General features: G+C 42.2%; 365 protein-coding genes, 2 tRNA genes, 11 pseudogenes, 1 riboswitch and 1 other annotated feature (2 of these 380 cut by a window edge). Of the genes and pseudogenes, 74 read left to right on the top strand and 304 right to left on the bottom strand.

Annotated elements, in window-relative coordinates; all coding sequences use genetic code 11:
• From NYE25_RS05995 to NYE25_RS05935, 13 genes are all read left to right on the top strand, one after another.
• Nucleotides 1-654, top strand: the 3' portion of a protein-coding gene (locus NYE25_RS05995) for an alpha-glucosidase/alpha-galactosidase (protein WP_341145403.1). Its footprint begins 645 nt before the window's first position; 654 of the gene's 1,299 nt are visible here — the last part of the coding sequence; its start codon lies beyond the left edge, outside the window; it ends in the stop codon at nucleotides 652-654.
• A gap of 130 nt (nucleotides 655-784) precedes the next feature.
• Nucleotides 785-1,462, top strand: a complete 678-nt coding sequence (locus NYE25_RS05990) for a succinylglutamate desuccinylase/aspartoacylase domain-containing protein (protein ID WP_339804346.1) — start codon at nucleotides 785-787, stop codon at nucleotides 1,460-1,462.
• 161 nt (nucleotides 1,463-1,623) lie between these two features.
• Nucleotides 1,624-2,004 carry a GntR family transcriptional regulator gene (locus NYE25_RS05985; RefSeq protein WP_042188506.1) on the top strand — a complete coding sequence of 127 codons (381 nt, stop codon included), beginning with the start codon at nucleotides 1,624-1,626 and terminating at the stop codon, nucleotides 2,002-2,004.
• Nucleotides 2,001-2,870: an ABC transporter ATP-binding protein gene (locus NYE25_RS05980; protein WP_341145402.1), complete on the top strand. Its 870-nt coding sequence runs from the start codon at nucleotides 2,001-2,003 to the stop codon at nucleotides 2,868-2,870. The genes NYE25_RS05985 and NYE25_RS05980 overlap by 4 nt, the downstream gene beginning before the upstream one ends.
• Complete coding sequence (locus tag NYE25_RS05975; protein WP_339795953.1) at nucleotides 2,863-3,498, top strand: ABC-2 transporter permease; 636 nt, start codon at nucleotides 2,863-2,865, stop codon at nucleotides 3,496-3,498. Before NYE25_RS05980 ends, NYE25_RS05975 begins: the two co-directional genes overlap by 8 nt.
• Before the next feature lie 17 nt (nucleotides 3,499-3,515).
• A complete protein-coding gene (locus NYE25_RS05970) occupies nucleotides 3,516-4,154 on the top strand; it encodes an ABC-2 transporter permease (RefSeq protein WP_341145401.1) in 639 nt (212 codons plus the stop codon).
• An 83-nt stretch (nucleotides 4,155-4,237) separates the two neighbouring features.
• Nucleotides 4,238-5,335 carry a HAMP domain-containing sensor histidine kinase gene (locus tag NYE25_RS05965; protein WP_341055151.1) on the top strand — a complete coding sequence of 366 codons (1,098 nt, stop codon included), beginning with the start codon at nucleotides 4,238-4,240 and terminating at the stop codon, nucleotides 5,333-5,335.
• A 146-nt stretch (nucleotides 5,336-5,481) separates the two neighbouring features.
• Nucleotides 5,482-5,898, top strand: coding sequence for a MarR family winged helix-turn-helix transcriptional regulator (locus NYE25_RS05960; protein ID WP_339264902.1), 417 nt, complete (start codon nucleotides 5,482-5,484; stop codon nucleotides 5,896-5,898).
• Between the two features lie 62 nt (nucleotides 5,899-5,960).
• Nucleotides 5,961-6,185: a DUF896 domain-containing protein gene (locus NYE25_RS05955; protein ID WP_042188496.1), complete on the top strand. Its 225-nt coding sequence runs from the start codon at nucleotides 5,961-5,963 to the stop codon at nucleotides 6,183-6,185.
• Between the two features lie 277 nt (nucleotides 6,186-6,462).
• Nucleotides 6,463-7,401, top strand: a complete 939-nt coding sequence (locus NYE25_RS05950) for an alpha/beta fold hydrolase (protein ID WP_341145400.1) — start codon at nucleotides 6,463-6,465, stop codon at nucleotides 7,399-7,401.
• Between the two features lie 106 nt (nucleotides 7,402-7,507).
• A complete protein-coding gene (locus NYE25_RS05945; protein ID WP_341145399.1) occupies nucleotides 7,508-8,689 on the top strand; it encodes a hypothetical protein in 1,182 nt (393 codons plus the stop codon).
• 171 nt (nucleotides 8,690-8,860) lie between these two features.
• A complete protein-coding gene (gene asnB / locus NYE25_RS05940) occupies nucleotides 8,861-10,738 on the top strand; it encodes an asparagine synthase (glutamine-hydrolyzing) (RefSeq protein ID WP_341145398.1) in 1,878 nt (625 codons plus the stop codon).
• Between the two features lie 15 nt (nucleotides 10,739-10,753).
• The gene (locus NYE25_RS05935; RefSeq protein ID WP_341145397.1) at nucleotides 10,754-11,278 is read left to right on the top strand and encodes a putative immunity protein; all 525 of its coding nucleotides are present in this window, start codon (nucleotides 10,754-10,756) and stop codon (nucleotides 11,276-11,278) included.
• Between the two features lie 936 nt (nucleotides 11,279-12,214).
• Here NYE25_RS05935 and NYE25_RS05930 read toward each other — a convergent pair.
• The 11 genes from NYE25_RS05930 to NYE25_RS05875 form a co-directional block, all read right to left on the bottom strand.
• On the bottom strand, nucleotides 12,215-13,213 hold the full coding sequence (locus NYE25_RS05930; protein ID WP_076298631.1) for an NADP-dependent oxidoreductase: 999 nt from the start codon (nucleotides 13,211-13,213) through the stop codon (nucleotides 12,215-12,217).
• Between the two features lie 80 nt (nucleotides 13,214-13,293).
• Nucleotides 13,294-14,376: an alkene reductase gene (locus tag NYE25_RS05925; RefSeq protein WP_341145396.1), complete on the bottom strand. Its 1,083-nt coding sequence runs from the start codon at nucleotides 14,374-14,376 to the stop codon at nucleotides 13,294-13,296.
• Nucleotides 14,377-14,419: 43 nt separating this feature from the next.
• Complete coding sequence (locus NYE25_RS05920; RefSeq protein ID WP_076298629.1) at nucleotides 14,420-15,118, bottom strand: SDR family oxidoreductase; 699 nt, start codon at nucleotides 15,116-15,118, stop codon at nucleotides 14,420-14,422.
• 239 nt (nucleotides 15,119-15,357) lie between these two features.
• Nucleotides 15,358-15,936, bottom strand: coding sequence for a TetR/AcrR family transcriptional regulator (locus tag NYE25_RS05915; protein WP_076298628.1), 579 nt, complete (start codon nucleotides 15,934-15,936; stop codon nucleotides 15,358-15,360).
• A gap of 465 nt (nucleotides 15,937-16,401) precedes the next feature.
• A complete protein-coding gene (locus NYE25_RS05910) occupies nucleotides 16,402-18,273 on the bottom strand; it encodes a M56 family metallopeptidase (protein WP_341145395.1) in 1,872 nt (623 codons plus the stop codon).
• On the bottom strand, nucleotides 18,270-18,683 hold the full coding sequence (locus tag NYE25_RS05905) for a BlaI/MecI/CopY family transcriptional regulator (RefSeq protein WP_341055136.1): 414 nt from the start codon (nucleotides 18,681-18,683) through the stop codon (nucleotides 18,270-18,272). Before NYE25_RS05905 ends, NYE25_RS05910 begins: the two co-directional genes overlap by 4 nt.
• 75 nt (nucleotides 18,684-18,758) lie before the next feature.
• Nucleotides 18,759-19,490: a hypothetical protein gene (locus tag NYE25_RS05900; RefSeq protein WP_341145394.1), complete on the bottom strand. Its 732-nt coding sequence runs from the start codon at nucleotides 19,488-19,490 to the stop codon at nucleotides 18,759-18,761.
• 407 nt (nucleotides 19,491-19,897) lie between these two features.
• Nucleotides 19,898-20,293: a BlaI/MecI/CopY family transcriptional regulator gene (locus tag NYE25_RS05895; protein WP_076283655.1), complete on the bottom strand. Its 396-nt coding sequence runs from the start codon at nucleotides 20,291-20,293 to the stop codon at nucleotides 19,898-19,900.
• A gap of 579 nt (nucleotides 20,294-20,872) precedes the next feature.
• On the bottom strand, nucleotides 20,873-23,074 hold the full coding sequence (locus tag NYE25_RS05890; protein WP_341145393.1) for a M1 family metallopeptidase: 2,202 nt from the start codon (nucleotides 23,072-23,074) through the stop codon (nucleotides 20,873-20,875).
• Between the two features lie 500 nt (nucleotides 23,075-23,574).
• The gene (locus NYE25_RS05880) at nucleotides 23,575-24,033 is read right to left on the bottom strand and encodes a hypothetical protein (protein WP_341145392.1); all 459 of its coding nucleotides are present in this window, start codon (nucleotides 24,031-24,033) and stop codon (nucleotides 23,575-23,577) included.
• 184 nt (nucleotides 24,034-24,217) lie between these two features.
• The gene (locus tag NYE25_RS05875; protein ID WP_341145391.1) at nucleotides 24,218-25,297 is read right to left on the bottom strand and encodes a DUF418 domain-containing protein; all 1,080 of its coding nucleotides are present in this window, start codon (nucleotides 25,295-25,297) and stop codon (nucleotides 24,218-24,220) included.
• A gap of 531 nt (nucleotides 25,298-25,828) precedes the next feature.
• On the opposite strand from NYE25_RS05875, the pseudogene NYE25_RS05870 reads away from it, so the two are divergent.
• Nucleotides 25,829-26,149: pseudogene (locus NYE25_RS05870) on the top strand (IS3 family transposase); the annotation flags it as partial.
• A 64-nt stretch (nucleotides 26,150-26,213) separates the two neighbouring features.
• On the opposite strand, the pseudogene NYE25_RS05865 reads toward NYE25_RS05870, so the two are convergent.
• The 13 genes and pseudogenes from NYE25_RS05865 to NYE25_RS05805 all read right to left on the bottom strand — a co-directional run.
• Nucleotides 26,214-26,416: pseudogene (locus tag NYE25_RS05865) on the bottom strand (hypothetical protein); the annotation flags it as partial.
• 10 nt (nucleotides 26,417-26,426) lie between these two features.
• Nucleotides 26,427-27,395 carry a glycoside hydrolase family protein gene (locus NYE25_RS05860; protein WP_341145390.1) on the bottom strand — a complete coding sequence of 323 codons (969 nt, stop codon included), beginning with the start codon at nucleotides 27,393-27,395 and terminating at the stop codon, nucleotides 26,427-26,429.
• Nucleotides 27,396-27,603: 208 nt separating this feature from the next.
• Entirely contained in the window at nucleotides 27,604-29,883 is a 2,280-nt protein-coding gene (locus NYE25_RS05855) for a chondroitinase-B domain-containing protein (RefSeq protein WP_341145389.1), read from the bottom strand.
• Between the two features lie 157 nt (nucleotides 29,884-30,040).
• Nucleotides 30,041-31,171 carry a glycoside hydrolase family 88 protein gene (locus NYE25_RS05850; RefSeq protein ID WP_445667123.1) on the bottom strand — a complete coding sequence of 377 codons (1,131 nt, stop codon included), beginning with the start codon at nucleotides 31,169-31,171 and terminating at the stop codon, nucleotides 30,041-30,043.
• A 21-nt stretch (nucleotides 31,172-31,192) separates the two neighbouring features.
• Entirely contained in the window at nucleotides 31,193-32,068 is an 876-nt protein-coding gene (locus NYE25_RS05845; RefSeq protein ID WP_042188472.1) for a carbohydrate ABC transporter permease, read from the bottom strand.
• A 12-nt stretch (nucleotides 32,069-32,080) separates the two neighbouring features.
• Nucleotides 32,081-33,034 (bottom strand): ABC transporter permease, encoded by a 954-nt coding sequence (locus tag NYE25_RS05840; protein ID WP_445667122.1) that lies wholly within the window; start codon nucleotides 33,032-33,034, stop codon nucleotides 32,081-32,083.
• A gap of 103 nt (nucleotides 33,035-33,137) precedes the next feature.
• Nucleotides 33,138-34,808: an extracellular solute-binding protein gene (locus NYE25_RS05835; RefSeq protein WP_341145388.1), complete on the bottom strand. Its 1,671-nt coding sequence runs from the start codon at nucleotides 34,806-34,808 to the stop codon at nucleotides 33,138-33,140.
• A gap of 173 nt (nucleotides 34,809-34,981) precedes the next feature.
• Complete coding sequence (locus NYE25_RS05830) at nucleotides 34,982-37,336, bottom strand: AraC family transcriptional regulator (RefSeq protein ID WP_341145387.1); 2,355 nt, start codon at nucleotides 37,334-37,336, stop codon at nucleotides 34,982-34,984.
• Between the two features lie 21 nt (nucleotides 37,337-37,357).
• A complete protein-coding gene (locus tag NYE25_RS05825) occupies nucleotides 37,358-38,539 on the bottom strand; it encodes a polysaccharide lyase 6 family protein (RefSeq protein ID WP_341145386.1) in 1,182 nt (393 codons plus the stop codon).
• A gap of 281 nt (nucleotides 38,540-38,820) precedes the next feature.
• Nucleotides 38,821-39,531 (bottom strand): metallophosphoesterase family protein, encoded by a 711-nt coding sequence (locus NYE25_RS05820; RefSeq protein WP_341145385.1) that lies wholly within the window; start codon nucleotides 39,529-39,531, stop codon nucleotides 38,821-38,823.
• Between the two features lie 859 nt (nucleotides 39,532-40,390).
• Complete coding sequence (locus tag NYE25_RS05815; protein ID WP_341145384.1) at nucleotides 40,391-41,317, bottom strand: VanZ family protein; 927 nt, start codon at nucleotides 41,315-41,317, stop codon at nucleotides 40,391-40,393.
• Nucleotides 41,318-42,727: 1,410 nt separating this feature from the next.
• Nucleotides 42,728-43,030: a MazG-like family protein gene (locus NYE25_RS05810; RefSeq protein WP_341145383.1), complete on the bottom strand. Its 303-nt coding sequence runs from the start codon at nucleotides 43,028-43,030 to the stop codon at nucleotides 42,728-42,730.
• Nucleotides 43,031-43,836: 806 nt separating this feature from the next.
• On the bottom strand, nucleotides 43,837-44,307 hold the full coding sequence (locus NYE25_RS05805; RefSeq protein WP_341145382.1) for an immunity protein YezG family protein: 471 nt from the start codon (nucleotides 44,305-44,307) through the stop codon (nucleotides 43,837-43,839).
• 85 nt (nucleotides 44,308-44,392) lie between these two features.
• Between NYE25_RS05805 and NYE25_RS05800 the strand changes: the two genes are divergently transcribed.
• A complete protein-coding gene (locus NYE25_RS05800) occupies nucleotides 44,393-44,575 on the top strand; it encodes a hypothetical protein (RefSeq protein WP_341145381.1) in 183 nt (60 codons plus the stop codon).
• A 182-nt stretch (nucleotides 44,576-44,757) separates the two neighbouring features.
• On the opposite strand, the gene NYE25_RS05795 is transcribed toward NYE25_RS05800, so the two are convergent.
• From NYE25_RS05795 to NYE25_RS05760, 9 genes are all read right to left on the bottom strand, one after another.
• A complete protein-coding gene (locus tag NYE25_RS05795; RefSeq protein ID WP_341145380.1) occupies nucleotides 44,758-46,506 on the bottom strand; it encodes a S41 family peptidase in 1,749 nt (582 codons plus the stop codon).
• A gap of 556 nt (nucleotides 46,507-47,062) precedes the next feature.
• Entirely contained in the window at nucleotides 47,063-47,533 is a 471-nt protein-coding gene (locus tag NYE25_RS31255) for a lysostaphin resistance A-like protein (RefSeq protein WP_445667121.1), read from the bottom strand.
• A 250-nt stretch (nucleotides 47,534-47,783) separates the two neighbouring features.
• Nucleotides 47,784-48,551, bottom strand: coding sequence for an ABC transporter permease (locus NYE25_RS05790; RefSeq protein WP_341145379.1), 768 nt, complete (start codon nucleotides 48,549-48,551; stop codon nucleotides 47,784-47,786).
• Nucleotides 48,548-49,321, bottom strand: coding sequence for an ABC transporter permease (locus NYE25_RS05785; protein WP_341145378.1), 774 nt, complete (start codon nucleotides 49,319-49,321; stop codon nucleotides 48,548-48,550). The genes NYE25_RS05790 and NYE25_RS05785 overlap by 4 nt, the downstream gene beginning before the upstream one ends.
• Complete coding sequence (locus tag NYE25_RS05780; protein ID WP_445667120.1) at nucleotides 49,318-50,040, bottom strand: ABC transporter ATP-binding protein; 723 nt, start codon at nucleotides 50,038-50,040, stop codon at nucleotides 49,318-49,320. The genes NYE25_RS05785 and NYE25_RS05780 overlap by 4 nt, the downstream gene beginning before the upstream one ends.
• Before the next feature lie 83 nt (nucleotides 50,041-50,123).
• Nucleotides 50,124-51,131, bottom strand: coding sequence for a sensor histidine kinase (locus NYE25_RS05775; RefSeq protein ID WP_341145376.1), 1,008 nt, complete (start codon nucleotides 51,129-51,131; stop codon nucleotides 50,124-50,126).
• Nucleotides 51,128-51,805 carry a response regulator transcription factor gene (locus NYE25_RS05770; protein ID WP_341145375.1) on the bottom strand — a complete coding sequence of 226 codons (678 nt, stop codon included), beginning with the start codon at nucleotides 51,803-51,805 and terminating at the stop codon, nucleotides 51,128-51,130. The genes NYE25_RS05775 and NYE25_RS05770 overlap by 4 nt, the downstream gene beginning before the upstream one ends.
• Nucleotides 51,806-52,062: 257 nt before the next feature.
• Complete coding sequence (locus NYE25_RS05765; RefSeq protein ID WP_341145374.1) at nucleotides 52,063-58,836, bottom strand: putative Ig domain-containing protein; 6,774 nt, start codon at nucleotides 58,834-58,836, stop codon at nucleotides 52,063-52,065.
• Between the two features lie 108 nt (nucleotides 58,837-58,944).
• A complete protein-coding gene (locus tag NYE25_RS05760) occupies nucleotides 58,945-59,886 on the bottom strand; it encodes a hypothetical protein (RefSeq protein WP_341145373.1) in 942 nt (313 codons plus the stop codon).
• A gap of 980 nt (nucleotides 59,887-60,866) precedes the next feature.
• On the opposite strand from NYE25_RS05760, the pseudogene NYE25_RS05755 reads away from it, so the two are divergent.
• Nucleotides 60,867-62,015: pseudogene (locus NYE25_RS05755) on the top strand (glycosyl hydrolase family 8); the annotation flags it as partial.
• Nucleotides 61,992-62,708: a galactose-binding domain-containing protein gene (locus tag NYE25_RS05750; protein ID WP_341147688.1), complete on the top strand. Its 717-nt coding sequence runs from the start codon at nucleotides 61,992-61,994 to the stop codon at nucleotides 62,706-62,708. The pseudogene NYE25_RS05755 and the gene NYE25_RS05750, both read left to right, overlap by 24 nt.
• 325 nt (nucleotides 62,709-63,033) lie before the next feature.
• Here the strand turns inward: NYE25_RS05750 and NYE25_RS05745 are convergent, their stop codons facing one another.
• The 11 genes from NYE25_RS05745 to NYE25_RS05695 all read right to left on the bottom strand — a co-directional run bounded on the left by NYE25_RS05745 (nucleotide 63,034) and on the right by NYE25_RS05695 (nucleotide 81,817).
• Entirely contained in the window at nucleotides 63,034-68,640 is a 5,607-nt protein-coding gene (locus NYE25_RS05745; protein ID WP_341145372.1) for a golvesin C-terminal-like domain-containing protein, read from the bottom strand.
• 297 nt (nucleotides 68,641-68,937) lie between these two features.
• Nucleotides 68,938-70,146, bottom strand: a complete 1,209-nt coding sequence (locus NYE25_RS05740) for a GDSL-type esterase/lipase family protein (RefSeq protein ID WP_341128298.1) — start codon at nucleotides 70,144-70,146, stop codon at nucleotides 68,938-68,940.
• 17 nt (nucleotides 70,147-70,163) lie between these two features.
• Nucleotides 70,164-72,380 carry an FAD-dependent oxidoreductase gene (locus NYE25_RS05735; RefSeq protein ID WP_341145371.1) on the bottom strand — a complete coding sequence of 739 codons (2,217 nt, stop codon included), beginning with the start codon at nucleotides 72,378-72,380 and terminating at the stop codon, nucleotides 70,164-70,166.
• 99 nt (nucleotides 72,381-72,479) lie between these two features.
• Complete coding sequence (locus NYE25_RS05730; protein WP_341145370.1) at nucleotides 72,480-74,105, bottom strand: response regulator transcription factor; 1,626 nt, start codon at nucleotides 74,103-74,105, stop codon at nucleotides 72,480-72,482.
• A complete protein-coding gene (locus NYE25_RS05725; protein WP_341145369.1) occupies nucleotides 74,102-75,841 on the bottom strand; it encodes a sensor histidine kinase in 1,740 nt (579 codons plus the stop codon). The genes NYE25_RS05730 and NYE25_RS05725 overlap by 4 nt, the downstream gene beginning before the upstream one ends.
• Nucleotides 75,842-76,129: 288 nt before the next feature.
• Nucleotides 76,130-77,716, bottom strand: coding sequence for an extracellular solute-binding protein (locus tag NYE25_RS05720; protein WP_341145368.1), 1,587 nt, complete (start codon nucleotides 77,714-77,716; stop codon nucleotides 76,130-76,132).
• Between the two features lie 66 nt (nucleotides 77,717-77,782).
• Nucleotides 77,783-78,652: a carbohydrate ABC transporter permease gene (locus NYE25_RS05715; protein WP_042188438.1), complete on the bottom strand. Its 870-nt coding sequence runs from the start codon at nucleotides 78,650-78,652 to the stop codon at nucleotides 77,783-77,785.
• Nucleotides 78,653-78,665: 13 nt separating this feature from the next.
• A complete protein-coding gene (locus NYE25_RS05710; protein ID WP_042188436.1) occupies nucleotides 78,666-79,613 on the bottom strand; it encodes an ABC transporter permease in 948 nt (315 codons plus the stop codon).
• 351 nt (nucleotides 79,614-79,964) lie between these two features.
• Nucleotides 79,965-80,114 (bottom strand): hypothetical protein, encoded by a 150-nt coding sequence (locus tag NYE25_RS05705; RefSeq protein WP_256721588.1) that lies wholly within the window; start codon nucleotides 80,112-80,114, stop codon nucleotides 79,965-79,967.
• Nucleotides 80,115-80,132: 18 nt separating this feature from the next.
• Nucleotides 80,133-80,714, bottom strand: a complete 582-nt coding sequence (locus NYE25_RS05700) for a TetR/AcrR family transcriptional regulator (RefSeq protein ID WP_341145367.1) — start codon at nucleotides 80,712-80,714, stop codon at nucleotides 80,133-80,135.
• Nucleotides 80,715-80,806: 92 nt separating this feature from the next.
• Entirely contained in the window at nucleotides 80,807-81,817 is a 1,011-nt protein-coding gene (locus tag NYE25_RS05695) for a fumarylacetoacetate hydrolase family protein (RefSeq protein WP_341145366.1), read from the bottom strand.
• A 155-nt stretch (nucleotides 81,818-81,972) separates the two neighbouring features.
• Here NYE25_RS05695 and NYE25_RS05690 point away from each other — a divergent pair, with 155 nt between their 5' ends.
• Nucleotides 81,973-82,995, top strand: a complete 1,023-nt coding sequence (locus tag NYE25_RS05690; RefSeq protein ID WP_341145365.1) for an MBL fold metallo-hydrolase — start codon at nucleotides 81,973-81,975, stop codon at nucleotides 82,993-82,995.
• 164 nt (nucleotides 82,996-83,159) lie between these two features.
• On the opposite strand, the gene NYE25_RS05685 is transcribed toward NYE25_RS05690, so the two are convergent.
• Together NYE25_RS05685 and NYE25_RS05680 are read right to left on the bottom strand one after the other, a co-directional pair.
• Entirely contained in the window at nucleotides 83,160-83,984 is an 825-nt protein-coding gene (locus NYE25_RS05685) for a hypothetical protein (RefSeq protein WP_341145364.1), read from the bottom strand.
• Between the two features lie 85 nt (nucleotides 83,985-84,069).
• Nucleotides 84,070-84,663, bottom strand: a complete 594-nt coding sequence (locus tag NYE25_RS05680) for an RNA polymerase sigma factor (protein ID WP_042188431.1) — start codon at nucleotides 84,661-84,663, stop codon at nucleotides 84,070-84,072.
• Nucleotides 84,664-85,135: 472 nt separating this feature from the next.
• On the opposite strand from NYE25_RS05680, the gene NYE25_RS05675 reads away from it, so the two are divergent.
• Both NYE25_RS05675 and NYE25_RS05670 read left to right on the top strand, forming a co-directional pair.
• On the top strand, nucleotides 85,136-85,663 hold the full coding sequence (locus NYE25_RS05675; protein ID WP_341145363.1) for a DUF1036 domain-containing protein: 528 nt from the start codon (nucleotides 85,136-85,138) through the stop codon (nucleotides 85,661-85,663).
• Nucleotides 85,664-85,922: 259 nt separating this feature from the next.
• Complete coding sequence (locus NYE25_RS05670) at nucleotides 85,923-86,414, top strand: DUF1036 domain-containing protein (protein WP_341145362.1); 492 nt, start codon at nucleotides 85,923-85,925, stop codon at nucleotides 86,412-86,414.
• Nucleotides 86,415-86,563: 149 nt separating this feature from the next.
• On the opposite strand, the gene cydC is transcribed toward NYE25_RS05670, so the two are convergent.
• The 6 genes from cydC to NYE25_RS05640 all read right to left on the bottom strand — a co-directional run bounded on the left by cydC (nucleotide 86,564) and on the right by NYE25_RS05640 (nucleotide 95,868).
• Complete coding sequence (gene cydC, locus NYE25_RS05665) at nucleotides 86,564-88,291, bottom strand: thiol reductant ABC exporter subunit CydC (RefSeq protein ID WP_341145361.1); 1,728 nt, start codon at nucleotides 88,289-88,291, stop codon at nucleotides 86,564-86,566.
• Complete coding sequence (gene cydD / locus NYE25_RS05660; protein ID WP_445667168.1) at nucleotides 88,288-90,087, bottom strand: thiol reductant ABC exporter subunit CydD; 1,800 nt, start codon at nucleotides 90,085-90,087, stop codon at nucleotides 88,288-88,290. Before cydD ends, cydC begins: the two co-directional genes overlap by 4 nt.
• A 101-nt stretch (nucleotides 90,088-90,188) precedes the next feature.
• Entirely contained in the window at nucleotides 90,189-91,205 is a 1,017-nt protein-coding gene (locus NYE25_RS05655) for a cytochrome d ubiquinol oxidase subunit II (protein ID WP_042188427.1), read from the bottom strand.
• The gene (locus tag NYE25_RS05650; RefSeq protein ID WP_076283693.1) at nucleotides 91,202-92,566 is read right to left on the bottom strand and encodes a cytochrome ubiquinol oxidase subunit I; all 1,365 of its coding nucleotides are present in this window, start codon (nucleotides 92,564-92,566) and stop codon (nucleotides 91,202-91,204) included. Before NYE25_RS05650 ends, NYE25_RS05655 begins: the two co-directional genes overlap by 4 nt.
• Nucleotides 92,567-93,106: 540 nt before the next feature.
• Nucleotides 93,107-94,009 (bottom strand): GNAT family N-acetyltransferase, encoded by a 903-nt coding sequence (locus NYE25_RS05645; protein WP_341145359.1) that lies wholly within the window; start codon nucleotides 94,007-94,009, stop codon nucleotides 93,107-93,109.
• Nucleotides 94,010-94,020: 11 nt separating this feature from the next.
• Nucleotides 94,021-95,868, bottom strand: coding sequence for a hypothetical protein (locus NYE25_RS05640; RefSeq protein WP_341145358.1), 1,848 nt, complete (start codon nucleotides 95,866-95,868; stop codon nucleotides 94,021-94,023).
• Between the two features lie 79 nt (nucleotides 95,869-95,947).
• Here NYE25_RS05640 and NYE25_RS05635 point away from each other — a divergent pair, with 79 nt between their 5' ends.
• Nucleotides 95,948-96,583 (top strand): TetR/AcrR family transcriptional regulator, encoded by a 636-nt coding sequence (locus tag NYE25_RS05635; protein WP_341145357.1) that lies wholly within the window; start codon nucleotides 95,948-95,950, stop codon nucleotides 96,581-96,583.
• A gap of 82 nt (nucleotides 96,584-96,665) precedes the next feature.
• On the opposite strand, the gene NYE25_RS05630 is transcribed toward NYE25_RS05635, so the two are convergent.
• The 5 genes from NYE25_RS05630 to NYE25_RS05610 all read right to left on the bottom strand — a co-directional run bounded on the left by NYE25_RS05630 (nucleotide 96,666) and on the right by NYE25_RS05610 (nucleotide 106,491).
• On the bottom strand, nucleotides 96,666-97,652 hold the full coding sequence (locus NYE25_RS05630; protein ID WP_076283719.1) for an alpha/beta fold hydrolase: 987 nt from the start codon (nucleotides 97,650-97,652) through the stop codon (nucleotides 96,666-96,668).
• 232 nt (nucleotides 97,653-97,884) lie between these two features.
• Nucleotides 97,885-101,181, bottom strand: coding sequence for a chitinase N-terminal domain-containing protein (locus tag NYE25_RS05625; protein ID WP_445667119.1), 3,297 nt, complete (start codon nucleotides 101,179-101,181; stop codon nucleotides 97,885-97,887).
• A 374-nt stretch (nucleotides 101,182-101,555) separates the two neighbouring features.
• Nucleotides 101,556-102,824, bottom strand: coding sequence for a cytosine deaminase (locus tag NYE25_RS05620; protein WP_341145356.1), 1,269 nt, complete (start codon nucleotides 102,822-102,824; stop codon nucleotides 101,556-101,558).
• Nucleotides 102,793-104,070 carry a cytosine permease gene (codB, locus tag NYE25_RS05615; RefSeq protein WP_341145355.1) on the bottom strand — a complete coding sequence of 426 codons (1,278 nt, stop codon included), beginning with the start codon at nucleotides 104,068-104,070 and terminating at the stop codon, nucleotides 102,793-102,795. The genes NYE25_RS05620 and codB overlap by 32 nt, the downstream gene beginning before the upstream one ends.
• Before the next feature lie 498 nt (nucleotides 104,071-104,568).
• Nucleotides 104,569-106,491 carry an AraC family transcriptional regulator gene (locus tag NYE25_RS05610; RefSeq protein WP_341145354.1) on the bottom strand — a complete coding sequence of 641 codons (1,923 nt, stop codon included), beginning with the start codon at nucleotides 106,489-106,491 and terminating at the stop codon, nucleotides 104,569-104,571.
• Between the two features lie 159 nt (nucleotides 106,492-106,650).
• Between NYE25_RS05610 and NYE25_RS05605 the strand changes: the two genes are divergently transcribed.
• Nucleotides 106,651-107,226, top strand: a complete 576-nt coding sequence (locus NYE25_RS05605; protein ID WP_341145353.1) for a dihydrofolate reductase family protein — start codon at nucleotides 106,651-106,653, stop codon at nucleotides 107,224-107,226.
• Between the two features lie 161 nt (nucleotides 107,227-107,387).
• Here NYE25_RS05605 and NYE25_RS05600 read toward each other — a convergent pair whose 3' ends face one another.
• The 6 genes from NYE25_RS05600 to NYE25_RS05575 form a co-directional block, all read right to left on the bottom strand.
• Entirely contained in the window at nucleotides 107,388-108,335 is a 948-nt protein-coding gene (locus NYE25_RS05600; protein ID WP_341145352.1) for an ABC transporter substrate-binding protein, read from the bottom strand.
• Between the two features lie 28 nt (nucleotides 108,336-108,363).
• A complete protein-coding gene (locus NYE25_RS05595) occupies nucleotides 108,364-109,410 on the bottom strand; it encodes an NAD(P)/FAD-dependent oxidoreductase (protein ID WP_149645699.1) in 1,047 nt (348 codons plus the stop codon).
• Nucleotides 109,411-109,435: 25 nt separating this feature from the next.
• On the bottom strand, nucleotides 109,436-110,740 hold the full coding sequence (locus NYE25_RS05590) for an NtaA/DmoA family FMN-dependent monooxygenase (protein ID WP_341145351.1): 1,305 nt from the start codon (nucleotides 110,738-110,740) through the stop codon (nucleotides 109,436-109,438).
• Between the two features lie 215 nt (nucleotides 110,741-110,955).
• Complete coding sequence (locus tag NYE25_RS05585; RefSeq protein ID WP_341145350.1) at nucleotides 110,956-111,762, bottom strand: helix-turn-helix domain-containing protein; 807 nt, start codon at nucleotides 111,760-111,762, stop codon at nucleotides 110,956-110,958.
• Between the two features lie 129 nt (nucleotides 111,763-111,891).
• On the bottom strand, nucleotides 111,892-112,176 hold the full coding sequence (locus tag NYE25_RS05580) for a HesB/YadR/YfhF family protein (RefSeq protein ID WP_341055048.1): 285 nt from the start codon (nucleotides 112,174-112,176) through the stop codon (nucleotides 111,892-111,894).
• Nucleotides 112,177-112,199: 23 nt separating this feature from the next.
• On the bottom strand, nucleotides 112,200-112,559 hold the full coding sequence (locus tag NYE25_RS05575; RefSeq protein ID WP_445667118.1) for a HesB/IscA family protein: 360 nt from the start codon (nucleotides 112,557-112,559) through the stop codon (nucleotides 112,200-112,202).
• Nucleotides 112,560-113,097: 538 nt separating this feature from the next.
• Here NYE25_RS05575 and NYE25_RS05570 point away from each other — a divergent pair.
• Nucleotides 113,098-113,763: a helix-turn-helix transcriptional regulator gene (locus tag NYE25_RS05570; RefSeq protein ID WP_341145349.1), complete on the top strand. Its 666-nt coding sequence runs from the start codon at nucleotides 113,098-113,100 to the stop codon at nucleotides 113,761-113,763.
• Between the two features lie 223 nt (nucleotides 113,764-113,986).
• Here the strand turns inward: NYE25_RS05570 and NYE25_RS05565 are convergent, their stop codons facing one another.
• Both NYE25_RS05565 and NYE25_RS05560 read right to left on the bottom strand, forming a co-directional pair.
• Nucleotides 113,987-114,178: a hypothetical protein gene (locus NYE25_RS05565; protein ID WP_149645696.1), complete on the bottom strand. Its 192-nt coding sequence runs from the start codon at nucleotides 114,176-114,178 to the stop codon at nucleotides 113,987-113,989.
• Between the two features lie 71 nt (nucleotides 114,179-114,249).
• Nucleotides 114,250-115,515: a YncE family protein gene (locus tag NYE25_RS05560; RefSeq protein WP_341128272.1), complete on the bottom strand. Its 1,266-nt coding sequence runs from the start codon at nucleotides 115,513-115,515 to the stop codon at nucleotides 114,250-114,252.
• Nucleotides 115,516-115,628: 113 nt separating this feature from the next.
• On the opposite strand from NYE25_RS05560, the pseudogene NYE25_RS05555 reads away from it, so the two are divergent.
• Nucleotides 115,629-116,034, top strand: a pseudogene (locus tag NYE25_RS05555) (class I SAM-dependent methyltransferase); the annotation flags it as partial.
• Nucleotides 116,035-116,129: 95 nt separating this feature from the next.
• Here the strand turns inward: NYE25_RS05555 and NYE25_RS05550 are convergent.
• The 14 genes from NYE25_RS05550 to NYE25_RS05485 form a co-directional block, all read right to left on the bottom strand.
• Entirely contained in the window at nucleotides 116,130-116,318 is a 189-nt protein-coding gene (locus NYE25_RS05550; RefSeq protein WP_341145348.1) for a hypothetical protein, read from the bottom strand.
• A 71-nt stretch (nucleotides 116,319-116,389) separates the two neighbouring features.
• A complete protein-coding gene (locus tag NYE25_RS05545) occupies nucleotides 116,390-116,659 on the bottom strand; it encodes a hypothetical protein (RefSeq protein ID WP_341145347.1) in 270 nt (89 codons plus the stop codon).
• A gap of 171 nt (nucleotides 116,660-116,830) precedes the next feature.
• Nucleotides 116,831-117,088, bottom strand: a complete 258-nt coding sequence (locus NYE25_RS05540) for a glutaredoxin family protein (RefSeq protein WP_060623601.1) — start codon at nucleotides 117,086-117,088, stop codon at nucleotides 116,831-116,833.
• Nucleotides 117,089-117,321: 233 nt separating this feature from the next.
• On the bottom strand, nucleotides 117,322-118,242 hold the full coding sequence (locus tag NYE25_RS05535; protein ID WP_341145346.1) for a hypothetical protein: 921 nt from the start codon (nucleotides 118,240-118,242) through the stop codon (nucleotides 117,322-117,324).
• Between the two features lie 135 nt (nucleotides 118,243-118,377).
• Entirely contained in the window at nucleotides 118,378-118,728 is a 351-nt protein-coding gene (locus NYE25_RS05530; protein WP_076283736.1) for a metal-sensitive transcriptional regulator, read from the bottom strand.
• Between the two features lie 116 nt (nucleotides 118,729-118,844).
• On the bottom strand, nucleotides 118,845-120,290 hold the full coding sequence (locus NYE25_RS05525; protein ID WP_076283737.1) for an MFS transporter: 1,446 nt from the start codon (nucleotides 120,288-120,290) through the stop codon (nucleotides 118,845-118,847).
• 556 nt (nucleotides 120,291-120,846) lie between these two features.
• Entirely contained in the window at nucleotides 120,847-121,566 is a 720-nt protein-coding gene (treR, locus tag NYE25_RS05520; protein WP_234538379.1) for a trehalose operon repressor, read from the bottom strand.
• A gap of 163 nt (nucleotides 121,567-121,729) precedes the next feature.
• Nucleotides 121,730-123,700, bottom strand: coding sequence for a PTS system trehalose-specific EIIBC component (treP, locus tag NYE25_RS05515; protein WP_341145345.1), 1,971 nt, complete (start codon nucleotides 123,698-123,700; stop codon nucleotides 121,730-121,732).
• 50 nt (nucleotides 123,701-123,750) lie between these two features.
• A complete protein-coding gene (gene treC / locus NYE25_RS05510; protein WP_341145344.1) occupies nucleotides 123,751-125,454 on the bottom strand; it encodes an alpha,alpha-phosphotrehalase in 1,704 nt (567 codons plus the stop codon).
• A 310-nt stretch (nucleotides 125,455-125,764) separates the two neighbouring features.
• Nucleotides 125,765-126,946, bottom strand: coding sequence for a NupC/NupG family nucleoside CNT transporter (locus NYE25_RS05505; protein WP_341145343.1), 1,182 nt, complete (start codon nucleotides 126,944-126,946; stop codon nucleotides 125,765-125,767).
• Nucleotides 126,947-126,961: 15 nt separating this feature from the next.
• Nucleotides 126,962-128,308, bottom strand: coding sequence for a purine/pyrimidine permease (locus tag NYE25_RS05500; RefSeq protein ID WP_341145342.1), 1,347 nt, complete (start codon nucleotides 128,306-128,308; stop codon nucleotides 126,962-126,964).
• Nucleotides 128,309-128,311: 3 nt separating this feature from the next.
• Nucleotides 128,312-129,019: a purine-nucleoside phosphorylase gene (gene deoD / locus NYE25_RS05495; protein WP_042188402.1), complete on the bottom strand. Its 708-nt coding sequence runs from the start codon at nucleotides 129,017-129,019 to the stop codon at nucleotides 128,312-128,314.
• Between the two features lie 161 nt (nucleotides 129,020-129,180).
• On the bottom strand, nucleotides 129,181-130,614 hold the full coding sequence (locus NYE25_RS05490; protein WP_341145341.1) for a helix-turn-helix domain-containing protein: 1,434 nt from the start codon (nucleotides 130,612-130,614) through the stop codon (nucleotides 129,181-129,183).
• A gap of 120 nt (nucleotides 130,615-130,734) precedes the next feature.
• A complete protein-coding gene (locus tag NYE25_RS05485; protein WP_341145340.1) occupies nucleotides 130,735-131,286 on the bottom strand; it encodes a biotin transporter BioY in 552 nt (183 codons plus the stop codon).
• 247 nt (nucleotides 131,287-131,533) lie between these two features.
• Here NYE25_RS05485 and NYE25_RS05480 point away from each other — a divergent pair, with 247 nt between their 5' ends.
• The gene (locus tag NYE25_RS05480; protein WP_341145339.1) at nucleotides 131,534-132,511 is read left to right on the top strand and encodes a biotin--[acetyl-CoA-carboxylase] ligase; all 978 of its coding nucleotides are present in this window, start codon (nucleotides 131,534-131,536) and stop codon (nucleotides 132,509-132,511) included.
• Nucleotides 132,512-132,649: 138 nt separating this feature from the next.
• Here NYE25_RS05480 and NYE25_RS05475 read toward each other — a convergent pair whose 3' ends face one another.
• From NYE25_RS05475 to NYE25_RS05445, 7 genes are all read right to left on the bottom strand, one after another.
• Nucleotides 132,650-133,549, bottom strand: coding sequence for an NAD-dependent epimerase/dehydratase family protein (locus NYE25_RS05475; RefSeq protein ID WP_341145338.1), 900 nt, complete (start codon nucleotides 133,547-133,549; stop codon nucleotides 132,650-132,652).
• Between the two features lie 172 nt (nucleotides 133,550-133,721).
• Nucleotides 133,722-134,600 (bottom strand): LysR family transcriptional regulator, encoded by an 879-nt coding sequence (locus tag NYE25_RS05470; protein WP_340969601.1) that lies wholly within the window; start codon nucleotides 134,598-134,600, stop codon nucleotides 133,722-133,724.
• A gap of 76 nt (nucleotides 134,601-134,676) precedes the next feature.
• Nucleotides 134,677-136,029: an MATE family efflux transporter gene (locus tag NYE25_RS05465; RefSeq protein ID WP_341145337.1), complete on the bottom strand. Its 1,353-nt coding sequence runs from the start codon at nucleotides 136,027-136,029 to the stop codon at nucleotides 134,677-134,679.
• 243 nt (nucleotides 136,030-136,272) lie between these two features.
• Nucleotides 136,273-136,956: a MarR family winged helix-turn-helix transcriptional regulator gene (locus NYE25_RS05460; protein WP_081382919.1), complete on the bottom strand. Its 684-nt coding sequence runs from the start codon at nucleotides 136,954-136,956 to the stop codon at nucleotides 136,273-136,275.
• Nucleotides 136,957-137,736: 780 nt separating this feature from the next.
• Complete coding sequence (locus NYE25_RS05455; protein WP_076299790.1) at nucleotides 137,737-138,258, bottom strand: PadR family transcriptional regulator; 522 nt, start codon at nucleotides 138,256-138,258, stop codon at nucleotides 137,737-137,739.
• 30 nt (nucleotides 138,259-138,288) lie between these two features.
• Nucleotides 138,289-139,137 (bottom strand): sialate O-acetylesterase, encoded by an 849-nt coding sequence (locus NYE25_RS05450; protein ID WP_341145336.1) that lies wholly within the window; start codon nucleotides 139,135-139,137, stop codon nucleotides 138,289-138,291.
• Between the two features lie 178 nt (nucleotides 139,138-139,315).
• Entirely contained in the window at nucleotides 139,316-140,830 is a 1,515-nt protein-coding gene (locus NYE25_RS05445) for an NAD-dependent epimerase/dehydratase family protein (RefSeq protein WP_341145335.1), read from the bottom strand.
• 170 nt (nucleotides 140,831-141,000) lie between these two features.
• Here NYE25_RS05445 and NYE25_RS05440 point away from each other — a divergent pair, with 170 nt between their 5' ends.
• Nucleotides 141,001-141,558, top strand: coding sequence for a TetR/AcrR family transcriptional regulator (locus NYE25_RS05440; protein ID WP_341145334.1), 558 nt, complete (start codon nucleotides 141,001-141,003; stop codon nucleotides 141,556-141,558).
• Here the strand turns inward: NYE25_RS05440 and NYE25_RS05435 are convergent.
• Nucleotides 141,539-144,199: a family 78 glycoside hydrolase catalytic domain gene (locus NYE25_RS05435; protein WP_341145333.1), complete on the bottom strand. Its 2,661-nt coding sequence runs from the start codon at nucleotides 144,197-144,199 to the stop codon at nucleotides 141,539-141,541. The two genes, NYE25_RS05440 and NYE25_RS05435, sit on opposite strands and share 20 nt — an antisense overlap.
• A gap of 210 nt (nucleotides 144,200-144,409) precedes the next feature.
• Between NYE25_RS05435 and NYE25_RS05430 the strand changes: the two genes are divergently transcribed.
• Together NYE25_RS05430 and NYE25_RS05425 are read left to right on the top strand one after the other, a co-directional pair.
• Nucleotides 144,410-144,574, top strand: coding sequence for a hypothetical protein (locus NYE25_RS05430; protein WP_341145332.1), 165 nt, complete (start codon nucleotides 144,410-144,412; stop codon nucleotides 144,572-144,574).
• A 2-nt stretch (nucleotides 144,575-144,576) separates the two neighbouring features.
• Entirely contained in the window at nucleotides 144,577-145,281 is a 705-nt protein-coding gene (locus NYE25_RS05425; RefSeq protein ID WP_341147685.1) for an AraC family transcriptional regulator, read from the top strand.
• Between the two features lie 53 nt (nucleotides 145,282-145,334).
• On the opposite strand, the gene NYE25_RS05420 is transcribed toward NYE25_RS05425, so the two are convergent.
• The 8 genes from NYE25_RS05420 to NYE25_RS05385 form a co-directional block, all read right to left on the bottom strand.
• Nucleotides 145,335-146,117, bottom strand: coding sequence for an ABC transporter ATP-binding protein (locus NYE25_RS05420; protein WP_076283754.1), 783 nt, complete (start codon nucleotides 146,115-146,117; stop codon nucleotides 145,335-145,337).
• A 38-nt stretch (nucleotides 146,118-146,155) separates the two neighbouring features.
• A complete protein-coding gene (locus NYE25_RS05415; protein WP_149645670.1) occupies nucleotides 146,156-146,842 on the bottom strand; it encodes a FadR/GntR family transcriptional regulator in 687 nt (228 codons plus the stop codon).
• Nucleotides 146,843-147,006: 164 nt separating this feature from the next.
• Nucleotides 147,007-147,384, bottom strand: a complete 378-nt coding sequence (locus tag NYE25_RS05410; RefSeq protein ID WP_042188380.1) for a VOC family protein — start codon at nucleotides 147,382-147,384, stop codon at nucleotides 147,007-147,009.
• 228 nt (nucleotides 147,385-147,612) lie between these two features.
• Entirely contained in the window at nucleotides 147,613-150,225 is a 2,613-nt protein-coding gene (gene ppsA / locus NYE25_RS05405) for a phosphoenolpyruvate synthase (RefSeq protein ID WP_341145331.1), read from the bottom strand.
• 230 nt (nucleotides 150,226-150,455) lie between these two features.
• The gene (locus NYE25_RS05400) at nucleotides 150,456-153,107 is read right to left on the bottom strand and encodes an endo-beta-N-acetylglucosaminidase (protein WP_341145330.1); all 2,652 of its coding nucleotides are present in this window, start codon (nucleotides 153,105-153,107) and stop codon (nucleotides 150,456-150,458) included.
• Nucleotides 153,108-153,409: 302 nt separating this feature from the next.
• Nucleotides 153,410-154,333, bottom strand: a complete 924-nt coding sequence (locus NYE25_RS05395; RefSeq protein WP_341055012.1) for an aminoglycoside phosphotransferase family protein — start codon at nucleotides 154,331-154,333, stop codon at nucleotides 153,410-153,412.
• Nucleotides 154,334-154,402: 69 nt separating this feature from the next.
• Nucleotides 154,403-155,422 (bottom strand): phosphotransferase enzyme family protein, encoded by a 1,020-nt coding sequence (locus NYE25_RS05390; protein ID WP_339804317.1) that lies wholly within the window; start codon nucleotides 155,420-155,422, stop codon nucleotides 154,403-154,405.
• A gap of 154 nt (nucleotides 155,423-155,576) precedes the next feature.
• Nucleotides 155,577-156,491, bottom strand: coding sequence for an ArsR/SmtB family transcription factor (locus tag NYE25_RS05385; protein ID WP_339804314.1), 915 nt, complete (start codon nucleotides 156,489-156,491; stop codon nucleotides 155,577-155,579).
• Nucleotides 156,492-156,665: 174 nt separating this feature from the next.
• On the opposite strand from NYE25_RS05385, the gene NYE25_RS05380 reads away from it, so the two are divergent.
• A complete protein-coding gene (locus NYE25_RS05380; RefSeq protein WP_341145329.1) occupies nucleotides 156,666-158,162 on the top strand; it encodes a glycoside hydrolase family 43 protein in 1,497 nt (498 codons plus the stop codon).
• A 232-nt stretch (nucleotides 158,163-158,394) separates the two neighbouring features.
• Here the strand turns inward: NYE25_RS05380 and NYE25_RS05375 are convergent.
• From NYE25_RS05375 to NYE25_RS05350, 6 genes and pseudogenes are all read right to left on the bottom strand, one after another.
• Nucleotides 158,395-158,523 (bottom strand): annotated as a pseudogene (locus NYE25_RS05375) (hypothetical protein); the annotation flags it as partial.
• A 99-nt stretch (nucleotides 158,524-158,622) separates the two neighbouring features.
• The gene (locus NYE25_RS05370) at nucleotides 158,623-159,102 is read right to left on the bottom strand and encodes a DUF6530 family protein (protein ID WP_042188373.1); all 480 of its coding nucleotides are present in this window, start codon (nucleotides 159,100-159,102) and stop codon (nucleotides 158,623-158,625) included.
• Between the two features lie 75 nt (nucleotides 159,103-159,177).
• On the bottom strand, nucleotides 159,178-159,537 hold the full coding sequence (locus NYE25_RS05365) for a GIY-YIG nuclease family protein (RefSeq protein WP_042188371.1): 360 nt from the start codon (nucleotides 159,535-159,537) through the stop codon (nucleotides 159,178-159,180).
• 53 nt (nucleotides 159,538-159,590) lie between these two features.
• Nucleotides 159,591-160,802, bottom strand: a complete 1,212-nt coding sequence (locus NYE25_RS05360; protein WP_341145328.1) for an MFS transporter — start codon at nucleotides 160,800-160,802, stop codon at nucleotides 159,591-159,593.
• A 291-nt stretch (nucleotides 160,803-161,093) separates the two neighbouring features.
• Complete coding sequence (locus NYE25_RS05355; RefSeq protein ID WP_341145327.1) at nucleotides 161,094-161,618, bottom strand: GNAT family N-acetyltransferase; 525 nt, start codon at nucleotides 161,616-161,618, stop codon at nucleotides 161,094-161,096.
• Nucleotides 161,618-162,286: an epimerase gene (locus NYE25_RS05350; RefSeq protein WP_076283765.1), complete on the bottom strand. Its 669-nt coding sequence runs from the start codon at nucleotides 162,284-162,286 to the stop codon at nucleotides 161,618-161,620. Before NYE25_RS05350 ends, NYE25_RS05355 begins: the two co-directional genes overlap by 1 nt.
• A 371-nt stretch (nucleotides 162,287-162,657) precedes the next feature.
• Here NYE25_RS05350 and NYE25_RS05345 point away from each other — a divergent pair, with 371 nt between their 5' ends.
• Entirely contained in the window at nucleotides 162,658-163,515 is an 858-nt protein-coding gene (locus NYE25_RS05345) for a class I SAM-dependent methyltransferase (RefSeq protein ID WP_341145326.1), read from the top strand.
• Between the two features lie 65 nt (nucleotides 163,516-163,580).
• Here NYE25_RS05345 and NYE25_RS05340 read toward each other — a convergent pair whose 3' ends face one another.
• The 4 genes from NYE25_RS05340 to NYE25_RS05325 form a co-directional block, all read right to left on the bottom strand.
• Nucleotides 163,581-168,503 carry an S-layer homology domain-containing protein gene (locus NYE25_RS05340; protein ID WP_341145325.1) on the bottom strand — a complete coding sequence of 1,641 codons (4,923 nt, stop codon included), beginning with the start codon at nucleotides 168,501-168,503 and terminating at the stop codon, nucleotides 163,581-163,583.
• Nucleotides 168,504-168,528: 25 nt separating this feature from the next.
• Nucleotides 168,529-169,620 carry a peptidylprolyl isomerase gene (locus NYE25_RS05335; protein ID WP_341145324.1) on the bottom strand — a complete coding sequence of 364 codons (1,092 nt, stop codon included), beginning with the start codon at nucleotides 169,618-169,620 and terminating at the stop codon, nucleotides 168,529-168,531.
• 193 nt (nucleotides 169,621-169,813) lie between these two features.
• Complete coding sequence (locus NYE25_RS05330) at nucleotides 169,814-171,979, bottom strand: GH92 family glycosyl hydrolase (RefSeq protein ID WP_341145323.1); 2,166 nt, start codon at nucleotides 171,977-171,979, stop codon at nucleotides 169,814-169,816.
• 63 nt (nucleotides 171,980-172,042) lie between these two features.
• The gene (locus NYE25_RS05325; protein WP_341145322.1) at nucleotides 172,043-174,220 is read right to left on the bottom strand and encodes a beta-galactosidase; all 2,178 of its coding nucleotides are present in this window, start codon (nucleotides 174,218-174,220) and stop codon (nucleotides 172,043-172,045) included.
• Between the two features lie 307 nt (nucleotides 174,221-174,527).
• On the opposite strand from NYE25_RS05325, the gene NYE25_RS05320 reads away from it, so the two are divergent.
• Both NYE25_RS05320 and NYE25_RS05315 read left to right on the top strand, forming a co-directional pair.
• Nucleotides 174,528-175,769 (top strand): response regulator, encoded by a 1,242-nt coding sequence (locus tag NYE25_RS05320; RefSeq protein WP_341145321.1) that lies wholly within the window; start codon nucleotides 174,528-174,530, stop codon nucleotides 175,767-175,769.
• Nucleotides 175,762-177,528 (top strand): cache domain-containing sensor histidine kinase, encoded by a 1,767-nt coding sequence (locus NYE25_RS05315; RefSeq protein WP_341145320.1) that lies wholly within the window; start codon nucleotides 175,762-175,764, stop codon nucleotides 177,526-177,528. The genes NYE25_RS05320 and NYE25_RS05315 overlap by 8 nt, the downstream gene beginning before the upstream one ends.
• Before the next feature lie 208 nt (nucleotides 177,529-177,736).
• Here NYE25_RS05315 and NYE25_RS05310 read toward each other — a convergent pair whose 3' ends face one another.
• The 17 genes and pseudogenes from NYE25_RS05310 to NYE25_RS05230 all read right to left on the bottom strand — a co-directional run bounded on the left by NYE25_RS05310 (nucleotide 177,737) and on the right by NYE25_RS05230 (nucleotide 203,488).
• On the bottom strand, nucleotides 177,737-177,985 hold the full coding sequence (locus NYE25_RS05310; RefSeq protein WP_341145319.1) for a hypothetical protein: 249 nt from the start codon (nucleotides 177,983-177,985) through the stop codon (nucleotides 177,737-177,739).
• A gap of 42 nt (nucleotides 177,986-178,027) precedes the next feature.
• Nucleotides 178,028-178,123, bottom strand: a pseudogene (locus NYE25_RS05305) (DinB family protein); the annotation flags it as partial.
• 26 nt (nucleotides 178,124-178,149) lie between these two features.
• Nucleotides 178,150-178,308, bottom strand: a pseudogene (locus NYE25_RS05300) (DUF255 domain-containing protein); the annotation flags it as partial.
• A gap of 440 nt (nucleotides 178,309-178,748) precedes the next feature.
• On the bottom strand, nucleotides 178,749-180,620 hold the full coding sequence (locus tag NYE25_RS05295; RefSeq protein ID WP_341145318.1) for an AIPR family protein: 1,872 nt from the start codon (nucleotides 180,618-180,620) through the stop codon (nucleotides 178,749-178,751).
• Between the two features lie 692 nt (nucleotides 180,621-181,312).
• Entirely contained in the window at nucleotides 181,313-182,341 is a 1,029-nt protein-coding gene (locus NYE25_RS05290) for a cache domain-containing protein (RefSeq protein WP_341054980.1), read from the bottom strand.
• A 64-nt stretch (nucleotides 182,342-182,405) separates the two neighbouring features.
• Nucleotides 182,406-184,853, bottom strand: coding sequence for an alpha-L-rhamnosidase-related protein (locus NYE25_RS05285; protein ID WP_341145317.1), 2,448 nt, complete (start codon nucleotides 184,851-184,853; stop codon nucleotides 182,406-182,408).
• 100 nt (nucleotides 184,854-184,953) lie between these two features.
• Nucleotides 184,954-186,381, bottom strand: coding sequence for an ABC transporter substrate-binding protein (locus NYE25_RS05280; RefSeq protein ID WP_341145316.1), 1,428 nt, complete (start codon nucleotides 186,379-186,381; stop codon nucleotides 184,954-184,956).
• A gap of 141 nt (nucleotides 186,382-186,522) precedes the next feature.
• Nucleotides 186,523-187,407 (bottom strand): carbohydrate ABC transporter permease, encoded by an 885-nt coding sequence (locus tag NYE25_RS05275; protein WP_341145315.1) that lies wholly within the window; start codon nucleotides 187,405-187,407, stop codon nucleotides 186,523-186,525.
• Between the two features lie 5 nt (nucleotides 187,408-187,412).
• The gene (locus NYE25_RS05270) at nucleotides 187,413-188,345 is read right to left on the bottom strand and encodes a carbohydrate ABC transporter permease (RefSeq protein WP_341145314.1); all 933 of its coding nucleotides are present in this window, start codon (nucleotides 188,343-188,345) and stop codon (nucleotides 187,413-187,415) included.
• A gap of 276 nt (nucleotides 188,346-188,621) precedes the next feature.
• Entirely contained in the window at nucleotides 188,622-190,733 is a 2,112-nt protein-coding gene (locus NYE25_RS05265) for a hypothetical protein (RefSeq protein WP_341145313.1), read from the bottom strand.
• A complete protein-coding gene (locus NYE25_RS05260; protein ID WP_341145312.1) occupies nucleotides 190,726-193,371 on the bottom strand; it encodes a glycoside hydrolase family 2 protein in 2,646 nt (881 codons plus the stop codon). Before NYE25_RS05260 ends, NYE25_RS05265 begins: the two co-directional genes overlap by 8 nt.
• Before the next feature lie 654 nt (nucleotides 193,372-194,025).
• Nucleotides 194,026-196,830: a glycoside hydrolase family 2 TIM barrel-domain containing protein gene (locus NYE25_RS05255; RefSeq protein WP_341145311.1), complete on the bottom strand. Its 2,805-nt coding sequence runs from the start codon at nucleotides 196,828-196,830 to the stop codon at nucleotides 194,026-194,028.
• Between the two features lie 230 nt (nucleotides 196,831-197,060).
• Nucleotides 197,061-198,173 (bottom strand): alpha/beta hydrolase, encoded by a 1,113-nt coding sequence (locus NYE25_RS05250; RefSeq protein WP_341145310.1) that lies wholly within the window; start codon nucleotides 198,171-198,173, stop codon nucleotides 197,061-197,063.
• Nucleotides 198,174-198,412: 239 nt separating this feature from the next.
• The gene (locus NYE25_RS05245; RefSeq protein ID WP_341145309.1) at nucleotides 198,413-200,872 is read right to left on the bottom strand and encodes a GH39 family glycosyl hydrolase; all 2,460 of its coding nucleotides are present in this window, start codon (nucleotides 200,870-200,872) and stop codon (nucleotides 198,413-198,415) included.
• Between the two features lie 102 nt (nucleotides 200,873-200,974).
• Complete coding sequence (locus tag NYE25_RS05240) at nucleotides 200,975-202,111, bottom strand: MFS transporter (protein WP_341145308.1); 1,137 nt, start codon at nucleotides 202,109-202,111, stop codon at nucleotides 200,975-200,977.
• A 131-nt stretch (nucleotides 202,112-202,242) separates the two neighbouring features.
• Nucleotides 202,243-202,869: an FMN-dependent NADH-azoreductase gene (locus tag NYE25_RS05235; protein ID WP_341128236.1), complete on the bottom strand. Its 627-nt coding sequence runs from the start codon at nucleotides 202,867-202,869 to the stop codon at nucleotides 202,243-202,245.
• Nucleotides 202,870-202,903: 34 nt separating this feature from the next.
• Nucleotides 202,904-203,488, bottom strand: coding sequence for a DUF3238 domain-containing protein (locus NYE25_RS05230; protein WP_042188329.1), 585 nt, complete (start codon nucleotides 203,486-203,488; stop codon nucleotides 202,904-202,906).
• Between the two features lie 152 nt (nucleotides 203,489-203,640).
• On the opposite strand from NYE25_RS05230, the gene NYE25_RS05225 reads away from it, so the two are divergent.
• Complete coding sequence (locus tag NYE25_RS05225) at nucleotides 203,641-204,114, top strand: MarR family winged helix-turn-helix transcriptional regulator (RefSeq protein WP_340969498.1); 474 nt, start codon at nucleotides 203,641-203,643, stop codon at nucleotides 204,112-204,114.
• 133 nt (nucleotides 204,115-204,247) lie between these two features.
• Here NYE25_RS05225 and NYE25_RS05220 read toward each other — a convergent pair whose 3' ends face one another.
• Nucleotides 204,248-205,351 carry a Gfo/Idh/MocA family protein gene (locus NYE25_RS05220; protein WP_341145307.1) on the bottom strand — a complete coding sequence of 368 codons (1,104 nt, stop codon included), beginning with the start codon at nucleotides 205,349-205,351 and terminating at the stop codon, nucleotides 204,248-204,250.
• A gap of 24 nt (nucleotides 205,352-205,375) precedes the next feature.
• Nucleotides 205,376-206,035, bottom strand: coding sequence for a ThuA domain-containing protein (locus NYE25_RS05215; protein ID WP_076299763.1), 660 nt, complete (start codon nucleotides 206,033-206,035; stop codon nucleotides 205,376-205,378).
• Between the two features lie 167 nt (nucleotides 206,036-206,202).
• Here NYE25_RS05215 and NYE25_RS05210 point away from each other — a divergent pair, with 167 nt between their 5' ends.
• Complete coding sequence (locus NYE25_RS05210; RefSeq protein ID WP_341145306.1) at nucleotides 206,203-207,039, top strand: AraC family transcriptional regulator; 837 nt, start codon at nucleotides 206,203-206,205, stop codon at nucleotides 207,037-207,039.
• A 141-nt stretch (nucleotides 207,040-207,180) separates the two neighbouring features.
• On the opposite strand, the gene NYE25_RS05205 is transcribed toward NYE25_RS05210, so the two are convergent.
• Genes NYE25_RS05205 through NYE25_RS05195 form a run of 3 tightly spaced genes read right to left on the bottom strand, consistent with a single transcriptional unit; the run spans nucleotide 207,181 to nucleotide 209,499 of the window.
• The gene (locus tag NYE25_RS05205) at nucleotides 207,181-208,164 is read right to left on the bottom strand and encodes an aldo/keto reductase (protein ID WP_341145305.1); all 984 of its coding nucleotides are present in this window, start codon (nucleotides 208,162-208,164) and stop codon (nucleotides 207,181-207,183) included.
• Nucleotides 208,165-208,205: 41 nt separating this feature from the next.
• Entirely contained in the window at nucleotides 208,206-208,601 is a 396-nt protein-coding gene (locus tag NYE25_RS05200; protein WP_076299760.1) for a cupin domain-containing protein, read from the bottom strand.
• Between the two features lie 55 nt (nucleotides 208,602-208,656).
• A complete protein-coding gene (locus tag NYE25_RS05195) occupies nucleotides 208,657-209,499 on the bottom strand; it encodes an SDR family oxidoreductase (RefSeq protein WP_341145304.1) in 843 nt (280 codons plus the stop codon).
• Nucleotides 209,500-209,826: 327 nt separating this feature from the next.
• Between NYE25_RS05195 and NYE25_RS05190 the strand changes: the two genes are divergently transcribed.
• Nucleotides 209,827-210,390 (top strand): TetR/AcrR family transcriptional regulator, encoded by a 564-nt coding sequence (locus tag NYE25_RS05190; protein ID WP_341129552.1) that lies wholly within the window; start codon nucleotides 209,827-209,829, stop codon nucleotides 210,388-210,390.
• A gap of 64 nt (nucleotides 210,391-210,454) precedes the next feature.
• Here NYE25_RS05190 and NYE25_RS05185 read toward each other — a convergent pair whose 3' ends face one another.
• Together NYE25_RS05185 and NYE25_RS05180 are read right to left on the bottom strand one after the other, a co-directional pair.
• Nucleotides 210,455-211,021 carry an NADPH-dependent FMN reductase gene (locus tag NYE25_RS05185; protein ID WP_042188313.1) on the bottom strand — a complete coding sequence of 189 codons (567 nt, stop codon included), beginning with the start codon at nucleotides 211,019-211,021 and terminating at the stop codon, nucleotides 210,455-210,457.
• 19 nt (nucleotides 211,022-211,040) lie between these two features.
• Entirely contained in the window at nucleotides 211,041-212,096 is a 1,056-nt protein-coding gene (locus tag NYE25_RS05180) for an LLM class flavin-dependent oxidoreductase (protein ID WP_076299756.1), read from the bottom strand.
• 244 nt (nucleotides 212,097-212,340) lie between these two features.
• On the opposite strand from NYE25_RS05180, the gene NYE25_RS05175 reads away from it, so the two are divergent.
• Nucleotides 212,341-213,387, top strand: a complete 1,047-nt coding sequence (locus NYE25_RS05175) for a stalk domain-containing protein (RefSeq protein WP_341145303.1) — start codon at nucleotides 212,341-212,343, stop codon at nucleotides 213,385-213,387.
• Between the two features lie 47 nt (nucleotides 213,388-213,434).
• Here the strand turns inward: NYE25_RS05175 and NYE25_RS05170 are convergent, their stop codons facing one another.
• The 12 genes from NYE25_RS05170 to NYE25_RS05115 form a co-directional block, all read right to left on the bottom strand.
• Nucleotides 213,435-214,706: a M20 metallopeptidase family protein gene (locus tag NYE25_RS05170; protein WP_341145302.1), complete on the bottom strand. Its 1,272-nt coding sequence runs from the start codon at nucleotides 214,704-214,706 to the stop codon at nucleotides 213,435-213,437.
• A 3-nt stretch (nucleotides 214,707-214,709) separates the two neighbouring features.
• Nucleotides 214,710-216,047: an LLM class flavin-dependent oxidoreductase gene (locus tag NYE25_RS05165; protein ID WP_341145301.1), complete on the bottom strand. Its 1,338-nt coding sequence runs from the start codon at nucleotides 216,045-216,047 to the stop codon at nucleotides 214,710-214,712.
• A gap of 75 nt (nucleotides 216,048-216,122) precedes the next feature.
• A complete protein-coding gene (locus tag NYE25_RS05160) occupies nucleotides 216,123-216,602 on the bottom strand; it encodes a DinB family protein (protein WP_341054946.1) in 480 nt (159 codons plus the stop codon).
• The gene (gene solA / locus NYE25_RS05155) at nucleotides 216,602-217,777 is read right to left on the bottom strand and encodes an N-methyl-L-tryptophan oxidase (RefSeq protein ID WP_341147684.1); all 1,176 of its coding nucleotides are present in this window, start codon (nucleotides 217,775-217,777) and stop codon (nucleotides 216,602-216,604) included. The genes NYE25_RS05160 and solA overlap by 1 nt, the downstream gene beginning before the upstream one ends.
• A complete protein-coding gene (locus NYE25_RS05150) occupies nucleotides 217,774-218,955 on the bottom strand; it encodes an amidohydrolase (protein ID WP_341145300.1) in 1,182 nt (393 codons plus the stop codon). The genes solA and NYE25_RS05150 overlap by 4 nt, the downstream gene beginning before the upstream one ends.
• Nucleotides 218,956-219,006: 51 nt before the next feature.
• Nucleotides 219,007-220,023 (bottom strand): LLM class flavin-dependent oxidoreductase, encoded by a 1,017-nt coding sequence (locus NYE25_RS05145; RefSeq protein WP_341145299.1) that lies wholly within the window; start codon nucleotides 220,021-220,023, stop codon nucleotides 219,007-219,009.
• A gap of 11 nt (nucleotides 220,024-220,034) precedes the next feature.
• On the bottom strand, nucleotides 220,035-220,787 hold the full coding sequence (locus NYE25_RS05140; RefSeq protein WP_341145298.1) for an amino acid ABC transporter ATP-binding protein: 753 nt from the start codon (nucleotides 220,785-220,787) through the stop codon (nucleotides 220,035-220,037).
• Nucleotides 220,784-221,494, bottom strand: coding sequence for an amino acid ABC transporter permease (locus NYE25_RS05135; protein WP_076299748.1), 711 nt, complete (start codon nucleotides 221,492-221,494; stop codon nucleotides 220,784-220,786). Before NYE25_RS05135 ends, NYE25_RS05140 begins: the two co-directional genes overlap by 4 nt.
• The gene (locus tag NYE25_RS05130) at nucleotides 221,491-222,276 is read right to left on the bottom strand and encodes an amino acid ABC transporter permease (RefSeq protein ID WP_341145297.1); all 786 of its coding nucleotides are present in this window, start codon (nucleotides 222,274-222,276) and stop codon (nucleotides 221,491-221,493) included. The genes NYE25_RS05135 and NYE25_RS05130 overlap by 4 nt, the downstream gene beginning before the upstream one ends.
• Before the next feature lie 33 nt (nucleotides 222,277-222,309).
• A complete protein-coding gene (locus tag NYE25_RS05125) occupies nucleotides 222,310-223,161 on the bottom strand; it encodes a transporter substrate-binding domain-containing protein (RefSeq protein ID WP_094869030.1) in 852 nt (283 codons plus the stop codon).
• Nucleotides 223,162-223,165: 4 nt separating this feature from the next.
• Nucleotides 223,166-223,681 carry a GNAT family N-acetyltransferase gene (locus NYE25_RS05120; RefSeq protein WP_341145296.1) on the bottom strand — a complete coding sequence of 172 codons (516 nt, stop codon included), beginning with the start codon at nucleotides 223,679-223,681 and terminating at the stop codon, nucleotides 223,166-223,168.
• 118 nt (nucleotides 223,682-223,799) lie between these two features.
• Nucleotides 223,800-224,693: a LysR family transcriptional regulator gene (locus NYE25_RS05115; protein ID WP_339271380.1), complete on the bottom strand. Its 894-nt coding sequence runs from the start codon at nucleotides 224,691-224,693 to the stop codon at nucleotides 223,800-223,802.
• 363 nt (nucleotides 224,694-225,056) lie between these two features.
• On the opposite strand from NYE25_RS05115, the gene NYE25_RS05110 reads away from it, so the two are divergent.
• Nucleotides 225,057-225,590: a GNAT family N-acetyltransferase gene (locus NYE25_RS05110; RefSeq protein WP_341145295.1), complete on the top strand. Its 534-nt coding sequence runs from the start codon at nucleotides 225,057-225,059 to the stop codon at nucleotides 225,588-225,590.
• Between the two features lie 133 nt (nucleotides 225,591-225,723).
• Here the strand turns inward: NYE25_RS05110 and NYE25_RS05105 are convergent, their stop codons facing one another.
• The 4 genes from NYE25_RS05105 to NYE25_RS05090 form a co-directional block, all read right to left on the bottom strand.
• The gene (locus tag NYE25_RS05105) at nucleotides 225,724-227,661 is read right to left on the bottom strand and encodes a hypothetical protein (RefSeq protein ID WP_341145294.1); all 1,938 of its coding nucleotides are present in this window, start codon (nucleotides 227,659-227,661) and stop codon (nucleotides 225,724-225,726) included.
• A gap of 259 nt (nucleotides 227,662-227,920) precedes the next feature.
• Nucleotides 227,921-228,814 carry a sugar phosphate isomerase/epimerase family protein gene (locus NYE25_RS05100; RefSeq protein ID WP_341145293.1) on the bottom strand — a complete coding sequence of 298 codons (894 nt, stop codon included), beginning with the start codon at nucleotides 228,812-228,814 and terminating at the stop codon, nucleotides 227,921-227,923.
• 25 nt (nucleotides 228,815-228,839) lie between these two features.
• Nucleotides 228,840-229,697 (bottom strand): sugar phosphate isomerase/epimerase family protein, encoded by an 858-nt coding sequence (locus NYE25_RS05095; protein WP_341145292.1) that lies wholly within the window; start codon nucleotides 229,695-229,697, stop codon nucleotides 228,840-228,842.
• On the bottom strand, nucleotides 229,694-230,752 hold the full coding sequence (locus NYE25_RS05090) for a Gfo/Idh/MocA family protein (protein ID WP_341145291.1): 1,059 nt from the start codon (nucleotides 230,750-230,752) through the stop codon (nucleotides 229,694-229,696). The genes NYE25_RS05095 and NYE25_RS05090 overlap by 4 nt, the downstream gene beginning before the upstream one ends.
• A 123-nt stretch (nucleotides 230,753-230,875) precedes the next feature.
• Here NYE25_RS05090 and NYE25_RS05085 point away from each other — a divergent pair, with 123 nt between their 5' ends.
• Both NYE25_RS05085 and NYE25_RS05080 read left to right on the top strand, forming a co-directional pair.
• Nucleotides 230,876-231,745 (top strand): helix-turn-helix domain-containing protein, encoded by an 870-nt coding sequence (locus NYE25_RS05085; RefSeq protein WP_042188277.1) that lies wholly within the window; start codon nucleotides 230,876-230,878, stop codon nucleotides 231,743-231,745.
• Between the two features lie 179 nt (nucleotides 231,746-231,924).
• On the top strand, nucleotides 231,925-232,494 hold the full coding sequence (locus NYE25_RS05080; RefSeq protein WP_076299739.1) for a hypothetical protein: 570 nt from the start codon (nucleotides 231,925-231,927) through the stop codon (nucleotides 232,492-232,494).
• A 35-nt stretch (nucleotides 232,495-232,529) separates the two neighbouring features.
• On the opposite strand, the gene NYE25_RS05075 is transcribed toward NYE25_RS05080, so the two are convergent.
• From NYE25_RS05075 to NYE25_RS05050, 6 genes are all read right to left on the bottom strand, one after another.
• On the bottom strand, nucleotides 232,530-233,429 hold the full coding sequence (locus NYE25_RS05075) for a glycerophosphodiester phosphodiesterase (RefSeq protein WP_341145290.1): 900 nt from the start codon (nucleotides 233,427-233,429) through the stop codon (nucleotides 232,530-232,532).
• 141 nt (nucleotides 233,430-233,570) lie between these two features.
• Nucleotides 233,571-233,774 carry a biotin transporter BioY gene (locus NYE25_RS05070; protein ID WP_341145289.1) on the bottom strand — a complete coding sequence of 68 codons (204 nt, stop codon included), beginning with the start codon at nucleotides 233,772-233,774 and terminating at the stop codon, nucleotides 233,571-233,573.
• 152 nt (nucleotides 233,775-233,926) lie between these two features.
• Complete coding sequence (locus tag NYE25_RS05065) at nucleotides 233,927-234,916, bottom strand: ABC transporter substrate-binding protein (protein ID WP_341145288.1); 990 nt, start codon at nucleotides 234,914-234,916, stop codon at nucleotides 233,927-233,929.
• Nucleotides 234,917-235,046: 130 nt separating this feature from the next.
• A complete protein-coding gene (locus NYE25_RS05060; RefSeq protein ID WP_341145287.1) occupies nucleotides 235,047-236,021 on the bottom strand; it encodes a helix-turn-helix domain-containing protein in 975 nt (324 codons plus the stop codon).
• A 284-nt stretch (nucleotides 236,022-236,305) separates the two neighbouring features.
• A complete protein-coding gene (dhaK, locus tag NYE25_RS05055; RefSeq protein ID WP_341145286.1) occupies nucleotides 236,306-238,066 on the bottom strand; it encodes a dihydroxyacetone kinase subunit DhaK in 1,761 nt (586 codons plus the stop codon).
• Between the two features lies 1 nt (nucleotide 238,067).
• Nucleotides 238,068-239,204 carry a glycerol dehydrogenase gene (locus NYE25_RS05050; RefSeq protein WP_042188270.1) on the bottom strand — a complete coding sequence of 379 codons (1,137 nt, stop codon included), beginning with the start codon at nucleotides 239,202-239,204 and terminating at the stop codon, nucleotides 238,068-238,070.
• Nucleotides 239,205-239,406: 202 nt separating this feature from the next.
• Here NYE25_RS05050 and NYE25_RS05045 point away from each other — a divergent pair, with 202 nt between their 5' ends.
• Entirely contained in the window at nucleotides 239,407-240,441 is a 1,035-nt protein-coding gene (locus NYE25_RS05045) for a PocR ligand-binding domain-containing protein (protein ID WP_341145285.1), read from the top strand.
• Here the strand turns inward: NYE25_RS05045 and NYE25_RS05040 are convergent.
• The 12 genes from NYE25_RS05040 to NYE25_RS04985 all read right to left on the bottom strand — a co-directional run bounded on the left by NYE25_RS05040 (nucleotide 240,404) and on the right by NYE25_RS04985 (nucleotide 252,171).
• The gene (locus tag NYE25_RS05040; RefSeq protein WP_341145284.1) at nucleotides 240,404-240,940 is read right to left on the bottom strand and encodes a redoxin domain-containing protein; all 537 of its coding nucleotides are present in this window, start codon (nucleotides 240,938-240,940) and stop codon (nucleotides 240,404-240,406) included. The genes NYE25_RS05045 and NYE25_RS05040 overlap by 38 nt on opposite strands.
• Nucleotides 240,937-241,656 (bottom strand): ABC transporter ATP-binding protein, encoded by a 720-nt coding sequence (locus NYE25_RS05035; RefSeq protein WP_341145283.1) that lies wholly within the window; start codon nucleotides 241,654-241,656, stop codon nucleotides 240,937-240,939. The genes NYE25_RS05040 and NYE25_RS05035 overlap by 4 nt, the downstream gene beginning before the upstream one ends.
• Nucleotides 241,649-242,470 carry an ABC transporter permease gene (locus NYE25_RS05030; protein ID WP_149645613.1) on the bottom strand — a complete coding sequence of 274 codons (822 nt, stop codon included), beginning with the start codon at nucleotides 242,468-242,470 and terminating at the stop codon, nucleotides 241,649-241,651. The genes NYE25_RS05035 and NYE25_RS05030 overlap by 8 nt, the downstream gene beginning before the upstream one ends.
• Entirely contained in the window at nucleotides 242,470-243,027 is a 558-nt protein-coding gene (locus NYE25_RS05025) for a nitrous oxide reductase accessory protein NosL (protein WP_076286794.1), read from the bottom strand. The genes NYE25_RS05030 and NYE25_RS05025 overlap by 1 nt, the downstream gene beginning before the upstream one ends.
• A complete protein-coding gene (locus tag NYE25_RS05020; protein WP_341145282.1) occupies nucleotides 243,024-244,382 on the bottom strand; it encodes a right-handed parallel beta-helix repeat-containing protein in 1,359 nt (452 codons plus the stop codon). Before NYE25_RS05020 ends, NYE25_RS05025 begins: the two co-directional genes overlap by 4 nt.
• 202 nt (nucleotides 244,383-244,584) lie before the next feature.
• Nucleotides 244,585-247,752, bottom strand: a complete 3,168-nt coding sequence (locus NYE25_RS05015) for an ATP-binding cassette domain-containing protein (RefSeq protein ID WP_341145281.1) — start codon at nucleotides 247,750-247,752, stop codon at nucleotides 244,585-244,587.
• A 102-nt stretch (nucleotides 247,753-247,854) separates the two neighbouring features.
• Nucleotides 247,855-248,271: an SRPBCC family protein gene (locus tag NYE25_RS05010; protein ID WP_042127759.1), complete on the bottom strand. Its 417-nt coding sequence runs from the start codon at nucleotides 248,269-248,271 to the stop codon at nucleotides 247,855-247,857.
• The gene (locus NYE25_RS05005) at nucleotides 248,271-248,600 is read right to left on the bottom strand and encodes an ArsR/SmtB family transcription factor (protein WP_081951121.1); all 330 of its coding nucleotides are present in this window, start codon (nucleotides 248,598-248,600) and stop codon (nucleotides 248,271-248,273) included. The genes NYE25_RS05010 and NYE25_RS05005 overlap by 1 nt, the downstream gene beginning before the upstream one ends.
• 152 nt (nucleotides 248,601-248,752) lie before the next feature.
• A complete protein-coding gene (locus tag NYE25_RS05000; protein WP_341145280.1) occupies nucleotides 248,753-249,661 on the bottom strand; it encodes a hypothetical protein in 909 nt (302 codons plus the stop codon).
• Nucleotides 249,658-250,215, bottom strand: a complete 558-nt coding sequence (locus NYE25_RS04995) for an RNA polymerase sigma factor (protein WP_341145279.1) — start codon at nucleotides 250,213-250,215, stop codon at nucleotides 249,658-249,660. Before NYE25_RS04995 ends, NYE25_RS05000 begins: the two co-directional genes overlap by 4 nt.
• Before the next feature lie 319 nt (nucleotides 250,216-250,534).
• Nucleotides 250,535-251,308: a hypothetical protein gene (locus tag NYE25_RS04990; protein WP_076286797.1), complete on the bottom strand. Its 774-nt coding sequence runs from the start codon at nucleotides 251,306-251,308 to the stop codon at nucleotides 250,535-250,537.
• Nucleotides 251,305-252,171: an alpha/beta fold hydrolase gene (locus NYE25_RS04985; protein ID WP_340969443.1), complete on the bottom strand. Its 867-nt coding sequence runs from the start codon at nucleotides 252,169-252,171 to the stop codon at nucleotides 251,305-251,307. The genes NYE25_RS04990 and NYE25_RS04985 overlap by 4 nt, the downstream gene beginning before the upstream one ends.
• 157 nt (nucleotides 252,172-252,328) lie before the next feature.
• On the opposite strand from NYE25_RS04985, the gene NYE25_RS04980 reads away from it, so the two are divergent.
• Complete coding sequence (locus NYE25_RS04980) at nucleotides 252,329-253,027, top strand: MerR family DNA-binding transcriptional regulator (RefSeq protein ID WP_341145278.1); 699 nt, start codon at nucleotides 252,329-252,331, stop codon at nucleotides 253,025-253,027.
• A gap of 406 nt (nucleotides 253,028-253,433) precedes the next feature.
• Here the strand turns inward: NYE25_RS04980 and NYE25_RS04975 are convergent, their stop codons facing one another.
• The 7 genes and pseudogenes from NYE25_RS04975 to NYE25_RS04945 all read right to left on the bottom strand — a co-directional run.
• The gene (locus NYE25_RS04975; RefSeq protein WP_341145277.1) at nucleotides 253,434-254,123 is read right to left on the bottom strand and encodes a 5'-methylthioadenosine/adenosylhomocysteine nucleosidase; all 690 of its coding nucleotides are present in this window, start codon (nucleotides 254,121-254,123) and stop codon (nucleotides 253,434-253,436) included.
• A gap of 216 nt (nucleotides 254,124-254,339) precedes the next feature.
• Nucleotides 254,340-254,747, bottom strand: coding sequence for a GNAT family N-acetyltransferase (locus NYE25_RS04970; protein ID WP_339271333.1), 408 nt, complete (start codon nucleotides 254,745-254,747; stop codon nucleotides 254,340-254,342).
• 168 nt (nucleotides 254,748-254,915) lie between these two features.
• Entirely contained in the window at nucleotides 254,916-255,245 is a 330-nt protein-coding gene (locus NYE25_RS04965) for an HIT domain-containing protein (protein ID WP_149646112.1), read from the bottom strand.
• A 280-nt stretch (nucleotides 255,246-255,525) separates the two neighbouring features.
• Nucleotides 255,526-256,440 carry a phosphotransferase gene (locus tag NYE25_RS04960; RefSeq protein WP_339271332.1) on the bottom strand — a complete coding sequence of 305 codons (915 nt, stop codon included), beginning with the start codon at nucleotides 256,438-256,440 and terminating at the stop codon, nucleotides 255,526-255,528.
• 433 nt (nucleotides 256,441-256,873) lie between these two features.
• Nucleotides 256,874-257,050 (bottom strand): annotated as a pseudogene (locus tag NYE25_RS04955) (SDR family NAD(P)-dependent oxidoreductase); the annotation flags it as partial.
• Nucleotides 257,051-257,137: 87 nt separating this feature from the next.
• Nucleotides 257,138-257,818 carry an NAD-dependent epimerase/dehydratase family protein gene (locus NYE25_RS04950; RefSeq protein ID WP_341145276.1) on the bottom strand — a complete coding sequence of 227 codons (681 nt, stop codon included), beginning with the start codon at nucleotides 257,816-257,818 and terminating at the stop codon, nucleotides 257,138-257,140.
• Nucleotides 257,819-257,876: 58 nt separating this feature from the next.
• Nucleotides 257,877-258,005 (bottom strand): annotated as a pseudogene (locus NYE25_RS04945) (MarR family transcriptional regulator); the annotation flags it as partial.
• 404 nt (nucleotides 258,006-258,409) lie between these two features.
• On the opposite strand from NYE25_RS04945, the gene NYE25_RS04940 reads away from it, so the two are divergent.
• Entirely contained in the window at nucleotides 258,410-259,627 is a 1,218-nt protein-coding gene (locus NYE25_RS04940; protein WP_341145275.1) for an IS110 family transposase, read from the top strand.
• A 286-nt stretch (nucleotides 259,628-259,913) separates the two neighbouring features.
• On the opposite strand, the gene NYE25_RS04935 is transcribed toward NYE25_RS04940, so the two are convergent.
• The 4 genes from NYE25_RS04935 to NYE25_RS04920 all read right to left on the bottom strand — a co-directional run bounded on the left by NYE25_RS04935 (nucleotide 259,914) and on the right by NYE25_RS04920 (nucleotide 262,618).
• Nucleotides 259,914-260,537 carry an HXXEE domain-containing protein gene (locus tag NYE25_RS04935; RefSeq protein WP_341145274.1) on the bottom strand — a complete coding sequence of 208 codons (624 nt, stop codon included), beginning with the start codon at nucleotides 260,535-260,537 and terminating at the stop codon, nucleotides 259,914-259,916.
• 23 nt (nucleotides 260,538-260,560) lie between these two features.
• Nucleotides 260,561-261,142: a TetR/AcrR family transcriptional regulator gene (locus tag NYE25_RS04930; RefSeq protein WP_076286965.1), complete on the bottom strand. Its 582-nt coding sequence runs from the start codon at nucleotides 261,140-261,142 to the stop codon at nucleotides 260,561-260,563.
• Nucleotides 261,143-261,387: 245 nt separating this feature from the next.
• A complete protein-coding gene (locus tag NYE25_RS04925) occupies nucleotides 261,388-261,741 on the bottom strand; it encodes a VOC family protein (protein WP_341145273.1) in 354 nt (117 codons plus the stop codon).
• 76 nt (nucleotides 261,742-261,817) lie between these two features.
• Entirely contained in the window at nucleotides 261,818-262,618 is an 801-nt protein-coding gene (locus tag NYE25_RS04920; protein WP_340969433.1) for a phosphotransferase, read from the bottom strand.
• Nucleotides 262,619-262,952: 334 nt separating this feature from the next.
• Here NYE25_RS04920 and NYE25_RS04915 point away from each other — a divergent pair, with 334 nt between their 5' ends.
• Nucleotides 262,953-265,949, top strand: coding sequence for a hybrid sensor histidine kinase/response regulator (locus tag NYE25_RS04915; protein WP_341145272.1), 2,997 nt, complete (start codon nucleotides 262,953-262,955; stop codon nucleotides 265,947-265,949).
• Between the two features lie 58 nt (nucleotides 265,950-266,007).
• Here NYE25_RS04915 and NYE25_RS04910 read toward each other — a convergent pair whose 3' ends face one another.
• From NYE25_RS04910 to NYE25_RS04890, 5 genes are all read right to left on the bottom strand, one after another.
• Nucleotides 266,008-266,802, bottom strand: a complete 795-nt coding sequence (locus NYE25_RS04910) for an SDR family NAD(P)-dependent oxidoreductase (RefSeq protein ID WP_339803949.1) — start codon at nucleotides 266,800-266,802, stop codon at nucleotides 266,008-266,010.
• A gap of 92 nt (nucleotides 266,803-266,894) precedes the next feature.
• The gene (locus NYE25_RS04905) at nucleotides 266,895-267,923 is read right to left on the bottom strand and encodes an AraC family transcriptional regulator (protein ID WP_341145271.1); all 1,029 of its coding nucleotides are present in this window, start codon (nucleotides 267,921-267,923) and stop codon (nucleotides 266,895-266,897) included.
• A gap of 40 nt (nucleotides 267,924-267,963) precedes the next feature.
• Complete coding sequence (locus tag NYE25_RS04900) at nucleotides 267,964-268,914, bottom strand: LLM class flavin-dependent oxidoreductase (RefSeq protein ID WP_341145270.1); 951 nt, start codon at nucleotides 268,912-268,914, stop codon at nucleotides 267,964-267,966.
• The gene (locus tag NYE25_RS04895) at nucleotides 268,895-269,257 is read right to left on the bottom strand and encodes a hypothetical protein (RefSeq protein ID WP_042188220.1); all 363 of its coding nucleotides are present in this window, start codon (nucleotides 269,255-269,257) and stop codon (nucleotides 268,895-268,897) included. The genes NYE25_RS04900 and NYE25_RS04895 overlap by 20 nt, the downstream gene beginning before the upstream one ends.
• Nucleotides 269,258-269,309: 52 nt before the next feature.
• Nucleotides 269,310-269,759 carry an OsmC family protein gene (locus NYE25_RS04890; RefSeq protein ID WP_341054875.1) on the bottom strand — a complete coding sequence of 150 codons (450 nt, stop codon included), beginning with the start codon at nucleotides 269,757-269,759 and terminating at the stop codon, nucleotides 269,310-269,312.
• Nucleotides 269,760-269,910: 151 nt separating this feature from the next.
• Between NYE25_RS04890 and NYE25_RS04885 the strand changes: the two genes are divergently transcribed.
• The 3 genes from NYE25_RS04885 to NYE25_RS04875 all read left to right on the top strand — a co-directional run bounded on the left by NYE25_RS04885 (nucleotide 269,911) and on the right by NYE25_RS04875 (nucleotide 272,701).
• Nucleotides 269,911-270,393, top strand: coding sequence for a nucleoside deaminase (locus NYE25_RS04885; RefSeq protein ID WP_341054873.1), 483 nt, complete (start codon nucleotides 269,911-269,913; stop codon nucleotides 270,391-270,393).
• 141 nt (nucleotides 270,394-270,534) lie between these two features.
• Nucleotides 270,535-271,509, top strand: a complete 975-nt coding sequence (locus NYE25_RS04880) for a glycoside hydrolase family 43 protein (RefSeq protein WP_341145269.1) — start codon at nucleotides 270,535-270,537, stop codon at nucleotides 271,507-271,509.
• A 49-nt stretch (nucleotides 271,510-271,558) separates the two neighbouring features.
• Nucleotides 271,559-272,701: a glycosyl hydrolase family 8 gene (locus NYE25_RS04875; protein WP_341145268.1), complete on the top strand. Its 1,143-nt coding sequence runs from the start codon at nucleotides 271,559-271,561 to the stop codon at nucleotides 272,699-272,701.
• An 83-nt stretch (nucleotides 272,702-272,784) separates the two neighbouring features.
• On the opposite strand, the gene araA is transcribed toward NYE25_RS04875, so the two are convergent.
• Genes araA through NYE25_RS04860 form a run of 3 tightly spaced genes read right to left on the bottom strand, consistent with a single transcriptional unit; the run spans nucleotide 272,785 to nucleotide 276,561 of the window.
• Complete coding sequence (araA, locus tag NYE25_RS04870; RefSeq protein WP_341145267.1) at nucleotides 272,785-274,209, bottom strand: L-arabinose isomerase; 1,425 nt, start codon at nucleotides 274,207-274,209, stop codon at nucleotides 272,785-272,787.
• A gap of 32 nt (nucleotides 274,210-274,241) precedes the next feature.
• Nucleotides 274,242-274,937 (bottom strand): L-ribulose-5-phosphate 4-epimerase, encoded by a 696-nt coding sequence (locus NYE25_RS04865; RefSeq protein ID WP_042188210.1) that lies wholly within the window; start codon nucleotides 274,935-274,937, stop codon nucleotides 274,242-274,244.
• Between the two features lie 16 nt (nucleotides 274,938-274,953).
• On the bottom strand, nucleotides 274,954-276,561 hold the full coding sequence (locus NYE25_RS04860; protein WP_341145266.1) for a xylulokinase: 1,608 nt from the start codon (nucleotides 276,559-276,561) through the stop codon (nucleotides 274,954-274,956).
• A gap of 262 nt (nucleotides 276,562-276,823) precedes the next feature.
• On the opposite strand from NYE25_RS04860, the gene NYE25_RS04855 reads away from it, so the two are divergent.
• On the top strand, nucleotides 276,824-277,906 hold the full coding sequence (locus tag NYE25_RS04855) for a GntR family transcriptional regulator (protein ID WP_076286978.1): 1,083 nt from the start codon (nucleotides 276,824-276,826) through the stop codon (nucleotides 277,904-277,906).
• A 134-nt stretch (nucleotides 277,907-278,040) separates the two neighbouring features.
• On the opposite strand, the gene NYE25_RS04850 is transcribed toward NYE25_RS04855, so the two are convergent.
• From NYE25_RS04850 to NYE25_RS04835, 4 genes are all read right to left on the bottom strand, one after another.
• Complete coding sequence (locus NYE25_RS04850; protein WP_341147683.1) at nucleotides 278,041-279,168, bottom strand: glycoside hydrolase family 11 protein; 1,128 nt, start codon at nucleotides 279,166-279,168, stop codon at nucleotides 278,041-278,043.
• Between the two features lie 240 nt (nucleotides 279,169-279,408).
• Nucleotides 279,409-280,242 (bottom strand): formylglycine-generating enzyme family protein, encoded by an 834-nt coding sequence (locus NYE25_RS04845; protein WP_341145265.1) that lies wholly within the window; start codon nucleotides 280,240-280,242, stop codon nucleotides 279,409-279,411.
• A 140-nt stretch (nucleotides 280,243-280,382) separates the two neighbouring features.
• Nucleotides 280,383-281,018 carry a glycoside hydrolase family 11 protein gene (locus NYE25_RS04840; protein WP_042188200.1) on the bottom strand — a complete coding sequence of 212 codons (636 nt, stop codon included), beginning with the start codon at nucleotides 281,016-281,018 and terminating at the stop codon, nucleotides 280,383-280,385.
• 357 nt (nucleotides 281,019-281,375) lie between these two features.
• A complete protein-coding gene (locus NYE25_RS04835; protein WP_341145264.1) occupies nucleotides 281,376-281,768 on the bottom strand; it encodes a hypothetical protein in 393 nt (130 codons plus the stop codon).
• Between the two features lie 159 nt (nucleotides 281,769-281,927).
• On the opposite strand from NYE25_RS04835, the gene NYE25_RS04830 reads away from it, so the two are divergent.
• The 4 genes from NYE25_RS04830 (at nucleotide 281,928) to NYE25_RS04815 (ending at nucleotide 287,601) form a co-directional block, all read left to right on the top strand.
• Nucleotides 281,928-283,520 (top strand): endospore germination permease, encoded by a 1,593-nt coding sequence (locus tag NYE25_RS04830; RefSeq protein WP_341145263.1) that lies wholly within the window; start codon nucleotides 281,928-281,930, stop codon nucleotides 283,518-283,520.
• Nucleotides 283,517-284,962, top strand: a complete 1,446-nt coding sequence (locus NYE25_RS04825) for a spore germination protein (protein ID WP_341145262.1) — start codon at nucleotides 283,517-283,519, stop codon at nucleotides 284,960-284,962. The genes NYE25_RS04830 and NYE25_RS04825 overlap by 4 nt, the downstream gene beginning before the upstream one ends.
• Nucleotides 284,959-286,098 carry a Ger(x)C family spore germination protein gene (locus NYE25_RS04820; RefSeq protein ID WP_341145261.1) on the top strand — a complete coding sequence of 380 codons (1,140 nt, stop codon included), beginning with the start codon at nucleotides 284,959-284,961 and terminating at the stop codon, nucleotides 286,096-286,098. Before NYE25_RS04825 ends, NYE25_RS04820 begins: the two co-directional genes overlap by 4 nt.
• Nucleotides 286,099-286,347: 249 nt before the next feature.
• Nucleotides 286,348-287,601, top strand: coding sequence for a HAMP domain-containing sensor histidine kinase (locus tag NYE25_RS04815; protein ID WP_341145260.1), 1,254 nt, complete (start codon nucleotides 286,348-286,350; stop codon nucleotides 287,599-287,601).
• A gap of 74 nt (nucleotides 287,602-287,675) precedes the next feature.
• Here NYE25_RS04815 and NYE25_RS04810 read toward each other — a convergent pair whose 3' ends face one another.
• The 9 genes from NYE25_RS04810 to NYE25_RS04770 all read right to left on the bottom strand — a co-directional run bounded on the left by NYE25_RS04810 (nucleotide 287,676) and on the right by NYE25_RS04770 (nucleotide 319,682).
• Nucleotides 287,676-293,981, bottom strand: coding sequence for a discoidin domain-containing protein (locus NYE25_RS04810; protein ID WP_341145259.1), 6,306 nt, complete (start codon nucleotides 293,979-293,981; stop codon nucleotides 287,676-287,678).
• Between the two features lie 97 nt (nucleotides 293,982-294,078).
• Nucleotides 294,079-302,574: a glycosyl hydrolase family 95 catalytic domain-containing protein gene (locus NYE25_RS04805; protein WP_341145258.1), complete on the bottom strand. Its 8,496-nt coding sequence runs from the start codon at nucleotides 302,572-302,574 to the stop codon at nucleotides 294,079-294,081.
• A gap of 91 nt (nucleotides 302,575-302,665) precedes the next feature.
• The gene (locus NYE25_RS04800) at nucleotides 302,666-309,673 is read right to left on the bottom strand and encodes a discoidin domain-containing protein (RefSeq protein ID WP_341145257.1); all 7,008 of its coding nucleotides are present in this window, start codon (nucleotides 309,671-309,673) and stop codon (nucleotides 302,666-302,668) included.
• Between the two features lie 210 nt (nucleotides 309,674-309,883).
• Nucleotides 309,884-312,952 carry a glycoside hydrolase family 2 TIM barrel-domain containing protein gene (locus NYE25_RS04795; protein WP_341145256.1) on the bottom strand — a complete coding sequence of 1,023 codons (3,069 nt, stop codon included), beginning with the start codon at nucleotides 312,950-312,952 and terminating at the stop codon, nucleotides 309,884-309,886.
• A gap of 37 nt (nucleotides 312,953-312,989) precedes the next feature.
• Complete coding sequence (locus NYE25_RS04790; RefSeq protein ID WP_076299057.1) at nucleotides 312,990-313,811, bottom strand: carbohydrate ABC transporter permease; 822 nt, start codon at nucleotides 313,809-313,811, stop codon at nucleotides 312,990-312,992.
• Nucleotides 313,811-314,623: a carbohydrate ABC transporter permease gene (locus NYE25_RS04785; protein WP_371915743.1), complete on the bottom strand. Its 813-nt coding sequence runs from the start codon at nucleotides 314,621-314,623 to the stop codon at nucleotides 313,811-313,813. The genes NYE25_RS04790 and NYE25_RS04785 overlap by 1 nt, the downstream gene beginning before the upstream one ends.
• A 228-nt stretch (nucleotides 314,624-314,851) precedes the next feature.
• The gene (locus NYE25_RS04780) at nucleotides 314,852-316,162 is read right to left on the bottom strand and encodes an ABC transporter substrate-binding protein (protein WP_042188169.1); all 1,311 of its coding nucleotides are present in this window, start codon (nucleotides 316,160-316,162) and stop codon (nucleotides 314,852-314,854) included.
• A 185-nt stretch (nucleotides 316,163-316,347) separates the two neighbouring features.
• The gene (locus tag NYE25_RS04775; RefSeq protein ID WP_341054827.1) at nucleotides 316,348-318,126 is read right to left on the bottom strand and encodes a sensor histidine kinase; all 1,779 of its coding nucleotides are present in this window, start codon (nucleotides 318,124-318,126) and stop codon (nucleotides 316,348-316,350) included.
• Nucleotides 318,123-319,682: a response regulator transcription factor gene (locus tag NYE25_RS04770; protein ID WP_341145255.1), complete on the bottom strand. Its 1,560-nt coding sequence runs from the start codon at nucleotides 319,680-319,682 to the stop codon at nucleotides 318,123-318,125. The genes NYE25_RS04775 and NYE25_RS04770 overlap by 4 nt, the downstream gene beginning before the upstream one ends.
• A 390-nt stretch (nucleotides 319,683-320,072) precedes the next feature.
• Between NYE25_RS04770 and NYE25_RS04765 the strand changes: the two genes are divergently transcribed.
• Nucleotides 320,073-320,294 (top strand): DUF3955 domain-containing protein, encoded by a 222-nt coding sequence (locus NYE25_RS04765; RefSeq protein WP_076285730.1) that lies wholly within the window; start codon nucleotides 320,073-320,075, stop codon nucleotides 320,292-320,294.
• A gap of 104 nt (nucleotides 320,295-320,398) precedes the next feature.
• Here NYE25_RS04765 and NYE25_RS04760 read toward each other — a convergent pair whose 3' ends face one another.
• Nucleotides 320,399-321,292: a hypothetical protein gene (locus NYE25_RS04760; protein ID WP_076285731.1), complete on the bottom strand. Its 894-nt coding sequence runs from the start codon at nucleotides 321,290-321,292 to the stop codon at nucleotides 320,399-320,401.
• A gap of 471 nt (nucleotides 321,293-321,763) precedes the next feature.
• Between NYE25_RS04760 and NYE25_RS04755 the strand changes: the two genes are divergently transcribed.
• Entirely contained in the window at nucleotides 321,764-322,306 is a 543-nt protein-coding gene (locus NYE25_RS04755; protein ID WP_076285732.1) for an RICIN domain-containing protein, read from the top strand.
• A gap of 124 nt (nucleotides 322,307-322,430) precedes the next feature.
• Here the strand turns inward: NYE25_RS04755 and NYE25_RS04750 are convergent, their stop codons facing one another.
• Nucleotides 322,431-323,885 (bottom strand): glycoside hydrolase family 43 protein, encoded by a 1,455-nt coding sequence (locus tag NYE25_RS04750; RefSeq protein ID WP_341145254.1) that lies wholly within the window; start codon nucleotides 323,883-323,885, stop codon nucleotides 322,431-322,433.
• 139 nt (nucleotides 323,886-324,024) lie between these two features.
• Between NYE25_RS04750 and NYE25_RS04745 the strand changes: the two genes are divergently transcribed.
• The 3 genes from NYE25_RS04745 to NYE25_RS04735 all read left to right on the top strand — a co-directional run bounded on the left by NYE25_RS04745 (nucleotide 324,025) and on the right by NYE25_RS04735 (nucleotide 326,823).
• Nucleotides 324,025-324,888 carry a helix-turn-helix domain-containing protein gene (locus tag NYE25_RS04745; protein ID WP_341145253.1) on the top strand — a complete coding sequence of 288 codons (864 nt, stop codon included), beginning with the start codon at nucleotides 324,025-324,027 and terminating at the stop codon, nucleotides 324,886-324,888.
• Nucleotides 324,889-324,999: 111 nt separating this feature from the next.
• The gene (locus NYE25_RS04740; RefSeq protein WP_341145252.1) at nucleotides 325,000-326,136 is read left to right on the top strand and encodes a glycosyltransferase family 61 protein; all 1,137 of its coding nucleotides are present in this window, start codon (nucleotides 325,000-325,002) and stop codon (nucleotides 326,134-326,136) included.
• Between the two features lie 141 nt (nucleotides 326,137-326,277).
• Nucleotides 326,278-326,823, top strand: coding sequence for a TetR/AcrR family transcriptional regulator (locus tag NYE25_RS04735; protein ID WP_341145251.1), 546 nt, complete (start codon nucleotides 326,278-326,280; stop codon nucleotides 326,821-326,823).
• Nucleotides 326,824-326,914: 91 nt separating this feature from the next.
• On the opposite strand, the gene NYE25_RS04730 is transcribed toward NYE25_RS04735, so the two are convergent.
• The 9 genes from NYE25_RS04730 to NYE25_RS04695 all read right to left on the bottom strand — a co-directional run bounded on the left by NYE25_RS04730 (nucleotide 326,915) and on the right by NYE25_RS04695 (nucleotide 339,059).
• The gene (locus NYE25_RS04730; protein WP_341145250.1) at nucleotides 326,915-329,188 is read right to left on the bottom strand and encodes a glycoside hydrolase family 3 protein; all 2,274 of its coding nucleotides are present in this window, start codon (nucleotides 329,186-329,188) and stop codon (nucleotides 326,915-326,917) included.
• Nucleotides 329,189-329,224: 36 nt separating this feature from the next.
• Nucleotides 329,225-330,538, bottom strand: a complete 1,314-nt coding sequence (locus NYE25_RS04725; protein WP_341145249.1) for an MFS transporter — start codon at nucleotides 330,536-330,538, stop codon at nucleotides 329,225-329,227.
• A gap of 167 nt (nucleotides 330,539-330,705) precedes the next feature.
• Nucleotides 330,706-333,237 (bottom strand): GH39 family glycosyl hydrolase, encoded by a 2,532-nt coding sequence (locus NYE25_RS04720; RefSeq protein ID WP_341145248.1) that lies wholly within the window; start codon nucleotides 333,235-333,237, stop codon nucleotides 330,706-330,708.
• Between the two features lie 142 nt (nucleotides 333,238-333,379).
• Nucleotides 333,380-335,233: an ABC transporter ATP-binding protein gene (locus tag NYE25_RS04715; RefSeq protein WP_341145247.1), complete on the bottom strand. Its 1,854-nt coding sequence runs from the start codon at nucleotides 335,231-335,233 to the stop codon at nucleotides 333,380-333,382.
• Entirely contained in the window at nucleotides 335,220-336,959 is a 1,740-nt protein-coding gene (locus NYE25_RS04710; RefSeq protein ID WP_341145246.1) for an ABC transporter ATP-binding protein, read from the bottom strand. Before NYE25_RS04710 ends, NYE25_RS04715 begins: the two co-directional genes overlap by 14 nt.
• A gap of 11 nt (nucleotides 336,960-336,970) precedes the next feature.
• Entirely contained in the window at nucleotides 336,971-337,456 is a 486-nt protein-coding gene (locus NYE25_RS04705) for a nitroreductase family protein (protein ID WP_341145245.1), read from the bottom strand.
• The gene (locus NYE25_RS04700) at nucleotides 337,443-337,826 is read right to left on the bottom strand and encodes a hypothetical protein (protein ID WP_052404285.1); all 384 of its coding nucleotides are present in this window, start codon (nucleotides 337,824-337,826) and stop codon (nucleotides 337,443-337,445) included. Before NYE25_RS04700 ends, NYE25_RS04705 begins: the two co-directional genes overlap by 14 nt.
• Nucleotides 337,827-338,017: 191 nt before the next feature.
• Nucleotides 338,018-338,308, bottom strand: a complete 291-nt coding sequence (locus NYE25_RS31250) for a hypothetical protein (protein WP_405176747.1) — start codon at nucleotides 338,306-338,308, stop codon at nucleotides 338,018-338,020.
• A 106-nt stretch (nucleotides 338,309-338,414) separates the two neighbouring features.
• A complete protein-coding gene (locus tag NYE25_RS04695; RefSeq protein WP_341055652.1) occupies nucleotides 338,415-339,059 on the bottom strand; it encodes a formylglycine-generating enzyme family protein in 645 nt (214 codons plus the stop codon).
• Between the two features lie 231 nt (nucleotides 339,060-339,290).
• Here NYE25_RS04695 and NYE25_RS04690 point away from each other — a divergent pair, with 231 nt between their 5' ends.
• Together NYE25_RS04690 and shc are read left to right on the top strand one after the other, a co-directional pair.
• The gene (locus tag NYE25_RS04690) at nucleotides 339,291-339,737 is read left to right on the top strand and encodes an OsmC family protein (RefSeq protein WP_042188137.1); all 447 of its coding nucleotides are present in this window, start codon (nucleotides 339,291-339,293) and stop codon (nucleotides 339,735-339,737) included.
• Between the two features lie 128 nt (nucleotides 339,738-339,865).
• Entirely contained in the window at nucleotides 339,866-341,758 is a 1,893-nt protein-coding gene (gene shc, locus NYE25_RS04685; protein ID WP_341145244.1) for a squalene--hopene cyclase, read from the top strand.
• A gap of 391 nt (nucleotides 341,759-342,149) precedes the next feature.
• On the opposite strand, the gene spoVB is transcribed toward shc, so the two are convergent.
• From spoVB to NYE25_RS04645, 8 genes are all read right to left on the bottom strand, one after another.
• On the bottom strand, nucleotides 342,150-343,706 hold the full coding sequence (gene spoVB / locus NYE25_RS04680) for a stage V sporulation protein B (protein WP_341145243.1): 1,557 nt from the start codon (nucleotides 343,704-343,706) through the stop codon (nucleotides 342,150-342,152).
• A 321-nt stretch (nucleotides 343,707-344,027) separates the two neighbouring features.
• Nucleotides 344,028-346,817 carry a glycoside hydrolase family 3 C-terminal domain-containing protein gene (locus NYE25_RS04675; RefSeq protein ID WP_341145242.1) on the bottom strand — a complete coding sequence of 930 codons (2,790 nt, stop codon included), beginning with the start codon at nucleotides 346,815-346,817 and terminating at the stop codon, nucleotides 344,028-344,030.
• A 188-nt stretch (nucleotides 346,818-347,005) separates the two neighbouring features.
• A complete protein-coding gene (locus NYE25_RS04670) occupies nucleotides 347,006-348,487 on the bottom strand; it encodes an Lsa family ABC-F type ribosomal protection protein (RefSeq protein WP_341145241.1) in 1,482 nt (493 codons plus the stop codon).
• Between the two features lie 317 nt (nucleotides 348,488-348,804).
• Entirely contained in the window at nucleotides 348,805-349,305 is a 501-nt protein-coding gene (locus tag NYE25_RS04665) for a DinB family protein (protein WP_341145240.1), read from the bottom strand.
• 308 nt (nucleotides 349,306-349,613) lie between these two features.
• A complete protein-coding gene (locus tag NYE25_RS04660) occupies nucleotides 349,614-350,162 on the bottom strand; it encodes a CueP family metal-binding protein (RefSeq protein WP_340969360.1) in 549 nt (182 codons plus the stop codon).
• 179 nt (nucleotides 350,163-350,341) lie between these two features.
• Nucleotides 350,342-351,208: an SDR family oxidoreductase gene (locus tag NYE25_RS04655; protein WP_076299027.1), complete on the bottom strand. Its 867-nt coding sequence runs from the start codon at nucleotides 351,206-351,208 to the stop codon at nucleotides 350,342-350,344.
• 183 nt (nucleotides 351,209-351,391) lie between these two features.
• Nucleotides 351,392-353,143 carry a sensor histidine kinase gene (locus tag NYE25_RS04650; RefSeq protein WP_340969358.1) on the bottom strand — a complete coding sequence of 584 codons (1,752 nt, stop codon included), beginning with the start codon at nucleotides 353,141-353,143 and terminating at the stop codon, nucleotides 351,392-351,394.
• Nucleotides 353,140-353,895, bottom strand: coding sequence for a response regulator transcription factor (locus tag NYE25_RS04645; RefSeq protein ID WP_042188104.1), 756 nt, complete (start codon nucleotides 353,893-353,895; stop codon nucleotides 353,140-353,142). The genes NYE25_RS04650 and NYE25_RS04645 overlap by 4 nt, the downstream gene beginning before the upstream one ends.
• Before the next feature lie 308 nt (nucleotides 353,896-354,203).
• Here NYE25_RS04645 and NYE25_RS04640 point away from each other — a divergent pair, with 308 nt between their 5' ends.
• On the top strand, nucleotides 354,204-355,121 hold the full coding sequence (locus tag NYE25_RS04640; protein WP_341125232.1) for a M23 family metallopeptidase: 918 nt from the start codon (nucleotides 354,204-354,206) through the stop codon (nucleotides 355,119-355,121).
• 163 nt (nucleotides 355,122-355,284) lie between these two features.
• Nucleotides 355,285-356,163, top strand: coding sequence for a deoxyribonuclease IV (locus NYE25_RS04635; RefSeq protein WP_341125233.1), 879 nt, complete (start codon nucleotides 355,285-355,287; stop codon nucleotides 356,161-356,163).
• Nucleotides 356,164-356,220: 57 nt separating this feature from the next.
• On the opposite strand, the gene NYE25_RS04630 is transcribed toward NYE25_RS04635, so the two are convergent.
• The 10 genes from NYE25_RS04630 to NYE25_RS04585 all read right to left on the bottom strand — a co-directional run bounded on the left by NYE25_RS04630 (nucleotide 356,221) and on the right by NYE25_RS04585 (nucleotide 368,671).
• The gene (locus NYE25_RS04630) at nucleotides 356,221-356,544 is read right to left on the bottom strand and encodes a hypothetical protein (protein ID WP_076299024.1); all 324 of its coding nucleotides are present in this window, start codon (nucleotides 356,542-356,544) and stop codon (nucleotides 356,221-356,223) included.
• Between the two features lie 100 nt (nucleotides 356,545-356,644).
• Nucleotides 356,645-357,865, bottom strand: coding sequence for a GNAT family N-acetyltransferase (locus NYE25_RS04625; RefSeq protein ID WP_341145239.1), 1,221 nt, complete (start codon nucleotides 357,863-357,865; stop codon nucleotides 356,645-356,647).
• A 128-nt stretch (nucleotides 357,866-357,993) separates the two neighbouring features.
• Complete coding sequence (gene nhaC / locus NYE25_RS04620) at nucleotides 357,994-359,367, bottom strand: Na+/H+ antiporter NhaC (protein WP_076299022.1); 1,374 nt, start codon at nucleotides 359,365-359,367, stop codon at nucleotides 357,994-357,996.
• Nucleotides 359,368-359,619: 252 nt separating this feature from the next.
• Nucleotides 359,620-362,127 (bottom strand): hypothetical protein, encoded by a 2,508-nt coding sequence (locus tag NYE25_RS04615; RefSeq protein ID WP_341145238.1) that lies wholly within the window; start codon nucleotides 362,125-362,127, stop codon nucleotides 359,620-359,622.
• Nucleotides 362,128-362,164: 37 nt separating this feature from the next.
• Nucleotides 362,165-363,505, bottom strand: coding sequence for an ABC transporter substrate-binding protein (locus NYE25_RS04610; protein ID WP_341145237.1), 1,341 nt, complete (start codon nucleotides 363,503-363,505; stop codon nucleotides 362,165-362,167).
• A gap of 38 nt (nucleotides 363,506-363,543) precedes the next feature.
• The gene (locus tag NYE25_RS04605) at nucleotides 363,544-364,704 is read right to left on the bottom strand and encodes an efflux RND transporter periplasmic adaptor subunit (RefSeq protein ID WP_341145236.1); all 1,161 of its coding nucleotides are present in this window, start codon (nucleotides 364,702-364,704) and stop codon (nucleotides 363,544-363,546) included.
• A gap of 20 nt (nucleotides 364,705-364,724) precedes the next feature.
• A complete protein-coding gene (locus NYE25_RS04600) occupies nucleotides 364,725-365,558 on the bottom strand; it encodes a carbohydrate ABC transporter permease (protein WP_375105398.1) in 834 nt (277 codons plus the stop codon).
• Nucleotides 365,559-365,616: 58 nt separating this feature from the next.
• Nucleotides 365,617-366,483, bottom strand: a complete 867-nt coding sequence (locus NYE25_RS04595; RefSeq protein WP_341147682.1) for a carbohydrate ABC transporter permease — start codon at nucleotides 366,481-366,483, stop codon at nucleotides 365,617-365,619.
• A gap of 203 nt (nucleotides 366,484-366,686) precedes the next feature.
• Entirely contained in the window at nucleotides 366,687-368,156 is a 1,470-nt protein-coding gene (locus tag NYE25_RS04590) for a DUF4179 domain-containing protein (protein ID WP_341145235.1), read from the bottom strand.
• A gap of 20 nt (nucleotides 368,157-368,176) precedes the next feature.
• On the bottom strand, nucleotides 368,177-368,671 hold the full coding sequence (locus NYE25_RS04585; RefSeq protein ID WP_341054752.1) for an RNA polymerase sigma factor: 495 nt from the start codon (nucleotides 368,669-368,671) through the stop codon (nucleotides 368,177-368,179).
• Nucleotides 368,672-368,855: 184 nt separating this feature from the next.
• Here NYE25_RS04585 and NYE25_RS04580 point away from each other — a divergent pair, with 184 nt between their 5' ends.
• Complete coding sequence (locus NYE25_RS04580) at nucleotides 368,856-369,611, top strand: DeoR/GlpR family DNA-binding transcription regulator (protein WP_042188080.1); 756 nt, start codon at nucleotides 368,856-368,858, stop codon at nucleotides 369,609-369,611.
• 50 nt (nucleotides 369,612-369,661) lie between these two features.
• On the opposite strand, the gene NYE25_RS04575 is transcribed toward NYE25_RS04580, so the two are convergent.
• The 5 genes from NYE25_RS04575 to NYE25_RS04555 form a co-directional block, all read right to left on the bottom strand.
• Nucleotides 369,662-370,468, bottom strand: coding sequence for an alpha/beta fold hydrolase (locus NYE25_RS04575; RefSeq protein ID WP_341145234.1), 807 nt, complete (start codon nucleotides 370,466-370,468; stop codon nucleotides 369,662-369,664).
• Nucleotides 370,469-370,481: 13 nt separating this feature from the next.
• Nucleotides 370,482-371,555, bottom strand: coding sequence for a Gfo/Idh/MocA family protein (locus tag NYE25_RS04570; RefSeq protein WP_341145233.1), 1,074 nt, complete (start codon nucleotides 371,553-371,555; stop codon nucleotides 370,482-370,484).
• 17 nt (nucleotides 371,556-371,572) lie between these two features.
• A complete protein-coding gene (locus NYE25_RS04565) occupies nucleotides 371,573-372,388 on the bottom strand; it encodes a sugar phosphate isomerase/epimerase family protein (RefSeq protein WP_341145232.1) in 816 nt (271 codons plus the stop codon).
• 146 nt (nucleotides 372,389-372,534) lie between these two features.
• Complete coding sequence (locus tag NYE25_RS04560; protein WP_341145231.1) at nucleotides 372,535-374,919, bottom strand: polyprenyl synthetase family protein; 2,385 nt, start codon at nucleotides 374,917-374,919, stop codon at nucleotides 372,535-372,537.
• Nucleotides 374,920-375,095: 176 nt separating this feature from the next.
• A complete protein-coding gene (locus tag NYE25_RS04555) occupies nucleotides 375,096-376,190 on the bottom strand; it encodes a saccharopine dehydrogenase family protein (protein WP_341145230.1) in 1,095 nt (364 codons plus the stop codon).
• A 129-nt stretch (nucleotides 376,191-376,319) separates the two neighbouring features.
• On the opposite strand from NYE25_RS04555, the gene NYE25_RS04550 reads away from it, so the two are divergent.
• Nucleotides 376,320-377,405, top strand: a complete 1,086-nt coding sequence (locus tag NYE25_RS04550; RefSeq protein ID WP_341145229.1) for a helix-turn-helix transcriptional regulator — start codon at nucleotides 376,320-376,322, stop codon at nucleotides 377,403-377,405.
• Here the strand turns inward: NYE25_RS04550 and NYE25_RS04545 are convergent.
• Both NYE25_RS04545 and NYE25_RS04540 read right to left on the bottom strand, forming a co-directional pair.
• A complete protein-coding gene (locus NYE25_RS04545) occupies nucleotides 377,396-378,049 on the bottom strand; it encodes a hypothetical protein (protein ID WP_341145228.1) in 654 nt (217 codons plus the stop codon). The genes NYE25_RS04550 and NYE25_RS04545 overlap by 10 nt on opposite strands.
• Nucleotides 378,050-378,244: 195 nt before the next feature.
• Nucleotides 378,245-379,780, bottom strand: a complete 1,536-nt coding sequence (locus tag NYE25_RS04540; RefSeq protein WP_341145227.1) for an MDR family MFS transporter — start codon at nucleotides 379,778-379,780, stop codon at nucleotides 378,245-378,247.
• 275 nt (nucleotides 379,781-380,055) lie between these two features.
• Here NYE25_RS04540 and NYE25_RS04535 point away from each other — a divergent pair, with 275 nt between their 5' ends.
• A complete protein-coding gene (locus tag NYE25_RS04535) occupies nucleotides 380,056-380,490 on the top strand; it encodes a MarR family winged helix-turn-helix transcriptional regulator (protein WP_341147681.1) in 435 nt (144 codons plus the stop codon).
• Nucleotides 380,491-380,575: 85 nt separating this feature from the next.
• Here NYE25_RS04535 and NYE25_RS04530 read toward each other — a convergent pair whose 3' ends face one another.
• The 10 genes from NYE25_RS04530 to NYE25_RS04485 all read right to left on the bottom strand — a co-directional run bounded on the left by NYE25_RS04530 (nucleotide 380,576) and on the right by NYE25_RS04485 (nucleotide 390,396).
• Nucleotides 380,576-381,112, bottom strand: a complete 537-nt coding sequence (locus tag NYE25_RS04530) for a hypothetical protein (RefSeq protein ID WP_341145226.1) — start codon at nucleotides 381,110-381,112, stop codon at nucleotides 380,576-380,578.
• Nucleotides 381,113-381,263: 151 nt separating this feature from the next.
• Nucleotides 381,264-381,605 (bottom strand): DUF1801 domain-containing protein, encoded by a 342-nt coding sequence (locus NYE25_RS04525; protein ID WP_149644475.1) that lies wholly within the window; start codon nucleotides 381,603-381,605, stop codon nucleotides 381,264-381,266.
• A gap of 50 nt (nucleotides 381,606-381,655) precedes the next feature.
• Complete coding sequence (locus NYE25_RS04520; RefSeq protein ID WP_341145225.1) at nucleotides 381,656-382,918, bottom strand: RNA polymerase sigma factor; 1,263 nt, start codon at nucleotides 382,916-382,918, stop codon at nucleotides 381,656-381,658.
• Nucleotides 382,915-383,349: a YciI family protein gene (locus NYE25_RS04515; protein WP_341145224.1), complete on the bottom strand. Its 435-nt coding sequence runs from the start codon at nucleotides 383,347-383,349 to the stop codon at nucleotides 382,915-382,917. Before NYE25_RS04515 ends, NYE25_RS04520 begins: the two co-directional genes overlap by 4 nt.
• Nucleotides 383,350-383,368: 19 nt before the next feature.
• A complete protein-coding gene (locus NYE25_RS04510) occupies nucleotides 383,369-384,178 on the bottom strand; it encodes an alpha/beta fold hydrolase (protein ID WP_341145223.1) in 810 nt (269 codons plus the stop codon).
• Nucleotides 384,179-384,411: 233 nt separating this feature from the next.
• Nucleotides 384,412-388,311 (bottom strand): discoidin domain-containing protein, encoded by a 3,900-nt coding sequence (locus NYE25_RS04505; protein ID WP_341145222.1) that lies wholly within the window; start codon nucleotides 388,309-388,311, stop codon nucleotides 384,412-384,414.
• Nucleotides 388,312-388,586: 275 nt separating this feature from the next.
• On the bottom strand, nucleotides 388,587-388,937 hold the full coding sequence (locus tag NYE25_RS04500; protein WP_042188045.1) for a DMT family transporter: 351 nt from the start codon (nucleotides 388,935-388,937) through the stop codon (nucleotides 388,587-388,589).
• A 17-nt stretch (nucleotides 388,938-388,954) separates the two neighbouring features.
• Nucleotides 388,955-389,281, bottom strand: a complete 327-nt coding sequence (locus tag NYE25_RS04495; RefSeq protein ID WP_341145221.1) for a DMT family transporter — start codon at nucleotides 389,279-389,281, stop codon at nucleotides 388,955-388,957.
• 13 nt (nucleotides 389,282-389,294) lie between these two features.
• Nucleotides 389,295-389,828, bottom strand: a complete 534-nt coding sequence (locus NYE25_RS04490) for a TetR/AcrR family transcriptional regulator (protein WP_052404282.1) — start codon at nucleotides 389,826-389,828, stop codon at nucleotides 389,295-389,297.
• A gap of 91 nt (nucleotides 389,829-389,919) precedes the next feature.
• Nucleotides 389,920-390,396 carry a GNAT family N-acetyltransferase gene (locus tag NYE25_RS04485; RefSeq protein WP_341145220.1) on the bottom strand — a complete coding sequence of 159 codons (477 nt, stop codon included), beginning with the start codon at nucleotides 390,394-390,396 and terminating at the stop codon, nucleotides 389,920-389,922.
• 125 nt (nucleotides 390,397-390,521) lie between these two features.
• Between NYE25_RS04485 and NYE25_RS04480 the strand changes: the two genes are divergently transcribed.
• Nucleotides 390,522-392,189, top strand: a complete 1,668-nt coding sequence (locus tag NYE25_RS04480; RefSeq protein ID WP_341145219.1) for a ribonuclease J — start codon at nucleotides 390,522-390,524, stop codon at nucleotides 392,187-392,189.
• A gap of 56 nt (nucleotides 392,190-392,245) precedes the next feature.
• Here the strand turns inward: NYE25_RS04480 and NYE25_RS04475 are convergent, their stop codons facing one another.
• Together NYE25_RS04475 and NYE25_RS04470 are read right to left on the bottom strand one after the other, a co-directional pair.
• On the bottom strand, nucleotides 392,246-393,343 hold the full coding sequence (locus NYE25_RS04475; RefSeq protein ID WP_341145218.1) for an aminoglycoside phosphotransferase family protein: 1,098 nt from the start codon (nucleotides 393,341-393,343) through the stop codon (nucleotides 392,246-392,248).
• Between the two features lie 90 nt (nucleotides 393,344-393,433).
• Nucleotides 393,434-394,990: an ABC-F family ATP-binding cassette domain-containing protein gene (locus NYE25_RS04470; protein WP_042188035.1), complete on the bottom strand. Its 1,557-nt coding sequence runs from the start codon at nucleotides 394,988-394,990 to the stop codon at nucleotides 393,434-393,436.
• A gap of 230 nt (nucleotides 394,991-395,220) precedes the next feature.
• On the opposite strand from NYE25_RS04470, the gene NYE25_RS04465 reads away from it, so the two are divergent.
• On the top strand, nucleotides 395,221-395,805 hold the full coding sequence (locus NYE25_RS04465; protein WP_042188032.1) for an AAA family ATPase: 585 nt from the start codon (nucleotides 395,221-395,223) through the stop codon (nucleotides 395,803-395,805).
• Between the two features lie 118 nt (nucleotides 395,806-395,923).
• Here the strand turns inward: NYE25_RS04465 and NYE25_RS04460 are convergent, their stop codons facing one another.
• The 6 genes from NYE25_RS04460 to NYE25_RS04435 all read right to left on the bottom strand — a co-directional run bounded on the left by NYE25_RS04460 (nucleotide 395,924) and on the right by NYE25_RS04435 (nucleotide 403,298).
• Nucleotides 395,924-397,879, bottom strand: coding sequence for an acyltransferase family protein (locus NYE25_RS04460; protein WP_445667117.1), 1,956 nt, complete (start codon nucleotides 397,877-397,879; stop codon nucleotides 395,924-395,926).
• 262 nt (nucleotides 397,880-398,141) lie between these two features.
• The gene (locus NYE25_RS04455; protein WP_341147679.1) at nucleotides 398,142-398,603 is read right to left on the bottom strand and encodes an NUDIX hydrolase; all 462 of its coding nucleotides are present in this window, start codon (nucleotides 398,601-398,603) and stop codon (nucleotides 398,142-398,144) included.
• Nucleotides 398,604-398,639: 36 nt separating this feature from the next.
• On the bottom strand, nucleotides 398,640-400,439 hold the full coding sequence (locus NYE25_RS04450) for a vWA domain-containing protein (RefSeq protein ID WP_341145217.1): 1,800 nt from the start codon (nucleotides 400,437-400,439) through the stop codon (nucleotides 398,640-398,642).
• 2 nt (nucleotides 400,440-400,441) lie between these two features.
• Nucleotides 400,442-401,503: an AAA family ATPase gene (locus NYE25_RS04445; RefSeq protein ID WP_076298997.1), complete on the bottom strand. Its 1,062-nt coding sequence runs from the start codon at nucleotides 401,501-401,503 to the stop codon at nucleotides 400,442-400,444.
• A 75-nt stretch (nucleotides 401,504-401,578) separates the two neighbouring features.
• Complete coding sequence (locus tag NYE25_RS04440) at nucleotides 401,579-402,562, bottom strand: phosphotransferase enzyme family protein (RefSeq protein WP_341145216.1); 984 nt, start codon at nucleotides 402,560-402,562, stop codon at nucleotides 401,579-401,581.
• A gap of 202 nt (nucleotides 402,563-402,764) precedes the next feature.
• The gene (locus NYE25_RS04435; RefSeq protein ID WP_341145215.1) at nucleotides 402,765-403,298 is read right to left on the bottom strand and encodes a YdhK family protein; all 534 of its coding nucleotides are present in this window, start codon (nucleotides 403,296-403,298) and stop codon (nucleotides 402,765-402,767) included.
• Between the two features lie 176 nt (nucleotides 403,299-403,474).
• Here NYE25_RS04435 and sleB point away from each other — a divergent pair, with 176 nt between their 5' ends.
• Nucleotides 403,475-404,116: a spore cortex-lytic enzyme gene (sleB, locus tag NYE25_RS04430; protein WP_445667116.1), complete on the top strand. Its 642-nt coding sequence runs from the start codon at nucleotides 403,475-403,477 to the stop codon at nucleotides 404,114-404,116.
• 45 nt (nucleotides 404,117-404,161) lie between these two features.
• Here sleB and NYE25_RS04425 read toward each other — a convergent pair whose 3' ends face one another.
• The 21 genes from NYE25_RS04425 to NYE25_RS04325 all read right to left on the bottom strand — a co-directional run bounded on the left by NYE25_RS04425 (nucleotide 404,162) and on the right by NYE25_RS04325 (nucleotide 420,988).
• On the bottom strand, nucleotides 404,162-404,428 hold the full coding sequence (locus NYE25_RS04425) for a CD3324 family protein (protein ID WP_042188024.1): 267 nt from the start codon (nucleotides 404,426-404,428) through the stop codon (nucleotides 404,162-404,164).
• Nucleotides 404,429-404,539: 111 nt separating this feature from the next.
• Nucleotides 404,540-404,612: transfer RNA gene (locus NYE25_RS04420), tRNA-Phe, on the bottom strand.
• An 18-nt stretch (nucleotides 404,613-404,630) separates the two neighbouring features.
• Nucleotides 404,631-404,703 (bottom strand) — tRNA-Phe (locus NYE25_RS04415).
• A gap of 53 nt (nucleotides 404,704-404,756) precedes the next feature.
• Nucleotides 404,757-404,997: a binding site (T-box leader), on the bottom strand.
• Nucleotides 404,998-405,008: 11 nt separating this feature from the next.
• The gene (locus NYE25_RS04410; RefSeq protein ID WP_339803739.1) at nucleotides 405,009-405,542 is read right to left on the bottom strand and encodes a GNAT family N-acetyltransferase; all 534 of its coding nucleotides are present in this window, start codon (nucleotides 405,540-405,542) and stop codon (nucleotides 405,009-405,011) included.
• Entirely contained in the window at nucleotides 405,539-405,868 is a 330-nt protein-coding gene (locus NYE25_RS04405) for a GNAT family N-acetyltransferase (RefSeq protein ID WP_341145214.1), read from the bottom strand. The genes NYE25_RS04410 and NYE25_RS04405 overlap by 4 nt, the downstream gene beginning before the upstream one ends.
• A gap of 249 nt (nucleotides 405,869-406,117) precedes the next feature.
• Nucleotides 406,118-406,963 carry a zinc-dependent alcohol dehydrogenase gene (locus NYE25_RS04400; protein ID WP_341145213.1) on the bottom strand — a complete coding sequence of 282 codons (846 nt, stop codon included), beginning with the start codon at nucleotides 406,961-406,963 and terminating at the stop codon, nucleotides 406,118-406,120.
• A gap of 170 nt (nucleotides 406,964-407,133) precedes the next feature.
• Nucleotides 407,134-407,400, bottom strand: a complete 267-nt coding sequence (locus NYE25_RS04395; RefSeq protein ID WP_042127555.1) for a CD3324 family protein — start codon at nucleotides 407,398-407,400, stop codon at nucleotides 407,134-407,136.
• A 189-nt stretch (nucleotides 407,401-407,589) separates the two neighbouring features.
• Nucleotides 407,590-408,984 (bottom strand): protoporphyrinogen oxidase, encoded by a 1,395-nt coding sequence (locus NYE25_RS04390; RefSeq protein ID WP_341145212.1) that lies wholly within the window; start codon nucleotides 408,982-408,984, stop codon nucleotides 407,590-407,592.
• 171 nt (nucleotides 408,985-409,155) lie between these two features.
• Nucleotides 409,156-411,759 (bottom strand): ABC transporter permease, encoded by a 2,604-nt coding sequence (locus NYE25_RS04385; protein ID WP_341145211.1) that lies wholly within the window; start codon nucleotides 411,757-411,759, stop codon nucleotides 409,156-409,158.
• Nucleotides 411,756-412,439 (bottom strand): ABC transporter ATP-binding protein, encoded by a 684-nt coding sequence (locus NYE25_RS04380; RefSeq protein ID WP_042127549.1) that lies wholly within the window; start codon nucleotides 412,437-412,439, stop codon nucleotides 411,756-411,758. Before NYE25_RS04380 ends, NYE25_RS04385 begins: the two co-directional genes overlap by 4 nt.
• Before the next feature lie 95 nt (nucleotides 412,440-412,534).
• Nucleotides 412,535-413,536, bottom strand: a complete 1,002-nt coding sequence (locus NYE25_RS04375; RefSeq protein WP_341145210.1) for a sensor histidine kinase — start codon at nucleotides 413,534-413,536, stop codon at nucleotides 412,535-412,537.
• A 1-nt stretch (nucleotide 413,537) separates the two neighbouring features.
• Nucleotides 413,538-414,221 carry a response regulator transcription factor gene (locus NYE25_RS04370; protein WP_341145209.1) on the bottom strand — a complete coding sequence of 228 codons (684 nt, stop codon included), beginning with the start codon at nucleotides 414,219-414,221 and terminating at the stop codon, nucleotides 413,538-413,540.
• Nucleotides 414,222-414,390: 169 nt separating this feature from the next.
• Nucleotides 414,391-415,191, bottom strand: a complete 801-nt coding sequence (locus NYE25_RS04365; RefSeq protein ID WP_341145208.1) for a GNAT family N-acetyltransferase — start codon at nucleotides 415,189-415,191, stop codon at nucleotides 414,391-414,393.
• A gap of 95 nt (nucleotides 415,192-415,286) precedes the next feature.
• On the bottom strand, nucleotides 415,287-416,030 hold the full coding sequence (locus NYE25_RS04360; protein WP_341147677.1) for a class I SAM-dependent methyltransferase: 744 nt from the start codon (nucleotides 416,028-416,030) through the stop codon (nucleotides 415,287-415,289).
• 17 nt (nucleotides 416,031-416,047) lie between these two features.
• Complete coding sequence (locus tag NYE25_RS04355) at nucleotides 416,048-417,259, bottom strand: DUF2812 domain-containing protein (RefSeq protein WP_341145207.1); 1,212 nt, start codon at nucleotides 417,257-417,259, stop codon at nucleotides 416,048-416,050.
• Nucleotides 417,240-417,587, bottom strand: coding sequence for a PadR family transcriptional regulator (locus tag NYE25_RS04350; RefSeq protein ID WP_371915742.1), 348 nt, complete (start codon nucleotides 417,585-417,587; stop codon nucleotides 417,240-417,242). The genes NYE25_RS04355 and NYE25_RS04350 overlap by 20 nt, the downstream gene beginning before the upstream one ends.
• Before the next feature lie 165 nt (nucleotides 417,588-417,752).
• Nucleotides 417,753-418,070, bottom strand: coding sequence for an iron-sulfur cluster biosynthesis family protein (locus tag NYE25_RS04345; RefSeq protein ID WP_341054695.1), 318 nt, complete (start codon nucleotides 418,068-418,070; stop codon nucleotides 417,753-417,755).
• A 122-nt stretch (nucleotides 418,071-418,192) separates the two neighbouring features.
• Nucleotides 418,193-418,651, bottom strand: a complete 459-nt coding sequence (locus NYE25_RS04340) for a DMT family transporter (protein WP_042187996.1) — start codon at nucleotides 418,649-418,651, stop codon at nucleotides 418,193-418,195.
• A 38-nt stretch (nucleotides 418,652-418,689) separates the two neighbouring features.
• Entirely contained in the window at nucleotides 418,690-419,115 is a 426-nt protein-coding gene (locus tag NYE25_RS04335; protein WP_076285787.1) for a DMT family transporter, read from the bottom strand.
• A gap of 190 nt (nucleotides 419,116-419,305) precedes the next feature.
• Nucleotides 419,306-419,707, bottom strand: a complete 402-nt coding sequence (locus NYE25_RS04330) for an NUDIX hydrolase (RefSeq protein WP_149644449.1) — start codon at nucleotides 419,705-419,707, stop codon at nucleotides 419,306-419,308.
• A 57-nt stretch (nucleotides 419,708-419,764) separates the two neighbouring features.
• Nucleotides 419,765-420,988 carry an MFS transporter gene (locus tag NYE25_RS04325; RefSeq protein WP_341145206.1) on the bottom strand — a complete coding sequence of 408 codons (1,224 nt, stop codon included), beginning with the start codon at nucleotides 420,986-420,988 and terminating at the stop codon, nucleotides 419,765-419,767.
• 133 nt (nucleotides 420,989-421,121) lie between these two features.
• Between NYE25_RS04325 and NYE25_RS04320 the strand changes: the two genes are divergently transcribed.
• The gene (locus tag NYE25_RS04320) at nucleotides 421,122-422,018 is read left to right on the top strand and encodes a LysR family transcriptional regulator (RefSeq protein ID WP_341145205.1); all 897 of its coding nucleotides are present in this window, start codon (nucleotides 421,122-421,124) and stop codon (nucleotides 422,016-422,018) included.
• A 44-nt stretch (nucleotides 422,019-422,062) separates the two neighbouring features.
• On the opposite strand, the gene NYE25_RS04315 is transcribed toward NYE25_RS04320, so the two are convergent.
• Nucleotides 422,063-423,805, bottom strand: coding sequence for an ABC transporter ATP-binding protein (locus NYE25_RS04315; protein WP_341145204.1), 1,743 nt, complete (start codon nucleotides 423,803-423,805; stop codon nucleotides 422,063-422,065).
• Between the two features lie 14 nt (nucleotides 423,806-423,819).
• Nucleotides 423,820-425,265, bottom strand: coding sequence for an ABC transporter ATP-binding protein (locus NYE25_RS04310; RefSeq protein ID WP_341145203.1), 1,446 nt, complete (start codon nucleotides 425,263-425,265; stop codon nucleotides 423,820-423,822).
• 432 nt (nucleotides 425,266-425,697) lie between these two features.
• On the opposite strand from NYE25_RS04310, the gene NYE25_RS04305 reads away from it, so the two are divergent.
• On the top strand, nucleotides 425,698-426,498 hold the full coding sequence (locus NYE25_RS04305; RefSeq protein WP_341145202.1) for a polysaccharide deacetylase family protein: 801 nt from the start codon (nucleotides 425,698-425,700) through the stop codon (nucleotides 426,496-426,498).
• A 69-nt stretch (nucleotides 426,499-426,567) separates the two neighbouring features.
• Here the strand turns inward: NYE25_RS04305 and NYE25_RS04300 are convergent, their stop codons facing one another.
• The 5 genes from NYE25_RS04300 to NYE25_RS04275 form a co-directional block, all read right to left on the bottom strand.
• Nucleotides 426,568-427,710, bottom strand: coding sequence for a copper amine oxidase N-terminal domain-containing protein (locus NYE25_RS04300; RefSeq protein WP_341145201.1), 1,143 nt, complete (start codon nucleotides 427,708-427,710; stop codon nucleotides 426,568-426,570).
• Between the two features lie 146 nt (nucleotides 427,711-427,856).
• Nucleotides 427,857-429,017 (bottom strand): alanyl-tRNA editing protein, encoded by a 1,161-nt coding sequence (locus NYE25_RS04295; protein WP_339803679.1) that lies wholly within the window; start codon nucleotides 429,015-429,017, stop codon nucleotides 427,857-427,859.
• 381 nt (nucleotides 429,018-429,398) lie between these two features.
• Complete coding sequence (locus tag NYE25_RS04285; protein WP_341145200.1) at nucleotides 429,399-430,010, bottom strand: suppressor of fused domain protein; 612 nt, start codon at nucleotides 430,008-430,010, stop codon at nucleotides 429,399-429,401.
• A 127-nt stretch (nucleotides 430,011-430,137) separates the two neighbouring features.
• A complete protein-coding gene (locus NYE25_RS04280; protein WP_341145199.1) occupies nucleotides 430,138-430,719 on the bottom strand; it encodes a hypothetical protein in 582 nt (193 codons plus the stop codon).
• Between the two features lie 137 nt (nucleotides 430,720-430,856).
• Entirely contained in the window at nucleotides 430,857-431,336 is a 480-nt protein-coding gene (locus NYE25_RS04275) for a DUF4265 domain-containing protein (protein ID WP_341054671.1), read from the bottom strand.
• A gap of 116 nt (nucleotides 431,337-431,452) precedes the next feature.
• On the opposite strand from NYE25_RS04275, the gene NYE25_RS04270 reads away from it, so the two are divergent.
• On the top strand, nucleotides 431,453-431,647 hold the full coding sequence (locus NYE25_RS04270; protein WP_341145198.1) for a hypothetical protein: 195 nt from the start codon (nucleotides 431,453-431,455) through the stop codon (nucleotides 431,645-431,647).
• A 355-nt stretch (nucleotides 431,648-432,002) separates the two neighbouring features.
• On the opposite strand, the pseudogene NYE25_RS04265 reads toward NYE25_RS04270, so the two are convergent.
• The 7 genes and pseudogenes from NYE25_RS04265 to NYE25_RS04235 all read right to left on the bottom strand — a co-directional run.
• Nucleotides 432,003-432,113 (bottom strand): annotated as a pseudogene (locus NYE25_RS04265) (AraC family transcriptional regulator); the annotation flags it as partial.
• 139 nt (nucleotides 432,114-432,252) lie between these two features.
• The gene (locus NYE25_RS04260) at nucleotides 432,253-433,746 is read right to left on the bottom strand and encodes an SMI1/KNR4 family protein (protein ID WP_341145197.1); all 1,494 of its coding nucleotides are present in this window, start codon (nucleotides 433,744-433,746) and stop codon (nucleotides 432,253-432,255) included.
• Between the two features lie 448 nt (nucleotides 433,747-434,194).
• A complete protein-coding gene (locus NYE25_RS04255; protein WP_341145196.1) occupies nucleotides 434,195-434,422 on the bottom strand; it encodes a hypothetical protein in 228 nt (75 codons plus the stop codon).
• Nucleotides 434,423-434,511: 89 nt separating this feature from the next.
• Entirely contained in the window at nucleotides 434,512-435,750 is a 1,239-nt protein-coding gene (locus tag NYE25_RS04250; RefSeq protein ID WP_341145195.1) for a DUF4179 domain-containing protein, read from the bottom strand.
• Complete coding sequence (locus NYE25_RS04245) at nucleotides 435,711-436,136, bottom strand: hypothetical protein (RefSeq protein ID WP_341145194.1); 426 nt, start codon at nucleotides 436,134-436,136, stop codon at nucleotides 435,711-435,713. Before NYE25_RS04245 ends, NYE25_RS04250 begins: the two co-directional genes overlap by 40 nt.
• Nucleotides 436,137-436,176: 40 nt before the next feature.
• Nucleotides 436,177-436,704 (bottom strand): RNA polymerase sigma factor, encoded by a 528-nt coding sequence (locus NYE25_RS04240; RefSeq protein WP_341145193.1) that lies wholly within the window; start codon nucleotides 436,702-436,704, stop codon nucleotides 436,177-436,179.
• Between the two features lie 147 nt (nucleotides 436,705-436,851).
• Nucleotides 436,852-437,520, bottom strand: coding sequence for a hypothetical protein (locus tag NYE25_RS04235; RefSeq protein WP_341145192.1), 669 nt, complete (start codon nucleotides 437,518-437,520; stop codon nucleotides 436,852-436,854).
• 676 nt (nucleotides 437,521-438,196) lie between these two features.
• Here NYE25_RS04235 and NYE25_RS04230 point away from each other — a divergent pair.
• Complete coding sequence (locus NYE25_RS04230) at nucleotides 438,197-438,331, top strand: hypothetical protein (RefSeq protein ID WP_341145191.1); 135 nt, start codon at nucleotides 438,197-438,199, stop codon at nucleotides 438,329-438,331.
• 218 nt (nucleotides 438,332-438,549) lie between these two features.
• Here the strand turns inward: NYE25_RS04230 and NYE25_RS04225 are convergent, their stop codons facing one another.
• From NYE25_RS04225 to NYE25_RS04170, 13 genes and pseudogenes are all read right to left on the bottom strand, one after another.
• Entirely contained in the window at nucleotides 438,550-438,933 is a 384-nt protein-coding gene (locus NYE25_RS04225; protein WP_339247963.1) for a hypothetical protein, read from the bottom strand.
• Between the two features lie 56 nt (nucleotides 438,934-438,989).
• Complete coding sequence (locus tag NYE25_RS04220; RefSeq protein WP_339247961.1) at nucleotides 438,990-440,129, bottom strand: hypothetical protein; 1,140 nt, start codon at nucleotides 440,127-440,129, stop codon at nucleotides 438,990-438,992.
• Between the two features lie 937 nt (nucleotides 440,130-441,066).
• On the bottom strand, nucleotides 441,067-441,174 hold the full coding sequence (locus tag NYE25_RS31245; protein ID WP_445254203.1) for an HNH endonuclease: 108 nt from the start codon (nucleotides 441,172-441,174) through the stop codon (nucleotides 441,067-441,069).
• A 466-nt stretch (nucleotides 441,175-441,640) separates the two neighbouring features.
• Nucleotides 441,641-442,202: pseudogene (locus NYE25_RS04215) on the bottom strand (MFS transporter); the annotation flags it as partial.
• Nucleotides 442,202-443,758 carry an ABC-F family ATP-binding cassette domain-containing protein gene (locus NYE25_RS04210; RefSeq protein WP_341145190.1) on the bottom strand — a complete coding sequence of 519 codons (1,557 nt, stop codon included), beginning with the start codon at nucleotides 443,756-443,758 and terminating at the stop codon, nucleotides 442,202-442,204. The gene NYE25_RS04210 and the pseudogene NYE25_RS04215, both read right to left, overlap by 1 nt.
• 446 nt (nucleotides 443,759-444,204) lie before the next feature.
• Complete coding sequence (locus NYE25_RS04205; RefSeq protein WP_341145189.1) at nucleotides 444,205-445,515, bottom strand: voltage-gated chloride channel family protein; 1,311 nt, start codon at nucleotides 445,513-445,515, stop codon at nucleotides 444,205-444,207.
• Nucleotides 445,516-445,583: 68 nt separating this feature from the next.
• Nucleotides 445,584-445,645: riboswitch (Fluoride riboswitch) on the bottom strand.
• Between the two features lie 7 nt (nucleotides 445,646-445,652).
• The gene (locus NYE25_RS04200) at nucleotides 445,653-446,372 is read right to left on the bottom strand and encodes a YebC/PmpR family DNA-binding transcriptional regulator (protein ID WP_341145188.1); all 720 of its coding nucleotides are present in this window, start codon (nucleotides 446,370-446,372) and stop codon (nucleotides 445,653-445,655) included.
• Nucleotides 446,373-446,540: 168 nt separating this feature from the next.
• Complete coding sequence (locus tag NYE25_RS04195) at nucleotides 446,541-447,650, bottom strand: 5-methyltetrahydropteroyltriglutamate--homocysteine S-methyltransferase (RefSeq protein ID WP_341145187.1); 1,110 nt, start codon at nucleotides 447,648-447,650, stop codon at nucleotides 446,541-446,543.
• A 16-nt stretch (nucleotides 447,651-447,666) separates the two neighbouring features.
• Nucleotides 447,667-448,599: a LysR family transcriptional regulator gene (locus NYE25_RS04190; RefSeq protein WP_042187960.1), complete on the bottom strand. Its 933-nt coding sequence runs from the start codon at nucleotides 448,597-448,599 to the stop codon at nucleotides 447,667-447,669.
• Nucleotides 448,600-448,721: 122 nt separating this feature from the next.
• On the bottom strand, nucleotides 448,722-449,837 hold the full coding sequence (locus tag NYE25_RS04185) for a phosphodiester glycosidase family protein (RefSeq protein WP_341145186.1): 1,116 nt from the start codon (nucleotides 449,835-449,837) through the stop codon (nucleotides 448,722-448,724).
• A 178-nt stretch (nucleotides 449,838-450,015) separates the two neighbouring features.
• Nucleotides 450,016-450,714, bottom strand: a complete 699-nt coding sequence (locus NYE25_RS04180; protein ID WP_341054641.1) for a hypothetical protein — start codon at nucleotides 450,712-450,714, stop codon at nucleotides 450,016-450,018.
• A gap of 9 nt (nucleotides 450,715-450,723) precedes the next feature.
• Nucleotides 450,724-451,410: a hypothetical protein gene (locus NYE25_RS04175; RefSeq protein WP_341145185.1), complete on the bottom strand. Its 687-nt coding sequence runs from the start codon at nucleotides 451,408-451,410 to the stop codon at nucleotides 450,724-450,726.
• Nucleotides 451,403-452,347, bottom strand: coding sequence for an ABC transporter ATP-binding protein (locus NYE25_RS04170; protein ID WP_341145184.1), 945 nt, complete (start codon nucleotides 452,345-452,347; stop codon nucleotides 451,403-451,405). The genes NYE25_RS04175 and NYE25_RS04170 overlap by 8 nt, the downstream gene beginning before the upstream one ends.
• Nucleotides 452,348-452,533: 186 nt before the next feature.
• Here NYE25_RS04170 and NYE25_RS04165 point away from each other — a divergent pair, with 186 nt between their 5' ends.
• Both NYE25_RS04165 and NYE25_RS04160 read left to right on the top strand, forming a co-directional pair.
• Nucleotides 452,534-452,755, top strand: a complete 222-nt coding sequence (locus NYE25_RS04165) for a helix-turn-helix transcriptional regulator (RefSeq protein ID WP_341145183.1) — start codon at nucleotides 452,534-452,536, stop codon at nucleotides 452,753-452,755.
• On the top strand, nucleotides 452,736-453,182 hold the full coding sequence (locus NYE25_RS04160) for a hypothetical protein (protein WP_341145182.1): 447 nt from the start codon (nucleotides 452,736-452,738) through the stop codon (nucleotides 453,180-453,182). The genes NYE25_RS04165 and NYE25_RS04160 overlap by 20 nt, the downstream gene beginning before the upstream one ends.
• A 102-nt stretch (nucleotides 453,183-453,284) precedes the next feature.
• Here NYE25_RS04160 and NYE25_RS04155 read toward each other — a convergent pair whose 3' ends face one another.
• The 5 genes from NYE25_RS04155 to NYE25_RS04135 all read right to left on the bottom strand — a co-directional run bounded on the left by NYE25_RS04155 (nucleotide 453,285) and on the right by NYE25_RS04135 (nucleotide 458,180).
• Nucleotides 453,285-454,826 carry a TPM domain-containing protein gene (locus NYE25_RS04155; protein ID WP_341145181.1) on the bottom strand — a complete coding sequence of 514 codons (1,542 nt, stop codon included), beginning with the start codon at nucleotides 454,824-454,826 and terminating at the stop codon, nucleotides 453,285-453,287.
• Between the two features lie 126 nt (nucleotides 454,827-454,952).
• Nucleotides 454,953-455,465, bottom strand: coding sequence for a hypothetical protein (locus NYE25_RS04150; RefSeq protein WP_341145180.1), 513 nt, complete (start codon nucleotides 455,463-455,465; stop codon nucleotides 454,953-454,955).
• 70 nt (nucleotides 455,466-455,535) lie between these two features.
• Nucleotides 455,536-455,898, bottom strand: a complete 363-nt coding sequence (locus tag NYE25_RS04145; protein ID WP_341145179.1) for an acylphosphatase — start codon at nucleotides 455,896-455,898, stop codon at nucleotides 455,536-455,538.
• A gap of 247 nt (nucleotides 455,899-456,145) precedes the next feature.
• Complete coding sequence (cysK, locus tag NYE25_RS04140) at nucleotides 456,146-457,084, bottom strand: cysteine synthase A (protein WP_341145178.1); 939 nt, start codon at nucleotides 457,082-457,084, stop codon at nucleotides 456,146-456,148.
• 70 nt (nucleotides 457,085-457,154) lie between these two features.
• Nucleotides 457,155-458,180: a LacI family DNA-binding transcriptional regulator gene (locus NYE25_RS04135; RefSeq protein WP_341145177.1), complete on the bottom strand. Its 1,026-nt coding sequence runs from the start codon at nucleotides 458,178-458,180 to the stop codon at nucleotides 457,155-457,157.
• Nucleotides 458,181-458,505: 325 nt separating this feature from the next.
• Between NYE25_RS04135 and NYE25_RS04130 the strand changes: the two genes are divergently transcribed.
• Entirely contained in the window at nucleotides 458,506-459,558 is a 1,053-nt protein-coding gene (locus tag NYE25_RS04130; RefSeq protein ID WP_341145176.1) for a 2,3-butanediol dehydrogenase, read from the top strand.
• A 79-nt stretch (nucleotides 459,559-459,637) separates the two neighbouring features.
• On the opposite strand, the gene NYE25_RS04125 is transcribed toward NYE25_RS04130, so the two are convergent.
• Both NYE25_RS04125 and NYE25_RS04120 read right to left on the bottom strand, forming a co-directional pair.
• A complete protein-coding gene (locus NYE25_RS04125; RefSeq protein ID WP_341145175.1) occupies nucleotides 459,638-460,234 on the bottom strand; it encodes a GNAT family N-acetyltransferase in 597 nt (198 codons plus the stop codon).
• Nucleotides 460,231-460,911 (bottom strand): HAD family hydrolase, encoded by a 681-nt coding sequence (locus NYE25_RS04120; protein WP_341145174.1) that lies wholly within the window; start codon nucleotides 460,909-460,911, stop codon nucleotides 460,231-460,233. Before NYE25_RS04120 ends, NYE25_RS04125 begins: the two co-directional genes overlap by 4 nt.
• Nucleotides 460,912-461,039: 128 nt before the next feature.
• Between NYE25_RS04120 and NYE25_RS04115 the strand changes: the two genes are divergently transcribed.
• Nucleotides 461,040-461,373, top strand: partial view of a DUF6803 family protein gene (locus NYE25_RS04115; protein WP_341145173.1) — the 5' portion only. 161 nt of this gene lie beyond the right edge of the window; the window shows 334 of its 495 coding nt (coding positions 1-334); its start codon is at nucleotides 461,040-461,042; its stop codon lies beyond the right edge, outside the window.

The following is a 461,373-nucleotide window of genomic DNA, read 5'->3' as shown; positions in this document are numbered from 1 at the left end:
GAAATCAAACGCCGCGCTGCCGATAAGCAGAAAGAGCATCACGGGGATATGGTTCGTTATGAAATGATGCTTAAATTTGGTTACTATATTACGGAGTCTTCAGAACATAACGCAGAGTATCATCCTTATTTTATCAAACGTAATTATCCTGAGCTCATCGAACGCTTTCAAATTCCACTCGACGAGTACCCACGCCGCTGTGTAGAACAAATTGAACGGTGGCAGAAGATGCGTGAAGAATTAGTAAATAACAAAGAGCTTGTACATGAACGTTCGCATGAATATGCGTCCTACATTATGGAAGCCATCGAAACGAATGTACCTTTCAAAATTGGTGGTAATGTTATGAATACAGGTCTTATCACCAATCTTCCGAAAGAAGCATGTGTAGAAGTTCCGTGCCTTGTAGACCGCAGTGGTGTCACTCCAACCTTCGTGGGAGATCTGCCTCCGCAGTGTGCCGCACTGAATCGTACGAACATTAATACACAATTGTTAACAATCGAAGCAGCGATTACTCATAAGAGAGAGCATATTTATCACGCAGCTATGCTCGATCCGCACACTGCCGCCGAACTGTCGATGGATGACATTACGAATATGTGTGATGAGCTGATCACAGCCCATGGAGATTGGTTGCCCGCGTATAAATAAAATTTCATATTGTTACAATTTTATAATTCTAAAGCCTGAGAAATCAGGCTTTTTTTGCTTATCTGTCTAGGACAACTGGGGTCCTACGGAATACAAATATATGGACACCTAAATGCGGAGGTGAAGCATGATGATCGTTGAGAATTATACTTTAGCATCGTCCACATCCCATGCCACCCCTTATTACGTGATCAGAGGTGGGCTCCCTGGACCTGTGTTTATGGTGGTGTCCGGCATACACGGGAATGAAACGGCAAGCATTCGTGCGGCGAAAAACATCGTGAATCACTTAAGACAAGGAGAACTATATATTTACCGTGGTACGCTTATTATTGTTCCCCTCATGAATCAAAAAGCTTATCGCAAACGAATTCGGGGCGTGCCCGATTTGAACCGAACGTTTCCGCGTACTCGGAATGGATCTGCCAAACATCCGTTATCCGTAGCCTTGCTTCAATTAGTACGGCGTTATCGCCCCACCTGGTACCTTGATCTCCATGAAGCGAACGGTTTGTCTCAAAGAAATCCGAAACGCCTCGGTCAGTCTATTATTATTAACCCGGGGAGCCAAGGTACGGTTACGGCAAGACGTCTCATAAAAGACATTAATCGTACAATCGCTAATACTTCTTATCATTTTAATATCCGATTACGAGAGCGCCCCGGCTCGTCACGTTCAGCCGTCTCCCGCATCATAGGAGCGAAGGCATTTACTGTGGAAACATGCTGGAGTCTTGATCGTGACCTTCGTATTCGCTATCAGATAGACATTGTTAGTCGCTTTTTAAGAAGTGCTGGATTGATGTGATGATGATTATATAAGCTGAATGTCAAGCAAGCTGACCCTGAGTTCATAGGAATCGGCTTGTTTTTTGTGGATTTTGAAAGATCATTGACAACAATGAGTATAGTGTATATATTACATATATACATTGAACACACATAAACTAGGAGTGAGGGCACGAGTTCATGAACATATTGATATCCAACACTTCCGGTGAGCCCATCTATGCACAGATTGTAAGTCAGATCCGCCAGATGATCCTGCAAGGAGAGTTAGTCTCAGGTACGCCTTTACCTTCTATTCGACTGTTAGCTAAAGAGCTGCAGATTAGCGTAATTACAACAAAACGAGCTTACGAAGAACTGGAGAGAGAAGGGCTTATCAATTCCATTGTGGGAAAAGGCTCTTTTGTTTCTGGTGCGGATCAGGAGTTTATTCGTGAACAACGGTTACGGATCATGGAGAACAAAATGAAGGAGATTATCGACGAGAGTAAAATGTTAGGGATTGATTTTGCTGAGTTCAGTGAGATGTTGAAATTGCTGTATGAGGAGGAGACAGAATGAACGATGTCATTCAATTGAATCAAATATCTAAAAAATATGGCCATTTTAGCCTATGCGAACTTACGTTCGGTATCAAGGAAGGATATATTACGGGGTTAATAGGACCCAATGGGGCAGGGAAAACAACATTAATTAAAATGATGATGGGTATGGTACAACCCGACCAAGGAAGTATCGAGATTTTCGGCAAAGAAACAACCGTAAAGAATGCAAAGTACAAAGAGCGAATTGGGTATGTTTCCGATGAGAATCACTTTTACGAGCAATTAACCATCGATCAGATGAGTAAGATGATTGCTCCCTTTTATAGTCAGTGGGATAAAGAGACTTATAGGAAATACATAGAGATGTTTAAGCTTTCCCCGCGGAAAAAGATTAAGGAGCTCTCCAAAGGGATGAAAATGAAGTATTCGCTCGCCATTGCTTTATCACACGGTGCAGACCTGCTCATCATGGACGAACCTACTGCGGGTCTTGATCCCATATTCCGAAGAGAACTGCTTGATCTGCTTAGTGAGCATATACAGGATGAGAAGAAATCTATTCTTTTCTCCACGCATAACACGACTGATTTAGACCGGATAGCGGATTATATTGTTTTTGTAAATGAGGGGCGACTAGTATTTAATGAGATGAAAGAATCTCTACCTAATAAATATATGCTGGTAAAAGGCAACAAGGAGTTGCTTGATCGGGATGTGCGGAAGTGTTTTATTGGGATTAAAGAGACAGCACTTGGTTTTGAGGGGCTTCTTAACCACAATTCTGAGGAGGCGCGATATTTTAGAGATCAAGCGATATGCGAAATACCTACCCTGGAAGAAATCATGTATTTTACGGTAAAGAGAAACGCTTTGTATGTCTAATCTCTTGCTGTTGATTCGGAAAGACTTTATTCTCCTGGGGAATTTCATTCCTTTATTTCTCTTGAGTATTTTGTTTGTCGCATATGTACAATTGGATAGCTCCAGTATGTTTGCTACATTTCAATCTTTACTATTGCTCGTATACTCCTGTTCAATGGATGCACAGAATAACAACACAAAGTTTGTTTTAGGACTGCCAGTAAGTCGGCAAGAGATTGTCTTGGCTAAATACTTATCACTGATCCCTTATAGTTTCATCGGTTTGGTTTGCTCTTTAGCTTTGTTTCTAATTTCCTTTTCATTTGGATATTCCATTAGCCCAGTGTATTGGATAGGGGTATCTTTAACGTTATTTATGATTCCTTTGACTGCGTCTATTTATCTGCCGATTCATTATTGGCTTGGTAACAAGAACTATCACTTTAATATCCTTTTTAATGTAGTTGTAACGATAACCACGATAAGTGCTGGATCTTCACTCAACAATTCATCTTTTTTCTTAACAATAACCCACTTAAAGCTGCAGGATCATCTGGTACAGACAGCTTTGATAGGGATCGTTTATCTATTCATCTTGTACTTCTCATATAAGATTTCACTACGAATGTTTAGCAGGGAAGAGTTATAAGCTAAGGAGGAATTATAGTGTATCATTCATTGTATCTTATTCAAAAAGACTTCATTCTTTTGCGTAAATTTCTGATGTTGCTCATCCCTTTCTTTATTTTTATAGCTTACTCGAACTATCATAGCTTCAGTTTATTTACGGTAATGCCACCCATGCTGTTGTTGATTAGCTCCTGTTCTATGGATACTCAGCAGATGACGCAACGGTTTCTCGTTAATCTCCCTGTGCGGAGACAAGAGCTTGTCCGCGCTAAATACTTCTCAATCCTTCCGTATGCGCTTGTTGGGCTGGCAGCAACTGCTTTTACCTATCTCTTGATTATTATGACAGGTAAAGAGGTGACCCCTCATTTCTGGCAAGAGGTTGGTATTGCGATATCTATTTTCCCGCTCCTCGCTATGCTTTATTTACCGATTCATTACTGGCTAGGGGCTAAAGGAACGCAAGTGGTTAATCTCGTTTTTATGATGATTTTAATGGTTGGTCCGAATGTGATTGGTAGCTTGCTTCAATGGTTTCCTGAATTAGAGAACTGGCAGAGTTTTGGCGTGAAGTCTAGCTTTATTCCTTATATGATACTAGGACTGGCTTACGTGTTCTTACTCAGTTGTTCTTATCTTATTTCATTGCGGATTTTTGAAAAAAAGGATCTGTGATACTAATAATTTGAGATTTAGATTGAATTCATATACCATTATCACTACAAAGATAAATACTGTAGGGGAAGGGTATACATCCAATGCCTAAAATGATTTATAGTTTTCGTACAAAAATGATTATGCTGCTGATGGCCAGTATGCTAGTATCCGGTGGGATAACCTTTTTAATCTATAAGGCGCTCCAGCGATATTATCACTCTGAGGTGAAGTTTGAGAATCCACTAACCAAAGTTCGCTATGTAATAAGAGATATTGGAGATGTGAATACATTTTTAATTATCTTTATACCACTAGCCATTCTATTTTTCTTCTTATTCACTAAGCCGTATGCAAAATACTTCAAAGAAATATCAAAGGGGATTCATCAACTAGCGTCAGGTGATTTCTCCGAACGAGTAGATATACCCTCCAAAGATGAATTTGGGATGATTGGTCATGATCTCAATCTAGCCATTGAGAATATGCAAGAAGCCATTGAGCGGGGAGACATTGCCGAGAGCAGTAAAGATCAACTCGTGTTGAACCTGGCGCATGATTTGCGTACACCCTTAACCTCGGTTATCGGCTATTTGGATTTTATTTTGAAAGATAATCAATTAACCCCTGAACAGACCAGGCATTACACGACGATTGCTTATACTAAATCTCAACGTTTAGAAAAATTGATTGATGAGCTGTTTGAAATTACAAGAATGAATTACGGCAAGCTTAAGCTTGAGAAATCCTCGATTGATCTCAGTGAGCTTCTCTTACAATTAAATGAAGAATTATATCCAGTCTTTGAGAAAAATGGCCTATCCTCCAGATTGGATATGACACAACCTCTGATAATATACGGTGACGGGGAATTGTTAGCACGTGTATTTGAGAACCTTCTTACGAATGCGGCCCGATACGGAAACGATGGTCAATTTATTGATATTCACGGTTACTTAGACGCTAACGAGGTAGTCGTTGAAGTAATTAACTATGGAAATTGTATTGAGCCGGAAGAGCTGCCACGAATTTTTGATATGTTTTACACGGGTGATCGTGCACGAACACATCCAACAGGAAGTACGGGACTTGGCTTGTTTATTACTAAAAATATAGTAGAGCAGCATAATGGAGCCGTATCTGCGCAAAGCAGTGTGGTGCGGACAATCTTTGAAGTGAGACTCCCGAGAAACAGTAATTGAAGACCATTTCTATACGATGAAGTACCAACCTAAAGAGGATTCGTTGGTGGGTGATATCTAAAAATCGTCCACCTTTGAAATCCTCTTAAAAACATGATATAATTAGCATGCTAATTAATTTGTAAGGTGGTTCGGGGGAAAAAGCTGTGATTGAAGATGAGATAAGAGAACTACTGGATAGAATTTCAGCGGAAATGCGTAGAGATTATGCAGCATTGCTTAGAGAATTTAATCTTCATGTGGGCCAAGAACAGTTATTATGCCGGTTATGGAGATCAGATGGAATGACACAGATCCAGTTAAGCGAAAGTCTGAATTGTGAGCCTCCAACTATTACGAATATGGTGAAGTCACTTGAGAGTCATGGGTTTGTTGTTCGAAAAAGAGATCCTGAAGATGGCAGAGTAAGCCGAGTGTATCTAACTCCAGCCGGACGTAATCTTTGTGAACCTGTGGAACGTATATGGAATAAGCAACTGGATAAATTATTAACAGGAATTTTACCCGAAGAACGTTTATTATTAAGAAGGCTTATGAAACAGATGGCGGATAATTTATCTTGAATCTGGCATTACTCACCACATCCATTAGCAAGCTAATCAAAACTTAGAAAAGAGGAACATAGATGATTACCAGTTTGACTCGTATTAATGAACTAGCCAGGAAAGAACGTGAAGAAGGTCTGACAAAAAGTGAATGGGTGGAACAGATCGCTTTGCGTGAAGATTATCTACGTGAAATTCGTGGACAAGTTCGTAACAGTCTATCGGGAGTAACGATTGTAGATCCTGAGGGAAATGATGTTACGCCTGAAAAAATTCGTTTATCGCGTAAAGAAACTTTGAACTAATATTCAGCTAATGAAGTGAATTTACACCTTTAGAATATCGTTGAATGGTCTTATGGGCTAATCAGCGAATATCTAAAGGTGTTTTTTTATGATATCAAATGGACGAAAGTGGAATCATATTTATAAAAGTTATCTTAACGGAAGCTTAATTTGATTTTGTTAGCTGATGCTGAAAGTTAAGGTTCACTTAAACTTGTGTTTCACAGGATCTAAGACTGGATTGTTAGAATGAAATGGACAGAAGAGAAGATATAAATATGTGGGGAGCGGGAATTACATGATGAAAAAGACATTTTTCTTTTTACTGAAAGCAATAGGAGTTATAGTCATAGCCATAGCGCTTTTTCTAGCCATTGTTTTTACTGTTAATGTGATCTGCAACAAAATCGAGAAAGGAAAAATTGAACCCTATGGTCAGCTTGTACCTGTAGATGGAAAAAACATGAACGTCACGATTCATGGAAATGGTGAAGAGACGGTAGTATTATTACCAGGATATGGAACTGCAGCGCCGGGTATTGATTTTAAGCCGCTTGTAGACAAGTTATCTCCATTTTACAAAGTGGTTGTGATTGAGCCATTTGGCTATGGATTAAGTGATATCACCGAAAAAGAACGAAGTACTGAAAATATAGTGAGTGAGTTACATGAAAGTTTACAACAATTAAATATAGACCGTTATATTCTGATGGGACACTCCATATCCGGAATTTATGCTCTAGACTATGTAAACAAATACAAAAACGAAGTTAGTGCATTCGTAGGGATCGACAGCAGTGTTCCGGCACAAGGAGCCGGCGATGAACTTCCAACAGCAGCCTTAAAATCACTTAAACAATCAGGTTTCTACAGATTGCTGGTTAAACTCTCGCCTGATCAAATCATTGCACCCGATGTTGATGCTAAAACGAAAGAGCAAAATAGAATGCTTTCGCTTAAAAATATGATGAATCCAAATATCATCAACGAAGCAGATCATTTCTCAAGCAACTTCAAAGACGCAGAAAACTTAAAGTTCCCTAAAGAACTTCCCGTGATGTTCTTCTTAGTAAAAGATAATTCGGATGTAGAGGGTTGGGCAGCTTTACACGAAGAGCAGATCAAAGATTCCTTACATGGGAAGATGATGATGTTTGAAGGCGATCATTATTTACACCATACCCGATCGAAAGAAATCGTGGAGAACTTCAGAAACTTCATGAGTGAGATAAAATAAGAGTGAATAAGAAAACGTCGAACGATTCATATAGTGAATCATTTGACGTTTTTTTTAGCTTATATCATACTACTCATATAACAAGAGATAAACAGCGAGGTAAATCATGAGCAAAAGAAATAGAAAAAGAAACATTCTATTAACGATATTGGCAGCAATAGTTGGAATATGCATGGTATCGATTTTATTAAATAAGACCTACCGTACTACGTTTGAATCCTTGCCTGAAACCGATCGGCGGATGCTGACAGAGTTATCCGAGTTGTATAACCATTTTGAGCAATCCAGTGATCAGCTCTGGAATAAGGATTATCGATTTGACTCCAAACCCTTGTTACTGGTACGAACGACTAAGGATAGCGGTCTGTTTCGTAGCGAAGGGTTTGCCGTGAATGTGCCTATGAAGAAAGGGATTTTTGCTCAAGAAATCAGTCTGCCTGAGTCGATGGGCTTACCGAAGGTATATCGGATCAGTCGTTTTTCACCGACAACCCTCTCAGCATGGTTTCCAGCTAATTTTGGAACGCTAAATCTGAAAGGTATGGAAACAATGTATTTTAAGTATTATCCCAAAATGTTTAGCGATCCCGCGCTGTATTTTGATTTTTCTTCTTTTTTATTGCACGAAGGGTTTCATATCTTCAAACAAAAAGACTGGACGTATGATGCGAATGGTGCTGAGCATATCGATAACTATCCTGTAAATGAAGAAAATTACGCATTGATGGGTATCGAATTCAAGCTGTTGGATCAAGCAATGGCTGAAAGCAATCCTGAACTCGTTCAACAGTATTTACATGATTGGACAGTTGTACGAAATTACAGATACTATAAATGGCCGCAATTAATTGGCGAGACGAAGACAGAGGCTATCGAAGGTTCTGCAAGGTATTTGGAATATCGTTATAGTAAGTTAACTGGTGGTAATTTAATGGTGCTGGCCACCAAGCAGGAGCCTTACCATGTGACATTTATGCAAGCATATGATTTTATTGCTAACGGACAAGCGGAGTCACCTTCTTTCTTAGAAAGAAGTATCCGTTATGAAACTGGGGCTGCTTTGGAGCTAACGATGGATAAGGCAAACATACCATGGAAAGAAGCGATAGAAGATGTACCTGGGAAGAAACCAGGAATGACACCGTACGAGATTTTGAGTAACTATTTCAAAATGAATGATCTAACTACTATTGAAAGCCAGTTAGGTGAAATTAAAGAAGTATACGATTACGATGCCTTACGCAAACAGGGGGCGAAGATCGTTAAGCAGCTTATTGGCGAACAGTAACTTTATATAGCCTTATCCAAACACGTCGAACGATTCATATAGTGAATTATTCGGCGTTTTATTATGGATTAAAGTACGATTCACCTGCGTGATTCTAAAAAAAGATGATTGATCAACGCAATTGTGGGCACTCTATATCCTAATCTTTACTATAGGAAGGACTACAATAGCATGTGCGGAATAGCAGGAATCTTAAAATGTAATGGACAACCCCCGCAAGAGGAAACCTTAAAACAAATGACAGGTGCAATGAATCACCGAGGTCCTAATCATGAAGGCGTATGGCTCGATTCTCAAATTGGGCTCGGTTTTCGTAGGTTATCCGTTATAGATTTACGTGATGGAAATCAACCGATGACGAATGAAGATCGTTCCCTTTGGATTGTTTTTAATGGTGAAATCTATAATTATAAAACACTACGAGATCAGCTTAAGTTAAAGGGACATCACTTTCAAACGCAATCAGATACAGAAGTCATTGTGCATTTATATGAGGAATACGGTAAGGACTGTGTCCATCATTTACGAGGAATGTTTAGTTTTGCGATTTGGGATGTTAAGGAACAGACGCTTTTTGCTGCCAGAGATCATTTTGGCATCAAGCCTTTTTATTATTACAAAGATGAGAATAACCTTTTATTTGCTTCGGAAATTAAAAGCATTCTTGCAGTTCACGGAGTACCAAGAAAGCTTCAGTATCAAAGTTTATTTAGCTACTTAACTTTTCAGTATGTGCCGCAACCCGATACGATGTTTGAACATATTCATAAATTAGGACCTGCAGAGCGAGTATTTGTTAACGCTAAAGGTGAAATGAAGATCGAGAAATATTGGGAACCCCATTTTCATCCAGTAAAACGATCTTTAGCAGACTATGCGGAAGAAATTCAGTGGAAATTGAAAGAGTCTGTAAACCTTCATTTACAAAGTGATGTGAATAGAGGGTGTTTTTTGTCCAGTGGAATTGACTCCACAGCTATAGCTGCAATGATGAAAGCAGAAGAATCCACAAAGACCTTTTCGATAGGATTTGAAGGGGTAAACAATGAAACCATCATTGCAAATCAAACGGCAGCTAAACTGGGAACGGATCATTATTTTCACATTTTATCTACAGAAGACTTTTTTGATAGTATTCCGAAAACAGTATGGCATCTAGATGAGCCTGTCGCGGATCCTTCCGCCGTCGCTCTTTATCATCTCAATCAGCTTGCAAAAGATCATGTCACGGTTGTCCTATCGGGGGAAGGCGCTGATGAATTATTCGGAGGATATCGGATCTATAGAGAGCCAGATGCACTAAGACCCATCACATGGATGCCCAATTTCATAAAGGATTCGTTACGAAAATCATTGTCTATATATCCATATCATTTTTATGGAAAAAACTATTTACTTCGGGGGCTGACACCTTTAGAGGAACGCTTTTTCGGTAATGCTAATATCTTTAACAAAAGCGGAAAGATGAACTTGCTCCATGAGTCGGTACACGCTCAAAATAGCTTTTTACATCCATCGGATATCGTTAAGCCTTTTTATGATAAGACAGTACACCTAGATCCTACGACAAGAATGCAGTTTATTGATATGAATTTTTGGTTGCCTGGCGATATTTTGTCAAAAGCAGATAAGCTGTCTATGGCACATTCATTGGAATTAAGAGTCCCATTTTTAGATAAAGAGGTTTTTGAAACGGCTAGTAAAATTCCAGTCTCCAATAGAATTGGCAAAAATACAACAAAACTCGCTTTGCGTAAAGCTATGGAAGGAATTGTTCCTGATGCTATTGTGAATCGCCCGAAATTAGGATTTCCCGTACCGATTCGTGATTGGCTTAAGACCCCGATTTCAGATATAATGTTTGAGCAAATACGCTATAGTGGTATTGAAGAAATATTCAATATGAATATCATCGAAGAAATGTTTATCCAGCATCGGAGTAATAAAGGTGATTATTCGCGTAGAATCTGGCTAATTTACATTTTTTCAGTGTGGTATACGCTTTTTATGAAAGAAGATCTGAAACAATTAAAGAGTGCCGTGCTGTAATGGGGGAGAGATCGTTTGAACATTGGGGAATATGCTTGGAATAAACATGAGCAGCAAATAAAATCAATTAACGAATTTACTTACAGTAGTCCTAAGATAAAGATTGTAGACAATATTGAATTAAGAAATCAACTTGAAGAGACACTTGAAAAATTACCGCAGAAGTTCCTGGCCAAATGGGCTTTGAGCGTTGCTGTTGAACACCTGGATCATCTGGATCAACATCTTATAAATGACCCGCGAATTGATTTAGGGATAGAAACGCTAGAAAAACGTATATCTGGTGGTATCAGAGCCTTTGACTTAAGAAAAGTTGGATTCATAGTCAATGAATTAGCGAAAGAGTCCACAAGCGAAGCAAGTAAGTATGCTGCTCGTTCTTTTGCACAAGCCATTGCAACTGGACATATGAGAGGACATGCTATGGTAAGCAGTGACTATGCTGTTAAAATGGTAAACATATCCAATAATTCCTCAGTGGCCGAGTCTGCCACTAAAGAACGGGAAAGACAATTAAGGATAGCTAAAGAAATGTTTTAAAATTGAAGCTATAAGACTGAACGGTATGAAGATACTGATATAAGTTAATTAATGGTAATAATTAGCTTTTTTATTTAAGAGGTACGTAAAGAGCAATCAACAATAAACATATAAATATAACTACACAAAGTTTAATCCGAGATTCTGATACACTTTAAAGTTTAATACTCGTTAGAGACAAATCAATATCTAAAAAGAGATTCAATTGTTCATGAAAGGGAAGCTAGTATGAACAATTTTGAATATTGTATAGATATCAATTATGGACAGCTAATTGGCATTAGTATGGTTTAAATTGGCTTACTCCATTAATTTATATACTACTTCCTCACAAAACCCGTATTTTGTACATATGTCTTTGAGTTGGAATAAGCCCTGTTTACATCTAGGATGTTGTACAATGACAAAAAGTTACCTACATAAATATAAATGTCACCTTCCCTATAATGATAACAAAAAATCTATCATCAAAAAAAATTTTCTTCAATCAAAAAGACTATCTCCATTAGGTAATAGCCTTCGGTATTTAGAAATCATGATTTTGCCAGGAAAAACCCTATCTAACATATCACGCATTTCTTAATGGATATTCTCTTATGTAGCGGTTCTTTAATGTTGTTCTAATTCAGTCAATTTATCTTCGAGATACAAGTACGAGTCAATCCCTCGATGGAATTTTTTACGAACCGTTACACGCTAGATTTTAGGGTCCGAGCCGTACTCTCGTCTAGTAAAGGTTGTGGCTGATTGGGATCCAATTCGCTGGGTAACCTTGTTTTGTTCTCCCCCATTCGAATCCGCCATCTCTTGAAATGGACGAGGTTGCTGCTGAGCAAACTACCAAGCACGTCTCAGCGGTTCATCAAACCGTATGCAGAGTGAAACGAAGTAGTCTTCTTCTCGGTCACAGACAGTCGGCTAGATTCGCTCTCTCCCTTAGAAAGTTATAATAACTTTGCCTTGTGAGTGACCAGTAGAAACTTGTTGTAGCGCCTTATTAATATCATCAAATTTGTAAGTAGAATCAATTGAAGGTTTAATATTGTCATTTTCAATAAGGCTAGTAATCTCTTGTAGCTGTCTTCCATTGGCTTGCACAAATAAAAAGTGATATTCTTTTTTATCTCTTGCTGCTAAACGGTCTAAACGTGCACCTACTAAAGCAAACAACATTTTTTTCCACATTGGAAGATTATTTTCAACGGCAAAGCGATAATTTGGTAAAGCCTTCAATGATACTAATTTTCCTTGAGGTTTTAAAATATCAAGTTCCCTTTTTATTTCGTTTGTACCCAAGGTGTCTATAACATAATCTATATTGGATAGAACCTCAGCATAGTTTTCCTCCTTATAATTTATAAATTCATCTGCTCCAATCGACAGTACACGTGATCGACCTCTTTCACTGCCACTTGTAATAACGTATAACCCCATTGCTTTAGCAATAGGGATTGCCATAGCACCGAATCCGCCAGTTCCGCCAGGAATAAATAGTTTTGCATTAGGCTGAGCGTTGAGCACTTCTTTCAATGCTTGATAAGCTGTTAAAGCAGTAAGTGGGACCGCAGCTGCTTCAATAAAGGATAGATTTTTAGGCATTTTAAATATAGCTTCATCTTTGACCGCCACATATTCAGCGAAAGCTCCTATTTTATTCACCGGCAACCTCGTATAAACTCGGTTACCAACCTGAAAATCAACAACATCTTTACCACATGCTTCTATAACACCAGAAAGTTCATTGCCTAATGTTAATGGGAAATCATAATCAGCAATCATTCGGATACTGCCATTTAAAATAAGAATATCTAAAGGATTTACACCTGCAGCTTCTACTTTAACGAGTACCTCACGATTATCGATTTTCGGTATTTTAACATTGTTTATTTCCAAATGAATTTCTTTTGAGTATTTCTGTATTTGAGCAGCTTTCATGTTATGCCAGCTTCCTTTCCATTTGCAAATCTTATGGCGTACAATTTTCAGTTGTACGCCATTTGTGGTTTCACTTATTCTTATTGCTGTTGAGCCTTTAATTCTTCCATTATAGGGTAGTCTGTATAACCTAAGCTTCCGTTACCAGCGTATAATGTTTTAGGATCAACTTCATTTAAAGGTGTTCCTTTTTTTAGACGTTCCACAAAATCCGGATTAGCTAAAGACCAGATACCGACTGGCACCACATCAGCAGTACCACTATCAATATCTACACTAATATCTTCAAGTGCCCGCCCTGCTCGATTGACCAATAATGGATTTGACCAAATTGAACGAATTTCACGGAGCAGTATTTCATTCCCTAAATGCATAACATGGAGGTATGCTAAATTAAACTTAGCTAATTCTTTTACAAGATGGCGATAAACCTCTGGTCCTTGTGCGCCTTCATCAATCCCACCAAGAGGTGTTCCTGGTGAAATCCGGAAACCGGTTCTTTCTGCTCCAATTTCTTCAACTACTGCTTTTGTTACTTCGATTGCAAAACGAGCACGATTCTCCACAGATCCACCGTATTTATCGATTCGTTTATTAGAATTCTCACCAATAAATTGATTAATTAGATAACCGTTGGCTCCATGAATTTCAACCCCATCAGCACCTGCTTTAATAGCTGCTGCAGCTGCTTTTCGAAAGTCTGCAATAGTATTTTGAATATCTTCTTCGCTTAGCTCTCGTGGAACGGGTATTTCCTGCATTCCTTTATCAGTAAACATTTCTACACCAGGTGCGATCGCTGAAGGTGCAACTGCTTGTCGATGATGCGGAGTATTGTCGGGGTGCGATATACGGCCCACATGCATTAATTGTATATACATAAAGCCCCCTGCTTCATGTAATGCATCGGTAACCTTTTTCCAACCTTCTATTTGCTTTTCAGTATAGATGCCAGGTGAATTTAAATAACCTTGTCCATCATCAGAAGGTTGTGTACCTTCACTAATAATTAATCCCATTGATGCTCTCTGAACATAATAAAGGGAGCTTAGTTCTCCCGGTGTGCCGTCCTTTTGTGCTCTACTACGTGTCATAGGTGCCATTGCTAATCGATGAGGTAATTCCATATTTCCAATTTTCGTATTACTCCACAATTTGTTCATTTTGTAGTCTCCTCTATAAATTAAGTTAGAAATGAAATTGTTATTAAGAAAGATGAGGGTACAGTGCAGGAACGCCACCTGCAAGTCCACCTTGTATCATTCGGCTGTTATCATCAGCAATAATTTCAAAACTGCCAGATTCTATGCCATCAATAGCTATTTTTGCGATATCTGCAGGGCTTACTTTGGGAACTTCTAAGCTGGATGTCATGTCTGTCTCCATAAAGCCAACATGTAATCCTGCTACTCTCACATTATGTGGATACAAGTTTATACGTAAATCGTTCGTCAATGCCCATGCTGCAGCCTTCGCGGCTGTATAAGCACCCGCAGTTCCGGAACTAAACCAAGATAATGCGGAAAGAATATTTAAAACCGATCCTCCCCCGTTTTTCTCAATGATCGGTGCAAAAGCACGAACCATGTATAGCGTACCGAAGAAGTGCGTATCAAACTCCAACTGTATTTTGTCCACATCACCTTCCAGCAAAGAAGCGCCAGTAGATGATCCTGCATTGTTGATTAAAAGCGTAACGTCCTTAGCCAGGATAGCAGCTGCTTCAACTTCTTGAGTGTTGGTAATATCAAGCTTTACAGGTATAACGCCTGGAATATCAATGGTTTCCGGATTTCTTGCACCTGCATAAACCTTAGCCCCTCTGGATAGAAGTTCAAGGGTGAGATGGCGGCCAAAACCTCGGTTTGCTCCAGTTACAAATGCCACTTGTTCAGAAATTATCATTTTATTTACTCCTTTTATTCATCTATTAACTACTATATGGGAATGATCATTCTAAAATGTACACAAGAATAGATCATTCATGAAAGAAAACTAAAGCAAGGAAAGAAACATATTTTGAGAACGATCATTCTAAAAAATATACAAGAAGGATCGTTTAAAGAGATCTATAAACGAGACAATACTCAGTTATGAGAACAATCATTCTAGAATATGCATAAGCAATTATATTTAAATAATAATTACTTATGTAAAAGTTTAATTGATAAATCGGCTATTCGATGTAATTTTTCTTTAGGTACGGAGGTCCTTGTCATTACCCTTAACCCCACACAAACAGAATGCAGATGTTCCGCTAGATCGTCGGCATTGTAATCCAAGCTAAATTCTTCATCCTGCTGCCCCCACAAAATAATATCTTTGAGCAGCTTCTCTGATAATGTGAACGATTCAGTGGACTTCAAATCCACATTGGCATCGCGCATTGCTAATTCCACCGCTGAATTCACCATCAAACAGCCTGAGGGCGAATCTTCTTCACCATTTATTATGAAACTAAAGATAAGCTGAAGTGCCTCAGTTGCAGTCTTGGAACGTTTAACTTCCCTCGTAAGCTCAGCATTCACCTTATCGCGAAAACGGTCCATGGCTTTCAAAAACAGCGTATGCTTGTCGCCAAATGTGTCATATAAACTTCTTCGATGAACTCCCATATGCTCTACAAGATCTGTCAAAGATGTCTTCTCGTAACCCTGTTCCCAAAAAAGCTTCATTGCCTTATCTAATACTTCGTTCTCTTCGAATTCTTTGCTTCTTGCCATTCGATTCCCTCCCTAATAGTAAATGTAACATATTGAGAACGATCAGTAAAGAATAGATTTTCTAATCACAGTTAACGATGTGATCTCTTAGCTTTCTTCTTTACTCCTTCCGACTGGTCTGTGGTGACTTACCTCCGAGCGGATCCCTTCCCTGTTCCTTTTATTTATCTTAGACTTTTCATACAGGACATTTCTTAGTGCATAAATCATCATAGCGCGACTATGTAGGTAACTTTAAGTCAATAAACCACAATGTAGGCACTTTTGTGTCATTGGACAGTAATAGTTCGTAACTTCATCCATCGAAGCAAATCGCAGTGTTGCCGTCCACTGCCCATCACTCACCTCACTTTTTATATGATAAGCAATTTACTAAGATAATCATTCACTTATATCAATTGTTCCAACATAAAAAACCCATATCGACCCTAGTTATAGGGTGATATGGGCGCCTGCCTTGAGATGTTATTTTTTAACTGCAGCTTTCAGAATTTCGATCTTCTCTTGTCGTGATAGATCCGATGAGGTTGAAATGCTATATCCAAATTTACCGCCATCTTGCCAAAAAACGTATTTTGGGAAAACATTTGCCGGTAAATCATCGTCAAAAAATCCATTATTCTTGCTTCCATCGGCGTCCACAGTATACTTCGTAATCGCAAGCGTATCTTTCCCGTTCGTGTATTCCAGGCGAATATCGTCTGCTTCTTTCCAGTCCATTTTTTTCGTGAAGACCGGTTTGCCGCTCTTCTTCCCTTCAGCTCTCAAATCATCGATGAACTTGCCTCCCAAGGGTCCTCCGATTCTCGCTTTGGAGAAAGTGTAGCCTTCTGGCAGGTTGGAAGGCTCTTGCAAGATAGCGCCTTTTAAGGTTGATGCTTTCTGATGATATTCATCAAAGGAAGCATATTCCTTCGTCAGCCCCCAATAGCTAAGATTAAGTCCGCTGTTCAACGCTTTATATTTATGATAGATGACATACGTGTCACCCGTCTCTTTAACCAATTCCTTCACGCGATTGATTTCATCGTCGATATATTTTTTATCCTCTGCAGGAAGTGCCTTAGCTGCATCCGCCGCTAGTTTATTCATTTTATCCATTTCTTGCTTATACAACGCACGGTCTACCTTAGACCCATTGAATTCCTCAGGATAGGTGATATCTAATTGACGATCCCCAGCTTCTGATTGTACCGAAACAGCTAACGTTGCGTTCCCATCATCTTTTTCCTTGGCATTGACCAGCGTCACGCTGCCAAGCGCGAGAATGATTGTCATCCCTAAGATAGAAAGGCGATATGATTTTTTATTGAATTGTTTGATCATGATAAGTCTCCTTTTCATTTGTTTATGTGTCGCAGATAGGCCGGCAAGTCCCGGCAGTCGATGGTCTCCCGAGAAATGTTCCAACACTTGGATGATCGTCTGCCCATACGCATTATTTTGCTGTGGTCTCATCCGATCCAGCACGAAGGCATCACAGGCCATCTCTTGATCTTGTCGCGCTCTGTTCACTGCAAGCCATACAAGTGGGTTGAACCAATGAAGAATCAAAATCAAGTGCATGATCCAATTCACGGCTACATCCCTACGACGGACATGAGCGAATTCATGCGCCAAAATATACTGAAGCTGTCCTTCATGCAGCGACATCAGTAGACTTGGAGAGATGACGACTGTCGGCTTACAAAACCCAACGACGGCCGGACCGGGAATACGCTCGCTGGAAACAAATTCAACTTTGCGCTTCACGCCGAGCTGCTGCCGTGTATCATGGAACAAGGCCAATAACAAAGGCGTTTCTACACGGCTACCAGCGCGCAGGGCATGTTGCAATCGCAGCTGATCGTATATGGTTTTCGCGACGAGAAGCAGTACACCCGTAAGCCAGATCAGTACCAAGACTGGAACAAAGCCCATGGATGTAATTTCATTCCACAAGAAATGGCTCTCCGGCTTGCTTCCCGATGTATCCGTGGTTGCGGTTAATTCCGTTATCCCAACGACAATTCCATGTTTCTCCGCCACGGAACCCTTTACTAGTTCTCCTGTCTCGCTTGCACTTATCGATGGATCTTGCATTTGCTGGTGAATGCCAGGCATGAAGGATTCCAGAGACAATACATTATAAAGGCTAAGAGAAGACTCTGGTGCCCAAGGAAGCAGCAAGCGGATCGCCACGGGTATCCAGAGCAAATATCTCCATCTGGCTTCCAGTTTGTTATTGAATAAGAATTGCAGAATCAAGATCAGCATGACCAGAATGCCTGCCATGAACGATCCCTGGATCACCCAGCCGAAGAATGACACGACAGTTTCGTATAAGCTTGTACTCATTCAGATTCTCTCTTTTCTAGTTCCCCAATTCTACCGTTATTGTCGAATAACGTCTTCAAATCCTCAATTTCCTGCGTATTCAGCTTCTTATCTTGGAGGAAATTAGCCAACATCGGCATAATGGAACCACCATACATCTTCTCCATGAAGGAAGTAGTCTCGGAGCGCTGATATTCTTGCTCGCTGAACCGAGGATAAAATAATTGCATACGCCTCGAACTCTGCACCAGCTTCACGCCCGCCGCTTCCTTCTGTACCAGTCGGCTAAGAAGCGTTCGGGTCGTATTCGGGCTCCAGCCCATTCGATCCGTCATTTGTTGAACAACTTCACTAGAATAGCAATCTGGATTTAGCCACAATACCCGCACAATTTCGAGCTCTGCATCCGTTATGGATGGTATTCGGTTCATATATATAACCTCCAAATCTAACTTGCGCAGAATGCATAGGATGGACGAACTGCTGCGCATGCTCGAGGCAACCTATCACTTCTTGACCGCTGCTTTTAGAATTTCAATCTTCTGTTCTCGGGTGATATCGGATGAAGTTGAAAGGCTGTATCCGAATTTGCCGCCATCTTGCCAATAAATGTATTTTGGGAAAATGTTTGCCGGAAGGTTATCGTCAAAATAACCTTTCTTCTTCCCTTCCTTCGCATCCACCACAAACTTCGTAATCGCAAGCGTATCTTCCCCGTTCGTGTATTCCAGGCGAATATCGTCTGCTTCTTTCCAGTCCATTTTTTTCGTGAAGACCGGTTTGCCGCTCTTCTTCCCTTCGGCTCTTAAATCATCGATGAACTTGCCTCCCAAGGGTCCTCCGATTCTCGCTTTGGAGAAAGTGTAACCTTCTGGCAGGTTGGAGGGCTTTTGCAAGACAACGCCTTTTAAGGTTGATGCTTTCTGGAGATATTCTTCAAAGGAAAAGTATTCCTTCGTCAGCCCCCAGTAGTTAAGATCAAGTCCGCTGTTGAGTGCCTTGTACTTATAATACATGACGTAGGTATCTCCAGTCTTAGCGGTCAAATCCTTCACTCTCTTAATTTCTGCGTCAATCACCTTTTTTTCCGCTGCCGTTGGAGCTAGGTCGGCTGCTTTTTTAGCCGTCGACTTCTGGGCTGACTTGGAAGAAGCCGCGTCTACCACAAGGTTCATCGATGAACCCAATAGTAGAACACTGCTGAGGGTTGCGATAGCTAATTTTGATGCTGCTTTCATGTGAAAAACTCCTTCCTTTAATCTTTTTTAAAACTACACGTGTAGTTATAATTTAATACTACAGTTGTAGTTATAAATTGTCAACACTATTTTATCGGATCCTTTTCGAGTATCCATGAAATAAAAAAACTCCTCCGGAGAGCAGTTTGATCGTACGATGGATTCGTTATTGCTGTTTTTTCCACCCCAAGGTTCCGGTTCCGGCGTACCTGGCGTTGGAAGCAGTCCTAGATCATGGAAGATTAAATCGGCGATGTCGGTCTTTACATAAATTGGTTTTTAATTAGGGGTTGTTGCATCGTCTCAATTGTATGCTGAGTAATTTTGTGGAATTATACTAATAAAAAAACCGCGATTTACGCGGCGGTTCGACGTTAGGCTAAATGGTTCTACCTTTATCAATTTTCTTATCGATCATCGTTGTTGCGACTCTCGTCAAACAAAGCTTTCAAGTCATCAATTTCTTTCTCGTTCAGCTTCTTATCCTGCAAAAAATTAGCGAGCATGGGTTTCAAGGCGCCGCCATACAGTTTCTTCATGAACGATTTAGTCTCCGACTTCAAATATTCTTGTTCGCTGATGAGTGGATAGAACAAAAAGTTCCGTTTGGATCCCTCTTCCTGTGTTGTTCCCGCCGCTTCTTTCTGCACTAAACGGTTCAGGAGCGTCCTTGTCGTATTCGGGCTCCACCCCACTTGTTCCGCCAATTGCTTGACGACCTGGCTGGAAGGACAATTCGGACTGGCCCATAATACGCGCATCACCTCGAGCTCCGCATCCGTGATGGGTGGTATTTTTGTCATGCCTAAACCCTCCAAAATCAAGTTATGACTACATCTGTAGTCACACTTAAATAGTACAATTGTGGTCTGATCTTGTCAACCTGCATTGTGTTTCATTCTAAAAATAAAGTTTTGCCGATCGATATCTTGACCTTTAGGTTTGACCTAAGATATATCTTGGATATATGCCGAGCTATTATCAATCTATTAAGGCTTCAGGATAATGGCTAAGTAAGAATCGTTCGGCACATTCTCTTTTTTTCTCTATATTTAAAGTAATTACATCTGAATTTTTAAATCGTTATTATCAATTGATAAACCAGTCAAATGCAGGTTAATGGTTATATTCTCATCTTGTCCTCGCTTGTCCATGAAAACATAGCCTCCTCTTCTCCATTCTCTTGCTCAACATATTCCTCTATGTTTAGTGTCAATTAAAAGTCACAGAATTTTCTCCAATTTTAAAGCTCGTAAAAATAAAAAAGAACACCGGTTAACTTTGAGCAAGCCCAAATTAACCGGTGTTCTTGAAATTATCCAAGTTCGCTACGTTTTGGCTGCCATGGAGCTCCCTCGGGACTAAGACTGGCCTGTGATTTATTATTCTGCAAAAAGTTTCGCATACGGATTTTCGATCTTTTGTTCGCTGCTGCTCTTACCTGTGTTATTCAGAACATAATATTGATAGAAATGGTTTGAAAAATTCAATGATTCCAATGCTTTAGCCATAAATGGATCTTCCGTCTGATTACTCAATTGGTCCCCTGTCCAAAAATAATGCAACATGAGACGATTCTGGTTATACGGATGTTTGATAATGTAAGCTCCGGATTGATTAGACTTATTCATGATTTCCTGCCATTTAAAACCGACTGTATCAGCACGCTTGATGATGCCGGACTTCAAGGCTTGTACAAACCCATTCGCATCCGGTTTGCCGATGACAATGATATTACTGTCCCCTAGCTCCTTCTTAAGCTTGTTTTTTAATACTTGACGTTCCGTTATAATCGTTGGCTTTATTCCTGCTATTTGGAAGAAGCCTTGAAATTGGTTGAGCAGTTGATCCTGTTGTTTTGTTGCTTTGTCCGATGTCAAACGGTCGCTCAAGATAATCGTTAGCGGCTCGCCCTGCAACGTTTTATCGATAATTCGGCTCATCGTTTCAGACGGAACCTCTGGAAACTGCACAAACACCGAATGGTATATTGATTTAAATTGCTCGTTCATATAAGCGGCTTCCTCGTCCGCTGTTAGACGATATTCAGACTTCAAAGAATAATTGGGCTGGCGTAAATCCGCTTCCCAATCATCTCTGATCTTTTTGCCCGCTTTGTTCTCAACAACCTGAAGCAGTCCTTCGATCGTCGCATTCTTGTATACATACTGGTCAAAATATGTCTGCATCAACTCATCAAACTTCTCTTCGCCAAGCGTACGATACAACTCATAGATGGCTTGACGGCCTTTTTTATAAAAAATGGCGTCGGGAGAATCGCCAACCTTATCATTGGTCGCATCAAGCGGACTATCTAACGATACTTCATCCATTTGAATCACCTTGAATCCATTTAACGGATTTCCTTGTTTCTCATAGAAATAAACCATAGAGAAATCGGCAAATCCTTCATCTAGAAATGATTCCTTCTCAGAATTATTTCCAATTAATGCGTGGAACCATTGATGCGCAATTTCATGGACAAATGCTGAATGGTTTGAAATATCTGGCTGACCCTCGATCATGCCCATCTGAATCATTCGCGAATATTCAACAGCGACCCCTTCAACGTACGATTCAACAATTCTGAACTCCGGATAAGGATATTTACCATATTTTTCGCTGAAGAAGTTAATGACTTTAAACGCTTGATCAATATATTGATCGATAATCTGTTTTTTGTCTTTCTGATTATCAAAGTAATAGTATTGTATGGTCAGACCATCTCGTGTAACACTTTCTACTTTAAAATCCGGACTCGTGAAGAAGACAAATTCTCTCGTATTATTCGCAGTGGCCGTTACCATCTTGCGGCCTGCTTCGGCATCCTGAACGGTCAGTGTTCCAGGCATGGAAATCTGGTAATCGGCGGGTACATTCATGGTTACCTGATAATCCGCAGAATTATAATAATCGGATTCAAATGTAGTGCTGTAAGGAGTTTTGTCCCACGTATGATCTGCAGGGTTATAGACCGAAAGCACAGGGAACCAATGAGCGCCATTGATGATATTCTTGTAATGGGACAACCGCTGTGAGCCATAAGGAATTTTTACGTCGAATTCAAGTTCTAGTGTGATAGATTGCCCGGGCTGCAATGCTTGTCCCAATGCAACCTTAAGTGCCTGATTCGTATTATCGAACTTCAAGGGTTGACCTAACGACTTCACATTGTTGATGTCTATGCCGCCCAGGAAATCTTCAGGTTTCTTAACCGTATTTTCCTTTGCCATTCGTTCATTTGTATTTTCGAACATACCCGACTGTGTTTCCTTTGAACGGTTTGCATCTGCAAAGGTGTGAAATACAATATTGTCCAGTGTATCCTTCGTGTTGTTTCGATAGGTCACAGTTTCTGTACCGTGAATTGTCATCTTCTTCTCATCAAGCCTTGCGTCTACTTGATAGCGCGCAAGCTGATGAACAGCCGCATCGGCTTCTAGCAACGAATCGTTCTGAATCGTTGGTTTCGCCGCCATCGCTATCCCCGTCCCGAAAACAGGGCCTGTACTTAATGCGACAACAAGACTGCCGGCAATCATGCACTTCGGTAGTTTAGTATTCCAATGTTTAAGTTTATTCATGTTGCTCCTCCTAATGATAAGTTCCTAATCATGATCGTAGATCTTCGAGTATGTACAAAGACTAGTATAAAGCTCTTACTTTACACGAGTTTTAAAGGAACCTTACATTAACCTTAAAAAGGAATCACTTATAGTTTTTTAAAACAGATACTCTGCACAATTGTATTCCACTAACACGACTGTTGAGAGAATAGAAAACGGCCCATGGATGAGTGGGTAAATCGATAAAACAGCGTTCCAAGAAGGTCCGCTCCCGCACTTGGCTTGACAATACATCTAGCCCGACAGGCTGCCGATATAGTAGCGCCTGTTGGGCTTCAAAAAAGGGTCTTATGTGGCTCTTGAACTAAAAGCTTTAATTTTTATCATAATCAACATGAAAGCAAGCAAAGCGAATATGATTCCACTCCATATGAGCGGATGTATCCCCCATTGAGAGATAAACCACTCACCAATGGAAGCTCCCAACGTAATGCTTTTAGCCTCACTGACACGGAACTCTATAAACAAAATGATGATCGATTTGAGCTGCTATATTTAAAGGAACGGGAAAAGGTACGCAATGACAATTTGGAATAATTCAGCTTCCATATATGCCAGGATTCGAACTCGGAGAAAGCCGCCTCATCTTGCTCGGTTAACCAGTGAAAGTCTCCTTTCAGGTTTTCTTGCAGCAAGACGTTCTCATCGGCTTCTGAAAAATAAAAAAGATAATCTCCGCCATGCAGGGTGACTCCCGCTTCATTCAATTTTCGGCGAATGATCTTCTCAGACAGGTCTTGTCGTTGATAAAGGCCTACATTATCGGCCATCGCATGCATCAGGACCGCCATAACCAGACTGTCTTTATCCAGGTTCGTGTTGATGGCAACAGTAGCGACTTCATCGGTATAGAGGATGTCTCCGTTCAAAAATTGCGTCCGCCAAAAGTCAGTTATCGTTTGTGAGAATAAAGACATACTTCTTCCCCCCCTCGCTAACTTCATTTTACTACTATGGCCATTGTACCTTCTTTGCTAAAAAAGCCTCCTGTTGGACCGTCCAAGGGAGCGTAGTTAAAACGATAACAATGGACGGCATCTTCCCTCTACGTTCATTGAATAATAAGTTGTCACATGTTACTTTTCAAGCCTCTTACACCACTCAGCACCATTTTCTCATGATCAGCTCAATCGGACCTCTTTTCATCCACTTTCTCCACAGACTCGAAAAGATAATAGAGATAATGAAATAAACGGTTCCGTATGCCATTGCAAAAGAAAGACTTCCGTTTTCCAAATAACCCACTGTCATAAGAAAACCAATTCCGATCACTACGTGCCCGATATAATGGGTTAACGATAACTGTCCTGTATGGATCATCGCCTGTGTCAGAAGGGAATTTTCAAATTTATCGACCACATAAAGACAGATCGCAATGATGGCGACAGCTGAACAAATGCCAGAGAAAACATACAGCATTGTGGGCGGCATCGGTTTTGTTCCAAAAAGATAAGTTGCTGCTTCTTTACTCAGTACTGGGGAGGTCCATTTAACCAAGAAGAAAGAAATCGATTCAAAAACAACCGTTCCTGACAACGAATATACTAGTAATTTCGAACGGTTTTCCTTATTCAGCCAACGCTTCCTGCCAATCCACATGCCGATGAGGAAGAAGCTCAGCCAAGGGAAAATGGGATGAAATCCGTTAAATAACAGATTGCGAGTAAACCCTTCTATCGTCCAAAAGCCCATGTATTCCTTAAAACTCGAGTCCCATCCCTTGCTGTAATCGAATACGACTAAAAACAACTGTGATGCTACCAGGATTATCGAAAACAAAACTAGTATTATATTATCGGATACTGTGATCAAGACTGCAGCTACAAGCATAAATACCGCATAATAATGCAAAATATCGGCACTCCAACCTATTAGCAATAAAAGCACGCCAGATATAAACAGAAAAGCAGCTCTCTTGTACAAGCTGTTCCGGATTTGAGGAATGAGTTCCCAGCTCATTGAGTTACGGGCTTTCGAGGTCATTAATGCCACCCCAATACCAGCCAACACGACAAACAAGGCGGATGCTCTCCCCTCAAAAAGGCCCGCTATCGCTTGCAACCATGCAGGTCCGCCACTCTCTGCCTGCATCGCTAGCTTATAGTTCACCATTACCATGCCGAAGATCGCCAATGCTCTTGCAAAATCAAAGGCAGTTATCCGCTCTTTCGCTTGACTCATGCCGCACCCTCTCCCTTAATACATTTCGCTTTATGACATGACATCGCTCAATAGATAGCAGCAGCTTTTCCCATTGTGAACTGAGTGAGATCCTAATCCGATAAAACTAATACACCAAAATAAAGCACCTCTATAAGTATAGACTTCAATGGTTCAGAACGAAGAACCCAAAATGCCTGTGAAGTATCCGGTTAGCGTCACTCCTAAGGGATGCGGCTTGGAATACCTAAACAATAAACCCTAGGTCTGACCTAATGTCAATTGTTTTGTTCGAAATTTCAAGAAGTATGTTCTATTTTCCTGATTTTCTGTATTGAACAACAGGCATGCAGGACGCCTCTAGATCACAAGCACGATGCAGCGGAGTTGTGGAGCATAGCTCAAATTAATGACGATTGAACTGAAGTTAAGGGATGGGGCAATTATTTTGGAAACAGACTTAGATTTGTCTAAATGGAAGCGTTTTGAATCAGAGATCATCCTATTAAGCGTAGATGTTATTTAAAATATAGTCTAAGTTATCGTGATAGATTATCAGATGAAGATAAATCTCTTATTCATTCTGACCAAGGCTGGAACTATCAGATGAAACAGTATCGTCATGCTCTTGAAGAACGCGGCATCAAGCAAAGTATGTCCCGTAAAGGTAACTGCTACGACAATGCCGTCATCGAGAACTTCTTTGGTATCATTAAATCTGAATTTCTATATTTAAAGGAATTCGAAAGTATCGCACATTTTAAACAAGAGCTATTAAATTACATCGATTATTACAACAAGCGAATTAAAGCAAAACTAAAAGGCCTGAGTTCAGTACCGAACTCAGGCCCAACAAGTTGCCTAATTAAATAACCTGTTTAACTTTAAGGGAAGTGTTTAGTGCTTGAACAGTCTGATTCAATCAGAAAAGCCATGATTATTTTAAATATTTCCCTGTGAAAGAATGTTTCGCTTAAATGAAATGTATAGGTTCGCCTCAAATATAATTTGGCCACCCCTACTGCCTTCATCAGGCCCCATGTCGATAATCCAATCCGCCTGACTGATGACGTCAAGGTTATGCTCGATAACGATATCTGTACTGCCCTTGTCCACAAGCCGGTTCATAATCTGCAACAGCCCCAGTGAATCATTGCTTCAAAGGTATAACCATGTTCCACGTATCGGAAGCGTCCTTAAAACCATCACTGCCGTCCGAGACGGCCGCGAACAAATGAGTCGGCTTGCCGTTCTGGAACAACAGGAACGGCCGCTCCAGATTGCCCAGCGTCTGCACCGTGCCGTCATCCCAACGCACCGTCCGGGAATAGCCTTGCGGCTGCCCATGCAAGCTCCAATTCAGTCCGTCCGGCGACTTGGCGTAGATGCCGCCGTATTTTTCTCCGCATAGATGCCCTTCCATATCTTTGGCGATCAAATTGTATCCTTCGTTTGTTTGCCAGATAAAAGGGTCTTCGATATGGAACGACTCTGGAGGAAACACCGGCTCGTCACTCAGCACCCGGTACAGCCCCTCGTAGTGATCCGCATACGCAACGCCAATCGTCATGCCGCCATGCAGGTTGCCTTCGTAGTGACGTGCCTTGTAGATCAGCAGCACGGAACCGTCCTCCCTGACACACGGAGCCGGATTGGAGGTTAGAAAGCTATCGAATCGGCCGGGACGTGTTGGCAATATCGGTTCATCCGCTCTGCGCCACGGGCCCAAAACGCTGTCCGCTATAGCCAGACCTACCCGTTTGTTCGCCCGCGCCACGATGCATTGAGGATCGGTTAACCCGAAATTCCCGGGCGGCTCTGGATCGCTTAGCGGATGGGTCGAACCCGTATAATAAAGCAAATATTTGTTGTTGTGCTTGACGATATGGGGGTTGTGCGTGCAGCGTCCGTCCCAATATTCCGCTCCCCTCGCCGGAAGCGCCACCTCGCAGAATCGGTAAGGTCCCTCGGGGGTATCCGAGTCTGCCCTGACAATCTCTGAAGCCGTCATCCAGCCGGGATGCATCGGCAGTGTCTTCGGCCAGCGCGAGGCAAACATATGGAATTTGCCGTCCTCGCCCTGCACGACGGAACCGCACCATACCCAATAACCTTCCATACGGAAGCCGCCGCCACGCGGAGCCGGCAACATTGTGCTAGTATGCATGTGCAGTCACCTCGTTTTTTCCCGCTGCTCCATAATTGCTGTGAAACATGGTCTCCCATCCTTCCAAATGAAGTGAATAACAGGACTGCTCCATACATCAATGGATCGACATAGTCATGCCGGCGAACCAACCGCCGGCATGCTTGCACATATATCGATCCTAAGGCGTATTCAGCCCCACATTGTCGGCCGCTAGCGGGCGATTCAGTAGAGGCGCGCCGGAATATTCGTCCGCCCCCACATCTGCTGTCGCCCGCATTTGACCGTCCATATCCGCCAGCACGAACGTGTATGTCCCCACAGCTGCAGCAATTGCCGGGCTGCTCGCGGACAGTTTCTGAATGCCGTTCACCGCAGTCAGCAGCGGATTGATATTTCGGATCTGCTCCGAGCTGCGCGATATGTTGCTAATAGTGCTGCCAAACCCGATGTTACCTTGGAACAGCGTATTCGTTGTCGCCGCCTCGTAATAAAGCGTGCCGGTGCTGTTGTATACAATATTGTTCGCCACGACGGAATCCTGCGGAGCATACGCTTTGCCCGAGCCGATGACGATACCGGTTTTGCTGTTTACAATCGTATTGTTGACGATAAGCGCCCGGTAAACTTTCCATTGTTTGCGCAATTGTTCGACCGTCGGATTTGGAGGGGAGCCTCCAGTACCGCCGTCAAAGTCTCCGTTTGGCAAGTAGATTGCTTCGCCAGTCAAATTCTCAAAGTAGTTGTTATAAATCTTATGGTCATTGCCGAACATCCGGATGCCTTCCTGATCCGACTCCACACCGTCCCCGAGGAAGAAGTTACCATATACGCTGTTGTTATGGCCATGCCGCAGCGTCAGGCTGCCCTTGGACGTGCGGAATGTATTGAAGCGCACCGAATTGCTGCTGCTCTTGACCGATATGATTTCCGGCTCTCCATCGCAATTCTGAAATACATTGTATTGTATCGTATTATAGCCGTGGGAGAGCGTAAGACCCGACAAGCCGAGACGAATTGTCTCTTTGCCGTTAGCAACCCATGGGCCTACATCATGGAAATAGTTGTATTCGATAATATCGTATTGTGAAATTTGCCCTGAGCCATCCTGTCCTTCGTAAGCGATCAGCGGTTCGGTGTCGCTCTTCAGTCCGAAGTCGTTCCGGTCGATGCGGTTATGATGGCTGTTCGTGCCCCGCACTTGCAGCCACATCAGGCCGCTCCCCGAGCTGGGAAGCGCAAACGTATTACGGGTCAGTCGCGCATGGTGCGAGCCTTCCAACACCACTGCGCCATTGCTTGTGTTCGTAAACTTTAATCCGTCCAGCACCACATGCGAGGAGTTCTCGACGCGGAAGCCTGACGCTCCCGAGATGATAGCCTGACCGCGGTTTTTCGCTTTAATGACGATTGGCGCGTTGGCAGTGCCGTTTTTGTTCTGAACAGCAAACGGGCTTGTACGCGAATACGTGCCGTTTGCCAACACAATCGTTTTACCCGCCGTAGCGGTTGCAAGCTCGGCAGCCAACTGCGTGGAAGTGCTAACTTCGACGACCGTCCCTTCGCTACCGCTGCCGCTTGAATCGCTACCATAAATTTCGACCTCGGCAAAGCTGTTCCAAGCGTTCACCGAGTTGCCATGGCCAACAATACGAACGTAGCGGACGGGGGCAACATCGACAAAATCAAACGTCTGCAAGCTGTTGCTCAGACTGCTGACCGCTCCCGAAAGCACTGTACTGAAGTTGTAGCCATCATATGAAGTCTGGATATCAAAAGCGAAAGTTCGCTCCGCCCCGTTGGTGAAGGCGATCTTCACGTATTCCACCCGTTTGCTCGATCCAAGGTCGTATTGGACCCACTCCCCTTCGCCACTCGCTGACCAGCGTGTGTTAAGATCACCGTCGATAGTATATGCGACGATATTGCCGTCATCTCCGCTGGCCATAAGTTGTGGCACGGTAAGCGCCAACTTGCTTGCGCCTGGTGGAGATCCGCTCGCGGTGCCGTAGAGTTCAACTTCAGAATAGCTGTTCCACAGGTTGGAGGAATTGCCGTGCCCAACGATCCTCACATAGCGGGTAGAATCGACATCCGGAAAATCGAACGTTTGCAGACCTTCCACAAGGCTGTTCACAACTCCGCTGCTGACGGTCGTAAAGGTGGAACCGTCCATTGACGTCAAAATATCAAAAGTAGAAGTGCGGCTTGACCCATTCAGAAATGCAATTTTGATGAAAGACACTTTGCGATTTACGCCCAAATCATACTGGATCCATTGCATGTCGCCATTCGCCGACCAACGTGTTAAGAAATCGCCGTCCACCGTGTTGGCTGGAACGTTGCCGTCATCTCCGCTCGCCGTCACGTCGGAGCTGCCAATTGTGAACTTCGTATCAGCCGCATTTGCCGTTCCTGGTATTAACACAACCAGCATACAGATCAAAATAATGAACGTCATACATTTGGTTCCCATAATTCATTTTCATCCTTTCTATTATGAAATGATGGTTATTGAATCATTCCCTTCGTTCCGTCAGGCACCTCCTCTCAAAAATACGGAAGCCGGGAGGAGCTTCCTGTCCTCCCGGCTTCGTGATTACAGCCTTTGATCCCGCTTAAAAAACATGCTGGCTCCAGCCTTTGCTCTTCGCCAAAGCTTCAATATAATAGTAATCGCCGTAAATCAGCGATACGTTGATGTTGGTATTGACTGGCTTATGACCGGTTGCGCCGAGCAGGATGCCTTCATACTCCGGCTTGTCGAGCGCACTGTAGTTGTTCGACAGCGAGCGAAGAATGCGCGTGGCCGCGCGCTGATATAAAGCGGCTTCCTCAGGAGCTACCTGCGACGCGATATCGATCAAGCCAGATGCTGCGCAGCTCGCCGCCGAGGTGTCGCGCGGCTCGTCCGTCAAGTCGGTCGCCGCACGGAAATCCCAATGCGGCACATCGTCTTCCGCCAACGCGCTGATGAAATAATGCGCCACCCCCTTCGCCGCATTCAAGTAACGCGCTTCTCCCGTATAGCGGTAAGCGCAGCTCATCCCGTAGAGCGCCCAAGCTTGGCCCCGCGACCAGGACGATTGCGGCGCGAAACCCTGTCCGCCGTCATAACGCTCCACTTCGCCCGTCTCCGGATCGAAGATAACGATATGATGCACCGAGCCGTCGCTTCGGATGAATGAGCGAAGCACCATATCTGCATGGGCGACCGCAATATGCTTGAAGCGCGGATCACCGCTTTCTTCACTCGCCCAGAACAGAAGCGGCAAATTCATCATCGAATCGATGATCGACCAACCCGTCTGGTTGCGGGGCCAGGCTCGAATGAACTGTCCTGCCGGGTTGTACCTGCCCGCCAAATAGTTGGCGGCAAACAGCCCGCGCCGCCGAGCGTCCGGGTCGCCGGTCAGCTTGTAGCGGATAACCGATGTCGGCAGGAACTGAAAGCCGACATCGTGGTGGAAATGGTTGTCCCGCAAGTAACATTGCTCCATGCGTTCGTCCCAAGGCTCCGCCTCCTCCCGATAACGTTGCTCGCCGGTCATATCGTACAGAATCCACAGAATGCCCGGCCAGAAGCCTGAAATCCACTGATCAACTTTGATCTGGTCATATTTGCCCGCCGCCGAAACATGCGGCGCTTCTGTCCAGCCCGCTTCGATCATATGATCAACTTTGATCTTCACTTTATCCCACCAAGCCGTCAGCTCGGATGGTTTTAGTTTCACATTTTCATTGCTCATTTCTGAATTCCACCCCTTCTCCTAACCTTTAATGGCACCAATCAAGGCGCCTTTCACGAAATATTTTTGCAATAGCGGATAGACCAGAAAAATCGGAAGGGTTGCTACCATAATCGTGGCGTATTTCAATGTCTCGCCCAATATGATGATCTCATCTTGGGAGGCTCCTTCCGCCATGGAGTTTGCTTCGCCAATAATCAAAATTTCTCGCAGGATCAACTGCAACGGATACAGCGACCGATCCTGAAGGAAGATCATGGCGTTAAACCAGGAGTTCCAGTGGCTTACTCCGTAATACAGGCCTACCACTGCAAGCACGGGCTTGCATAGCGGCAGGAAGATGCGGAACAGAATGCCAAAGTCGTTGGCGCCGTCGATCTTGGCCGACTCTTCTAGCGCATCCGGCACTGCCTCGAACGATGTTCGCATGATAATGAGGTTAAATGCGCTTATTGCGGTAGGCAGGATCAGCGCCCACAGTGTGTCCGTAATGCCCAACCCTCTGACCAGCAAGTAGAACGGAATTAATCCACCGCTGAAAAACATGGTAAATACGATAAACAACGTAAGCTGTTTGCGATATTGCAATGTTTTTCTGGACAAGGCGTATGCGGCAAAAGAAGTAAGCAGCAAATTGAGAGCCACGCCTACAATGACAATAAATAATGTGTTGCGGTAGCCGAGCAGGATCATCGGGTTGCTGAATACCGCCTCATATGTTTCAAGCGAGAAGCCCAGCGGCTTCCAAAGAATGCCCTTATGCGCCATCATCAGCGCTGGTTCGCTGAATGAAGCAAATGCCACGTATAGAATTGGGTACACTGTTACAATCATGAGCGCGGACAAAAACAGCGTATTGCAAACCCGGAATATATGTTCACCCAAGCTTACTCGCATGCGAACCCTCCTCTACCACAAACCCGTATTGTTCAACTTCCGGCTTATCCAGTTGGAGCCGATAACAAGCGCGAAGTTAATCACGGAGTTGAACAATCCGACAGCGGAGCTGAAACTGAATTGAAAATCTTGAAGCCCGATCCGGTACACATACGAGGAAATGACATCCCCTGTCACATAAGTGGTCGGGTTGTACAACAGAATAACTTTCTCGAAGCCAACGCTCATAATTCGGCCAATGTTCAAGATGAGCAATATAACGAAAACGGGAAGCAGACCGGGTAGGGTAATATGAAGCATCTGCTTCCAGCGTCCACCCCCGTCGATCTTGCAAGCTTCGTATTGCTCGAGATCGATCGCAGACAGCGCGGCCAAATAAATAATTGTACCCCAGCCTATATGCTGCCATATATTCGACGAAACGAAGATTGTCCGGAAAAAAGACGGCTCCAGCAGCATCGTAACCCGCTCACCACCGAAAAATGCGATAATATCGTTAATGACTCCGTCACTGCTCGTAAAATCCTTGATCATGCCGCAAATAATGACAAGTGAAATAAAATGCGGCAAATAAGTAATCGTCTGAACCGAACGTTTGAACAGTGCATTTTTCACCTCATTAAGCAACAAGGCGAGAATAAGCGGAGCGGGAAAACCGAAAATGAGATCGTACAAGCTAATCATCAGAGTGTTTTTTAACACCCGCCAAAAATACATCCCGCCAAAAAAGTCTTTGAAATGCTCAAGTCCTACCCATGCGCTGCCCCCGATTCCAAGCCGGGGGTTAAAATCCTTGAACGCAATAATCGAACCGTACATCGGGAAATAATGAAAAATAATGAAATATAACAAAACAGGAGTAAGCATCATGTACAAATACTTGTTCTTAACCATGTCTTTCGCAATATTAAGCGGCAGACGACCGGCATGCGTGACTTTGCTGCGTCCCAGCTTCGATTGAGCCATCTCCTACTCCTCCTATCCAAATCCAGCATTATCAGCAGGGGATGGCTGCACCATTCCCTTGCCCCACGGCAGCCTGCAGCCAGCCGTGGGACGATACATGGAGTTATCTGTTGTTGTAGCGATCCAAAGCGCCTTGATAGATGTCGATTACATCACGAATCCCCATATCTTCCAGCTGCTTCACAAAGCTGTCGAACTTGTCGAGCGGCTCGTTGCCCATTACAAATTTGATGAACATTTCTTCCAGATACGTGTTGATTGCCGTCATCGTCTGCGCTACCTTCTTGCTCTCATCTACAGTAGGCGTAATGAACGCGGGCAAAATATGTTTCGCCGCATCAGTCTCCGACCAAATCTGGACCGCCTCGTCCTGTTGTGGGAACGTGTTGGTCGTTTTTTGCTCATGCATCGGAAATGGACCGTTCGGAACCGTATACTGCGCCAACATCTGCTGTGAAGTGTACTTATCGTTTTTTACGATCATATCGGTAAATTTCGGAACGCCGTTGTCCATCGTGTAGCTTTCGCCTTCAACGCCGAAGTTGTACATCATGGTTCCTTGCTCGCTAAATGCGAAGTCCAGCCATTTTACGATCGTTTCCAGGTCTTTCGCCGATGTCGTCACGGCCGCGCTTGCTTTCGGGTTATATTTGAAATCACGCTGTCCGGTGAAAGGTTTTTCGCCTGCTTTCAATACCGGATAAGGAGCCGCTACAAGATCAAAAGCCGGATTTTGGGCTTTACCGGACTCCAGCCATTTGCCCATGCCGCCGCCCAGCAGGAAAACAGTCGCGCCGGACTCACCGTTCAGAAGCCGCTTATCCAGCGTGTCGCGCTCGACGATCGGGAAGTCTTTATCAATCAGCCCTTCGGAATACCACTGGCGGAACAGCGTCATAACATCCTTGTATTGCGGATCTAACGGACCGTATTTCACTTTGCCTAGGTCGTCAATATAGAAGCCGTGCGATGTTTTGTATGCGTCGAAGAACGCGTCCTGCAAATTCATTTTGTTCGCGTATAGCGCCGTCAGCGGTGCTACGGCGCCTTTTTTCTCTTTGAACGCCGTCAGAACCTTATGCCAATCGTCTATCGTTACAGGCAATTGCAGCCCTAGCTCATCCAACCAATCTTTGCGCAGCATTGGTCCGCGGAAGACTAATCCTTCCTCGTTTCGCACCATCGGGAAGACGTAATATTGGCCACTGTCGGTTTTCACCATTTTATCCAGCTCTGGATTAGCTTCCAGCATCTTCTTCAGGTTAGGCGCATATTGGTCGATCAAATCGTTTAGCGGTACGATAACCCCGTCTGAAATCGCCTTTTCCGGTCCACCCGGATAAATACTCCAGTCGTACTCCAGCACATCCGGCAGCTTGCTGGAAGCCAGCAACAAATTAAACTGCTCTTCAGCTTGACTTTCGGTCGGATGGATGTAGTTCACTTTCACGCCGGTAGCTTCTGCAATCGCCTTTCCGATCGGCGCTTCCGCCAGATTCGTTGTAAATGTAATCAGGTTTCCGTTGATTGGAGCCCAGTATGAGAAAGTATCTTTCGTATCCAGCGGATACACCGGCATATCCGATCCCTCGTTGCCTTTGCTTACGCCCTCGCCGCCCTTATTGCTGACGGCGTTTTGAGTCGGCTCTGTCTTATCCTTGTTTCCAGAGCCCCCATTACTGGAGCATGCGGTTAACAACAATGAAAGTACCATTGCGATCCCCAGTGTGAACTGCAGCCTCTTATGAGTCTTGATGTTGCGATTTTTCGCCATTGTGCCCTCCGTTCTTTTCGTCTCGAATAAGTTGGTGTGAATACGCTTTCAACATATCGTTAATCCGGTGCCGCAAGCTATCGTTAAAACCTAAAATATACTGCAATTTCTCAAAAATTAGGGTAACAAAACCGTATGTTTGCTACTTTTTCTTGAAAAGAAAAGCCCTAGAGCTACTTGACTTCCCTGTAGCGCCCGGGCGTTATCCCTTCAAATTTTTTGAATATGCGGTGGAAGGTATTCACATCGTTGTAACCAACCTTCAGCGATATTTCGCTGACCGTATATTTCCCGCCGATAAGCAGCAATTTGGCTTGCACCAGCCGGGTCTTGTTAATATAATCGAGCAGAGATTCGCCGGCAAGTTCCTTGAACAGTTTGGAAACATACGACGGCGTCATGGAGAAGGCTTCCCCGATCATCGAAATGTTCAGGTTCTCGTCCTGGTAATACTCGTTGACATATTTCATGACCTTATCGATTAGCGGATTGCTGCAGTATTCGCGGTTATTATTAACGTAGCCGCACAGAAGCTCTAGCATATCGTAAAGCTGGCTGCGCATCTCCCCTACCGTCTGGCATTGCATCAGTCGTTCGATGGCGCGCACTCCGTCAGGCATATCCGGCTTGCCCGCGATGCGGATTTCGCCGATTACTTTTTGCAGCGTAGCCATTAGATCGAACATGAGACATTTGGCAGTATGAAAAGGAAACGGCTCCGTCGTCACATTTTTCTGAATGATCTCCCCGACGAAGGCTTTCGCCTTATCAAGCTGCCCTTCGCGAACCATAACGATCAATTGCTGCTCGGCCTTGAGCGGATAAAAATAACCACCTGGAGCAGCCCCTAGGTTGTCGTTGCCGCTCAGGTCCCCATAATGAATAATGCCCCCGCTGCCTGCAATGATACGGTATTCCATCGCCTCAATCGCTTCCTGGAACGCCTGGAAGATGCCATATTCGCCCTCCTGTTGTGCGCTGATGGCAGCGGTCAACTGGACATGGGCATGATTGGAGATGAACGACATCGTTTCTTCCGCGATGTGCCCCAGCTCCCCCCGCTGCTCCGTCGGCGATGCAAGCTGATGGTTGACGATGCAGGCGAGTAACTCCTGGTCCAGCTCTACCGCATAGGCGTTTACTGACTTTCGCGCGACCTCCTCGACCACGTTGGCGATCAGGAATTGCAGCAACCGCTTATTATGGACCTGATCCTCATCCTTCCGATGGAACTTGCCGAAGTGCTCGATGCGCAGCAAAATAACAGAAAATCCGCCCAGCGGGAAACGCAGATCATAGGCTGAGAACGATTCGTGCAACGGGATATGGCTGTCGAGTTGCCCCTTCAGCAGCCGCTGCAAAAAGTGCGATCTGAGTGTATTGTTATGCTGATTCAGCTTGTAATGAAGCTCCTCCTTCTCATGGAAGGTGCTGCTCAGCGCCTGCTCCAGAAAGGAGTATTCATTGGAGCCGCGATCAAAGGTAAAACCCGCCTTGAACGACAAGCTCTGGATCAGCGCATGGATCGGCAGGTAGTTCCGTTTGAGGAGCCAATACGTCACGCCACCGCCAACAATAAGGCAAAGCAAGATGCTGGCGATCGTCAATTGCTCTACCACGTTCATCTTCTGGTGATATACGTTCGCCGGCAGCGTCATCACATATTTCCATCCCGTAATGGATGAGGTTGTGTAGGATGCAACAAGCCGACGACCGGCAGTCTCGATCTCAAGTTGTCCCGATTCTTTCGACATATCGCTGTATAATAGAGCAGGATCCGACAGCGACTCGCCCGTAGACGCAATGAACCGGTTGTCTTCATCCAGAATAAAGATCGTACCTTTCTCAGGTGCCGAAGCTTGCTCTAGCAGCTTACTGCGGTCAATCATGAACAGCAAGACAGCTCCAGGTTGATTCATGATTGTCGAGTTCACATTTTGGGCATACATGACCGTAGGCCGCCACTCATTCTCTTCAGACACAACAACGGAGTGGTAGCCTTTAATGTACCCTTGGTCAAAATATTCTCGTAACGACTGGAACGGCATATGCTCTTCAAGGCGAATATGGTCGTATAACGCTTCGATGTTCATACGGTTGTTGCGGGCGATGACCGTATCGCTATTTTTGTAGTAAATATAAATACCTTCAAGATAATCGTTAGCGATTTCGTATACGCGCAAATCATTAGCGATTTGGTATACATCGTAGTGGTCCGAATCAGACAGATTGGTATCGGCCGAAATAAATGCTGCGATTCGCCTGTTGAGGCTTACCTCGAGGCTTAGATTCTCGATTCCTTTGAACTGGCTATCTATGGCTTGCTCCATCTGAAGAAGAATAGATTGGTTGGCACGGTTAATTTCAGCCTTTACAACGTTCAGCGTCGCGCCGTATATAACGCCGCTGATCAGAATGGGCACGAGTAGCACTGAGACGTAGGAAAGCATCCAGGTCATGTATACGCTGCGATTTTTATGCCGGAGCTGCTTCAGATAGATTGTCCACCGGTTTCGAGTTTGGGCCATAGGTTCTCCTCCATGTTAGCTTTAGTCGGAATCGGGACCGACGTCAATTCTTGTCAGAATAGCCGGACAACGAATATCCGCGACATCCGCTTTATGATTGTTAATACAAACCGCCGGAGACGGCCGATATTCATAGATGGCCGGCTGCTCCTTGCCGCATATTCGATTGTAAGCGATTACACATTGCTCCGGCGCATAAGGAATCCGCTTGCCGAGCGTAATGCCGTGACGACAATTGACAATCGTATTATTCACTACACTAGCTCGATAGACGCGCCAATGTTTCCTCAGTTCCTCCTGCGTCGGCGCCTCGGGATAGCCGTCCGATCCGCCATCGTAGTTGCCGCCGTCAATGAGCAGCGCATCCAACGTCAAGTTTTCCATATAGTTTTCAAAAATGTGATGGTCGTTTCCGTAAATGCGAAATCCGCCCATTTCTTCCTTCACGCCATCGCCGATAAATACATTATTATGAAAGCGATTTCCATGTCCGTGACGCGCTGTCACTTGGCCGGCGGAGTTAAGGAACGTGTTGTACCGAACTGTATTATAGCAGCTTTTTATCGAAATAATCTCGGGCTCTCCGTCGCAATTTTCAAACAGGTTGTGTTGAATGGTAATATAGCCGTTCGAGAGAGAGATGCCGGACAGGCCGAGCCGGATCGCTTCAAGCCCATTGACGACACGCGGGCCTATATGATGAAAATAATTATATTCAATGACATCATGCTGCGAGATTTGTTCACCGTCGCCATCAAAAACAACGAGCGGTCCGAGGTCGGCCTTTGGCCCGAACTCGTTGCGTTCGATCCGGTTCCAGCCGCTGCCGCTTCCCAGCACAGACAGCAGGCTATACTCCGCCCCAACCTGTCGCGGCTCAAATCTATTCCGCGCAATCCTCACTTGCCGCGAACCATCCAGAATGATTGATTCGCGCTGCTCGACCTGGAAATGCAGTCCCCATACCTCTACATAAGCAGAGTTCAAGATGCGTATACTTGATTCTCCAGCGATTATCGCTTTTCCTTTATTTACAGCGCGAATGCTTAATATTGCGGTGTCCGATCCTACTTTGCCTTCAATAATATAGTCTTCATTCCGTTCGTAAACGCCGTCTGCCAACAAGATCGAAGAACCAGGCTCTACCCGGCCAATGGCTGCCGCCAACTCGTCGCTACTCGATACCCAATAAATAGTAGTCATTTTCCACCTGCTTCCTATAGAATAGGCGGATATGAACCGCAGCCTCTGCAGGATCATATCCGCAACTTTACAACCTCTATTATGAAAGATACGTTTCCCATGCCATAGTGTAAAAAAATGAAGCAATCATAAAAATGTAAACTGAGGCGCAAAATGAGCGGGAATTACCGCCTTGCAAGCTTTAAATCGCAACCTGCCGGTGTACAATAAATGAGAAAGGACGTATCCCGACACCAAATCGTGGATACGTCCCCATTGTTGTTGCCTGCTCTGCCGCCCGCTTACCCGAAAAAGAAGTACGCAACCTTCATCTCTTCTTCTTTCAACAGCAACTTTTGTGCCGCTTCGAGCAAAGGCGTGCGGTCATAGACAAGACTTTTCATCGCTATTTTGCCATCGGTAATCGTGAAATAGTGCGCTTCTTTCGACGGATCGTCGCGACGGCGGTAGGACACGCTTCCCGGATTCAGCCACAAACTGTCGTCACTCAAATAATGAATGCATCTGCGATGCGTATGTCCGAAAATAATGCGGCGATCCTCTTTGGTCCCAATTGTCCTGACGTTGCGTTCCGCCCAGAAAGCATCGTACTTGGGCAAGCTATCAATCGTCAAATAGTTTTCGTACAGATGTTGCATTGTATAGCTATAGCCGTCCATCTCGAATGTGCAGTAGACCGGTATGCTTTCGAGGAAGGAAATTTCCGCTTCGCCGAGCAGCCTTGCATTGTAATGCGCCCACTTGATCTCATCCTCTGCCACATCATGACCGCTATTTCCGTTTCGGTACAGGTCGATAATAATGTCGTCATGGTTGCCGCGAACACAATTCGCATCGTTCTTATGCACCCATTCGATAACTTCCCGCGGGAAAGGCCCGTAGTCTACAAGATCTCCCGCGCAATAAATCACGTCACAGTCGGATTCTGCTTTGCGGATCGATTCCAGCGTTTTGACGTTGCTGTGAATATCCGAAATAATTAAAGCTTTCATAATCGATTCAACTCCTTAAGATTCAACATTCTCAGCAGTACCGTCACCACATCCGCCCAGATAGCTGTATCGCCTGGCATGAAATGCGTATCAGGCTATTCTCTTCGTTTTTTAATTCCATGTTCAATCGGTTCACCCCCGGCAAATGCGGAATGCTGTCTCCCGAAGACAGCAGCAAACACTCCGACATTTCGGATTTAAGTGTTCTCCCATTTGTCGAGTGGCACTCTCCCTCCTTTATATAAATAGATGGAACCTTGATAAATCGTCAAAAGCTAAAATCGCCATCAAATATTCTAACTTCTTATCTCCAATTTTTGGAATGAACATCAAATTTTAAAAAAGTCACTCACATCTCACGAATATGCATAGAAACATCTTTGGAGCTATTTTTATATACAGCATTCAATGTTCTTAAATAAAAAGTATCAACAACATGATCCTTTTTATTTGGAGATATAAACAAAACGACATCCGACCTTAGATGTTTTAGCAAAATTCATTTTCGCAACTCCCTATGTTCATTTTAATTATTATGTTTCTTGCCCTGGTCATATATTGCTTGAAGCCAATTTTGTAGGTCAGATCTTACATGCACAGAATCCTATAGTTGGGGACCCGCCAACATTTTAACGAAAATATACGCTTAGCCCTGAATCGCGTCCAGCTTGGTGTATTCTCATACTCTTAGGTGGTCCGGGACGTGTCACGAGCGGACGCAACGAAACGCATTGGACAATCATTTGGTGACATTAACGCGGTACTGTAATAAATGATTATGATATAAAAAAAGCTGTCGAGACTTTCTTGACAGCCTTGCCGCGATTATCGCGGTTTCTATATGTTGCGTGTTTGTTCTTCACTCCCACCAATGCTTCATTTCACTGAATCCAACGTCCCATAGTTTAGCGTTCCCGGAAACGATAATCGTAATTTCGTTCACCTTGTCATAAAATGGTATATTTAAAGATTCTGCTCCATTATTATATTGTTCATTGTACTGATAATGAACTCTTTGGTTTCCATCTACCAATATAGTGAGTTCTCCCTTGGAATCTCCCTTGTCTGGAATGCCAAAATAAGAATAGAACGTCACATCTTTTTTGTTCCCCAAGATGTAGGTGTATGATTTTCTTTTATCCCCTTCACTGTAATACACGTTCATTTTGGGTTCTATTTTCTTGCCTGCTACGGTGAAACTTGGAAGATTTTCAGTCATAGGCATGGTTCCATTCATTTCTTTCACATCGTGTAATACTTGAATTGGGCTTTCTCTTTTCGCTACAATATAATTGATGGTTTCCGAGATCACGATTACTCCAACAAGAAGAACACCAATAGATAGGGCTGAAGCAATAAGCTTTTTATAAGAAATTTTTGAAGAAAATCCAACTTTATAGGCGATAAATCCTATCGCTGCACCTAATGTATTGGATATAACATCATTTACATCAAAGCTGCCAAGATGAGTTAAAGCCTGCATCGTTTCCAGAACGAGAATCGTCAAGACAAACAAGGATATGAACTTCCCAAAACTGGAACGATACAACAGAGGAATTATTACTCCAAAAGGGATAAAGGCAGCAATGTTTCCAAAGTTGTAAACCCATGAAAAAGTTAGTTTTGGAAATCGAAGCGGAACTCCTTCTGGAACAAGTATAAATGTGTATCCATAATCGCTGTTCCAATGATCTAATCTACTGAAAGCAAAAAACATAAAATATAATATCAACAGCGTGTACAAAATTGTTCCTACAAAGAGGAGTTTCCGTAATTTCACTTCCATAATATCTCCTTTAATAATTCATCGATGGGTTTAGTATATCTTCCCAAAATGACATTAAAGTGACATTGAAGTGACATTTTAGTCACTTAAACGCTCATTAAATGATTTGTTTGTAAAATTGAATCCGAAATCATGCCCTTTATTCATCCCACTCTGGACATGAATACCTCCATCTTTCTTGGTTTAATGCTGTGAGCCATCGAAAGACCAATGCAAATGTTACCCTCTCTAGCATTCTTTTCTTATAAAGCGTAATAGAACATTTTTAATCTATCTATTGGAAAATGGAAAAAATTCTTGGTCTCAAAAGTATTCGTACAACATTCTTGTTAACTTACATGCTTTTCTTAGAAAACGCCGAAAAATTCTTCAGTATTTGCTGAAGTACTGGTTACGCCTGTTTGGATATCGCTCCAAAATCTCTCGTACCAATTCGTGATTCCCATAGGAATGGTTTAACTTTACCAAACTAAGGCTCGTGGCAATAGGATCATGTTCTTGTCCATTTTCGGCAATAGGTACAAGTTCTTGTCTCGAGCAAAGGACAAGAACTTGTACCTATAAATTAATAAAACCGCGCTCAGCGTGGATTTCAATAGGCATATGTTCTTGTCCTCTTACAAATTTGTCGGAGGACAAGAACTTGGTCCCATAGCCGACAAAGCCCTGTTCTGGCTATAAAAAACAACTTCTAATGATTTGTTTTCAATAACCATGCTTTTTTATATAAGAGTTCACGTAATTAATCAGAGTTCATAATCTTTTGGATAATTCATGTTCAGTAGGAGTTGTTCTAGGCGCCGGCTTAGAGTAACATGGTATCCCCTTCAAAAAATCTACATTGTCCCCCATCATCCATGTTCTGGAAACACCGTGAGCGATTTGAATTGTAATCGCTTGTTTTATTTTATAAGCTAGTAATTGTGCTTTTGTTTTTTCGTTCTTCATACACTGATATAATGCTAATCCCATTATCCACTACTTTTATGTATTCCGGCTGAGCACCTTCATCCGTTCGTAAATATGGACTTAAGGGATTCCTAGTATTCTAAGATAGTTTAACGATACTCAGTTTATTAAAGTGCTTCCACCGAAATGCAGCATGATATTTCGAGGGTCGCTTTATAAATATGGACCACAGGATTTATTTTACGCTGCAGGTTCTTAAATGGTATAAATGACCCCTGGAGTGCCTACATTGCTTGTTTACATCCAACTTTAGCTCGAAAGAAGTTCAAAAGAACAAGTCGACGTACACCTCTCCCTCTTTTGTTCATTGAGATTTGATCATCTCCGGTTACAGTAAGCTTAAAAAGACTTTCCCATTTCGGACTTAAATTGAGGGGTTAACTCTGAAGCGTGATCGGGATCCATTTGTCGTAGTTATCGTGTTGTGTGAAATTCTTTATATTATTCTTTTACTTTTGTAAGTACACCATCTTTATTTTCGTATTTTCTTTTTTCGTTCTTTTCCATTTTAAGCATTATCTCTTCTTCCAAGTTAATTCCTAGAAGTTCCGCAAGTCCTATTAAGTAGAGTGCAACATCAGCCAACTCTTCACCCAAATCTTCTTTCTTTTTCAGATAAGCTTCGCAAGCCTCTGATAATTCGCCGTATATAAAACAAAATTCTTGAAAAATATCAGTAACATTAAATCCTTTCGTAATTTTATTCTGATGAACTCTTTTTTGTAATTGTAATAAATCAATCATTATATTCACCAATCCTATATAATTTTTATTTGCATTATAGTTCGCAAGGCCGCCTATTAAGTTCTCCGTATAAATGGTTTATGTAATTAAATGGATTATATGAATTACATTATAAACAATAAAATCTATGTTATATATGGCTTGAATTTCTGATAGGGGTACAATATTTCGGATACAAAATTTTTAATAATAATTTCCCTTTTATGCTATGGAGTGTTCGCTTTCTACAGGGGATCCCTTAACAACTTCTTCACACAAGTTTTTTCGAAAGATATCGGTTTATAATGTTGAGAGAACCTATGACTATTATCTCCAGCATTTTGGCCGCGACAGTCTGGATGCTGGTTGGCCAAGTGCACTTAACTTATCGTATGGAAGAGGTTTTTGATAAGATTAACCTATAGCGTTATATTTAGATAATCATCAAACCGGTAATAGTACCATGTTCTTGTCCACCGACATGTGTTGCCGAATCCCCCCTTTCTAATACAAAAAAAACAACCGGTTAATCACGGTTGTTTACAGTCGTTAAATAGTGTTCTTACAGCAATTTGGTTGGAGTTTAGTCATGTTTTTTTACAAAGGAATCTACATTATCCATTATGGCCTTGTTTCTTAGTGCATACAGAAGCGACAGAATAAATGAGAAACTCTCAGAAGAGTGGTTGTTTTGCAGCATTGTATTCGGATCCCTGATTCGGTCTCTGTGAGGATGTGCACGGTCTTGGTGTTTACATAAGTCTTATAAAAATAACGAAAGGTGCCCCAAACAACCATATAATGGCTTTCGGGACACCGCAAGAGAATTAATCAATCTTTTGTTTTAGAAATTCATCTAAGTACGATTGGTGAAATGCATCTGTGGGAAGTAATCCTAGAACTTTATATTTCCAGATCGTTCGTTGTTTAGAAGGATTGAAAACAACCTCATCATAATTATAATCGATATTAAACTTACCTGTAGAATCCAAATACATCGTCAGATTTGTCCAAGCTTGATCAAGTGTGCCTCTAGAACCCTCATTTAATTCAACGAAATATTCTTGTAACTCCCTACATAACCGATCATATATAAGTTCATCTACTCCATAAACTTTAGGGATACTATGACTATAAATTAACTCCTTTTTTGTAGTTGTTTCGAAGTAAAAATAGATAATTCTTGAACCAGGTAATATTTCTGTGTAAAGATAAATCTTACTCCACGCATCAGGGATTATTCCTATTAGCTTATTTCCGATAAGTTGATATAGTTCTTCCGTTTTTTTCACTGACATGTTAACCTCCAACTTGATTTAATATAGTTACAATTTCAGGTTCGCCATTGTTAATAGTGTTTTTCACATTAAAAGAAGCTACTTATTGTTTGGGATTGTAAATGGTGTGTTTGCTGTGCTTCCGATTTTTGTAATGAAGTATAAGCTAAGTCCGGATAATTATATCGTCTATTCCTCGATGATTACCTTTTTTCTTGGCATCGGCTTCCTGCTGGGCAGCATTCTCGGTCCTCGTCTCATCGACGCGCCCTATAAATTTCTTATTTAATTAGACATTTATCAAATCGGCAATGGTACCATGTTCTTGTCCTCTGACACAATTGTCTGTATGGAACAAAGTACAATTAAGCTGATTAATATGACCCGTCTACTCTTCATCTCATTCCTCCCTAAAAAATCAGGCCCAGAAATGTATAGATGTTCATTTATATTCCAAATACACTTTCATAATTAATAACCACCTTTAATTAATTCAACAGCTCTCTCAATATACTCGTCTCTGCCTTCCATAATCCCTTCAATGGTAGGATCAAGACGAATATCTGGCTGCAATCCTATTCTTTGTGTTGGGTTTTTATCTGGATTAAATATGCCGAGTCCACTTATAGCGGTTTTTATTTTTCCTGGAAGCATAATGATACGTATATCACCATCAGTTCCAGCAGACGGCCTACCGAGAACTATGGAGTTATCTGTATTTCTAAGAGACATCGTTGTAAACTCGCCTTGACTAGCAGTATGTTCATTGATTAAAATCACTACTTTCCCCTTATAAACCTCGGCATTTGTTTCTTGGGGTTTCCCTGAAACCATAGGCTCAAGGTAATAAAATTCACCGGGTATTGCACGATTGGGGACCGATACTGTGGCAAACTCTTTTTCAGAAGCGATCAGATATTTGGCTAATTCATAAGTAAGTATGCTAGATGGGTAGTTTCTAAGATCTACAATTAGTCCTTTAGTGTTCCACCATTTTTTCATGATTTTATCAATCTCTCCATCTTTCAAGAGACCAGCATTAATATAGTAGATTTCTCCACTCTCCATTGCTTGTGATTCTGTATCAACCAGGAAATTAATGTCTTGTTGACTGCCTACTGCACTAATGTTCCTCTTATTTCCCTGCCGAATTACAGTAATGTCCGTATTCTTCTGTTCAGTTCGGAATAAATCAAGAAAAAATAAGCTGGCTGTGTCTTCTCGCGACTGTGATATATATTTTCTTCTATGTTCTAATAATTCATCTATATTTTTGTCGCCTACTTTTAATACAATGTCTCCGACCTCAAGTCCACACTTGTTAATTACTTTATTTATAACAATCTGATTGTTAATTTCGATAAAGTTTACGGGAACCCGATACGTTCCAAAATAATCAGTAATCGTCTCTCTATCTTTGCCCACCAAATATGCATGAGAATCATGTATTCTAGTTGTCAGTTCTGCTAAAGTCATAAAATAGGAGTCATAATCCGATCCATCTACCATTTTAGGGATAAACTCCAGAAGCACTCGATCCCAATTTTCTCCGATGACATCTTTATACGGATAGTAATATTCGATAATATTCCAGTAGCGGAATAAACCTAGCAACCTGTAGCCTGTATCATCGAAATTCATATTAGAGTACGGGTTTTCATTTCCCATAGACGGAAAGAATGAATCTTCCTTAAAACTAACATATGCATATTCTCGTTCTGAAATATTAGAATCCAGAAGCTTCGATAATTCAAGACTCAAGTCTGTTCCGAGATATTCTTCATCCTTGGACCAATCTGTAGATGGGCTGAGCTGTATGGAATCTTTGGAAAATTGATATTGATCATCAAGCTCTCCAGAAATGAACTCGCTGCCTAATGAATGAACCCACTCATAGAGAATTGAATTCACATCTGAATTTTCTTCTAAAATAGAGGGCACCACCCGAAACAGCTCATAATCCCAATTTACATCTCCAGATACAACCTTAGGATGATGGTATTTCACCACTCCCCATACCTTACTGATCTTAGCTAAATCCACGATCTTTTGTTCAGAAAGGCTGGTAAATTTCATTCCACTTCCTTGGTCAAATTCCTGCTCCTTCTCTCTCCCGAGTTGATGAGTGTCTTGGGATGTAGAACATCCTGCAATAATAAAAATAAGCAACACACTGAAAAAAACCAGGGAATTCCAGTTCCTTATTTTTTCTTCTCCCACCTTTTTTCCACCTTTCAGCTCAACAATTTATCTTTTTGTAATTCTTGCAAATCTAGGATCTGCTTCACCTATCTCTGCAAATCTACATGTCGTTTTTAAATAAAAAAAACCAGCCTTATAGCTCTTATCGTAGGCTGGGGCGTATGTTGTCTGAGCTTTCACCCTGATTATACATCTAATAAACATAAAGGTGATAACCCAGCATCAAATAATGACAGATTAGATTTACGTGTTGTTCATTCAGGCATTAATGTTCCTCATACAATTCATTCATAAATTTCCCGGCACTAATGATCCCTTCTTTCGCTTCCTCCAAAAAGGAATGAAAGCGCAGCCAACCGTGAAACAATGTCTCTTAATGATCTTGCTTGATCCCATAGAGTTTTCCATTCTCATTCTTTACCACCGTTGGACTATATAGAGGTGCCGACAGTCATCGCATTATTCCATGCAGATATTTTGTTGCCGCCTTTTTCTAATTGTCCTTTTTAAGAATTTAATCCGAATCTATGTTTAATCATCGTCGTAGTATAGTCTTATTCAACTAAAGCACCCGCTAGTAGAAGAGCAACACTAATAAATTATACAAAGAATGAATAATAATTACTGACCAAAGAGAATTACTTTTCTTATATACAAACCCAAATATAATACTCAACACATAAACTGTTAATATGGAACTTAGAATATAAGGGAATTCAAACAGACCTTTATAAAACCAAATAGGAAAATGAATCGATACAAAGAGTAAAGCTGTAACTGTATTTGCTATCCAGAATCTAAAAGAATCCATAAGCTTTCTTAATAAAAAACCTCTAAAGACAATTTCCTCAGTAATACCAACCAATAGAATAGTATTAAGCCATCCGTTAAATCCTATTTGAAAATCGATATTATTATTTAAAACGATAAGATTTATTACAAAATAGAATAGTATCAAGGCTAAGGATACCCAACCTGTCCATTTTAGACTTTTTCTAAAGTTATGATGTAACTGTAAATAGGAAAATGGTTTACTTTTTTCCATAATTATAACTAATAAAATAATAGGTATGACCCAAATAACTATTTTAATAGTGGCTGATGTTATAGCTCTTGGAACGGGTTCCATCAAATCTAAATGTTGAACTAACCATAATTCTCTGATACACCATAGGGCGTAAAATATTATGAAATATACCCAAATATAATTTTTATTTACTTTGAATTCTATCAGAAACTCCCCCTTTACTTCTTCGACAATCCTGCCCCGTTAGTTGAATAAGATATAATTATAACTAGGCATCTCGTTTACGGTAAAATACAATAGCTACTGTAATAAAGCTCAGTGTCCATAACATTGAAATACCTGTCCCTTGCATTGGTGTAAGGACACTTATTTCATCAGAGGAAGACGGCATATACATATAAGATCCTGCCGTATCCGGAAAATAATTTAAAAAAATTTTATTACTAGGTAGAAAAACCCTCGTCAATGGACTGACAATGAAATAATAACCAAGCAGTACCACTAAAGCAGGAGTGGTTCGTCTTAATAAAGCACCTACAGCTGCACTGAGAAGTGTGGTTAATGTTAGATAGCCCGTTGCACCTATTAATGTTGTTATCATTGTGTCTATTTCTATCACTACTGTTGTGTCTCTCATCATAATAAAAGTATAGAGTACACCAGATGCAGCAATAATAAACGCCACAGGAATGGTTATAATCGCCAATGCCAAATGCTTCGTGGATAATTGAAACCCACGCCAAGGTATCGTAATTAAAGTAGGTCGAATCTGTCCACCAGTATACTCCGAACAAGTAGCTAAGATTCCAAGAATAATGAACCCTGCTTGAAGATATCCCATAGAAGCAAGTCCTATATTCAGTATATTTTGCGTACCTGTTGCTCCTTGTACACCAACAGAAGTAAAAGCTGCGGCTAAAACTAAATTTAGAATGAATGTACCCATAAGAGTGAGCCATATCAATGGTAATGTAACTAATTTATCCAGTTCAGCACCAAGGATTTGTGTTAATTTTCTACTAGATGAGACACTCATGCTGCAACATCCCTCCTATGGAATACAACAGCTGCAGCAATGAAAATAACGACTACCCAGGCAAACATGACTAAACCGCCTGTAAAGGGGGTGTGAAACCCGTCGAATAAAGTGCCTGTGGACGTGTTGTCCGTAAACATAAACATTTCAGCGCCAGCCCTATCTGGTAAGTAAAATGCCAACTTTGTAACCCTATACAACAGGACACTAAATGATACAACGGATGAATTTATTATGAGCACAGCAAGCGGGAGGATGCCATTCTTAGTTAGAAAAGTAATTCCAAGTGCTAAAAGAGCAGTGAATGTCCAGTAACAAACTGCACCGATAAGTCTGGACCATTCAAATGCGGGGGCATATTCACCAAGAATAAGATGCGTTGCTGACACAGTTGTCATAATAGCAACAATACAAAGCAGTATGCTGATCACAGTCACAGCACCTGCTTTTGCCAGTAAAAAATGAAACCGGGATGAAATAACAGTCAAACTCGTTGTTATCTGTTGTCCTCCACCAGATTCACTGCTCTCTGTTAAATACTCACTGCTGACAGCAAGCACACCAAGAATAATTACGCCTTGCACACCAAGAGCTAACCCGATATAGCCAACTTCCGATAGCCGTGTACTAACTCCAGCTATAATCTCCTCTTTTTGTGCTATGCTGTCTAAGGCAGCAATAAGCGCTGGTGCAAAGACTCCAATGAGAAAAGCAAGCCAAATACCCGGTAAGGAGAACAATTTAGATAGTTCCGCGTTAAATGCTCTCATACAACATCACCTGCAATTTCAGATGTCAGGGCAAAAAAGGCTTCCTCCAGCGTGGAATGGTTACCTATTACTTCTTCCAATGTTCCATCTGCAACGATGGTTCCATGCTTAATAATCACCACATCATCAACCGTCTCTGCAAGCTCTCCCATTAGATGACTGGATAATAACACCGTATTTCCAGATTCAGCACGTTCACGTAAAAATGTCCGAATCCACCGAATTCCTTCTGGGTCGAGCCCATTTACGGGTTCATCTAAAATCAATATTTTTGGATCACCAAGTAGCGCAGCTGCTATTCCCAGTCTTCTCCCCATACCAAGAGAATACTGCCCAACTCTTTTCCCAGCGGCATTAGTAAGACCTACTATTTCCAGAACTTCCTCGACACGTGAGTTAGACAATCCTGCAGCACGTGCAATCCAACGCAAGTGTGCCCGTCCTGTTCGCATACGATGAGCTCCGAAGCCATCAAGTGCGGCACCTACTGTTGCTAGAGGATTATGTAATTCTGCGAATGGCTTTCCATTAATGAGTGCACTCCCTGAGGTAGCGCGGTCTAATCCAAGCAGGATGCGAAGTGTAGAACTTTTACCTGCCCCATTTGGACCTAAAAAACCAGTTACTCTACCTGGTCTAACTTTAAAACTGATACCTGATAAGATTTCCCCAGTTCCGCGATGTTTGACTAAGTTATTAATTGTAAGCAACCATAACACTTCCTTTCTGTTATGGTTCTAATTATAAAGAAGCAAAGTTACATCTCGGTTATCCTGCTGTTTACTTCTTGGTTAACTTTAGGTTAAGATCTTCCGATAGCTACTCTTGTGCCACTATCATTTGATGTAAAATCAGCTTTCAGCTTCATTTTTTTCAACATATAATTTGAAGTCGATAAACCAATCCCCGCCCCACGCTCATAGGAAGAGTTATCCATACCTGGACCTCTGTCTGAAACAATGATTTGTTCTTTTTCTACATCAACCACAATATTTACATATTTCCCCTCTGCTGCATGACGAAGAATATTCTGAAATAAATTATCCAGAACACGTGTCATCCATTTAGGATCTGCTTCCCAATAAAAAGTCGCCTCTATCGGTAAATCAACCTCGATCTGGATTTCTTTTTCTTCAAATACAGGATACCACGCAGCAACAGATGCTCTTACTAAACGTCCAATATCTGTTGAAGTGGGCCTAAAAGGATGTTTCCCTGATGTAAGCAATGTATAGGAAAGTAAATCATCCATTAGATCCCCCACTCTTGTAATCGTATGATTCATTTCTGTTAATGAATTTTGTCCTTCTAGACTCATTGATTCTTTATTTAATCGGGTGACATGTCCTCTCAAAATGGTAAGTGGCGTTCGTAAGTCGTGTGATAAATTCGCTATGAGTCGATGTCGTAACAATTCCTCTTCATGTTCTCGCTTGCGGCTGTCTTCAAGCTGCTGAATCATCCAATTAAAAGAATTGCCTAACTGGTCTATTTCATCCATACGATCACTTTGAACAGATATTGGTCTAGGAAATGAGTTATGATTAGCTGAAAATGACATGGCTTCCTGTAAGCGGGTGAGACGTTTACGAAGTCTTAAGAAGAAAATCCAAGATATTACAACAAATGCGACAATAATAAAACCAAACAAAAGTAGTACAACGTAAAATAGATTTAATGCATTCAGCTCTTCTCCATTAATAGGAGATTCAATGAACGCAGATAAGAAAATAAGTATAATTGGAGGCAAAAAGATAAATAGGAAATGTCCTTTTAAAAAATGACGAAATAATGATTTAGTCTGTTTCATAGTTTCACCCGATAGCCTATTCCCTTCAACGTTTCAATAATCTCTGGGGAATCTGGATGACGTTCCAACTTTTGACGCAGTCGATGGATATGTACCATTAGTGTTTTATCGCCAGTTATATAAGTTTCTTCCCAGATGGCTTCATAGATTTGTTCTTTTGGTAAAACTTGATTAGGGTGGCGTAAGAAGTACATTAAAATATGATGCTGCTTCGCTGTTAATATAATTTCTTCTCCTGTGCGTTTGTCAAATACCATTTGGCCTTCTGAATCTACTTCAATATAATTTCCTAATGAAATGCGTTCGGAATGTGTTCCGCCACTTCGACGGATTAGTACTTCTAATCTTGCAACTAATTCATCCGTATGGAATGGTTTCGTTAAATAATCATCAGCAAATTGTAAACCTTCTACCTTATCATCTATCGATGTTCGAGCTGTTAACAGCAAAATAGGAACAGCAGGAGCTACCTTTTTTAATCGTTTCCCCACAGTAAATCCGTCTAAACCGGGTAACATGATATCCAAAATAACGATTTCATGCTGATTTACTTCTTTTTCAGCGCCTTCACCAGAAAGCAGCCACTGAACTGAAAATCCCCGCTGTTCCAATTCTTCTTTTAGAAAGCTGCCTATTTTCTCATTATCTTCAATGTATAATACGTTTCTTTTCAAGTAACATCCCTCGCTCTAAATTGAATTCACTATTAGACAGATTAACACAACCCAAAGAATTGTTTCCAGTTAAGACAATTATATCGTTCGTTAATAGAGTTTTATAGAAAAGAGACCCGTCTAACTGATTGGATCTGCCAAGCTTGTAGCGGACGTTCACCGCCAAGTTGTCGTCCACTATGGGCGCACAATAGAAACCCTCTAACATTGCAGTGCATGTTAGAGGGTTTCGTGTGTAGCTGCTTTGTTTGCGAATACTACTTCATGATACTAATGGATTTCGTAGTATTATTGAAGAATACATCTGCACCAAAATACTCAGCAATGAAGCGTAACGGGAGCATAGTACGTCCGTTTACAAGTTCAGCTGGAACATCCATTCCTGGTGCAAGTTCACCGATCGCTATAGACAAAGTCTGACCTTTCAAGGTAATCATTACGGTTTTCGTAATGTTATCCCAGCCTACATTTGCTCCTAAGCTCTCAGCAACGAAGCGCAGTGGCACTAAAGTTCTGCCTTTAACTACCATCGACTCAACATCCATACTCATTTCAATTCCGTTTAATTTATACTCTTTCTTACCTAGAGTAAGTTCTAATTTCACAGGTTCAGGTTTGGTTGTAACAAAGATATAGCCTAGTCCTTTTGCCGTGAAGGTAAAATTACCTGTCTTATGGTCATATTTGCCGCCTAAGCGTTCCATATTACCGTCTAATCGAAGCATGACACCGCATAACATGCTAATATCGTTAGTCGACAACTTCTCTTTTGTCAGATCGAAGGTTACTGGTATAAGCCCTGTATAATCCGTTACTTCCCGGCCATCTGCGAAGATCTTCAACTCATATCCCCGCCCTATAACTCCGTCTCTATCATTTACAGGTTTAATCACAACCTTTATACTCTTGCCTGTATTCAACTGCTTCAACAATTCAGGGGACAATTTAACAGATACGGTGTCATTCGTAACGGTTAGCGGTTTGTTGGCTTTAATAATCGCACCGATCGTATCGTTTTGAATCTCAAGCTCATCTTTTCCGGCTGACATCGTCAATGCAATGGAATTGCCTTTCATCAGCTGCTCTTTGATTGTAGCATCAATAAGATCTGCTACCGGTGTTTCTGGAGAAGGAGTCGGCGTGCTGATTTGGCCACCTGATCCTCCGCCGTTATTATTTGCAGTAATTACGATAGTTAACTCTATCGTATCCATGCCAGCATGGTTAGAAGCCGTAACAGTGAATTTGTATGTTCCCGCTTCATTAGGCACCCCTGAAATAACACCCGTAGCTCCTTCTAATTTCAACCCTGTAGGTAAATAATTATCTCTCACTGTCCAGGTAATCGGTTCGTCGCCGTATACCGCTAATGTTACCGTATAAGGTTCTCCAACTTTGCCGCTTGGCAGATTCTTAGTGATAATCTCCGGAGCTGTTTCCACTGGCTTATCCTCTTTAATCTCGATGCTCAATACTCGCTTATCTATACCAAAATCATTCGTTGCGCCAACAGTGAATTCGTAATATCCTGCCTCTTGAGGCGTACCCGAGATAACACCTGTTGCTTCATCTAGGTTCAAATCTACTGGCAAATCTCCTCCCTGGACCTTCCAAGTAATCGGTTCGCTGCCGTATACCGCTAATGTTACCGTATAAGGTTGTCCAACTTTGCCACTCGGCAAAGTCTTTGTGATAATCTCCGGAGCTGTGTCAACTGAGACATCTTCAGTGATCACTATATTGAACGGTTTCGAGTCACTGCCTTCGTCATTGTTAGCTTGAACTTTAAATGTAAATTGACCCCATTGATCCGGTGTACCCGAGATAACACCTGCATCTTCATCCAAGCTCAATCCTGATGGCAATTGACCATCTACAACAGCCCATTTGATCGGCTTATCGCTGTCAGTGGTAAGAACTGCCGAATAAGGTTGTCCTACCTTACCATCAGCAAGCGATTTCGTCGTAATCATTGGCGCAGTACCTGCGTCTTCAACCCATTTCGCATATAATTCAATATTCCTTGTAACAGGATCAGCAACGAAATCCCAGATATCGTTTAATCCTGCATCTTGATACCAACCGCCGAAAACAGTGTTTTCTTTTGTCGGTGCTGTTGGCTCGTTAATTGTCCCGCCCATATCTGCGAACTTCTTCACCACTTCGCTGCCACCGTTGGAATCAAAAGTTACCGCATAAGGGTTGTGTGCGCCGATGGAAGGCGTTCTGCCGTTAAGTGGATTTCCGAAGAAGTCTGTTCTCTCCGTCATATGAGGCAGAGCGTTCGCGCGATCCACATATGGGCTTACAATCTCGGCACCTGCACCATAGGCCAGGTTATTACCGTCAGCAAGACGGAACCCGTTCATCACACTGTAATCAAGCTTGGCATCAACTGTTCCGCTGTTGGTAATCCAATGTTCCGGCGCAGATTTATAATCATTTAATATAGAGTTAAGTTCCTCTTCCGATACATAGCGGTTGTCAGTTGCTGTTACGCCTGCACCTAGATACCCGCCTCCGCCTGCGTTCATGCTACCAAAAAGATTAGCCGGATATACAATGTTGTTCGTAAAACGTCCGGCTGCAAATGAAGCTGATGTTCCCCCGCCTTTCAGACCAACCTGGTTGTTTGCCCCAGTGTAGGCAAAAATATTATTTTGGAAATAAATATGCAAGTTGGAGGCCGTCGGATCAAATACTAACGAACTGCTATTCTTCAATGGTGTGACGATGACATTGTTATAGTATAATCCGCTTAATTCCTCGCTCGTTGAAGAACCTCCCGCAAGTAATATAAGACTGTTAAAGCTCTTGTTAAAATCCGGGCTGCGACCGTCGTTCACGCTAATGTTATAGCGAACGATATTGCCCTTGGCAGCATTCATCTGTAAGTACCAACCGCCATAGTTATTTCGGCTGTAATTGTATTCATACACATTGTCCTGACAATAGTTGTCAATGTCCCAAGCCATACCGTCATTACTAGCATGATAAGGGTTATCCACGGCTTCATTATAGCGGAAGATCGTGCCTTTACTTGCCATAATCCACGCTGCCGCATAGTTTTGCGAACCTAGATATGTTGGCGTTGTATTATTTGGCCCCCAGTTCGTAACCAGGTTGCCGCTCTTATCGCTTAAATAGCTGTATCCGCTGTCTGTGACCACATTTCGTTCCACAAGGGAGTTGTTCCCGCCGGACATGACAATGCCATCTCCAACCGAACTAGAAATCCAGTTGTTTCTAAACACAGCGTTTGATGCCCAAGGATAGCTTGAGTTACTCCAAGTAATGCCTGTGTTATTAGTCCCTGGATTGCTTGGCCCGTAGGCATTGTTGCGAATACCTTCGTTATCGCAGCGAAGGGTTTTATTACCTTCAACCAATATATCTACATAACCATTAATAATGATGCCGCCGGATACCTTACTTGCTCCATTTGCTTGGTGCAGCCCATTAACATCATGAACGTAGTTATCTCGAATGACGATGCCTTGCATACGAGCATCAGCATAATCTTGAATATTAAACTGACCTTGTCCCAGCTTGGAAATCCGTGACATTACAGCGATACCGGAACGGCCGTCACCTGCTTTATTGCCGATGTTCGTTACTTCAATTCCACTGACTACCCAATAGTTAACGTCATATAACTCAATTGTACCGTTTAAGGAAATGCCTGATGGGCTTGACGCTGTTCCTCCACCATTAATTATCGGGCGTTGGTTAGGGTCGGTCGTATTATATTTTGTAAGCGTAATCGGATTTCCTTCCTCACCATCGCCGCGCAGTTTGATTTGTTCGTTCCATACGCTATTTGCATCCAGATAAATGGTTGAACCTGGCATAAATACATATTCATTAATCTTGGAGATTGATTTCCATGCCGTAGCCGGTGTGCGTCCATCTGCATGATCGTCACCGTTATTGGAGAAATAATAATCACGGACTTCAAGTGGTAGAATGTTCAACTCGAATGTGATTTCGGCAGGATTCAGATTCAGTCTAATGGTATATTTTCCTGGCACGATATTATTTCTTGCGAATGATTCTTTGTTAATTTTCAATACATTACCGCTAACAGTATAATCCACATCCCGCTGCAGTGTTACAGCGCCGATCTCCACTCCAGCTAGATCTGCTAAATCAGGATTTACGGTGATATTATAGTCGTCCAGACCAATAACATATGTGCTGTCTTCCAAGTGGCTATACTCTTTGGGCATGAGCTTTAGCGTAATAGAAGATGTTCCGGTTTGGGCTGTTATTCCACTATCGATAACATATACGTCATCGATAAAGTGCCTGTTCTGTATATCCTTAATCGTTCCAGCCTTGTTGCCCCAGTTCGTAGCAAGCTGCAATGCATCGATCTTGGAAATATTGTTCTTAACTAGGGTATCAAAATTGCCGCCATCTGTTGATTGCCTTTGAATGTCTTGTCCATCGATTTTATAGGTCGTTCCCGTTGATGTAACGAACCATTGGAATTTATGCCAGCCTTCGCTTCGCTTGACATCTACAGGATAGAATCTCCCGGATGAACCGGGTCTGACTGCGTAATTGGTCAGATTTGCCGCCCAATCGCCATCTCCGTTGCCATAATTTCTTGCGATATGTTCATTGGATGATGGGGTTAAACCAAAGACAGCGTGGTCATTGGAAGCCGCTCTGCCATCATCATAGTACCAAGCAGTAACGATTGTTGTCTTACCGGTTGCAGGGGTGTAATTATAGGTACCTGGAACAGTAGCCACCTGACCGGCGCCGCTTGATGTTGCGGCCTTTCCTCCGGTACGGGACATCACATCGCTGTGAACATATCCGTTCGCACCATTTGAAAATTTCTTCTCCCCTTCAAATCCATCGTAAAACATAGTGTCAGCCTTATTGAAGTAATCAACGCTCACTTGAACAGTGACCTCTTCGTTCCCTGTCGGAACATAACCTTTTTTAACCGTCACGAATCCGGCATCATCAACTTCAATCTTATCCTTGTCTTGATCTGCCGGGCTGAAGCTGATGTTATCAGCAACGAACACACCAGCAGTGTCAACGATTAACCGTGTTCTATCTCCTGCCCGTAAAGTATCGCTCTGGCGAATTAGTGCAATGTTGGCTGAATATTGTGCACTCTCTCCTGATTCATCAGAGTCCAAGAATCGTGACGTTGCACTGCCGTTTGCTTTTACTTTAAATGTATCATTTAAAGTCGGGAACAAAGCAGCATCATTGCTTGTTGCTGCAATCGGGATTCCTTTAGCCACTCCATTACTGAAGAGTTGAACCGAATAGGCAGATGCGTTAGCGACGCGGTCCCATGTAGCGTATGTGCCGTTCCATCTGACATTTACCGGTACAGGCAATTTCTCGATCTTTAATATTCCGGATGCTGCAACTTCTTCACTGATGTCCCCCGCATTATTAATGACAATGGCTGTAACCGTGTAGTTGCCCACTCCCAGTGCCCTTGCATAGGGCAGAACATGATGCCTTTCGTGATTGTTAGGCTGGTCGGGTCCTCCATTTTTCGATAAATAATAACCAACAGGTCCACCGTCTTTGAACAGTGTTACAAGGGTGTCACCGTAATTGGAAGCGCCACTATAAATGCCCGTGTCCGAGTCAAGCGTCGGTTTAATTGGCGCATTCACCTGTGTATTGGTGGTTATCAACAACGGTGCAGCATTGGATTTCACCACAATTCCGTCTGCCGAAGACACTTCGCAATAATAGAAATTGCCTTGTTGTGAAGCTGCGTCCACATTGGGAAGCGTTAATAGCGCCTTATCAGCTCCGCTGACTTTTGTCCCGTTCAAGCCAGACTCGTCGTCAGATACATACCATTGATATGCTGAAGCAGCGGCTGATGCCGCAACGCTAAATGTTGCTGTCTCACCTTGCTTCACTTCTGCCGCTGTTGGCTGAGTGATTATTTCTAAATTTGGCAATCCACCGGGAGGTACCAAATTCAATGTTAATGTTCTGGTTCCTGTTGTTGTAGCCACATCTTTAACAACATAAAAATCGTCGATTAGATGTTTATTTTTAATATAAGCTTTGTTGCCTGACTGGTTGTTCCATCCTCCAGCTATTTTAGGCTGAATGGTTGTACCGCTCTTCATAGCTTTGTAAATATTACTTTGCGCTGAATCGGATATTAATGTTCCGTCTATTTGTAAAGTCGCACCATTCGGTGTAATGAGCCACTCGAATTTATGCCAGCCTGTGGAACGTAAAGCCCCGCTATCTTTCCAACGGTTGCCTGCTGTACCCGCTGATGATGGTGCATATGCCCAAGTATATCTAGTCGGGTTATGAATAACATCAGCCTCTGAACTTTGATAGAATGTCCCGGCAAAGGTGGCATTTTTGCCATCTACAATAGCAAATTGAGTTCTATCCGTCGCTGTCTTCTCCTCATCAGGATACGGATCAAAATACCATGCCGTCATCTTATAATTGCTACCTGCCGGCAATGCCACGTCTTGGGCTACATTTTCATTATTCGTATCATTTGAAGGTGTAATCGCTTTCAATCCAGAACGGGACTGAGCATCGGAAAGCGTGTATGACGAACCTAATTTGCCAGTTGATGTCATTGGACCATTATTGTTCTCGAAGTCCTCCATGAATAACACATCTGAGTCATGGTAATAACTCGCCGCGGCCGTGATTGTCACTGGGATGCCCGGAGCACCTGGCGACGCAAATGTATAACCGCTAGCTAAAGTAATGTTCCCCTGATTATTAACAGTTAAAAGATTCGCATTGCTGGAATCATAATTAACCTCGTCAATAACCGGTCCTTTCACGAGACTGCTTAAAGGCGAACCTTTATAGGTAAGATTCACCCTGCCTGCCTGACCTGCCGCTTGTGTCAATTCTAGTACAACAGAGTCAAAAGATTCGCCCCCTCCCGCAGCTGACACTTCAGATGAAGGCGCCAAGCCGAACAGACCAGGGAACACCAACGAAGTTGCCGTAATCATCGACAAAGCTTTTTGCATCCATTTCGATCGTATCATCCAAAAACTTCCTCCCTTTGAAATTAATAAATTAATCTTTATAAAAAATCCACATCTATGGAAGCCTCAATAGACATAGATTTTTATAAACTTAAAAACATAACTATTCTAGTTCACTACTAATTCACTGAATCGATTACCGTTATATACGATCTTCAACTTATTCGTATTTGCAATTAACGCTCGCAAGTCAGACTCCGCCGATCCGTATAGAATGGAATCTTTCACTTCTTCCAGTTTAAGCTTGGTGATTTCCGGTTTTGTGGTTAATGTGGCAACGACATCCTCGCCCATATATTTACCGATTACTGTCTCGCCTACAGAAGCAGCAGCTAAAGACTCCCAAAACTTAAGAGACTCGGTTTCTTCTTTGGATATATCCAAACGGTTTAGCACTTTCTCTTCCTTGGCCTGTCCCGCTGTCGCTAACGCAGCCGTCAATTCATTTGCAACATGAACATATTCCGCACTTTTTGATGCATACTCAACTTGCAACTCTGCTTCGCTCATTTTCGTTTTTTTAACCTGCGTTTCTACCAAATCCGGCCAACGGGCGCCACTTAAATATTGCATGTATTGATTTATATCAAACTGAGGCAATCCATAGTAAGTCCCTTCTGAATCATCCATCTTAGCTCGCTTAACATTTTCATCTTCCATGTCGGATTTTAGCTCATCAAAGCTTTTGTAAGGGGCGATCCCCCGCTCATCTGCAATAAATTGCTCCTGCTTGGTCTTTAGCAATGCAGTCATTGCAGATTTTTTGGCGTATTCAGTTGGGGTTTCATGATTTTCTCCGTATTGACGTGTCCAGAAGCCCTCATCTACTTGGACCCCATAAGTTCTGAAGAAATAGTCTGCCGTTATAGCTCTATGCTCCTTGACATAAAATTGAAATTCTTCCTCCGTTACGGCGTATCCATCTACTGTAAATATCCAATCTTCAGGTAGCTCCGCCTTTTTGTTAGTTAAACTCAACACGAGTAAAGCAAGAACAATCAGAGTGGTAAACAAAATAATCACGGTTGCTTTTCGTCTAGTAATCCCCATGACGCCCCCCCCTTTCAAATATTCAACCTAGCTTTGCAAGAAAGCCTATGACAGTGAAATTCATCGCCGTTGCTGGAGAAGTTCCCAAATTTAAATGGTTAGACATAATTGTAAGTTTAGCTGCCCTCTAATGTAAGCGCTTATTTAGACTGAATTAAAACAAATTTGACTAATAAAAAAACAGTTCTAGTTCGCAATTTTGTGTGTGCTAGGAGATCAATATCTTATAAAGGAACTGTCGTTTGGTGTAAACGCTTTTATTAATGAATATTAATTTTTAAATTTTATTCACAAACACCTAGACACGACGAAAATAGTTGTGATACATTGGAGCATAAGTAATGCTGCTGGGTTAGCAATTTCTACCTATAGGTGAAAAGTGACGTTGAGGATGCGATGATTTCCTATTGAAGCGCATATCTTCAAATCTCTTTAGCATATAAGTGAAGTGTCACTTACACCTTAAAGTTAAAGCGCTTAAACTTTATTGGCATGTGTAGCACTTATTGTTAAGCGTTTTACTTTGGAGATCATTCTATAGGGAAGGAGGACTCATTGACGTTAATTAAACTAAACATCACTTAAGGAGGAATTTTTGTTTACTCAATGAAATCGACCTCAGGCACAATGAAAGTGATAATAGTGACGTTGAGGATGCGATGATCCCCTATTGAAGCGTGTATCTTCAAATCTCTTCAGCATATAAGTGAAATGTCACTTCCGTCTTAAAGTTAAAGCGCTTAAACTTTATAGGCATGTATAGAACTTATTGTTAAGCGTTTTACTTTGGAGATCATTCTATAAGGAAGGAGAATTCATTGACGTTAATTAAACTAACCATCACTTAAGGAGGAATTTTTATGTACTCAATGAAATCGACCTCAGGCACAATGAAAGTGATGTTACTTGTCATGCTTTCGGCGGTTATGCTTCTAGCGACATTAGCCGCCCCTGCACCGCTTCAACGGAAAGCTCATGGAGCGGGTGAATTGAAACCGTTTCCTCAACAAGTCAGCTATCCGGGTATCATTAAACCAAACCACGTCAGTCAATCCTCGATGAACAGTTCTGTATCTTCCTACTATGACTATTGGAAGGCTACTTATCTTAAAAACAACTTGTCCTCGCTGCCCGGAGGGTACTATGTAAAAGGTGATATTACTGGCGAAGCGGACGGCTTCGATCCTCTCGGCACATCGGAAGGCCAAGGATACGGTATGGTTATTACCGTGCTAATGGCTGGATACGATACGAATTCCAGAACAATCTATGATGGTTTGTTCAAAACGGCTAGAGCGTTCAAGAGCTCTAATAATCCGAACCTGATGGGATGGGTAATAGCAGATAGTACTGGGGCTCAAGGGCACTTCGGTTCAGCAACAGATGGGGACCTCGATATCGCCTACTCCCTTATTCTAGCTGATCGCCAATGGGGCTCGACTGGAACGATCAATTATTTGGCTGAAGCCAAAAAGATGATTGGCGCTATTAAGCTTAGCAATGTGACAACTAACAACAGGCTGAATCTTGGTGACTGGGATACGAAGAGCGCCTTGAATACGCGTCCCTCCGACTGGATGCTCAGTCATCTACGGGCTTTCAATGAAGTTACTGGAGATTCAACTTGGCTAAATGTCATCAACAATCTGTATAACGTATACAGCCAATTTACAGCAGCTTATTCGTCTAGCACAGGTCTGATTTCGGACTTTGTGGTAGGCAACCCGCCTAAGCCGGCCCCCCCAAACTATTTGGAAGAGTTCCCTGAAACAAATGAATACAACTACAATGCAAGCCGTGTACCACTTCGTATCGTAATGGATTACGCCTTGTACGGAGACACCCGTGGTAAGGATATCGCTAATAAAATGGTAGTATGGATCAAAGGAAAAACAGGCAACAATCCGAACAATGTGAAGGACGGTTACCAACTGAACGGTGCGAATCGTGGGACTTATGCAACAGCGGTATTCGTAGCGCCTTTCATCTCCGCAGCGACGACTACAAGCACGCATCAAGCTTGGGTCAATGCAGGATGGGACTGGATGAAGAATAAAAAGGAAAGCTACTTCAGCGACTCCTTTAACATGCTGAACCTACTGTTCATCTCGGGTAACTGGTGGAAGCCTACCTACAGTGCTGCGGATACACAAGCTCCCTCAGATCCAACGAATCTGACTGCAACAGCAACTTCAAGCAGCCAAATCAATCTGAGTTGGACTCCTTCCACTGATAATGTCGGAGTAACCGGCTATCGGGTATTGCGTGGCGGTTTGGAAGTAGGCACACCTACAGACACATCCTTTAGCGATACCGGTCTTATCGCATCTACAGCTTACAGCTATACGGTGAAAGCTGTAGATGCCGCAGGCAACCTGTCTGCTAACAGCAATACCGCTACAGCAACTACAAATCCAACTCCTTCTGACAGCACCAACCTTGCGCTAGGCAAGACAGCGATAGCCAGCTCTATCGAAGGTGCAGGATTTGAAGCTTCCAAGGCAACAGACGGCAACTCTACTACCCGTTGGGCTAGCATGGAAGGAAGCAATAATGAATGGATTTACGTCGATTTGGGTACAACCCAAAGTGTGAACCGCGTCAAGTTGAATTGGGAAGACGCTTACGCTAAAGGCTACAAAGTTCAGCTATCTAACAATGCAACAACATGGACGGATGCTTACGTAACAACGACCGGTGATGGTTCTATTGACGATATTATATTTACTGCAAATAGTGGACGTTACGTCAGAGTGCTGTGTACTGCTAGAGGTACCGTATACGGATATTCGATATTCGATTTTGAGGTTTACGGGTCTTAATTGAACAAAGCCTGGCGGATATGAATCCGTCAGGCTTTTTTTGTTTAAGCCAGCGACGGTTCTATAAACCATATTACCACTGGATACACAGACATATTGGACTTCACTTCGAATATAGAAAAATAGATACCATCTCTAATACGAAGTGTTCGCTCGTATCTCTCACCAGAGATTGAATATCCCGAAAGCTGGATGTCCCCCTCCACTCTTATATCCTGATCTTGATCATTTATTCGATTTATCGTTCGCAACAACATAGTTCAATACTAAATTCCAAGAAATAAAAAAGCCGAATGGATCGTTCTCATCCACTCAGCTCATAGGTTTATTTTACAATAATCTGTATAGTATCACTTTCCGTTGTTCCACTTCCATTCATAAACTCACAGCGATATTGATAGATGCCAGGCGATTTCCCTGAAATTTGTGTAGTGGCCGATTGAGCACTTGGTGTTTGTGAAGATAAAGATTGCGTTTCAATAAGTTCGCCATTTTCATATAATCGATACTGTGTTGCGTTCGTGCCCCACCACATATTAGCAGCAATGTTATAGTCCCCATCTTGATCCCAGTTGTCACTAGATAACACAGGTTTGCCGGGCTTCGCATCAGTCACGGTGACGGTGTGTGGATCACATGAAGTCGTTCCATACAAATTCGATAACTCACATGTATACACATAGGTTCCATTCGGCTTTCCTTGAATAGGAATAATGGAAGTCTGGGCAGCTGGCGAAACATCCGCGAGTGACTTCGTTTGGATCAATTGGCCATTCTCGTACAGCTTATACAGTGTGCCATTGTTTCCCCACCACATATTCATCGTAACCTCGTAATTGCCATCATGTAAGCCTGTCGCAACACCGCTATTATTCGATAGTGTCGGTTTGCCTGGCACCCCATTTGCAAGCAACGGCGGACTACTGGAATGACGTTCGAACTTGACTGCATCAGCCCTCGTATAAATCATATCGGCAGGTAGAGTTGGTGGATCTACCGTTGTCGGACTAACCCTGGTTAAACGAACATACTCACTGCCGTCTCCAGTAAAGTCGAACGTTCCAAGATTAACCCAACCCGACGAACCAACGGTTGCATCGATATACGTGACCTCGGTAACCGACTGATGCTTCACTTCCACTTTGACATAATTGTCATTTGCCGTCGTATGGACGAGCTTGTAGATGGAGACCGTATATTTCCCCTCTGGAAACTGTCCTTTCCAAGTCGCGGATGATCCTTGAACGGTAGAGTAACGGGACTTCACACCAATTTTGTATCCGGCTAAATTGCTTTGGCTCCAAGACCCTTCTGTCGTGTACAACCCAGTCGTATTCGTGCTGTCGACAATAACCGTTAATTCCCTGATCGCAATTGTCAAAGGCGGTGTTGTTAAGGTCACCCCGTCAATCGTTACAGTGGCCCATACCTCAATGTGATCCTTTTCCCCGTCAAGACTTAAAAGGGTCAACAAACCGCTACTGTCCACTTCAGCCAGATCGGTTCGATCAACGAAATACTGCACATTTGCCTGTGATAGATCACCAATCAGACCATTATCCAAATAGCCGGTTACGCTTAGTTGTGCGGTTTGAGTCATCTGCAGTTCGTTCCGATTCGACAGGATCACCGCAGACTCCAATTGCGGTATCTTGTTCGGGTCCACCCACATCATCGCATCGGCAACTACCCGTGACTTATTGGCCATATTGGTTAATTCCACGTACCCACTATCGCCTGCTGCAAAAGGATAAGCACCCAGGTACACCCAAGTCCCATTGGCCGCTGTCTCATCTACGGTAACCGTCTCGGAGCCTCCGCTATAATAAACGGTAAATGAGGCATTCGTTGCCCAATTTTCACTAGCAGCGGTTATTTGCGGAAGCTTATAGTACACACTGTAAGTAACACTTTCCGGCAGCTCAGGTCGCCATTTAATTCTACTTGTCGCTGTGCCGGCAGTCGATTTGGCATACACATAGTTATCATAGTAATAGTCGTTAGCCGTTGTATCCCGTATCCAGATCCCTTCTGTCTCTGCCTCCGTATTATCCACAATGATGGATGAACCCTCCTGCCAATCCGGTTGAGCTGGAGTTTCGGTTACCTGATCAGGCAGAAAGAGAGTCCGCTTGCGAGTCTGTTTCCCGTCCGATTCCACATAATAAGTGAAGGTTTGGGATAAATCGTTTACCCGTATCGACCATTCCATCGGATAGATCTTATCTGGAATGGTTGTATACGTAGCCCCGCCATCCAAGGAATAATGGATCGTCGCTGGTTTCGTCGTTTTTGACTGCACATAAGCATCGTAGGCCGTTTCGTCGGGCTTGACGATCAGCATGCCTTTAACCGCATCTATTGGACTGTGGATATCGAAGAAATAGCTTGCATCCGATGTATCAGTAGTTCTGACCTGGTGCAGCGGAACTTCAATGTTGAGTCCTTCCACAATGATAGCGGTTATTCCCTTGCTTGAAACCGTGGCTTGAATGATTCCGCCACTCATAACCGCTTGCTCTGGTGTGCCATTGTCGCGGATGATGGTTACGGTATAATCTTGTGCCGGGTTGAACCCAATGATTTGCGCATTCAATTCGATCGGAGTCTGGACTTCAGCTGAGGATTCGTTGCTTAACCCGATGTAGAATTTATTCCCGCTCTCTCCCGTTATCCAGTTCAATTGAGGATGGTTGGTCTGAATTATCCCCTTAGGCATCCAGAGCCAAACGTCGGAATTACCGTAAAAATTCCCTGGTTTATTTCCATAGAGGTGATATTTGAACCATAAAAAATTAGTTTCAAATACAGAAGGAAATGTAATACTTCCATTCGATTTCAACGATTGCTCGCTGATCAAATAATCCATCGTTTGCCCGAGCTGTCCCGGTATATGGTGATAATAGATGGATGTAGCCCCGCTTGGGCCTTCCAGAGGAAACTCCGGTTCAAGTTGACTAACGGCGAAGCCCTTATAGTAATAACCTGGATAGCTCGAATATCGACCAATAACCGCATTATGAGCAATATCCTGCAGTAGTTTATCACCTGTATAGAGCGACAATCTCAGCATGAATGGAGCTTCCTGAGCATTCATCCGATAATAACCAGTTGTACTTCCCGCTTCAAACGTCAATCCATTGGGAGAGACAAGCCAACTATCCGCTTGTACGCCTCCGGCTACATCTTCTGGGAGCTTGATCCGAGGATATTGATATTTACCACTTTCCGGCCAATGGAACGACTCCGCGTAATTATACGTCTCAGGCTGCGGAATCGTAACGGCACCTTCAGGAACCGGACGAGCAACGAACATCGTTGCATATCGTTTGGCTTCCTTATAAGCAGCATTCAAGTATTTGGGATCCTGAGTTTCCTCGTAAAGCTCCAAGATCTCCATCCACAGCTTGCTATAATAATAAATGAACTCATTTTTACTCACATTTACGGATGCAGGCGTATCAATATGCTGCATGATATAGCTGTCGGCTGCATCCTTGGCAGCCTGTAAATACTGCGTATCTCCCGTCATACGATACATCATCAGGGGCTGAATGACAGGACCCCGGTCTTTCTGGTCAGGATCACGCACGAGGTACTCTTCCTGTGCCAGCGCTCCAATTCCTGCAGTAGTCCCCATCATCTGATTGACAGCGGCTACGCTAGAAAAATCAAATGGCAAGGTTGCCATTTTCCATAACGACGGCACACCGTATACTGGCTTCTGCGTCGGCGACCAACCTATACCATTTCGCGATAAGCCGTACTGGACGGACGGCAATGCTCTCGTATCGTAAAGCTGGTCATCCCCAGTCAAATAGTAAGCCCCCAAAAGAACCGCATTCGAGCTTGTTCGAATACTATCCTCGTTTTCGATGTCAATAAAGCCCTTGGCACGGCTCCACCATCCGCTGGGTGACGGGACATAATCAACAGAGTCATCCCCTTGCGGCTCTATCTTAAGTAAATCGATCATATTGAACATCGCGTCAGTAAGCGACTGATCTGATACATTTTCCCGGTATGCGGAATAACCATACTCATTGCGAAGAATATCCGCGTAGGACTCATACAAATTGATTTTTTGAGCGATTAGTCCCATATGAAATTGATAAGTGCTTTCCGCGGCCATTTGCGAATAAGTCCCTAATTGAGGAGCATACAAGATTGGCTGCACGCTGCCTTCATTGTTGACAAGACTCATGCCAAGCCTTTGTTTCGTAACACCTCCCGTCGGTTCAAATTCAACCGGAAGCTCATCCGAAGGTACAAATACCCCATACGTCAATGGATTGCCCGAACCGTCATTCTTTTCAACCAGACTCATTGGAGCGCTTAGCTCCCTTAAGCTTGTTGATTCCACCGAACCTACCATTTTGGCGTGTGACCTGAAACCATTTAATACTTCATTGACGCCAGAGATCTGCTCTGTTGTGAAAGACTGATAGCCGATCACGTAATTGCCATCCCGGCGGGGTGTAAAAGCGAAGGAAACATCAGGTTTGTCCCCTGACATGGACCAGTTCACTTGTAAATCGTAATCGCTTCCATGTGAAGAATCGGTTAATATCGCCTTATGGCTGTCAGGGAAATCAATCTCGTCGAATGTAATCCAGCGTTTGTTCATCGTATCGTAGTAATTGGTTAGACTCCCCGAATTCCCATCCAATAAGACCCATTGCTCTTCAAGTCTTTCCGCCACATTATTGACAGGCACCCAGTTCCCCGTATCCGTGTCCTTGTAGAACATATCACGAACGATGGATTTGCCACCATCCCAAGCTGCTTCATAGAAGGTTACTTTGTAGCTGGCATTCTCGATGCTGCCTTTTTCCGTGTAACTGAGATTCGCCAATGTACGGCTGCGCAGCGGAGGCAACGGCGGAGCTTGCTGCCGGATATTCCCTTCAAACTTGACCGCATCGGCCCGCGTAACGATCTTTCCGGTCGTAGGTTGCGTTCGAGTCAGTCTGACAAATTCGCTATCATCACCACTGAAATAATAGGACCCCAAATCAACCCATCCGGCCGATGGGCCTGACGAGGGCCTCAGATCCATAAACATGACATCCGTAATCCCATTGTGAACAATTTCAATTTTAACATTACTGTCTGCTTTATCCGCCCAATCAAGCTTGTTGAATGAAATTTTCGCCGTCCCTGCTTCCAATCGCGGATTCCATGTGATGCTTCTTCCTACTGCATCGGTAAATTTGGAACTGGAATTATTATATCCCTTCACTCCCGTACTTGTAGTCCAATAAGGAGCGGAGAACCCGTTATTTGCGTTATCTACATCAGTGGTGACGACATCATCAATCGTGATGCTTCCATCATCAATGATGATCGTCTTATGCGGCTCTTTTTGCTGAATATTCCCTTCGAACTTGACCGCATCTGCACGAGTAATTATCGTGCTGGTTGTGCTGGTAGACCGAGTTAATCTAACGAATTCTTTACCAACTCCGGAAAAATAGTACTCTCCCAAATCAACCCATCCCGCAGGAGCACCAAATGAAGGCCGCAAATCCATATAGAGAACATCGGTCGTTCCATTGTGGACGATTTCAATTTTTACATTGCTATCTGCTTTATCTTCCCAATTAAGTTTGTATAACGAAATTTTCGCCGTTCCCGCTTCCAATCGTGGATTCCAGGATATCGCTCTGCCTGCTGTACTCGTATATTTAGAACTGGAGTTATCATATCCCTTCACCCCTGTACTTGTGGTCCAATTCGGAGCTGAATATCCGTTGTTCTCGTTACCCACATCAGGTGTCACAACATCATTGATCGTGATGCTCCCGTCATCGATGATAATCGTCTTATACGGTAAGGGCTCCGCGTATGCGGTCCTTATTCCGACTAGGCTGAAAGGAACTAATATCGTCACGATGAAAACGATTAAGAAAAACAGCTTCCTTTTTATCATACAACTCACAGCCTCCCTTGTGTTGATAACGCTTTCAAAATAATGTTGCCCTCCTTTGTTCGAAGATCGTATAGAAGCAATTAGCCTTATCCTTCTGACTAAGCCCGCTCTGTCGGTTTTATCATAGCATGTTACAGAACTGTGAAATTTCTTTAATTTTAAGAATTTCTTATAAGATTTTAAGCAAGAAGAAACGACTTTGTCGTCCTTTAAAAAAGAGACCTACATCATAACTGTCCGCTCAACTGCAGTCAGTTATGATGTAGGTCTACCAATTGTACAAAGCCTAATGATTAATTATAATGGCGGCTGCACTAATAACAACTTCCCAAGCTGAATCACCGTTTGATCATACCAATCTGGATGCTGCCTAACGTGCTCTCTACTTCGTTCATTGCCGCATGCTTCAAACACGGCCGCTTTGTCTGTCTTCTCGGTATCGATTTCAAAGCGAACCGTATGTTTTCCATTCGGGAGCTCCGGCAAGAATACATACTGATTTCGATTATGATCGTTGTGTAGTGTGAATCGATCGATAATAAAGGGTTCCCCACCATCCACCGACACCTTCAATCTGCCAGAATCAGGCCCACCGATATCGAATAACCCGATATGGGTGCCCTCGAACTGCACCGTGATAGCCTCTCCAGGATCGACTGCTCGCCATAGGCCGGGGAACAACCAATTGTACTCGCGCACTAAAGCAAAATCATCGGGCGTCATGTAAGACCATCCTGCGGAAAAAGTAGTAAGACTATCCAGTGACAGCATGGTCGCATACTCCCAAGGATTAGCCGGAACCAACGGATTCTGAGGTAAGTGATGTACTAACCTTCCCTGATGACCTCTGAGTTCGATAATTACCTCAAATGACCGGGTGATCGTATCCGTGTAAATCTGGTGTCCTTCGGGAATAGTCGGATGGATCGAATCATGCGTAAAAACAACTGCTCCAGAAATGGACACGTCTTCCCTTGAGGTAAAAACGAGTTTTCCCTCCGACACCAAGTGACTGACCGCTACGCCCAGATGAATCGAAGGAATACCATAATAGTCGGCCACTTCCTCTTGCATTAGAGCCCCCTTCTGGTATTCCCCAGACTGAAATAAGGCTACATCCCGCTCCTTCAGTGTATAAACGAACAGGATATCGGTAAACCGGCTCCGCTTGCGGATCTGACGGACAATCCCTTCAATCCGCGCCTTGGATTCGGGATCTCCGCCATCGTTACCGACAAATTCAACAAATACTAGATCAGGCCGATGACGCAGTACATCTGTCTCCAAACGGGCACAACCCAAATCCGATCCTGTCCCATTAATGCCTGCATTCACAGAGCGGATATCCGCCTTAGGATATTTCTCACGAAGCCAATCCGCTGTCATAACCCTGTAGCCTTCAGAACGGGTATTACTGCCGCCGAAATAGACGATTGTTACGGTATCCCCATTTTCCAATTTCTGAATTATATTGGGGAGCCCATTACGAGGGAATAATTCCTTCATCGTGACTTCACCTGACCTCATTTATCAATTTTAGGAGCAAACAATTTTACAGCAAACACTTCAAAATAAGGCGAACCATACGTTGCGCAGAAATTAATCCGGATTCGGGTTACACGTTTCGCATCCACCTTATGTTTATTCAACGTGAGATAATTCCCACGAGTTATGATTGTCCTCTCGCTTCCGTCTTCTAAGGTCAAGGTCATATCATAATCTTGGATAAGGGACTCGATCGGGTCGTTGAAATGCTCCAAATCCAACTGTGAATTGAAAACAAGATGGATTTCGTCTACATTTTTGGGGCTTGCAAAACAGAATTCCAACCATTCCTGTTCTTCCGTACGTTCAGAAATCCAGCCGTTCGGTAGACCATAAGGTCTGGAGAAGCCGTTGACGACTTTCTCGGGATTATACATACTCTGGGACGGTAACAGATCCTTGAAGCAAATGCTCTTATTGAATTTCTTCAGCCTGGACGGCTCTTCCGGCCTATAATGGAAGCTGACCGCTCCTGTTATTTTTTCTTCATTGCCGTAGACGGCAAGGCTCGCCGTACCTTCCAATACGATGTAGATTTTGTCGTCAGCCGGTTTCTTGCAGCCCAAATTTAGCGTAATCCAGTCGTCATGACCGGCTGCAATAACCAAGCGGTAATCTTTCAACTCGCTGGTGGGAATGTAGTTTTCCTTCCGTTCCCCGCCAAACAGCTTTACATGCAAAGTTTCCGAATGCTCGGACCTATTTTTAATTTTGATCCGTACACTTTCAGCCACGGATGTCTGAATCGGCAAGACCAAACATAACCCTTTCTCCAAGGGAATCTCTTCAGTTGGATGAAGATTATCATAGCTGCGCTGAGACGAGGCACGAATAGTTAATCCGTCAGCGAAGTAAGGATTCAATTCCTCTTGAAGCCCTACAATCGTTTGGCCATCTCGAAGCAGCAGCGCCTGCAGCTCCTCCATATGAGATTCGACTATGGCCGCGGGGTCTATCTCATACTTCAAGCATAACGAAGCAGCCGTTCCAACCGCCTGCCCCATACAACCGCAGGTTGCCATTACTCTAGTAGATCCGAAAGCCACATGGGTAGCACTTATGTTGCGACCAGCAAACATGAGATTAGGAATATTTCGTGAATATAAACTGCGGAAAGGGATATTGTACAATCCTGGTACGAAATTCCATGCTGTAGCTGGCCCCTCATCGTAGATGCCCTTATTCGCATGTAAATCCATATACCATCCACCGACGGATACAGCATCTTCGAAATGCGGCTTTGCTGTAAGATCGTTCTGAGACAACATGTGGTCCCCTATGAACCGCCTCGACTCCCGCTTTCCAGGAATCGGGCATACATAATCCAAGATGAGATTGTCTACATCATCAAATTCGCCGCTATTTTTGATATAATCCCAAATCCCGTACACCAATTTCCGCAGTTCCAATGCGATGTCTTCATTATTCTTGATAATATCCATATGTCCACCATATTCTAGCCACCACAATCCGCCAAGCCCATTGATTTTTCTTGGTAAAGCCCGATGGTTTAAGCCTTTTCTGATACTATCAAAAAAAGCCAACTTCGTAATATCATACGCAAAGCCAGGTCTTTTGAATGGAACGGAATATTCTACGTCACGGGCTTGAAACAGGATCGTATCGCCCATGGTGTAATGGTCCGCCACTTCAGGAGCCAATTCTTCCATGTATTCATGCTTCGCTTCTCTGCCCCAGCGGAAGAGAGCACCTGCTTGATATCCGACAACTCCATCTCCGGAGCAATCGATGTAGGTTCGGCTTTCGAAACGAAATTTTCTTTCGGAAGCCAATTGAAGGCCCTCAACCCATTTAATTCTGCCGTTCTCCATGCCCGTTTCATGCACGCATGTATTCAGAAATAGAGAAATGTTAGGCTCAGCATAAACCATATCCAACAAGACCGTATCCGAAAGCGAAAGCATAAGCTTCTTGTTGTATAACGGATTATAGTGAAAAATCTTCAACTTGAGTTCTTCCACCAATCCGCCCTCGCGTGCATAATAGGATGGACTGTTTCCGAGATATGCTGACCCGTTGATATGAACCCGGACCTCGCTGCTCGCATTTCCTCCAAGAACCGGCCGATCATTAATAAGTGAAACCTGCAGCCCTTGGCGTGCGGCAGCAATGGCAGCGCATATCCCAGCAATACCTCCGCCTACGACGGTTACATCTGCTTTAATAAGCTCCATTTTGATAACCTCCATGATTAGATCCTTCTATCATGGTAAGCCTTTTGATGCCCTTTTTTTTACATGATTTCGCGAGAAATTTATACATTTTTTGCAACCTTATTTGGATTCATACCGTGTCATTTTTATCCGATATTGCTTAGGCGTATCACCCGTATATTCTTTAAATAATTTGCAAAAATAACCTTCATTCACAATTCCTACTTCCTCGCACAATTCCAATAAAGAATAATCCTGAACATTTAATAGCTCGAGAGCTAAGTGGATTTTTTTGCGGTTGATGTAGCTGATAACGCCCTCGTTCATTGTTTTTTTGAATAAGCTGCTAAAATACGATGGAGCTAAATTCACTTCCTCGGCAATCGCTTCGAGCGTTAATCTCTGTTTAAGGTTTTTCTCTATAAACCGCATAGCACTCATGATTTCTATACGATGTAAAAGTTGGCCAGCGTGTACATATTCGAATGTGAAGTCGCCAATATAGGCAAGCTGCTCCCGAAATGTCATGAATTTTATGGGAAACTCTGATGCATCCGTGGTCAACGAGTTCCCCGATTTAAATTTCGCAGTTATGTCTCTGTACAAGCCTTGAAGCATAGGTGCCATGATGGACTTATGAATTTTATAATCCGTCACAAATTGGTTTAAAGCAGAGAGTTCTTTTTCCAGCTCTTCCTTGGAAACTTTCCTTTGTACCCATGTTAGAAAATCAGCCAGTTTCAGCTGAAAGTCCTCCTTTTTGTCATTACGGTAATGGAACCGATGCATGGGTGTTTTGACTACTTTCTCTTCATGATAGTAGAAATCCTCACTCACGTTATTAGCTTCCATGTAAGCTTGTTTGATGGATTCCCAGCCTCGGTGCGGACCTCCAAAAGCTACGGATACCCTTTGATTCAAATATTGATGTAAATGGGAGACGATCTGACTACCCAATGAATGGCAAGCATATTCCGTGTCCATATCGCTGCGATTATTTTCCCAGGAAAGAAAGCCAATAAAACGATTATCGGATAGATCCGCAGCTACACCTCTGCCACCGTTCACCACAGTTTCTTCGATTATATTCGTAATCGCATATTTCAAGATGTTTTGATCAGACGCTGAATAATCGTTTCGGAAACTTTCATACAAATTCATTTCAACAATGAAGCAGCAATAGTTGGCTTGAAAGAAATGGAATTGCATGCGATTGGCAAAATCCGATGCCCGATGAGAAGGAATTTCGCCTCTGATAAGCTCATTAAAAAATTGCTTTCGGACTCTATATTTATTTTCAAGCACGGATACGTTTAACGATTGAAATTCCGCTTCTTTTTTCTTAACCTCATTTAAAATCCCGGCTGCCTTATCTAAAGCGCGATCTAAATCCTTTTCCCTGAGCGGAACCTTAACAATGTACTCCAAGACGTTGGCTTGAATAGCTCTCTGGGCGTATTCAAAGGATGAATAAGCGGTCAAAAGAATGTATTGGGTATGGGGAAGCTTTGGTTTTAGCTGCTCAATCATGGAAATTCCATCCATTCGAGGCATAACGATATCAGATATCACGATATCCGGCTTAAGCTTTACGATCTCCTCTATCCCCTCCAGACCATTTTTTGCTTTTCCCACTAAATGAAATCGCTTATCCCTATGGGAGAGCTCGTTAAAAAACAATTCCAATCTCTGAATGATTAGATCTTCATCGTCAACAATGAAGCAGGTGTAGTCTCTCACCATCATGCATCTCCTTTAAACGAGCCTGCTGGGAATAAGGCTTGAACACGGGTTATTTCCTTAGGTATGCTTATGATTTGAAGCCCGAATTGTTCTCCGTAGTGAAGTTTTATTCGGTCATGAATATTATTTAACCCGATTCTTTTCCTTTTCAATTCCACATCACTCGGTTCTGAAATCAAAATATGCTTTATTTTATCAGTTGGAATTCCCTCCCCTAGATCAACTACTTCTATGATGACGATGCCGCCCTCCCTGTACGCATGAATAGTAATAGGGCCTTCGATCCCCCCTCCGTTATAACCATGGAAGATACTATTCTCCACAAGGGGCTGCAGCAGCATTCGAAAAACTGGGAAATCTATTAAATCTGCTTCGATATTTTCAATCAAGTGGAAATTCCTGTTATAGCGGATGTTCTGGATCGCGATATAGTCCGAGACATTTTGCAATTCCTGACGTAGTGAAACCTTCTCCGAAGCATCAGCTATCCCATATTCCAATATTGAAATGAGAGACTCGATCACCACATCTACTTTCTCTATTTGTCCGAGTCGTATGACATTGCTGATAGAACCAAGCGTGTTATACAGAAAATGAGGGTTTATTTGAGACTGAAGCACTTGGATTTCCAGCTTCCGCTCAAGTTCATTATGTAGCTCTGCTCCCCGTATCAGTTCCACAATTTGCTGAAGCATACGATCGAATGCTCGGGAGAGATCTCCAAACTCATCGTTTCGGTTAATCGATATTGTAGTTGTGAGGAGGCCTTGCTCCACCCGCTTCATTTTTGTTTTGAGCGCATAGAGAGGGGTCCTTATATATTTGGCAATAAAAAAGGAAATGAACAGACTTAAGAGAAGACCTGCAGCTAGAAGCCCGATATAATAGGTTTCCAATCTGGACAAAGCAGCTTTCAAGCGTGATTCATCGTTGATCGAGATGATGGTCCAGTTGAATTTCTCAGTCGTTTTTTTCAGAAGGGAGACTGGAATACCATCCTTGGTATGTAGTTGAAGGCTTGTTTCTGTAGTATCCAGAATTTGTTCCGCCGTCGTTTCACCGATTGAAAAAGTATGATCTTGAATATTCATGGGTCCTTTATTTTCCGAAAATCCGGCAATGATTTTTCCCGATGCGGTGATTAGAGCCAAATCCATTTGTTCTTTTTTATTAATCTTGAACAAGGTTTCTTCAATGGCATTTAGATCCAAATCTACAGCAATGGCCATAGGAAACGGAGCACTGTTCAGATATCGAACCATCGTAACTGTCCAGCCGGAATATTTAGATTTGTAAGGATCACTGACAAATGTAGTCCTTCTATTCTTGTCAGCCGCATCAAACAAAGGTTCTCTTTCAGCTAAAGGTTCATCGAATATTCGGGTAGGTGTACTCCCGCCTAGAATGGATAAATCGCTTTTGATCAAATAAATATTACTGACGTAATTACTATTGAGTTCATACAGCTCTCTTAATTGCTTTTTAATTACTTCTGTATTGTCAATGTTGGCTTTCACCGATGTTTCGACCGAGAACAGGATCGTCTGAAAGGAGGAAAAATTAACTGTGAAATACTGATCTACCTTGTCTAGTATTTGGTTGGTGTAATAAATGTCAGTTTTTCTTATTTCCTTTTGGACATAGTGGTAAGACAATTGACTTATCAAGATTATGCAGCTTAATACAAATGCAAATACGATAAAAAATAATTTTAAAGGCAAGCTGATTCTTCTTCGCATCTATCATCTTCCTTTTAAATCTGTATTAAACAAATAATATCATATGATAAGAAGAAACGCCTTCGGCGTCCTTTTTAAGGACGATAAGCGTTTCTTCGAAAAATAGAAGGATAAAGTATAAAGTAAAACTTATACTTTCTTATATTTCAATAAAGAGAGGGGCTATTTATAGCCTCTCTCTTTGTTTAAAAGATAAGAATTTATATGCTTCGCGCATAAATGTTCCTTATCTTTCTCGCTGAAACGGTACCGTCCTTTAAAAGGACGGCGAAGCCGTTTCTACTTGATTTACTTGATTAAGCCCGCTTCTTTAAATTGCTTGATTACTGTGTCCTTATATTTCTGCATGTCAAACTTGGTATCCAACGTATTGAGGAAATTCTCCCAGTTAGAAAGAGGATCTTTGCCGGTCATAAATTTGACCAAACTTTCATTAATGAAACGTTGGCGGTCAGCTGCCAATGTATCGTTCGGGTCTTCAGTCAATAAATTCCCGGGCAAAGTAGGCGCCACGTATTTCTGATTGTTCTCAAAAGCTTCTGCCGTCTTAGGATTCTGGAAGCTGAAGTACTCAGCATCATCACCACGACGCGGCATTCTATAATGGTCAACCCATAGGTACTTTTCTTTCATTTCCTTTGATAATTCGGAGGTTTTATTCTTGATCTTGCCGTCCACTAAATCCCAATGAATTCCTTTAATTCCGTATGCAAAATTCGGATATGCTTCTTTGTCCGTAAAGAGATAATTCAGCATGGACAAGATCCGAATGATTTTGTCCTTATCCGCTTTCTTGGATATGGCCCATGAATTGCCTTGGAACGATTTTCTCTCTACAATTTGATCACCATAAGGACCTATCATTGGAGGAATAACGATCCATTCTGGCACCTCTCCACTGATTTCTTTCATTTTCTGCTGATAATCCGGTTCCAGCCTGCGTGCATCTCTTATCATGAAGCCAACTTTACCCTTAAATAACTTTTGGTCCAACAAATCGGGAGTATTCATTGTCACCCAGTCTGGATCTACAACTTTGGCTTCCATCATTTTATTGATATAAGCGAGCGCCTCTTTCATTTTTGGGTCGGTATACAAGAACACCGGTTCATTGTCTTTCACATCAATGGCTGATGGAGGATTGACGCCAAACATCCACATCAAACTATCGAAGCCGTAGGTTTGCAGATTGCCTTCTTTATTCATGCCGCCTATGAATCCGTAAGTATCGTTTTTGCCATTACCGTCCGGGTCTTTCTCTGTAAAGGCTTTCATAACTTCGAATAACTCGTCAGGTGTCGTTGGCACTTCCATATTCAGCTTTTTCAGCCAATCATTGCGAATGAAGAAGCTTCGACTGATACCATTTACATTATCATAACCTGGAACCCCAATGGTTTTTCCTTGATAGGACATCGCCTCCCAGGAGTCGTTGCTAAAACGTTTCTGTAATTCAGGAAATTGATCCAGATACGGTGTCAAATCCGCAAGAACGCCTTGGTCATAATATTGCGCGAGATCAGCCCGGCTTTTCAAGAAAATCAAATCTGGAATATCTCCTCCAGCAATGAGCGTATTTAATTTAGTCGTTGCTTGACCTGATTGAGGAATCATCATTTCCAAGTCGATATTTACTGCTTTCTCCAACATTTGGCGTTGGATATCTTCTTCACGGGGAGGAATCGGAGCAGCAGCATTGAAAGTGCCTTGGTTAAACATCGAAATTTTCAATTTTTTTTCAAAGGGACTAGACTGGCCTTGTGAATTACCCGTAGCTGACGATGTAACCTCTTTTTTGTCCCCACATCCTGACAATACCGTTCCCACACCGACCATTACTGTCAGAATAGCAAATGTAATCGCTTTACGTTGCATAATGACCTCTCCTTTGCTTCTATATTATCACGGTTTCCCCGTAACAACTCAGGTTGGAATTTCTTTTTAACCTTTAACAGATCCCAAGAGTACACCTTTGGTAAAATGCTTTTGCATAAATGGGTAAACGATCAAAATCGGAACTGTAGTCACGACAACTGCTGCCATTTGTATAGCGAACGTACTAACAGCTCCGGTATTGGCAAGCGAATCAGCACTTTGGGTTGCGACGTTAAGCAGGATGTTGCGCAAGATCACTTGAAGCGGCATTAAGTTGGAATCATTGATATAAACAATAGCATCGAAATAACTATTCCAATGCCCGACTGCGTAAAATAAGGAAATTGTGGAAAGGACGGGCAAGGACAAGGGTAAAATGATCCGCCATAACGACTGAAGCTCACTAGCACCGTCTACCCTCGCTGATTCCTCGATTTCAGCAGGCAATTGCTCGAAAAAGCCTTTAATGATCACCAGATTAAATGCACTAATGAGATTTGGAATAATCAATACCCACGGACTGTTTAGCAATCCCAGAGAGCGGACTAGTAAATAAGTTGGAATTAATCCTCCCCCAAACATCATGGTGAAGACAATGAATAGTAAAAATGGGCTTCGACCCGGCAAATATTTTTTGGATAACGGATATGCCGCTATTACCGTAAAGAACACATTAAGAGCAGTGCCTACTATCGTTCGAAACAATGTAATTTTATACGCCTGCCCGATACCATGAGAAATGAATACTTCTTTATAGGCTAGAAAGGTAAAGGATTCTGGTATAATAACAATTCCTCTTCTTAACACTTCCGATTCTGGCGTCACTGAAACAGCAACTACATATAGAAAGGGTAGTAAGCAAAGTAGAGCTAGCAAAATAAGAATAAAATAAACGACGGCTTGCCAGACTTTCTCTCCGATTGTCAAATTGATCATATTGATAACCACCTCACCAAATTTGCCCATCGAATTTTTTGGCGAGCTTATTCGCTGCCAACACTAAAACAAATCCGATGACCGCTTTAAACAATCCCACAGCAGTAGCCAAGCCAATCTTAAGTCGCTCGAGCCCTTCACGGTATACCCATGTGTCGATAATGTCGATCTTCTCCTGATTAAAGCTGTTGGCAAACATGAATATTTGGTCAAAACCAGCATCCAGAATATGGCTTAATTTAAGGATCAGCATCAGAATCATCACGCCTCGAATACCGGGAAGTGTTACATGCCATAGCTGTCTCCATTTGGAAGCGCCATCAATTCTAGCCGCTTCATATAAGCTTGGATCGATTCCTGCTAATGCTGCAAGGTACAATATCGCTCCCCATCCAATATCCTTCCATATTTCAGATAAGATGATCAGCAGTCTGCCCCAGGCAGGTTCCGTTAGGAATGAGATGGGTTCAACTCCAGCTTCCTTCAAAATCATGTTAAAAAGACCATCCCCTGGGGCTAATAATGCCACCATCATTCCATAAACAATGACCCATGATAGAAAGTGGGGTAAATAAGTGATCGTTTGTACGATTTTCTTAAACCATTGGGTATAAACTTCATTGAGCAGCAAAGCAAGTATGATAGGAGCTGAGAAACCGAACAATAGCTTATACAGCGATATGATTATCGTATTTCTCATGATGTCCCAGAAATAAACGCCGTTCATAAAATCTGTAAAATTTCTAAATCCCACCCATGGACTATCCCATAGTCCCAATGCTAGGTTATAGTTTTTAAAAGCAATAATGATTCCCGCCATAGGAACGTATTTGAAAACGGCAAAGTAAAGTAATGCCGGGAACAAGAGAGCGTACATCACTTTATACTTTTTTATCGTTCTTATCCATGAATTTCGCTTTTTGGTGAGGGGAATGGCGTCCGCTGCCAATTTTGCTTGCATATCATCACCTCGTCTTTATTTATATTTGTATAATAGCATCTCACTACCCGAATAAATTTCTGTGATTTCAAGAATTTCTTATAAGATTTTAAGTAAGTACAGCCTTGGATAATTCCAATACAATAGGCATAATTGTCTTGCATTAAAGCTCGTACAATAACTCTGACTCGAAAGTTTGAGTATAGACCAAATACAATCCTGAGGTTTCAAACAAAAAAAGCCCTGGAAAAAATTGGGCTTAATTTAATGAGTCATGTTTTTTATATAATGCATCCACGTATTTTATTTTCTATTACTAAAAACTACATTCATGAGCAAAAAAGGCATCCTCCAGCGTGGAAGGGTTACCTTTTACTTCTCCAATGTTCCATCTGCAACGATTGTTCCATGCTTAATAATTACCACATCATCAACCGTCGCTGTATGCTCTTCCATTAGATGAATGGATTGTAACACCGTGTTTCCAGACTCAGCCTGTTCACGTAAATTTAGACTTCTCATTAAATAAATCAATAGTGCTTATGACTGAGCCAAAATTCCTTTAACAAACAATGAGACACTGTGCTTGTAGAACTCTTCCTCGGTGACGAGTTGGGATTGATATTGCCGGTGAATCAGCTCGCTCATCTGAAATCCGTAGCACATCGAGAGAAAAGACATTGCGACAAGGCGCTCATCCTGTCTGGCTATAACTTTTTTATTCTGCAAGCGTTGAAAATATTCAACCAGCAAGGAGTGAAGCTTCGCCGGCGGATCGGCTAGCACTCTGTCTAATTCGGGAAGCATTCCTTTGTCGCGGATGCCAATCAAAATGATGTCCGCATTTTTATGGAAAAACATACGGTACTGCTGGCTTACATTCAGCAGATCAACTTCCGGATTATCGGTCGCGTCCTCTTTTAACAGCTTCTCAAATTGCGGGATATCCGAATGTCTTTCAATGATGGCTTCCAATATGCCTTGCTTGCTTCCAAATTGCCGAAAAATCGTAGATTCATTGACTTTAGCTTCCGTTGCAATGGCTTTGGTGCTTACTCCCCGATAGCCATTCTTTTTGATGAGCTGTGTCGCGGCTTCAATGATTCTGTTTGAAGTTTGCATTGTACTTCTCCTTTTGCATATGTTAATCCTATTCTACTACAAGTTTTGCATATGCAGCAGGGTCGGGGTTCATCATTTTGATAAACGTTTTTTTAAGGCAAATCACTTCTTTTTTCCCAGCGGCTTGGTTCCGTAATCTTGACATGATCAGGCACCAATTGCGTGAGCGTGCCTAATTTATCAAATGTAATCTGGATTCGGTCAGAGGGCAACAGCCATTCTTCGGTCTCGATTGCGCAGCAATCCGGTATCGTCCCCATTCCTATAATTGTGCCCGGGAGTGGCGTGAAAACTTTGAGAACCTCCTCCATCACTTTTGCAGGGTGTGCAGAATACTCGGATGTGCTTCCCTTCCAGTGCAGTCTCTCCCCGATGCGTACATCCACATCCAGTGCCAGCGGGTTGTCGATTTCATCCGGCGTAACCAGAAATGGCCCTATTCCTTTGCTGCGATCAAAATCTTTGCAGCGCGTCGGTCCGGTCAGCCCCTGGAAATCCGGCCATTGCACATCGCGGACAGTACTGTCATTAAAAATAACATAACCTGCAATGCAGTTCTCCATCCCTGTAACAAAGGCCAGCTCCGGCTCAATATCCAGGTAGGAAGAGTACGAAGGCCAATGAATCGTATCTCCATCGCCAATTAATGCATTATGGTTACATTTGTAATAACTGAAAGTTACTTTGTTCGGATCTTGCTGGAATTTTTCAGCAATTTTTTGTTTAAGCTCTTCTCTTTCCGGCCCTGTATATTCTCTTTGCAGCAGATTTACGCCAGCATTTCTCAGATGTCTTGGTGTCAGTCCGAAATCGATAAGCGCAGCCGGATTTGGAACTGGCGGCAGCAGTTTTACCGCTACAATCGGGCAGATTTCATTTTCATTAAATTGATGCGACTGTTCGACCGCATATTGCATTAATTCCTTAGCGGCATCATAACTTGACGGTAAATAATGAAGATAGCTGTCCATACTTTCAAGACTGTCAACGAATGTTCCCTGCTTTTTCATGATTGCGGCAAAAGACACGACAAATTTCTCGTTAATTACAAGCCCAAACAAAGGTTCCTGGGATGTCTTGGTTTGAAAGGTTACTAGTTTCATGTTGCAGCGCCTCCATGCATGTAGTGTGATGTTGTTCTGTTACATCATATTACATGGAGCGAATGCATGCAAGTACATGCTTGCATTTATGTTTTCCACTCTCTATAATAAAGGCATGCTTTACCCCAAAAACATATACACAAAGGAGAATTTTCATGAAGTATGGACGTATTATCCAAAAACCTCGCGTTAAATTTTTTGAAGTCGCAGATGGCGTCTTTGCCGGTATTTCGCCGTATCGCGGCATCAGTTGGGCCAATGCCGGGTTCATCAACAAGGGTGAAGGGCTGGTGTATGACACGTTCTTCGATTTGTTCCATGCACGGGAAATGCGGGAGGCTTTTAAGGAAGTAAGTAACGGTGGCTCTCCCGCATATGTGGTGAACTCGCACTATAACAGTGATCATGCCTGGGGAAACAAAGTGTTTGAAGATGCTTGCATTATTATGCACAAGGAAGCGTCCAGAGAGCGTCTCACCGAAAATATCGCCTGGATGGATAACGTCATCAGAAGAGGAAAGGATTCTCCGGAATCGACTTCGGGCGAGCGGTTTTTTGCAGCGGAATTTGAAGGATTCGACCTGGAAGGCGTAGAATGGGTGCTCCCGAATATTGAGATAAAGGACGATATCAACATCCGTCTTGGCGATACGGAAGTTATGATTTACAACGTAGCTCCGGCCCACTCTGACAGTGACTTGCTGCTGTGGATGCCAAAAGAAAAAGTGCTGTTCGCCGGCGATGTCGTGTTTAACGGGTGTACGGCATACAGCGAAGAGGGAACCCACAATTGGGTTAAAGTGCTTGACCGCATTATTGATGAAATTAAACCCGAAATCGTTATTCCAGGACATGGCGCCATCTGCGGCCTGGACTTCGTGAAGGAGCAGAGAGACTACCTCCTGAACTTGATCAGCGAGTTCAACAAGCATTACAATGACGAAATTGATGCCTTGTCCCTGACCAAGCAAATTGATATTTCCCGCTTCATTCATTGGATTCAGCCAGAACGCTTGTATGTTACAGTGGACATCCTATTGAAAAGCAAACGAGGATTACCACCCCTTCCTATTTGGAACGAGGTGCCTGCTAAGCTGGAAGACATGAAAGTTTTTTTGGCCGGAAAATATGGTAATCAAATCAAGCCATGGGACCCTATGAGTGTTTGGCAAGAATAGCAATTTGAAGCTAGCCTACGAAAAACAAAAAATGGCCCTGTCGCAAACGATGCGAACAGCGGCCGTTTTTTTGAATTGTTCAACGGAATTAAAATGGGCGCTTAGAACCGACTATGATCAACCCCAACTAGATTTGGAGAAGATTCCCGTTGTTTTAATATTTATTATTCCAAATAGCCTTTTGCAATTTTCATCAAAGTTTCTTTGCTTACTTTATTTATGTCTCCACGTAAAGTATAGGCGTATTTCACCTTTTTGTCTGGGCTCTCGTATACCCATTTCAGCTCGTGCGTCTGCGAAGGAGCAAATTCTGTATGCAGCATTTCTACTCCCTTCACTTGAACCTTCTCCTGCTTAAATTCAACCTTCTCGTCAATATACATTGTAGGATCGCTCTTTCCACTCAGATTAGTGATATTAACCCCGATTTTATCTTCGCCATTTTGATACGTAGCAAAGAGAAGGAAAAACTGATCTGTCATTTCAACCGGCATCATGGCATATCCCTGATTGGATTCTTCCGCCTTCTTTCTCAGCTTTTCTGCCATTTTCTTTTTTTCTTCCGAAGAAGGAGGATTCACTTCCTGAGCATTTTTAAAGATTACGTCCGCCTTTTGGAATGTATAATTTCCATTGACTTTGTCTGCGATCTTAATGGATTTATCCGTAATCTTATCTCTCAATTGAGAAAGATCTTGGAAGATAGTCACCTTCGTTCCAAGAATTGTTTCATGATTCGGATTATTGGCAACCATATAGAACAGCCCAGCTTCCCCGTTCTTTAGCACCTTATCCTTAAGTTCATAAAATGCCTTGTAACGCTCTATCTCATCTTTCGATTCTGTTTTTCCGTAATCTTTCGTCGATTTAGTCTCATATACGACTTCGCCATCCTTATTCGTCAAAGAATGATATTGAACTGCCGCATAACCTGTGGAGGCCATTAACATCATCCCTACACACGCAGTCAAAACAACTTTATATTTCATAAAAAACCTCTCCTTTTCTTTTGGCTTAGCATGTAATATTCTCATTACTTTTCCTGTCAAGTCGGCGTCGGGAATGCGCGGGTCATCAAACAGTCTTTTCAAATCCCGATCCCTGTCCATATTCATACACTCCCACTCCCTTCACTTGAGCATAATACTTTCGAAATTTTGCAGATGCACGTTCGTACTTTTTACGAAGGCTGGCACTGTTTTTGCCGAGAATCAATCCGATCTCCTGGTAGCTTTTATCCTCGACACAACGTAAGATTAACAAATTACGCTCTTCCGCCGATAATTTTGCCATGGCTTGATGTACGGATTCATCAAAATAGTTGGCTTCAATATGCAAGTCGACTTCATTATTTTCTTTCTCATCCTGGTAAAAGAAAGGCAAATATTTCACCAACTTTCGCTTACGGATGATGTCGATACATTGATGGTAGGCAATCTTGTATACCCAGGCGCCAAAATCTATTTGATATTGGGTATATTTCTTCAACGTGCGGAATGTCTTCAAAAATACTTCCTGTGCGTTATCCTCGGCTTCGGCATAATTGCCTAGCATATGATAACAGTAGAGAAAAATCGGTTTTTGATAAACCTCCATGATTTTTTCGAATTTTTCTGTGTCCCCATCCAACACATCTGCTATGATCTGACTTAACTCCGTATCATTCAAGCTGTCTCCCCCCCCTTTCACTCTATACAACGAAGAGCTCGACCCAAAATGTGACAGCAATTGTTCATGGATTAAGCCATAGCTAATTACTTCAAAGAGTATGCCATCATAAACCTTAGGAATATCATGACTATGTATCATCACATTTTCTGTAGTAGATTCAAAGAAAAAACGGATTTTGGTGTTTACCTAAATCTTATATAAAAAACGAAAGGTGCCCTAAACAGCCATAAAATGGCTTTCTGGACACCGCAAGAGAATTAATCAGTCTTTTGTTTCTTTTGTTTTAGATATTCATCTAGGTACGATTGGTAAATAAAACTGTAATAAGTAGTGCTAGAACTTCATAAATCCAGATCGTCAGTTTACTCATGAGCAGCCCAATCGATTCGAAATTGTATTCTTGATGTCCATTTCCTTCTTCTATTAAACTGCATACTTTATTCTATTAACAAGAAAGGAGCTGAATGCAATGGGACTTAGTTTTCGTAACAATACGAGTTTAACCGTATATGTTGCCTTCGCATATTACTCCTCTGCAAGCTGTAATCAGGGCTCTATCCCCTTGATACCTTGGCCCAGCTGGTATGAAGCGGTAGGTTGGTACACAATAAATCCAGGTCAAACGATAGAGGTATTGAGTGGGGCAGTCAACAATCGAGAGATATATTACTATGCTGAATCTACAGATAGGAGTCTTGTATGGTCAGGTGTTAACTATCTCACTCTACCGCAAAATGCTTTCAAACTTTGTGGTGGCGCAGGTTACTGTGATGCTCCGCTTTGTAGAAGGCTAGGATTGAGAAAAATCAGGATTGGTAACTTCAGAAATTATACAGTTAATATTGTATCTAGTAATATTCAAAGTCAATCTAAGTTTTTAAATGTCAACACGGCAGTTCCTGGTAAAAAGAAGAATGTTGGCCGGAGTACCTCACCTATTAAAGATCTTCGAGTTGTACGGCCTGCTGCTGGCAGAAAATCTATCTCGAAACGTTAAGTAAAAAATGCAGAAACAGTCTTGGACTTTCCTATTCAGTCCAAGACTGTTTCTACTTGTGATAGAAGAGGAAACTTGATTTAATAGTTCTTTTTTCCTTCTTAAAACATCGGGTATGATTCCGAATGTTAACCTAGTCCTAGCGCCCAACTCCCGAGAGCCTATTTTTATTAACTCCCTCTCTATCTGTCTATTTCACTCCTTTATATTTTTACATATATTAACATTGTATTTAAATCTATAGAATGGAGTGATATAAATGAGTTTTTATGTACAAAATAATACCCCTAACTATATTTGGCTTGCTATTGCTCACTATGATCCAAATTGTAGCCCTACCACTTATGTTAAGAAGGGGTGGTACCGATTAGTCCCAGGTAGAAGTTCACTTATAGTAACTGGGTCATCTGCAAATCAAAGATACTATTATTACGCGTATGACAATTCCGGAAATACGTGGAGTGGTAATTACTACACGTATATTCCTAACACAGTCTTCGACATGTGTTGGGTAGAAAGATGCCAGGGCACAGGCTGTAACAAGGTAGGTTTCCGTGAGCTCATAGTTGGAAATTATCAGAATTATACTTTGACTTTTACGAATGGAATCAATAGTTCAGCAAAATTAAGAAATACTATAGTGTCAAAAAAAGGATCTCCAAAATTCAAATTGGATAGATCGAGCATAAGAAAGTCACCCGGCAAGGTGGGGAAAATCGGTAGGGTTATTAGACCTTTACGAGGCTTATAGAATAGGTTACTTTGAAAACAAGGCGAGGGTATAGTTTTTAGAATTTATCAGAAGCAACCTGTAGAACTTTTTCCTGCGGGTTACTTCTGATATTTTAAGTAAGATAGTTGCAGGAGATGAAGTTTAGGGAAGTCGAGGTCACTAAATCATCAGTCCTCAACTTCTCCGATCATTTGCTTTTCGATTTGTTTCATCTCATAAAAATAGCCTTTTTGCCCCATCAACTCCGAATAGGACCCCGTTTCGACTACCCTGCCTTGGTCCATGACCACAATCTGGTCCATCTCTTCCAATCCGGATAGCCGATGACAAATCAGGAGAAGCGTATCATTAGCCGCCTGTGCGTAGAGATGCTTCAAAACGTGATGCTCTGTCACATAATCCAGCGATGAAGTGGGTTCGTCCAGAAGCCATACCCGTCCTTTGCGGAGCATCACTCGCGCTAGAGCCAGCCGCTGCTTCTCGCCGTCTGACAGATTCTCCCCTTTTTCATACACCATATCGGTCAACGATGTATCGGGCAGCTGCATTTTAGCTAGCACATCCAACAATTGTTCGTCAGCATGTTCTTCTCCATTCAGCAGCAGGTTGTCCCGGATCGTTCCCCGGAAGAAATGACTTTGCTGAAATACCACATTAGCCGTTTGCCAAATGCTCGTCTCATCCAGTTCCTTCACCGAAATGCCGTTTAATCGTATATCTCCAGCCGTTGGTGTTCGAAGCTTGAGCAGCAATTCGATAATCGTTGATTTTCCTGACCCACTCGGCCCGACAATCGCCGTTTTGGAGCCAGGTAAAATGTGCAGGGACAAATCCCTGAGCGCCGGTCTCCACTCCCCATCATATTGAAACGTAACATCGGATAGTTCCATCGTAACAGCATGATCAACAGACAATGTGCCACTTGGCTGCGAGGACTGCTCATCAAAGGTCTGAACTGTTTCCGTCAGTCGTTTGGCTGCGTGTTCGCTATCCTCTTTATACGCTGGTAATGTGGCCATAGCCGTCGCTTCTTCAAATACGGTTTGTGATGCCATGACCAGCATGGCAAGAAATACGCCTGCAAGCGCTCCTTCCATAATTAAATATGCGCCGAGCGTCAGCACTCCCCAGGAAACGAGAAACGTAACAAAAGTGTGCATCGATTGCCCGCGCAACAAGTGCCCGGCTGCTCGTTGCTGTTCAGTTGCCAATACAGCAGAAGCGTGCTGAAGCTGCTCCTCCCGCTGTGCCAATTGACCGTATACTTTCAAATCCCGGAAACCGTACAACACTTCGGTAACTTCCGTGGATAGCTGCGCCCTCTGCTCACGAACGCGTCCATGTATTCTCCGCTGCCCGAGTAACACAATTCCCGGTACAACGAATGCGGTTATCAGCATACCTAGTACAAACAAAACGGCAATCCAGATCGAAAAGGTAGAAGTAAACAGCACCGTAGCCAAAAACACCATGACGACCATGATCGGAGGATAAGCGACTCGCAAGAAATAATTTTGTAAACTTTCGACATCCCCAACGATCCGCGCAAGCAGATCCCCGCTTCGATTTTTGTTCAATATACCAGGCGTTAAAGGAATAAGCTTGGCAAAAAAGGATGTACGTAAACGGCTAAGCATGGAGAATGTCGCCCGGTGAGAATATAAGCGTTCTCCATAACGACTCGCCGCCCGAAGCAGACCAAGCAGTTTGACCATCGAGGTGAGTACAATTAAAGTATAAAGCGGTGGCGCAAATACCGTTTGCGAAATTAGATACCCGCTCGCAGAAAAGAGTGCCACACCGGCTATGCCGGCGATAAATCCACCCAAAATCGAAAGAATGATATCCTTACGCTCCTGAATCATCGCCTTTGACAGAACGGCCAGTTCATTCATGAGGATATCCCCCCTTTCCGCTCTACATCAATCATCTCGGCATATTGAGGCAGGCGCCCCAGAAGCTCTTCATGCCGTCCGGAGTCCACCAACACTCCATTGTCCATAAACAAAATCTTGTCGGCTTGTTGAATCGTATATAATCGGTGAGCCACCGTAATCATCGTAGCCGTTTTTGCCAGTTTGGCTATGGAGCGTTGCAGTACCCGCTCGGTGTGCAAATCCAGTCCAACTGTGGGTTCATCAAACAAAATGATAACAGGACGCTTCAAAAAAGCGCGTGCTAAGGCAAGCCGTTGCTTTTCCCCACCAGACAGTCCCCTGCCTCCTTCACCAACAAAGGTATCAAATCCATGCTTCAATTGGGCTGTAAGCGCAGTGAGTCCTGCTTCCTCCCCCGCCCGCTCAATTTCTGCCCTGGAGATGCTCCCACGAGCACCAATCGCAATATTTTCAGAAAATGTGCCTGCAAAAATATACGGATGCTGTGTAATGTAGCTAACATGTTCGAACCATTCAGTTTCATCGTATTGCGAGAGTGGACTACCATTCACCAGAAGCGTTCCAGATTCTGGTTTTAGCAGACCGGCAATGAGATGGAGCAAAGTCGTTTTACCGGAACCACTTTTACCTACAATCGCAATATGTTCTCCCGGTTTAAACTGGATCCGACCCGTCTCAAGCTTGAATGAATCTGGAGCATATTGAAACTGAAGATGATTTATTTCCATGGATGGCGGTACTGAAAGATCATTGGAATTTGCAATTTCCAATTTGCTTCCCCTGTCGACTCTATCCATGCTGTCGATCTCGTCGAGTCCATCGGTTGTTAATGCTTCTTCAACGCTATTCGCGTCCCTGCTCTCCCCTGCCGGTTCTTCAAGCATCTGTTCCACCTTACGAACCGCACCCATACTTGTCCGGCCACTGTGAAAGGCCGTTCCCGTATTCTTTAAAAGGTTGTAAAACTCGGGAACGAGCAACAACACGAGAAAGGCGGTGTGGAACGTCATAGATTTGAAAACAAGCAATTGGATGGCCAGTTCAAGAGCGACAATGCCAATGCTTAGCATCACGATCGATTCCAGCATGAAGGTATTCGTAAACGCAATCTTCAAAATGCCCATTGTGGCATCACGGTAACTAAGGCTACTGTGTTCAATTTTCTGTTGCTGACGGTGTGCCCGTCCAAATATTTTTAACGTCACCAGCCCTTGAAGAGAATCCAGAAAAGTACCTGAAAACTCGGCCAGCTGCGCATATTTTTCTTCGGATTTGTTCTTCGTTTTCAGCCCTACCAAAATCATGAATAGCGGGATGAATGGAGCTGTAAATAATAGAATGAAACCTGTGTTGGCATGTTGGATAAATGTAACGACCAAAATCAGAATCGGGATGATAGCAGCTTCCATCATACGCGGCATGTACTGACTGAAATAACTATCAGCCTCATCCACAGCATCAAGAGCAATACTGACCTTGCCTCCCGTCTGTCCACGAAGGGTGGAAGGCATGGAAGCATGGGTCAAGTTTTGCAGCACGGCTGCGCGCATATTTGTCTTGGCAGTGGCAGCCATACGCAAGCCAACTTTACCGTTTCCATATGACAACAATGTGCGTACAGCCATAACAGCTAGAAGAATGCCGAGCAACATGATAACCGATGAAAATGAAGCTCTCTCCACAAAAATCCGTTGGACTGCTTCAGCAAGCAGTCCAGCCTGACTCACAATAGCTGTACCAAGCGCGAGCGAAAGGATCGCGAGGAGGGCCATATTTTTTCTTTGTGAAGACATTTGTTGAGAAATCAGACTGGATTTCCTCGGCACAGATCACACCTCCTTTATATATAGGCTTGTAGAGAAACCTCATACACGCCGTAATGGATCAATTAGCTTTATTTTTTCCCTTTTACATAATCCGCATCAAACAGGAAGAGCTTGAAGACCAGAATAAGGGATGGGATCAACAGGCACAGACCGCCGATAAACACAACAACTAAGGCTAAGCCCATTGCTGGTGAAGTTGCACTGCTCTGAATCGTGATATACGGATCGAGAATATAAGGGTATTGCCCAATCCCATAAGCGAAAAAGGCACAGAAAAATTGCAGCATGATGCATATGAAAGCTAATCCGTAACGGCGTCCGTTATATAACAGCCACATCGCGATCATGAAGAAAGCAACGGAAAGTGCCAAGAGCCACCATAAATCCATCATATTTTGAAAATGCCGCTCATTGTGTTGACCCAAATAGATAAATGCTGTCAGTGCGAGAATTATCGTCGGTGTGCTCCAAAACAGGGCGTAGTTCCGCATCAGCTTCAACGCGGAATGATCCTCTGCACGAGATGCGTAAAAAGTCAGAAATGAGCCGCTTATGAACAAAACGGACACGATTGCCAGTCCAACGATGCTCCACGATAACGGATTGGTAAACAGCGCCCAGTAATCCAGAGAAACCGTCTCAGCCTGCTTCACAATAAAGCCGCCTTCAGACAAAGTAAGTGCCACTGACAACGAAGCCGGAATAAGCAGACCTGTAGCTCCGTACAAAAAAAGATATACTATGTTTTTCTTGGAACCATAATTTTCAAAAGCGTAGAACGAACCGCGAATCGCAAGAAGAATAACTGCAATACTTCCCGGAACAAGCAGCGCGGAGCCATAATAATAGGCTGTGTCCGGAAAAAATCCGACGATGCCAATATAGAAAAAGATAAAAAATACATTTGTAATCTCCCATACGGGTGATAAATATCGGGAAATCAGACGATTAATGAGATGATCCTGCTTCGTCAAACGGGCATAAAAGGCGAAGAATCCCGCTCCGAAATCAATGGAAGCTATAATTAAATAGCCGTACAAGAACAGCCAGAGCACCGAGATGCCAATTATTTCGTAACTCATCATTCAGTGCCCCCCTTTTCCACAGATTGATTAGGATGTTCCTTCATCCATTTCTCCATCTCAACTTCTGCCGGATTATTGTTGAACAAACGTCTTAGCACGATTACACACATACTGCCGAGTACGATGTACAAGAGCAATAAGGCGAAGAATATAATTCTTACATTGGGTGAAGTCGTGGCAGCCTCCTCTACACGCATATATCCACGGATAATCCACGGCTGTCGCCCAACCTCTGCATAAAACCAGCCCAGCTCTACAGCTAGAAACGCGAGCGGTGCGATCAGTGCGATGATGCCAAGCATCCACTTGTTAAGCACATTGCGTTTTTTCCAGAACACAAACAGGAAGTACAGGACCGAAATCGCGAGCAGAGCAAAACCGATTCCAGCCATTAAATCAAACAGGTAGTGAACAAGAAGCGGTGGCCATTCTTCCTTGGGGAATTCCTCCAGCCCCGTTACCTCCGCATTAAAGTCTCCAAAGGCCAGGAAGCTGAGCACTTTCGGCAAATGAAGAGCCCCTATCACTTCATGCTCTGCATTCAGCCATCCCATTAGAACCAAGTCCACACCGCTACCCGTCTCAAAATGCCACTCTGCCGCTGCAAGCTTCTCTGGCTGATGCTCGGCCAAAAACTTGGCGGACACATCACCAGCTAATGTGTTCAACAAGCTGAACAGCAAAACGACCGCCATCATGAGATTCAAGGATTTTTTGTGGTATGCGGACACTCCTTTTCTCAGCATCGCAAAGGCTGCAATCCCGGCTAACAAGGCAGCTCCTGTCAAATAGGCCGAGCTTAATACATGGAACACCTTGGAGAAGGTCGCCGTATTCAGCATCGCTTGCACCGGGTCAATCGCTGTGAATTGGCCCGCTTCCATGACAAAGCCTCCAGGCTGGTTCATGAATCCGTTCACCGTCGTAATAAAAACGGCAGACATGCCTGCCCCGGCGACAATCGGAATCGTCAACAGCCAATGGATATACGGATTTTTAAACCGATCCCACGTATACAAATAAATGCCCAGGAAGATGGCCTCAAAAAAGAACGCGAACACTTCCATGAATAACGGAAGTGCAATAACATTCCCAGCCAGTTTCATAAAATTCGGCCATACCAGGGCTAATTGTAGTGATATGGCTGTACCGGTCACGACACCAACCGCTACAGAAATGACAAATCCCCGAGACCATCTCTTTGCCATAAGTGTATAATGGGGATCCTTTTTGCGGATCCCGATGAACTCTGCAATAGCGATCATTAGCGGTATACCGACGCCAATCGTCGCAAAAATAACGTGGAACCCGAGAGTCAAGCCTGTCACCAGCCTGCTCCATAGCACCGTATCAATTGCCATTCTTTACTGCTCCCTTCAAACGCTGTTCATTTTTCGTCATAACTTGATGCTTATGATTAGGCCGGCTAATCCTGGGGCTGCATTCAATATCAGGTTTAGCAGGGCTCAGCGACATCGTTGCCTGTTCGTTTTAGTATGACGTTCCTCGTTCTTTGCTATGTAAAAAGAGAAAAATTTCACAAAGCAAGAGTTGGCGAGCCTGATTTACCTGATACTGAGCAGTCAAATTAATAACGTGACCTAATGATTAAAATCATCTTATCTTAAATTGCAAGTAATTCAATCACAGATATCTCTTAATCCCTAAATGTTCAAGAAAGGGTCAAATCTTTCTGACAACTCAGTGAATAACATAAAAAGAACCCAAAAGAGCTATTGATTCAATAGCGTATATATGATTTCACAAGTCTCCTCCTACTTCGATGTTAGAAAAAAACAATATTTCCTCATTTTAACCTCTAATATATACCCCCTTCTGCAACAAAAAAAACACTGACTCAAATCATCAGTGTTTTTGAATTAAAGCTAATGTCATCTTCGTCATGACAAATCTTTCTCCATTTCATATTGCTCGATGTATACGTCAAGACCAACACTTTGAAGGAAACGTATAGAATTTGTATCTCTTTTGTCTACATTATTGACGGTGATGATAGAATGTCTCTCTCCCATCCAATGAAATAAGGAACGCCCAAATCCCTGGTTTCTTTCTTCTCGCAAAATACCGAACTGTACAACTGCTCCGTTGGCCGATTTTATTACCGCGTATCCACAAATCTTATTCTCTTCCCTTATCGTGACCACATCGTATAAATGCGGATTTCGTAAAATTGCATGAACAGATTGTTCCCAAGAAGGTTCAAAATTCCAATAAGAATGTACCGATGTCCAATCGAATTCTTCCAGTCGAACCATAGTAATGAATGTATGTCTATGATCGTCCGGAAGGGTGACATCAATACGCCCCTTGAAACAAGCCAATTCTCTATGAATTTGAAATCCTATGGCGGTATACGCTTTTATAGCTTTATCATTCGTTTGAATCACTTCAAGCAAACACTTTTGAATATGAGCTTCTTTAAGGATGGGAAGAGCATGACGATAAATTTGTTCGACTAGCCGTCTCCCTCTATATAAAGGAACGACTCCTGTACCAGTATTAAATGCAGTACTTTCGCCGTTACGATCCCCGATGCCATGCATAACAAATGCAACCAGCTTCTCTTGATCAAAAGCACCAAACGACATCTGATAATTAACTCCCGCACCTGCAAATTTATCAGCTAAATACTCCGAAGAAACATGAAATGGAATTACATAATCGGAGAAGGCTTCGTTAAAGCAAGTTGTAAACTCTTGTAATTCAAGATCCTTAACACTTTTGATCAACATGTAGTTTTTTTCTCCTTTTCTTTTGGTACTAAGTTCTTCATCATCAGCCAATCTCCAATTCATCATTTAGTACGGCCATAGAAAAAAGAATACCCATCTGACTTTCCAAGCTTAGTCGTCTCCGTTTCGTCCACTATCTTGACCGCTTTCAGTAACGATATAATTTGTGTATTCATGAGCTTTGCATCAAATTTGCCCATCTCTCTGTCTTCACTATCCACGAGCAGATAGTCGGGCATTGGAATGAAGCCAATCACCGGTATCCCTGCTTCAAATAAAGGCTGACTCTCTCCAAACTCAAACTTGTTATGTCCACGTAATAATACAGTACGTGTGCCGTCGGACTTTTCAATAGCTTTCAGCCATATGGACGCCATCATTTCATTGCCCGCATAGGTATATTCTGTACTTATTTTTCCAGTTGGTCTATAGTGACCCGTATCATCGTCCTTCCACTCCATACTGCCTAAATGCTCAACCGTAATTCCAGCTACAGCTTTCATATGGCCTTTCTTGCCATCCCAGAGCTCTCGATGCCCCTCCATCCAAGTGGAAGTCGCCTGAGAAGTTCCTTTGAAATCCGGTAATCTAAAATGGCCTGTCACAAAGGTGAAAATCATCGTACGTTCCGGCTGCTCCTGCTGTAAGTAACGAATCATGGACAGCATGCCCACAGCACCATTTTCCTCCACCACATTTATCCCATCCGTATGGGTATTTATGATAATCGCTTCATCTTTATTTTTCCCTTCAATTTTCACATAAAAGGATTCTGTTGGAGCATTTTTTTGTATTTCCGCTTCTAAAATAACCGTACCTTCTTTGTGCTCCTGGGCTGCACTGATCACCTTTTTCCCTTCCGTTTCATTGACCCAGATCGCAGGAATTCCAGCATAAGCTGTAGTAAAAGGCACATACTGCTTTTCAACCTTATCGTCGGATACCCCTTTCCAGACAACAACAACAGCTTTCACACCCATTTCCTTCGCTTGCTCCAATTTAGCTTCTTTTAAAGCTGTAGTGAGGACTAGATCGCCTTCATTTGGGGCAATTTGGCTTTGCATTGGAGAGGAATCCCGCATGTTCATAACGATCCCACTTGGGAAATTTCTGAAATTCTCAATTTCAATGACAGCAATTTTTCCGCTGGCCTGGTCATACTCACCACGCTTCGTATATACCAGCTCCCCTGTTACCCCATTTTCATCAGTTTCTCCGGAATAAGGAAAAGCTGAAGAGACATGAATTGACTGCTGATCAATCATTAAAGAGCTGCTCTTTTCTTCCCATCGGTCAAAAGTATAGTGATCACGATAAACTTTCAGCCCCATATCTGTTACCTGTTGCTCCAGCCATGAAATAAATTGATTATGACCCTCAGAGCCGGTTGTACGGCTTCCAAAAGAATTCATTACTTCAATATCCTTCAGCATCACTGCTGCAGAATCCAATTTACGTTCATCGATCGTCACAGCCGCATCAGCTGCTAATGCCACAGGTGTTGTAATAGGTTTTGAATAGATTCCAATACCCCAAAGTGCAGTAACGATAAGAGCAGCAATGCTGAATAACACTTTACGAACCACTATCAATGGAGTGACTCTTCTGCGCACCTTTTGTCCAAAGAGTCCTCTCCATATGCCCGCTACGATCAGCAGCAAGATAGAAAGCGCAAGCAACCAAAATTCTCTTGTCAGTAAGTACAACCCTTCTGCCACCATCGCACTAATTAACACCACATGTAACTTTTCACGCTTCTTTAAAAGTAAAAAAGAGATGCCTAATTCCGCTAACAAAAGGGTAATGGTCACTATCGAGATTACCGTTTCTTTGCCAATGAATACCGTAGCACAAAGTGCTAGGATCAAAAGCAGCCCCGCTGACAATCGTCTATATAAGTTTTCTAACATGACGCCCTCCCATTTTATCTACTACTATTTTGACATTACATTTGTAATGCCTTATGGTTTTAGCATATTGAAAAGACTCATGAAAAACAATGAAACGAATACCAGAATGTACAAACGGAGGGGAAATGTCATCTCAAATCATGAATTATATAGTCCGAATACCTCTCAGCATCGTTCCAATAAAGAAACCAACCGTTTGACAAGAGAAGCCATCTGCACGGCATTAGTCTACTTGATCCAGGAACAGCCTTTTAACAAAATCACCATCACCGATATTGTGAAGCGTGCAGGGGTCTCTCGAACTGCCTATTACAACAACTATTCCTCCAAGCAAGAGATCCTGGTGGATTTGGTCGATTCGCTTATTTTCGAAATTAATCAAAAACTCTTACCTTACACCAATGAATTAACAGGCAAAGCTAAAGAACCTCAAAAATTTATCAGAGTGCTTTTTGAAGTTGTTTTTCAGCAGCGGAACATCTACAAAGCACTTCAAAGCGCAAAGTTTGATGATGTGATTCTGGATTGCTTGAATGAAATGATGCTCTCTACTGCTCACGACAAAAGCGATGAAAATGTGTACCGAATATACTTTAAAGCGGGGGCCCTCTATAATGTTCTCCTCAAATGGATACAATCCGACTTTGCAAAATCCATTGATGAGATGACCAAGATTTGTCTCGATGTATACCAAACTCCAATGTCCCAAGAATAAGGTTTGAAAAATTGTTTTTTTTAAAATGGAAAAAGAAAGAAACTACGGAACCAAGTTTGGCTCCGCAGTTTAATTATCAACCCTACAATTGGATTTGTTTCATGTAAGCTTTGAATTCCTCAGCGATTTCTTTGTATTTTGTATGATGCAGGTAATGAGAACCTTCCATCGGGATCATTTTCCCCTGTGCGGATTGTTTGACTTGCTCTTCATGAAGCGGAATCCACTGTTTATTGTGCTCATTATTCGATTGAACGAAGAGAAGCAACGGCAAATCTTTTGGCATTGTGAGTTTTTCTCCATTTTTAAAATTGGAACCGAGGTGGCTCAGTTCATTCATCAACGTTGGATTGGTCGCGACTTGATTCGAAATCAAACGCATCTGTTCTTTGGTATGCTCATCGAATGCAAGCGATTTATACGCATCTCCGCTCACTTTTTGGAACAATCTCATCAGACCTGATTTTTGAAGAAATTGCATGGATTTCAAAGGTAATTTGACATCCATCCCGGGTTGATTGGGAACGCTGCTATCGATGCCGACAAAAGCAAGAACTTCATCCGGATAAGTGTTCACATAGGTCGCTCCGTAAAGTCCCGCGATGGAATGTCCCATTAGAATGTAACTGTCAACACCCAGTTGCTGCAGAGCTTCGTGAACCTCACTTACTATATTCTCCGTCGTTCTTTCCTTCTCGGTTTCATCGCTCAAACCATAACCGAAAGGCTCGACCAACACGACTTTATAATTAGGGGTAATTTCATCGATCAGCAATTTGAAATCAAGTGCAGGCGACGGGGTTCCCTGTCCCGGTAGAAGTACAACGGTTTGTTCTCCGCTGCCTTGAATGAGCACATTCATCTTTTTCCCATCCACATTGACATACTGGCCATAGGATTCGATTTTCTTTTTCTCTACCCCATCGCTGATTGCATCAACGATAAAAACGATGCCCATGAACAGCACGAGCGCCCCTACAATACCTCCGATTATTTTTAACCATAGGTTCCGTTTCTTGTGGCTCTTAGTCCCAGTTGTTTTTATTTCTACCTTATTTGCCACGTTCATCTCTTCCCTTCCTTGTCTCTGTATCTGAAGTGCCGCCTTGACGACATATTCAAAGTGTAATCAACTAAGATGTACTCATCGTGACGACAATATGAACGGAATATGAACAAGTCAAAAAGGAGGCGTTATATCTGAAAGATATAAGCACCTCCTGGAGACATATTTAGATCAACAGCAAATCGGAATGCAACATCTTGGAATACTTCTTACAAGATTTAAAACGCTCATCGTATTATTTGTTGACGGTTACCTTGATGATATCACTTAGGGTCTCTCCCGCTGCATTAACCAGCTCCGCTCGGTATTCATAATTGCCGGAAGCGCGACCAGTGACGTCAGTTGTAGCGCTCTGCGCCGAAGGCGTGTTGGCGTTCAGCGCTTGCGTGTCGATCAGTTGCCCGTTCTCATAAAGGCGGTACTCTGTGGCATTAGTGCCCCACCATAGATTCATCGTTACTTTATAAGAGCCATCTCCGTCCCAGTTGTCATGGGCCAGGACCGGCTTGCCCGGTGCGGCATCGCGGATCGTCACCGTGAGCGGCTGGCTCTTGCTTGTGCCGTATTTGTTGGTAAGCTCCACTGTGTATATATAGGTGCCATTCGGCTTACCGTGAAGCGCTGTGCTTGCCGTCTGCGCGGACGGAGATACATCCTTCAGAGACTTGGAATCGATCAGTGTGCCATTCTCATAAAGCTTGTAGCTGGTAGCGTTATTGCCCCACCAAAGATTCATGGTGACGGTAAAGTTACCATCACTGAGTCCATAACCGTAGCCGCTGTTCGAGGACAACACAGGCTGTCCAGGCTTGTCAGTTGCAAGTGCCGCTCCGCCAGTAATTTGGAACGTGTAGCTCTTTTCGGCAGTATTGCCTGCGGTGTCGGTCACGACGTAGTTTACAGTATGGGACCCGGCACCCAGCTCCGCAGCGTTCAGGATCTGTCCGTCGGCTATGGGCTGTCCATCCAGCAGAAGCTGCTTGGAGGCGACGCCAGACAGATTATCTTCGGCAGACAATACAAACTTAAGCTGGGCTTCCTCCTCCACATCGCCAACCGCATGACCGGACTCCGTCAGCTCCGCTGTCGGTGAAACCGTGTCGATATTAAGGCTCAGTGTCTTAGTTTCTTCCGCCTTTCCCTTGCCCGAAACCGCATGATAAGACAGCGTATGCCGTCCATCTTTGCTTACGGTCAACGGAGTGCTGAATACGGCTTCCGCACCGCCGTTCAGCGAGTAATAAACTTTAGCTGTATCGGAGTCGGCCTTCAGGGTTACTTCGGTGGGCTGGTTCAACCAGCCGGCAGCGTTCGGATTTGCCGACAGCGTCGCCGTCGTTACCGGAGCCCCCACTTCTTCCACAATGCTGAAGTCTCCGAGACTTCTAGGTTTGAGTTGGTATACGCCTTTGAAGATCGCGGCTACGCCCGTAATATCGAGCTTCTGTCCTTCCGCATAAGGGAAGCTGTCTTTCGTGATGCCCGTCCGGGCATCCACCCGGATGTGATTGCTTGTCCCGCCATCGGCGATGGCGTCAAATTCAAAAGAACCGCTTGGAGTGGCTGTGATAATATTCGTCACTTTCACGTCTTTAAGCTTGAGCAGCTGACCTTGATTGGTATCGTTCACTGACGGCACGTCAATGGACTCGGGCAGCTTCGCAGTGCCGGTCTTCTCGATCTGCACAACTTCGGTCAACTCTAGCTCCGAATTGTACAGCGCCGTGGACGCTGTTACCTTGACCGTGTCGCCGGCATGGAAGCCACTTTGGCTCTGGTAGACATAAAGTCCGCCGGTCTCATCCTGCAGATAAAAGGTTTGCCCGCCGAAAATACCCGGCTCAGTCGTTACGATCCCCTCAACCGTCACCAAGGATCCAACAATTTTGGTCCGGGCTTCGCCGATGGAAACGGTCGCTGGAATCGGATCTTCCTCGTCCGGAAGCGGTTCTGCTGGGACGTTACCGAGCGTTACTGATTCGGTCTTCAGGTTCGTTCCGTTCTGGCGCAGACGCAGATTGGATGCAGCCGTGGTGCCTGGTTTGATCTGTACGGTCAGATCTTTGTAGGCATGGCCGTTCAAGTCTGAAGTCAGGCTAAAGTTGGCGCTGTAAGCATAGCTACTCGGCCAAGTGCCGTCACTGTTCTGGATCTTGGCGATCTGGGCACCGCTACTCACCTGGTAGATACCCAATTGGAAGCCTGATACGCTCGTATTGGCAGGGAGATTATCTGCGCTGACACGAATCTGGAAATCCTGCGCGTTCGGCAGCACCGTTTGGTGCGTGAAATTGTACACCGCACTTGCAGTAGCTGCCGGTCCGCCGTAAGAGCCCGCCTTGTAGCTGGTGCGGTCAAACCATTTGTAGCCGGCATTCGGAGCGGCCCATGGCTCTGGCTGAGGCTCAGTGGAAAGCGCCGGCTCTTCGAACGGCAGCAGCTGAGTCGGCTGATCCAGCGTCAGGCCACTTACCTTGGTGAAATCCGTATAGCTCTCTTGTTCGGCGAGCCAGTTAACCGTGTTCACCAGGAGCTCAGCATCGTCAGCCTCCTTGAAGCCATCGTAAGTCGTTTTTTTGGCACCGGTATCCTCGCGCAAATACTTCGGCGTGGCATCCTCGACTGGGGAGGAGTCGCCGAGAAAGGCGGCTTTGCCGGCACCTTTTTTCGCCACGGCCACATAAGGACCTTCCGCTACGCCGCCGCCATTGTAGACACCTTGGTCCACCGCGTTGCCCCAAGCATTGTTGGTTTTCGGCAGATAGACGATGCCCTTCGCTCGGGTCGGGTCGAGGATTGCCAGCGTGGAGCCGGCATGCATGGCTACACTTGATACTCCTGATGTAATACCGAAGGCCTGATCGGGAGCCACGATGTTGGTCGCGTTAATGTCACCGAGTGCATTGAAGCGGAACCGGACGCCGAACTCTTCCGCCAGCCAGTCGGAGCTGACCACGCCTTGCATTGCCGCGGAACCGGCCTCTTCGGTGCTCATGCCTTTGGCCGGGTTGTCCCAAGCTCCGCGGCGGTAACCGTTGAATGCCTCATTGCCGTCCCAGCGATTCTTATTGCGGTCCGCATTGTAATGATCGCCGATGAAGAAGATGCTGCCGCCGTTCTCCACGTATTCCGCCATAGCTGCCTGCTCGCTGGATTTATATGGAATGTTAGATTCGGCCACGACGAAGACGTCATAGCTGGAAAGATCGCCTAGCGTAATCGGAGTGGTCTTACGAAGCTCTTTGACGTAATAGCCTTCTTGCGCAAGCGCATTACCAAAATCGGAAAAAGCGCCATCAATAACCCAGTCGGCCGCTCCGGCCGTCTGCGCGTGGGTATTGTCAAACAGAATTTTCTGGCCTGCATGCTCGTTGACCACTTTGGCTTCAATGAATGGGGCGGGGTCGCTTGGTCCCTCAGCGTATATCGCCGAGCCGGCTCCGAATGCGAATAAATGCAGGGGTACGGCAACAGATGCAACCAGCATGCTTTTTAGCAGCTTCTTATTCCAACCTGAACGCTTCTCCTTCATATTCTTCCTCCTTAAGATATAGATCGGTGGATTTTTCCATAATTGTCCACCGCTTTCGTCTAATATGCTATCTCATAAGGATTAGGAAAAACATAGATTTTTGTAAAGTGTTGTAAATTTATACTTTCGGCCTATACAGTGGGTGAAAACAAGGTCGAATCTTGGAAATAAGCTATGAAAAAAGTCTTAGTGATACTGGAGTTTGGGTCCGGAATGTTCTGCAATAGAAAAATGGTCAAACACAACAAGCAAAAAAATCCCCCATGTATACAGGAAGAGTTCACAATCAGGTGATCTCTTATATTCCTGAATATCATGAGGGGATTTTTGGCTAAAAAGCAGGCTCTGCTTGATGGAGCACATACTTCATTCGATTATTTATTGAAAGTAATCTTCTCCGAACCGTTCTCAAGAATGATCGAAGTTTCCCGCGGCTTTGTTTCCGCGATTTTGCGGCCGGCTCTGAACGAATAAAGTACTCCGGCCTGTTTACGAATGGTCTCATACTCGTTCTCTGCTTCAAGAACGATGAAGTTGGCAGGTTTACCTACTTCAATGCCGTACATATCCTCGATATTCAACGTTCTTGCACTATTTTTCGTAATAAGATCGATTGAATTTACGATTTGATCGTATCCGAGCAACTGAGAAGCATGAATACCCATGTGCAGCACCTGAAGCATGTTGCCTGTGCCAAGCGGATACCATGGATCGAAAATGTCATCGTGACCGAAGCATACATTAAGTCCCGCTTCCAGCAGTTCTTTGACGCGAGTTAACCCTCTTCTTTTCGGATAAGTGTCAAAGCGTCCCTGCAGATGGATGTTAACCAGAGGATTGGAGACGAAATTTAGGTCAGCCATCTTCAGTAATCTAAACAATTTGTACGTATATGCATCATTGTATGACCCCATCGCCGTCGTGTGGCTTGCTGTCGTACGGGAGCCAAGCCCGCGTTCGTAAGCTTCTTTGGCTACAACTTCCAAGAAACGGGATTGCTCGTCATCGATTTCGTCGCAATGGATATCGATCAGACGGTCGTATTTTTCAGCGAGGTCAAACGCAACCTTCATCGAATCAACGCCATATTCTCTTGTGAATTCGAAGTGTGGAATACCACCCACCACGTCAACACCCATTTTCAGCGACTCTTCTAGTAATTCCACGCCGTTCGGGAAGGAGTGAATACCTTCCTGTGGAAAAGCGACAAGCTGGATGTCAATGAACGGTGCCATTTCTTCTTTTACTTCAAGCATCGCTTTTACGGCGGTCAAGCTTGGATCAGTAACGTCTACATGTGTTCGTACATGCTGGATACCCTGCGCGATCTGCCACTTCAATGCAGTTTTGGAACGCGTTTTGACGTCTTCATGCGTCAGGAAGGCCTTGCGTTCTGACCAACGCTGGATGCCTTCAAACAGTGTTCCGCTCAAATTCCATTCCGGCTCACCTGCTGTTAACGTTGTATCCAAGTGAATATGAGGTTCAATGAACGGCGGCAGCACAAGTGAGCCGTTAACATCAATTACTTCCTCATTCGCAGTTAGTTCCATTGATTGCGTGATAAGCTCAAACTTCCCATCTTTCACAACAATATTCCATAAACCTTCTTTACCCCGCAATTTTGCGTTCTGTATAATCATTTTTATTCCCCTTTTCTTTGGATTCTTTCATAGCAACGATCAGCATTATCACGGTGTATACAACCGCTGTTCCAATCAGTGCATTAAGTGGTGTTATTCCTGGAGCCAGCTGGGCGAAGGCCACGCCGATAACCCAAGCTACCATCGCGATCCAGTTTACATTTTTGAAGGTCATGTCGGCAAATGGTTTATAGTTTCTGCGCTTCACAATAAAATAGTCTGCGATGATGATGGCGCCGATGGACGGGATCGCCGCGCCCAGCACATTCAGGAAACCAACGAAATTGTTGTACATCCACATGGCAAATACGGTACCCACGATGCCGTTAACGATAACGAAAAACTTTTTCGAAATTTTAGTGATATTGGCAAAGCCCAGCCCGGAAGCGTAAAGTGCGTTATCGTTAGTTGTCCAGATGTTCAGCCCCAGTACGATGATCGCAGGAATGAGCAATCCTTGCAAGAACATGACCTCCGAGATATCTGCCAAATTATAAGCCATTGCGCCGACTGCACCGAAGAGGAACATAAGTGAGTTCCCTAGAAAGAACGAAATGACCGTTGCAATAACCGCCTGCCGGGAGGTTCTGGCAAACCGGGCAAAATCGGGCGTCAACGTTCCGCCGCTAATGAATGAACCGATACAAATGGTCAATGCTGCTGCTGCGGTAAGCGACTCTGTTGGTGAGTAATCGAGCAACCCTTGCAGACCACCCAGCGTGTTTACTCCTTCGAACACAGAGTAACCACCGAGAACAGCAATGGCCGGAACTGCTATATAACCCAGAATGACGAGCGACTTCATGCCGAAGATGGCTGATGCCGTCATTGCGAGACCAAACACGAAGATTAAAAGGTACACATTCCAGTCCATCGCTCTGGCGACAGGTACCGCGAACATGGCTACACCGACACCGAACCATCCGACCTGTGTGAAGCCAAGCAGGAAAGAAGGAAGGTACGAGCCTTTTTCACCGAACGCATATTTTGCAAGCAAATGCGTGGAAAGACCTGTTTTGGCAGCGATATGTGCCAGTGCTCCGGTATAGATGCCGAGTGCCAGATTACCGGCAAGCACGATTCCAATGAACTCCATGAATGTCAAACTGACCCCTAACGTTCCCCCTGCCAACATGCTTGCGGAAAAGAAAGTGAATGCTAACATGACGGAGAACGTCTTTCCAAAATGATTTCTCTGCGTTTTCGGCACCGCTTGCCACGAAAACTCTTGATCTTGTTTACTCATCAGAATACCCCCAGTATAAAGTGTCCTGATACCAAAAAAGCAGAAACAAAAGAGGCTACTCGTCAGATCAAACTGACAAGTAGCCTCTTTTGTTCATCATAATCCGCGCTAAGACACAGAGCATCCCTTGACGGAATATGCCCTGCTTCTCACGTGATTATAAAAATCCGCTGTCCTTGTCAGCCTCTCTGGACTGAATTAAAGGTACCAGTATTCAATTACATTCTATTATTTTAGAAAAACCTATAGATGTCAATGTCATTAATATCCATTGATATAAATCCTCTTTTGAATGCTGCGCTTGGAATTATTATGTGGATGAGGTCGACCAAGGCACTTGCTCATAGTACAAAGCCTTATGTGGTACCGGACAACCTCACTCTCGGAGTTCCTCCACTTCCTATCAGGAACGGCCTGATCCACAGTCCAAACGGAGCGGTTATTTAATTTATTCAGGAGGTGGATTCCGTTTCGCTCAGATGTGCCATATCTATTAAATTATTTAGTAGTGCCAAGTAATAAATTAACAATCGTATCCAGCTGAAGCTCTAATGAAAAAGGGTCCTCCATTACGAATTCATCATGATAGTTATCACCATACAAATAAACTTTGCCATTTTTCACTGCAGGGATGCCTTTCCATATGTTACTTTCCATTGCTTTATTTGTTGCATCAGCATCGCCATTATAAACAAAAACATAATCTCCTAAGTATTCTGGGAGCACTTCAAGTGAAATCGATTCAAAACCCTCAGCCATATTTTTTGCACTTTCTGTTGGAGGCAGCTGCAGCATATTGTATATTGTGGAAGAACCATAGTTTCCTCCCTTTGCAGCTAAGACGTATACCGCTTTTTCTGAAAATGAAACAACCGAAACGGTTTCCCCTTCCTTGATAACACCGGTGAGTTTCAACTTTGCTTCAGCTACTTTCTGTTCGTATTGCGCAATCCATTCTTCTGCTTCTTTTTCTTTTCCGAATATCTTGCTTACACCCCTGAATTTATCAAGCGGACCTGCGGTTGATAACCCCTCCCAATAAGGCAGAAAAACAGTCGTTCCAATCTTCTCATATTGTTCTATGTTCTCATCGATTGAACCGATAATTAAGTCCGGATCTAGCATCGTTAATTTTTCCAGGTTTAAAGGAAAATCCCCCAGATCTTCAATTTTCTCGATCGTTTCTTTCGGAATGTCCGCCTTCTCCATCCAGCCTTCATCCAGCATAAATGTTCTTGCACCGATTGGAACAATTCCTAATTTCAATAAATGCCCCATATATTGGTCAGCCGCTACTCTTTTCGGCTCTGCAGGTACTTCCACATCTCCCTTTGGCGTTGATACTATTCGAGTCTTCGAACTTTCTTCTAATGCAGTTTGATTTTCGGTTCCATTCCCAGTACTCTGCTCCTTCGCAACTGTGCCCGTCCCGCTTGAGCAAGCGCCTAATAATAGAGAACCGCAAAGCAGCAAAGCTGCCGTCGTCTGAGATTTTGTCATTTTAAACATATGTAATTCCCCTTTTTCCGTATTATGATAATGATTATCATTATTAATATACTGTTGAACGATGTGTTCAAAAATAGAGGATGTGGGGAAGTTTGATGGACTTTCAGCAACTTTATGTGCCTGTATCTCTCTTGTTCTAAAATGTGCAGGGGATACACCTTTTCTTTTCTTAAAAATTCGGCTGAAATAATAAACGTCTTTATAACCAACGCTTGCTGCAATTTCCCCGACAGAAGCCTCTGTTGTCATTAAAAGCTCTGTTGCCCGTTCAAGCCTAAAACGAATTAAGTAATCAATCGGACTCATACCTGTGTACTCTTTAAACAATGATGACAAATGATAAGCACTGAAATTAAATACTTCCGCAAGAGAATCTAATGTGATTGGCTCCGCATAGTATTCCTGGATGTAGGTGATGACTTGGACTGCAACACTTGTTTGTTTCACCTCAGTCTCTTGTCTATGTAATTCTTTTAAAACCTGATCAATGAATTGATAAAACAATGATTTAACATGGAGTCTCTCTTCTTGCCTGTTCCATTTTTGATGCATCATTTGAATTTTGTTATAAAGTAAAATGGGTGCATTAGGGGAAAAACAATATTGTATTTGGAAGGGATCCTCTTCATTAATCCATGCACGGTAGTAAATGATATAGTAAACAAATTTTTTGCTTGTCGGAACAATATTGAGGGTCACCCCTTTCCCGCTATGGAGAATTTGAAATCCTGTAAAAGAAAATTCGGCCTGATCTAACTGAACTTGAGCGCTCCCATGTACCGAAAGTAAAAATATACTGGCAGGAATCTTATATTTTTGAAGAATTTCGCTTTGAACCATTTCAATTTGGCGTACATCCAATAACTTGACGGTCGCTTGATCCCAAAGAAATATTTGATTGTTGATGTGCATAATGATTACCCCTCCGTTATCTGTCTAATGATCATCATAAATGATAACCATTATCAATAACAGTTGTCTAAAGATAATAAAGGTCTAGACTGAAGAAAACTGCTAAAATGTAGTTAATGTATAATTTAAATATCCCTCATGAACAAAGGAGAACTGAAAATGAGAAAACTCGTTCTATTTCTTCACACATCGCTTGACGGTTTTGTAGAAGGGCCGAATGGTGAAATGGACATTGGTTGGGTTTCCTACGATGCTGATTTGGAGAAACATGCGAAAGAAATTCTGAGTACTGCCGACACTGTCCTTTGGGGACGTGGGACTTATCAGATGATGCATAGTTACTGGCCATCTGTGCCTTCGAACCCATCAGCTTCGCAGCATGAACGGAATCATGCCGAGTGGATCGAAAAGACAGCCAAAATCGTTTTTTCCACGACGCTGGAGAAAGTCGAATGGAATAATTCCAGACTCGTGAAAGAAGATGTCGAGAAAGAGATCAATAACCTCAAACAGCAGCCAGGCAAGGATATGGTCATCCTCGGCAGTCCTAGGTTCGCACACCACCTCATGGAGCTTAATTTAATTGATGAGTATAAAATTACGGTTTCTCCCGTTTTGATCGGTAAGGGATTGCCGTTATTCCAAGGTCTCAAGGAGAAGATCAATCTTAAGCTAATCGAAAACAAGACCTTTGATTCTGGAGCCATAGGCCTCGTTTACCAGACAGTAAGATGACCTTGTCACTTAAGGTGATTATGCTAACGGGGAACGTTATTGGAACGACAACAGCTGCAGTCTAATACTTTATTTTCACCAAACAACAGGACAAGATATTTATCTAAATAACAAAAATCCGATTGCGCCCAGCAGCGTCAATCGGATTTTTGTATAATAAATTATTGTTCAGCCGCCAATTGCAGGAAATGATCTGCAGCCAAACGGACAGCCAGGATACTTGCGCTGTTTAGTGAATTATCAAAGATAAGAACATGATTGTTTTTTACTGCTTCCAGTGAGTTCCACGCTTTTGAAGTTTCCTTCTCCTTGATGGCCGCCTTTGCGATATCCTTATCATGCTGGATAATAATATAATCGGGATTCATGCTGTATAGACCCTCCAGAGAAAGCGCCCCACCCTCTTCGGGATATCCCTTTGGTGGCAACAACCCAAAGCCCACTGTTTGATTGTAGTACATTGTGTTTTTAGAGCCTTGAGCATTAAAATTGGCTTTTCCATCGACCCGTAGCAAGGCAAAGGTCTTATCTTCAAGACTATTTAACTGTTTTTTCGTATTGGCTATCATTTCTTGTGTTTCCTTAATGGCTTGTTCTGCTAACGTCTCTTTTCCAACAATCTGAGCACACAGCATCGTCGTTTTTTCCCAGGTATCGGTGTAGTCAATTAAGATGACAGGTGCAATCTTATTCAACTCATCATAATTGCTATCAACAGAACCCTTGAAGGTTACAATCACATCAGGCTTTGCATCCATGATCATTTCCAGATTCGCATTGCTATTGCCCAAATCAATAATCTCAGCAGTTCCGGCATAAGGCTGTAAAGTAGCGAAATCTTTCATTGCTTCAGCTGCGTTAGTTGATGCGATTGGAGGCGTATCTAGAGCGAAAAAGTAATCCAAATACAAAGGATGAAGAACCGCTATCCGCTCAGGTCGTGTCTTGAGCACCACTCCATTGTCGCTGGCATCTGCAATTGTTCTTGGCCATCCCGCTTCCTCGATCTTGCCGACTTCAGGTGCAGTTGTGACTGAAGTTTCGGAACATCCAGCCAGTAATCCTGCTATTATAACTAAGGATGCAATCCATCCAAATAGTCTATTCATTTGGCTCCCCCTTGAGTTGTTATCATTACTATCTGTATAAATGCTTCATTAAATCACGGTTTTTCTGTATGAACAGGTCATTGTGCGAAGACACCATCCCGGTCGAATTTGCCTCCGGCGTGATGTATTGTTTGGCCTGGTTTACTGCATTTGCAGAATCCTGGAACGCTCCCGCTATCAGGTGCAGCTTCCCTTCATGATGCAGAACATCACCTGCCGCATAAATGCCCGGCACGGATGTCCCGCTCATTGCTGATCCTGAAATCCGATGTTCCCACAGATCAATTTTAATTTCACTGTTCACCAGTAGTTCCTTGTCGCGTTCATAACCGTGATTAATGATGACCTCATCAACGGACAGCTCAAATGCTTCTCCGTTGTCATTGCTTTTTAGCAGCACTGTCCCTATTCTTTCGTGATCCGGTGTGGCAATCAATTTTTCGATTGAAGTATTTAACAAGCACACTACGCCATTGTTCGCCAAGCGTGAAATATCGGCTTCATGCCCCTTTAAGTTCTCTTTCCGGTACGTTAAATACACCTTCTTGGCAATCGGGGCCAGTTCGTTCGCCCAGTCAACAGCAGAATGTCCGCCACCCGATATTAGAATAGTCTTCTCTTTGAAGCGGGCAAGTGACTTCACCGTATAATGCAAATTTGTAATTTCAAATCTTTCGGCACCCTCGATTTCAAGCTTGATCGGCTTCAGAATGCCTCCTCCAATGGCCAATATTACAGTTCTAGTAAAATGCTTCCGGTTTGCGGCCGTGTGTAATATAAAGTAACCTGCTTCATCTTTCGAGATGGATGTGACCTTTTCATTAAAAGCAACCTCCGGCTGGAACGTCATCCCTTGCGCAACCATTTGTTCAATAAGCTGCGAGCCAAGAATAGGTTGTAAGCCTCCCACATCCCAGATCATCTTTTCCGGATAGACATGCACTTTGCCGCCAAGTACAGGCTGAAATTCAATGATTTTGGTCTTCATTTCGCGGAGTCCACTATAAAATGCAGCAAATAATCCGGCCGGACCGCCGCCAATAATCGTAACATCAAACATTTCCTCTTCATGCATCGTTCAATCGCCTCAACTCTCTTTTTTATATCCCTAGATGCTCACGAAAAGTGCACCCCGTATATTCACTTCGGAACAAGCCTCTCTCAACCAGCTTCGGTACCAGCTTCTCAAAAAACAGTTCCATAGATTGTTCTGAACCGCCCGGCAAGGCGATGAAGCCATCCATAGCCCCCGCTTCAAACCGCTCAATAATATCGTTCAGTACATCCTCGACTGTCCCGACAGATACCCAATGAGCAGATCCGACAACCTCCGGCCTGTCCAGGATCTCTTTCACTGTAGGCTGGTTTTTGATAATATACCGCCGCAATAGTTCGGCATGTGTCCGGCTGCGGACGGCCTGATTTGGATCGGGTAACATATCGGCAGTTACGCGCCTATCTATGGAATAACCGGTTAAATCAAGACCTAACACCGATTTAAGCGAAGCATGTCTGCGCTCAAGACTTAAATTCGCATGTGCGGTCTTATGTAATTCAAGCGCTTCTTCGCGCGTATCAGCCAGAAAAAAATATAAGCCCGGCAAAACTCTGATGGCATCCGGATCACGTCCCTGCTCTGCCGCTCTTTTTCTCAGATCATTTCTTAGCTCCACTCCTGATTCGATATCCGGCATTGCTGCAAAAATAGCATCTGCAACGGAAGAAGCGAAATTCCGTCCAATATCCGAAGCGCCGGCTTGAAATAGCGGAGGCGTTCCTGACTTGTGAGCAGGCAAAGTAAGCGGTCCTTTTACACTGAAAAATTCACCGGAATGATTTATAGCAGTTACTTTATCCTTATCCGAGAACATAGCCGACTGACGATCGATAACAATCGCTTCATTCGGAAAACTCTCCCAAAGCTTGCTTACGACATCCGTGAACTCTTTTGCCTTGGCATATCTCTCTTCCGGTGAAGGCATAGGTGACTCGCTGAAATTATCAGCGCCTTCAATAGAAGTGACAATATTCCAGCCGGCACGTCCATTGCTCAGCCAGTGTAAAGACTGAAGCTGTCTTGCTACAACATAAGGCGGATTAAAAGTGGTAGAAATCGTCGTCACCAGTCCGATCCGCTCGGTTTCACGGGCTATCGCTGCAAAAAACAATGCAGGGTCCGGGCTGCCGAAATTAGAGGAATCCCCTAACATCTGCGGGCTAACATACAGATAATCAGCCCTGAAGAGAAAATCGAGCTTAGAATTCTCCGCCATTTTTGCCAAATCAATATAATATTCGATAGACCCCATCTTTTCGACTCCGCTATCCGGGTGCCGCCAGCCGTCTCCTTTCATCCAGGTTACATTTAAGGACAACCCAATACATAATTGTCTTTTTCCTGTCATATCTACCAGCCTTTCATTTATAAATCAATTTACTGATAATGATTCTCAGTTACAAGGGTGAGTTTATCAAAAATTTAAATAAATTCAAATGTACAAATCTCAAATTCTACATGCATCATTATTTAATCTAAATAAAAAAGTCTGCACTTCTGGTTCATCACCAGTAGCTGCAGACTTAATTCAAGTATAAGAAACTCGATATGTATATTATCTAATTATCTATAGGCAGAGGGAGAAACACCGAATTTCTTTTTAAATAATCGGCTGAAATACAGCGGATTGTCATAACCGACACGGTCCGCAATCTCGTGGATAGGAAAATTGCCTGCTTTGAGTAAGTCACAAGCTCGTTCCATACGATAATTAACGACATAGTCAATTGGACGCAGCCCCGTGTATTTGTGAAAGAAGTAAGAGAAGCGGTTCGTACTCATTGCATGCCGTTCCGCTAAATCACCGAGTGTAAGTGAATTCATATAATTTAGTTTAATGTATGCAAGGGCTTCGTCTACCATCCTTTGATTCGGTGAACTGTCGTTCTCTCTGTAACTACAAGCAATCAGAACCTGATGCATTAGGCTTAAGAACAGCTCTTTGATACGCAGCTTTCCAATTTCTCCGGATGGATGGGTATTCTGATGAAGCATGATTAGTAATTCAATAATTTTTAGATTGGCTCCTGGCTCCAGCTTGAAATGAGAGTCAAATTCGGTAGTACAATTCATTTCTTCTGGCATATCCAATTTATAAAAAAGGGAGTAATACTCAAGCTCTGATTGTCCTATAACCTGCGAATCCATTTGCATGCCTGGAGCCGCATGAAAAACTGACCCTGGCCGTAATTCATATACGGTTCCATTCACACGTATTCTGGCTCCCCCGCGAATGATAAACAGAAATCCATGCTTAACGGTGGTAAATTCACTTAATAAACTTTTGGGCTGGATGACTAATCTGCTTCTATCTTCTATATCATAGACACCATTAGTAAATGCCTTTGCTAATTTGTCCAAATTTATCAATGTTCTGCACCTGCTTCTGTTAAAATCAGATCCCATTCTGATATTTATTTAAAATAGTATAGACAAAAGCGTGCGAAATTGCTAGAAGTGTAGTAGATATTCTACTGTACATTACACTCAAGAAGATGCTCAGGAGATTTTGGTTGAAAATATGCCGTCTTCATTACAATCAATTTGAAGAAGTTCATCCTGTAAAATCCAAACATCAGTGTTTTCAACAAAGAAATGAAATCCGCCAATGGATTGAACCCATGCGGGATCGATCGGTGTAGCACTTGCATTAATTCCAACAGTGAAGGCATCTGAGCCTCCACCGGAATATTTTGCATAAATTCTTACATATTGGCCCTCTTCCAAACCCCATTCATTCTTAAATGAATCCAATGCTTTTTCGGATACTGCAAATGATATCATTCCTCTTCTCTCCTTTCTGCTGTTTAATCACATTTTTTTATTTCGCCACGATAATTGGCCATTCTGAAACTGGCTCCGCATCCACATGAAGCTTTTGCATTAGGGTTATTCATAGTGAATCCGCCTACCATTCCACTCTCTTCATAGTCAATTTCAAGACCGTCAATATATGGGATACAATTCGGGTGAACCAATATACTAAAATCCTTTTTATTTAATACAATGTCCTCTTCTGCCTGCTGTTCATCTACGACTATGGTGTAGGATAATCCACTGCATCCCCCTTCATCAACACCCACTCTAAGAAATGGATTTCGGATATTCGCACTTAATAAGATTTCGGCGATTTTTTCTGATGCCTTATCACTGACCTCGATGATCATTGTGAACTCCTCCTTCGTTTATTTGTTTTTCAAACCTAAAGATTGTATACCCGTTCCTATCTTGGTATACGTATTGCCTGATGTTGCGGCAGCGATCAGCCCAATGAAATCAAAAGAAGTGCGATAGTGAACGGTACTGCAGGTGCTCTTCTATCTATGATTCGACCGACGACTAGAGTCCCGATAATCTACGCAAGCAGATAAGTATTTAATATCCAGCCAAACATGCTAAGGCCGTTCAAATCTACAGCACTTGAAGGGGCAATGGTGGTTACACAGGCCTTCGAATCCAATGGCCATCACTGACAGAATAATACCTATGGATAGTACAAAATAACGTGGGCTGAAAATGCTTTGATGATTAGTCGGCATGAAATGTGACTTCCAAGAAAATTGGTATGTATACATCGTATCTGGACACTTAGTAAACATTTTTGTTTATAATGTCTAAGCTACAGTTCAGCTTTGACTTTGTCAACATTTTTGTTTAAAATGTAGTCTGTGATATAGATTTAGTTGCTTCAAAAGGAGGTGCACCTTGAGCCAAAATCATACCAAAAAGGATGTCTCAACCAAGACCCGAAGAGCGATCATTGATCTGTTAAAGCAGCAAGGGGGAATGGATGTTATGGCACTCTCCTCCCAGTTTTCGCTATCTGGAATGGCTATTCGTCAACATTTGAATGATCTGAAAGAAGAAGGGCTGGTTACTAATAAAGAAGAGTCCCGTCCCATGGGGCGACCCACCAAGCTATGGATCTTAACACCCGCGGCCGATCGATTTTTTCCAAGCGGATATTCGGATTTATCCATCAGTTTGATCAATTCCATGAAAGAAGCTTTCGGAAATGAGGGGCTGGACAAGCTGCTCGCTGTTCGAAATAAGAATATGCAAGAACAATATCTTCAGCATCTTGGTGATACAGGAGACGTTAGAGTGAAGCTGGAGAAACTGGCCGAGATTCGAACAAATGAAGGTTATATGGCCGAGGTTAAGGAGCAGGATGATGGCAGTCTTTTATTCATTGAGAAACATTGCCCGATCTGTGAAGCTGCTGCTGTATGTACCGGGTTATGCAAGAATGAGTTACATCTATTTAAAACTGTTCTAGGAAATAATGTTCATATTGAACGGGGGGAGTATATTTTAGCGGGAGGAAGAAACTGTGTATATACGGTTAGGCAAAATAAGCTGCTGTTTTAGCGACTTTTTGTTCTTGTCCCTCGATCTTAAAACCAGCGGTGCGACGGATGAAAGAACCAGCCGCCTATGAGATTTATGGGAAGTATCTCATTTTTTCAGATTATCGAATACACTACCCTAATGTCCCAGGAATAAGGTGTATAATCAGCAATCACGCCCCTCAGATACAAACCCCAAAATCAGCCTCTTCCTTACCGGAAGAAAGCTGATTTACTGGAAATTTCTAAAGATAAGGGTTCCTTGTTAACCCTGCTGCCGGTATGCGTTCTTCTGCTGCTGCCCCGCTGTTGCCTTCTTTCTTCTGCAGTACAATCGTGAATTCACCTATGCCCGGAACGTAGATACGTGCTACAGAATGCTCTTTGTCCATGCTCGATAACAGAATCATGATTTCTTCTGCCGATGTTATTTCCATCGTATAATTCACCCCCTGCGGTAAGATGAAGAACAGAATTTAGAGTGTACTAAATTCTTTGTCCTTGCCTCCTACGGATTGACACCGATTGAGAACGGACGTGCACCTACAGGAATAACACTAATCACCGCCTGGGTAACCCCATCAATGACCGATACCGTGTTATCATCCTGATTGGTGATATAGATGCGGTTAGTCAATGGATTAACTCCTGCACCATTAGGGTTATTCCCGACCGGAATGGTAGTAATCACCGTATTCGTTAATCCGCCAATCACCGACACATTGTCGTCATCCCGGTTTGGCACATAGATGGCATTGGTTGATATGTTCACTCCCAATTCAGCCGGAGTCGTTCCTACAGGCAAGTTGGTTATCACTGTATTGGTGGCTCCATCAATGACTGAAACGGTGTTACTGGTGAAGTTCGAGACATAAATCCGGTTCGTTAAGGGATCAACACCGACCCGGAACGGGTTAACCTGAACGGGAATCTGTGTAATAACCATATTCGTAGCCCCGTCAATGACGGTAACAATATCCGAGTTGAAATCAGCTACATAAATAGTATTGGTTAAGGAATTCACGCCGATCCCCGTTGGAAAAGGAGAACCGCCGGCGGGAATAATGGTAGTCACGACAGTGTTGGTTAATCCGTCAATGACAGTAACAGTATTATCATTAAAATTGGCAACATAGATAGCATTGGTAGAGGTATTGACCGCGACTGCACCTGCTCCATCCCCGGCAGGAACGGTGGCCAGCACCGTATTGGTCTCTCCGTCGATAACGGATACGTTGTCGCTGTTCAAATTAGCAACATAAATACGATTGGTTAACGGGTTTATGGCTACTCCCGCAGGATTCACGCCTACAGGGATGACTACTATCACCGCACCTGTTACTCCGTTGATCACAGAAACATCATTGCTATTGAAATTGGAAACATAAATGCGGTTAACGGAGCCTGTGGCTCCCCTATTTTCAGCTCCTAGCAGCTCGGATGAGACAAGACGGTGGGCGGTAACCAGCTCCCCGGCTGAGTTTTTGCCCCACACGGAGATTTCCGTTTGCAATTCAGCGAGACCTTCCGTTGTAAAGACAAACTCAAAGGCATCCAGATTGGCAAAGTAATTTCTTGTGATCACCTCGTCTGGAGAAGCCGTAATAAGCTCGCTTACATACAAAGTCCTTGTGAGGGTTAAATTGTACCCTTGGATCAGAATAGCGGACTGATTCAGCGCATCCCGGTTATCGATCTTGACCGTCACCTGCTCAGTAGGCCTGACACCGCTCACAGCACTATTATCAATAGGTCCTGATGATAAAATTGCCATTCTAACGAATCCTCCCTTAATTCCCATAATTAAAGATTTAAAAAACTACCAGTCTCTCTTTAACGTATGTAAGAACTGTAGTTGGGATTGGACTATACTATAGCTAGAATTTAATTTCAGCAAAATTGATCTGTTCTCCCATGGAAGAAAACTACCAGAGGATTATTTTGACTTTGTTTATTCGATTTATGCTATAAGCTGGACAACCGACCTTTAGCCGGAGTGCTTCTTACCTAAAAAAAAAGAGGGATCATTTATTTACAGATGGTCTCAACCTATACACAAATGTGTTTATACAGAAAATGATATGCTAGTATTTAAAAATTGTTATTTCGATGAATCTTGGTATTCAGTATCTCTTGACGAAAGTACGTTAACATTATCGGATCCATTTGTCATTGAGCAAATGATTGAGCAATCTGATGATAACTTATGCAGTCGCGGGACGATAAAAGCGATTTTTCAAAAAAAGCAAAAATGCTTCCTGTAACTTCTGTAATTAAAGCAAGAAAACGCTAGCATCCGATACCTATTGAAATAACACCTTACAACGTAATAATTATAAAATAAGCCGATCCAGAAAAGGATCGGCTTATTTTATAGTTTTTTCATGGTCAATCTTGTCTGTTCTCAACAGATTTCATGCGGTTTTGATCGTCAGGCACTCGATCATTACTGAATTCCTGGCCTGCTTCTACTTCATCATGACCGGAAACACTTCGGGCAAAATTTGTGAACTGCCTTTTTTGCTCATCTAGCTTGTGTTTACTCTTAAGAAGCTCCTGCGGATCCTGATTTGTCATAATGCTATCCTCCCAAAATGGAATCATGCAGTTTATTCGCACTACAGAAGTTTTCCATAATAGAGCGGAGCTTATGCAAGAATTTCAAATACTTTATTCAAAACAAGGTATTCTAAAACAATGATCCCAACGCAAAGAATAATAAAAAACTGAAGTCTTGCCGTATTCATTCTATCCTTCCAATACTCTCCTCGGAATAATGAAACGATGTTAGGTGTAAAAGTATGTCTAATCGATTCGTTATAATCATCATTATCCACAAAGAACACGCGAAACAATAATTTATATACTGGAATATTTAAGAACAGTAGAAAAAGGATCATCACAAGATCGAGACTCAATTTACTCGCCTCCCAAGATTCACTTATCCTAATTTTACCACATAAATAACTGTAGACATTGGAGGTCGATGACATTTTTATAATTGCTCTATTGAAAAAAGCCCTTCCTTATATAGGAAGGGCACTCATCGCTAATCTCCTTTGTCTACCATACTTCCATCATTTTAGCTGTCAAGTTTGCAGAAGATTGCTTATCTCGTTCAAGTTTTCAGAGAAACCAACGAACACCTTGTCTTGAATGACAATGGTCGGTACGATCTGCTTACCTGTCAGCTCCAGCACTTCCTTCGCATAATTCACATCTTCTTCGCAGTTGAATTCGATGTAGGGAATTTGATGCTCATTAAAGTAGCGCTTGGCAAATCGGCAATCGCTGCAAGTTGGAATCGTGTAAATTTTGATCGGTGTTTTCGAATCGATTTTCAGCATAAATGTTCGCTCCTTTACACGTTAATTTGTTTTAACTGCTCGATTTAATTCGGTCCACAACATGCTAAACTTTTCTTTCCCTTTCGCCTGCTCCTTGTATAAATCGATCGCGTGGATACGACAGGAACAAATCATAACTATCTTGGTAAGCAGATTCAGCGTAAAGCGACTTCCCCCGACTTGAATAGCAGATGATACCGCCAGCATCGTCTTTTATCCCATGATCATTCGCCTTACCTCACATCAACGACGAATGGTACGGTGAACACTTCCCCGTTATGCTGAAATTGTCCCCATAATTTATACGTCCCGCTTTGCGGAAAAGAAGTCGCGAATTTCGCATCCGGTCCCGTAGCTTTCTCATCGATTGGATGAACATGAAGATATTGATTCGCATCTTTTGATAGAATCACAACATGGCCGACCGCTCCTAAATAAGGCTGCAGGTTATCAATCCTCTTCTTCGTCTTCGCATCGCGAATGTTGAAGGTCAATGTCACTTCTTCGTTTGGTTTCGTATCACTCAAGGCCAGTTCAATTTCCTTGACACCCACTTCTTTCACCAGTTTCCCTTCGGGCGTAATCGCGGCATGTTTGCTTTCCTTGCCTTCCACCTTCACCCACTCGCTAAGCGTGGAATTGGCACCGCCAGTAGGAATAAAGTCCGCAAACACCTTGTACTCACCTCCAGCCGGGAACGAAGTGTTCACTGTAAATGTGCCGTCTCCCTTAAACTCGGGATGAATGTGGTTAAAGAATGACAAATCGTGATTGACGATGATGAGATGAAGCAATTTCTCGTGATTGATATCATACTTATTGACCGTTTTCCCGTCCTTATCCGTAATTTGAATAGTCAATTCCGTTTCTTCGTTTGCTTTTGCGGCGCCTGTGGGGAAGGTAAACGATACGTTAAGATCCTCCAATGCAGGCTTCGCAGCTGCGCTATGATCACCGTGGCTGCCTCCGTGCTCCATGTCTCCCGCCTCCTCTTTCTCATTTCCTGTATGCTTCTCGGCGTTCTCTTGCCCGCTTGCTGCATGCCCGGCATGGTTATTTCCGTTTGCTGGCTTCTTGTCCTCCGCTTTGCCGCATGCAGCCAATACGCTAAAAGCGACCACCGCAGCAGCGACGAGGAGTATCTTCTTCTTCATGGTTATAGCAACTCCGTTTCAATCTAAATTCGAAGATGCAGAGCGCATCTTGACACGCTGCAGCCGCAAAGCCTCCCCTTACCCTATAATAATGATGGCATAAAAGCCGTATCATTACTGAAAGCGGTCCGACCTTTATTTCATCAGTTTATTGATCGTCTTCATGAATTCCGTTAATACTTCCGTATCCCCTACTTGAATCCGTTCGATGACACAACTTTTCATATGATATTCAAGTACTAGCTTCCCGACATCATTCAATGTTGCTTGCACCGAAGAGATCTGATTCAACATATCGTCACAGTAAATATCTTTCTCAATCATGTCTTTAATGCCACGGACCTGTCCTTCGATTCGATTCAATCGGTTGAGCAGATCGCTATTGGCTTGATCGGAATGATGGCTCTTGCGCTTATCCTCTCCAGGTGAGCAAAAGCCCGGATCTTGCTGTATCACTTGTTCAAAGAGTATCGATTCTTTGCTCATCGGAATCCCCCTTTCTTTTAAAATACTCCACACCCCTATATACATAAAATATAAGTTGTTAATTCGATGGAGTCCTGTCAACTCCGTTGATTAGGCACTGGAGCTCGATTCATTGGTTACATAGCTACCTTGTCACTTGCTTCACCCTGCTTAGGTGAACGGATAAATAGAAACGCTAGCACAGCACCTGCAAGAGCGACTATACCGGACCACATAAAAGCTTGTTGAAAGCCTTCGTTTAGCACGGAGACCGGGTCAATACCGGTTTGGGAAGCAGTTGTTGAACCCGCAATCGCAACCATGATGGCCAAACTGATAGCTGACCCAATCTGGTAGCTCGTATTGGCGAGACCCGATGCAAGCCCTGCTTCCTCGGGTTTAGCCCCCGACATGGCGGACATCGTAGCCGGAATATAGGCAAGTGACATGCCAAGTGCACCAAGCAAGGAAGCTGGAAGCACGTTAGCGATAAAGTTTCCATCAACCGGCGTATTGCTAGCGAACAGAAGCATCGAACCCCCGAGTGCAATCAATCCAATGACCAAGTTTGTTTTTATTCCGAATTTTCCGATTAATTTACCGGTAATCAAAATCATGAAGATAGTAATTAGGACCGTCATCGGCAGTAAGCCGACTCCGCCGGCGAAAGCAGAAAACTTTAGCACCTGCTGCATATAGAGATTGAGGAAATACCACAGCGGAATCCAACTCCCTGCCAGCATAATGAGCGCGATATTGCCTGCAGCCAGATTGGGTGTTTTAAAAATCTTCAGTGGAACAAGCGGTTCTTTTTTAGTTGCCTGAACGATCAGGAACAGGATAAATAACACGATTCCTGAAATAAGCGTCCACAACGTGGATGGCGCTCCCCATCCATTGTGTTCTGCAGTAACAATGCCATATACCACCAAAACCAAAGCCGCTGTGACGAAGATGGAGCCAATGACGTCAATGCTGCCTTTTCTTCGCATTCCCTTGGCTAAAAGTCCAGGCGACAGGAGTAATGCAATAATGCCAACGGGTACATTGATGAGGAAGGTCCATTGCCAGCTGAGCCACTCGGTAATGACCCCGCCAAGAAACACGCCGGCTGAACCGCCAGCAGCAGCTGATGCGCCCCAGAAGCCTAATGCTTTCCCTAGTTCTTTGGGGTTGCCACCGAAGAGCATCATAACAATCGTTAACGCGGATGGGGCTATTAACGCGGAACCAAATCCTTGTAGGGCGCGACCAACATTAAGCGCTTCCTCGTTCCAAGCGAGTCCTGCCAGCAAGGAAGCTAACGTTAGAATGGAAAATCCCCACATGAATATGCGGCGCTGACCAAATAGATCGGACAATCGACCACCAAGTAACAATAATCCGCCAAAGAATATGACATACGCATTAAACACCCACTGTAAACTTGCCTGCGTATAGCCGAGCGCTTCTTTGATGGCTGGCAGTGCAACGCCGATAATGGATGTGTCCATGATCACCATGAAATTGGCAAGACATAGTAAGGCCAGCGCCATCCAGCGTTTGGGATCGGCTTGCGGTAAAGTCTGTGCTTGATTATTCATAATTTTCTTCCTCCTCCTTTGGTAACCAATAATTAAAATTTTTAATACCAACGCAGTAATACTATACCCCCCTACCCTATAAAGTCAAGTGTGGATTTTCGTATTCTCCTCAGTTCCAGAAGAATTTCAAAACTGAACTAGGAAAATGATCATTACAAGGCTGTTTATTGGCACCCAGAAGACGATAAGAAAATTGAAATCAACTTTCCTTATCCACGTCATTACGATTTGGGCGTTTTATTGTCTCTATCCTTCTACCTCATTAAGAGGAAGACTGGAATAAATCTCTCTTCCTCTTATTTTTCACAGAAGCGATTAACTATAATTACATATCAAAATATGAGAGATGCTTTATGAGTAATGAGGAATCGCCAGGGGTAGCTTGTTGTTTAGAACGCCATATAAAAAAGCTGCCTCTGAGGGCAGCCTTTTTCTTAATATATCGTTATTTGCGAACGTAGGAATGAACTTCTCAAGCCTTCTTGTATCGGTAATATACTGCCTTTTTGGAAAAAAAGGCGTATCCCAAACTGGGACACCCCTCTTTAAGCTTAGCTTAACGTTTCACCCTTCGAGCAAAATCCACGAACTGAAATTTATCCAGTCGATGCCTGGACTCGGTATATTGGAAAAGCACCGTATTCTCCAAATAAACATAGTTTCGTACTACTACAATATGCGTGTAACTCTTCAAATCGAGCAGTCTATGATCCTCCTCTGTAGAAGGTTCAACGGATATAAGCTTCTTCGCATAACTGATTTTAAGCCCCAACTCCTGCTCCAGATATTCATAGAGTGAGCCTTCCGCGATTTCCTCGCTTAGGAATGGAACAATATCCGCTCGGAAATAATCCTTATCCAAAATGATCCGATCGCCTTCAATCTCTCTGGCACGAATAACTTTCCAAACCAGGGTTTCAGGCGGAATCTGTAGATGTCTGGCGAGCGTGGAGCCTGCCGTCTCATTTATCGTCCGCTCTACCAGTGTCCGTGAGGCAGTACCCAGTGTATCGGCCATCTCTTTAAATGAAATCAGACCGGTTACGGGGAAATCCATTCTCGTCATATCAAGCACAAAGGAGCCTCTGCCCTTAATTTTGTGAATGTATCCTTCACGGAACAGCAGGTTCAGCGCTTTGCGAACGGTCTCTCGTGATGTGCTGTAAGCTTCAGCAAGTTCACTTTCAGAGGGCAGTTTGGTTCCCGGTACTAGTTGTCCAGAAAGAATTTGGTTGCTGTACTCATTATAAATTTGCAAATATTTATTTTCTCTCAATTTTGATCACCGCCCTTTATTGTATCACGTCATGCCTTTGGAAGCATCGATTCAATTGGAGGGAAATTTATAGCGTGAAACTTATGAATTCTTATATTTACAGAAAGACAGCCCCCAGGGGCTGTCTTTCTGTAATATAAAGTCTTTGCCAATATAGCCTGTATTAACCTTTGAGATGAATAGTCAAGATGCTAGATTGTCTAGCTGCAGCTGGTCCAGTCTTCTCCTCAATCTTCTCCACCATATCCTGACCTGCAGGAATGATGATTGGAGTAATCAAAGGGTAACCTGCTGCGCGGATAGCTTCCATATCAAATTCCAGCAGAAGCTCACCTGCCTGCACCTTGTCGCCAATATTCTTATGGGTGGTAAAACCACTGCCTTTAAGCGACACCGTATTAATTCCAACGTGGATGAGTATCTGTACACCACTGGCATGCTCCAATATAAGCGCATGTTTGCTCTTGATCACATGAGCTACTGTAGCATCAAAGGGTGCATATACTTTACCCTCAGAAGGTTCGATTGCAATGCCTTCGCCCATCTGCTTCTCGGCAAAGGCAGGATCAGGCACCTGTTCTAGAGATACTGCAGTTCCACTGAGCGGAGAGATAAGCTCCAGAATATTCACGGAGTCCTGTGACTCTTGAACTATAGGGCGGCTGTTCAAATTGTCTGTCTCGCTCACAGTAGTAGTAGCCTTTGTAGCTGTGTTCTTTTCGGAACGCCCCACCACAGATCGGCCGTAGAGTACAGTAGCGACAAATGGCACTATGAGAACAATAAGCATGCCAATGAAGAACACGCCCCACTGGTTCGGGAATATCGAAAGGAAGCCGGGAATCCCGCCTACGCCAATGGAAGAAGCGCGAACCTGATTAACGGTAAGAAGTATACCGGCAATCCCTGAGCCGATCATCCCGAAGATGAAAGGATAACGATAGCGGATATTCACTCCGAAGATCGCCGGCTCCGTCACGCCGAGGAATGCAGAGATGGAAGATGTAGCCGCCAAGCCTTTTGCCTTTTGTTCTCTGACTACGAACATCATTGCCAGTGCCGCGGCACCTTGTGCAATATTGGATAACGCTAACATCGGCCAGAGGAAAGTGCCGCCCTCGCTGCCGATGAGCTGCACATCAACCGCCAAGAAGGTATGATGCATACCAGTGATGACCAGAAGCGCATAGAATCCTCCGTAAATCAAGCCACCAAGGAGCGCAAAATGATCAAATACAAAGATCAGGCCAGAGGTGATGGCATTGGCAATGCCAAACGTAACCGGTCCGATAATGGTGAAGGCCAGAAAACCTGTAATCAGTAAAGTCACAGGCGCAACAACCAGCAGTTTAATGGAATCATGCACCCGGCGGTTGAGGAACTTCTCCAGCCTTGCCAGAATATAGGCCGAAACCAGCACTGGCAATACTTGTCCCTGATAACCGATCTTCTCCAAATGCCAGCCGAACAAATTCCAGGTTGGAACAGTACCCTCAGTGGAAGCACTTGCATAGTTATAGGCACTTAATAGATCCGGGTGCACGAGAATGAGACCCAAAACGATCCCGAGCAGAGGACTGCCGCCGAAACGTGTAACAGCTGCCCAACCGATAAGTGCTGGTAAAAAGGTAAAAGCTGTGCTGGCAATCGTATTAATAATCGCAGCAATGTCTTTCCATGCGGGATAGACATCCACCAGCGACTGATTATCAAAGAAGATACCAGGCCCGGTCAAAATATTATTGATCCCAAGCAGCAAACCTGCGGTTACGATAGCCGGTAGAATAGGAATAAATATATCAGCTAGCGTCTTGATCGCACGCTGCAGCGGATTCTGTTTTCGGGCAGCAGCGGATTTCACTTCATCTTTGGAAGAACGAGAACCGCCAGTGATCTGAATCATTTCATCGTATACTTTATCTACAGTTCCCGGTCCGATAACGATCTGAAACTGCCCTTGGCTAGAAAATTGTCCCTTTACTAGTTCGTTGCGGTCCAAGGCTTCCGAATCCACCTTGCTCTCATCATACAGCGAGAATCTCAGCCGGGTTACACAATGTGTCGCAACCTCTATATTCTCCTTGCCCCCAACTGCCCGTACAATATCCTCAACATTTTTGCGGTCTATAGCCATATCTTCACTCCTTACATAATTGATTTGTGCTCCTTCTCAAGTACACCTCGTTAGCGGATTAACCACATGTAGGAAGCATAAGGACTAAGCTGAAGCTCTTGTGTTAATGCAGGTGTTTCTGTTGTATTTCCAATCAGAAGCTCGTCTTTACCACTTGATGATAACTCTGCCCAGTGACTATCTTCAAAGCGGAAGGTAATCTCTTTACTGCTGAAGTTCGAGACCACTACAAGCGCCTCTCCATCACCTGTTCTGGCGTAAGCGAACACTTCAGGATGACCATCATCGAGTCTCTTGAATACACCTTCAATGAATATCCCATAATCCTTGCGTAGCGCAATCAGCTTGCGGTAATGATGGAAGATGGAATCGGGATTGGCTAGCTCCTTCTGCACATTGATGTCCGAATACCGCTCATCAACTTTCAGCCATGGAGTACCTGTGGTGAATCCGGCATTTCGGCTGTCATCCCACTGCATCGGCGTACGGGAATTGTCCCGTGAACGTTCCTGAAGAATACTCAGGGCAGTCTCAGGGCTTTTCCCCTGTTCACACAAAATACGGTACATATTCAGTGACTCAATGTCACGGAACTCATCGATGCTCTTCCATACCGGATTTGGCATCCCGATTTCTTCCCCCTGATACACATAAGGTGTTCCCTGAAGGCCATGCAGAGTTGTTGCAAGCAGCTTGGCACTCTCTACACGGTAGACCTTATCATCAGTGAATCTGGAGAGGGCACGCGGTTGATCGTGATTGTTAAAAAATAAGGCGTTCCAGCCCTGACCTTTCTGCATTCCGGTCTGCCACTCTGTGAACAAGCTTTTCATCGCCTCAAAATCATAGGGCATTAGCTCCCACTTCTGTCCATTCGGATAATCGACTTTTAAATGATGAAAATTGAAAGTCATGGAAAATTCCCGCTCTTTAGGACTCGAGTATCGGATGCAATGCTCCAATGTAGTTGAGGACATCTCTCCGACTGTCACCATCTCATACGGACCAAATACCTCTTCGTACATCGCTTTGATGTATTCATGAACCCGTGGACCGTCAGTATAGAACTTGCGTCCATCCCCCGGTGGAACACTCCCGTCATCGTTAGGGAAGCGTTGATCCTTGGAGATTAAATTAATTACATCCATGCGGAAGCCTTCGACACCCTTTTTAGCCCAGAATAGCATCATATCATTCACTGCTCTACGTACCTTCTCGTTCTCCCAATTCAGATCCGCCTGGGTTTTATCGAAGAGAGTAAGATAATATTGTCCCGAAGCTTCATCAAACTGCCAGGCAGGACCTCCGAACTTCGACTGCCAATTGTTGGGTAAGCCACCGTCCGGAGCGGGGTCCTTCCAGATGTAGTAATCACGATAGGGATTGTTCCTGCTTGAAATGGACTGTTTGAACCACTCATGTTCTGTTGAAGTATGGTTAACCACGATATCGATCATTAGCTTCATTTCACGTCTGTGCAGTTCCTGTACTAACTCGTCGAAATCCTCCATCGTACCAAAATCCGGGTTGATATTTTCATAATCCGCAACATCGTAACCGTTATCATGTTGTGGCGAGACATAGACCGGCTGTAACCAGACAATATCAATTCCAAGCTTCTGCAAATAATCTAATTTTTCAATAAGTCCTTTAATATCTCCTGTTCCGTTGCCTGTAGTGTCCTTAAAGCTCTTCGGGTACACCTGATACACCGTGGACCGGCGCCACCACTCCGAATACTGGGACTGACTCAAGTTGAACACCTCCAAAAGAATTACTTTATGTCAAATATTAAACCTGTATATACAAGTTCAAACACTTCACACAGTTTAAACCTGTATATACAGGTTGTCAATGCTTTTGCTATCTGACTCGGAAAAAGAGTAAAAACTGGCGGTTCTTCTTTAATTAACCCATTTGATAATCAATTATTCTTTTTCCTATTTCCTATCTTAATAATTGTTCTATAATCACAACAAAAAAAGCCGCTAAGTAAGCGGCTTTTTATATACAAAGATGTCTTGTGCAGAATTCATAACGATGACGAAAATCCGCTAAGTTTAACTAAAAAATGATACCGATGATCAGAGCGGATAAAACGCTTACAAGTGTGGCGCCAAATAACAGTTTCAATCCAAATCGAGCCACAATATTCCCTTGTTTTTCATTTAAGCCTTTCACTGCACCCACAATGGTACCAATGGACCCAAAGTTAGCAAATGAGATTAGAAAAACCGAGACAATGGCTGTAGTACGCCCACTTAAACCATCTTGGATCTTAACAAAGTCAAGCATAGCAACGAATTCATTCGCAACAAGCTTTGTCGCCATGATACTGCCTGCATCAACAGCTTCATGCCATGGGACACCGATAAGAAAGGCAATGGGTGCAAAGACATACCCTAAAATTCCTTGAAACGAGATACCGAATACTCCGCTGAAGACCCCGTTAATTAATGCAATGATCCCAACGAAACCAACCAACATTACACCAACTACTATGGCTACTTTAAAGCCATCCATAATATATTCGCCTAGCATTTCAAAAAACGTTTGTTTTTCTTCTACCTGAACTTCAACAATATCTTCTTCAGGTGTAACTTCATACGGATTAATGATGGATGAAATGATGAATCCACCAAATAGGTTTAATATCAATGCAGCTACTACATAACGAGGTTCTAGCATCGTCATATATGAACCAACAATTGACATGGATACCGTCGACATTGCAGACGCACATAATGTATACAAGCGATGTTTTGGTAATAATCCAAGCTGGTTTTTCACCGAAATAAACACTTCATTTTGTCCTACAATTGCGGCTGCAACTGCATTATAAGACTCCAATTTGCCCATGCCATTTATTTTACTTAGTACCAAACCAATATACTTGATAATGAACGGGAGAATTTTGTAATGCTGCAATATCCCAATTAATGCCGACATAAAAACAATTGGCATCAAAACATAAAGGAAAAATGTATGGGCCCCTTCATTTGCAATCCCACCAAAAACAAAGTCAATCCCTTCATTGGCGTATCCAAGCAATTTTGCAAAACTATCGGCAAACCCTTTAATTAAGAATTCACCTATACTTGTTTTTAGTATAATTAATCCCAAACCGATCTGAATAGCAATCATTACAATGATTGGTCGATATTTAATCTTTTTCTTATTGTTACTTCCTAGCCATGCCAGTAATAGAACAATGACCAAACCAGCAATAGAAATTAGATAATGCATTTTTAGCCCTCCAAATTATCGGTTAATTTTCTTGGAATCCTCATATCGAAATGCATCTTTCCACATTAACCCTTGTTCCAAAATAATCGCCAACAGACTTCCGCATATTAATCCATTATTTAAAATGGCTATCACGATCGGAGATAAATGGGCCGTAGCTGATGAAGGGATAAACATTAATCCCACACCCACTAAAAGGGAAATTCCACTAACGATAAATGTTCGTTCTTCATGAATGACCTTCTTCAATTCCTTTAGCGCTAGTCCGACCATCTTCACAAAAATGACGAAGGTAACGGAATAGCCTATGGGAGCTGGAATCGCTGATATAACATTCATCATTGGCGGAAATAAGGATATTGAGATCACAAAGCAACATCCAATTAAAAATGATCTTCGCTCCTTCATCCCTGTTTGTTCAACATATCCTGCCGCTCCCGAGATAGGGACAGAACCGACCGCTCCTAAACCGCCACTAATAAGATGCGTAATTCCAGAAGTAAACCCGGCGCGCAAATAACGATGATGATCCACTTGCTTTTGTTTCATAACGGTCTCCATCAAACGGATCGACGCAACTGCATTGGTTATTAATAACAGCGTTAATAAAAATGCAGTAGTGATTGTCCCAGCATCGAATTGAGGTCTGCCAAATGGGAATATTTTCGGTAGCTTAAATATAGTATCCGCATGAGAAAACACTGGTATATTAGCGCAGATAATAAATAATAGGCAGCCTATCAATATACTGAAAATTATTGAAAACTGGCTGAGTACTACAAAGCGACTTTTTCCTAACCAAAAGGTAATGCAAACCACAATCATACTAAGGATGAATACTTTAACATCTAACGTGGTGTGGGCTATGGTAATCCCCATCATCCCTTTCATAAAAGATCCACTTAATTGAAAGATCAATAAAAGTAAATAAATAAAAGTGATGGTGGGAGTAAATAGACGAGCGATTTTATCCATTAGCTTAAATGCTGAAATTAGGATAAATAACACACCGCTAATGATCATTGCCCCACTTAAAGCTTGTAAAGCACCATTGTTAGAAGAATAAAGTCCCCCCACTAAACTTGCGTAAATCGTAAAAATACTCCACCATAATCCTGCCGGACCTTCATGGATAGGGAATTTATGACCCATCAGGCCTTGTAAAAATCCAGCTATCCCTAAAGTAATCATTGTGCTCTGGATAAGCCCGGAAGTTTCTATGGGTGTTAAGTTATATAAATCTGCGATAGCAATGGGTGCAGCAATTGCACCAGCGATCATAAAAATCATCCACTGCAATCCTGACAGTATTACCTTCATTTCTTTCTCACTCTCTTTTCTAACAACACTGCTCTTATCCATAAATCAGCCATCAATGACTGTGTTAAGGGCTATTTCGACCATTTCATAAAAGGATTGTTCACTTTCTTTATGAGTCAGGTGTTCCTGTCTTAGCAATTGACTGCCGACTGTTAAAATCGATAACGCTTTTACACCATATTTAGCGGCTAAAGTGTATAGGGCTGTACTTTCCATTTCTACTGCTAATACACCAAAATCCATAAACTTGTGAAGTCGATCTAAATTTTCACGATAGAATTCATCAGAATTATAAATGTTACCAACAAAAACATTTGCATTTTTAGCTTGTGCTTGTTGATACGCTTTCATTAACAATGAGAAATCTGCTGTAGGTGCAAAATTACAACCATGAAAGATCTTCTCCGTCATATTACTGTCTGAAGACACCGCTTGGGCTATTATAATATCGCGGATATTAATTTCACTTTGCATCGCACCACATGTACCAATGCGAATCAATTTCTTAACTTCATAATCGACGATCAATTCTGTAGCATAGATACTCATCGATGGATTTCCCATCCCTGTCCCCTGAACCGACACCGGTACACCCTTGTATAATCCAGTGTATCCATACATCCCTCTTACTTCGTTATAACAATTAGCCCCCTCTAAAAAGTGTTCTGCTACAAATTTTGCACGTAAAGGATCTCCTGGGAGCAAAACGCGCTCTGCTATTTCTCCCTTATTTGCACCTAAATGCCTACTCATAGTTCTTCCTCCAACTTTTAATAGTAAACTGAGGTTTACCGAAATCGCTTTCCACTTGCCCTCAAGTAAAATCAGTTTCGAAACTAGATTGAGCATAAGGTTTTTTAACATTACAAACTAGACCAAAAACTTACGTAGGTAACGGAAAATAATTGGTCAAATTATAAAAGCAATTCTTTACGGATATTGTCCAAATCTCTTTTAGAAGGGATCGTAGAAATAATAACAACAGGCACGGTCTTTAGTGCAACCGGGATATTACTAATGACAAGATCAATATTATTTTGCTGCATGATCTCGTCGGTTAGCCCTTTCATAATGGAGGTATTAAGGATCAACTGATCCCCTATTTCCTTCTTTATCAAATCTGCTATGTAATGACGAATTGAAAATTCCTCTCCGATCACTAAGAAAGCCCTCTTACTCTTATAACGTAAACTCGAACGGACAATTAAGGTTAGTTTTGTTAAATGAAAATTATTGAAGAGAACGGAAGGGTAAGTTTTATTCCACGTTTGCATACAGGTTTGCATTTCTTGATAAATCTGCTGGCACTCCTGCTCTACATATGTTGTTAAATGACTTTTCGAAATCATCATCCATTCCGGAATGGCATTTTCGATTAATAACTTGTCAAAGAACCCGTAAATCTCCAAGATAAATCGTTCATGCATATCCAAGTTCGGGTATACCTTTGCCAACAACATTAGAAGCAGATTCCCCATTTGATATTCTTCTTTATCCTTGTGTAATTCGACTTCTTTAATCGGAGTGATCTCTGACCCTTCATAATAATGATATTGGCTGAGACTAACCATGGATTGCATAAAGAATATTTCACTCTTTGGAAATTCGATAGACAGCTTTTCTTCAAGACGCTCTGCTATGGCTCTCACTGGTATATAAAACATCCCCTTTTCCCAGGGGTATGCATTTTCGTCGATGGTTACACAATTTCCTTTAGCAGCTCTTTCTATTACAATTGCCAACAAAAAGGACAATTTCCTTTTGGAATTGATAAAATATACAATGTTATTCTCATTCTCTATATTTGTGATCAACTGATTTATATAAGCAAAATCAACATTCGCAAAGGGCCATCCTGTAAACTCATACGCATCACAATATAAATTCCAATAAAAATACCGAATATTCATTTCATTCCCTTTGATCACAGGTGTAGAGTAACTAATGCGTAACTTATACGCTTTTAGATCATTGTTATTTAATTCCACAATCAGCTTCTTCAAAGACGAGGTACTCATAAACATGGCTTCAGAAAGCTCCTCCACAGACATTCGACCAGCATTCGTAAACAATAAATGCATCAGCCGATAAAAAATGGTTTGTCTAAACATAGAAGAAATCACTTCACTTATCGTACTTTGCCCATCACGTAGAAGAACGATTCCCTTACCTCTAGAAACTTCAATGGTTACAGTAGAGGGTAGTTGCTTACTGATTTCCTCCACCATCTTCCGTATTGTCTTATCTGAGATCCCTAAACTTTTTTCCACTTCGGCTAAGGTAAACCATCTTTGTTCTGTATCAAGCAGCGTTAATAGTTGGCTAGCTAAATTAAATCCCTTATCCATTGTTATCCACCCTATTTCAATTTCATTTTAATTTTTATAGTATAAACAAATTCACATCTATAACCATATTATTTTTCAATAAAAAAACTCGGGTTTCATTTACCCGAGTTTCACATCACTTTATATTTGTGCTTTTTCTTCAATAGGGCTAATTGCTTTCAGCTGCATCGTTATGACGGCTGCAATAACGGCTTTGATGATGTCTCCCGGAAGAAAGGCTAACGCTCCGACAAGTCCAGCCCAGATCGACGTATTGGTTATTAATGCCATGACTGGTGCACCAATCAGACTCACTAGTAATACACCAAAGATTATGTTGATCGCTATCAGCTTCCAAGTTCGGACCTTCGGCCAGATTTTTTCAGAATACCAGCCGATAAGGCCGGCCGCGATAGGGAAGCTAAATATGTATCCTGTAGAAGGACCAATGAGCACTGCGATTCCGCCACGGCCGCCAGTCAGTACAGGCAGTCCAATGGCTACCAGAATGATGAAAATGACTAGACTGAGGGCGCCCATCCGTTTCCCCAGAAAACATCCAGCTAACATGACGCCAAGCGTCTGGGCAGTGATCGGAACGGGGATGAAGCCGAGGGGGATGGGTGGAATCATGCCCAGCACCGCGATAAGTGCTGCGAATAATGCAGCATAAATAAGTTCTTTTGTCTTCAAAAATTTGACCTCCATTGGATATAAATAATTGTATTCTGGTTAGTAAATACGTCCAGTAAGCTGAATTATAATGGAGATATTATTGATTGTAAACCATAATATTTTTAAAGGTTTACAATAGAGTGAAATACCAAGCTTGAGTTTTTCCAATTGTTCTATAGAATTAGAGTATTCAGTCGCAATCGTTGGATGTTAATATATTCGATGGGTTTTGGTCGGAGAGTTATACTTTTGGAGGTTTAAGTTCATGACAGTAAAAGAACATATTCTTGCCTTGCTCGACAGTAATAAGGGTGAATACTTTTCCGGCGAGGAAATAGCCGTTCAGTTATCCGTGACGCGCAGCGCTGTCTGGAAAGCCATAAAATCGTTACAGACTGACGGATATTCCATACAAGCTGTAACCAATAAAGGATATTCCATGTCACCTCAAACAGATATCCTATCTGCAAGTGCAATTTCAAAATATCTGGATACCCAGGGGCAAAAGTTACGTTTAGAAGTCTTTAAAACACTATCTTCAACGAATGAAGCAGTAAAAAGTCTTGCCTCAAATGGAGAAGCTGAGGGTAAGGTGATCCTTTCCGAAGAACAGACCGCTGGACGCGGGAGAATGGGCCGAAAATTCTTTTCTCCACCGGGAACGGGTATCTATATGAGTATCCTGCTGCGTCCCAAGCTGTCAGCAACAGATTCCGCTCTGCTGACCACTTGCGCCGCTGTTGCAGTCGCCCTTTCCATCGAGAGCGTATCCGGTAAAGAAACGCAGATTAAATGGGTGAATGATGTCTTCATGGAAGGTAAAAAGGTGTGTGGGATTCTTACTGAAGCATCCGTGTCACTGGAAAACGGCTGGCTTGATTATGCCGTTCTTGGTATTGGTATCAATGTAGCGCTACCGTTCGACGGCTTTCCTAACGACCTTACCGAGATTGCAACAACTGTAATTTCTGAAAACAATTCTTATGGTGATCTCCGCAACCGACTGGTAGCAGAAGTACTGAACAATTTCATGAGATATTATGAGCAATTAACGGACAGATTGTTTCTTACCGAATATAGAAAACGGTTAATTTCACTTGGAAAACCCGTAACAGTGATAAAGAATAATGAACAGCTTAAGGCAACAGCCATTGATATCGATAACGATTGCCATCTGAAAGTCAGATATGAAAATGGTGACGAGGAATATCTTTCAAATGGAGAAGTCAGTGTTAAAATTTAGCTATTGTTCTTTTTAAGATAGGCTAGCTTATGACGTTTTTCGCAAAAGAAGCCACCTTGTAGGCGGCTTCTTTTGCGTATATGTTATTCGTGGTAATCGTCAAATTTAAACATGGAGGAATCATTTTTCAGTGGTTTATTATTGCAAATTATTTTTTATCCAGCTAAGCAGCGACTCTTCCTTCGGAGCCCAAGCAAGTAGATTTCTTGCATGGGTGGCATGCACACGGCTGTTCGAGGCGATAGCAAAACGCGCCCAGTCTCCAAGTTCTGCTATCGCTTCGTCTGCGGGCCAGCTTATGGTCTTGCCCCCAAAGCCTAACGCCTCGCTGACAGATTTGGCGATGTCCCCATAAGATTCCTCCCCATTTTCGGCAAAGAAATACGATGCAGACGGTGCTTTTTCAAGTGCCAATACATACAGTTGTACCAAATCTTTGATGTGGACGTTAGACCAGCGATTTACGCCTTTACCTACGTGAACGCCTGCCTGCAGCTCTCTCGACTTGCGAATAATCTGCGGCAATTGATCGCTTTCCACAGGCAACGCTAGTGCATCACCATAAATCATAGATGGGACTATCACGATGCTTCTCACCCAATCCTCAATTCCAGCCTTGCGTACGAGGTTGTTTATCGCTACGCGGTTTTCCCTAATATCCATAGGTACAAATGGTGTTTCCTCGTCAAAAATTTGTTCGCTCGCCGTTTCGCCACGGGCATCATCTCCAACCACACTTGAACCCGATGTATGCAAAAATGGCTTTCCACTTCCACGTAGAGCAGCTATAAAAGTTTCAACTGCCAGCAAATGATCAGAATCGGCTGTGTGAATTACTGCGTCGCTGAGCTTAGCATATTTCGTTAGCGTATCCGTATCTTCCAACGTGCCGAGTATAGGCTCTATACCAATATCCCTTAATGCTTCCACCTTATCGGGATTGCGAACCAGACCGAAGACAGTATGCCCGGCATCAAGTAAACCTTTAGCCACCGACCCGCCGATATAGCCTGAAGCTCCTGTGATAAACACTTTCATAATAATATTTCCTCCTCATCTATGCTGTTGATGCTTGTCCATTCGACAAAGTGTAGTGCCAGTCTCAATTATTTATTAATTTTGCTGCTTCTTTATTGTAAGCTCCAAAACATAAATAAAACAAATTATGAAATAGCCACTTATTAATAAATAATTTTATAAATAATACTAGCTAATCCATCTTCTTTTCTCTTAGGATAGATATGATCTCATGAATCAGAGGCAAATGCTTATTCTTTAACTGATAAGCGATATATAACTCGTTTTTTACTTTTAAATGCTTAAAAACAACTTTTGATTTGCCTTCTTTTAACGAGTTTCGCAAGAGGTATGTAGGTATGACACTCAAGCCCACCCCGAGCTCAACTGCCTTCAGGATCATGTGTAAATTAGGAATGATATGAATAGGTCTAATTTCAGGACGTTTCTTAAAATGTTCTCTCCAAATTCTTCTTATTATCGGCAATTCCAAGCCATAGCTGATCCATTTCTGTTCAGAGAGCCATTGCTCTTCAAGCTTCAGATTATCAAATTCAAGGATTTCATAATTGCTTGGAGCTACTATAACAAACTCTTCATCCATTAATTTCAAATACTCGATACCGGGAGTTTGGAACCTTTTTGACATAATGAGAATGTCTAGCTTGTCTTCCTTCAGGAGCTCTAGCAATTGCTCGGAGGTTCCAAAATGCGAAATGGTGCAAGTATTAAAATCAGTAAGTTGTGGCAGTATTTTTTCACTAAAAAACTCATGCGCCGCTCCCAGCTTGATTACACTCAGCGTAGGCAAAGAAGCGGATTTAAAGCTCATTGTCGTATTCTCTAATGACTCTATAAGTGGAGCGAGCTGGGAATATAACTCCTTTCCCCGCTCTGTTGGAGTGATTTTTCTAGTCGACCGAATAAATAAAGTTTCTCCCACCTCCGCCTCCAAGGCGGCTAAGTGCTGACTCATGGCTGGCTGCGTCATCATGCGGGTTTTTGCGGCTTCAGAAATCGATTGATACTTATATATTGTGCAAAAGCTTCTATACCATTCAAAATCAACCATACTCTAGGCTCCACCTTTATACTGTAAAATTTATATTAGAAGATGAACTTAATATATCAACTTAAGACGCTGTATTCTACTGCGGTAAAGCATCTAAATCCGGCTGCATCTTGTTCCGCAGAACATACAGCATGATGGCACCAACAAGGAACGCAACGGCATCCGAAATGACGAGCGACCAGACCACACCATGAAAACCATTCATTCGATTGGCTATATACAACACAGGAATCAGAGTAACTCCTTGAATAATTGACATTATAAATGCAGCAGTTCCTTGCGCTGTAGCTTGGAAGATCCCGGTAAACAACGAAGTCATTCCTGTAATGAACAAGGATAAGAATGTCACATGCAGAATGTAGCTGCCCATTTCAATTAATTGCGGGTCATTCGTAAATAAGCCAATTAAGTGGTCGGAAATCAGATAGACGATAACGCCGAACACGACAGCTAAAGCTATTATCGCTTTGATCGTGAATCCGATGGTATGCTTCATGCGTAATTTATTTGCTGTAAAAGAGAAGGCAATGAGCGGCACGACACCTTCGCATAATCCCATCAGAATACACTCAGGTAATTGTAATAAACGTGATGAAATTCCGAACCCCGCTATGGCTTGATCTACATATTCGACAAGAAAATGGTTCAATACGAGTGACATTGCACCCAAGAAGATACTCATAATAAAGACGGGAATTCCGATTTTGAATACATTGCTCAGTATTTCCTTGGTAGCTTTGAACCATTTTAAAGAGACAGTTAAGAATTGGCTTTTATAACCCAAATGGTAGGCGTAGAATGCGCTCGCAACCAAGTTAGAGATGACCGTAGCAGTAGCAACGCCAATCACGTCCCAATGGAAGACGAAGATAACTAGCGCATCGAGAATAATATTCACGACAACACTTAGAATCATCCCGATCATCGATGTGATTGCTGAACCTTCCGAGCGCACGATATTCTCCAATGTGAAGCATAATACAACGAATGGTGAGCCGATAAGCATAATCGTTACATAGTCCTTTGTAAATCCGAAGGAGTCGGGCGTCGCTCCCAGGCCATGAACAATTGGATCAATCAACGGGAGGCCAACAGCCATCACGATAAGACCGATAACTAAACTGCTATAAAAAGCGAATGAAGATACATGCTTTACATCATCATATTTTTTCTCCCCTAGCAAGCGGGAGATGAATGTACCACTGCCCATGCCAATCAAATTTCCTAGAGCCATAATGATCGCGAATAACGGCAAGGTTAGTGCAAGTGCGGTTAACATAGCCGTATTGCCCAGTGTGCCAAGGAAATAGGCATTCAAGATGGAATATATGACACTCATTGACATGCCTAACATCATCGGTATACCGAAGTGAGCTACGGCTTTTGAGATGGGTGCTTTTTCAAAGTAATGAAGGTTTTCTGCATCCATGTGGGTCACCACTTTCTTCATCTATTTGGTATTCAAATTACTTAGAATTCTAACTATTTATTGAATATGAACCATGACGCAGCAACAAACAACCCCGTACCGTAACATCGACTTTACGGGGTTGGTGTGCGAAATTTAACTGTTCTTCAGTTTCCAAGAAAGTACGTCATTGCGCCGCCTTTGCCGTTCATCTTTCTTTTGTAAAAGGCTCGCCACTGCTACTGTTTGACGAAAAGACTCTGCTTACTTATCGTCCGGATCATGTGACTGGTCTGGTGACGAATTCCTTCCATCTCTGGAAGGCCAGCCGAATCCGCGCATGTCACGATGCCCTTCCCCGCCAAAGCCAGGGAACCTTCCGCTAAAGCGTTCGTCCCTAGAATTCCCCCACATTTTTTGCATTTGTCCACGCATGGCCATTAGTTTTTCGAATTCCTCTGTTCCCATACGCTCCTTTGCAGCCTCCATCCACATAGCCATTACATCACGTTCTCCGTCCGTTCCAAGCTCTTCTTCTAAAGCCATAATTACGCGGGTTAAGTAATCCCCGAAAGCAACCTGCTCTTCTGAAGATAGGCTAGAAAATATGTTGACGCTGTCTATCTCTTGCCCCTCTTCCTCTTGTCCTTTTTGGGTTAAGTAAATCAACATGATGCGTTTGTCTGTTTCTGATGGCTTACGGGTGATATATTCGGCTTTTTCCAATTTTGCAAGCAATTCATTGAGGGATGATACACGGATGTCCAGCATATAGGATAAATCTTTGGTGCTGATACCATCTTTCATCCGGAGAAATGCCAGTATCCTGCCTTGCCCGCGGGATGTGTCGGCCATAGGGCCAACAGCAGCGTGTGTTTTTAAGTGTTGGCGTTGCAGCAGCCATTGCAGTTTCGCGAGTTTTTCGTATAATTCAGTATTCATGTCCATATTGGATCCTCCATAAAGTTTGTATGATACCTGTTAATCTTTGTGACGGTACCTGTTGATTTTTATTATAACGGTACCTGTTAGATATGTCAAAATGTTTTTTACAGGTACCGTTAGTATGTTATTGATTGTTACCAGAACCTTTAATGACTCGTAGTATGTAGCGGGCAAAATTACTTACATCCTTATTACATTTTTTATCATATACTTACTGTAAGTTCGCTTGCACGATCGTCCAGCCCTCATAAAAGATCAAGTATTTCAGCAGAAAACGGAGTTTACAGCAGGTAATTATGGCGACTATTTAAAATATATACTAGTAGTGGGCAGGATTCTAAAATAAGTAAATACAATTCACGAAACGCAAAACGAGCCTAAAAGGGATTTTAGAGGCTCGTTTTTGCCTTATTTTACAAGGAGGGTTATTAATAAATGAAACACCCCATTCTAAGTAAAAAATCGCTCATACTAATATTTTTTTTGATATTCCTTATAGGAATATACTTTTTGTTTTTCGGATTACCATGGAAGTCCATAGCCCATAAAAAACAATTCGAAGTCTATTTAGAAGATAAGTATCAAATTGACTTCAAGTTAAAAAAGATGGACTATGATTTTATGCACCGAACATACCTTACTTATGCATATCCCGTGAGTGACCCAACTTTAGTTTTTTTTGTAGGTCAAGATATTGAAAGCAAAGAAATTCATGATCTTTATCAATATGAACTAGAAAAACGTATGTTCAAATAGGTTACAAGAATAATCGTTGAGCTGTGATCAGTTTTCTTTTTTTATATCTTCAAGCAATCCTTCAAACCATTGAACATTTACTATATGGTGGGAAAGTGAATTTTCTAACATTTTTTTAAAATAAGCAGTAATATTTTCATCGTTCTCAAGAGATAGCTGTATTAAAGAAATCTTATTTTTAGTTTGATCGATTTGTATTTCTATTAATTTAGTTAGCTCTTCTTTTTTATATTCATCTGAAAATAACATTGCTACATAAAAAGATAAGTTTATATAGTCTGTCTTAGACCCATATTTGAACATCAACTTTTCAAACTCTTTTTCCCCTAATTCCGTGATGTTATAATTATGTGTCTCTCTGGTGCTGTCTCTTTGGTCAACTTTTACAATATACTTCTTCTCTACTAATTGCCCAAGATTATAATAAAAGGACCCTTTGGTGAAATTCACTATATATTTATAGTGTTTTTCTTCCATTAAGGATAACAATTCATATCCGTGAGCCCCTGGATTTTGTTTTAATAATCCTAAAATTAGTAATATTATCAACTCAACGCCTCCGTCAAAATGCAACTAGGTTTAATCATTGTTGATTTGTATGAACTTGGCTTGAAATTCGTTAAATGATATTTTTCCCAAAGCAAAATCCATACTCAATATATACATTTTTTCCGCTTTAGTGTGAGTTCTTGCATTATGGAGACTTAACAACTCCTGTTCATTAATTAGCGGCTCAAGTACATGCTGCTTATTAATAAAAGCTTCAAAATATCGCAACCCAAATTTTCTTTGAGATATTGCATCGATATGAATACCATCCGGATTAGAAGTTAAACCTGAAGCTGTAACAAAGTAACAATCATCTTGTTCAAAAGCAAATTTTTGTAACTCTTGATTCATCAACTCATATTCAGTGCAATGTTTTCCAAATCCTTCTTTGCCTAAAAAATCCCCTAAGCCACCAATTATAAATGGAATATTTGGAGCATCTAACTCTTTTCTAAGCGCCGTAACCATTAAAAGTAATTTCTGATAATAGACTTTGTAGCTGCCATTACTACTATCACTTTCTCCTTGATGCCATAAAATCCCCGTTAATTCACTATTTTGTATAGCAAATTTAGTTTCTTGTAATGCATGTTTAAAAAGTGCCCCATCTACAGCCCATTCATCAATGGTGCTCCCACCCTCAGCACAAGGAATTAAGCCAATGATGTCTTCTTCATTTTCACGACACCATGCATCCGTAAATGATCCTGCCAGACTTATTCCAGAAACAGGACGGTCATAATTAATAGGTTCAGCCATCATTTGCCATCTGCCATTACGTAGCATTTGGATTCTCTCGTTATAAATTGGGGGTACTTCATGTATAAATCCTCGTCCAGCCATATTTGACTGTCCAATCATTAGAAATGATTTGATCATTATTCTCATCCTCTCTTCAATAGTCTAATTAGACTGTTTATATTATTAGTCTAATTAGACTATTTGTCAACAAATACGCTTTTATTCTCTCCCTCTTTATGAAATCAAAAAAAGCTGATCTTCAAAAAGATCAACCTTTGTATGAAGTATTAACATCTCAGAAGTGAGATAATACCATCTAATTCTGATACGATTTCATATACTCGCGTCCGTCTGCCTTACTTTGAATAGGGTTCCAAACCTGAGCAAAGAACGGTTCACGCTTCGCACGTTCTTTGTAATTCCAGCTTTCGAGCTCACACTGCGGGCAGAAATGTCCACCTTCTAGCATAAGCTTGGGGCTAGCCGTAAAGGTATGGTCGAACGCACATTTGAAATCAAGTTTGCCTGCCCAATTCCCAGTTTCCATATCTGTTGAAAGACATTCACCACCACGAAATTTCGCAGCACCCTTGATATCTTCAAGATTTAATTGCGATGTTGGCTTATTCTCATCATACCCGTGGTCAAGTTTGATGACTTTATCCCAATCCGCGAATTTCTTCATTTCAGACACCTTTGCAGGAATCGCCTCCCAGTTGTTCTTGCTGCCCCAATAAGCGTCTATTTTCTCAATGTCATTTTCCTCGATAAAACGTATCGTTCCTCGCTCTTTTACTGCTTGCTTTTTCATCGTCCGCTTAATCATCGCACCCATCAATTTTTGACCTCCGGGCAATTTAGTGATGATTTTCGCAACAGGCACAAGTGCGCCTAGATTATCGAGGTAGCTTTGATAGAAATAATCTATTGAATCTCGGCGAAAGTGAAAATAGTCCTCCAGCTTATCAGAGTCCAGATAATATTGTCCGTGAAAATTCCGTGTTGCATACCATTTAGGATCTATCACATAATCAAGATTTGTTAAACCTAACTTACCATAAAGCACCTGATACATCTCAAGCGTGCTGACTCGACAGCTCTCACCCCCGCCAATGTTGTAAATATGTTGCCAAAATCCTTCATTTAGTTCTCCGTCTATATCCGAGATGCAGAGGTTTCGCATTAAACGTCCTGAATCCCGATCTGATACGTATTCAAGCACATTTTCTAGACAGTTATGGAACATAATAGGGTCTTCTATCTTGCTCATCGCTGGCCCCATAATACCTGTTTGGCGGAGGCTCACCCAATAGCTTAGTCCTGATTCAATTACCATACGCTCGGCGGCAATTTTCGAAACGGCATAGTAGTCATAAACACTTGGTTTGAGAGGGTCGCCCACACGTCCCCAATGGATCGGCGGCATACGGTCACCCGTTTCCGCAATTGTACCGATATTTACGAAACGCGTTACATGGGCACGACCACTTTTCTTGATGGAATCGACGATGTTCTTCGCTGAACCATAATTAATCTGCATCGTTCGTTCGGGAAACTCATCTGCAGCAGGAGATACAAAGGCTGCTATATGAAGCACAATGTCGGCATCTTTCACACATTCATAGACAAGGTCGCAGTCTAGTAAATCGCCATAGACTACTTTAACGCCACTTAGTCTCTCATATTCTTTCAGCTTTTGGCGGCTGGTTGAATTGTCTAAATCAAAGAGTAACAGCTCGCATTTCGCTAAATCGTTTCTAAGAAATTTCAATGTTTCGCCACCCATATTGCCCGCTGCACCTGTTATCATGACTCGTTTTTTCTTTACCATATTCTTCACCTGCATTATAAGATTATTGACAAGTCATTCGTCTCCCTTCAGAATACAGACACAGTGTCTATTTCACAACCACCAGTTGATTATCAAACTGATGTAATATAGACAGTCGAAGTTATTCTGTCCATAAGTTTTAAAAAAATTTTATAGGGGGTGAATCAACAATGAATCAACGTGAACGGTTAACCAAATTGCTGCTGAAGCAAAGCTTGATTCGCCTGCTCAAAGAAAAAAACATAAGCCAAATCAGCGTAAAAGAATTATGCGCTTCAGCAGGCATCAATCGCTCTACCTTTTATTTGCATTATGCAAATGCATACGATTTGCTTGAACATGTTGAGCAGGAGATTATTGATAACACAAATGCATATCTAGAAAAAATCGAAGCTAATGACAATGGCATCACTTATATATTGACCTTCTTAGACTACATCAAAAAGAATGATGATTTATTTGCCATCATGCTACTCAAATCAAATGAAAACGAGTTGTTTTCAAAACGTTTGCTTAATGAAGTACTGATGAATATTGACACTTTCCTTCAGCTTGACGTTCCCGAAAATATGAAGCGTTTTACTTACGCTTATTTGGTTAATGGAAGCTTAGCAATTATACAGGAATGGATATTACAAAATTTCATTATATCAAGCGATGAATTGGCTCAACTTATTTTCTCTTTGGCGGATCATTCCTTATTAACGTTTAAGTCATCGGAAACTTGAAGTAATAATCACCAGATCCAACTAGTAGTTTAAGGCCTTCTGACATTTGTTCCACACTGGATAGACCTATGACTTGTTCTATTGGTGTCCCAGACTCCAAAATACTGTCCTGATTCATCGTTGGAATAATAATCTCAGCTGTTGTATTGGATGGAATCAGTACTTGCATTTCTACTGAATCTTCGTTCTGTTTTTTCCAAGTTACCTTGATCATTCCATGGACAGATTCAAGCGAAGCATCAACCCACGTCAAATGTTCCCCGATCTGCGGCTGGATCCGTATTTTTTTGTAGCCTGGTTCTAATAGTTCGATGCCACCGGCAGTGCGATAGAGCCAATCTCCAATAGCACCGTAAGCATAATGGTTATAGGAGTTCATATCATCGCTCCAGAACGAACCGTCCTGTTTTATTCCATCCCAATGTTCCCAAATGGTTGTAGCCCCTTGGATTACAGAATATAACCAGGAAGGATACTCTTTCTGCAGTACCAATTGGTAGGCTACATCCGTATAACCGAATCTAGAGAGGACTAGACACAGATAGGGAGTTCCCACAAAGCCGGTCGTTAGGTGCACTCCATTTTCTTCGATGTGGTCAACTAGCATCTTGGCCGTCCGATGACGATCCTTTTCCTCTAATAAGTCAAACATAAGGACAAGTGTATACGCAGTTTGTGTCGGTGAGGCCACCAGACCATTTGGCGTTACGAACTCTTGACGGAATGCCAGAACAATCTTCTCATGCAATGCTTCATATTTTAAGGCATCTTCGGGTTTTCCAATGACAGCCGCTGTCTTAGCTAGCAATTCCGTTGAATAAGCATAGAACGCGGTAGCGATCAACTCTTTTGGTGTTGCTCCGACGTAGCTGTTTTCTTTGGCGTCCAGACCTAACCAATCTCCGAAATGAAAACCTGTATTCCATAGATATTCGTCTTCACCTTGCGCCCGAATATACTCGACCCATGCTTTCATACTTGGATATTGCGTTTTCAACACACGAATATCTCCATAACATTGATAAAGCGTCCAAGGACAAATCACCGCGGCGTCTCCCCAAGCAGCAGAGCCGTATCCTGCCGCTGGAACATCGGGAATAACATGCGGAACTCTTCCGTCCTCTTCTTGATCCGCGGCCAAATCCTTTAGCCACTTTTCAAAGAACGGAACGACATTCATGTTGTAGGCAGACGTGCGAATAAAAACTTGAGCATCCCCCGTCCATCCCAATCTTTCGTCTCGTTGAGGGCAATCTGTCGGGATATCTAGAAAATTCCCCTTTTGTCCCCATAAAATGTTGTGCTGAAGCTGATTCAAGAGTTCATCTGAACAGTTGAAGTTTCCCGTTTGCTCCAAGTCCGTATGGATGACGCAGCCGATAAATTGTTCCAATAATTGATCTAGCGGTATGCCAGTCACTTTTACATAACGGAATCCTTGGAAGGATAAATACGGCTCAAACGTTTCTGCCTCCCCGCCATGGCATATATAAGTAACAGTCTGCTTTGCAGATCGTAAATTTCCGATGTAGAAATTCCCCTCGCGGTCCAACACCTCAGCATGTTCTAAAGTAATTATCGTTCCAGCTTCAGCATGAACCGTAAATCTTACCCATCCAACCATATTTTGTCCCATATCCAGCACGTGTTCGCCTTTAGGTGTAGTAATGACTGCAATAGGCTTGATGGTTTCTATAACCCTGGTCGGTTCGTTTTCCTGAGCAACCAATGAAGTCTCTGGACGGTCCTTGAGAATAGTCTTTTGCCACTTTACATCCTCAAAACCGGGAGAAGACCAACCTTCTACCTCGAGCCTCGCATCATACGTTTCGCCATGATACAATTCTGACATCAAGAGTGGACCTATAGAAGTACGCCAGTTGTCATCCGATACAATGATTTGCTCAGAACCATCAGATAATGTGACGTGTAGCTGGATAAGCACAGCACGATCCTCACCAAAGATGTCTTTCTTTCCTTCCCAAGCTAAATATCCTTTATACCACCCGTTTCCCACCATGCAACCAAGAGCGTTATTGCCAGCAGCAATCAAAGAAGTCACGTCATAGGTCTGATATTGAAGCCGTTTATTATAACTGGTCCAGCCAGGGTTAAATAACGTGTTATCTGCTGGTTTACCGTTTATATATAAGCGGTACATCCCAAGAGACGTTGCATACACACGCGCTGATACAACATTATCAGGGATTGAAAATTCCGTACGAGTATAGTCGCAAGGATCAGCCCCATTCTCTTGGTGATTCGGAGGTGCTGCTATCCATTTTGCCTGCCACTCATCTACCGATAACAATGCCGTTTCCCAGTACGCAGGTTCACTCCATTCTGAAACTATCCCATGATCGTCCCAAGCTCGAACTCTAAAGTAATACCGAGTGCGGGATTGTAAGGCGGAACCTTCGTATTCAATATGCACATTGCTATCCGACTCTACCTTTTCAGAATCCCATATGATTTTTGAAAAGAATTTGTGATCATTTGCGACTTGAACTTGATAGGCTGATTGGATAAATCCCCGTATTTCTGTGCTGATCCACCAACTAAGCCGCGGATGTAAATCATCAATCCCCAACGGATTCTTTCTATAGTTCACTTTAAGATTTGTAACTTCAAAATTGGACATTTGTATCAACCTCCTATATTCATCCAGTAACCTGTCGGAACACTTTGAACTGTATTCATAGATCTTTGATCCGGCAGCTATTTCTATTGTATGAGTTGAGAGAATTTAGAATTGGGGGTATTTCAGACATTTTTATAGGTGGATCTAGACATTCATTCATTAGTTTCGTACGATATGTCTAGCCTTAGCAATTTGAAAGGGGCCACGATTATGAGTATCAGACGCAGCACTTTTGTCATGTCTGGAGATAGTTTTTTCGAGCCTGGTGTGCCAATTTATGTGAACAGGGCTTACGAAACGTTCGAATTGAATGCGATTCCCATGAGTTTATCGAAATTACTTATATCAGTGAAGGACAGGCGTTCACTACATTGACGATGAGGCTGTTCCAGCACGGTACGTTATTTTTTATCCCCATTGGACGCAGTCATGTATTTCGACCTAAGACCCCGATGAAAGACCGCCCGCTCATCGTTTATAACTGTTTATTTCCAGTAGAGTATTTATCAGAACTTCAGGCTACCTTTCCTCACGCTACAGATATTTGTGAATTTTTCACAGACATGCAATTGCTATGGTTCTCTATGAAAGATGTCAATGGCGCATACCATATTATGTTTCGTGAACTGTTTCGTGAATTCTCGGCAAAACCGCCAGGATATCTAGCTGTCCTCGATGCTCTTTTCGTACAAATATTAACAGGCTTGTTTAGACACCGGTTGCAGATTGTTGCGCCGTCAGGGGATAAGCCGCAATGGATGGCAGTGGATGATGCGATTGCATTTATAAATTACAACTATGCCAATGGGCTTAAACTTAGTGATCTCGCCAGTAAAGCGAACCTTAGCGAACGGCAATTCAGTCGCCTTTTTCAGCATCAGACTGGAATGAGCTTTACAGATTATACGCAAAGTATTCGAATGGATGCTGCATGTCGTATGCTTTCAGGAGGTCATAGAAGTGTAAGCGAAATTGCCGCTGCAGTTGGATATGCTGACCTTAAATTTTTTCACCAAACATTTAAAAAAAAGATAGGAATGAGTCCCCGACAATATAGTAATTCTATTCGAAGTGAACACTAGCTTCTAACATTCAAGATAACAAAAGCTGCCTAGCAATTGCTAGGCAGCTTATCCTACTTATCACCGGCAAGTGTAAGCCACTTACGATTGTGATGCTCCTGAACTTCAACGGGGGTATCAAAGAAATCGCTCAACACATCCGACTGCAAGCAGTTTTCTGTCTCATCCCCTTTATAGATTTCTCCGTTCTTCACCAGCAAAGTATGTGTAAAGCATGGTGTTATCTCCTCGATATGATGCGTTACATACAGCAAAGTTGGTCCGTTGGTTTGCTTCGTAATCTTCTCAATCATTTGCAACAGCTGTTCTCGGGCAAAAATATCGAGTCCTGTGCAAGGCTCATCAAGGATCAATAGATCTGGATTGGCCATAAGTGCGCGTGCAATGAGGACTTTCTGACGCTGACCTTGCGACAAGGTATCGTATGTACGAGCGGCTAAGGAAGAGCAGTCTAGAAATTCCATCAGCTCCTCGGCTTGCTTTTGATCCTCTTCATTCGTCTTGTCGTATAAACCGATAGTTGCGAATTTTCCGCTGAGGACGATGGTCAGCGCAGTCTGATGGCCATATAGCTTCTGTTGCAGCGAGGTGCTGACCCAACCGATTCGTTTCCGTAACTCTCTAAGATCCACATCGCCAAAGCGGTGGTCTAACACTTCGACTTGCCCAGTCGTCGGCCATATATAGCCGTTTACTACGTTCAGCATCGTCGTCTTGCCTGAACCGTTTAGTCCGACGATACACCAGTGTTGCCCTTGTTTCACTTCCCAATTCATATCGCGTAAGATCATTGTTGTATCACGTTGCCATGATACATTTTTGAGTGATATAATCATGCCCAAATTCCTCCTCTACATGAATGACTATATTGAACTTAAAGCTCAGAAAGTGTTCCATTTAAAATTTTGAGCGTCGATTGTACTGCTTGATCTGAATCCCCATTTTTAATAGATTCATACACTTGTTCATGGTAATCGGATTGAGGATCATGGGAACTATAATTACGGTTTAATTTACTCATTGCATCTGACAAAATATGAGTAAACGTTCTATATAAGTCAATGATTACAGCGTTTTTACTTGCCATCGCTACAGCCATGTGGAATTCTATATCCGATTTGGCATACAGTTCACGATCATTCTGCTTTAGAGCCATATCTCTTGTATCCAAATGTTTTCGCATGTTGAATAAGTCAGTGTCATCATGCCGTAGAGCTGCTAATCTTGCGATTTCTAATTCAATCATTTTTCGAGCTTCAAAGACCTCAATCAATTCTGCACGAAGTAAACGATGGGTAAGTGGTTCTTGAATAATAGGACTGGATTTTAAGTAAGTTCCAAAACCCTGCTTTTTCTCCAATAGACCAGCATGAACTAACACACGGACTGCTTCTCTTATCGTTGATCGCCCTACATTAAATAATTGCATTAATTCAGGTTCTGGAGGTAATTTGTCTCCTGGCAGGATTGTTCCTGTTGAAATTTTTTGTTGTATTTGATTAACAACATCGTCCACTAACTTAGTGGCTTGAACGGGTTGGAACGACCCCTTTTCAAACATCTGATCATCTCCTCTTTTTGCAGAATAACATGATATTCTTTACTTAACAAGTAAGATTTTGAAGTTTATAACGGTCATTATGGGTATGAAAAAGCAGCTAATCATTTTGATTAGCTGCTGACGTAATTTATTTAACTATAGCCTTATTGCATGTTCATTCAATTTTATTGTCCTTTTTCCATTACAGCAAAGTAGTTATTTTCACCGTCTGCGAAATTGAATACTCTTCCACCGGGAATTTCTACAATATCTCCAACCGTAACATTTTTGTCCTTCAACTCTCGATTCAATTGATCAAAATTATCCGAAAAGAACATTAAAGAAGGTGTTCCGAGATTCATTTCAGGATTCATTTGGGCAACCAACTCTTTATTATGAAGAACAATGCTAGTCGCTGCACCTTTCGGAGCAAGCTCGATAAATCTCATAGGGCCATTTGTTTCGTCTAAAATCACCTCGAATCCTAGCTTTTCTGTCCAGAATTTTTTGGATTCCTCTTGGTTATTTACATATAACATAATTTGTCCAATTTTATTAATCATAAGTTATACTCTCCTTAGTCGGGATAATTTATTGCTTTTACAATATACCTTGTGACGAATATTCTCGTCAAGGAATATTACTTCGAACTCCCCTTTTGCAAATATAAGTTGGCTTTGTTTCACTAGGTTGTCCATATCCCCATATTATTTACTTTCTTTTCCTACATTAAACCGAATTTCAGATCAGCGAAAGAGAACATCGATAATTATTTTTATTTTTATATACCTCTACAATATTTCAATATAACCTTCTGTTCCATTCACACGAATTCGTTGCCCGTCTTTTATCAGCTTGGTGGCATTTTCCACTCCGACAACTGCTGGCAAGCCATATTCACGAGCGATAACGGCTCCATGGGTCATCAGTCCGCCAACTTCGGTGACGAGACCTTTAATAGATACAAACAATGATGTCCAGCCAGGGTCAGTAAAGGCGGTGACTAATATATCGCCATCTTCCAGATCTGCCTCTTCCATGTTTAAGATGACACGAGCTCGTCCCTCTATTACTCCGGTAGAAACAGGGAGACCTATAATCGCTTTGTCTGGCAGATTTTCTCGTTTGTATTCACCTGTAATAATTTCACCATCAGATGTGATTACACGTGGCGGAGTAAGTTTTTCAAAAAAATTGTAATCGTCTTTTCGTTTGCTGATGATCTGTTCATCTAGTTTATTTGTGCGTACGACTTCGTGAAGTTCTTCAAAAGTGAGATAGAATATATCTTCTTTTTCATGAATAACGCTAGCTTTTACGAGATGTTCGGCTTCTTTCAGTAAAGCCTGCTTATAAATGAAGTAGCGGTTAATCATTCCGTATTTTGGATATTCACGGTAACCGATATAATTCCGGATAAAACTGATTACTCGTTTTGTCTCTTCAGCTTTTAGTTCTCCATCCGGTAATTGCTTCAATCGATCTAATAACTCTTGTTCTTTTTCTAAAGCCTCCTGTCGGCCTTGCTCAAATTTCCGATTGCCAGCATTAGGCTCAAAGTTTTTGATATTACTGAGAATCATGGGGACAAGTGTAATCGGCTTTTCACTCCAACGAGTTCTCGAAATATCGATTTCACCGGCACATCGCATTCCGAATTTGTTGAGATAAGCATAGATTGCGTCTTGAGTTGATTGTCCACCATCAAACTTAACCAGTTCATTCAAAAAATTATCATCTTTTACATGTTGTAAATAATCAACTATTTCCGGGTAAGGACGAATCACATCTGCAACATCCAAAAGCGCCAGACCCATTTCCGAGGTAATGTTGTTTGGTACAGATTGAGAAAGCGTATCTGCTGCGTTTTTTTCACCTAACCACTCGTACATTTTTTCATTAATCCATGACGAAGCGTTCATAGCAGTCATAAAAACCTTTGTACTTTGTGGGTCAGATAAGAACTTCTTTAATTCCTGAAGATCTTCAAGAATAAAATCAAATAGATCTGCTCCTGATTTCGTTCGGATGTTTTGTCTTAATTCTTCTATCGACGTTTGACTGTTCTTAATCAAATCAGAAACGATTGCCGGATCATTTTCGATTAATGCTTGAAAACCTTCTGACGAACTATCTTTACTGCTATTAACGGGACTCTGTTCTTTTCTATCATCTGGTAACGATTTTATATATTCTCGTTCTATTAGGGTCATAAATGCGTCTTTTATGAGCGGATCGGATTTCCCAAGGGTATTTATGAAATTTTCTCTGCTGACAGGTGAAGCCAGCATATGTGTAACATCAACAAACAACCTTCCACCGGCCTTACGCATGGGTGCAGGAGTGATTAACAGGTAAAAAGACAATCCTAGTGGTTTCATGGGATCCGTCATCATTTGTTGATGACCGACAGATACGTAAACGTGATTTTCTTGATCATTTACTTCAGGGATCGGGTATAAAGTAGTGATTGGCCGACTCTGAACAATATAAAAAGTATCATGATCCAAACACCATTCGATATCTTGTGGACAACCAAAATAAGCTTCAATCTCTCTACCTAAACGTGCCAGTTGTAAAATTTGTTGTTCGGAAAGGGTTTGAGTCTTTTGCTGATCGAGATCGATTTTCAGGGTCTCTGTTCCACCTTCTTTTAATCCATAGATAGCCAATTTTTTGGTTGCTATCATCATATCGACGATTTCCTCTTCCTGTACTTTATAACAATCGGCAGATACCAAGCCAGAGACCAGAGCTTCTCCGAGCCCAAAACTGGCATTAATAGATAGCAGCTTTCGATTAGAAGTCATCGGATCCGCTGTGAATAAAATCCCTGAAGCCTGAGGGAAAACCATCCTTTGCACGATAACAGATAAATATACCTGTCTGTGGTTAAATCCATTTTGCATGCGGTAGATTACCGCGCGATCCGTAAATAGAGATGCCCAACATTTGCTTATGTGCTGCATGATTGCTTCTCTTCCGATGATATTTAAATAGGTGTCCTGTTGACCGGCAAATGAGGCATGTGGTAAATCTTCAGCAGTTGCACTAGAGCGTACTGCATAAGCCTGTTCTTCACCAAGTTGGGAGAGATAGTGAGTAACTGCTGTCACAACATCGGAAGGAATTTCTACTTCCATAAGGAGTTGTCGAAGCTTCCTACTGATTTCACCAATTTGCTCTGGATCGTCTACGTTTAACATGGATAGTTGATCCAATAAAATATGATACTTTTCGTTCTTTTCGATGGCTTTTTGATAGCCCACTGTTGTAACACAAAATCCTACTGGTACTTTTATTCCTTCGATGGTTGATAATCGCCCTAAATTCAACCCTTTTCCGCCCACGAGCAAAAGCTGTGTTGTTTCTATTTCCTGAAAACCAAGAACCAATGAACGCATACAATATCTCTCCTAACCATTAAAATGAGAAAAAATTTGACAAGAGTTTAGCTGCATGGTATATTATAAATATAAGATGTATTATCTATGCCTTTATTTTTTTGTAGTCGTGATCCGATTATATCATCGTGTCTTTTTATATGCAATAAAAAAGAACCTGAAAGCTATTCAGGTTCTTTTTTGTGTTTCCCGCTATTTTTTGTTATTCAAAAACCATGGTTCGAACCGAACTACAACCCATAGACTTCAAACTCATAAATTCGTGCTGCTGTATCGGCTCCTTGTGTGGGCTTAAGAGTTATTAATTTTACATAGCGAGCTTTCACCAATGCAATCGCGTCTGTCGACTCAGCTGCCGAGTTTCCTTGCACGTTTACAACATCCGTCCAGTTCGTTCCGTCGTTACTCACCTGAATGGTATAATCGCTTGTATTAAACCCGGACCATTCTCCTCCACTCTGAGCATGCTTGATGATAAAAGTGCTGATTTGATGCTCGGCTCCTAGATCGATTTGTAGCCAATGAGGCAGATTTCCAAGTGCACACCATTTGCTATTATCCGTCACTTTACCGTCAACTGCGTTTGGCGCGCCTTCCTTATCTCCACATGCATGATCGGCTGTTGCAGGTTTTCCAAGTGCTAAATTCTTCACCGCACCAGCTTCCTTACTCACTGTAATGAGCGCCTTTTTCATAATTGTGTCTTGGCCCGAACTGTTGGTTGCAGTTAGTGACACGTTATAAATGCCCTCCTGATTGAACGTTACAACCGGGTTCTTCGATGTGCTGACAGCTGGGCTACCGCTTTCGAAGCTCCATGACCATTCTTCTGTCACTTCGGTCGACAGGTCGGTGAAGTTTACGCTCTCACCTGGAGCTACCAAGGTCCGATCTGCCTTGAACTCTGCAATCGGCTTCGGATAAGCTGGCCAGCTGATCTTCACGCTGGAAGCCTGACCTTGCTCGTATCTTCCATTGATTGCAACAACCTTTAATGCTGTGAGCGTTTCTTTGTCTATTCTTCTCATCTCAGGAACGTAAAACACATGATTTGGCGTTGCGCCCAATAATACCTCACTACCATCTGGCAGTACTCGATAGATTTCGTATTGCTTCACCTGCTGGTCAAGTGGTTTCCACTCTAATCTAGCATCTCCATAAATTCCATCGCGGAAATCGGATTGAGTAACCTTCAGATCGCGAACAGCCGGTAGTGTTTTAACCGGGTCGTTGGCATTTTGGATGGAGAGCTGACCAATTTGAATACTATAATTACTAATCGTATCCTTGGTATCAAAATAAAGTGACAATGCTACGATTCGTTTCCCTTTGTAGGGGGTCAAATTCAAAGTTTCGGTAGTCCAGCCTGGGGCTGTCTTATCCTTCACGTTAAGAAAGATGAATTGGTCTGGTTGGTCTGCAAAAGCAAGACCTACCTTCAAGCTAGGCTTATTCAGCGTTTTATAAGTAATCGAAAGCTTTGTACTTGCTTCAATTTTAAGGTCTGTCTTATAGAGCTTTAGATGTGTCGCATTGTTATGGCTCAGATCACCTGATACCTTCAGCGAACTGCCACCGTAATACGCATCGGACCAATCAAGCTCCGGAGTAAGTGAAGTACCTTTGCTGTCTGCGATCCAGCGCCATGTTGGCAGAATATCTTGCAGGCTCCGGTTGTTCCATCCCTTATCTCGCACCTGCTGCCCTCGGACATAATATTTCTGTCCGCTTCCAGTATTGAAGTTGGTGATGAAAGGCAGCTTATTTACAGGGGATGATTCTATCACATCGTTAGCGATCCCCTTCCAGGCCTGATCGCTAACGGTATTACCTGGATTCCCGTTTGGCCCCACCCAGAATTTGTTCTCGCGTGCGAAGAAATCCTCCATACTTTCTGCGCTGTTAAAAGCCCAGTCTGGACGGTAGATACCAAGGGAAGTGGCGGCAGGTTGACCATCCGGGAACAGCAGATTCCATTTCACATTCGTATCGTAGCCTTTGGCTTCAACATCGATCCCTGCGTACAGGTCATACGGACTTCTATCTAAACTTTTGGCCTTCTCTGCTGAGCTTTTAAGATCTTTCCACCAGAAGTTCAGGAACATATTGTCTGATATTTTCTTATTATTGTCTTGCAGAAACATTGCGTTCTTGTCATTTAGTGCATTTTGCCAACTGATACTGCCCTCCTTGGTCATAGAGTCGTACCATACGATTTGCATAGATGCAGATTTATGCGATTCTAGATAACTTAGGAAAGCTTTCATTTTCTGTGCATCAGCCGGTGTTCCACCTTCAGTCTCCTGGTTAATAAACCAACCGTCAAATCCGTAATACTTCGCAACCTGGATCAGCTTGTCTGCAGCAGGAAAGGAACCGTCGCTGTTCTGCTGAAGCATTTGCTTCACCCATTCATATTTCCCTCCATAAACAGTTGGCGGGAAGAACACCGTTCCGACGATCGGTACGCCATTCTTATGTGCTGCGTCGATCGTATCAGCACTTGGCGGTACGATGATCCCTTCTCCGGCAGATCCGCCCCAATAAACCAGCTTGTCAACATATTGCCAATAAGTAAACGTATTAGCTCCAAATTTGTCTGATCCCTGTGACGGCACACCACTTGTTCCAGAGTTCAGTGCTGATAAAGCCATAACTTTTGGCGCTTTTGTTGCATGAGCATTGACTCCATCTGTCACAAAGCGGTCTTGCAGCGGAATTGTACTTCGGTTGAATACCGCATCCGGGTCGGATGCCGGACTCCACTGAAGCAATTGCTCTGGAAACCAGTAGGATGAATAAGGCTGTTTAGCGAACGCAGTAGTGGATAATGCTACGCACATCACAAATAAGAATATAAAACCTGCACCAATCTTTTTCATGCCGTACTCCTCCAATCGATAATTTTATGATTGCGCTTACATTTTATCAAGTTGGACAAAGCTCTAGATAGTGGATTAATGACAAGTCCAGGTGCAAATATTACAGATTGTAAGCCTGAAGCTCTATAACAAGCATCATTTCTAGGATCAATAATCCTAGTAGTAATTAGAAATTTAATATTTATATACAAAAAGCCGCAACTATGCGGCTAGTATATGTATATGATTTGGTCATCTTACATGAAATCAATTTATACTGAAGTGTTTACCTTGTATCCATTCAAATGTAAAGCGTTCTGTTATTAAGCTTTCAGGTTTAAAAGAAAATGCCGTGTGTCCTGATAAGCATCTGTCCAGCCCATCTTAGCATAGAAACGAAGTCCATCGAGTCCCTTAAAATAATAGGCGCCGATTAGCCGCTCCTCAAAATTCGGGGTCACTATTCTAGCTTTCTCTTGATAGTTTTGATACGCGTTAATGACATCACACCAAGGCATATGCTTGTCGAGAATCGCAAGGTCTATGAGAGAATCGCCATACATGCAATTTCCATCAATAATGCCGGAAATCCGTGTTCCGTTGGACAAAATATTCCACTGTTGAAAATCTCCGTGTATAAAGCTTCTATTAAATTCATTATAGGGTACATATGTCATCAAACGACTATAGATTTCTTCGTATACTTCTCTCTCCAAGCAAGACGTGCGGAAGAGTTCATGCCAATTCTCCCAGAATGTCCCCGTCTGATCTTCCGCATTTACGGCAATGACGAAGTCTTTCCAAGATGAATAGGAGCCATTACCATCTGGTCCGATCCAACCATACCCGTTAGTTCCACCAATATCCGTTTCGGCCATTCTTGTTAAAATGCCGATAATTTCTGGCATCAGACGGGTTTGTTCCTCTGCTGTAAAATCGGATAGATTGCGACCTTCCATTCGCTCCATGATTAAATAGGTTAACTGATTAGTCCTCCCTAACCCCAAACATTTTGGGAAAGGAATACCTTGATCGAGTATCAAATTGGATACAAATTGTTCGGTCTCATATGCTCGTTCCAAATCGCTGAATTTCACAACATAGTCTTTTCCTTCTAAAATAAATGAAAACACGTTGCTAATGTTGCCGCCAGACAACGGTGTAATCTCAGCCGCTCCCTGTCCAAGATGATTCCACAGTACTTTTTCAATTTCACTCATGGTCAATTCCGGTTTTTCGTAAGTCATTTTACTCCAACTCCTGCTTATTCGAGTCTACTATGAAATTATCCGCAGCATATCAAAAACACCATCTTCCTAAATATCTCGTTCCTCATACTCAAAGGGTTCATCACATGAGTAAAATTCATGGAAAAATCCTACATATGGGATATCGTCTTCTAGACATTTTATACGATATGACAGCTCTTCATCGCATTCCGGCTCTTCACCATTGTTCCGCATTACCTCGAATGCATCAACAATGTTTTCCATGAGGGTTACTTGGATAAATAATGGCAATGTGTCTAACATCGAATCTTCGATCCTGGTCTCGGATCTGTAGCCCTCAAGCACTGTTTTAAAATAATCATCCATAAACTTTTTGCGTTTAAAGACGTCTTGTTCAAATTGTATCCAGCCCACTCCAAGTGTCCAGAGATTTGCCAGGTCATACATATACCAACAAAAGCAGGAATTATCGAAATCAAAAACAGTTATTTGCCCTGTATCAAAATCGATCATATAATTCCCATCGCAGTAATCAAAATGTACCATCCCAAAAGACTCGTGATTCCTGTCCATCCCTTCTAAGGTTGTAAGGAGATCTACCAGCTTCTCCTTCAGCAGAGATAACGAGTCAGGTATTAGCTTATCTATATAATCGGCATTGTATTTATCAAAAAAATTATACCGAGAATGGACAGGCGTATATCCCTTCGATAAGTGATGCATTTTCCCAAGGACTTTGCCGCAGTTATAATAGTATTCAGTAATAGGAACGCCTTCCCGATACCGATAATGATTTTCCACGAGCATGCTCCCCTTGGCCTTTTCAAACAAGCAGACAAAAAAGGTATGATTATTAAGAGTGATCGTTTCCAACAGGTTCCCCTTCTGGGAGTTGACTACATTCGAAACACTGCCGCCATGCTCGTACAAATACCTGATATATTCCACTTCACCCAAAATATCTTCTCGGCTTCTGTCACTTAAGAAGGCAATTCTGATTATTTTTGCTTCAGAATCAGCTTTATCACAGTTATATGCGATATTCCGTCCTCCTTTATGTGCATTGATAAGCCTGATTTCATAACCTTCCAATCCGTACAATTCCATCACTAATGGAAGTAAGTGTGTATCAGCGATTTTAATAACCTCGTTATAATTCAGAATATCTCTCCTCTCAACTTCTTCAATATATGGATAGTTTACCAGTTCCAGCTGATAAACTGGATGGAGAAAACAACTATAACTGAAATATCCTGCTTCATTAGGTCATCGTTCCTAGGTACACACGAATTAAAATATCTTGGTCATGGTTACCGAATCCAGCCCCATAAAGTGTCAAACCACCAACATTAACAGCCTTCTCGTCAACTGCGAACCGAAGCGTCCAGAATTGTTCCCGTAGCAAAATATCTGCGACAGTAATGTCCGACATCCTTTCTTCATCAATAAATGTGCCCGAAGTGTCAATGCGGATCGTCTTCAATAACCCGTATTGATTTACATTCCGATGCCACCAATCCGGAGTATATATGCCTCGTGCCGCTCTTCCAAAGTCTGCTGGACTGGTCCAAGTTCCAAGCTTTACACCGTTAAAAAAGAACTCAATATCCGAAGGCCAATGATCTCTCAAGCCTGGCGCTTCAGAAGCAATTTCCATTGAAATCTCGATGGCCTCGGGCATTTGACCGGCAAGTAAGTAGTTAGGCGTTTTGTACTCTACGTAACCTCTCCCAAACCACAAAATGCCAGCGTTGACCCGCTCGGGATCGAGAAAATATCGGGGATCGTCCCAAACCCCAATTTCTTTCTCTTGTGTCCCAAGACCACATGTAGGATGGACATCAAATGAGGTATAATGACCGACTGAAATGGTCTGCTCTCTGATCCTCGGGGTTTGAGTGGCAGTGGGGAGTTCGATTTCAACTCTTTTTTGTTTAAGGAAACACATTTTGTGCGTTCCTCCGTTTAGGCGTACCCTGTGGCTTCCTGTAAGTCCAGCTTGTTCGAGCTTTCGGATATGCATAGTGACTATGGAAGGGCTAAGCTCTAACTTAGCCGCAATCTCCTTCACATTCATTTCATTATCAGCAATAAGGCTCATAATCCTCCATCTGACTTCGCTTGCCAGCGCTTCATATAACGCCATGAATTTTGCTTCGCCGTTTGCTTTGATCATCATCATAATCACCTGACCTGTGCTTATTGAAATTACATATATATTAATTTAATAAATATAACGTATATCTTCAACCCTGATTCATTGAAAACCTATAAGCAATAGTGTTTAATTTTCTTAGTAGTTAAATATATTGAATTCTTATTTATATGAATTTATTAATGAGGTGGAGAAATGAAATACAATAATCCGGTGATCAAAGGGTTTTATCCTGATCCCAGTGCATGTAAAGTTGAAGACACTTATTATTTGGTTTGCAGTTCCTTTCAATATTTTCCCGGTGTTCCGATTTTTGAAAGTAAAGATTTAATTAATTGGACCCAAATCGGTCATTGCTTAACCCGAAAGAACCAGATTCAACTGGATATTGTGGACAGCTCCGGTGGTGTATTCGCCCCCACCCTGCGGTACAATAATGGACGATTCTACATGACGACCACTAATGACACTTTGCGCCAGAACTTCTATGTCTGGACTGACAATATTTACGGCGAATGGTCTGATCCGATTAATGTAAATCAAGGCGGTATTGATCCAGATTTGTATTTTGAAGACGGCAAAACCTATTTCATGAGTAATGGGACAGACGATTACGGAGTTAATGGTATAGTCCAATGTGAAATTGAAATTGAAACCGGGCAGAAGCTGTCGCCAAGCCGTTCAATCTGGCAAGGATCCGGTGGGCGTTATTTGGAGAGTCCTCATTTATACAAAATTAATGGACAATACTATCTGCTAGCAGCTGAGGGCGGAACCGAATATGGGCATATGGTTACTTATGCAAGGGGCAATTCTCCTACTGGTCCATTCGAAGCCTACCCGCATAACCCCGTATTGACTAATCGAAATTTAGGCGGTTACGAGCTTCAGGGAGTTGGACATGGAGATTTGGTACAAGACCATGAGGGGGATTGGTGGCTGTTACATCTTGGATTCCGGCAGACTGGCCAGTATCTTACCTATCACCATTTGGGGCGCGAGGTTTTTCTAACTCCGATTACCTTTGGCGAGGAGGGATGGTTTACAGCAGGTCATAAAGGTACCACTCTTATAAGTTTCGAGACTGATCGTATTGCGGACAAAGTCATTCAGCAGGAGAAAAGAGTCTTTACGTTCGAGAATACAGATTGGAATTTGGACTGGTGTTACCTGCGTCACCCGGTTACAGAAAATTATAGGTTAGAAGCTGATAAAATAAAGCTTAAAGGAACTGCTGTAACGTTAGATATCCCGGCTACCCCGACATTTATTGGTATTCGTCAAAAAGACTTTAACGCGATTATTTCATGCGAAGTCAGCCTTACGAATGGTGAAGCCGGAATTACACTTTACATGGACGAAAATCACCATTATGACTTGGCCTTGCGTAAACATCCAGAGGGTTATGAGATTATCGAACGGCTGAATATCGGAGATATCAAATCCATTGAAAAAACAAAAAATATAAGTCAGTGCAACCATGCTTCATTAATTATCAAAAGCAGTCCAACACATTATCACTTTTATATCCAGGTAGATGGTACTGAGATCTTACTCGGAGCTGCGCAAACCAAATATCTATCCTCTGAAATAGCCGGAGGGTTCACAGGTGTGCTTATTGGTTTGTACGCCACTGGAGAAGACCAAGATTATAATGCGAAATTCACAAATTTTAGCTGCCTTTATTCTTAAACCTCCAAAATAGAATGAACTGTACAAGGCTAAGGGTGTTCTTATAAATAAAAGATGGGTTAACCCCTTAATTATGGTTAACCCATCTTTTATCAAAACCAACAAGATCCTAAGAAAAATTAGATATCCAGCTTCTTAGTACTTAACGCTTTTACCATTACAGGATCTCAATGTGAAAAGAACAGGCTTTCTTCCCAGACAGGCTTTGGAATCACAACAACTCCTCTTTGCGTTAATCAACATAAAACCACTTCAATAGAATGACGTCTACCTGTTCCGGTACACCTCCAAGAACTAATACCTCTGATTTAAAGCCTGCTATTCGTCGCAGAGGAAAATTGACTACAGCTATCATTTGTTTTTTATGACTTACTTTTTGTCCTGGCAGTATATATGCTGATTATAATAAAAAGTGGCAGTCACGAAGGCTTCTTAGCCCCGATTGACGGCCACTTTCTGTTTAATATCCCATATCCTTTAATATTTTGGATAACGTGCTCAGACGCTCACCGATCATTTCATCGTCATCGCTAAGAGCTTGATTAAACAGCTTAATATCTTCATTAATTCGCTCATTATCTGTACATACCGCTACAGTCATCGCATCCCCTTGCAGGCCAACTCTGTCGATGACGGGCTGCTCCGGGTCATATAAATTCTCATATCGATACGCTTCGCGGAAATGTTCTAACGACCGGCAAATTAGAATGGACAAATCAAGCACGCGATGAAGAGGCAGTTCCTCTGATTGTCTGGACCATTTTTCCCCGGTATATCTCCATACCTTAGCAGAAATATCGACCTTTCCTCGATCATTCCACTGCGCCAATCCTAAGGAAAGACCTTTCGCATCTGTGTTTCCAGCCATTCGGCCGTCAACCTTCTCATAATTCTCCGATACGACAACAGGCTTATGTTTTAAAGTTGTAGGTATTTTCATGTTTTTTTTCTTCCTTCCAGTTACTATTTTACTAATTTACTAAACGACGGTTTCATCTTATCTTGGATTTCATCGTTAGTCAATTCGTGGTTTGTTATAACCTTTATCTCCGTAGGGCTGTAACTTCTCTAACCATGGCTTTAAGATTTTCTTCCGTTCCCAGCGCATATCAGTTACCTTATCTATCTCCTTCTGTTCTAGTACCTCATAAGTGAACGCATCCGCACCGAATTCTTTCCAATCCTTCTGGAGCTGGGCATTTGCAAATCTCCCTGAATCCAACTGCATTTGCAGGGTAAGCCATTTGTTTTTCAAATTAGGATAGCTGTCGATAAATATTTTGCCGTTGATTTGGTTTTTGATTTGAGCAACACCCATATAAATCTTAATCTGTTTGTACTCCTCGATCAGCTCTTTGCGTTTATTCATATCCATATCTTTCTCTCCTTATCTTAGATAATAAATTCATGGAAATTGTAGTTGGATTTTCATTTTCCCAGCGATTCCAGCTCCACATTACTTCTTATCTTAACCACAATAGGAAGCAGAAAAAGCGCACCGATAATCACAAATACACCACTCGCCATAAATACGCCCATCAAGGAGAACGTATCCTTAAGGTAGCCGGAAATGAACATGCCAACCACCATCATTCCCATAAAAATAGGCATGATTGCTCCTGAAACTCGGCCAATAAAGGCCCCTTCGGTATTTCGCACAAGAAGTGTCTGAATCCCTCCTTGAATGCAAGGGTAAAACAAACCACTGATCACCAAGAAAATAATCGTCAGCCAAATTTGCTTAGAAGCTCCCATTCCAACCGTACAGACGGCATTGACGAGTAAGCCTATCAAAAGCAATAGCTGTGGCCTTACTTTTTTGGCTATCCCGATTATTGCAGCTCCGCCTACTAACATGGCTGCCCCACTAGCCATCACAAGCCACTGAAGAAATTGTTTGTCCTTACCTAAGTTCTCGATGACAAGAAAAATCTGAAGCGGCTGAGTTAGTCCTGATGCCAAACCCACCGCCGAGAAAGTTAAACTAAGTGTTCTTAAGGGTTTACTCGATCCGATGTATCGCAAGCCAGCCGTTAACTCTTTGATGAAGCCGCTGGCTTTACCTGACTTGGGTTCTTCTTCATCCCGAGGAAGGGAAGACAATATAAGCGAAGAGCCCAGAAACATAACGGCTGTCAGGATCAGAGATACGTGAATTCCAAACTTAATAAAAATAAACGTACCAATAACGGGTCCCAAAACCGTAAAGACAGCGACAAGGGTTTGGGACATCGCCATAACGCCTTGCAGCTGTTCAGCTGGCACATGTCTCTTGTACAGTTTCATCGCCGAAGGCTGAGAAAATTGAGATAAGCTGGCAGATACAAAAGATCCGATAAGAAGCGCAATCCATTCGCCATTCATGACCGCAATCAGCACCACCCCGACGGACAAGCCAGATAACAAATCGCTCCATACCATGGTTCTCTTCGGCCGCCATCGGTCGGCAAAGGTCCCACCAATAAGACCAAAAAGAAAGATCGGTGCAAATTCGGCAACCGATATCAGAGATACATCTACCGGATTATTATTCGTCAATTCAGATACATAAAGAAGGACGGCATAATTCCGGATCCATATTCCGAGCTGCAATAACACACGGGAGAGGATAATTGTTCGAACATAACGATTAGAAAACATTTTAATTCCCCATATCCTTTACTATTTTTTACACCTTCTCAAAACTCTCCAACATGACAACAGGATTATGTTTAAACGTTGTTGGTATTTTCATTGCACCACTCCTATTTACTAATTCACTCATTTACTAATTTACTAAATCACTGCTTTATTTTATACAGGATAGTGTCGTTCGTCAAGCCGTTTTCAGTCTCGATATTCCACAATCCTTTTTTTAAAGGTGTTAATTGATTCTGTAAACAAATAAAAAAGTGGAGCAACTGCCGTAGCATTTGCTCCACTTTTTTACGTTTATCTAATATCAAAAAATTCTTTAGCGTATTCGACAACGCCATGGACATCTGAGAGACCGTCATCTATAAGCTCAACGGCCATAAAATTATCGTCTGAAACTTCGAAAGGTGCTTCTATACCAAATTGACTAGCTTTTTTATAACCAAACTTCGGGTAATACTTATCATGACCCAAAACGACAGAGCCATTATATCCAAGCTGTGTTGCGATTTTGTGGCCTTCAGTAATCAGTAGCTTCCCTATACCCTTGCTTTGCATTTCTGGTAGTACTGCAACAGGTGCAAGCGCAACCAGAGTCTGATCACCCACTAGAATTTCTGTAAAAAGGATATGACCGACGATCTTATTCTCATATTCAGCTACAAGAGATAACTCCGTAATAAACTTTGTCGAGCTCCTTAGTCTATTTACCAAATTGTGCTCATCATGATCTGAATGTTCCGCATTTTCAAATGATTTTTGGACTACATGGTAGACTTCGTTAATATCTTGAGCTTTTTCTTGTCTAATGATAATGTTCATTAAATTAACCTCCTGATCATGGATTTGAGCTCATTGCTTTCTATTCTGGGTCTTGGATAACCGTTAATCGTTACCTGAATCATAGCTCGTCCCAATTGTTCCGATGTAATGACACTGTTTAACTTCTTTAGCAAGGGATAAAGTGGCTTCATCACATCATAAAAAATCTGATACACTTTTGTTTTGGATTGTATGCCATATAGGGGTAGAATTACACCTGGTCTGAACATATATGCGTCCTTAAAAGGTAGCTTCAACAGATCGTTTTCTGTCTTCCCTTTCACTCTCGCCCACATAGAGCGTCCTTTTTCCGAACTATCCGTCCCACTTCCAGAAACATATATAAAGGTCATTTGAGGGTTCAATCTTGCTAATGTTGTTCCGGCGGATAGCGCGATATCATATGTTACTCTTTTATATTCATCTTCCTTCATACCAGCAGAGGAAACCCCAAGGCAGAAAAAGCATGCATCATAACCTGTGATTTCATGTTCTATACTTGATAATTCAGCTACATTGGATAGTTGAATTTGTCTTAGTTTTGTATGTTGATGCTCTGTCTTTTTACGCCCAATCGTAAGTATTTCTTGAACTCTATCATCCATCAAACATTCACGCAACGCGCTTTGACCAACCATACCTGTAGCTCCAAAAATAATGACCTTCATATCATTGACTCTCCAATCTAAAAGATGATTCTATTTCCAATATTAACAGGCATTTCCGAAGCCAACAATCTTTTGACGTAATCATGGATTGTAACAATGTGCTTGCTTCTTCATCCTTTATAATCATGCAACGACAACAGAAGGATTCCCAATTTCCGCTTCACCTAATATAAAGTCCTAGAAAGCTATACTATAAATCTATTGAAGTTTGACCTTGTTTAGGATCAGTGAGACGAGCATATTCTATCGAGATTGATAATAGAATGAAAGAAATGAAACCCGCTCCAAGCCCTTCAACTGAACTATGATGCCCTAACCCCAGCTTGGTCTGGGGGGGAATAAGTGAAACGATTAACGGAGGTGTTTTTTATATGCAATGTATTTTGTGTGGCCCTGCTCCAGCTATTACCGTATTTCATGAGTATCATTCGTTTACGTTGATGCGGTGTAGCAATTGTGGTCTTATCTTTAGAGCGAATATTGCGGAGGTTGATACAACCGGCTTAATCACAAATATTTATAATACAGAATGGATTGCAATGCGTGAAAAATATGCTCAAGCTACCTATTCTGATCATGCTCTGTTTAATTTAATGCTGCTGGAAATGTTCAGTCCAGAAAAAGGAGCATTGCTAGAGTTTGGTTCTGGAACAGGTGAATTTTTACATGCTGCTGAAAATGGCGGCTGGAGAGCGGTTGGCATTGAACCCTCACAATTGTCACGAGCCTATGCCAAATATAAATACGGTGTGGATCTGGTTAAAGATGAATGGAAAAGCACCCAAGACGATGACTCGGCTGAAAATCCTGATCTTCCTCGTTATGATGCGGTAGTGTTCTGGCATGTGCTTGAGCATATTTCCGATCCATTTGCATTTTTGAAGGATATTCGTAATCTTTTGACAACGCAAGGGAAAATATATTTCAGTATTCCTAACAGCCATTCATTAACCAACGAAGTCTACGGACCTGAATCACCGTTATTTATTGAACCCGATCACCTGTATCATTACACGGACGCTAATGTGCGTGAATTACTCAATCAGGCTGGATTTGAGATCAATTCGATATTCACGCGGCAGCTGGTCTCCGTTTCGGATGTATTGATCGATGCACATCCTCACTATGGGCCGAATACTCCATTTGTTGAACGAATGGCTCTTTTGGCCAGATGGCAAGGTGAACGTCGCGGACATGAGATATGTTGTGTGGCCAGCGTGAAGGAATAATATATTATACTTGCAACAAAAAGAGCTGGAGCCAATTACACTTGGCTCCAGCTCTTTTATGATGATTACAATCCCATAATTCTATAAATCAAAGCAGCAGCCTCCGCACGGGTAGTCAGATTCAGTGGTCTGAAGGTTCCGTCGGAATAACCATTGATTATCCCTGACTGCTGCAGGTACTCAACTGCTTCCCTGGCATAAGCTCCGATTTGCTTCTGATCAGCAAATACTACGGTTTTGCTGGAATAATCCGGCTGAAGAAAAACTAAGCTCAGAGCGCGGAACAAAATAACTGCCATTTCTTGGCGAGTAATCGGTTCTTTTGCGCTAAATAAGCCTTCGCTGCGTCCGTTAACCAGCTTCAGTGCCTGAGCCGTTGAGACAGCTTGGTAATACCAGACGTCTGAACTCACATCTGTGAAAGTACTGCTGCTATCGGCCTGAAGGTCTAGCGCTGATACTAGCAGTTGAACAAACTCAGCTCTTGTGATTTGGCGGGCAGGCTCATATTTGCCATCGCCTGTGCCGTGCACCAGGTCACGGGAAGCCAACGCTTCTAGGATAGCAGCGAAGTCCGAATTGACATCAGAGAAGTGTATATCTCCATTCGCTGCAGCGTATAATCCGAAGTTCCGTGTTGTGAAGGTGATGCTCTCTGTACCTGAAACGTATTTGGAGTTCTTGACCACTTCCGCCAGCCCCTCGCGGGTAATAGAATAGACGATAGCTTGATTCGGCGCTTCACTAGGATTCAATTTATATCCAAACGATACCTTCATTGCCGCAGATTGACTTAATGTTTCTATTTGCTTTCCGTCTACCATCAAGGAGATCCGGTACTCGGCATGCGTTTTCCATTTCTCTTTTAATGCAACAGAAAGGGTTGAAGGATCAACAAAATGAATGGACAGCTCTAACTGCTTGGAACCCTCCGGAATATTGCTACCCCTCTTGTCAATTGGGAACGTTACGGTGGTTGCACCTGCTTTTATTGTAAGAGAGGTAACATTATCTTTCAGTTCGGTAACGGGCAATTGAAAGGTTACACCCTTAGCTGTGGCATCAAATTTAGTAAGCTCAAGTGCCAATGCACCATCTTGCACACCCTTCATTGCTTTTTGAATTTCTCCAGTAGGAAGCTGTGCAAGGCGCATTCCTTCAGCATCAGGTGAAGCCTGAATCTGAATACGGCCGGCTGAGATTATATTCACTGGATTAACTATTTTCCCTCCACTGTTACTATTGTTACCGCCATTATTACTGCCGGACGAACTGCCAGGCGTTTCTGTTCCCCCGCGGTCTTCACTCCGTACCACTTTCAAAGTGTAGGTCTTTGTTGTTGTTCCATTTGCGGCGGTAACTTTGATGCTGACGCTATTTTCTCCTACTTTTAGTTCACTTCCGCCAGTTACTGTTAATTTGGCTTTCGGATCTAAAGGTATCCCTATAACAGTCACGGCTGTTTTAGAAAAGGGTACATTTATTGTATAGGTCAATGTATTACGGTCAAACCCGGGAATATCTGTACCGTCCATACTCAAAAAGCTCAAATCAGCATTATCACTCGGTTGTGTCTCCTCCTCATCTTCGACATTCATAAACTGGAAGGTGCGGAAAAGTGCCGGATCCTTCGCAGCGCCTATGCCTGATCCCCACTCAATATACCCTTTTCGGCCCGCACCATCATTATCGTTAACCAACATCGAGAAGCTCAAGATATTGCCTACCGCTGCCCGAATTGGACTTACTTCACTCCAAGGTAGTGCCAGTGCATATGAGGTAATCTTAGTCGCTTCATCTCGGGTTACACTTAGTGTTCCTTTGGTCAACACTCCGGTAGCGGCACCCTTCATAGACAGCCAACGATAAATTTGCGGCCCCTCCGGCGTCTGCGATATTCCGTATTCATACCAGGATTGGCTATCGCCCGGTACACCGGGAGCAAGGCTGAATTGAATACTGTCATTTTGCCAAATATTAATCCCGGATGCATTATGGCTGAATACATCATCACGGATGTCGGCAGTCAAATAAATGTTATCCGCGTCCCAGCGTAATTGCGCTGTTCCGCTAAGATCATCCGTACCGTTATACCCGCTCAACAAAGGGGTTCCGTCTGCAAGATCAATCAGCGCGGGAGTTCCTGTGTCTGACTGATGCTTCATCCGGTTAATATCTATGTTTTGCTTGAGGTGAACTGTCTCATAGCCTTCAAGGTCAACGGTCAACTCTAGTGGATATTTAACGCTTTCAGAGAATCCCGGCAAAGGAATTGGATAAGTAAATCCGCTATTCGGAGCGATTTCAGCTAGTTGCGACTGGCTACCACTGAGCTGATCACTTCCTTCTCCTATTTTCCAGGAAATTTTGTTAATTCTCAGAGGGTCTACTCCAGAACTGTTTGTAAACTGAAGTTGAAGGGATATGCCTCCGTTTCTACCATCTGTAATATGAGGAGCAATTTTTAAGCCTTGAAAATATAATCGCAGATCATCCACAGGTGCTTTAGGCAGTGTGGCAGGATCAAGTCCGGGTCCATTATAGGCTCCGATATTCGGTGGATTTTCTGCTGAAACAGCATTTCCCCAATAGTCACGGCCTCCGTTGTCTGCAATGATTGCACCAGCCCCAAGCGCAGGGGAGCCTTCTCTTAACTTGTAACCGTCCACTGTATTCCAGCCAATTCCACCGCTGCCCTGAGCAACCAAGAGCGGATTCGCTGTGACGGGATTCGTATTTTCCGGCTCGCTTACTGGATGATTTCCATACAACAGGTTGTGGTCGAAGCTGCCATTTACCCCGGGCAGATTATAACCTCCCTGTCCAAGGTTGTAGACCAGATTGTTCCTGAACGTATAGGGAGCGTTGATATTTCCTGCGTCGTCCCATTCATGGTCGATTATTTTGGTGTTTTGCCCAGTGCCGATATAGATCGTATTGTTATAGATTTGCGTATCCGGCGTAACCCCACCTGCAAAATTAAACGTATGCGTCAGATCATTCTGGCTGATGTTGTATCTGACTACATTGTTAGAGGAGCCGGTCAGCACTCCTGGAGTTAAACGGGCATCGACAAAAAGCATGAATCCGCCCTTATTGCCATGGCTGTAATTATATTGAACTACACTGTCCATAGTATCAATATCCAGATTGAAGCCCTGACCATCTCCCTCTGGTTTATTTGTGTTAAAGGACTCATTAAACTGCACGATATTATTCTTGCCCCGAGTTGGCCAGATTGCGGCTGAGCCGTTAAACTCGCCTTCTTCGGAGTAGTTCCCACCTTCTTCTGCTATGTTATGCTCAATTAACGCTCCGTCCGCACCGAAGGTGAGGATGCCGTCGCTGTCTGCTTGTTTGACATAATTTCCGCGGATCGTAACATTGACCGTAGCATAGTCGGCTCCGTTGAAACGCTGATCCCATACCACAATTCCTGTCCGTCCAATTCGTTCGACCGTGTTGCCTTCGATCCATACCCCATCAAATTTGTCCGTGCCCGTCGTTCCGCCCACATATACGGAGATTCCACCGAACGCATGTGGACCACCTTCTGCCCCGGAAACTGTCGGATAACGGAAGCTGCTTGATACATCATGTATATAGTTATCCTGGATGCGGATATTTCTTAAAGTTCCTCCGTTTGCGTTCTCCACCATTATGCCTTCCCGGTAAATGGTTCCTCTCTCGGAAGCATAGTTAGTGACCTCCAGATCCCGGATGCTCCAGTTTGAGGCGTTGCGCAGGTATACAGCTGCTCCGGCCATGCCTCCACCATTGATAGTCGGTTTACTTCCGCTGCCATAGGCAGTGATTGTTATCGGTTTATCGTCTGTTCCGCTACCCTTAGGATATAATTGTTCGTTCCAGATTCCACCCTTCTTTAACAAAATTCGGTCTCCAGCCTCAAAGGTAGTCTGGTTAACTACAGAGAAGGTCTTCCAGGCTGTCTCAGGTGTTCTTCCATCATTGCTATCGCTGCCTGCAAATGAATCGACGTAATAATCTCCGTCTCCACCGCTGTTCCCTCCATCTCCAGGCAAGCGGTTGGACAAGGAGACCGATCCTAGCTGCATCAGCCAGGGGGCGGAATCGCCGCTGAGCTCGATTTTCAAATAATGAATGCCGGAAGGAATCCCTTGTGCTGGGGTATAATTCGTCCCGGTCCAAGCTGCATCTCCTGTGGATTGTGGAGCTTCATGTATTGCTGAAATCTCTGTCCAGGTGGATGCATCCGCCGATCCATAGAACTTGATGCTTCCGCTAGACCCGGCAAAGGAATGCAGACGGACGATGAAATGCTGCAAATTATGCAAATGGTACACAAGTGATTCTGCCGAATCTGCTGTTCTCACTTCACGAGAATGATCTCCACCAAAAAAAGTGGGATTGCTTGTATCTAAAGACCAATTTGTACTAAATGCATAGAGCTGTGAAACGTCATCAAGCTCATCGTTAATCGTTTGAGGTGCAAGTGATACATTGGAGAGCGTAAGGTGTCCGAGCTGCATCAGCCAGCTGTCGAGGTCGCCGCTGATCTCGATTTTGAGATAATTGATATCATTCGGAAGTGTACCTGCGGGCGTGTATATTGTTCCATACCAACCAGAACCGGTTGCTGTAGGACTGTCATTAATGGACGGAAGCTCCGTCCACGCTGTCGCATCGCCCGATCCGTAGAACTTGATTACGGCTGTTGAGCCAGAGAAATAATAGGCCTGAAGCGTAAACGACTGAATTCCTGTTAATGAATAAACGGCATAACCGGTATCCGTGGATGTCCTGACCAACCGCGTAGCATCTCCGCCGAAGAATTGAGGATTGCTGCTGTCAATCAACCAATTCTCCGAACGCAGCTCCACTGCTGGCAGAGCAGAGAAATCATCGGCATACGTCTCTTCAGCATGGGCAGAAGCACCCATTACAGGGAACACTGTCGTGAAGATCAGCATTATCATTAGTAGTGATTTTGCGAGTTTTTTTAACATTGTTGTAGGATTCCCCCTTGAATATTTATTGATTGGCTTGGTTTGCGAGTCTTTCGGCCATCGGGTAATTCCATTCTGCGATAGCTTTGCCTAACTTATCGTCCACCATGGATCTAAACTTCTGTTGCGCCAAATGAAGTGTGATAGCATCCTTCACTTGATCGAAAGGTTCAACTCCTGCATCCTCTATCGATAGACAGTAAAGTAGATGAATGGCCCCATTTTCAGCAAACAAGCCACTAATCTGTCCAGGTGCAAGCTGATCTGCAGCAAGCAATACCTTAGGATTTTCCAGCGCTGCTGTTCGTCGGGAAGCACTTGTTATTTTGACTTCGCCCACGTTTATACCCAGCTCTTTTGCCTGCTGATGGATGCCTGTGTCTGATCTTATTTCTGCTGCTATTACTGCTGCCCGGAGCAATTCCATTTTCTCCAAGGCCTTCTGCTGATCTTTGTATTCTGTTTCCGGACCAAAAGGCAGCGACGCCCATTCAAGACGTATAGCTCCCGGCCGAGAATATTTAGCAGCTAGATTTGCTTCATATTCCAGCCTTACCTGTTCATCTGAAATCACGATACCTCCGTTGCTGCGCATTGCCTCAATCGTGGCATCCTCAAGGTTGCTCATGTAATAACTGTAGTAGGCCTGCGCTTCCAGATGAAGAGGACCATACACCACCTCCTTATTCGCTGCCGCCTGACTCCTCCGTTGATTCTCGTGCTCCATTCCTTTTAGAAAACCTTCAAAGCTGATATCCGATACCACCCCTGCTTCTTGAGCAAGCTGCAACTCTATCCGCTTCGTCAGTAGCTGTGCCTGGGATTCTTTTATCCACCTGTGGATTGGTTTTTCGCCGGAATAGTCGGTAGACCAGAATTTCTCTGAGTAGTTGGCATCGTAGGTCTGTTTGAAGTAATCAGCAGTCAGTGCCCGATTCATTTGAAGATGCCAGTTGAACTCCGCTGCAGTGACCTCCTGTCCGTTAAGGGTCAGAAGTGGTGCTTCTGCTTGTGGAGCCTGCACATTCATCGCGCCAATCAGCAGCAGGCTTCCCGCTATCAGAGCGAACAGAATAGTGATAAGTCGATTTCTTTTGGAATGAAGTCTTAAAGTCATAAGTTGATTCCTCCTCTCCGCACTCATATTAAGCGCTTTCATTCTCTTCGATATTAGACATGTTACCTTTGAAAAAACAGGCGGGAATGCTGCGAAATGGTTTGCCATTTCACCATTTGCCTAAAAAGAGCAAGATGCTCCATCTATAAACACAAAAACAGCCCGGAATGTTCCGGACTGCTTAGCATTGCTCTTATGTTGGGGTTAACCCCGAAAACATACAGAAGCTCAGGACGCCGCCTTTAATAATTTCTTCATGAGGCAAAGAGTGGTGCTCCCAAAGTGCATAGTTCCAGTGGACCGATTTACTGTACACATTGACGGGGCTGTTGTTTTGCGCTTCAATGACCCATTGCCGCCCATCTTCGAGCTGAATCGTTACTTTATCAAATAGAGGGCTGCCTAGCACATATTCGGGAATCCCGGGACTTAACGGATACAGGCCGATGGCGCTCCAAATATACCAGGCACCCATGCTGCCATTATCCTCGTCGCCGGGTAACCCATCCATTCCACAATTGAACAGTTTAGCCATGGTTTTGCGAACCCAGTACTGTGTTTTGGACAACGCCCCGAGTCGGGCAAAAATATAAGGTATATGGAAGCTGGGTTGATTGCTGATGGCAAACTGCCCTAGATCGGCCGCAGCCATTTCCGACATTTCATGAATTTCCAAGCCATAAGATCCCACTTTGAATATCGGTTCCTCGGCCATTAACTGGTCCAGACGCCGAACAAAAGCTTCCTCGCCACCCATCAGACTGGCTAATCCCGGGAAGTCATGGGGAACCGCCCAGCTCCCTTGCCAAGCCCCACCTTCACAGAACGGATCACCCCACGCCAAAGGATCAAATCCTTCCTGCCAAGTACCGTCCTCGTTACGGCCTCTCATAAAACCAACCTCTGGATCAAACAGCAGCTTGTAATTCTGCGCCCGGTCCATAAAACGCTCATAATCATCCATTTTGCCGAGTGCTTTGGCTATCTGGGCTATACAGAAGTCCCCGTATATATAATCCAGCGTGTTGCTTACACTTTCATGAAAACGATCATGCGGCAGATAGCCGTGCTGCAAATACAATTCTAGCCCCCGTCTACCCAGCTTCTCGTCTGTAGCCGGACGATCTGCATGTTTCAGCAAACCTTCATATAGTAGCTCTACGTCGAAGCCGCCGATGCCCTTAACCACGGCATCCGCAGCTGCCGCATCGATCAGTGTGCCGGGCATGGCACTGCGTTCGCCTGGTGACAGCCATTTTGGCAGCCAACCACTTTCACCGTAAGCTAATGTCCAAGCCTGCATGATCTCACCGAGCAAGGATGGAAACAGGATACTGTATAACGGGAAGCTAGTCCGGTATACATCCCACAGTCCGATATCTGAATACATTGGACCCCGGCAAATGCTGCCGTTAAAAGGACTGTAATGAATTTGCTCGTCCTGCTCGTTATATTCATGCCATGTTCTAGGAAACAGGCAGATCCGGTACATACAGCTGTAAAAGGTACGGAGGTTCTCTTCATCCGCGCTTTCGACAACAATGCGGCTCAGCCGTTCTTCCCAGCCTGCCTCTGCTTTGCTCAAGATCTCTCCGAAGCTGTGCCCACCGACCTCCCGATCGAGATTCAATTGCGCTTGCTCCCCACTAATAAAGGAAGTGCCGCATTTCACTTCTATTACACCGGATTCCGGTATGTTTAATTCTACGTATGCGCCCAGCTTATCGCCGGTTCCTTCATACGTCCTTAGAGGTTGGTACTCCCCGTCAAAGATTCCCGAATCCTCCATGAGGATGTCTGTGTCGAATTGGAAGACGAAATACATCGCGAAATTATCGGGTACCCCGGCGGTATGGCCTCTTGTAAAGCCGATGATCCTGCGTTTCTCCGGTTGAAAGGTGAGTTGAGACTCGCCTTTAAGCGGTGCTATTATGAGCCTGTTCTGTTGTCCCTTAGCGTATGTTATTCTAATCACCGCACAGCGCTCTGTAGGGGTCAGCTCCAGTCGGGTACGATATCGTTGAAGAGACACACCGAAGTAGTGTGGGGACACTTGCATCTCTTCCGGTTTAAAGGAAGATGAGCGCGAATCAGGACTGAGCAATAACGGTCCAGTCTGTGGCAACAGTGTTAGATGTCCATAATCTCCGATCCAAGGACTGGGCTGGTGAGTTAGTCGTATGCCCTCCAGGTGGCGATGGTGCGGATGGAAGAACCAGGTCCCCCCTGCTTCGTGGGTTTGTGGGCTCCAAGCCGCCATGCCAAATGGCATCGCTGTAAGCGGCAGCGTATTGCCGTGTGAGTAGCGGAAATCCGACTTAGTCCCCTGTAATGGATTAACATAATCTAACAAAGCCAAATGGATACACTCCTTTGGCTGGCTTACACCAGCTCTATAATCTCCGACCTTAACTGCTGCCGGCTAAGATAATCGAAATACTTGAACATCTCCAGCTTCTACCCGTATAGACAGGTGAGTTGTTGAAGGTTCAAACGGATTTATTGGCTGAATTTTGGCATTCCCATCGTCAAACCATGGCTCTGCTGAAGTATAATTGGCAGGCAGCGTAACTTTGGCTTCTGCCAACGTCTTCCCTTCATTATGCACATAGAGGAACGCACCTCTGTCTTCTTCAACTTCCCACTCGGAAAGATCAGCGCGGACACCTCCGCTTACTTGCACATTCGGCTGTAGCTTCAATTCCTGCTGTAAAAGATCGCGCACCAACTGGAGCGTTCCGGTATGTCCATCCTGCCAGTAGGCAGCCGCAAGTAAGGTACCGAACCACACAGCACGCCCATTTCCATAAGCAGCGGCCGTCAACACAGGCATGTTGTCCTCGGCAAATTCGGCTAGGACCTTCACATGACTTTGCAGCGAAATATCTGATTTGTAATAGGAGCCGTGTGCCTTATCATCTGCGGCTGCTTCCCCTTCCTTGCTGTGCTCCATTACATTAAGGAGTGGGATCGCCGTCCGTGATTCGAATGCTACCTGATGATAGCTATGATCCAGATTCTCGGCAGAATGAATCCAAGTCTCCCAAACCCCAAAGACTTCATCAAATCCGTAACCGGGAACTGTATAGCTGTGACAGCCATTCTCTGCCTGAAGCGCGCCGAAGGAGTATTCCGAAATCAATATGCCTCCCTTTTCTACCCACTCACGCAGGAGGTCACACAGTTTACGGTTCAGATACAGTGGATAAGGCATCCACAGGCAGCGGTATTGCTCCAATGTCTTTTCCGTAACATCCGACTCATGCAGAAATTCCACTTTATAATTAAGATCATGTAGCAGTTTATGGACGCCTTGAAGGGAATCGTTATAGGTGTCCAAATGATCATGGGCAGCAAAGTTTGCGATTTGGTTCTGTGGGCTGAATAGAATAGCAATCCCGTCCCCACGCCGTTTTGCCTGTAAAAGCTCTTGCTTATTGTCTTGCACAAGCTTATTTAGTTGGGCCATATCCTTGTACCATGGGGTTGGACTGCCGTCCAAATACACACTACCCCAAGCCGGAGCCTCCTGTCCTAATACCTCCGGTCTATACTGCCAGAACAGATATCCCGTGATGCCACGGGCGAGCGGGGTCAGAATATGCTGCTTCATTTCTCGCAGCTCCGGCTGGCGCGGTTTCATCGCCGTATTGCCAGGCAGCGCATGAATCTCTGAGTTGATGATCGGTTTGCCTTTGGCGGCAGAGATCAGTAGATCAGCCGACCAAGCTGAGGACCCTAGGCTATTGCCTGTCAGGTCACAGGGCTCAGCCAGCTTAAAGTCGTCTGAACCTGCTGTAATCATATTAAAAATAGGAGCTGGCACAGTATGTGCCATAACAGGATGCAGCAGATCCAGTGACTTCACAGTATCTACCCGGCTCCGCAGCTCATCTGTTAAAGTACCGGACATGTACAGCCGCCAGTCCACCAAATCATTGAATACGCCTTGCCCACGCGGTGCCTCTACTTCCTCCCAGCTTCTGTAAGTCCGCTGCCATGATTCGTTCAGAGCTTCCAGAGCAATATATTTATTTTTCAGCCATTCTTGGAATGCCAGCACTGAGTGCTCGCAATAACATACCTGGTTGTCAAATGACAGCTTGCGCTTAATCCCTGTCGTCAGCTCAGGCTCATTCCATAAATCCCACACCCAGAGTGCAGGATGATCTTTGAAAGTCTTCACTGTTTCCGCCAGAAATTTCGCCTTCTCCGTGGCTGCAGCTGCATGGTGATAACAAGGTCCAGGAGCTCCGCCAATCTGGCGGCAGTTAATTGCCCTTGGTTCCAGAACGGAACCGTCTGCTGTGATCATTTTGGAATCAGGATGTTTTTTATAAAACCAGGCTGGCGCCACATCGAAAATCACGTTCAAAATGACCTTTAAGCCATTCTGTTGAGCAATATCCATCAGCTCCTGAATATCATCGAACTGGTAGATCCCTTCTTTGGACACGCTGGCGCGCCACTGCACCCAATACTTCACACAATTGAAGCCCTGCCCGGCAATATTGCTTAGGTCTTTCTCCCATTGATCCCGGAATGGGGTTGGGGAACGGTAATATTGAAACCCGAATGGAATAAATGAATTTTGTATCAAGGGTACTCCTCCTACAGCGTTCAATTTCGATGTCATGTATTTATAAAAGCGCTTACCGCTCTTTTACGGTTAAAGTCTATCACAGTACATTTTGCAAAAGTTAGGATGGAATCCTATGAAACGGTTTGTTAAGCTGTTGAAATGTTTAGAACTTCGGCTATGCGGACATTTTTGTACTTAGCCACCGGTGAACATACTGCGAAATCGTTTGTGATCCTGACAACTGAGAAATTACCGCTCCTCTAAAAGAGGTTTCATGTTTATAATGACTGTAAGACATATTAGAAACTACTTCGAGGTGAGGCCAATGTTGAAAGCGCTTATAGTAGATGATGAATATCTCGTCCGTATGGGCATCACCCAAACCATAGACTGGGCAGAATACAACGTCGAGATCATAGGAGAAGCCAGCAATGGCGAGGAGGGTTTGGAGCTTGCACTACAGCACCGCCCGGATGTGATTATTACCGATATCCGTATGCCGTATATGAACGGTCTTGAACTTATCGAGAAAATACGGGAGCAGGACATGCTCGTAGGCATTGTCGTACTTAGCGGTTATGACGAATTTCAATATGCGCAGGCTGCATTACGTTATGGTGCCTCCACCTATTTGCTGAAGCCCATTAATATAGAAGAACTCGCAGATACAGTACGAAGCGTTGGCGATGAAATCCTGGGGAAAAAGCAACTCTCCAAGCGATATTCACAGCTTAATGAGGAAATTACCGCGATATCCAAACAATTCTGGCAGGATTTACTGCATGGCCAGCTGCATAGTGAGGAATTCATTACCAGCAAAATAAAGCTGCTGGAGCTGCAATTGGAACCAGGAAAAGCTATGCTGCCGCTGTCCATAGCCTTCCCTGCTGATAATGGTCTTAAAGGAACTGATGTAGGCAAAGCGTTGGAGGATGAAGCAGCGGTTATTCTGGAAGCGTATTCTTTTGAACAGCTCTGTCTATTCCGCGATAGTCATCTGGAGTGGGTTATGATTCTCCGAACCGATGAACCTGAGCTTGCTGGTGATTCTGCCCGCAGATTAGGTAAGCAGCTATCGGAATGGAGCCAGCAGCACTTCGGCCAGGCTCTTAGCGTTGGAATCGGCAAACCAACTGAAAAATGGAACGGAATCGTAGATTCATACAAACAGGCTGTGCTTGCTGCGCAGCGTGCATTGTCTGGTATTGAACGCGTGTTGTACGCTGAGGAAGAGGCCGGAGCTCGATGCCGGCGTGAAATCAGAGACGCCCTCGCTTTTATCCGGGAGCATTATGCTGGGAACATTACCGTGGAGATGGTTGCTGCTGCGGTGTTCGTCAGTCCAACCCATTTAATGCATCTATTCCGCAAAGATTTGAACAAGACGTTCTATGAATGTCTGACGGAATATCGGATTGAAGAAGCCAAACGTATGCTGCGCAATCCGATGTACCGGGTCTATGAGGTGGGCAATCAGGTTGGTTTCACTGACTCCAAATACTTTAGCCAGATTTTCAAAAAGATGACGGGCATCCCGCCGAGCGAGTATGCAAAAACCTATGGTTAAGCTAACAATGGCCAACCGGATGGATTCTTGGATGCGGAGGTTCAAGATCAAAAGTCGGATTGTTGTTGTCCTGTTAGTGGGATTGTCTCTGCATCTGGTGCTGATGCTTGTTATTTTTAACTTCTATTCCTATACCTATCTGCAGAAGGATCTGTATCGCCATGTGGTCCAGACTCAGCGCCAAATTGGGCTCAGTGTGGAGTTGATGGTCGATGACATTCAGATGTTGTTCCTGCGATTTCTGGTGAACAGCGACATTTACCAGATCATTAATAACGATTCCCTGCCGGCAGCAGACAAGGAACTACGGATCGGGGCTATCATCGACGGTATGCTTGCACAGAATGATCTGGTGGGCAATGTAATCATCAACACCAATGATAATATGCTTTATTCTTATCAGTCCAAGGAGCAAATGCTTGAGGTTCCCGAAGCTTTATTCATCAAACGCATTCAAGAGAGCAGCATGCCTGTTGTCGGAGAAATCAAACGAGATGGAGAAGGCAATGCCTATATCCCCTTTGGACAGCAATTCCGCAACTTCAATACGGGGCAAAATATAGGGGTCGTCATCATCTATGTCAGAGAAGCCGCCTTGGCAGATCTTTATTCCTCCAGTTTCACTGGCATTGGCTACTCCTTCCTGACTTCCAGCGACCGGATTATATCTCACCCCGACAAGCGGCTCTTGGGCAATTTTTTGGAGGAGAATGCCTCTCTTCGCCCGGGTCAGAAAGAAGGCTACCGCACCTGGTCAGATAACGGGAATTCCTATATCATTGCTACTTATCCTTTGAATCCTAGGTTGGAGACGCTTGGCGTTAGCTGGGAGTTCACCAGTGTGATTTCTAGCCACAAGTTGCTGGAGGGAATTGCCAAGGGTAACCGAAATGCCCTTCTTTTCGCCAGTGTTACCTTCATTGTCCTACTGATTCTTTCCTTTTATCTGGCGGCCAAAATCACCCGACCACTACTGAACTTGAAGAAGAAGCTGAGTCTGTTTGGCAAAAAAGACTTAGCAGCTGTCTATGAGCAGCGGGCACAGGTCGATGAGATTTTCCAGCTAGAGAACAGCTACTATCAGATGGTAGAACGGATCAGCCAATTAATGCTTGAAAAAGATGAGGAAAAAGAGAAGCAGCGCAAGGCGGAGCTGACTGCGCTGCAGTCGCAGATCAATCCTCATTTCCTCTACAACACGTTAGATGCGATTGCCTGGATTGCCCGGCTGAAGAAGCAGCCCGACATTGAGCGGCTGATTTCTTCTCTGGCGACCTTTTTTCGGATTAGCCTGCATAAAGGCGATAAATTCGTTACTGTCGACGAAGAAATCCGTTTGGTGGAGAGTTTTGTGACGGTCGAGCAAATGCGTTTCCCGAATAAATTCGAGATTGAATACGATATTGAGGAATCGCTGCGCAAAGTCCGCATTCTAAAGCTGATTCTTCAGCCAATCGCAGAGAATGCGATCAAGCACGGCATCAGCGAGAAACGTGGCATGGGCAGAATCTGGATTAAAGGCGAGCTGCTGGAGGATGAGATTCGCTTTACAGTGACGGATGATGGAGTCGGCTTTGCCAACGGCGCGACACTTAGCCAAGCTAAGGAAGATGTGCTGTTCCAGAGCGGATATGGGTTGCGAAATGTGGACGAACGGATCAAGCTGGAATACGGTCCTCAATATGGGCTAAGCATCTCCAGCACTCCGGGGCAAGGCACCACGGTTACGATTAGCTTGAAGAAGGAGCTGCCCAATTAACTAAGATTGTTAATGAATGCGGACACTACAAAGAAATTGTTCCTTTTTTGAGAGGTAGGTGGTACTTCCACTTTTCTCACAAAGAACGATTTCTTTTTTTGACGTGTGAGAGATATTCTGCTCAATGTCGCGGGGAAAATGAAGCCCTGGACTGTCGCTATTACGTTTCAGTAACGTTTCCTGTTTGCTCAATGCTGTCAATACTGGTTTAATAAATAATATCGTGTTGTTCCCCGTCTTTGGGATCGTTAATAACAACCCACTGTTCCTCAACTATGTTTAGTTCCACATTGCAGAATTCCATTGCTTCTTCTAATGTTTCATAACAATAGTCAGCATTTGCACCCTTATTTTCATGAGTTTCAAATAGAAATAAATAAACACGATACTTTGATTCATAAATCATTACCTTACTGATGTCCCCTATTGGTTCTGTAAGAAGAGCATACATTCTCATTTTTTCACCCCATATGTTCAATTGCATTATCTTACCATAACGTTATCCAGCCCAATAGTTGAACAAGCCCCTACGAAGTAGATTAGCTGTGGTCGGTTCCCGACCAATTTCTCTCGCCCATACAGACAACTGACCAATGACAAGTACGTGTGAATCAACAACTAGCTATACCCAATAGATAAGAAGACAGGCTTGTTGTCGCGCTTGGCGGCTTCAAAAGCCTCTTCCGACCAAGAAAATCAGATAATCGGATTGTGAGCATGTTACAGCAGATACGGTGACTTTTCCTTGGCTAATCTATTGGCTACTTTTTGAGTTGTCATGAGGAATCACCTTTTAATTGTTTAGGTAAGGTTGCTTAAGGTTAGTTCATCTTGATTGGTGGGAAGGCGCAGGTAAAGGAAAAAATCCGCTGAATTAGACCTATTTGCTCTTGTTTGGAGAATATGTTTAATTACAAAGAGCCGCGTATCCTAGGTTATAAGGATCGAGGCTCCTCCTGATTAGTTATACAGTCTTCCTCAAAAAAACAAAGGTCCTAACTAGAGCGATGGTTACAAAAATAATACCAATAAATAATAAACAACTTCGTATTCTCATAAACACATTCTTAATCAACATTAGGTTTAGAATTCTAAGGATTAACAAAAAAAATAATCCAATAGAAATAGTTTGCTAGAATTAAAATGAACTAAGCTACTTAATACTAAGAATTTAGTCTTCTTCATCAATTCACGCCTGCATTCTAATTATCTGCGTGGAATTAGATTTGAGATTCAAAGGTAACTGCGACTTCTTCGTCATCATCTTCATTTCCACTCTCTATATAATCCAGCAACCCTTGATTAACGCCGTGTTCCCTAAGTTCATCCGCAGTTCTGATATAGTAATTATTTGAATCCAATAATTTTTCGTATGTATCATTAAATTCCGAGGAAGAAGTCACTCTATTATGACTCAATTTAGTTATTCTACCAATTAGTTTCATTTTCAACTCATCTTTTTCTTCAAAACACCTGTTAATAAATAGAGATACATTAACCCGAGTTGAATCACCATATTTTCGTTTTAAATATAATTCCAAATATACTTTAGTTAATGAAACCACACTTATAACTAAACTTCGTCTAATCTTTCCAAAACCTTTTCTTGTAATATCATCATCATCTTTATCAACTTCATAACCATTTTGAACTAACGTATAGATAATTAATGAAGCTAGCATATCCTCATACGTGGTATTTTCGTTAAATATTTTTTCATACAAACCATTACTGTTATCTACCTGTGATATAAAAAATAAATTCCGTTTTTCAATTGCGTCGTGTGGATTTTGTAAATGAAATGCTACGTAAGCATTTGCAAACCGTACGTTCGATATAATTCGAACATTAGTAGGTTTATTCTCAGTAAGAAATTCTCCTCTTCTTCTCTGATACCAATAGTTAGTATTAAATGATTCATTTTGAATTCTAATCTGGTGTTCATCATTTGACATAAAATCGAATGCTCTTACTGCATTTTGTGAGTTTGTATACTTGGTTATAGAAAAATTAAAACTTTCATCACTAGATCTAATTAGTCTCAAAGTAATACGTGCATCGGTATCCATTATTTCGCGTTGAATAAAATTTGCATCCTTATACGCTAAATAAATTGAATAAACCGTCTGTGCTCCATTAATAATCTGCAAACCTGTCAATTCGACTTGTTTAGCATTCACTCCAATTTCCGGTATAAGCTTTGTTATTGCAGTAATGCCATTATTAAAATACCAGAAAAGACCTGGTCTTTTCTCCAAAGTTTCTTTTATCTCTTTGTTATAACTTGAAAATATCAGTGGATTTCTAACATTTTTATAAAAAAGACTTAATTTATATTTTTCAAATAATTCATAAATTGTTTTAGGTTTTACGATAAAGATATATGCTCTACTACTACCATTAAAATCAATAAAATCTCTATCAAACTTGTCCCCAAAGCGTTCAATTTGAAGCTTTATCTTGCTTTCTTCTGGATTATAATTATATTCTAATGGATTTGTAGTAGAAAGTCCTTTGAACTCAAATTCTATGAAATCTCTTCTAATTTTTTCAATATCTATTACATTCAATGAAATATTAGGACCATATGTCTTAATGAAACTTTGTATATTGTCCTCACAATTAGGATTTAGTCTACCAAGTGAAAGAAAAATAAATCTTGCTTCACCATTGCTCTCAAGATGTTCAAGAAGTTCCTTGCTTTTTTTATTAAATCTCTCATTTGAAGTCTTTTGTTTGTCACCTCTTAATATCGTTTCAAAATCGTTTATTGAATATTTCAGGTCAGATGCTTCAAACATATTTTCACAATTATTTTTATTATTCCATTTTGACTGAATCACATAAAATATTTTTTTACCAAAAGTGTCTGTTCTCGAAAAAATAATATCACACGAAGAATCGCCATCGCCGTCTGTGATAAATTCTTTAACTGACAATGTGTGCCCATAAAATTTTAAAAACCAGATCAATAAAGCATAACTTTTCTTCTGTGAATCTTGTTTATACTTTTTAAAAATGGGATCTTCACTCTGAGTTATCTCTAGTTTCAATTTATCATCTAATAATTCATAAAAATCTTTTATCTTCAAATTAAACTCTCCCTTATAACTTGTCTCCATAATCTAATTAAATATTAGATAACCCTTTTCCTGCACCCTTTACATAATTATTTTATTTTGGAAATTTTCTTATTCGTGAAATTATTGTGACTATTGATAGAATGCCGTATTCCTAAGAACCCTCTAATGCAGATGCTTCAAACATTTAATTCACCCAAGCATCCCATCAATGAGATGTATTTCGTAAGCGATGACGTGACGCATGATTTCTCCATGCTTATATGTTATCCATTCACCATCATCACGTAGAAGTTAGTGTAATGTCCTCGTCAGTCTAATGCTTTATTTTCCCGTTCTGACACATTATTTTTCAGTCCCCGTAAGTTAAACGTTCTAGAGTGAATCAGATGAGTCAGACGAATTAGAGACTTTCAAAACACCCTATTTTACTAAGAGCAGACGATTAAGTGTATTTGGACACTAGTTTAATCTGCCAGAGCGAGATATGTTGAAGCATAGGTTAGTTTGTGCATCGCATTCTCTACTCTATTAAAAACACCAAAAGGCGTCCCAAGCATAAGCAATCAATTCATTGCTTTTGGGGACACCTCTTTGTCTGAGTAGATATAAGCACTGCTAGCCAGTGACCTTTTGCAGATTTTAGCGGGTAGCCTGAAATTCCAATGCTTCATAGATTCTGTCTGCCATTCCGACTGCCAATCTTAGTCTTTCATCGTGGAGTTAATTTTCAAATACAACTGTTTCAGCGGATTAACAATACTGCCACTAAGCATTGAAATCAGCAACCAGAACACTATGAACACTACGATGTTTAATCCAATCATTAAATACTTAAATGTCCGCAGCTCTGCATTCATCCCGTCTGCAGAGATATAGGTGACTATCCGCTCGTCCGATTCGGGCAGCGGATAGAGCAAAATCAAGCCGTCGGCCGTTTCACGCTCCAACAAATCCATAGCACCGCTACTAGAACTATCTTGTTCTTCCGGCATAGCTGGATTATCCTTCTCTGGTGTGGCCAGCGCTGTTTTAATTTCTTGCAGTCGCTTCATGGGCACATCCGCCGCATTCAATAGCTTTCCGTTACTTGTCAGCAGATAAACTTCATTCCCGCCGTAGATCGTATTCTTACCTGACAGATAGAAGCTGTACAGCTTGTCAATCTCAACTTCGAGCGAGAGCAGACCTAAAATTTGCCCCTCCGTGTTCTGAATTTTTACCTCAAGCAGCAGACGGTCGCGCAGATCAGAAGGTGCGTTCATCAGATGTTCCCGGTTCAGCACCGTCCAGCGCAAAGTTTGCTCCTGATTATCCAGAAATTGTTCCATTCCCGGAACTTTCTTGATCTCTGCAAAGGGGAGAAGCCCAGACACATTGCTCGAGGAGTACGTCCCCCCTGCTTCACCCCAAATATAAATGCCGAGAATGTCACTGCTAGAGGAGCGAATGCCCTCAAGTATCGGAGAAATCGCTCCGTCGTACGCTGGTTTTTTCAGAGCGTTTTGTACCACCTGATTATTGGAGATAAGCTTCGAGGTCTCCTCCAGCCAGTTCATGAACAAAAGAGTGTTCTTATGCTGCTGGCCAGTGTATTGAACGGACAACTGCCGCAACATATCCAAACTTCTATGCTCCATAGTACGATACAAAATGAAACTCGAAGCGGCAATGTAAACGGTAATAAACAGCACCAGGACAAGGCGGATGTTGCGGCCGAATGATCTGAACATATAACACCCCATCCCCCTCTGGTGTATGAATCAACGAAAACGAAGATCAATTGAAATCAGACTATCAGCTAAAGTGACTAATGTCGATCTCCTTATAAAAAGAACCTGCATCTGTCAGCAGCACTTCATGATTTGGCAGGATGATTGTAATCGCCGAACCGGCTGGCCAGTTAGCTTCAAAATGGAAGCTTTTATGTCCCGCTTCTGAATGGATTTCCCATTTTACATGTATTGGACCCAGACTTGTGCTTACGATTCCATTGGCCTGTTGCAGTTCGCCGCATTGTGGCTTTATGGTTATTCCCTCTATCCCTTGCCGGACACCCAATATCCCTCTTGTGAACTCAGTGATCGGCAGCGCGCTCCAGGCGTGACAGTCACTTCTGGTTCCAACAGAATCCATTTCGGGGAGTGTAGTGAGGTTCAAATCCAGCTGTTTCATCCAACGAGCCCATAGTCCGAAGGAGCGGTCATACAATCCGCAATGTTCCAACGCGCGAAAAAGATAATAGCTCATCGGCAGCGAAAGTTTAGCCAGTGATGTGTCAGCCATTGTAGCCTCTAGTAGTGCTGCCCCCTCTATAGCGTCCACCGTGCCAGCTAAAATCGCCCAGACCTGCGTATGCTGGCTAAGCTGCGTTTCCGCTGTTGCCGCCGGACTGTCGCGGAACATCAAGCTGTTCGATTGGCGACAGCAATCCAGTACCGCAGCATTGACCACGGCTTTGCGCTGACGTAATTCTATTGCAATCTGCGTCCACCCGCTGGCGGCAAGCAATTCAGCCGCTTGCTCCAACGCGGCCGCATACATCAAGCTAAGCACGGTTGCAGGTGCACCTTCCGTACAGTCTGGTGCACCGAGTGGCCATTCTTCTACCCAGTCGAAATAATTCCAATATTGGCGAGGCGTTCTGTCCACCAGACCCTGTGGTGTCAGTCGCTGATCGAACCAGTCCAATACGGATAACAGTGGCAGTCGATATCGTTTTACGATATCCAAATCCCCAAAGGATCTGTAGTGGTCATGAATCATCCCGATCCAATACAAGGAGAAGGAGGGGATGACCTGTGGCAGTACGGAGGGGAAGCGGCTTTGCAGCATGCCGTTTGGCAGCTGCGAAGCCCTATAATCTTCCATTGCCCTCTGTGCCAATCGGTCGTCTCCTGACAACAGGTACGTAAACTCCATCATCAGTTTGGTATCCATGGTATATTGCAGCTGTTCATAATACGGCGTATCCTCGTAGGTCTCATGCATGCAGCGTTGTAGGGTTCGGACACTCAGCTCCCAGAGCTGGTTATATCGTTCATCGTTGCAATGAAAGCTTCCTTCCGCCAGTAACGGATACCCAGTCTCTCGATAACTGAAGCCGGATATCGTCAAAGGCTCGGCTCCTGTACGCACCTCCAGCCGGACATACCGGAAGGTACGAAACCAGAATGGCTCATAGCTTTCCATCTGCACCGAGGTGCCATAACCGGCTGGATGGTAGCTGTCATATCCGCCTCTTAACACATGCTCCTGCATATCGTCGCGGACAGCTTTGCGGCGGATCTCGTCATCCCCAGTCTCTTCTTCGTAGCACTCGGCGTACAGTAGGGTGATCCGGCTACCTTTCCCCCCAAAGAGCTTAAGCTGCGGATAAGCTGTGATTAGCTCACCTGCATCCAGCTCCAGCCAGAGTTGCTGTCCCCCTTCTACGTGTATTCCTGCTAATGGCGGCGAAGCTCCAGCAGCTTCATTCCGCAGCTCCAGACTATGCCCGTTTTCAAAAAGGGCTTCCCCTTCACCACTGCTGCTGCGCATCAGCTTCAGGAAGAGTTGCTCGCGCTCATACAGCAGCGGAATCGGTCGCTCCGCCAATTGCCAGGGGGTTAATTGACCATAATCATCCCGCACCGGCTGTACAATCCCTGCGGCTAGCCAGGCGCTGTCGTCATATTCCGGCAAAGTCCAATCCAACAGCGACATGTCCCCCTCCACCTCTTCCAATCCGCCCATCCAGCGCATAATCGGAAACGGCTGAAGTCTGTAGCTGTGGTCCCTAATGCTTTTCCATGAGGTATCTGTATTCAGTTCCTGCACAAGCTGCCCATTGTTCATAACATCCGCTTCTACAAGCAAGCCGCCTTTTTGCGAGCGCCAAATCGATAGAGGACCGTCTTCACCCAGTTCAAATGGCGAAGTCCCAGCATAATGAACTACCATAACAGCAATCACATTTATACCTGGTTGCAAAACGTCGTCCAAATTGAACTCCTCATAATAGTGTACATGACCATGACCCTTGCAAGGACCGGCCCATAAACGCTGCCCGTTAACAAAGAGTCTGTAGCGACTGTCAGCAGTAATGGCCAAATTCAGACTGTAGGCCCTCCCGGCTCCAGCTGGCAGCTCAAACATTTTGCGAAAATACACTCGCTCGTGTTGCTGCTCCCAACTTTCTGTCCCTTCCTCATCCAAAGGCCAGATCCATCGCGCGCTCCAGTCTCCCCATTCTTTTGCTGCCATATAATGCACCTCTCCTTTATCCCTTAGAGTAGAATTTGGCAATGTACGCAGAAACGGCATCGCCGCCCTTTAGAAGGACGACGCCGCCGTTTGACTGTGTTCATTTCACCTTGTCGAGATAATCACGTTGGAATTCTTCAGCAGCCTTAGTCAAAATCTCCAGTGGATTTGCGTTTTTGTCTGTAAGGACTGTTTGCAGTACAATATCCAGCTTCTGGTACAATTCCTGAGCGTTGACCGGCTCTTCTGCACGCATGCCTTTGCTGCCGTTGTCCATATAGTCACGGAACAAATCCAGGTTCACATTGTTGTATTTGTCGAGAATCTTCTGTTCTTCACCGATCCGTTTCTCATCTGTCCAAATCCGCAGTCCGTAAGGGCCTACGATCAGCCCCTGATCACTCAGTGTCTTTTTCTCGATATCCCAACCAGTTAATGCCTCTTCTGAGGACTCCGGTGTGAAGCCGTAGGTTTTTAGCCATTTGAATCCAGCATCAATCTGCTCAGGGGTTACATTAGGCGAGAACATATATAGACCACCGCCGAGCAGGGTTACAGGCTTCCCGATGGGCCCGATTGGAAGTGCGGACATTGCCACATTGTCTTTAGACATTTTGGTCTGCTGCTGGATGACTGGAGGCCAGTCATTCATGCCGAAGCTCATAGCGACTTGATCGGTTCCGAACATGCGGAACATGTCATTCGTAACATCCACCAGATTATTGTCCGGCAGGACATCATATTTCCATTTCAAGTCCTTCACATATTGCAGGGCCGCCGCTGCCTCTGGAGAATTGAACACCGCTTGCCATTTTCCATCCACCTGTTTCTCGAATTCCGCGCCGTAAGCCCAAGCAATGTTCATGAACATCCAGCCGCCCTGGCCGCTTTTGGTTGGCAGGAATATTCCCGCCTTACCGGTCTTTTGCTTGATGATCTGCGCAGTTTGTGCTAGCTCTTCATATGTTTTAGGGAACTTTGGTATGCCCTTATCGTCCAGCAGTCCAGCTTCCTTGAAGAGATTCATATTGTACAGCATCCCCATCACGTAGCCGTCCTTCGGAATCCCGTAATATTTGCCGTCCTTGGTCACCATCTTCAGCAGATCTGGATTGATCGCTTTGTCATAGCCATATTTTTTCATCGTATCCGTGATATCTGCCGCGTAATTTGCCTTAATGATTTTGCTAGTTTCTGTAAAAAAGGTTTCGTACACCGTAGGAAGCTGACCGCTAGCCGCTTTAGGCAAGAAAGAGCTGACATCATAACCCCATTCATCCTTGTCCACAGTGATATCTGGATAATTAGCTTTCATCTTCGCCATGAGCTGCTCATACTGGGCAATTTTGGCTTCCTCATTCGGCTTCGGCCAGTTACTGACCTTGATCGTCACCTGTTTGTTGCTCGCTTCCTCCGTATTCCCTCCAGCATTCTCCTCTTTGGAGCCTCCGCAACCAGCCAGACCGGCCGTAAGAAGTAGCGTTAGCGCCAGTGTAGCTGTAATTTTTTTGGTGTGTTCGATTCTCAATGTAATTCCCCCTAGTCTTATTGTTAAAGCATTCTTCACAACATGTAAAGCGCTTTCTTTTGGATCTGAAATCATCTTACCACGCACCTTCTACAGCACCCTACGGGGCAAAACTGTGAAATGGTTTGTGATCGGGTGATGTTACCCTTTAATACTTCCACCAAAGGATTGCCCGTTCATAATGTACTTTTGGAAAAAAATAAACAGGATAATCGGCGGCAGGATCGCAAACGTCAGCGCAATAAACTGAATGTCCTGCGGCAAAGTCGCTTTCAGATTGTAGATGGCCACAATGACCGACCAGGTCGATTTATCCTTCAACACCATAAAAGGCCAGAAGAAGTCCTGCCAGACACTGTTCATCGTTAGTATCGTAATTGTGGCCATAACTGGTCCGCTAAGCGGGAGGATTATCCTGATAAAAATGCCGATGGTGCTCGCTCCGTCAATTTTGGCCGCTTCCAGCAGCGCCAGTGGGATGGTATCAAAAAAGTTCTTGAAGATCAGAATTACCACTGGATTCACGGCAGCCATAAACCACATCGGCCAGTAGGTATTGGTCAGATTCAAGTGCAGCAGTGGAAAATCAATCAGGTTTTTGAACAGCGGTACCATACCGACTGTATTCGGAACCATCATGGTCCACACGATCAGAGCAAACAGCAGTGCACTCCCTCGAGGCTTCAGCTTGGAAAAAAAATATCCTGCAAGCCCGTTAAACGTAAGGCAGAACAGTACAGAACCGACGGCTAAGTAAGCCGTATTCAGATAATAACTGAGAAAGTTAAATTCCTGCCAGGTCTCCCATAGCTTGCCAACATTGAATGAGCGAGGAATCAGGGTGGGCGGGATCGCATAGAACTCTTTGATGTCTTTAAGACTCGAAACCATAATCCAGACCGGAGGCAGAATACAGACGGCGGCAAGCACAATCATCAGAAAGAACATGCACCAGTACAGAACGCGCACCCAAGGTGATCTATATTCTATATTGCCGATAATACCAAATTCTTCTTTTGTTTTCATAGCTTCTACTCCCTGTTCAATTTCTTATCCAGCCGGAAATATATAATAGTTAGCACCATCAGGACAAGGAAAGTAATAACCCCCAGCGCCATGGAATGGCCTGCTTCAAAACTCCGGAACGCATAGTAATAGCTTTGGAGCATTAACGTCATAGAGGCGTTGTTCGGCCCACCTTCGGTCATAACCAGAGGCTCGTTGAAAATCTGGAATACACCGCTGATCTGCAAAATCATCATCAATCCGATCATGCTGGAAATTTGCGGAATGGTGATGCTTTTAAATCTCCGCCATACATTCGCACCGTCGATGGAAGCCGCTTCGTACAGATCATGATTAATGCTTTGCAGACTGGCTAGATAGAGCAGCACCGTTCCCCCGAAATTCCGCCAGGTAATCGTGAAAATAATCAGCATAATCGTCATGTCCGGGTCCTGAAGCCACTGCTGCACCGGGAATCCCAGAGCACTCAGCATAATATTCAGCACGCCGCCCTTCCCAGGCTCAAACAGAAACATCCATAACATCGAGGCAGCAATGCCGGGAACCATGCTCGGAAAAAAGACCGAAAAGCGGAAAAACGATTTCCCATGCCTGAGCTCATTGATCACAACTGCGACTATAATGGGTACAGCAAAACCGATCAGCAGCGACCAGAACACATACACGAAAGAGTTGGTCAGTGTCTGCTGAAACGCTGAGTTCTGTATCACATCCTTGTAATTCTGCAGTCCGGCAAAGCTTACGGCATTATAACCCTCTGTATTGAAAAAAGAGAGCACAATGCCCTTGACCAGCGGCTGCCAGGAAAAAAAGAAAAAGGCAAACAGCGTAGGGACAATTAATATCCAAGATGACCAATCTCTAAATAGACGCCGCTCAGGATAACCTTTCTTTTTCTTAGTCATTAAAGGATTTAGTTCAGTGGTTTTTCCAATCATGCTCCTGTCCTTCCTTCCTCCCGAAGCCAAGAATTCACTCCGGTCAGGCGTTGTATAGTTGTTATATTTAAATGATAGCGCTTCCTACAAAACCTCGAAATCCGGTAACCCTGCGAAAGCGTTTGTAAAGCTACTTATTTTGCTGGCAAGCAATCATGCGAGAAATATAAGAGATTGTGTATGGTATGAAACTTATACTTTCTTATATTTCAAAAAAAAGCGATGTACGCACCGGAATGGTCGTACACCGCTCATGTTCATGGTATGACGTTTTGTTTAGGCCTCACTTAGCCCTGAGCTAATGCATAGGACTGCTGCTTCCGCTCGAAATGCTTCGCTCGCCGGATTGGGCTGCTCCTCCAAAATGCGGAGTACCGCCTGCGGCTCCACGCCGGGCTGCGGCACACGGGATGGAGATACTATGTTCCAGTCCTGTTCACCCTTGAGCCTGTAAGATAACTCATAGAGATAATAACCCGTATGCTGCCCGTCAGCGAGTTGACTTACCCCATCCTGCCACGAGCAGAGTTCAAGAGGATGCTGTTTGTCAGCTAAAACACCGGACGCGAGGGTAATGCACTCATTACGGACTACCTGCTGCTTCTGTTCCCAAGCCTGCTGATCTAGGATTCCCAGCTCTAGGCGGTATTCCATTCCCGGCTCTCCATAAAGAGTCCAAGCCACTGGACTACCCACCGCTACGAACTTCGGTGCCTCCAGAAAAACTGGCTGATGAACCGGAACAAAACGTTCCGTCTGCTCCCACTCGCCCGCTTCTGGACTGCGTCTGCGATAATGCACCGTCCCCGTGAATTCAAGCTCCTGTTCCTGTTCCTGTAGTATAGCTTTTAGACACAGAGCAGCCTGCTCGTAAAGGTCCGTGCAGTTGTTATGCCCGAAGCGGTAGCCGATCTCATGGCGAAGTGGAATTCCGCGACTCCGGACCAAGGCCGCGAAGGTAAAGCTGAATCGGCTGAGGGTAAAGGCATCATGCGTGCCGTGGTTTATCAGTAGCTTAGTGCCGCTCGCTTTAAGGCCGTCTAGGAAGAAATCGGATTCCAGTCCGGTCGTTTCCCGCAGACTTGCAGAGTCACCAGCTCCCGTTAGTGTCTGTAGCAGAGTCTCGATACCTGATCTTCCGGTCTGAGGATGCCGCCAGTCCTTCTTCCAGATATCCCGGTAACCGGTGTCCACCTCTGCCACATGCCAGATCAACGGGCATGCCCCTTCCGCAAACTCACGGGTAAGCCCGTTCAGAATTAGCGGAGGTGCATAACACAATGTGTACCGCACCCGGTACGGCAGCCTTAGAGGATTGCCTCCCGCCAGCAACGCGGTCAGCCCACCGCGTGAGCCACCCACGGCCACAACCTGCTCCGCATAACCACCATAGCTATCTTGGCCTTTGGCAATTGCCGCCCCAATGCCGGCGTAAATGGAGCCTTGCAGGGAGCGGCTGCCGATGTAACCTCCGCCGTTCCAGAGAACACCAACAACACCTTTGCCTGTGCTGGCCAGAGTCTTTCCGATGATCTCCAGAAATGAGGGACCTACAGTGCTGAAGGTATTTTCATTGGCATCATAATAACCGTTGAATAACAGCGGATAGCCCTTAACGTTTTTCGCACTCCAATTGGGGGGCAAAATATAGGACGCAAGGCTATGCTGACCATTCTCCGTAACTAACAGACTGCCGCTAATGAGCTGAAACACAGGCGCATTGCTTAAAAGAGCCCCATCGTCAGCGGATTCATTACGGTAGACCACCGGATACCCGAAGGTCTTAAGGATACGGTCGCTTAAGGAGATGGCAACTAAATCATCTACTGCATAGAGACTGTAGCGGTCACCAATATAGCGTTCAAATTGCGGGGTTTTAAGTGCTTTATCCCCTTCGTTTCTGCCGAACAACTGATAATCTTCGGTATTGTATACATAAGGGCTATCTGGATCGTTATTATAGAGCCGTACATGCTCAGCTACAACCTTCTCTCCAGCTTCGTCCATCCGCAGGGTCCCGATGCCGTCGGTCCCACCATAACGGAAGCCGCCTTTCCCCTCAGCAGCACTGTTATCCCAGTGTGACACTACTGGAAGCGTATTGGTCAGCAACGGGCTGACCAATACGAACACTCCTTCCTCTGAATTCTGGGTTCCATCAGCGTTCTCAGCCTCGACTGTATCCTCTCGCAGGGTTGACCAACCGGCTTTGTGATAAGTTACTTCACCGCTCCGCAAGCAGGCCAGCAGTAGTTCTGCATCGTGCATTTTTAAGTAATCGGCCACAGCCCTAGTAACGGGTAGAGCAATGGGTTCAGATCCACCACTCAGAATAAAACGACTTAGCGGAACGTATTTTCCCGGTACAAAACACAATAATTTACTCATAAATTCCTTCTCCTCCATCTGCTGGTATCGTATCGCCATGTGCTGTCAGAAACGAGCAAAATTTAATTTCTGGCAGACCGTCGGTACTACAGTAATTCTCCCCAGCCAGAAATCCTCCCGACAGTTTTGGTGTGCAAGTAACCGTCACCGTCCTTTTTTCTCCTGGAAAAAGGGTGAGGAACTGTTCTTCTGCTTCCATCCAGTAGCGGTCCCCCTTCTCCTCTGCATGTACATGTAACAGTACTTCACTACCAGTATTATGGAGAGTGAAGTGAGCTTGGTGACTTATCTTTTCTACACCAGTAGGTTGCCATAAGCTTTCCTGCCGCACCTGAAGATTGCCACCTGTAAGATCAAGTGCTGGGGCATAAAGATGTTGGTTAGCGGTAGAGAACACATATAAATTTTGCTGCGATTCTTCTTCAATGTTCCGGAATGACAATCTGACAAAATATAATAGATCCTCAGGCTCAGGCACGCTGAAATTCAACTCCCCAACACAGACAGCACGATCTTTGTCTCCTTCTGCCTCGAAGGTTTGCCGATATAGGCTTCTGCCCGTTGCATCTAGCACTTCTGCATCAACCTTTACCTTGCCTCCATCCACACCATGCACGAATACATTTCCATGAAATCTAGTACCAGGCGTTAAAAGTAGGCTGCGATAATCTAGCGAAGCATGCTGCGGACGGAAGGCTTGTTTCACCCAGTGGTAGGCCATTTTAGTTTCACCATAATAATCTACAAGATTGGTGCAAGACACATTCGGCCATGGCTCGTTGAACTGCCAGACAATGCTGCCGCTGTTCCGGAATTTGCGGCGACGGTTAGCCTCAAGCACGAAGCGGATTCCTTCTGCCTGCATCCATTGGCTGCAAGCAGAGAACTGCTTCAAATCATTCATGCTACCGAACATTTCTTCTTCACGGCTTAGCGTATCCCACCACTCCCCGTGATGTCTCCATACGGCGCTGTTCTCCATCGAGACAGGCTGCTGGTTGGCTTCATTCAGAAATTTCTCTAGGCTTTTGAGAGAACTCAGACCGTCCACTCCAAATTCGCTATGCAGCAGATTATCGTTACTGCCATATAATTCGTAGTGATAGGGGTTGCCCATATACTTCCAGTAGCCATGAACATCATGCCCCTGGCCCTTGGCTTCTGTAATATATTCCACTGGACCGGACGCCGAGGTCGGCAGAAAGAGCCGCTGCGGATCATACTGCTCTACCAGCTCCTTTAGCATCGCCAGATTGGAATCACTGAGGTTTGAAGGCTTGTTTGGTTCACTCATTAATTCATTTCCACCGCTCCATACCGTTAGTGATACATGATTGCGTTTGTCGCAGAGTGCGGTGCAAGCCGTCTTACGCAGCAGTTCCAGGAACTCTGGCTGCTTGGATGGAATATTATCTATGCCGGAGCTCGATTGAATGAACTCCTGCCAGATCATAATGCCGTTCAAATCACATAAATCGTAAAAGGCTTTTTTCTCAATGATTCCGCCGCCCCAAACCCGAACAAGATTGATATGTGCCGCTTTCATTAAATAGATCATCTGCTGATACTGTTCGATCGTCACATTTCCGTAGAGATGATCCAAGGGTGTCATATTTACACCTTTTATATAAATCTTGCGTCCGTTGATCACAACCGTATAAGGTAGCGCGTTGTCGGGGCTTCCTTCATTAAGGATATAATTAAGTTTGCGGATGCCTGTCTGTAAGCTTCGTGTATCGAGCTCTATATCGTCTTCGTCCATTAGCTTCAACTCAAGGCTGTAGAGCGGTTGTTCTCCGTAACCGTTTGGATACCATAGCTGAGGTTCAGGTATTTCGAGCTCCGCGTTCACAACTCCTCCCGCAAGAACAGAGTACGTCTGAACCAGCAGCGGATTCCCCTTCGGATCAGAACAAGTAATGCTCGCTGTCAGCCTCCCTGTACGTTCAGGACCAGCCATCTGTTTGATGCTTGCCTGAATAGAAATTCGACCAGACACCTGCCCGTCATTTTCACCAAACTCCGCATCTGTAGTGATCGACACGTCTTGCCAAGAACAATCCCGGTGAACCCTCAGTACCACATCATCCCAGATTCCGACGTTAACTAACCTGGTGGAGAAATCCCATTTATAATTAAAACGGCTCTTCTGCGTGAAGGTGGCCGAGGTTTTGCCGATTTGCCCCATTTCATCCGGTGCCTGCTTCAGTAGCACTGAGATTTCCAGACTCTCCCGCTCCGAGAGGAGATCTGTAACATCAAATACAGCCGGCTCGAACATTCCCTTATGTTCACCCAACAGGATATTGTCGGCGTAAACAGCTGCTTCATAGTCTAGCCCCTGAAAGACCAGTTCAACTCGGGATGCCTTCAGCTCAGGATGTTTCAAAGTCGTGCGGTAAACCCACCAACGGTTCTCTACCCATTCACAGCTTAAGCTGTTCAACTCTTCATAAGGATTGCTAATCCAGCCCTGTCTGTAGAGATCATAATGAACTCCACCCGGCACAGTAGCTGGCATCCAGTCTGTAACTCCCATCAATTCCTGCCCCAGCTCCATGCTGGTGCCCTTTAACGGCACCCAAGGCCAGTACCCTTTGACTTCCCACTTTAGATCGTTCAATAAAATTTGTTTCATGTCTGCTCCCGTTCCCCCAAATCCTGCTTAATTTGGCGCTGTTCATGACTAAGAACGGCTCTGGCGCCATCGGTTAATGCGCTTACAATTCTATTCATCCAGCTTCATTACCAATGATAGCATCGGGTTATCATTTTCGAAGGCCCCTAACCCTGTGAAATCGTTTGTTAATCTGCGCAGTTGCAGATAAATACAAACAACTATTCTAGATACAAGCCGTTTGTAGAACGCGAAAAAGGAGTTCCCTCAAGCCGTGAAAGGCCACTGGGGATCTCCTTTGCTTTTTGTTTGGTTTGAGATTCAAGAACTCCTGCAACGACGTAGCACCTATCGGACTGAGATGACCCTAAGCGCAGTATTATTACACTTTTGGAATGCTAACGGACCCTATAGTCGCTATTCGCATAAAAAACTCTGTAAATGAGCCTCTCTCTGAGCAATAGGTTCACTGGAGTCTGAAACTCTCACAAGCTAGAGGATAATTACACTGTTGAAGTTGAAGTCTGCCTCCTGACTAGCACAAAAAGAGCAGCGGTTCTCTCGTGACTTAGAGAATCGCTGCTCTGCTGTTAAACGGTCCATCGTATATAAAGAATCACTGTCCCTGTGTTCTGTTCATCCATATGAAATACAATGAAGAGCCTTAGCAAACCCCTACTTGATTAACTCAAGAAGCTCGTTAACAGTTGCTTTGTATTGTGGTTTGAACGCTGCGGATTTCATGTAACCCGCAAGGCTTGATAAGAACTGTCTTCCTTCAGGCGTATCGCTTACCTTGTCTGCATCTAAAGCGCACACTAGTAAGTTGCCTGCTCCTACGCTGCATTCCACGAGGAAACTAAGCTTATGATTTCTTTCAAAATTGTCGATGGTCTGCACCACGGGATTCCAACTGCAATCAGCTTCATCCATGATAATGGATTTTGAGTGCTGAACGATATTCCACCATGGATAGGTTGAATACTCCTCGCTAGGGAACTCGTGGAATACAGGATGGCTGTTATCAATTAACAGCCCCATGGTACCCACAGGAACTGGCCGGTTCATGCTCTCTGAGATAGAGCGGAACATTGGGTAACACCAGAAATCTGTGCAGTAATAACCCTCGACAGCATTTTGGAGAGTTTCCGGTTTCGGCATCAGCAGCACGCTCTCACCTTGCTCCAGCAGTGCAAGCGCATCACTAGACAGCTTGTCGAATACATGGATGCCTTCCAGCATATTGCCGCTCTTTTCTGGGTAAATCCATAGATCGTAGCTCTTACGAATATCTGTCCCCTGTATCGAGAGAGACAATACGATTGTACTCATCCGGTCAACTACAGGCAGCGTTATTTCCAAATCGCAGATATCGATGTAATTCGTTCCTGCTGGAACGTTCACCTCGGTTGTCCCTTCTGCCAAAATACCGTTATCCACAGTTAGTTCCCAACGTAATTCAAGTGTATCTGGCAAACCGCTGCGGAAGCAGCTTAGCTCTACATGAGCATCGAACGTTTCACCCGAGACATAGTTATACTTAGGAAATCTCGCCAGCAGAACGGCATCATTACAGAAGGTTCGCCATTCCTCAGGGCTAATCATTCCTTTGGAATCCATAAAGGCGTCGAGGACACCTACTAATGCTGTTCCCTGACCGCTGAAATCCTGGAGATCCAGGAGCTGGAAGCCGGCAAGCCGCCGGGAGCGGAATGCCGCCTCGAGTTCCTCTTTGTAACAGGCTACGGCCAGCTGCCCTGAACATTCGAAGTATTTAGCCGCTAAATGCCCCAGTCCATTACTTTCCAAGCGTTCACGGAAAATTTTGAAATTCTCGGCCTTGAGTGGTCCGTTGTATTTTTCGATCTCTTCAAAATTTGGATAGGTTGCGTATTGTCCAATCTCATGCGAAACAACAGGTATGTGCGGTATCCATTCTCCGGAAGCCTCATCTGCCTTCACGGTCTTTGCTTCGGTACCATACTGAATCTGGATCTCACCGCCAGCTGTATCTTCCATCTTCTCTCCATTCAAGAGATCCAAAGGTACGATTTGATCATCATAATCCTTCATCGTACTCGGCAAGGCAGTCTGTACATGTCCTAGTGGTGCATCACACATGGCATAAGAGCCTCTAAATAGTCGGTCTCTGGAAAAGCGTACCCCACTGAAGAAATCGTCATGTTCCAGAATTTCCGGTACCCATTGGTGGTTATTGGAGCCCTGTGTATAGAGAATCCGTTTATCGAACGCTTTATAGTCCTTCAGGAAAGAATCAATTTTAGCTTTACTGCCCCATAACTCATTACCAAGGGACATCATCACGAAGGAGGGATGATTGCCGAAGGCCTGGAGAATGGCATAACCCTCACTGATCAGATAATCCTGCTCTGCTTGATTATGGCCATCATCGGTTTCTTCCGTGATTGTACCCCAGAATGGAAGTTCTGGTTGCATATAGATCCCAAGCATATCCGCAGCGGTAAATGCAGCCTCCGGTGGACAGCAGGTATGGAAGCGATAATGATTGATACCGTAGGACTTGGAAATGCCAAGGATTCTTACCCATTCCTCGACATCAGTTGGGGCATAGCCGGTGAGCGGGAAGATCAGGCCGTCATGTTTGCCGCGGAGAAAGGTTTTCTCTCCGTTGATTGTAAACTTGTCGCCCTCCGCTCGGAATTCCTTCAAACCAAAGATGAGCTCCTGTTGGTCAGTAATATGTCCATCCCTGTCTTTCAAAACAAGGGTTATATTATAAAGATTGGGAGCGCCTTCACTCCAGAGCAACGCGTTTTGGCCTAGCACATAATCGACGGAAAAAAGCCCCGGTGAAACAGGAAACTCACGCTCGTCCACCGCGTGTGTCTCTTCACTATTGAAGCTTTGAGCAGACACCGCAAGCGTAGTTTCACTGTTGCTGTCCAAAGTAGCTGTAATACGAACCGTACGTGCAGCCAGATTCGACTCCAGTCGGATATTAGTAAGCTGCGATTCCCCATAGAACTGAAGCTCCATACGACCGGTAATTCCATTCCAGTTGGTCTGGGTATCCTGTGAAGTCAAATGTCCGCCTTTGGTTGGGTAATCGATATTGTCCACACGGACGGTGATTGTATGAATTCCAGCTTGTAGCTTCGGCAATTCATATATATGCGGGGTGTTCAGACTATTACGGCTACCGATCTCCGTATTGTCCAGCCAAAGCGTCGTAAGTCTCGTCCGTTCCAAAAATAGATAGCAGGCCTTACCGGCCAGCTCATCCGGAATGAATACCTCTCTTGCGAACCAGACTTGCCCTTCAAACAAATATTCATCGGTTAGAGCGCTTACTAAAACTACCTCGTTCTTTGGTCCTTTACGTGCGTATGACGTTGTTCCCGGCAGTGTGATAACATCTGTAAAAGGCAAGGTTAGTCCCTGTTTTGTCTCATCCAATTGCAACTTCCATTCGCCTTCTAGGTTGATCTTTGTCTGCAAAATATCACTCCTATTATGGTGATCACTGATCTATAGCAGTATAATGCTCTACTATATAAAGCTTAGCATATTAAGCCAGATAATTCAGTAGAGTGGTTAACACTCATTTGAATGACGACAGGTCTAATCTTACAATATAGCCGGAGCATGAATGTGCCTGATGACAAGATTTAATAGTAATTTCAGAACAATAAAAAAAGCCGCAATGAGCGGCTTTTGAAAATAATTTATTACACATTCTCCAGCATGAAATTCCCAATTTCAATCAAACTATCTTCCGCTTGCGGTGTGACGCCCACCTGATCGGCAAAGCCGTGAGAAAGTCCTTTGTACCGTACCGTTTTCACTTGGACGCCCGACTCCTTCAGCTTTAAGGCATATGCATCATCTTCAATACGCAAAAAATCATATTCGCCAAACAAAATAATGACAGGCGGCATCCCTTTCAGATCTCCTCGCAGCGGGCTCACATAAGGGATTGTATCATCGGACACGCCCAAATATTCGCCTAAGCCCACAGTTCCTAAACCACCGCTCAACAAATTCAGTATAGAACGAATCTCTTTATCCTGAGACGGGGATATTTCATAAACATCTCTGCGCTGCATATGTTCCTGCATACCTGCTGCGTCCACGCTTGGATATAGTAGTGCCTGTGCCTTTACCATCTGCGTTCCTTCATCCCGATCTTTCATTGCGCATACCGTGGCTAAATTCCCACCTGCGGAATCACCGGAAATACAGATGCGATTCGGATCACCATTAAATTCTTCGGTGTGAGCATATATCCATTTCAACACGGTATAACAGTCGTCGAGCCCAGCGGGGTATGGGTTCTCCGGAGCTAAGCGGTAATCAACCTGAATCGATACACAGCCCGTATTTGAAACCACAAGCTTGCACATCTCCTCTACTACTTCGGGTCCTCCTGCTACGAAACCGCCTCCGTGGATGTAATAGAACACTGGCTGCAACTCTCCACTCTTCTTCTGCGAAGTGTAAATTCGCACCGGGACAGCAACATCACCGTTTTGAACGGTAGCATGCCTCACATCAACACCTTCAGTAATCGGAATGCTGTTCACGCCATTCATCATCTTGCGCATTTGAGCTGCACTTTTTTGGATATTTTTCTTTCGGCTACCTTTCAACATCATCTTAACCAGCATTCCCTTGAAGCCTTTTAAGATTGACTCCATACTTTGATAAAAGCGAGGATCCAGCACGCCAGGCTCATCGGTTTCAGGAATAGGCTTAATCAGGATATCCAGTCCATTTTCATTAATTACATGTTGCCTTTCTAGCATCGATGTAAGAAGCTGTTGCGAATATTTCCGTTCCATGATGATTACTCCTTTTCAAATGTTGTATGGTAAAATGATTTGCGGCGATTTGTATTGGTTGCCATAACTCAATTATAGGTTTGGGTTTGCAGAAAAAATATCGCATTATTTCTTTTGTTATATCCTTCTTTTATCATTATTATTGAAAGCGATTTCAAAAATGATGTCGAGAGCAAAAATACAATATAAAAAACAAAAAAGGACAACACTAAAGTCATCCTTGTTATACTATTCTCTATTTAACGTGTTAATCTAATCACTTGTACCTCATGTGGTTGTACAACAGCATTTACCACAAAATTTGCTGTCACCTGCAGCGAACGCATTTGAAATAACGGCAGGGACCGACCTTCAAGATAAGACCATTCTTCTGGACGCATGTCCTTAGGTGCCCCCATATTCAACCATTCATCAAAGGCGCTTCCCCCAGCCGGACCTACTGAATACCTTCGCTCTGTATAAACACCCGGCGTTAAGCCGTCTAGACGAATGTGATACTGACGGGTATTGCGTATATTGAACACGTTGTAACGTTCGGTTTGAGTCAAGTGAGTGGTATGACGGTAGCGATATAGAGTATCATAATGACAATAATTATATAGGAATATCTGTATTTCACCTTTCGAGGAAGTTATAAAATACCCATCACCTTCAGCTATCAGACCGCTTCCTGCATAACGCAACAATTGCAGCGCCCGATAACAGCTTTTGGGCAAACCTCCGCGAGTGAATAAACCAAACCCGCCATGAAAAAGATCCGACGAAGGAACAATTTCCTCCATATGGTCACTAAGCGACCAGTATCCCATAGCCTCAAAGTGGTCGTAATTCTCCAGAATATTTTTGAAAAGAAAAGCAGATTTGTAGGAGGTATCATTACACAAATCACGCTGCCATATGTTATTACTCCACTCTTCAAGAATCACAGGCAGACTAGCGAAACCACGTTGACGCAACAGCTTTTTGACCTTATGTAACGCGTGTTTCATAAACTGTTCATCGCCGCTTACCGCAAGTGGAAAAGCTTCATCCTCTGCCATGAGCTGAAGACCAGTGTCTTCCTGACCCGGTAAGATGCTGTGATAAGCACATAGAGCCAGAGAGTCGGGCAAACAATTCCCCTTACTGCAAGACACTAGGAATTCGCTGATAAAATTACTAGAATCAATGTTGCTTCCTGGACCAACAATATGTAGCTGCGGATCGATAGCACGGATGGCGTGGCTGGTTTCACGGTAAAGCACCCAGTATTCTTCCATGGTAAACACACCATATCCTGAAAACTCTGGACTCACAAAAGGAGCAAATCTCCATTCCCGCACGGACTCAATCCCATACCGATCAATGAAATGCCTAATAAGGGAAGTCACAAGGTCGAGCCATTTGTCTAGATGCTCAGGCATAGAAAGGATACTTGGCCTCTTAAATGGAAACACGGCTTCCCTCGCTAATGCAGAAGGCATAAAACTAAATTCAACATAAGGCTTTAACTCCACTGAAAGCATGAAGTCCAGTACCTCATCTACATAAACAAAGTTATAATCTGCGCTACCAGACATTTTCCTGACATACAGCATCATGTCATCGTCTAACAAACCTTTGCAGCGCATATAGCGAAAGCCAATCTCTTTTTGCAGCTTTCGTATTTGCGCCTGTACCGCGCCATTCAACAGATCCTTGGCGTAACCTGCATTAATCAACGTCCGCCAGTTATGACTCAGCGTCCGAATCTTACGGCCAGTGTCCACATGAAGATCATATCCCTCATTGACCTGAGGTTGGACAATGGAGTGCTCGTTGTGATGCAAATGCCGCATTAGTGAAGTGAAATCGGTCGAAAATCCCGCTGTGACCATTCTGTTCTCCTGTGGATCTGTCGCATCATGCTCATTTACTAGACGGTATTGCCCTGGTGTAACACCAAAGCGCCGTTTGAAGGCGTCGATCAAAGCGTTGGTACTTGGAAATCCAACTTCTGAGGCGATGTCCGTGATCGTTCTTTCACTACGAAGAAGTGCCACTGCCTGACTCAGTCTGACATTTGTAAGGTAGGCAGTAAATGTAAGGCCAAGCTGTTTCTGAAATAAATGGGACAGGTAGGAGCTACTTAAATAGATAGTAGAGGCTAGTCCACTCAGAGTAATATTTTCCCGATAATGTCGGTGGAGATAGTCGGTTGCTTTGCGCAATCTTTCCTTACTTGAGGATTTGGAGGGATCCTTCTGCTTGTTCTGCTCAAGAAAAGTATGCACTAGACTGTTCAGCAGTACACCTACACGACTACGCATTAGTATAGGTAAACGAGATTCGTTTTTGTAATAGGCCTGGAATACACTGGCGAACTCACTTCGGATTACATTAAAGCGAGCTTGTTCGTCCTTAGGGTATAGAAAAGACTTACACTCTATAATTATACTTTCAATCTCAGGACAAAAAGCTGCCAAAAATGCCGGCGAGATAAACAGCGATAGCGCCTTGCCAGAACCTTTCATATTTAAAGCGTGCAGTTGGTAGCTATTCAATACAATAATGTCATCCTGCTGAACTTCATAGGTAAACTGATTGTCATCCAACTGTAGTCCCCCAGTTCCCTGCAAGATGTACATTACCTCAAGTTCTTGATGCCAGGAAGCGATAGCGTCTTCAGGGAGATTAATTGAAAACCTGAAATCCGAGGCTATCAATGTATTTTCTTGCATACCCAACCTCCTATTCTTAATCTTAATAGAGCCTTGCCTCATCCAAAATCCTATCATATAAACCCATGAAATCAAGTTTACTGTCTTATTGATAACGAAGGTTCAGGTTGTTTTTAGTGTCTTTTTTACAATCAATATAAAAAACACCAGACTAATAAACCCAGATATAGCACAAGTAATAAATACCATCTGATATCCCATAAGCTGTGAAACAAATCCAAGTAGTATAGCTCCTAAACCAATTCCTAAATCAAAAGCAGTAAAGAATGTAGCGTTCGCTACACCTCTTTTCGCTGGTGGGGCTAATCGAATCATCGCTACTTGAAGCGCTGGTTGAGCTGATCCGAATCCAATTCCGTACAAAATAGCTGTAATAACCACTCCAGCAATTCCTTTAGTCATTGTTAGGACGAATAGTGCGACTATCAATATGAAAAGAGCAGGTACAATAATGACCCCTTCCCCATACTTATCGGATATCTTCCCTGTAAGTGGTCTAATTACTGTAAGTGTGACTGCATACACTAAGAAAAAAGTACCCGTGTTAACTTCAATATTTGCCGCAAACAGTGGTAAAAAAGTTGTAATACCACCAAAAGTAAATGATAAGAAAAATGTAACGATAGCGATAGGTAAAACTGTTTTTTCATAAAATGATATTGGTTTTTTTGATGTGTTTTGAACTGTTGGAATTTTTGCACCAAATCCAAGTATGAATGCAATCAAAGCTAATGCTGTGCATAGAAGAAATAGGTAATGAAATGAATAAGATTTTGTTACCCAAAGACCAATGATTGGTCCTAACGCCATTCCTAATGTCATTGCTAGTCCATACCATCCCATTCCTTCTCCACGACGAGATTGTGGAATAACATCAGTCACAGCCGTTCCTATGGAAGTTGTAGCAACTGCCCAGCTGACTCCATGAAGGATACGTAATATTACTAAAAATATAATTCCTGTTACCCAATCATAAAAATACATGGTTATAGCAAAAAATAGTAATCCGCTTATTATAAATGCACGTCGACCAAACCGATCCATTAATCCTCCAATAATAGGACGAAAAATTACTGCCGATATTGTAAACACTCCAATTATTAATCCAACTTGAGATTCACTTCCACCTAGTTGTTTGATAAACATAGGCAATGTTGGCATTAGTAAATAAAATCCACTAAATAGTAATAAAGCTGTAAGGGTCAGCATGATATAGTTTTTTGTCCATAAACGTTCCATTGTAATGTAATCCTTCTTTCTATCGACTTTACGTACTCCCCAAAAATAGTGAAATAGGCGAATAAAAAAGCAGCACCACCGCTATAAAAGTGTTGGTACTGCCCTATATAGACTGATACACGCTTGGTTAATTAGAACGTCCTTGATACTTTAACAGCTTTTTCAAGCCCTGCGACAATAATCTCTTCAGCCTTATCAGGGAATTGGCTGTGCCCTTCAATGATAATAGTCTCTATATTTTTCACACCAAAGAAGTTCATCATACTTGTTACATATTTAACAGCCATCTCTAAATCAACTTTTGGTCCCTCAGAATACACACCACCACTTGCGTTTAATAACACTATTTTTTTATTTCCAATAAGCCCTACTGGACCTTCTGGCGTATATTTAAATGTTTTGCCTGCGCGGTTTAAGTAATCAATATATGTGTGTAGTACAGCTGGGATGGTTAAATTCCATAAAGGGAACCCAAATACGACTTTATCCGCTGCAAGGAATGGATCTAAATACTTATCAGCAACAGCTACTGCTTTTGCTTCTTCTACTGTTAAATCTAATCCTCTACTAGACTTAAATGTTCCGTTAATCATATCTGCACCTACGTAAGGCAATTCCTCATTGTATAAATCCAGCGCTACTACAGTGTCATTTGGATGTGATTCTTTATAGCTCGCTAAAAAAGCCTCAAATAATCTAACACTTACCGACTGATCTGCTGGTCGATTGTTTGCTTTTACAAATAAAACGGTTGTCATTCCTTGTTCCTCCTGATGTGCACTCTTATGTTGTTTATAATATTTTTTTGAAGCTATACTCCATTTCTCCAGCCATAGCTTCAGGAGTATCACCAGTTACTCTGTAATCATGTGTATAAATTTGTTCGAACGTTCCAAAGTTCACTTGTTTATAAAATTCAAAACAAGGAAATCCATCATGTGCTCCTTGCATATTGACAGTACCATCCTTTTGAATATGAACTATTAAAAGATAGTCAACTGGAGGTGCAAATGCATTTAATGGATTGCTAGCACTTGCACTCATTTGAAACCTAACGTCTTCAGAGCCCCACACAATATCAGTGCACAAAATACCTTCTGTAGTAGCTTTTCCTGTTTTTTTATTAACAGAACCATCTGGAGTAGTGACTCTTTCTGTTGTAATACCAGTATTTGCATATGTGAAAATATCTTTTTTGTAAAAATCTACAACTACTTCTTGTTCCACTCTGGAGCGCATAGCGTTGACAGCATAGGGTGTGAATTCACGTGAGTCACCTTCAAAATGGATTACGTTTCCTGTTTCTTCATCCTTCCTAGGATCAGTCCACGGTGTTGGAATAAATACACTTGCTCTAACTTTAACAATATTAGTCATGAGAACCCTCCATAATTTATTAATTCTGTTTCAGTAATTCCTGTTTCTTTCACAACAGAAAATATAGTCAACTTGATTGACTACTTTTCGCATAGTACAATGTATTTCGTACAAAGTCAACTAAGTTGACTTTATTTAAGGAGGTTTTATGTATGACTCAGGAAATCTTTAGTGAATTGGATCTGACAACACTTTTATCATTATCCTTTAGTACATCAATTAATGAACTACATGATAGATTGCGTGAATTAGGATTTGCAGATATTAGACCTGTACATGGTTTTATGTTTAAGTGTATTGCTCCAAACGGAGCAACAGGTATAGAATTAGCCGAATATTTAGGAATTACGAAGCAAGCTGTAAGTAAAATGGTAGATTATCTTGAGAAAAGTGGTTATGTAATTCGCGAAAATCATCCCACTGACAAGAGAGGAAAAATCATTGTTTTGACTGAGCGAGGTTGGTTAGCAGTGAAAGCAAAAGAGGAAATACTAACTGAGATTGAGCAACGTTGGATTGAAATCATAGGTACTGAACGACTGCAAATGCTCAAAGATGATTTAACAACACTTGTATATAAAGCAAATGAAGATAAATCTACTATGAGATCAAGACCTGTCTGGTAAGTGTATGGTGAAAATTTGGTGTATGCTGTGATTCATCAAACCAAAAAGGGTAGAAGACTTAAAGATCTGTCTTCTACCCTTTTTGAAAGCTGATTATCTGCAGCGTACATTTAGTATTTGCTCTGGGAAATTACTACTCTAAATACCCTTTGACTAAGCCCAGCGGCAATGGCTTGGGCTGCTCGCAGCTGGTTACCAGTTGAGCATATTGCTTAGAGTCGGAACTTGTATGGAATGCATGCATGATCTCAAGTACGTGATTGGCGAGTTCTCCGTTTGCACGAGGAGTCTCCCCCGTGTCGATGCAGTGTGCCATATCTGCTACTCCTATGCCTCTACTATTATCTGCATAATTGTAGATAAGTGGGATCTCTTGGAATTCCGAGCTGTGTGCCGGGCGTAAAAGGATCGGCCCTCCAAAGTTGTTAGGGTCCGGTACGATCAAGGTTCCTTGCGATCCGTAGATTTCGATCCTCGGTAAAGTACTGTGCCAAACATCAAAGCTGGTAATCATGGTTGCCACAGCGCCACTGTCAAACTCAATCGTTCCAGCAACATGTGTGGGCACCTCTACATCAATGACTTTGCCAAACTTTTTGTCGCTCGTGATCGTTCTATGAGCAAAGGAGGTTTTAGTGATGCCGCATACTGTTTTAGCTGGGCCTAGCAAAGATACTAACGCAGTTAGATAGTAGGGTCCCATGTCAAACATGGGTCCTCCACCGGCTTTATAATAAAATTCCGGATCAGGATGCCAGCTTTCATGTCCATGACAAAGCATAAAGGCAGTTGCTGCCACCGGCTCCCCGATATAACCATCCGCAATCAGCTTACAGCAGGTTTGCAGACCGCCTCCAAGGAAAGTATCTGGTGCGCAGCCAAGGAACAGGTTCTTTTCCTTCGCCAGACGAACTAGCTCAGTGCCATTTTCAAGGGAAAGGGATAAGGGCTTCTCCACATACACATGCTTGCCAGCTAGCAAGGCTTGCTTGCACACGTCAAAATGAAAATTAGGCGTTGTTAGATTAACGACTATTTCAATCTCTTCCGAAGCAAGTAATTGTTCTGTCGTCCATACATGAGGAACGCCATATTTCTCCGCCGCATGCTCTGCACGACCTTTATCCAAGTCGGAACAAGCATAAACCTCAGTATTAACGAAAGTCCCGTTCAAATTTTCAAAATAAATGCTGCTGATGTTTCCGCAGCCGACTATACCTACCTTCACTTTGCGCAAGATCATTCCCACCTTATCTCAGTTTTAGTTAGCCGCCCACAAAAAGCCTTTTCGCATCAGTTCCTTGGCTTCCGGTATATCGAAAACGTCTGCATGATGGCCAAGTGAATTATAGAAAACCTTCCCTTTTCCCCATTTCTTCGTATATACAACGGGCATCGTGATGACACCATTTGCTGAATGCTCACCCTCACTCATTACAAACGTAGTTGTTGCCAAGACATCCACTGCAGGATCTACATGTAAATAATATTGTTCCGATTTCACCTTGAAGTCTTGGATACCCTCCACAATGGGACTGGAGCCAGAATGTACGATATTAACTTCGTACTCTACCCCATCGTTAAATGGATGTGCTACCCATTGTGACCCGGTCAAAAATTGCCACTCTGTATTGTTACGGAAAGAGTCGCACATCCCTCCATGACAACCGGCAATTCCTACTCCAGAAGCTACTGCCTTCAGAACTGAGGATACCTGATCATTACTGATTTCTCCCATGGTCCATACCGGTACAATAAGGCTTAAATCCGTAAGCTTCTCTGCACTGTTGAAGCTCTCCAGCGTATCAGACACTTCAACTTCAAAGCCTTCAGCCTCTAAAATGCCAGCAAAAATTGCGGCTACTTCATTTGGTTCATGCCCATCCCATCCACCTTTTACAATCAATGCTTTCTTCGTCATCCTGCAATCTCCTTTTCCTTTATATATGTAATCAACCTTTCGTCCATCTGATGAAATTGTAATCCAGATCAGAGAGGTGTGCTCGCCATTTCACTTGTAGGAATGGTCATTTTTTGCTAAGTTTTAGAGGTGAACCTAAAATTCAAACCACATGAACAGGAGATCTCATGAAAGCCTTTCACGAAAATAGAACTTACCATTCGACTTTCCCCTTCACTGTAATAATGTCTAATGATATTGATTTTCTAGCCCACTGGCATAACGATCTTGAGATAGTCTATGTATTTGAAGGTTCAATTCGGATGGGAATCAACTCCGAAACGAGGATCTTGAAAGCGGGAGATATGGCTATATGCAGCAGCGGAGACATCCACTACTATGACAGTAAAGACAGCAGCTCCAAGATAATGATGGTGATATTCAATCCTTCATTAATCGGCTTTCCTGGTGGATGGCCTTTGAATGTGAGGCTGACTTCCCCATTTATGGAGAAACGAATAGCAACACGAGAAGAAGAAGTCCGTATCAACAACCGTCTTTCTATGATCCTGCAGGAACTTATGGACGAATATAATCAGAAGCTGGAATATCATGAACAGGTAATCATTGGCCTTTTGCACGAGTGGAGCGGACTCATTTTACGGCATGTTCCCTTGGATAAGATTAATCCACAGAAAGATAAAAGGCGCATCACTAACATGAAGATTATGCAAGGGGTTCTTGAATACCTCGACGTCAACTACATGCATCCCATCACACTTGCTGACGCCGCAAGGCAAGCCAATATGAGCCTCTTTTATTTCTCCCGCTTCTTCAAGAGTCTTTCGGGTATGAGCTATATTGCATACCTTAGCAACATCCGAGTCAACCAAGCAGAACAGCTGCTGCTGACCACAGACAAATCCATTTTAAATATCGCACTGGAATGCGGTTTCACTAATATCCGTACCTTTAACAGAGTATTTAAACAGATTAAACAACGGACTCCAAGTGAATTACGTTAAAAGATACATGGTCTGTTATCTTATTAAGTAAACAAAAAAACCGAAGATCTTTTGGTTTAGATCATCGGCTTTATTTTAATATTCGAATGCACAAAGACGGCGAAAAGGTCTACGTTTAAGTGACAGCTTACCCAGTCCTCATTACTGAGCTCCAACTATTGGATGTGGAACATACAACTCTTCAAGGAATGAAATTTCTTCAGGTGATAATTTCACCGATAGAGCATCTACTGAATCTTCGAGCTGAGCAATTTTCGTCGCGCCCACAATTGGAGCAGCTACAGAAGCTTTTTGCAACAGCCATGCAAGTGCGATATGAGTACGTGGTACGCCTCGTTTCTCTGCTAACGACGCTACTCGCTCAACAATTAATCGATCTACATCAGCGGTTGAATCATACTTTGATTTTTGAATGAGATCGGTTTCGGATCTGCGTGTTGTTTCCGACCAATCGCGAATCAATCTTCCTGATGCCAGAGGACTATAAGGAGTTACTGCAATTTTTTGATCCTGACAAAGCGGCATCATTTCCCTTTCCTCTTCTCGGTAGATGAGATTAAGGTGATTTTGCATGGATACAAAGCGAGTCCAGCTATTTGTCTCGGCCACATGTAATGCTTTTTGGAATTGCCAAGCATACATAGCAGACGCACCGATATATCTAGCCTTTCCAGACTTCACCACATCATGCAAGGCCTCCATGGTTTCTTCAATGGGTGTGTTATAATCCCAGCGGTGAATGATATAGAGATCCACATAATCGGTCCCAAGTCTCTTCAAACTGTTATCTATTTCGCTCATAATAGCTTTTCGAGAAAGCCCACCACCATTAGGACGACCTGGACGCATCTGGCCCCAGACCTTCGTGGCAAGTACAATTTCATCCCGATTCGCATAGTCCTTAAGCGCACGTCCGATAATCTCTTCACTGGAACCACTTGCGTAAATATTAGCTGTATCAAAAAAATTGATGCCGAGCTCAAGCGCTCTTTTAATGATAGGACGACTGTTCTCCTCATCGAGCACCCATTGGTGCCCTCCAGGCAGCACTTTTCCAAAGCTCATACAACCAAGGCAAATCCGAGAGACGTCCATTCCCGTATTTCCAAATTTGATATATTCCATAAAGCAAGCCTCCATTTCTATGTTTAAATGAGTTTTAGTTCTTACAGTGCTTCAAACCATTCATCCTCGACAGCTTCAAACCATTCTGTTTCGCCTGGAGTCATAGCCAAGTGAACAAACCAACTATCCTTTGTCGCGCCATGCCAATGTCTCACATTAGCTGGAATGTTGACCACATCACCTATTTCGAGCAATTGAGCAGGTTTTCCTTCTTCCTGATACCAGCCATTTCCACCAGTGACTAACAGAACTTGTCCAACCTGATGAGCATGCCAGTTATTGCGTGCGCCTGGAGCAAAGGTTACATTACCAATTGCGGTATTAAGCGGCTTCGGATCTGTAAACACCATTTGCAAATAAGCGTCACCCGTAAAGTTTGCTTTAACCTTTTCCCCTAAAGGAAAAATAGTGCTGCTACTAAGTTGTTCATTTTTCATCGTTCATTCCTACTTTCTGCCTATAGTTAATGTTTATTAGAGCCCTGCGATCCTCTTACTCTCCCGCTGGAAAATCAGTAGAAGCTGCCAGTTCAGTCTGCTTCTCATAGTCGGCAACACGAGCTTTGAGGGTCGAAATCGTGCTTGCCAGTGCATGAGATCCAAGTATCATTCGTATCGGTGCCGGTTCTAATTCAACACTTTCTATGATTCGGGCAGCCATCCGCACAGGATCTCCAGGAGCTAAACTCTTAGAAGCGTCCAGCATGTTCAAAAAGTTATGCGCTGGGTTGCCTTCGTATTCTGTCATGAGTTTCGTTACCTGTGCGCTCCCATAACGGAACTCGGTACGGGCTCCTCCCGGCTCCACCAATGTAATACCGATGTTAAAAGCTTCAACCTCCTGAGCAACGGACTCACAAAAGCCCTCTATCCCAAACTTGGTCGCATGGTACATCGAATTTCCTGGGAAGGCGATCTGCCCGCCATAGGAGGAGATCTGAATAATGCGTCCACCACCCTGAGTGCGCAAATGCGGGATAGCTGAACGAATAAGCTGGATGGACCCCGTTAGATTCGTGGCAATGATATGATTAACCTCGTCGTCAGAGAGTTCTTCTGCAGCCCCGAAAAGTCCATAACCAGCATTGCTTATGATAACGTCGATTCGTCCAAACTTTTCAAAAGATCTATCGACAAGATTTCGAATGGCAGGAAAATCGGTCACATCTAGAATCTCGCAACTGAAGGTTTCGGGATAGTTCTCAATGAGGTCAGCGACCTTGCTTTTTTTACGAACAGTACCGATAACCTTATTGCCCTTTTCAAGAAGCTGTCTCGTCATCTCATAACCAAAACCACTGCTCACACCGGTGATAAGCCATGTGCGATTGTTCATAATCATTTCCTCCTAAACTTCATATTCCGATTTTGCTGCTGGAATACTTAGCACATGAGTAGTTGTGACGAATATTTAATACGCATAATTACAATAATGATCACATGTCTATTATTATAATCAGATTAAATTTGGTGCCAATTGTTAATTTGATGCGTTTTGTACATTAATAAACAAAACCATCGAAATTGTTTATTTCCTACTGCGTATTCGCGATTCTTTTATATAAATTTATAAACAGATGTCCCATTGATGAGCTCGTTATAGTATGTTATATAATGAATTCTTACTCTTTTGTTGATGAATAAAGAAAGTTCGGTGAGCAAATTGTCTAAAGTCGATCGAAGAATCTTAAAAACACAAGAAGCCTTGAAGACAGCAGTCATTGAACTAATGACTGTGAAAAATTTTGATGATATAACCCTCCAGGAACTCTCTGATAAAGCAAACGTGAGCCGTGGTACTATTTACCTTCACTATATGGATAAGTATGATCTTCTTGATAAGCTTATCGAGAAGCATATCAATGAACTTCGTGAAAGATGTGAAGCAGCCTCTGATTTGGATTTTGTAACGGGGTCTGTGATTTGGACGGAATACTTTGAGAGTAACTATGCCTTTTTCTCCATGATGTTAGCTAGTAAAGGAGCCCCTTTCTTCCGGAGTCGTTTTCTGGAATTTCTTATAGAAGAGTTCAAAGACGAAGTGGATATCACAAAGGGTAAAAACGAAGGTTTAAATAAGGATCTAGTCGTACAATTTGTAGCTTCTTCGTATGTAGGTGTAGTTGAATGGTGGTTCACGAACGAAAGACCAGTAACCTATCAAATATTAGCAGAACAGCTTGGAGCCTTATTGGAACGAAATTGTACAAATAACCCCTCATCCTAAAGGATGAAGGGTTATTTGGAAAATAGTAACTAGTTTGCGAAATGTTAGCCTATTTCGATCTTTCTTAGAAACCATATTTAGCTTCTTCAGCCTCTCGAATTTTGGCATAGGTCTCAGAGAGTACATAGGTATCTTCCACTAAGCGGTCTATACGGAATAGCACATCATCATTTACTATTTCTTTTCGATAAAAATCCTTCTCTTCTATAAATACATACGTTTGAACAATTTGCGCTTTCATATAGGCCAATATCGGTTTCAATTGCTGCTCAGCTACCAGATAGTGACGTGCAGAACCTGCCGTGACGAGCATACTTACAACCTTGTGTTGAAATGCTTTTTCGGGTGCTAAATCGAATATATTCTTTAGTGTTGCTGGGATGGAAGCTTGAAATATTGGCGTTCCGATTACGATTACATCTGCTTCCATGATCGTTTGAATTACGTACTTGGTGTCCCCTTCGTATTCCAGATAATTGCGACCATCACTGAATTGAACATCATACTCCGCCAGATCTAGAAGCGTAACTTCTGCATCTTTGTATTTTTCATGAAACGAATTTATTGTGTAATTCATAGCGATTCTGGTTTTCGATCCTATCTTTGACCCTGATAATGCTACGATTTTCATAATTCTGACCTCCTGGAGTTTATTTTTTTGCCGTATATTTTTTAATAGCTGGTAGAATTTCAGAACCGATTAAATCTATGTTTTTCATTAAATTTTCAAAAGGTACGCCACCAAAATCCATTTGTGCGATATATCGTTGATGGCCGAAGAGTTCATGTTGATATAGAATTTTTTCAATGATTTCCTGTGGGCTGCCAATATTCATAACATCGCGCGGATCGGCTCCTTGAGCAAACGCCTGTTTAGGAAAACCACGTCCATTGGTTAATTTCATTCCTTCGTTTATATATGGATAATAGGCTCTTTGTGCCTTCTGTGTTGTTTCATCCGCGTAAAAGAATCCAGCAGTCGCTACAGGCAGCTTCGACGGATCGAATCCGTTCTGGCTTGCAGCTTCACGATAAGCATCAATGGATCTTTTAAACAAGACTGCGGGACCCCCTAAATGGGCCAAAAACATAGGAACACCTGCAATGCCTGCTTTGATCGCACTGGCAGAAGTTCCCCCTACAGCTCTCCATATCGGTAAGTTTCCCTCAGGACGGGGGAGGATTCTTGCATTTTTGAGAGGGTTACGAAATTCTCCCTTCCAATTCATAACTTCGTTTTCATTTATCTTTAATAACAAGTCGAATTTTTCTTCAAATAATTCCTCATAATCATTAAGATCATAGCCCAATAGTTCATATAACCCCACTCTAGAGGCACGGCCAGCTATTATTTCAGCTCGACCATTTGAGATCAAATCAATTGTAGCGAAATCTTCGTACACCCTAACCGGATCAGAGGTGCTTATAATCGTAGATGAGCTACCTATTTTCATTTTCTTAGTAGCCTGTGCAATAGCTGACAGCACAACGGTATGCGCCTGAGTAGCAAAATACTCTTGATGACTCTCTCCTACACTAAAAAAATCAATTCCTGCTTGCTCCGCTAATTGAGCCAAGTCAATAATTTCACGTATGCGTTGTTTGGCAGATATTCGGCTCCCAGTTTCAGGGTTCGCTAGATGATCACCTAATGTATAAAGTCCAAACTCTAAGCCGTTGTCTGCATTGATCCGATATTGTTCCATGATTATCCTCTTTTCTTTAAGAAGTAAGAATTCATTTATGATTTGTCGATTAAATATAATTAAGTAAGTCACTATAATAAGTATAGTGAAGTGCTTGCATAATGTCAAACTAATGATCCTGTTAAGAAAAAACTACTCGATTTAAGCCTTGTGCTAAGAATCCCCTATAATAATCTCCACATGGTATATTTAGGATATTGATTTGATTATTAAAGTGATAAACAAAAAAAGGAGACTTGTATTCATGCACAACCGCCGCTTCATGAACGTATTACTTATTCTTTTCTTATCGGCTTCCAATTCGACTCCGATCTTTGCATCGGCTTCGGTTGTACCGAAGTTATCCGATTCTATCAAACGTTCTGCAATCCAACCCTCCGTCACAATTAATGGCATAAACTTTTCCTTTCAAGATGAGTTGCCTACGTTAATAGAGGGAAAAACGTTCGTTCCAACCCAACTTTTTGAGCATCCCGACATACAAGCCGATATTTCGAAGTTTATAGATAACCCTTATCCGCATGTTTTTATATCACATTTTAACGGAGCACTTTCTATTTATCCGGATAAAAATGATTATATGTTTAGCGATTACAACGAAGATATAGAGGATTCTGATGTTTGGATCAATTGGAAGAGTCCTACACCTTATCTCTCCGGCAGTGATATTATGGTTCCATTGCGCGCTATTGCCGAACGAATCGGGATCTCCGTTGATTGGGATGTAACAACTAGAACAGCGATCATTACCACGGATGATGACTTTCGTGCTGAACTCGAATCTCCTGAGGAGTGGGAAGATTGGCTAGGAATGAAACCTATCGAGATGGATGATCCCTCAGGAGAGGCAATAACAGAGCAGGAGTTAACTGAATTTGCTATTTTGAGCGGACTCCCAGTTCTGGATTCTCGGATTATTGATAAATATACAGCTGTACTCTTACATATCGAAGAGGAAGATGGCGTAGAATCGCTTACGTTGAAATACGTCGATCGTTTAAAAAACGGGAGTTTGGACTGGAGTATGGATTTAGGCATGGGGGATGATGGAGACGACGTCCAAGTGAAGAGGAGCGGACAACTCGTTAGTGTCGGTATGTTCGATCAAGGTCTTAAGAAGCAATTCAGTCATTTCGAGGTAAGTTACAAAGTTCATGATAAGAAAGTAACTCACACCTTTGATATCGCGGGTAAACAAGGCATGTTTTTTGACATTCCTGAGGAAGTGACAAGCGGTGAGATAACTTTCTTTGGGAAAAACGGTTATACATTCGAAACGTATTTCTGGTGAGTTGACAAGCCTAAACAAAAGTAAAAGGTATCCCATTGGGGTACCTTTTACTTTTGTTTGCCGCTGGCCGATCCATTATGCTGTATTGCGAGTCTAACCAGTATACTCGCACCATGACCTAGCATCGCTTCATCGATATTAAACTGTGGCTGATGGATAGCATGGAGAATTCCCTTCTCCTTATTGCCGCAACCGATAAAGGCGAAGGCACCAGGAACTTTATCAAGATACCAACCAAAATCCTCACCAGCCAGACTTGGCTGCTCCAGAAGTATTACCTGATCCTCACCTAGAACTGCACGGGCTGCATGAAGCACCTGCTGCACCGCTTCCGCATTGTTCACTACTGCAATTCCTTCACGCAGCTCCAGCTTGTATTTCCCTCCATAAGACTCAGCTATAGCTGAAGCATGGCGCTGTAAACCATTTGTAATTGCAGCTACCGTCGTCTTGGTAAACGCTCTGAACGTTCCTGTCAGTTCACTGTGTTCAGCGATCACATTAACAGCAGTACCAGCCTGCAACGTTCCGAAGGCCAACACCGCCGCCTCCTGCGGATCGATTCGATTAGCCATCATTCCGTTAATCTCTCCTATATATCGTGCCGCCATCTGGATCGCATCTACAGCTCTGTGCGGAGCACTATGATGACCGGATGTCCCCTGAAATTCCACCTTAAAATGGCTGGACGCTGCCATGGCATCATGAGGGTGAATACCAAGCGTTCCGACCGGAAGCTCTGGCATGACATGTAGCGCGTAGGCATAGTTGACACCTTCCAGCACGTTATCCTCAATGAGATCTCGGCCGCCAGAGAGTAATCTTCCATCAAGCGGACTCTTGACCGCGCCTTCCTCAGCTGGTTGGAAGACGAAAATGATCGTGCCCATCAATCGTTCCCGGAAGGCAGCCAAGGTTCGGGCAGCCCCCAACAGCATAGCGGTATGGGCATCATGGCCACAGGCGTGCATGATGCCGTCATTGACTGACTTGTAAGGCAACTCATTGCACTCTTGTATCGGCAGGGCATCCATATCTGCCCTTAGAAGAAGAGTGGGCCCACTATTGCCATTGTCTGCTAAGCCTTGCAGGAGGCCGACCACCCCCATTCCGAAATGTTTACCGACATTTCTCCGTACTGTGACCCCCCACTCCTCTAACAAATCTGCTACTTTATTAGAAGTGCGGAAGACATCATACATTAGCTCCGGATGGGCATGCAAATCACGACGGTATTCAATCATTTCATCCTGCAGCTGGCCGGCGTAATGCATCATCTCCGCAATATTCGAGTTTTGGTGGTTTGCGAACTGGATCAACCGTCAAATTTGCCCTGCTGGCTGAGAAGCTTTGGAATAACGGTTCTCCGGTAACGGAATGCCGAGGTTTCCACGCAGCGTGTCACTTTCGTATTCAGTGCGGAACAAACCCCGCTCTTGCAGAATCGGCACTACCCGATCGACGAATTCCTCCAGTCCATTAGGAACAGCAGCAGCGATCATAAATCCGTCTGCTCCTCCACCCTCAAACCAGGTTTGAATCTGATCAGCCACTTGCTCAGGTGTGCCAATAAAGCTGCTGCGTGGGGTAGCCGATTGCAAGGCGACCTGTCGAAGCGTCAAGCCTTTCTCCTTCGCATCCTTTTTGATTTTATCCGTGCCGCTCTGAAAGCTATTGCGCCCCAACTCGCCAAGCTCAGGGAACGGCTCATCCAGCGGATATTGCGAGAAATCATGATGCTCGAAGAATCTGCCTAAGTAGTTCAGTGCATTCTCAATCGTTACAAGGCCAGCAACCTCCTGGTACTTGCGCTCTGCCTCCTCCGGCGTGTCACCGATGATTGGAGCAATACCAGGGAAGATCAGCACTTCATCCGGATTCCGGTCAAACGAAGCTACCCTTGTCTTAACATCGTTATAGAATGCTTGGGCATCTTCTAGCGTTTCGTGTCCAGTGAAGATAGCATCTGCTTCCTTGGAGGCGTAATTCTTACCGACTTCCGAGGATCCTGCTTGAAATACGACAGGCTGCCCCTGTTTCGAACGAGCAATATTCAGCGGTCCCTTCACAGAGAAGAACTCTCCTTGATGGTCCAGGGTATGCATTTTTTGTGGATCAAAGAATACACCTGATTCCTTGTCTCGTACAAACGCATCATCCTCCCAAGAATCCCATAGTCCGCGTGTCACCTGCAAATATTCGGTGGCAATGCGGTAGCGCTTGCCATGGTCAGGATGCTCTTTTTTGCTGTAATTTGACGCAGAACCTTCCAGAGGTGAAGTCACCACATTCCAGCCGGCCCGGCCGCCGCTGATTACATCCAGTGAGCCGAATTGACGTGCTACGGTAAATGGTTCACTGTACGAGGTAGACAAGGTACCAACTAAACCGATGTTAGTGCTGACGGCTGCGAGTGCGCTAAGAATGGTCAGCGGCTCAAACCGGTTAAGGAAATGAGGAATGGACTTTTCATTAATGTACAGACCGTCTGCGATGAAGATCAGATCCAACTTGCCTTCTTCTGCCTTCTGTACCCACTCTTTGTATAATTCAAAGTTTACACTGGCATCTGGTTTGGCATCTGGATGGCGCCACATCGACGTGCTGCCTCCTACCCCATGCAGCAGTGCACCCAGCTTCAGTTGTCTTGGTTTGGTCATGTTCATTCCTCCTAAAAGTTTTGTGAGCACACGCTTCCTTGATTTCACTTCATGCAAAACTGACTTCGGAAGCAATCATTGCACAAACGATGCATTAGCTGCGCCCTGTTTGATTCGCTCGATCTGGCCAAGATGTCTCTCCACATGTCCAGTGAAGCCGTGCACGATATCGGAAATTTTCACAGCCTCCCCCTTGAAATTAATTCCGCTTTTCTCCCAATCTTCTTCGCTAAGCCGTTCAAACAAAAGGCTGTTATAGTAAAGCAGGCTGCGGAACAGCTCCAGATTGTCGGAAGCATTGCCGCTGTTGGCGTACTGACCGCTGACCCAAGCATCCTGATTGAAGACTGGAAGCTGTGTAGTCGTAGCAGCGAGAATATCACGAATGCGGAACGAAACTACGATGCTGTGATCAGCCAGATGAGTCAGTACCTCAGTCACACTCCAACTGGCGGGTTCTGCCTTCCATTTCAGTTGTTCCTCCGTTAACCCGGCGGTCGACTTTACTAATTGATGATACGTCCTTAGATAATCACTGATTTGAACTCTGCTCATTAAATCCCCTCCAATATAAGACTTGTTCGCGAATGATCCGGTGGTGCGAAACGAGATAACGAAAAAGGCTGGATGTTATGAGTTGTAACTCCGCCGATCGCTAAGTCAGCCAGTATTTCACCCACAACACTAGAAAATTTAAAACCATGCCCCGAAAATCCTCCAGCTATCAGCACGTTGGAATGGAGCGGATGGCAGTCTATAATGAAATCTTCATCAGGCGTATGCTCATATTTACATGCAGAACCTTTTAGCAATCGACCAGCAGCACCGGGCATGTAAGACTCCAGTACCTTGCGGAGGTCACCCTCATCGCTGGCTTCACTGCCGAACGGGGCAAGCTGTGTACCCGGCTTCCATTCCAGCCCTGTATCATGCCGGCCGATCTTCAGGCCAACTCCATCAATGTTGGGAAATCCGTAATAGCCACCTTCCTCTGCTCCTAACGTAAAGCCAGGGAAATTACCAGCAGCAAAAGCAGGGGAGCTCTCAAACCAGCCCACAACTATGCGGATTGCTTTAATCGGCAAATGTACAAAAGGTGCCAATTTGCCAAACCAAGCTCCGGCACTAAGAATAACTGCCGCTCCGTGATAATCGCCATTTGTCGTATGAACCGTAACGCTGCCTTCGCGAGCGGTGACATTCACTACTGGAGTGTTCGTCAACAGTTCCGCACCATGTCCAAGGGCAAGCTGACGGTAGGCGGAAATACAGCGTTCGCTGTACAAATATCCGGCATCTGGTTCATACATTGCCTCGAATGATTCTGGTATGTTCAATGCCGGCCAGCGCCGCCGGATCTCTTCGGCATCCAGATGATGGACCAGCACCTTCCCTTTCTTCGCTTCATCGAGTCGACCGTTGAAGGAATACACTGTGCTATCCGCGAGATTCAACACGCCTGAGCGGACAAGGAGTTCTGTTTCGCTCAACTGTTCCGCTTCTTTCCATAGTGTATCTGCCCGCAAAGCTAAATCAATGTAGGCGGGATCACCGCTGTAAGCATGCCGGATCAGCCGGGATTCCCCGTGATGGCTGCCCTGTGTATGTGGAGGATCGAATGCATCCACTAGTAGCGTCTTCACTCCGCGCCTCGCAAGATTGTAACCAGCGCTCATGCCCATCGAGCCTGCGCCTACGATAATTACATCGTAACTCTTATGTTCAGCTATAATTCTGCACCTCCACCGGAATTGTAGTACTCAAGGGAACGTACAGCCGCATCCGCTAGGAAACGTGCTGCCACAGGGAGTGCCTGTTCATCCAGATTGAAGGCTGGATGATGCCATTCTTGGCTTCCTTCAGTACCTATAAAGACGAATAATCCCGGTACCACGCGCTGATAGAAGGCAAAATCCTCTCCGGCCAGTGAAAGCTCTGGTTTGACCGCTCGGTAGCCAAGAGCTTCAGCCGACTCTACCCCTAACGCCGCTAAGGCGGCGTCGTTGATGACCGGAGGCGGCCCTTCGATCCAGCGGACAGTGGCTTTAGCTCCAAGAGCAGCTGCCACACCAGTCGCCACTTCCCGAAAGCGGTCAAGTACTTTGCTGCGCACCGTTTCATCAAAGGTACGGATTGTACCCTCAAGCACGGCTTTTTCGGGGATGATATTCCATGAATTTCCGCTATGAATCTGCGTCACACTGACCACCGCACTTTGTAGGGGACTGACATTGCGACTTACAATGGATTGAAATGCAGTCACGATATGCGAAGCAGCTACAATCGGGTCTATCCCAACTTCTGGAACGGCAGCATGAGAACTGCCACCCTGCACTTCAATCACAAACCCGTCAGCCGCTGCCATTAAAGGGCCCGCCGTAATACCGATCGTTCCGACTGGCAGTTCCGGCTTGTTATGCAGCCCGATTACTGCCCGGACTTCTTCTAGCGCCCCGCTAGCAATGATCCGCTGTGCCCCTTGCGCCTTCTCTTCAGCCGGTTGAAACAACAGGCGTACCGTTCCTAGTAACTGACCCTCTCGCTGCTTCAATTGATAGGCGGCACCGATCAAGGCAGCCGTATGGAAATCATGTCCGCAGGCATGCATTTTGCCGGGATACAACGAAGCATAAGCTGCTCCAGTTTCCTCCTGGATTGGCAAGGCATCGATATCAGCGCGCAGCGCGATGACCGGACCGGGCTGCTTGCCCCCAATTTCTGCGATCACTCCGGTAGACAGACCGTAATCTACGACCCTGACTCCTGCCCGCTCCAGCAGGGAAATAATATATTTTGTTGTCTCATATTCTTCGTTCGACAGTTCCGGGTGCCGATGCAGATGACGGCGTATCCCGATTAATTCTTCTATAAGCGCTTCCGCACTCAGCTCTTTAGCTTTACTAGTCATATACAGTCACCCTCCTTTAAACGATTTGTTGTGTGATCCTGATCCGCCCGCTTATGCCTCTGCCGGCACTTCAGCGATTGCTTCGCTCAGGAGCTCAAAGGAGCGGTACCTTTTGTCAAAAGGCTGCACATTCGTAGTTATGATGAACTCCTCAACACCGGATGCCTCTGAAAGTGCCAACAGCTGTTCACGTACAGAGTTCTTTGTTCCTTTGGTAATCTCTGGTTCCAACTCTTCAATCGTGTATGCTTCATTGCTCTGGCGGGCAAACTCCTCCGCCTGTTCCCGGGTTCCAACGGTTAGCTTCTTCCCGCTTGCCAGCTGAATCCGAATCAGCTTATGTGCGCCCGTCAGTTCTTTCGCTTCCTCTTCGGTCTCAGCCACCACTAGTGCTAAAGCGATAATTGCTTGCGGTTGTCTGCCTTGTGAAGAAACAAAACCGCTGCGGTAAGCACGAATAGCATCTAGCGCTACTGTCTTATCGCTATTAATAAATAGGGAGAACACATAAGGTAATCCAAGTTCAGCAGCAATCTCTGCACTGCCTACACTCGCACCAAGCACATACAGCTCGGGCGGAATACCAGGAAGGGGACCTGCCTTCAACCCAGCCAGCGGGTGGTTTTCTTCGAGCCGGTTATGCACATATTTCTCCAGCTCGATGATTTTGTCCGTTAAGCTAGGGGATTCGGTTCTTTCCTGCTGAAGCGCTTGTGTGCTGCGCGGGAGACCGCCGGGAGCACGTCCCACTCCGAGATCCACTCGTCCAGGAGCGAGCGTAGACAGCACATTGAAGTTCTCCGCTACCTTATACGGGCTGTAATGCTGGAGCATGATGCCACCGGAGCCAATGCGGATGCGCTCTGTTTTGGCCAGCAGATGTGAGATGAGTACTTCTGGAGAAGAACCGGCTACCTGCTCAGAGTCATGATGCTCGGAAACCCAGAATCGATGAAATCCAAGCTCCTCAGACAGTTGTGCCAGCTTAATGGTATGCTGGAATGCTTCCTCTGGCGTTTCTCCCGGATAGATCGGACTTTGATCAAGTACGCTGATTGTAATAGCCATTGTTTTCCCTCCTATATGGAATAGTTAAATTCAGGTGTGATTCGCTTCAGGAACTGCTTCGTTCTTTCTTCGCGCGGATGATTAAACAGCTCTGTCGGCGTTCCTTCTTCAACAATGACGCCTCCGTCCATAAAAACCACATGATTCGCCACATCACGAGCAAACCCCATTTCATGTGTGACTACAATCATTGTGATACCTTCCTTGGCAATTTTTCGGATAACAGTCAGAACCTCACCCACTAGCTCAGGGTCCAGAGCCGATGTTGGTTCGTCGAATAAGATAACCTCTGGCTCAAGCGCCAAGGCTCGGGCAATCCCTACACGCTGCTGCTGACCTCCGGACAGCTGACTCGGGTAAGCATCCAGCTTGCTGGCAAGACCAACCTTTTCAAGCAGTGCAATACTCCGCTTTCTCGCTTCGTCCTTCGGAAGCTTTTTGACAATTAACAGCCCTTCCATCACGTTCTCCAGCGCGGTTTTATGACGGAACAAATTGTACTGCTGAAATACCATTGCCGTTTTTTGCCTAAGCTGATGAATCTCCTTTTTGCGGGCATGTTTGCAGTTCACTTTAAAATCGCCAATGGCGATCTCTCCGCTGCTTGGCCTCTCCAGATAATTCACGCAGCGTAAGAGAGTCGTTTTGCCGGAGCCACTGGGGCCGAGAATGACGACAACCTCTCCCTTCGTCACCGTTAAATCTATATTGTTTAATACCTGATTCCGACCGAATGACTTCGAAATTTGCACAAGTTTGATCATGCTACTCCACCTCGATTGTACAGATTAATCCTTTTCTCAATGACCGACGTCACGCGTTCGATCAGAAATGTTAGTGCCCAGAAGATCAGCGCAGCTGCCAGATAAGCCTCAAAAAACTTCCAGTTCGTTGAAGCCACTATCTGTGCCTTAGCATTGATATCCACCACCGAAACAGTAAAAGCAAGGGTAGATCCGTGCAGCATACCGATTACTGAATTCGAAAGATTAGGCAGACTTGCCGCCAGCGCTTGAGGAAAAACAATCCGCTTTAGTGCTTGGGGCGTAGTCATACCGATAGAGTGGGCTGCTTCTAGCTGACCGCGATCCACAGCGAGCAGACCGGAACGGACGACCTCGGACATATAAGCTCCAGCAGTAATCGAGAACGAAATATAAGCAAAACCGATCATCGGAATCGAAACCGACCTAAAGCTCCAGCCGAAATGCGCCGCCAGACCATCAATCAGCACAGGAAGCCCAAAATATATAAGAAGCAGATGCGTCAGCATCGGTGTCCCGCGGATGAACGTAACATAACCGACGGCCAGCGGATGCAGCAGTGGAATTCTGTATAGCCGGATCAAGGCTACAGCCACTCCAATCACAAAACCAATCAATACAGAGACAACGGTAATATATAAGGTCGTAGGAATTGCACTTAGAATTTGTACCAGAGCAGTCCATATAAACGATGGGTCCAGTTTCATAATCCGGTGCCTCCTTTGCCCGGTCCCAATTCTGCAATAATGCGTCGGTAGGACCAGCTTTTGTTGATTTTAAACAATTTTTTCTCAGGCGTATTTCGCTTTTCATGCCGTAGCAGATGGTGTTCTGCTACAAGCAGCAGCTTCTCAATCGTAAAGCTGATGACCAGATAAATAAGCGCAAGCGCGATATAGGTTTCAATAAAATGCTGTGTTAAGCTGCCAAGCGTCTGAGCTTTACCTGACATTTCCATCACCCCGAGGGTAAAAGCTAATGACGTATCTTTCAGTAGTGCAATTACTAGATTGGAGAATACAGGAACTGCTATACCTAGCGCTTGGGGCAGCACGATTCGTGTAAAAGCTTGAAACCCCGTCATCCCTGCAGCGTATGCTGCCTCCACCTGCCCCTTATCCACCGCCATCACAGAAGCCCTAATCATTTCGGACATGTATGCTCCCGTATGCAGACCGTAGGTTAGAATCACAAAGACAAGTACAGGAGTTCGGGTCATATCCACATGGACCAGCTTCATGATTTCAGGCAGACCATAATAAAACAAGAAGAGCTGGATAAGAATCGGAGTTCCCCGAAAAAAAGAAATATAGATTTCGGAGAGGGTCTTTAACACAGGCACTTTATAAAGTCTTGGCAGAGCTACGAGAAAGCCGACAATAATTCCTGTCAGTAGAGAACAGGCGACAATCAGAACAGTGGTGCTTAAAGTCCCTAGTAACTTAGGCAAAAACGAAAATACAAAACTGATATCAAACTGTGCGCCCATATATTCCCTCCCTTCCCGTGCTCACCGGCTCAATCATTTAACCGAATCCGCTGTAACATCCGCACCCAGCCATTCCGTGCTCAGCTTACCCAGTGTTCCGTCCGTCTTCAGCTCTTTAATCGCACTGTCAATCGCATCTGACAGCTTTTGTGAATCGGCATCATCCTTACGGAAAACATAGAGAATGTCCGCGGAGGACAGCTCGTCGCCCGTAGCTTTTAGCTGACTCTGCGGATCAATGATCGGCAGGACAAAATCTGCAGCCAGCGTAGCGTCCACACGCCCAGTACTAATCTGTGCGACGGTATCATTCGCTGCACCGTTCTGATACACGATATTAATCGCATTGTCATGCTCTTTATTGTAGTTTTCCAGAATTTGCGCTTGTGCGCTTGTCGCACCGACTAATACCTTTTTTCCTTTAAGATCATCCAGTGATTGGATCGAATCATTATCCTTCGCCACTACGATGCGGTTTCTCCAGTGGGCATAGGCTTCTTTGTTAAAAGAATATTTCAACTCCCGCTCCGGATTTTTCTCCATGACATGGGCAACCAGGTCGATTTTTTTAGTTTCCAGACTCAGCAGTAAATTGCTGAAATCCATGGTTTGAAACTCGAATTCATATTCAGGCAGCTGCTTATCGATTTCTTTGAGCAGTTCCACATCGAAGCCTGTAAGCTTGCCGTTCTCATCTATGAAGCAGACCTTCGGAAAAGCAGTACCCGTGCCTACGATGATCTTAGTTACCTTTGTCGAACCATTTGCCGTTGCCGAAGCTTCGGCTGCATTTCCATTCTGACTACTGTTCGTGCTGTTATTTCCGCAACCTGCAATCGCCAGTGTCAATAACGATGCAATTACTAATGAAATGGACTTTTTCATTGTTCTATCCCCTTTGAATGATTTGTGGTTTATCTATGAGTGTTTTTTTCATCAGATACATAATGCCGTCACCATTCTGCTGATCCAGTTCTAGAAACCGTTCATATCCCCGGCGTTCATACATTTGAACTAACCATGGGTGCTTCTTCGCCGTTGCCAGCGTGACCGCAGCCGAACCCAATTGTCCAGCAATAATGTGCTCTTCCACCCAATCCAGAAGCTTTCCACCATAACCTCTGTTACTGAAATCCGGATGAGCAGCAAACCATTTAATAAAAGGCAGTGGGCTAATCTTCTTAATCTCTTCTTCTTTTGAAAGTGTTATCGTCGCAACTATCGTTCCATCAACTTCAAGCACATAACACTCATTCGTAGCAATATTGTCTTCAATAAGTGCCAAGTCAGCTGTAGCCGCCGGCCAATGCAGCCCAAGCTCACGAATCAGCTCATACGCTCGATATGTAACCTCAAGCAAAATCTCCGCATCTTGCAGTTCTGCCAGTCTGTATGTCTCACTCATCGCAAGCCCTCCATCCTTCCGAAATTAAATTTATAATTCCTATCGAAATAGTCGTCATTATATGCAATTAACTTTATCACTGCATGTGTCCATGCGCTAATAGAGTTTTTTAATACATCTATACAATTAGTCGATCTCCCGTTTTACCAATACCGAGTTCAAGCAGGGTTTCTATGAATTCAGCGTTCTCCCCATTTAGTGAAATCAGGCTGGTTCGTAAGGAGATGCCTTCCGTCTCCGCAATATCCACCCGTACTAACGTCCCAGCCGCTACTTCCTCTTGCACACTAAGTGCCGGAAGGAAACAGATACCTGCTTTTTTCAACACCAGCTTCTTGGCTGTCTCCAGGTTATCCACCTGATATTCAATTTTCGGCGGCTGTTCCATGCTCTCAAATACACGATGCAGTCGCATCCAATCCAAAGACCCGCATTCAAAAAAGACTAACGTCTCCTGGCGAATGTCTTCCAGCGATGTACGTTGTGCCTTAGCTAAGCGATGCCCCTTCTCTACATACAACGAAATGGGGTCTTCGCAGAAAGGAAAGGCTTGAATGGCTGGATTTACGACCTTACGAATAAAAGCCAGATCTAGCTCTTTCGATTTCAGCTTATCAATCAATACTTCCGTAGAAGCTGTCGTCAGCTTGATCGTGATATGCGGATACCTGCGCTTCAAATGAAGCATCAGATGAGGCATTAAATAATTGGATACCGAGACAGTACTGCCGATCCTCAGTTCATTTGGAATATGCCCCTTGGCCTGAACCTGATATTTACCGTTCTGATAGATCTGGAGAATCTGCTGGGCATAGGGAAGAAATTGCTTACCTTTATCCGTTAGGCTAATCTGCTTACCTAACCGATCAAACACTCTGCAATCCAATTCCCTTTCGAGCGATTGAATCCGTGCCGTAACTGTCGGCTGAGAGATATATAGGACTTCGGCCGCTTTATTGAAGCTTCCATAATGGTTAATGTAGACAAAAGCCTCAATATTTTCAATGTTCATCCCTAATCCCCCTAAACTAATATTAATTTTACTATTCCGATGAAAAAACAATGAAATATAATGATACTTTCCTATAGATTTTGTTTATATCTTATGCACCCCCCTATTTTTTGTCAACTTAAATTCCGTGTAAAATAATCGGATTTCTACAAAATTCCCTTCATAAATGATTAATAATTTAAAATTTAAAACTGCAGAAGCTATAGTGAATCCCTTAGTAATCGACTGTTATGTTTATTTCATATAGAGCTTATCTATTCATTTATCAAAATAATAAAATACCCCTTATATAACTCGGAATTATCGTTTATAATGACTTCATTCGTATGAACTATACATTAACTGAAAGGGGATCGCGAGATTATGTCACAAAAGATTATTATCCGTGAAGCTGAGAATAATGACCGTGATGCCATCGCTGAAGTGATACTGGACGCTTACCACCAATACTCGGAAATTATGCCCGAGGCGTTGTGGCTAGCGTACCGGAAATCACTTCTTGAATCTGTCCATGGCGATGCCCCGATCGTGCGGATCATCGCTGAAATCGACAAGAAAATCATTGGTAGCGCACTCTTGTTTAGCTCCTCGGAAACGGCTTACGGTAAACCAGAACTAGGCATTCACTCCCCTATCCTTCGCCTGCTTGCCGTATCCCCATCCGCTCGCGGCCTCGGCGTTGCAACCCATCTAATTCATGAAGCTGCAAGGAGATCTAGCGAGTTGGGTGCCACCACTTTAAATCTGCATACCTCAGAAATGATGGCTTCAGCAATCAAGCTCTACTATCGCTTAGGCTTCAAACGGGCGTATGAGACCGATCTTATGAACGGGGAAACCCTGGTACAGGGTTTCCAACTAGACATACTAACCTCAGTCCGAACTACAGCAGGATAATTATAAAATTCGAGACAGACTAACTCGATGAATATAACGCATTCTTAAGCATTGTCTTGAAATTATAAAAAAGAAGCCTCGGGAAGCTTCCAATGTTCTTATGTGATCATTGCGGCGAACTTCCGAGGCTCATTTAATTTACTTTTTTATAAGTAATTTCTTTAAAACTCACAGTGATATTGCCTTCATTATCAGCATCATCCAGGCGATGATCTAAAATTACAGTTGCGCTGGAGGGGATGGACGAAAAGCTAGCCCCCTTCTGCTTCTTCTTTACATCATAGAGATAATAAGAAACATTCTTAACCTTCAGCCCTATAGTATCCTTGTACAAAAGTTCTACTGAATAGGATTTTATAACAGCTACATTAGCGTCCATCCATCCTACAACTTCAACCGCTGCATCTTCATGGTCGCTTTCAGTCTTAATAGAGCTGATGGGAAGCCCATCCTGATTATAAAAATTAATTTTTTGTGGAGCTATTTTCAAATAATCGATGTCGATGTCATGGATTCGGTTTTGGTTCATCTCTGCTGTATCCATCCAGGCAATCGTGCCCGCCGAATTCCACTTTATTTTCTCAGAAGGTACATATTGCTCTTGTGGTAACGGCACAGTACGTAGCGAAGCTCCTTTATTATCATAAAAGGTTAAATGGCCGCTCTCATCATCATGTACAAATCTCTTAAAGGTTGGTGAAGGAAACAGGGATGGCGCACCGGTCGTCGAGTGAGGGATTACCGGATATTTTAAAAGATGCACAACGTCCTTTCCTTTCCTCAGATCAAAGAACCATACATTGCCGAGGTAACTTTGCATAAATAATATTTGTTCATCAGCATTCCACTGGAATTTATAGATGTAGTCATAATCATCAGAAAGCGGCCAAAAGTCTTCCCGAAGTCGTTCAATATCTCCTGTAACAACATTATAAGAGGACAAATGATATTTCCCAGCTTCTTTCGTCAGATCCGATTCCAGAAATAATAGATGATCCTCGTCCAACTTGATTAGCATATTATAGTTGTTCATAAATGTATTGTTCCAACGGTTATCGGTATCGATCAGCTCATCGCTCCATTTTACCATCACCTCATCCGTAGCAGGATCATGGGCTAGTAAAGCGTTAACTGCATTATGGTCGCCATAGAAAAAATGAATGGTGTGATATAAGATTCCTTGTAATTCAACCACTGCCCCACCGTTTAATAGATAGTTATTTTCGGTTATGCCAATTGGTTTAGCCACCAGTTCTCCATTTGAGCTCCGTACTGCATTAAACTCCAGACCCTTAAAGTTTGCTTCCAAGAATATAAGCTTTTTTAACTCGACAGTTGATTCCTTAGTAAGTGTGTAGCCTGTGCTTGTTTCGTTCACATTCATTAACATGCCTTGCTCGCTTGTTTCGTTAATCCATAGATGAAAGGCATATTTATTATTATTTGAAATTAGAACAATATCGTAGTTAGGCGTTGCGGTATTTAAATTTCCTGGTATTTGTACAGCGGTACGGATGGCTCGGACGAAAGTTTCTATGCTTTCATGATCTATGTATTCAGCCTTTATGTTAGCATTCACTGAACCATGTGCTAGAGATTTCGCTATTGTGATTCGCTTGATTTCCTCGTCAATTTTTAGATTATCGGCTTCTACTTGTTGCTCATTGGGTTGAAATAAGTCAAGTAAAACTACATTTTTTGTTTCCGGCAGCTTGTAATGTCCATTTTGTCCTGATTTGGTGAAAAGACCATTATTCTCGCCCTTAATCCAGAATGAGAACTTTTCGTTTTCTTTATTCTTCAATTCAACAGTAGCTTCATAATCGGGTGCTGCAATATCAAGCTTGGCGCTGTCATACTCAGCAGTATGTATAACTTCATTGAATTGTTCTATTAAATTGTTGTCCGTTATGGTTATCGATTCACCGCCAGCATTCTGGACTTTAATGGAATTAACAGAACTCAGATCGATTAGTGGTTGATTTGCATTATCCTTATTCCCTGTATTGATACATCCAACAATGATTACTGAAATGACTGCTAAAAGGGCTAGTAGATTTATCTTTTTCATATAGGCTCCCCCTTCGTATTCTCTCTTCTTTAACGCCAAATAGAGGATAAAGTTGCAATAAATGAGATTTAATACCTATTAAAAAGTATTAATTAGATCAAACCTAGCCTGTAGTAAATGGATCAGATTCTTATCCTGAACTAAGTAACATTGTTTGTAGCAATAAAAAAAGCCACCGTACAGGCCTGTTCTCCTGTAAGGCAGCTTCTCTTTTATCCCAAAGGTTGGATGAACTATTTAATCATTATCACTACCATGTTCAGACCCGAAAAGCCTTTAAAAAATTCACAGCCTGGCGGATATCTTCCTCTGGATTAGTGCCAACTTCCCGTTCTATGGTCAGGAAACCTGTATAACCGATGTCGTTCAGCGCTTGCAGATAATTGTTCCAGTCGACAGAACCTGCTCCAAGTGGAACTTCACGGAACGCCGAGCCGGTCTCGGCCATTTCAGCCATCTTCTCATGGTCTAATGCGGGTGCTTCATAACCATATTGACCGTAAACATCGCGCGGATCGATATCGGCAAGTTTGAGACCATCTTTAGCATGGGTGTGTACAATGTAGTCTTTTAGTGTATGAACACCTTGCACGGGATCATCACCAGTCACCATCACCATGTTGGCCGGGTCAAAATTAACAGAAACCCCTTTGGAACCCAAACCGTCGAGGAACGTCTTCAGACGCGCAGCGGGTTCTGGCCCAGTCTCAATCGCAAAGTAAGAATTCATCTCATGCGCGTATCTGCTTAGTTCCTCACAGGCGATGTGCATGGTTTCATAAATTTTACTGGTGTGGTCAGAGGGAACAATACCGATATGTGTAGTTACGATATCTGTACCTAGCTCCTTGGCCAGCTCCATAATGCGTTTGGACTTTTCGATTTTGGCACGGTTCTGTGCAGGGTCCTGAAATCCATGTCCGCCTAAATCTCCAACGAGGGCAGAGATTTCGAGACCCAGTGAAGCGATGTATTTCTTCCATTCACGACGGGCTGAAGGAGAAAGGTTAGCGGGATCAAATTCACCTTGCACCGCATAAATCTGAACTCCATCAGCCCCTGCTTCTTTTGCCTTGCGCAACCCCTCTTTTACTCCGACCTGAAAACTGTCTACGATAACGCCGATTTTGTTAGTGATAATTGGTTTAACCATGGTAATAATCCTCCTTTAAAATGAATTAGATTTGGTTCCAAACCCGCTTGATGTATTCTAACCCAAGTCTTGTCCCCTTACGGCACTCTTCCATTCCCTCAAATTCTACAGAGATATATCCGTCGTAGCCACTTTCCTTAACGGTTCGAATGACACTCGGCATATCGATGTCTCCTTGACCAACGATGGCACCCCTCAACCAGTTCCCACCAGTAGACTGGAACCAGCCTTCGCCAGGCTGGCGATCCTGCGGACGAATATAGAAATCTTTGAAATGTACCATCGAAGCAAGCTTAATATTGTTAGTCACAGCAATAAGCGGATTCTCATCTGCGCACAGGAAGTTACCAATGTCGAGTGTTGTACGGAAGTTATCTCTTCCTACTGCGTGAACCAACGCCTGTACACGATCGCTGTGCTGAATAAAGTATCCATGATTCTCCACACTGGTCGTTATTCCCAAACCCGCGGCATAATCGGCAATTTCCCGACAGGCTTCAGCCAAATGTGGAAGCTCTTCCAAAAAGTGCGCAATAGATAGATCATTTGACGAGGCTACATCATGCCGCATCCGCTGAATGCCTAATGCCGCACAGACGTCTACTTCCCGCTTTACCCGCTCGACTTCCCGCTGTCTTTCCGCTGTCTCCAGCCCGGCAAAATTCGCCCCGATAGCATAATTAGACAACTCTAGTCCACGACCTGCTGCCGTACCTACAATCTGATCAATTAGCTCAGGATTCTCAACCAAATTGATGCCCAAGGGTACAATCTCCGCATGCTCCGCGCCCAGATCGGCGATCGTCTCAATGACTCCTTCAAGCGTAAGCTCACCCGTTGAAAAAGCTGAATGCAAACTGTAGGTACTGATTCCTAGCTTCATAGTTTCACCTCTTCGCCTTTGGCAGCGGATTCATAGATCGCGCCGAGAATCTTCATGATTGTAACGCCGTCCTGCACAGGACTAATTGGTGTAGAGCCATTGCTGATGTTGTTCGCAAAGTGATTAATCTCATTTTGGAATGCACTGTTGAACTCAAACCCCTTATGATCGGTCTGCGGATAGGTATTGACGATCGTATCCGACAGTTCTTTGACGAGGACTATCTCAGGATCAATTTCAAACCCACCCTTGTCACCGTACAGGCGGACTGAGCGCTCGTCTTCTTTGGCATGCAGTGTAAAGCTTACATCAACCATCAGCGAAGCTCCATTCTCAAAACGAATTAGTGCATTTGCTAAATCTTCCACCGTATTGTTCGCTGCGTCGTAATCAGCGGCTTTATAGAAAGAAAGGTTCTTGATATTGGAACGATTGCCGAGCTTCCGGTAAGTATTGGCACTTACTGATACTGGATTCGGACGGCCCATCAAATACCAGCTTAGATCGATCACATGGACGCCGATATCAATCAATGGTCCGCCGCCGGAGCGTTCAATATCACTGAACCAGCCGCCGGGATTACCAAGTCTCCGGAACGTCGTTGCCTTCGCATAGTAGATTTCACCGAATTCTCCTTGTTCCACCAATGTCTGAAGTAGCTGGGCATTAGAGTCATAACGTCGTACAAAGCCTACTTGCAAAATTTTACCGCTCTTTTCCACTGCCTGCTGAACCTGAAGCGCTTCTTCAACCGTGCGGCAAAGGGGCTTTTCCACAAGTACATGTTTGCCTGCCTCAAGTGCCGCGATGCTAATCTCAGCATGAGAGTTGTTCCATGTGCAGATGCTGACTGCATCTATTTCGGAATTAGCCAGCAATTCACGATAATCCGTGTATACGTTCTCCACGTTATACTCAGCAGCAACAGCTCGTGCACGCTCTTCATTCAGGTCACAAACCGCATATATGATTGTCTGCGGATTATTCCGATAAGCACTTAAGTGCATGCTGGAGATAGAGCCGGTTCCTATTACGCCAATTTTGATCATATCCATAAATACTCTCTCCTTTATTTTGCATAGGTTATGATTCGTATTATAATGATTTCAACCCTAAACACCATGCAGAACCTTGCGGTTTCATTTGTACAATTGTGCTATAGGAGGTGCAGTCAATAAATGTTGGACTATGATAAACATCTACAGGAACCCATGGACATGCCGGATCCCGAGTTTCCGATTAAAGTACATACCCAGCGCTTCAACCAAGAGGGAGTTTTGTTGTTCCCACATCATTGGCATGAGCATCTTGAGTTTCTGTTTATCGAAAGCGGTGAGGCTGTTTTTGAATGCGGACGAACACCAATCAACGTACGGGCTGGTGATTTAGTTGCTGTGAACAGCAACGAGCTGCATTATGGGGTGAGCGCTTCTTCTGATTTATTGTATTATGCGATTATTGCAGATACTTCTTTGCTGCATAGTGCGGTAAGCGACGCTGCCGAGACCAAGTTCATCGCCCCGATTCAGCAGAACCAGCTGCTGTTACGTAATCATATCCGGGGGGATCAGCACATTACAGACTGTGCGCTGGCGATTATTCGGGAACTGGAACTTCGCGAATTTGGATATGAGCTGGCTGTGAAGTCCGAGCTATACCGCCTGCTAACGTTGCTATTGCGCAGACATATCGTCACCGTACTCTCACAGGCTGAGCAAGAAAGACGTATTCAAACCGTTGAACGCTTCGCACCTGTTTTGCGTTATATCGATACACATTACCAGGAGCCCATTCAAGTTGACGAACTTGCGGCACTAACAGGGCTAAGCCGCTTCCATTTCAGTCGTCTCTTCAAGGAATTAACTGGTCATACGATTTCGGAATATATAAATGCTGTCCGTTTAGACCGTGCAGATTATTTGCTAAGGCATACCCAGTTAACGATTTCTGAAATCGCTACCACAACTGGCTTCAGTGATATCTACTATTTCAGCCGGACTTTCAAAAAACATAGAAAAGTACCCCCAAGCAGTGTGAGAGGGTTCTAGTTAGGGTGAACAAAGGAAGCAGTCTTGTACTTCTATCGCTCCTTAATTTTAACATCAAAAAGGTCAGGAAAGGGTAATCCCCTCTACTGACCTTTTTTTATTTTATTAATTGCATAAAAGAAACTATCTTCCATCTTATGGGTATAATTAACATAACAAAAATATAGGAGGAGATTTCATTGAGAAAAATAATTAAACTGACTATATTAGCACTTTGCATAATGATTCTACCGGGAACAATGATTTATGCCGCATCGAACCAATCAGAAGTTTCATTATATTTCAATAATGTGGTACAAAAACAGGCAGCAGTAATATCCGAGGGGGACATTCTCTTACCTGTTGAACAGCTCTCTAAAAATTTGTTTGCTTTAATCGCTTTAGATGAAACAAGTAAAACGGTTCGAATCTACAAGCCAAATGTGAACATGGTATTGCTTGATAACAATGGAGAGATTTTCGGTAAGGTAAAAAGCCCTGCGCGGTTTGCCTTTTCAACCTTATTACAAGTAGATCATTTAAAAACAGAAATTTCAGATATAAAACTTACGATCACTGATCCGGCAGATAAAACAGAAACTATCGATAATCAACAAATTAAGAAAAGTGAAGAAAACTTTTGGTTCAAAACTAACGAATTTACTTATTCGTTTAATACAAAAGGCACCTATACTATTCAAGTGTTTTTTAAAGACGTAAATTCAAAAACATGGTATCCTGTCTCTGAAATCGATGTATTCGGCATATGAATTTCCGATAGTTGAATTCCCGTTTCCGTAATTCCTCATTTCTTATTATTCTTAATCACTTCATTAAAACGGTCAGGAAAGTTGGTATGTACCCCGTCTACACCCCAAACCACGGCTTTGTCCATATTCACTTGATAATTCACTGTGTACGGAAATACCTTTAGACCCGAATTTTTCACCTGTGCGACATAGGAGGAATTTATTCTTTGAAAGTTAGGGCTAATACCAACTGCATAAGTTTTCACCCGATTGATAAAAGATTCTGGTACTTTGTAAACCGGAATATTATACCAAACAATTTGATAAAGCGGGATCTCTGGGTTAATCGAATGAAGCTTACGTAAACTCGCCTCACTAAATGAATGTATGGAAACATGATCAGACAGATTATATTTTTCAATTTGTTCGTTTAATATGGTTTCGATATTTGGATTCAAAGCGGGATCTTTAATCTCAATCATATAGTCCACTTCTTTTCCAAACCTTTCAAATACCTCTTCTAAAGTCGGAATACGTAATCCAGCATATTGATCCCTAGCAAACATGGGATATTGTTCGTTAAACCAAGAGCCAGCGTCTAATTTCGAAAGCTGCTCTAAAGTATAATTCTTAACATACCCCGTTCCATTTGTCGTACGATTAATCGTTTCATCGTGAATAACAACAGGAACACGATCCTTAGTTAACTGAATGTCTAACTCGATATAATCGGTATCCATATCAATGGCTAGTTCGAATGCAGGTATAGTATTCTCAGGAGCATATCCCGAAGCGCCACGGTGAGCAATGGTATAGACTTTGTCCGCAGGCTCGAGAATTTCCTTCACTTTAGTACGAATCCATGGAGAATATGCATACATTGAGGTACATAATAAGATCAACAAAAATATGTGAATAAATATAAAGTACATTTTAGAATTTTGAATCCTTTGCATAAAGCTTCCCTCTTCTTTTCAATAATTTATTGTTGTTTACTTGGTGCTGTTTTCTACATCATATCCAGATAATTACCATTCATAATCCTATCAAATCTCCTCTTGATTTATAATTATGTAAAACCTGCGGATTATTCTAAGCTATATCGCAATGATGGCTGCAATAGCCGCTTTAATGATATCACCTGGAAGAAAGATCACCACACTTGTTAATCTAGCCCAAATGGAAGTATTCGTAATCAATGCCATGATAGGCGCACCTATCAGATTAATCAACATTACACCAAAAATCAAATTTACGACAATCAGATTCCAAGTTCTGACATACAGCGAATAATGCAGCATATACAAATTCTTTGATTTTCATGAAAAAACCTACATAGGAAAATTGAATGTATTGATTAGATTCATAAAGTTGGAAGAATCTCGAACTAAAAAAACACTGATCCAGATTAGGATCAGTGTTTTTTAGCTACACAATTTTAAACAGAATAGCTTTACTTGTTGATATGTTCATTGATTTGTTCAGCGATTTGTTCCAGTAATGCCTCTTTCCCCAATGCAAAGAATGCTTCATTGTAATTTTGTCTGCTTGTCATGCGATATATATTTTTCGATTTTACAGCTTTTAAGCTGCTCCAGACCTTACTTTGGTCTAGAACATTCCGGTCATTATCAGATAATAAAATGATGTGGTCTGGATTAAAAGTAGACAGTGCTTCTAGACTTGTTACTTTTCCTCCCCATGGGTCTGGTTCCGGTGTACCTGGCGCGATGAGTAATCCAAGATCATTAAAAATCATATCTGCAATACCTGTGCGGGAATAGATCCGGATTTCTTTCTCTGTAGCTTCGATTACCGCAAACGTTTCTTCTTTAGTTATCTTTGTGATTTGATCATGCAGTTGTTGAGCACGTTGATCATAGGCCTTCAGCCACTCATCCATTTCTGTTTTCTTATCAAGTACCTCTGCAACAAAGGCAAACCGCTCTCTAAAAGTATTAAAGCCATAAGGAACCCTCACTGTTGGAGCAATCATATTTAGTTGATCATAGATTTTCTCTTGCGTAGGCCCTGCCAGTATCAAGTCAGGACTTGCTGCAATAATCGCTTCCAAGTTGACTTCCGTTTGAAACCATCCAACGGGCGTTACATTAGGCAGTTCTTTTTTTAGAATAGGTGTGATTTCCATTGAATTAGCCATGTCTGTATTCCCGGTAATCACAGGTTTATATCCAAGCACTAAAAGTTCTTCAGTTGAGCCAGATACATCGGCAATTCTAACCGGGTTTACCGGTATTTCAACATCTCCCTTGACGTCCTTAATGGTACGTGTTTCGGAGGAATTCGTAGCGACGGGTTCAGATTTTACCGCAGGTGGGGAGTTCTCCCCTTGAGCCTCCTGCCCTGAATTCCCACATCCGTACAACATCACCATCATAAATAAGGCGATTCCGACAAAAGAGATACGTTTTAAACTGAACATTTTTTCCAACCCTCTCCAATCTATTGATAATCATTCTCACTGCTAGCAAGTCCGATCATACACTCTGCTGATAGGGCTGAACTACCGATAGAGGGATTGAATAACGGTTTGGCGGATATTTATTTGTTGTCTAACGTTTTTTTATTATTTCAGAAGGATTTATTCCATATTGCTTCCGAAACGCCTCCGCAAAATGACTAAAGTTGTTGTAACCTACCATCGTCGCTGTTTGACTAACACTACTCTCCCCGCAACGCATGATTTCCCATGCTTTTTCTAAACGTTTGTTCCGTAAATAGGCAAATACAGTCGTACCATACTCTTCCTTAAAACCAACTTTTAATTTGTATTCGTTAATACCCGCCAGCTTGGAAAGCTCTATGAGTGATGGAGGGTTTGCCATTTGCTCGAGTATGATTTCCCTGGCTCTCCGAATGCTTTCCCGGTCAGTGCGAGATAAATGCAAGCTACGTTTAGTATGACTCTGCTCAAAAAGAAAAGCGCCCAAATATGCGGAAAGGAGTTCTAATGCCTTACCCTCTGCGTATAACCTGCGCATTGAGGTATGATATGGGCAATCTCTCAATTGAACCAATATTCGGGAGGTTTCTGGAAGAATAGGCATACGGAACATACGAAATGATTGTGTATCTAACAGCCCGGATAAACTGCAAGTATGTAGAGATCCTTGCTCTACCATCCATGAATCGAACAGTGTTACCGGTACACCAATGGACAGTAAACGGATGGGTTCAGCACTGCGATAGTGAAATTCGGCTTGGAAATCTCGCATGAGCTGCAATGAACAACTGTATGGCACCAACTCGTGACTATTGCCTGTTACATGAACTTCTCCGCTGCCCTGTAGACAAAAGCTTAGCTCTATCATAGCTGCTTCGGATTGAACTCGGACTAAACGATCCTCAGTGAAACGGTAATCACTATCTACAATTTCGATCCCGGAAGATGTGATAACCCTATCGACGTATCCATGGTCACTAGGTTGTGAAAAATGCATTCGCTCTGTGGTGTCCCTTATAGTCGGAGTCTCAAACAATGCATTGAAATACCCGTTATAGATGTTATGAATTGATTTTCTTGTCATTAAGTTATACCCTCAGCAGAGCTGCAGTACGCTGTAGTCCCAATGTAGTGTTTTATCATGAGGAGATCACCTTTATCCATGTATTAAATGATAACGATTATCATTTAGATCATTATATTCGAGATATTAGCTAAACTGCAACGAACAGTTTATGAGGAGTGTTAGCGTATGATTCCAAATACAAACACCCCCTCATCCTAATGGATAAGGGGGTGTCGATTTCTGTTAATCAGCTTTTAACTTTCGTAGCATTATTCAGATCCGGATTCAGTTTATATTATCTCTTATCTCATCGCTTTAGCTAGCTCTGTGAAAATAACTCCAAGCGCGTAAGCTCCTGCATCCGGATAACCAATGCTGCGTTCACCTACCGTGCCTGCTCTTCCCATACGGGCGACGATATCGGAAGTCTTCCGGGCACCGAGAACTGCCGCCTCAGCAGCTTTGATAGCTGCCAGCTTTATATCTTCGCCTTGTTCTGCGCTTTGTGTCCAGGCATCCGCAAAAGGTACAAGCGCATCAATTAAAGTCTTGTCTCCAACGACAGCACCTCTCCCGAAAGACCTTTCGCCCGTATCTTGAATTCCTTTGACGACCGCTTGCATCATATTGGCAAATTCCTGAATGGATAACTCCTGCTTCTGCAGCGCAGTCTTGCTCGCAGCGCGGAAGCCCGATCCCCAGATCGGCCCGGAAGCTCCTCCACAATGCTCCATAATGATCAATGAACAAGCATCAAGGAAGTCACCGATATCGCTGTGATGATTAGCTAGAATATCTTCCCATTCTACTTTCAACTGCTTAAAGCCCTTGGCTACGCTCATCCCAAAATCACCATCTCCGGCGTGGGCGTCTAGCTCGCAGAACGGTACCTCATTCTCGATAATGACCTCACTCATTTGATCGATCAAAAATACGATATTTTGTAAGGAAAACTGGTTGTTCTTAATTATCACTGCTTCAGCATCCGTATTATTCTTGAAGGATACCGTGCTGTCTGCTTTCTCTTCCTTGATGACTTCCGTATATTTTACAGGCTCAAATGGACCTTTAACCGACAATGCCGGTGTATCACACGGAGAAGACAACCATTTCTTCAGCGTCTCATCCAGCTTCATAATCGACACTGATGCGCCAGCCATATCGATGCTGGTCATATAGTTGCCGACAAATACTTTAAACACTTGCTTATTCTTCGCCGTCAATTCACGGATCACAGAATTATTCAACAAATAAAGCTCTTGCAGTGGTGTTCCACCAAATCCATTGATCAGAACAGCAACTTCTTGCTGCGACTCATCGTTCATTTGCAAGTTGCTCAGCAAGGACGTAACCATTCGCTGCGCGAGTTCATCCGCTGACACGGCTTTTTCTCTGCGAATTCCAGGTTCACCGTGAATTCCAACACCGTATTCCATCTCATCCTCTTCGATATGAAACGTCGGGGTTCCTTTAGCAGGAACGGTGCAAGATGTAAAGGCGAAGCCGATGGTGCGAACATGGTCAATCGCATTTTGCGCCGCTTCTTTTACTTCCGACAGGGACAGTCCTGCTTCTGCCGCAGCCCCGGCTACTTTATGAACGAGAACAGTTCCGGCCACCCCTCGTTTCCCTACGGTATAGAGACTGTCTTCAACGGCAATGTCATCGTCTACTTTGACATATTCCACTTGTATGCCATCTTCACTTGCGAGATGAGCCGCATTTTTAAAGTTCATGATGTCACCGCTGTAGTTCTTAATAATAAGCAGCGTTCCCTTTTTACTAGCAGAGCTACGGATCGCTTGGTAGACCTGAATCTGGGATGGAGAAGCAAACACATCGCCACACACGGCTGCATCCAGCATACCGCTGCCTACGAACCCGGCATGGGCCGGTTCATGCCCACTTCCACCACCGCTTATAAGTGTAACTTTATCGGTGTTGATCTCTTTTTTAGAAATCACTTTGAATTTATCGTTGAAATCCAGCTCAGGATGCGCTAAGACAAGTCCATTACACATTTCTCGGACTAGCGTTTCCGGCTTATTCATAATTTTCTTCATCTTAAAGCTCCTTACTTAATTTGTATTGACGGCCTAATTGGTCGGCAGCCATAATCGCCGATGCTACGGCTTCTTCTGTAATTGGGAACGGCATCGAATGAATCGATTCCTCAGCAATACAAGCTTTTTTAGCAACCTCAAGAAGTTCTTCGTAAGTTACTTGCTCCACTCCGATATCTGCTAAGCACACCGGAAGCCCAATAGACAGGCAGAAATCCAATACTTCTCTTAATTCGGTACGGTCTGCATTTTCAAGCACCAATTGAGCAATTGTACTGAAGGCTACCTTCTCACCATGATAATAATGATGCGTTCCTTCTAAAGCTGTTAAACCATTATGGATCGCATGAATCGCAGCCAAACCTCCACTTTCAAAGCCTAGTCCCGATAACAAAATATTCGTTTCGATGATATTCTCCAAGGCTGGGGTTACGATATTCAGATCGCAGGCCTGCTTCGCCTTGAACCCATTTTCAAGCAAAGTGTCATAACACAGTTTGGCAAGACCTAGTGCAGTTATTGTTCCTTTAGCTTCCCCACAAACACCTTCACGAACCCCGCAAGGTAATCCCGCATTCACATTGGAATAAGAATTTGCTGTAGCTCTTGCTTCGAAATAAGTGGAGAGTGCATCTCCCATCCCTGCAACAAGAAATCTTGTTGGTGCTTTGGCAATGACTGTTGTGTCGATCATGACTACACTTGGGCTTTGCTTGAAATAAGCATAATCATCAAACTCACCTTCTGGGGTATAGAGTACCGCGGAGTGGCTTGTTGGTGCATCAGTTGCTGCTATCGTTGGAACGATAATCAATGCTTCACCTTCTGCTACGCATTTTGCCGTATCAATCGCCTTACCTCCACCCAAACCAATCGTACATGCACATTGATGTTCCTTAGCCAGAGCCTGTAATCTTGCGACTTCTTGTCTTGAGCATTCCCCATGGAAGCCACTTTCAACAAGCGTTATATTAAATTTCTGTTTAGTTGACTCCAATTTATCTTTTACACGTGTAACATCATCTGGATGTGCAATGAGCAGTGCGGAATCACCGAATGTTTTTACAAAATATCCTAAATTCAAAAGTTCATTCTCACCTTGCACATATTTCGTCGGACTGATAAACGCTCTTCTCATTTTCATTCCTCCTAGGTTGTATATAGTTATTATTATAGATTGCTCTATTTCGGTATGCATGAAACAATAAGATCAGAATAAAGCGTTTTCTTACCGAGTTTTTTTGTCTTCTTATTAAGGAATAGTATTATCTTGTCCTTTTGAGCAAAAATTCGCTATAATGTTCAATATGTTTCTATAACTTACCTAGGAGAATATCGTGATGTCCAAATCTCGATTTAATTTAGAAGAAATAATTGATTTGAAGAAATGGGAGAAACTGCAGGATTCTTTATCACTCGTGACTAAAATGGCGATTCTTACCGTAGATTATAAAGGCGTTCCCGTGACTAAGCACAGCTTCTGTCAGCCTTTCTGCCAAGGCGTTCGCCAAGATTCTACTCTCTCTCCTTATTGTCAAAAATGTGATGCTCGTGCCGGCATTGAAGCTGTACGCCAGAACAAGCCTTATATTTATTTATGCCATTTCAACATTATCGATATCGCGATTCCAATTATTATTGACGATCAATATTTGGGTGCAATTATGGCTGGACAGCTTAAGCTTCGTGAACCTGATGTGTCACAGCTGGAGCAGATAGTATCTAGGCCACCTAATGTTGAGTCGAACATGAAGTTTCAAGCGCTCAAAGAGGATTACGAAGCACTTCCTGTCCTATCCTACGATGAAGTAACCAAGTGCGTGGACCTACTTCTACAGTTAAGTACTTACATCGTGGAAGAAGCCATTCAAAAGCGTACTACCGTTGATTTGTACAAAAGAGTACTGACCACAGATATCGATATATCTTCTTCAGCAGAATCTTTCGAGGAGACAGACCTTACTTATCGCAAAATTCAGTCTCTGCAGCAAGAGTTGTCAGGAGCGCTTATTGAGACCAAATTGAAAAATGGAGCACAAAAGTTGGTCTCTTCAAATGCAGTGCTTCAGCCTGCGTTCGATTACATCTATGCGCACAAAAATGAAAATTTCAGCCTAAAAGAAATGGCCAAGCTTTGTCATATCAGCCCCAGTTATTTCAGTCGCATATTTACAAAAGAAACAGGCGAGAACTTCTCCCTCTTCGTTGCCAGGCTCAAAATTGAATGGGCCAAGCAGTTGCTGGAAACCACAGACGCACCTATTAATCAAGTGAGCGATGATTTAGGATTTTGTGATACTGGTTATTTTATTAAAACATTCAAACGGTTCGAGAATCTCACTCCAGCTGTATACCGGAATATGTATATGAGTTGATTAGCTGCATTAAGGGGAAATCTGTGATTTCGCCTAATATAGCCTCTTTGATCTTTCCCTCTCCGTTTATAATAAACGTGGCAGGAAGCGCACTAACTCCGAACGAAGTAGATATTTTTCCGGTAACATCGATGACAACTGGAAAAGAAAAACTATGATTCTTAAGATATTCTGATACAGTCCCTTTAGACTCACCAACATTAATAAACAAGGTTTCGATTTGAGAACTAGTGGATTTGTGAATGTCATTCAGAAGGGGCATTTCTCGCACACATGACGTGCACCAGGAGGCCCAAAAGTTAAGCACCACAATCTGTCCCTGAAAATCGCTTAGTCGAACCTTTTTACCTTCTATTGTAGTAGCTTCAAATTCGGGAGCGATAGAGCCCACAGCAATCCTCTCAGATGAATCTCTTGTTTCATTATGACTAAATACCCATACAACAGTCGTGACAGCTGCGATAATCACCAGCAAAGCAATGATTCGACGCATGCTCATTTCAGACCCAGACTATGATTAAAGGCTGTATACAGAGAACCAAATTTCGCATGAAATTCTTTGGTCGGACCTGAACCAACATTTCTTCCATGACTTAGAAAGACAATCTGATCAGCGATTTTATCAGCGATTTCTAACTGGTGTGTGGAGAAAATAACGGTATGCCCTTCTTCCTTGATTCTTTGGAGTAGATCTACGAATTCATTCATCCAGAAAGGGTCAAGACCGTTTGTGGGTTCGTCCATAATTAGCAACGAAGGCTTGGCCAGCAATGCCTGAGCAAATAAGATACGCTGACGCATTCCCTTTGAAAAGGTGTTGACCAGACGATTTCGTTTATCCTGTAGGCCTACTAAGCCAAGGACTTCGTTTACTCTCGCTTTGCGATTGGGTACCCTACGGAGAGCGGCCCAAAAAGTCAGAGCTTCCTCTGCCGACAGCCCCTGATTGAATTGATAATCATCTGGCATATAACCAATTTGTTCCGAGAATTGTTTGCGTGATTTGTGCCAGTATAAACCACCCACTGAGATTTCGCCCACCGAAGGCTGAATAATACCGGCAACCATTCGCAAAACGGTACTTTTGCCAGCCCCGTTACCGCCACATAGTGCAAGTATGCTCCCAGTGGGGATTTGAAAGCTAATCTCTTGAACTATTGTTTGCTTTTTAATAACTTTAGAGATTCCTCTTACATTCACTAAGGGGTTATCCACGAGAGCGCCCCCTTTCCCATATCCAATATACAAACAGGATCGAGCTCAACATCCAAACTAGACAGACTCCCATAAACAACAAACTACCCTTCGAACCATTTATCCATTCTACCCATTGGTAATATTCAGGTCCCAGCACTGAACCTCCGCCCAGCTTAATTACAACGAATAACCGAACAAGCTCTGCTGGGTTGAGTATTGTGAATACGACCAGCAAGGGCTTAATCCAGAGATAAGGCATTAAACCTAAAAAGGCGATCAAAAACGTCGGCCACCCTATTACTGTGAAAAACCACACAGCAACAGAAACAGTCAGCGCCTGCCAGCGGTTTCTTGATAATGAACCGATAAACAAGGCGATGGTCAAGAATAGTAAAACAAGTCCTGCGGAAAAAAACAAAAATAGAAAGTAAGTAGTAGAATCATAGGCCATGCCCAAGAATCCACTAATCATTCCCATTAAACCATAGCCGAAAGCCACAACCGTAAGTAATACGACAGCCAGCCCCACATACTTGCCAAGAATAAATGACAACGTTCCTATTGGATAAGTAGATAAAAGCTGCCAGCTACCCTCTTCCTTTTCTGAAGTCAGTGAAAAAGATCCTAGAAATAAGGTCATAAGCGGCAGCAGATACAAAATCAGACTTAGCATGGAACCTGTAACTGCGGTGTAGCCTTGAATCTCATTTTGTGCATTAATCAGCAGTAATCCAAGACTAAACGCACAAAATAATGCCAAAAAAGAATAAGCCCATGGATTTCGAAACCCCATTTTAATCTCTCTGCGTGCGACTTGCAGGATATCAACCATTACATATCCATCTCTTTATCCGATGTCATACCTTCCATTTCCTCAGACTTATGCTCGTCCATATGACCTTCTCCGCCATTCATATCCATTTGCATCATATCCGTATTTTGTTTCCATTCATGCTTGGACAGATCACTTGCTGACAGAACGCTGCCAACACCTTGTTCCTTCACAAAAGCTTCGGCAGAAGCAGTATCCTTGAAGCTGATAACTCCATAAGCCATAGGTGTGCGTAGTGTCTCATCATAGACAAAGCTGGCCTTACTGAATTCTACCCATTCTTTGTCGTTATAGTCACGGACATAATCCTTTCCAATGTTTTTGGTTCCATTCTTGTTCTTCCATTCATTCATACAACCAATATCATCAAACTTATAATTCTTCCCGTCTTTCGTTGTTAGCTGAGTAGCAAAGGCATCGTCCTTAACCTGCATATTGCAAATCGCGCAAATATCAACTTCTTCATTAATCGCCAAAGGTTCAAACTTTTTGGAACCACAAGCCGCTAGAATTAACAAACCCACCATCAACATCAGCATTAAACTCCATTTTTTCATAACCGTAATACCCCCATATATAGTATTGTGATCACAGAGAAAAACAAAAGCAGCCAACCGGCTACCATCACCGACCCTTGCCCCTCACTAACTAGTCCAACATCTGCATGAACTGAATCCAATTGCATAAGCGGCTCTGGATCGGTGGACCATTGTTCTTTATCATTTGTATACAGATCGCTTAAAAATGTCATGCCCGGTGATTGAAAAAAGAGCTGATAAGCAGCATTTTCTGTAACTAATTGCTGATAAAATGGATTAATAGCATATGGCAGATCACTTATGCCATCACCCGATACATCCAGCCCTTCGAATGAATCCCAAAAATTTCTTGTCATCTTATTATTCTTAGAATCCGTTGCCTGTGCTTCAATCACATTGGCAATAAAAGCATTCTTCTGAAAGCGGTTGCCTTCAGAACCCTCAAATTGAATCCCAATATAATTTCGGAGCACCATATTATTCTGGAGAGTGTTGTCGGAGGATTGTTGCATATAGATTCCTACCCGATTTCCTTCCACGAGGTTATTTACAATCTGAGAGGTACGAACGTCAAAGAGCAGGATTCCTTGAGAATGAACATTCTGATTTTGTTTACGGAAAGAGTTTCCTGATACCATAACGTCGCTCACTCCCATCACCATCGCGCCAGTAATGTTGTATTCTCCAATATTGTTCGTAACAGATGATCCATTGATATACATACAGTGAACACCGTATCGTAAATGATAGAGCCGATTGTGATCAACCTTTGTATTGCGACTCTTCTCTAAATAAATGCCATCTCGGAGATAAGAGATTTCATTCTCTCTGATATCTGAACCATGAGAGTTATAGAGATCGATGCCATTACCTCTTTTTCCCGAAGCAGCACCTTTAGGTATAAACCAACGGATTTTATTGTTTACTATAACTCCACTATCAGCCTCACGTAGCATAATGCCAAAGCCAAATGTATGTATGACTAAATCTTTCAAAGTTACCTGATCGGCTTCCACCCGAATCGCTGCTGCTTCTCCCCCGTTATGCTGCTGTATATTAAGTCCTTGAAGCTTTACCCCATCAGCCTGAATCATAACTGCAACCTCAGCATCGGGAGATGAATTTAATAGTGTTACCCTTCCTTCCCCGCTAATCGTCAGCCTTTTATCAATTTGAACCGGACCCAGGTAAGTACCTGGAGCTAAAGTAATCGAATCTCCGATTTGGGCCGCATTAATAATCGGCTGGAGTGGAATCGCTTTCGAAGTAGTATTTGCACTGGCACTCCCACTGTAGGTCGTGATTATTAAGAAAAGGCTGAATAACATCATTAGCATTACTCTGAGGTGACAGAAACTTTTGCGTATAACCATTGTTCACCCCCTATCAGTAATTCATTCTCTAATCTATCATTTGCCTAATTGTAAAGAAAAGGAAGTTGCATGCCTATAGCTCAATGTAGCTATCCCTATTAATAAGATGTGTCTAAATTGTGAGTTATGTCACATCGTTTACTATCCCTAATGAGTGTCCATATAATAAAAAACCGCGCATAGCGCGGTTTCATTAGGTTAACTAATTATTTTCAAGGTAATGATAAACGGCCATCATTTCTTGTTTATTTAACTCCCGAATACGATTGAAAATTGGAATATCTGCTACAGCATCAATATTTGAGCTTTCAGACATAACATCACTTACATTGCCAGTTAGCCAAGTTTGTACGTCAATGCCTTCGACAATTTCTTTACGCCCTTCATCATTAATGCCACTTGCGTAACAACTAACACATGGAATCGTTAACTTATAAACGCCATCGTGAAGTCCATCTTCGGATATGACTTTCTTTCCTTTACAGAATGGACATGGCTGACTAGCTTTTATTTTATTAATTTGAGTGACCAGTTTTTTGTAATCAAACGCTTCATAAACATAGGTCAGCTTTTTGTATTTTCCATTCGTGAAAAACTTATCAATGATGTATTCTCTGGTTTCGGTGATATTCTCAAAATCACAAATCGTAATCTGATTATTCAAGCTAATAGATTCAATACTGCCGCTAATATCGCCCCAGAATGGCAGTGCATTTTGCAATACCATTTCATAGTGTGCAAAGCTCGCTACTTCAAGTTCAAGCATTTTTAGAGCAACTTGTATTTCCCTAGGTAATAGAGAGACATCCACTGTTAGAACCATATCACCGCCGACAATAGCTTTCATTTTTTCAAGCACCGGTAATTTGCCAACGGTACTGATCACTTGATCAACAGGTAGTCCAATGATCTCACGAATATCTGTGTCGCCAAACTTTAGCTTCTTATGATGATTTAGTACGGTTCCTTCACAGATTGGACAGGTAATCAGTATTTTGGACTGTTTAATATGCTCTTTAATAATCGCTTTTGATATCACCATGTAGTTCCCAATGATGTAATTAAAGCCTTCCCAAGTTCTTGTTGCCTTGCTTGCTTTATCATAAAATGACTTTTCCCAATATCCGTACCAAAAAGTATGCTTTTCTGCATCCGTCATCTCATTATAGCTCTTACTGATATCTTGTCCGAGTTCATTCTTAATCTCATCAAAGATAAATTTTATTTTGGGGAATTGATAGAATTTCAGAATATCCATTGCATCTGGATGTAATAAGCCATCCCAAAATGGCACATTTTTATCCTGAAGAACAACTTCAAAATCAAATTTTTCAATGACTCGACGTCCCTTGCAGCAAGGACAATGATTGTCTTGATTATAGAAATCGAAGCTATTTGTATCTTTATTAGTTGGATGTGCCGTTACAATTTGGTTGATCAAGCCACCAATTTCATATAGAAAAGTATATTGACTATATAAGTGTCTTTCCAGATCAATGGCGATGACAGGTGCAATGGTATCTGATTCATATTCACCATATATCAAACGCGCCATAGAGGATAAGCTTTTTAAGATGCCACCTTTATAAACGTTTTCCGCATTTTTAAAGTAGGCAATTTGATTTTCTTTTAAGTAGTTAATGCCATTTTCTTGCCGCAGTGTTGAAGAAATCTGCAATGGGGCGACATGATCTTCACTGTTTTGCTCGAGATAATAATTTTGATGACCGACAACTTCTAGATGCTCAACAGGTTCAAGCTGTCTTTTACCAAAATCAACGATAAAATCAGAGTTTTCCAGCATATACGAGTTATGTTCAATCATCATTATGGAGACCGATTCGTCCTGAAGAATGACTCTGATGCTATCAATGAATTGATTTAGAATATTTTGTGATAACCCTTTGGAAGGCTCGTCAAAAATGAAAAGTGTATTGGGGTTTCTTGAACCTGAAAATAGCTCGGAGACTAAATGAACACATTGAAATTCACCTGTGGATAAAGACTGTGTTTTTCTTTCCAACGTTAAATAACCCAGCCCAAGCTTGATCAATAAACTTAAACGTTTATGAGCGATGTCTTCATTTGGCAGTTCATCAATAATATCTTCAATTGAGCGCTGAAAAATATCATCAATCTCTTCGCTATATTTTGTGAGCTTTCTCTTAATATCAAGAAAAGTCGCAACCGTAGACCGGCTGGTAATCGATTGATTTCGATCCTGCCCCACAATCACCAGCTTATCCTTGGGATATCGCTTCACAAAATCCTTGGACATACACTCATTGACCAATGTAGATTTACCGCAGCCAGATTCCCCAGTGAACGTTACAAGTCTATTACGAGGAATCTGAATTTCGGCGATTTGAATATTACGACAGTAAAGATCATGAAAATGATAATATTCAGTTGGAGCTGCCTGATTTATTTCTCCATTGATGGGCGCCGGACGTGGCGATTCTTCAACGATTTTTCCGCCGTATTTACCACTTCCTGGTCCAAAGAACAATCGATCGTCCGTTATGTCTAATACGGTATCCGAATGATCAATAAGCCAAATTTGATTCTTAAATCCTAGTTGTTTTATCTGCTCTAATATTTTTAAAAGGGTTTGGTGATCCAGACCCACAGAGATTTCATCAATGATAATTACTGTATTTTCACTGGTTGCCATGAATTCTGCCAAGTAAAGTCTTGTTAACTCTCCACCTGACAAGGTGCCCATTATTCGATTTAAGGTTAGATAACCAATATTCATATGGATTATGTTCTTTAGAATGTTTTGTTTACCTTCACTAATGTTTAGAACTTTTGCTAGAGAAAAAATGGTTTCAATGCTTAAGTCATTAATATCGGAGATACTCTTGTCTTGATCTAATAACTCCATTTTGTATTGTTCAGCTTCGTGATTATATCGCTTACCCTTACACTTTTTACATTCGACATTTTTAGTAGTGCCGCGACCTTTACAATCTGGGCACCAGCCTAATTCATTATTAAATGAAAAAACCTCTGGCGATAGGTTATATTGTTCAGCAATCGCAACTCGAATCTCTGTGAACACACCCGTATGTGTGCCAATGGTTGAACGAGGATTGGAAGAAATAGATGATCTCCCTAGAAAAAGTACAAGTGGCATTTCTTCCATCTGAATCGCACTGAAATTAGTCTCCATAATGTTAGGGAATAAATACTGATATTCTGCCTTTGGTAATAAAGAAACGAGACGTTTCTTGGATTCTTCGCCGATGGTTTGACAAAAGGTGGTTTTACCGGATCCGGATAAACCAGCAATCCCAAGGGATTGGTCAACTGGAAGTACTGCATCTAACTTATTAATATTGTTCGCAATCAATCGGTTGATTTTCATAGTGGTATCATCTCATCTCCATTCTCTTCATTTAGTATTGCCATCATTTATTCCATTAAAAAGGGCACTTTCCATTTTCAGAAAAGCGCCCTATTCTTGAAATTACAGTTCTGCTAATACTTTTTCAAGCTGACTGCCCATATTCGCCCAAGCATATTTAGCTCCTTCAATAGCGCCTTGGCGAGCTTTGGTCTCCTCACTAAATCCAGATTGAGCAAGATGCAGATGAACCTTACCATCTTCCTCTTTGCTCAAAGTCCAAGTAACTGTTGTACCTTCTCCGGCACTATGCCAAGTATAGGATAATGTATGTGGCTCATCTACTACGAGAACCTCGCAATCTACAATACCATCCCACCACTCATTTGGCTCTGCACGAAATTGAAATTTATGCCCTACGACTGGCTTAAAGTCATTGCTCCAAATCCATTTCGCAAGTGTATCTGAATCCGTCAAAGCGTTCCATACCTTCTCGATGGAGCTTGTAAATTGATAATCTAAGGATACATCTGGTTTCATTATTCTTCCTCCAATAAAAGTTTTAGTTTATCGATTCTTTCTTTCCAGAAGCCTTCGTAAAAAGATACCCAATCCCGAATTTCTTTCAATGGATTGGCATTCAAACGATACCTCGTTTCTCTACCAACCTTTCGAGCAACTACAAGATCAGCCTCTTTAAGAATAGACAAGTGCTTAGATACTGCAGTTCGGCCCATATCAAAATGAACCGTGATTTCATGTAGGGGTAATTCATCAACATCAGCCAGGATTTGAAGTAATTTTCGCCTTGTTGGATCTGCAACAGCGTCATATACATCCCTCACTTGACTATTATCGTTCAAAACCACCCCCACCTTTTCCGTAATATTACCTGTAGTGTGACCAATTATACTTCATCAGTACCCAATTGGACACCATTTAGTGTCTATTTGATTATAGGACACCAAAAGGTGTCGTGTCAATAATCTTTAAATTTTATTATTTGTTTTTAAAGGAATACTCAGTAAAGCGGCAACACTTCTTGTTTTAGCCCTGAAAAAAGATCTCCAGATTGTTCAAAAAAGGTGTCAGGCAAATGATAGTAAGCATCTCCCATAGATACGACTTTTAATTCAGGAATGATATACATGCCCATATAGGTTCCATCCTTGAGGTTGAACTTTAACTGATACGATTTCCCTTGGGATTGCGCCTCTGCAATAGCCTCGTATTCTTTATTACTTAAATCAGCTGTTTTTGCGCTGTACAGTCCATCAATGATAGACTCCACAGAAGCATGATCTGTCATTTTCTTTAACACGTCATTTCCCACATGATTAAGAACATGGATATCTTTTGCATGCTCTTTTAGATTAGACATATCCAGATATTCCTTAGCGGTCATCGTAGAATCGTTAGTCTTCGCCACGATTTCTGCCAAATAATAATGCTCCTCAACTTTAACAGCGATGCGGAATTGGGATGGGTACGTCGGAATTTCATATAACTTACCTCCAACAGCGAACGTAGCCGAAAAATCCTTTTCTACAACTTCTCCTCCATTGTTCTTCCCGATCTCTTGGTTAATATCAAAATCTATGGTTCCAAGTGATTTTTCAGGCTTCATTCCTGTGAACTTAAACTGAGCACCATCACTTACGAATGCATAACGAAATCCGTTGTAATTTAAAATTTTCCGAACTCCGGTAGGAGCTGAAACTGGCGTTTGCTGCGAGATTTGTGGTGAATTCGTTAATGATGACTTTAGAGGAGATGTATAAATGGCCACTCCTAACACAAGTGCAGCACAAGCAGCCATGGTTCCCCACTTCGCATATGTTCTCTTATTAGTACGCCTCGCTGTGTTGGCCTTTTCCACCAGATTGCCGTCTACATAACCAATAGTCTTAAATAGATCTTTATTATTCATAGGATATAGCCCTCTTTCATAAGGTATAATTGGAGTTTTTTTCGTGTTCTAAAAAGAACCGATTTCGTTTTACTTTCACTTATTGAGAATCGAGTTGCGATATCAGCCAAAGAATCGGAATACCAGTAACGTCTCAGAAAAATATTCCGATGATCTTCATTAATCATCAGCAGAAAATTGCTTATAGATTCAGCGATTTGTTCTTCCTCATATTGACTTTCGACATTATCTGGAGAGGATAAGCAATCATTTAATTCATCAAGAATCGTATCGAATGTTTTATTCCGCTTTTTGGCCATGTAATAATCGTGTTTATTTAACGCGATATTTCGTGTGATCCTCCCCAAAAAAGATGAGAGCTTAGCAGGCGTCTTCGGCGGTATCGTTTCCCACGCTCCTAGAAAGGTATCGTTCACGCATTCTTCCGAATCTTCAAAATTAGACAGAATGTTATGAGCTATTTTGGTACAATAATTTCTATATTTTTTGGATGTTTCTTCTATTGCTGTTTCATTACGGGCAAAGTACAGCTGTATGATTTCACTATCGTCCATTCCATCACTTCCGTTCAGTTTGATTAAGGCCTCACTTATAAAGTAAGAAAAGAAGGGTTTTGGTTGCAAAAAAGTTTTTTTCTTATGTACTAGTGTGGGAAATCATTTTATGTCTTCATAAGCTTCGACATTCAATGCCAATAATATGACGTGTGATCTTATCCTTTTGATTCCTATGAAAAAAGCCGGTGTACCCTATAATGGGCAACACCGGCCAATATATTAAAAGTAGAAACTATAGAGGAATTGCTGCAGCTTCATGATAGAAGCATAGACGCTCCGCGATTTCGTGAACTGACCTTTTTTTGTTCAAATCATGCTATTCAGCCACAAACCGTTTATTGTTTAAATCCAATTTGTAAAAGATATCTTTTGCCTCTGCTTCTTGTGTACCTGCTCCAACTGGTGGATGGACTACTAAGATATTATTTTCGACACTTGGTAAAGGCTCAGCTTCTGAATAAAGAAGTGTTTTCGAGACTTGATCCTTCTTTACGATTTCTAATGGGAATACATCTTCATTTTGCTTATCAATCGCGAAAATATATCCTTCCACGCCATGACCTGTTTGATATTGAGGAGTAAGGATGTAAACCTCAGCTTCTTTAAAACTCAGCTTCTCAAAAGATATTTTTTTGCTGGATGGTCGGAAAAACAAGTAATTGGGTAGTTCCATTAAGACTTTGTCCTGATCTCCCTGTCTGTAGATAATAGAGTAATTACTCTGAAACGTCTGATCACCCTCTTGTCCCATCGTGCTCGATACGACCAAATGCCCAAGTTCTTCTCTACCTTTGGCTATCATCAATAATGTTCCCTTTTCCGTTTGCTGTTCCGCCCGAATTGATTTATCCTCATTTACTGCGTCAATTACAATAGAATCCATGAGATCGTTTTTTGGAAATAAGCTAACCTCTGATAGTTTTTGTTCCTGAGTAGATGAGTTGATTTGTTGATGGTTACAGGCAACGAGTAAACTAAATGCTAAAACCGATGATGCTACTTGCAAAATAAGCTTGTTAATTGTAACCCTCTCACTTTCATTTACAGCTGGGTACAACTGCTCCCGAATTACAGTCCAGTCTGTATTCATAATTGTTTTATAAACCAGGGCTTAATTAATGGTATTACCATGGCTGGTTGCATAGCTTTTGTATGATCCATTTGGCTTCCCGTTAGCACTTCAACATCCCAGCCTAAATCACACAGCTTCGTCGTATTCTTCTTTAATATCCCAGCAATATCAACGGTAACATTTCCAAAATTCTCACCATATACGATAGTATCATTTTCTCCTGCAAAAGCTAATTTTGGAAGACTAAGCAATTGGTGAATACTACGATCATCAAAAGCAGTGAGGCTCTCGTATAAGGCAACAAATTGAGCTGTTACACGGGTATCCATTGATACTTTGATGTTGTCCCAGTCTATCTCATCAGGATTCTCTGTTTCCATAGAGCTTTTTTCAGCTGCCTCATTTTGATTATTCAAAGCTTGGGTATGTGTTTTTTGAGTTACAATCAGCATCTCTTGATAGGGACCATTATAAGGCGGAAAACCTCCCATGACCAAGCTTTCCAGACGATTTGTTCTGATAGCCAATTGTAGTCCAATTAAAGCTAGCCAGGAATAACCGTAGTAGCTAAAGCTCTTAACGTTCATTTCATCAGCAATGAGGAGCAGATCCTTCACAATATGGTCTACGGTTAAGTTGTCCACTGGATGTTGAAAGAGATGACCTTCATAATCAAAATAAAGCACTTGAAACGTATCCGCTAGACCTTCAACAAAATGTTTACCTAATTCAGGATCTACGCCCCATAGCTTTAGATTTTCTGCCTCCTGATTGTACACGGATTTTTTAGCGATAGGTAACATAATGGTTGGACGATCTGATCCTCCTGTCAATCCTACTTCTATTGCTGAATGGTTGGTTAATCGTATGATTTTTTTCAAACAATCCTCTCCTTACTGTTTTATAAAAATATCATATAACATTCATGCAATCTTTCGGTTTATCCCATACTAAGCCTTGATATATCTAATTAAATTAGATTTAATGTTGTTGTAGCACTTGAAGGTTTAACTTTAATGTTCTGGGGCGATGACGATTATGGGAGATAATTATACACCAACAATGATAGCTAAGAAATTAAATGTAAGTACCACTACATTAAGAAGATATGAAGATCAAGGCTTAGTTCCCGAAGTCCCAAGGACTCCTAGCAATCGCCGGTGTTATACAGACATTCATGTCCAAGCTTTTATTACGATTCGGGCACTTTTACAAGGATATGAGATTCCAGTTGTGTACGATGTGATGAGAAAGATTAAAGCTCGGCAAATTGAGGATGCACTTTGGTCAATCAATCAGGAACAGTTTAATACACAAACGGAAAAGCATAGGTTAGAGGATGTGTTACGCATGTTCCGAAATGCAGATTTATCAAAATACAACGATTTAGAGGTCACAAATGCAATGACTATTGGTGAAGTTGCACAAATGGCAGGCGTTAAGCCTTCAGCCATTCGACATTGGGAACAAGAAGGCCTTATTACTTCTAACAGAAACAAAGACAACGGCTATAGGGTCTATACTATAACGGAATTAAGAAAGATTATACTGATCAGCAGTTTAAGGAAAACCGTGTATAATATCGAGAACATGAAACAACTCCTGAATGAAATAGAGACACAAAACTATAAAAAAGTAGAATTGACATTCGAGCTTGCGTTACAAAAATTAAACAGTAAATTAATGAAGCAGTTTTTAGGGATCGCTGAGCTTATGAAATATGTGAAATACTATTAAACTTGATAACTTGATATCAACAAGCAATCTTCCCAAAAAGAAGAAAACTTAACTCAAATACCAGTGCACCTGAATACCCCTTCTTTCGGCAAGAAGTCCTTACAGCAATAAACATATTCTGGCTCAGAATTCGATCGAATGCATAGATTTTTTGGAACATAATTAATCCTTCTTAAAATCATTTATAAGAACACAAAAAACTCCTCCCTTAAGGGACGGAGTTGATTTCGCGTTACCACCCTGATGGGTGTATTCATGAATACACCCTCTCTGTTATCGTCCAATAACGATGCCCCCTTGTAAAGGGCAGAATCTCGGAACTATTTAGACAGCCGCAAGTTTATTGAACTAACGTTCCCCGTTAGTTCAATACGTCGTTTTTTTCTAGATGGATGGTTCTAGGCGACTAATTTAGTAATGAAATTAGTAAATTCTCTACAACTTTAATTGAATTTAATGATGCAGTTTTCACGTTGCACTCAAAAGTTTCCGGCGCTTCACTATCAGCATTATCCGATATTGCTCGAATCACAATAAATGGAACATTATTTACGTAACACACTTGGGCGACACTGGCACTTTCCATGTCTACACACATAGCTTGATGTTTCTCAATCAATATATTTCTTTGTTGATGGGTAATAAATGTTTCACCAGTTATGATTCTTCCGAAATGGCATGTAAAACCGAGTCTTTCAGATTTAATTATCCTAATACATTTTCCTATTAGTGCTTCATTAGCTTTTATGTATTGATCCTCTAACCAAGGATGATATTCAGTAATAATCTCAGGAACCACATCATGATGAGCGACTTCTGTTGATACGACTACATCACCAAATTTAAGATTATCGTTTAATGAACCCGCTACACCAGTTAAAATGATTAAATCCACCTGGAATTTATCGATCAATACTTGGGTAGCTATTGCAGCATTTACTTTACAAACCCCACAAAAAGCACCTACTACCGACACATCATGATATTGCCCTGAATAAAAATTTAGCATGATATGCTTTGTGATTGTCTGATTTTTTAGTTTATCGATAAACGGATTAATTTCATCTTCAGAAGGACCCAGTATACCTATCTTCATTGAAATTACCACCTTTTATTTTCAATAACACCTAATTATACATACACACAAATTCCAACGGATCAACACATAGTATTCGTTGATTTAGGGGGATTTTCTTTTTTATGCAACTAAACTGCCCGATAGTTAAACAGGTAGCCACTAATACCGACTGCTTGTTCTTCATGATGCTAACCATTCCCCGTTTGCGTAATGATCACTTGAATTATTTGTGACTTAAAAAATACATTCAAACCGCTCTACTCCTGGGTATTTTTCTCCCAAACTTGTTATCGAGAAACCAATTTTTTTATAGAAGCCAACAGTATCTTTATCGGTTTCTGCTTTTATTCTCACATTCTTTTTAGTTTTTATGAACTCATTTATCATTTCACTGCCTATACCTTTACCACGATAATTGGCTTTAATTGCAATATGCTTAAGTTCTATTTCATTAGTTGATTCGGATATGAATCCAATTAACCCTACTAGTTCATCATTTTTTAAACTCCCAACTAATTCCCGTGAATCATTGTCTATGTATGTTTTAAGTTCATTATCAATTCTTTCATCATTAGCCCACATACACTCAGCCATTAAAAGCTTCAATTCACCTAAGTCTTCATAATTTTTTAAACTAATCATAAGAAGCACCACTCCTTATTTAGATGATCTTACAGATGTTACGTATTCTTGACACATGTTAAGCTATCCTGCCGTTGAATAAAGGCAGCCGATCGAGTTGACTGACGTCTGGCTTATCGTGTTTGAGCTAACGTTCCCCGTTAGATCAACAACTAAGAATAAAATGATTTAGCGTATTGGCTCACCATAAATCACATGAAAATGAAGATGCTTTGAGTCTTGGTATTTTCCTAAATTAGTCGATACCCTACAAGCTCCATACTCAGACTGCACTTTAGATGCTACTTTTTTAACAACGTCCATCAATTCAATTAAGAGGGCGTTGTCACTCTCATCTAGTGTTAAAAGAGATGAGATATGCCTCTTTGGAATTGTAATAATGTGAACGGGATAAAAAGGGCGAGTGTGATGGTACGCAAGAACGTTATCAGTTTCAAGTACTTTCTTTACATAAGTACGACCACTTAACACCTCATCGCAATAAAAATCCTCAGTCATCAAATCTCCTCCTTCTTACTTTTCTCATTTTAACATTTGTAATTATTTGTAACTATCCTGCCCGTTAGTTCAATGAAAAAAGCAGGATACCGTAGCTCCTGCAAATCAATTTGTATTATTCAACTATCGTTCCCAGTTAGCGCAACGACTTACTCTGTTGAATTTCGTGTTCCTCAACATAAAACGGCATCAGAGAAGGCGAATCGTACCTTATCGCGGCCTTTAAACGACAAAATGGTGCCGATAGCCCTAGCCCCATAGCTGCAACGAAATAATGAGCCTAATCCGACAGTGCTCGCATGATGTTGGATTTGGCCTCTGCCGCAATCGCTTCATTCCCGTCATCGACCGCTTGCATCAAGATCAGTACGGGGATGTATACCGCGATCAGCCGCGCCAGCAGCTTCGTTTCCTCGTCCGCTCCTCCGTAAGTTTCGAAAAACACGCCGCGAGCGTAAGGTGGTAAAAAGCTGTAAGCAACGCTCAAATCGCAAGCCGGATGGCCTACGCTCAGATCGCCCCAATCAATGATGCCGGAAACGATCCCGTTCTCATTCACAAGCATATTTTTGAAATGAAGATCGCCATGTAGCAGTGCATTCACCGCCTCGACATGGTCCGTTTGCAGCCTGCTAATATACGCTTCGATCACACCGGACTCCTCCGGCGACAAGTGTTCAACCACCTTCGATAGAAAGCCTTCCAATTTCACTTTGCGCGATGCTATGTCCGTCAAGCTTCGATGATCTTGCTGAACTCCGCAGTTCAGCGCCGCCTGCACCGGAAACTCATGCAATCTCCGCAAAAATTTCGCCAGCGTCTCTGCCGATAAAGCCCGGCGTTCTTCCGTCAAACCGATGGGGAAATCTCCTGGCACGTAGGCATAGCCAAGAAATGGTGCCGGGTATTCGTCACTTGCTTCGCCATAAAACAACGGTTTCGGATAGGGGATGGTCATATATGCCTCCAGCTTCGGCAGCAGCTTCCCTTCCATACGAATCGAGCCAACTGCAATCGTTCTTCTTGGAAACCGGAACACGTACTCGTCACCGATGAGAAAAACCGTATTGTCCCAGCCCCAGCCCAATCGTTTCACTTGCTTCGATGACAGCTGAGGGAATTGTCTGCCGATCAGCGTCCGCGCCTGCTCTTCGTTAACCTCCCACTCCGCATCCCATACATTCGTCCCTCCCATGAAATGTCTGCCTCCTCGTTCCTTACTTTATTTAGACGTTTACATTCCCTGGAAGTTATGCATAACTGCCCGTTAGCCATACATGCAGCGCAAACGCCGCACCACAGATGATGAAAATGGGTAAAATCAGTCAATACTGCTACTACGGCTGGCGAAGAAGGTCGATGAGCTATGGTGCCTTAGAGCCCATCCGTTAGTCTGACTCCAACGACCCCGGTGCATCACAGATTGTCGCTCCCTTTCGGGAAGCACTCATGGGAGATTAATCCTACTCTGGTTTTTGCACCAGCCTAGTTTTTAGTAATTGTAGAACGAAGTTTGTTCTTTTACTAGTTTTGAGCTAATTTAATTTTCATGGGAGCTCAATGACTTGTCTGAGATCGGAACAAAATGCTGCCAATGAGACAAATTTCAAAATAGGTGGACTCCGCCTCTACCTGAAATTTTCTACACACTCATGCAGAAAGGCCTCTAACGTGCGTGGCTCCCTGCCGAGTAAGCGCTTCACAGTGTCATTTGGTCTTTCTGGCACCACCGTAGACATGGTTTGAATTTCCACAACGTGGTTCGCGAGCCAAGGAGGCATATGCCCGTTCTCCATAAGATTGCGCTTTGTGCTTGGGAGAACGACACATTGAGAATAATTACCCGGATAAAACAGCTGTATTATTGAACTCAGATGAATTAGATTATGAGATCAGCCAAAAGTACCCGGTTCGGATTTAGCCAATTTAATGATATCCTTGCTCTCAAGAATAGATTTATCATATCCTTTTGTAACAGTATGAATCATTGCAATACCAAGCTCCTTTAAAGACACGGTAAAGTTTGGAAAAAGTCTTCTTAGAATAGGATATAGCCACATAAATGCATAATAAGATTTATGCGTATTTTTTAATCCCTTTATTGGATTGATGTAGGCAGGGCGAAACATGTATGCTTTTTTGAAAGGCAGCTGCATGAGGTGATTTTCTGTCTTGCCCTTCACTCTTGCCCACATCCTTTTTCCTAGCTCTGTACTATCCGTCCCCATTCCGGAAACATAGCAGAACACCATATCTGGGTTCAAGCCTGCGAGCATTTCTGCCATATGCACAGTAAGATCAAACGATAATCGTGAGTACTCCTCCTCCTTCAAACCAGCAGAGCTTACACCCAAGCAAAAGTAGCATGCATTATAGTTGCTTAATTGAGACTTGATTGCAGATAAATCAAAAAAATCTTTGTGGATGATTTCAGTTAATTTGGGATGTGAAACGCCGCATGGTTTGCGGTTAATCACTAAAACGTGTTCCACATCAGGATGCTGCAGGCATTCATGTAAAACACCCTCGCCAACCATCCCCGTAACACCTGTAATTATCGCTCTTATTTTCACGATGGATCCCTCCCTTTTCTCAATTAAATTGTTATTAACTATTCGTCTGTCCATAGTGAAGCTTGGCTCCCGCTGCCATTAGCCTAGACGCGACGAGTATAGCCTGTGCGTCAATGTCTAGCTTATAGCGATCAATCTGCCGCTTGGATTGTACAAGCGAGGGAATAGCGTCAATGTCATTTATTATTGTTGTTCATATAAATAGTATGGTTCCTAATTACTTTTGTGTCAACGCATTTTTATAACATATCAACACCCCGCCTTTCTTCATATCTGGAACTGTATTCCTCCTCGGCCACTGCAAAAGGCTCGATCTCTCTTTTATTCCAAATCTAGTTAGCCCTACATGCAGCGCAAGCGCTGCACCACAGATGATGAAAATATTTGTATTTGTTAATACTTCTACTATGGCTGGGAGAGGAAGGTCGATAAGCTATGGTGCCTACGAGCCCATCCGTTAGTCTGACTCCAACGATCACGGTGCATCACAGATTGTCGCTCCCTTTCGAGAAGCACTCATGGGAGATTAATCCTACTCTGATTGTTGCACCAGCCTCTTACCTAATTTAGCCGTAGAGAGGATACTTGAAAGTGGAAATCGTAGTTGAACGGGCATGTGGTATGGATATCCATAAGGATAACATTACCGCATGTATTCTAACGTCTAATGGAAAGGAGATTCAATCGTTTCCGACTAAAACAGTGTTTCTTTTACAATTAATTGACTGGATTAAACAACATGAATGCGCTCACGTCGCTATGGAAAGTACAGGTGTATTTTGGAAGCCTATTGTAAATTTGCTTGAAGCTGAAGGCGTAGAATTTTTAGTAGTGAATGCCCAGCATATGAAAGCTTTGCCTGGACGTAAAACAGATGTCAAAGACTCCGAATGGATTGCAAAGCTTCTTCGTCATGGGTTACTTAAAGCAAGTTTCATTCCAGATCGAAATCAACGGGAGCTTCGAGAACTTGTTCGTTACCGTCGGAGTATTATCGAAGAACGAGCTAGACAACATAACCGAATTCAAAAAGTGTTAGAAGGAGCCAATATTAAACTCAGCTCTGTTGTCTCTGATATTATGGGGGTCTCCTCTCGTGATATGCTTCATGCTATTGCTGATGGTGAAGATGATCCTGAGAAACTAGCGAACTTTGCTAGACGCACCATGAAACGAAAGAAAGATGACCTTGAACTTGCTTTACACGGCTATGTAAACCCTCATCAACGCTTGATGATTAAGACTATTTTAACTCACATTGATTTTTTAAGTGAACAAATCACAGTGCTAGACCAGGAAGTCGCTACGAGGGTTGTTCCATTTTCTGACGATGTCGAACGTTTAGATTCAATTCCTGGAATAGCCACTCGAATGGCAGAACAAATCTTAGCCGAAATTGGGACCAACATTAAGAAGCAGTTTCCCAGTGCTGCGCATTTATGCTCATGGGCTGGACTTGTGCCTGGGCATAACGAAAGTGCAGGAAAAAGAAAATCTGCTAAATCTAAAAACGGAAACAAATATTTGAAGTCCGCCTTAGTGGAAGCAGCCCATTCCTTATCAGCCTCAAAGAACTATCTTGGTGCCATGTACAGACGAACAGCGGCAAGAAAAGGAAGAAAAAGGGCTGCAATCTCTGTCGCGCATGCTATGTTGAGAATAGCCTACTATTTGTTGACTCGTGAAGAAATGTACGTGGATCTAGGCGAAGATTACTTTGACAAGCAGAAGCAACAATCTATTGTGAAATACGCAGTTCGAAGACTAGAAAACTTAGGTTATTCTGTAACTATTGCAGAAGTCTCCTAATTCATTAAGACACCCATATTCTTATTTCGGATGCTGTGACATTCAAAAAAATGAATGGACTGCGTCTTATTTACTTTGCCTCTTTACAGTTACTGCAGATTTAATTTTCATGGGAGTTTAATAAAAAAGAGCAGGATACGAAGCACCTACTCATCATTGTGTGTTATTGAGCTAACGTTTCCCGTTAGTTTAAAAAATAATCATCCTTCAATTTCAGTTACATTAACCCCGTCTAATTTTACATCAAGAGTTATAACAACTGGACCTTCTGGTGGGTTATGAGGACCTACTTATGAAAAGACCATAATTGTTTTTGCGAAAATTTGTGAATGGAGTTTTTGTTTTTCATCCATGTATTTCCTTTCACTATTAAAATATAAACAGCTATGGCAAAATAAATTGCACTCCAAATCCAGTCTGAGAGGGTTATTAAATGATGCTCATATAAGTAGTTGATGTACCAGATCCCCACCGGTAAATGTACAATAATTGCGGAGACTAATCCTGGATTATACATGCTTTTTGCTCTTATATTAATGACGACTCCATGGAAAATGATTTGGAAAAAGCCCATTAAAACAGGTGCCATCCCCAGCCATACTACTGACGGGAAGAATACAGGGAGCAAGTAGAACACATAGGCGATGACCACATTAATAATCATTGCCGACTGTTTATTTAATGGATAGTTGTTAGGGGATTCACTTTTAAAAAGGGCTATATTGAATATGCCTGGAAAGTACCCTGGCCAGCGGTATTCCTCAAACTGATGAAGAAGGATCGCCACAAAGCTTAACCATAATATGCTGTTTATCCGCGGTATTGTTTCCCAATTCATTAGAAGATACATGCATATAACAATGCCAATGAATAGTCCTATATCCTGCCAATATTTTCTCAAAAAATTCATTTAATCACCTCAATCTGAGTTTATTAATGAAAGTATCTTGCAAAGAGCAAGTCAATCTGTTCCTCTATAGGTGCAATCTTCACGGAAGCTCCTGTTTCTAGAATAGGACTCATAAGTGCCGGTAGAAAAAGCGCTCCAAAAATCTGCATCGTCATGGTCATCAGGTGCTCTGGCTGCTGTTCATCGGTTAACTCTCTTAAAGTATTTTGTATCTTAGGAAACCCCAATAGATTCAAAAATGATCCATATTCATGCTGGGAGGAGAAAACGGTATTGCCCATCAGGATGATTCTGGAGAGCAATTCGGGATATTGACGGATCACTTGCAAATAATCTAGTAAAAATTGCTTCAATCTATCCCGTGAGGGTATAGAGAAATCGTCAAGTATGGCAAAGGTATGCTGAAAGCTGTTCAATATCAATTTGATGGACTCGCTAAACAAGTTTTCTTTGGACCCAAAGTAATAGTTAACTAGAGCGACATTCGTGCTTGAGGCTTCTGCAATTTTTTTTATAGTGATCCTTTCAAAGCCTTCTTGTTTGGTCAACTCCAGTGTGGCACGCATAATCTTCTCTTTTGTTTCCAACTTTTTGTCTGTCTCCATAGGCAACCTCCAAGTATATTTACCCTGATTTAAACAACATTTTAAATGACGTTTAAACTTATTATAGCAATATTTTTCCTTTTTGCAACTTTTATTTATCCGGAATCAAACCAAGTCTCAAAGTCTCATTGTGACTATCCTGCCCGTTAGTTTAATAATAAAAGGAGCTACCCTATAGGAAGCTCCTCCACTATCGTTTCATGATTGTTTAACAATCTAGATTTCTGCACGCCGTGATCGTTTATCTAATGTCCATGAGCAAGGATGTTGATAAGTTTGCCAAATGGGTCGCGGACATAGAATCGCCGAACACCCCAAGGCTCATCAACAGGTCCATATTCAATCGTATATCCAGCACTCTTCATACGTTCAAACACTGCATCGACATCATCAACTTCAATCGATAGATCAGGAGTAGGCGTATTGGAGCCGCCCTGTGATGCGAAGCTTATTTGAATGTTCTCCTCCCCCAGTAAGCCGTATGTTTCAATCCAACCATGATCCATCAATAAATCAAGCTCGAGTACGTCCTGGTAAAAGCTTTTTGCTGCCGAAACATTCTGCGTTTTAATATTTGTGACAATTCGTTTTACTCTCATTCTCAGACCTCAATTCTAATGGTATACTTTTTTAATTTTATTCTATGATCCTGTCCGTGAGCGGAATATCCGAATTTTATATCCAATCTTCGAAATGATCTGTTACAAACCTAATCTCACTCTCATAGTGGGCCAAGTGACCCTCATCAACCATTTTCTGAAAGGCAGGATTCCCATCAGCAGCACCATTTCTCAACGTATCACACAGTACTATCAAACGTTGTATAATCCACTGTCGCAGATTATTTGGGACAGGAATTCCATAAGCTTCAAAAAACAAATGAATTCGCCGACGTCGCTCTACGTCATGCATTTCACATTGGTATGCTACTATGGTTCCAGAAGTATGGTCAGGTGCAAAACTCGCTAGTGGAACAGATGTGTAAAGGGTGTACGCAATGTCCCACATACGCGGACCTGGACCTGCCATGTCAAAATCAATGAGCGCCACAGGAGCCTCCTTTTGAAAGACAACATTATACAACGCCGCGTCATTATGACAGATCACTTCATGTTCGGCATCCTCGGCATAGCTGAGCTGCCATCTGTCCTCCATATTGGGCCTGAACACTGTAGTCACATCATGGAAACGACGTATAAGGTGTGCCAGACCCACAAGGGTTTCGTCCGTCCACATATACGGTTCAAGGTTTGGATAATTATTCCCTGGAACTTCTCCAGGAATAAATGTCAATATTTCACGACCAGAATCATCGATTCCGAGGAATTTTGGTGCTCCCTCATAGCCCTGTTGTTCCAAATGTTTGAGTAGTTCATGAACATTCGGACTCCAATAACCTAAAGGGCGGCGAACAGTGTTCGCCATACGGACTATATGATTTACATTACCGCCTTTTAACACTTCCTCCTTAGGCATTAGGTTCATTCCTTTTCTATTCAGTGCATTACCTATTGCAGATTATTGACCTGTTAGCGATGAAAACTCCCTCTCTAATAATAACAATATTTACAAGTTATTGTTTATAAAGAACAATTATAACTATACTGTCCTTTAAGATCATTGCAGGCATTTGCTCATCTTATATAAATAAATCCATTTTAGAATCTAGATTAGAATTATTTGCTATAATGTTCTCATGAAAAATAATACGATCCTAAATAAATTAGCAATCATTCTACTTTTTATCAGCATTCTCTTTGGCCTACGCTGCATTTGGTTCAGCATATTTAAGGTTTCCAACAATGTACCTATGATTAGCAACGGTGTACTGGATTTACGTGGCCAGGATCTGGAGAAAGCTAACTTATTCAGGCTAGATGGTGAATGGAGTTTCTATCCTTCGCAATTTGTTTCATCCAAGACTTCTACTATCCCAAAGCAATCCCAAGCGCTTCAAGTACCTGGGAAATGGAGCCACGCTATCGGAACTGATCAGACAACTTCATATGGATACGGGACTTACCGTCTGCGTATTTTGGTAGAACCGCTTCAGGAGCCTATCTCGTTCTGGATCAAACAAATTTATTCCGCGTCCAGTGTGGAAATTAACGGTACCCCTATTCTCAATAATGGGACAGTTTCTCTCGATGCCAATACATATGCACCAAAAACCACCTCATTTACAGCATCATATTTTTCGAAAAATATGACAGAAATAGATGTACTTATTCAGGTAGCAAACTTTGATCACCCCTATAAAGGCGGTATTAGTGGGCCTATTTTCTTTGGCTCTCAGGAAGTGGTTAACCGGACAAATTTTTATACCGTTGGATTTCAAATACTTACTGCAATCATCCTGCTACTACATGGGCTGTATGCCTGTATTCTGTATTTATTTAATCCTAAAGAACGTGCCCTGTTTCTTGTAGGGCTAATGACATTATCTGTAGCCGTAATCCTTTTAGCCCGAAATGACAATTTAGTTTTAGCATTACTGACGATTAATTACACTTGGTCATTAAAAATCCGCTTAATCGCCTTCTTATGGCAGAACCTTTTTATTCTGCTTGTTTTCAGGAAATTCACCTCAGGTGCCGAAGTCAACAAGTGGTTACGTGCTTACACGTGGTGTCTTTTCCTTTATACCTTATTTATATTTATCGTTCCTGCTTATTTGGTCAGTACATCGATTCACTGGGGACTCATTCAAGTGTTTCAGTATATCCCCTTCATCTGGTTAATATATAGCTTGGGGCGCTTATTGTTCAAAAGGCAAGATGAAAAAGATGTTGTTTTTCTACTGATATCAGGTGCGGCCATCATCTCTAATTTGTTATGGAATTTGTGGGATAATAACGGCCATTATTCAATTGTCTACTATCCTGTGGATATTATTGCCGCCATCGTTGGCTTCTCAGCTTATTGGTTTAAAAAGTATTTTCAGAATGCCAAAGAGAACATGGAGCTAAATGAACAGCTGAAAAAAGCGGACAAACTCAAGGATCAGTTTCTCGCCAATACTTCTCACGAGCTGCGAACACCAGTTCATGGAATTATGAATATCGCGCAAAATATAATAACGAAGGAAAAGGATAGACTCTATGAGAGTAGCCGGCAAGATATGGAGTTACTGATTACTATTAGCCGCCGTATGTCCCATATGCTTGGTGATCTACTGGATGTAGTACGTCTTCAAGAGCATCGCGTTATTTTGCATCGGGAGCCTATTTTGGTTCAATCGGTGGTTCCCGGAGTCATCAATATGCTTCAATATATGATTGAAGGCAAACCGGTACGGCTATCCATGAACATACCAGAATCTATGCCTCCTATTCTTGCGGATGAGAAACGACTAGTACAAGTATTATTAAATCTAGTGCACAACGCGCTCAAATACACCGAGCAAGGACTTGTTTCTGTTTCAGCTGAGGAAAAAGACGCTCATGTCTTTATATATGTAACAGATACCGGAGTAGGCATGACCGAAGAGACCCTGGCGCGGGTATTCCTCCCCTATGAGCAAGGCCCTCACGGAATAAATGACGGGCGTGGAATTGGACTGGGACTAAGCATTAGTAGGCAGTTGGTAGAACTACATGGTGGCAGCTTGAGCATACATTCTGAACTCGGCAAAGGTTCAACTTTCAGTTTTGCACTACCCCTTGCTGATTCCTATAGCGAACAGATAGTAAGAGAGGTTTCACCTATAACAACGTATACACCAGATGAGATTTATAAGCAGATGGCTGAATGGGGGATTTCCGAACAAACTAATCAACACACTGACAAAATCCCGCCACTCTTTACAGATGCGAAGGTGAATCTCTTGGTGGTAGATGATGACCCTGTTAATCTGAATGTGCTAAAGGGCATTCTCGAAAACGAACCTTATCTCATTACGACAGTGAACTCAGCACAAGAGGCACTGGATTGGCTAGATAAAAAGAGTTGGGATTTACTGATTAGTGATGTAATGATGCCGCATATGTCAGGATATGAATTAACGCAAAAGGTTCGCGCTCGTTATTCCCTATATGAGCTCCCAGTGCTATTGCTGACTGCCCGCAGTCAACCTGAGGATATTTACACTGGATTCTACTCCGGCGCAAATGATTATGTTACCAAACCGGTGGATGCAGTTGAACTCAAATATCGCATTCGAGCCTTAACAGCGATGAAAATTTCTTTTAATGAACGGGTGCGTATTGAAGCGGCTTATCTACAGGCACAGATACAACCCCATTTCTTGTTCAATACATTGAACTCTATTGCGGCACTCAGTGATATGGATACTAAAAAGATGCAAGAGCTCATCACTGCATTTACTTCCTTTTTGCGAATCAGCTTTGACTTTTTAAATATCGGAGAACTCGTGAACCTTTCTCATGAACTAGAGCTGGTAGAATCTTATTTGTATATTGAACAAACACGATTTGCAGAACGAATTTCCGTTGTTTGGGAGGTAGATCCAGACATTAATATCCTGTTACCCCCTCTATCCATCCAACCCTTGGTAGAAAATGCTATCAAGCATGGTCTGCTCAAGCGTCAACAGGGGGGTACCGTTTATATTCGGATCTCACGTCTGAACAATGCTGTAAAGATCGAAGTGGAGGATAATGGGCAAGGTATGGATCATAGAACGCTCGCGTTGTTGCTGGAACCGACCATAAAAGCTAAAAGTGGCATCGGACTGGCTAACACCCATCGAAGACTGATGCAATTGTATGGTCAGGGTCTTTTTATTCAAAGTAAACAAGATGAAGGTACTTTGGTATCCTTTGTTATACCGGAGGACAGTGAATAATATATCAAATAAAAAAGCCATTCCATAAGGAGTGGCTTTTTGTGTATCGATACTACATTTAGAAAATAGTAGGTACCATGCCCCCATCCATACGGATCGGAGAACCTTTAAATGCAGAGGCATAGGGACTGCTCAAAAATGCTGCTAGTCTACCTATTTCATTAGGTTTAATAAATCGCTGTATTTCAGATTGAGGTAAGTTTTTAGCCATGAAGTTTTTCTCTTTTTCTGAAAAGGTCAACGCTTCATCTGGGTACATTCCATCGATGATTTGCTGCACATTTTCCGAGAGTGTTGGTCCTGGCATGATAGTATTGACGGTAACTTCTGTTCCGATTGTTAATTTAGATAAGCTTTTTGCTAATGATAATAGCATTGATTTGGTCATTGCATACTGTGGCATTTGAGCTGACGGCATTATTGCTTCTTCACTAGCAATGAAGATCACGCGACCAAAATTGTTTTCTAACATTTTTGGTAAATAAAATTTTGTTAATCCATTTGCAGCAAGAACATTCGTACGGATGTATTTTTCAAATATTTCATCGTCAACGTCGTCATAGCTCATCAGTTCATAAATCCCCATATTATTAACTAAAATATCGATATGGGGGTGTTTTTCAAATAAAGCTTCTCTTTGCTCCATATCTACAATATCGGCTGTAGCATTCTGTGGAGAAGTTTCCGGGAATTTTGCTTTAATTTCATTTACTGTTTGTTCTACCTTTTCATAATTACGTCCATTTATTAGTACATTAACGCCTTCGTTGGCAAGTTCAAAGGCGATAGCTTTACCAATACCTTTTGTAGATCCTGTAATTAAAGCTGTCTTATTGTTTAATCCCATATCCATATTTCTTTTCTCCTTTTATCATGGCAAGTTAATTAGCAGTTTCTCAAGAACTGTTCTGAGCATCGGCTAGTATTTATACTATCTTACCGGGATTATTCAGTAACTAGTGTCTTGCGCCAAACTTCTTGTTTAACACGCCAATTTGAAGGAGTATCTCCTTCCCAAAGTCGGAAGGCACGATAGAACGAGTTCTGATCTTCATATCCGATCAAGAAAGCCACCTCTTTAACATCGAGGGAAGGATCTGCTAAATACACTCGCGCCTGCTCATGTCTGGCTTGTGTCAGCAAATGCTTGAAGCTCGTATTTTCTTCAGTAAGCCTCCGCTGTAAGGTACGAGCACTCATCCTTAGCTCTTTAGCAACGGTTTGAATCTCGGGTTGGCCTCCGCTAAGGCTGCGTTTCATAATCCATTTGACCCTTTCAGTAATTGAGCGACTGCCCTGCTGTTCAGCAAGTGTCCGATCCAAAACGGGAGTCAGAATCTCTAGCAACTCTTCGTTATACGAGATAAAGGGCAGATCCAAGTCACTTCGTCGTAGCGTTAAGCGGTTAGTCTCAGCACCGATCTGAATTCGACAGCCGAAATAAGCTTCAAGAACCTGTAAATTCCCTATGGGTTGTGAAAATTCTACAAACTGTGCTGTCATTGGTATACCAGTTCCCCGCCGCCCAAGCTCCAGTAAAAACGCCAGTGTAAGGCCAAGCAGCAGCGGTGGACCGGAATACTCGGGAGGCTGCCAATTCAATTCGATTGTACACAACTCTCCCTCTTCGATGATATGCAAGCTTTCTGGAGGGCACATTCGTTTATAGCGCACCATTCGGTTTAGAGCGTCGCGATAATCTTTAGCATGATAAGTGGCTAAGACGGTCGGCGGATATTGTGTGGTTTCAAAAACGGTTGCTAGCTTGATGATTCCCTCAGCAGTGTCTCCAACGAGATCCGAATATGCCTGCCAGATAGCGAAATATTGGGTTGTGGTGACTGCTGACTCCGTGATAAGGCTCAGGGGAAGACTTGCTTTACTGGCTATATCTTGAGCGGTTATCCCTAATTGAATTAATCCAGCCCAAAATCCGGGAGGGATTTTAATGGAGTCAGAGGTATGAGTCTGCATCTATGTGGACCTCCTTTAGCATCATTGCATGAAGAAAGGGCTAGTTAGAATTCAAGCAAGCGCGGGCAAGCAACTCAAACGAATGCAGCCGTTTCTCATAGTCTGGAATCATAGTAACGATAATGAATTCATCAACTCCATACAAGTGAGATAACTGTTCCAGCTTTTCTTTGATATTTTTGGGTGTGCCTATCAGCAGTTTACGTTCCAAAAGCTTGGATTTCTCTTCGGCTGAGCCTTCTTGTTGAAATAATGTCATACCGGAAGAGGCTAGCCGCTCTGCTTCTTCCTCAGTCTCGGCGCAAATAACGCCAACAGCTACGATGGCCCGAGGACTAGCATTAACTGAAGAAGGGATAAAAGCTTCACGGTAAGCTTGCAAAATCTCTTCCCCAGCTACATCGCTCATGAATTGACCAAACACATAGCCTGCTCCAAACTCGGCAGCATATGCTGCACTTTTCTTGTTTGTACCCAGCATCCACAGCTCTGGCGATTCGGGTGGAGTCGGACGGGCGGTTATCTGACGTCCTTCATATGAATAGTTCCCCTGCAACAATTCGGTAACTCCCTTAAGCAGTTCCGGCATTTTCCAAATATTTTCGAGAAAATTCCCGCTCAGCGCTAAGCTTACTTCAGCAGCACCGCCAGGAGCCCTGCCTAACCCAAGGTCGATGCGTCCTGGATATAAACTTGCCAGCAAATGAAAAGATTCCACTACTTTTAACGGCTTATAGTGCGGCAGCAATAAAGCTCCCGATCCGATGCGGATATGCTGTGTTCTCGCTCCGATATGCGATAAAAACACCTCTGTGGAGGTACACGCTAAGCCCGGCATATCATGATGTTCGGCAACCCAATAACGAGTATATCCCAGTCTTTCAGCTGTTCGAGCCAGTTCCACCGCTTGTCCTAAAGCAAAGCTTGCATCCACATTATCAAATACAGGTACAAGGTCCAAAACGCTAAGCTTAATGGATGTCGTTGTCATGGCTACGTCCTACTCGAGGGTTTCGGTAAAATTCAATCATATCAATAAAAGTAACCTTGTAATCGCCGGCAATCGCTGCCAGATTATACATTCGTCCATGGCCGTCTTCTTTGGACGCGAACACAACATCGTGCCGCAGCTTATCCATAATCACTTTGCCGATGAACTGGTGCTCGTATTCCGCATATTTCTTTTTAAACTCTTCATTAAATTCCAGGAGGTCCTGATAAGAACGCTCAAGCATTGCATTTACCAAGGTCAGTTCATTGCCCTCTTTTTGTACCGCTACGTAATAATTCCCACGTTCATCCTTGATCAAATCCTTATACAACTCAACGTTCAAAGTTAATTTCTCCTCTCTGATTCCTAAGGGATAACTCCTTTATAACTTAACCTTACATACTTGATGTTAGCACTGTTGGCTCTGTGGTAATTTGTACGTTTCCTGCTACAGCTCTGGAAATCATACAAGAGCCTTCTGCTTTATAGGCAATACGAATTGCTTTATCAATATCGTCCTGTGAGGCATCTTCGGTAAGTGTGATGATGGGTGAATGTTTGATCGCTTCATATGTAAAAATGTTATTTGTTACATCCACTGTCGCCTCTGATGTTAACGTCAGGCTGGAAGTCGTAAGCCCTGATCGCTCCAGCATAGCTGCTAGTGTAATGAGATAGCAGGTTGCCGCGGCACCCAGTAGCATCTCATCCGGATTCGTTCCAACTCCTGGTCCGCCCATTTCTTTCGGAATGGAGATTTGAGTCTTGAGTTGTCCAGCTTCAATCGTTCCATCACTATTACGACCACCGTTCCATACCGCATTTAATATAAATGGGTGTTTCATTTCTAGATGTCCTCCCTATTTTGAAATTGCATAACATATTTTTAATCGAATACTTTACATGCTAACATAGAAGAATGCGGTGAACAAACAGGCTTAGGCCTACTGTTCGTGAGATTTATCTATAAATTAAATTTCAGGAGGCTCTATCATAATGATAAACGATACAGATATCAAACATCTTCAGCGTTGTATTGAACTTGCCCGAATTGCACTCGAGGTTGGGGACGAACCTTTCGGCTCCATCCTGGTCTCAGCAAATGGAGAGGTCTTGGCCGAAGACAGTAACCATGTAGGCGGTGGTGACCATACTCAGCACCCCGAATTCGCTTTAGCTCGCTGGGCAGCTCAGAATATGTCACTGGAAGAACGTATGCAGGCAACTGTGTATACTTCCGGGGAACATTGCCCTATGTGTGCGGCGGCTCACGGTTGGGTTCAATTAGGAAGGATTGTATATGCCAGCTCTTCGCAGCAATTATCACAGTGGTTAAGCGAAATGGGCATTGCAGCATCACCTGTCCGTAATTTGACCATTCAGGAAGTTATCCATAATGCGGTCGTAGATGGCCCTGTAACGGAGCTTGCAGAACAAGTGCGGGAACTTCATCGACAATTCCACGGACAAAGACAGTAGTAAAAAAAGAACCTTTGAATAAAGGTTCTTTTTTATGTCCTAAACTTTGTGGGGTATAAACTATAGTTGCTATATATACAGCGTCCTAAAGTTCTTATACCATTAGCTTTGTAAGCGATTAACTTTATAGGAGGAAATGACTTGACAAAGCCTGTGCAACCCAATGAACCTCTCGTAACTCATATTTATACTGCGGATCCTTCCGTTCATGTATTTGAAGGTAAAATTTATATTTATCCCTCACATGACCTGGATCACGAAATGATCTCTAATGACAACGGTGACCAATATAATATGGAGGATTACCATGTTCTTTCTATTGATGGAGAAGGCTCCCCTTGTGTTGACCACGGTGAAGTGCTTCATGTGAAGGATGTTCCATGGGCTAAGCAGCAAATGTGGGCTCCGGATGCAGCATACAAAAACAATACCTACTATTTGTTTTTCCCAGCTAGAGACCATGACGATATTTTCCGAATCGGGGTCGCCACCTCAGCTTCACCTTCCGGACCATTTACACCTGAACCAAGCTACATTCCCGGCAGTTATAGCATTGATCCCGCCGTTTTCGTTGATGATGATGGTAAATCGTATATATACTTTGGTGGTCTTTGGGGCGGTCAACTTGAAAAATGGCAAACCGGCTCATTTGTTCCGGATGCTGAGGGGCCGTCTGAATCGGCACCAGCTCTTGGACCTATCGTAGCGGAGTTGAACGAGAATATGCTGAGCTTTGAAGGTGAACCTAGAGAAATATCCATCATCGATACAAACGGAAATCCGATTCTTGCTGGAGATGAAGAGAGAAGATATTTTGAAGGCCCATGGGTACATAAATACAACGGGTATTATTATCTTTCTTATTCCACTGGTACCACCCACAATATTGTATACGCTATCAGTAAAGATCCGCTTGGACCTTATGAATATCAAGGGAAAATCCTTTCTCCAGTGATAGGCTGGACAACGCACCATTCTATTGTTCAGTTTAAAGAGAAATGGTATTTATTTTATCATGACAGTTCTTTGTCTGGTGGAGCTGACAACAAGCGTTCTGTAAAATATACGGAGCTGAGATACAACGATGATGGCACCATTCAAACTATCCATCCTTAGTTTTTATTAAAATGGACTGCATGCTGTAGTTCACAGGAGGTCGTTTTTGATGACAATGAAACAACAAGGTGCTTTTTATACAGGGAAATATCGCAATATATTTAAGGAGCTCGGCTTTTCTGAAGATGATATCCACGCTAAACTCAATAAAATTTGGAATGATTTGTTTTACGGAGATCCGAACGTACGAATATACTATCCGCAGGACGAGGATAAAAGCTATATCCTGGATACAGGTAATCTAGACGTTCGGTCGGAAGGAATGTCCTACGGGATGATGATGGCCGTTCAAATGAATAAAAAAGAAGAGTTTGATCGTCTATGGAACTTCTCAAAGACGTTTATGCAGCACAAAGAAGGTCGCTATGCCAATTACTTTGCTTGGCACTGCAAGCCTGACGGTACAAGGATTTCTCAGGGACCCGCACCGGACGGCGAAGAGTTTTTCGCCATGGCTCTGTTTTTTGCCTCAAAACGTTGGGGGAACGGTCCGGAACCTTATAATTATTCTGAGCAGGCCCGAACGATATTGCATGCTTGTGTACATAAAACTGAAACAGGAGATGGCGACTCAATGTGGGATGCGGAAACGAAATTGATCAAATTCGTACCGGGATCCACCTTCAGTGATCCGTCTTACCATCTCCCCCATTTCTATGATTTGTTCGCCTTGTGGGCTGACGAACGTGACCACATGTTTTGGCGAGAAGCCGCGGAAGCCAGCCGCACATATCTGCATACTGCATGCCATCCGATAACTGGCCTTGCTCCCGAATATGCTAATTTTAACGGGTCCCCGGCAGAACCCCAGCCTCATGGTGATTTCAGCCATTTTTTCAGTGATGCTTACCGGGTAGCGGCTAATATCGGTCTGGACTGGGCTTGGTTCCAAAAGGACATCTGGCAGGTCGATCAATGTAACCGGATTCAGGCTTTTTTTAGGAATATCGAAGTTTCCGATTACCGGCGGTATACCATTGAGGGACAGCCCTTCGACGAACCGGCGCTGCACCCGACAGGTCTATTGGCGACCAATGCCATGGCTTCCCTTGCTTCTAATGGCCCGGAGGCAGAGCATTTTGTCCGTTTGTTTTGGGATACACCATTGCGCACTGGACAACGTCGTTATTATGATAACTGTCTGTACTTCTTTAGTTTACTGGCCCTGAGTGGAAATTATCGCATTTATTGAAGGAAATCGAACAAACAAATAGGACTCCATTCCTCAAAAAGCTCGAGGAATGGAGTCCTATTAATCGTAACAAAGCTTTGCTATTATTTAATAACTACATATTCCAAGTTTACAAGTTTTGCATAAGCAATAATTTGGTCTGTTGTAAGCGTTAATGAAACAACGGTATGGTGACCGCCACCATTTTCGATCCAAGCTTTAACCCCATCTTGGAAGTTAGGCTTAACATTCCAAAGTACACGAGCTACTGGAAGGTTGGGAGCTGGAACCGTTGGTTCGAAAGCAGTAACCTCATTGATCAATAGTTTGTAATGAGTCCCAAAGTCAGCCATGGAAACAACTACACCGTCTCCTGCTTTACCGTCAAATACTAAACGTGCTGGATCGTCTTTACCACCAATACCTAGTGGAGATACGATAATTTTGGGTTTGTTGCTTGCCAAAGTAGGATCTACTTCAAGCATATGGGATTGTAGAATGGATTCTTGGCCAACCGTCAATTCATAAGTGTAATCTTCCATAAATCCAGTGGATTGGTTATGGCTCATCACTTTAAGCAAGCGATCGAGAGCTGCAGTCTTCCAATCTCCTTCTCCAGCAAAACCATAGCCTTGTGCCATCAGTCGTTGAACAGCAAGTCCTGGAAGTTGTTTCATTCCGTGTAAATCTTCGAAGTTCGATGTGAAGGCGTTGTAGCCACCTTGATCAAGGAAACGTTTAATAGCAATTTCATAGCTTGCTTGAACTCTTACGCTAGCTTCCCAAGCTTCTTTGCTGTTAGTCCCATAATCAAATTCATACAGCTCTGAATACTCAGCGAACAAGGCGTCGATTTCTTCTTCTTTAACTTCATTAATGATTTGTACTAGATCGCCAATACCAAAGTAGTCAACAGTCCATCCAAATTGAATTTGGGCTTCAACCTTATCTCCTTCGGTTACGCCAACGTTACGCATATTGTCACCAAAGCGAGCGACCTTGATATTAAAGCTTTCGTTATAAGCAACGGCTACGTCCATCCATTCTGCAATTTGCTTTTGGACTTCAGGACGTTCCCAGTAGCCTACTACCACTTTGTTTTGTTTGTTCAAACGGGCGTTAATAAAACCATATTCACGGTCACCATGAGCGGCTTGATTTAGATTCATGAAATCCATATCGATGGTTGCCCATGGGATACTTTCATTATATTGCGTAGCTAGATGTAGCAAAGGCTTTTGCAGCACTTTAGTTCCGCGGATCCACATTTTTGCAGGTGAGAAGGTATGCATCCAAGTGATAACACCGGCAACTTCATCGCGGTAATTGACTTCTTTCATGATGTTTGTGATTTTATCTGCGCTGACAGCCAAATCCTGCAATACTAGTGGGTAAGGCAAAACTCCACTTTTATTCAAAGCTTCTGTCATCGTTTGGGCATGCGCCTTAACTTCAGCCAAAGCTTCTTCCCCATAAAGATGTTGTGAACCTACGACAAACCAAAATTCTTTTTCTACTGCTGTTGACATATTCATCCTCTTTTCGTAATTTTGTGGGTTAATTATTTTTGTCCGTAATAAGCGTCTTTTCCATGTTTTCGCAAGTAATGTTTATCTAAAATACGTTGTGGCAACTCCTCAGCAAAATGGTTCAGCTCTCTTGCAAACAAATTCATTTTGGATACTTCATCCAAAACTACGCTGTTTATTACCGCCGATTTCGCATTTTTTCCCCAAGTAAAGGGTCCGTGTCCTTTAAGTAAAACACCAGGAACCGCCATAATATCGATCCCACGTTGTTCGAAGGTCTCGATGATTACATTACCCGTTTCCGCTTCGTAACCACGATCGACTTCTTCTTGCGTCAAGAAACGCGCACAAGGAATGGAACCATAGAAGGTATCAGCATGGGTCGTTCCCATGACAGGAACATCTAGTCCTGCTTGAGCCCAAATGGTTGCCCAAGTGGAATGCGTGTGCACGATTCCCCCGATCTCGGAGTAATGCTTATAAAGCACGGCGTGAGTAGGTGTATCGGAGGAAGGTCTCATATCTCCTTCAACCACATTGCCATCCAGATCAACAACTACCATATCGCTGGCTTTCATTGTTTCATAATCTACACCACTAGGTTTGATTACGAATAATCCACTTTCACGATCAATTGCACTCACATTTCCCCATGTATATTTAATAAGTCCTTGTTTCGGCAATTCCAGATTGGCTTGAAAAACCTCTTCTTTAAGTTGTTCTAACATCTTGCTACCTCCATTTTCACACTAAATTGTCAACAGCGGACTGCTCAATCGCCAGACCCTTTTTATAACGTTCGATAAAGGTTTCAAATCCTTTAATGTCGGTTGCCTCTGGATGAATTTCTTCCCCCTTAACATCTTTGAACACTTTTTGATCGAGGAAGTCTTCTAAACTTTCTTTCTGATTTTTATTCATCATGTAAGCGGCAAGAATAGCCATTCCCCATGCACCGCCTTCACCGGCAGTCGACATTACGGAAACAGGAACATTCATTGAAGCTGCCATCATTTTTTGGCCCACTACCGGAGTCTTAAATAAACCGCCGTGACCTAAAATACTATCAATGGCTACATTCTCTTCCTTCGTCAAAATGTCCATTCCAATTTTCAAAGCACCAAAGGCGCTGAATAGATGCGTACGCATAAAGTTGGACAGATTGAATTTGCTCTCCGGCGAGCGGACAAATAGCGGACGACCTTGTTCTAACCCAGTAATATTCTCTCCTGAGAGATAACCATAGCTTAGTAATCCACCGGCATCAGGATCTGCTTCCAAAGCTTTTTTTAATAGCACGCTGTACAATTTATTGGCATCCACTTTGTGTCCCATGGCTTCATAGAACTCGCGGAATAACCCGAGCCAGGCGTTGAGGTCACTTGAACAGTTATTCGCATGAACCATGCCCACTGGACTTCCGTTCGGAGTAGTAACCATATCAATTTCCGGATAAACCTTGGAAAGTTCTTTTTCTAATACAATCATGGCAAAAACAGAGGTTCCTACTGATACATTCCCGGTGCGTTTTCTTACGCTATTCGTTGCAACCATCCCGGTTCCAGCATCCCCCTCTGGAGGACTAAGCGGAATACCTGATTGTAAATGCAGCGATGGATCCAGAATTTTAGCTCCCGCTTCGCTTAAAATACCTGCTTGCTCTCCTGCAACATACACCTTAGGAAGTAAATCACTGGTCTTCCACGGATAAGCTTTGCTTGCAACCAGTTCATCAAACTGCTGTATCATGGAAGCGTTAAAATTTCCTGTAGTTTCATCAATTGGGAACATACCGGATGCATCACCAACACCAAGTGCTTTATTTCCAGTCAATAGCCAATGAATGTATCCTGCTAGTGTCGTAACAAAACGTATCTGTGGCACATGTTCTTCTTCATTCAAAATCGCCTGATAAAGATGAGCTATGCTCCAGCGTTCTGGGATATTAAACCCAAACAGATCGGTCAATACTTTGGCAGCCGCACCCGTAGTTGCATTACGCCAAGTCCGGAATGGAACAAGCAGTTCATTGTGCTCGTCGAAAGCCATGTATCCATGCATCATTGCAGAAAAACCGATTGAACCAACCGTTTGCAGGGTGATTCCGTATTTTTGTGCAACTTCTTCCTTCATCTCGCGATAGGCGTCTTGCAGACCTTTGATAATATCTTCCAAGTTGTACGTCCAAAAACCGTCCTTCAACTGATTTTCCCATTCGTAACTTCCAGAAGCGATCGTTTGAAAGCTATGATCGATAAGTACAACTTTAATGCGCGTGGACCCAAATTCAATACCAAGCGAAGTTTCTCCCTTATTAATCGCTTGTTCGATGCTTAATCGATTCGATATCACGTTTGTCACCTCTCTGAGAGCGCTTTTTTAAAAGGTCATGATAAGAATTTGCTTTCTTAATTGACAGCTATAGTATAATTTTTTGTACGTACATTTGTCAATTGAATAGTTATATATACATACAAATATGGAGATAATAATGATTTAACTGTATAAAAAAAGAGCCCCTTTCTATTTTTTTCGTTGTCATGCTATAATTTGTACATACAAATTTACCGAATATACGAATAACTTAGCGAACAAGAATGGAAAGAGGAATTACATGAAACCAAAGTATCAAGTGATATTAGATGACATAAAAAGCAAAATCCTTTCGGGAGATTACAATGTTGGTGAACAAATCCCTACTGAATCTGCCTTGCAGTCCATGTACGAAGTTAGCCGGCAGACTGTTCGAAAAGCAATTTTAGAACTTTCCAACGAAGGCTTCCTGCGAAGCGAAAAAGGGTCTGGTACTTATGTCAGCAACCAATATCGTTCGAAGACCGGCGGGAGTTCCCATAAGAAGACGATCGGCGTAATCACGACCTATATCTCCGACTATATCTTTCCTTCCATTATCCGTGGGATCGAGAGTCGACTAAATGAGGATAATTATTCTCTACTATTAGCTAGTACAAATAACGATGTTGCTCAAGAAAAAAAGGCCCTTGAAATGATGCTGTCCTACGGTGTAGATGGTTTAATTATTGAACCGACGAAAAGCAATCTATATAACCCCAATATTGCTTACTACCTTTCTTTTAAGGAACAGGATATTCCGATTATAATGATTAATGCCTTTTATGAAGAAATAGAACTGCCGTACCTTTGTCTTGATGACGTGCAGTCCAGCTATTTGGCAACAAAAGAGTTGATAACCAAAGGGCACACCCAAATAGGGCTTATTGCAAAAATGGATGATTTACAAGGAAAGTATCGGATGAAAGGGTATATTAAAGCACTCGGAGAATCCAAATTACGATTTTATCCTGAGCAGATTTTTTCATTCAATACGGAGACAAAACAGACGTTATCTACAGACTTGAAGGATTTTCTGAATAAAAATAGAGATACGCTCACTGCTATTGTTTGTTATAACGACGAGGTTGGGTTGGAAGTGGTTCATGCCTGCAGACAGCTGGACATCACTATTCCGGATGAATTATCGATTATCGGACAAGACAATTCCTATATCGCCAAAAACGCGAACATCAAACTAACCACCTTGACACACCCACAAGAAGCCATGGGACGCGATGCAGCGGATTGGGTCATTAAGAAACTACAAGGAAAAAAAGACCTTCCAAACAACACTTATTATCAGCCTGTGTTAATTGAAGGTGAGACTGTTGTTAAAAGATAAGTTGTAATTTAAACAGATAAATAAATTTTCCGTTTATACAAGGCAAGCAACCCACCATTCATGGCTGGTAGGTTGCTTTTTTTCATTTTGTCTCTACATTAAGCAGTCCGTCTCCATTTTCCGTGTTTGGAATATTACTGGATTTCCAGATAATCAAGATAAGCATCCCATGTCCCGTTATCAGCTGTTACGACGAGCTGGATCTCTTGATTTCCGGTTCCATGACTGACATTGTTTAGAGTATAAACGGCGGGACTGCTTCCCCCGAAGTAAAAGGTGCCCTTGGTTACCCCGCCGATTTTCAAATCGACCCTCGCCATATTGGAGTTATTTGAAGCCCCGCGGAGTGAAAAATTATGGGTACCGGTCGTAAAATTCTGTGTAAATTTCACTAGATCATTGTTGGCGTATAAAGCCACTCCAGAGAATGGTGAGCTTATATTGGAGGTATACTGACCACTTTTGGTCATATTTTCAGCTTCTATTTTTGTACTTGTGCCCGGATTTGGTGTGGAGGTTGGGTTTGGCGTTGAAGTCGGATTAGGCGTTGGCGTCGGATTCGTACCTCCGCTACCTCCGATCGTAATTGTATTGCTAGTCACGGTAGCTGTTCCACTACTTTGATAACCCTCTACCGTAAGCGAAGTTTCATACATCTTCCCCATTGACATTCCTCTGCTCTCCCACGCTTTAAAGTGTTCACTAACAGATATGGTTCCGCTTGTACGTTTGGTCGTCCGGACACTCCAATATTGTTTAAAGGTTGCTGTGCCTTTAATTGAAGGTTGGTTGACTCTGGTAGTCTCATATATGTCATACGTTCCCCCATCAACGGTAATGGTACCTTTAGACGTTCCACCAGGCGGACGCCAGCTCCCCCAGCTATCAACGATGTAATATTCGATTAGTGGATCAACGGTCCATCCGTAGACACATAAATACGAATTGCCGTTTGGTTGGTAGTTGGCACTGTAGTTAACAGTTATGTTTCCAATTTGCTGGTGTGTCTGGGTCTCATCGAACTTCTTACCTTTACGGAACAGAGCATTTCCGATGTTGCTCCACTGAGCACTGAATGTACCTCCACTATCAAGAGTCATACTCGTGGTACCGGAATCCTTCCATAGCTCATAGTAGTAGCCGTCTTGGGTGCCGCTTTGATTAGATGTGATCGTTGTTGCGGCATTTACACATACTGCAGGCAATGCAAGCATAAAACAAATAATGATTACTAAAAATAAACGCATTCTCTTCTGTTTTATTTGCTGTCCTCCTCTTGGTTATACTGCAACTAGTCTTACTAAGATGCTGTGCAACCCGTTTGATTAACCTCCTTTTTATTCCATATTTATTAATATAAGCGGAAACAATCAGATTCTATCATTGTCCTAATTTTTTCATATGCATAAACTAAAGCTTATACCGTGAAAAGTTTAGATCTTTTGTAGTTGGAAATAAACGAAATGGAGTCTTAACTTAAAAGAGAATAACCTTCCCGCCGTTTACTCACCACGACTCACACGAAAGCCTTGATCAGGTCCCATGCCATTTGCGTCGAACTTGCCTTGAAAAGATATCTCGTTGTTGGTGATGTTGCCGATCCAACCGCCGCCCTTCACAACCCGGTAATATCCGACATCGCTTCCCCTATCCCCATACCAGTTCCAACACCATTCCCTTACATTCCCTGACATATCATAAAGTCCTAACTCGTTGGGCTGTTTGACACCAACATTTTTTGTTTTATTATTGTTGTTTTCAATGATAGGCCAGTTCCATTCTCCCGATAAGTATTTATCTCCAGCGTTTTTCCAATACCATGCTACCTCATCTGCATTATTGCTCCCACTGTAGGTGTAACTCTTGCTTAATTGACCTCCACCTGCAGCATATTCCCACTCTGCTTCTGTCGGTAATCGATAACCATTAGCACCTTTATTGATCGTTACGGTCCATTTTATATTATCGTTTTCGCTCTTATTATTTGTATCTATTTTATTCTTATCTATATTGTAATAGGGTGTTAAACCCTCTTTTATACTCCGCTTATTACAGTACTCAACAACGTCATACCAGCTAACCATTTCAACCGGCAAATTGTCGCCCTTGAATTCTGAGGGATTACTTTCCATTACCTCAATCCATTCTTTTTGAGTTACCTCATATTTACCGATATAAAAGTTCGATAGGGTTGCACCATTGTAGTTGGACTTTGTGTCTATAAAAGTCCCTCCCCTAACAAATACATTGTCATTACTCGTTTCAGGCTTTTCTTGTGAGCAAGCGCTGATAACAACTATTGTTGCTATGAATAGGAAACTCAATAGTTTTCTCATTGATTTATCTCCTTTGAACGGATAGGAACATAATAAGTCGTTAGTAGTATGTAAGTCTTCTTTCGGAATAAATAAGGCCGCCGGTTGTGAGACCGGCAGTCCTTAGTATTATCATCGATTAAGAGGCTACAGTTTACCTGTTACCACACCGTTACGTTAGAGCTCCCACTACTTTGATATCCTTCAGTAGCTAACACTTGGTAAGCCCAACTACTTCCCAAATTCATTCCATATTTCTTCCATGCATTAACGTGATTGCTAAAAGTGATAGCAACATTACTCCCAGTTGCTCTCTTCGACTGTCTTACACTCCAGAACTGAGTGAAAGTTGCAGTGCCGTCAATAGAAGGTGCGTTGGTTCGGGTAGTCGTATAGATGTCATATGTTCCACCATCACTGGTCACGGTACCTTTAAATGTTCCAGTTGGTCTATAGGTGCCCCAGCTATCAACGACGTAATATTCTATGAGTGAGTTTCTCGTCCACCCATAGAGTGTCAAATATCCATTACCGGACGGCGCCCAGACCCCGGCATTGTAGTTTATTGTCCTTGTTGGTGATCCGGTATTCCAGCCTTTACCAACAACAAAGTTCCCGGTGTTTGACCATGTAACACTGTAATTCCCACCTGATCCATTCGTAGCATTTACTGTTCCTCCACCATCAGTCCAATTTTGCCAATAATCTGTCGCTGCATTTGTAGTTGCTGCAAACAAGCTAAAGCTCATAGTAGCTGCGAATAATACAGTCAAGATTTTCTTATTCATCTTAAACATAATCTACCTCCTAAGTTTTTTTTGATTACATACTACTTGACTGACCTCTAGTATTCCAAGCAATCGTCTGTGGTTTTCTTTGTTGTTTGGTAAAACTCCCGAGATCACCACATCCTTCCATTTATATAATTGTAAGCGATTTCAAATAGAAGTTTATCATAGCTTACGTACAATTTAATCTGTTCAAATTAAAGGTTTTACCCCAAAAAGTATTGTTCTTTTGTGGTTATAAATGGAAATATAAAGAAATTACAGACAAAAAAAGAGGACTTAGCGTCCCCCTTTTACTTGTCATATATTAGATTAATTATGTTCATTACAAGCCCCTCCACAATACTATAATATTTTAACAAAAAATTACTGAACATGTATTTCTGATTTGATATCATGTTGACTTAAAAATTTCATTAAATCATTACTCAGCTGCACAATCTCATTGTTAGCATTATTCGCATAATCCGGCAACATCATATCCCTAACCATTTTAGTTCGTAGCCATGTCATAAAGAAAAGGTCCAAAAATAAGTTTGGAAATTTAAGCACCATTTTAAGCATTGGAGGATAGCTCAACATGGCAATGTCTGATACGGAATGTGTGATTAGATACGCTTGCATATCTTTTTTAATAACGTAGGGAAGCTTTGCAGTTTTAAATAATATTGCAAGGTTTTCTATGCGTTCTGTCACTACACCATTAATTTCTCCAAATGCAGTTGCCGCTATAAACTTTGGTAGAAATCGAGCATGCAATACTCCATCTTTAATCTGTCCGCCGAAGCCAGGAAAAGCTGGTAAAAGTCTATCCCCTACGATATCCAGCCACGAAGAAATTACTAGTCATCGTAACTATATTTTTGCTTTGATTATCTTTTAGCGCCTACCTGGGCAGCGGTTGATGAGAAGAAATTCGTGGCTGGCGGTGGATTTGAGCTTCAACATCGCGTCTTGAAGGAAGCCGGATACCCTGAAATCAGAACAGTCACCGATTATGAGAATCTAATTAAAGCCTATCTTGAGAAACATCCAACTGATGAGAACGGCAACAAGAACATCGGAGTCTCCCTGAACGCGGATGATTGGCATATGTACATTTCCGTTACTAACCCTGCTGTTGCAACGACAGGCGGTTCGGATGACGGGGAATATTACGTAGATCAACAGACACATGAGGCGATCTACCACTTTCGCCGTCCGGAGGAGAAAGAGTATTTCCGCTGGCTGAATCATATGAATGATATCGGATTGCTAGACAAAGAGAGCTTCGTGCAAAAGTATGACCAGTACAAAGCTAAAGTAGCCACAGGACCCGCTCGGCTCTTTACGTTTTGCACTGCTCAATTCTCCAGAATAAATCACCTTCAAGAATGGCATTATAAGGTAGACGGTGGGTCCGGTTTATTTAGGAGGATGAGGAAAATCAAAACAAATATTACGTTTATTCAATCCATCATGATTATTATGCTGAGTACAGGCCTTCTAAATCATGTCATTATCATCCCCATCCTATTGGACGCGGCAAAACGTGACGCCTGGATCTCAGTGCTGCTTGCTGGGGCATGTGCGCTAGTTTGGATCTTTATCCTGCACATTAGTACTACAAAAATCAAAAAACAGCATCTTTTCGCTTGGCTGGCTAAAGCTTACCCTCCTATCGTGAGCCGTATTCTTGCGGTAGTCGCTAGTGTATATTTGTTTGTCTTATGCATGATTACAACTAGAGACACTGTATACTGGGTGCATCTGACCTTCTCACCAGAGACACCTATACTGGTCCTTACGTTCGTATTACTTTTGATTTCTGTGATAAATGCTTATTTAGGTATTCACTCCCTCGCGAATACCGCTGCTATTTTGCTGCCTTTTGTTATTATATTGGGTTTTTTTATAATGTTCTCTAATACAACTCATAAAGATTATTCCTTATTAAGACCGATGCTTGAGCACGGTATGCAGCCCGTTTGGAAAGGGAGCGTGTACGTAGGAGCAGGTTTTGTTGAGGTCATCATGCTTTTCTTTATGCAACATCACATCAAATCGCGATTGTCATATCTATCGTTTATGATCATGATCCTGCTTATCTTAGGTCTAACCATGGGTCCGATAATTGGTGCAATTGTTGAATTTGGTCCGGATGAGGCTAATAAACTCAGATTTCCCGCTTATGAAGAATGGAGATTGCTGACGATTGGACGATACATTGAGCATCTAGATTTTTTTAGCGTTTATCAATGGTTCAGTGGTGCTTTTCTGAGAATTTCTCTAACTATGTTTCTAATTCTCGATATACTCCAAATTCAAAGCAAAAAAGTGAAAATGTTGGTTCTTGGAAGCATATCTTTTGCTATTGTAGTGTTCACAGCCATTCCATTTAGTGACCAATTTTTTCTGAGTATGTTAGCTCACTATGTACTTCCCTTTTCTTTATGGGGGGTACTCGCTTTTTCTGTAATTATTGCAGGGCTGATTAGCTTGGCTCAACGAAAGGGGAAAGCAACATCATGAAAGTGCCTGAGCAAAAGGAATCCAATACGTTCGAGGATGTGTTCACACGAGTATTTGGTTCAAGTTCAGACATTAAGAGACTAACTATCTTTTTGTCTGACTCGGACAATGCCGTTCAACTGGTGTATTGCCAGGGGTTGTGCGATGAAATCAAAGTGGAAGAATATATCATCCCTGAATTAAAAAAGATCCCGGAATCTATTCTCACATCGAATGAACTCGATCTTATGCAAAAGGTTCCGTTTCACATGACCCCCCTTCCATCAAAAGAGATTAATGCTTCGATGATTGATACTGTGCTTAATGGTGATCTTTTCCTTCTTTTTACGCCATCGAATCAATACTATGTTGTGAAATTAGCTGATCCACCTAAACGGCAACCTGAAGAACCCAATACAGAAGTGTCCACAAGAGGGCCTAAGGATGGTTTTACGGAAGAATCATTTACCAATATTGCTCTTATTCGAAAAAGACTTAAGACCGAATTATTGGCTGTTGAACAATTCAGTATTGGAATACAAACCGCGACTGAAGTTCATCTTTTATATCTCAAGGAGACGATTAAACCTCATGTACTAGATGAGATCAAGTCAAAACTAACCGGCATTCAAATCCAGGGATTGGTGAGTAGCACCCAGCTTGAAGAAAGTCTGACTGGATTTTCGTTTTTTCCATTATTCGCATATACTGGAAGACCTGACTATGCTGCGAATTCACTGCTTCATGGCAAATTTGTGCTCTTGACGAATGGTTCGCCTACTGTGATTATAGCGCCAGTGAGCTTTAGCTTCTTGTTGAATACTTCGGAAGATGCACATATGGTAAATGTCTTTGTTGGTTTTACTAGGTTGTTAAGAGTATTCGGAGTAATGCTTTCCTTGTTTTTACCCGGTTTTTGGATCGCGCTCACAACATTTCATCAAGATCAAATTCCTTTTACGCTGCTTGCAACGTTAGTAAATTCGAGACAAGGCGTACCTCTTCCGGCTCCCTTGGAGGCGATTGTGATGCTCATTTTATTTGAGATTTTTCGGGAAGCAGGAATGAGATTACCTACCGCTTATGGTCAGACCTTATCGGTGGTAGGAGGTTTAATCATTGGTCAGGCAGCCATTAGTGCCGGCATTGCAGGTCCAGGTACGATTGTGGTTATAGCCATTTCAGTATTGGCTACCTTTACATTGGTGAACCAGTCATTAGTTAGCGTTGTTAGCTTGCTTCGAATTGCTATTCTCATCATTAGCGGGTTTCTGGGGTTGTTTGGTACGATGACATGTCTGCTTGCACTGATCCTCTTTATGGTCAATTTACGTTCTTTCGGCACCTACTATCTTTCACCTCTATCCCCGCCTCACTGGAAGGATTTTTATAAAGTTATTTTCAGAATGCCGTGGGGAAAGGGAAAGTTCACGGACAATACGGGAAGACGAGATCGATTATGAAATTGATCCGGTGCATGCTTGTTACTGCTCTGCTCTCCATGCTGCTTACAGGTTGTTGGGGATCAAAAGAAATTGAGCATATGATCTATGTGAATACATTAGGCGTCGATTATGTAGATAACAAAGTCGTTGTTTATATTCAAATGGTTAACTTTAGTGGCATTGCGAAAAAAGAGGCGGGGCAGAGCCAAGAACAAAAAACCTTCATAGGGAAAGCAGAAGGAGATTCGTTTGATGCGGCAATATTTAATTTATATGCCACTAGTCCACAAAGAATTATCTGGAGTAATGTGAAAACAATCGTATTTAGTGAAGCAGCGCTAAAGAAGGGTAGCGTCATCAATCAAGTATTGGACGTTTGGGATCGATATTATGAATTTCGATATACCGTTTGGACCATGGCAACCAACGAACCTATGGAAGAAGTGCTGACTACCCCGTCGATCGCCGATCTGTCAGTGATCTACTCGCAGCTTAACAGTCCCATGCGAACCTATGAACAGAGCTCGGTTGTCGCTCCGTTGTATCTGTACAAGTTTATATGGAAATGGAGAGAGAAAGCCGAAACGGTTCGATTACCTTTTCTTGAAATTGCGCCAGACTGGACCAGTAATAAGGAACCTTCCCCTAACATTAGCATGTCGGGGATCTGCTTTCTGCAAAATGAGCAATTTCGTGGTTGCCTGAAGTCTAAAGAGATATTAGGGGTTCGATGGCTGGAAAAAAAGACGCAACGAACGCCTCTGATAATCAAAGATGACAAAGAAGTACTTGCTGTGATCGTCATGAACAAACTTAAATTCTCTATTCAACCCAAGATGAAGCATGGCAAACCTATCTTCGATATTAAAGTGTCTATGCAGGGCACTCTTCCGGAATTGAGCGCAAACCTTAATCGAAAAGATATTGAACTGAAAGCGATAAAAGTAATTGATGATCAGATTAGGGAAACTTACTTGAAAGGTTTAGAAATAAATGCCGATGTATATGGACTCTCAGGCATATTCTATCGTAATCTTCCAAAAGAGTGGAACAAACTGAATGATAAAGGAATCTTACCGCTCGATTCAAGCAGCATCGACAAGATTGATATCAAGGTGAATCTGATCAGTGGTGGGATATCTAAGATTGAGTAAACTCAGATGAAATGATCAACTAAAGGCTGATGAACAACTTTTAATTACTAAAAGTTGTTCATCAGCCTTTTTACTTAAAATGATTAAACGACAGGTTTCGCACGCACAGTATATTTCTTACTGTATATGTAACTTTCTTCTCAATAGTTATTTTTAGCGCCTTTACACCGCTCCCTCAGAAGGAGGAATTCATAGTCACAACGAATAAACAGTATATCAAATTCTTTCTAAACTATTGGGAGGGCTAATATGCTGTATGTTAAGGATATTTTACTGCAATTATTGTTTGCCCTAACCCCTTTTGTCCTTTATACCATTTACTATCGTGACAAAGCCGTTAACTATTCAAAACAATTTATCACGATCACCTGCATGATATGTCTTTTTATGTCGATGACCTTTCCTGTCAGTGTACAAAATGGAATCATATTCGACATTCGTTACGTGATCATGTTTTTCGGAATGGTGTATGGCGGCATAACTACTGGAGTGTTTCTTCTCGTTGAGTTTCTAGTATACCGCCTCCTTATAGGTGGACAGGGACTATTTTCAGCGATAATTATTCTCTCCATCACTTTCTCCTTATCCGCATTGTTATCCAATCTATACCGTCGTCGTTCCGAGTACCGAAAGCTTATTACACTCATTGCAGGGATATGCTTTTCCATTATTCCAATAGGTACTATGTTTGCAACGGAATACCAATACACGATACAGCATTTAAAGTTCAATATCCTCGTTATGCCAGTACAAAATTTCCTTGGAATTTGGATATTGATTTCCCTTTTTAATAAAGCAGTTTCTGATAAGGAATTATATCTCAGGTATCTTCAAAGTGAAAAATCGGAAACGATTGCTCATGTCGCAGCCTCTCTAGCTCATGAAGTCCGTAATCCACTTACAGCCGTTATGGGATTTTTAAAATTATTGAAGGATGATTCGATCACAAGAGAAAAGAGTCAGAAATATATTGAAATTTGCCTTGAAGAGATTAAGCGGACAGAAGTTATTCTTTCTGAATATTTATCGATAGCTAAACCCAATCATTCAATGGTAGAGAAAATTGAACTTGTGCAGCAAATCTACTCAATTGTAGATATCATAACGCCGTACGCCAATATGAATAACGTTACTTTGGAGATGCACCCCTTGGAGGATAAACTATATGTATCTGCAAATCCTACTGAAATCAAACAACTATTCATAAATTTCATCAAAAACGCGATAGAAGCTTGCACTGTTCATTCAACAGGTATTGTGAGCATCCGTATTGAGCGTCAATCCCAATTCGCAAAAATAATAATAATTGATAATGGGGTTGGTATGAGCAGCGAGCAGATGGATCGACTGGGAAGCATTTATTTTTCAACTAAAAGCAAAGGTACCGGATTGGGACTTACGCTTTCTTATCAACTGATCCGTTCGATGAACGGTGATGTAAATGTACGAAGTAAATCAGGAGAAGGAACTGAATTCATTCTCTCAATTCCATTAACTGACTGAGTACTTAGATGCTCCAACGAAACAAAAAAACTCGGCTCAAACTTATCGTTTGAACCGAGCCTATTTAATAATACTTAATTCATAAATTTCAAATATTGCAAAAGCTGTTTAATCATCAACGCTGCCTCAGCACGTGTGGCTGCGTCTTGTGGAGCAAATGTTGTTTCTGTTTTCCCATTAATTAATCTTTTCTCTGCCGCTTCTGTTACCGCTTCGCTAGCATAATCAGAGATTTGGTCCTGATCAGCAAATGGAGTCCGGATTTGAGCTTCTACTCTATAATCTCCTTGAACGAGCTGAACGGCGTTCATGATCATCACGACCATTTGCTCTCTTGTAATGATTGTATCCGGGCTGAATTTCTCTTCGCCTATGCCTTGAACTAACCCGAGTTTCGCAGCTATATTCACGTCCTCCGCATACCACGCCGTGGCACTAACATCTGCAAATACATTCGATAATGACTCCGTAGTTAACCCTATTCCTCTTACCAACAGTGCCGCAAATTGAGCACGCGTGACCTGTCCTGCTGGTGCAAACGTCCGATCCGTCATTCCGTTAATGATCAGCTTGGAGGCTAAGGTCTCAACATCCTTTTGCGCCCAATGTCCAACCATATCATCGAATGTTTTCTTGTTCTGAACGATGGTGTATAGACCATTTTCATGTCCGAAGATCGAGACTTCATTCTTGCCGTTCTTCACATTAAACACCGATGGTACGAAACGCATTTGTCCTGTAACCGGATCGAATATAACAGCGGTCGCAGTCGATGGATCTTGAATAACGCCATCCATATTTATGACACGTGTCATAAACGGATTTCCGAAACGTTGAAGCTCTTCTTCTTTATCATTCGATTTAAGAATGACTTTGTACGCGATGATGTCGCTTACTCGTTTCATTCCTTTTTCTACTATGGATTGTTCAAACTTCTGCTCATGCTGTGAAGTCACATTATCCATTCGAATGATTAAGGTTGCACCCGCAACTTTAGCTGCTTTCTCAAGTTCTTCACGATTAAGATTGGCAAGCGGAAGTTCATAACTGCCTAAATGGCCTCTTAGTGTTATGATTGTGTCCTTATTTGCTTTCAAGCTGTTGTACAAGACATCCAGTGGAAGATTCACTGCATTCCATGAATTCACTCCTGGAATCTCAATATCGAGATTAGGGGTTCCTGTAGTTTTGTTAAGTGCTTCTAATTTCTTCGCTAAAGCTTCCTTATCAATGTTAATGGTCAGGCTCGTTGTTCCATTCTGTGCAGTTTCACTTTGCAGTTCTTTTCCCACTGGAACATAACGATGTGGATCTTCTTTCGCCGGTGGTGTCGTTGGATTGCCTGGATCTACGCCCGTTCCTGGACCTGTACCTGGATCAATAATTTGCATTTGACCACTTATGGTAATAACCATGTCACCTTGAGCACCAGAACCATCCATTGCTGTAGCTACCACTTTCACAGTTCCATCTTTTACAGCCGTGAGCAAACCGGATACATCAATGGTTGCGATATCCGTTGCTGTGATTCCATCTACTCCGTATACAGCCCATGTTACTGACTTATTCGTAGCATTTGCAGGCAGTACGGTAGCGCCTAATTGCAGGGTTCCGTTCTTAGAAGTAATCGTGGACACATTTCCTGAGCTTGTGATGTTTATCTTTTCAACATTCACTGGATCAGTGCCTGGATCGATAATGTCCGTTTGACCACTTATGGTAATATCCATTTCATCATGAACACCTGAGCCATCCGTTGCTGTAGCTACAACCTTCACGGTACCATCTTTCACAGCTGCCAGCAAACCGGATAGATCGATGGTCGCTTTGTCCGTTACTGTTATACCATCTACTTCATACACAGCCCATGTTACGGATCTATTAGCATTGGTAGGCAGCACGGTAGCGCCTAATTGGAGAGTTCCGTTCTTAGTCGTAATCACTGATGATCCACTTGTAATCCTGATCGATTGAACCATCTCATGTTTATTGATACTCTCCTCCATCACTTGCAAGGCAGCAATTAAGTCATTCGCCGCTTGCTGCAATTGCTGCTGGGCCACAGATAAGCTATCGCGCACTTTCTTCGCTTGATCAATAGCTTTTTGCAATGTTTGTTTTGAACCTTCTGGATACTGACCCTCTTCATTCCCTTCTACAGCACTATCGTGCTTACTTTGCACACTTGTAATGAGCGCTACAAGGGCTTGATAGTCCTCCTCCATCTCATTCTTCATGATGTTAATCTCTGCTGCGGAAGCCAATCCACCATGACCTTCAATAGCAGTAAGTCTCAGGTATCTACTAGCAACCGGAACGAAATCCGCGACTTTCTCAGTACTGTCATCATCCCAGCTTCCGCTTGTAACAGGTGTAAAGTTAACTCCGTCCAAACTTGTTAATATCTCATAAGAAGTAATATTTCCGTTTTGTGCCCCATTTTGTCTTGGCAAATACTTTAGTTTCGAAATGACATGCGTATTACCAAGATTAAGGGTGATCGACTGTGGCAGCGGATTAGACAAATCCCACTTCGTATGCCAGATTGTTGACGAATTACCGTCGATGGCTTGCGAAGCGTCATTATTCTCGCCGCTTGTCTCTTCACTCGTTGCCGTAGCTGTCATTTGCGATTGTGGAATCAACGACGTATCAACCGGAACCGCGCCATAAACATCAAATTCCCAGAAGCTCGCCCAACTATCGGACAACTCCGTCACTTGGATTCGAACATATCTTGCGTGTGTAGTGAAATAGTCAAACTGTACTTGCTGTGAGCTTGACTTTTTCGCTACTGACACCCAGTTTACATCATCATCCGAAACCTCGATTTGATATCCATAATTCTTATTCTCCATTTCCCATTTCACCCTGGTACCCGATAAGTCATAAATCGCCCCAAGGTCAACCTTGTACCAGTGCCCAACATTACCGTCGGCTACGCTCCAACGAGTCGTTTCATTTCCATCGTTACCTGCCGAGACAGGGTTATTATTTTGCGAGCTGTCAGCGGTAGCAGGCTTATTAAGCGCAATGTTCTTAGGATCGCTGTAGACTTGAATTTCTTTGATCGCTGGCTTCTCCGTACCACTGCCCCCTGCAAGAGAATCTACAAATACTCGTACATATCTAACGCCAGTTGCCGTGTAGTTGTCTGGTCTCATATCTTGACCTGAAGCCGAGCGGCCCGCCACTTGCGACCATTCTTTACCGTTGGCGGATACCTCTAATCTGTAGGAGTAATAGATGTTATCCCTTCCCCAAAGGATTTTACTGCCTGAAAGATTGTAGGAAGCACCCAAGTCGACCTGCCACCATCCAGGTGCATTGCTGCTAGCCTCCCACCAAGTGGCATTGATTCCGTCGTTTGCATTGTAAGCCTCGTTGCCAGTTACCGAACTGCTTGCACTGACGGACTTATTTAATGCGACATTCACCAACTCTGGATGCCGCGTCGCCTGATTTTGAAACGATGCTACTCCAAATACTTTTATCTCATTCAAACCAGCCTGACCTGTTTGTGCACCCGTTAACGTTACTCGCACATACCGTGCGTTAGCAACGAGCTTATCCCTTTGCAGCGCCGTTGCCGTCTTATATTGGGTTTTATCCAAAATAGTCGTCCAATTTCCCTGATCTTCAGATACATCAATTTTGTACTGATTATTGGAGCTCTTATTCGCCCAAACGATTTCAGATCCCGTAATGTTATAGGCTTCTCCTAAATCGACTTCCCACCATTGATCCGAGCTGCTATTTGAAGCTGTCCATCCAGCATTTTCGTCTCCAGCATTGCCGTTTGTTCCTGGATTACCGCTTTGCTCGCTACTTGTTATTACAGGTTTGTTCAAAGCAACATTCTCACCTTCAAACCAGTTGTCACCTCCATCACTTCCACCAGGAACGAATACACTTTGACTTGAAATACTGGTGATTTCAGCGCTTCCAGGGAGCAATCCACTCGCTGATGCTGTTAATTTCAAAGTGCCATCCGTAAGTGAGGATTTCACGATTGCAGCGGCAACGCCACCTTCCACGGCAACAGGGTTGGCAAACGTTCGCGTTACACCATTACCGATAAGTCCCCCCGGACCGCTCAAGTTTAGGGAAACAGAAATAGAGTTTGTTGGAACAATGTTATTGTCAGCGTCCCGCACCGTAATATAAGCCATCACTAGGTCGGAACCGTCTGCAACAAGATCCTTCCCTTTCGTATCGTAATCAACAGCCAAATGATGTGGCTTTCCCGGTGTTTTCACGGTATGAGAAGCCACGATCTTGCCGTCAATCAATCCGTCAGCTCGTAATGTTCCCGCCGCCCAGGACACATTGTTAAATGTAAATGTCGGATGGGTAACATACTTTAATCCACTATCGGGACTTTGGGTAGCGATGAGTGTATCGTTCAAATAAAGCTTAACTTGCTTCGTATTACTAGCGACTGTGACATTTCTTGACGAAGATGGTGTCCAATAATTAGCGATATAGACCATCGGTCCAGATTCGACACCACTTAGCTTCACAGCAGGATTACGCTGGCTCTGGAAGAAATAATAATTAAATTTCGGATACCGATCCAGATCCACTAGGCCTGAATATGCCGGGTCAGAATCCATACCCCGGTTGTTGTCGCTAAAGCTCCAAACCGAATGTCCGGCTATACGTGAATTGGCATTGAGGCCCGCCCAGTCGAAGTAGCCTTCACCATTTAGCGCCTTTTGACGCATGATCATGGAGTTGAGCATATCGGTTTCGCCTACTTTGCGTACCGATCGATAACCCGTTGGACTTGTCGCGCTTTCCGACCAATCGTCTCCCCATTCCCTCGTAAAGAGTGGTTTGAATGCTGTATCTAATTCTTTGTAGTTTACATCATAAACTTCTTTACCGAAGAATCCGTATTCTGCAGATGTGTACGTCTGATCTCCCGGATATTCTTCATGGGTAGCTTTATGAGCATTTTGTGCATACTCCAGCGAGTATGTCGTTTCATTCAAGCTGGATTCCCACATAATAATACTCGGATGGTTTCGATCACGGCGTACCATATCCCGAATGGCTTGATAGGAACGCTCTTGGAAGACAGAATCTCCGAAGAACTGCCAGCCCGGCGTTGGGGAGATGACAGTCAATCCAAGCTCGTCTGCCGCATCAAGGAATGCTGGATCCTGTGGATAATGACCCGTTCGCACGTTATTAAAACCGCCTTCTCGAAGCTGCACAGCGTCTCTGTACTGTCCAGAATTAGGCATTGCATTGCCGACATACAAATACTCTTGGTGGCGATTTGCGCCATTTAACATTAATTTTTCTCCATTGATGAGAAAGCCTTGATCAGGTGTAAATTGAATATGACGAATTCCGATACGGGTCTTGTAGCTATCTACATAAGCAGCCCCATCATTCACAGCGGTATACACCGTATACAAATTAGGATGGTCAGGATGCCAAAGCTGTGGTTTGGATATCTTCGTCGATTGGATAAATGTATAATCGCTTCCCGCTCCTATTTTCTGTGGATCACTCACCATTGTAGCAACCACTTGATTATTGCTGTCTACAATTGTGGTTTTTACACTGGTGTTCTTAGCGATCATGTATTCATTGATGATATTTGTCTTCACCTGCACCGTCGCTTCCTCTTTACTCACCTCTGGGTAAGTAACAAAGATGCCACCGTCCGCCACCTTATTTGCGTATATAGCATCGGAGACGTGTAAATTGTCCATGACATGCAGTTTAACATCTCGATAAATTCCTCCGAAATATTGAAAGTCCAAACCACTTTGCGGCTTGCCAGGTGGCGTTTGTGGGTCATCTCTGTTATCAAGCTTGACTGTAATGACGTTTGTTGCCCCCTCTAATTGAACATAGTTCGTGATGTCGAATGTAAAAGGGGTGTAGCCTCCGTGATGGTTTCCTAGATAAGTGCCGTTTATCCACACTTCAGCATTGATCATCGCACCTTCGAATTCTATAAATAGCTTCTTACCGCTGTAAGAATTGTCGAGCGTAAAATGTCTTCGATACGTTGCAAAGCCTTGATAGCTTTGATTAGAGCCGCCGCTGATCTTCGGCTCCAGACGCACACTATGAGGTAGATTGACTCCCTCCCAGCCGCTATCGTCAAAATTTGCCTCTTGGGATCCGCTTACATCCTCACGTTTGAATAACCAACCTGTGTTGAAATTTAGTTCCTCTCGATTTGTCGAATCGGATGACAGATTCAAAAAGTTATGCTCTGGGATAGCAGATAATCCCGTAATAACGCTTACATTTTCTGCTTCAGCTTTTGGAACATTTATAGGTTGCTGTACAATTAAACCTACCGTTAATAAGCTGACAATCAAACGTTTGGCTAAAGATTTGATTTTGAACAAAATCATACTCTCCTCTTTTGTTTATGAAATAAGTAGATAAACATTGTGCTCGGCTCAATCTTAATAATTCAACCGAGCACAATATATTAATCTTTTACTAATTCATAAACTTCAAATATTGAAAAAGCTGTTTGATCATCACTGCAGCCTCAACACGTGTGGCTGCATCCTGTGGAGCAAAGTTTATTTCTGTTTTACCTTTGACTAGTCCTTTGCTCGCTGCTTCTGTTACTGCTTGGCTAGCATAACCAGAGATACTAGCTTGATCGGCAAATGGAGTGCGCAATTGAGCTTCTGCTCTATGATCTCCTTGAACGAGCTGAACAGCGTTCATGATCATCACAATCATTTGCTCTCTCGTAATCCGTGAATCCGGACTAAATTCCCCTTCACCAACGCCTTGAACTAAGCCTAACTTCGCTGCTGTGTTCACATCCTTCGCGTACCACTTCGTAGTACTAACATCTGTAAATACGTTAGATAATGAATCCGTCGTTAGCCCAAGACCTCTTACCAAAAGCGCCGCAAATTGAGCACGGGAAACCTGGCTTGATGGATTAAACGTCCGATCCGTCATTCCGTTAATGATCAGCTTGGAGGCTAAGGTCTCAACATCCTTTTGCGCCCAATGTCCAACCATATCATCGAATGTTTTCTTGTTCTGAACGATGGTGTATAGACCATTTTCATGTCCGAAGATCGAGACTTCATTCTTGCCGTTCTTCACATTAAACACCGATGGTACGAAACGCATTTGTCCTGTAACCGGATCGAATATAACAGCGGTCGCAGTCGATGGATCTTGAATAACGCCATCCATATTTATGACACGTGTCATAAACGGATTTCCGAAACGTTGAAGCTCTTCTTCTTTATCATTCGATTTTAGAATGACTTTGTACGCGATGATGTCGCTTACTCGCTTCATTCCTTTTTCTACTATGGATTGTTCAAACTTCTGTTCATGCTGTGAAGTCGCATTATCCATTTGAATGATTAAGGTTGCACCCGCAACTTTAGCAGCTTTCTCAAGTTCTTCACGATTCAGATTGGCAAGCGGAAGTTCATAACTTCCTAAATGGTTTCTAAAAGCTATGATTATTTCCTTATTCGCCTTCATGCTGTTGTACAGAACATCAAGCGGCAGATGTACTGCATTCCATGCATTCACTCCTGGAATCTCGATATCGAGATTAGGGGTTCCTGTAGTTTTGTTAAGTGCTTCTAATTTCTTCGCTAAAGCTTCCTTATCAATGTTAATGGTCAGGCTCGTTGTTCCATTCTGTGCAGTTTCACTTTGTAGTTCTTTAGTTGTTGGAATATAACGATGTGGATCTTCTTTTGTAGGAGGGATCGTTGGTGTAGGTGATGGCGTTGGTCTGGTTGATGTCGTTGGGTTACCTGGATTTGTTCCTGGATCTGGAGTAGGCTCTGGACTTGAAGTAGGGTCAGGAGTGTCATTTTGACCGCTAATCACAATCTCTTTAAATCCATGAACCGCAGAACTATCCATTGCACTGGCAACCACTTTTACAGTTCCGTTCTTCACAGCTGTCAACAACCCGTTTACATCAATAATTGCTTTATTCGTAGGTGTGCGGCCATCGGCTTCGAATACAGCCCAAGTTACAGACTTATTAGTTGCATTGTCAGGTAACACGGTAGCGCCTAATTGAAGGGTTCCGTTCTTAGCGGTAATCGTCGACACATTACCTGCGCTTGTGATGTTAATCTTTTTAACATTCACAGGATCAGTGCCTGGATCAATAATGTCCGTTTGACCACTTATGGTAATAACCATGTCACCTTGAACACCAGAACCATCCACTGCTGTGGCTACCACTTTCACAGTTCCATCTTTCACAGCCGTGAGCAAGCCGGATACATCAATGGTTGCAATATCCGTTTCTGTTGTGCCATCTACTCCGTATACAGCCCATGTAACTGACTTATTGGTTGCATTGTCAGGTAGCACAGTAGCGCCTAATTGAAGAGTCCCGTACTTAGCGGTAATCGTTGTCACATTTCCTGAGCTTGTGATGATTATTTTTCCAACATTCACTGGATCAGTGCCTGGATCGATAATGTCCGTTTGACCACTAATGCTAATATCCATTTCATCATGAACACCAGAGCCATCCGTTGCTGTGGCTATCACCTTCACAGTTCCATCTTTCACAGCCGTTAGCAAACCGGTTTGATTAATTGTCGCTTTGTCCGTTGCTGTTATGCCATCTACTACATGCACAGACCATTTTACCGACTTTTTCGTTGCATTAGCAGGCAGTACAGTAGCGCCTAATTGGAGAGTTCCGTTCTTAGCAGTAATCACTGATGATTTACTTGTAATCGTGATCGATTGAACCATCTCATGTTTATTGATGCTATCTTCCATCACTTGCAACGCAGCAGTTAAGTCACTCGCCGCTTGCTGTAATTGCTGCTGTGTAACAGATAAGCTATCGCGTACTTTCTTCGCCTGATCAATGGCTTTTTGCAATGTTAGTTTTGAGCCTTCTGGATACTGACCATCTTCAGTCCCTTCTACAGCACCGTCGTGCTTGCTTTGGACTCTTGTAATGAGCGCTTTAAGGGCTTGATAGTCCTCATCCATCTCATTCTTCATAATGTTAATCTCTGCCGCTGAAGCCAATCCACCATGGCCTTCGATAGCAGTAAGTCTCAGGTACCTACTAGCGACCGGAGCGAATTCTACGATTTTCTCGGTGCTGTCATCATCCCAGCTTCCGCTTGTAAACTGTTTAAATGTTGTTCCGTCTAAACTGGTTGATAATACATAAGAAGTAATATTCCCGTTTTGTTCCCCGTTTTGTCTTGGCAAATACTTTAGTTTAGATATGATTCTCGTATTTCCAAGATCTAGGGTGATCGATTGTGGCAAATCCGCCATAGGATTCCATTCAGTATGCCAGATGGTTGAAGGGTTTCCATCTATGGCATTATCCGCTTCGTTTCCACTGCGATTACTGGTAGATGAAGCTGTCATTTCACTTTGCGGAATATCATTTGGATCTGTAACTGCAGGTGTATAATCATTCGTTCGCGTGACAATAAATCCTTGAGTTGCTTCTACGGAATCCGTACCAGGGATCATGCGATTGAAGTTGATTTTCTTGTCAACATCACTTTCTTTAAAACTATTCCCCGTGACAGTAACAGCTTTAGAGGCATCAAATGTAAGTTCAATACCACCTTGATTTGCAGTATTGTTCGTAAACGTTAACCCGTCTACACTCTTTGCATAAATCTCAGAATTGCCGCCCACCTTGTTAAACTGGTTGCCGTCAATCTCAATATGACTATGCACAGTCTTATCGGGATTCGTCAGAGAAGTATTCGGATCAATACTGATCACCGCGTTACCGTTATTATTAAACGTATTGTTACGGATCAAGACGTCCTTCACCATTCCTGATTCGTACCAGCTACTAGCATCATGTGCGATCAAGATCGCGCTCATCTGCATGCCATTAAACGTATTGTTCTCGATTCGAACAGAGCCGCGCGTTGTTACGAGGAGGCCTCTAGTCGGTATCGATTCAAACGTTGAATTCTTAACGGTGACATTCGGCGTCCATGTTGCATTTTCAACGACATACTCATTCGCAGTTATCGAAGAAGGTACCGGTTTATCTAGCGTAAGAACAATTTGAGTATCATTTAGGCGTGTCACATCGGTGACCACTGCACTTTCCTTCGAAAGTAAAGTCGACTTGTTGATATATTCGATCGTATCTCCGACGGCAAATGCATCAAAGCCCCAGCTCTCAGGATGCATAAATTGTACTTTGACCTGATTGGATGACGTTACTTGCACAATTTGCAGATGAGTGCCGTGAATGTTAATCGCATCATCGTGAGCTCCAGCAAAATAAGAGTTTAACACCCGAATCTCACCCTTGCCTCCAGAAACTTGCAAGAAGTCTGCCATTGATGCGTTCGTCCGTCCACTGCCTGTCTTTGGTGCAAAGTTCAAGTTATCGAGCGATACATTTTCACTATATTGGCTGATAATTCCAAGCCCAGGTGCAGCATAGAAGTTAACATCTGACCACGCAATATTCTTGCTTCGATAGATCAACGCACCTTGTTCTCTTCTTGTTGTATCCCGAAACTGAAATGTGTTTCCTACCGACAAATTTGGGCTCTTAGTGAAGTTGAATTGCACCTCACGTTTACCGAGATCCTTCGTGCTTGTTGTGCCGTCTAGAGGATTGGCCACTCTCCATGTCTGTTTCGTAGCTGGGTTATACTCTTGCACAGCGCGTACATTTTGTGTTCCGTTCTCTGTCCAGTTCTCCTCACCGAACCATACTAATTGATTATTCTGAATAGAGTACCATGAATCCGGATGTATACTCGCTTTCATGTAGTTGTTGCCTACTTCAGTTACAGTCATCTCCGATACGACAGGACGATTGAAATCGATGTTAATTCCGTTCACTTTAATATTTGTTGCATGGTCGAATACGATAGGTGTCATCACACCATGGAATAACAAGGTCGAACCGTTCCCTCGAATGGTAAGATCATCGATATCCTTGAATATAAGACCTACCTTACGAGTGCTACTAGGTGTCTGTTCTTTTGTGGTTGTATTTGAAATGAAATATTGCACTTGATTTGCGGTTAATGCTTTAAAATGATACGTTTCTGTAGGAAAGTCTAGGATGACAGGCTTCTGCGCCGCTTTGGCAGCCTCGATTGCCGCTCTTACTGCATCACCTGCGTCTTCACCTTTATAATTCAGGGTGATTACGCTATGATTAACTCCATTAATTGTTTCTAAAGTCTGTATATAATAATCTTCGGCTTTGTCCACGCTCTTAACTACACGAGACTGAATATCCGCTCGATCAACTGAAATATATGTGTTGTTCGAATTGTCATTCTTTTGATCTGTCACCCGAATTTTGAGTACATGCTCCTGATTCAACATCTCAGAGCTTTCAAAGAGCAGTTGTTGATCTAAACGCGAAGAGGCGTAAGTATCAACCAGTTGTTCAGGACCATCATCGATAGAGAATGCAACGATACCCTGATTATTGTTCTTAGCCCCATACAATTGCACTTTAGAGCCACTAAAACGCAAGAACGCATATGAATCCGTCTCGTTTGAATAATGATTGTCACGATTGTATGCCCCGGATTCGAATGCACTGTACTCCCATCCCGAGCCATATACAAACTGGTCATTCCCTGATCCGGTTGCATTGTCGTTCACGGTTCTATCTAATGAAAAAGCAAACTTCTGGTTACTCCCCTTACCGGCTTTATTTTGTACGAATTGTTCACCACTAGAAACACTGTTATTTGGCATTTCGATCACTTTGCCGCTAGCCCGATTTCTCAATTGATAATAGCCATCACCAGCATCTACAACTGACCATTCATCATTGTAGGTTGCATCATCGGTGAATGTGGCTTGAATGATTCCTGCACCTTCCTCTGTTGATGCATTCTCTACAGTAATTGCTTTTGAACTGCTCATTGAGATAATTTTGTAATAACCCGATGTTGTCTTCATAAACATCCATTGTTGATTTTGACCCGAACTTTCGGACCATTGTATGATAGCGGCGCCATCTGATTTAGAATCCTCGTTCACGTCCATACGAAGATTGCTGTGTTGGACGGTTAGATTGAACTTTTGCTGATCAAAAAAGTCTCTCACAGGATCGATTCTCACCAATTGCTCATCAGAATCTGTGATTGAAGATTGGATCAACTCTTTCCCAGTCCCTGTGCTAGTGTTTAAAGATGTAAGCGCTTTACCACTACCACGATTAACCAACTGAGAATAACCGTTCCCTTTATCAACGAGTAGCCATTCATCATTATAAGAGTTGTCTGAAGTGTAGGTTTGTTGAACGAGCTTTGCACCATCAGACATTGATTCATCTAGCACAGCAATCACTTTACTACTCAAGCTATTTGTGATTTTGTAGTATCTATCACTTACGCTTTCTGCATACCACTGCTGACTCTGTGATAACGATCCTGCTGTCATTTGAACAACCGCTGCTTGTTCTTGCTCCGATGCCCCTTCAATATCTAGCACATGACCACTATTTTTCATTGTCATTGTCAACAATTGTCCATCTTGTAAAGGAATTGAACCAATCGTGTAAACGTCTCCAACTTGAGTGTCGAAAGAAATCTGATTGTTATTGTCTACGGAATACTTTACATTTTGTCCCGCTTGATTCATGACAGTTGCTCCAGCTATGCTTGGATAAGAAACAACTGCACGATTGCCTTTATTAGATTTGACACTGATGCTTGTAGCTCTAGCATTGTTCCAATTCACACTAACCTCAAATCCCCCGCGGGCAACCAAGCCCGAATAACTTCCTTTCGGCCATGAAGCAGGGAGCGCTGGCAAAACATCAATATTGTCCAAATGACTTTGTAGCAGCATTTCAGACATGCCGGACGTAGCTCCGAAGTTGCCATCGATTTGGAATGGCGGATGCGTATCGAATAAGTTGTTTAATGTACTTCCAGTAAGCTGACCTTCCAGAATCGTATGTGCATGTGTGCCATCTTGCGCACGAGCCCACATGTTAATTTTGTTAGCTTTGCTCCACCCAGTACCCTCGTCTCCGCGATGCTGCAATGACACTCTGGCAGCTTCCATAAGCTCAGGTGTATTTTTGTTAATTTGCTTGCCTGGATATAAGGCAACTAGTTGGGACAAATGGCGATGTTTGTTATTCGGATCGTCGATGTCCTCTTTCCATTCTTGAATTTGACCGTACTTTCCTATTTTAATTGGAGACACCTGATTTAATTTACTTTGTACTTCCTCACGAAAATCGGAATCGACAGCTAATGTTGTACTTGCCTCCAAGTAGTTAGTAAATAAATCTTGTACAAGCTGCTGGTCATAGGCACATCCTGTACTGATCGTACCTTGCTCTGGTGAGTAACAAGGTGTGGATACCAATGTCCCATCCGTATCTTCTACTAAATACTGGGTCCAAAATCGTGTCGTTTCCTTCAATATTGGATAAACACGTGACTTTAGTAGATCGATATCTCCGGAAAATTTATAACTCTCCCAAATGTTATTCGAGATAAAAGCATTGGATGCTGGTGACCAGCCCCAATCAAAATTCCAACCCGGCGCAGTATATCCGAACGGATTGTTTGCCACTCCAATCGACCACGCATTAGAAATGCCATAATATTTTTCGGAAGAAACACGCCCAGGAGTACGCAGCGAATCTATGTAATCGATCAGTGGTGTCATTGTCTCCGAGAGATTCGTTACCATCGCTGGCCAATAGTTCATTTGAATATTGATATTAAAATGATGATCGCTGCTCCAAGGCGCTCTATTAGAATTATTCCACACACCCTGTAAGTTGGCCGGTAGTGAACCGGGACGAGAAGATGAAATCAACAAATATCGGCCATATTGATAAAATAAAACCTCAAGCGCTTTACTTTTCGTTCCTGCATAGGTGGCTAAGAGCTCGTCTGTCGGAATCGTAGGCTTGGACTCGCCCAAATCTAATTTCACACGATCAAATAATGACTTATAATCTTTCTTATGATTCTCAAGTAATGTTTCGTAAGATTTACTCTCAGCGGCATCCAATATCGCCACTTCCTCATTATGCGGATCAGTGCCTCTATAATTAGGATAGCTGTTAGCATAGTTGGTGCCTAATGATGTAAGGATGGTTAATGAATCTACATTCGCTGCATGGATCTTTCCGTTACCTGATGTTATATATCCACCTTGATTTAGGACGCGGAAGTTACCTTCATATAGCATATTGTTGTCTAGTACATTACCCCTAATATTAATGTTGTTGCCATTCGCCGTGACGGTCCCTCCCTGAGCACTTGTCGGGCGTACATCCAAGGACAGCTTACCCGGCTGATTGGCTGTCAGGCGAGTAACCATTACTTTATCTGGATAACTGACAAAGTATTCTCGTGTATACTCTACTCCATCCAGCGTGTATTTAACTCGAGATATCGCGTCTTCAAGATCAAGCTCCCGGCGATAATTCTCTACATTGGTTGTTGAGGACTTCTCAAAGTCCAGGTACAAGTCACCAAAGGTTAGATAACTTCCTAAGCCTTCATTCAAGCCTGTAAGATTCTCATCCGCTTCTTTGTGAGCACCATCGATATCCCCCGCGCGGAGTTTAGCTCGGACACTCTCTAAATGATCCGCACCACCCTCACGATTACCGAATGTATATGGGTTAGAAGTCGTTGGATCATCCGTGGAAGGCCAAGTATATACAAAAGAAGAACCTGGACCACCGGACCACAACGTTTTCTCATTTAACTGAATGCGTTCTTGCTCGATGCCACCAAAGATCATCCCTCCCATAAGGCCATTGCCAATTGGAAGCGCATCCGTTTCCCAATTTATCGCTGGTTGTCGGTACCATAGGGACAATTTATGTTCCGGTGCATCGGATAATCCAGTGATAGCGCTTACAGGATTTGCTTTAGCTATGGGGATAGATAAAGGATGCTGAATAATTAAGCTCAATGATAAAGCGCTCACAATCAAACGTTTAGCTAAAGATTTGATTTTAAACAAGATCATTCCCTCCTCCTTATATAACTAGTTGATAATTATTGTGCTCGGTTCACAGATCAGTGTGAGCCGAGCACAATTTTTAAACATTTATCTAGTTCATAAACTTCAAGTATTGCAAAACTTGTTTGATCATCACTGCTGCCTCAGCACGTGTGGCTGCATCTTGCGGAGCAAAAGCTGTTTCTGTTTTGCCTTTGATTAATCCTTGGCTTGCTGCTTCTGTTACGGCTTGGGTAGCGTAACCAGAGATACTAGCTTGATCGGCAAATGGAGTGCGCAATTGAGCTTCTGCTCTATCATCTCCTTGAACGAGCTGAATAGCGTTCATGATCATCACGACCATTTGCTCTCTCGTAATCCGTGAATCCGGACTAAATTTCCCTTCACCAACGCCTTGAATCAAACCAAGTTTCGCTGCTGTGTTCACATCCTGTGCATACCACGCAGTTGTATTAACATCTGCAAACACATTCGTTAACGATTCCGTCGATAACCCCAGTCCTCTTACCAGTAGTGCCGCAAATTGAGCACGTGTAACTTGGCCTGCTGGTGCAAACGTCCGATCCGACATTCCGTTAATGATCAGTTTAGAGGCTAAGGTTTCAACATCCTTTTGTGCCCAATGTCCAATCATATCATCGAATGTTTTCTTGTTCTGAACGATGGTGTATAGACCATTTTCATGTCCGAAGATCGAGACTTCAGTCTTGCCGTTCTTCACATTAAACACCGATGGTACGAAACGCATTTGTCCTGTAACCGGATCGAATATAACAGCGGTCGCAGTCGATGGATCTTGAATAACGCCATCCATATTTATGACACGTGTCATAAACGGATTTCCGAAACGTTGAAGCTCTTCTTCTTTATCATTCGATTTAAGAATGACTTTGTACGCGATGATGTCGCTTACTCGTTTCATTCCTTTTTCTACTATGGATTGTTCAAACTTCTGCTCATGCTGTGAAGTCACATTATCCATTCGAATGATTAAGGTTGCACCCGCAACTTTAGCTGCTTTCTCAAGTTCTTCACGATTAAGATTGGCAAGAGGTAGTTCATAACTGCCTAAATGGCTACTTATTGTAATGATTGTGTCCTTATTCGCTTTCATACTGTTGTACAAGACATCCAATGGCAGATTGACTGCATTCCATGAATTCATTCCCGGAATCTCGATGTCAAGATTAGGGGTTCCTGTAGTTTTGTTAAGTGCTTCTAACTTCTTCGCTAAAGCTTCCTTATCGATGTTAATGGTCAGGCTCGTTGTTCCGTTCTGTGCAGTTTCATTTTGTAGTTCTTTACCAGTTGGCACATAACGATGTGGATCTTCTTTTGTAGGAGGGGTCGTTGGTGTAGTTGTAGGACTCGTTGATGTCGTTGGGTTGCCTGGATTTGTTCCTGGGCTTGGAGTAGGCTCTGGGCTGTCATTTTGACCGCTTATCATAATCTCTTTTATTCCGTAAACTGTGGTGTTATCAACGGATGTTGCAACGACTTTCACAACGCCGTTCTTCGCAGCCGTTAACAACCCATTTGTATTGATGATTGCTTCATCCGCTATAGTTTTTCCATCTGCTTCATAGACCGCCCACGTAACGGTTTTGTTCGTAGCATTAGCCGGTTGGACTTCCGCTTGTAACTGCAGAGTTCCTTTCTTCACTTCAATGGACGACGAAACGCTCGTGATTGAGATAGACTGTACTTTAACATGTTGATTCTTTGAAGCCTCTAATACTTGAACTGCTGAATTCAAATCATTTGTTGCTTGTTCTAACTCAGACTGTGTAGCTGAATCATTGTCAAGCAATTGCTGTGCCTCCATGATCGAATCCATCAGTTTCTGTTTCGAACCTATTGCATACTGACCAACAGCCGTTCCTTCCACGACTAAATCATGAATGGCTCGTGCATCTGCGATTCGTGCGGCAAGTTGTGCTCTATTAACATCATCGCTTACGATCACATTCGCAACAGCTGGGATCACTGTGCCGTCTACCGCTCCACTTACGCTAAAGACACCCGCTTCGGCATACTGTGAAGGATCAATTACGTCCCATACAACTGATTTATTTTGGCTTGTTCCATCGCTGTATACAGCCGTTACAACTGTTGGCAGTACAGGTGGAGTTCCAATCACCGTAGCTACATTGACTGGCATGATATTTGTAATCACTGGTGCAGCTACAGGCTCCCATTTCGCATAGAGAGTAATATCATTTGCCGGAACCGTATCAACAGTAAAATCCCATACTGTATTCAAGGCTGCGTCTTGATACCAATTCACAAATTTAAATCCATCACGAGTCGGTTCTGTAGGCGCAGTAATTTTCGTACCGACTTCAACCCCATACAAGGAAGAAATCGAACTTCCTCCATTACTGTTGAAGTTAATCGTCGTACCGGTATTTAGTTGGGAAACTTTCCACTCATCATACCAACTTATCGCAATTCTGCGATTCTCGCTATCGAGTTCAAACGGAAGCCAAACATATCTGGAATCACTCAGATTATTCGGGTACCAGCGATCGGCCATAAAGATATATTTATTCGGAACGAGAGCGCCATTACCATCCCGATAAGGCAGGACAAATGTGCTTTGACTTCTGAAGGTAGTTTCTTCATAGTCGTTAACCATAGGATCGCCTTTAAATTCCCACGGTCCGAACATTCCTTCAGTGGAGACGTGGTATTCGGCACGGTTAGGATTCCAACCGGACAAGCCGGACGAAATCATATAATGGGCACCGTCTTGCTTGAAAATCGCTGGCGCTTCTCTCTTGTAGCTAAATATTCTCTTATAGTGAATGCCCTCTAAGGTTTCACCCTTTTCATTCTGAGCTGGACCTGTGTAATCATCATTCAACATCATGATCACGGTCGTTACATTTTCTTCAGAAGAATAAATCAAGTAGGCTTTGTCATGCGTCGCTTCATTACCATCGTCATCGACATACAATGTCATATCACGAAGCATTCCTTCATTATCTGTACCTTTATTTGGCAATCGGGATGAGCCGAGATATTTAAATGGTCCAGTCGGCGAATCACTGACAGCAACACCACCTTCGGCTGTCCAATATTCGCCAGCAATCGGTCCGTCTTGATGCCACCACAACACATAATTGTTGTTCTTCTTGTTGTAGACGACTTTAGGACGCTCGACAACTTTATCCCAGTTGAAATCTTTATACATCTTTTGCTTCTCTTCATTCGAATAATTCGCATACAGCGCATTTAGCTCAGCGATTCGAGCTGGTGAATTATGTTTACTGAGCGTATTGTTTGGCGCTTTCATGTTACCTGTATAATCTTCATCTTTACTTTTAATTTCTACTTTCCTATCCGGATCGTATGGAACCCCGCTATTCTTGTACGTTTCAGAATTTTCATCTAGATATAATGGCAGGTCATTTCCAGCCGGCACCACAGCTTCGCCAAGTTGAGGGTTATTGAAGACAGGCAATACAATGCCTTCATTTTGCCATTTGTACAAATCTTTGGACGAATATGCGTGAACTCCAGTAGGAAGATAACCTTCCGTCTTGTCTTCACCGTACCAGTAATATGTCTTATTCTTCTCGTTGTACAGAATGCCTCCGCCATGTGCTTGAATCGGCACGCCTTCCGTATCCAACCATACTTCACCGCTCTTAATGGAGTTTCTGTTATTTACAGTCAAATAGAGATTGTATAAGTCATTTATCTGTCTGGTGTATTGCGAAATGCTTTCTTCGGTTAAATCACTAAGATCACCGATCGTTGTAATTTTCTTTTCTATCGCAGCTTCCACTTTTGGACTAATGTCTGACAACGTGCGCAATTGATCGATTGCTGATTGTAGTTTACTAGTATCAAAAGTCGCTGTTTGTTTCTGACTAACTGCAATTTCTGCAGCGCTGAGTGTGTTACCGTCACCGCCAGTAGTTATAGCCTGAATCGCGATATACCGAGCTTCAACGGATTTGAACGTTGCGGATTGAACACTCGTGCTATAGTCATCAAAAGAACCATTTGCTGCAAATTTGAAATTCTCGTCCAAATAAGCTTGCGTACCGACAGCGTCAGCAGGTAAATCCTTCAGATTCACATCGCTGTAATAGATTTTGAATTGTTTGATGCGGCCGTTTGCCTTGTCTTGTCTTGGTGTAACAAGCACCTTACCAACGTCACGCATACTCTCACCCAGATCTACAACGATATAATCGCCAGATTTATACTTCACTCCATTCTTGTCCCAGTTCGATTCGAAGTAGGTAGATATGTCGTTATCCACCATTAGATTGGCTGGATTCGCGTAATAAGCTTCTGGTGTATAGAAAAGGCTCATTCCCTTAATATTTGGATCACTGTTTTGAATATTGGATATTTCAGTTAAGATACGGCTGGCAAATTTCGCGATCTCTTCTTGTGTCGCTGTTGCGCTATTTAGCAGAGTACTAGCTCGACTAAGGATCGCGTCCAGATTCTTGAAGTAAGACTCATCTTTCCCAGAATCTGTTTTGAACTTCTCTGCAGCTTGAATTGCGCTGTCTAAGCTGGAGAAATCCACTTTATATCCCTGCTTGTTAAAAATATTGATCTCTGCAGCAGATGCATATTGCTTACCTGCATCGCTTCTCGATTCAAGTGCAGTAAATCTAACATATTTAGCACCCTGCGCATTAAAGGTTGCAGTTTTCTCTGTCTTATCGGCATTCCAAGTTCCTTCTGCAACTACTTTGGTGAATTTATCACCATCGTCACTTACAGAAACTTCGAACTTAGTGACTACACCATTCCAGTCTACATCCTGTCGTGGCAAATATTGAAGTTTATAGATACCGTTATATGCTTTACCGAGATTATAAGTAATGGAATGCGGAAGTGTTGAATAATCGTTGTTATATGCAGTGTGCCATTTAGTCCAAAGATCGCCATCAATAGTCTTCTCCGGTCCATCCTCAGATGCGGAATTGTCAGACGTTGCCGTCATCTGGCTTTGTGGGATAAGTCCTTGGCCTAAAACGCTATATTCGACGTTCAGTTTGTAAAGGATTTGTGTGATCTCTTCCTGTGTTGCTAAAGTGTTCTTTTGAACAACTTTGGCTTCAACCACCAACTTTTGCAAATCCGATACATTTACATTTGCGTTATTAGCTGAGATATAGTCTTCTGCTCTAGAAATTGCATTAGCGAGTGAAGTCGTATCCACTGTGAAATTGGACTTTCTCATAATATTTATCTCTGCAGCCGATGCGTACTGTGCTCCAGACCCATTACTTTCATCTACGTTTAACCTTACAAACTTCGCTTTCTGCGTAGAAAACGTTGCAGTTTTTTCGGATTTATCGTTCTTCCAGGTTCCTTTCGCAACCGGTGTGAAGTTATCGCCATCCGAACTCACTTCGATGGTAAACTTCGTTACAATACCGTTCTCATCTTTATCTTGCCGAGGCATATAACTCAGCTTGTTGACATCATATTCGGCTCCAAGATCATAGGTTATCGAATGCGGTCCCGCATTATAAGGGTCCCATGAAGTGTGCCAATTTGTCCAAGCATCTCCATCCAATGTTCTCTCAGCTTCTTCACCAGACTGAGCGCTACTTGCTGTTGCCGTCATATCACTCTGAGGAATTAGAGAGTCGCTTGTATAGGTAGCGCCATCAATTACGAAGGTTGTGATGGATTTTGCTCCAACAGTCGTTTGCAACATATTATCCAGAACAGGAACTTTAGTCTTCTGTACGACATTCTCTGTCGCGGAAGAAACATAAGGCGTTGCATCTCCAGAGATCGTATCGAACTGTGACAAGTCTAAAGAAATATTTTGACTGGTTACGTTAGGATTTCTATATACAACATGAATTTTGTTAGTTGAAGGATCATAAGCGGCCAACGTGTTATCGTCGGTATCCTCTATGAAACGTGCACCCTGCGGAATAAATTTACTAAATTGCTGCATGGCGTAATACTTCTTCGTATACCACCATTCTTGCGTGTCGAAATCTGCATGAAGGAGACCCCAGTTCATGTTCTCCTTATCCTTTTGCATATTCTTCTCGCTTTCAAACGCTTGCCAAGTGATCCACGCCGTAGGTTCTAGCCAAGTAATGTCCGTCATAATTCTTTCTGCCAAAGCTAGTGCTGGTTCGAAATCATCATGGTCGTGAGCAACCCCAGATGGACCTAAATCCACTTCAGACATCCACAACGTTTTGTCTGCAGCTTTGGCGGCATCTCTGATCTCAGCTCGCTTTGAACCACCGTAGGAGTGGGTATTCATTTTACCAACATTAGCTTTAGTTGTCTCATCATAAGAGTTCCAGTTACTTACAAAGGTGTCCAGAATAGATTCATCCATGGCAGCTATTTGTACAGATTGTAGATTTGCTGCATCCAATTTAGCACGTGTCGTATTTATGATCTTCATTTGAGAACCAACATCCCAGTGGGAACCCTCTTGACCCCCACCGAATCCCCAGTAACTCGTACTAGGTTCATTCACTGGTGATAGATAATTGAAGTCAATATTCCAGTCATCTTTGAAATGCTTAACCACTTCTGTCAAATAATTAGCAAAGTTCTCGTACTCATCCGGCTTCAAGTTGTCTTTCCCCGAATCCCAGTGACCAGTCGTACTTCCGCTTTCCGTCATATAATACGGAGCAGAGTTCGAGAACGCTTCCAGAATGTTGGCACCTCGTTCTTTAGCCGCCTGCAGCCACCAACGCTGATTAGCATCTTGCGCCCAATCAAATACTCCAGGTGATGGAGAGAATCCGGGTACTTCCCCTCCTTGGCGCATCGTATTGTAAGCAGGATTCTCTCCGCCGCCTATATTATATCTAGCAATATTAAAATTCAATCCGTCTGGAGAATATAGTGCATCAGCCATTGCATTTTTGACTTTATCGTTCCAACCACCAGTGATATTACCGAACCAGGCAAGTGAGGTTCCCCATCCCTCCCAAGATTGCTTCATATGGTTTGGATCTAATTTAATCGTAGTATTCGCTGCATCTACCTTCTGACCTGTTAAACCCATAAACATAGGTGCGACTAAAGAAATAGAAAGAAAAGACATGGTCAACCTTCGTTTAAATGTAGTAATCATCCAGATTACCCCCTTCTCATAAAAATAATCATAGAAACCACTTCTTTACTATCTTCCGATCAACATTGCAAACTATTTTTTAGATTCCAAACACCTCCCCCATAAAATGTAAACGATTACAAATATGTATAAATAAACTATTACATCATTCACAAAAAGGATTTGGTTGCCCCAACCTTATCCATTGAGGCAACTGCTATCCGTCTCTAATTATGCTCTGCGAATTGTAAATTCAAAATCCAAATCTATTGATGGATCAATTAAATATTCATCAAGAACTGGTGCTCCCCAGCTGTCATCACCGCCAACGCCCATTTGACGACCGGCAATCGTAACAACGGTATGATGAATGTTCGGCAGCTCATAATGATGCGTCGCATTCTCCAGCTCCATTGCCGAATATGGCGATATGTTGGCTTCAACAGGGGCTGAGACTGGTGAGGATATTATAATCCCATGACCAAGATCGTTGGTTACGGATACTTCGCGCACACCTGTACGGTTGCCTGATTCCTGCGGTACCAAATAGGACGATACATTGTCCACCGCATGATTCTGAAAGCGACACAATCTCGCGCCAAACGAACGGTCAATATAATTTTCTTCTGGCCCATTCGCATACCAATTCAGCTGGTAATAATCCGCTGGCACCTTGAAGGTTAAAGCAAAGAGGGGAAACTTCGGTAAACCCGGCTCTCCATGGTAGCTTGATTTTACCTTTATGCTCCCATCGGAGAACACAGTGTAAGTTACACTTACTCGTACTCCCTCTGACACACTCAGTTTATACACGTAAGTCACAGTCGCTCGGTCTTCTTCTTCCATAAGCTCGAAGCTTAAGGTTCTTCGGCTCAAGCTTGCAGCATACCAAGTGGAAGAGTCGAAATGCATTCCCGCCCCCTTGTCGTTGTCTGTCATCGCTCTCCAGAAGAGCGGTGCCGGCGGCGAAGAGATCATTTCCCTTCCTGAATATTTGACGGATATTAGTGTACCAGCCTGCTTCGAGAACATTACAGAGAAGTCACGACCGTGAACGCCAATATTTACATCCCCTTCAACTACGCGAAAATCATTTACATTAGTGCTTACCTTAGGCTGTGTTGTAACCTCATCTTCTGACTTGTTCTCCACTTGAAATACATACTGTCCAAAAGCGATTTCATAACCAGCGCTTGCCCATAACGAATCTTCTTTGAGCACAAGAGAAACATCTAAACTATACTCACCAGACAGGTTAGTCTCTGGTAAATCAAGTTCTACATATCTTTCTTCTCCGGGTTTAACCTGGGCGAATACAATGCCACGATGGAATTCCTTGCCCTCATAATTCAGACAATAGTTCAATTTATAAGCATCCAAGCCAACAAATAAGTTCTCATTTCTGATGATAACCCCATAGCAATCAGGGGAAAGCTTGACGTTCTGATATAGAAATTTCACTTCCTGCATTTTCGGAGACCATCTGCGATCCGCATACACAATTCCGTTTCCGGAGAAGTTGTAATCGGTTGAACGGTCATTGAAGTCTCCACCATAAGCCATATAAGGTTTGCCATATCGATCATTTTTTACGATGACCTGATCCATGAAATCCCAGATAAATCCACCTTGATACATTGGATACTTCTGCTCTAGCTCTGTGTATTTATGCAATCCTCCAACGGAATTCCCCATCGCATGCATGTATTCACAGCTAATATATGGCTTTAATGGATTCTCTTTTAAATACATTTCGATATCTGCTGCTTTCGCATACATCCGGCTTTCCATATCACTCGCATCATCATAATCCCGGTTATGGAACACCCCTTCGTAATGAACCAGACGCGTAGAATCCTTCTCACGAAAATAATTCGCTACGTTCCGAATGACTTCTCCGGCAAAAGACTCGTTGCCACAGGACCAAATCAGAATCGATGGATGGTTCTTGTCTCTCTCCACCATGGAAATCGCACGATCCATTACGATATCCTGCCATTCAGGCTTACTGCCCGGTATGTTCCAAGACGGTTCTACAATGCCCATTTTTTGCCATGATCCATGCGACTCTAAATTCATCTCGTCAATAACATACACACCGTATTCATCACACAGCTCATACCAGAGTGTTTCATTCGGATAGTGCGACGTCCTTACAGCGTTAATATTCGCCTGTTTCAAAGTCTTTATATCCCACAGCATATCTTCTTTCGTAATACTGCGTCCGAAGCGCGAATTAAACTCGTGCCGGTTGACACCTTTGAATACAATACGTTTACCATTTAAGTGCATAATCTTATCGATCATCTCGAATTTTCGAAATCCAACCTTTTGCGGCACGACTTCCACAAGATCCCCGGATGCGTTGAAGACAGATACATAAAGGGTATACAAATTAGGATCTTCTGCGCTCCACAGATGAACCTTTGATGCCTCAACCGTAAGCGAAACGGAATCTCCTGAAACTCCAGTCTCACTACGAACTACAAGATTACCTGCCTTATCCTTAAGTTCAAGGACCACTTTCGAAGCAGACTCACCCATCAACTGCAATACAGCCGTTAGCGTTCCCTGCTCAAACTTCTCATCCAGATCGGTCTGAACGTGGAGATCCCGCACGTGAACATCAGGCACAGTATATAGATACACATCGCGAAAGATTCCGGAGAAGCGCCAGAAATCCTGGTCCTCCAACCAACTTCCGGTACTGCGCTGATAGACCTCAACCGCCAGCTTATTCTCACCTGCCGTCAAGTACGGTGTCAGATCAAATTCACTCGGCGTAAAGCTATCCTCGCTATAGCCAATAAACTCCCCATTTAGCCAGATATAAAAAGCGGATTCAACTCCCTGAAAAGAGATATACAGTGGACGTTGCTCCCAGCCTAAAGGCACTTCAAAATATTTAACATAGCTTCCTACAGGATTGTGATCCTCAGATATCATTGGAGGTCTAAGATGCTCATGACCATCCCATGGATACATCGTATTCACGTACTGAGGCTGCCCGAAACCCTGAAGCTGGATATGTCCAGGAACCTCAATATCATCCCACCCTCTACAGGACACGTTCTCCTTATAAAAATGCGCCTGTCGTTCCATAGCATTGTGGGCGTAGCTAAATTTCCAGCTTCCGTTCAGGCTATGGCGCCAACGCATATCTCCAAGCCCTTCGGCTTCAAATTTCGTCTCGTAATACCGATGATCGGAGTGCGCGTGTATTCTGCCTACTGCATAAATGGAAGGGTCTGACAACCATTCCAGACTTGGAGCGACGCCCCGTTCAACCTGCTGCTTCATCTAATTTTCCTCCTTCTGCTTTAAAATGATCGTTAGCTTATTTAACTGAACCCGTCATACCAGCTACAAATTGCTTTTGCATCATGAAGAATACAAGGGCAGTCGGCAGAGTCGTAATGACAATCGCGGACATAATCAGACCATAGTCAGGCGCATAACCCGATCCAAGATTCGATATTAGCAATGGCACGGTCATATTTTCTGGTGATTGCAATACGATCAAAGGCCATAAATAGTTGTTCCAGCTGTTAAGGAAGGTGATAATCGCCGCGGCAGCATAAGTTGATTTCATCGTTGGCATGTATATGCGGAAGAATAAACCAAATTCCGAAAGACCATCGATGCGACCGGCTTCCATCATTTCTTTAGGAAACATTTTTGTATTTTGACGAAAAAAGAAAATTAAGAATGCTGTTGTAAATGTCGGCATAATAACTGCTGCTGCTGTATCGATACCAAGGAACGGCACAACACTCGATACTTTGGCGAACATTTGAAATAGAGGTACCATGATTGCCGCAAACGGAATCATCATAGAGGCTAGTAAGATATTAAATACGATATCTTTACCACGGCTGCGGTACATTTCAAAACCATATCCAGCCGCCGATGCTACCAATAGGGAAAGTAAAGTAGTAACAACAGAGATTTTTGCGGAGTTCCAAAGAGCTTGCCACATATCTACGGAATTGAACAGATTGTCAATATTTTTAAAGAGATGCGCACCTGGTAGTAATGTCCCTTTAGTTACATCAACCGACTGATTCGTGGCACTAATAACCATCCAGATAAATGGAAAGATAGAGATCAGCGCAGCGATGACTAGAAACAGGTAAGTAAACATGCGTTTAGTTTTCATTATCTCTTGTCTCCTCCTACTTTGTTCTGAATCAGCGTCAGAATGAGTACCATTACAACAATCGAGTAGGAGACGGTTGCAGCGTATCCAAAGTCAGGTGTGTATTCAAAGGAAAGGTTGTAAATATATTGGGAAATCGACATGGTTGCATTGCCGGGTCCACCTTTCGTGATGTTAACCACCTCATCAAACAACTGAAGTGTTCCAATGGTCGATGTTATCGTCGTAAACAAGATAATCGGTTTCAATAGAGGAATTGTGATTTTGAAAAATTGAGTAAATGCACTAGCGCCATCTATGTGAGCAGCTTCATAAATAGATTTGTCTACATTTTGCAGGGATGATAAATAGAAAATCATATTATAGCCAGTAAAGCGCCAGGTGATAGCAATGATGATCGTAACTTTGGCCCAGAAGGGGTCAGTAATCCATTGAATCGGTTCGCTGATTAGATGAAGATTCACCAGAAATTTGTTAATGATCCCTTCGGCTCCAAACATGTACTTGAAAACAACGGAATACGCTACAAGTGAGGTTACCGTCGGCAGAAATATAGCCGTTCTGAAAAAACCCTTAAATTTCAGTCTATCGTCATTTAGCAGGACGGCGATAAAGAGCGCCAGTACCAGCATGACTGGAACCTGAATAATCAAATAAATAAATGTATTTTTGACGGCAGTAAGAAAAGTAGTATCGCTAAACAATCGAATATAGTTATCTAGTCCGGTAAACTGAAGATTGTTGCCTCTACCCGTCTTAAAGGATAGAATTAACGCTTGGATCATTGGATAAAAATAGAAAATACTGATCATAATGACCGGCACAAGGACGAATAACCAACCCGTCAGACGGATCTGCCGTGACCCTTTAGAGCTCTTATGTTTTTGCGGGCTTAGCCCTGTCTTTATAGTTTCCACTCCACTCCGCACCCTTCTGTCTTATATATTAGAGATGAAAGCCCCTGCTACCTATCCTTCTGTATAAATCCAATTTACAGGAGAAGAAGGAGCAAGGGCATCGGTTGTACAGCCTAAGTGCGATTAGCGAATTTGAGTATCCGCTTGCTTCTGCGCATCTTTCAGAACAGTGTCTACATCTTTGCCACCTAGATAAGATTGTACTGCTACAACCATAATGTCCTCGATTGCGTAAGTGTTCATGCCATAGTTGACGTTAGGAATTTGCTCGGTCCATGCTGCAAAGTCTGATACGACCTTTTGGCCTTTGAAAAATTCATCCGCAGCTGAGTAAGCTTCACCGCTCGCCGCAGCTTTCAAGGTGCCGATAACACCAACTTTTGTATTCAACGTCTGATACAGTTCAGCATCAGAAGCAAAAGTCTTAGATAGGAACTCAGCTGCTGCTTCTTTACCATCTACATTCATTACGTACCAGGAACTACCTCCAAGGTTGGAAGCGTGAACAGAGCCTTCTGTTGCTCCTAACTTAGGTAGTGGAGCTACTGCCCATTTACCAGATTGAGAAGCTTCTGCTTTAATCGAAGGTGTAATCCAGTTACCTGTAGGTACACTAGCCACTTCACCACCATTGAATGCACCTACAAACTGACTCCAGTCTGAAATTACTTTTACGATACCGGAATCCATCATTTCTTTGTACATTACAAGTGCCTCTTTCAAAGCAGGGTTGCTTTCTATGGTCGGAGTCTGACCATCATCTCCGGTATACCATGCGCCCGCCGATTGGATCATCACTCGGATAAGTCCAAGATCGTTCGGATCAAGTGTTAGCATGCTTTTGCCAGTTTTCTCTTTTACAGCTTTACCGATCTCGATATATTGCTTCCAGTCGATATCCTGTAATGCATCCAGGCTGTAGCCTGCTTGCTCGAGATAGTCTGTCCGTACATACATTCCAGTTACGCCAGAGTCAAACGGAACACCGTATTGTTTGCCGTCAACACTGGTAGGGCCAATCTTATAATCCGCAAAGTCAGCAGCCTTTACAACATCCGTCAATTCATAAAAAGAATCTGGATATGCTTGTAAGAAGCTCTGTGCACGATAATCTTCGATTAACACAATGTTAGGCAGACCCTTCGTGGAACCAGAGTTTAGCCCCGTATTCAGCTTTTGAACGATATCAGCTTGCGCGTTCTCAACGACGTTAACCGTTACGTCCGGATTAACTTTCGCATAAGCATCTTTGGCAACATTCATAGCGGCAATGTTAAACGCCGGGTCCCAAGCCCAAACTGTAATCTCTTTTGGCTTGCTGCTACCTTCGGCACCGGAGTTACCAGAGTTGCTCGTTTCATTTTTCGTTCCACCTGTGGAACATGCCGACAGTAGAACCACACTAGCTAGCATTACGGATAATAATTTTTTCACTACGTAAACCCCCTTGATAGTCTGAAAAATAATAAAGATGGAAGCGTTTTCTCTGCTACGCCTCCATCTTATCATTTTGTATTCGTTTTCTTTGGCAGTATCTTTGTTAGCTTTGGTGATATTATTGGGTCCTATTTTGATTCTCATATCGACTCTGGTACTATTTTTAGATTCATGTAAAATTTTTAGTTTTTTAACAATGGAAGCGTAACAACGATTTGTGTACCTTCATTCCGTTTGCTTGTAATATTAATCCCGTATCTCTCACCGTATAACAATTTGATTCTGTCATCCACATTCCGTATACCGATCCCGGAGAACAGTTGGCGTTTGTGCTTCGAAGCTGGTAGCTGCTCCTCTTCCAGCAAATTCGGGTCAAGATCCATTCCATCACCGTTATCTACAACTTCACATACTAGTTGCTCTTCCTGCACGGAAATCATGATGAGAATTCTTCCCTCATCTTTAAGGTTGAATGCATGAAAGAATGCATTTTCGATAAAAGGTTGAAGAATTAGCTTCGGCATATGATAATCCAAGCTCTCTGGCTCCACAAAGTAATTCACACGGATCTTCTCACCATATCTCACGTGATTGATATACACATAATGCTTCAATGACTCCAATTCTTGACTAACAGGAATGGTAGAATGAACATCGCTTACTGTATTTTGCAGGAGTGAGATTAGTGAATTTATCGTTCCAGCTGCTTTTTCCTTATTGCCCTGCTGCACCAGAAATTTGATAGAAGCCAGCGTATTATATAAAAAATGTGGGTTAATCTGCATTTGGAGTGCCGCCAGCTCCGCATTACGTTGTTGCTTTTGAGTCTCCATCAGCTTATCAACATAATCATGAAGTGAATCAAGCATAAAATTGAAGGCGTTACCTAACTCCTTAACTTCATAACTACTATTAGTGACATCTACATGATTATCGAAATCACCTGTAGGAATACTCGACATCTGTTTAACGAGTACACGCAAGGACTTCGTCATTTTTCGGGTAATCAAAAAAACAATAATGAGCGATATTGCCACGATAGCCATGATTGTCAGTGTCACCGCTTTGGCATTCACCATCTGTCCGGTCACGGCGTTCTTATCTATCAGGTTCACCATATAAAAATCAAATTCAGGTAAGTATTCCGAGAAAACAATTCGTTCATTCCCCATCACATAGGTAGAATCGCCATCTTTACCTCCATCCTCTACTTCTTGCAGCAGCTTTTTATCGCGGAGCCCAATCATTTCTGTCTTGCTGCTGGATACAATTAATCCCTTCTTATTCAGCAGAACGACGTCATTACCCTCACTCGTAAAGTTAGCGTAAAAGGGCTTGAAATCTCGATCACGAATGGCAACGTACATGGTGCCATAAATTCTTCCGGTCGAATGATCAAATAAAGCTTTGGAAGCTACCAGCATAGGCTCTTTCACGTTCTCTTTATTTTCCCTTAGATCAAGCTGGTACAGGATTTGATCAGGATGGGATATGGTTTCCTTCGTTATTGGGTGAGCCATTAGTTCATCTGCGGAAATGTCCCAATACCAAGGATCTGTTGAATAACTCCTGCCATTTACACCTACGATCATGATACCAACATCAATGGCGCTGAGGTTAGAGCGGATTGCCCGCATGCCCTCTGTCATGTGATATGTTTTGATCGCAAGATTTACTGCATCCGTCTCTCCGCTAGATAAATAGTTCCGGATAGCTTCATTTTGAGCCATCATAGTAGCACCGGTAGCGATAATGTTGTTATACGATTCCAGATTTGTCTTCATCTGATTCAGCAGTTTGCCGTTTGTAATACTAAAGGTCTGTAAAAATAATTTCTCCGACATACTAATTGTAATAGCCAGCGTCAAGAGTGATACAGTTACGATGCTAATTAGGGTCACGAGAAACAGCTTGAGGAATAAGCCCTGCTTTCTAATATTGTTAATGAAATTTCCAATCATGGCTGCTCTACGTCCCGTCTCCGGTACCGGCTTGGAGAAATGCCAGTCTGCTTTTTAAACACCTTGGTGAAATAACTCTGATCTGAATATCCCACGCTTGCGCTAATATCAGAAATTGATTTTTCTGTTGTCTCGAGCAATTCCATAGCTTTTTCCAAACGGACTTTATTCAGGTACTCACTAAAGCCTTCGCCATTATGGGCAGTAAAATAACTCGATAAATAAGAAGCATTGAAGTGGAACTGTCTAGCTACCCCTGTCAGTGTGATCGGATCTGCATAATGATTCTGAATATATTCGAGTAGCTTTGTCATATTGGGGTTAACCGATGAATTCGTCTCACCAATCGTGCGCTCAACTTCTCGAATGAATGCTTCGGTAACAGCAATAGCATCACTTGCATACATCGCTTCATCTATTTTTCGGAAGTAATCGTATTTGGTCTCCTCCAGACCTCCGATCTCACACTTCATTTTTCCAAGCGTGGTCGCTACGTTGAATATAAAGTTCCCCAATAGCGATTTAAATTCGAAAATATCAATGCGATAATCCATTGAACGCAGATGGACATATTCAAGAAACTCTGTAAATGCCTTCTGGAATTGCTTACGTCTCAACTGATCCATTAATTCTCCCATGTCAATTTCCTGATATGCTCCTGGAAGACCCGGCAAATGATCATTCTCAATCAGACTTCGGTCTGGCAAGTAGAAACTGTAACGTGTAAGCTTCAAGTAATTGTCTCGATAAATCTCACCAAGACACTCAAAGTCCGCGAAGCTCTGACTGATAATAAAATGTGTTTCTCTCACACGATGTTCTATTTCTGAGATCAGATAACGGAGTTCAATCACAAGCTCGTCCCAATGTTCTGGATTAACGTTAAGCAAATAAATGACCGAGTCGTTAACAAACTTTAACCGAATAAACACAACATCGTCCAAAGCTAACTTTTGAATTCCTCTTTCGATTTCATTTGCGAACGTTAACTTATCACCAGAATCTTTAATATGCTTCATATCTGCTCCGAAAAATGCAAATTGTGCGTGTGGAAACTTGGAATGAAGCAAATCAGATTCTAGCACTGACTCATATCCCGTCATGAGCTTCTCGATCGCGAACAAAAGCTGCTTTTCCTCTGGATCGGCCCCTGGATCGCTTATCTTCATCCCTGCCATCTTAGCTGTAGTTTTATTTAGGATGGACAACAGATAATCGGCTTCCAGCTTCGGCTTAAGGATGTAATCTGCTACCCCACTTTGAAATGTGGAACGGACATAATCGTATTCACTGAAGCTGCTTAAGACGATTACTTCAATGTGTGGGTACTTCTCCTTAACGATCTTGACTAGCTTCTCCCCGCCCATTATTGGCATTACGATATCCGTAATAATAATATGAGGATTCAGCTCATCCATCATACTCAGTGCTTCAACACCGTTAGAGGCCTCTCCGACGATTCGATACCCTTCTTGTTCCCAATCCAAAAGATGTTTAATTCCTTGTCTAACCAGCATCTCGTCATCTACAATCAAAATCTTAAATATTGGTTTCATATCTGCCCCCTTGCAGCTGTTCAACCTGTTATTATGTTCATTCACTGATTGGACAAATTTAAAAAGTCATACAAATGATCAGAACGCCGTTCCTTCATAACTATCGAAGCATTGGATGTAACCGTTTTCTATTTATCTGTTACAGTTCAATCCATCCGACTTAGAGCGACCTTCTATACAAATAATGCCTTGAGACTTACTTAAATTTGTTTAAACCAAATAATAGTCCTCACCAGCAATTATGGTCAAGTCCCCATTTTCAATTCCAATTCCAAGCACAAATCAATTCATTTGATTTACAATAATGATATATCGAATTACAATAAATTAATGTTGATTTGCGAGTGTTTTTTGTGTATTATATGATTATCAAGCAAAGGAGAATGTCATATGAAAAAGAAATATCTAATAGCCGCTTCACCATTATTATTAAGCATCATCTGTTTAATGATCTCACGTATGGTGGGTTCAAGCGTGGGACCGGATGGAATCTTGCATGAGCCGGCTTTTTTCTTAATTCCGCTTAGTTACCTATTTTTTTTCTGCAGTATTGTAGCATTCCTATTCGTAGGTCTCGGGTCAGTCCTCAATAATAGAAAAAAGATTTCGTAATAGCGTTGTGTGGGGATATTAACTTTTATAGCAAAAAGAAAGAAGCCGCAATTTTTTCGTGGCTTCTTCAGTTTTGGATGTTCATTTTAAATTTGACATGGACTCTATAAACTCAATTTCTGCTGGAGTAAGACTACCAGCTCTTCAGCTGTATCCCAAACGATTGGACGGATATTTTTCACTTGTACGAAAAGATCATTAGCATCGCTGCTGTTCACAGTCCAAATCACTGGAATGTTCAACCCGAGCGCATATCCTGCAGTAAAATACACTTCAGGGGATTGGCCGGTTAAATCAGCGATAATCAGTTTACTCTCCTCTATAAGCTCCAAAGAATACGGTTCACGGTTTTGCATTGACGTATGCCTTAGTAATCGTGGTATATAACCAAACTGCTCGATTTTAGGAAGCAGCTTATCCACCCACTCCGTGTGCAAATCCTCCGCATCTGACAATAAAACGATACAGGGTTTTAATTTTTTGCCTCCTACGATTGCGGCAGCTTCATTCCATCCCTTGTCCGTCAGCTTAAAGGTCATGCCTTCCCTGATCATAAACTGCTCGTTAATCAGCTTATCTATGATATATACCAGTTCTTGCAGATTAGGCGAATACGTTAGGTTATAGCTACTGGAGAGTGGCTGAATAACAACGGATTCCCCAGGGGCTTCAGAATGTCTGTATAAGTATTGCAGTAAACGGTTTCCTTTATCTTCAATCGTCACTGGAATTTTCGAGGAATTTACAATGGATTCTAAATCGTCGGCCGATAGACTGACCTTTTCTCCACGATCTGTCAGCTCCCGTATATAAGCCGATATCACATGAAACATATCGCGTTTCTTTGGATGCGCGAGAGAATTTATAGGCTCATAGCTGTCTCTCAATAAGTTATAGAACCCGTCAGGAGAACAATTACAGCCTAAAAATCTATCGTAATCACCTTCCGATGTAATGGATACCATCTCATCACAGAACAAGCAGTATTTCTTAATCATTACAACTCATCACCTCTTATTCATTGATATCCCCTTACCTTACCAAGAATATCTTAAAAAGTAGACAAGAAGATATTTCCTTTAGCACTGAACAAAGAAGTGAAATATCATAAATGTCCACAAAAAACACTGACTTGTATCCGTGTCTTTTTATGGTCCGGTGAGTATTTTTTTGGTTTTTGATATGCTCATTTAAAGCTGTTGATAGTATTATTTTTATATAAATAGCGAAAAAAATCATATTGACTCATTATTTGATATTAAAGTATATTCTTAGCAAATGAACCATTATTTAATTATATTTTATCTATTTACTTTTGAGGATAGAGTCCTTTTTCAAATTCTATCAAATGACAGGCATTATATTTACTGATTTAGGAGGTGATTAAATTGTATACATAAAACTTGTTTTTAAAATGGACAGGTCGCAAGTTAAGAAATTAAATAAAATTCAAGAAGGAGTGTATTTTCATGAAACGAGTTCAAATTAGGTACGGGGTGAAAATGTTTTTGGCACTTGTGTTAGTTGTATCTGCATCATCACTCGCACTAACTTCAACGACGCACGCTGGAGTGCCAATTCCTCTCAAAATTATCAATGAACACAGCAATAACGTGCTGTCAGTCAGCGGAGCGGATTCACAAGCAGACGGTGCACTTATCGTACAATACATCGATCAAGGAGCAGAGTATCAAAAATGGTATCTCGAAATTGCAGAAAACGGATATTATAATTTCAGAAACATAGCTAGCGGAGATTTATTGGATGTCAACGGAGCATCTTCATCCGATGGGGCCAGTGTTATTCAATGGCCGAGCAATAACGGGTGGAACCAACAGTGGGAGCTTATTCCAACCGGTGAAAAAAACATGTATAAAATTAAAAACCGAGCCAGTGGCAAGTTATTGGATATATCGGGACAAGATAAAACCAGCGGTGCGCAGGCCATTCAATGGAGTGATAACGGCGGTCACAATCAGCACTGGTATATAGAATATATACGGAAAAATTAAGCTATTGCCGAATACAAGAAATGGCGGTGCAGGGAAACATCCCGAGCATCGCCATTTTTTAATTTAACATATTTTGGGATTGTTATTCCTTTTGATAGCGGAACCAATCATAATATGCGATTGTTCAGTTGGTAGAGTAGTTATACATCCCAAAGAACACTCCGGTAAATCCGCCTGCCACTTCTGTAGAGATCAAGTGTGTCTCCGCTTCACCTAGTGGATGCCATAACTGATCTGCACCTCGATAAGAGAACAAATATTTCTCAGGTAATGCTTGAATCTTCAATTCTACGACTGTGTCTTCAAATGGAGAAGAATATTTCACATCACTTATGCTACCCACTTGTCTTCCCAGCGTAATCACATTTTCACCTTCTACCTGGGTTAGTCCGATTGCGTAGTGATACATCTGATCCATAAACACAACAAGACCCGCTTCATCACCATCTAGTGGGTTGAATTCCATTTTAGTGGAAATTTCACAAACCAAGTGGTGCTGTCTACAGCCAATAAATGCAGGCGTTCCCTGTTCGCTTAATCTCACATCCGCTCCATGTAATGCTAGCCACCCTGGTCGCTCCTGCAAAGACCAATCGACTTTTTTAGCATTGCGAATAAAATTCCAGCTCATTCCTAAATCAGATGGATTAAAATCATCGGTCTCAGGCTCGTCTTCCCATAGCACTGGTGGTGGAGTGTCAGCTTCCATTTCTAATCCAACAACACCGTGATCTCCAATCATCGGCCATCCATCTTCACTCCAATGGACCGGAGCAAGAAATGTCTCTCTGCCAAGATGATGTCGATATGGATATCCTACTGGTCTAATCCCTAGAAATACCGCCCACCAGCTGCCATCCTGTGCTTCTACCAGATCGCCATGTCCCGTAGCTTGTATAGGGTAATCCGAGCTCCGGTGAGTCAAAATGGGATTCCGGGGTGAGGATTCATAGGGTCCATAGGGTGATTTACTTCTTGCTATGGTTTCCATGTGTCCATATTCTGTCCCACCTTCAGCACACATTAAATAATAGTAGCCATTTATTTTATAAAGATGTGGTCCTTCAGGAAATTTACCGCCACTGCCTGTCCATATCAAACGAGAATCGCACAGCTTATGGCCCGTTTCAATATCAATCTCACATTGGTAGATTCCCATACCATCCTTGGTGCCAGTGCTTGTAAAATATACTTTTCCATCGTCAAAAAATAGGGACGGATCAATCCCTTCCTGATCCACATAAATAGGATCCGACCACTCACCTGCTGGATTCACCGTCCAAACATAGAAATGTCCACCGCTATCCTGATTTGTCGTCACCATGTAGAATCGACCATTATGATGACGAATGGTTGGTGCCCACACCCCTCCAGACACGACCGATTTATCAAATTGAAGCTGGGAATCACGTGTTAAGCAATACCCGAGCTGCTTCCAATGGACTAAATCTTTACTATGCCAAATGGGTATTCCCGGAGAGTAAGCAAATGAACTGTTTACCAAAAAGTAATCCTCGCCTACTCTGCAAATGCTTGGATCTGGATAAAAACCTGGTAATATCGGATTGTTATATTTCATGAAGCATTCTCCTTTTGTTGAACATTTGCATCTATGTCAAGGATTATACTCCACTAACTAAACGATAAACCTTGATTATCCAGTCGTAAAATAGCATGATATAGACATTCATCTAGACATGCTTTTGGAGGGTTACGAATTGAGCGAATTTTATTTGAATTGGTTTACATCAGATCAGAAATTCCCATTCTTTATTCAATACGGCTTTCACGACAATGATACTGACCTTCATAGACATGTGGACTTTTCAGAGCTCGTAATCGTCTTGAGTGGTACTGCTACTCATATTGTGAATACCGAAGAATCATTCATCAAGAAGGGGAATGTTTTTGTGATTAACGGTTCAACCCCACATGCTTTTAAAGATCCTCAGGATTTTAAGATCTGTAATATTATGTACAAGCCTGAAATGCTCTCGACGGCTGGATCGGATCTGCGAACTTCGAACGGCTTTCAGGCGCTGTTTGTATTGGAACCGTTGTATCGTCATAAACATGCCTACACAAGTAAACTAAGCTTGCCAATTCCCATGCTGGAGTTTGTCACTGCACTTATTACTGGTATGATTGAAGAATATAGCCACAAGCTTCAAGGATATCAGACTTTACTCGTCTCACGGTTTATGGAACTGGTTGTCTATTTAGCAAGGCATTATGAAAAACAGGATAAAGGCAGCCAGGATAATCATCTAATACATTTGGCGAAGTCGCTCTCTTTTATGGAAGACCATTATCTTGAAGCGTTGTCACTGGATCAAATCGCCGCACACTCAGGGATATCTGTTAGACACTTAAACCGGATCTTTCGCTCTTACTATCAGACGACTCCTATCTCCTATCTCCATCGATTGCGTCTGGAACGGGCTTGCAGCTTGTTGAAGCATTCTAACTTCAGTATTACTCAGATCTCACATGAAAGCGGGTTTAGCGATAGCAATTACTTTACACGACAATTTACCAAAACCTACGGTATGTCTCCTAAGGCTTATCGGAAGAAGCTATAAAGGAACTGTTCACTCGCCCTTTTCAGAAGGAATTGTGTCGTTAAGTTCCTTGTTCCATAGAATAGCTTAATGATGTTTCTGGAGTTCAACTTGGCCAAAAGAGGTGAAACGATGAGTTTTTCTGTGAACGGGGGAGCGCCCTCTGGATATTACCGGAGTGTCTTGGAACTTGAAACAGAATGGGGACAAAAAAGAACTATCCATGAAGCTGGACAGGTTATTCCGTTTGATTTCGGTCAGGTGGCCGAGTTCACCGCTCCTAAAAGCATTGAATCGAGTATTCATTCTGCACTGACGCCTTATTGTTTACAGCCGTTTGGTGGATACGTAGCCACCATCTCGAGTGGAAGGGTATGGGGAGAATCTGGTGCTGTTCTATCTCCGGAGGGAAAGCTGATCTTTGATCTGTCACAAGAATATGACGCCGTTCAAAATAGAATGCTAGAAGCAGAGGAGCACCCTGTGTTCCATCGGTGGAATGATCCAAAACTTCAATATTTAGAAGGAACCGTGGCTGTGTTGACGTTTTGCGGAAGCCATAACTATTTCCACTGGTTGTATGATGTGCTCCCTAGGCTGGCGATGCTCAAAACGAGTGGAATTCCTTATACCTCTATCATCATGAATCCAAATCCATATGGACCATTTGTGGAACAAACCTGGGCTATGCTCGGTATATCAGAGTCTTCAGTAATCCGGACAAATCCTCAAACTTACTTTGAAGCTGATCAGCTACTTGTCCCTTCTTTGATGATGAATTCCCACTATCCCCCGTGGACCACGGATACGCTACGTAAATTATTACTGCCTCATAGGGAATCAACACTCGCTACACCTGAGCGTATTTATATTTCTCGAAACAAAGCAAGCACCAGGCGCTTGGTCAATGAAGAGGAAGTTATACGCTGCCTTGAAGAATATAGCATTCAACCTATTTATCTTGAGGATTGGACGGTTGCCCAGCAAATCCAGTTATTCGCTTCGGCAAAGGTAATCATGGGAGCACATGGCGCTGGACTGGCCAATCTGGCTTTTTGTCAATCTGGAACACAAGTTATTGAAATTGTTCATGAACAGCATGTCGTTCCAACGTATTGGATGATCAGCAACCATAACGCTCTTGATTATTACATGATGTATGGTCAAGGCTGGCCAGATCCTGCTATTCGTTTTCCGGGATTCGAAGATATCTATGTGGATATAGATCGTCTGAAGCAGATTTTGCATTTGGCAGGTTTGAATACTTAGCCTATCGTCATTGAGCTTGTCTACGCTTCTTAAAGAGAAATTTGCGGGTTTCTGGTTTTTTAAAGCGATGTGTGTGTTTTGTTCAATACTGAACAGGTCCTATAAAAGTGTTCATTTTTTTGAAAGTAAGGAGAAAATCAAATGTCTAAAGTGGATAGAAGGATTCTTAAATCACAAGAAACACTTAAAAAAGCTGTTATTGAACTGATGTCCGAGAAGAATTTTGACGACATTACCATACAGGATCTCTCCGACAAGGCAAATGTAAGCCGAGGAACCATTTATCTTCATTATCAGGATAAATATGATTTGTTAGACAAGCTTATCGAGGAACATATAGAAGTTCTTAGAGTACTTTGCGAATCGGCAGCAGATTTAGATTTTATTGAAGCCACGTTGAAGTGGACGGAATACTTCGATAATCATTATTCTTTTTTCTCTATGATGCTGGCGAGCAAAGGCGCCCCTTATTTCCGTAATCGGTTCTTAACCTTTCTTCAAAAAGAGTTTAGACATGAAGTAAATGTAACGGAAGGGATAAACCACGGATTAAATGAAGAGGTTATCATTAGTTTTGTGGCATCAGCTTATGCAGGGGTTGTGGAATGGTGGTTCAAGAATGAGAAGCCTGTAACACATCAAATCTTGGCTGAACAACTTGGGACTTTGTTGGAAAGGAATTTATAGCTCCACCATCGGAAAACCGATTGATATACAAAGCACCGTCTGATAAATTCTTCAGGCGGTGCTTTGCTTTTATTTTTCCGCAGAACGGTTCTTATTTCCGGTAATTCTTCGTTCTTTCATCCTCTATAACACCATTCCAATTCATTCCAAAGGCAAAATCATATACATTTCCTTCTGAATCCGCATGACATTCCATGTCATGTGCCACATCTTCCAGCTGCTCTTCTACCGTTTGCATACCTGATGGCATTTGTACTGGGAGCAAGCCCGAAGGCTCCTCGGCACCCGTTAACACCTCCATAAGTGCTTGATCCTGTAACCCAAAGTTAACAAGTATAGCATCAGCCTCTCCCTCAAATTCGGCAACAACCGAAGGATTGGACAGTAACATCGACACAATTACCGGTTTGTCTTTCATCAGCTTGCGAGCTTCCAGGACACGATCCAGATCGCTCTCATTATGCGTAACAACGGTTTTTCCTTTATAAGAACGGTTAAGTACATCGTTATCTCGCGCATCTCCAGCTAAGCTCTGCTCCCGAGCATGTTCCGCAGTGTACGGTCTATATTGCAAGCTAATGGGCACATAGCCGTTACCGCCTTGCTCAGAATCTTCCTGACTAAAGCCTACTCCTGATTTAGGACTGCTTATGAAGACAAGAGCAAAGTCTGCTTTTTCCGGCTGATCTGTCACATAATAATATTTAGACACAACATCCAGGTTCACTGGATATTCTGTCTTTTCCGGCGTTGGGTTGCCGAACCAATCCTTTCCTGCTGGAGTATAACGCTTCGGAACATATACGGTTTGTTTCGCTGCCAACGGCAATACCCGATTTTTGTTCTTCAGCAGCACGATCGACTTCAGCTGTGCTTCATAGCCTGATTGCATAAACTCAGGATTCCCAACAATTCGAGCGCTCTTCTCAGGCTTCAAATACGGGTTCTCGAAGAGACCCAGACGGAAAATATTAAGTAGAAGCCGAACAGCTGACCGCTCAAAACGATTCCGCATCCATACCTCTCCATGCTCAGCTACTCCCATTCGGTATGCTTCAAGGACTGGCTCCATCTCATTATTGCCGCCGAATTGGTCAACGCCTGCCATCAAGAGCTTGTAATGCCGTTCTGCGACGGACATACCCTCTACGCCCCAAGGTTTACCACTGAGAAAGGAATCCTTACTATCTGATTCGTCTGCTGTAATGAGCCAATCTGTGCACACAACGCCATCGTAACCGTATTTTTCCCGAAGCAGATCGGTAATAAGATAGGAATTATAAGAGTTTCCGACATTCTCCCCGTTCACTTGATCTTGATCTGTAGATATTGTGTAGTATGGCATTACCGCTGAAGCCTGCTTGGTTGGACCATCCAGCTTAAAAGCTCCTTCTGTAAAAGGAATAAGATGTTCTTCAAAGTTACCGCCCGGATAGACGGCATACTTGCCGCAAGCATAATGTGCATCCCTTCCGCCTTCCCCGGAACCACCGCCAGGCCAGTGTTTTACCATAGCGTTCACGCTGTCATATCCCCAACCTTCGTTAATCTCCCTGTCATCTTCCGAGCTCTGGAAGCCGTCGACATAAGCCTTTGCCATGTCAGCAGATAACTTCGAATCCTCGCCAAAAGTGCCGTTAAAACGAAACCATCGTGGATCTGTAGCAATATCGATTTGCGGCGATAGCGCCGTCCCTAGACCAAGTGCACGATACTCACGTGAGGCAACTTGCCCGAAACGATAGGTGATCTTCGGATCGAAGGTTGCCGCAAGGCCCAGCGTCTCCGGCCACATGGAGATTTGCCCACCAGCGCCAGCATTAAACTCTGAATTAGAATCTGAGCCATGGCGTGGGTCGGAGCTGTTGTTGGCTGGAATCCCAAGGCCGGTTCCTTCTGCAAATGCCTGCACCTGGTTGTTCCACAGGGCAGCAATTTCCGGACTTTCCACGGTGGTCACCAGAATATGTCTTAGATGGTCCTGTGCCAGAAATGCTAATTGTTCATCGGTAAGCTCCCATGGCTTAGCTCCGCTCTCCTCATAGGATTTACCGTTATATGTTCCTGAGAACCAGCTGCTACTAAGTGCTGGGATGGATTGATGACGACTATACAGCATGAGTCCAGCAATTTGTTCAATACTCATTTGTGAAGCTAGATCTTCAGCCCGCTCTTGCGGCGTCAATCGCCAGTCCTCATATTTATCCAGCTTGCCATTACGATTCAGATCTTTGAAGAACAGTCCGTCCTGCTCGAGAATCTGCACTCCAGAATCAGGGGAATAACCCAAGGTTGGACCGCCCTTATTGCTTACGTAAGAAATGGTATGAAGGCTTTTAGTGTTAATAGTCTCTCTCTGATTCATATGGTTTCCCTCCACTGTTTTCTTGTTTGTTTTTTCTTAGACCAGATTGGCTTTTTGTGATTGCGCTTCGACAGCTGTTAGTTCAGCAGTTTGAGCACTTTTCTCTGTTCCCACTTCTGGAAGTGGCTTCACTGCCAGCATACCAAGTATGGTGCAGACGGCAAGGAAGATATAAAAGAAGGTCCAGCTGCCAATGCCTAACAGCACAGGAGCGATTGCTGGAACAATGGACTGTGGCAAAGCATTAGCTACGTTCATAATCCCGAAGTCTTTGGCTGAATCCTCTTTACTTGGAAGAATGCGTGCAACGAGTGCCATATCTACGGCTGAGAAGCAGCCAAATCCCAATCCGATCACTGCAGCTCCGGCAATGTAGGCCGGATAACTTGGCACAAAGGCAAACAACAGAACCCCAATAGCAATGATGAACCCTGAAACAATCAGGAATGGTTTTTGCTTACCAAATTTATCTGACAACACCCCACCGAAGATACTTGTAATTGCAACACCCACTAGCATAACGATATTAATCGTAGCAACCTTTGCGGTGGCCAGCTCTTCCGTAAGTCCCATCCGGTTTACCAGCATGACTGTGAGGTATAAAGTGCTACAATATCCCATCATGATCAGGAACTTGGATACGAAAGCCCAAGAAAATTCCGGGAATTTACGTGGACTAGGAAAAATCGTACTCAGCTTCTTACCCAGCGATATTTGATTATGTGTCTTGGGAACAATTTCTACTTTACCTTCTTTAATAATCAACGTACTGAGAAGTGGACCTATGATACCGATTACACCTAGCAAAAGCCACTTAATTTCTGAAGAAACTGAGGTCATCACTGTCATCATGATCATCCCTACCGTCATAGCGATTGGAATAGTGAGACCGATTAATCCGGAGATTGTCCCTTGTTTCTCCTGAGGTACTTGGTCTGGAATAAGCGCTGTATAGGCTGCCATCCCTACATTGAAGAAAAATTGTGCGACTGCCCAGCTAATCATGATCTGCCAAGGCTCTTTGGCGAAACCAGTACATACCAGCGCAGCACAGCCAACTAGTGGACCTAGGATAATCCACGTGCGCCGCCGTCCGAACGAAAGATGGGTTCGGTCACTGAGTGCACCGCCAATCGGATTTCCGATAAGAGCAAAGAATGCACCTATTCCTGCAACCAGTCCATAGGAAGAGGTATATCCATTCGGATCCACTTCAATCATTTTAAAGGTCAGCAGCAAGGTGGCAGGTGTCATCAGTGCCAGCATCATCATGCCGTAACCAAGCAGAATACCAAAGGTCAATCTACGAAAAGGGGTGTGAACCTGCCCTTTAATCGATTCTCCAGTCATTGTAATTCCTCCTCGTCCTTTTAGAAAACGTTTACAATTTGATTATAAAATAAACCACCTCTTGGAGGAGAGGTGGTCAATTACACACTTTTAGGTTCATTTTTAATCTAAATGAAAGCGCTTCAATATCATTCATCAAGATGAAGCTTAAAAATTGACTCATTTTCTCAAAACAATGGAGTCAGCTCAATGAGCTCTACGCTATGAGGTTCCATTCTAATAACAACAGAAAGCTCTTCACCTACTTCAAGAAGTTGAATCTGTCTACCTGGAAGAGAGGCAGCTTTTAGATAAGCAGTGTCCTCTGCAGTCAGAACGGGTGGAGCCCCCATTTCTACCCACTTGTCAAAGCTGCTGCCATGTGCCCTGTTGATCGTATGATTCACTTGCTTATATCTGCCAGATGGTAATCCAGTTAAAGCGAGCTCAATTTTAAGAAGCCTCTCGTTTTTGAAGCCATTATAACGACTAGTAGGTGTAATGAATGAAGTATCACCAAGCGCGTACAAATCATCAAAATGACAGTAATTATAAGCCAAAATCTGATAACCACCTCTTCCAGCTGTCACGATATAACCCTCTTCATGTGCGACTAGCCGATTCCCCAGCTTAGCGAGCATTTCATAGGCATTCATAGCCGCTTTCGGAATTCCATACTGAGCCATAAGTCCAAGTCCACCATGAAATATCCGGGATGAAGCCGCTGTTTCTTCAATATTGTCACTCAGTACCCAATATCCGAACCCACTGATGCTGTCGAGATTTTCGATGATATTTTTTACGATATATGCAGCTTTATATAATGTGTCATTGGTCAGTTCACGATGAAATGCCGTTGAATTCCATTCGGTTAAATATAACTCTTGTCCGTTAAGTCCCAACTCAGCGAGCAGTCCGATTTCACGCTCCAGTGATTCCTTCAAATAATCGGGGTTTGGGGACACTTTGTTGAACCCCTCTACTGTAAGTGGAGATATTTCTTTTTCACTTAATCGTTCTTTAGGCTCCCAATTTTTACTAAGCAGATCATCCATGTCCTCATGCGGATAAAAATGTAACGGGATAAAGTCTGGAAGACAACCCCGTTCTTTGCAGAAAGCGAAAAACTGTTCACAAAATGCATTGGAATTCAGAGTAATAATTCTACCGGGAGCGCCAATCTGAAGGTTCGGAGAGATGGCTTTGAGGGTGTCGAACGTTCGGGCATACAATTCGTTGTACGCTTCTTCCGTCGCAGGCCAGAACAAACCATATTCCGGTTCGTTCCAGAATTCAAACTTCCAGCTTTCCACCTCTTCAAGACCGTACCGATTGAGACAATGGCGAATAAACCGATCTACCAATTCACACCAGCGGTCCATGGATTTAGGCGGACTCACGTAACTCTTTTTATAAAACACATGTTTACTGCTGTCTGCTGCGAGATCAAAAGGCATAAACCCCAGTTCTATAAAAGGCTTCAAGCCGATCGATAACAAAAAATCAAACAACTGATCTACAAAGCGAAAATTATAATGTGCCTGCCCTTCGTGATCCTCCTGGTACACCATCATTGAATCATCAAAAATTCCATGAAAACGCAAATAGCGAAACGGACACCACTCTTGTACATATTTCAAATGAGCTTGTACATCACTTTGAAGTCCTTCATTTGCTTTACTAATCGTAATGATATTTTTCCAGCTATGCTGGATTTGCCGCTGAATCCTGTCTAATGGAATACTCGCAGATAGCTGAACAACCGCATGTACGGGTTCAAGCTGGTGCGACTGACTACGCCGCAGGAATTGCCGAACAATACCCAGTGCGCTGGATTGATTAAATGCTAAGTAGCCGGAAGCAGAACCTTCCTGTTTCGCATGAGTTTGAGGTCGATATTTTTTGCGATATTCATGTGGTGTAATATGATATCGGCTTTTGAATGCAGCGTAAAAAGATTTTGCGTTTGGAAAGCCCTGCTCAAGTGCCAGCTCAGCAAGCGAATGCTCTTGATCTCTTAAAAGGGCTTCTACGGTATTTTTTAAACGAATGCTGGTTAAGTAAGTCTGGAAGTTGACCCCAATGTTCTCGCTAAAAAATTTGGACAAATACGGCACCGACAAATACTCTCGTTCTGCGATTGTCTGCAGCGACACCGGGTCTTTATAATGTTCATCTATATAAGTGATGATGCTCATCATTCGTTCCATATATTTTATATTCATCGCTTCACCGGAATTTGGCAGCTTGAACTGTTTGACCAAAACAGAGAATAACCCAAGCATACGTGCTTCCATCCCCAGTTCATAGGCTTCTCCGCCTTTGTACTTAAGTTGTACCATTTCAGCCATGAGCTGACGCATGTTATCTAAGCCATTTTGCTTCTCAGGACCGACTTCAGCAGAATAACATTCAAAGCTGATCTTCTCCACATTGTGGATATGCTGCTTAAGATAGGTTGTTGGGATTTGAAAGGTAGCGATGATATTCTGATCTAATCCGATAACTTCATGCACGTAACACTGGTTAATGAGTAGCATATCGCCTTCTTTAAGCCTATATTGACGGTTTCCGGTCGAAACCTCTAGATTGCCGGACAGCACAAAAATCAGCTCCACACTCATATGCCAGTGATTCGGCACAAAGTTGACACTATGTAAAGAAACATCAAACGGTAGTTTGCCTTCGGTCTCAAGCTGTTCATAGCTGGAATGGCTCAAATAATCACTTCCTTGTTTACATTATCTTGTAGTAGCATACAATGTAGCGTTTCGGCGGTCAATTCGATGGTCTGTGGTCACCTCGCTAATAAAAAAACACTGATCCAAGTCAGTGTTTTTTCACAGCCATACAAATGTTTCTTTAAATCGCTCGTTTGAACTGGGTATTGTATAACTCGTAATAGGCGCCCTGCATCGCAAGAAGCTCCTCATGACTTCCTTGCTCAGCAATTCCTCCACCCTGGATCACGAGTATGCGATTGGCGTCCTGGATCGTACTAAGCCTGTGGGCGATTACAAAGCTTGTTCGACCCTTCATCAAATTCTTCATTGCTTGTTGAATGTGCATTTCCGTACGTGTGTCCACGCTACTGGTTGCTTCGTCAAGAATTAATATGGCAGGATCAGCTAAAATTGCGCGAGCAATCGTTAACAGCTGGCGCTGGCCATGACTCAGATTACTGCCTTCTGCATTGAGGAGGGTCTCGTAACCATGCGGCAATCTTTTGATAAAAGCATCCGCATTGGCTAGCTGAGCCGCCTGCTCAATCTCTAGATCGGTCGCATCGAGTCGGCCAAACCGAATATTCTCACGAATCGTTCCCGAGAATACATGCGCATCTTGCAGCACCATCCCTAGTTGACTACGAAGTGCGTTTTTATCCAGCTCTCGGATGTCGCGACCATCAATTCGTATGGAACCGCCATTCAAATCATAGAATCGGATCAGCAGGTTAACGATGGTTGTTTTACCTGCTCCTGTTGGGCCAACGAGTGCAATTTTCTCCCCAGGTTTTGCTTCAAACGTAACGCCAGACAGAATCGGGGAATCCGCTTTATAAGCAAAAGAAACGTCCTGAAAAACAACCTCCCCTGTTAATCTTGGGAGATCCTCACTTTCTTCATCCCCGTATTCGGACGGCATCTCCAAAACCTCAAACACACGCTCTGCACCGGCGATTGCAGATTGAATTAAATTGTACTGGTTAGCAAGATCAGAAATGGGTCTACCGAACTGTTTGGAATAGGTAAGGAAGCTAACGATTATACCAACCGTAGCCATGTTATGGAAAGCCATCCAGCCCCCAACCCCGGCAATGATCGCAAAACCAAGGTTATTAATCATGTTCATCACGGGTCCTACTAATCCTGATACGATTTGTGCCTTAATGCTGACCTTATTCAGTTCTCCGCTTATTTTTCGGAATCGTTTAACTTCTGACTCTTCCCTACTGTATTGTTTGACCACCTTTTGTCCGCTGATGGTTTCTTCGATGAACCCGCCAAGTTCACCTAAATGTCGCTGCTGATTTCTAAAATAAGTGCGGCTTAAACCAATGATTTTTCGACTAGCCAATAATACGAGCGGGATCGTGATTAATGAGACTACAGTCAACGGAACGTTCAGCATTAACATAATAACGAGGGAGCCGCTTAATGTTATCAAACTATTTAACAATTGGGTTACACTCTGATTGAGTGTGCTGGATACGCTCTCTATATCGTTAGTTGCCCGGCTCATCAATTCTCCGTTAACCCGAGTGTCAAAAAATTTAATGGGCAGCTGCTGATACTTGCTGAACAGATCACGTCGCAGCTCAAAAACAGTATTCTGCGAAACAGATGTCATGACGTATGCTTGCACCCAGGCAACTACACTGCCTAGCCCATAAATGCCAATAAGGAGTATGCAAAACCGAATAAGACCCTGATAATTGTGTGGAATAACCGCAGTATCAATCGCTTTACCGATGAGATACGGTCCGATCAATGAAATAAGTGCATTCAACACAGTAAATACATATACAATGATTAACCCGAACCGCTGACGATTCAAATAAGTCCAGATGCGTTTAAGCGTGCTCGCTTGATTTTTGGCGCGCACGATTGGCACAGCGCCGCCGCGTCCGGGGCCAGATCCCGGTCCTATTCCTGTTCCGAATCCGCCTGGTCTATGGATAGGGGGAGTGTTCATGCCGTTGTCATGCTTTGACATAAGGAACCTCCTCCCCTTTCATCTGTGATTTCCAGATGTCTCGATAAATTTCACTGCTACTCATTAGACCATCATGTGTACCTTGTACAGCAATTCGGCCGTTTTCTAGAATTAAAATGCGGTCCGCATCAATCACAGATGTGACACGCTGAGCAATCATAATATTAGTGCTACTACTCAGCCGTTTTTTTAACATTTGCCGAATTCGCGACTCTGTCGCCGCATCAAGTGCGCTAGTACTGTCATCCATAATAAGAATTGTTGGCTGAATTAACAACGCCCTTGCAATCGAAAGCCGCTGCTTCTGCCCACCGGACAAGTTGATGCCTCGTTGGCCAAGCACTGTATCATAACCCTGTGGCAGCTCTAAAATAAAATGGTGCGCTTCAGCAGCTTTTGCTGCTTGTTCCACTTCTTCATCCGTAGCCTCCGGTCTGCCATATCGGATATTATCACGGATTGTTCCGCTGAACAGAATGGCTTGCTGCATAACGTAACCGATCTTGCGACGTAAATGTTCCAAAGAAATTTGCCGAGTGTCGGAACCATCAATTGTGATTGATCCAGAAGATACATCGTAAAGGCGTGGAATGAGGCTCACCAAGGTTGATTTACCAGCGCCTGTGGCTCCAAGGATGGCTACAGTTTCACCTGGCTCAGCAGTGAAATGGATGCCATCTAACACGAGGTTCTCATCCGCAGGATCATAGGCAAAGGAAACGTTGTCAAATACAATTCGACCGTTTTGTAGCTTATCTTTTTTAGCTTCGGTTACGTCTGTAATCTCGCTGATCGTAGAAAACACTTCATTCTCCCGATCTGCGGAGACCTTTGCACGCGAGAAGAATGTGAGCATATTGCTCAACATCAGCATAGACATCAACAATTGGGTGATATAGTTAATGAAGGCGATTAGCTGACCGACCGGCAGCGAGCCGTTCCAGCTCTGCAGCCCACCAAACCAAAGAACAGCTACGATACTAGCATTGAGCACAAGCATCATGAGCGGCATATTTAACGACATTAATCGCACCGCTTTTATCGCAGTTTCTGTGTAATCCTTATTAGCTGTATTAAACCGTTTCTGTTCATGCTTAGCACGGACGAAGGCTTTGACTACACGGATACCCGATAAATTTTCCTGTAATACTGTGTTGACGCCGTCTAATTTGACCTGCATTTTCTTGAACAAAGGGAAAGAAAGTCGAATCAACCCATATAATATTGCAACCAGCAATGGCACGGCAACGACAAGGATAAGGGTCAGTGAAGGACTAATCCGTATAGCCATTATCAAGCTGCCGATTAATAGCAATGGAGAGCGAATATTCCGCAAAATCATCTGAACAAAGGTTTGTAGCTGTACCACATCGTTTGTTAAACGAGTAATCAACGAGCCCGTCTTCAATTGGTCCAGATTCTTGTTTGAGAATTTCTGAATATGTTCAAACAGGTTAATCCGTAAATCATTCCCGAAATTTTGTGAGGCGATGCTCGAAAAAACGGTGCAGCCCACCCCACCAATTAGACCGACAAATGCTACTCCGAGCATGGTCAATCCCGTCGAATAAATATGTGATAAATCTTTCGTCATAATCCCATGATCCACAATGCTCGCCATTAGTGTAGGTTGAAGCAAATCCATAAACACTTCGAGCATCATCATAAGTGGTGCTAACACAGACCACACCCAATATGGCCTTAAGTAACTCTTAAGTTTCCACATTCCATCACCTTTTAAGATAAATATGTGATTTTTGATTTCATCGGTGTTCTTGGTTTAGCATTTGGGATTTCCTCCGGATATCCAATACCAAATAGTCCAATCACATCGTAATCTTGCGGGACACCTAGAATTTCACGATTATGAGGTAAAGCACCTAAAGAAGCCCAATATGCTCCAACTCCCACTTCATGTGCAGCTAATAAGAAGTTCTGTGCGAAACAAGCGGCAGCCATAACATTCTCGTCACGTTCAAACGCTGTTGCACCAGGTTTAGATAAGATAGCAAGAACGACAGGAGCGTTTCCAAAATTCGTCTTATGCTTTAATTTAGCTCTAGTCTCAGGCCCGATAAATAGGAGTTCCCAAGGTTCGTTCATACGATGGTTTGGAGCATAACTAGCTGCTTCCAGCCAATTCAATAAATCATCCTCATGAATCGAATCCGCCTTAAATTGCTTAATACTTCTACGGGTTTTTATAAGATCAATGGTTTTCATTTTTTTGATCATTCTCCTCTTTTTTAATTTCGCCAACAGTCTTATCTTCCGGCGTTACTTCATGAATCTGAAAAATATGGATAAACTCTTCAATAATCGCTTCCGTTGCCTTCAATTCACCGCTAATCACTTGCTTGATCGAATCCAGCTCCGGTGTTTGCAGCTGCCGCTGTAAAGTGGCTCGATTCACATTAAGCTTTTCCAAAAATGCTAGAGCTCTGCCGCGACGAAAAGTTTGTGCACTTTTTGGGGGACCATCCATAGAATCCATCCCATGTCTGCTCATATGCTCGCGATCTCTATGCTCTCCACGGTCTTTGTGTTCCCCATGTTCTCTATGACCGCGTTTTCCGAAATGTCCATCACGCATATTTACTCCTCCTTTTATTTGTATACATATGTATACGTTTCGTTTATGTATACAAATGTATACGTCGAATTGTTTTCTGTCAAGTTATCTTTTTCATTAGCAAGATCCACAAAGAAAAAACCGCACAGAGTGCGGTCAGCTTAGAGAGATGCTATTCATTTTACTGACCAAGATTTTTTGCTATATCTCAACTATTGATTAACCTTCTTTAATCTTTGCGGCTCCTTAGGATCTAGTTGCTTCCAATCTGATGCATCTCTGTCTGTGAAAATATAATCCGTATCTGGTTCATTAGCAAATCTAACATATACAGGGAACTTCGGCATTGAGCTCAGTTTAGCTTTAATACTCAGTAAATCAGATTCAGAGTATCCTTCAACAGTGATCAAATATTCTCTTAAGTTTTTCTCAAGTGAATTATATTTAAACTGAAGTGCTGCGTACATTCCTAGAACGAGCAGAGTAATAATTACAACGGAGATAGCTACAAACTTTCTAATTCTAGAAGCACCTCCTGTAGTAAGTCTATTTTAGGAACAATCATTTTCTGTGTTAATGTGAATTGATTAATGTAGAGACGAATTAATGTTATAAAGATCGACCAAGACGAAATCCAAGATCATCCACACAAAATGTGGGATGGCTGCGACGACGACAGGTTGCTCCACAGCCCCTGGCCTCTTCAGCCCAGCTGCCTCCTCGAAAAATCCGATAGGAGCCGTACACTTGTTCATCATATAAATCCCAGCACCACTCCCAAACATTCCCCAACATATCATAAAGCCCCCATGCATTCGGTTCTTTCGACCCTACAACATGGAGTTCACCATCTGAATTTTCATTGTACCAAGCTATCTTATCTAGCTCGCCATATTGATAGCCAGTAGTTTCTGCTTTACATGCATATTGCCACTCTGCTTCTGTTGGAAGTCGATAGCCACCCGCTTCCCTATCCCAAATAATATGATCTCCATCGTCACTTATAATATAAGCTTCTTTCAATCCAGCCTTCTGAGAAAGCAGATTACAGAAAGAAATAGCATCATTCCAAGAAACATTCACCACAGGTTTAAGATTTTCGACGGATGACTTCGTTGTTTTTTTAGTAACAATATTGTATAGATCCACCGTTACAGGATTCGGTGCAAGAAGAAATGGTTTTATTTCAGTCTTCCATTTAGTTTTTATTCGATCATCTCTTAACTCTATTGCTCCCCCTAGAATTTTAACCATAGGACTGTTCAAGTAGCGCTCAATTTCATTTGACACTTTATCTCCTCCCCATACTTTTTAACAAAATCCAACTCATGAAGATGTAAGAATCCAAATAATACTAATCAAGTATTGACAAGGTACAAAGAATAGAACTATAATCTAAACAATTCCTAGAAAAATACTATGAATTACATAAAATTCGAAACATCTAATCATAATTGGGTTGTCCAGAAGAAGGAGTGTAGACAAATGCCAAATGTTCAAACTTTCAAAGCAACTGCCCATTTACAAGATGGGGTTAAAGTCATTACAAAAGCAAGACAATTCGAGCTCGTCATCGATGAACCACAAAATCTCGGGGGGACGGATACAGGAATGAATCCTGTTGAAGCTTTGCTTGCTTCTTTAGGGGCCTGCCAATCTATTGTGGCTCGAGTTTATGCTTCCAAATTTGAGGTAGAGCTTGAAGATTTCAGAGTAGATGTTGAAGGTGATCTGGACCTCGATGGATTTTTTAACCGTTCTGAAGTCCGTCCCGGCTATTCAGATATTCGCTATACATTCTACATAAAGACCCCATCCCCTGCCGAGAAGGTCGAAGCATTCGTGCAATTTTTAGAAAGCAAATGCCCTGTGGGTGACACGATTGCTGCCCCGGTAAATCTTAAGCTGAACCGTATCGTGATTGAAAATTAACCGATTGATTAGCTAAATATTATCAAGGGCTGTGAGGTTGCATAAAGCAACTTTACAGTCCTTTTTCATTTCAACCTCTCATCCATCATATAATACTAAAAATGAAGGACCTCGGAGGTACCTAAGGAATGAATCCTATACTGAGCACAGTAGATAATGAGATCGAGCGTTTAACGGCATTCCTGATTGATCAACAGCAGCAAGATGGATCTTGGCACTTTTGTTTTGAAAATGGAATCGTTATCGATGCCTATGTCATCATTCTTTTTCGGATTTTGAACGTACAGAATGAAGCCCTGATTCGACAACTACATGATCGTATTCTTGCTGAGCAACAGTCCGCTGGATTCTGGCAATTGTATAGAGATGAAGAAGATGGTAACTTATCCACCTCGGTTGAAGCCTACTACGCCCTTCTCTATTCTGGGTACAGTAAGGTGACAGATGAGCCGATATTGCGTGCAAAGCATTATATTCAATCCAAAGGAGGAATTGGAAAAGTAACTAGCATCCTAACCAGAGTCATTCTCGCAGCTACTGGACAGAGTAAATGGCCTTTATCGATCTCTTCGATTCCCCTAGAAGTTCTGTTGTTCCCGTCTTATTTTCCTATTAACTATTTTGAGTTCTCTGGCTACTCAAGAGTGCATCTCACGCCTATGCTTATTATGGCCGATCGACGTTTCTCGATCTCAACAGCGAATGCTCCCGATCTATCTGATCTCATAGACACACGCATTGAAGATGCTGAACCCGCTTCCCGTGGATATCATGAGCTGCAGGACGTTATTCAAACTGGCCTAAGCAGACTTCTTGGAAGCCCTCGCTACATTCACGAAGTTGCCCGAACTAAAGCAGAACAGTTTATTCTCCAGCGGATTGAATCCGACGGGACTCTATACAGTTACGCAACTAGTACAATTCTTATGGTGTATGCCCTTCTGGCTCTGGACTATGACCAGCAGCATCCTCTGATTATGAATGCCATTGATGGGCTTACCTCGATGCAATGCCGTTCTGAAAGTAAAACAACAATTCAAAACTCTCCGTCTACGATATGGGACACGGCTCTAATCGCCTATACTTTGCAGGAGGCACAAATTCCCGATCATCATCTCGCGATTCAACGTGCTACTTCGTATCTGCTGACCAGACAACAGCATAAAACTGCTGATTGGAGTATTCATAATCCGGATACGACTCCGGGGGGATGGGGTTTCTCAGAATCTAATACGATTAATCCGGATGTGGATGATACGACCGCTGCTTTACGAGCCATTCGAAGTTTATCAATAACTCAGCCATCCTATCTAGAATCATGGAATCGTGGACTGAACTGGGTCCTATCGATGCAGAATAAAGACGGGGGCTGGCCAGCTTTTGAAAAAAACACCAATAAAGAAATGCTCACTTGGCTCGCAATCGATGGGGCTAAATCTGCTGCTATTGATCCCTCAGAGGCAGATCTAACCGGGCGTACCTTGGAGTATCTCGGGAACATTGCCGACCTTGATACGCGAAACGAATTCATCGGGCGAGGTGTGAAATGGCTGATTCAGCATCAGGAGAAGGATGGCTCATGGTACGGAAGATGGGGCGTTTGTTACATCTATGGGACATGGGCTGCCTTAACAGGATTGCAGGCCGTTGGCCTGCCACTGGAACATGAAACATTGCAAAAAGGAGCGAATTGGCTCATAAGCATACAGAACTCGGATGGGGGTTGGGGGGAATCTTGTCATAGTGATCGGCTTTTGCAGTATGTACCATTAGGCGAAAGTACGCCTTCCCAAACCGCATGGGCGCTTGACGCACTCATCACCATTCAGCCGAAATCAACAGCAGCGGTGGAAAAAGGAATTGAAAGATTAATCATGTCTATTCATGAAGAGGATTGGAAAACTTCTTATCCAACAGGCGCTGGTCTCCCCGGTAATTTCTATTCCAATTATCATAGTTATCGCTATATCTGGCCGTTACTTACACTGAGTCATTTTAGAAAAAAATACGGTCAAGGATAATACTCGGTAATAACTAGCGTAGTCCTGCTTCACTTCTCAAGGTGTCTCATAAAAGCTAGATCGCGCCTTATGTAGTCCTTTTTGGGAATCTAGCTCCCCTTTCCAATACCCCGCTCCGGTATGTATTCATCAGTTCAAACAAAAATTCGTAAAAAACATCAGAGCAGCGATCATCCGTTATTGGAGAATCGTTGCTCTGATGTTATGAACCGGGGGTTGAATACTTTTGTCCGTTACACTTCCTTCTAAATCACCCATCCATTTATAGCTGTACAAAATACAGTTAAACACCTCGCTGCTCCCGTTACCTTCATCCGCCTCCATACTGTTACACAGAGGCTTACATCATATTCGATTTACTTTTTGGAGCATGATACCGAAATATCCCCTTTCAAGAAACAGGCGTAATCGTCGGTGGTTTCGGTGACCGTTCCCAAGCATGGGTTACCTGCAATGTTGCAGCATAGGTGATCAATGAAACTAATAGCGCTCCGGACAGTTCAATAATCTGCCCCAGGTCCATTCGTTGCAGAATACCGTGAGCCGTCATCCCGCAAATCGTCATGACAATTCCTCCCGCGGCCACCTTGAATACAATGCGAAAGTCAAAATAAAATCCGATCGTTCCTGCCACAGACATAAAATTCAGCAGTGTCAGCAGCAAAAGCCCCAGTCCGAACCCTATAGCAACCCCTTCGATGCCAATATTAGAACCGAGAACAAAGATCGCAATCACTTCAAAAATATTCGTAAGAATATGGTTCCACATGACGGTTGATGCTTTCCCCAAACCAAGCAGAATTGCTTGCAGTGGTGCTCCAAAATAATAAAGGAAAAATAAGGGGGCAATCAACCTTAGCAGCTCGCCCGCTTCTGGCGAATGATAGATCAAAGTAGTTAATGGTACAGCCCATAAGTACAGGATGATTGTACATGGAAGACCTACAATAAGTGCGGATCGCATAGCCATATCCATACGACTATGCATAAGCTTGCTATTATTGCTCACACTTGCTTCGCTGATCGCCGGAATTAATGCAGTGGACAACGATTGTGTGAAGAAGCTGGGGAGAAACAACATGGGGAGAGCATATCCCGCTAAAAGTCCAAATTGCTTAGTCGCCATCTCAACCCCCACACCAAACAGGACTAGACTTTTCGTAATCAGCAATGGGAGAAACGCATGATAGAGAGAATGAATAAAACCGCTGCCTGTCATCGGTAAGCCGATGCGCAGCAGATCTCTCAACGTACTGTCTCCTTTGGGTGAAAAACTTGAATTAGGCGGTGGGGTGGGTTTGATCTTCCCTCGATTTGCCCATTTGAAGACAGCAAACAAATAGAGCAAACCAAAACCTTCGCCGATCACGGAAGCCGCCATAGCGCCCGCAGCTGCATAAGCAATCCCATAAGGCAGCAAAACGTTCACAACACCGATAATGACAATGATTTGCGCCAAATTCTCAATAATATCGGAAAAGGCCAGCGGGTTCATGTTCTGTTTTCCACGAAAATAACCTTTTAATACAGCTGACATCGCAATAATTGGAATGATCGGCGTAATAGCGACCATAGCATAATACGCCCGCTGATCGGCTAAAAAAACCGACGCGATCCATTTGGATCCAAATAGAGCCACTAAAGTTAGTATAATACTCAACGTACCCGTAATACTTAAAGATACTTTGAGAATTCGCTTTACTCGCGCTTCATCCTGCTTAACCTCAGCTTCTGAGACAAGCTTTGAAATCGCAACAGGAAGCCCCAGCTCTGTCAGCGTAATAAACAAGGGTAGCAGCGGATGAGCAATCATAAGCAGCCCTACCCCCTCGGCTCCTAAGAAACGTGCCAGCAAAACGCCATTCAAAAATCCGAGCCCTTTTGTAAAAAATGACGACACGGTTAAAATGAACGTGCCACGAATAAAGCTTTGTTTACGCATCCCCATCTCTACGCATCTCCACCTATGGTTTGTCCTGGTCCTACTTTCTAACTTATTCGAACAAACACAAGTACATGCAGACAAGTATTTGTAAAGTATATAATCTGCAAAAAGCCCGACACACCATAGTTGGTATACCGGGCAATTTCCTCATATTCTAGTATCCGATAAAGGAGTTGAAATCCCCCCTCCATACTCATGTGGAGTAGTGGAAATGAAATATATGATTCCCCCGCAACAATAAGTACAACAAAAAAACCGCGAAAAAAATCGCGGTTTTTAGAAATGATTAATATTAACGATCTATCTAACATTAACGCATGACACCTAGTCGATTTTATTGAATTCAATCCAATCGATCTGCAAACCTGGTTTGATGAACTCCAATTTCATATCATAAAGACCTGCTTCGAGTTCAACTTTCACAAGCTTTTGTCTGATCCACTGACCTTCAGTACCATTTGTTTGAATGGTTGTCATCAATTGATCATTCACTGATACATTGCACGCACTTTGAGCCAGCTCAGGTTCCGTTGACATGATATGCACCAGGATACGGTATTGACCAGCCTGTTCCACTTTAAAGCTAGTCGATCCTTCTACGACAGGTTTAACCTGTGGATTCTGTGATAAGGATTGAGCTTGTTCTCCAGTAAGTGAAGGATTAGCTTTAAAAAACTCTACAGTTTCTACAATTTCCTGTTTTCTCGAGAATACAGGTGCATTCATGATAAACTCACAAATGTTTATGGCAGAACGTTGGAGCTCTCCACGGGTTAACGTACCATTTTCCAAGGACTCAATGGTGTTATCATTCCATCCGTTAATTTCTGCACCATAGTTAGGTACAACCATATAGAGGTCGTTTTGTGCACGAACCATCCAATTTGTAAATTTCCGATCTGCTGGTCCGCCATTAACTACATCATTCATGATCGCCCACCAGTCAGTCATTACAATGCCTTTAAAGCCCCACTCCCCACGAAGAATCGTGGTGTTCAAATCATAATTCGAAGCCGCCCAGTGTCCATTAACTGGATTGTAGGAGGTCATTATAGAATTCGAACCGCCCTGCTTCACGGCGATTTCAAAACCTTTCAAATAAATCTCACGAAGTGCACGTTCAGACACCACGGCGTTTACTTTACTACGATGTTTCTCCTGATTGTTACAAGCGAAATGCTTCATCGTAGCGGTTGAGCCGCCTTTCAAAATACCGCGAGTACATGCAGCAGCGAACACCCCAGAGATCAAAGGATCTTCTGAAAAATACTCAAAGTTACGTCCATTAAGCGGACTGCGTCGGATATTAAGGCCAGGTCCAAGCAAGGAATCCACGTTATTTCTTAACAACTCTTGCCCTTCCATAACATAAAGCTCTTCTACCAAATCCGCATTCCAAGTAGCTGCAAGAAGCGTTCCGATTGCAACTTGAGTCGCCTTTGCTCCGCTGTCCATACGAATCCCTGAAGGACCATCAGCTGTACAAGCCACTGGAATTCCGAGATTAAATAAACTGTCACTTACTCCTCCAAATGCAGAAGCCGTGCCCGGTGTAACTAAAGGACTGCTCATCCCTTCACCACGTACAATTGCAGCCAAATCCTCATCACTGAGCTGTGCAATGAAGGCTTCCATGCTAACCTTCTGTTCATATACGTCTCTTAATTTATATCCTTTATTACCTGTTTGTGAGATCGTCTCTGGAAGATTAGTTTCAATTCGCTCAGCCAACGAAATTTTACGTTTAGGAACTTCAACATAAACAATCTCGTACGAACCGTCCGCCTTCTGAGCGCCTGGCATCATTCTCGTAAAGCTTTCTGTAGGCGCGAGAGCTTCTTGCAATTGCTCCACAACTTGAAGAGCTTCAACGACATAGCCGTCTTTACCCTCAACACTGACTGCCACCACTTGTTTAACACTAGTTCCCACATACAAGCGGTACGTACCTTCTTCGAGAACATAGGCAGAAGCATGTCCTGTCACGCCTGCGTCATCATAAGAAGCCATAGAATGTGCTGAGAAACTCACCGTAAGGCGCTGTGCTTCACCTGGTTCAAGAACTTTCGTCTTACCGAATGACACCAGAGCTTTAGCTGGTTTACCAAGCTTACCTTGCGGAGCTTCATAATAGACCTGAACAACCTCTTTACCAGCAAAGGAAGTTCCTGTATTGGTAACGGTTACGCCGATTTCAATGAAAGACTCGCCTTCTTTGGTAATCAATTTGGCTTCTTCTGGCTCGATACTAAAAGTTGTATAAGATAAACCATAACCAAATTCAAATTGAACCTTATCTGGACAAAATGTCTCGAAATAACGATATCCTACATAGATATCTTCCTGATACAAGTTCGTAAATTCATTGCCGTAATTCTGTGTTGATGGGTAATCATTGATGGAATAAGCGATTGTATCCGTCAGTTTACCACTTGGAGTTACCTCTCCAGACAGCACATCTGCAATCGCATTTCCGCCTTCCATACCACCCTGCCATGAATAAATCACAGTTGAAATCGGATATTTATAGCTTTCATCGTTCATCCAGTTCATATCAATAATGTTGGAGACATTCAGGACAACGATTGTTTGCTCAAAATATGTAGTTACCTGCTTCAGCATTGCCTGTTCATCATTTGTTAATTGGTAGCTGCCCGGTGCATCAGCATTATCCTGATCTTCCCCTGCCGTGCGTCCAATTACAAGAATGGCTTTATTCGATTTGTTTCTAGCTTCGGAAACCAATTCATTGCTCAAAGACATTTCCTTCTGATGCCAAGGTTCTGCAGCCCATGCGCCTCCACCATTATCAAATGGATTCTGTTCAATCCACTTTTCATAGACAGCAGCCAGCTCTTCGTTAACTGTAAAGTTCTTCTTAGTGCGAAGACCATCCAATAAATTGGTCGTATAAGTAACATGGACACTACCGCCGGAACCTGTACCACTGCGATAATAATTCACTTGGGATCTGCCAAAAATCGCAACATTATCGCCTTCGCCAAGCGGAAGTACCTGATTATCATTCTTCACCAGCACCGCACCTTCAGCGGCTACTGTCCGGCTATATTCTGCAAAACCTTCTAATGGAATTCCCACATTCTGTGTGCTCAACTTATTTCCTCCTGTTGTTCAATTCTATAGGTTTTTTCTTGAAATCTTCATTCCTTTAACAACATGCTAACAATGCATCTATATCATTATAGTACATTGGAAAACTGGAATATATATAATAATTAACTTTATTAATATAATTATATTGGTCTAGTGGTTTTGAGATTAACTATCTTTGGAAAGAGTTCTTAGTGGAGTTCAACGATTTTCGTAGCAACATTGTTGCAAAATTCCCGATCATGCTCCACAAAAACAAGAGTTGGCGTGTATTCAAGCAACAGCTCTTCAATTTGCATACGTGAAATGACATCAATAAAATTAAGCGGTTCATCCCAAATGTACAAATGAGCTTTCTCACTAAGGCTTTTGGCAATCAGCACTTTTTTCTTTTGACCACCACTATAAGTGAATATGTCTTTATCAAATTGGATTCTAGAAAAATCAAGCTTTCGTAGAATAGATTTAAACAGACTTTCATCGATTCCGTTGTCTCTGGCATAATCCGTTAAATTCCCCTGCAGATTAGAAGTGTCTTGGGATACGTAGGAAATGATAAGCTGATTATCCTTTGTGAGAGTGCCTGTGAAATCTATATCCTCATCACACATCAATTTGATGACACTTGATTTACCTGAGCCGTTTTTACCCGACAGAGCAATACGCTCACCCTGCTCGATAGTGAAGCTTACGTCTGAACATACCTTTTTTTCACCGTAAAAAATCGAAATATTGTCTAGCTCAGCAAGTTGACGTTTATGATAGTCAAGCCGTGTAATCTCTAGGTTCTCAGAATTTTCGATATTTTTAAGAAGCTTAGACTTTTCGTTGATCGCAGAATTTTGTCTTTGCTCAATGGCTTTAGAGCGTTTCATCATTTTAGCGGCCTTGTGTCCAATGTAGCCTTTATCCACCTTTGAGCCGGAATTTCTCGTTCCGTTTTTTGTTTTTTCCACTTCATGTGACCAGTTGCCTGTCCGTTTTGAAGAAGCAGATAAGCGTTTAATATCTCTTCTGAGTTTCTCGTCCTCTGCCAGCTCAAAGTTATCTTGTCTGACTTTATTCTCCCACCAGCTTGAAAAATTGCCTTTTTGAATTTCTATATTCGTCTTATTTATAGACAAAATATGGTCTACACAATTATCAAGAAAAGATCTGTCATGAGAGACCAGAATATATCCACTTTTCGTATTGAGATAATCACTGACCAGCTTTCTTGCCGTCATGTCTAAATGATTGGTAGGTTCATCGATCAATAGGAAGCTATTTTCCTTAATGAATAGAGTGGCTAACAGCACTTTCGTCTGCTCTCCGTTAGACAATGAATCAAAGGGCCGATATAACACATCTTCAGACACCTTTAATAATGAAAGTTCACGCATTAATTTCCAATGAATATAATCCGGAAAAATCTCGCTGATCACATCAATGGTATTAAGCTCCTTGTTATCCACCTGAAAAGGAAAATATTCAAAAGTGACATGGGCAGAAATATATCCGCTGTATTCATATTTTCCGAGTAATAAACTCAGAAAGGTGGTCTTTCCTCTACCGTTTCTTCCGGTAAATCCTAATTTCCAATCAGTATCGATTTGAAAGTTAACATTCTCAAAAATATTATCGTAGCTGCCCTCATAGGCAAAGGTTAGATTTGTAACATTTATTAATGACATATAAGTATCCTCCTGTATGAAAAAAATAAAAGCCACAAGAAAGTTACTTTCTTGTGACTCAAATAAATACAGCAAATCTAGCCCCAAATGGAGTTAGATAAGGATATATTGTTCGAGTGAAAAGAAGTAGTAACTTTCTTGCATACAAAAAATAAAACAAACGAAATAAACCGTTTTTGTTGTTTTATTCATCATGTGTCGCAAGAATAATTACTACACTATACTTTTCAACTCCGATCATTAATTTGTATCCATGTTATCATGCCGATTTGTTTTTTTCAACTTTCCGATCCTTAACTCATTAAGAAATTCATTAATTAGGCGTTCGCTAATTCATCTGCAGAGGGTCCGTAAAGGCCCGGCACTGGTATATTAAGAAGTCGGAAATATACCCCAAGCTGTGCCCGGTGGTGAATCATGTGATTCAAGCCGATGGTTCGAAGCGCGACTGCCCGTGTCTGACGGCGGATAACCGCTGTGCCATTACGCAGTGTCCACTCCGCACCAAGCGTCTCCACATTGCTTTCAGAAATTAATTCTTCAATCTTGCGAGCGCTCATATCGAACTCTTGCAGAACCGCGGCGGGGCTCTCCAGCGCTTCTCGTCGATATGGCACAGATGCCAAATCAAACTCCGAGTGAAGAAGAATGGCTGATTGCCAGTTTAGCAGATTGACGAGATGTGTGGATAGCCCACCGAGACTCATTGACTTTTCGTGTGGTTTCCATGTCATATGCTCCTGCGTCAGCTTCTCCAGCATACGACGCGTACTAGCTAACTCCTGCATAACATCCCCGATGATCAGATCTTTATCCATTCCTCTATCTCCTCTCAAAAATGAAGTACCAACTAAAATTTATCATAGAGAATCACCCTTGAGTTTTTCGACGATACCCTTCTTCAAGGAACACTCCCTATAAAAGCTCGATTCTTGATATCCATTAGATTATACCATTTCCAGGAGGTGGAAAATTACTATAATTAAACTTCACCTTATTCTTACATAGAAAAACCCTCCCATAATTCGAACCTATTAGATCAAGGTTTCATGAAATGGAAGGATTTAAAATGGCAGGTCCGATATGGAATTTTCAGAGGAAGTAGTGACTTCGCTGTCTCTGATGCTTAGATACTCTCTACTAATTGCATGGTCGTAACACATGTATTATCACTCTTAAAAGTGGAAAGTGCGGCTTTCGCTTTTACACCATCCTGTTCAATCGTTACATTATATTTCTTATCACGAGGTAACCAAAGATCAATGAATCCGTTAGATTGGGACTTCATAGTTTGATCCACAATCACATTGCCCGCAGTGTCCTCGACATATACATCAAACATTTGTTCTGTTAATTCTCCTTGGCATCCAGTCAAGCTATGTGTTGCACACGGGTGTGTATTCTTAACATATGGTGCGATGGAAACAAAAAACTCATCTTTGGGTAAGTCATATTTGGTTGATTGATTGTTGCTGTCGGTCACAATAAGCTGCTCTGAAGTGATGGAAGCAGAGAGGTCTTTCATGCTGCTTGAACTATATTCCTGCACTAATTGTTTAACGTTAGATGTATCGGTTGCTGCGGGTGATTTTTTATCATTTCCCCCCACAAATAAAACTGCCCCTAAAGCAACAACAACTACTGCACCAGAAGCCATCCAAATTTTTGTCCTCATTGATATTCATCCCCTTCTCTTCGATTCAATCATTTTCATTACACCATTAGTTCACATATGTTTCCTATTATATCATTATTATTACTTCACGAAACCTTTATCAATGATGTTAAAGATGCACAAAAAAAGGCCCCTTCTGGTTATTCACCGAGAAGAAGCCTTGAATCTTGCTATATTATTTAAGCTTGCAGACTATTTACAAGATCACTGATAACATCCGCTAACGGAGTGACTGGACGATTCAGTACTTTCTCTAGATCGTCACTTTCAATATCCAGCCATCCTTCGCGAATACCACGTTGAATCGCAACAACGAATGGCAGAGCAGCTTCTGGTACACCAACCTCAGCCATGATTTTCGCATAAGCTTCGTCGTCAACTTGCAGCACTTTAATTTCTTTACCTATTACGCCACTTATAATTCCAGTCAATTCTTCTTGTGTTAAAGGCTTGCCAGACAATTCATAGACAGAATTCTCATGTCCTTCCCCAGCTAGAACATTAGCAGCAGCTTCTGCATAATCTCCTCGTGCTGCCCAGCCAACTTTACCACTACCAGCGGAAGTTACCCATGGGGCACCTGCTACGGCGCCTTGGATAGATCCAACCTCGTTCTCCATGTACCAGTTGTTGCGAAGGAAACTGTAAGGAATTCCGGTAGCTCGAATGGCTTCCTCGGTTACACGGTGTACTTCAGCAAGGAACAGCTCACTCTTCTCAGCATGTCCTACGCTTGTATAGGCAATGAATCCAACACCAGCTTTAGCGGCTGAATCAATAGCTGCCTTATGTTGGCGAATCCGAGTCTCGTTATCTCCATCTGAAGATACAATTAGCAGTCGATCCACACCGGCAAACGCTACATCCAATGTTTCCGGCTTATCAAAGTCACCATGACGGACTTCCACACCACGCGCTTTAAGATCACTTGCTTTATCTGGATTCCGGACACTTACTACAAGGTCCCCTGCGGGTACAGTTTTAAGTAGAGACTCTATCACCAATGATCCGAATTGACCTGTTGCTCCTGTTATAGCTATTTTCATTTTAAAATCCTCCTCAAATTAGGATGAATTTCATCCTCTTAATAATCGCTCACCTGTAACTATTGTAGTTACATTAAAAAAAGATGTCAACTCCTTTATTTTTATAGCCTTGACTCATCCTAATAAATACAAACAACCCTCGCGGTATCCGGTTGGAATACAGCGAGGGCTTGAATGAAGATATCAGCTCCATATTAACTTAATAACCGTTCCTTTACCTACGTGACTCTCGACAGTAATCCGGCCCCCCATACATTCGATCAGTCCTTTAGAAATCGCCATGCCGAGCCCAGAACCGTTGGAGGTAGACGCTGTATCCGTTCCTCGATAATATCGTTCAAATAGCCGGATCATTGTTTCTTCATCCATTCCATCGCCGTCATCAGCAAATTGAATGATAAATCCGGTGTCCCTATCTTTATGAATAAGCGAAACGGTCAACTTCGTATCCGGTGGGTTGTGGAGCAGCGCATTCGCAGTTAAATTGTTGACAACCCTTTCTAGCCATGGCGTATACAATTGAGCTCTTACTTCGGTTTGTCCAGGCAGAAATACTATTCGCTGCTTCCCGTAGGCAGGATTGGCAGCAGCTTGTTCGAGAGCTTGTTGCAGCCAAGCGTTCAATTCAACTTCCATCGTCTCAGGTGGTTTAATTCCTGACTTTAGACGATAGGTCATTGCAAGATCACTGATCAGCATGTCCATATGGGCCGATTTATCTAGCATAGTCGTTGTAAACTTACGAACTTCCTCTTTCGACCAATCGTATTTTGGTTCGGCCAGTAAATGAGCATATCCTGTGATTGAGGATAATGGGGTTTTCAAATCATGAGTAACACCGGCGATCCATTCCTCGCGTAAGCTCTCCGTCTCTTCCCGCAGTACTTGATCACTCTTCAAGGTTGCCGATAATTTCTCAATTGAAACCATCACATCAGCAAAAACACGGTATCTTCTCCTCCATTTACCCACGGCTGTTCGACTGCGACGAAGTCCTTTACGATCCGTTGGCTCTGTATAGATGGCATTTCCGATGGAATCGAGCCACACGAGCATATGCAGCATAGGTGCACCGAAACGATGAGCTTGCCATAAAGAGAGCAACACAAACGCGATCAATAAAGCGATAAGCATGGCAAATGAACCGATGATCACGACCTTTACTTCTTCTGGTATCCACACTTTTTTACTTGGATCTGTCCCTTTGATATTGGGTTCTCCCACGATCCAAGTACGACCTGAGTCCTTATCAAAAGAAGAAAGAACATGGTACCCATATCGTTCACTGTACAGGGTGCGAAGTGCCAGCTCTTGAACGGAGTACTGAGTGGGTATCATATTAGGTCTATTATAAGAAACCACTTCATTGCCTGATGAATCTATAAGTTGAACAAAAGCTTGGGCCGATTTAATTTCTTTTTCAAGTTCATCAGGAAGTACTGGGTCCCCTTTCGCAGCAGCGAATGTCCCCTCACTCACTTTCTTTAATAGTGGACCTAATACATTAGGCGCACCATACACCAGTGCGAGCTGTTTACCATCCTTTTCTTGAATCCATAGTGCCAGATTATAAGGAAACGGCTGAGTGCCCGTCCAATAAGCAACTACTTCGCCAGGGCCATATTGAATGGGTACATCTTTAGGTGTATTATAGGCACTCTCAACTTGCCCATCTTCATTTAGACTTTGTAGCCAGCCTTTATTTTTCTTCACTTGCTCCAGTAAACTCGGAGAAAAATGTATGCCATCCTCATCAATCTTAGAAGATTCTACCAATTGTTCAAGACCCACATTGGCAAAATCACGCGAGAGACTAATATCAAGAAACCGCAGCAAAATCCAAGTAAATGTTATGGCAGAAATAGCGAGTACTACCATGCCCGTAATTGCGAGCTGAAGAACAAACTTTAACGTTAACCGGCGCTTAATATTCATGGCGCAGACAACTCTTGACGTTCTACTTTAACCAGTTTGTACCCAAGACCTCTAACATTAACAATAAACTTCGGATCGGATGGGTCTGCTTCTATACGCTCTCTTATACGGTGAATATGCACCATGACCGTATTATCATCACTTAAGGCTTCTTCACCCCAAACCTTTTCATATAATTCACTTTTGCTGAATATTTGATTGGGATGTTTACATAAGAACAGCAGCAATTGGAATACAAGTGCCGGACAAGAGACCGACTCACCCTCAACCAGCAGCTCCCCTGCCGTCTCATCCAGTTTAAATCTCCCGTAATCGTAAACGTTCGCAGATTTGCTGTGAACTGTCGCTGTGATCTTATCAGTATCTGATGGAGCAGGTGAACTTAAGTACCGCCGCAACTGCGCTCTTATTCGAGCGACAACTTCAAGTGGATTAAAGGGTTTAGTGATATAATCATCTCCACCTATAGCAAATCCGGTCAGCTTATCAAAATCAGAGGTTCGAGCCGTAAGAAACAGGATAGGTGCGTCCGTCGTCTGCCGGATAAAAGGACAGATTTCAATTCCACTGCGCCCTGGCAACATCACATCCAATACAATCAAATCATATTTTTTGGCTTCGCAGGCGCTTATCGCTTCTTCACCCGTCACCGCAGTATCAATATTTAAATAACCCTCTTTGCGTAATACAGTCTCCATAATCTCCAAAAGCGATTGTTCATCATCTACAAGTAAAATCGATGCTTCATTCATTGTGAAATTCCCTTTCCAAATAGCCCTTGTTTTTATCATCATAGCATGATTCTTGACGCTATCAATCGCACTTACCTTAACAGAAGCTTAATTCGTATTCGTCTACTACACCAAAAGTTAAGATCGTATTAATACTGTGTTTCAGAAGAGCTAAGACTCATTTGCTATAATTTGACTAATGGGAGGCGATATTCTTGAAAAAAAGCTCTAAAAAAATAATCAGCATACCGGGAATGTCAGCAAAAACAGTTTTGGCAATAGGATCACTTGCCTTACTATTAACAGCTTGTGGAGGAGGAAAAACGGATATGAAAAATAATGCGAAAGTGGAGCAAACATCCAGTTCAGCTGTAGAATCAAACGAAATAATGTTCCTGCCTGATGATCTGCCAAATTTTCTGCTTAAAGGGAACTATAAAGAAATGTACGCCCACTTTAGTCAGCCTTTGAAGGATGAGGTAAGTGAAACTGAATTAGCTGAGACCGCTAAGGAATTCACTAAGGATATCCAGACACTGAACAAAGCATCTGATATGCAGCTTAATGGATTTGATCGACGTACTTGGTTGAGTGATACAGGTAATAAAGGGCTCATCGGAATGTTTGATCCGGATGGAACCATTTCATTAATCCAGATTCAAGAACTTACATCTTCCCCTGAAACCGATACAAAACTTAGTAAGCATGAATACGCATTGCCTTTCGAAGGTGACTGGTTTGTATTTTGGGGCGGAGAAAATGTTCTCGTAAATTATCATTATGAAGTAGAGATCCAGCGTTACGCCTATGATTTCATTCAGGCCAAGGAGAACTATTCTTATAAAGGTGATCCGCTAAAAAACAAAAGTTATTATGCCTTTGGGGAAAAAATCTTCGCCCCTGCAGATGGTACAATCGTATCGGTTATGAATGATATTAAAGATAATGAACCTGTCGGTGTTATGAATCCAAACCAGGCAACCGGCAATAACGTGGTCATTGATCACGGTGGTGAATTCAGCCATCTAGCACATCTCAAAAAAGGTTCGATTACAGTTAAGCCAGGCGATAAAGTCAAAAAAGGTGATATCATTGGGCTGACGGGTAACTCGGGCAACTCTAGTGAGCCCCATTTACATTTCCAGATCTCTGACGGAGTGGATTTATTCAACTCTCGTTCTATCCCTGTTAGGTGGGGGAACGGATTGAAGCCGATCCAAGGCGAGACGATCACCGCTGCTGAATAACGATCATTCTGGGTGGGTAAGGTTGTCTCCCTTATGAGATAGACGGACGAGACAACCTAGCCTGCGCTGAAATACATATAATTAGGGCTTTCTACAAATATTAATAGACATGCAGTGACTAAATTTTGGTCTCTTTCTCTGAAGAAAGGAAGCGTTGAACCAGATGACTTTACTCCTAGGGTCACATGTATCCATGACTGGACCAAAAATGCTCCTTCGAGCTAGTGAAGAGGCAGCATCTTATGGAGCGACCACCTTCCTAATATATACCGGAGCTCCTCATAATACACGTCGCAAACCCATTGAAGCTTTGAATGTTGAAGCTGGACAAGCTCACATGAGAGCTAACGGCATTTCAAATATTGTTGTGCATGCTCCGTTTATTGTTAACTTAGGGAATACGCAATCGAATCAAGTCTTTGAACATAGTATTGAGTTTCTTCAATCAGAAATTATAAGAACGGAAGCTTTAGGCTCAACACAAATTGTCCTTCATCCCGGGTCCCATGTTGGTGCGGGTCCACAGGCCGGAATTTCTCGGATCGTAGAAGGCTTAAACGAAGTGTTAGCCAATAAACGAAATGTTCAGGTTTCATTAGAGACCATGGCTGGAAAAGGTAGTGAATGCGGAACTACATTTGAGGAACTTGCGGCTATTATTGATGGAGTGACGCACAATGAGCGCCTGTCTATTTGTATGGACACTTGCCATATCCACGATGCTGGTTATAATGTGAAGGAAGATTTTGATGGCATATTGGATCAATTTGATCGCATAATTGGAATAGAGCGCCTAAAGGTCATTCACGTAAATGATTCAAAGAATATCATCGGCTCGCGAAAAGACAGGCACGAAAATATCGGACATGGATATATCGGCCTTCAGGCGCTTCGATATGTAGTCCACCATCCACAGCTAACAACCATTCCCAAGCTCCTGGAGACCCCCTCCATCGGTGAAAAGAAATATGTCAACCCGCCCTATAAGCATGAGATTTCATTGTTACGAGGAGAAACGGATGAGCCGATAAAACAAGCATAAACGCCTTCGGCGTCCTTATAAGGACGGTAAGCGTTTATGCTATAAACTATAATCAATTTATCCTTTTGCAGGATCATTCGTAACAGGTGCGGTTTCGTTCATTTGAAGTTTCTTTAGCGAGTTTTTCTTTGCGGTTAATTCTTTTGACAGATCAGCTTGCATACGATTTAAGGTTTTTATCTCATCATTCAGCTTTTTGATTCGCGACATTTTACTGCTCAAATCTGTGTGAGACTTGCTAAATTTCATATCCTGTTCTAATTGGTTAATTTTGAATTTAGATTTTTCTTTTTTGTTCTGTGTGCTCTTGATTTTGTTTTCGAGCTCGGTAATTTCTTGTTGTAATTTAGTGATCATTGGTTTAGTAAAATTAATTGCCATTCTTACACCTCATATCATATTGTGTTGCTGAGAGATTATTCTACTATAAAAAGAGCAAAAAAGCACACTCATTAGAGTATGCTTCAAAGGTTCACATATTTTAAAAATAATCAGAGAAATAAGGATGCTCTGGTCTAATCAGTCCTTCCAGCAAATGAATCGTGGCATCATCCGTCTGAATACGTCCGATGCGAGCCAGGTAGGTTGGCCGCTTATAGCCCATTAACATGGTTGTTAAGGTAGGAATATCAATCGTGAGTGAAGGATTTAATCCCCCTTCTCGCAGGGTTCCCTTCCCTTCTTTATCTACAGTTAATGAAAATGTCCCTCGATTCCATTCCAGCATCGGATCGCTTAAGTTAAAAATGAGCTCACAGTCTTTGTCCTGCCGTTTAAAAGGATACTGTTCGATAAATAAACGGACATCTACAATCCGTGCCATAAAGTATGGAGCGATCGTTTCTTTGATATCCCCATCATCTAATATGAATGACAACGGTTCTCCTTTATAAATATCCCCTTTAACCAGCTTAATCATTGAAAAGTGCGCACTAATAAAATTCCACAAGCCCGTTCGAGCCTCTTCAACAATGTATACCATCTCTTTGATATAAAATATTTCTTCGGCGACCCAATACAACAAGTACCCCATGGGTTCATCGTTGTTATTGTAATAAATACCTACCGTCATATCATCTAAATCCCACCGCAAATATTCTTCCCAAGCTAACTCATTACGAATCATCGCCCCATGATGCTGCACGGCAAACTGATCATAAATCACTTTGATATCTGGATGTTCAATGGATACACGTTCCACATTTCCTGGGACATTTCTCATTTTTGGCAACTGTGTGTCTGGCACTTCAAATGAGATTTTATCAGTGATGATTTCCCAGCCTTTTCTTCTATAATAAGGGATTGAATACGGATAAAGATAAGATATCGATTGTTTACGATCCCGCATTTTAGTTAAAGCATGAAGCATCAGTTTATTCATTAAACCCAAATTGGCATATTCGGGATAGGTTCCAACACCCGTTAATCCACCCATCTCATAGATATGCCCAAAAATATTAACCTGAAATGGGTATACGGCTAACTGAGAGATGAGCTTGTCTCCATCAAACCAACCTACAACATCAGCATACTTAAGAACTGGCAACTTAGCCTGAGTGATTTCACGATTCTCCCAGCCAAAGATTTGCAGATCACGATTGGTCACTTGAAATACATAACGTAATAGATTATTAAATTGTTCTGCGTGCTTAGTCTCGACATTAGCTAATCTGATTCTATCCTGTAACTTACTGCGACTCACTGTTATTACCTCCGATAAATTGACCACTTTTTAAGCTTAGATCACTAGCTTGATCACATTGACTCAACGCATAGTATTCTTTATATACGTTGAATCAATGCATTAGGTGTCCATTATCTTGAGATTTCTTAATCTTTACCCAATGAGTTCCTTTGTAATCTAGGGATCAACGCGTAAGCAAACGTGATGAATGGACTTAACCATAAGAAAGTTGCATAAGGCGCATATTCTATCACGGGTACACCCAGAGTCACTGCGAAGAAGGCACCACTGACACCCCATGGAATCAATGGATTAACGAGAGTGCCGCAATCTTCTAGCGTACGGGACAGTGTCTTTGCTGGAATGCCACGGCGATTATATTCATCTTTGAACATTTGACCTGGCAAAAGAATCGAAAGATACTGTTCACCAGTCATGCCATTTACCGCTATGGATGACGCTCCGCTCATCAGTACAATGCTGCTTTTACGCTTGAGTGGTTGAATGAGTTTACGGAAAAAGGCCTCAATGACACCGCAATGCTGAATCAAACCACCTAAGGATAAGGCAATTAAGATTAGAGATACAGACCACATCATCGATTGCATTCCTCCGCGGTTCACGATAGAAGCAACCATTTCATTCGCGATATTACTGTTATATCCACTCTGCATTACACTAAACCAGACATCGATTTCAGTCTGCTGCTGAATCAAAGCCGTCACAAGAAGACCACTGACAATACCAACAACTAACGTAGGCAGGATCGGTATCCGCTTGATCGAACAAGCGATGACAGCTAGCGGAGATAGCAGCGTTAACCAATGAATATGAAATCCATCTTGTAACGCAAGCTTAATGTCTTTAATCGAGGATAAGTCGATCGAATTCCCCTTTGGAGCGAACAGAAAAAAGAGAGTGGTGATAACAAGCGCCGGCACCGTAGTGTATGCCATATTACGAATATGTGTAAACAAGGATATACCCGCTACTGCAGGTGCAAAATTCGTTGTATCGGAAAGTGGCGACATTTTATCACCAAAACAAGCCCCACTGATAATTGCTCCAGCAGCCAAAGTTGGGGAAATCCCCGTAGTTACTGCAATTCCCATTAAAGCAACACCGATGGTGCTTACTGTCGTGAAGGAGCTTCCAGTGAACATCGAGACGATAATCGTGACATATAATGCGCTCACCGCAAAATAATTCGGATTAATATAATCCATACCATAATATAAAAGCGACGGTACTGTACCGCTCATCATCCACACAGCGATCAGAATTCCAATCAGCATGAGGATAAGAATTGGCATTATGGCCGTTTGTATCCCTTGAATAATGGCTGATTCGATCTTCTTCCAAGAGAAACCAAACATTCCTAGTAAGACGGCCGTGCCTATTGTAGTTACGAGAAGCGGTAGATGCGGCTCCGCTTTCAATAGAAAGATGGATACAAATAGAAGTGCTAAAATAAAAACGATGATGATCATGCTTTTTGAGAAACTAAGCTGTCGTTCCATGAAAATAATGCTCCTTAACATTGTATTGGGTATAAAATAATGATCGAACGCTTCCGCACTTTTAAGCTTTTTTGCTTTTTGGCATTGAAGCGCAGAGGTAATCTTAACGAAAAGACTGAGAACAGTCAATGTAAAGAACATACATTGAAGGAATTTCCATAAAAAGTTCATAAGTATAGGCGAGAAATAAAAAAAGTGCTGGCAATTATGCCAACACATTTGACTTGGTTCTTAACCCAGCTCACTACAATTTTAATTGTCAGTGTTTTTAGTTGTTCTCGGTTCAGATGAAACGTAATTTAATGGGTAAGACTGACTCCCTAACAACATCCTATGACCCTGAAATTCATCATATAGATTTATACGAATGCTTCCTCCCCTTAATATTTTGTGGAAGTTACTATTAAATGAGATTGAGTATGATTTATTCTTACCCATTGGCAAATCAGACCCCAGTTGCAAAGTCTTCTCCATGGATTGTCCGTAAGGGTCAATAATTTCTAAGACTAGCTTATGCTCATAGGCACCTACTTCAAAAGCGTCTTTTTCGAATAAGCTATACTTCATAACAATATCTAATGTACCTTTCTCTTCAGTAATCGTACCCACTGCATTTGCAACCGAAAGGTTGTAAGGGAATAGATCGACACTTGTTAGATTATTCTGTGAGATTGCTGTCATAGGGGTAAGTGCTAATTTAACACTATTGATAAATCCAGTGGATGTTCCCCCTAAATCTGTAAGCTTACCGTCAGCAACCCCTTCCCCAATATAAAGCACAAGCTCAGACGTATTCACCCCTTGCGGAAGTTTACTCCAGATTGTAACCAGGTTTTTACCATTTGGGTTAGTTGGAGTTGTCGATTGGCTAACCATCGCCTTGAAAAATTGATTGTCAGATGTTTTGTAATAAGCCACAAGCTGTGCCTGTTTCGACTGGCGTGGTTCTTCGTTAATCATTTCCAGTTCCGTATAGATCAGGCTAGAACTGTTTTCATTATAAGTGGTTGTCCGACGCTCGCGAACTTTTGCTTTTCTGCCTAACGAGTTCACTTGGTAAGATTCACCTGCAGCAATCGTATTGATCACATTATTTAGCGAATTTGTATTCATAGAGAGAAACTTCGTGACTTCATCTCCGGAGGTGTCTTGCAACACTATCTTTAGCTGATTGAAACTATAAGTATATGGAACTCTCGCTATCACATAGATCTCTGTCGCTTCATTAGGAGCAAGCATCGATTGTGTATTTGTGGTCACGATCTGGGCTGTACTGCTAAGATCACTCATTCCTGCTTTAACTATAGCTTTTAAAGAAGGTAGCTGTACTGAGGATAAGCCGGTGTTACGGATGCTGATAGTAGTTACGATTTGATCACCATCATCCCAAGGCAAACGCTGATAGGATCCAAGTTTCACCATGAATTTCCCATACCTATTCTCGACCGAATACCCTTGTCCTATCAGATTATTGTTTTCTAGAGCATAAGGTATGTTATACAGCGCAGTTGGGAAAATAACCTTGTCATCAACAGCAGGTTCCGTCCACTCTAGCATTAAGGTACCTTGATTAAGTATTAATGGCACATCCGCCCTGAGACTGACAATCTTCTCTTCCAGCGGTTTCAAGGTTACATTCGCAAGTGCTTTTGAATCTACTGGAATACTAAATCCTTCAGCAGCTTTAACCGTAAGCTCGTATGCAGGTAGAGTGATAGGTTTATTCCCAAGATTCTTAAGACGGAATTGAAGATTCCATTTCGCGGAGTCATTCTCAGAATATACGGAAGCACTCTTCAATTGCGTTTCAACCGTATTATTCTTAACAGAAATCTTCTTAACAGCATAATTAGCCACAGCAAAGTCGACAGTTGTTAATGCAGGAAGCTTAAACGATTTAACAGGTAGCATTATTTTCAAAGTTTCATCTTCTTGTGCAAATTGCAATATCATATGTTCAGTCTTCATATAGGAAGGAACTTCTGTTAAATAGTAAACCGTCTTCTTCTCTTGGGACTGTACATTGATACTGCTTCTGGCATCCTCCTGCTTAAGTTGGAACACCGAGCCACCGGCTGATTTCAGGTAAGCAATATAAGTGGAGCCGTTTAGCACTTTTTTACCCAAATTCGTGAAACTAACGCCTACTCTCATATATACTTTTCCATTTCTTTTAAGCCTTTGTAGACTTTCCGCTTTGATGTTTACTAGCAGATTATCCATCGTGAGCTTCTTGCTCTGGCCTTGTGGAACGACAACTGAATAACTTGCCGGAATGGCGAATTCGCCTAGCTTTTTCTGATAATCCTGGCTACTGAAATCCCACTTCAATAGGGTCACTTTAGTGCCGTTCAATTTAGTAGACTGTCCAATATTCACATAGTAAGTTACAATTTGGCTACTCTTTGGAGGGATGTTTTTTTTGGTGACATCTCTCGTGACAGGTTTGCCTTGAATGACACCCCCCCCAGTTGTAGTAACCCTTGAGAAATAATCAACGTGAGCTACACTATTGCTGCTACCATTGCTATAACTAAGTGTGTATATAAGTATATTGCCGCTCGGTTGCTCAATAATATCCATATCTATTAGCTTCACGTTGACATTGTTTTTTAAAGCGATCGTACCAAGTTTGTCCAGCGTGTATATCGCTGTAGCTGAAGCACTTGTCGATGCTGCATATGTGCTGTTTGCAAAAGGTTGGCTTAATAGCATTGCGCTGAGCAGAACTACAGCATATGTCTTTAGTGATTTGTGCATGAGTCCCCCTCCTTATACAAAATCCTGTTTAATACATCTATTCGTTTAGAACGATTGTTACTCGATTCTGGATCAGCTTTGCAACAGCTTCCGCAGATTTTTGTCCACTGAAGAATGATAAGGACTCCTCTCCAATAATAGAAAGCACTTTAGTATTCAGTTCTGCATATTGATCTACTGTATGAATGATTTCTTTAAACTTAGTAAATTCTTCATCAGAAACCTTAGCTGCTTTTCCGGTTGGAAGCTTATATGCTCCACTTTTCATCTTTTCCTGTATATCGTTTAAATTCTTATCGTTCACGGATTGGAGCAAAGAGAATCCTTCTCTATCTTGCAATGACTGTGCTTCTTCAGATAACAAGAATGTCATAAACTTATAAGCTTCTTCCTTCACCGGAGTATTGGCTTGTATGGCGAGCGAAGATGAAGGAATGATTCTCATACCACCAGTCTGACCTGCATGTGGCTTTTGAAGGTACACCGGATTTTCAAAGTAAGAATATGGACCATCGATAAAGTCTGTTGGTGACCATATAACGATGGAGTTAAATAGCTGATTACCTATCTCCGCTGGCTCCGCAGTCAAAACTTGTTCTTTATACATTTTCTTGACTTGTTCCAACAGCTCCACAAAATCAGGCGAGTCGAACTTCGCTTGTTTCGCTTCACTATCAACAAACAAATTATAATTATCAATAGCCATTTCTTGGAGTGTCATTTCCGCTGGGTAATCCGTTAAGGCATACAGTTTGTTTTTACCGTCCTTCCCAGCCTGTTGTATAATTTCCTTCGATAGCTCTCCAAACTCTTTCCAATTCCACTTCTTATCGTCAATCTTCACATTAGAGTTCTTAATCATATTCCCATCACCTATGAACGCTCTAAAAGCGAACCCGGTAGGAATGAAATATAGGCCGTCGTTTACCTTCATTGCGTCCAAAACATTCATTTCTAAATCACTCTTATTTACCGTTTTATCGTGTTCAAATATATCATTCATGTTCACAAGCAACTTTTTACTCACATAATCATTGATTGAAAAGGCGCTTACATCAAAAATATCTGCACCTTTTCCAGAGAGTAGGGCTGTATTCGTTGTTTTTTTATATTCTACATAACCATTCTCTCCCCACTCATTTCCTACTTCTTTATATGCCTTAATTTGTAGGTCGATATCCGGGTATTTCGCTTCAAACTTTTTTTCTAACGCCTGATAGAATGCACTCGATTCTGCTAGGGATAGAGTCAAGATTGTCTTTCCCTCTTCAGTTGTCGTTTCCCCCTTGCTTTCCACTTTCTCATTACCTCCGGAATTACATGCCGTTGTCATTATCAAAGCACCCATTAATAGAACAAAAATAGACCTTTTAATCATTTGATTTCCTCCTCCTATTTTCTCGTTTATATGATTTCTTATTGCAGTCGAACTCGGTTCCCATCTTCAAGAGGTTCATTACTTTCCAGAATAATTGAATCCTCCTCATAGAGAATATCCGATTGAATCATCGTTTCTTTCTCGTTTTTTTCACTGGAGTGAATACGAACTTTTTGAGCGACAAAGACATTGCCTAGTGCCCCCCGCTGCTCGTCAACTTTATAGATAAACAAACCTTCGCGATCCTCATGAATAGCTTCATTGGATAGGAGTAATCCCTCTTGGAGTGAATGTTTTTCGATTTTGATCCGAGCCTGTTCACCTCCTTTAAGTTCTGGATCAACGACTTTTATTCTCAGATTCTTTTGAGGAATGGTTTGAGTCTTCCCGGTCTCATTACTAGAGGGGCTATCAGTACGTGACTCTGAATTCGAAATTTCTTCAATGGAGCCGTTTAGGGTCCGGGCTTCTTGTCCATGATTCATATCAACCTCAACCTCTATCTTTTCTCCAGCAGAAATCTCTAAATTGGACAAATGCACGGAATCCATAATAATATCCAATCTGTAACCCCGACTACTGTTGGATACAATTACATCCGGTTCTCCCATTGAAGCTAACCCTTCGACGGCATTCAGTTTTGAAATCAGACCATCGAAAGGAGAAAATAGTTGTTTTTCAGTTGTTAGACGATTTCTTAGCCCGCTAATCTTATTTTCCTGAGCTAAGATATCTAATTTACCTTTTTCGATATCACGTCTTGCATTTCTGATTTTGAATTCATCCTCCTCCAGCGCGGATTGGATGTACTGATCTTGCCTATTCTGTTGATCAATTTTCTGCTTTTCTAAATTTGTTATTTCATCTTTCAATTCTTGCTCAGCCGTTTTGCTCTCATAGATAATAAGCTTTTGTCCCTTTTTTACACGTTCTCCTTCTTTCACTAGAATTTGTTCGACCTTTAGTCCGGAAGTATTCGAAAGTTTAACTTCAGCAAGTGGCTCCAAGATCCCACTACCTTCAATCGTAAATAAAAGATTTCCCTTTGTTGGTTTTTCGGTTCTAACTTTCGGCAAGGTCAAAGATTGTATTGTGTTACTGAACAATGTAAAAAACAACAATAATCCCATAAAAACCATGAAGACGACTTGAATATTTCGTTTACGCCTACGATCAGTCGACTCTATACCTAACTCCATATCCCGTCATTCTCCTCCAATCAACCTTTGATACCAGACAATTGAACGCCTTCAATAAAATACGATTCCGCATACAGAAACAGCATCACCATCGGAGCCATATAAAGTATGGATGCAGCAAAAGCAATTCCTCTCTCGCCTTCATTGATCCTCGATAAAAAGACTGACAATGGCTGCTTAAACGGATCATTTAGAAAAATAAGGGGCTGCTCTACCATATTCCAATAATCCACGAACAATAATATGACGAGTGCTGCCAGACCAGGTTTAATCATCGGAATAATAATCTTGTAGAAGATCAGAAAATGTCCAGCACCATCCATTTTGCTTGCTTCGATATACGCATACGGTATATCTAGCATGAACTGTCTGAGCATAAACACACCAAAAGCTGCGAAAATTCCAGGCAATATAATTGCATATGAACTATCTAATATTCCTAGCTTATCCGCCATAATATAGTTCGGTACTAGCGTCACTTGGAAAGGCATAAGCATCGTTAGGACATAAATAAGAAACAAAGGATCTCGTCCCCGGAATTTCAGCTTCGAGAAAGCATAGGCAGCGAGTGCTGCTACCAATGTTTGCCCTGCAATGATGGGCACAACCATGAATACTGAGTTCCAGAACATCGTCAGATATTTAGGGTTGTCTAGGAGAACCTTAGTATACTGGTCCAAGGACACTTGATCCGGCAGCAATTTTAAATTTACAAAAGGATCTTCTCTCCCTTCAATCACCTCATTCATCTGCCCGATAGGTCCATAATTGATCTCAATTTCTTTCTCTGTCATAAGAGAATTTGTGAATGTGATCACAATTGGGAATAATAACAAGACTGCAATAATAGCCATGACGAATGTTAATGTCCCTTTTCGCAACACTTTGACAACTGGCACAACCTTTTCACCCCTATTCCATGAATTGTCTATGCCTCCGTTCAAATGCAAACAATCCCAACACGATCAATAAAATACAACCAAACATTAAGGTCGCCGCAGCAGTCAGCTTCTGAACATCGAGCGACATGAACATATTGTTCATATAATGCTGCAGCATATAGATACTGTCATGCGGATACTCGCCTGCGATCAAGTACGTTTCTCGAAACACTTTGAATGAATTAATGATCGACATGATGACCACAAAAAACATCGAAGAGGTTAGATAGACAAGCGTAATACTGCGAAACTGCCGTAATCGTCCAGCACCTTCAATTTGAGCCGTTTCATAATAATCCTTTGGAATTTGCTGCAATCCCGCCAAGAATAAAATCACGTTATAACCGATGTTCTTCCATAAATAAACAACAATGATTACATTTCTAGCTGCATCCGTCTTCATCCAATCCACACGATCGATACCGAAGTTGTTCAGCCAGGCGTTAAACGAGCCATTCCAATCGAAGAGCATCTGCCAGATCAGAATGATGGAGGCGACAGGTACGACAAGCGGCAACACGTATCCAGTCCTCAGCCAATTCCGAAGATATGTATTTTTATTCAATAGCATTGCTAATCCTAACGAGAGCACAAGCATTAGTGGAACACTTATCACGCTAAAATAAAATGTATTAGATGCTGCTTTACGGAAAGAATCGCTATCTAGCAGCTCTCGGTAATTATCAAACCCTACAAAGTGGCCCTCTATCGTGCTGTCCATAAAAGAATAGAATACTCCCATAACAAACGGTATAAGGTAAAACATCGCGAATCCGATACCGCTTGGTGCCAGGAACATTATTGCCGCTGAGACATCCTTTCGGAACCATTTCTTCATAATTGGGTTTATCATTCTTTCAGTAACCTCCTTCATGTACTTAGAATAAGTAAAACTTTTTAAAAAGAAGTACGGTATATATTAAGTATTTCTTAAATTTCAAAGAATGAAGATGTGGGGTCACAAAAAAACCGTTGATAGAATTATCAACGGCTAATGAGTTAATATAAAATTCAATCTTTTGTTTAATGATTCATTGCTTTCTAATTCTTCGAGTACAACTCCACAGCCTGCGTATCCATAATTGGATTTGTATATTTCTCTAACGTTATCGTTAATGGCTGAGGATAGTTCTTCGCTTCCGCACCAAAATTATATCCAAACTCGTTCACGGCTGACCCATCCTTAGAAGTCGTATAGCTGCTGAAGCTGCTTGTGGAAGTTGCTCTATTATGTACCTTCCCTTTTGCGTCAGTAAAAGTCTCAGCAAGTCTAGTAGAGCCTTCTAAATATTGAGCATTCTCAAGATTACGTCTTAGGAGGATTTCTCCTTCCTCTACATTATTCTCTGGCGTTGGCGTGACTAACTCAAGTCCAGTTCCGGGCGCTTCAATAAGCTGATATTTGTTAAGATCCACGACAATTTTCATTTGATCCTTTTCGACTGCCGAAATTCCGAATGCTTTCAACGTCACAGAATCCGGCTGCTGGCTGCCCTTACTATTCTTGAACACTAACGTGAACCTGGAGTTGTCTGAGTAGACTTCGGAATTGTCAGAATTAATGATATCGGGGTAATACAACTTCTCAACTGTGTCCCCTTTTTTAGTAATCAGTACTGGATTAATTAATTGAAAAATTTGTTTATCATTGTTTTGATTATACTCCAGATCCACATAGGTGCTAAGCGGAGTATACTGCACTTGATTCACTCTAATCTTTTGCCCATCCACTGTCAGTGTTCCGTCTGTATCCAGCATACGTTCCTGTGCTTTGAGCATGTCAGGATCAAGATCGAAAGCAACATCTAGGCTAGTCCGATACTTATTACTACTGGATAGGAGAGCCTTATCTGAAGTTTCGGTAAGAATTATATTATAGTTGACTTTCTTTGGATATTTTACAGATGGTGAAAGATTAGTGGAGTATATAAAATCCATAGACTGTCCGGGTTGAATTCGGCTCTCACTAGCGAGCATACTTAATGATGCACCTTCGTGAAGAGGCGACTCCTGTATCCCTTCAAATTGAAGCTCAAAATCCGCGTGTATAACTACTTCGTCCGTATTGTTCTGAACACTGTATAAAACATAAACCTTCCGTCCATCTGTAACGGCACCTGTCACATCTATTCGGTAACCCTTGTTTTCCGCACTTTGACCGACCGGCACAACGAGATTCTGCTCAAGGGCACTGGCTAATGCAGGCTCTAACCTTGAGAACGAGCGATAAGCTTTGAAATTATCCGTGTTTTTAGTACTGGCCGACTGTACTGAAGGTTGTGACGCTCCCTTATTCGGTAATCCAATTGTTGAATATGTAACCAGTAACGCAACCGCTGCAGCTGCAACGATACCCATTCCTGCAGTATAAATGCGCCGTTTCTCTTGCTTTTTCCCTTTTGCTATTCCTTTTCTCATGGCGTTGTAAATTTTCATCTCCTGTATTGCTTCGACATTTTGTTGCACTTCATCGATGTTCTTATGTAGAATACGTTCTTCTTTTTCTGTCATTCCGTTCACCTCCAATATTGCTATAAATAGCTCCTAAGCTGTTTGAGTCCCTCGCGCAGCCAAGTCTTAATGGTACCTTCTGGTCTTTTTAACACTTTGGCAATTTCGACAGTGGTCATGTCATGGTAGTATTTAAGCGTTACAACATGCCGGTATTTAGGTTTTATCCGATTCATCGCACGCTCCAGATCAATTCGGTCATTACTCTTCATTTCCTGTGCCGCTTCCTCCACCATCTTCTCCGCTACAATCACACGCTTTTTGCGCCGTAGCTCATCCATGCAGCAATTGATCGTTATTCGGATCAGCCAAGGTGTGAAGGACTGTTCATCCTTTAATTTTTTGCGTTTCATCCATGCCCTGCATGACGCTTCTTGGATCACTTCCAGCGTGTCTGCCTCTGTTCGCAGATAACTGTAGGCAATAGCGTACATTTTTCGATGCTCCACATACAAACGACTAAAAAAAGCTTCTTCATCCATTTGCGCAAAATCTACCATTCTGACTTCATCCATTGTGTTTTCCACCTTCCACCACCCCCTCTATCTTCTATCAGGAAGATGCATCCACCTCATATATCTATAAGTAAGACGGAGTTGAACGTAAAAACGATTGATTTTTTTCAAATTCATTTCATATGTAGTAAAATAGTAACGTTAAGTACAACCTTTAGAGCATTTTGTGAAAAGAGGTGGATCAGTGCTAAAAGCTGACAGACAGGCGTATATCCTAAAAAAAGTAGAGACCGAAGGCCGCGTCGTTGTCCAAGAATTAACACAGGAATTAAATGTAACAGAAGATACCATACGAAAAGATTTACAAAGCTTGTCGAAGCTGGGACTTCTCAAACGAATTCATGGTGGTGCTCATAGCCTTATTAATGACATGAAAGATTTCAATTCACGTGTAGAATTTAATAGCCAGACCAAAGCTGACTTAGCTAAACGAGCTTGCACACTTATTGAGAATGCAAAGGTTATTTTTATTGATGGAGGGTCCACAAATTTAAAAGTAGCCGAGAACATCCCTGAGCATTTTGATGGAAGAATTATTACCAACTCCCCCTCTATTGCATTATCGCTGTGCCGATTGTCCAAAGCTAGTGTAACCTTGTTAGGTGGCGACCTCGATAAAAAGAACCAAGTGTTATTCGGAGCCGCAACGCTTAGAGCGATACAGCAAATCCATTTGGATCTAACAATCCTTGGCGTATCCACGCTGGATTCAAAGGTGGGCATAACTGTTCCCTCTTATGAGGAATCCATCATTAAGAATCAACTTTTTGAACAATCTTCCATGGTTATCGCCATAGCTACGAAAGAAAAGCTGGAGAAAATATCCACTTTTTTTGTAGCCAAGGTATCCGCGTTAGACTATTTAATCACTGAAGGTACAGTAGACAATAAAATTGTTGATACATATAACAAACTCGGCGTTAACGTAATTACAGTATAGATACTTTCTAAATTTGTACAAAAAAAGATGAACACCTTTGAAGCTTGTGCTCATCTTTCATTTAAAAAGTTCTCAATAGCCTCATAAGAATCTTGATTATGTTGCTTATTACTGATCGTTTTTGAAGTAATCTCAATAAATTGAGCGTTTGGGATATATTCTGAGAGTAATCGTCCGTAGGCGTATGGATGAATTGGATCAAGTTGACTAGCAAGGATCAATGTGGGCAGCTTTAAGTTCTTCCAAGCCTCACGATCAAGATTAGGACAATCCATTGGCAGCTTCACAAACTTCATCGAGGTTTCTTTTACATAAGGATATTTAAACCGCCCTAATAGGGATTCACCCGCATAAGTAGATATTGAATTTATGGATTTATAGACCTCTGAATTTTCGTATCTATATTGAGCGGTCAGAGGATCTGTATCCTGCAGTACATCATGAACTTTGGCGTAGGCTTCACGAATCAACACCTCTTGCGGCTTATCCTTCCAGGCTGGACGTGACAAAATAAGCTTCTTAACGTTACCCGGGTACCTCAATGCCAAATGAAGCGACACTCCAGCACCTGTGGAAATCCCTCCAATATTAAATGAACGGATATGAAGGTGTTTCGTTAAAGCCATCACATCTTCGGCGAATTGTTTAAAAGAAAAATCATCCGCATGTCCAAACGCTACAGTCTTTCCATGACCTCTAAAATCTAGTGAGATCCTTCGTATGTGATCTGTTTGCTTCATTAAACCGAAAGTTTGATTAACGTCACCGCCCAGACCATGTAGAAATATAAAAGGCTCTCCATCCCCTCCATCATCTTCATAATAAAATCGAATGTGCTCGTAGATAAAGTAAGGCATATTCTCCCCTCCTTTACAAAGGACCAGAAACGTCACTTAGATAAATCGTATTTCCGGTCTTCACCGATTCTTCAACAGCGAGCATCGCTCTCATCGTAGCAATCCCATCTTCAATCGTTGCACCTACACCTGGCTTATTATGCAGAACTGAATCTGCCAACCCTTCAATCTGCAATCTATAAAAATGACCATCTGCTCCAAGCGGTCTATGGTAGCTGTTATCACTAACTTTGAAAATTTCTACATCGCTTGATTTTAATGTCCACGGGTTGTATGTCTTTCCTACTACGGATCCGAATTCACCATAAATTTGGAATCCTTCATGCCAATCCATCCGAACCGCAATGGTCAAATCCAATTGAGCTACAAAGCCGCTTTCAAACTCCGCAGTAATAAACCAACAATAGGCACCGAACTTTTGCGTATTCCATGCTTTCACACTTACAATATTTCCACCTAGATATCTTGCGGTATCGAACAAATGGCTTCCATGACCTAAAATATAATAGCGTTCCTTGTTCGCTTTTGGATCTCCAGCAGGTCTCTTTATATTTTCACCGGATATAATCACTGGCTGAACATTCTCAGTAACGGTATATCGATAGGTGGAATCACAATACCAAGCTTTTAGGCCAATAATCTCACCCATTTCATGATCCACAAACTCTTTAGCTGCTACTATACCGGGGTCAAATCTCTTCATATTCCCCACTTGCACTTTGAGATCGGTACGATCCACAAGCTCTTTTAATTCTTCCACTTCTTCGATGGATACACCTAGAGGTTTTTCTACCAAGACATGTTTACCTGCACGCACGGCTTGTTTAGCTGCCTCCACATGAAATTGATCGGCAATCCCAATAACTACAGCATGTACGCTCGAGTCCGCCAGCATTTGTTCATAATCCGTATATATCTTGTCAGGTTCATAGATAGCATTCATTCTTTGGAGCAAGTATTCATCTACATCGCATATTGCATAAAGGTGAGCATTACGTGAACGCCTTATAGAGTCAAAATGCGCCGCTTGTGAAATCTGACCGCAACCTAATACGCCGATGTTCAACAATTGGTTTTCCTTTTTCATATTCATGTCCTCCTATTCTAGTTAAAGAAATTCAAAGCATGTTCTACATCGCCCTCAGCTAACCCATGCATAATAACAGGACCGTCATAAACCTTACTTAATTCATTTAGATATTCCTTTAAGGGCAAGTTTCCTTTACCCACCGGTGCAAAAGTGATCTTCTCTTCGGTTACAAAAGCATCTTTGCAATGCGCAATGGCAATGTGCTCCTTCAGCGCTGTTAGCGTTTTTGAAATCTTACCTAAGAGGTCCTTATGATCCTGTGGGGTTACTAGATTTGCTGCATCATACAAAACCTTAAGATAGGGTGTGTCTAGATCTTGTAATAGTCTCAAAGCAACTTCTGCCGTACTCACCACATTGGCTTGTTCAGGTTCAAATATTAACGTTACTTGGTTGTCTTCTGCAATTTTCAGCATCCACGCAAGACTTTCATGCAATAGTGACCATGCCCTCACTGTATGATTGTCAGGATGAGAACTCCAGAAATCTTCTTGGTTCAAACTACCCGTAGAAATCGAAACATACGGAACAGCTAATGCAGCTGCAGCCTCAACTACATTTTTAAAACACTGCTGATTTTTAACTTTCTTCTCCTCATTTAGCTCTAACGTATTAAACGTTCCTGAGATCACAGCAATGCTAACTCCACTGTTCATTACTGCTTCTCTGATTTGATGGATGGTCTCCTGACTAATCTCTTTAGGCAAGCTTTCCAGTCCTACATTAGCAAAATTGAATTGAACGCTACTCATGCCTTGCGCTTTGATTTTGTGTAAGGCGCTCTCCAGTTCATAGTTCAAGTATACTTTTGAGAAAATTCCTAACTTCACAAGTTACACCTCCTTTATCTATTTTCAACTTCATCATACACGTAATTTCGATTATAAACAATAAAATTCAATTACAAAAAAAAGAACTAATAATCTGCAAAAAATATAAAAAAGCGCTGGCAATAATGCCAACACTTTAGAATCAATTATCGATTTCGATTAATCATGTAATTCAATAAATGCTTCAGAAAAGCAATATTACGAGGGATCTCCTTTAACGCTTCCATAGCGAGACAGTAGTGTTCCCACATCTCTTTTCTTGCGCCGTCAGCACCAAGGATAGATACAAACGTTGAATTGTTATTCTCCACATCCTGACCTATCGGCTTACCTAGTAAATGATGATCTCCTTCCAAATCGAGCAAATCATCTTTAATCTGAAAGGCAATCCCCGCATGATAGGCAAATTTTTTCAAAGCCAGAACTTCAGTTTTCTTAACCTGAGCCAGAATCGCTGGCATCACTAGTGAAGCTTCAAATGCAATTCCGGTCTTATAAAAGCAAATCATATTTAATTGCTCTAGCGTCAATGCTTTTCCCTTAGAATTCAGATCCATTGCCTGACCCATACATGTATCTTCTGCTTTTTGGGCTGAATATTGCATCAAGGCTAGCACCGCTTTTGCATCAAAAGAATGAAGTGACGCCTGTTCCTCGATCGACTTCTGAATCAGAAATAGTCCGGTTAATTCCGCCGTTGAACTAGTATACATTTCGTGTAGAGTTGCACGACCTCTTCGGGTTGAAGCATTATCCTGGGATGGAAGATCATCGAAGATTAGAGAAGCGGTATGCATATATTCCAAAGATCTCAGAAGCGGCACAATTGCGGATGCATCTAGACCATATTCGTTAACACCCATGACCCAAGTCAATATAGGTCTTATCCGCTTGCCGTCGCCTGCTAGACTATAATTAGCCGCATCAATAAGCAACTCTTTCATTTCTGGCGTCCCGTCTGGCTTGGCTATCAGCAATTGTTTATTGATTTGATCGCGAACCTTTTGGATCGTATCCCGAAATTCCACTTTTTCCTTTTTGCTGTTTTTTAGATTCAAAAGCAACTGATCCCGAAGCAGTTTATCGAAAAAATCCACATCGTCCGCTTTCTGCACCATCTGCTGGACAAGCCGATTAAATGCTGGTTGACCAGAAGCAAAAATCTCCATGATCTCTTTATACTTCTCATTTCCTACACGTTCTTTACATCGCTTGAGACCATTAATGGCGCGATCTAATATTACTTCACGGGTTTTAGGATCAGAGCGATACACAGTGTGTATTAAATGGGAAATGACCGTCCAGTATAATTCAAAAGGATTGATCAGATCTGTACGTTGACTACGGTATTTTAAATAATAAGTATAGGGGGTTACCGCTCCCGCTTTCATATCGTCAAACATATCCGCAAAATCATCAGCCAGTTGATTATATAACCCATAGAAAAAGGTACGTTGATCAAATTCGTCATCTGCTGGAGCACTAATTACGGATCGGACAATTAAACGGGAAGAAGAGGATTTTAAAATGATGGGTATGAAAAGCTCTTCATTGCTGTATTCAGAGTTAGAAAGATCCTTCATACGATCCAATTCCTGAGAATGGAAAAATACAAAAGACTGCTCGAAAAATGCATCCTGCATTTCTTCCCGCTGATACCCTCTAATATACTCAAAAGCCTCCTTGAGCTCCGAATGTACAAATCGAATGAACGGCATGTTCTCTCCGGACCATTCACCCAATTCCGGTACAACTCTATTAAGGATCGCAGTGCGTATCATATGAGAATACTGTTCTTTCTCTTGGTCGGTTAAGACACTGGAATCAAGGAGATCATCAATGAATGGATAAGTTAGGCCATATGAATAACCAAGTCTAATGGCTTCACCAATCCTCTTAGATCGCTCCACAGGTGGTACGTCATCATCCATCTCTTCCATCACATGGAGAATCACCCCAATAATGATCTTGATTAATTTACGCTGCGCTTGCTCGGGATTCATTTCCTTCGGAAGATGTGCTGACACCCGCTTAAGTTTGTCTATCACCCAAATCGTGGCCGTTTCAACGCCTTCCTTCTGAGCCCAACGGTAAATCCCGGTGAAATTCATGAAATCTGACTGATCCTCCGAACTTGTGGAGCCTGGAAGAATCATTTGATTTCTAATGTCGGCAACCATACGCTTAATCCGGAGCTGTGTATTCGGTGAATCCAAAGCTTGCCCCAGATCTCTCATATAAAGATAGGAAACACTTCGATCCAAATAATCATCCAATTTACCGGTCTGATTCAGCCATCCTAGATATCTATGATAATCCTGAGAATCAGGTTTCCTCTTGCCTCTTGATAAAAAGGACAACCATGAACGGCGATGAATATGGTTCTTCTTCCACAATTGAAAATCTTCAATCAAGGTAGACACATAAGTTCTTTCTTTGAACTGTTCACGAAGAGATGCAAAATACTGAGCTGCCTTCTGCTCAGCGATCGAATATCCTGTATCGGCGTAATCTGTAAATTTTTCATTCATAGGTGATGACCTCAACTTCTCTTTTTGTTAACATGACCCATTAGGGAAGAACAGAATTTCTTCCTGAATGAAATGTTCATCAGTTAATACGGTCAAAACTCTTTTGGGTTACGAAAAAGAAGCTTGATTAATCAAGCTTCTTTCAAAATAACTATACACAAATTATTCTATTTAGATTAATCTGCCTTATGCTCCTTTACTTGGATCTTTAGCGAGAGCGTCGATCCTAATTCCTTTTGTATATATGCTAAATCTGTTATCTGCTCGATATGATAAACGCCGCCTGGAAATGGAGAATCATAGAGGAGCTTTGATACTGCTGCTGTCACTTTTGCAGTGATGATGGATTGATTCTTTCCTTGCAATATTAAATCAGCATGCAATGGCTTCCCCTCTCGATTTCTTCCACGAGCCTCAACCTTGATAGCGAACTGGTCGCTCCCAATATGCAGCCGCTCCATAGCACAAACCATCCACTTGTTCACCCAGCTTGTCTTTAACAAACGAACGGCTCCTGTTTTTTTGGCTATAGCCAGCACTTTAGTAACGAAAACTGAGTCCAGACAAAATCGTGTGGAGATGGACGATGCTTTGAGCGTTCGGGCAAGGGTCTGTTGATCTGAGAATGGGAAACGATAGGCATGGCGACTCCCTAAATCGTCACCAAAGTGATATGACTTTCTATCGGTGAAGCTCTCCACCTCTACCTGACAATTCTTCTGCTTAACTTCAAACTTTTCTCCTAAACTATTCACTGTCCATTCGATCGCCGCCTTACCATGAGAATCACCAAGTCCGAGCATAATCGCGATTTCGATTTCCTCCGTCTGTTCTATCAGTCTTTCCGCTTCAAGAGCCATTAGATTGGTTATGCCGGGTGCAAGCCCTACACTAAGAACGGCACTAGATCCATGTCGTGCAGCCTCTTCGTATAACGCCTCAATTTGAGATAAAAACGGACCACTCGCTGATACATCCACATAATACGTACCGCTACGAAAGCAGGCTTTTACAAAATCCGTATTCGTTTGATCCAAACACATAATGATTAGCTTCACTTGATCTAGTAAATGTGGAGGTATCGGCTTATTAATATCTAACTGTAACGGCTTGATCCTGCCGTGAGTAGATTGACTGAACCGCTCTGCTTTTTCAAGACTTCTCCCTGCAGCAAATACTTTACCTGAATACTTCTTCTCTAATATTTCACATATGGTACGCCCTACATGTCCATAACCACCAACGACAACAATATCTTCTTTTTCCTGCATTTTTATCACCGCATCCTATATAATAGAGTTGATTAAGAATCATTCTCAATTATACGGATTTCGCTTCCGTTCACTATCCCACAAATGTGGGAGTTCGATATAATCCATTAAGGACTAGAGGGCTACTCAATGAATACCCATAAACAATTCATTCTAATAAAGAAACAAATCATTAAGCTAGGAATGATTACTGATTCATCTCACAACTACCGTACTTCCTTGCTGTCTCTCTTACGTGAAGCAGTTCCCTTTGATGCTGCCTGCTGTACTCATGTTGATCCACAGACATTGCTTTCGACAGGTGCGGTTACTGAAGACAATGTAGAGTCCATTCATCCCCACTTGTTCCAGATCGAATACGGTGAAGATGATGTTAACACCTATGAGCAAATGGTTCATAGCAAACTCCTCGTCGCTACAATATATGAGGCAACCAAGCAGAAACCCGAGCGGAGTGCACGCTTTCGAAAGGTTTTGTCTCCTGCAGGCTTTGGGGATGAACTACGTGCAGTCCTTATTCTTGGCGAATCTTGTTGGGGATATTTGACGCTGTACAGGAATGCAGATCAATCCAAATTCTTACAAGAGGAATGTGATTGGATCACCTCGCTCATCCCTCTGATTGCAGCAAGAATGCGGGCTTTCAGTCTTGAGCTTCCGGAGAGAGATGAGACTTGGCTTGAGGATCATTATGGTTCCGGGATTGCAGTACTATCTGATGACTTGGCTCTTCTTTCCTCCAATCCCACAGCGGATCGCTGGTTAGGCAAACTCCGATCATTGGAAATGATCGATGTTCATGTTCTGCCTCGTCCAATCCGTGCTGTAAGCACGCAAGCGTTAAACAGCCCTTCCGAATCTATGGGGATAGCGAAAGCATGCATTCGTATGACTGAGGGGCCCTATTTAGTCGTTCGAGCAAGTCGTCTTAAGGCTTCCAACGGTCAGAACCAAATTGCCATTTCATTCGAACCCGCGCGTCCTGCTGACATGCTCCCCATCATTGCTGAAGCGTATGGTTTGACGGAACGTGAGCTGCAGCTATTACAAGGTGTAATTCGAGGATTATCCACTAAAGAATTGGCTTCTGCACTGCATATTTCTGCATACACCGTCCAGGATCATTTAAAGTCCATTTTTAGCAAAGCAAATGTCAGCAGCCGTAGAGAACTTATTTGGTATTTGCATTCACGCTACAATATTGCTCAAGCTTGAGTAATCCGAGATAGAGGATATACAAGTTGTATGTCCTTCTCTGTAATTAGTCCTTCATATAACGAATGATTATGGTCTGCACCTACAATACACAAGATTTTTTTCTCTGAGTGGCCTTTTATGGCGTTTTTGATTCGCTGAATCATTATAAGATGTCTACACAACCATCTGAACTGATGTGCTTGCGGATTGATTCGTTCTAACCATTCATACTTCTGTCTCGTAATAGTGTCATATTCTAATGAATTAAAGGGAATTGCACTTGAATCCACTGTTGAAAGCTGTCTTTGAAACCATTGCTCTAACTCAAATTCCAATTCTTTTCTCTGATCTTCTTTATAGCTATTAAAAGGATCAAAATCTGTCCAAACATCCAATTCAACCCAATCAATAGGGACAAATTCATAATTCTCTTCTTTACACAAAGGAAAAATGAGATCCCAATATTCACTTGCAGGTTCTCCCCAATATCCACGGTAATTACTGTCCTTCTTATAATGTTCCCAACTACTAGGAAGGACTTCTCCACAAATAATATCTGGATTAAACTCTAAAATTAAATCCTTTATGAACTCTAATGAAAAATGATATTTTTGCCTAAGTTCATCATCGTGAACCACTCCTAAAATACCTACAATTGACACAAAAAATCCTCCTATCTTTAACTAATTCCATTATTATCTAATTTTACAATCGTCAAATTTGATAATATTACAATAGGAATATAATGTAAATCATTATTTAAAAAAATAGACTGAGCACCTATGAATAGAGGGCTCAATCTGTTTAAATGTAACATTTCACTAGTGCATTCGTTAATATTACAAAGCAACCATCCTTTAATGCGAAGCCGTATACTCTCCCAATTCAGAAGCTGGATCAAACTTTTCCTTACTCATCACAAATGCAGCCAGTAGAGCGATAACAGACGGAATAATTGCCCAAGCAAAAGTGTGAACAAGTGATGAGGATAATCCCTCTGTAATCTTATCAAGAACTTCAGTAGGGATTTTCTCACGAGTATCCGGGGTCAAAATAGTACTTGGATCGCTTAAATTCACCCCTATAGGTGCCGCACCACCGCTACTGAACATGGATGCTAATTTATTCGAAAACACATGACTTTGGATAATACCGAATACTGTTATGCCGAGTGTCATTCCCAGCTCCCTTGTAAAACTAAGTGTCGAACTTGCAGAACCCCGCTGTCTTGCACTAAATCCATGAATCGCTGCATTGCTTAGAACAGAGAACGACGAACCTATTCCAAGACCTACTAGAAACATGAAGATGGTGACCATGAACCTTGAAGAATCAGGTGTTAATGTGGTTAGCAAAGAGATACCTAAAACAAGCAGTACTAATGACGATATCATGATGGTACGATAATTGAACTTCGAGAGTAAGAATCCGCCGCCCGCAGCAGTAATTACGGAACCGACCATCATAGGAAGTAGCACAAGCCCCGAATTCGTTGCTGAGCCGCCAATTACCCCTTGAATGTAGATTGGAATGTACACCGAGGCTGTAATGAATGCTGCTCCGCTAAATATAGCCATAACATTACTCGTAGAATAGAGACGATTCTTGAACATGCCGAAAGTAATGATGGGTTCTTCTGCACGACGTTCGATAAAAATAAACCCTACGATAAACACTACAAAAGCTAAAAATAATCCCACAATCATAGCAGAGTCCCAAGCATATTTTTTTCCACCCAGCTCAATCGCAAACATGAGACACAGGATGGAAGCTACAAGTGTAAACGCACCTAGGTAATCGATCTTTTCCTTGGAATGCTCGACAGACTCTTTGTAGAAGAAAGCAATCAAAAAGAAGGCAATAACACCTATAGGTAAGTTGATGTAAAAGACCCAAGACCAATGAATGTAATCCGCTATGTAAGCGCCAATAAGAGGTCCGAAAATGCTTGATATACCATAAGCTGCTCCGAATAATCCACCGATCTTCCCCCGTTTTTCCGGAGCAACCACATCGAACATGATGGTGAACGCAATTGGAACCAGTGCCCCTCCACCAATACCCTGAATCGCACGATAAATACTCAGCTGAACTATAGAGTTTGCGGTACCACATAAAGCAGATCCGATCATAAATACAATAATTCCGAAAATAAAGAAACGCTTGCGGCCATACATATCCGATAATTTTCCGAAAATCGGCATTCCTGCCATCTCAGCTATCATATAAGCAGAAGTCACCCACATCAGTTTGTCAAAACCGCCAAGATCCCCTACGATTGTTCCCATTGCAGTTGCTAATATAGTGTTATCCATGGATGCCATAAGTGTGGCCAGCAATAGAGCCGCTATAATAATCCCTACATTATTTTTCTTCTCCAAGTTCTTTACCATTCTCTTTTGTTCCCTCCACTTTTCCTTAATTTCGAATTTAGTCTTATCGTTATAAGATCGCACACCAGCCTCTCTCTAAACTTCTTGATGCATTACCTTTTGCAAAACTTTAATAATTCCGATAAAATGAATTCAATTAATCGCACGTTCATCGAGTATCTTTATAGTCTAATATCTCGATGATCAAGATATTAATATTTTAAAAGGAGGGCTCTCTTTTGTCAAGAGATCGACACAATCAAGTGAAAAATCAGCAGGAAGACTTCACCTTGCGTATGCGGGGCCTAGGAAGTCGAACGATACTATATCAGCAAAATGTGGCAGCTTCACTTGGGTTATATAATAATGATTATCTATCCATAGATATCCTCCATGAAAGAGGTCCCATCACCGCTGGTGAACTGTCCAAACTAACCGGACTGGCTACAGGCAGTGTTACGGCATTAATTGATCGACTTGAAAATAACGGTTTTGTCCGCAGACAAAATGACCCCAGTGACCGTCGTAAGGTAATTATTGTCCCTTTGTATGAAAATAATGAGGTCGGGAATGCCTACCTTCCCCTGCATGCCGAGATGCTTAAATTAGCTTCCACCTACTCGGATGAAGAGCTTGAACTTATTACACAATTTGTTGGCAAAGCAAGTGCGGTTCTGGAAGAGCAGATTCATCGTCTAAGCTCCGCAACAAACAATAATTCTTCTACTTAAGCCTTAATTATTCATCAAAAAAGGACAATACCCATTGTCTAATTACAATGGGTATTGTCCTTTTTTTTCTCACATTATTCGAATGTTACTTCGTATCTATGGAAATAGACAGCTTTCCATTGGATTCAATTAAAGAAATTTTGGCGTTATCCGTCCGCCATACCCTACGAAAGTTTGTACCTTCGCCTTCTTTTTCCATATCTGCTGTGCTACCTTCACTCTTAGTCGTAAGCTCTCCAAGCTGTTGCGTTATCTCTTGCGTTAATTTTTCCTTGGTAGCTTCTTCAAAATGAATCGTCTCTCCAATCACTTTTCCAGTGTGATCATAGGAGACCTGAAGATTTGCTTTGTGATTCACAATCTTCTCGTTATATTCGCGGGATAAAAGAGTAGAATTCGTACCTTCATTACGATTAGGTGCGCCTTTGCCGAGAGCTTGGACAACTTGAGCATCCTCTTTTCCAATCAAAGTGGCAAGTTCCTCAAGGCTAAATCTTTCCTCAGCTCCACTTGGCACAACCGTTGGAGGTGGTAGCTGGGATTTATCTGCTACTGGTCTTGAGCATGCACTAAGTGCAAGGACCGTAAGCAGTAGCAAACAAGTTTGTTTTAATATCTTCATGGGTTTCATTCCCTTCATTGCTAGCTCTTGATGTATTTTTCACAATTTATTGAATGATTATGTATTGATGGAGCCAAATTCGTCCAAAAAAGACGATATCCCATGAAGTCAAATGACTTTGAGATACCGTCCTACATCATGAATCTTGCAATTAAAGGGAAGCTGAGGATTGGCTGACCCAAGCCACTAATTGAGCCGTATCCACTGTATCCCCTTTTCGTAGTTTCAGTGTTTTTCTCTCCGGAGGGCCCTCGAACATTCCTTCTGGAAACTCAAGCTCATTCGTATTAAAAATAACAAAGCTTACCGCATCTTTTGAAGTTGAGATAGCTGCTGCGTACTTACCATTTTTCAAAAAATGAGGCTTCTTATACTGAATTCGTTCCTGTACATCTGGGATTGCTTGGTGAACAACCTCACGAAGATTAGTAGATAACTCCACCTGCCATGGTTCTTTTAATGCTTCAATAAAATCGATGACTTCTTGATTCATATTTTATCTCTCCTTTATGTACGTACCGGTTTAAAATAATATAGAATTAACTACGATGTTCCTAAGTTACACGCTGCCGCCCGATTCAGCAAAAGAATCCTTTCACGTTCATTCTCGGTTAAGGATGCGGCACGTTCAAACTCTGTACGCGCCTCATCATATCGACCCAGCTTCAGCAGAAGATCACCACGAACGCTGGGCAGCAGATGATAATCCCTCATGGATGGTTCAGTATTCAGCTCATCCACAATTTGCAGTCCAAAGGTTGGGCCAAACGCCATGGATATGGCGACCGCTCGGTTTAATTCGACGATCGGCGAAGGCATGACTCTCGAGAGCGCTTCGTACAGTGCAGAAATACGGATCCAGTCTGTCTCTGCTGCAGTAGACGCCTGTGCATGACAAGCAGAAATCGCAGCCTGAAGCGAGTAAGGTCCGGGCGGACGTCCAAGCTTTCGGCTACGCTCTAATGCAGTCAGGCCACGGCGGATCAGTAATTGATCCCACTGTGTCCGGTTTTGATCCATAAGTAGAATAGGCTCCCCTTTGCTATTAACCCTCGTCCTAAAACGCGAGGATTGAATCTCCATAAGGGCGACCAGTCCATGAACCTCAGGTTCATAAGGGGCAATCTCAGCTAGTACCCGTCCTAACCTCAGTGCCTCCTGGCATAACAGCGGACGGATCCAATCCACTCCAGAGGTTGCAGAATATCCTTCATTAAACATAAGGTAAAGGACTTCAAGCACCGTAGACAAACGGTCTTTAAGCTCTTCTTGAACGGGTACCTCAAAAGGAACCTTGTTAGCACTTAGGGTTCTCTTCGCCCGAACAATTCGCTGAGCAATCGTTGATTCGGCGACTAGAAAAGAACGTGCGATTTCATCTGTCGTCAATCCACATAACAGTCGAAGGGTCAGGGCTACTCTGGCATCTTGTGACAACAGAGGATGACAGGTCATAAAGATCAGACGAAGGAGATCGTCACTGATCTCCTCATCTAACGCATCATCTATATCTACCTCAGTGTATAAATCCATGCTATGTGCAACCTCTACGTATTTCTGATCTCGAAGCTTGGTCCTGCGAATAAGATCAATCGCACGCCGTTTCGCGGTGGTCATCAGCCAAGCACCTGGATGATCTGGAATCCCCGTCTCTGGCCATCGATTAAGGGCAATTACTAATGCGTCCTGAGCAAGATCTTCTGCAAGACCTACGTCCCGTACCATGCGCGTTAAACCCGCAATGATTTTTGCCGATTCCATTCGCCATATTGTATCAATTGTTCGATGCGTATGGGAGAAACTCACGTTTGCTTCTGCTCCTCAACCTGTTTACGAAGTGCTGCTTCTTTCGCCAATGTTTGGGGATCGTCCATTAATTCCTCCGGCTCGAATACCTGCCTTAACTCAATCTCTCCTTGGCCAAATCCATGAGGGTCCGGCATACGTAAAGCCCATTCAATGGCTTCTTCTCTTGATTTGACCTCAATCAGCGTATATCCAGCGATCATTTCTTTAGCTTCTGTAAACGGACCATCCATAACTTTCGGTTTGCCGCCAGCTTCCGGATATGAAATTCGAATACCACTGGAACTCGGTTGCAATCCATCGCCAGCCAGCAACACACCTGCTTTCACCAATTCCTCATTATACTTCTGCATAGCATCAATCAGTTCTTGACTAGGCATAATTCCCGCCTCTGAATCTGTGGTAGCTTTAACAATCATCATAAATCTCATAGGTGTATCCCTCCTATTTTTAATTTCCCATAAAGAATGCAGTAAGCTCAGTTGAAATGATCCTTGTATTGAGTTTCTTCGTATGACCGAGCCCCTTTTTACTTAATAGTTTCGCATTAGGTAGTACTTTAGCTATTGCCTGAGCACCATGCCGTAAGCCAACAGGACTCTCCGTACCTTCGAGGACCAGCGTTGGAATGGTAACTGTGCTCCACAAGGTGGCAGGAAGCGGCTTTCCGTCCATATACCCATCCAATAAAACAGCATCATAGGGAAGAGTGTGCGCTACAGCCATTAGGTTAGACCATACACTTGGCATTAAGCGCATCAATTTAACAACAAACGCAGGTGCTCCCATACCTTTAGTCATAAAATACTTAATTGCCTCAGATCGGCGATTTGTAGCAATAAGCTCAGTAACATTCATTACGAAATCTAGAGGCGGTTTAGGATCCGAAGCATCGACAACAAATGGAGGCTCATGCAGAGCTAATTTTGTAATATTTGCTCCATCCGCTGCTGCCTGTAGAGCAAGAACTGCTCCAGAAGACAATCCCCAGACATATGCCGATCCTCCGGCCGCATTAATTATAGCCTGCAGATCTTCGATCTCACGAGCTATTGCGTATGGCTGAGTGTCTCCGCTATCGCCACGACCTCGTCGATCGTAATTGAAGACTGTGAAATTCTCAGACAACAGATCAGCTAGCTGTACCTGACTTGGGAATTTTCGGTAACTAAATGCACCTGTCACTAATATAAGTGCTGGCCCTTGACCCATTTTGTCATAGGCAATCTTAGTTCCGTCCATTGAAGTTACTAAATGCATTTCATCTCTCCTTCGCTTTAACGTCTGATATCCGGACTTCTATTTAAACGACGAACGGAAGATGATGAAATCGACACATTCCTAAAAATTTATTTCTTATGAGATAAATACTATATCCTACCATTTATTTCTTGCTCATCAAGTCAATATCCTTCTCCGAAGTTTTAAATTTTCACTATCCACAATATAAAAAAAGGGAAAAGTTCCGAAGAACTCCTCCCTCACACTATCGCTTAATGAATCGTCAGATTAAAACCGCTCTGAATATAATTCAGGTTGGGGTTAGCGATATTCGTAGTCGTCAGGTTGTTAAACGTTGCTGAACCATTGCCTGTGTAAGTATAGATTGCCGAACCCTGATGTGGCCCAGAGAAACGTGAAGTAGTAATACCATCAAGCCCAGTACCATTAATATTGATGTTGTTAAACACGATATTCTCAAATCCACCACCATAACCGAACTGGATTGCATCGCGTTGTGTATTGATGATATCGATGTTGGTAAAGGTGACGTTCTTGATGGCATCATTCGATGCCTCTAAATCGATGGCTCCACGTTCTCCACCATACAGATCTTTACTGGTACCACTTGTGATAATCGTAGTATCTGAGAAAACAATGCCCGCATTATTCTGGAAATGGTAACCAGGGAAAACGGTGTTCATACGAATACCAGAACCACCTACAGTGTCGATGATGTAGTTGTGATCTGCCTTATGACCGCCGCCTCCAAAGAATGCTATGGCTGCAGCACGCCAGTTATTCTCAATCGTGTTGTAGGAGAATGTGTTATTTACACCCGCCGGAGCACCATTGGTGTTACTAGTCCATACTGCAAGACCATCGTCACCGTTATTTCTTACGTTGGTGTTTCGAACAATCGAATTGCTAGTGCCTTGGGAGTAGTTGATACCATCGGCAAGATTGTTCCGAATCCGGCTGTTTTCAACCACAAGCCCACTGGCATAAATAGCAGGTGTATGAGCATAGTCGCCTACCCACATGCCACATTCAAAATGTTCTACCCAGACATCATGGATAATTGAATTAGTACCAAAGTTATCCATAAATCCTTTATAAATTGCATTTTGTCCATAACGGGATCGCAAATTCGAATTCATGTAAACATTACTAAAATCTAGCTTGCCGCTAATACGGAGTGAAATACCGCCTCCCGCCGCATTAGGATTAGTAAACTGGAGGTTCGTATGCCAGATTCCAGCACCCGTCACCGTAAAGTTGTTAATCATATTGCTGGCAGAGCCAATTTCCCACATGCTGCTAAGATTAAATGTTCCGGCAGGAATATACATGCTCTTACCACCTGCAACAGCTGCATTCACCGTTGCTTTAAAAGCTGCAAGGTCATCCTGACCATCATTTGCTACAGCACCATAATCTGTCACTGACACGGAGTTCGCCGGACGAGCGACTGCAGTAGGAACGGGTTCGATTTCGAGGAAATCAACACCATATTCCAAGCTATCTCCATTGTTCTTCTGAATACGGATGATATCTCCAGGCTGGAGAGGAGTATCCAATTTCCAGTGGACTTCGTCAAATCGGAAGAGCGGACGCCCAGCACTAGGAGTATCACCAGGCATATCCCCCGAAAAATACTGCCAGCTGTAGTAGGATGTCAACGATACCGTTTTGACTTTTACTCCATTCACATACACGTCAAGTGAACCATTCAGTCCCATACCATCCGAAGAGTCAGGCATAGTAAATCTCATAGTTACACCCGCGCCGCCTTGTCCTTGTCTGACTGTCCATCCCACGTTCGAGCCGTTTGAAGGAAGCGCTACATAACGCTGACCAGATGCTTCTGAAGCAATTAGTGCTTGATCAAACGTAGGTGCTGATTTCATCGTAGCACCACCACCGAGAGTAGCATCTTCGGTATCGTACCGACTATAAGGCATGCTTGCACCACGTAAAGCATAGACCACCAGATTAGTTGTGCTTATATTGTTTGATTGCTTCGCTGTTACCTCATTAGCATCCACTTCAACAGTAGTGGTTACAGTGTAATTACCGTTGACTGCTGTCCATGTCCCTGGAATCGTGACGTTAACGGAAGCTCCAGCAGCAAGGGTCCCGGAATAGGATCCATTAAATGCTTGAATCGTGGTACCCGCTGAGTTTTTAAGAGCTACAGTAACACCATGAGAACCGCTTGCAGAAGCAATGGTTCCTTGATTCTTGAGATTTACGGTAAAAGCTACTGTACTATTAGCCACAGGATTACTTGGTGTCCATGTAGTCACACCAACTAAGTCAGAGCTGGAGACTGGAGCGATAACAAGAGATGCCCCGTTCGTATAGCTGTTATTCCCTTCGTTCTGCTCGAAAATCACATTGTTCTCATCTACTTTAGCGCTGAGAGCATAGGTCGCAGCGGTTTTGGCCCCAGCGTTTAATGTCATTGAGGCTGTTGTTGATGCGCCTGCAGTTAATAAACCTACTGGAGCAGATCCAACGAGCTCATTGTTTAAGTAAAAGTTGACAGTGGTTGCTGCGGAGCTAGCATTACCGTTGTTCTTAACAACTGCATTTAATGTAATTGCACTTGTCTCGACAGGAGTAGTAGGTGACCAGGACATACCCGTTATCATTAGATCAGGGTTCGCCCCTGGTGTACCGAATACTTGAAACTCCGCGATTTGCCCAGCAGGGGCACCAGAGTTCGAAGTGATATTCAACTGCAGACGTTTAACCGTTGCCGTAACCGGGATGGTTACTGTGTTGCCCGAAGCTGGATTAAACGTATACGATTGAGCCGATACCAAATTACCGAAGGTAGTCGTGTCTTGATTGTGACCGAGCACCTGAATCGTTTGTGTGCGAGTACTCCATGCAGAGGCTGGATTCAGCTTCAAAACGATTGACGTAATGTTGTGGTTCGCCCCTAAGTCGAGGGTGAGCGAACTTGGATTGCTGCCACCTTCCCAGTACGTGCTTGTGTCATTATCGTTCGCATTTGTTGCTACGAACGTTTGTGTACTGGAAGAAGCGGTAATCGTCTTGCCGACAGCAATATTGCTACCCGGTGCAGGTGTTGGGGTGACCGTCGGTGTTGGCGTTGGGGTTGGTGTTACCGTCGGTGTTGCTGTTGGTGTTGGTGTTGGTGTAGGTGTAGGAGTTGGCGTTGGTGTAGGTGTGACCGTTGGCGTTGGTGTTGAGGTAGGGGTTATTGTTGTCGACGCTACAGTGATTTGGTCAAGGTTAACATTGCCAGAATCACCAGCATCATATTTATATGCGATGGTGTTGTTACCCGCATTTAGATTAAGAACTTCTACTTTAGTGCTCCATGAATCCCAATTTGGTAAGTTAGATAATGAGGTCTGGCCAATTTTAGCACCATTGACGTAGACACTTATTGTCTTTGCACTGCCACTTGCATTGGCGTATTTCAATGTCACCTCACGACTACCTGCTGCTGGCACGTTAACCGTGAATGTCGTTGTTGCACCTTGTGTCAAATATCCATCCACGAAGCCCGCGCCGGAGTAACCGGCATGATCCGTGTTCACTTTAGCTCCTCCAGACAGTGAAGCAGATTCAGCTTCATAAGTGCCGGAAGGCGATGGAGTTGGAGTAGGAATAGGGCCACTAGCGCCGTAAATCTCGAATTCAGAGAGCTGAGCTGCCGGCCAACCTGTGTTGCTCGTTACATTCAGACGAACATAACGCGTACTGGTTGAGGCAAAGTCGATGGTAACACTGTTCCCTGCCACTGATGGATTGAATTCATAATTTGCAGAACCTACAATATTCGTGAATGTCGAACCGTTTGTGCTCCCTTGAACAGCCAATGTTTGCGTCCGCGTCTCCCAACCAGAAGGGAGCTTTAGAACGATTTGATCAATATTCGTATTTGCACCTAAATCGACTTGAATCCATTGCGGGAATGCATTATTCGTACTTTCCCAATACGTGCTTTGATTACTGTCTTTAACATTTTCAGGACTATAAGTTTGTGATTGACCGCTCGCAGTTACATTTTTGCCGAGTGTCAGGTTTGGTCCTCCGGAGGCTGAAACAAAATTAAGTGGGCCCGCAGCCAAGAATAAACTTGAAATCAGCATGGATACTACCAGCGACCATACAACATACTTGTTACGCATTTTAATTTTAATCCTCCTTAAATATGTTAGATTCTCAAAAATTCACGAACCTATCAGAGTGCTCAAATGGTAGCGTTTTCAATAGAGATCATCCAGAGCACATTAAAAAGAACCACACCCTCCCTTCACTTTCAGACACACTCATTATAGATAAATAGTAGCTCAAACTATAAGATGTAATTCTACGGAAAAGGTAAGTGATACCATTATCGCGAAACTATGCGATTTATGGAATCTATGACATCCGTTTAAAAATAAAAAAAGAGCCTGATTTATCAGGCCCGTACTTTGTCTTCACCTTTGGCAGGAGAGTTTAATAATACCACTCCTCCTACTATTAATACTATTCCGGCAAAAGTAAGAATACCAAATGGATCTCCCCACACGACAATACCCACAATTGCAGTTAGAACAGTACCTACACCCGACCAAATCGCATAAGCTAAGCTTAACGGTAATTCTCTAAGGCTTATGGATAAACTATAAAAAGCAATAATAAAACCAATAATAACCCCTATAGAAGGTAGTAATTGCGTGAATCCTTCTGACATTTTCAACATAGTAGTCCCTACGACTTCGCTAGCAATTGCTATACTTAGAGCAATATATCCTACATTTCTTTTCATGCTGCAGCCTCCAAATTCTAATGAGCCCCACCTGAGAGCTTCATAATGATTACACCACCAATGATAAGTAGAAGACCTAGTAATTTCTTACGATTAAAATTCTCCTTATAAATAACTACGCCAATTATAGCTGTCAAAGCTGTGCCTACCCCTGACCAAATCGCATAAGCTGTACCTAATGGAATTGTTTTTAACGCTAAAGAAAGACTATAAAATGCTAAGCCCATACCAAGGATCACGCCAATGGATGGGAATACCCTTTTAAACCCGTTAGACACTTTTAGCATTGAACTGCCAAATACCTCACAGATGATCGCTGTTGCAAGTAATATATATGAATTCAAAGATAACCTCTCCTTACTTCGTCATATTTATCAATTCTTGAATGACTTTCGTGCGTAATTCATCATCTAACACACCTAATCCGAACATTTCGGAATACCATAACCCATCTGCTGCCAACCTAATGATAGTGGAGCGTACAGGATCAATGCCATCGTTCTCTATGTTTTGTTGCCACGTTGCATATTGACTTTGAAATTTGTTAAGAATATCTGGATTTGTGAAAAGCGCAGCAAGAAGCGCGGTACCAATCTCTTTGCCCTCTTTAATATCATCATCCATGGCTTTAGTAATAGCACGACTCCACTTCCCTTTTTCAACCGTTTCGCTCATTGCTCTATCTTGTACATTGGTAAAAAAATGGTTCGTTAGATCTTCGACCATCCCTATGATCAAAGCTTCTTTATTTGGAAAATGGTGCAGTAGCCCGCCCTTACTGACCCCGGCTTCTTTAGCCACAGCTTCAAGCGTAAGCTTCTCTACTCCATTATTTTTAACAACTGTGGAAGCCGCCAATAAAATAGTTTTACGTTTAGAATTACTGTTCACATTGATCACCCCTGATATTCACTATACCGTCTGGACGGTTTTATTGTCAAATAAAAAATAAGCCTGCTAATCCAGGCTTACTAAACCATAATTAAATTAACTCTTTAATATACCAAGCATCACATGCGAAATGCTCTGAGCCAGCTAATGGGGCATCTAAAAGTTCGAAGCCGTTTTTTATATAAAAACGGTTAGCCGCATGCATGTTCTGTAATGTCTCCAAATAACATTTGTTGTAATATAGCTTGGCAAAATCCAGAGCCGTATTTAAGAGTTCGGAAGATATCCCTCTACCTCTAACAGACTGAGATAAGTACATTTTTTGCAACTCACATATGTCGCCCTCATTGCCGAAAGGCGCAATGCCACACCCGCCCAATATATTTCCATCTTCTTCTACAACCCAATAGGCCTGATTATCGCTTTGATTGTAATACTCATATAAATGATGCAGGCTGTCATCTTCCCACGCAAGCCCTGCCCTATTCCCGCCAAACTCAATCAGACAGCTCCTAATAATCTGTTCAATCGCACGATTATCGTTCTTATGTATTCTTCTGATGTTCATGATCAATCTGTCTCCTAACTTTTGAATATCAATCTATTGTTATACTATTGTACCACCTCAATGAAAGGATAATTATAAGGGATTTCATACATAATATAGGTTAATTTAGAAAAGGAGGGACTTTAATGAAAGTGGCAGCTAAGCAGCTCTGGATTGCAGCATTAGGCGGTGTGAATGAAATTGGTAAGAATATGTATTTCCTGCAATATGCTGATGATATTATTGTCATTGATTGCGGTTCTAAATTTCCGGACGAAAGTCTACTGGGGATTGACCTCATTATTCCTGATGTTACGTATTTATTAAGCAATCTTGATAAGATTCGAGCATTAGTAGTTACACATGGACATGAGGATCATATTGGAGGAATTCCGTATCTACTCAAACAATTAAATCTTCCGATCTACGCATCTCGGTTAACCTTAGGTCTAATTGAAAATAAACTGAGGGAACACGGAATATTACGTCAGACCAAGCTTCATGTCATTGATTCTGAGTCTACTTTACAGCTAGGAGCGATTACTACAACGTTCTTTAATACCAATCATAGTATTCCGGATTGCCTTGGTGTTGTATTCGATACCCCAGAAGGGACCGTTGTTCATACAGGGGATTTCAAATTTGACATGACCCCTGTTAATAAGCAGTATCCCGATATACATAAAATGGCTGACATTGGGAAGAATGGTGTAAAGTTCCTGCTCTCAGAGAGTACCAATGCAGAACGCCCAGGCTTCACCCCCTCTGAAAAACTCGTTGGCGCTCATATAGAAGAAGCATTCATGAAAGCTAACCGTAGAATTTTTATCTCTACCTTTGCTTCAAATATACACCGTCTACAACAGATCATTGAAGCTGCTCGTTTAACCGATCGTAGATTAACCTTACTTGGCAGAAGTATGGTTAATGTTGTTCGAGTAGCCCAGGAACTCGGGTACTTGAGCATTCCAGATAACATGCTGATCGAGCCTACAGAAGCTGCCAAACTCCCTCCAGAGCAAGTAACTGTATTATGTACAGGCAGTCAAGGAGAGCCCATGGCTGCGTTATCGCGACTGGCTAACGCAAGTCATAGGCAGATGGAAATCCAGGCAGGAGACACCGTTCTGATAGCAGCTAATCCCATTCCCGGGAATGAACGCAATGTATCTAGAATCGTCGATAATTTATACGTGCTTGGCGCTAAAGTCATCTATGGATCACGCAGCGAGCTTCATGTATCTGGGCATGCAAGCCAAGAAGAGCTTAAGTTAATGTTAACCTTGATGAAACCTGAATATTTCATACCGATTCATGGTGAATACCGTATGCTACATCATCACAGCTTGTTAGCCGAGGCAGTTGGTGTTAACCCCAATAATATCTTTATTCTAAAAAATGGAGATATCGTCGAGTCATCATCAGGTGTCGTCCGCCAATCTGGCCGAGTGGCAGCCGGACAAACCCTAGTGGATGGCCTTGGGATTGGAGATATTGGGAATGTCGTTCTTCGCGATCGTCGCCAGCTATCAGCAGACGGTATTTTGATTACAGTGATTACATTAAGCCAAGAAGATGGACGTTTATTAAACGATCCGGATACCGTATCCAGAGGATTCATCTATGTCCGTAACTCAGAAACTTTAATGGAGGAGATCAACAAGCTTGTAACCTCTACCCTTCAAAAGATGAGTGAGGCTGACCTAGGCGAGTGGAATATCATCAAGCAGACCATCAAGGAGACCCTAAGTAGATTCCTGTACGAAAAAACGAAACGACGTCCAATGATTCTCCCCATCATTATTGAGGTGTAGCAAAAAGGAGCTCCTGTAATAGGGGCTCCCTTTTCATATCTAATGAGAATTAAGAACTATGTTATCCATAATTTCAATGTCTCTGCTTCTAGCGTCATTTTTTGATGAATAATAATGATTTGCTCTAGCCGATTAACCCGCTCCTGAAGATTAGCGTTTAACAGGTCAGATTGTAGCTGAGCATTCAGAGAAAAGTATTGTGGGACTTCCCAGACACTACGTAAAGAAGTGCTTAAACAATAACCATATCTTGCAAGGGATTCGTCCCCCTGCCATCCACTAGCCTTTAATCCTTTGATATACGAATGGAATAAAGACTCTTTGAATTCCTCGTAACGATGGATGGGAATCACACCAAGACTCATATTTACGCCAAACATTTTACCAAGATCTTCACCTAAACCTGATATGCTCATAAATTGCCAGTCTATCAAGACTAACTCTCCGTTTTGAGTTAACAGCATATTCCTTTGACTGAGGTCCTGATGGGCTAATACTCGCGGCAAGCGATGGAGAGCATTCAAGTTACTGTCTATCTGCTTCGTGAAGTCTTGGAACCAAGCCCAAAGGCTTCGGTCATTGTCTCTATGTAATTGATGAATATATTCTTCAGGGTTAGGTGCATACATTTTACTTGCGGTAGTCCATGATCTAAGCCAGCTTCTACATATCCATTGGTTATTAGGAGTGTTCTTTCCTGAAAGATAAGCTCCATTAAATCGGCCTAACCGTTCAGCGATAATATCAAACTGCTCCTTCGTATGTGCATATTCCCCGTCTATTCGTTCCATCCATAACCATACGGTACCATCTACTTGTTCTTCAACAAGATAACACTTAGGAGCTTGGATTGAGCTAGGAAGCTCATCCAGAATCTTAGATTCAAAGACTAGGGCTTCTCGTCGCCAGTAATTGTGATGTGCTGGATCCTCTTTTTCTACACTATCAGACTTGATGATTTTTAATATGATTGACCATGGAAGCTGCTCGTGATTAACTATTGCCAGACCATGAATAGAAAAGATACCCGCTGTTGTAAAGTTAGGTGTTTTATAATCTAAATCCTCACATGTGAAATCGACTATTTCTATTTCTTGTTCTCCAAAAATTCTTTGAACACTGATGTTAAGCTGATCCATTTTATTCTCTAACACATAGACCCTCCCCACTATCCATAAAAAAGCCTATAAAGCGTAACTGATTCGTTAACACCTCATAGGCTTGTTCAATAAAGATTTGCTTATTTAGAATACTTTTGTTGTCCAATCTTCGCAATTCCAGATATCGGTGACAATGTCTTGATAAAAATCTGGTTCGTGAGAGATCATGAGAATGCTTCCCTTATATGCTTTCAGCGCACGTTTCAGTTCATCTTTGGCATCGATATCCAAGTGGTTCGTCGGCTCATCTAATACGAGAATGTTGGTCTCACTGTTAATGAGTTTACATAGACGCACTTTAGCTTTTTCTCCACCACTTAGAACAGCAATCTTACTTTCGATATGTTTCGTGGTCAGTCCACATTTGGCAAGGGCAGCACGTACTTCGAATTGTGACAGGGATGGGAATGTATCCCAGATCTCCTCGATACAAGTCTTGTAATTGCCTTCTTTCATTTCTTGCTCAAAGTATCCAATCTCTTGATGGTATCCACGTTCTACCGAACCGGACAATGCTTGGATTTCGCCTAAGATGCTTCGAAGCAAGGTGGTTTTACCGATCCCGTTCGCACCGACCAACGCGATCTTTTGTCCACGCTCCATTAACAAATTAAGCGGTCTGGACAACGGTGTATCATATCCGATAACCAATTCTTTTGCTTCGAAAATCATCTTGCCCGCAGTTTTACCTTCTTTAAAGTTAAACTGTGGTTTTGGCTTCTCTTTTGCAATCTCGATGATTTCCATCTTGTCGAGCTTCTTCTGTCTGGACATTGCCATGTTACGGGTAGCTACGCTGGCTTTGTTACGTGCAACGAAGTCTTTCAGCTCTGCAATTTCTTGTTTCTGACGGTTATAAGCAGATTCAAGCTGTTGTTTTCTCATTTCGTAGACCTGTTGGAATTGCTCATAATCACCCACATAACGGGTCAGCTTTTGATTTTCCATATGGTAGATCAGGTTGATAACGCTGTTCAAGAAAGGCATATCATGTGAGATCAGAATAAATGCATTATCATACTCTTGAAGATAACGTCTCAGCCATTCAATATGCTGCTCATCCAGATAGTTAGTAGGCTCATCTAGGAGCAGAATATCTGGTTTTTCAAGCAACAGCTTCGCAAGCAGGATTTTGGTACGCTGACCACCACTAAGATCAGCTACGTCACGATCCAATCCAATATCTGTGATGCCTAGACCGCGCGCGGTTTCTTGTATCTTCGCATCGATCATGTAGAAATCTTGATTTGTAAGCGTATCTTGGATCGTACCAACTTCTTCAAGCAGCTTTTCCAACTCTTCAGGCGACACGTCACCCATTCTGCCGTACATATCATTCATCTCTTGCTCAAGATCAAAGAGGTATTGAAAAGCGCCTCTGAGTACATCTTGAATGGTCATGCCTTTGGTCAACACTGCATGCTGATCGAGGTAGCCAACACGCACCCGTTTGGACCATTCGACCTTACCTTCATCCGGTTGAAGCTTTCCTGTAACAATATTCATAAAAGTGGATTTACCTTCGCCGTTAGCGCCGAATAATCCGATATGCTCGCCTTTTAGAAGACGGAATGAAACATCCTTGAAGATCGCACGATCTCCAAAACCATGACTTAATCCTTCTACATTTAATATGCTCATTTATGGACACCTTTTTCTTATTTTTCTCGCTATATTATAAGCAGGATTACACAAAAACTCAATGGAGAAGCAAAAAAATATCATATTATGGACCGTAACGCGAAATATCTCAGGTTCTCAAAACCTACGGTAAATGAGGATTTTACGCTGGCGATCACTCATCTTCTTTTATATGATAATATTTAGAGATAGACTGTAGCAATGAATTGAGGTTCTAAGGAGAGACAATGATGAACAAACTTGTATTTTTTCTGGGGCCAGCTGGGGCAGGAAAAACGACATTAGCTAAAGCGATCGCTTCCCGGCGTAAAGTACCCTTCTTTGATATGGATATTCTATTACGTCCAGCAGCTGACGCCATTATGACCTTTCACGGATTGGACCCGGCAGACAGAGACTCTGCCGATTACAAAAGATTATGCCGTGATTTGGGCTACCGGATTACGATGGATGCAGCGCTAGACAATATAGGCCTGAATGTAGATGCATTTGTGGTTGGGCCATTTACTAAAGAAGCTGCCAACCCTGACTGGATCAGCAGTGAGTTATCTCGAATCGGACGTTCGCTGCAAGATGTTGAGGTTAAAGTTGTCTTGGTCGAACTAGCCAATGAGGAATTGTATCGGACACGAATTCACGATCGACAATCACCATTAGATGAATGGAAGTTCCAGCATTGGGATGAATTTCGCAAATCATTTGGAAACCGCAGTGTGAAGTGGCCGCTTCCAAGTTCTAATGTGAAAGTGATCGATAATTCTGATCCAGACATAACTACGACTGTGGCTGTGGTGGAGCATTTTATCTACGACTAGGAATTAATTAGCTCTTCAATGATCATTCGTTTACGAAAAAAAAAGACCGGCAAAGAGAGAACTCTCTTGCCGGTCTATTAAAATATAATATCAAAAAGTTTGGAGATTCAATTAATTCTTACTTACTTTCCAAGGCTTTCGCAAGAAGTGAGGCGTAACACTTGGAGCCCTCTGGTTTAAGATGCACACCATCTTGGTAGAAATAATCGTCTTTTCCTTCACTTGCAGAGTACCAGTCTACTACGGTCGTATTACTATATTCACTGGAAACTTTTGAAATATTGTGATTCACATTATTCTCCCATTTTCTTGGAACCCGTGTATTGACCAAAAAAATCTGCTCAGCATCACTTAATGAATCCAGTAAATTACGTAATTGCTTTGAACTAAAGGATCCGTTAGTCCCAAGCTCGATTATAACCTTTTTACCCAGCCGGCCTTGAGCTTTAAGCTGATCCACTACCTCCTGAGCTTTAGCCATCTGCCGACCGATCTTTCCCTCGATGACAATGCCAGGTAATTCCTCTGAAAGGTATGGTGCTGCATCCAAAATGACAGAATCTCCAATGGCCGTAACATCCGTTCCAGCTTGACTCTTCTCAGCCACAGGTTTCTTTTCTTCAGGAACAGATTTTTTCACTTCTGATTCAGGCTTTGCTATTTCTGTATTTGTAGTTCCCACCTTAGTATCAGCTTTTTTCACTTCAGGTTCAGTTGTAGCTGTTGCCAAGGCTGGTATTGATGGTTTATCAGTTATATTTTCGTCTATCGCTTTATGATCTGCGGGATCATTCTTTCTTCCCATATCTTGTTGTTCTTGCTGCTGCAGTCGTTGTTCTTGCTGTTGCAGTTGTTGTTGTTCATACTGCAAATCTGCCAATTCGATCGCAGACGTATCCGATCCAGCGTTTAACAAATAACCTTTGCATGCGATTGGGATAAGAATCACAGCAATAATAGCCATTAAGAAGCCTGGACGAAGACCACCCCTTCGTTTTACACTGATGTTCTTCCAAGTTTCTTTAAATGAACCTCGACGAATGGGCTCCTCCACATACTTATATGACAATGCTGCTAGAAGAAAACTTACTGCTACCTGAATGATGATCCGAAGCATGCTGCTTTCTTCAGTACTCACATTCGGACTGCTAAGGATAATGACTGGAAAATGCCATATGTACAAGCTATATGATCGCAGCCCGATCCAACGCAAAGGTTTACAGCCTACGATCGATCCCAGACGGCTAGCAGGATGAGCTAGAACGGCAATAACTACAGCTGCAATCAAAGAAATCACTAAAAACCCACCACGGTAAAGTAAATCATCGAACTCATTAACCTGATTAAAAAGTACCAACAATAGAATGAGTCCTAATCCCCCTACAATATCAAGCACACGCCGAGCCGGTTCTGAGACGTTATCATTAAGTTTCTGACTTGGCCAAGCAACTGCAAGTGCTGCTCCAATGAGAAGCGCAAATAAGCGGGTATCCGTTCCATAATATACTCTACTTGGGTCTGTCCCCGGTACGTAGATCAATGCCATGGCTAAAGCCGAGACTGCTGCGCAAGCCATAATCCATGCAATAAGCTTACCTCGCCGACGAGCGATTTTCATCACGATGATGAGAACTATTGGCCATAGAATATAAAACTGTCCTTCAATAGAAAGCGACCATAAATGTCCGATAGGAGATGGTGGGCCAAAGCTTTCAAAATAGGAAACATTATGAAATATTAGCCACCAGTTATTGAAATAAAATAAGGAAGACGTAAAGTCACCCTTGAGCCCAAACAATCTTGATGGTTCTATAATTAAAAGCCATATGGCAACCACAAAAAGCATAACGGCCATCGCAGGTAACAGCCTCCGCGCCCTACGAACCCAAAAGTCTACAAGGTTCAGCCTTCGGTGCCGCTCCCACTGGCTAATGATTTGGTCAGTAATGAGATATCCGGAGATTACAAAAAATATTCCAACGCCGAGAAGTCCACCCTCAGCCCAATTCAGATTCAAATGATATGCGATTACAGCGAGTACTGATAAAGCCCTTAGACCATCAATTCCTGGCACATAACGCCTGCCGCCTACAGATTGTATAGAAGACTGGCTCCTCATATTATTTCTGAAAAGCTTCGTGTTGTCTTTCATAATGTTTCAGTCCTTACCGTCGATTTATCGTTCATAAGTAAGACGCTGTAAACGTATGAAAAGTTCTGTAATCAAGTGAAAATGTTATAAAATAAAAAAAGAATGAATGGTTGATCGTAACATTTGTTCATTGTGCTCCCTACATTAACTCAGAGGTTTCATTAATTAGGACGCAGGGGGACCTCTAAAAAGTTTGCTGATTTTCTAATATAAATATTACTTCTTCTACTTCTTTGCCCTGTAACTCTACGTAAAAAGGCTGCACAGCATCATTTAGGCAATACTCTAGCCGCAGTCTTAGGTTTTTCCATGTGAGCATATCCATTGCTTGTTCTATTGAGAAAAACCCCACTTCCAAGCTCTCGGAACTAGTAGCAGGTTCGCCACCGATAGCTTTACCCAAAAATAACGTAGTGCAAATAGATCGATCCACATTTTGAAAAACGCCGCAGAACTTATTTATTTCTATATCAATACCCGATTCTTCTTTGCCCTCCCTGATTGCCGCTTCTTTAAGTGACTCTCCCTCTTCGACCTGTCCGCCTGGCATCTCCCATCCTCTTTTTGGACCTTTTATTAATAAAATCTCTCTTTGATCATTGAATACAACGGTAGCTGCGGAAAGAATATGTTTTGGGGGATTCATATCCATTGTTACCTCGCTCTAAATTTATTCTAAGCCCTAATTAATTCTGAATACAGGTCCTTTGGGTGAGAAAGGCAAGTCATTTCCCTTGGGCAAAATATAAGCATGGTCTCTTTTAATGGTCAGCTTGTCACAATAACCATCTGTAATAATTAGAAGTGGTCCTTTTTTCGGAAAATCCTCAGCTTGTTGAATCAAATCAATAGCTGGTTGTAAGATCGTTCCCCCTCTTCCCTTCACTTGTACCCGATCCGCGATAGCCTCGGGGGGCATGTAACCTGCATCATAAGGACAAGCATCACAAAAGATAATCCGTGCAAAAGGAACATCACGAGCCTGCGCATAACTTGAAATGGCCCCTAATGCTTTGGCCAGAAGCTTTTTATCCATTGAGCCTGAGGTATCTAAAATAACTCCAAAAGTACGGCCATCATCTGCAGCACCGCTATGAACCCACTGTGGTCGAGGGATATCAGGCGTAGAAGATTGACGTCTGCTAATTCGTGAATAAGATCTGGTCTTCTCAAGCGGTGAGAAATAATGATCAAACCAACGAGCAAGCTCTACATCCCATTTAATAGGTGGCTGGCCCAGCGCTCTAATCTCTTCAACTAGTCCTGATGGCAAAAGACCGCGGCTTTGCTCTTCATGATACATAAGTCCTTGTTGCATAGCATTCTTACAAAAATCATCAAGCGTTTGTCCTTCTCTCACATCCCAAAAGCTAGATGAACCGTTATCTAAAATATCACCGAGTCCGTTGCCTCTCAAGGTTGCCAGTTTCTTATAAGTGCGGATATCTCCGACCATACGATCATAAATCGTTTCAGCAGATAAACCTTTAAGCTCAGGATCTAATAAGAGTCCAATTCGCGGATACTCCCCTACACTCATTTCTATTAGCCAAAGATTTATTACGTAGTCACAAGCCACATTCCAAAGATAATGATCTCGACCAAGACATCGCTCGTGATGCTGAAGCCCCGCATGCAGAAGCTCATGCGCCATCACGAAAATACACTCCTCGTCGTTTAGTCCGGCTGCAGGGTTCATAAATATTTTGCGCTCAATAACGTCAATGGCAGCTATGGAAATATCAAATCGCCGACATATCGCTGGATCTTCTATAATCTCAAAGCCGGCGGCAAGCGCACCTAATAAAGGATATCTGTCCATAAACCATCGTTTTGCACGTTGTGGAGCGGTTAATGAAAGTGCAGGGTCACTAATAGTATTAGCATGGCCTCCAGCAACACTTACTGCATTCGTCACAGCATTAGATAACCCATAAGCAAAATAGGCTTCCCAATCCGGTGCTTTTCCCCAGTATCTTTTGGTGGTTTCTCTAACATTCATATCCAGTTTTGAAACACCCGCAGTCCCAAAATATCTGGAGGTGTCCGGAATTCCTTTTATCATAAATTGCTCGTAAAGCTGTTGTTCATCTTTAATTGTAAGATCAATTCGCGACTCCATATCTGCGGGTACTTTCCCAAGCTTCAAGTCATTTAAAAACTTTGCTATGTACACATCACATGCAACGTTCCACGCCACTTGATTCTCTTTACTCTTTAAATGTCCAAGACCTAAATGAAGAAAACAATGTGCCAAAACGTACATCCATTCAGCAACCTCGCCACGCCGTTTAGGATGAGTGTAAATATAACCGTTATTAGTGACAATTGCCCAGCCGTCTTCAGGATAGGGACTATTTTCATTATGAATAATCGAAGCTCGAACAGATAACGGTGCAAAAATAGGATGATCCGCGATTAATGAACATGCTTCATTAAAATTTTTCAAAGCGGGATTATCTGGAGTTGTTTTTTTAGCCATATTTACCCCCGCTCTTTTATTGCAAGACGTGGTAAATCACGTACAATTTCAACCATTAACCAATCTGGAATATTATCACTTTGCTCCTGCTTAGCAACTACTAGCTGTGCAATTTCAAAGCTAATGACGGACAGGTCTTTAATCAGCTTTTTAACAGTGTGTGCAAATTGGCGATGTCCATCTCGTACGTTATCTTTAATCGGAGGGAGTTCTTTGATAATCTGGGCACGCAAGGATTGCGCCAGGAAATACAGGAGATCCCGATCTTCTGGAGCCGTTGGAAATGAGGATTTACCATCTATAATTTGATTAAGTTCATATTTTCCAGTTAGATTTTTATAAAAAGCCCTGAATTGTGTGGCGTGAGAAGGTGTCAGTGAACCATTCGCTAAAATCCCCACGGCATCCACATTTATATCATCCCCAAACTCATGTAGTGCATCACTAAGCATATGCCAAGAGCGTGGCGTGGAGAAAGGCTCTTCAGTCTTTGGAGGTGCACTCCACAGATGATCGGGACGCAATTCCAGATATTCAATAACCATAGGATGAATGCTATTCTCATATGCCCAAGAGATCCAATTCTGAAAAGATACATTTAGCTGTATATGGAACATCCGATTGATAAGCGCGGAGGACATAGGTTTAACAATTGCACTATCTTGTGCACGGTTACCAGCTCCTATTACTATAGAGCCCTCAGGTAGGTGATAATCGCCGATGCGGCGTTCGTGGATAAGACTATAAAAAGCTTTTTGCACCTCTTGAGAACAGGCATTAAGCTCGTCTAAGAACAAGCAATACGGTTCGTCCCGAGCAATCATTTTCGGAGGACAAAATTGGCTCTTGCCGTTAACGATTTGAGGTACCCCAATGATGTCTTCCGGTGCTAGTTGAGAACCCAGAAGAGAAACACATGGAAGACCCACCTGATCAGCAAAAGCTTCTACAAGAGAAGACTTTCCAATACCAGGCGCCCCCCAAATAAAAACAGGGCGGATCACAGAAACGTTTAGAAGTACTTGCATAAGTTGAATAGGTGTTACAGGAGTTGCTAGGTTCAAATAAATGCTCCTTTTTTATATGATATATCCTCATTATCTATTCTAAATATATTAAAAACTACTCAAAAGGATTTATTAAAGCTCTAAACAAGCTTTGTCATTTAGGGCATCCTGAATATTACGGGCAAGCCACTCTCTATCCTGCTCACGTTGTGACTCCGAAAACTCTTGAAATAACAATAGCACTAATTCCAGTCGGCGTTTCTCGATAAAGAGTGGGAGCTCTTTTAGCCACTTATTGTCGAGTGAGTACTTTCGATTATATCCCTTCATAAAAGACGTCAGCATGGCTGCCGCAAGACTAGAAGTTCTACTCTGCTCTACCTCCGGTTTTCGCCAATCCCCAAAGATGGTCGAATAATAAACGGCAATGGCAATATCATGCACCATATAGTCGTATCCGCAATCATCAAAATCAAACACGGTGATCTGCCCCTCATGCACGAAGAAATTACCCGGATGCAAATCACGGTGACATAGTCCATAGCCTTCTCGATTCCGCGGCAACTGGTTAATCCGATCATTTATTTGAAGCAACTTTTCAAAAAGCTGCTGTTCAACAGTACCAAAGTTAGCAAAGTCAAAATCTAGCTTACCCTGATGTGGTCTTGCCAAAACAGTCTCCGGATTGTATTGCAGAGTTAAAGCATGCATTCTTCCTGTTACCTCACCCCATTGCTCAAAAAGCTCCGTTCCCCAATTGGGATCGGAAGCATTAACATGACCACCTGGTGCTTTCTCCATTACACAGATCATAAATCTTTCCTCATCTTTGAATAGCGTTTGTACCAAGCTGCCATCCTGAAAGGGAATGGGGCGAGCCAGTTGCACGCCATGCTTTGCAAGATGGTCCATAAAGTCAAGTTCAGAGATGACCATCTCCTGCTCCTGATGAGACTGATGTGTTACACGTAAAATATATTCATGATCATCTTTTGGAAAGCTATAGACAACATTTTCAAAACCACCAATATACTTAATCGTTGTCCAATCGACTTGAATCTGTTGTGCAGCTTGTTTAAGCATTTCTTCATCGAATTTCACCTGCCAGTTAGGCATTTCAATCACGCTCCTACCTTCTAAGAAAATATCAATTAAAATGGTATATTTTGTATAGCAGTGCTTTATAAAGATATTTTAACACTTCACTACCAATAAAAGAAGCAATCAAAAAGGTAGGAGCAGCCTAGAACTTTAACAAAGTCCATGACTGTTCCTACCTTGATCATTTTTCATTACTTAAGAGCTTAATTTCTATTGGTTACTTTATTGCTGAAAGCTCATCTTCCGTTACCCATTTATGATTTTTCACTTTATTTCCACCCGTAGTAGGTGTGTAATCAATCATATATACCGTGGTATGTTCCGCTGCGTTAATTTGAGCCGTTGCACCTTTCATGTCTTTCATATGGTCAGCTTCCATTATGACTTCCGAGCCGGATTCATAGGGTTTGTCAGCTGCTTTTTTGATTTCTTCATGAATAATCCACTTGTGATTTGTAACTGGAAATCCGCCTGTTGTAGGTCTATAAGAAACGATATACGCTGTGGTGTCAAAAGCTCCAACTATTGTTGCAGTAGCCCCCTTCATACCTTCCATATGGTCCGCTTGGATAATCGCTTTACTTCCTATTTTAAAAGTAGGATTCTCTGCCACTTTCAAATTTTCAGATACGTTGCTTGAATTGGAATGTGAGGTATCTTCCATTATCTTATTGCCATAGCTATTTTCATTACCACATGCGCTTAGAGTGAGTGCAGCTGCGATTATGAATAGATATAATTGCTTTTTCATATATAAAACCTCCGAAGTTGATGTGCCTCTGATTATTTATTTACCCATTTCATAGGATCACAAACCTAATGAAGTATTTTCGAAAATGTAAAATGGATTATTAGATTACCAATAAATGAGTGTTGTCTCAGTTATTGAAGGTTATTTATAATGTTTTCTGAAAGGAGGCTACTACAATGAAGACTAAAATATTCACTTTGTTGCTTCTTTTGGGTCTGGTAAGTATGGCTACTATGATCGGTTCTGCTAGTGCTGCTCCGGTATTAACCGTAGGGAGTTCTTCTGGAGATGTGTGGGATCTTCAGTATCGATTAAAAACTCTGAATTTCTATACTCAGCCTTTAGATGGTGTATATGGAGCACAAACGAAAGCTGCCGTTACTAAATTTCAAAAAGCCTACGGATTAAGTGCCGATGGAGTTACTGGTACAAAAACATGGAATGCTCTAAAAAAATACACGCTTAATATTGAGGAAATGGATATTCTGGCGAAAGTCATTTATAGTGAATCTCGTGGTGAGCCTTATAAAGGACAAGTCGCAGTTGGTGCTGTAGTTATGAATCGCATACAATCTAGTCAATTCCCAGACAATATTAAAAACGTTGTATTTCAAAAAGGCGCATTTACAGCCGTATCTGACGGTCAATACTGGCTTACTCCAAACCGGACTGCCTATTTAGCTGCTCTTGATGCTGTCCGAGGTTGGGACCCAACAAACAATTCGATCTATTATTTCAATCCAGATACAGCTACTAGTGCATGGATCTGGACTCGTCCTCAGAACTTAAAAATTGGTAAGCATATATTTGCGAGTTAACGCTTTAAATAAATGTAATAGCCGGTCAACCCTACGGTTGACCGGCTATTTTTTAGTATAAACAATTTTCTTAATACTATCTTTAGAAAGACAGTATTCACCTGAGAGCTGGTCGACGGTTGCACCAGCAGCAAACCTCAGGCAGATCTCAATATTTCTTGATTCCAAATATTTTCTACTCCCTGACTTCTCACCCCATTTCACATGTAATTCTTCAGGCTTTGGAACGTAGACCATACCACCGTTTATATATTTCTGTATTTCTTGTAGTAACTCTTTAGGGAAGACTGTATCTGCATTTACATATTTCATAATTAATCTACTCCTTAAACTTCTCAAATTAAGATGAAATAACAAACAACCTGTCTAACCATAATGGTCGGACAGGCTGTTTTTATAGAAAGCTTACTATTAAAATTAAGATGGCTCGGGACGGGGTCGAACCGCCGACACTAGGATTTTCAGTCCTATGCTCTACCAACTGAGCTACCGAGCCTTGCTATTAAAGCTAAGATGGCTCGGGACGGGGTCGAACCGCCGACACTAGGATTTTCAGTCCTATGCTCTACCGACTGAGCTACCAAGCCTTACATGGATACAATTATTTCTTCTAAATGGAAACAAAAAGACCCCTCGTCCGAAAAGGGACGAGGAGCCGCGGTACCACCCTAAATTAGAACTATTCTGTACAACAAGCAGAAATGTTCTCACTTAAATATTTAACGGTTAACACCGGTACACCTCTACTTGCCAACAATGGTTTCAAGGGACTGCTCCGGAGTGAACTTCGATCAACCCTTTTCTCTAGAAACGCTCTCAATCTCCGGCGTTTCCTCCCTGTAAAGAGGTATTGAACTACTTTTCTCCATCAAAGCATTTGTTTTGATTAGCTTTATCCATTACAAAAATTAAAAATCATCTTTAATTCATCATCAAAAGACTTCTTACATTCTTCTTGAAAGCTATTACCAGTATATTCTTTTAGTGTCTTTCTCCAAAAATGCTGGGCTCTCCTATTTGTAGCTGTGGGATTGGTTTGTAGCTCCCATTTTCCAATATGAAGATTAAATACCTCCTTAGCCGCACGTTCAGCGATTCCCGTACCTCGAAAGGGCCGGAGGATAAAGAATTCGTTTAAATAAAATTCACAACCTGGTGGTGTATGAGGTGGTGTGGCTACTAATGCAAAACCAGCAGGAATTCCATCCTCTTTTATTAAATAAGGATATAAAATCCCCGGCTTCTCCCACCATATGTCGAACACTTTATTCTGTTCATTCAGCGTCTGTGTTTCATTATCCTCGTATACCCCGTATTGATTAGGAAGGTTCCCCCATATCTCTGATAGATCGTGTAAGTATAGTGGGTAGAGATTGTTAATCTTAAACTTTGTTGTGCTGTCAGTTAATGTTACGGTGATATTCATTTCGTTCTCCCCCTTCTATCGAATGCTTGAATATATTTTTGGAGATCACTCAAATAACGTTCTGTATAGTTGTCTTTTGTATAATCTTTAAGCACTTTTCGCCAGAAAACAATGGCAGGTTTATTATTTTCCATTTTAGCTAGTTTCCATTTAGCTTCTTTAAATAGATCAAATGTTTTAGTTGCGGCAGCAGTACCTATTCCATTTCTCTTGTATTTCTGCAAAATCATAAAGTCATAGACCACATGATTTGGATCTGGGTCTGTATCTAAGTTTTCAAAAAGAACAACCACAAATCCAGCTACGTTTCCTGAAAGCTCAATCAAATATGGATTCCATCGATGATCCCCTTACCTCTTTATCTTCAAACGTTACTGGAACAAGATTAATTTCCATCATACCTCCACGTTTTTTCTCTAATTTCACTTCCATACTCAGTATAATTACGACCACACACTAGTAATATGCCATGTTCAATTAGAATTAAATTTTATATAACGTCATTATTCTTCTAAAATAAAAAGAGTTCACCTGAGTTTTACACTCAAATGAACTCCAATATAATTAACTGATGATTAAGTTAGATCTACAATAACCTTGATCGTTTCTTTTGCTGCAATTGCTTTATCGAAGGCGGCTTGAATATCCTCTAATTTATAAGTCTGTGTCACCATTGTAGAGATATTCGTTTTCTTGTCGTTTATATGTTCAATTACCTTTACAATATCTTCATGTGTGTATCCACTAGCTCCAACTATGTTAACTTCTTTACTCATCACTTGAGCAAGGTTTATAGGTACTTCATTTTTATAAACGGCAATGATTGCTATTCTTGCTTGTGGCTTTACAATCTGCATCACTTGTTCAAATAAGATTGGAGCGCCCGCTGCGTCCACAAAAGCATCTACATTGGGTACACTCACACCGTATACGTTCACTTCGCCGAAGTGTTTGATTAAACCCTCTGCTAATGTTTCAGTCGACGTATTAACTGTTAATGCGCCTAATTCTTTTGCTTTATCCAAACGCCAGTTGTCAATATCCACTACGCAAACATCTTTAATGCCTTCACCAATTAATCCTGCAGCTGCAGATAAGCCAATAGGACCAGCACCAAGAACTACGATTTTGTCTCCATGTTTGGGCAGTACGCTAAAAGCGCCATGGAAGCCTACGCTCATGGGTTCCATTAATACGGCCTCTGTTGCCGAAACGGAATCATCAAATTCATAAAGGTTATAATTAAGTGCTGCATCTTCAATTAAGACATATTGTGAAAAGGCTCCTACCTCCAACGAATAACGACGACCTGCACGTTTTGCAGTAATTGGATTCACACCTACACGCATGCCAACTGCCAAATCGGTTTCCGCATCAGGACCTAATTCGACGATTTCACCAAACATTTCATGTCCTAGCAACGATTTTAAAGCAGCAAATAAAAAGATGGATGAAGGCGTGAAATATGAAGGACTGTTTGTAGATGGGATCGATAAATATCGGAAAAAGTACGGTATTTAAGATTGAATGATAATTAAATCCCAAAAAGCCATATCAGAGCTTCCTCTAACGTGACTTTTTGGGATTATAGCTATTTTTTTGTGTAAACAATCTTCTTAATACTGTCCCTTGATAGGCAATATTCATCCGAAAGCTGGTCAACCGTTGCTCCAACGGCAAACCTTAAACAAATCTCAATATTTCTAGATCTTAAGTATTTTCTGCTCCCTGACTTCTCGCCCCATTTTACATGTGCTTCTTCAGGCTTAGGGATATACACCAAACCACCGTTAATATATTTCTGAATTTCCTCTAATAATTCTTTTGGAAAAATCGTATCTGCATTTACATATTTCATAGTCGCTCTGCTCCTTAAACTTTTTTTGAGTTTGAAGGTAGCAAAGTCTATACTAAAAACAACAATGCACAGTGCACTGGCGGTAAATCAAATTTTATTCGCTCTATACAAACAACCGCCGTTGTTTATAGTCTAGACTTTGCATAGAGCTTATCGCTAATTTTCTCACTATTGTCCGCCCTCCTTTGTTTAATGTGTAATTACTTGTTCCAAAATGCGTTCCGCTGTCTTCTCTCCATTTGCAATACAATCAGGAATACCCACACCATAATAAGAACATCCAGCAAGGATTACATTCGGATAATGATCTGCAATCTTACTCTCTAAGGATACTACAATCTCGTGATGGCGTTTGTGGTAATTTGGCATATCATCATGCCATTTGGTCACATCGTGGGTAACTGGATGTCCAGTAATTCCAAGACTGGTCTGTATATCATTCAACGCCACCTTTAATAATTCCTCTTCTGAAAGCTTAATCAAGGACTCATAATGCGATCCTGAGCTTTTATAAAAGAGTCTGACAAGCAGACGTTGTTGACCAGACGTGTGCTCCCACTTGCGACTTGTCCACGTACAAGCATTGCAAAGAACATCGTCACTGTTGGCTGTTATGAACCCTGTACCGTTCGCTGGCAGTTGACTGTCAGGGATATCAAATCCTAGATACACACTAATCATAGAGCTGTTAAACAACTGTTTGAAATCTTCATTCAGCGCTTCGTCTTGAAGTAATGCTTGTGCAGTAGAATGCATCGTTCCTAGTACGGCAAAATCGCTGTCCAAGATTCGTCCATCTGCCAGTGTTACCCGGTACCGTTCTCCATCCTTTGCAATGCGCTCTGCCCGAATCCCTTTGATGATCTCAACATCGGACAGCTGTTCTTCCATGGCATCAATCAGAGCAGATACGCCACCCTTAAAAGACATAAACTTCTTATCGCCGTTCCCCTGGAATTTAGCCTTATTCGCGGACAATCCCTGAATAATACTTCCATATTCATTTTTATAATCAATCAAATAAGGAAGGGTCGAGGCAATGGTAAGTTCGCTCAATTTCCCGGAATATACACCTGATAGGACAGGTGATATTTGCTTCTCGACAAGTTCTTTTCCAAAGAAAGCTTCCAGAAAATCACCTACAGAATCGTTTTTCGTAAAACGATCATTCGGAGTATAGAAATCTTTAAGTGCTTCAACTTTACCTTCAGCAGAGATCAAATCTGTAGTAGCAAGTGATTCAATACTGAGAGGGATGCCAAAGACTGCATCTTTAGGAATTTGCTTCAGCTTACCTTCTGTGTAGATGTATGATATTCCTGTCGCGTTATATACAACCTCATCCTGAATACCTAATTCTTCAATCAATGGTGCTACATTTCTCTTGCGAGTGACAATTGAATCAGCACCAGACTCCATGATGAAGTCATCATGCTGAAGTGTTCTGATTTTGCCGCCCAGTCTATCGCTGGCTTCAACCAAAATGATTTTTACATCCAACTTATTATGCTGTATAGATTTCTGTAGATAGTAAGCGGTAGACAATCCAGTAATTCCCCCGCCAATCACGACGACCGTTCTCAAGCGTTGACACCTGCCTCTAAAGTTATAATCTGTTAAATTCAATTGAATACATTATATCATAGGGATTTATATGTAATAACATACCGTTCGTGTCATATATGACACAAAACACCCCCAAAAAATATAAACCTTCAGAAAAGTCAAAAAAGCCGCGATTATCGCGGCTAATCCTTATATATTCTCCTGTTTTAAAGCATCAATAATATTTTCCTTCTTCACTTTTGAACTGGAGTACAGCATAGCTGAGCTAACGATGATAAATACAGCGACTATGACATACAAGATACTCATCCACGGAAGTGCGAATCCATAGGAGAAACTACTCATCATGGATCTAAAGATCAAGTACATCACGACTATGCTAATCGGAAGCCCGAAAAGTAGTGATTTTATCCCATAGAAGATACTTTCATAATTAATCATTTTATTAAAACCGTTTGGCGTCATCCCTACAGACTTCAACATCGCAAACTCTCTTTTACGAAGTGATATGCTAGTTGATATCGTATTGAAAATATTCGCAATCGATATTAATGTAATCAAAGCAATAAAACCATAGGTAAAAATAGACATTAACATGATCATCTGCTCACTATTTTGTCTATTTTGAAACACATTTTGAACATAGACATTCCGTTCTTTCATCTCTTCAATGGCTTGTTGTGTCGCTAATGGATCAGAGCTGTTCAGGTTTAGTCGGCTTTGTATATCGTTACTCATCGTATCATTTGTTAATTGATCGAAGACTTGGACAGAGACAATGATGTTTAATCCACCAACTTGTGCTGAATGAACACCCATAGGGCGTTTATCAGTTAATGCGACGATTTCTACTGGTGATAATTTCGTCTCTTTTTCTGTATCCCAATCCGTATAAATTAAATCAAGCTTCTGACCGATTTCCGAATGAAGAGCTTTGGTCTCAATAATCTTTTTGGCGTTCTCATCCTCAAAGGTGACGGTATCATTCACAATAGCTGACATCTGATTGAGATCCGTTAATTGTTCATAACTTACACCGACGGATTCTGCATAGGTTCTCAAACCCTGTTCATTTAGGGCATGGATCTGAATGTAGTAAGGATATTTCCCATTCTTTAAAATACTGCTATCCTTCTCCACGATCTCTTGCAATTCTTTTGCCATATCTTTTTCATCAATCCATGAACTCAAGCTTAGTTCCCTGACCACATTATATTCCGTTATATTAGGTAAGGCAGTTATCGATTTCGTCAGCCGATCTACTTTTTGAGCGTCCTCAGTCCCCATATAGACTTGGATATCATAGTTCAAACCATCCTGTGAGAGTTCTACCGACTTTCTCATATTAGAAGTGAACGAAGATACGGATAAAAATAAAACGATACTAATGACAAGTGAGAATACGGTTGCTTGGTACCTGCGTTTATTTCGCTTTAAATTCTTCAAACCAATCTCTGCTTCAATTCCAAACAACTTGCGAACGAACTTGGATGTTTTCACCGCTTTACCAGAGAGCTTAACATCGGTTGATTGTCTGATCGCATCAATTGCCGAAATCTTGGAAGCTTTTCTGGCTGGAAGATAGGTGGATATAAAAATCGTCAGTATCGAAACTACACAAGCGGTGAATAGGGACAGAGGTGTAACAACCAATGTTAATTTTTCAGTTATCCCTAGTACATCTTGAATCATCGAATTGATAAACATAAAAGTGATCCCGATTCCTGTAATTCCGCAAATTATCCCAATAGGTATACTAATTAAACCGATGATCATCCCTTCAAAAAACACTGAATTCTGCTTCTGCCTCTTTGTAGCACCTACGCTGGAGAGCATTCCTAAATGGCGTGCACGTTCCGAGACAGAAATTGCGAAAGCATTATAGATTAAAGAAACGGAACCAATGATAATCACAGTCATAACGATGACTGACAATGAAAGAAGTGTATTACGTAAGCCATCGTTGTTCGTCACACCATAATAGCGGAGCAAACTATTATTATAAGAGATCGACTCGATATTGTTTTCTTGTGCCAATTCCTCTGCATGCTTGTATATGGAGCTATCCACCTTATTTAATACAACCGTCGCTGTGGTTTTTTCAGCTGCTCCAATCAAGCTTTCATCCACATAACTTAGAGCAGTATAACCCGGGGACCATGTTGGTTCCCAAGTAGGGCGCTTTATCACTCCCACAATCGTGTAGTTCATTGGTTTTTTATGAATGATCTCTTCATTCAGGGTGTCCTCTTCAGTCCGTAATCGTTCGTTCTGAGATAAGGGCTGCCCACTATTTTTATCATCCCTAGTGACTCGCTCTCCGACATCGAGAGTTAAAGTTTCACCAATCTTGTATGTTACTTTAGCGTTTTTTGCAATTTCCTCAGAAATGACTACTTCATAGTTAGTCTTCGGGAGTCTTCCATCCAGAAGTTCAATCGGAAATTGTTTAAAACCAGCTAAATTATATTCCTTAATATACCAATAGGGCTTGTTCTCATTCTGTCCCCCCTCTAAAGGGGCATAGCCACGATCATTTGAGATGACAAGTGTTTTCGTTGCATCATCCGCTTCTATCGCTTTAAGCTGAGCTTTAGTAACATTTCTATATTGGACATGCCATTCTCCATTTGTTGAGATACTCTGCTGCCTCATTAATTCCATAAATGAAAAACCAAGCGTTGCCACAGCCGTCACCATAGCCACAGAAATGATGACTCCAATGATAGTAACCAATGTTCTTCGTTTATTTTGCTTCAAATGTCTAAGCGTTAATTTATTTACGATATTCACGGACGAATCACCTCATCTTTGGCGATCCTTCCATCTTCAATGGTAATCACTCTATCCGCTTGTAATGCAATCCGTTCATCATGAGTAATGACAATCAGTGTTTGATTATAGGTTTTATTAAACATTTTTAATAAATCTATAATTTCACCACTGTTCTTACTATCCAGATTACCGGTTGGCTCATCTGCCAGCATGATTGCAGGATTACTAATTAACGCTCTACCAATAGAGACCCGCTGTTGTTGCCCGCCTGAGAGCTGATTTGGGAGATGGTTTAAGCGATTCTCCAAATTTAACGCCTTTACAGTATCCGCAAATTGTTTCTTATCTACCTTGTGCTGATCAAGGAGTAAAGGAAGTGTGATGTTCTCTTCGACCGTTAAGACCGGTATAAGATTATAGAATTGATAAATCAGCCCAATTTGTCTGCGTCTAAAGATCGCCAGCTGTGTTTCATTCAATTCATAAATATCCGTGTTATCTACGAATACTTTGCCGCTTGTCGGTCTATCCACTCCGCCTAATAAGTGCAGAATGGTCGATTTCCCGGAGCCAGATGGCCCGATAATCGCTACGAATTCACCTTTTTTAATTGAAAAAGATACATCATCCAGTGCCTTTACCGCTGTTTCGCCTTTTCCATATGTTTTAGACAGATGTTCAATCTTTAAAATGTCCATTGTTAGACCTCCATTTGTTGATGAGATCAGTATATCTGTCTACAATGACTATCCAGTGACTCTAAAGTGACATTCTAGTCACTAAGCTACAAGTGCTAAATGACTTGCTTATAAAATTTAATCTGAAATTGTGTACCTTTTCCCACTTCACTCTTCACATCGATCGTTCCGTTTTGTCCTGTGATAATGCTTTGTGCCAAGGCAAGTCCAATCCCTACACTATCTTCGCTTGCATTCTTACCTTTATAGAATCGTTTGAAGATATAGGGGAGCTCTGCCTTTGGGATTCCTTTGCCGTTATCTGTAATGACAATTTCCGTAAACAGTGCATTTTCTGCAAAAGTAATCGAAATCTCTCCCCCAGCAGGTGTGTGCTCTACACAGTTTTTCAGAATATTAATGATCGCCTCAGTTATCCAATTGAGATCGCCCGTAAATGTGGTGCTATCATCTCCATCAATCAAGATCCGTTGTTCTTTAATATCCATTGGAATTAACATGGGCTCCAAAGATTTTTGAACTAGCTTGTTCACCAGAACAAGATCTTTTTTAAAATGAATGGTTCCAGCATCGATCTTGGAGAACTTTAATAAAGAGGAGACTAGCCAGCCAATTCGTTCGAGCTGAATCGTAATTTTCCGGGTAAACTCCATTCTCTTCTCAGTGTGCAGCTCAGGATCACTTAATAAATCTGCCATCACAGTCATGGAAGTAAGCGGGGTTTTGAGCTGATGAGAGATATCCGAAATCGCATTGGTGAGCTTCATTTTATCTTCTTGTAATTGCGCACTCTGCTCGGATAACATCAGCGTCACTTTATAAATGTCATTCTTCAGGATACTAAGCTCACCTTCCTGATTATCACGAACATCGAGCGAATAATTCCCACTACTGATTTGGCATAGATACCCTGAGAGCTTTTCAATTTCACCATATCTCCAGCGGGTAAACAATACACTGCAAGCTATAAGCAAAGCTGAAGTCCCAGCTGTGAGCCCTACCGCCTCTAACGATATAAATGTCGCCATCGCTGTAGCCACAAGACTGATCAAGCACATCGTAAACAATAACCATCTAAATTCTCTATTACGAAGCATCCTAATCACCAACCTTGTAACCCAACCCTCGAACTGTTTTGATCAGTGTGGGTTCTTGGGGGTTATCTTCTAACTTTTCCCTAAGTCTTTTTATGTAAACCGATAATGTATTGTCGTTCACGAATTCACCTGCCACATCCCAAATCCGTTCTAACAATTGATTTCTTGAGAGAACCTGACCAACATGGTTAGCAAAGATCAGTAATAATCGATATTCTAATGCGGTCAATAGCACTTCATTTCCGTTCTTATAAACCTTTCCTTCAAGCGTGTTAATCCGTATATTCTCTAATTCGATATTGGATTGGGTCTGAGCCTGCTTGTTATATCTCCTTAAGACGGATTTAATCCGCGATAGCAGCTCCCGAATCCGAAAAGGCTTAGTTATGTAATCATCTGCCCCCATATCGAGTCCCATCACCACGTTGACCTCATCATCAATCGCCGTTAAAAAAATTACCGGTATATCACTTTGCGCTTTCACGATCTTGCACAATTCATAACCGCTGCCATCCGGCAGTGAGAGATCAAAGATGCATAAGGTGAGCTCTGATAACTGCTCAGATAACACCGCTTTGGCTGAGGTGGCGTCATAACATAGAAGGGTTTCAAAATGATCCTGCTGTAATGAATATTCAAGTCCTGATGCTATCGTTCTATCGTCCTCGACAAGAAAAATTTTCATGGATGATCATCCTAACCTTATAATATATTCAATCGTTCTATTCGTTCCGATGATCATTCTCTCATAATTATAGAGTTATACCAAATTACAATTCATATTAAAGTATTTACAACTCCACGGTAAATATAATAAAAACGTCTACTCCATGGAATAGACGTCTCTAAAAGGATTATATTGCAAAAGCTCCACACTTATATTGATGTATCTGTTGAAACCCTAGTCGTAGTGCCGATTTTTTCGAAGCTTCATTATCTAGTGAACAATCCCAGTAAGGAACAAAGCCATTGGCAAGCACATCTTCAACTACTAGCGTCGCTAAATGTGTCCCCACTCCTTGTTTCTGATATTTAGGAAGGGTTTCAATTCCGATTGCGTGTGTATCCTGTGTAACAAAACTAGAATAACACACCCCCATAATTTCAGATCCCTCAACTGCAGCATATCCGTAGCCTTTTTCAGCAAAGTCTTCTTTCGATGACCAGAATAAATCAATATTTTCATGTACAAATTCTATATTCTTTAGATCTGAGTTCTCCCAATCCAGCATTTTAAGATTTATAGTTCTAATCCCATTAGTCAGCGTCGTAGGCGGCTTGTGAAGTAACTTGAACACCATCTGTTCAAAAGGATATAGCTTCCTAGAAGGAAACATCAATTCCAGATTCCATTCATCATGTTGACCAGAAACTTCGAAATGTTCCATCCCGAGTTCCTTCATTCTAGGTACAATATGATCTGTTACATAACTGTCCAGTGCATGGATAAAGGCTTGATTGGTGTGATCGCCAATAAGATAAAACCCTTCAATCCCCTGACTCCATACTAACGCACTCTTTGGTGCTGTAAGTTGATCGACAAAGATCCAACCAGGATTATTAACTTCAATCACAGAGAGAATTTCGGGATGGATATGCTCTCCTTGAAGTAGTGGCTTCACTTTATAATAATCCTCATGAGGTATTTCATGCATACAGACACTCCCCTTATTTTCCTTGCAGATGCTGTATACATAAGTATAAAGTAATCGTCCTTCATCGGTTGGTAAAGTTCATTCTTAACTGAAAATTACTGTCCACTTATAACTGTTTTTCTAGCCTTAATTATTAAAAATGAAGGTCTCCTTCTTTCATTTATTAATTTGGGCATCTTCTCAAGACCCTCAAGATTGGATTCAGGTTCAACAATTTCTTCAACAGTCAGTCCATTTTGGATCAAAGTATTAAGTAAAGTTGAAAGTTTTCTATGGTATTTTATGACACCATCGATCCCCCAAAACTGTGATCTGAGACCTTCTTCACCATAATTATCAATGGGCCAATGTAGGATATTATGATCGGAATCTTTAACCCACCCACTTTGAATCTTATTTGATAAAACAACAGGATGTTCTGTTGAAAATACCAGGTAGCCATTTGGTTTAATCCACTTTGAAATCCTACTAATGAGTGTTTTATAATCCTCGACATAATGAAAAGCTAACGAACTTACTACCAAATCAAATTCATTTCGATTAAATTCGATTTCTTCCATAGAGCTCTGTATATAACGGATCTCAGGTCGTTTCCTTGCCATAGCTAACATCTTCTCTGATATATCAACACCTGTTACCTGTGATGCGTGGTTATCAATCATATAGTTCGCCTGTTCTCCAAAACCGCAGCCAAGGTCGAGAACATTTAAATCCTGTAGGTCTGGAAGTAACCCTCTTATTGCAGGTTGTTCAATAAAGTCATTGTATGTAATTCTTGACTCCCTTAAGTTCTTATACATTTGAAAAAACTCAGGGTTGTCATAAATGTTCTGTTGCATCATACACCTCCACGATATTATTGATGATGTTTACGAAGTCGGTTGTAATATAGCCAAGTCCGACTAACATATGATCCAAACATTAGAATTAAGATGGCGTACAAGATCATATTTATGATCTGCAATCGATCCAGGTTAGAATAAGTCGATAATCTTACATTTAAACCAATGATATACATATATAAAATAGTGAGGGGTAAGAACATAGCAGAATACGTTAAAGCTATACGTCTAGCTAGTTTCAACTGATTTAACTTATCGCTGTATATTTGCGGTTTGGCTTTACCTGGTACATATTCTTGGCCCCATAAAACCCATTTCTGACTCCATGAACTCGATTTATACAGACATACCCAGCCAGAATCTGTATGAATGTTGAAGTAATTGGTATCAGCAGTATTTTGTAAGTCCGCACAATAACACATCTTACGAGGCTTCCCTTTTTTAAAATAAAAGGCAGTTCCCGTTTTGCCAACTCTGTACAGATTGTATCCTTTTTTCTCCATTTCCTCTAGCCACTCTTCAAGCCGATCCGGCGCATACATCCATCCAAGCTTCCACTTCATAACAAGTTGACCTGAACTTTTCAAACGCTTCTCTTCATTCTTACTTAGCCTATCTTTCAGAAAGGATGTCCCCTCACCATTTTGCTTGTTTGGTTGTATGAATTCTTCTGTTAATCTTTGGTTCGTCTTGTTTAATGTGATCAGCGAATATACGGTGAAAATACATAAGATAATGCTAAGTCCTAATGCAGTAGCAGGAATAAAACCATAAGGTCCGTTGAAGACATTAAAATGACCAGACTTGGAAACACTCAATGCTATCGTACTTATTAAAATTACATTGAGTAATGCAACCATTAAATAAATCAATATACCCATAAAAATATACATGATCTTCTTGTTATGCTTTACGATTCCCTCTCGATCAGGGAGAGCTCTAATCTGTTCTAAAGGCAGCCGATTCATCGTCACAACCCATTTGCCGCTCTGTAACACCTTCGTCCATCCGAAAATTAATAGACCCTTAGAGAGGGATTGGTTGGGAACTTTATCGAATACGATTCGATAGTTTGCTGCTTTCGGTTCGCCCTGCTGAAAGTAAAAATATCTAGTTAAACGGTTGATTCGGATAAGTTCGTAGCCTTTTTGGGCCATAGAAGCTAACCATTCTTCAGTTTTCTGAACATCATAACTCCAAAGGGGTCTAAATATTTTGATAATCATCTATGTCACCTCCATATTTTATAGCATTCTCATGTAGCTCTTTAAGCCTATTAATCTCTGTAGCAAGAATTAGCATCCCTATGTCTGTTCTTTCGTAAACTGTTTTTCTCTCTTCATCAGCAAAAACAGTAATCATCCCATCTTTTTGCATCTTCGTTAACGTGCCATAAACTGTACCTGAACCTAACAAAAGACGTGCTTTCGTGATTTTCTCCACATGCTTCACTATTCCATATCCATGACGTGGTTCATCTAAGGATAAAAGAATATAGAATGCTGTTTCAGTCATGGGTACGTATTTCTTCAATACTTTTTCAGGGTTCAACATGCCCAGCTCCCTTTATTTATACGTCGCATTTAAATATGTCTTAACGTGACTATATCACGTCGTGACATAGTCTACAATATTAATGCTCGAAAAAAATAAAATAAAGTGTGTAAAATCGCTTCATCAGCCATTCTACACACTCTACATTCAACTGCTCCAACCTGCCTAACGAATATCTTTTACACGAATATTACTACCTAACAGACTCGAATCACTACTTAATCGGAATGACGGGTAATTCTCATCTGCTTCAAGTCGCATCTGTTCATCAAATAAAGACTCCTGTTGCCGGTCAACAAAAAAAGTAAAAGGCTCTTTCTGAATTTCAATATCTGTAGCATGAGGTTCACTAATGACCTGAATTACGATCACGCCATTACAACCACAGCCCTCTGTATCGAAGAATAATTTAAAATATCCTGGTCGTTCACCAAGGCTTTTTTCTAACTTTTCAATAGTTTGGGAGTTCAATTGTATGAACATAGGATGATCTACTCCTTATTTATAATCGAGCTATTACTTTCCCAAAGTATAATTTGATTTCCTTCCATCCTCGTGTGATTGCCATCACTTCTATTTTGACAGACATGCGACTGAGGGGAAGCCTAAACCGCCTTCTGCGTCTCCCGTTCACCACCTAGCTTAAACACGAGAATACCTCCAACAATAACAATCACTCCGACCAACTGCTTCCAAGTAAAAGGAACCTTTTCAAGCCCTAACCAGCCTAGTGAATCCCAGAGCAGTGCAAACCCAAGCTGAGAGATTAATACGATCGAAATCGCATACGTAGGGCCCAACCGCTTAGTTCCTTGCACAAGGCATATTACTACCCCAACCCCGATCAAACCACTGATCCAATACCAAGGCTCCATATTTCTCAAAGTAAATATACGGTTTCCTTCAACGATAAGACTCATGATAAATGAAGCTAGGAATCCCATCCCTAACACTAAAGTTGTCGTGGCCCAAGATCCAACCTTTTCATTAACTTTTGTATTAAATATATTTTGCAGACTCACTAGTGATCCCGCGATAAGCGCTAATATCAAACCAATAATCATAACTTAACTCCTCCATTTATCGACTTTACGCAAGGCCATTAGAATTTCAATATCACTACGCCAACGATCATCAACCCGATGCCGATGAACTGCGGCAGTCTCATTTTTCTCTTTTCCATTCCAAACCAGCCTTTAATATCAATTAAGAACGTCAGACATAGCTGAGCAATCAACAATGAGGATATCGTAAAAGTAACACCAATTTGCTGAATGGCCGTTACTTCACTAAAAATAATAACAGCCGCAAAAGCGCCACCGATCAAATATAAGGGTTTTACTTGCTTAAAGCCTCCCCTTTTCCCATCTCTAACGAACAAAAGAATGAGAAAGGACATGATGAACCCTGTTAATTGTGTAATTGTAGCCGCCTGCCAAGTCCCGATATCTTGACTAATTCGAGCATTTGACACGCCCTGTAGCGTAATACAAGCCCCCGCTAAAAATGCAAATATAATTCCTCTCATTTCTCTCTCTCCTCAACTTCGATCTCTTACATATTAAATAGCAATTCAAGGGTTTAAAAAAGGACATCTGTCCTTAATGAGAAGAAACGTTGCTATCGCCCAACAACGACCTTTGGCTCGTAGAAATAAAAAGACCGTCTCAAGCCAACTTGCTGGCTTAAAACGGACTTCAAATGCTGTATATGGTTGATTATGAGAGCAAATTCTTCTCATGCAATTGATCAAAAATAATTTGGGTAACAACAGACACGCGATCCCGATCCTTATAGCTTAACCAAGATAATTCCTCGATTTCGGACGCTGGCGTTAATGTCCCTTCATAATCCGCAATATAACAGGTCATTTTGACTGTAACACCCTCTGCTTTCCCATGAGCTTCTGCCTCAAACGTTCCAAAATAAGAAACAGTCTCTGTCTTGATCTGAACAGAAATCTCTTCCTCGATTTCGCGCACGAGCGTCTCTTCGTCTGTTTCTCCGGCTTCTCTTTTTCCTCCAGGTAAATAATACATATCTTTCCCTTTGGAACGCGCACATAAGACTTGTCCATTCTCGATATGAATCCAGGCGATTTTATCAATGATTGTTGTCATATTGTTCTCCCCATGCCTTTTTTTCAACAATTATATCATACAGCTGAACGTATACATTTATGCAACGTCAGCTTTAGATTTTTGAACGCGAAGCTTACATTGAGGTAGGTGATGAAGCAAATAGTATACAGCAACTGAGATAAGCGTTACGAACCCTGCAACTTCGTACATCATACGGTAATCTGTATAAGAAGCAACTACACCCATAATATAAGAACCCGCTCCATACCCCAAATCAAATAACAAGAAAAAGGTTCCGTTTGCGCTTCCTCTACGTTCTTTATCGGCTAATTTAAGTGCAAGCGTCTGAAAGCATGGCATAAGTGCGCCATACCCAACCCCCATAATGATGCCTGAGAACATCAACATGAATCCGGATTTAGCTTGACTTAAGCTAAGCAGACCTACAGCGAAGATCAGAATTCCGGGATAGATGAGAATATGTTCATTATATTTATCGAATACTTTACCGATTAGCGGTCGAAACAGCACAATCATAATCGCAAAGGCCACAAAAAAATAACCGGTAAGCTGTGATTGGTTAATTTCTTTTGTAAAAGAAGCGATAAAACCAGATAAAGAACTATAGGAGAACGCAAGCGTAAATCCAACAAGCGAGATGGGCAGTGCTTTGGGTTCAATGACGTCACTCCAGCGAAGACCCTTTCGCATCTTCACAGGTTCCTTAACGGCTTTTTTAACCGTATCCTTCTCTTCTTTGGGCATACGAACGCCTAATGTGAATAATAGCGAAAGCGCAGCAATCACACATACACCTAACAGCAGTACATGAATGTTCTCATCTTTCCATAGAAAAAGACCCAAAGCTGGTCCAATGACCATCGCAATACTCATAAACATACTGAAATAACCGATGCCTTCTCCTTGGCGTGAGTACGGGATTAGCGTGGAAGCTATTGTACTTGTCGCTGTCGAGGCAACCGCATAACTCATACCGTGAATGAAACGAATCACCAGAAACAATACAATTCCATTAGCTCCGAAGTATCCTATACAGGCGAGTAGAAATAAGACCAGCCCAATAACCGCCATTTTCTTTTTACCGAATTTATCAACCCATGATCCTGAAAAAGGACGGATCAATACACCTCCGAGGACATAGATGGTAATGGCTAACCCCATTTGCTGCTGATTCCCGTGCAAGCTTTCCTTCACGTATAACGGGAATGCAGTCGCCAGAATGTAAAAGGTCAGAAACATAAAAAAACTACTCAAACAAACAACAATAAAATTCCGGGTCCATATTTTCTCTCTAATCACAGCAGACTCTCTCCATCCTACCTATATCTTTTTATATGTTACAATAGTATAGGACCGAAAATTAATTAAGTAAAATACATATTATATGATGGATATATCACATTAGAGTTATGAATAAAGAGAGGTCAATGTTATGGAATTCCTTCAGCTTCAATATTTCCGTGTAGTTGCTCGTCTTGAGCACATGACTAATGCCGCCAAAGAATTAAATGTATCTCAACCCTCACTTAGCAATTCCATCCAACGTTTGGAGAAAACCTTAGGTGTTCCCTTATTTGAACGCCAAGGCAGAAATTTAAAATTGAACGAATTCGGAAAAACATATCTTCGTCGTGTGGAGCAAGCATTTCTGGAACTGGATGAAGGTCAGCATGAGCTCACGGATATGGCCGGACTTGAACATGGTGTAATATCTATAGCAGTTACTCTACCGTATGTATTGCCCACTTTACTAAAAGAGTTTCTTACCCTTCACCCGCACGTTCGGATCATTCAGCGTCAGCTTGGCTCAGCATTAGAAATGAGAAACGATCTGGAGAGTGCAGTGATTGATTTTTGCATATCTTCGACACCTGTTACCGGACCAGACATCGAATGGTTTACCTTAGCAGAAGAGGAATTATGTTTAAGTGTGCCGAAGAATCATCGTTTTGCCAATCGCGAAAGTATTTCTTTGATTGAAGCTGCAGGTGAGAATTTCATTTCTTTGTCTTCTAGATCTAATTTCCGTGAAATTACAGATGCATTTTGCCGTCAAGCTGGATTTGAACCGCTAATTGCTTTCGAGCTCGAAGAAGTAAGTGCCGTTCAAACCTTAGTTCAGATGGGGCTGGGTATCACCTTTACTCTCCCTTTAGCCTTAAGCAGGAGAAGTAAAAACACAGAAATCGTTCAATTGAAAATAACCGATCCGCTTTGTCAGCGCACTTTTGGCATCGCTTGGAGCAGAAAACACTTTTTATCACAAGCGGCTATACACTTTCAGAAATTTGTTGTGGATTTTTTTAGTAAACCTCATGAGTATAGTTAAGGAGAATATGCCATCTTATATCAACCGTAATCACATCTAATAAGCTACTTATACCAAGAGGATTGTAAAGCGTACATGTTTGCATAAATGCCATTGTGATGTACTAAGTCTTGATGATCTCCTACTTCAGCAATTTCTCCATGATACATAACATAGATCGTATCAACATTCTTCGCCCAACCCAAGCGATGTGAAATAAAAATAGCTGCTTTATCTTGACAGATTTCTAATAATTTCGTATAGATCTCCATCTCGGCATTCGGGTCAATCGCGGAAGTAGGTTCATCGAATACTATAAGCTCCGCATCATTGTATAACGCGCGCGCAATCGCCAGCTTTTGCCATTGTCCCCCTGATAGCTGCCTGCTTCCTTCTACTATTTGCCCCAAATTCACATCTAATCCGCCTAATTCATGGAGCAAATCTATCAGCTCACATTGTTCTAGAACCCTTAGTATTTTAGCATCATCTGAAGGTGTATTCGCATCTCCCAATAGGATATTTTCTCTTAGTGTCAATTCAAACTTCACAGCATTCTGAAATACAACGGACACCTTACCGTGAGGTTCTAAATGACCCTTCCAGCAAATCGTTCCGGAGCTTGGTCTATATTGACCTAATAACATTTTAATCAACGTAGATTTCCCTGCTCCATTTTCCCCGACGATGGCTATTTTCTCACCCGGCTTTATGGTCATATTGATGTTAGATAAGACATTTTTGTTCGATTTGGCGTATTTAAAATAGACATTTGAAACGGTAATTGGGAGCATAGCATCAGTTGAATTATTGATGTTATTTTTGCAAAAATCCCTGTTCTTATATGTAAGTACTTCATTTAAGTCATATAATTTGCTACTGCTGATGTAAAGCTTGCTTAATGGCCAGGTCAAACTCATAATTTTACCACCACTCGATAACAGCGCCAGAAATAACACCGAAATTGTTCCAATTGTAACTGTATTAGACTCCCCCATTTTGTTTAACAGGTACACTAGAACTACAAAGATAGCACTCGTCTGGACCATAGCCACGACCATCCCTGTTTTGATCTCGAATTTTCTGGCGCTAAATCTTTTATTATGCTGCTTCTTCATAATCATTGCCCAGAGATTTGTAAAATAAGAGATGGAGTTATAAATTCGCATTTCTCGAATCGCATTAGGGTCTTCCAAAGTGTTAGCAAGATAGTCTCCCATTCTTCCATCAAAGGTGAGCTCTCTTCCTGTTCTTCTCACTTTAATTTCCGTAAATAATCGAATGGTTAAGGTAGTCACGATCATTAGTGTTACTACGAATGTGACCAAGAAATAACCACTTGTCGCAGACAACCAGATGATGCTTATTAGTCCTGAGATAATTCCTACACTCGATACCAAAAAACCTGTAATCCCCTCTAAATCTTCTCCAACTACCTTTTTAGCTCTTTGCAGTTTATTTCCAAACTCTTCATCATCAAAATCCTCAAAATCAACCCGGTTTGCAATATCTATCAATTCGGATTGAAAAGCGAGGGTTAGTTCCGCATTCATTCGATTCTTCATCATATTGGTTATGCTTAATGAACAAGCTTGTACGCCATGAATCACAACAAACCATAGAATAGGGAGCAGCGTCATAACACCGCGAGCCACACCGTTAATGATATTCACTTGGACAGCGTAAGAATAAAAAGTTAATAATCCACTGATTATAGGGACTATGATAGTGATTGTTGAGATCATCGGACTTTTTCTAACCATCCGCACCAATACCTTAAAAATATTATAGATATCTGACTTCAGCATGGATTTCTCCTTTCTCATACATATAAAGAGGACTGGCGATTAAACATCTTTTTGTATTTACCATCCACCCTCATTAATTCTTCATGCGTTCCACTTTCAACGATTTCTCCATGCTCAAATAGAAAAATTCTATCGACGAATTTGGACATATACAGCCGATGAGTCACTATAATGGAAGTCTGCTGTTCTCCTAATTTCATAAAAGTATCAAACGCCTGTTGTTCCGCATAAGGATCTAGGGCAGCAGTCGGCTCATCAAAAATCATAAGAGCGCCGTCATTGAGATAGGCTCGTGCAATCGCAAGTCTTTGCCACTGTCCCCCAGACAAATCTATCCCTCCAAACTGAGGACCTACTAAGGTATCCAACGCAACACCATAATTATCAGCTTCTGCTTTTTTCATCACGGCTAATAACCTTGAATCGTCATGAATAGTAGCCATATTACCTAATGCAATGTTTTCTCTAATTGGTCTTTGTAACTTAATGAAATCCTGAAAAACAACTCTTGTATCCTGTGTCACGTTATGCGCTAAGACTTCATTCTCACCTTTAAACCACTGGATGTTTCCAGCTGTTGCAGGATACAACCCTAAGATCAACTTAACAAGCGTAGATTTACCCGAACCATTCTCACCTACAAAAGCAATTCGTTCACCTGGATGAATAGTCATGTTTATATTACTCAGGGTGTTCTTAGCGTTGGTCGGATATCTAAAAAACAGCTGATGAACTTGGACCTTCATTGGATCGGTGTTCCTATTGGAATTCACCTCCTGATCTCTAAGCACCTGCTCTTCCAAATCTAAATAAGACGTATAATCCTCGTACCGTAAACGACTCTTCGCTAAGTCAGCGTAAATTCTTGTTAATGCAGGAATAACGATGAATAATTGACTGGATATCTGAAGTAATAACACAAAAAGCCCAGCACTCTGTCCGCTACTTCCGATCGTAATCGCTAGAATGGCAATCGTAGTCCCATTTAATAAGATCATGATTAAGCTTTGGGAGAAGTTGAGGGTTTCAGAATAAATAACCTTACGGTGCATTTGTTTGAAGTTATTCGTAAAGCTCTCTTTCATTGAGGAAAACAAATAGGAGGACATTCTGTACATTCTTACTTCCGGAATGGAATTTCTGTTCATCAACAAATCGACTAAATAGTTGATCATTCGCACAGAGGAGGTTTGATTCGCTGAAATGGACTCTACTTTCTGTGACATTCGCTTCATAAAATAAAGCTGTAGAATCTGCACCCCTAAAATAATCAAAACCAGAATATAGAAGCCATAAACAGATAAGACAACCATTAAAACAACTAATGTTATTAGGTGAACTGTCACACCTGTCCATTGGTCTAACAGATCAATCAAGGAAAGTCGTTTTGCTTTTTCTCTTTTAGTTTTTGTAGCGGGGTCCTCCAAAAGTGCCGTAGATAATTTAGAAGTCTTTTCCAAAATGGTATGTTCCAGTTCATATATACTGGTGGATGTTAAATTGGTGATAGCAATGGCTCGAAGAGAACTATTAAGGCCCGCGAGATATAACATTACCATAAGCAAACTTACTAATAACAAGATATGTTGGTAGGTGTTAGGATTGAAGTTCTGAATGAGGTCAACCACATATTTCGTTGTGAATAATTCTGCAAAAAGGATTGGGGCACTCAGTAAGTTAGTGATAAAATATAAAAGTGAGTTTCTTCTGTCTTTCACATATAATAGTTTTACAACATAGAGAAAGTCAGGCAGGCAGCATCTCTCCTTATAAGTGTATTCCATTCTGTAAACACTTTCATTGTTTAGACGTGGAAACCGATTATAACGTTTAATGTTTATAATTGGAAGAGGTAATTTTCGAAATGACCAAATGAACAGGAGTGTACATTCATGAAACTTCAATTTAACTTATTCCCGGGCGGATTGCCCAAGGCGCTCACCATGAGCTATGATGACGGACAGAAACACGATATTCGCTTGGCGGAGATTTTTGATCAATATGGGATTAAAGGTACTTTCCATTTAAATAGCGCAATGATAAACGCACCCGGATTCTTATCATCTGCTGATGTTAAACATTCGCTCAGAAACCATGAGGTATCTGCCCATTCCGTTACCCATCCACATCTAGAGCGTCTACCTTTACCTATGGTAATCGATGAGCTGTTCGAAGACCGTAAGCGACTGGAGAAACTAGTGGATTATCCGGTACGAGGCATGTCCTATCCATACGGTACATACTCTCAGGAACTCATTGCTCCTCTACAGTCTGTTGGGATTGAATATAGCCGAACTGTCCATTCTACCAAACAGTTTGATATGCCTTTGAATTTCATGGAGTGGCATCCAACATGTCATCATATAGAAGATCTGCATCACGTATGGGAGCGATTTACAATGGAAGGGCCATCCCAAAAACTGAGACTCTGTTATGTTTGGGGTCATAGTTATGAATTTGCACAGCAGAACAATTGGGAGCTTATCGAATCCTTTTGCCAACAAGCAGGTGGACATTCGGATATTTGGTACGCTACCAATATAGAGATTTATGATTATGTTGCTGCGCTATATTCACTGAAGATGAGTGCTGACAAAACGGTCATCCGTAACAACTCAGCTATTGATGTTTGGGTATCCGTAAATGATCAACCTGTTCAGATTAAGGGTGGAAGTACGATGATGATGAAATAATCCAAAATGCAAAAAAGAGCGATTTTAAACATCGCTCTCATTTTGCTTATTACATAAAAGTGATTGAAATTATTTGGATTGAAGTGTAAATGTCACTGTTTTTGCTTTTTCCTCAAGGATTGGAGTATAGGTGAATGTCATTACATTCCCTTTGCGACTCTTCAACACTAACATTCTGGTCAATACATATGGATCTCTGCCATCATTTACTCTATCCCATTCCTTACGATCCTCACTAGTAATTAGTTTTTCATAGAGATTAATGATTTCACCGGTGTTGCTATAAACTAAATATAAGTGTGTCGTATCTAATAAACGAACGAGCATAACGTCTTCCGCAGCATACTCCACTATGAAATCTCCGGTTGCTCCTGTTAACTCTTCCATCTCAAATAACTTGCCCAAACCGCCATCCTTAGTAATATATTGAACGTTCTTCCCATCGGTCATATACACCTGAGTGGAAGGCACTTGTGGTGCATGGATATAAGCCGAGTTATTGTAATGATAGTCCATTTGCTTGAGAATAGTGCCCGCTTTGACCAATACTTGATAACTGCTATTGAAATCGGTGAACATGGCATAATGATTGTCCGTTAACTGGAGTAAGTCCGTACCATTGCCCATTTTTTCAATCTCAAAAGCGTAGTTGTACGCAGATTCCTTAAAAGGTAGTCGACCAATAATTACTGGTTTCCCAGTTTCCGTTGCACGGTAATACAAATCGCCGTTTTTTTGAGATATCCAATAGGATCTTCCATCTACAGAAGCAGAAACCAATCTAGCTTCATCTATAATTTGGATAACCCCATCCGTTTTATTAAGCCCCGCTTTACCTCCAAGCGCACTGACCGCTGAGACCAATGGCACGTACACCGAGCCTTTTATAATACGTGGGGATTTTGTTAAAGTCACCACGGCCTCGTTCACTTTTGACTTTACAGTACCTGCCGTGAAGATAACCTCACGCTCAGGACGAACCAGTTTGGCCGTTTTGGACGGTTGATCCCAAGATAATGTATATCCCATAGCATCTGCGAGTGATTTCAAGGGTACAAAAGTTGTTTTCTCCGTGATCACCTGTTTACTGCTGATTCCGATTTCTTTATAGTTGAATTGAATTTGGTTTTCTGCTTGGGCTGATACCGATCCATACCCCGTACTTAAAATCAAAACAGTCAAGATTCCTAGCGTTACCTTCCATTTGTTCATTTCTTTTCGTCTCCCTTGACTCTATAGTCATATGTAATTAGACGACAGAATTTGGAAAAAGTTTCTTGTTTCCGTTTTACGTATAAAAAAGGCCTGATCCACGGTAGACTACCGCAGTCAGGTCTTCTGTCTTTTATAAAGTAATCTTAACTTCTAGCAAACTCATAAAACGCCAAGGCATCTCCCCATGTCTGGAATCCTGCTTGCGCTAGTTTATCACTGCCTCCGCCTTTTCCATTGTAAGTACTAAGATGCTCTTTGAAAAAAGCTCCACAGGAGATCTCCGCGCTGCCATTCTGTGCAAATACAACCTTATTCTCAGCAGAACTAGCCAATAAAACCGGAACATCGCATTTCGCGGTAAGCTTGTTAGCTAAACTTTGTAAATCTTTCAGCGATTTATCCTCGAACACTTTTGAGATCAGCTTTCCTTCTTGTTGTGCTAAAAGCTCCTGTACGACATAATCATCATTCTTCTCTTTAAGTAGGGTAATTTCAGCTTGCAGCTGCTTTTGTTCATTCTCCCATTTTTCAATGCGATCGATAATTTCATCTTTTCCCGTATTGAATTTGGAAGATAGTGCTCCAACAATTTGCAGACTGCTATTAAACTCCTCCAAAGCACGGTATCCACATTTAAAATAGATCCGCGTATTGCCTTTTTGTTTCTCCGCTTTCAGAAGCTTTATTATACCAATCTCACCTGTTGAAGATACATGCGTACCACCGCAAGCGTTATATTCAACATCTTTAATTTCTACAATCCGGATGTTTTCCGTCACTTTAGGTTGTTTGACCAATTTAAGCTGTGAAGCCTCTTCCCCTGTTACAAAATAGCTCAGGATACTATGGTTCTGGTAAATCTGCCGATTAACCTCCCACTCTATGGAATGAAGTTGTTTAGGCGACAGTTCTGACGCTTCTATATCAATGGTGCAATAATCCTCACCCAAATGAAAGCTTAGAGTCATAAACTGGTACAAATTGAGACAGATGGCTGAGAGCAAGTGTTGTCCACTATGCTGCTGCATATGATCAAATCTTCTCTTCCAATCGATCTGACAAGTGACGGATAAATCATTAGGCAGACGTTCCAGCTTATGCAAGACAAGATCTTCCTCACTGATTACATCAAGTACCGGAATATCCCCAATAGTCCCTAAATCACAAGGTTGCCCACCGCCATGCGGATAAAAAGCGGTCTCCTCCAAAATAACATAGCGTCCATCTTCTCGTTCTATGGTTTCAGTAATACAGGTCTCCCAATCAGTAAGGTATGTAGAATTGTAGTATAGTTTGTTGGTCATGTATGTATCCCTCTCTTTTATACGTTTATGGCACATTAAGCTTATAGTATCATATCGGATTTCAAAGACAAACTGCACAATGAAAAACGCCTTGCGGCGCTTTTGGAAGGAATTCACTCTTTTGTTCTACTTTCAGTTGTCTTCTACCTTGTACATCAGTAATCCTGTACTCTCATCCAAGAATTCCGCTGTCATACTCTAGAACCATTACCCCTGTTCAAGGAAAATAATGCCCTAGCCGAGCAAGCGCTTCACAGTGTCATCTGGACTTTCTGGCACCACCGTAGACATGGTTTGAATTTCCACAACGTGGTTCGCGAGCCAAGGACCCACCTGTGGGGGTATGGTTGGTTTAGTGCGAATGATATTGAACTGCTCTTATTAATCAGGACGAGTGGGATCAATTATGGAATAGTGATGATTATCTATGTAAGCATCAAAAGCATCTATGCCTTCTTGTAAAATTATACGCGATTCTTTGGGGGTAATTGGTACTACCCACAAGACATTAATTATTTCTTCACCTATTTTTATTTGTTCTAAATCCTCACTTTCTCCTCTTAGTTCATCAATCAAGAGGGCTTTTGTAGTCCAATTTTCTGGTGCGAGTGCGCTCTCAGTCATTACTCGTGGTACTTCCGAAGATTGTATATGTTCAATATTATGGGCAATTATGTCACAGAAATATGAGAATATGCGATCAATGTTTTCTTGTCCCAAATCGGGTTTTAAAGCTATCATCCATTCATTCTCAATAGGTTTTCCAGTTTTCCGAATGGAATTAGATAGGCCGACTGTTGCGAATCTTGCAGGAATATTAACGTCAATTGATGGAAAATAATATAACTCAATATACACGCCAATCTCCGGTTTTGTCATTATGACTCTATATTCTGGCATAGACCATTCTTTAATATATAAATTGAGAATAATTGTTCTCCTAATGTCGAATTCCAGAATGATCCCTCGGCATGACTCTTTATTGATTTGCACATCCATCACCTTTTTTCAATATTGGTTTTTTGGTTTAGAATTTGGGCTGGTATCATTGTCCTCCTTCATCGTTCGCGGCCTGCCATTTCAGTAATTGAAAGGGCAAATCTCTCCAATTAAGAAGTTATTAATCTCTTTTTGATGAATGGTGCTTCATGACTGCTTCTTGAGCTTTAAGGACAATATCATCTACTTCGGAAAGCTGGCGCTCAATAGAGGCTAGAGCCTTTAGTAAAAATAAGCCAAGACTTTCATCCCCTAAGGATAATTCCAATTCGGCGAAACATTCGATGTCTTGGAGTTTTTCTATATTTTTTTTGTTATTGATTTTTTCAGGGTATTCGATGTATTTATAGAGGGTTAAGACTGCTTCTTCCCCCTTGGCTTTAAAGTTGTGAACAGTTCCTTTGAATAGGGTGTCTTTGAATCCTTCCTTAAGCCTACCTTGTTCATTCAAGGCATCCAGATGAAAGGTTGCTAAATATTTTTCGTTTCTTACGGCATGATCATTAATGCTGTAGGATACATTCTCTTCGTCAAGAATCTTTATTATTTCATCAATTGACTTGAACTTCAGTCTTGCAAATCTCGCCGAAGAAAATTGCTTGCGCAAAGAATCTTCATTATTTGAAAGGTATGCCTTAAAAGAAATTTCAGCATTTCCTTCCAGGAGTTCTTTGAAATAAACAAGATGCCTTTCATCTACCATATCTGCCTCCTGCAACTCTTGAGCTTTTGGGTATATTATGATTACGCGTTATTTTTTTGACTCAGGATTGGAGATCATATTGAAAAATGTGGCCCAGAGATAGTGTATGATGCCGGGGAACTGATATTTTGAAGCGATTAATCCAGATCTCTAGCCCAGCTAACTAACTCTTCATCGTCAAAGTTATATGGATATTCGTAAATATTAGAATAATAGTACTCCGATTCTAATAAATCTCTAATTACATTGAAAACCTTATTGGTGGCATAAAATCCATTCCTGATGGGCGCGGTGAAGGCAAGTGAGCCATTATGAAATCCATCTAAAGAACCGGAAAGCTCTCGTTTGACTATAGATTCAGCTGTCTCTATCTTTTCTTTAACAAGCTCCTCTTTGTAAATTTGAATGCAGAAATTCCCACCATGTTTTATTAATTCAAACTCTCCATTGGGATGGAGTTTTATTGTATCTCCTTTCGCAAGCCCTAGAGCCAGCCCAGGAGATGCACATAATTTGAATATTTTATCGCTTATGCATTCTGCAGGAAGCTCTTCAAAGACTGCTTCCTCTGAATTTATGCCGGCAAAAACATTAATTAAGGTTAATTTATGTTCCATACGAATACTCCTCAAAACTGTCTCTTTTAATGTATGAGATTTTAGATTACATCCTTCATGTATCCGCTATCGCTTGTAATTCAACGGGTCGATAATAGAGGAGGTTCCTCTTTTTTTTGAAAGGGGTTACTTCAAGAAGCTTTCAAGGCGGCAATGTCATGTACCTTGTTAATAATTGGGGCGTTGCTGGCCCTGCTTTCTCAAATCTAGGAAAAGGTATTCAAGAAATCATAGCAGGTACTAAAACGCCTCGTCAAGTTCTAGAAGCGGTAGACAAGAAAGCAGTTGAGCTGCTGGAGAAATCTAAATAGGTCGTATAAATTACAAGGGGTAAGGCGATTTGTCTCTTGTACATCCTATAAGCTAAAGGTTGTTGCCATTCCATTATCGGTATTTCTCAAAAAAAAATTAAAAACAAAAAATCTGCTGCGGGCTGCGTTGTTCAGCGTATTGGTTATCGGTTTTCTTTGGAATTTTATGTACTCACCTTCCGACTTCGGTTTAATTAATCAACTTGTAGTTGCTCTTGGCTTTGAACGCATCAATTTTCTCGGAGATCCGCGTCTAGCGCTCTACTCAGTCATCATCGCCTCAGTTTGACAGTGGGTGGGTTACACAATGGTTATTTATTTGGCCAACTTGCAGAGCATCTCAACAGATTATTATGAAGCGGCGTAAGGAAACGCCTTTATCGCGCGCAGATATCGGCATGATCCCATGGAGATTCTTGAACACCCTTGCGAACGCTTCCGGCGATCGTTATCCATATTTCATGGCTTTTCGACCAATCGAAATATAGACCTTTGTCAAGTTGGTCTAACAGCAAAAAGAAAGGAGACTAACTAATATGACTAGTCTCCTTTCTTTTATAAAAATTTCGCCCTATTATGATAAAGCTCAGTGTAGGCAAGTTTCATTAATCTTTCCATGTTATCGGCCATCCATATGACTGAAGTTTAAAGTATTTATTAAACTCCGCGACTACGGACTTTGCATTCTCTTTCGATGTTGCATGAAATATAGTTATATCGACTATATTACAGTCTGAAATTTCCTCCAACCCTTTAAGTCTTGATGCATCTACTCCAATCTGCTTTAGACTCATACAATTTTTGAGTATTGTTAAATCTCCAACCGGATAAGTGAATTGCTTTAATTTCTTCAATTCTCCTATAACCTCTATATGTGATTCATCTATTGCACAGCTATCCGTCTCAAAAAACGTTAGATTCTTTAAACCTTTTAAGAATGATAAATGTGGTATAGTCACTTGTTTGAGCTCTAGTTTTATTAACTTACTAAGGTTTGAAATATAAAGCAGGTTGCCAACCTCCATTTCTTCTAAACTTAGTTCCTTCAAATTTTTTATAGTTCCTATTAATCCCCTATCAATTGAGTTCATTCTACATAATCTCAAACTCTTTAATTTCTTTATATCTTTCAGTTTATGTATATCTTTTAATGGAAGTCCTATTAATGTTAGCTGCCTTAGCCCATCTAAAGAAACTAAGTACTCCAAATCAGACTCTTTAAAGGCTTCTGATCCTATCACAAGTTCTGCTAAAGAAGGCAACCGTTTAAGTACATCGAAATTAGTAATTTCATCCGCATGTATAATAAGTTCTTTAAGATTAACCATATGGGTTAAAATATCCAAAGATATTGCTCCGTATTTTTGAGCTTGATCAGCTCTAATAAATACCATTCTCTTTTTTTTCAATGTTTTTGAAGATACAAAACCACTCTCAACATCGTCTTTAAAATACTCTTCCCAAAATCCGCTTACAGGGATAAGGCTGTTCTCTTCGATATCCATTTTAGTCAAAGCCAAAATATCATCCAACAAACTTCCACTTTCACGGGATAATATGATTACATCATCTTCTTCACGAATACCAATACTACTATTTCTGAGGCTCGAATCGATAAATTCAAAGAAATGTCCCAAACTTTCCGCAATAACATATGAAAAACTAGAATTGTGATCTATCGTTATAATTTGCCCATAAACGCCCTTTTCTCCGGGGTCTAAATCAATTGCCAAATATGAGCCTCCACCATCTTCGGCAAAAGGAATCCAGCCTTCTCTGTAGTTCCCATCTTTTATTATATCTGGTTTGCTGGATATAATATCGTATGCTGATTCCAAAAGGGACTTCCAGTTGCTTACTATCGATTCAATGTTCATCCAACCAAGACCAGCCATAACGCCAAAAATCTGCTCTCCTTCTCCATTAGAATTCATGTATAACTTTCTAAAATCTTCTGGAAATTTGCAGTTCATCATGCTCTCAAAAAGATTTATTTCTGATTCCTCGACTGCTGGATTCAGTAATTCCTCTACATTTGGTATATGCGATTTTAATGTCTCGATAAGTGAACACTCTTCTTTTTCATTAACTAATGACATATAGTGGCCCCCATTCTACAGAATCATAATAGTTTCAGTAAACGTCCTTGGTTGATCATCAATCATTTTGTTATGAATCATCTTCAACAGTTCCATCAATAATTAATTCTATCTTACATATGGAGCATCTATTTCCTGATTTAGCAATATCGTATCATGAATTTGTAAATATTGTTGTATTAAGTCATATAAAAAAAACTAAGAGTCATCTTAGGGGTTAAACCCTATTTATGATACGTTTTCCCACATTTGAACTTCAACTATCCTGCCCGTTTGCTGAATAAAGGCAGCCGATCACATTGACTGACCGGCTGCCTTATCGTGTTTATTGAGCTATCGTTACCCGTCAGATCAATAAGAAAGAAAAACAGTATCCTCCTAATGTGACAGGAAAAAGCTTTACTTTGATCGTTGATACAAGGATCAGGAGGTTCAGAAGTTCAACGAATTAACAAGCACAAGTAACATCTTTTAAATTTCGTATAGCAATAGCATTGAGTCGGAGCGCTTCAATGATTGAATCTCTTACTGCTAACAATTCAAATCTTTCACGGCTGCCAATAGGCATTCTGCAAAGCAATGCTTCAATTCTTTTAAGGCTTTCCTTCAGAACCACTCTTTGCTTACGCAAAGCATTCAAAGCTCTTTGAATTCTTCTCTTCTCTGCAGCAGTCATAAACTACCACCTCTTTTCGATTGTGATAGTATATGAGATGCGACAGAGCTCCTATCTGCTTGTACATTCCGGAAGGTAAATGATTGATTTTACTGCTTTTTGCTAGCTTCCATGATAGGAACGGACCAATCTACATTGGTGTACAATCGGTTGACTATCCTGCGTATTAATTGAAGCTGATCAGGGATCGTAGTAAGGCCAGTTGCACGGAACTCAAAAAAATTCTTTTTGTTATTTGACTGCGATTCAAAGATTACGATATAACCATCTTTCCATCCGGAACCATCAGTAGAATAAGCTCCTCGTCCTGAGAGAGGATACTCTTTACCCTCAAGATCCTTAAATATCCACTCACTGTTCATAAATTCATTTCTCAATCTTCCGCTAAAATGTAATGAACCTTCCTTCGTTGATCCATTGGTATCAGGCGGTGATTCCACAGTAAAATCATTTAACATCAGCTCATCTCCATCAAATGCAAAGGGGATCGGATGCTCCTTCAACTTGGATGGCTCAAACTGTACCATCGAACCATCCTTTTCTAGAATGAAATACCCATCGAGCACAAAAGTATACAGCGTATCCTGAGGCAAATATTTAAACGTATAGCTCCAATGCATAAGTCCAGGTTTATCACCGGGTGTCGAAGATCGTGACATTACACTATCCTTACTCGGCAATTTCCTCGCATTAACACTGTGAATCTCTTCACCCGCGCTATTCTCAAAATGGAACTTCATGCCTTGCTGCTTCCATAGTTCACCAGGAGAACGACTCAGTGCCTCTTCACTTAACTTCGTATCAAATTCAAAACGGACACCTTGTACCATATGAGTTAATTTTTTCAAGGTGACTGGTAAACCATCCGGAGAAGTGTAGCTACCCGTTAGGGGAGTTGAGGTTGTTTGTTCATTCGCTTTTGTCATATCCATCGAAAAACTAAAGTTCCAGTCGCCTTGAAGTGCAGGAATATTTCTGTCCTTGCTTCCCAACTCAGTAATATGACCTTCGACTGTAATTTGATCGGTTTGCAGTGGCTCCGAGAAATTAACGATCAAATAGTAAAAGTCACTGGTAAATCCTATATCGGCTAATTTCCCTACGATCTTCCCTTGATCATCCTTTATCGCAATACTATTCCCTTCATTAAGGACCAACCGCTTTTTATCATGCTTTCCATCCGGTCCGAACAACTGTAAAGCAATAATTACCCGTGTAGGATCTGCCACCGCTTCATCTATTTTGATAGTGTAGCCCTTATCCTTCACCTTAATATTAGGATGTTCTACTAACCCAAATTCTTGTGCACGTAGAAGGCCAATGTCCACATTATCTTTTCAAAAAGAGAACGTAAAGTCTCTGCCAATGTGGGCACAGAATATAAAATCACGGCACTCAGAACAACAAGTAACAAAGCCGCTCCCATGGCTATTCTTAGTGACTTAAGTATCTTCGGATTCTTTCGCTTCCTGTCAGGTACCGTTACTTTTTCTAGTTCTACGAATTCTATTGAAGCCATAACTTGAGCAGTAAAAGAATCTGGAAGCTTCTCTTCAAACAATGCTTGCGACCACTCCTCTTGTTCTTCTAATAGTGCATGATAGATTAAATTGCAATGGACACAAGCAGCGATATGATCAACCTTTTCCAAAGGCTGGGAGGTCGGTGTACTTAGGATATATTGCTCTATCTCAAATGGACTTAAGCACTTCATCGCTCTTCACCTCCTGGGGTGTCATGATTTGCTTCAATCGCTACTTTGCACGATAAAGGTCATTTTGGATCTTACTTAAAGGGACCTCTAAGAGCGTACACATTTCTTCATAGCTTAAATCATTGGTGTAACGAAGCAACAAAGCCGTCCGATAATTAGGCGGTAGCTTCTGCATTAACTGGTACAGCTCTGTGCGATGCTCCGATCGAATGAATTCTTCTTCTGGATTATCTGAAAGAGAAAGTTCTGGAAGATCGTCTGGCAAGCTCGCTGTAGGGCGAGTTTTTTTCCACAAATCCTTCAGTACATTAGTCGCGATCGTATACAGCCAAGCCGCAAAGTTTTTATCCAAATCATGTGAGGCTAGCTTACGATAATCTTTTATAAAAGTCTCCTGAGTGATGTCTTGCGCGTCTTGGTGATCGGCCCCCATTCCTCTCAAAAGGCCATAGATTTTATTCTTATATCGATTCACAAGATACGAATAGTCTTCCTTATGACCATCCAGAACGTTTAGGATCCATTGCCTTTCTTCCTCTTTTTCAACTTTCGGTACATGTCCCTTCACCCTTAAGCCTCCTTGAAGCACGATACTCTATAGACGATCCCTAACAGAAAAACTCTCACTTCATACAAAAAAAGTAGATCTTCAATTGTATTGAAGACCCACTCTGTTATCTAACCTCGAACATGCCCTATCTGCAGCCAAATAGGCTCACCCCAGTGCTAGTGATACAAGTCTACTCCAATATATAAGCTCTTCATCATGCCCGTAAGCCCCAATACATTGAAATCCTAAAGGCATGTTATGAATAGTGGCTGAAGGAATGCTCACAGTTGGCGCTCCTGCGTATGACCAAATGGCCGTCATTCCAGCCCATCCTGTCCGTGTTCCCCACAATGGAGCAGTTCCTGCTTGAGCGGGCGAGACCCAAATATCAATCCCCTCTGTCTTTTGAACATCCAGTAGATCATATCTCAACTTAATTTGACCTCTACGATATCGCTCCAGTTCTTCCTCTCTGATGGTTTGACCTAATTCAATACCAGCACGCATCGCCGAACCATAGTAATCTTTATATTTTTCAAATCGTACGGCATGCACTTGAGCCATTTCCCCTTGTACTAATCTCAACATTGCATCCCCATAGATGAAACTATCTTCCCATGGCATCTTAACCGTTTTTATGATGAAATCCGCCTCTTCCAACTTCTTAATCTGGCTCCAAAAAGTATGTTTAGCGTTCTCTTCCGATACAAAAGCATGGATGTGAGGCTCCAACTTATCATAACGATCTAAATGCTGATTAAGGAATAGCTCGAGTGATGAGTCAATTGGCTCTAATCCTTGGAACTGTGTTAAAGAAGATGTATGGATATACATACCTAACCCCCTCCACAATTTACCGAACTAAGATCCCCTGGACTATGATTGTATTTATTTGGAATAACTTCATGTTAATCGTAGTCCTTTGCTAAGGCAAGAAGTTTAATCACTGCATACAAAGCGCACATAATCACTGCAATACCAGCGAGTAAAAGAATTGTCTCCACTTGGATACTATCAGCTAGCGGACCGGTGCGATTCTTTTTGTTCGTCGCATGTGCCGAATGAAGCATGAAAACAGGTTTCTTAGATCGTTCCTTAGATTCTTAAGATCGTTCACCGGTCAATAATAGGATCTTGCAATTATCGAATTGACGAACCCAATACGCATAAACGTCTCTTTTCATATACGAAGTGCAGAAACAGCAGCTAGAGTCTGGAAACATTTTACGGTTCCGAATTCTCTCTTCTAAACTTAATTAACCCCATATAACAATTAAGGGAAGATCAAGTTTTTCGCTTAAGTACTGAAGATATACATCAGTCTGCGGCCAAAAAAATTGTCTATTAGTCGTACCTTCTAAATCTCTATCGACACGCATATGGACAAGCTTGATTTTTCCTTTGGGAGTATGATAATCGTGAAGGCTACAAGCACCGTCGCGTCAATATCTACCCTACCCGATACATTGATATGAACTTCATCATATTCATGTAACGGGAGCATTTCTGAATGCAACACAGCAAGTACTTACTCAGCCGCTCGACTAATATCAACCATATCCACTTTATCTCCTCCAATAGGTACAAAAAAGCCATGGAGACGATAGACAGCAAACAGGTGTCTATCGTCTCCATGACAAAATAAGCCCTATGTTTATGAACTGGGTGTGTCCCAGTACAAATCCAACTCTGTCGTATCACTAACGACAATAGAAAATTTGATTAATCATAACATAATATATTTACCACATTTACAGTTTTTCATCAATAAACTGCAATTTACAACATAAAAATTAATTTTTTAGATTGAGTTTCTAAAACTATAATCTTTAATATCTTTTTAGAATGTCTCAAATATTATTCTCACTTTTCTTTACTTAAAAGATCAGCTAGCTCTACCGCATTCTTATCTTTTAAATTCAGCATCTTTTCGCTATTGCTATTTTTAATCAGAAAGCCATTTTTAGCTTTAAGATCTATATAAAGGCTAAAATCAACAACCTCAGAATCAGCGTAAGTAACAGTCATTCGATAGGATGGTGGCCCCACATCGACAGCCCCGCGTACTTTTTTAACAGTTCTTATAGCATCTTCGAAGATTCGAATGCTTTCACTGTCAGTGTAAGTGATTTCCGTTGTTTCCGATACAAGGCTAACGCTAAGGATCTCTTGCGTTGGTCTGATTAATACAAATATTAAAATCAATAAAATTATCAGTGAAATTGAAATGATGCTAATTTTTTTCATAACTACCTCCTTACTGAAGAAAGATGGAGACTGATCATTCAGTCTCCATAATAAATTTATAACTCATTTGAGTATGCGTTGGCAATTTCATTAAGTAAATTATCCCTAACATTATTATCTCGTGTTATAAAAGTTCCCAGTTTATTTGTAGTTGCAGAATTTACCTCATCCAGAGTAAAGGTTCCTTCGTTTCTATTTATTATTTGATACTGTCCTTGTGAATCCTTCTTTAAAAATAATATATATTCTAATCCTTTTTGAGTTTCTTTATATCCATCATTTATCATCTTTATTTGTTGTGCTCCAGATTCAACTAAACCATTTGATTCAATAACTTCTAAATTTTCTACTATGTTTGACGAATCTCCTGCTAATACTTTTTTAATACTAAGATTATTTAAAGTGTAATAATCTTGTAAATCGCCTGTATCGTAAAAAGTTGCTATATGTTTTCTATTTTCAAAATCATCTGTTGGTGATGCAATAACTACAAGGTCTGAATAATTTGATAATTCCGATAATGTGGCATAGCTTTCATATTGCGTTTCAACATTAATCTCATTTTGATTAGAAGTATCTGTGTTTAAGGAAGCCATTAATGCAGGTCCTCCATAGAGGGATCTTAACTCACTGAGATCGTAGCTTGAAGGAGTGTTGATGTCTCTATTGAGAGATGGATTATTCCCTTCAGTCATTAGCGATGTACTAAGTTGAGCACTTGCAGTTGTGTGTGCTAACCCAAGTGAATGCCCCAGTTCATGAGCAGTAGTATGTCTAATTCTTGTTGACGTAAAATTAACACCATTATTGTGATTTTGTAATTGATTATGATATACCGAAACAACAGAGCGGCTATAGGAAAACCAATCTGGATCTACATTTATACCTAGATCATTATACCAAAGATTCCGTCCATATAAACCTATTTCCGTTGTAGTTCCAACATAATACCTGTCTACCTGACCAGAATTATTTAGTGTCTTGGAAATCGAGACATTTGCATTTCTTCCATTCCAAGTGGATACAGCGTGATCGAAATGACTTGTATAACCATATGATGATATAGATGAATCGTACCAAGCCTGAATACGACCATTGTCATTGCCACCTCGTGGGCTATGAGTGTCAGCACTGACAATAGAAGAGAATAATAACGACGTACTTACAATAGATAAACCTGCAATGATTTTCTTCATTTTTACCTCCATATGTGGAATTATTTAACTGCAGTACCAATATAGCATATAATCAAAATAAAATGAGATTTTCGAACATAAATGGTTAATAATACCTATAAAGCGTAATCTATAGGATTTAATTCGTGAACCAGGGAAATGATTTTGATTCATAATTATTAGATGTTCGATAATTTGATTTTCGATTACTCCTTTTTTTAAAAATGTTGAGTGTACAAATATAGCTAAAATTTGCTATTTTTCTTGAATCTTGCAATCGTTATATTACAGGATACAAAGTTTTTATTACCTTACCGGGTAAACCTCATCTTCATAGATTGGACAGCAACTGCCGTAACGAGCGTTAAAATTATTAATATGAACGACAATACTATTAGATTCATACAACTCGTTAAGAACAGTTGAGATCTGAAAGCTACCATTTCATTTGCATTCATTTACTGCGGTTGATACGGCTTAAGCCCACAATTATGAAAAGGTGAAAGAGCATACTTCGCTTCGATAGGGTATACCGAGTTAATAGCTAATAAATGACTTCTCCTGCTTTTTTAAGATCTACAACGACTTGACCTGAATACCCACTTTCCAAATTGTCTAAGACTTCTTCTGGAGTCCGTTCTTCCTCCGTCTTATCCACTGGAATAAACACTCCTTCAATACCGGCATCGATGTGGATCAAATCGACGGTTTTATTGAAGTACTCATTCATGATGTTTCGTGATTATTCGTAGGGTAAGCCCCAAGCGCCTTGTACACACTAATGTACAGGTTTCTCTAGCCTCCCCTTGAAACCGGACTTGAAGCTTTCACCTCATCCGACTCTTCAGATGGTAACATCCTACATATTGCCCAAGTGTTACTTTGTACAAGTTCACGTGGCAGTTCAGTTCCTAGATAAAGCAAGAGTCTTAAGCTTTCTAACGATCATTACCTTTTCTCAAAGTCCCTTACCTTTCAGATCCTTTAACTTAAGTATATGGTGCATTTCCAGTTCAACACGGGATGCTCTACACCACTGGCAAGTATCTGCAGCTAAACTCGCCATAATACTACCTCTTCCAGTATAGACAAGCTTATTCGGTACCAGATCTACGTTCACGTCGGAGAATGTCTTTTCCTATCTTTGAAAAGATCCGTTGAAAAGCTTCTTGATGACTAATTCTCCTTTGCTTTTCTTATAGGTAACTGCAAGAGAGCCATTGATCCTACTATTGGCGAATCTTACTTGTCGAGGTCCTCTATTTATTGGCAAGTTGATAGTAGTTATAGAAGTCTCAGACAGTTGCATTATATTTTCTTATATTTCCGAGTTCATCCAAGTTAATCAGGGTTTGTTATGTCTAGCTTTCCAACGGCCATCAATTCCAATTAACATGTACCCGTTGTTGAGAAGAAAATCTCTTACTCTATCGTGAGGCATTCGCAGTACATTCCCATTGAGTTATTTTACTAAGCCTCTCTTTGTAGGAATGGATGCGTCGCTTCGCGCTATTTCAATCTCATAACCAAGGAACCCACATCATACCGATCCCTATGATTGCAGTGATCACATCGATAAAAAGGCAGTTTCTATGGTGTAATCGACAGAATCACGCCACCAGCTGCTGGAGCTAGAAACATCATCAAAAATGAAATACTACTGTTTACTCCGTTTCCCTTCATTAGTTGATCTTTTGGAACAATTTGAGGTATAAGTGCTTTCACAGCAGGAACCTGTATGCCCGTACTTGCTGCTCGGATCAGCAAAACTAAATATAGCAACCAAATATTGTGATAACCCAACAAAAACATCACATCCAGAATAAGTGTAGCGATCGCAATCATACCTTCTGCTAGCATGATCATTTTTTTACGAATATAGCGGTCGATCCATACCCCAGCAAACAGCGAGATGGCCATCTGCGGGAGAAATCCACAGACGGTTGATATCGTCATCATCACCCCTGAGGTAGTTGTTAGAGTGATATACCAAATAATCGCATATTGAACAAGCGAAGATCCAAATAAAGATATGGTTTGAGCCGTTAGAAATAGGGTTGTTTTTCTTTTCCAATGATCATTCTTGGTTTGCATTAGTACTTAACTCCTTTATTGCTGGTTTCATCTCCTATGTTGAGCACACGATCAACCCATCCCTTATAAAATTGTTCTTCATGAGAAACAAGAATCACAGTTCCACCAAATTGGATTAGTGCTTTCTGTAAAGCATCTTTCGTTTCAGCATCTAAGTGATTGGTCGGCTCATCCATGATTAGGAAGTTGTATTCTGAAAGCAGTAATAGGCACAGCTTAACTTTAGATTGCTCCCCGCCGCTGAGTGTACGTATTGACTGTGTTACAAGGTTATCTTTAACAACACACTGCGCTAAATAGCGACGTATTTCCTTTACTGTCAGTTTGGGATCATAAGCTGAAATCACCTGAATAGGTGTCATTGTATCGTCTTCCCAATTTAAATCTTGCTCGAAATAACCCACTTTAACTTGTTCTGCGAACTGAAACCTGCCGGTAATCCCTTGGATCTCTCCAACCAATGTCTTTAGCAATGTTGATTTCCCGATTCCGTTGAACCCTGTAATCACGAGCTTTTGTCCACCGCGAATGGAGAAATTCAATTTAGGCAACAAAGGCTTATCGTAACCTACAACTAAGTGATCCACTTTAAGGACTACTTGTGACATGCACGGATGCTCCTTAAAGCGAATAGACGCTTTGGAGACAAATGTCGGAACAGCGATTCGTTCCATTCTATCCAGCTGTTTTTGGCGACCACGGGCAATTTTGGAATTTACACCTGCACCGTTTTTTCGAATGAATTGCTCAGTGGTTTCGATTTTTTTCTGCTGTGCATGATATTGCCGGATATGACTCTCTCGTAAATGTTCCTTCTGCTTCACAAAATCCGAGTATTTCCCGTGGTATTTTTTAATCGTTTCGCCCTCAATATCGCAAATACTAGTGGATATTTTATCGAGAAAAGCATAGTTGTGAGACACTACAATGAACGCTTGATTGAATGCAATCAGATACTCAGCGAGCCAGTTAACATGTTCCTTATCCAGATAATTGGTTGGTTCATCGAGTAATAACACATCAGGTTGTTCAAGTAAAAGCTTGGCCAGAATGACTTTCGTCCGTTGCCCCCCGCTTAACTGCTCGATGGGACGGTCGATTCCAATCGCGTTGATTCCTAGACCGGTAACCATCTTACTGATGTTGCTCTCCATCGAATAATAGTCTAGCGCTTCTAATCGTTCCTGGTAGTCTGCTGCCTTTTGTAATAACGTTTCGTTGCCAGTAACAGCGCACTCTTCATAGAGCTCATTTATTTTTCGTTCTAGTTCATATAATTCTGAGAAAGCCTGTCTTAAATAATTATGAACCGTACGGTTTCCATCCATGACAGCATATTGATCGAGATGACCGATTGTAATATTGGGCTGCCACTTTATCATTCCATCATCCGGGATCACTTCGCCTGTCAAAATGCTAATAAACGTACTTTTCCCCGTTCCATTCTGGCCAACCACTCCTACATGCTCTCCCTTGTACAATTCCATAGAAACATTCTTGTATAGAACCTTATCGCCAAAAGCATGTGATAAATTAGAAACCTCAAGTAAACTCATTTCCTATTCCTCTTTTCTAAAATTAATTAAGAACGCAAAAAAAGCAGAAGACACTGCACCCTTAGGTGCAAGCCTTCTGCTTGTCAGTACACGAATGAACGGCACAAACATATAAATGTCAGTGTAGAAACTGAGCAATATAACACAAAAGGCTGTAGACGAAAATTGTCTACAGCCTCTTAATCATTAGCATCGGAAGATGGCGCAATCAAATAAGCATGAATAATCACACTAAAATGAGCTAGCTATCTTTCGATGATATAAAAAGCGATTCGCTTTTCGATTAAGCTCCGGACAACGTTTCATCGTTTGTATCCGATTGTTCGGAGCAGCCTCTGGTATATAACTTTACAGTTTCTACATGAATCATGTTAAACCATCCCTTCGTTTGGCTACATTTTAAATCGTGTACCCGCACTTGTCAACCAGCTATCCGTGAGGTGCTGTTATTTTTTGTTGGTGCGTTTGACCGTACCGATCCTAGTCCCTTGAGGAATTGAAATGAACTGGCTCTTCGATACACCAATAAGCTGTGAAGTATAAATACTACTATGTCCGGAGAATAAATAACTCACCACACAAGCGATGAACATGTATACAGCACCCTCTGAACCAAATAGCTCAATCCCCATTAAAAAGCAAGCGATAGGCGTACTGGTAGCTCCACAGAAGACAGCAATGAATCCGAGAGCAGCCAGAAACGGTCCATATACATGTAAAATTCCAGCCAAAGCATTGCCTAATGTGGCTCCAATCGCAAATAGCGGAGTAACCTCACCACCCTGAAATCCTGTACCTAAGGTAAAGGCGGTAAAGATCAGCTTCCATAAAAAAGCGAAAGGAGAGACATCTCCCTCAAAAGAATCCTTGATTAATGGAATTCCGAGGCCTAAGTAATCACGGGACCCTACAAGGAATACTAACGCTATGATAATCAAACCACCCACTGCACCTTTTATCATAGGATTGCTTATCATGGCGGTGAAGGTTTTTTTCAGAAAATGAGTCAGTTCACTGAAAAGCATACTCACGAGACCAAAAATTACAGAGGCCAATACCACTTTTAGAATAATCATTAAACTTAAGGCTGGAAATTCATTCACGACATAGTGAGTATGATGAACGCCCCACAATCGAGTGGTGACCAGATCACCAACAAAGCTAGCCACAAAACATGGAAGTAATGCCTGTTGGCTAATAAGTCCAATGGTTACTACCTCTAAACCAAATAAGGTTCCAGCCAGCGGTGTTCCGAAAATAGAACCAAAGCCTCCGCTAATCCCGCACATTAACAGTATTTTGCGATCTAACGGGCTGATTTTGATTAATTTCCCAAACCACTCCGCGAGGCTTCCTCCCATTTGTACAGCTGTTCCCTCCCGTCCGGCAGATCCACCAAACAAGTGAGTGACCAGTGTTCCTAACAATACTAAGGGTGCCATGCGTAATGGAATGGTCTCTGTACCATCCTGAATTTGTTCTATAATAAGGTTATTTCCTTTAGCGCTATTTTTTCCGTAATGCATATATAAGAAACTAACAAGTACTCCCCCAAGAGGTAGCAAATATAGTAGCCATGGATGCTCTAAACGTACATCTGTTACATAGTCCAAGCTTTTCAGAAAGAAAGCCGAGGCAGTTCCCGATAAGAGTCCAACCACACTTCCGAGTACAATCCATTTGATAAATGTACTCCATAGTGCAAAATGACTTCTTTTCTTAGCGAATTCATACCATCGTGCAGACCATTGATTCATAACAGCAACTCCCAAAGTCAGTATAAATTAGTCTCTGGCAACAAAACAGACTCCTACCAGTGAAGCTTACTCTGGTAGGAGTCATTAGTCTGAAGAGACGGTTGTGGCGAACTCCATCGCCTTGTTATATGTTATTCTTAGTCCTCAGAATCTACGTTATGATACACTTGTTGAACATCTTCTAAATCTTCTAAGGCATCAATCAATTTTTCGAATTGAGCTTGTGCATCTTCAGGAAGTGTTACATAGTTCTGTGGAAGCATGTTCAGCTCAGCAACCGTAAATTCATTGATTCCTGCATTCCTGAACACTTCTTGTACGGCATGGAACTGATCAGGTTCAGCATACACGATAACCGCTTCATCCTCTTCCAGTACATCACGTACATCTAGTTCTGCATCGAACATCATCTCAATCACTTCATCGGCAGTTTTACCTTCTACACCGATAACAGCCGTTGAGTCAAACATGTAGGCTACAGATCCGCTGACACCCATATTCCCGCCATTCTTACTGAATGTAGAACGGATCAAAGGCGCTGTACGGTTAACGTTATTCGTAAGTGCATCGACGATGATCATCGAACCGTTAGGTCCAAATCCTTCGTAACGAAGCTCTTCATAATTCTCATCACCGCTGCCTTTGGCTTTATCCATTGCGCGGTCAATAATGGCTTTTGGTACATTGTAAGTTTTTGCACGTTCTAATACAACCTTCAAGGCCCGGTTTGCTTCTGGATCGGGTTCACCTTTCTTGGCTGCTACATAAATCTCAACACCAAACTTTGCATAGACGCGACTTGTGTTGGCGTCTTTGGAGGCTTTCTTTTCCTTAATATTATTCCACTTACGACCCATATTGTTCCCGCTCTCTTTCAACATGAATTAAAAACAATTGTTACTTATTATACCCTTGATTAATAGCTCTAGTAAAGTGCGCTGGTAGGTTAATCCTCTAAGCTGTCACAATACACGCATAAAAAAGGCCCCTGAATCAAACAGGAGCCTTCTAAAAACTTATTTTATTTATACCCAAACCTCTTGGGCTGTTTCAATTACGAGACGTATTTTATCCCACTGCTCTTCTTCGGTTAGGATATTTCCTTCCTCGGTGGAAGCAAATCCACATTGAGTACTTAAGCAAAGCTTCTCAATATCTACATATTGCGCCGCTTCTTCAATACGCGCTTTGAGCTGCTCTTTGCTCTCAAGACCACCATGTTTCGTAGTTACTAATCCCAATACCACAAATTGATCTTTAATAAAACGTAAGGGCTCAAAATCGCCCGCCCGCTCATTATCATACTCCAAGAAAAAAGCATCCACTTTACTATTCGAAAAAAGCTCTTCGGCCACAGGCTCATAACCACCAGCTGCGAACCATGTGGAGCGGAAATTACCTCGGCATACGTGAAGCGCGATCGTCATATCATCTGGACGATTGGCAATGCTCTCGTTAATCAGCCTAACGTAATCCTTAGCCAACTGATCTGGGTCTGTACCTCTGCTTCGTAAATGCGCCCGATGTCTACCACTACACAGCGTCCCCCAAGTTGTATCGTCTAACTGGAGGTAACGGCAGCCTGCATCATAGAACGCTTGGATTGCAGTTCGGTAAACAGCAATAATATCTTGGAATAGGGTTTCTTGATCCGGGTAAACTTCATTCCCGTTAAAATCCTCCACAAAGTGAAATAAAGCGGGTGAAGGGATCGTCATTTTCGGAATTCGGTCTCCGGCCATTTGTTTCAAAGCGATAAATTGGTCGATCATTGGATGATCTTCAAAGGCAATCCGGTCCACGATTCGAAAAGATTCCGCGCGCTGAGCCGCTTCCGCTCTTCCTTGATTTAAGTTAATCTTCTCAGTTCCTTTAATCCCTACAAAGAAATCGAGATGCCACCAGGAACGGCGAAATTCCCCGTCTGTGACCGCCAATAAACCCAATTCTTTTTGCAGTTCCAGTAGTTTGGCGATTTCAATATTCTCTATTTCATGAAGCAGACTGCCCGTGATTTCACCATTATCAAATTGGAGGCGGGCTGCTTTTATCTCATCCGTTCGTAAGAAGCTGCCAACGATATCGTAGCGAAAGGGTGGAGCATTTCTCTGGGTGCCAATTACGGGTCTAATCATACCGATCCTCCTACTGCTATAGTAAAAAATGATTTAGATCAAAATAACTTCCTGAAACCAGGTCATTCAAAATCTCGATATACTTAGATGCCATTACACTCGGTCTGCGATCTTTATGCGCTATCCAGCCAACCGTAAATACTTCATTGCTCTCAAAAGGAATCGTCTTCAGTCCATCACCATTTAGATCAGACGCCAGAATTCCTGTGCCTACCGTATAGCAATCCGTGCCCATTAATAAATTGGTCAGTGTCGCTCGGTCATTCACCTTAATATTCTTCTCAATTTGTGAAAAGCTTAACATTTCCTCTGAGAAGTGCAGTGAATTGTTCTCCCCCTGTTCAAAAGTGATATAAGGGAACGGCACAATATCATCCTGTGTAATGACGTCCTTATGAGCCAGCGGGTGTCCGGTTCGAACATAAAGATGCGGATCGGTATTAAAAAGTGGTGTGAATTTCAGATTGCCATCACTAAACAGTTTATTCATATGCTTATAGTTACTCTCGTTAATATAAAGAATTCCTAAATCACTGCGCAAGGTACGTACATCTTCGATAATCTCGTAGGTTTGCGTCTCTCTCAAGCTAAAGTTGTATTCTGAGACATCATTGTGCTTCATGAGATTTACAAAGGCGTCAACCACAAAGGCGTAGTGCTGCGTAGAGATGGAAAAATAGATCGGACTACGCTTTTTCCCCGTATAACGATTCTCCATAAGCTCCGTCTGTTCAATAATTTGGCGGGCATAACCCAAGAATTCCATTCCCTCAACGGAAATACTGATTCCACGGTTGGTTCGCTCAAAAATCGTAATCCCCAGCTCACTTTCTAACTCTTTAATGGCATTGGACAGGCTCGGTTGAGAAACAAAGAGCTTCTTTGCCGCCTCATTCATGGAGCCACTATTTGCAATTTCGATAGCGTAGCGGAGTTGTTGCAACGTCACTCCTATTCCCCCTGTTCCAGACCTGTTAGTTCTGTATTCTGTTTCATGCTAGGTGATATCGTAGCATATTTTCACATGGCAATCCAAGATAATCCTTATCTTATTTACGTATTAAGAGTGCTTTAGCGTGTACGCTTCTTAGCAGCATCAATTTTGGAGGGGTCAAGTCCCTTCCAAATATTCGGCATATCGACTTGCTCAGGGTGCTCAAATACAAGAAAAGCCGTAGGTAAATATCGTTCCCCATATTGAGAAGATGGCTTGTTCATAATCTCGTTGTCTTTTACCAGTACGGTAGAAGAACCCCCATCCAAATTGGCAGCAATCACTGCTCCATGCTTAAGAAGGATTTGCTGCACATCGTATAGATTTGCCCCAATACTATAAGTAGGTTGTCTTCCATCAATAATAACAAATATAATCGCTCCGTCAGCTCGCTGGCCCATCGCTGTTCTTGGTGCAATTCCCCAACCTTCAGCCGCGTTCTTAATCAATCCTTTTCCATTGACGATTAAACGAGGGCTAAAAGTTACTGCCTCCTGAACACCCATTTTACTAATCTCGTCTAAAGTATAATTTCCAGCAACCATCTTCCCTTGTTTATCAAGACCTACGATTTGCGTGGATTTCTTGCCACCGAGACCGTTGTAATATAACTTACCTTGTGAGATCACAATACCGATAGGTTTAAATCCGTTACCTTTCCAGTTGGGGTCAGCGAATCCACCACCGTTAACTCCAGCGATAGCACCTGTGCGCTTCACCATACTAGTTACTTTCTCACCTGACCCTATTTTATCCGGAATTCCCAAACGGACTTTAGTAGGATCATTAACGATCATGACATATCCTGAATATCCAGTACCTGAGACATTTTCTATCTCGACCAGTGGTTTCTCTTTTACTTCAGGTTCAGGAGTGATGGTATGTGTATCCTTTTCGACCCCCATCTCTTCAAATTGGGCGCTATATTCAGTCACTCTGTTCTTTAATCCGTCCTCACCAATAATATATTTAGCCATGTAGCGGTGCTGTGTTGTAATCAGTGTATCAGCGATTGAATAGCGGAGATTTTTAGCCGAAGGTGCAAAGTAAAACCAACCGCCCCCAGCAATCAACAAAATTAAACAGAATAAAAACACTTTGGATAGTGTTCGGAAAAAGCTCCGTTTCTTACGTTTTTTTGTTGGCTTCTTTTTGCGTACGGTGGAACGTTGAGGTAATGATGAAGTGCTCACTTCTTTTTCCTCCCTGACTATTTCGGAATTTGAAAATAAATGTCTAACTTTATCATAGACGATAAATTCCATAAAAAGTTTCTGTTAAGGAAATTACTAGTTATAAGTAGTTTCTAAGCATACACAAAAATATCGCCGTACGATTCTCATCATACGGCGATTGTTTGTTAGTTTTCCTTTATAATTTCGCCATTATTTGCGGTCTCTTTATTCGCTTCAACACATAATAAATCAAGAATAGATTTATTCCTAGCAAAATAATCATAATCCCTGCTGACCATTCTAATGGATGCTTTACACCAAATGTAACCAGTAAAGAAGGTACCATCGTCAAGAAGCTTAGTGCTGAAGCAATATGTAATCCTTGTCGCGGCTTTTGCATTACCATGGATAATATTCCAGTTATAAAGATCATGAATATGCAAATCAGAAGATTATCAAAGATTAATATACTTTGTGCTGTTGAGAACCAAATGAGGCTGGTTTCATGCATGAAAACATATTGGATGAAGTTTGCGCTCAGCCAAGTAAACAATGACGATACTACTAGCATTACTAGTGAAATCAGGATTGCAATCATACTCTTCCCAATGAACATTGACTCTGTTCGTATTGGCGTTGACAATAAAGATTCAAAGGTCTTATATACTTTTTCTCCTCCAATCGAATATGAGATCATATTTACTGTTATTCGAGGCACACCTAGAGCCATAATGATGATTGGATAATAAAAGTTCAATTTGCCAAAATAAATATAGGCTAGCATCGTAAAGATGGCTGGTGCAACGATTAAGAAAAGCATGCTAAACCGAAATCGCTTTAAAGCTACGAAATATTTCCATTCATGATGAAGTACACTAGATATTTGTGATTTCATCAGAAACACCTACCTTTTTATATGACTCCGCAAAAAATACGAACGATCCATTTTCTTAACTTTTATAAAGATAAAATAAGAGTTAACCCCCATCAAAACGACTAAAAATACTGCTGATAGTAAATAAGTAGCCACCATCAAATGCTGAGTAAATAAATTAATAAGAATAACAATATAAATGTAGATCGGATAAAAAACTACGGTTAGCTTACTATTCGCCATCTGGATATCAACAGAAGTAGTGGATCTATCTACTCCTATTAAAGTGACGGTTAATAAAATTTGAATAAATAGAATCAACATACCTACCCATTCCCAAAAATTGATTTGAAAATGTTCTTTTGTGAAACTCTTCACTAATAGCATTAGAATAAATATGGATAAATAATAAACTCCACTGTTAACGAAGCAATACATACATTTTCCATAGAATAGGCTTTTGCACTTAATTGGTGAGGATAATAATGTTTCTATCGTTTTCATTTCTTTCTCACCCGCAAAGCTGTTGGCTGTCCATTGCTTTAACAGAATGAGTGGAAATAAGATGGATCCACTCAACAAAACAGTATCGTTCATTCGAAATACAGGAGCAACTATCCCTATGAGAACTACAGCACATAAATGAAAGATCAGAGCGCCTTTATCCTTGAAATACTCTTTTATCTGCATCCTAAAGACGATTTCTATTTCATTCATTTGGTTTCTCACCATTTTCTACCTGCATATACAGCTCTTCGAGGTCAAATTCCTGAGTTTCAATATTCTTCACATCTATCTCTAATGTGGCTAACACTTTAATCAACTTCGAAATCGCAATATTTTCTGTTAGTTCAACGATAATCGTGTTTTGCTGTACCTTGTATTCAATATTTATTTCAAGACTAGACAATGCCGTATGAAGACGTTCCAAATCAGCGGACAAATCTTGGTTGCAGATAATACGGACTTTACTACTGGCTTGCTCTTTCAATGCTGCCATTGTGTTAGTATATACGTTTTTCCCATGTCGCATAATTGTGATCTTATTACAGATTTTTTTTACTTCTTCTAAATTATGTGTGGTCAAAATAATGGTGGTCCCGTACTTCTGTGCTAAATCATGCAGCATTACTCTTAAATGATCGATGCTTACTGGATCTAGTCCATTCGTGGGCTCATCTAATAGAAGGATTTTGGGTTTGTGAAGTAAGGCTCTAGTTAAAGCAACCTTCTTCTTCATCCCTGTAGAAAAGCCCTTAACAGGCAAATGCTTCTTATCTAGGATTTCAAAATCACTCAATAGCTCGTCTATTCGTTTGTCGTAATCACTACGTTTCATACCATATATTTGAGCAAAATAACTTAAGTTATCATATACACTCAAAGGCTCATATAACCCAACGTCTTCTGATAAAACACCACACATTTTACGAACAGTGTCACCCTCTAGATTAGGATTACAACCAAATACTGCTACTTCTCCCTCATCAGGCTCTAAAAGTCCTAATAAGAAACGAAGAGTAGTTGTTTTCCCAGCTCCATTATGTCCCAATAAGGCGTAAACCTCTCCCGCCTGAATGGAAAGGCTCAATCCATTGATAGCATTTACACTCCCGAATGTTTTTTTCACATCTTTCAGTTCAATTTTCCGCATCGCACAATCCTCCTTAAGAAACCCAAAATAAGTATAGCAGACTATACATTAATTGTATAGTTAACTATACTTATTTTTGATTGTGATAAAATTTTTTATTGATATAATAAGAAAGTACAACGTTGTCATTTTTGGTTTTCATCATGAAAGCAATCTTCGATATTAATTATTACACGGGAGCGTGACATGAAAACAAGAATAAGAGAATTGCGAAAAGAGCAAAAAATATCTCAAGAGGAATTAGCAAAAGCGGTTCGTGTCACTCGTTTAACCATTATTTCAATTGAGAATGAAAAATACACAGCTTCTTTAATCCTTGCTTATAAAATAGCTAAGTATTTTGGGTTAATGATTGAGGAAGTATTTGATTTCTCTGAGGTGGAGGAAAATGATGAATCAAAAATATAAAGCGCGGATTCAAAAACGCCTACGTGCCAAAATAGTTATCGCTGTTATTGGTGGACTTGCTGTAATAGGTACCTATATCATTAAATTGCTCAATACCACGGCAGATTTTGCTTCTATTGATGCGTATATCACAGGATTTTTCTTTGGTATTGAAGGCGTCTGTGTAATGAACATAATACAGCTTAGAAAGCTGCTTAAAGACGAGAATGCGCTTGAAGAAATGGTGATCTATGAAGAAGATGAAAGAAATCAAAGTATCAAATTAAAAGGTTACAACTCCACTATAAATTTAATGATTTGGTTGCTTTCATTTGGAAGTATTATCTCATCTTTCTTCAACCAGGTTATCTTTTTCACATTGGCAAGTGTTCTTGTGGTCTTGTTAGTCGTGTCTTCATTATTCAGATGGTTTTATACTAGAAACTGAGCGGGGTACATAAGCTTTTTTCCATTTAAATAGCTGTCTCAGTAGTAGAATTTCTACTTGTGAGACAGCTCCTTTGTACCTCTTATTAACTGCATGATTTATTTAGTGTCTACCCGCTCCACCACCACTGCTGGCGCTACCCCCACCACCTGATGAGCCACCACCGCCGGAATAACCTCCTCCACCGGAAGAGCCACTATCATTGTTAGAGTAGCTGCTGCTGGAAGAGCTGGAGGAGCTGGAAGAATGTCTACCTGCACCTCCGCCTCTACTCGAGCCTCCGCCCCCACGATTCTCGTTGCTTGAGGAATATCGTCCTGCTCCGCCACCTCTAGTAGATCCGCCTCCACCACTGTTTCCCCAGAAGCTTGACTGTGAGTTATTGGATGGTGTGTTTCTATGATGATGGTGGTGATTATGATGGTGATTATTATAACGTCTGTGCCAACGTCTACCATAACCGTAATCCGCTTGACCGTACCAATTCCCATACCGACGAATATTTCTTGGGCTATACGGATTAAATGGCAAACCGTACATTTCAATATATTTATTGCGTCGTGAAAGACCATATCCGAACAGTATGAGCGGAGCAAATATCAACAAGTAAATTAGAAGGCCTTTTCCTACACTAACACTAGTCTCATTTGCTGAAGTGGTTGTTGAGGAAGAATTGGCGGCTGTAGTGCCTCCACTATTTCCCGTCGCTCCAACGGATTGATCCGCTCTAGCCAATAAGAAGCTGTACAAAGCATTAGAAGTTGCCGTAGCTCCCGTTCCGTAATCTTTTTTCACAAATTGGGGCTCAAGTACAGTATCCAAAATATTGCTGATTGCATCATTAGTTAGAACCTTGTCGATGTCCTTCCCTTGCAGAACATGATAGTTGTCTCCACCTATGTCTAGCACGAGCATAACATCCTTAGGGCCAGCAGCAACGGAGGCAAACTTCATGTAGGTATAATCCTGAAGTGTTTTATCTCCTGCGTTCTTTACAGTAACCACATAAATTCCGCTGCCAGTTGTAGTTTTATATCTGTTGCTAGATTCGTTCAAATAATCCTTTGTTACTTTTTTGAGTACACCGGCATTATCGGATACATAGTTTTTGGTGCCGACATTTTCCACCCAGGTCCCACCCATGGCTTGAATAAAAGCGCCATAAGTTTTACGTGCACCGTTACTATAAGTTTTAGCTGCAAAATCCGGCTCAAGATATTGAGAGAGAATATCTTTGATCTTACTGTTAGGCAACGTGTCCTCAATACCCTTACCTTGTACCGCCCAGTAGTCATCATCTTTTATAGAAAGCAGTAGCAAAAGCCCGTTATTCTTATCCGCAGAGCCTACGCCCCAGCTATTGAATAGCGAAGTTGCATACTCTTCCATCGAAACTCCATTTGTAGAATCGACTGTCACCACTACGACTTGAGCACCCGTATCCTGATGTAATCGAATCCCATAGTTCACCATGTAATTCTCAGCTTTCTCGTCGATCACATTCGCAAAATCATTCACATAAAATGACCCAGTATGCTTAGGTACAGCTGTCTTAGCTGAAGTTAAAACCGGAAGAAGCAAAACACTTAACATCAGGGTGGCAAGTGTGGTAAGAAGCATTTTTCTAAAAATTCTGTAGTTCATATGTACCTCCTGCTCTATCATAATCTCTTTTATTTATCGGTTACGCTCAGTTTACACAATAGTTCCATTTTGTTCTATTCAATAAACCACACATCCAGATGTTACATAAAGCCCCGGCCGCCAAATTCACATAAAGAAATTAGCACTTTCAGGTTTAGATATAGCTATAATAATGAAAATAATAATAAATAGGTTAATCAATATGCTTATGAAAAACTCTGATAATTTATTTTGATCTCTACGAAAAACTAATCGATTTAACTGAAACCCTAATGATATTCCCTCACCAATTAAATTAATAGGCAATAATATTAAAGGATAAAGGGCTATTACATAGAGTAATTCCCAAAGCAGCGCCCCAACAATAAATAAGAGAATTACAAGACCAATATGTATCAACGGCCACATTAAAATGATTGTACTGAACACGGATGTCCCTTCAATTAAAAATCCAAGCATTATTCCAACACTAATCAATAAACAAAGAAAACTCAAAGAGGACCCAAAGGGTACAGCCGCGTGGCTGAATACCTTTCCATCGAATTGATCAATAATATCAATACCATATGTAAAGCAAGCGATTGTTAAAATGATCAGAAGAATGAACTGAGAAACTTTAATCCCAATTAATCTATTCATGTTTTTCTCCTCTATCTTCCTAATCTAGCGCAATATAATCTACTTCAGAATTCTACTAATCCATATGTACTTATTTTACTATCGTGAAATCTTTCTCACTCTCATGATTAGGCAGATCATTCATAGTTACTTTCTTTACAGATGCCCGTTTCAATGATTGCATGCAATGAACTAAAAAAGAGATTTGCTGCTCTTCTCCTTGTACTTCTACCTCTACACTTCCGTCTTTTAAATTTTTAACCGTACCCGTTAATCTCATTCTTTCAGCAATCGTATATATTTCCAAGCGGAATCCTACGTTTTGAACTCTACCTGAGAAAATCACTTTCTTTCTAACGACAGGACTTGAAGGAAAATCCAGTAACTGAATACGATTTGCATGCCAAATCACATAATTATTTCTAACTTTTTTAAACACATTCACACGTTTCATACTCCTTTTTTAGAACTACTACGATTTATGCTATATTGTACCATAGCCGTTGGTAAAATAAGGGGCTGAGTTGATCACTCTTTAGTTACTAAATGCACAAAAAGACTCAGCATTCCGCTGAGCCTCCTTGTTGGTATTAACCTCAGTGTTAGAAATTTAAATACTCCGGATCTGCACTCATCCGATGGGTTTGATTCAATTCGTTAATTCTAGCCACTTCTTCTGTATTATCTTAGGTCAAACCAATCTATTCGTTAAAATCAAACAGAGTAGTTGTTAAATAACGTTCACCAGTATCCGGCAAAATCACCACAATCGTCTTCCCTTTATTTTCTGGACGTTTAGCAATTTGTGTAGCTGTATATACCGCGGCGCCAGACGAGATCCCTACAAGTAATCCCTCGGTCTTGGCAATTTCACGCGCTACATTAAATGCGTCTTTATTCTTCACCTGAAAAATCTCATCAACAACCTCTTTATTGTAAATATCCGGAATGAAGTTAGCCCCAATTCCTTGAATTCCATGCGCACTAGGCCGGCCACCAGATAATACTGGTGAATCAAACGGTTCAATAGCAACGATTTGTACCAAAGGGTTCTTAGCCTTCAAAGCTTCCCCAACCCCTGATATGGTGCCTCCAGAACCAACACCTGCGATAAAAATATCTACATTTCCATCAGTATCTCGCCAAATTTCTTCCGCTGTAATCGTTCTGTGAATTTCCGGGTTAGCTGGGTTGCTGAATTGTTGTGGAATGAATGCATGTGGAATTTCCGCTGCCAATTCCTCCGCCTTTCTCAAAGCACCGCTCATCCCTTCAGCTCCAGGTGTTAATACAAGCTTAGCACCAAGCGCAGCCATCACCTTACGGCGTTCAATACTGAATGTATCCGGAAGAACGATAATCAACGGGTACCCAAGGCTGGTCGCAGCCATTGCAAGGCCAATGCCGGTATTGCCACTTGTTGGCTCAATAATTACAGAATCTTTGTGAATTAAGCCTTTATCCTCAGCATCTTTGATCATCGCATAACCTATACGATCCTTGACGCTACCTCCAGGATTAAAAGACTCTAACTTGGCAAGGATTTTTGCTTCAACGTTCTGAGATTTACTATATTTCGAAATTTCCAATAACGGTGTATTACCAATCAAATCTGTTACGCTTTTATATATATTAGCCATAATAATCTCCTCATTTCATATTCCCCCATCAACTTACTTAGTATTAAGTCTAACAGGATTTAGAGGATTTTCAACCTGTCGTACTACGCTTAACCGAAACACTAGACTCTCGCACAATTAAACGCGGATCAAGCTGTACTCTTTGGTAGTCGCCCGTAATATTATCCTGAATGCGTTGCAACAGAAGCTGAGTAGCCAAACGGGCGACTTCATTTCCCATGATCGAGACCGAACTAATCTGCGGACTTGTAATGGTTGTCCATGCGTTATTATCCACCCCTACCACTGCCACATCCTCAGGAACACGAACGCCTAACTCTTTAAATCGGTTTACGATCCCTATAGCGACCATGTCATTTACAGCATATATTGCATCTGGCATATTGGTCAGGCTATAGAAATAATCCGCGGCTTGTACCCCCGTTTGAAGGGAGAAATCCTCTCCAAAATAAACCAAAGAAATATCCACTTGATTTAACGCCTGCTGATAGGCAAGATAACGATCCTCAATGAGATCTTTTTGAGCACCTGCATAAGCAATTCGAGTTCGACCAATACTCATGAGGTGCTCCATTATAAGCTGACCTTCTAAACGTGACAGACTAACGATATCGGCTTTTACGTTCTCTGTGATGCGCTTCCCGTAGTTAATGATGGAGACAGGGACACTCGATTTATTAATTAGCTCTACCATAGTCTTTGGATAAGCAAGAGGCATGATAATGAGTCCATCTACATGTAGTTTCTTGATCTCACGAATCGTTTCGAGCTCTGTCCGCGGATTTCCGGAAGTATTTATCTGAATGACTCGATAACCGTCCTGTTTAGCGGCTTGCTCTACGGACCAGGCGATATCTGGAATAATGGCATTTCGAATGTCTGGAACGGCCAGAGCAATTTGCTTCGTTTGGCGAATCTTCAGACTTTGTGCAGAGGTATTGGGTGTAAAACCCATCTCCTCAATCACTTGCAGCACCAATGCCTTAGTCTTGGAACTAATTCCCTCCGAATTATTAATCGCTCTTGAAACAGTAGCAATCCCTACTCCCGCTCGTTTCGCTACATCCTCTATGGTTACTTTGTTTTTATTAGCCAAGTTGATAGTCCCCTCATTTTCGGAATCGTTTCCGTAATCATAGCTATTATTAAATCTATCCGTCTCATTCATGCCGCTTTTCCAATGTATCTATTATAACATAGATGTGCTTATAAAAGCACTTACAGCAAACACATTTAATCCATATAAGCTTGATAACACAGCATTTAGGTGAAATTTTTCACTAATTTTCGATATTAATATTTTAGTATTTAAATTTGACAATATGAAAATTATGTGACATATTTGTTCTCGGAAACGTTTCCTCTTATACAGGAGAAAAACACTATTTATTATCAATTAATTAATCTAGGAGATGAATGATATGCAAGCATTAAGATGGCATAACGTCAAAGATCTACGGTTAGAAACGATTGTAGAACCAACAGCACTTGAAGGAAAAGTGAAAATCAAAATAGAATGGTGCGGGATTTGTGGCAGCGATCTTCACGAATATGTAGCCGGTCCTATTTTCATTCCCCAAGGTACAGATCATCCCCTTACTGGTGAAAAAGCGCCGGTCGTAATGGGACATGAATTCTCTGGACAAATCGTTGAAGTAGGTCAAGGCGTTAGTAAGTTTAATGTTGGTGATCGTGTTGTCGTTGAACCAGTTTTTGCATGTGGTGAATGTGTAGCTTGTCGACAAGGCAAATACAATCTTTGTGAAAAAATGGGCTTCTTAGGTTTGGCTGGAGGCGGCGGTGGATTCTCAGAATACGTTGCAGCAGACCAACATATGGTCCACAAAATTCCTGACAGCTTGTCCTATGAGCAAGGTGCTCTAGTAGAACCTTCTGCAGTTGCTCTGCATGCTGTTCGTTCCAGTCAATTGAAGGTCGGAGATAAAGCTGTAGTATTTGGCGCTGGCCCAATCGGTTTGCTTGTAATTGAAGCTTTGAAAGCTTCCGGCGCAGCTGAAATTTATGTTGTTGAACTCTCAGAAGAACGTAAGAGCAAAGCTGAGGAACTAGGTGGTATTGTAATCGATCCTAAGCAATATGATGTGGTCGAAGAAATTCAAAAACGCACCGACGGCGGCGTGGATGTCGCTTTTGAAGTCACAGGTGTCCCTCCCGTTCTAACACAAGCAATTAATTCCACTAAATTAAGTGGTCAAATCATGATCGTTAGTATTTTTGAAAAAGATGCTACGATTACTCCAAACAACATCGTACTTAAAGAACGTAATTTAACTGGTATCATCGGATATCGTGATGTATTCCCAGCAGTAATTAGTCTCATGGAACAAGGTTACTTTCCTGCGGACAAACTGGTGACTAAAAAAATCAAATTAAACGAAGTGATTGAACATGGGTTCGAGGCGCTTTTGAAGGAAAAAAATCAAGTGAAAATTCTTGTAAGTCCTAAACAATAACCATAAGCAGCCAAGTGGCTGATCTATAGAGCAAGAGTCCTTCTCCATAAGAGAGGGACTCTTGGCTTCTTTTATACATTTATGAGTACTTCTCATTTAATAAATAGTGCAGATTTTCTTTTACCGATGGCCATTCTTTATCCAAAATACTAAAGACAACATTATCATGAATCGAACCGTCAGATCTGATTCTATGCTGGCGTAGAACCCCTTCCTTTACAGCCCCTAAACGTTCTACCGCTCTTTGTGACCTCAAGTTAGTCTTCACCACCGTAAATTCTACACGAATCAGCTTTAGCTCTTCAAAACAATAATGAAGCAGTAATGACTTAGCCTCGGTGTTCACACTCGTTCTCCAGTATTCAGGTGAGATCCACGTACATCCGATTTCAGCATTGCGATGAACCAAATCTGGATGCATGATTCGAGTGGTACCGACGATTTGTCCAGTAGCTTTTTCAAGGATGACGAAGGGAATTTGCGATTCATTGTTTTGATTTGCGAATGCGTTTGTGATTAAATCCTGTACCTGCTCGTCCGACGTTATTTTTCGCCAAGTAAATTCCCAGATGTTTGGATTTCTTAATACGCTCGCTAGCCCTTCTACATGGCTTTCATCCATTGGAACCAGCTTGACTGTATTGCCCTCCAGGATTGAATTACGAGGTTGGATCATTTCGCACACCGCTCTCTTAATGATATATGTTGGATGATATCCGCAACTTCTTCTACTCGATAAGCGATATGATCTGCCCCAGCATTCTCCAGTTCTTCTTTAGGTCCGTAACCAAACGTCACACCAATAGATTCTACTCCACAACCTATAGCACCGATAATATCATGCTCTCGGTCCCCAATCATCACAGCTTCCTCCGGAAGAATAGCATTCTGATCGAGTACGTACTGTATCACATCTTTCTTTTTAGAACGAGTGCCATCCAGATTACTACCACCGATATGCTCAAAATAATGATCTAGTTTATAATGCTCAAGAATTTGTTCTGCAAAAACAGTAGGCTTGGAGGTAGCTACATACAATGAAAATCCTTTATTCTTGAGGTCTTCCAGCAATTGCGGTATACCATCAATCACCATATTCTCAAGCATTCCAACGGTGCTGTAACGCTCACGGTAGAATACAACTGCTTGTTGCGCTTGTTCCTCTGAGAACTGATGCAGCTCGATAAATGAATCATAAAGAGGTGGGCCTATGTAAGGAAGAAGTTTATCCAAATTCTCGATCTGAATATCAAATTTGTTCAATGCGTATTCTACGCTTTTTGTTATGCCTTCTTTAGGGTCCGTTAATGTACCATCCAAATCAAATAAAATACTTTGTAGTCCTCTTCCCACTGCTGTCTTGCTCCCCTCAATTGATATTAATGGATGTATTTATAATACCTTCGTTTCTACATACTTTCCACATACTTCTCGAATACGATCAGTACGAAAGTTATTTTTATATATCGGAGGAGTATTTTATGAACATGACCCATTATATGTCTTTGCTAGCGGATAATCAGCCTTGGAACTTGATTTTATTTATGGCGATCCCTGTGATTTTTGCTGAGACGATCACCGTTACAGAGTTTATTATTTTGTTCACCAAAAATCTAAAAGGCTCTTTACGGACCTTTAACAAAATCTGTAGCATTCTGGCCGGGTTGTACTTCACAGGGGTATTCCTCTACTTGTTTCCTACCGCATTCATCCCTTTGTCAGTGAATGGTGAGTGGCACACATGGGTTGACGTGGTAGCCGTAGGCTTCTATTTGAGCGGAGTGCTTTTCTTATTACCGCTAGCTTTGTTAGATC

Source organism: Paenibacillus sp. FSL E2-8871 (genome assembly GCF_038000345.1).
GTDB lineage: Bacteria > Bacillota > Bacilli > Paenibacillales > Paenibacillaceae > Paenibacillus_AQ.
This window is presented reverse-complemented; position numbering and strand designations above follow the sequence as displayed.

Bases quoted from the DNA above. Each gene is read 5' to 3' on its own strand.
- NYE25_RS04995 (WP_341145279.1), bottom strand. From the start codon at position 250,215: ATGGACGATAGTGAAATCATACAGCTGTACTTTGCCCGTAATGAAACA.
- NYE25_RS04865 (WP_042188210.1), bottom strand. From the start codon at position 274,937: ATGTTAGAACAACTTAAAGAAGAGGTTTTTCAAGCCAATCTGGAATTG.
- NYE25_RS05815 (WP_341145384.1), bottom strand. From the start codon at position 41,317: ATGGAAGTGAAATTACGGAAACTCCTCTTTGTAGGAACAATTTTGTAC.
- NYE25_RS05415 (WP_149645670.1), bottom strand. From the start codon at position 146,842: ATGTTTGAAAAGGGGTCGTTCCAACCCGTTCAAGCCACTAAGTTAGTG.
- NYE25_RS05880 (WP_341145392.1), bottom strand. From the start codon at position 24,033: ATGTCTTTATTCTCACAAACGATAACTGACTTTTGGCGGACGCAATTT.
- NYE25_RS05835 (WP_341145388.1), bottom strand. From the start codon at position 34,808: ATGGCGAAAAATCGCAACATCAAGACTCATAAGAGGCTGCAGTTCACA.
- NYE25_RS05345 (WP_341145326.1), top strand. From the start codon at position 162,658: ATGCAATGTATTTTGTGTGGCCCTGCTCCAGCTATTACCGTATTTCAT.
- NYE25_RS04375 (WP_341145210.1), bottom strand. From the start codon at position 413,536: ATGCTTCGTAATAGAGAATTTAGATGGTTATTGTTTACGATGTGCTTG.
- NYE25_RS05810 (WP_341145383.1), bottom strand. From the start codon at position 43,030: ATGATTGATTTATTACAATTACAAAAAAGAGTTCATCAGAATAAAATT.
- NYE25_RS05675 (WP_341145363.1), top strand. From the start codon at position 85,136: ATGGGACTTAGTTTTCGTAACAATACGAGTTTAACCGTATATGTTGCC.
- NYE25_RS05915 (WP_076298628.1), bottom strand. From the start codon at position 15,936: ATGGCAAGAAGCAAAGAATTCGAAGAGAACGAAGTATTAGATAAGGCA.
- NYE25_RS05180 (WP_076299756.1), bottom strand. From the start codon at position 212,096: ATGGAACAATATCGGATCAATGCAGACAACGGCTTAGAGTTTGGACTT.
- NYE25_RS04165 (WP_341145183.1), top strand. From the start codon at position 452,534: ATGAAAACAAGAATAAGAGAATTGCGAAAAGAGCAAAAAATATCTCAA.
- NYE25_RS05115 (WP_339271380.1), bottom strand. From the start codon at position 224,693: ATGAACATTGAAAATATTGAGGCTTTTGTCTACATTAACCATTATGGA.
- NYE25_RS05925 (WP_341145396.1), bottom strand. From the start codon at position 14,376: ATGAACAAATTGTGGAGTAATACGAAAATTGGAAATATGGAATTACCT.
- NYE25_RS04735 (WP_341145251.1), top strand. From the start codon at position 326,278: ATGTCTAAAGTGGATAGAAGGATTCTTAAATCACAAGAAACACTTAAA.
- cydC (WP_341145361.1), bottom strand. From the start codon at position 88,291: ATGAATGAACTGGCCGTTCTGTCAAAGGCGATGATTCAGGAGCGTAAG.
- NYE25_RS04785 (WP_371915743.1), bottom strand. From the start codon at position 314,623: ATGATCAGTATTTTCTATTTTTATCCAATGATCCAAGCGTTAATTCTA.
- NYE25_RS05270 (WP_341145314.1), bottom strand. From the start codon at position 188,345: ATGATTGGAAAAACCACTGAACTAAATCCTTTAATGACTAAGAAAAAG.
- NYE25_RS04505 (WP_341145222.1), bottom strand. From the start codon at position 388,311: ATGCGTAACAAGTATGTTGTATGGTCGCTGGTAGTATCCATGCTGATT.
- NYE25_RS04175 (WP_341145185.1), bottom strand. From the start codon at position 451,410: ATGAATGAAATAGAAATCGTCTTTAGGATGCAGATAAAAGAGTATTTC.
- NYE25_RS05085 (WP_042188277.1), top strand. From the start codon at position 230,876: ATGTTGGACTATGATAAACATCTACAGGAACCCATGGACATGCCGGAT.
- dhaK (WP_341145286.1), bottom strand. From the start codon at position 238,066: ATGAAGAAAATTATGAATAAGCCGGAAACGCTAGTCCGAGAAATGTGT.
- NYE25_RS04155 (WP_341145181.1), bottom strand. From the start codon at position 454,826: ATGAACTACAGAATTTTTAGAAAAATGCTTCTTACCACACTTGCCACC.
- NYE25_RS04130 (WP_341145176.1), top strand. From the start codon at position 458,506: ATGCAAGCATTAAGATGGCATAACGTCAAAGATCTACGGTTAGAAACG.
- NYE25_RS04145 (WP_341145179.1), bottom strand. From the start codon at position 455,898: ATGAAACGTGTGAATGTGTTTAAAAAAGTTAGAAATAATTATGTGATT.
- NYE25_RS04795 (WP_341145256.1), bottom strand. From the start codon at position 312,952: ATGAAGCAGCAGGTTGAACGGGGCGTCGCTCCAAGTCTGGAATGGTTG.
- NYE25_RS04395 (WP_042127555.1), bottom strand. From the start codon at position 407,400: ATGAAATATGTAAATGCAGATACGATTTTTCCAAAAGAATTATTAGAG.
- NYE25_RS05505 (WP_341145343.1), bottom strand. From the start codon at position 126,946: ATGCATTATCTAATTTCTATTGCTGGTTTGGTCATTGTTCTATTACTG.
- NYE25_RS05610 (WP_341145354.1), bottom strand. From the start codon at position 106,491: ATGCACATCAACAATCAAATATTTCTTTGGGATCAAGCGACCGTCAAG.
- NYE25_RS04920 (WP_340969433.1), bottom strand. From the start codon at position 262,618: ATGCCTAAGGAGGAAGTGTTAAAAGGCGGTAATGTAAATCATATAGTC.
- NYE25_RS04885 (WP_341054873.1), top strand. From the start codon at position 269,911: ATGATAAACGATACAGATATCAAACATCTTCAGCGTTGTATTGAACTT.
- treP (WP_341145345.1), bottom strand. From the start codon at position 123,700: ATGGCTATAGACCGCAAAAATGTTGAGGATATTGTACGGGCAGTTGGG.
- ppsA (WP_341145331.1), bottom strand. From the start codon at position 150,225: ATGCGTTCATTGGTTCTTGGTTTTCAGGAAATAGAAACAACACAGCTT.
- NYE25_RS05210 (WP_341145306.1), top strand. From the start codon at position 206,203: ATGAAAGCCTTTCACGAAAATAGAACTTACCATTCGACTTTCCCCTTC.
- NYE25_RS05625 (WP_445667119.1), bottom strand. From the start codon at position 101,181: ATGAAGGAGAAGCGTTCAGGTTGGAATAAGAAGCTGCTAAAAAGCATG.
- NYE25_RS05730 (WP_341145370.1), bottom strand. From the start codon at position 74,105: ATGATGGTGAGAGACTACACCTGCTTCATTGTTGACGATGAAGATCTA.
- NYE25_RS04180 (WP_341054641.1), bottom strand. From the start codon at position 450,714: ATGAAATCACAAATATCTAGTGTACTTCATCATGAATGGAAATATTTC.
- NYE25_RS04480 (WP_341145219.1), top strand. From the start codon at position 390,522: ATGAAAGTGGCAGCTAAGCAGCTCTGGATTGCAGCATTAGGCGGTGTG.
- NYE25_RS05150 (WP_341145300.1), bottom strand. From the start codon at position 218,955: ATGACTAGTAAAGCTAAAGAGCTGAGTGCGGAAGCGCTTATAGAAGAA.
- NYE25_RS05235 (WP_341128236.1), bottom strand. From the start codon at position 202,869: ATGACAACCGTTTTATTTGTAAAAGCAAACAATCGACCAGCAGATCAG.
- NYE25_RS05735 (WP_341145371.1), bottom strand. From the start codon at position 72,380: ATGGAGCTTATTAAAGCAGATGTAACCGTCGTAGGCGGAGGTATTGCT.
- NYE25_RS05100 (WP_341145293.1), bottom strand. From the start codon at position 228,814: ATGGTTAAACCAATTATCACTAACAAAATCGGCGTTATCGTAGACAGT.
- shc (WP_341145244.1), top strand. From the start codon at position 339,866: ATGAATCCTATACTGAGCACAGTAGATAATGAGATCGAGCGTTTAACG.
- NYE25_RS04700 (WP_052404285.1), bottom strand. From the start codon at position 337,826: ATGCGTGATGGACATTTCGGAAAACGCGGTCATAGAGAACATGGGGAA.
- NYE25_RS31255 (WP_445667121.1), bottom strand. From the start codon at position 47,533: ATGGAAAAAAGTAAACCATTTTCCTATTTACAGTTACATCATAACTTT.
- NYE25_RS05525 (WP_076283737.1), bottom strand. From the start codon at position 120,290: ATGAATAATCAAGCACAGACTTTACCGCAAGCCGATCCCAAACGCTGG.
- NYE25_RS05840 (WP_445667122.1), bottom strand. From the start codon at position 33,034: ATGGCTCAATCGAAGCTGGGACGCAGCAAAGTCACGCATGCCGGTCGT.
- NYE25_RS05335 (WP_341145324.1), bottom strand. From the start codon at position 169,620: ATGACTTTAAGACTTCATTCCAAAAGAAATCGACTTATCACTATTCTG.
- NYE25_RS05785 (WP_341145378.1), bottom strand. From the start codon at position 49,321: ATGAGAGCATTTAACGCGGAACTATCTAAATTGTTCTCCTTACCGGGT.
- NYE25_RS04275 (WP_341054671.1), bottom strand. From the start codon at position 431,336: ATGGAACATAAATTAACCTTAATTAATGTTTTTGCCGGCATAAATTCA.
- NYE25_RS05315 (WP_341145320.1), top strand. From the start codon at position 175,762: ATGGTTAAGCTAACAATGGCCAACCGGATGGATTCTTGGATGCGGAGG.
- NYE25_RS05790 (WP_341145379.1), bottom strand. From the start codon at position 48,551: ATGAGTGTCTCATCTAGTAGAAAATTAACACAAATCCTTGGTGCTGAA.
- NYE25_RS04755 (WP_076285732.1), top strand. From the start codon at position 321,764: ATGAAACGAGTTCAAATTAGGTACGGGGTGAAAATGTTTTTGGCACTT.
- NYE25_RS05395 (WP_341055012.1), bottom strand. From the start codon at position 154,333: ATGACTTACGAAAAACCGGAATTGACCATGAGTGAAATTGAAAAAGTA.
- NYE25_RS05985 (WP_042188506.1), top strand. From the start codon at position 1,624: ATGAACATATTGATATCCAACACTTCCGGTGAGCCCATCTATGCACAG.
- NYE25_RS05540 (WP_060623601.1), bottom strand. From the start codon at position 117,088: ATGCTGAAAATCGATTCGAAAACACCGATCAAAATTTACACGATTCCA.
- NYE25_RS04160 (WP_341145182.1), top strand. From the start codon at position 452,736: ATGATGAATCAAAAATATAAAGCGCGGATTCAAAAACGCCTACGTGCC.
- NYE25_RS05020 (WP_341145282.1), bottom strand. From the start codon at position 244,382: ATGGTTATACGCAAAAGTTTCTGTCACCTCAGAGTAATGCTAATGATG.
- NYE25_RS05140 (WP_341145298.1), bottom strand. From the start codon at position 220,787: ATGATCAAACTTGTGCAAATTTCGAAGTCATTCGGTCGGAATCAGGTA.
- NYE25_RS05630 (WP_076283719.1), bottom strand. From the start codon at position 97,652: ATGAACGTGGCAAATAAGGTAGAAATAAAAACAACTGGGACTAAGAGC.
- NYE25_RS05580 (WP_341055048.1), bottom strand. From the start codon at position 112,176: ATGATATCATTTGCAGTATCCGAAAAAGCATTGGATTCATTTAAGAAT.
- NYE25_RS04465 (WP_042188032.1), top strand. From the start codon at position 395,221: ATGAACAAACTTGTATTTTTTCTGGGGCCAGCTGGGGCAGGAAAAACG.
- sleB (WP_445667116.1), top strand. From the start codon at position 403,475: ATGAAGACTAAAATATTCACTTTGTTGCTTCTTTTGGGTCTGGTAAGT.
- NYE25_RS04760 (WP_076285731.1), bottom strand. From the start codon at position 321,292: ATGATTAAGAAATACTGCTTGTTCTGTGATGAGATGGTATCCATTACA.
- NYE25_RS05385 (WP_339804314.1), bottom strand. From the start codon at position 156,491: ATGATCAAAGCAAACGGCGAAGCAAAATTCATGGCGTTATATGAAGCG.
- NYE25_RS04560 (WP_341145231.1), bottom strand. From the start codon at position 374,919: ATGAATGAAAAATTTACAGATTACGCCGATACAGGATATTCGATCGCT.
- nhaC (WP_076299022.1), bottom strand. From the start codon at position 359,367: ATGGAACGACAGCTTAGTTTCTCAAAAAGCATGATCATCATCGTTTTT.
- NYE25_RS04540 (WP_341145227.1), bottom strand. From the start codon at position 379,780: ATGGTAAAGAACTTGGAGAAGAAAAATAATGTAGGGATTATTATAGCG.
- NYE25_RS04765 (WP_076285730.1), top strand. From the start codon at position 320,073: ATGAAAAAGAAATATCTAATAGCCGCTTCACCATTATTATTAAGCATC.
- NYE25_RS05285 (WP_341145317.1), bottom strand. From the start codon at position 184,853: ATGGCAGCAAAAGAATGGGGAGACTGGAGCGCGCGATGGATCTGGCCT.
- NYE25_RS05560 (WP_341128272.1), bottom strand. From the start codon at position 115,515: ATGGCAATTTTATCATCAGGACCTATTGATAATAGTGCTGTGAGCGGT.
- NYE25_RS04350 (WP_371915742.1), bottom strand. From the start codon at position 417,587: ATGTTGAACCCTGAAAAAGTATTGAAGAAATACGTACCCATGACTGAA.
- NYE25_RS05225 (WP_340969498.1), top strand. From the start codon at position 203,641: ATGACTCAGGAAATCTTTAGTGAATTGGATCTGACAACACTTTTATCA.
- NYE25_RS05965 (WP_341055151.1), top strand. From the start codon at position 4,238: ATGCCTAAAATGATTTATAGTTTTCGTACAAAAATGATTATGCTGCTG.
- NYE25_RS05990 (WP_339804346.1), top strand. From the start codon at position 785: ATGATCGTTGAGAATTATACTTTAGCATCGTCCACATCCCATGCCACC.
- NYE25_RS05980 (WP_341145402.1), top strand. From the start codon at position 2,001: ATGAACGATGTCATTCAATTGAATCAAATATCTAAAAAATATGGCCAT.
- NYE25_RS04930 (WP_076286965.1), bottom strand. From the start codon at position 261,142: ATGGAGACAGACAAAAAGTTGGAAACAAAAGAGAAGATTATGCGTGCC.
- NYE25_RS04225 (WP_339247963.1), bottom strand. From the start codon at position 438,933: ATGAAAAAAATTAGCATCATTTCAATTTCACTGATAATTTTATTGATT.
- NYE25_RS04855 (WP_076286978.1), top strand. From the start codon at position 276,824: ATGAAACCAAAGTATCAAGTGATATTAGATGACATAAAAAGCAAAATC.
- NYE25_RS05420 (WP_076283754.1), bottom strand. From the start codon at position 146,117: ATGATTATATCACTCAAAAATGTATCATGGCAACGTGATACAACAATG.
- NYE25_RS04960 (WP_339271332.1), bottom strand. From the start codon at position 256,440: ATGGGAGGGACGAATGTATGGGATGCGGAGTGGGAGGTTAACGAAGAG.
- NYE25_RS05575 (WP_445667118.1), bottom strand. From the start codon at position 112,559: ATGATCATCGAGGTCAGTGATAAGGCATCAGAAAAAATCGCCGAAATC.
- NYE25_RS05445 (WP_341145335.1), bottom strand. From the start codon at position 140,830: ATGGTAAAGAAAAAACGAGTCATGATAACAGGTGCAGCGGGCAATATG.
- NYE25_RS04585 (WP_341054752.1), bottom strand. From the start codon at position 368,671: ATGGATGAAGTCAGAATGGTAGATTTTGCGCAAATGGATGAAGAAGCT.
- NYE25_RS05950 (WP_341145400.1), top strand. From the start codon at position 6,463: ATGATGAAAAAGACATTTTTCTTTTTACTGAAAGCAATAGGAGTTATA.
- NYE25_RS04195 (WP_341145187.1), bottom strand. From the start codon at position 447,650: ATGATTAGACCCGTAATTGGCACCCAGAGAAATGCTCCACCCTTTCGC.
- NYE25_RS04900 (WP_341145270.1), bottom strand. From the start codon at position 268,914: ATGACAACGACATCCATTAAGCTTAGCGTTTTGGACCTTGTACCTGTA.
- NYE25_RS04450 (WP_341145217.1), bottom strand. From the start codon at position 400,439: ATGGCTAAAAAAACAACTCCAGATAATCCCGCTTTGAAAAATTTTAAT.
- NYE25_RS05440 (WP_341145334.1), top strand. From the start codon at position 141,001: ATGAATCAACGTGAACGGTTAACCAAATTGCTGCTGAAGCAAAGCTTG.
- NYE25_RS04330 (WP_149644449.1), bottom strand. From the start codon at position 419,707: ATGACAACAATCATTGATAAAATCGCCTGGATTCATATCGAGAATGGA.
- NYE25_RS04790 (WP_076299057.1), bottom strand. From the start codon at position 313,811: ATGAAAACTAAACGCATGTTTACTTACCTGTTTCTAGTCATCGCTGCG.
- NYE25_RS04965 (WP_149646112.1), bottom strand. From the start codon at position 255,245: ATGACTGAGGATTTTTATTGCGATGAGGTGTTAAGTGGTCGTACTTAT.
- NYE25_RS04910 (WP_339803949.1), bottom strand. From the start codon at position 266,802: ATGGATATGGGATTAAACAATAAGACAGCTTTAATTACAGGATCTACA.
- NYE25_RS05340 (WP_341145325.1), bottom strand. From the start codon at position 168,503: ATGTTAAAAAAACTCGCAAAATCACTACTAATGATAATGCTGATCTTC.
- NYE25_RS05145 (WP_341145299.1), bottom strand. From the start codon at position 220,023: ATGGCTATTACAATCAGCGTACTTGATCAAAGTCCGATCTATCCGGGA.
- NYE25_RS05025 (WP_076286794.1), bottom strand. From the start codon at position 243,027: ATGAAAAAATGGAGTTTAATGCTGATGTTGATGGTGGGTTTGTTAATT.
- NYE25_RS04975 (WP_341145277.1), bottom strand. From the start codon at position 254,123: ATGAAGATAGGTATACTGGGTCCTTCTGAAGATGAAATTAATCCGTTT.
- NYE25_RS04725 (WP_341145249.1), bottom strand. From the start codon at position 330,538: ATGACTGGAGAATCGATTAAAGGGCAGGTTCACACCCCTTTTCGTAGA.
- NYE25_RS05435 (WP_341145333.1), bottom strand. From the start codon at position 144,199: ATGTCCAATTTTGAAGTTACAAATCTTAAAGTGAACTATAGAAAGAAT.
- NYE25_RS05135 (WP_076299748.1), bottom strand. From the start codon at position 221,494: ATGAAACTGGACCCATCGTTTATATGGACTGCTCTGGTACAAATTCTA.
- NYE25_RS05760 (WP_341145373.1), bottom strand. From the start codon at position 59,886: ATGGGGATTACTAGACGAAAAGCAACCGTGATTATTTTGTTTACCACT.
- NYE25_RS04125 (WP_341145175.1), bottom strand. From the start codon at position 460,234: ATGATCCAACCTCGTAATTCAATCCTGGAGGGCAATACAGTCAAGCTG.
- NYE25_RS05550 (WP_341145348.1), bottom strand. From the start codon at position 116,318: ATGACAAATCAGGATCCGCAGGAGCTTCTTAAGAGTAAACACAAGCTA.
- NYE25_RS04235 (WP_341145192.1), bottom strand. From the start codon at position 437,520: ATGTATATCCATACATCTTCTTTAACACAGTTCCAAGGATTAGAGCCA.
- NYE25_RS05530 (WP_076283736.1), bottom strand. From the start codon at position 118,728: ATGAGCAAAGAATCGATACTCTTTGAACAAGTGATACAGCAAGATCCG.
- NYE25_RS04435 (WP_341145215.1), bottom strand. From the start codon at position 403,298: ATGAAAAAGCAATTATATCTATTCATAATCGCAGCTGCACTCACTCTA.
- NYE25_RS04610 (WP_341145237.1), bottom strand. From the start codon at position 363,505: ATGATTAAAAGGTCTATTTTTGTTCTATTAATGGGTGCTTTGATAATG.
- NYE25_RS05120 (WP_341145296.1), bottom strand. From the start codon at position 223,681: ATGAGTGAGACATACAGACTGGCAGAACTGCAAGATGCGGAGATTTTG.
- NYE25_RS04595 (WP_341147682.1), bottom strand. From the start codon at position 366,483: ATGAAGAAATGGTTCCGAAAGGATGTCTCAGCGGCAATAATGTTCCTG.
- NYE25_RS05490 (WP_341145341.1), bottom strand. From the start codon at position 130,614: ATGGATAAGGGATTTAATTTAGCTAGCCAACTATTAACGCTGCTTGAT.
- NYE25_RS05640 (WP_341145358.1), bottom strand. From the start codon at position 95,868: ATGTTAGAAAACTTATATAGACGATTGTCAGCGGGGCTGCTTTTGATC.
- NYE25_RS05720 (WP_341145368.1), bottom strand. From the start codon at position 77,716: ATGCAACGTAAAGCGATTACATTTGCTATTCTGACAGTAATGGTCGGT.
- NYE25_RS05070 (WP_341145289.1), bottom strand. From the start codon at position 233,774: ATGCTGCATTATTCGCTGTATGTCAGAACTTGGAATCTGATTGTCGTA.
- NYE25_RS04665 (WP_341145240.1), bottom strand. From the start codon at position 349,305: ATGGATAAAGATCTGATCATCGGGGATGTTATGCAGGAGTTAGCTAGT.
- NYE25_RS04645 (WP_042188104.1), bottom strand. From the start codon at position 353,895: ATGAATGAAGCATCGATTTTACTTGTAGATGATGAACAATCGCTTTTG.
- NYE25_RS05620 (WP_341145356.1), bottom strand. From the start codon at position 102,824: ATGATTATACAGAACGCAAAATTGCGGGGTAAAGAAGGTTTATGGAAT.
- NYE25_RS04485 (WP_341145220.1), bottom strand. From the start codon at position 390,396: ATGAACATCAGAAGAATACATAAGAACGATAATCGTGCGATTGAACAG.
- NYE25_RS04990 (WP_076286797.1), bottom strand. From the start codon at position 251,308: ATGAATACAGACTGGACTGTAATTCGGGAGCAGTTGTACCCAGCTGTA.
- NYE25_RS04925 (WP_341145273.1), bottom strand. From the start codon at position 261,741: ATGAGAGTAAAACGAATTGTCACAAATATTAAAACGCAGAATGTTTCG.
- NYE25_RS04440 (WP_341145216.1), bottom strand. From the start codon at position 402,562: ATGCCTAACTGGCAGGTGAAATTCGATGAAGAAATGCTTAAACAAGCT.
- NYE25_RS05825 (WP_341145386.1), bottom strand. From the start codon at position 38,539: ATGACTACTATTTATTGGGTATCGAGTAGCGACGAGTTGGCGGCAGCC.
- NYE25_RS05820 (WP_341145385.1), bottom strand. From the start codon at position 39,531: ATGAAAGCTTTAATTATTTCGGATATTCACAGCAACGTCAAAACGCTG.
- NYE25_RS04820 (WP_341145261.1), top strand. From the start codon at position 284,959: ATGAAATTGATCCGGTGCATGCTTGTTACTGCTCTGCTCTCCATGCTG.
- NYE25_RS04660 (WP_340969360.1), bottom strand. From the start codon at position 350,162: ATGAGGACAAAAATTTGGATGGCTTCTGGTGCAGTAGTTGTTGTTGCT.
- NYE25_RS04970 (WP_339271333.1), bottom strand. From the start codon at position 254,747: ATGATTAGTTTAAAAAATTATGAAGACTTAGGTGAATTGAAGCTTTTA.
- NYE25_RS05745 (WP_341145372.1), bottom strand. From the start codon at position 68,640: ATGATAAAAAGGAAGCTGTTTTTCTTAATCGTTTTCATCGTGACGATA.
- NYE25_RS04470 (WP_042188035.1), bottom strand. From the start codon at position 394,990: ATGAGCATATTAAATGTAGAAGGATTAAGTCATGGTTTTGGAGATCGT.
- NYE25_RS04650 (WP_340969358.1), bottom strand. From the start codon at position 353,143: ATGAATATTAAGCGCCGGTTAACGTTAAAGTTTGTTCTTCAGCTCGCA.
- NYE25_RS04360 (WP_341147677.1), bottom strand. From the start codon at position 416,030: ATGCAACAGAACATTTATGACAACCCTGAGTTTTTTCAAATGTATAAG.
- NYE25_RS04875 (WP_341145268.1), top strand. From the start codon at position 271,559: ATGACAATGAAACAACAAGGTGCTTTTTATACAGGGAAATATCGCAAT.
- NYE25_RS04815 (WP_341145260.1), top strand. From the start codon at position 286,348: ATGCTGTATGTTAAGGATATTTTACTGCAATTATTGTTTGCCCTAACC.
- NYE25_RS05000 (WP_341145280.1), bottom strand. From the start codon at position 249,661: ATGAATAATAAAGATCTATTTAAGACTATTGGTTATGTAGACGGCAAT.
- NYE25_RS05365 (WP_042188371.1), bottom strand. From the start codon at position 159,537: ATGGATATGAATAAACGCAAAGAGCTGATCGAGGAGTACAAACAGATT.
- araA (WP_341145267.1), bottom strand. From the start codon at position 274,209: ATGTCAACAGCAGTAGAAAAAGAATTTTGGTTTGTCGTAGGTTCACAA.
- NYE25_RS04380 (WP_042127549.1), bottom strand. From the start codon at position 412,439: ATGGACATTTTAAAGATTGAACATCTGTCTAAAACATATGGAAAAGGC.
- NYE25_RS04170 (WP_341145184.1), bottom strand. From the start codon at position 452,347: ATGCGGAAAATTGAACTGAAAGATGTGAAAAAAACATTCGGGAGTGTA.
- NYE25_RS04740 (WP_341145252.1), top strand. From the start codon at position 325,000: ATGAGTTTTTCTGTGAACGGGGGAGCGCCCTCTGGATATTACCGGAGT.
- NYE25_RS05450 (WP_341145336.1), bottom strand. From the start codon at position 139,137: ATGATCAAATCATTTCTAATGATTGGACAGTCAAATATGGCTGGACGA.
- NYE25_RS05200 (WP_076299760.1), bottom strand. From the start codon at position 208,601: ATGAAAAATGAACAACTTAGTAGCAGCACTATTTTTCCTTTAGGGGAA.
- NYE25_RS05090 (WP_341145291.1), bottom strand. From the start codon at position 230,752: ATGGATATGATCAAAATTGGCGTAATAGGAACCGGCTCTATCTCCAGC.
- NYE25_RS05310 (WP_341145319.1), bottom strand. From the start codon at position 177,985: ATGAGAATGTATGCTCTTCTTACAGAACCAATAGGGGACATCAGTAAG.
- NYE25_RS05430 (WP_341145332.1), top strand. From the start codon at position 144,410: ATGAGTATCAGACGCAGCACTTTTGTCATGTCTGGAGATAGTTTTTTC.
- NYE25_RS04500 (WP_042188045.1), bottom strand. From the start codon at position 388,937: ATGAAAAGAAATGTAGGATATATTGCTCTAAGTATAGCAATTGCTAGC.
- NYE25_RS04345 (WP_341054695.1), bottom strand. From the start codon at position 418,070: ATGTTCATACAATTGAACTCCCAAACTATTGAAAAGTTAGAAAAAAGC.
- NYE25_RS04690 (WP_042188137.1), top strand. From the start codon at position 339,291: ATGCCAAATGTTCAAACTTTCAAAGCAACTGCCCATTTACAAGATGGG.
- NYE25_RS05595 (WP_149645699.1), bottom strand. From the start codon at position 109,410: ATGCATGAAGAGGAAATGTTTGATGTTACGATTATTGGCGGCGGTCCG.
- NYE25_RS04510 (WP_341145223.1), bottom strand. From the start codon at position 384,178: ATGCATTTAGTAACTTCAATGGACGGAACTAAGATTGCCTATGACAAA.
- cydD (WP_445667168.1), bottom strand. From the start codon at position 90,087: ATGTCTTCACAAAGAAAAAATATGGCCCTCCTCGCGATCCTTTCGCTC.
- NYE25_RS04220 (WP_339247961.1), bottom strand. From the start codon at position 440,129: ATGAAGAAAATCATTGCAGGTTTATCTATTGTAAGTACGTCGTTATTA.
- NYE25_RS04260 (WP_341145197.1), bottom strand. From the start codon at position 433,746: ATGTCATTAGTTAATGAAAAAGAAGAGTGTTCACTTATCGAGACATTA.
- NYE25_RS05245 (WP_341145309.1), bottom strand. From the start codon at position 200,872: ATGCAAGAAAATACATTGATAGCCTCGGATTTCAGGTTTTCAATTAAT.
- NYE25_RS05390 (WP_339804317.1), bottom strand. From the start codon at position 155,422: ATGGAATTGTACGGATTGGAAGGTTATGAAATCAGGCTTATCAATGCA.
- NYE25_RS04615 (WP_341145238.1), bottom strand. From the start codon at position 362,127: ATGCACAAATCACTAAAGACATATGCTGTAGTTCTGCTCAGCGCAATG.
- NYE25_RS05670 (WP_341145362.1), top strand. From the start codon at position 85,923: ATGAGTTTTTATGTACAAAATAATACCCCTAACTATATTTGGCTTGCT.
- NYE25_RS05130 (WP_341145297.1), bottom strand. From the start codon at position 222,276: ATGGGCGCACAGTTTGATATCAGTTTTGTATTTTCGTTTTTGCCTAAG.
- NYE25_RS05230 (WP_042188329.1), bottom strand. From the start codon at position 203,488: ATGACTAATATTGTTAAAGTTAGAGCAAGTGTATTTATTCCAACACCG.
- NYE25_RS04670 (WP_341145241.1), bottom strand. From the start codon at position 348,487: ATGTCATTAATAAATGTTACAAATCTAACCTTTGCCTATGAGGGCAGC.
- NYE25_RS05975 (WP_339795953.1), top strand. From the start codon at position 2,863: ATGTCTAATCTCTTGCTGTTGATTCGGAAAGACTTTATTCTCCTGGGG.
- spoVB (WP_341145243.1), bottom strand. From the start codon at position 343,706: ATGGGGATGCGTAAACAAAGCTTTATTCGTGGCACGTTCATTTTAACC.
- NYE25_RS04825 (WP_341145262.1), top strand. From the start codon at position 283,517: ATGAAAGTGCCTGAGCAAAAGGAATCCAATACGTTCGAGGATGTGTTC.
- NYE25_RS05065 (WP_341145288.1), bottom strand. From the start codon at position 234,916: ATGTTCAGTTTAAAACGTATCTCTTTTGTCGGAATCGCCTTATTTATG.
- NYE25_RS05350 (WP_076283765.1), bottom strand. From the start codon at position 162,286: ATGAAGGTCATTATTTTTGGAGCTACAGGTATGGTTGGTCAAAGCGCG.
- NYE25_RS04935 (WP_341145274.1), bottom strand. From the start codon at position 260,537: ATGAATTTTTTGAGAAAATATTGGCAGGATATAGGACTATTCATTGGC.
- NYE25_RS04600 (WP_375105398.1), bottom strand. From the start codon at position 365,558: ATGGCTATTATTGCAGTCTTGTTATTATTCCCAATTGTGATCACATTC.
- NYE25_RS05700 (WP_341145367.1), bottom strand. From the start codon at position 80,714: ATGCAAACTTCAAACAGAATCATTGAAGCCGCGACACAGCTCATCAAA.
- NYE25_RS04890 (WP_341054875.1), bottom strand. From the start codon at position 269,759: ATGAAACACCCATTTATATTAAATGCGGTATGGAACGGTGGTCGTAAT.
- NYE25_RS05040 (WP_341145284.1), bottom strand. From the start codon at position 240,940: ATGAGCATGCGTCGAATCATTGCTTTGCTGGTGATTATCGCAGCTGTC.
- cysK (WP_341145178.1), bottom strand. From the start codon at position 457,084: ATGGCTAATATATATAAAAGCGTAACAGATTTGATTGGTAATACACCG.
- NYE25_RS04525 (WP_149644475.1), bottom strand. From the start codon at position 381,605: ATGAATCAAGAAGTCATCGATTTTATTGAAGCATTAAAAGAACCATGG.
- NYE25_RS05480 (WP_341145339.1), top strand. From the start codon at position 131,534: ATGACAGTAAAAGAACATATTCTTGCCTTGCTCGACAGTAATAAGGGT.
- NYE25_RS05705 (WP_256721588.1), bottom strand. From the start codon at position 80,114: ATGAGAAGTCTAAATTTACGTGAACAGGCTGAGTCTGGAAACACGGTG.
- NYE25_RS04640 (WP_341125232.1), top strand. From the start codon at position 354,204: ATGAAAAATAATGCGAAAGTGGAGCAAACATCCAGTTCAGCTGTAGAA.
- NYE25_RS04365 (WP_341145208.1), bottom strand. From the start codon at position 415,191: ATGCATGAAATACCTCATGAGGATTATTATAAAGTGAAGCCACTACTT.
- NYE25_RS04355 (WP_341145207.1), bottom strand. From the start codon at position 417,259: ATGATTATCAAAATATTTAGACCCCTTTGGAGTTATGATGTTCAGAAA.
- NYE25_RS05890 (WP_341145393.1), bottom strand. From the start codon at position 23,074: ATGAATAAACTTAAACATTGGAATACTAAACTACCGAAGTGCATGATT.
- NYE25_RS04630 (WP_076299024.1), bottom strand. From the start codon at position 356,544: ATGGCAATTAATTTTACTAAACCAATGATCACTAAATTACAACAAGAA.
- NYE25_RS05470 (WP_340969601.1), bottom strand. From the start codon at position 134,600: ATGGTTGATTTTGAATGGTATAGAAGCTTTTGCACAATATATAAGTAT.
- NYE25_RS05290 (WP_341054980.1), bottom strand. From the start codon at position 182,341: ATGTTCAGATCATTCGGCCGCAACATCCGCCTTGTCCTGGTGCTGTTT.
- NYE25_RS05060 (WP_341145287.1), bottom strand. From the start codon at position 236,021: ATGACAAGAAAATCAATTCATAACATCTATAACGGGTATTTCAATGCA.
- NYE25_RS04340 (WP_042187996.1), bottom strand. From the start codon at position 418,651: ATGATTATTGGTTTGATATTAGCGCTTATCGCGGGATCACTAGTGAGT.
- NYE25_RS04570 (WP_341145233.1), bottom strand. From the start codon at position 371,555: ATGAAAAAGGAAAACCAATTGTTGAACATCGGCGTATTAGGTTGCGGT.
- NYE25_RS05895 (WP_076283655.1), bottom strand. From the start codon at position 20,293: ATGACAAAAATACCACCCATCACGGATGCGGAGCTCGAGGTGATGCGC.
- NYE25_RS04295 (WP_339803679.1), bottom strand. From the start codon at position 429,017: ATGACCAACAAACTATACTACAATTCTACATACCTTACTGATTGGGAG.
- NYE25_RS05425 (WP_341147685.1), top strand. From the start codon at position 144,577: ATGAGGCTGTTCCAGCACGGTACGTTATTTTTTATCCCCATTGGACGC.
- NYE25_RS05635 (WP_341145357.1), top strand. From the start codon at position 95,948: ATGAAAAACAATGAAACGAATACCAGAATGTACAAACGGAGGGGAAAT.
- NYE25_RS04710 (WP_341145246.1), bottom strand. From the start codon at position 336,959: ATGTGGAAACTTAAGAGTTACTTAAGGCCATATTGGGTGTGGTCTGTG.
- NYE25_RS05920 (WP_076298629.1), bottom strand. From the start codon at position 15,118: ATGATAATTTCTGAACAAGTGGCATTTGTAACTGGAGCAAACCGAGGT.
- NYE25_RS04200 (WP_341145188.1), bottom strand. From the start codon at position 446,372: ATGGGTCGTAAGTGGAATAATATTAAGGAAAAGAAAGCCTCCAAAGAC.
- NYE25_RS04205 (WP_341145189.1), bottom strand. From the start codon at position 445,515: ATGAATCAATGGTCTGCACGATGGTATGAATTCGCTAAGAAAAGAAGT.
- NYE25_RS05710 (WP_042188436.1), bottom strand. From the start codon at position 79,613: ATGCAAGCAAAATTGGCAGCGGACGCCATTCCCCTCACCAAAAAGCGA.
- asnB (WP_341145398.1), top strand. From the start codon at position 8,861: ATGTGCGGAATAGCAGGAATCTTAAAATGTAATGGACAACCCCCGCAA.
- NYE25_RS04280 (WP_341145199.1), bottom strand. From the start codon at position 430,719: ATGGTAGATGAAAGGCATCTTGTTTATTTCAAAGAACTCCTGGAAGGA.
- NYE25_RS05855 (WP_341145389.1), bottom strand. From the start codon at position 29,883: ATGACGTTCATTATTTTGATCTGTATGCTGGTTGTGTTAATACCAGGA.
- NYE25_RS04800 (WP_341145257.1), bottom strand. From the start codon at position 309,673: ATGATTACTACATTTAAACGAAGGTTGACCATGTCTTTTCTTTCTATT.
- NYE25_RS05185 (WP_042188313.1), bottom strand. From the start codon at position 211,021: ATGAAAATCGTAGCATTATCAGGGTCAAAGATAGGATCGAAAACCAGA.
- NYE25_RS04335 (WP_076285787.1), bottom strand. From the start codon at position 419,115: ATGAGAGGAATTATATTTGCATTTTTAGCGGGGGCTTGTATTACGCTA.
- NYE25_RS05860 (WP_341145390.1), bottom strand. From the start codon at position 27,395: ATGGAAGGTTATTGGGTATGGTGCGGTTCCGTCGTGCAGGGCGAGGAC.
- NYE25_RS05110 (WP_341145295.1), top strand. From the start codon at position 225,057: ATGTCACAAAAGATTATTATCCGTGAAGCTGAGAATAATGACCGTGAT.
- NYE25_RS04770 (WP_341145255.1), bottom strand. From the start codon at position 319,682: ATGAAACCAATATTTAAGATTTTGATTGTAGATGACGAGATGCTGGTT.
- NYE25_RS05650 (WP_076283693.1), bottom strand. From the start codon at position 92,566: ATGGCAATTGATACGGTGCTATGGAGCAGGCTGGTGACAGGCTTGACT.
- NYE25_RS05260 (WP_341145312.1), bottom strand. From the start codon at position 193,371: ATGAAACAAATTTTATTGAACGATCTAAAGTGGGAAGTCAAAGGGTAC.
- NYE25_RS05275 (WP_341145315.1), bottom strand. From the start codon at position 187,407: ATGAAAACAAAAGAAGAATTTGGTATTATCGGCAATATAGAATATAGA.
- NYE25_RS05775 (WP_341145376.1), bottom strand. From the start codon at position 51,131: ATGAAACAGACTAAATCATTATTTCGTCATTTTTTAAAAGGACATTTC.
- NYE25_RS05175 (WP_341145303.1), top strand. From the start codon at position 212,341: ATGCACAACCGCCGCTTCATGAACGTATTACTTATTCTTTTCTTATCG.
- NYE25_RS04705 (WP_341145245.1), bottom strand. From the start codon at position 337,456: ATGAAAACCATTGATCTTATAAAAACCCGTAGAAGTATTAAGCAATTT.
- NYE25_RS05905 (WP_341055136.1), bottom strand. From the start codon at position 18,683: ATGAACCGAATACCATCCATAACGGATGCAGAGCTCGAAATTGTGCGG.
- NYE25_RS05265 (WP_341145313.1), bottom strand. From the start codon at position 190,733: ATGAGTAAATTATTGTGTTTTGTACCGGGAAAATACGTTCCGCTAAGT.
- NYE25_RS05460 (WP_081382919.1), bottom strand. From the start codon at position 136,956: ATGGACATGAATACTGAATTATACGAAAAACTCGCGAAACTGCAATGG.
- deoD (WP_042188402.1), bottom strand. From the start codon at position 129,019: ATGAGTAGGCATTTAGGTGCAAATAAGGGAGAAATAGCAGAGCGCGTT.
- NYE25_RS05590 (WP_341145351.1), bottom strand. From the start codon at position 110,740: ATGACAGGAAAAAGACAATTATGTATTGGGTTGTCCTTAAATGTAACC.
- NYE25_RS05740 (WP_341128298.1), bottom strand. From the start codon at position 70,146: ATGAAGGAATTATTCCCTCGTAATGGGCTCCCCAATATAATTCAGAAA.
- NYE25_RS05380 (WP_341145329.1), top strand. From the start codon at position 156,666: ATGAAATACAATAATCCGGTGATCAAAGGGTTTTATCCTGATCCCAGT.
- NYE25_RS05205 (WP_341145305.1), bottom strand. From the start codon at position 208,164: ATGGAATATATCAAATTTGGAAATACGGGAATGGACGTCTCTCGGATT.
- NYE25_RS05930 (WP_076298631.1), bottom strand. From the start codon at position 13,213: ATGAAAGCTGCTCAAATACAGAAATACTCAAAAGAAATTCATTTGGAA.
- NYE25_RS05095 (WP_341145292.1), bottom strand. From the start codon at position 229,697: ATGAAGCTAGGAATCAGTACCTACAGTTTGCATTCAGCTTTTTCAACG.
- NYE25_RS04255 (WP_341145196.1), bottom strand. From the start codon at position 434,422: ATGACTGCTGCAGAGAAGAGAAGAATTCAAAGAGCTTTGAATGCTTTG.
- NYE25_RS04915 (WP_341145272.1), top strand. From the start codon at position 262,953: ATGATTAGCAACGGTGTACTGGATTTACGTGGCCAGGATCTGGAGAAA.
- NYE25_RS05165 (WP_341145301.1), bottom strand. From the start codon at position 216,047: ATGACCAAACCAAGACAACTGAAGCTGGGTGCACTGCTGCATGGGGTA.
- NYE25_RS04315 (WP_341145204.1), bottom strand. From the start codon at position 423,805: ATGCTGAAGTCAGATATCTATAATATTTTTAAGGTATTGGTGCGGATG.
- NYE25_RS05875 (WP_341145391.1), bottom strand. From the start codon at position 25,297: ATGAGTCAAGCGAAAGAGCGGATAACTGCCTTTGATTTTGCAAGAGCA.
- NYE25_RS04230 (WP_341145191.1), top strand. From the start codon at position 438,197: ATGCAACACAGCAAGTACTTACTCAGCCGCTCGACTAATATCAACCAT.
- NYE25_RS04425 (WP_042188024.1), bottom strand. From the start codon at position 404,428: ATGAAATATGTAAATGCAGATACAGTCTTCCCTAAAGAGTTACTACAA.
- NYE25_RS04320 (WP_341145205.1), top strand. From the start codon at position 421,122: ATGGAATTCCTTCAGCTTCAATATTTCCGTGTAGTTGCTCGTCTTGAG.
- NYE25_RS05215 (WP_076299763.1), bottom strand. From the start codon at position 206,035: ATGACGAAGAAAGCATTGATTGTAAAAGGTGGATGGGATGGGCATGAA.
- NYE25_RS05370 (WP_042188373.1), bottom strand. From the start codon at position 159,102: ATGAAAATACCTACAACTTTAAAACATAAGCCTGTTGTCGTATCGGAG.
- NYE25_RS05725 (WP_341145369.1), bottom strand. From the start codon at position 75,841: ATGCGAAGAAGAATCAGCTTGCCTTTAAAATTATTTTTTATCGTATTT.
- codB (WP_341145355.1), bottom strand. From the start codon at position 104,070: ATGAGTAAACAAGATCAAGAGTTTTCGTGGCAAGCGGTGCCGAAAACG.
- NYE25_RS05010 (WP_042127759.1), bottom strand. From the start codon at position 248,271: ATGAAACCAGATGTATCCTTAGATTATCAATTTACAAGCTCCATCGAG.
- NYE25_RS05715 (WP_042188438.1), bottom strand. From the start codon at position 78,652: ATGATCAATTTGACAATCGGAGAGAAAGTCTGGCAAGCCGTCGTTTAT.
- NYE25_RS04245 (WP_341145194.1), bottom strand. From the start codon at position 436,136: ATGAAGTGCTTAAGTCCATTTGAGATAGAGCAATATATCCTAAGTACA.
- NYE25_RS05355 (WP_341145327.1), bottom strand. From the start codon at position 161,618: ATGAACATTATCATTAGACAAGAAAAAGCTCAAGATATTAACGAAGTC.
- NYE25_RS04150 (WP_341145180.1), bottom strand. From the start codon at position 455,465: ATGAATAGATTAATTGGGATTAAAGTTTCTCAGTTCATTCTTCTGATC.
- NYE25_RS31245 (WP_445254203.1), bottom strand. From the start codon at position 441,174: ATGGCGAGTTTAGCTGCAGATACTTGCCAGTGGTGTAGAGCATCCCGT.
- NYE25_RS05105 (WP_341145294.1), bottom strand. From the start codon at position 227,661: ATGAAAAAGATAAATCTACTAGCCCTTTTAGCAGTCATTTCAGTAATC.
- NYE25_RS04370 (WP_341145209.1), bottom strand. From the start codon at position 414,221: ATGAAAATTTTTCTTGTCGAGGACGATAGAACGATAGCATCAGGACTT.
- NYE25_RS05475 (WP_341145338.1), bottom strand. From the start codon at position 133,549: ATGAAAGTGTTTATCACAGGAGCTTCAGGCTATATCGGCGGGTCGGTG.
- NYE25_RS05075 (WP_341145290.1), bottom strand. From the start codon at position 233,429: ATGCAAAGGATTCAAAATTCTAAAATGTACTTTATATTTATTCACATA.
- NYE25_RS04305 (WP_341145202.1), top strand. From the start codon at position 425,698: ATGAAACTTCAATTTAACTTATTCCCGGGCGGATTGCCCAAGGCGCTC.
- NYE25_RS05125 (WP_094869030.1), bottom strand. From the start codon at position 223,161: ATGAAAAAGTCCATTTCATTAGTAATTGCATCGTTATTGACACTGGCG.
- NYE25_RS05695 (WP_341145366.1), bottom strand. From the start codon at position 81,817: ATGAAACTAGTAACCTTTCAAACCAAGACATCCCAGGAACCTTTGTTT.
- NYE25_RS04715 (WP_341145247.1), bottom strand. From the start codon at position 335,233: ATGTCAAAGCATGACAACGGCATGAACACTCCCCCTATCCATAGACCA.
- NYE25_RS04575 (WP_341145234.1), bottom strand. From the start codon at position 370,468: ATGCCTTACTTTATCTACGAGCACATTCGATTTTATTATGAAGATGAT.
- NYE25_RS05605 (WP_341145353.1), top strand. From the start codon at position 106,651: ATGAGAAAACTCGTTCTATTTCTTCACACATCGCTTGACGGTTTTGTA.
- NYE25_RS04905 (WP_341145271.1), bottom strand. From the start codon at position 267,923: ATGCAGACTCATACCTCTGACTCCATTAAAATCCCTCCCGGATTTTGG.
- NYE25_RS05045 (WP_341145285.1), top strand. From the start codon at position 239,407: ATGTCCAAATCTCGATTTAATTTAGAAGAAATAATTGATTTGAAGAAA.
- NYE25_RS05160 (WP_341054946.1), bottom strand. From the start codon at position 216,602: ATGAGCAGAGTTCAAATCAGTGATTATCTAAGGACGTATCATCAATTA.
- NYE25_RS05500 (WP_341145342.1), bottom strand. From the start codon at position 128,308: ATGGATAAGAGCAGTGTTGTTAGAAAAGAGAGTGAGAAAGAAATGAAG.
- NYE25_RS05465 (WP_341145337.1), bottom strand. From the start codon at position 136,029: ATGGATGCAGAAAACCTTCATTACTTTGAAAAAGCACCCATCTCAAAA.
- NYE25_RS04550 (WP_341145229.1), top strand. From the start codon at position 376,320: ATGAATACCCATAAACAATTCATTCTAATAAAGAAACAAATCATTAAG.
- NYE25_RS05805 (WP_341145382.1), bottom strand. From the start codon at position 44,307: ATGTCAGTGAAAAAAACGGAAGAACTATATCAACTTATCGGAAATAAG.
- NYE25_RS04730 (WP_341145250.1), bottom strand. From the start codon at position 329,188: ATGAATCAGAGAGAGACTATTAACACTAAAAGCCTTCATACCATTTCT.
- NYE25_RS04410 (WP_339803739.1), bottom strand. From the start codon at position 405,542: ATGAATATCACCGTAACATTAACTGACAGCACAACAAAGTTTAAGATT.
- NYE25_RS05320 (WP_341145321.1), top strand. From the start codon at position 174,528: ATGTTGAAAGCGCTTATAGTAGATGATGAATATCTCGTCCGTATGGGC.
- NYE25_RS04695 (WP_341055652.1), bottom strand. From the start codon at position 339,059: ATGGTTAAAATTCTAGGGGGAGCAATAGAGTTAAGAGATGATCGAATA.
- NYE25_RS05535 (WP_341145346.1), bottom strand. From the start codon at position 118,242: ATGAAGAAGAAGATACTCCTCGTCGCTGCTGCGGTGGTCGCTTTTAGC.
- NYE25_RS05910 (WP_341145395.1), bottom strand. From the start codon at position 18,273: ATGAGTACAAGCTTATACGAAACTGTCGTGTCATTCTTCGGCTGGGTG.
- NYE25_RS04300 (WP_341145201.1), bottom strand. From the start codon at position 427,710: ATGAACAAATGGAAGGTAACGCTAGGAATCTTGACTGTTTTGATTTTA.
- NYE25_RS04455 (WP_341147679.1), bottom strand. From the start codon at position 398,603: ATGAATCCCCCAAAACATATTCTTTCCGCAGCTACCGTTGTATTCAAT.
- NYE25_RS04535 (WP_341147681.1), top strand. From the start codon at position 380,056: ATGCGGGGCCTAGGAAGTCGAACGATACTATATCAGCAAAATGTGGCA.
- NYE25_RS04750 (WP_341145254.1), bottom strand. From the start codon at position 323,885: ATGAAATATAACAATCCGATATTACCAGGTTTTTATCCAGATCCAAGC.
- NYE25_RS05655 (WP_042188427.1), bottom strand. From the start codon at position 91,205: ATGATGAGTTACGAAATAATTGGCATCTCGGTGCTCTGGCTGTTCTTG.
- NYE25_RS05900 (WP_341145394.1), bottom strand. From the start codon at position 19,490: ATGAAAGCAGCATCAAAATTAGCTATCGCAACCCTCAGCAGTGTTCTA.
- NYE25_RS05410 (WP_042188380.1), bottom strand. From the start codon at position 147,384: ATGATTAATAAAATTGGACAAATTATGTTATATGTAAATAACCAAGAG.
- NYE25_RS04845 (WP_341145265.1), bottom strand. From the start codon at position 280,242: ATGAGAAAACTATTGAGTTTCCTATTCATAGCAACAATAGTTGTTATC.
- NYE25_RS05600 (WP_341145352.1), bottom strand. From the start codon at position 108,335: ATGAATAGACTATTTGGATGGATTGCATCCTTAGTTATAATAGCAGGA.
- NYE25_RS05030 (WP_149645613.1), bottom strand. From the start codon at position 242,470: ATGGTTGATATCCTGCAAGTCGCACGCAGAGAGATTAAAATGGGGTTT.
- NYE25_RS04515 (WP_341145224.1), bottom strand. From the start codon at position 383,349: ATGAGATTTATGATGATTGTTAAAGCTACCACAGATTCAGAGGCGGGA.
- NYE25_RS05240 (WP_341145308.1), bottom strand. From the start codon at position 202,111: ATGGAACGTTTATGGACAAAAAACTATATCATGCTGACCCTTACAGCT.
- NYE25_RS05690 (WP_341145365.1), top strand. From the start codon at position 81,973: ATGAAGTATGGACGTATTATCCAAAAACCTCGCGTTAAATTTTTTGAA.
- NYE25_RS04590 (WP_341145235.1), bottom strand. From the start codon at position 368,156: ATGACAGAAAAAGAAGAACGTATTCTACATAAGAACATCGATGAAGTG.
- NYE25_RS05360 (WP_341145328.1), bottom strand. From the start codon at position 160,802: ATGTTTTCTAATCGTTATGTTCGAACAATTATCCTCTCCCGTGTGTTA.
- NYE25_RS05850 (WP_445667123.1), bottom strand. From the start codon at position 31,171: ATGAGCAATGAAAATGTGAAACTAAAACCATCCGAGCTGACGGCTTGG.
- NYE25_RS05830 (WP_341145387.1), bottom strand. From the start codon at position 37,336: ATGGCCCAAACTCGAAACCGGTGGACAATCTATCTGAAGCAGCTCCGG.
- NYE25_RS05765 (WP_341145374.1), bottom strand. From the start codon at position 58,836: ATGATACGATCGAAATGGATGCAAAAAGCTTTGTCGATGATTACGGCA.
- NYE25_RS04635 (WP_341125233.1), top strand. From the start codon at position 355,285: ATGACTTTACTCCTAGGGTCACATGTATCCATGACTGGACCAAAAATG.
- NYE25_RS04210 (WP_341145190.1), bottom strand. From the start codon at position 443,758: ATGAGTTTACTTGAGGTTTCTAATTTATCACATGCTTTTGGCGATAAG.
- NYE25_RS05250 (WP_341145310.1), bottom strand. From the start codon at position 198,173: ATGGAACGGAAATATTCGCAACAGCTTCTTACATCGATGCTAGAAAGG.
- NYE25_RS05955 (WP_042188496.1), top strand. From the start codon at position 5,961: ATGATTACCAGTTTGACTCGTATTAATGAACTAGCCAGGAAAGAACGT.
- NYE25_RS04775 (WP_341054827.1), bottom strand. From the start codon at position 318,126: ATGATTGGAAATTTCATTAACAATATTAGAAAGCAGGGCTTATTCCTC.
- NYE25_RS04555 (WP_341145230.1), bottom strand. From the start codon at position 376,190: ATGCAGGAAAAAGAAGATATTGTTGTCGTTGGTGGTTATGGACATGTA.
- NYE25_RS04980 (WP_341145278.1), top strand. From the start codon at position 252,329: ATGGGAGATAATTATACACCAACAATGATAGCTAAGAAATTAAATGTA.
- NYE25_RS05565 (WP_149645696.1), bottom strand. From the start codon at position 114,178: ATGGAAATAACATCGGCAGAAGAAATCATGATTCTGTTATCGAGCATG.
- NYE25_RS05050 (WP_042188270.1), bottom strand. From the start codon at position 239,204: ATGAGAAGAGCGTTTATCAGTCCGACGAAATATGTGCAAGGTGAGAAT.
- NYE25_RS05845 (WP_042188472.1), bottom strand. From the start codon at position 32,068: ATGCGAGTAAGCTTGGGTGAACATATATTCCGGGTTTGCAATACGCTG.
- NYE25_RS05195 (WP_341145304.1), bottom strand. From the start codon at position 209,499: ATGAACAATCGCACATGGCTTATCACCGGTGTGAGCAGTGGTTTTGGT.
- NYE25_RS05945 (WP_341145399.1), top strand. From the start codon at position 7,508: ATGAGCAAAAGAAATAGAAAAAGAAACATTCTATTAACGATATTGGCA.
- NYE25_RS04530 (WP_341145226.1), bottom strand. From the start codon at position 381,112: ATGAAGATATTAAAACAAACTTGTTTGCTACTGCTTACGGTCCTTGCA.
- NYE25_RS04605 (WP_341145236.1), bottom strand. From the start codon at position 364,704: ATGGAGTTAGGTATAGAGTCGACTGATCGTAGGCGTAAACGAAATATT.
- NYE25_RS04655 (WP_076299027.1), bottom strand. From the start codon at position 351,208: ATGAAAATAGCTATAACAGGAGCAACAGGTCAATTCGGATCATTGGTG.
- NYE25_RS05015 (WP_341145281.1), bottom strand. From the start codon at position 247,752: ATGAAAATCAACCGATTGATTGCGAACAATATTAATAAGTTAGATGCA.
- NYE25_RS05400 (WP_341145330.1), bottom strand. From the start codon at position 153,107: ATGAAAAAGATTGGTGCAGGTTTTATATTCTTATTTGTGATGTGCGTA.
- NYE25_RS05685 (WP_341145364.1), bottom strand. From the start codon at position 83,984: ATGAAATATAAAGTTGTTTTGACTGCGTGTGTAGGGATGATGTTAATG.
- NYE25_RS04840 (WP_042188200.1), bottom strand. From the start codon at position 281,018: ATGTTTAAGATGAATAAGAAAATCTTGACTGTATTATTCGCAGCTACT.